Raw genomic sequence first — 461,373 nt, forward strand, 5'->3', positions numbered from 1 at the left:
CCGAGGCGCGGGATTGCATGCTGTCCGGTCGCAAAGCCGATGTGTTTTTGTTCCATGTAGAAGTCGAACGACCAGTCGCCGCCGTCGCGGCCGATGCCGCTGGCCTTGACGCCGCCGAAGGGCGTCGGGAGGTGGCGGACATTTTCCGAGTTCACCCAGATCATGCCGGCTTCCAGGGAATTGGTGAACCGCAGCGCCCGGGTGAGGTCGTTGGTCCAGACATAACCGGTGAGGCCGTAGGGAATGTCGTTGGCGATCCGCAGGGCTTCTTCCTCCGATCCAAAGCGGATGGAGGTCAGGACGGGGCCGAAGATTTCCTCCTGGGCGATGCGCATCGCATTGTTCGCGCCGGTAAAGAGCGTCGGACGCACGAAGCAGCCCTCGGTGCCGACGCGAGTGCCACCGGCGGCAATCGTCGCACCGTCTTGTCGCGCGGTGTCGAAATAGCTGGTGACCTTGTCGAAATGGGTTCTGTGGATCAGCGGGCCGATTTCGGTCTTGGGGTCGAGCGGATGGCCGACGCGGATGTTGTTGACCCGCTCGATGAGCTTCTTTTCGAATTCGTCCGCGATTGAGTCCTGAACCAGCAGGCGCGAGGACGACGTGCAGCGTTCGCCGTTCAGCGAATAGATCATGAAGATCGCCGCATCCAGTGCGCGGTCGAGATCCGCGTCGTCGAAGACGATGACCGGGTTCTTGCCGCCGAGTTCGAAATGGACCCGTTTCAGGGTGTCCGCGCCCTGTCTCATGATCATGGAGCCGGTGCGGCTTTCGCCGACAAAGGCGATGGCCTTGATGTCCGGATGCTCGGTCAGAGCCTTGCCGGCTTCCTCGCCGAAGCCGTTGACGAGGTTCCAGACGCCTTTCGGCAGGCCGGCTTCCTCGGCGATTTCCATCAGGATGCGTGCGGTCACCGGAGAGAACTCGGCAGGCTTGTGCACCACCGTGCAGCCTGCTGCGAGCGCCGGGGCGATCTTCCAGGTCGACAACATGAAGGGCGTGTTCCACGGCGTGATCACGCCCACCGGGCCGATGGGGACACGTGTTGTTATGTTCATGAGGGTCGGCGAAGGCAGAGCCTGGCCATCCCGTGCACCCGGTGCCTTGTCTGCGAAGAAGCGGAAATTCTCGGCGCCGCGCAGGGCCGCCTTGGACATGAAACGCAGTGCCTGGCCGGTATCCCAGCATTCGCAGAAGGCGATTTCCTCGGCGCGGGCGACAATGCCGTCGGCGATCTTGTGCAGGATCTTCTTGCGCTCTGTTGCCGCCATGTCGCGCCAGGCCGGAAAGGCTGCCCTGGCTGCCTTGGCGGCGGCATCGATGTCTTCTGCGCCGCCCCTTGCCACCTGGCAGATGAGGCTTTCGTCCACCGGGGAAGTGGTCTCGAAGGTTGCGCCGGAGGCAGCGGCAAGGGCTTCGCCGCCGATCTGGTTCAGAACGCCGGTTTCCCTGAACCGCGCCAGATAGGATTGAAGCTTTAAGATGTTTTCCTGAAGGTCGGACATGGTTCTAAAGAGTTCCCAAATGGTCGCGGATGGTGCCGGTTTTCGGCGAAAGGTCCGGGTCGATGTCGCGCATTTCGAGTGACAGGGCGAGGGAGGAGGTGGCGAGCACCGGTTCCAGAAAATCCCTTGCCGCGGCAAAGAGGCGCTCTGCCGCATCGCGTTTGACGTCGTCGGGCCGACCGGCGCGCAGGCGGACGGAAATGTCGAGGAAGGCATGTTTCGGATCGCCATCGGCAATCGCATAGTGTTCGCAGCGGATGGCCCGGATGCGCAGGCCCGGCATCGGCAAGGCATCAATCGTGGCGGCGGCGGCCCGCAGATGCTCGCACAGTGCGCCGATGTCGGTTCGGCTCTCCAGATTGGCGGAATATTCCAGCGAGATATGCGGCATGGGATTTCCTTAACAGCATAATATTTGCTATGTTAAATATATAAGATCGAACTTGTCAAACTTATTATGTTAAGTATCGGGCCAAACGGCCATGGAACCTGCATGAACGATATCACCGAGACCGTAGACGGCACAGCGCTGCCGCCCACCCGACGCTCCATCCCCATTGCGCTGATCCGCGCCCGGGAAAAGGTCATGGGCCCGATCCGCGACATGCTCGCCGATTGCGGCATCACCGAACAGCAATGGCGCATCCTGCGTGTTCTCGACGAGTATGGTCCCCAGGACGCCTCGACCCTGGCGGAGCGGGCGTGTCTGTTGCTGCCAAGCCAGACGCGGATCGTGCAGACACTGCTGGAAAAGGGGTTGGTGACACGGCAGGCGGATACCAGCGACCGGCGCAAGCAGACTGTCGCCATCACGGAAGCAGGCCGTGCGATCATCGCCGACAAGCTGGACGACGCCAAGGCGATCGCCGCGCGGATCGAAGAGGTTATCGGCCGGGAGAAACTGACCCAGCTTCTGGATATCCTCGAGGATTTTCAGAAACTTTAGGTAACAAAACGTGCGCGGGGCGCGTTAACGTTTCGGTTGTTGAACGCTCCGGCAAAAAATAGACTTTCTCCAGATCCTGGAGGAAGACACATGCGTTGTCTCGTCGTCGGTGGAACAGGTTTCCTGGGAGGGGCAATCGCCGACACGCTTGTGACCGGCGGCCATGAGGTGACTGTGCTGTCGCGCGGCTGGACGTCGCGGCAGGCGGGATCGCCCGTGGAGGTGATCCGCGCGGACCGGCATGGTGAGCTGGATGTCCTCGCGGGCCGGCAGTTCGATTGGGCTTTCGACAGCTGCGCCTATGCCCCCGATGCCGTGGCTGCCTTGCTCGATGCCGTCGGCGATGGCCTGCAGCGGTATGTCTTCATCTCTTCCATATCGGCGTATGGCGACTTTCTGGAGCCCGGGCTGCAGGAGACTGCAGAAGTCAGGGATGCCGCGTTTCACGATTTGGAAGTCGCCGCCAATATTCCGCCGGAAAGCCGGGCGTCCGCGTTTGCCTATGGCGCTTCTTATGGCCCACTGAAAAGGGCCTGCGAGATCAAGGCGTCACAGATGCTGGGTACGCGGGCGACATCCCTCAGGGTCGGGCTTCTGGCCGGTGCGGGCGATTATACCGACCGCTTGACCTGGTGGGTTCGAAGGCTCGACGAAGCAAACGGGCACCGTGTCAGGGTTCCGGCGCCTGCGCCAAAAGACCGTCCTGTGCAATTGATAGATGCCCGGGATGTCGCCGAATTCGCCCTGCTGGCTGCCTCGAAGGGGTATTCCGGGATCTGGAATATCACGGGAGAACCGCAGAGTTTTGCCGGAGTACTGGATGCCATACTCACCGTCAGCGGCTCGACGGCCGATCTCGTCTGGGTGGATGAAGAGGCAATACAGAAGGCGCAAGTAGCGCCCTGGACCGATCTTCCGATGATGGCGCCGCTCGACCCTGCCTTCCGGCATTTTCTCGAAGTCAGCACCGAAAAGGCCCGTTCGGCCGGCCTCAGATGCAGGCCGTTGAAAGAAACGCTGGAGCCGCTGCTGGCCTGGGACCGCAGCCGCCGGAAAATGGATCTGCGGGTCGGGCTGACCCCTGAGCAGGAAATGCGGTTGCTGGCGTGAGCTGGAAGGAGCCTGAAGGTCTTGCATGACCGTGGATTCGTCAGGGCAGCGGTGCAGGCTTACCTCTCCCCGTGGGAGAGGTCGGCGCGAAGAGCCGGGTGAGGGGGCAGGCGCTTCCAAATATCTCGGATGTTTGTCCCCTCACCCTACCCCTCTCCCAAAAGGGAGAGGGAAAATGGGCGCGCCGCGTTCCCCTATTCCTCATCCTGAGGAGGACCGCAAGGTCCGTCTCGAAGGATGGGCGGCATACTCTGGAGCGAGCGGCCCATCCTTCGAGACGCGAGCAGGCTCGTTCCTCAGGATGAGGGGGGAGGGGGGAGGGGGCAGGCGTGGCAGGCGTGACGTGGGTTTTGACTGCTCGCGCCTAGCTCGACACAGCCTTCAGTCCTGTCTCCACGGCCGAAAGGATCTTCGACACATGCTCTGCCGTCAGGATCAGCGGCGGGGAGAAGATGGCGTTGTTGCCGGAGACGCGGATCATGACGCCGTCGTCATAAGTGGCCTTTTGCAGTGCAAGCGGCAGGTCCTTGCCGACGGGTTTTTTTGTGGCGCGGTCGGAGACCAGTTCCAGAGCGCACATCAGGCCTTCGCCGCGCACGTCGCCGATGACCTCGAAGCGCTCCTGCAGGCCCTTCAGGCCGCCGAGCAGTTCCTTGCCGCGTGCGGCGGCATTCTCGTGCACCTTCAGGCGGCGGATTTCGGACAGGGCGGCGAGGGCCGCAGCGGCACCAACCGGGTGACCGGAATAGGTGTAGCCGGTGTCGATGGAGGCGATGCCGCTGGTGTCCTTTTCGAAGACCTCGGCAACATGGCCGGCGATCATCACGGCGCCGAAGGGGAAATAGCCGTTGGTGATGGCTTTCGCCGTGCACATGAAGTCCGGCTGGACGCCCCAGTGACGCGCGCCGCTTTCCGAGCCTGTGCGGCCGAAGGCGGTGATGACCTCGTCGGAGATAAGCAGGATGCCGTTTCGGCTGCAGATCTCGCGTACCATCGGCATGAAGCTCGGATGCGGCGGCATGACGCCACCAGCGCCGAGCACCGGTTCCATGATGAAGGCGGCAACGGTGCCCGCGCCCTGGAAGGCGATTTCGTCTTCAAGGGCGGCAGCGCAGAGCTGGGCAAGCTTCGCCGGATCGCTCTCGTTGAACGGGTTGCGATAGGTGTAGGGTGCCGGAATGTGGAAGCAGCCGGGCAGCAGCGGCTCGTAGGCGTTGCGGAACTTGCCGTTGCCGTTGACGCTGGCGCCGCCGAAATGGGTGCCATGATAGCCCTTCTTCAGGCTGATGAACTTGGTGCGGCCGGCCTCTCCGCGAATGCGGTGATACTGGCGCGCCAGCTTCAGCGCCACTTCGACGCTGTCCGAGCCGCCGGAGGTGAAGAAGGCGCGGGTGAGCCCGTCGGGGGCGAAGAAGTCGGCAAGTTCATAGGAAAGCTCGATGACCTTGTCGTTGGAGGTGCCGCGGAAGGTCGAGTAATAGGGCAGGGCGTTGAGCTGGTCGGCGATCGCCTGCTTCACCGGTTCGCAGGAATAGCCGAGATTGACGTTCCAGAGCCCACCGACCGCGTCGATCACCTCGTGGCCGTCGACATCGGTGATGAAGACATCGCGGCCACCGGTGACGATCGTCGGCAGGTTGGCCTGGCTGTCGGCGGGGTGGGCCATCGGATGCCAGACATGGCGGGCGTTGTTTTCCTTCAGGAAGTTGGAATCCTTCATGTCATGTCTCCAAATATTGGGGGAGGAGGCCGAGCAGGCTGAGGGCCCGGTCATAAGAGGTCCTGGGGTCGAGAACGTCGAAATGGACGGTCCTGAGACCGACGGCCTCGGCGCCGCGAATGTTGCGGAGTTGATCGTCGACAAAGACGCAGGCAGAGGCGGGCAGGCCAAGTTCTTCCAGGCACTGCTCATAGGCGCGTGGATCAGGTTTCAGTATCTTGGTGTAGGTCGCATCGACGATGACGTCGAAATCCTTGAGGAAGGCAAGCTTCTCCCGGAAATCGGCGCCGTAGAAGAGGTCCAGTTCGTTCGAAAGGACAGCGAGCCTGCAGCCGGCGTGCTTGGCGGCCGCAATGGTAGCCAGGGCTTCGGGCCGCATGACGGCATCCGGGTCGGCGCCACGCGCCGCCTTGACGAAATCGGCCATCTCGCGCCAGTCGTTGCCGGTGAGGTCTGCGACTTCTTCCGTGCGGCGGCGCCAATAGTCGCGTTCGGAAATCTCGTCCGCCTGCATCGCCTGCCACAGCGGGTCGCTGGCCGGATCGAAAGGACCGCGCCAGGTAAGCGTGCCCGGCTCAAGTCCGAGCGCGGCTTCTGTGAGGTCATGGGTCTCGAACATCGTGCGGGTGACGACCCCGCCGAAATCCAGAACGAGAGCCCGGGTCAATTCTCTTTCTTCAGGCTGCATCGCGCCAGATCCTCCTGAGATCGACGGGAACAATTCCGCCGAGCTTTTCGGTGACTTCCGCTGCCGCAAGCGGCAGCCTGGATCGGATTTTCGCTTTCAGCGCGTCGGTCATGCGCACGGTCGGCGTGGCAACGGCGATGGTGCCGGCAGCTTCCGGCATGTCGGCGAAGACCGGGGCTGCGAATGACGAGACATGTTCCTCGAAGCCCTGGTCGACAAAGGCGATGCCCTCGGTGCGGACCTGTTCAACGGTCTCGCGCAACAGGTTGGGGTCGGTGATGGTGTAGCCGGTGGACGGCTTCAGCGTCTTTTTCAGAAGCGTTTTCAGAAGCTGGTCGGGACCGAAGGCCAGCATCGCGAGGCCCGAGGCAGTGGCATGGAGCGGCAGGAGTTCGGCTTCATCGAAATAGACCCGGGTGCCGTGGATGAGGGCATCGTGATGGAAGAGCGGCGACAGGTGATCGCCTTCGCGCAAGGACACATGTACCAGCTCTCCGAGTTCGGCGGCGAGCCGTTCCACGATCGGGGCCACCAGGCGCCGGGCCGGGAACAGGCGCTCGCGCACGGCGGCAAGGCGCAGGATCGCCGGGCCGAGGCGGTAGCCCTTGGTGCCCGGGTTCTGCTCCAGGAAGCCGTTGGCGGCAAGCTCGGTCAGATGACGGTGCACCGTCGCCTTGTCCTGGCCGGACAGATTGCGGAATTCCGTCAGGCCGATTTCCGGCCGGCTGGCAGAAAAATGGTTCAACAGGTTCAGCGCCTTCGTGATCGTGCCCATGGTCTTCAGCAGTTCCTCGTCTCTCGCCTCCCAGACCGAAGCGGCGGTGGTCGGCGAGAGGATCTTGACATGTAGTTACATTTGAAACAATATATTTTTGAAACCGAGGGTTTGATATTTGAACCGATCGGGGGGGCGAAAGAAAGCGCCAACGCGCCGAATGGAGGTTGACATCTAATTATTTAAGATCACAATATTTAACAATACAAATAAAAAATGATCAAGACCGGCGCCAAGACCGGCTGTCACCCGACCAGAGAAAGGGACTGTTGAAATGAGAAAGCATGCGATCGCCTTCACGGCGGCGACCCTGATGTCCGTGACGGCCGCGCTGGCCGAATATCCCGAAAAGCCGGTCTCCTTCATCGTGCCCTGGCCTCCGGGAGATCTGGAAGACGTGCTGACGCGGCTTATCGCCGACAAGTTCCAGGAAATGTACGGCGTGCCGGCGGCTGTGGTGAACAAGCCGGGCGGCGGCGGCGGCCCGTTCCCGGGCGCGGTGGAAGTCGCGACGGCGCCTGCCGACGGCTATACGGTCGGGTCCTTCGTGACGGACGTTCCCATCGGCGGACCGCAGATCGGCATTCCGGAACTGTCGCCGAACCCATTCGAGCCGATCGGCATCTTCATGACCTATCCGTTCGTGATCGCGGCCGGCAAGGATGCGCCCTACGGGACCTGGGCGGAGCTGGCCGATCATGCCAAGGAGAATGACGTCGCCCTCGGCCATTTCGGCTCCTTCCTGCCGCCCACACAAATCACCTTCGCCGCGGCTGAAACCTCCGGTTTCGACTTTGCCAGCGAGGCGGCCTTCGATGAGTTGAACTGCAACACGCTCGCTTCCGTCGACGTCGACGTGATCAACACTACGCTGCAGCAGATCCTGCCGTGTCTTGCCGATGTGAAAATCCTTGCCAGCATCGGCAAGGAGCGCACGGCGCTGACACCGGCGGTGCCGACGGTGCAGGAGATCAATCCGGACCTGTCGGTGGCGCTCTGGAACGGGCTCTTCGTGCAAAAGGACGTGCCGGAAGACGCAAGGCTCAAGATTTCGGCCGCCGCGCAGGCAGCCCTGAAATCACCACAGGCGCTTGAATTGATCGCGCAGACCGGCGTGCTGATCTACTGGCAGGACCCGGTCCAGTCCGAGAAGCAGATCGAGGAAGACAGCGCTGCGTTGGCAAAAATCGCGGAACTGATCGAACAATAAGCGGTTCCCGCCGGCCGGGCCATGTGTCCGGCCGGTTCCTTGAAGCCTGAGGAGGGGCGTGGCGTGGCGCGCATCAAGACGCTGCAGGAACTGTTCAGGCGGTACCGCCGGCCCGGCGACATCGTCTTCGCATCCCTGTTCCTGCTGTTTTCCGTGTTTCTTCTGACGCAGATCCCGGCCGAGACGGCCTGGACCAAGCGCACGCAATGGTTCGCGCAGCCACGCCTGTGGCCGTCCATCGGTATTGGCGGCATGGTGCTGTTCTCAGCCCTTCACTTCATCGGTTCGCTCTGTTCGGAGCGTATTCCGGGCCGCTGGCGCGAGGTCGGGTTCTGGCTGAAGTCCCTGGAATATGTGGCCTATTTCCTGATCTATGTCGTGCTGGTACCACAGATCGGCTACCTGCCGGCAACGCTCGCCTTCACGATCTTCCTGACCTTCCGGGTCGGTGAGGCGACGCCCCTCAACCTGGCCGCGGCTGCCGTCTTCAGCGTCGCCGTCGTTCTGATCTTCCGGGCCTTCCTGCAGGTCAAGATTCCGGCCGGCCGCATCTACGAGGCGCTGCCGGACGGCATCCGCGCCTTTGCCCAGATCTATCTGTGAGGCGAGAATGGACCTGATCCTCTCCAGCCTGTCCATGCTTGCCCATTGGGACGTGCTTGCCGCGCTCCTGATCGGTTCCATCGGCGGTGTCATCATCGGCGCGATCCCCGGGGTCGGTGCCCCGGTTGCCATCGCGATCCTGCTGCCGGCAACCTTCGCCTTCGAGCCCATCGTCGGCCTGACCCTCTTGCTCGGTGTCTATGGCTCCTCCATGTATGGCGGCGCTATTCCTGCCGTCTTGATCAACACGCCGGGCACGGCGGTCAACGCGTTGACCACCTATGACGGTTATCCGATGACCAGGAAGGGGCAGGGCCACAGGGCGCTCTCGCTTGCCTATTCGGCGTCCTTCTTCGGCGGTCTCTTCTCGATCCTCTGCCTCATCGTCCTGTCGCCGGTGCTGGCGATGATCGCGCCGCATTTCGGCAGCCGCGAGATCTTTCTCGCCGCCCTGATGGGCATCATCCTGGTGGTCGTCGCCCACCGGGGCCAGGTTTTCGCCGCCGGCATGCTGGCCTCTTTCGGCATCTTCATCAGCACCATCGGCCTGGAGCCGGCCAAATACACCAAGCGCTTCACCTTCGATCAGAGCTGGCTGACCTCCGGCGTCGATCTGATCGTGGTGGTGCTCGGCCTTTTCGCCATATCACAGGCGCTCCTGCTGCTGGTCGACAAGGAACATCATCCCGGCTCGGCCAAGGTCGAGGGCAGCCTCTTCACGGGCCTCAGGGAAGTCTTCGGCTTCAAGCGGATCGCGACCGTCTCCTCCTCCTTCGGTGTTCTGATGGGCATGATCCCGGGCGTCGGCGAATTTACCGCCCAGTTTCTTTCCTACACCTATGCGCAGAAGACCTCGAAGACCCCGGACCTCTTCGGCAAGGGCTCTCCGGAAGGGCTGGTCGCCTCAGAAGCCGCCAACAACGCGGTGCCGGCCGCAGCAATGATCCCGCTGCTCGCCCTCGGCATTCCGGGCGAGGCCCTGACGGCGATGATGCTGTCGGTCTTCTACGTGCACAACGTCGTGCCCGGCCCGCAGCTCTTTCAGGGACAGCTTGATTTCGTGGTCGCGCTCTACCTGGCGCTGATCCTGCTCAACCTGATCGTGATGCTGTTCCTGCTGTCTTCGACGAAGATGCTCTTGAAAATCATCCAGATCCCGACGCGGTTCCTGGGCGTGACCATACTGACGTTGTCCTTCGTTGGCGTCTTCTCGCTCCGCAATTCGATCACCGACTGCGCAATCGCGGCGGGCTTCGGCATTTTCGGTCTGGTTCTGAAGCGGCTCAACCTGCCGATCGTGCCGATCATTCTCGGCATGGTGCTCGGCGGCATCATGGAGGTGAAGCTGCGCAGTGCCATGGCCCGCGTCCAGACACCGCTCGACTTCATAGACCGGCCCATCGCCGCAATCCTGTTTGCCCTGATCCTGATGATCCTCGCCCTGCATGTGCGCGCCGTCATCCGCGAGCAGAAGGCGCGCCGGCAGCGTGATCGGGAAGACACAAGATCCGATCTTTCAACCCAGCAAGGATGACAGCCAAGATGCTTGACCAGGCCGCAATCGATGCGCTGCGCGGATTGACCGTTGCCGAACAGGGCCACTTCATCGACGGCAGGTCCGTGCGCTCGCTGGACGGCTTGACGCTGGACGTGCTGTCGCCCATCGACGGCAGACCCTTTACCCGGATCGCCAGCGGCTCGGCGGCGGATGTCGGCCGCGCCGTTGCTTCGGCCCGTCAGGCTTTCGAGGACGGCCGCTGGTCGCGCGCCGCACCAAGCCACCGCAAGGCGGTGCTGCTGAAGCTGGCAGAGCTGATAGAACGCGACGCGTTGGCCCTGGCTGTTCTGGGCGTGCGCGACAACGGCACCGAGATCACCATGGCGCTGAAGGCCGAGGCGTTCTCCGCAGCCGCAACTTTCCGCTACTACGCGGAGGCCGTCGACAAGGTCTATGGCGAGATCGCACCGACAGCGGACAATGTGCTCGGGCTGATCCACCGGGCACCGGTCGGCGTTGTCGGGGCCATCGTACCCTGGAACTTTCCGCTGATGATCGGTGCCTGGAAGATCGCCCCGGCGCTGGCCATGGGCAATTCCCTCGTGTTGAAACCAGCGGAGACTGCTTCCCTCAGCCTGCTCAGGATCGCGGAACTGGCCACTGAGGCCGGCGTGCCGGACGGGGTCTTCAACGTGGTGACCGGTCCGGGAGCGGTTGCCGGCGAAGCGCTGGCGCTCTCCATGGACGTGGATATCCTCGTCTTCACCGGCTCCGGCGCGACAGGGCGGCGGCTGCTGGAATATTCCGCCCGGTCCAACCTCAAACGCTGTTATCTGGAACTGGGCGGCAAGTCGCCCAACATCGTGTTTGCCGATGCTCCGGATCTTGCCAAGGCGGCCAAGGTCTCGGCTGCGGGCATCTTCCGCAATTCCGGCCAGGTCTGTGTCGCAGGGTCGCGGCTGCTGGTGCAGGAGGATATCCATGACGACTTTGTCGCCGCGCTCTGCATGGAGGCGGAAGCGCTGAAGGTCGGCGATCCGCTCGATCTCGGCAGCCAGATCGGCGCCGTACATTCGCTGTCGCAGCTGGAAGCCGATCTGAAGTTTGTCGGCATCGCGGAAGCGGAAGGCGCCGAGCGGCGCACCGGCGGCGGCCGGATCCTGACCGAAACCGGCGGTTACTATATGGCACCGACTGTCATGACGGGCGTCAAACCCGGCGACACGATCTCCCAGAAGGAAGTCTTCGGACCTGTGCTGGCGGTGACCGCCTTCAAGGACGAGGCGGAGGCGATCCGGATCGCGAACGGAACCGAATACGGGCTTGCCGCAGGCGTCTGGACGTCCGATCTCGGCCGTGCCCACAGGATGATTGCCGGTGTGCGGTCCGGTGTCATCCACGTGAACACCTATGGCGGTTCGGACCTGACGGTGCCGCTTGGCGGCATGAAGCAGTCCGGCAACGGCCACGACAAGTCGCTGCATGCGCTCGACAAATATGTCGACCTGAAAACCGCCTGGATCCAGCTCTGAGACCTGACATGACCAAGACCATCCTCTCCATCGGCACCTACGACACCAAGAATGCGGAGCTTGAATTCATCGAGAAGACCATCCGCGACCAGGGCGGCGAGGTGCTGACGATGGATGTCAGCGTGCTCGGCGATCCGGTGAAGCCGACCGGTATCTCCAAGCATGACGTTGCCCGTGCGGGCGGCATGAGCATCGAGGAGGTGATTGCGCAGGGGGACGAGAACAAGGCCTTTCAGGTGATGGCGCGCGGGGCGGCCAGGCTGGTCGCGGAAGGCTACGCGCAGGGCCGTTTCGACGGAATGATCGCGCTTGGCGGCACCATGGGAACGGATCTGGCGCTCGACTGCGCCCAGGCGCTACCGATGGGCGTGCCGAAATTCATCGTTTCCACCGTCAGCTTCTCACCGCTGATCCCGCCGGAGCGGCTGGCGCCCGACATCCAGATGATCCTCTGGGCGGGCGGGCTCTACGGGCTCAACGAGATTTGCAAGTCGTCGCTCGCGCAAGCCGCGGGCGCAGTTCTGGGTGCGGCAAAGGCGGCGCAGATGCCGGACCGCTCGAAACCGCTGGTCGGCATGACCTCGCTCGGCTCGAGCTGCCTTTCCTACATGAAGCTTCTGAAACCAGCGCTGGAACAGCGCGGTTATGAAGTTGCCGTGTTCCATTCCACCGGCATGGGCGGCATGGCCTTCGAGAGCTTGGCACGGGAAGGGGCCTTCTGCTGCGTCATGGACTTCTGCCTGCAGGAATTCGGCAATCTGCTCGCCGGCTCCCTCGTCAGCAGCGGCCCGGACCGGCTGACGAACGCGGGCCGCAACGGTACGCCGCAGATCGTGGCGCCTGGTGCGCTGGACCTTGTTGACTTCGCCGGCTGGCAGGAGATCCCGCCGCAATATGCCGATCGGCCTTTCCATGAGCACAACCGCCTGATCAAGAGCAGCGTCTTCAATGCGGACGAGCGCCGGCAATGGGCTGGAGAACTTGTGAACCGCCTGGAAGCGGCAACGGGCCCGGCCCACTTCCTGCTGCCGCTCGGCGGGATCGAAGCCTGGGACAGGGAAGGCGAGGAAGCGCACGATCCGGAAGGTCTGGCCGCCTTCATTGACGAGATCCGCAAGGTCGCGCCCGGCCGCATCCAGATGAGCGAGATTGACGCCCATATCAACGAACAGGCGTTTGCGGATGCAGCTCTCCAGGTCTTCGACGGCTGGGTTGACGCCGGGATTGTGCCGGCGGCGTCATAAGAGACCGCAATCACTCCGGTTTGTTGACGTCGACCGCTTTCATGCCGGCATTTGCAGCAGCTTCAAGCCCTTGGGGACTGTCTTCGAACACCAGGCAGCTCTCGGGGTCAACCTCGAGGCGGTTTGCCGCTTCGAGAAACAAATCCGGTGCCGGTTTCGGACGGGCGACATCGTCGATGGTGACCACTGTGTCGAAAAGGGGCAAGAGGCTGGTCTGCTTCAGGGAAGCCAGAACCACCTCCCTGGGACCGCCCGAGGCGACCGCCATTGGCAGACGGCCCTGGAAGCGCCGGGCAATGGCGCTGATCCGTTCAATCTCGCTGACCTCATGCATGCGCTTCAGCACAGCCGAGCGCATTTCGAGGACGGCCCGTGCCCGATCCAGCGTCACGCCGTGTTCGGCCTCGTAGTCGTCCAGAAGCACGTCTTCGGACATGCCGGCACGCTCGTGATACCAGGCGGGGTCCATGCTGTGGCCGACTGCGCCGAAGGCGTCCCGCCAGGCACCGGCATAAAGGGTCGGCGTTTCGACCAGCGTGCCGTCGCAATCGAAAATCAGGGCCTTGGCCGCCGTCAGCAGAGCGTCGAGGGACTGCATGTCAGAGGCCTTCAACGAGGATTGCGCGGAAGTCGTTCACATTGGTGAGGGTCGGGCCCGGAACGACCTGGTCGTCCAGCTTTTCAAAGAAGCTGTGGCTGTCGTTGTCGGCAAGGCTTGCCGCCGGATCTATGCCCCGGGTCTTCGCCTTGGCAAGCGTGTCGGGGGCAACGAGGGCTCCGGCAACATCCGCGGCGCCGTCGACGCCGTCGGTGTCGCAGGCAACAGCGTGAATGCCGGGCTGGGCTTTCAGCGCGACGGCGAGCGACAGCGCATATTCCGCGTTCGGGCCGCCGCAGCCCTTGCCGCGCCGGGTCACGGTGCATTCACCGCCCGAAAGCAGCAGCAACGGCTTGTCGCCGGGTTTCATGGCCTTTTGGCGGGCAAGCGCCAGCGCGGCATGGTCTGCGGCGACATCGCGGGCTTCGCCCTCGATGGCATCGCCGAGGATTTCAACTTGAATGCCGTCCGCTTCGGCGAGCTTTGCCGCGGCTTCCAGCGACAACGACGGGGCGGCAACGATCATGTTTTCGACACGGGAGAGTTTTTCCGCACCCGGTGCCAGGACGCCTGTTGCCTCTTTCAGGACAGCCAGAACCGAATGCGGGACGTCCATGTTGTACTGCTCGATCACGGCAAGGGCATCGGCCGGCGTCGTCTCGTCGCCGACCGTCGGGCCGGAAGCGATGAAGGCCGGGTCGTCGCCGGCAACATCCGAGATGATGAGGGCGGTCATGCGCGCCGGATAGGCGGCGGCGGCCAGCTGGCCACCCTTCACCCGGCTGACATGCTTGCGCACGGTATTCATGTCGGTGATCGGTGCACCGGAGGAAAGCAGCGCTTCGTTGAGGGCCTGCAGATCGGTCAGCGTTATGTCACCTGCGGGAGCTTCCAGTAGCGCCGAGGCGCCGCCTGAAATCAGGGCGATGACGTGGTCGGCTTCGTTCAGCGTTTGCAGCAGGTCAAGGAGGCGGCGTGTGGCGTCGAGGCCGTTCTGGTCCGGAACCGGATGGGCGGCTTCAATGATTTCAATGCCTTCGCAGGGACGGGCATAGCCATAGCGGGTGATCACCAGGCCCTCGATCGGACCCCAGGCGCTTTCGACCGCCTCCGCCATGCGGGCGGAGGCCTTGCCGGCACCGATCACGATGGTTCGCCCAGGCGATTTTTCCGGCAGGAAGGCAGGCACGCACTTCATCGGGTCCGCCGCCGCGACGGCGGCATCGAACAGACGGCGGAGCTGTGCCTTGCGGGATGTGTTCTGCATCAATCGATCCCCAGGGTCGATTGCCGCGGAACCAGCTCGACCGGATAATGGTGTGTGTCGGGTGGACGGGTGCCGTCGACGATCCACGCCAGCATCGCCTCGGCGGCGTTGCGGCCGAAACGGGCCGTATCACAGCGAACCGAACTCAGACGAGGATAGGCGAGCGAGCATTCCTCGATATCGTCGAAACCGACAATCCTGAAGTCCCGTCCGACCTTGACCCCGAGTTCGGCAAAGCCGCTGAGCATGCCAAGGGCGACAAGATCCGAGAAGCAGATGGCCGCTTCCAGATCCTTGTGCTGCTCATGGATCTTCAGGGCGATGTCCCGGCCGAACTGGCGTGAGGGCCGGCCATGGAAAACGGTAGGTGCCAGGCCGTTCGCGGCCATCACCTTGCCGTAACCGGACATGCGTTCCAGGGTGATCGGCCGGTCGGCAAGTCCGCCGGCAAAGGCGATCCTGCGGCTGCCGGTTTCAAGCAGGTGCGCGGTCGCCGCTTCGCCGCCGAAGGCATAGTCGTGCGAGGCAAACGGAAAGAGGTCGGTGCGTTCATCGAGTTGCCGCAACACCTGCATGGTCGGGATGCCGGCCCGCTCGATGCGATCAAACGGATTGTCCGCACCGCCATAGGTGGGCGAGATGACGAAGGCGGAAACGCCGTGCTCGATCATGCTGTCGATCACCTGTGCCTGGATGTCCGGGTCTTCGTCCGTATTGGCGATCACCGTCGAATAGCCCTTGCTGGCAAAGGTCATCTGGGCACTGGCGGCAAATTCGGTGAAGAACGGGTTGCGCAGGTCGTTGATGATGAGGCCGATCAGACCGGAGGCGGCGCCGCGCAGGCCCGCCGCCGAGCGGTTATAGACATAGCCGAGGTCCTCGATGGCCTTTGCCACTTCGTCCCGGGTTGTCTGCTTGACCAACGTGGAATTCTGCAGCACCAGCGAGACGGTGGATTTCGAAACCCCCGCCTGCCTCGCGACATCCAGAATTGTCGGCCGTTTTCTCATTCCCGCCTAACCGATCCCGTGCAGCTTCAAGAGCAGCCCCATACGTTCTTCCGCCACCTCAGGCTTTGACAACAAACGGGAGCGATCCGCAAGGCGATAAACCTCGCAATAGTGAGTGATTTCACGCGAGGACTGGAAACCGCCCGGCATGATGAAGTGGCTTTGCGCGTCGTTCAGCCAGGCCAGGAAGGCGATCCCGGCCTTGTAGAAGCGGGTCGGGGCCTTGAAGATCTCGCGGCTGAGCGGCACGGTCGGCGCGAAGAGGGCATGGTATGTCTCCATGTCACCCTCCGCCAGGGCTTCCAGCGCCTGGCTTGCAACCGGGGCGATGGCAGCGAAAGCTCCAAGCAGCGCATGCGAATAATTCTTGCCGTCTCCGGCGATCAGATCCGCATAGTTGAAATCGTCGCCGGTATAGAGCCGGACCCCTTCGGGCAGGCGTGCACGGAAGGCTTCTTCATGGGCCTGGTCGAGCAGCGAGATCTTGATGCCGTCGACCTTGGCCTTGTGGCTCTCGATGATCGCGAGCACCGCGTCGGTCGCGGCTGCGACATCGGTGGAGCCCCAGTAGCCGGTCAGCTCCGGATCGAACATGTCGCCGAGCCAGTGCAGGATCACAGGTGCCTCGGCCTGCTCGATCAGCTTCGCGTAAACCTTGGCATACTCGTCCGGGCCGGCCTTGATTGCGGGAAGCGCGCGGGTCGCCATCAGGATCGCCTGGCCACCTGCCGCCTCGATGGTTTCCAACTGAACGGTGTAGGCCGCGACGATATCATCGACGGTCTTCAGGTCGGCGAGCGGCACGTGATCTGTTCCCGCACCGCAGGCGACACGCGGCTTCAAAGGATGGGCCTTCGCCTCCTTCATTGTGCGTTCGATCAGTTCCTTTGCCGTCAGCCAGTCGACGCCCATGCCGCGCTGCGCCGTGTCCATGGCTTCCGCCAGACCCAGGCCCTGGTCCCAGAGCCAGTGGCGGAACTTGAGCGTATTTTCCCAGTCGACCGCCGGCCTGCCGACCCAGGGGTCGCGCTCTCTGAGAGGGTCGGAGACGACGTGAGCGGCGGCAAAGGCGGTGCGGGTCAGGGGGACGCGCGGTGCGCGCGGAATGAGGGCTTCACCGGTGAGGCTGTAGGGTTCCAGCCGGTTGTCATAAGTGGGCAGGGTCAGCATGTCGGGCTCCAGCAAGAAGGTCCGGCGGTCACGCCGAAAAGGGGATATCCAGGACGAGGATGCCGTCGATGCCGCCTATGGCATTGGCAACCAGCTTGGCGCCGAGCGCCTTGTGGTCCGGATGGGTCTGGTAGGCTTCAAGCGCGTCCCAGTCGTCGAAGTCGACGGTGAAGCCGTGCATGTAGCCGCGTTCGATCTGCTCCGGGCTTTCGCTGCGGCCGGAGACGATCTCGCCGATTCCTGCGACCTGGTCGCGAACCGTCTTCAGCTCTGCAAAGATGCCGGCAATCAGCTCCTCGGAAGTCTCTGGCCTGAATTTGATGAGAACGATGTGGCGGATCATGAAAGAGCCCCTGGATCTTGGCGGATCATGTCGGCGGCCTTTTCGCCGATCATGATGGCTGCGGCATTGGTGTTGGAGGAAACGACCGTCGGCATGATCGAGGCATCGGCGACGCGAAGGCCTTCGATACCGTTGAACTTCAGGCGCGGATCGACGACAGCCTTGTCGTCGGCGCCCATGCGGCAGGTGCCGGCCGGGTGGTGCGAGGTCTTGGAGTGCTCGCAGATGAAGCGGAAATAATCCTCGTCCGTCTTGACGCCCGGCCCTGGCAGGCGTTCGGCCTTGATGAAAGGCTTGAGCGGGGATTGCGCCAGGATTTCCTGGGTCAGCTTCAGACCGCGGATCGACATTTCCCGGTCCCGCGGGTCCTGCAGGTAGTTCGGATCGATCAGCGGCGCGTCGGCCGGATTGGAACTCTGGAGGCGCACGCTGCCGCGAGATCGCGGGCGGAGGTAACAGGAATTCAGCGTCACGCCGCCGTCCGGCATCGCGGCGACGCCGGATTCAATGCCGGTGCCGAGGCCGAGATGGAATTGCAGGTCCGGCGAGCGGGCTTCGGGGTCCGCATACCAGAAGCCGCCCGTCTCGAAGAGGCTGGAGGAGACAGGCCCCTTTCGCGTCAGCAGGTATTGCAGCCCGGCCAGAACCGACAGATGCGGCTTGGCGAAGCGGTCGTAGGTATGGGGGCCGCTGACCTCGCAGATGCAGTAGAGATCGAGATGATCCTGCAGGTTGGCGCCGACTTGCGGCTGATCGAGGACGACGTCGATGCCGAGCCTCTTCAGGTCATCCGCCGGGCCGATGCCGGAGAGTTGCAGCAGCCGGGGCGAACCGATGGAGCCGGAGGAAAGGATGACTTCGGACCCGGCGGTCAGGCGCGTGCCGTCGATCATCTCCATGCCGGTCGCCCTGCCGTTTTCAACGAGGATCCGGCGCACCTGGGCGTTGGTTCTGACGGTAAGGTTCGGCCGGTTGCGGTTTGGGGCGAGAAAAGCCATGGCAGCCGAAGAACGGCGGGCGTTTCTCTGGGTCAGCTGGTAATAGGCGACCCCGTCCTGCTTTTCGCCGGTGATGTCCTCGTTCTTCGGAATGCCGAGGGCGCGTGCGGCTTCGAAATAGGCTTCGCAGATCGGTAGAGGGGCGCAGGGTTTGGAGACACCGAGCGGGCCGCCCTTGCCGTGATAGCGGTTGTCGTAGGTGTCGTTGTCCTCGGACTTGCGATAATAGGGCAACACGTCCTCATAACCCCAGCCTTCGCAACCCATCTGGCGCCATTCGTCATAGTCGAGGGCATTGCCGCGGGTATAGATCTGCGCATTGATGGCCGAGCCACCACCGATCACCTTGGCCTGGGTATAGCGGAAGACGCGGCCGTTCATATGCTTCTGCGGCACCGTGCTCCAGCCCCAGGAGCCGATGCCCTTGGTCATTTTCGCAAAGCCTGCGGGCAGATGATAGAACGGGTGCCAGTCGCGTCCGCCCGCCTCCAGCAGCAGCACGGAGACGTCCGGATTTTCGGTTAAACGCGCAGCAACAACCGAGCCGGCGCTGCCACCACCGATGATGATGTAGTCGTAGCCTTTATCCATTTGAATTCTCTCAGAACAATTCGTTCTAAAGCCGTGGGATTGACAGTCCGCCGTCCACCGCAATGGTCGTTCCGGTCGCAAAGGCCATCTGGCCGTCCGCGATCGGGACAATGATCGAGCCGATATCGGCTGGTTGGCCCCAGCGGGCCGCAGGTACCAGACCGCCTTCGATCCGGGCCGTGTATTTGTCCTTAACCCCGGCGGTCATGCCGGTCTCGATGATGCCGGGCCGGAGTTCGAAGACGCCGATGCCATGCGGCGCAAGACGCACGGCAAAGAGATCCGCCATCATTGCCGCGCCTGCCTTCGACAGGCAGTATTCCGCCCGCTCGATGGAGACCATTTCGGCGCTGACCGAGGTGATGAAGCTCATCGAGCGATAGACGTCCGAGTGCGTCGCCAGCATCCGCCGGGCGACTTCCTGGGCTAGGAAGAAAGCCCCGCGCAGATTGACGCCAAGGACGAAGTCGAAGTTGTCCGCCGTCAACTCCAGCATGTCGCCGCGAACTTTTGCCGGGACACCCGCGTTGGAGACGAAGGCAGTGACCGGACCGAGGTCCGCTTCGATCCGGTCGAGCAGGGCCTTGCACTCGCCGATCTCCAGGAGGTCATGCCGGAAATAGGCGGCCTTGCCGTCAAGGTCCTTCAAGGCATCGGCGACTTCCGGTGCGCTCGCGTCTTCCTGGGCGACAAGCGCAATCCGGTAGCCGGCGGCAACCAGTGCCCGCGAAATTCCCAACCCGATGCCGCGCTGGCCACCGGTGACAAGGGCAATCCTGCTCATGCGGCGAGGTCCCTCTTGATTGTGTCCGCCGTCCGCAGCGCGAGTGCCGCGACCGTCAGCGCCGGGTTGACCGCAGCTGACGTCGGCAGGGCACCGGCATCGGTGACGAAGAGGTTCGAATGATCCCAGGAGCGGCAGTCCGGGTTCACCACCGAGGTCGCCGGATCGTCGCCGAGGCGCACCGTGCCGCATTGATGGGAAGGCACGCGGCCGTCGAAGAGCCTTGAGAGCACCAGCGGGAAGCCGGCCTCGCGCAGGGTCGCCTTTGTCTTTTCGACAAGCTTTCGATGCGCGGTCATGTTGGAGCGCTGCCAGATCAACTGAATCGTACCGTCCTTCAGCACCACCCGGCTCTCGGGATCGGGCAGGTCTTCCGAAATGAGGTAGAGGTCGAGCGCGTGGCCGGAGATCCAGCGGGCCGCAAATTTCGGCAGCTGCGGCACCTGGATTTTCAGGATGTCCGGGGTGATGCGGCCGAGAAGCTGGACATTGCCGAGCGGCATGCCGTCCTCGCCGTCATCGAGGTACCAGTCGTTGAGGCCGAAGGTCTTCTGGTAGACGGAAGTGTTGCGAAAGCGCGGGTCGATGGCGATCATCGCGGTCGCATTGTGGTTCATGAAGCAGCGGCCGACATAGCCGGAGAGATTGGCAACGTCTGATTTGAGCAACAGTGCTGCCGACTGAACGGCTCCGGCACACAGCGCCACGACGCCCGGTGTCAGGCAGATCTCTTCGCCGTCCTTCCGGTAGATGACCTCGTCGATGCGGCCGGTCTTGTAGGCGGCCCGCAGCGCCGTCACTTCTGCGCCGGTGACCAGGGTCACGTTGTCATGGGCAAGGGCTGCCTTGAGCGGGCAGGTTTCCGCATCCATCTTGCCGCAGCGAAGATCCGGATAGCCATCCCAGCCGGTCTGTCCGGCATCGAGCCAGCGGTCGATATCGACGCCGAGCGGCAAGCTGAAGGGTTGGACCCCCGCATTTTCCAGCCGGTGGCGGGCAAGGCGGATTGCCTCCTCGTCCGGGATCGGCGGAAAGGGATAGGGCTGGCCATGAGGTGGCTCGGTCGGGTCGGAGGCGGCATCGCCGCGAACCTGGAACAGTTGCTCGGCGGCATCGTACCAGGGCGACAGCTCGTCATAGCCGAAAGGCCAGGCGGGCGAGACACCGTCATAATGCTGCAGCTCGCCGAAATCCTCTTCACGGTAGCGGATGAGGACGGCGCCATAGAGCTTCGAATTGCCGCCGACATTGTAGTAGTTGCCCGGCTCGAACGGCTCGCCGTCCGCATCGAGCCAGGTTTCCGGCGCGCGGAACGCGCTGTTGGTGTAGATGCGCCAGGGGTCCCGGGCGGGGGCGTCGTCCGGTATGGAGTAGCCCCGTTCCAGGATGGTGATCTTTGCTCCCGTTGGGGCAAGGCCTGCGGCAAGGGTGGCTCCACCCATGCCGCTGCCGATGATCACGATGTCCGGCGCATTGTTCATGGTTCAGGCGACCCGGTTCTCGGTCTTGGGATCGAAAGCGACCGCCTTTTCCATGTTGAACGCGAATGGGAAGACGTCGCCGGCCTTTACCGGAACATCGGCCCTGAAGCGTCCGGTAACGTCCTTGCCGCCGAGCTGGGTGACGACGAAGGTGTCGGAGCCGGCCGGTTCGGTGATTTCGACAGGCGCATCGACCAGATGGACAGCCTTGGAATTGCGGTCAGCCCCGTCGCTGTCGGTGATCGCTTCCGGACGGATGCCGAGGATGATGTCCCGGCCGATACTGGAGGCGAGCTTGTCGTTGGCGAAGGGGATTGCCGCTGTCTTGCCGTCCGCGAGCGCGACTTCGGCGGCCGGCTTGCCGTCAACGGAGGCGACCTTGGCCGGGAAGAGGTTCATGGACGGCGAGCCCATGAAGCCCGCCACGAACATGTTGGCCGGATTGTCGTAGATTTCCTTCGGCGTGCCGAGCTGCTGCACATAACCGCCGAACATCACCGCGATCCGGGTCGAGAGCGTCAGCGCCTCGATCTGGTCGTGGGTCACGTAGACGATGGTGGTGCCAAGCTTCTGGTGCAGCTTCTTGATTTCGGTCCGCATGTCGACGCGCAGCTTCGCGTCGAGGTTGGACAGCGGTTCGTCGAAGAGGAACACATCCGGCTCCCGCACCAGGGCGCGGCCCATGGCGACGCGCTGGCGCTGGCCGCCGGAAAGCTGGCCCGGCTTGCGGTCGAGCAGGTGGCTGATCTGCAGGAGATCGGACACCTGGGCGATGCGCTTCTCGCGCTCCGGCTTCGGAATGCCGTGCATTTCCATGCCGAAGGAGATGTTTCCGGCAACGGTCATGTTCGGATAGAGCGCATAGGACTGGAACACCATCGCGATGTTCCGGTCGGCCGGCTTGACGCCGATCATGCTCTTGCCCTTGATCGCGATCTCGCCGGTGGTCACTTCCTCCAGCCCGGCGATCATGTTGAGAAGGGTCGACTTGCCGCAGCCGGACGGGCCGACGAGAACCAGGAACTCGCCTTCCTCGATGGAGATGTCGGTCTCGTGAAGAACCTTCACCGCGCCGTAGGACTTGGTCGCCTGTTTGATGTCGAGAAAGCCCATTGTTCTATCCTTTGACCGAGCCTGCCATCAGACCACGCACGAAGTAGCGGCCCGCGACGATGTAGACGAGTAGGGTTGGAAGCGCGGCCATGATCGCGCCGGCGAAATGAACGTTGTATTCCTTCACCCCGGTGGAAGATTGCACGAGGTTGTTGAGGGCAACGGTCATCGGCTGGCTGTCGAAATCGGAGAAGGACGCGCCGAAGAGGAAGTCGTTCCAGATGTTGGTGAACTGCCAGATGATGCAGACCACGGCTATCGGGCCGGAGGACGGCAGCAGGATGCGCCAGAAGATCCGGAAGAAGCCGGCACCGTCGATCTGCGCCGCTCTCACGAGTTCCGTCGGGAAGGCCGCATAGTAGTTGCGGAAATAGAGCGTCGAGAATCCGATGCCGTAGACGAAGTGCACGAAGATCAGGCCCGGCACCGTGCCGGCGATCCCCATCAGGCCCAGCATCCGCGCCATCGGGATCAGCACCATCTGGAACGGGATGAAGCAGCCGAATAGCAGCAGCCCGAACAGGACCGTCGCCCCGCGGAAGGTCCATTTGGTGAGCACATAGCCATTGAGGGCGCCGACAAGGGTCGACAGGGCAACGGCGGGTACCACCATGATGATGGAGTTCAGGAAATAGGGACGCAGGCCAGTCGGCTCGACACCGATCTGGGCCGTCGACCAGGCGCTTTGCCACGGGGCCAGCGTCCAGATATCGGGCAGGGCCATCATGCCGCCTGCGGTAATTTCCGACAGCGGCTTCAGCGAGTTCACCACCATCACGTAGAGCGGCAGCAGGTAATAGACGCAGAAGAGCGCAAGCAGGAGATAGAGGATTACCCGCGCCGGGCGGAGGGAAGAGGATTTCGTCATCGCAGACATCACTTCTTCTCCCTCAGTTCCGACCAGAGATAGGGCACGATGATCGCTGCGATCGTCATCAGCATGATCACGGCCGAGGAGGCGCCGATGCCCATCTGGTTTCGGGTGAACGTATAGGAATACATGAAGGTCGCCGGGACCTCTGTCGCCGTGCCCGGTCCGCCGCCCGTCAGGGCAATCACCAGGTCGTAGGATTTGATCGCCATATGGGCGAGCACGACGAAGGCCGACATGAAGGCAGGCCGGAGCTGCGGGATCACGATGCGCCGGTAGAGGGCGAAGGTGGAAGCGCCGTCGATCTGGGCGGCCTTCATCATTTCGCTGTCGATGCCGCGCAGGCCCGCCAGGAACATGGCCATCACGAAGCCGGATGTCTGCCAGACCGCGGCGATCACGATCGTATAGATCGCCATGTCCCGGTCCTTGATCCAGTTGAAGGTGAAGGTCTCCCAGCCCCAGCCGCGCACGACGGCCTCGATGCCGATGCCGGGATCCAGGAACCATTTCCAGGCAACACCGGTCACGATGAAGCTGAGGGCCATCGGGTAGAGATAAATGGTGCGGATGAAGCCTTCGGCGCGGATCTTCTGGTCCAGAAGGATCGCCAGCAGCAGCCCCAGGATGCAGCAGATGGTGATGTAGAGAACGCCGAAAATCACCAGGTTCGAAACGGCGGTATCCCACGCGCGGATCTTGAAGAGGTTTTCATAGTTCTGCCAGCCGACCCAGCCGAAGCTGGGCAGAATGCGGCTGTCCGTGAACGACAGATAAAGCGTGAATGCGATGAAGCCGTACACGAAGACCGCCACGATGGCGACGGTCGGACTGAGTACGAGTTTGGGCAAAGCATCGCGCAGTCTGTCAACAACGGAACCGCGCGGGCTCGCCGTTTCAGAGATAGACATGTTGAGTTCCCCGACCTAGAGCGCGCTGCGTTTTCTTGTGAAACGCGCGATGGACGCTCTAACTCTATAGAATCGTTTGGCGTGTGGGAATTCTGTCGGTTGCGGTCGAATTCCCGACGATCCGGAGGAAGAGCGGCGGCGGGCCGCCGCTCTTCCGGTTGCCGTTACTTGTTGATCTGCACTGCGTTCACGAGTTCGGCGACGGCGGTTTCGCTGTCGTATTCCCCGTTGAAGTGTGCGGTGATCACGTCGTACATCGCGTTCTTCACGGCTGCCGGGTTGGCGTGGCCATGAGCCATGGAACCATAGAGGTTGCCACTTTCAGCCGCTTTCTTCAGGTCCGCCATGCCCTTCTTGCCGCAGGCGTCGAAGGCATCGTTCGGAACGTCGGTCCGGGCGGGAACGGAGCCCTTGACCACGTTGAAGGCGGACTGGAAGTTCGGCGACAGGATGGCGGTTGCGAGAGCCGCCTGTTCCTTGCCGACTTCCGTACCCTGCGCGAACATCGCGAACTGGTCGGCGTTGAAGGTCACCTGGTCCTGGGTGCCCGGGAAGCGGAAGCAGAGGAAGTCCGCATCCGGCTGCTTGCCGGCATTGAGGAATTCACCCTTGGCCCAGTCGCCCATCATCTGGAAGGCGGCGTCGCCGTTGATGACCATGGCGGTCGCCAGGTTCCAGTCGCGGCCGGAGAAGTTGTCATCCACATAGGAGCGGATCACGGTCATCCGGTCGAAGGCTTCCTTCATGGTGTCGGAGCCGAGGGTTTCCTCGTCCAGTTCGATAAAGGCCTTGTTGTAGAACTCGGGACCACCGGTCGACATCACGACGGCGTCGAAGATGGTCGCGTCCTGCCAGGCCTGACCGCCATGCGCGATCGCGGTCTTGCCGGAAGCCTTCACCTTTTCGAGGGCTGCGACGAATTCGTCCCAGTTCTGCGGCGGCTGGATGCCGAGTTCGTCAAGGACGGCCTTGTTCGCCCAGACCCAGTTGGTGGAGTGGACGTTCACGGGTGCTGCGACCCATTTGCCGTCATACTTGGAGAACTTCTGCAGGGCTTCCGGAACCACATCGTCCCAGCCTTCCATGCCGGCGAGAATGTTCAGGTCGGCGAGAGCGCCTTCCTTGGCCCAGTCGGTGATGTCGAAGCCGAGCATCTGCACGGCGGTGGGCGGGTTGCCTGAGGTGACGCGGGCGCGCAGCACGGTCATGGCCTGGGTGCCGCCGCCACCGGCAACCGGCATGTCCTGCCAGCCGATGCCCTGGCTTTCCAGGTCCTGTTTCAGAACGTTGAGGGCTGCTGCCTCACCGCCGGACGTCCACCAGTGCAGGACTTCAACGTCCGCGGCGGACGCAAGGCTCGTGCTCATTGCCAGGGCGGCAAGGCCCAGCTTCAGCGATTTCAAAGACATCGATATTCCTCCCATAAGGTGCCGATAGGCGTCTCGAGTGCCGGAGCCCGGCAGTCGAGTGTCACGCAACGCTTATTGTAACGTTGCAAACCCGAGTGGTGTCAATGATTTTCCTCGTCTCCGGAAAACGTTGAGTTTCGTTTGTTTTACATCCTATTAAACCCGGCGTTTCGGTTTTGCAGTGCAGCACATTATTCTGTTGTAACGTTTTAAATCGCCTGATTAGACTTGAGCCGGTATCTGGGCTACAACGCCTCGGCTGAAGTGGACGGGCATGACGCGAAAGATCGTTGAAAACACAGGCGAACGTACGGTCGAGAGGATGCCGCGTCCGACCCTGCGTACGGTTGCCCAGGAGGCCGGCTTCGCGGTGACGACGGTTTCGCGCGCGCTCGCCGGCGACCCGCGGATCGCCGAGGCGACCCGCAAGGCGGTCGCCGAAGTTGCCCGCCGGCTCGGTTACGTGCCCAATCGTGCCGCACAAAGACTGCGCACCGGCCGGACCAAGGTCATCAGTCTCCTGCTCAACACGCGCCACGAATTTCTGAGCTTCACGTCCGAGTTTCTCGGCGGAATGTCCGAGGGGCTCGTCGGCACCGGCTATGCCATCACGATCACCGCGGACCGGCTTGGCGAGGACAGGCTCGAAGCGATCCGCAACATCCGCCGTCACTCCCTTGCCGATGCCATCGTCTTCACCCGAACGGAGTGTTTCGATGATCGTGTCCGCTATCTGCTGGAACACGACTTTCCCTTCGCCACCCACGGACGCACGGATTTCACCACGCCGCATCCCTTCGTCGATTTCGACAACGAGGTCTTTGCGCGCAAGGCGGTCGAGCGGCTGGCGGCCAAGGGCCGGCGCCACATATGCATCGTCATGCCGAACGAGCGTTACACTTTCGGCCAGCATCTGCGCTTCGGGGCGCGGCAGGCGGCCGTGACGCACGGTGTGCAGGTGACAATCCCCGAGGGCATCGATCTCGACAGCGAGCCGGATGCCATCGCCTCGACATTGCGCGATTTCCATGCCGGCCCCAACGCTCCGGACGGATATGTCTGCGTCGGTGAGGTGATGGCCCTGGTCACGCTTGCCTGCCTCAACGACCTCGGTGTCACGCCGGGCGAGGAAGTCGATGTCGTCGCCAAGCGGGCGTCGCCGATCTCCAACCATTTCAGACCCCGGATCGAGACCATCGACGAGGACCTGCGCGCAACCGGACGGGCCATGGCACGTGTGCTGCTCTCCCGGATATCCGGTGCACCGATGGAGGACTTGCAGGTCCTCCTGAAGCCTGAAGGCGAGTTCGCGATTTCGGGCTGACTTGGTCATCACGCCACCCAGGGAGCCCGCGTTCTGCCGATGCGCATGGTCACCGTCTTGGCTTCCAGGTATTCCTCCAACCCGTATTTGCCGAGTTCCCGGCCCTGGCCGCTTTCCTTGACACCGCCGAAGGGAAGTTCGGCAAAGCCGTCCATCCAGGTATTGGTCCAGACGGTTCCGGCGCGGGCACGGCGGGCGAATTCCATGCACGTGTGGACGTTCTCGCTCCAGACACCTGCAGACAGGCCGTAATCCGCATCGTTGACGAGGGCGATCGCCTCGTCGAGCGTCCTGAAGGTCAGGACGGAAAGCACCGGCCCGAAGACTTCCTCACGGGCGATCGGCATGTCGCCGGTGACGCCTGCGACAATGGTGGGCTGATAGAACTGTCCGGTCAGGCCGGGAACCGGGAGGGAACCCCCGCCCAACCGGACAGTCGCTCCGGATGCCGCTGCTTCCTGAACATATTTGTCGATCTTGTTCTGATGTTCGGGAGTGATGATCGCGCCGACTTTGGTCGATGGGTCCAACGGATCGCCGAAGGGTACCTTGCGCGACAGCTCCACTGTCGCGTTCAGAAACTCCTCGGCGATGTCCTCGTGCACGATGATCCGGGATCCGGAATTGCAGCATTCGCCTGCGTTGAAATAGACGCCGAACACGACCGCATCGACGGCGCTTTCCATGTCCGCGTCCGGGAAGATGACCTGGGGGTTCTTGCCGCCAAGTTCCAGGGAAACTTTCTTGAGTGTCGGGGCGGCCGCCTTGACGATGGCCTTGCCGACGGCTGTCGAGCCGGTGAAGGTGACCATGTCGACACGCTTGTCCGTCGTCATGGCCGCGCCGACGGGATCGCCGTAGCCGAGCACGATGTTGACCACGCCGGCCGGAATGCCTGCCTCAAGGCAAAGCTCGCCCAAAATCACGGTGGTTGCGGGCGTCATTTCCGACGGCTTGATGACGGCGGTGCAGCCGGCCGCGAGCGCGAAGGGCAGTTTCTGCGTGACGATCAGGAACGGGAAATTCCACGGCGTGATGATCGAGACGACGCCGATCGGCTCCTTCAGGACAACGCCCAGCATGTCGGGGCCGAGGGAATTGTGGCTCTCGCCGTGCATGGTGCGCGCCAGCGAGGCGGCGAAACGCCAGATATCGGCGGCGCCTTCGATCTCGGCCAGGGCCTGGCTGATCGGTTTGCCGGATTCTAGCGTTTCCAGAAGGGCGATCCGCTCGCGTTCGCGATCGATCAGGTCGGCGACCTTCAAAAGCAGCGTTGCCCGGTCCTTGCCGCTGGTCTTCGGCCATGCGCCGGTGTCGAAAGCCTGGCGAGCGGCGGAAACCGCTGCATCCACGTCCGCAGTGCCACCCCTCGCGGCGATAGTGACGACGGAGCCATGGGAGGGCGAGACGCGCTCGAAGGTCGCCCCGTCGGCGCTCTGGCACCATGCACCACCGATCAGGTGACGGGCGTTGAAGGGCTCTGCCGGAAGCTTTGCCTTGCTGATGGAGACGACGTTTAGTTCACTCATGACTTCATTCCGGAATAATTCGGTTTGCGCTTTTCACGGAAGGCGGTGACGCCTTCGGTGCGGTCGTCCGTCGGGCTGATCATGCCGGAGCCGAGGGCCTCGATCATGGCACTGCGGTCTTCACCCACGGCCGCGTGGATCATGTATTTGGCAACTTCCGTGGCGCGCGGCGATTTGCCGGTGAGCTTTTCCGCGATCTCGAAGGCCGTCTCGACCGGGGTCTCGGAAATCTCCGCCGCGAAACCGCAGGCAAGCGCACGTTCGGCTGAGATCCTGCGGCCGAAAAGGGCCATTTCCTTCACCATCGGTTCGCCGAGAAGGCGGATCAGCCGCTGGGTGCCCGACCAGCCGGGCACGATGCCGACGGAGCTTTCGGGCAGGGCGAGGGTCGCCCGAGGTGCCATCACCCTGATGTCAGCTGTCGCCGCGAATTCCAGCCCGCCGCCAAAGGCATGTGCACCAAGAGCGGCAACGGTCGGCTTTGAAAGCCGGGCAAGCCGGTCGAACACCCGATGGCCTTCGCGGACCCAGTGGCGCGCGAAATCGAAGGGCAACAGTTCCGACCATTCCAGAATGTCGGCTCCGGCACAGAAGGCCTTGGCCTCTGCGGCCGTGATGACGACGGCACGGATATCCGAATCGCGTTCCAGTTCGTCGCAACAGGGCTCAACGGCCGTCAGCATTTCCAGCGTGAACGCGTTGAGCTTGGCCGGATTGTCCAGCTTCAGTTCGGCGACAGCGCCGTGGCGGATGAGATGGAGCGCGCTCACAGGCTCAGCTCCATCGGTCCCCTGGAAAGCAGCGCCTTCGGCATCTCGCTCAACGTGTTGGCAAGGCGGACGCGGCCCTTTGAGGCATCGACAATGTCACGCGCCGGATCGATGCCAGGCATGATCTCGGTGGCGATGAGGCCGGTCTCGGTCAGATGGATGACGCAGCGCTCGGTGATGTAAAGCACGTCCTGGCCAAGCTCGGTGGCGCGGCGTCCGGAGAAGGTAACGTGCTCGACATTGTCGACCATCTTGGTGAACTTGCCCGGCCGCTTCACCGTAAGCGCGTCTTCGGTCAGCTCAAGTTCCGCGCCGGCTTCGAAAAGACCGGAGAAGACGATCTTCCTGGCATTGGCGGTGATATCGACGAAACCGCCGCAGCCGGCCGTCAGATAAGGCTTCTTGCCGAGCTTGGAGACGTTGACGTTGCCTTCCAGATCGATCTCGAGGAAGGACAGAAACGACACGTCGAAGCCGCCGCCCTGGAAATAGGTGAATTGCTGCGGCGAGGGCATGTAGGCATCGGCGTTGGAGGCGCAACCGAAGGCAAAGCCCGTCAGCGGCATGCCGCCGGTGGCGCCCTGCTCGATCGCCCAGGTAACGGCCTGTTCCTGTCCTGCTTCCAGCAGCACGCGCGGCACCATGGCCGATATGCCGAAGCCGAGATTGGCGGTCTGTCCGGCTTTCAGTTCCATCGCGGCGCGGCGGGCGACGATCTTCTCGACGCCGTGTTCGGCCAGCGAGAAGCTGGACCAGGGTCGCATGATCTCGCCGGAGATGGCCGGGTCGTAGTTGGTTTCCGTCGTCTGGCGCTGGTCGGGGTCGACGACGATGAGGTCGACGAGGTGACCGGGTACGCGCACATCATGCGGACGGAGCGAACCGGAAGCGGTGACGCGTTTCACCTGGGCAATGACAAGGCCGCCGTGATTGCGCACGGCAATCGCCTGTTCCAACCCGCCGAGATAGGCACCTTCATGCTCATAGGTGAGGTTGCCGCGTTCATCGGCGGTGGTTGCGCGGATGATGGCGACGTCCGGGACGATATTCGGGAAATGCAGCCAGGTTTCGCCGGCAAGTTCCAGCCGCGAGACGATTGGTCTGGCAGCCGCCGCGTCGTTCATCGCGCAACCCTGGCGGATCGGATCGACGAAGGTGTCGAGGCCGACCTTGGTCATGACACCCGGCCGGCGGGCGGCGACGTCCCGGTGCATGTCGAACAGGATGCCGGAGGGCACGTTATAGGCCGCAACCCGGTTCTCAACCAACATCTGCCAGATGGCCGGCATCGGCAGATTGGAGGGGCCGGAGGGGTAGGAGCCCGCGATAATGGTCGAGAGCAGGCCATCCTTTGCGATGTGGTCGATGCCCTTGATGCCGTACATGTCGCCAGCGGCGATCGGGTGCAGCGTCGTCAGGTCTCTCGGGTGCCCATCACGATCGAACCTTGCGCCGATTGCCGCGAGGATCTTGTCCGGGCACCCGAGGCCGGAGGAAGAGGAAACGGTGACGATGGCGCCATCGGGAATGCGGGCGGCGGCATCTTCCATCGAAACGATCTTGGAGGTCATCGTTCAGAAGCCTCCATAGTTGACGGCGACGGCCTTGCCGGTCTGCGCGGCCTCGCGCACGGCAAGCGCCACGGCGAGCGACTTGATGCCGTCGACGCCGTCAGCGGAGGGGCTGCCCGTGCCTGCAACAGCCTTGTGGAAGAGGCCGAGGGAATATTCGTAGAGATTGTGGGTCTCGTAGGGCACCGTGCTTTCGCCATTCGAGGTGACGAGGCGGATCTCGCCGACCGGCTGCTGGGTCATGACGTTGCGGGCGAAGATCGAGCCTTCGGTACCGTGGAACTCGATACCGGTCCCGGCAAAGCGATGGGTGAAGCTCTCGTGGGACTGCACCATGGCACCGGACGGCATCGACCAGACGGACATCACACTGTCCTCGACGCCTTCGCCGAGGCCGGAAGTTCCTGACTTCGCGACCACCTCAAGCGGATCTTCCTGCAAGTGGAAGCGAATGGTGTCGGCATCGTGCACGGTGATGTCCGGAATGACGCCGCCGCCGGCAGAAGCATCGTTGATACGCCAGCCGCGCAGGGTATCCGGCAGATTGACGGCATGGAAGACGCGGGCGCTCAGAACCTTGCCGATGCGGCCGGAGGAAATCAGCTCGCGGATCGCCAGATGCGAGCCGGCATTGCGCAGGTGATGGTTGGTGGCAAAGACAACGTTCTTGTCCTTTGCAGCTCGAACCATCTCGCCGGCCTCGTTCAGCGACATCGCCAGCGGCTTTTCGCACAGCACATGTTTGCCGGCTGCAATGGCGGCGAGTGCCTGGGCGTGGTGCTTTTCATTGGTGGTGGAGATGTAGACTGCGTCGACGGCATCGTCCGCCAGAAGGGCGTCGAGATCGGTGAAGCTCTGCTCGATGCCGTTCTCTTTTGCGTAAGCCGCCCCACGTGCCGCATCGGAACTCAGGACGGACCGGATGCTGGCGCCGTCCTGTGCACGCATCGCATCGATCATGTAGCTCGACGCAATCCGGCTCGCACCGATCAGGGCCCAACGCATGCAATCCTCCCGAGAGATTTTCTTGAATTTTGGAACGTTCCAAAATCTTGTTTGCGACAATTACTGGAACGTTCCAAACGAGTCAAGGGAGGAATTTGTGAGAAAATGGATTTGGTGAGGTTTGGTTGTCCTCTGGCGTGCCAGCTACACCCCGGTCACCCCGGACAAGCGCAGCGCAGATCCGGGGCCCACTCTCAGAACCGCTTGTCGAATGGATCGAACAAGGTAATGCGAGGCCGCACCGGCCATTTCGCTACGACGACCGCTCTGGAAACGAGTGGCCCCCGGGTCTCCCTTCGGTCGCACGGCGTGACGCCGGAAGGAACATGCAAGACAGCCCTGGGGGGATGTGGTTGAGGAGCGCAGTCCCGTCAGAAAACCGCTTCGACCTTCGAAGCGCCTGTATCGGCCTCTTCCTCATCCCTCGGAAACCGCAGCTCGACCGTGGTGCCCGTGCCCGGTTCGGACGAGATTGTCGCCGTGCCGCCGCTTTGGCGGACGAAGCCGTAGACGACGGCGAGGCCGAGGCCGGCGCCGCCTTCGCTGGACCTGGTGGTGAAATAGGGCTCGAAGGCCTTGTCGACGTCCTCGCGGCTCATGCCGATGCCGGTGTCTTTCACCGAGACGATGATGCTGTCCTCCCGAGCGAATGCGCGGACGCGGACTTCGCCGCCGTCCGGCATGGCGGCCGCTGAGTTGAGACAGAGATTGAGCACCGATTGTTCGAAGAGTTCCGGGTCCAGAACCAACGGAGGCAGCGTGTCGTCGAGATCCAGCGTCAGGCTGCATTTGCCGCCAATCGCGATTTCCAGAATGTCGGCCATGCCGCGCAGGACTGAGGAGAGCTCGATGCGGCTGAAATTGATCGGTTGCTGGCGGCCGATGGTCAGCATGCTGCTGGCGAGCGACCGGCCCCGGTCGGCGGCCTTGCGGATGCGGGCGATGTTGCGGCTCTGCCGTTCGCTGAAACCGCCGTCCCTTTCCAGGAGACCGAGGCTGCCGGTGATGATTCCGATGGTGTTGCCGACCTCATGGCTGAGCTGGTGGGTCAGCCGCATGATGCCGTCGAGACGGAGCGCCTTGGCGGCTTCCGCTTCCTGCCGGTCGAGAAGCGTGACGTCACGGGCGAGCAACACGACGCCGTCGTCGCTTTGCCGGCTAAGTGAAACCTCCGTCACCGTGCCGTTGGCAGAGCGATGGCGGACCGAGAAGGGCTCGCTCAAGGGGCGTCCGTTGGGGCCGCCCGGAAGCATGTCGGTGCGGATCTCCGGAACTGGGGCGAGAAATTGGACCAGCGGCAGCTTGCGCGCAGCGCCCTTGTGGCCGAAGAGTTCGATCACGCGCCTGTTCATGGTCACCGGCTCGCCGTCGGCGTCGAAGATGGCGATGCCGTCGTTCATGCTGCGGAAGGTGGAGCGGATCGTTCGGGCCGCGGCTTCCGCGGTTCGCCGCAGCCGGGTGACCCGGTCGACGCTTTCCTTGAAGGCGAGGAAGGCCTGCTGCAGATCAAGCAGCTCGGTCTCGTTTCCCTGATAGACGGGAGGCCCGACATCCTTCTGGCCCTTGGCAAGAGAGTTCATGCCGCTCGACAGCGAGACGATGCCTCTGGAGACGCGGATGACCGAGCGGATCGAGACGACGGCCATGGTCAGGACCAGCAGCGAGGCCACAACGACAATGACCAGCAGCCTTTGCAGAGTTGCGGACGTGGACTGGAAGTCCTTGTTCAGCGTCTCGGTGACGATGCCTGACTGGGATTCCGTTGCCAATGACAGCTCGCGGGCTACGGTGTGCAGCCGAGCGATGGCGCTCCGGACGCCGAACATTTCCTGGAGATAGCTGGTCTGGGCGGCAAAGACGGTCTCATAGGGTTTGAGATCGTCCGCAGGCAGGAGGCCGAACGCGGTTTCGGCGACGTAGCGGCGTTTCAACTCGCCAAGCTGGAAGAGGCTGCCGGCGCTTGATACCGAATGCACGATGGCGTTGAGCCGCTGGCGCGGTTCCTTCTGGTCTGCCGTGTCGGCAACGGCGATCACGCCGAGTGCGGAGGCGACTTCTTCCTTGTAGCGCTGGGCGGTTTCGGCCCTTGCAGCAAGGGCGAGCGTCTGGGCGCGGATCTGGGCGAGGAGTTCGAAAATCTGTTCGTTCGCCGCCCTGTAGGCCTCCTTGCCGGGCGGGTAGTCGGGCAGGGTGCGCAGCAATTCGTCGACCTGGTCCACAAGCAGCCGGCTCTTACCGGAGACCGTATAGGGCGAGGTCGCGTTCATCAGGAACGGGGCGCTGGAAACGAGGTCGGAGACCTGGCGGGAGACGAGCGCGGCATCCGCGAGACTTGTAAAGGCCTGGAGCCCATAGGCGGCCGTTTCTTCCCGCGCCTTCAAGAGCCCGTAGGTTGCGATTGCCGACAAAGTGAAGGCAACGGCGCAGATGAGGGCGATGGCCGCCGGCAGCCGGAAGGCGATGGAGGAAAGGACCGGCCGGCTCAGCATCTCAGGCAAGGTCCCGGTGCAGGATGTAGCCCTTGCCGCGCCTCGTCTTGATATGCTGCGGCAGGTCCGGATTGCGCTCGATCTTGCGGCGCAGACGCAGGACAAGCACATCGACATTGCGGTCGATCAGCCGGTCGGTTTCCGCGCCGAGCTGTTCCAGGATCTTGGTGCGGCTCACCGGCTCGTTCGGGGTCGCTGCGAGGATTTCCAGAAGCGAGAACTCGGAAGAGGTCAGGGTGCGCGAGGGATGCGACTTGCAGATGGCGCGGCGGTTGACGAGATCGATGACCCAATCTCCCAGAAGCAGGTCACTGGGCTCATGCTGGACGGAGATGACATCCTTGTCGTTTCTGAGGGCGGGATGCAGCCGCCGGAGCACGGCCTTGATGCGAGCAGTCAACTCGATGGGCTCGAAGGGTTTGACCACATAGTCGTCCGCGGCGGTCTCCAACCCGAGCACACGTTCGGCGGCGCTGCCGGCGGCTGTCACCATGACGATGCCGATATCGGTCTGGGATCTCAGCTTCTGGGCAAAGACCCGGCCGGACATGCCGGGCAGATTGTGATCGACCAGCACGAGGTGAAAGGCGCGCTCGTTCAGGAGGTGGGCCGCCTCTTCCGCCGAGCGCGCGGCAAGCGGCCGCCAGCCTTCGGCCTCGATGAGATCCGAGATCAGCTCCGCCATATCCGGATCGTCCTCCACGATCAGGATATCGATGCCTTCATTCAACACTTGCCAGTCCTCCCGAAGCACATCATATGCATCGGTGATGGCAATGCAAAGTCTTGTTTTTTCAAGTATTTGTCACTTTTGTAAGTCTTGTAACATTTGTAACCCTTTTCCTTATCCGGCGAAACAACGGTAACCAAACTCCAGTTGCGTGGCCCGCTTCATCTGCCATGCTATTCCTTGTCCGGGGCATTGCTGCGGACTGGGAGGAAACATGAAGTTTGTCACGTCACTCGGAGCGGGTGCGGCCATCTGGCTGTCGCTGTCGCTCAATACGGCTTCGGCTGCGGACCTCAATGTCCTTTGCGCCGTGCAGGTCGAGTGGTGCCGGATGATGGAGACGGTTTTCGAGGAGAAGACCGGGCTTGATGTATCCATGGAACGCAGAAGCACCGGCGAGATCCTCGACCAGGTGCGGGCCGAGCGCGATGCGCCCAAGATCGATGTCTGGTGGGGCGGCACGGGCGACACCCATTTGCAGGCTGCTGGTGAAGACCTGCTGGAATCCTACCAGCCGGCCAACCTCGAGGACGCGCTTCCCTGGGCACAGAATTTTTTCCAGATATCCGGTGGTCAGGCGGCGGGCATCTACGCCGGTGCCCTCGGCTTCGGCTACAATTCCGAACTGCTGGCGAGCCGTGGCGTCGCCGCGCCGTCCTGCTGGAAAGACTTGACCGGCCCGCAATACCGCGGCCTTGTCCAGATGCCCAATCCGAATTCTTCCGGAACTGCCTACACCATGCTGGCGACGCTTGTGCAGCTCCTTGGCGAGGATGAGGCCTTCGATTATCTGGCGGCCCTTTCCGAGAACATCGACACCTATACGGTTTCGGGTGCTGCGCCTGTGCAGGCAGCCGCGCGCGGCGAGACCGGTATCGGCATATCCTTCATTCATGACGCGGTGACGCAGAAGCTTGCGGGTGCGCCGATGGTAATCGTCGCACCGTGCGAAGGCACGGGCTACGAAATCGGTGCCGTCAGCATCGTGAAGGGTGCAAGGCATCCGGAAGCCGCGCGCCTCTTCGTCGATTTTTCGCTGAGCCCGGAGGGGCAGGCGACCTGTGCCGCATCCGGCCAGAACCAGATCCCGGCGAATGCAAGGGCAGCGCTGCCACCGGCAGCGCCTGACATATCGCTGATCCGCATGGTCGACTACGACTTCGCCACCTTCGGCTCACCGGAGCAGAGGCGCCGTCTTCTCGACCGCTTCAACGAGGAGGTGCTGCAGACGCCCAGCCCTGCGGCGACCAACTAGAGGACTGACTTAACAAGGAAATCGGACAGGAAACGGAGCGCATGCGTGTCTCCGGACGGGAAAGCCATGCCCGCTGTCCGCCATCCATCCAGCCCTGAAGGGCTGAAACGGAAGCCTCGCCATCCGGCAAGGCAAAGGCTCAAAAGCCAAAGTGGAGGAAACCATGTCACTGAAACCCCTTACCCTTGCCCTGCTTGCAACGGCTGCGGTCTATACTGTCTCGCCGGCCCAGGCGGCCGGGGATCTCAACGTCATCTGTTCGGCCGATGTCGTCATCTGCGAGCAGCTTCAGGCAGATTTCGAAGCGGCCAACGATATCAAGGTCAATATGGTGCGCCTGTCCTCGGGCGAGAGCTATGCCAAGATCCGTGCAGAATCCCGCAATCCGAAGACCGATATCTGGTGGGGCGGCACCGGTGACCCGCACCTGCAAGCGGCCTCTGAAGACCTGACCGAGGAATACAAGTCCGAAAAGCTTGCCGAGCTTCATGAATGGGCTCAGAAACAGGCTGAAAGTTCCGGTTTCAAGACCGTTGGCGTTTACGCAGGCGCCCTCGGCTGGGGTTACAACACCGAGATCTTCAAGGACAAGGGCTTTGCCGAACCGGCCTGCTGGGCAGACCTCCTGAAACCCGAACTCAAGGGTGAGATCCAGGTCGCCAATCCGAATTCTTCCGGCACCGCCTATACGGCGCTTGCCTCCCTGGTGCAGATCATGGGCGAAGAAAAAGCATTCGAGTACCTGAAGGAACTCAACAGCAACGTTTCGCAATACACCAAGTCGGGGTCGGCTCCGGTGAAGGCGGCTGCCCGCGGCGAAACCGGCCTTGGCATCGTCTTCATGCACGACGCCATTTCCCAGGCTGCCTCCGGCTTCCCGGTCAAGGCTATCGCGCCTTGTGAAGGCACCGGCTACGAAATCGGCTCCATGTCCATCGTCAAGGGCGCCAAGAACATGGACAATGCCAAGGTCTGGTACGACTGGGCCCTGACGCCGGAAGTCCAGTCGCGGATGAAGGACGCCAAGTCCTTCCAGCTGCCGTCCAACAAGGCCGCCGAAGTGCCGCCGGAAGCCCCGAAATTCGAGGACATCAAGCTGATCGACTACGATTTCGCGACCTATGGCAATCCGGACACCCGTAAAGCCCTCCTGGAGCGTTGGGACCGTGAGATTGGCGCCATCGCCAACTGACCCCAACATCCCAAGAGGCCCGCGGGGGGACCTTTCCCTTCCCCCGCGGGTCTCGCCCTCTTTTCAAGATCTATAATAATGGGGTGGCCATGCAGAGTGGCAACATACGGCTGAACGCTCTTCTGGGGCTGGGCATCTTCGCCTTTCTTCTTGTGCCCTGGTACCGGGTCGAGGGTGGCTTCTATGCGTTCGAGTGGCTGTCCGGTTTTCTGTCCTCGTCCGATCTCAAACCCGGACTGCTGCAGATCCTTGCCGAAGGCCGCTTCTGGCTCGCTTTCGCGCTGTTCCTGTTCCTCGCCGGTGGCTGCGCACGCTTTCTCGGCAATGCCAATACGCGCGGCAAGCTGATGGTGGCTGCGGGTACGTTCGGCATTCTTTTCATGGGCCTCCAGGGCCTTGCCATCAGTTTCGGCGGCTGGGCCTGGACTTTTCCGGAAACAGCGTTCGGCGCGCTGCCGCTCGGCCAGCCGGCCATGGGCGCAGGGGCCATCCTGATCTCGCTGATCTTCGTTCTCTACATAGCCTTCGGTCTTGCCGAACGTGGCTTCATGAAGGGCGACGCCTTTGTCGTCGGCTCGATCTCGATCCTGATTTTCCTGGTGACGATCTTCATCTTCTACCCGATCGGCTCGATGTTCGCCGGCTCGGTGCAGGATTTCGATGGCTCGTTCAAGCCGGACGGCTTCATTCGCAACATGCAGGATCCTGCCATCTGGAGCCTCGACTGCGTCATTGGCGGCAACCGCTGCGGCGTTGCCTGGCGCACGCTGTTCCTGGCGGTGATGACGGGCCTCGGCTCGACCATCCTCGGTCTCGCCTTCGCGCTCGTCGCGACCCGCACACGCTTTCCGTTCAAGAAGGGCCTGCGGCTGCTGACGGTCCTGCCGATCATCACGCCGCCCTTCGTTGTCGGTCTTGCGCTCACCCTGCTCTTCGGCCGCTCGGGTGTCGTCACCGAAGCGCTCGACACGCTTTTCGGTATCGAGCCGAGCCGCTGGCTCTACGGTCTCACCGGCATCTGGATCGCCCAGGTGCTGTCTTTCACTCCGATCTCCTTTCTGGTGCTGATCGGTGTCGTGGAAGGTGTCAGCCCGTCCATGGAGGAGGCCTCGCAGACCCTGCGGGCGGACCGCTGGCGCACCTTCTGGCGGGTCTCCCTGCCGCTGATGAAGCCGGGTCTCGCCAATGCGTTCCTGATCGGCTTTATCGAAAGCATGGCCGATTTCGGCAACCCGCTGGTGCTTGGCGGCAGCCATGGCGTGCTGTCGACGGAAATCTTCTTTGCCGTCGTCGGGTCGCAGGTCGATCCCTCGCGTGCCGCCGTTCTCGCAATCATCCTGCTCACCTTTACGCTGACTGCCTTCCTGGCGCAGCGGCTCTGGCTCTCGGGCAAGAACTTCGCCACCGTCACCGGCAAGGGCGACAGCGGTGCCCATGCGGGCCTGCCGAAGAGCCTCACCGTCACGGTCTACGGCATCGTGCTGCCCTGGATGGGCTTCACCATGGTCGTCTACGGCATGATCCTCTTCGGCGGCTTCGTGAAGACCTGGGGTCTCGACAATTCGCTCACCTTGGAGCACTACGCACGGGCTTTTGCCGTGAGTTTCCAGGACGGCGCACTCGTGTGGACCGGCGTAGCGTGGAACTCCTTCTGGACGACGATGGAAATCGCGCTGATCTCCGCTCCGCTGACGGCAGCCGTGGGCCTTTTGACCGCCTACATCATCGTGCGGCAGAAATTCGCCGGCAAGAATGCCTTCGAGTTCGCGCTCATGATGAGTTTCGCCATTCCCGGCACGGTCATCGGCATCAGCTACATCATGGCCTTCAACCTGCCGCCGATCGAGATGACCGGCTCGGCGCTGATCCTGATCGCCTGCTTCGTCTTCCGCAACATGCCGGTCGGCGTGCGCGGCGGCGTTGCGGCGATGAGCCAGCTCGACAAGAGCCTGGACGAAGCGTCGCTGACGCTTCGGGCCAACAGCGCCCGGACCCTGCGCAAGGTGATCCTGCCGCTGCTGCGGCCGGCGATCACCGCGGCGCTGGTCTATTCCTTCGTCCGGGCGATCACCTCCATCAGCGCGGTGATCTTCCTGGTCAGCGCCGAATACAACATGGCGACATCCTACATCGTCGGCCTCGTCGAAAACGGCGAATACGGCATCGCGATTGCCTATTCCTCGATGCTGATCCTCGTGATGATCACGGTCATCGCCGGCTTCCAGCTTCTGGTCGGCGAACGGCGCCTGCGCCGGGAGAACCGCGTCTCCGGCATCGCCAAACCCAACAAGATCCGCATTGCGCAGGAGAAAACCGCATGAGCGACCTCAAACCCGGTTCCGTCGTCTTTGAAAACGTGCGCAAGGACTTCGGCTCCTTCACCGCCATCCCGGACCTGTCGATCACCATCGAGCCCGGCAATCTCGTGACCCTGCTCGGGCCCTCCGGCTGCGGCAAGACCACCACCTTGCGCATGCTGGCCGGGCTGGAACATCCGACAAGCGGGCGCATCCTGATCGGCGGGCGCGACGTCACCATGATGCCGGCCAACGAGCGGGACGTCTCCATGGTCTTCCAGTCCTATGCGCTGTTCCCGCACATGAACGCCGTCCAGAACGTCGCCTACGGACTGGAATCCTCCGGCTTCAACAAACGGGAAGCGCGGGAACGAGCGGAGGAAGGCCTGACCCAGGTCGGTCTTGCAGGCATGGGTCACCGTTTGCCGGCGGAACTCTCCGGCGGCCAGCAGCAGCGCGTTGCCGTCGCCCGGGCGCTGGTGCTGAACCCGCAGGTGCTGCTGCTGGACGAGCCTTTGTCGAACCTCGATGCACGCCTGCGCCGCAGGGTGCGCACGGAAATCCGCGAGCTGCAGCAGCGTCTCGGCTTCACCGCCGTTTATGTCACTCATGACCAGGACGAGGCGCTGGCCGTCTCCGACCGGATCGTCGTCATGAAGGACGGGCGGATCGCCCAGGAAGGTGCGCCGAGGGACCTCTACGAGGAACCGGTTTCGGAGTTCATTGCCGACTTCATGGGCGAGGCCAACGTGGTTTCCTGCGAAGTGGTCGGACGGGACGGCGACGACGCCCTGATCGATATCGGCGGGCTGCAGCACAGATTGCGGTCCAGGCAGGCGAAGACCGGCCAGGCCAAGCTTGCCGTGCGGCCGGGATCCGTAGTGCTCAACCCCCAGGAAAACGCGGGTCTTGGCGGCGAGGTCCTGACGGCGGCCTATCTCGGCGATCATGTCGAATACGAGATCGAGACGCCGGTCGGAAACTTCTTCGTCATCGACCACGCCGTCGACCGGTCTTTCGCTCCCCGCAGCGCCGTTTCCCTTGGCTTCCGCAACCGCGGTCTCGCCCTGATCGAGGCATGAGATGACAGCACAGGTAATAACCAATGCCCCGTCCCGGGCATCCCTTGACGCGCGCTTCGATCTTGCCAGGGAGATCGCCGACGAGGCGGGCGCGATGGCGCTCGACTATTTTCACCGCCGCAAGGAGCTGACCATCGAGGTCAAGGGTGGTCTCCAGGACGTCGTCTCCATTGCAGACCGCAATGTGGAAACGCTGATCCGGAAGCGGATCGAGGCCGCCTTCCCGCAGGACGGCATTCTCGGCGAGGAACACGGCTACCATCGGAGCGGTAGCGGCTACACCTGGGTTGTCGATCCGATAGATGGCACGTCCGCTTTTGTGCACGGGCTACCGACCTGGTGCGTTTCCATCGCACTGCTGTCCGGAAGCGAGCTTGTGATGGGCGTCATCCGGGTTCCCTGCGACGGTGAGACCTTTGCCGCGAAGACGGATGGTGGCGCGACGCTCAACGGCGTTCCGTTGAAGCTGGACGGAAGCCTGACGTTGGCAAGCGGCCTGACGGGAATCGGCGCCAATCATCATGTGCCGCCGGAAATGGTCGGCGCGGTGATCGCCGGACTGATGGCTACGGGCGGCAACTATATCCGCACCGGATCGGGCGCGCAGATGCTGGCTTTTGTCGCTGCCGGGCGTCTGGCCGGTTTCTACGAACCGTCGATGCATGCCTGGGATTGCCTGGCAGGTTACTGCCTCGTCGCCGAAGCGGGCGGCACCTACCGGCCTTTCCCCCTCGAAGGCGAGGCTATCCTGCAAGGCGGACCTGTGCTGGCGGCGGGGCCCGGAGCCTTTGCCGATCTGTCGGCGTTGGCTACAGGCTGCGAGGACCGATTCCTGTCTGCTTGAGGCCGCGTTGCCGGCCGGGTGAAAGATTTTTCTGAGGCAACCGCTTCGATCTGCCGTGTCAAACCGCTCAACCGGGCAGAAAGCCCGCTTTCGCACGTCTCCTTGCTGCTCATCGCTGCTTGATGCGCCATTTCAACCAAATTAACTGGTCCTGACCCCGGGCGCTCGGGCAAGGCGTGGCGGCAAGAATGAGAAAAAGCTAGTGTATCGGTCGGCGTTGTAGCGTGTAGCGGCAAACAGCATGCATGTGTGACCAAAAGAACCTGACGGAAACGGCCTGTTCCGCAAGGTTCATACACGTCTGCGTCTCTGTTTATTTGTACGTGTTCATGCTTGTCTAACTTAAACGCCTTAAACGAAGGAGACCTGACCCTGGGGAGGGGTGTCAAAACAAGAATGCGGTTCGAAGCGCTCAAAAGCAGTTTTATGGATCTCTCGGATGATCCGATCGCGGTCGGCCACCTTGCTGCCGGTTCAAAAAACGCGCGCCTGGTTTACGTGAACGCGGCATTTGCCAAGGCCTTCGGCCATCTACCCGAGGCTGTTCTCGGCGAAGCGGTGGATCGCATACATTCCCCGGAGGTCTGGGCGGCACCCGGCAAGGTGAAGGTCACTGCTGGCAAGACTCCGCGCTGGACGGTGGCAACCGGACTTGTGCGGGCCGACGGCACGAACGTGCAGGTGAACCTGTCTCTTTTTGCAGTCGCGGACGAAGAAGAAGACGGTCACTATGTTTGCGCAACCTATCGTGTGGCCTCGGGCAGAAGTGAAGCGGCGGCCGTTGCACCCGACACGCCGCGAATACCTTCAGGCACCTCCGCCGAACAGGCCTATGCGCGTCTCGCCGCGGCCTTGAATGCCTACCCGGACCCCTTTGTCATCTATGACCGCGACCTGAAACTTGTCTTCTGCAATGACGGCTATGCCGCTTCCATGACGAACAACCCGGAAGAGCTGGTTGCGGGCATGCATCTGAAGGATGTGCTTTACCTGGCTGTCCGCGACGGCCGCTATCCCGATGCCATCGGCCGGGAGGAAGCCTGGGTGAACCAGATCCTTGCGCCCTCCTTTCTGGAGAGTGCCTGGCAGGACGTCGAACTTGACGGTGATGTTCATCACCGCCTTATGCGATCCCGGTCCAGTCATGGCGACCATGTCGTCATCCGGTTGAATTCGACCGAATTCGTGCGGCAGAAACGCACCGCCGAGGCCGCGCAGGCGCGTCTGATAGCAGCTCTCAACGCCTATCCCGCCCCGTTTGTCATCTACGATTCCCAAGATTGTCTCGTTGTATGCAACGACGCCTACCGGGCTGCGATGTCGAACAACCCCACAGATCTTGAAGCCGGCATGCACCGGACGGAGGTGGCACGCATCGCCATCCGGGCGGGAAAGATCGCCAATGCGTTTGGCCGCGAAGAAGAGTGGATGTCCGACGAGCACCAGGAGGCCGAATTGGAAAAACCGGTCCAGGACCTGGAACTTGCGGGGGACGTGCACCACCGGCTGCTGCGCTCGCGCGTCGAAAATGGCGATCTCGTCATCCTGCGGATGGACATGACCGAACTCGTTCGCCAGCGCCGGGCGCTGGAGGCGACCCAGGACCGGCTGATTTCCGCAATCCGGGCATATCCCGATCCGTTTGCGATCTATGATGCGGAGTCAAAGCTCGTCATCTGGAACCCGGCCTATGCCGAAGCCATGGCAGGCGATCCGGAGGGGCTCACTGCTGGTACAAGCCAGAAGGAAATCCTCAGGACGGTGGCCTGGTCGGGCCGGATACCGGCAGCTGTCGGGCGCGAAGAGGAATGGGCTGAGGAGTATTTCTCGTCACCGGCGCTGACTTCCGCGGGTGTGGAAGATATCGAACTGGCGGGCGACCAGCATCACCGTGTTGTCCGCTCCCGCACCGAAAAGGGCGAGTTCGTCATCCTGCGGCTCAATATCACCGAAGTGGTGCGTCAGCGCCGTGTTCTGGAGCAGAATTCCCGCGAGCTGGAAACGGCGAACCAGGAAATCACCTATATGGCGCTGCACGACGACTTGACCGGTCTCGGCAACCGCCGCTTCCTGTCGCAGCAGTTCGACAGGCTGGCCAGACGCCGGCGCGTGGCCGGAGGTGAAATCGCGGCCCTGCATATCGATCTCGACCGCTTCAAGGCCATCAACGACACGATGGGCCACGCGGCCGGAGATGCGGTCCTTCTGGAAATTTCGCGGCGTATCCGCAATCATGCCGGGGCCGAGGATATTGTCGCCCGTATCGGCGGTGACGAGTTTGTCATCCTGATGCCCGTTTCCGCGGAAAGCAACCGGCCCGAACAACTTGCCAAAACCCTGCTTGCGGATCTGACCCGTCCTCTGCTGCACGACGGCAAGGAATGCCGCTTCGGTGCGTCGGTCGGCCTTGCTCGCACTCCGCTTGCCGCGATCGATCAATTGCTGACGACGTCCGATCTGGCACTCTACAAGGCAAAACGCCAGGGCCGCAGCCAATTGGGGATCTTCGACCGGTCCGACCTTGAGGAGGTTCACCGGAGCAAGGCTCTGGCCGACGACCTTCTACGCGCTGTCGAGGCGGAGGAGTTCGAACCTTTCTACCAGCCGCAAGTCGACGCGAAGACGGGACAGGTCGTCGGCATCGAGGCACTGGCACGCTGGCGTCACCCTGAAAAAGGCATCCTGCTGCCGGGAACTTTCTTGTCCGTTGCGACCGACCTGAACATTGCCGGGGACATCGACCGCTTGATCTTCGAGCGGGCAATCGGTGAGTGCCAGCAGGCTTTCGGCAAATGGTCCAGGCCACCCTCGCTGTCGTTCAATGTCAGCGAGGAGCGGATCAACCGCAACAGCATGGACGCGATCCGGCGGCAGGTTGAGGCCTATTCCGGCCAGGTGAGCTTTGAGCTCCTGGAGACGATCTTCCTTGAGGAACAGGACGACAAATTCCTGAAGCAGCTGGATCAGCTGCGGGCACTTGGCATCGGCATCGAGGTCGATGATTTCGGCAGCGGCCGGGCTTCGGTCGTCGCCCTGCAGCGGATTAATCCGGACCGATTGAAAATCGACCGGCGTCTGGCCTCGCTCGTCACCGGCGGCAGCGGCGGATTACGGCTGCTGCGTTCGATCATCGAGATCGGTCATGCACTGGAGCTCGGGGTAACCGCGGAGGGTGTCGAAACCCGCGAGCAGGCCGACATTCTCGCCAGTCTCGGCTGCGACAGGCTGCAGGGGTATTTTTTCGCCCGGCCGATGGCCTTTGAGGATCTGGTCTGGTTTTTGGGCAAGCGCGAGGGCACTGCGACGGGGTCTTAGACGTTCGATTCGGGAGGTCCTTTACCCTTGACTGTTGTCGTTAAATGGCGCCGTTAGGAATTTTGCGGAAAACAAGTTGGCTAAAAAAAGCCCTGGTGGGTGTTGTTCCGCCGGGGCTTTGACTTGTTACGACCGCGGCTTCAGGTTTTCCGGGTCATAGAGCGGCTGGTAGCCGACACCGGCAACCTCCACTGCGTAAGTCTCGGAGAAATACTCCACGTTCAGCTTGCGGCCGACCTGGCAGTAGTCTTGTGGCAGGTAGGCAAGGGCGATGTTCTTGCCGATGGTCGGGCCATAGGCGACCGAGGTCGTGTAGGAAATGCGGCCGAGGCTGTCGACCAGCGTCTTGCCGGTGTCCGGATCCATGACCGGCATCGCGCCGACCGGATAACGCTTCACGCCGTTGGCATCCGTGTTTTCCGTCATGACGAGGGTGCAGAGCATGGCCGGCTGCTTGTCGCGTTCGCGGTACTCCATGTGCTTCGCCTTGCCCCGGAAGTCGGCTTCCTTGACCTTCGGACGGGCGAGGTCGGCCTCATAGAGGTTGTACTGCGTCAGGAGATCCGCGTTCTGCAGGCGCAGCGACTTCTCCATGCGGCGGGAGTTGGCGTAGGTCTCGACACCTACGGCGATGACGCCGGTGGAGCGAAGTGCGTCCCAGACGGCAAGGCCGTCGCCGTATTTCATGTGCAGTTCCCAGCCCTGCTCGCCCACATAGGAGAGCCGCAACGCCATGACGGACTTGCCGGCGATCTCGAGCTGGCGGATGCCCGCAAACGGGAAGTTTTCCGGATCGAGAGACGCCGGATCGGAGACGACCTTCTTCAGGTTCTCTCTCGCATTCGGGCCCCAGATGCCGATGGTGATGTAGTCGGAGCTGACATCGGTGACGGTGACATCGAAGCCCTTGTCCTCGGCAACGCGCTTTACATAGTGGTAGTCGCGCGGCCCGGCATCGGCGCCGTCGACAATGCGGCAGCGGTCGGCCATGCGGAAGACGGTCAGGTCGGCGCGCACGTTGCCCTCGTCGTCGAGGAAGTGGGTGTAGATGCCCTTGCCGATATTGGCGTCGCCGCCGATCTTGGCGGCGCAGAGCCATTCCAGAAGCTCGACATGATCCGGGCCTTCAACGTCGAACATGTAGAAGTGCGACAGGTTGATGATGCCGCAATTCTCGCTGAGTTCGAGTTGCTCGGCATTTGAAACGCGCCAGAAGTGGCGGTTGTCCCACTCGTTCTCGCGCACCGGTACCCGGTCTGCGTATTTCTCAAGCAGGTGCTCGTTGGCGGCATAGCCGTGGGCACGCTCCCAGCCGCCGAGCTCCATGAAATAGCCACCGAGTTCGACTTCGCGCTCATAGAAGGGCGAGCGCTTGACACTGCGGCTCGTGAGATAGGGCTCACGGGGGTGAACGGCCGGGAAGTAGATCTTCTGGGCTGCTTCGAAGCACCGGTCCTCGATGTATTTCTCGGTCAGCTGGTGCTGGTAGAAGCGGGAATAGTCGATGGAGGCATGGTCGATTTCCGTGCGCCCGTCGGTGATCCAGTCGGCGATCAGCTTGCCGTAGCCGGGGCCGTCCTTGACCCAGATGGCAACGCAGTACCACAGGCCGCGCACCTTCTGGCTCTCGCCACAGGACGGGCCGCCGGCAGCGGAAACCTGAAGCAGGCCGTTGAAGGAATGGCCTTCGTTGTAGCCGATCTCGCCGAGGATCGGTGTCAGCTCCATGGCGCGCTCAAGCGGCTCCATGATCTGTTCCATCTCCAGGTCGCGCTGGGACGGGGAGAGGCGGGCGAATTCCTTTTCCAGGAGGTCACGCGGATGGCACATGCGCGGGTTGGTGGTCTCGTAGTAGCCCCACTCGATCTGGCCGCCTTCGGTCGATTTCGGATCGCCGGTGTCGCGCATATAGGCCGAGTTGCCCTGGTCGCGCATCAGCGGATAGCCGATTTCCTTGCCGGTGCCTTCGAATTCGTTATAGGGCCCGAAGAAGGTCAGCGGATGGTCGACCGGCATGACCGGCAGGTCCTCGCCGACCATGTCGGCGATGAGGCGGCCCCAGAGGCCGGCGCAAACGATGACATGGTCGGCCATGATCGTGCCGCGGTGGGTCTTCACGCCCTTGATGCGGCCGTCCTCGACGATCAGCGACTGGGCGGGCGTGTTGGCGAAGACCTTGAGCTTGCCGCTCTTCTCGCCGGCATCGACCAGCTTTCCGGCAACGGTCTGCGAGCGTGGAATGACGAGACCGGCGTCGGGATCGAACATGCCACCCTGGACCATGTCCTCCTCGATCAGGGGGAATTTTTCCTTGATCTCGGCCGGAGTGACGAGATGGGCGCGGGTGCCGAAGGCCTTGGCCGAGGTTACCTTGCGCTTGATTTCCTCCATCCAGGTGTCGTCGCCGGTGCGCGCGACTTCCAGACCGCCGACGCGGGCGTAGTGGCCCATCTTGTCGAAGAAATCGATGGAATATTGTGTGGTCCAGACCGACAGGTAATCGTGGCTGGTGGTGTAGCAGAAGTCCGAGGCGTGCGCCGTCGAGCCGATGTCGGTCGGAATGCCGGACTTGTCGATGCCGACAATGTCCGTCCAGCCACGTTCGATCAGGTGATGGGCGATCGACGCGCCGACAATGCCACCCAGGCCGACGATGACGATTTGCGACTTGTCAGGAAATGCTGACATCTTTCATTCCTTTTCCATCAACCGGAAGCGAGGGACAGTGTCCATACTCGCTCGCACCTGAATCTCCGCCACTTTTCTTGCGGCGTCGGGCCAGGCGCACGCGTGCCCGGACCCGGTTTCTCGCGGGCAGTATCGCGGTAGACAGAAGGACTAAATAGCGTAATTGCGTCATAAGGCATTATCGCCACGACACGGTATGGAAAAGGAGGGCTGATATCGGTCCGGACGGTTATTTCCGTTTGCTTGCCGGCCTGGATGCATCGAAGGAATTCGGTTCAGCGACCGAAAAAGGCTAGCAGGCGCGCCAAAATGCCTTTGGACGCGGCATTCCTTGCATTTGCGGGTTCTGTCCGGGGCTCGTGGGCGGCTCGCTTTTCCGCAATCTCGCTTTTGCCGGGTGTCCGGAAACGTGTTTCGGAAATGATGCCTTTGCTGACCCCCTTGGCGACTGCCTGCGCGGCGCCCGTGCTGACTGGTGATCTGGGGGACAGAATTCCCATTGATGTTCTCCCGAGTTCTTAACTTCTGGTTGAACTTAAGAGGCGCTGTCGCTCGTTTCAAGTTCCGCCCCGGCACATCCGCATGCAGTGCTTTTGCGGGGTGTCATGCGCTTGAAATAATTGAAGCTTCTATATGGGCAGAGTTCCGGGGACAGCTATGCCTGATTTATACAAGCCGTTTCGCCTCTCCTGCATCCAGAATATTCAGGCGAATGGCGGTCAGCACACCCTCTATGCGACTGTTTTTTATGGCTTCGACCTGACGGATCCGGAGGCGATCCTGAGTGAGGCCGTCTATACGGAAACCGCCACGGGTCAGTTGCCGGCTGGCAGTTTCCTCGACATGGGCTTGCCGAAGGCCGCGCCGGAAGTGCTGATTGCGGGCGAAGCTCGGGCACCGGCCGGGTCGATGGTGAAGGCGCAGGAAATCGGTGTCTCTCTTGGCCGGGTCACCAAGAGGGCGATGGTATTCGGCGACCGGCACTGGGTCATGGATGCCGGCGAGATCCGGATGTCCGACGCCGTGCCCTATGCCGCCATGCCGCTGACGCCGGACCGGGCCTTCGGCAACGAGACGCATCCGGTCAACCCGGCAGGCAGGGGCTGCGAACCGCGCTACGCGATCGACCATTTCGGCTATGCCGCCCTGCCCAATATCGAAAACGCCGATCGACTGATCAAGGCGCTGACGGACAAGCCCGAGCCGGTGCTGTTCGGCCCGCTCGGCCATGAGCACCCTTTACGCAAGTCGAAGACCGGCCTGCCGGGCTGGGACTGGATCCGCACCACCTTTCCAGAGCCGCCGCCGGGCTTCGACCGGGCCTATTACAACATGGCACCCGCGGACCAGCGCTTTGCCGAGGCGCTTCAGGGAAACGAGCCGCTGAATGTCTGGGGCATGTCGGCCGAGCACCCGGTGCTGCGTGCCCGTCTGCCCGGCCTGCGGGTGCGCCTCTTTGCCGTTCATGACAAGCAGGCAAGGCGGATGACGGAGATCAAGACGCGGATCGAAACCGTCTGGATCTTCGGGTCGTCGGAAATCGGCGGCATCTATCATCGCGGCGCGATCCGGGTCGCGGATGCAAAGGCCTCCGACATCGTGGCGCTGATCTTTGGCGCGGAGCGGCTGAGCGACGAACCGCGCCCGGCTGCCTATTATTCGGAAATCTACCGGCTGCGGACCCATCCCACCGATGGGCCGATGCACACGCTCAACGACAGCCAGCTGATGCCGGAGTTGCCCGAGGCGGAGCGGGAGGCGATCGAGGCGCGGGGCCAGGCCTATGCGGAGGAAATCGCGCAGAAGTTCGAAAAGAAGATCCGGTTCGAGCATGCGGAAATGCTGAAGGCATCGAAACTGCCGGAGATGATGCGGCCGGAAAAGATCCTGCCGCCGGTGCCGCGCCTGCCGCTGGCGGCCCCCGAAGATCTTCTTGCCGGCAATGTCGATATCGCCGGTATGCTGAAGAAGCTGGCGGCTTCCGCAAATTCCTTCGGCAACGAGACGGCTGCGGATGCCGCCGCCATGATCTCCCGGCACAAGGCCGCCGGCGTGCCCCTGCCGGAGGGTTTGCTCGATTTCGGCAAGGCGATGCAGGCAGGCCTGTCGGAGGGAAATGCAGGTGCAGCCAGGATGCTGAAGGATGTCGCCAAGGGCAAGTCGATTGCCGGCGACATTCCCAAATACGCCAAGGCCGCCGCCGACATCTCCGCCAAGGCGACGGCCGGTGAAACACCGCCTTATGAGGAAGCGATGCCGGGCGGACTGGACGAAGCGCTTGCCCGGATCGATGCGATCGTCGGCAAGTTCAGTGGTGAGGCCGGAGGAGGTGCAGGCGGCGAGGACCTGTGGCCGCTCGTGCGCGCCCGGGCACTGGCGCTGCCGGAAGCCGATCCGTTCTATGAGCTGAAGCAGACGCTGGAGGCGTTCTCCAGGGAGTTGAAGGAGGCCGGCAAGGCGCCCAAAAAGGGCGAGATGCTGACCGTCGACGACGTGCTCGCCGATCCGAAATTCAAGGTGCCGACCCCGACCGATTTCGAAAAGGTGCTCGCCGAGCTCGGCACCATGCCGGAGAAGAACAAGGCAAAGCAGGTCAAGCTTGACGCGATGCTGGCGGAAAAGCTGCCCAAGACCGCGGGGCACGACCTGCCGCCCTCGCTCGCCCTTGCCCGGGAAGTGGAAAAGATCCCGGTGCCGGAGCCGGATATCAAATCCGTCGACGACATCATCGCCAAGGCGGAGGCGGCGATTGCGCTGGAGCCGGCGAGCTTCTTCGGCGATCTGGACGAAGAGGCAAGGGAGTTCCTGCTCGACCAGGAACATCCCCGAAGTTCCATGCTGGAAGCGGTCTATCCGGTGGAGACCTATACGCCGGAGATCCGGAGACAACTCGGCGACCTGGTCGTGGAACACCTTGCCAGGGGAGAGAGCTTCGCCCGCCGGGACATCGCCGATGCGGATCTGACCGGGGCGGACCTATCCAATCTCGATCTCAACGGCGTCTTCCTGGAACAGGCGATCCTGACCGGAGCCAAGCTGCGTCATGCCAGGCTTTCCGGGGCGGCGCTCACGGGCGCCGGGCTGACGGATGCGGATGCCACCGGTGCCGATTTTACCCGTACGACGCTCTCCGGGGCCGTGGCTGAGCGGGCCACGATGGACGAGACGCAGCATCAGAACCGAACCTGGCAGAAGAGCGAATTCGTCACCTCGCGCTTCCGCAAGGCGACATTCGATCAGATGATCTTTCTGGAATGCAGTTTTGTCGGCACGGATTTCGAGGCCTCCGATTTCCTCAACTGCCTGTTCGTCAATTGCGACCTGACGGGTGCCCGGTTCCGCGGCGCGAAATTCCGCAAGACGATGATCATCGAAAGCGATCTTACCCGGTCCGACTGGTCGGGCGCCCGCTTCGACCGGCAGCTGATGACCAAGGTGAAGGCCCGTGAAAGCCGCTGGAGCGAGGCGAGTTTCAAGCGCTCGACCTTTGTCGGCGGGTCCGATCTGCGGGGCAGCTATTTCGACGGCATGCGGGGGCATTACTCCAGCTTCCTGGAAGCCGACCTGGATGAAACGTGCTTCAAACGCGCCGAAGTCCAGGACTGCCTGTTCCTTGGCTGCAAGATGAGCGGTGTCGACTTCCGCGCGGCCCGGGCCCGCAAGGCCGTCTTCAACGAATCCGTGCTCGTTCATTCCGACTTTTTCGCCGCCGACCTGATGGAGGCGCACTTAAGCCTCTGCGACGCGCGCTATGCCAGCTTCCGCAGGACCAATCTCTATTCGGCAAACCTGATGGATGCCCGGGTGCAATGCGCCGATTTCAGCCAGGCCAATCTCGGCCAGACACTTCTGGAGCTGCCGTCGTCCAATGACACTTGAGGAAATCCTTCTTGCGATTGAATACGGCCGTTCGATTTCCGAACAGGATCTGAGGCGCCGGACCTTCGAGGGCGCCGACTTCACGGAAGGTTCTTTCCTTGCCTGCAATCTCGGCGGGGCCCGCTTCATCGGCTGCCGGTTTGAAAAAAGCGCCTTCATCCGATGCGATTTCCGAGGCGCCCGCTTCGTGGACTGCAGCTTCCAGGACAGCCAGTTCATGCTGGGGCGCGGCGACAGCGCCAACTTTTCAGGCTGCGAATTCAACACCGCAGGCTTTCTGAAGGTGGCATCGCCTGGAGCGGATTTCGCCGGGACGTCGTTCTACGACAGTTCCTTCCTGTGCAGCGATCTCATCGGGGCGTCTTTCCGTGATGCAATCTTCGAAAAGGTTGGTCTTCTGGAAAACAGCCTCGAGCGGATCGACTTTGCGGGTGCTCATATCTACCGGGCGATGATCACCAAGGCAGATCTTCGCGCGGCCGAACTCGGTGGGGCCACGTTCCATCAGGTGCTGCTGTGCGACGGTAATCTGGCTCAGCGGGACCTTTCCGGGCAGACGTTCCGCGAATGCACCATGATCGATGCGGACCTGCAAAAAGCCGTCTTCCGCGGCTCGGAAATGACGCAGACCTCCTTCGTCAACTGCAATCTGCGCCGGAGCGATTTCAGCGAAGCCCATATGCCGATGGCGATGATGGCAGGCTCGAACCTTGCCGGGGCGCGGTTCGAGCGCGCCGAGCTCAGCAACAGCGTCTTTGCCAATGCGGATGTTTCCGCCGTGTCCTTTGCCGGGTCGCGGATGAAGATGGCCGTGTTCGACAACGCCAAATGCGGTGCAGCCCGCTTCGACGGCTGCGACCTGCAATATGGCGACTTCACCAATGCGGATTGCCAGGCGGCAAATTTCGCGAGTGCGAAATTCAACATCACAAAGTTCCACGGCACCAACTTGCACGGGGCACTGCTCGACGGGGCTGCCGGTTCCACGGTGCCGACCGATGAAAAACGCCTCGTTGCCCAGGCATATAACCCCAAAAACGTGATCCTCGACACAGAATTGGAGTTTGCGCCGCCAGTGGGCAAACCGGAGCGGGTTAATAGTTGATTGTGACAAGGGTGACATGCACCGTGTGCACCTGATCTGGCGAGAACGGTCGCCGAAACAAGGAAAGTGCCATGCCGACAGTGAATGCATCCGGACCGATCCCGAGCGTCGACTTTTCGCCGGTAGATCCCTTCATCATGCCGTCGGTGCCACCGGTCCCGGCCGTCATGCCTGCGGTCGGCTTCCGGGCATCCACCATCCCGACGCAGTTCACTTTCTACAGCATCGCCTTCTGGTTCCACACGATGCTGTCGATGATCCCTGCCTGTATCGCGGGTCCCGGCCCAGGCGTGATCTCCGGCCTGCCGATGAGTGCCAGCAAATCCGGCAAAGGCTCCGCAAGGCTGCTGATCCAGGGCCAGCCGGCAAGCCGCGCCCTGATGGACCCGCCGCTGGAAAACGGCCTGACGGTCAATTCCGTCGGCATCACCTCACCCGGTCAGTGCACGCTGATCAACCCGGTCGGCTAGGGAAGGCGAAAAGAGATGGTCAAGACGAAGGCTGCCGCCGACGACCGGACATCGGCCCATATCTATTTCGCCGTGCCCCTTGGCTCGAGTTCGGACGAGTTCAGCGGGCAGTATCTGCGGCTGGAAGAATATATCGGCACGGACGAGGACAGCCATCTGCCCGCGGGTGTTGCAACGTCAGGCCTGACCGGCATCACGCTGTCCGCCAATGGCGTCTATCTCGTGAACGCCGGCACCAGGTTGGTCGAGACCTTTGGCGGTTCCCTTACCGAGAAGATCATGGGCGGCGACCATTCGGTGACGGTGGTCAATGGCGACTGGACGCTGAAAGCCAAGGACGGCTCGGTGACGATCCAGGCGACGGACACCGATACCGACGCCAATATCACGCTGCAGTCCGAAGGCTCGGATCTCTATCTCCACGCCTGGTGGGGCAAATGCACCACCTCGGACAGCCGGGACATCAAGGAAAGCAGCTCGAACAAGACCACCTATGTGCAGCTCTTCGAGTACTCCTCGGTGTTCGGCCTGGCGACGACAGAGCGGACGGCCTTCTCCTTCAGTTTCAATCTGGTCGGTGATGCCTACTTCAAATTGATCGAGGTGAAGGCAACGGCAACGTCTGTGAAGCTCATCGGCGCGAAATATTCCGGCTACTACCACAGCTTCAACATCTTCCAGTTCCTGTCGTTCAAGGCGGCGATGAACTACCGGAAGACGATGATCCTCTACAACAAGATGACCGTCTTTCAGATCTACGTCGAAATGCTGGAAAAGCAGAACGCCATCGTCAAGGACAAGATCAAGGGTGGCGTGACCGAAAATTACGCCGCGGCGATGCGTAAGAAGATGGCCGGCTGCAAGGCCTTTCAGCTGATCAAGATGTAGGCGGGAGGCAGAACAATGACCAATATCTACATGGGCGTCTCGCCGGTCAGCGACGACACGCTCGGCATCGAAAACGGCGTCTACATGCGGCTCGGCTCGTATGTCGCCGATGCTTCGGTGGTCGACGAGGCCAGCCATTTCCCGTCCGTCTATACGGACGGCCTCAGCAGCAGCGAAGGCATCTTCATCACGTCCGCAGGCTCCTACGTTGTCGAAACCAGCGGCGATGCGACGATAGAGATCGGCGGCAGCCTGACGCAGAAGATCCTGAGCGGCAACAGCGACACCACCGTCGAGGCCGGCAACGTCTCGCTGACGATGGAAGACAAGGGGTTTTCGCTGACGGCGAAGGACAATTCGAAGTTCCTGGTGGAATCGAGCCATGTCGACGGCATCACCATCGAAGCGGCAAACGGCAAGGTGTCGAGCAAGGGCGACACCATCTACAACCACACTTTCGGCTCCTATCTGAAGCAGGTGATCGGCTCGACGAAGAAGATCATCAAGGAAACCAGCACCAACGTTTCCGTTGCCTGGACCTTTCCGATCTATCTCTCGGCCGCGGTCAGCGCCAAGCTCTGTTCCATGTCGATCAAGATCGCCGACGCCAGCGAAACTGACTTAAAGATCTCGTCTGGGGGTGCAAAGTTCGGGGTGGTCTATCTCAGCAACAACGTGATCACCCACGATATGGGCTATTCCGTCCTCTACTTCAAAATGCGCGGCATCCAGCTCGAATCTGCGGTCTCCAAGCGGGACCTGTTGGGCTGGAAGAACATCTTCAACGTCGCGTCGATGGATACGGCGATGTTCCTGACGGGCTGTACCAGCACCGTGGAAGCCCATATCGGCATCGAATCAAAGATGCCCGGCACGTAACGGAGGACCCCATGGCTCATATCTTCTATTGGAGTTCCGCCGGTGGCACGAACTATTTCAATGACGGCCACTATCTGCGCCTCGGCACTTATGAAAGCCAGTGGGAAAACGACTGCGCCAATATCAAGGACGGCTCGGGAAACGCGGAAGGCATCTATTTTTATACGGACGGCAAATACACCCTGAAGACCACCGGCGGCGGCAACACCTACCAGGAGATCGGGACCGGCCTGGAGCGCACCGTCAAGAACGGCAATTACAGCTACACCAACACCAGCGGCGATACGGTGATCGAGCAGAACAACGGCAAGGTGCTGATGGAGGCGTCCGGCAAGATCTACATCACCTCCGCCCGCGGCGACGCCGATTCCGAAGCGATCCTTATCAAGGCCAAGGGGCACGATCTCTATTTCCAGCAGGCCGGCTACGCCAAGTATGTCGACGTCTACAAGGAAGACACGATCACAGGGAAAACCCACAAGACCAATATCGGCATCGTCGTGAAGCTTTATGCCGGCGCCAATATCGGCACCTATTCCAATATCGGGCTGAGCTACAAATCCGCGACGGTCGGCATCAAGGAACTGTCCATCGGGGCAACGGGCGCGTCGCTGGCGATCGAGGGCGCCACCAACAAGGACGTGCTCGGCCTGAAGTTCGGCTTCACGATCTTCGCCACCCAGATCGTCTGGCTGCACGAGGAATACGAGTATTACAAGAACGAGCTCAAGGTCTATGGCCGCGAGACCAAGACGGTCAATTGCAAGTCGCAGATCGTCGATGCGGAAGGCAAGGTCCTGGGCGTTGCCAACAAACCCGCGTCGCTCGACATCGGCACGGATCTTCAGGTCTAACATCCGATGGCGACAGAAACAGATATTCCGGACACGATCATGAACAAAACACAAGAAGATGCGGCGCTCGCCGCCACCGTTGAGGCATCGTCAATCGCCATCCCGCAGCCTCAGGTCCTGACGGTCGAAGCCGTGGACGGCGCAAGCTTTCTCGTCTGCGCAGGCGAGGGGGATCGGGTTGCCGCCCGCCGTGCGGTCAGCTGCCTGGTAGCGCCCTTGCCGGGCGACAGGGTGCTGACGGCCGAAGCCGATGGAGCGACCTATGTCCTGGCCGTGCTGGAGCGGTCCGCGGAGGCGTCTCCGTTGACGATCGAGACGCCGGGAGAGCTGGTCCTTTCCGCCGCCCGAGTTTCCATCAGGACCGGGGTCTTCGATCTGGTGGCGGAAGCGGCCAATCTGGTCGGTCACGCCTTCAACAGCCTGTTCCGGACCTCCAAGCGGATTTCGGCAACGGACGAGCTGATTGCGCAATCCTCCTCCGTCAGTGCGCATCAGCGTGTCTCGGTCATCTCCGGTTCAGACGTCCACAAGGCAGGCGTCTTCAGCCAGACCATCGAGACGGCCATGGCCCAGAGCGCGCATACGGCAGTTCTCACTGCCAAGACGGATATCCGGCTGAACGCCGAGCGGATCAATGTCGGCTAGGCCTGGGGTCTGCTCCCGGCTGTCAGCACATATGAAGTGAACGGACGAAATGGCGAACATCAACGCCCTGCTGGATGCGGCGACGAAACATATCGAAAACGGAGCGGTCGAGGACGCCGAGGTGCTGTGCCGTCAGGCGCTCAGCCGGGCGCCGCGTTCGACCCGCGCCCTGAAGACCCATGGCATGTGCCAGATCGCCACCGGTGATCTTGAGGCTGCCATCCGCAGTTTCGAGTTCGTGTTGCAGATGAACCCGGACGATGCGACCGCCTGCTACAATCTGGCCCTGGCGCAGAATGCCCAGGGCAATGCGGATCTGGCGCAGCTCAACTTCGAGCGGGCCCTCAGCCTCGATCCGCAGAACCCGATCTTCCATGAGGCGATGGCGGGCGTCCACGCGCTGAAAGGCGAGATCGAGACCGCTATGCGCTATCTGCTGATGGCGCTGGAATTGCGGCCGGACGACCCGGGCATCCTTGCCAATCTCGGCACGGTGCTGGTGCAGGTCGGCGCCTATTTCGATGCCAGGACACATTTCGAAAGGGTGCTGGAGCTGCAGCCGGAAAACGGCGTGGTGGCGCTGCAGCTGTCGCAGATCCTGCACGGGCTCGGAGATCATGCCGGCGGGCTGGCGCTGTCCGAGACCCAGTATCTGAAGCGGCCCCGGGATCCGGTGTTCCTGGCAGCCTTCGCCCATTCCCTGGCATTGACCGGAGAGCTCGACCGGGCCGCCGACCTGATCGACACGGCGCTGAAGATCGCGCCGGAGGCGGCGAATGCATTGGAGGAATATGCACTGATTTCCGCCTATCGGGGCCAGCCAGACCAGGGCATCGCCCGCATCGCCGGGCTGTTGAAACAGCACCGGGACAACCCGCATCTGTGCCTGCTGATGGCAACAGCGCTTTCCAAGGCCGGCAAACATGCGGAAAGCGTGACGCTGGCGCAGCCCGCCCTGCAGGACCCGACCGCGACCGCCAATGCCCTGACGCTGATCCGGCAGGGTCTTTTCCACCAGGGCCGGTTCGAGGAAGCGCGCGCTCTGGCAGCGGATGCCACGTTCGGCGGCGCGGGCCTCAAGGCGGCGGACGCGGAAGACCCGGACAAGGTCATCATTCCGCTGGAAACGAAGCCGCTCGAAGCCATTCTCTTCGCGCGGTTCCTGGCGAGAGCGGCGGAGACCGGTGAAACGAATACAGTCGAGGCACCGGCGGACAAGACGCTCTATGCCCCCGAACCGCTGATCCCGCTGCTGCAGCGCATGCCGCTCGGCCGGCGGATCGAAACCCTCACCGGCAAGGACCTGTTCAAGGTCGCTGATGGCGATGGAGCCTGTTTCATCGCCAGCTATGCAGCAAGGCCGGAAATCACCGCGTACCGGCCGGAGGAATTCCGGCCGTATCTCGCCTCCGATCCCAGAGCCGACGATTTCTGGCGCGGGTCGCTGGCACCGTTCAAGGGACCGCGGGCTGGCATCATGTGGTCGAAATACCGGCCTGAACCGCTGCTGCAGGATGTCCGGGAAGGCTTGAAGACCTGGCCGGGCACGCTCTTGAGCCTTGTCTGGGACGACCAGCGTTCGGAGCTGGAAGGCCAGAAGGGAATCATCGATGCCGGAGCGCACCTGAAGTCGCTGGACATGCTGGTGGATCTTGTCGGCAAGCTGGACCTGGTGGTCGGGCCGGACGGGCTGGTGACCCATATTGCCGGTGCCATGGGCATTCCGGCCATCGCCCTCGTGACGCCGGAAAAGCAATGGTACTGGTATCACGAGAACGGCCGGTCGCACTGGTATCCGTCCGTCCATGTGCTGGAGCGGGCCTGGGAAGAGGCGGAGGAGGATTTCCGCCGGAGGATTGCGGAGAAGGTGGCGGAGCTGGCAGAGGCAGCCGGGCGCGAAGGCAATATTCAGTAAGGTTCTGTCCTGCGTCTTATCGGACCGTCAACGTTCCCGTGGTATCATGAGGGATGCTGCGGCCCTTTCTGCGGCGGACGTGAGTATGGTGGCCGGACACTGGCGGCCTGGAACCGGACCGGGGAGTAATGTCGAAAGTCGTTCCATATGTCATCGTGACCGGATTGTTCATCGCGGCGCTGCTCTATTTCCAGTTCCGCGACAGGACCTATCTTGAGCTGCTCGCCCAATCGGCCTATCCGCCGCCGCCGGTCTCGCGCGTCATCCTGCCGCCGTCCCAGGAACAACAGGGGCCCCTGCTTTTTGTGAGCGGCAACCGGGTCGCCTTCCGCACGGGTGCCGGGCTTAACCAGAATGTGATCGACCGCTTCGACAAGGGCCGCACGGTCCGCCAGACCGACGTCAAAGGCGAATGGGTGCATGTGCGCGATGTCGATACCGGCCGGGTCGGCTGGATCTCCAGTGAATATCTGACGACAACCAATCCTTTGCAGACGGCCTCCTCGAACTGAAGAATGACCGGCACAAATGGCTTGGGTTGCCAGGGAAGGCGTGGTTTAAGCTGACTGACATTAGACGTGTTCCGCGATGTGTGTTTTGCCGGAACGGCTTCACTTACTTGGGATTGACCGGCGGGCAATGGGCATGACCTCTTCCGACAGCATGAAATCCGCGCTTGCCAGCCTGGCGCGCACCTGCGAGGCGATTGCCAATGGCCGCTTCGACGATGTCGAGGAGCTGTTCGAGGTGATCACCGACATGGAGGTCGAGGAGGATATCCGCGCGCTTGCGGAAACCTTTTCCGGCATGCTGGTACAGGTCGAGGCGCGCGAGTTCCATTCCGGCCAGCTGATTGCGGAGCTGACGGAAACCAAGCGCCGGCTGGAAGCGGCGGAAGCGAAACTGCGCAAGGAAAACGCCGAGCTGAAGACCCGCCTGGACAAGTTCGAAGTCACTTATGACGAGGAACAGGCAAAGGCCGAGATCGAGGAAGTCAGCGACACCGACTATTTCCGCTCCCTGCAGTCCCGTGCAAAGGACCTGCGTTCAAGATATAAATCCTGAGACTTGCAAGACGATCCGGACCCTTAAGTGACCAAAATCATTTCCACCCATTCCTATCGCGGCGGCACCGGCAAATCCAACGTCACCGCCAATCTTGCCTCCGCGCTGGCAATGCGCGGCCATCGGGTCGGGATCGTCGATACGGACATCCAGTCACCTGGCATCCACACCCTTTTCAAGGTGGACCTGCACACGGTTACGCACACGCTGAACAATTTTCTCTGGGGTCATTGCGGGGTGACCGATTGCGCCCTCGATGTGACAGCAAACGTTGTCGATACGGGAGGCACATCTGTCGTCCCTGAGGGCGGCAAGGTGTTTCTGGTGCCGTCCTCCATCAAGACCGGTGAGATCGCCCGCATCCTCAAGGAAAAATACGATGTGGAGGATCTCAATCGCGGTTTTGTCGGCCTCTGCGAAGGACTGGAGCTGGATTATCTCCTGATCGACACGCATCCGGGCGTCAACGAGGAAACGCTGCTGTCGATCGCCATTTCCGACACGCTGCTGCTGATCCTCAGACCCGACATCCAGGATTATCAGGGCACCGCCGTGACCCTGGAACTCGCGCGCAAGCTGGAAGTGCCGCAGCTGTTCCTGATCGTCAACAAGGCGCTGGAAACCTTCGACTTCACCGAGCTGGCGCAGCGGATCTTCTCCAACTACCGCACGCCCGTCGCCGCCGTCCTGCCGCTGTCGACCGACCTGATCCAGATCGGCAGCACCGGGCTGATCCGCACCCTTTATCCAGACCACCAGTTCACGCGGGCCGTCGAGACCATCGTCGATTCCATCGAGTAACATGCGTCAGCCCTGTTCTTCGAAGAGACCCTTCAGGAAACTGCCGACATCGCCGAGGCGCTGGTCGCGCTCGAAGGCAAGCGCCCTGGCGATCGTTTCCCAGGCCTGCGACTCAAGTCCGTCGATGGGCTCCGGCGTCAGGCCCTCGGCTGCCACCTCGTCGATGGGGCGGGACTGGAACGGATGCCGGCCGGTCAGCACCTGGTAGGCGATGATGCCGAGCGCAAAGATGTCGTCGCGCGGATCGCGCTCCGCCCGCCGGAACTGTTCGGGGCTGGCATAGGCGGCGGTCAGGCTGTCCTGGATCGGATGGCCGGCGCTGGCGCTGGCGGCCGCAGCCAGGCCAAAATCCAGTAGCTTTATCCCACCGTCCGTCAGCAGAAAGATGTTGCCGGGCTTGAGGTCGGAATGGACCACGCCGCGGCTATGGGCGTAGGTGAGGCCCGCGCAGGTGCCTTTGAGGATACGGCCGCAGTCGCCCATCGACAGCGGTTGGCCCATCGTCATTCCCAGCCGCCGGTCCAGCCCGGTTCCCTTCAGCAATTCCATGACGATGAAGACATCCGCACGGTCGCGGTCGAAATCGTAGACCGTGGTGATGTTGGGATGGGCCAGTGCCTGCGATTTGCGCGCTTCGGCTTCCAGAAGGCGCAGGGCTTCGCTGTCGTTCTGAAAGCCTTCGTTGAGGAGCTTCACCGCCACATAGGGCTGGTCGTGGCCCGCCTCGAGCCGGCGCCGGTCGACGGCCGAATAGACATAGCCCATGCCGCCACGGCCGATTTCCGTATCGAGAATGAAGCGGTCGCGCAGGATGGACCCGACACCGGCACGCTTTGCCTGCGGTGAAGCCAGCTTGTTGAGGTCGAGACCCTCGCGTTGGCCGCCCGAGGAGACGCGTCTGGCATCGGAGCGGAAACGGGCGCTCTTGAAGTCGGTCAGGAACCTGTCCAGCTTGTTGCTGTCCGCGTCGCTCTTCGGCGGTTCGCACTCTGCGGTCCTACGGCTGCGGAAATCCGTATAGCCGGAGACGAGAGACGTCAGGATGGCGTCGTCGACCTTGCCTTGGGCCTCGTCAGCAGCTGCGGCTGTGGATGGATCCAGATAGGGCAGGGGCGGCAGCAGGCCGGTCGACGGATGCGGCGGCGTCGCGCCTTCGGCCGTTGCCCCGCCGGAGGTGCTGATCCCCTCCGGCCAGTCGGGAGCGATTGCGTGTGGAAGGGTTGGTTCGTCGAACTCGTTTTCGCCACTTTCCCCGGTGCGGGCGATCGCACCAGGTTCGGTCGGATCCGGATCGGCGCCGACGTCACGCTGCGCTGCCACCACAGCATCGCGGGCCGGCAGCTGGTTGAGCAGGATCTGGCCGAGATCGTTGGGAAGACGTCCCACTTCCACAAAGTCGCGGATGGTGCGGTGGGCATCTTCCAGGGCATCCGGCGACTGCTGCGCGGCGGCGCGCAGGTCCTTTGAAAGCCTGTCGTAGGACAGCCGGCCGGTTACGAAACCGGTTATCAGCGCCTGCGCGGCAGAGGACGTTTCAGTCGGCAAATCGGAGGAAATCCTGTCTAGGGGCGGCCGGTGACCAAGCGATCCGTCCCGGGTCAGGAGCGGTCGAAGCCATCGGGCCGCGTGATGTTGTAGCGGCTGAGCTTGTCGATAATCGTACGGCGGCTCACATTCAGTATGCGCGCTGCATTGGTTTTGTTCCAGTTCGCTTCGCGCATTTTCGCTTCAATCACCATGGCCTCATACTGGCCGACAATCGTCTTCAGGTCGCCCTCCGGGATCAGCACCGGCATGCGGTTGCCGGCGTCAATCTTGGCGCCTGCCAGTTCGGGCGGCAGATGGGCGAGTTCGATCGGATAACCGTCCTCTGCCATCAGCCGGGCCCGGTCGAGAATGTTCTTCAATTCGCGGACATTGCCGGGATAGCCCCAGCACATCAGCGCGTCGAGCGCCTCAGAGGAGAGCACGGAAACCTGGCGGCCGGATTTTTCCGCCGCAGAGCGCAGGAAATGGTCGATCAGCAGCGGTATGTCGGACGGGCGTTCGCGCAGCGGCGGCAGATTGATCGGAAAGACGTTCAGCCGGTAGAAGAGATCCTGGCGGAATTCCCCGGCCCTGATCTTTTCCTCCAGATTGATGTTGGTCGCGCCGACGATGCGCACATCCACCTTTTCGGTCTTGGTCGAGCCGACCCGGCGCACCTCGCCCTCCTGCAGAAGACGCAGCACCTTGGCTTGCAGGGCCAGCGGCATGTCTCCAATCTCGTCGAGGAACAGCGTGCCGCCATTGGCCTCGTGGGCAAGGCCCAGCTTGGTGGTGTTGGCGCCGGTGAAAGCACCCTTCACATGGCCGAACAATTCGCTTTCCAGCAGCGCTTCGGGCAGGGCGGCGCAGTTCTGCACCACGAAGGGCTTGTTGAGGCGGTCGCTCGACATGTGGATGAAGGCGGCCATCATCTCCTTGCCGGTGCCGGTTTCGCCGCGCACCAGAATGGGCACGTCGGAACAGGCGGCCTTGCCGACCAGCTTGATGGCATGGTCGATCGGCGGGCTCTCGCCGATGAGGCCCTTCGGCCGGTGGGGCACGGCGTCCTTCTTCGGCACCACCTTCTTGATCTGCTTCGGCAACTCCGCCAGGTGCCGGTCGAACTGGCGCTTCAGGCGGGTGTTGTCCTCCACGATGCGGGCATTCCACATATAGAGCGCGACGAGCCCGGCAAGGCCCTGCAGGTGCTGCAGCAGATCTTCCGGCAACGCGGTGACGGATTGCGTTGACGCGCCCGGATTGATGATCTGCAGAATGCCGATCGTCCGGTCGGCCTGGATCGTCAGCGGCAGGATGACGAGGGCGCGGGTCGTCAGTCCGCCGAATTTGTCGTCCTCGCGGATGCGGTCGAAATCGTAGCCGATGACCTTGTCGATATCGGCCAGGTTTAGCGTCGTGCCGGTGGAAACGACGAAGGTGGCCGGTTCCTTCAGGTTCGGCATCATGTCCGGCCCATAGAGGGTCACATGCCTGCCTGCCGGCATCGACTTGATGTAGCCGCGGTGTCGGGAACAGGCCCTGTGCAGGGTCTGGCCGAAGGTGTCCAGCATGAAGATGGAGGCCTCCTCGGCACCGGTCAGGTTCAAGGCGGACTCTATCGCCTTGTCCATCACCGATTCGACCTTGGCCCCCGCCGTCATGGCACCCGCCAGTTCAATCAAGTCGCCCAAAATCATCGCGTTGCATCCATCTTTCGTGGACGATCCGGCGGGCAGCAGACCCATTGCCTGCCATCCACCGCCCGTGAAGGCGCTGCCGGCGACAGCCTACGCCAGCCGCGCCCGCTCACAAACCCCTGTGCCGGTCCGTATCGTCCCGTCCGGCACATCATTTCCGCCCGCTCATGAGAGGGCGTAGCTGAAGGAGCCGTTCTCGCGAAGGCCGATCTCGACCCTTGTGAACCCGGCGTCCTTCGATCCCATACCGGTCAGGAGCTCCGTCGACAGCTCCGGCAGAACGGTCCGGTTGATGATGTGGTCAATGTTGCGGGCGCCGGTTTCCACTTCCGTGCAGCGCGCGGCGATCGAACCGACGACATCGTCCGAATAGGCAAGTTCCAGCTTCTGGTTCTCGCGCAGCCGCTTGCCGATCTTGTTCAGCTTCAGCCGGACGATCTTTTCCAGCGGCGCGCCGATCAGCGGATAGAAGGGCACGATCTGCATGCGAGCCAGCAACGCCGGCTTGAAATGCGCGCTCAAGGTCGGCCGGCAGCCGGCAATCAGTTCGTCGACGCCGGGTTTTTCGGCAAGGTTGCCCATTTCCGTCAGCACATCGGTGGCCAGATTGCTGGTGAGGATGACGATGGTGTTCTTGAAGTCGATCTGGCGGCCTTCGCCGTCGGACAGAACGCCCTTGTCGAAGACCTGGTAGAAGAGGTTCATCACCTCCAGGTCGGCCTTTTCCACCTCGTCCAGCAGCACGACCGAATAGGGGCGCTGGCGCACGGCTTCGGTCAGGACACCGCCCTCGCCATAGCCGACATAGCCCGGGGGCGAGCCGACCAGCTTGGAAACCGTGTGCTTTTCCTGGAACTCCGACATGTTGATGGAGATCAGGAAGCGTTCGCCGCCGAAAAGCTGGTTTGCGATCGCCGTCGCAAGTTCCGTCTTGCCGACGCCGGAGGGGCCGACGAAAAGAAAGACGCCCATCGGCGCGTCCGGGTTCTGCACGCCGGCCTTGGCTGTGCGCAGTGCCTGGTCGACGGCTTCGATGGCGTGGTCCTGGCCGATGAGGCGGCGTTTCAGCTTGTCGCTAAGCGACAGAATCGACTCTGCATCGTCCTGCACCATCCGGCCGAGCGGCACGCCGGTCCAGTCGGAAATGACCTGGCCGATGGCCTCTTCCGTGACCTCGAAGGAGATCAGTGGATCGCCCGCCTGGACGGTCTTCAGGTCGGCCGCGATCCTGGCATAGTCTTCCGGGTTGATTTTTGCGGCCGGAGTGTCTGCCGCCGCTTCAGCGGTCTCGCCTGTTTCCGTTGCCTCGGCATCCGCTGCCCGGTCGCCGTCCAGGCTCAAGCCGAGCTCGTGGCGGATGGTCAGCAGCTGACCGACCAGCTCTTTTTCCCGGTTCCAGCGGTTTGTCAGCTCTTGAATGGCTGCTTCCGCGTCAGCGGCCTCTGTCTCGATTTCGGAGACTTCCAGCGCCTGCGAGGAGAAGTCGGCCTTGTGATCGCGCTTCAGCGAGTCCAGTTCGCGTTGCAGCTCGCCGAGGCGCTTTTCCTTCAGTTCGATGACGAAGGGCTTGGAGGACAGCGACAGCTTCACGCGGGCGCAGGCGGTGTCGAGCACGTCGACCGCCTTGTCGGGCAGCTGACGGCCGGAAATGTAGCGCGCGCCGAGCTTGGCCGCGGCAACCACCGCGTTGTCACGGATATAGACGCCGTGGTTCTTCTCATAGGCGCCGCGCAGGCCGCGCATGATGGTGATCGCCTGGTCCGGGCTCGGTTCGTCCAGCTTGATCAGCTGGAAACGCCGTTCGAGAGCCGGGTCCTTCTCGATATATTTCTTGTACTCGCTCCATGTGGTGGCCGCGATCGTGCGCAGCTCACCACGGGCAAGGGCCGGTTTCAGAAGGTTTGCCGCATCCGCGCCGCCGGCCGAACCGCCGGCACCGATCAGCATATGGGCTTCGTCGATGAAGAGAATGATCGGCTTGGCCGATCCCTTGACCTCGTCGATGATGCCCTTGAGGCGGTTCTCGAACTCGCCCTTCACGCCGGCACCGGCCTGCAACATGCCGAGGTCGAGGCCTATCAGCTCGACATTCTTCAGCATGTCCGGAACGTCGTTCTCGGCGATCTTGCGTGCAAGACCCTCGACGACCGCGGTCTTGCCGACGCCGGGTTCGCCGACGCAGATCGGGTTGTTCTTGCGGCGGCGGCCGAGCACGTCGATCATCTGCTGGATCTCGCGGTCGCGGCAGAACACCTGGTCGATCTTTCCGTCACGGGCGAGCTGGGTGAAGTTGGTGCAGAACCTGGCAAGGGCGCTGTCAGGATCCATGCCGGGGGCAACGGAGCGGCCTTCCGCCGGAGCCTCGCCTGCGGGACGCGTGGAGAAGCCCGCGGTGGTTTCCTCCGACTGGGCGGCAATGTCACGGAAGTTCTTTTTCAGCTCCGTAAAGGACATGGCGTTCAGAACGGCCAGCCAGCGGTCGTCGCCGAACCGGTTGGGCTTGGCGAAGACTGTCGCCAGCAGGCTGCCGGAGCGGACCTGATCCAGGTCCAGCTCGACGGAACTTACCAGCCAGGCATCGGATATCCATTCGATCAGCAGAGGCGAGAAGGCCGGGCGGCCCTGATTGCCGCGCTTGAGGCTTTCCAGCACCGAATCGAGCGCCTTCTTGAGCGGGGCGGGGTCGATTTCGAATTGGCGGCAGGCGCTCTGCAGGTCGTGCTGGCTGTCTTCGGCAAAGACATGCAGCAGGTGTTCGATAGTCACTTCAAAATGGCCACGGGTGACCGCAAGACCTGCGGCAGCTTCCAGCGATCGGCGGGAATAAGTGTTCAAGCGGCCGATCAAACGCCGCAGGTCAAGATCAATCAAGTGCCACCCCTGTGCCCACAAATGCTTGGCTTCGTTGTTTGCCGATCATGGAATCTTGCCGGCAATGATTTGAAGACAAAGCCGCATATTGCCCAAAAAAACCGTTAAAAACGAAAAGAACCGCCCCGTTGGACGGGACGGTTCCCTTCAGCCGATTGGGCCGTCAGATCAGGTGACCGGCTTGCGGTAGTCGTCGGAAGCGTTGGTGCCGGCGACTTCATGGGTCCAGATGGCCTTGCGGAAGGTGAAGGACCAGCGGTCGATATCGCCGCGGGAGGCGTTGGCTTCGTCATTGACGTCCGGCAGGATCGTCTTGCCTTCGACCAGGACGGCATCTTCGAACTTGATGGTGAAGTAGTGTTCCTGGACGCCGGCGGTGGAGGTGCGCCAGAACTGGACTTCGATTTCCAGGGCTTCACCGGTTGCCAGAGCCTGCCACAGCAGCGGGGTTGCCTTGTCGACCGGCTTGACGAAAGTGGTCGGCATGTGGCGGCGGGTGGCGATGATGGAACCGGACTGCGGGTCGCGTGGGACGATGGCGTTCTGCTCGAAATGATAGATCAGCGATTCGCCTTCGTGGCCTTCCTGCCACAGGTTGCCGATGCTGTCGGCGGTTGTGGCGTCGGACGTGATCTCGCCCTGGGTGGAACCCTTGACGGTCATATATGCGATGTTCGACATAACGTGCTCCTCGTTGGCTCTTTCGTGCTGCGTTTTCTTTCCGGCGCCTCGTCGTTGAGAGCGGCGGCGCTGCCAAAGGGAATTGCAACGGCCGTGCCAATTTCCCGGTTAACCAGTCCAGGCCAGAGAAACCAAAAGGATATGCCGTCGGTTAACTTTGTGCGTTAACATGACACTGTGCAGATTTCTTCACAGTGGGCAGAAAAGCGCGCAGAAAACCCCGCTCCTGGCATGTGATGTTCGTCACAAAATTCTTGCCTTTGGCGTTTGCAGGTGCCGTTCGGACGGATAATTTGCCGTCGAATGCGCTGTCATCAGGGCGATTGTGAAGAAACCGGAGAATTGACCCGGGGACTTGCCTCGCCCAGCTTCTGAAAGACAGCAGTTTTGTGGAAGCTTCACATTCTTCCGGCAAAACAGCGAAATGCATCTTGTCTGCGCCCTTGGACGGCGGCGGACAGCCGTGCGGCCGGATGAGCCCAGGAGGAAGACCAATGAGCGCTGAAGCATCTCACGGATATATGACGATCAAGCTGCCGGGATCACCCGGCGAAGAGATCTATGTCGAGAGCCTTGCCGGCTTTGAAGCTCTGGGACAGACCTACCGCTACGAGGTTTCGATCCTGTCCAAGAAGACGATCGATATCGAAAGCCTGCTTGGAAAAAGCACCCGCCTCACGCTGGAGCGGGCGGGCGAGAGCGTCGGCTTTGCCGGTGTGATCGGTGCCGCGCGCACCGGCGACCCGACCCCCAACCGGGAATTCAGTTATACGCTCCTGATCGAGCCCGAACTGGCGATGCTGCGCCACAGTGCGCAGAACCAGGTCTACGGCACCGACAAGGACGTTACCGTCGTCGACATCATCCAGGGCGAATTGTCGGACGCAAACAAGTCGGGTTCGAACACGGCCTCCAGCCGCGTTGCCCGTCAGATCCAGTCCGACCTTCTGATTTCGGCTTCCGACTATCCAACGCTCGACTTCGTCTTCCAGTACCGGGAAAGCGATCTGAATTTCATTGCCCGCATGTGCGAGCGTTTCGGCATCTATTTCGCGTTCGACCATTCCGGCGACCGGGAGAAGGTGATCTTCGGCGACCGCAAGGAGCATTTCACCAAGCTGAGCGGCAAGAACATCACCGAGGAACTCAGCTTCCGCAGCAAGAACCAGGTGATGGGCACAGACACGTTCGGCCTCTGGTCCTTCAATGCGGCCTACGAGACCCAGAGCGGCACCGTTGCGCTGCGGGAATATAACGAAGAGACGCCGAAGGTGTCGCTCGCGGTCACGGAAGATGCTTCCTATACCGGCCAGGGCGTGACGACGTATTACGGCGAGAACTACCCGACCGTTTCCGACGGTCAGTTCATCGCCAAGCGGCGTGTCGACCAGCTCGAAGGCCAGCGGCTGCAATTCACCGGCGAGAGCAACGTGCCCAATCTCAGGCCGGGGCTCTTCTTCCGCCTGAAGGATCATCCGATCTCCGACCTGGACGGGCTCTATATCGTCGTGTCGGTGGAGCATGCCTGCACGATCTCGACGCCGATCGGTTTCAGTTCTTCCGACAAGGAACCGGCGCCCTACACCAACCGTTTCGTCTGCGTGCCCTTCGACAAGGGGTACCGGCCGCCGATGGTGACGCCGAAGCCGGTGATTGCGGGCTTTGTCATTGCCAATATCGACGGCGAATCCGATGGCAGCCGTGCCGAACTCGACGACCATGGCCGCTACAAGATCCGGATCCTGGACGAGGAAAGCGGGCTGACCGAAGGCAAGGCCAGCCATGTGGTGCGCAAGATGGAACCCTATGGCGGCGGCGACGGCTACGGGTCCCATTCCACCTTGCTCAAGGGCACGGAGGTGCTGCTCGGCTTCCGCTTCGGCGATCCTGACCGGCCGGTCATTCTGGGAGCTGTCTCCAACGGCGAACAGATGAACCCGATCACTTCGTCGAACCAGAATGTCGCCCATCGCACCAAGACGGCCTCCGGTGCCGTCTTCCAGATCAGCGACGGTTCGGTCTGACGCGCGCCATGGCGCGGGAACACGCAGGCGGGCACAGCCTTGAATTGCCCGCCCTCACGGTTAAGGTGAACGGACGGCCGGCGCCAAGCGGGCCAAGCTGAGGATTGAACTGGGATGGCATCCTGGAAACCGGCTCAACGAGAGCCTGACGCGCTGCGCAGCTGCGTCTATGATTATCTGAGGACGCGCGCGCCGCAGGTCTATTCGGACGGCAAGAATGCGCCGACCCGGCTTGGCCGCTCCCAGGAGATCATGGCCAATGGTGAGCCGCTCACCGTCGACCTGACGGTGACACCGGTCGGCCTGTCGACAATAAACCAGCGCAGCGCGCTGGTCTTCAGCGTCACCGGCCATGCGGCGGACCGGCGGCAAGGCTATGAGGTCGACGGCAGGATCGTGATCGACAGGGCAACCCTGGCGTTCCTGGCGATCGAAGCGGAGTTGACAGTCATCAACCGGGGATGAGCGACATGAGCGAGCAGGACAAACCCAAGGGTGGCATCGCCAGTTTTTCGATTGGCCTTGGCAAGGATGGCCACGGTGCGGTGCCGGTGGCCCCGCCGCCGCCCTTCCGGGTGCTGATCGCCGGCGACTTTGGCCTCGCCCCGGGCCGGCCCGCCTTCAATATCACCGGCGAGGATGTCGCCGAAATACTTGAACCGAACCGGCCGTCTTTTTCGGTTCGCGCGACAAATCTCCTGGGGTCGCATCCATCCGAGCTTGAAGAAGAGATCAGCCTTGAGAGCCTGAAGGACCTCAGGCCGGCAACGATCCGCAGCCATTTCCGCTTCGCGCAGGATCTTGCGGCCGCCGGCGGCGATGCCGCTGCCCTGCAAGCGCACGGCCAGCGGTACGACAAGGCGGTCGAGGCCCTGAATGCGGCTGGCCACGGCGCGGAGACCTCGCAGGCCATCCGCGAAATCCCGACCTATGACGACCCCAAGCCCTCCGCCGAGGACAGCGGCAACGGCGACGGCCTCGACATGCTGTTCTCGATGATCAACGCGCCGGGCGGCACCAAAAAACCGTCGGACAGCGGCAGCCTCGCAAAATCCGCCGTCGATGCCTTCATCCAGCAGACCTTGAGCGATGTCGGCTCGTCGCCGGCTCTCGCCCAACCGGCTGAAAAAGATACGCCTGCCGGTGCGCTCGGCACGGCACAGGCCCGGCTTTTCTTCGAAACCGGCAAATTGAAGACGGTGCTGGCGAACTGGCAGGGGCTGAAGCTGCTCCTCAGTGAAATCCCGTTCGATTTGCCGCTGGAACTGCATTTGCTGCAGCTGGACCATGACCTCGACGCCGGAGCCCTGGGCGAGGTGCTCGGCGGTTATGACGGCGCGCTTCAGGCCGAGCTCTATGACGTGGTTCTGTTTGCCAACCAGACAGGTATCGGCGCTGCCGGTGCGGACCGGCTGAAGGCGCTTGCACGCGACTGCGAGGAGGCCGACACGGTCGGCCTGATCGCGCTCGACCCGGAGTTTGCCGGCATTGCCGGTGAGGATCTTGCTGCGATGGATGGGGCGCACCAGCTGCTCGACAGGCCGGGGTTCGAGACCTTCCATGGCCTGCGTGAAAGCGAAGCGGCGTCCCATCTCGCCCTTTTCTGGAACGAGGCAACGCTGTCGCCTGGAGAAGACGGCCTGCCTGCGCTCTTTGCCTCCGGTGCCTGGATCGCGCTTGCGGAAATTCTGACCCAGACCGAGACGGAAACCTTCCCGCGCCTGCCGGTCGGCGTGCCGGTGGATTTCGATGCTCTGGAAGTGATGGAAACCCGGTCCACTGGCCGCGCAATCGCGACTGCCGCGCGGTTCCTGGCCGGACCCGGCACGGCGCCGTCGCTCGCCCAATGCGGCATCAACGTGCTGGAAGGCGTGCCGAACCGCACCGATCTGTTGTTCCGCCGCGGCGTCACCGCGAAACCCGGCAAGGAAGGCCGCGGCTCGCTCGACCAGGCCTTGCTTGTTTCAAGGCTCTTCTCCCTGTTCCAGGAAGCACTCGGAGGTGCGGTGACGGCGGGCCAGGATGCCGAGGAGCGGGAAGCGGCCGTGCGAGCCAATCTGGAAAGCCTGGGTGTCTCGCTTTCCGGGCAGGTTGCCTTTGACGTCAAGCGCATGAGCGCCGACGACCAGGACCTGATCGGAGTGACGGCTGTCGTCAGGGGCGGCTGGGCGAGCGGCCAGCAGCATTCCTTCTATCTGCCGGCGTCCGGAGGCTGATCGTCGGCCGCATTGAGGAAATCGTTGAGCGTGCGCCATACCAACGTCCTCAATGATCCTTGGCAGAAGCCTTCCGCAAATTGCTGGGCGCTCGCGATCCGGCTGTTGTCGTCAAGCGCAAGTCCGCCTTTGAGCGTGCGCCAGCGGATCAGAGACAGACCGTCCGGCCGGTCCGGAAAAGTGGTTTTCTCTCCGGCGTCCAGCGCCTTCTGGACCTCCAGCGCATTCTGCTTGCCATAGGGTCGTGTCCCCAAGAGCGCGAGATAGGAAATCATCGCCAGCGAGAAGACATCGTCCGCCTCGCAGGGCTCTGCGCCCTTGAGGCGCTGCGGCGAGGCGTATGCGGGGGTCACCGCACCGAAACGAGCCAGGATGACGACAGTGTCCTCTTCGCGGGTCTTGACGGGCCGGGCGATGGGATAGGCAATGTTGAAGTCGATCAGTTTCGTGGTGCCGTTGTTCTCGACAAAGACGTTGCCGGGCTTGAGGTCGGCGTGGATGATGCCGTTCCGGTGGGCGTGTGTCAGTGCCGCGGCAAGATCCGTGACGAGCCGGTAGAGCTGGGCCTGCGGCAGGCTCCGGCCTTCGGACTTGCGCAAGACTTCTGAAAGCGGTCGGCCTTCCAGAAGCTCCATCACCATGAAATGGATGTCGCCCTCCCGGTCCATGTCGTAAACGCGCACGATGTTGGGATGAACGAGATCCCTGAGGCGCCGGGCCTCACGATGCATCAGGGCGATGACATCGGGATCGGTGTCCGGTGCTGCGCGCATGATCTTGATGGCAACGTTGGGATCGGCAAGGCCGGCTCTGGCGGCGACAAGGTCACGGGCCTTGTAGACTGTCGACAGGCCACCGCGGCCAATTTCCTTGAGCAGCAGGAAACGGTCCTTCAGCACAGTTCCTGCCTCGATGGCAAGGGGAGCCGGCTTGGGAGTTTCCGCTTCCTTGGCAGTCGCCTTGACCTCTTCCGGCGCAGGAGGGATCTCAGCTGTTTCCGGGAGATCCTGTTCCGGGGTCTCCTTCGTTCCGGTCTCGGCAGCGTTTTGCGGATCGCGCTCAAGGTCGCTTTCGAGGTCGCTCTCGACGTCGCCTCCCGGGGCGGGTTTTTCAGCCGGCTCGGTCATGTGCCTCCGCCCAGACTGTGATGACCGTGATGTCGTCGGAGGAGCCGCCGGCAACGGAGCGGGCGATCAGCCTGTCGGCGAGCCCGAAGGTGCCTTCTGCCGCCATATTGGCGAGCGTGGTCTCGTCCATGCCCTTGAGGAGCCCGTCCGTGCACAGGATGAAGAGGTCGCCGGGCAGGATCTTCAGCGTCCTGCGGCCGAGCGACAGGTTTTCGCCGATGCCGACGGCGGAGGTCAGCCGGCCGATCTCGTCGGCATGATCTTCGGAAATCAGGAAAAGATGATGCTGGCGCAGAAGATAGAGCCGGGAGTCGCCCGCCCAGATGCAACTGGCATAGGATCCGTTGACGACGAGGCTCAGGCTGGTCGTACCTGAGACGTCACTGTCCGGATCGTCCAGATAGTCGTCGAAGAGGCTGCGGTTGACGTCCGTCAGCGCGGATTCCAGAGCGCCGAGCTGCGCCTCGTGCGGACCGTCCGGCATGTTGGCGAGCTGGGAAACGGCCTGAACGGTCGCCTGGCTGGCAAGGTCGCCGTCGCGGTGGCCGCCCATGCCGTCGGCAATCGTGAAAAGGCCGCTGCCGGGGGCCGCGAAATGGCTGTCCTGATTGACCGGATGCCTTGGACCCTGCCGGGTGACGGCTTCCGACCGGAGCAGGGGAACCGCTGACGAGCTCAAGGTGTCCAAGCCATTTCTCCCTGACCTCGCTCCGCTCTCTGCCGGCGGATCTTTTTCACCTTCGCCGGTGACGGGTCAAATTCCTGTTCGTTAGTGCCAGAGCCGGCGCCCCGGTTCAAGCGGCTGCCCGTTCAGGGCCGGAGCACGAGGTCCGGATCGATCTGGGCGCGCTTCCATCCGAAGCGTCTCCAGTCGCCGGAAAAGAAGCCGCCGGTTTCCCGCCCACCCGGCAGGCCTTTCCAGATGCATAGTTCCGGCGAACGGGTCGAACCGCCGTCCTGCCACCAGTAGGACAACGGCAGATCCTGAACGGCTGCCTGCGATGTGGAGCACACCAGGGCGTCACCGGCGATGATAGCTTCTCCGTCGGTCCGGGCAAAACTGATCCTGAGTGCCTTGTCCTCCTGGCCAAGGTGCATCGGCGTGCGGGGTGTCGGATGGTCAGCTATCCGCGCCAGGGTCTCGGCATGCCCTGCAATGGCGGCCTGGAATTCCTCGCGAGAGAGGTTGCCTTCGATAAAGGCCATGGTCTGGACCTCAAGCGTGTCCAGCGTGATTTCGACGGCCGCCCGGAAGACGAGCTGGTGGATGGCGCCTTCAAGCGGCATCAGCACAGCCAGCGGGAAGGACCGGCCGAACGCATCGGCGGAGGCTGAGAGCAATCCGCACCAGCCGGTCTTGCCCATGAGGCCGGGTGCAATCGCAAACCGCCAGGCCGGGGCTTCGAAATAGAGCTCAAGCCAGCTTTCGGGCAGTTCCGACTGGATGCTGACCAGCCAGTCGGACATGATGCCCGCCCAGGCTTCGCTCGCCCCGGCGGCAAGGCCGTCGAAGACGAAATCCCGCTCCATGGGCCGTTTGCCGTAGTAACCGCCGGTGTCCATCGCCAGCGCCTACAGTGCCGGCGGACAGCGGAAGGACGAATAGAGCCCCAGGTTGAACGGATTGGTGACGCTGCCGGCGTTGAGCGAGAAACTGGCTGTTTCCTTGTCCTTGGAAATGGAGAAGACGAACTGGTCGCGGCCGCGCACCGAGGACAGGCCTGAAGCGGTGAGCAGGCGGAAGATTGCCCAGGTGCCGGACTTCTTCAGTGTCTGGCTGGAGTTGTCGAGCAGCGTGATGGAAATCTCGGCGCTGCTGCCGTCCGCCTGGCTTGGCCAGGTGAAGTCCGTGCCGCGCACCGGGCCGTGCCGGTAGGTGATGGTCGTGTCGTCGATCTTCAGGGTCGATTTCAGCGCGCCGGGATCGAGCAGCGCCGGCCGGATGGTGAACTTTGCCTCCGGGCTCGGGGCGTTGTTCGGGAAGAACGCGTCGCGAATGGTCTGGGCCGTCGACAGCTGGGCCAGCGCTTCCTGCGAGAAGCCGATGGTGGAACCCTGGGTTTCGATCTCGACGAGCTGCCGGCCGCGGACATTCACGAAGGGAGAGATGTTGTCCTTGAAGAAGGCATCGACAACGCCGGCCGGTCCGAGAAGGCTGGTGAAGTCCTGCAAGGTGATGTCGTCTTCCACGTCCTGGAAGAACGGATAGCGGCCCGACATCAGGCTGGTGCAGGCCGGCACGATCTCGTTTTGCCAGGTGCTGTTGACATAGACGTAGGTCGCCTTGTTGAGGAGGCCCCGGGTCTCGTTGACGATGGAGAGAACCAGCGCGCGGATGGGCTCCGGCTTCGTGGCCGCTTCCGCGCGCAGCGCCGAGAAGCTATCCGATTGCGGGTTCTGTGCCCGGCCCTTCACATAGTCGAAGGCGGCCTTGTTGGCATTGGGGGCGGACACGATGCCGGAGATATTGCCGTAGAGATCGCCGAAGAGCTGCAACACCTTGTCGAGCGAGTTCGGGCTGTTGGGATCGACCAGATCGTTGAGCGGGCGGAAGGCGTCGGCAATCGCGGTGCCCGGCCAGGGGCTGTCGCCGAAGGCCGCTTCAATGGCCGCCTTCTGCGTTGCCTGCGAGGCCGAGGCGACGAGGTTGCTGACCGGGTTCGCTGCGCCCTGGGCACCGGCGGCACCTGCAGCACCTGCGGCTGCTCCGGCCGCGCCTGCAGCCGCGCCGGCCGCCTGGCTGGGCTGGTCGCCGGGCAGGGGCAGCTGGGTGTTCTCGCTCAGGATGTTGAGGACGTTGGTGAGCGGGGACGATGGACTGGAGAGATCCTCAAGCACGGTCTGTGCCCGGCCGAGAGAGCCGATATCCACCACGCGCACATAGGCGGTCGCCTCCTTCCAGACCTTGATGTAGTCGTCGGTGTACATCTTGACGATCTGCTGGGCGACCTGGTTGTAGGTGGTGCGGCTTCCGCCCGAACTGCCGAGCACCCAGTCGCTGCCCATAGAAGCGCGGATATATTCCGGCAGGCGTTCCAGGAAGAAATTGTAGAAGCCGTTCTTGGTGTAGAGGCCCGGCACGATCGAGCGGCCGCCGGCGGTTGCCGTATCGATATAAAGCGAGGTCGAGCCGAGGGTGCTCACCATGTTGATCGGCGGCAGCCGGTAGCGCTGCGCGGCGTCCTGGACCATCTGGTTGTAGATGTCGGAGGCCTGCGGCGCCTTCTGGATCCGGGTGCGGGCGGCATCCACGACCGAGGCGGCGGTATTGGAGATCGTGCCCTTGATCGGCAGCAGCGTCAGCAGGCTGTCCATATGCTCCTGCATGGCCTGCTGATCTTGTGGGTTGAGCACGAAGGTCGAAGCGTTCTGGTCGCGCAGCGCGTCCGCCACGCGGGAGGCGCTGTAATTCTGCCCCGTCGTCAGCATCAGGTAGGTTTCGGTGCGGCTGCGCAGCAGCGAGCTGTCGGCACCGGAGGCTGTCGACAGCAGCTGCAGCTGGGCCTCGATGCGCGAGTTGATCGACGGCAGAAGGTAGGTCTTCAGAAGGTCGTCATAGGCCTGGTTCGCCGCCGGATAGAGCACGGACTGGGCTTCGACCCCGAAAGGCACGGTCGAAGGCCAGCGGGCCTCTTTGCGGATGTTGTCGCGCATGTCCCGGGCGGCGTTGAGCGTCGGCAACAGGTTGATCAGCGACCGGTTCCTGTCGGCTTCCGACTTGGCGATGCGGACCGTGTCGGCGTCCTTGATGACGGTGCGGGCGGTCTGGACGCTTTCGCTGTAGCCGGCAAGCCAGAAGAAGACGAGGCCCGTGAGCAGGGCGATGAGCCCGACAAGGGCGCCGCCATAGAGCGCCGCCATCCGGCGTTCGAGCCGGCGGTTCTTGCCGACGAGGTTCTGCTCGGTGAAGACGATATCCGTCAGCAGCTTTTTGATGAAGTAGGCCTTGGACTGGCCGCTGAGGGCAGGCTGCTGGCTGGCGGCCAGCGAGAAGTTGCGGCCCATGGCACTCAGAAGGCGGTCGAAAGGCGTGCCTTCCTGTGTGCCGGAGGTGAAATAGACGCCGCGCAGCAGCGGCTGGGCTTCGTAGCGCGTCGGCCGGAAGACATCGGTCAGGAAGTCCCGCAGGACGGCGTTCAGGCTGCCGAATTCATGCGGGAAGCCGAAAATGCGGCAGCGGCGGCCGTTGTTGCGTTCCTCGGCGAGCTTCTCCGGCAGGTGCCGCTCCAGCCGACCGACCAGGTCGGTGAAGCCGGTCTCGAAGGTGGGGCCGACGGTGATCTGCTGTTCGTCCAGCGGGAAGGTGACACCCCAGACCTGCTGCCGGTCGGCGTCGCGGAGCGTGTCGAAATATTCGTCGAAGCCGGCGATCAGGTCGCACTTGGTGAACATCAGATAGACGGGCAGGCGCATGCCGAAGGCGCGGTGAAGTTCGCGCAGGCGCTGGCGCAGGATCTCCGCCTGCTGCTTGCGCTCGGCGCTGCCGGCAAGGGCCACGTCCTCGATGCTGACAGCCAGCAGCACACCGTTGATCGGGCGGCGCTGGCGGTGCTTCAGGAGAAGATCCAGGAAACCGCTCCAGGCGGCTGAATCGATGCCCCGGTTGACGTCCTGTGTGGTGTAGCGGCCGGCCGTGTCGATCAGCACCGCGTCGTTGGAGATCCACCAGTCGCAGTTGCGGGTGCCGCCGACGCCCTGGATCGCCTCGTGGCCACCCTGGGCCAGCGGGAAATCCAGGCCGGAATTGCGCAGGATGGTCGTCTTGCCGGTGCCCGGGGGGCCGATGATGATGTACCAGGGCAGCTCGAACAGGAAATTGCGCGACTTGGTGCCCTCGACCGGGTTGTCGCGCAGCGTCTTGAGGGCCGCCTCGAACCGCTCGCGGATCAGTTCGACCTCGTCCGCCGAGAGATCGTTGCCCATCGACACCAGTTCGTCGTTGGCGAGCATCGAGTTGATGAGCTTGGCATTCGCACGGCGCGTCAGCAGATGCCGCAGGAAGGTGATGACGAAAAAGGCGATGACCGGTATCAGCGCGACGACAATCCGGGGCAGGGTCTCTGCGAAGGGCGTGACACCGCCGATGGTCACGTTGTCCGCGAACAGGTAGATGATGACCGACAGGCCGATCAGCAGCACCAGGATGACCAGGCTGGTGAAGCGCAGCAGCGAGGCGAAATAGGTCCGGAACATCGCTACCCCTACGGCCTGCTGATGGAATAGATGGCGCCGAGCGCCGGTTCCAGTTCACCGTCGAGCACGGATGCGATGCCCATCCGGACCAGGATCACGGACAGGAAACCGATGGCCATGAGGATCCAGAAGGGTGGACGCGAGCGCAGTTTACGGCCCCGCTGAGCGCCTTTGGCATTCTTCGACAGGGGCTCGTCCGGTGCCAGGGCGCTGTTGCGGCGGATCAGCCGCGAAAGCTCGTTGCGCAGATCCTCCAGCTGGTTGCGTCCGCCTTCCAGCACCCGGTACCGGCCCTCGAAGCCAAGCATCAGGCAGGTATGCATCAGGATCAGCAGCGGCAGCCGGGCCTTGGCCTCGCCGCGGATGCGTTCCAGGATGCTGAACACCTTTTCGCCGCCCCAGGTCTCGTTATGGAACTGGTTCAGTAGGGAGTTGGAACTCCACTCGCTGCGGCTGCCCCAGGGCGTCATCAGGACGGTCTCGTCGAGGGTCGAACACAGGATGTAGCGCGCGGCGATGATGTCGCCGGCCTGCACGCCATTGCGCTGCGCGGTCTGCTCGAACCTGTCGATCTCGTCGACGACCTCCTGGCGCAGCGTGCGCACGTCCGCCTGTTCGATGGAATTGCGGAGCTGGGAGATGATCAGGAGAAGCGGTGCGGCAGCGCGCACGATGACCCGCTCGGGATCGGGCTCGAGCTGCTTGACGATGGCGGACGCGGCCTGGAGATTGCCGCCTTCGGCCTTCGGGCCAGGCGCGGCAGTGCCGGGAACGGCAGACGGCGAGACGAAGGCGACGGTCGGTTCGTCATCCTCCAGACCAGCAGCAGAATGAGCCTCGGCCATGGAAGTCCGGGCTCTCGGGCTCAGTCGTTGCGCCACGGTCGGCTGGTCAAGGTCATCGTCCGTCATGATTCGGACTATTGTCCTTTGTGTACGGCCCACAATTCAAGACCGAGCCCCGGATAATCCCCGCTTAGGTGCAGGGCGAAGGCCGCGGAACTCTGCATTTGCGGCCAGAGATCGTTGTCGATGTCGAGCGCGAAATAGACCGCGTTCTGAACGTAGGGAATTTGCCGGGGAGCCACGGAAAGCGGCGAGATGCCGACGCCCGGAAGCTGCAGGTTCACCAGCTCGCGGATCTTCTCCACGGGACCGATCTTGATCTGGATCGGCATCTGGGTGCGCAGCACTTCCAGGCTCACATTGGCATGGGCGATCAGGATGAAGGAGCGGCCCTCGGAATAGACCATCTTGTTGCTGGTCTCGCCGAGCCAGACACCATAATCCCGCTTCGACAGCGGAATGTTGACCGCGTTCTGTTCGACGACGAAGCTGAGCAGGCCTTCCAGGATGGTCACCAGCCGCTGGAACGTCAGACGCAGGTCCAGATGGTCGTAGGCGGGCAGTTCCGGCGGGCGCCGGTTGTCCGCGCCAAAGGCGGCAAAGGAGCCGATCAGGCTGATGAATTCGCGATAGACATATTCCGGCGCGTGCCGTCCGGAGGCCGCGATATGCCCGAAGAGAACTTCGAAGTTGTTGGTGATGCTGAGCGCCATCAGATCGACAATGCCGGAGCGGGTGCTTTCGCCCTGGCCGGACGTGTTGCTGGCCAGCATCTCGCCGCGTTTGCGCAACAGGCTGCGGACCTGGTCCACCTGCGAAATCAGCCGCGGGCTGGCGGCAGCCATCAACAGGGGCGGAATGAAGGTCGTGGAGAGCTTGATCTCGCCCTGGGTGGTGACACTGTCGATTTCGGCGACCGGCAGATGCACGGTCTCGTCCAGGCTCTCGCCTTCGAGCACGATGCGCGCGGTCAGCGCACCGACTGCAATCGCCGCCTGCGGCTTGTCGGGCTCGTTGATGTTGCGCACTTCGCTGGTGCGTTTGGTGTAGCGGCGCAGGTCCTGGCCGGTCTGGCTGAGTTCGGTCAGTCCGGCCGATTTCAGCGGCAGGGCCAGATAGACCTTTTTGCCCTGGTCATCGACCGTGATCTGCCGGGCGCTCGCGATCGCCCCGTTCTTGAGGGTGGAGAACACGGTGCCGTCCGGAAAGATAACTTCCGCAATGCCGATCTGGATCTGGCCGGTCTGAAGCGGATCCGGATCGATTTCCACCTGCCGCAGGCCCCAGGCATAGGGAACCAGATCCTGTGCACGCTGTTCGAGCGTGGCTTCCACCCAGCGATCATGCTGTTGCAGATGCTGCGGCCGGAGAAACATTCCCTCTAGCCAGAGTGGTTTCAGGCTTTCATTCAAGGCCAAACTCCGCTGGTTCCCATGACTGTGATTCGGCATCCATTGCGGCCGCCAACTGCCAGACAATTGGTAGCATAAAATCAGCTCTGTCAGGCTGTATCGATTACAATTGGCGTTAGAAAACCCCGAGGCGCCGGTTTCGCAGTTTCTGTATTCGCACTGCAAGACTTGTCAGATAGATGACAAACTCGTTTTTCTTTTCTTTTTGCAGCTCGATCACATCGCGCCACTGGGCTGAATCGATGTCGCGGAAACTTGCGATCACGCCGATATGGGTTGCTTCGGAGGAGATGTCCCGGTTGTAGTCTTGCGATTTCCCCGGCGCCAGCTCGTATTCCTGCACGCCGATCAGATCGCCACCGAGCACTTTCTTGTCGTTGTCGGCGAGGTCGAAATATTCGGCGTTCTGGAAAGCGGTCACTTCCTTCAACTGGTAGACGCGCACAACCACCGGTGCTGGGTCGCCGTTTTCATTCGGGTTGATGAAGGTATCGGCCTGGAGCTGAACCTTGATAGGGGTCGGTGGCGGCACGCGCGAGCAGGCCATGAGGCCCGCTGCCAGCGACATGCCGGACGTCCAGAGAAAAGTCCGCCGGGATATTTTCATTTTTTTCTTGTCTCCCAAAATGACTTGGACTGCTGGCGCGCCTGCTCCTCCTCGACCTGCACAAAGGCCTCCGCAATGGTCTGCCGCACGACGGCATCGAAATCCGCCCGCAGCCGGTCGTGCTTTTCCTTGGCCGTATCCCATTTGCCGCGCCGGGTGCCGAGGCCTTTCAAGCGCAGGCCGCCGTCATCCTCTTCGCCTGCCAGCGTTTCCGGCGACAGGCTTTCGAACAGGATCCGCATGGCGCGCTGGGTGGCGGCAACGGTGCGCATGGTGTGGCTCTGCAGATCCTTGAAGGCTTCCCGGGCCGCATCGGGCGGGGCCAGGAAACCGCCCTTGCGGGCAAACAGCATTTCGTCGATGGCCAGTTCACCGATGTCGAAATGCTTAAACGGGTTGTTCTCTTCCGGCTGGATACGGGTTTCGTACATCCGGAATTCGTTCTTGAGCGATTTGCGCGCCTTCAAAAGCGCGATCAGGCCGTTGGCCAGTTCGCGCACCATCTCTCCGGTGGCGCGGGCGACTTCGGCCTGGTTTTCCTTCGGCACGTCCGCATTGGCAAAGCCGAGGCCGGCCAAAAGCGCCTGGAAAACTTCCTGCTCGCCGGATGAAAGCGGTGCAGCGGTCGTTGCCGCCGGCGGCGTTGCAGCGGATGCGGTTGACGGACCGGGCGCGGTGATCGCGGCCGGAGTGACCACGGGCAGGGGAGAGGACGGCATCGGCTTTGCCGGGGCGGCTGGAGCCTTAGGTGCCTTTGCCGCGGAAAAGTCGCTGCGGGACTTTGCCTTCTGGGCAAGCTCGGCCTCGCGCTGCTCGCGCCGCTTCTTCAGCGCTTCGAGCGGGTTCAAAGGGGCACTGGCGGAGGTTGCCTGCGGCCTGGCCTCCGTCGGGGGCGACGTCAGGAGGGGCGACGGCATCGCGGCGGGCGACGCGGTCTGCACGGGAGGCTGAATAGGCAACTGTGCTGCCGGTTGCCCGGCGGGCTGAGCCGGCGTGGCCGGGCTCCCTGGCAGCCCGAAACCGAAATCCACTCCTTCCGGGATCGTGCCGGCGGATGCAGGGGTCGATGCCGGCGCGGCGGAAGCCTGGACCGCCGGCTGGGCCGGCCGATGAGCTGCCTGCGCCGGCAGCATCGATGTCAGGTCCGGCAGGCCCTGCGGCGAAGGTGGAATTGCCCCAAGCGCTGCCATGGGCGCTGCCAAGGGTGCCGCAACAGGGACGGGCGCTGCCGTGAAGCCGGTCAGAAAATCTTCGGGAATGATATTTGCCGCTGATGCAGCCGTGCTTCCGGCCGGCGGCGGCGTGACAAAGCCCGGCTGCAACGCGGCCGGTGCGGGCTGCAACGGCATGGCGCCATGGGGCTGTCCGGGTGCCGGGTGCTGTGTTCCGCCGGGAGGGTAGGGCAGACCCGTTGCCTGGGGCGCGCCCTGCGCGGCGGCGCCGAACGCCTGTGCGGACGCGGCGGATGCGGCGACGGCTGCAGGTTGGAACCGGGTCGTTTCGTGCGGCGAAGCGGGCATCGGCTGCGCGCTGAACGCTACCGGTTCGGGAATGAGGGACTGCGCATTCCGCGCGGACGCAACCGGCGTCAGTGTTTCCGGCTGGCCGCCGAGATGATCCAGCGGATCGAGCGACGTGGTCTTCGGCATGCTGGCGCCGAGCGTATCGATCCGCAAGGGTGTCGGGACCGAGGTCCTGCTAGACGCAGCCGGCGGATGCGCGGAAAAGACATCGGAATGCGGTGTCTGGCTGTTTTGCAGGCTTTCGACCCGCAATTCGTAGGGACCGGCACGAAGGCGCATGCCGGTGGACAGGCTGACGGCCTTGCCCCGGCCGATCGGCGCGGACTGACTTTCCAGGAAGGTGCCGTTGGTGCTCTCGTCCACCAGCACGAAGGTGTCGTTCTGGTAAAGGACACGGGCATGAACGGAGGACAGGTGCCGGTCGGGGTCTGGCAACACCCAGTCGCAGCGTCTGGAGCGTCCGAACATGCCTCCCTGCGGCCCGAACTGGTGCCGGGATCCGATCGCGTCACAAACAAGAATCAGCGAAGCAGTCATACCTGAACTATTGTCTTGCCCTAGGCTGTTGACGACTGGGAGGATTCGCCGGCCTGTTCGCTCCCTCCTGCCGACGGGAGCATTACCTGATTTGCATCTGAAACGGTACCGTGCTGCCTCGCCGGAGCCAAGTGCACGTTGTTCTCTAATAACCCGTTTTCACCATCTGATAGCCACAGATTGTTTCCAAGACGCGACAGTCCCACCTGTCCGGGCTCGATTGTTGCCGGCTCGTAGCTGAATTCCAGGTCCCAGTCGATCGGATCGCGAACGATCATGGACATGAGATCGACAAGGACGGCGTGCTTGGGTCCATGGGGAAGAAAGTCCCGCAACACCTCGAAAGGAGCCGGTCCTATCCTGAGCCGGAATTTGCCGAGGTCGTCGTCGACCTGTTCGCCGAGCACGATATCGCCGCCAAGAAGCGTGTTCTGCAGCCCCAGTTCCATGCGCGCTTCGGGCGGGATGTCCACGATGCGCGAGACGAATTCCACGACCTCGAAAGGCAGGCCGAAGAAGCTCGACAGCATGGCCGCAATGGCATCGGGCGAATTGGCATAGTGGGACATCAAGCCGACATGCGGCAGGATGGCGGTGCGGGCGACGGTACCGAGTTCGGCCCGGTCGTCGACCGGGAAACCGCACAGGGCCAGCAGGCACTGCGACGTCGGGTCGAGGCCGTGCTCCTCGAAGCGCACGAAGTGGCGCGACTTCTGCCACATGCCGTAGAGCAGGGTGATCAGGCGGTGGTTGAAGAGATCCAGGAGATCTTCAAGGGAAGACGGGGTTTCGTCCCTCTCGATGATCCGCTCGGTGATATAGGGCGGCAGCGGCGAGGCCGGGCCGTAGAGGCCGAAGAAGTTCACCCGGATGTCGTAGTGACCGGTCTGCTCGTCATATTCGATGCCGGAGACGTCGCTCGGCCCGAAGCTGAGCGAGCGCGTGCCGCGGAAGCGCAGGACTTCCTTTTCCGGGTCGTGACCGGGTCCCATCTTGCGCAGCTCCGGATGCAGCAGGCTGATGAGATAAAGCGCCTGGAAAAACTGCGTGTCTTCCAGCCTGCCAACCAGGGCGGCGTCGGGAGATGTTCGCTCCGGCTGAGAGGGCTTTGGCTCGGTCATACCAGGTGCGCGTCTCCAGAGGACGGGTTCCAGCGGTGGATGACATTGGCGTCCGTGCCGATCACCGTCAGCTGGTGCAGGCTGTTGATGCTGGCATAGGATTTGAGGAAACGGTCGAGGACTGTGCCGAAGAGATAGAGCTCGGCTTCGCCGCCGAGCGTCGTTTCCGCCAGCGACAGGGTGATCTCGTAGGCGCGGGTCGGGCGGCCCTGGCGGAAGATGTCGACAGCGCGGCGCTCGAAGGACTGGAAGTTCTGCAACAGGAGTTCGCGCTGCAGAGAGGCCTGCTTGTCGATATAGGCGCGGAAATCGTATGCGCCGACGACGGTCTTGAGGGCTTCCACGTCGATCAGCGAGGCATAGTTGCGCGACAGGTTGGCGATCAGCGTCCAGAGGACCTGGCTGTCGAGCGGCGGCGGCACTTCGGTCAGGATCGGCGTGATGTTTCTGAATTGCAGCTTTGACGGGGTCGTGGACGTCGCCTGGTTGACGGTTCCGAGGCCGAAGCGTGAGGCGTGCTCGCCGTTGGAGCACAGAAGCCGCAGCGAGACCGTCTCCGTCGGCGGCAAGCCGTTTTCGTTCAGCCGGGTGACGAAGGAAATGTAGTGGTCGACCCCGTTGCCGAGCACCGATGGGCGGATGCCGGTGCGATAGTAGAGTTTGTCCTCGTCCTGAGTGGCGCTGTCGTGGGAGAAGGATTCAAAGGCCTGGTAATTGACCCGCTTGCTGCTGCCCTGGACCCAGCCGGTGACGTCGGTGACATGATGGACGCTGAATTTCGAGCGGTCGCCGGACGCGCGCACCGGATATTCGGTACGGTCGTGGGCAACATGCAGGGCTTGCCCTTCGGTCTCGAAGAGGTTGATTGCGGGCACCGTGTTGAGCGCGATCGCGTCGGTGGTGACCCGGTCCTGGTTGGCGAAGCGCTGGCGGAAATTGAACACCAGGTCGAACGTGTCTCCGGCCCGGCCCGCAAACGCCTCGAGACCCATCAGGCGCACATACATGAACTTGTCCGGGCAGGCGAAATACTCCTGCATGATCCGGAAGCCGTCGAAGGCCCCCTCCGGATAGGGGAGGGTTGCCTCGTCGCGGGCAAAGCCGACCGGTTCGACGCGGATTTGGGTCCGTTCCGCCTGGCCTTTTGCCGAGACGAAATCCACGGAGGCAAGCCGCTGGCGAAGCTGCAGGTACAGCTGCCGCGACAGGCTGACGTCGTTGCTTGCCCCGAGGAAAAGTTGCAAAGGCGCTTCGGCAAGGACGCTGAGGTTGGTGCCGGTGCGCTTGCGGAAGCTCAAGGTCAGCTTCGAGCTGTCGCGCCGGTTGTCGAGCTCCACCCCCGTCAGGTCGATCGGCAGGACGGTAAGGTCGCAGCGCGTCTGGAAGCGGACCGCGGTCCCGTCCAGCGGCTTGGTCTGGATGAAGGTGCCGCGCGGCACCGGGATCGAGAGGTCGGAGGATTCCGCAACTGGGCTGAAGGCGATGTGGGTGACCGGGGGCACCGGGCGCAGGTAATGCGGCCAGACGAGCTTCAGGAGATTGAGCGCGACTTCCGGCATTTCCGCATCGAGCCGCTGGCGCAGCCGGCCGACCAGAAAGGCAAAGCCTTCCATCAGCCGTTCGACATCCGGGTCGATGGGGTCTTCGGCGAGAAACTTCGACAGCCGCGGATTGGCCTTGGCAAAGACCCGGCCCATTTCCTTCAGGTAGTTCAGCTCGTCGCGATAGTAGGAATTGATCGCCATGGTTCAGACCAAAGAGCCTCCAGAAACGGTCAGATGAGTCATGATCAACATTCTTCGGTATTATGCGCTCACCCGGATTTGACCGCTGTTGTCCAGAATGGAGTCAAACCGGATTCGCTTCCGGCTGCCACCCAGATCAAGCTCTGCTTCAACATTGAAGATGAAATCGAGCGGCCGTTCGGGGTCTTCGACGGCGCGCACGAGCGGATTGCGCAGCCGCGGTTCGTAGTCGCGGATCTGGCGTTCGATGTTGCGGCAGATCTCCGTCGCGGTGTCCTGATGGGAACGGGAGATCGAATTGAAATCGGTCAGCCCGTAGTCCGGGCAGGTCTCGCAGCAGCCGGCTGTGCTGTTGAGCAGGATCCTCAGATCTTCCAGGACGCTTTCAAGGACCGCGGCCTCGAATTCGTCCGCATTCCGGTAATGGGTGCCGGACATGTCGTTTTCGAGCCGTTGAAACAAACTCACAGCCATCCGGAAGGCCCCCAGCCAAGGAATAGGGATGCCGGCCTCGGGTCGAAACCCGGGCCGGCACGCATTGGTCAGTTCGAAACCGGGTATCGGGTTCGAATCAGGATTTGTCCAGCTTGCCCTTCAGGGACAGCGTGAAGTCAGCGCCCATATACTTGAAGTGCGGCTGCACCGCCATGGACACGCTGTACCAGCCGGGTTCCCCCTCGACATCCGAAACGGTGATCTCGGCCTTGCGCAGCGGGCGGCGCGAGCGGACGTCGGCCGACGGATTGTCCTGGTCGGAGACGTACTGCCGGATCCACTTGTTGAGTTCGGCCTGCAGTTCGCCACGGTCCTTCCAGCTGCCGATGTTCTCGCGCTGGAGCACCTTGATGTAATGCGCCAGGCGGTTGATGATCATCATGTAGGGCAGCTGGGTGCCGAGCTTGTAGTTGAGCTCCGCATCCTTGCCTTCCGGCGAATTGCCGAAGAATTTCGGCTTCTGCACCGAGTTGGCGGAGAAGAAGGCGGCGTTGTCGCTGCCCTTGCGCATGGTCAGGGAGATGAAGCCCTGTTCGGCAAGCTCGTATTCCTTGCGGTCCGAGACCAGAACTTCGGTCGGGATCTTGGACTGGAGCTGGCCCATGGCCTCGAAGGTGTGCACCGGCAGGTCTTCCACCGCGCCGCCGGACTGCGGACCGATGATGTTCGGGCACCAGCGGTACTTGGCGAAGCTGTCGGTCAGCTTGGTGGCCAGGGCGAAGGAAGCATTGCCCCACAGGTAGTTGTCGCTGTTCTTGCCGGATTCCTCTTCATAGTTGAACGCCTTGACCGGAGAAGTTTCCGGGCCGTAGGGGGTGCGCAGCATGAAGCGGGGCATGGCGAGGGCGAAGTAGCGGCTGTCTTCCGATTCGCGGAAGGAGTTCCACTTGGCGTATTTCGGGCCCTCGAAGATGGATTCCATGTCCTTCAGGTTCGGGATTTCCTCGAACGTGTCGACACCGAACATGGACGGCGCGGCGGCCGCGATGAACGGGGCATGGGACATGGAGCCGACGCTGGCGCAGTACTGGGCCAGTTTGATGTCCGGTGCGTTGGGGCCGAAATCGTAGTTGGTGACGATCGCACCGACAGGCTGTCCACCGAACTGGCCGTATTCGGCCGTGTAGATGTGCTTGTAGAGGCCGGACTTCACGACTTCCGGGCTGTCCTCGAAGTCTTCCAGCAGCTCATCCTTCGAGACGCTCATCATCTCGACCTTGATGTTCTGGCGGAAGTCGGTGCGGTCGATGACGAATTTCAGGCTGCGCCAGGCCGATTCAAGCTTCTTGAAGTCGTCGTGGTGCAGGATCTGGTCGACCTGCTTGGACAGTTTCTGGTCGATCTCGGCGATCATCATGTCGACCGCCGCACCATTGACCTGGCCACCCGCCTGCGGTTTCAGGAGTTCCGAAATAAACGCGGCGACACCCTTGCGCGCAACGTCATAGCCATCGTCGGCGGGGGTGAGCTTGGTCTCCTGAAGGATCTGATCCAGAAGAGACGCGTCGAGTTCCTGGGTCTGGGCCGCGGCGCCGCCTTGTTGTGCGTCAGTATCAGTCATGTCTCTGTCTCGTCAGCTAGAAATCGCAATGGTCTGGAGAAAGCTACGCTGGAAAGCGGCGCTCACTCGGAACCGCCGGTGGCGTTGGTCAGTTCGGCCAGGAGTTTTTCGCGTGCAGCATCGTCGCCCAGAACGTTCTGGATGGCCTTGCGGAAGGCCGGAACGTTGCCGAGCGGGCCTTTAAGCGCCACCAAGGCTTCGCGCAGTTCCAGCAGCTTGTTGAGTTCCGGTGTCTGGCGGACAATCGATTCGGGCGTGAAGTCGCCGAGGCTTTGGAACTTCAGCGAGACGGACATGTTCTCCGGCTCTTCGCCTTCCGGCGTGTCGATCAGCTTGTTCTCGGTCGCCAGATCCAGGGCGAGTTCATGGCTCTTCATGACCTCGTTGAAATTGTCCTTGTTGATGTTGATGAGCGTGCGGTCTTCGATCGGCGTGTCGTCCGGGCGCAGCGTGTAGTCACCGAGCATCACCATTTTCAGCGGCAGTTCGATTTCCTCTTTGGCATCGCCCGTGGCCGGCTTGTATTTGATGTTCACCCGTTCCTTGGGTGCAACCGAAGATTCTTTAGACATTACGTCCCCCGTGTTCTGGCAGCCGCGGCGAGGAAATCCGGTTCCCGCGCCCAGGGCCTTGCAATGAATTTATTCCTGCTCAGAGTCCTACTTTGAGTATGTGTCAGTTCTATTTAGTTGGCTGAGAAAATTGATCTTTCGACTTAAGGAAACGTTAAAGACTACTTTCGTCCCGTCAGCTCTGCCGCCGCGCCAACATCCAGCAGCGATAGCGTTTCCATAACGTTCGCCCTGATCTGCAGGGCTTCTGCGTCCGGCAGGAACTGCTTTACATTCTTGTGTCCGAGGCTTTGCCAGGAAAGCCGTGCGAGATCGACTGCAAGCTCCGGTTCCCAGTGTGCCAGATCACGTTCCGCAGCGATAGTCCGCAGCGAATTCAAGAGCGCATAAAGGGGATGGATAAGTTCGAAACGAAGGCAGAATTCACCGATTTTGAGCTGGGTACGGAACCAGTCCCGGCCCGCCCCGCAGGTCGCCAGGTATTTTTTCAACGCCGTGAGCCCGTCGACGGTCTTGCCGGCCAGCGCCAGTTGTGTCGCTTCGGAAAAGGCGTGGTCGAGCGCCGATCCGGCAACACCGCCTCCACCGCCGCCACCGGCCTGGACATCCTGAGCAATCCAGGCCCGCGTCTCCGGGCTCGCAAAGGCAGTGCCGTCACTGAAACTGAGGCCGGTGATGTCCGGAAAGCGCTGCAAAAAGCTGGAGAGTTCGCCGACGACCAGCCGGTGAGCGTCTGCGTAACTTGAGCCTGCAGCCTGCATGGCGCCGGCCAGGTGGAATTGTGCGTCCAGCCAGAAAGGGGAAGCGACAAAGGCGGATTCGGCGGATTTGATCAGCCCCTCGTGGTTGCCGGCACCCTTCAGGGCGGCAAGTTCGGCGATCTTGGCCTTTTGCGGTGGCGGCAGCGCCGTCTTGCCGCCGTTGGCCGGTGGCAGGGATGCGACCCTGCCCCAGAGCGCGAATCGGGCAGCGTAGTAGGACCGGTAATCGGACGGGACGTCCTGGCGGATGGCGGTTGCAGCCTTCGTGGCCGCGTTGAAGACCGCCTGCATGGCCGAGGTCGGATTGGAGGTGTCGACGGCGATCTCAGCCGCGGGTGCCGCCGGGGCTGCTGCCAGTGCAGGAGCAGGTGCAGGAGCGGGGGCAGGCGCAGGTGCGGGCGAAGGAGCCAGCGCCGCGCTCGGGGCAGCCTCCGGTGCGGGCGCGTCTGAAGGCACCGGTGCGGTCGCCTCTGGCTCTGGTGCGGGTGCCGCGGCGGCTTCAGCCGCCTTCCTTGCTTCCTCCAGCGCCGCCTTGGCGTCCTTGGCATAGGGGCGCATTGCGCGCACCAGAGGACCGAGGGCCACTTGCGTCGAGGTCATTTTCTGCTCGAGCGCGCTGTCCAGCTCCAGAAGGGCTTCCTGGGCGATATAGATTTCGGCGTTGAAATTGCCTTCCGGATTTTTCGCCTCGACCATCGGCGCCAGCTTTTCCGCCAGCCAGTCAAAGGCGCCGGCCCGGCCACGTTCGCGCCGCACCGGCGGGATCATGGTCTCCCAATGCGCCTCGGTCATGTCCTTCAGGATGACGAGACCGGTCGCAAGACCCGGATAGCCTTCTTCGACAAAAAGGCCGAAGGCAAGCCGGGTTGCCAGGACGAGATCCTTGGACGTCGACTGCAGGACCTTGACGGTCTCCGCGTTGAGATCCTTCCATTTCACGGCGTTGGGGCCGCCCAGCTCCATCTTGCGGAATTCGGCTTCCAGCTCCTCGAACTCGGGCGTGTCCCGGAATTCGGCCTGCGCATCCGGGTTTTCCAGTGCGGCCAGACCGACCCCCGCACGGGGGTCTTCAAGCGTTGCGAGGGGGGCTTCGCCAGCCATGGAAATCTCCGGATTAAGGGCTCGATCAGCCCGCTTTGCAACCGGGGGCGGCCGAATGCCGGAAAGCGGTGCTGATTCGTAATCTCGTAGCGTTTAGCCTGTGACACCTTTATAAAATGTACAAGATTCCCGTCGAAATTGCCCGGGGACAGCCCTTGCGGCAAAAGGACAAGACGCGCGCCTGCATTCACGCCAGGGTTTTCGCGCATTTGGGAAAAGACGATGACCGCAGAAGCCGAAGAAATCACCATCGAACACGAAGCCGACGGTACGCTCACCGTGGTCCGCCCCGCCGGCAAACTGGACACACTCAGTGCGAAGGCTTTCGAGACCTATCTCAAGGACCTTGTGGCCATGAAATCCGGAACGCTGCTGATCGATATGGAAAAGGTCGACTACGTGACAAGTTTCGGCCTTCGTTCGCTGCTCATCATAGCCAAGTTGCTGGCGCCGTCCGGCGACAAGCTGGTGCTCTTCCAGGTGAACCCGTCGGTTGCCGACGTTCTGCGGATTTCCGGGTTCCTGAAAATCCTGCAGGTGGCTGAAAGCCTTGAGGAGGCCAAGGCGCTGGCCGGCTGACGATGCCGCGCATCTGCGATTATCAACGACCGGCAGGACAGGGATGGCGGATCTCGAAACGGTGACAGTACGCAACGACCTTGAGGATCTGCCGCTGGTCTATGCCGCGCTGGAGCGCTTCTGCGCGAAAGCGGGTCTTGGCGAATCCGTTCGGCGCACGCTGCTTCTGATCGTCGAGGAACTCTTCTGCAACACGGTCTCTTATGGTTATCCCGACGGCGCCAGGGACAGGATCGCCGTGACCGCAACGCTGACGCCGACCCCGTCCCCGTCTCATGTCAAGCTGGTGCTCTCGGACCAGGCGAAACCCTTCGACAACAGCCTGATGCCATCCGGCCCCGGCGGTGCGGAAACCGTCGAGGACATGGGCATCGGAGGACTCGGGCTTTTTCTGGTGCATCAGCTCTCCGACGAAGTCTCGACGCGGCGGATCGGCAACGTCAACCACACCACAGTATTGGTGCCGCTGGCACAGGGCTGACCTTCCCTGATAGCTCAGGATTGGCCGTCAGAAGGTGAATTCCATCATCGAAAAGTCGTCCGGCAGCGGTGCGTTGCCGGTGAAGCCTGCCAGCCAGTCGTAGATCGCCTTGGGCAAGGCGGTGTCCGCCGTCCTGGTCTTGTCCGCCAGCTGGCGCCAGGTCAGGGTTGCACCCTTTTCGTCCTCGATCTCGTAGGTGCCGTCGCTGATCACCAGCAGCCGGTCTCCGGGCCGGATCTCGAAGGTGCCGCCGTCGAAGGTCATGTCGGGCATGGCGCCAATCACCATGCCGTCCGGCGTGCCGAGCCCTATCGCTTCCTGCCCGTCGCCGGTTCCGCGCAGCAGGATCGACGCCGGATGGCCGCCGGAGGCATAGGCAAGCAGTCCGGTTGAGCGCCGGTAGACGCCGTACCAGATGGTGAAGAACATGTTGTTCTGCCGCTCCATCGGGAAGGCGTTGTTGAGCTTGGCGAGTACGTCCGAGGGGTCGCGGAAGTTCGCACCGGCCAGCGCGTTGGCGCGCAGGACGTTGATGATGGCTACGGAAAGCAGGGCCGCGCCGACACCGTGGCCGCAGACGTCGATCAGGTAGATCGCGAAGTGATCGTCGTCGAGATCGTGATAGCCGAAGCTGTCGCCGCCGAGTTCCGTGGAAGGCACCAGCAGCCAGTCCGCGGCCGGATTTGCGGGTCTTTTCACCGGCAGGATGGAATGGACGTAGTTGCCTGCGTCGCGCAACTCGTCTTCCAGACGCTCCTGGGTCTTCGTCAGAAGGATGTTGTATTCGGCGAGCTGATCCTCGACGGCTTCGCCATGCTCGATGGTGGCCTCGTAGAGCAGCTTCAGGTCCTCGTGCTCGGCATTGAGCTCGTCCAGCTGCCGTTGCAGGCGGACAATCTCGTCCTCCAGGGTTTGGGTGTTGGAAACGGCGCCGGGCGTGCTGGTCTTCGTCATTGTCCACTCGTAAGGCCGTCATGTGGGGCAGTCCTCACACAGTGGAACTGCAACGCATTGTGGCGAAGGTCGTCATTTGCTCTCCGGATGGATCGGTTCCGGTCTGGCTACCCTACTCAGTAGTTCATGATGCGGCGGTGACACAATCCTTCTGTGGTTATAGTGCCAATCGCGGCGATGGCACATTCGCACGATCCTCGACGCACCCGTCGGGTGCGCTATCTTTCGAAAAATTGCCTGACGCCAGTGTGGGAGACTGCCATGACCGAGCCCGTGATTGCCCAGACGTCACCTTTCCCGGTGGAGGTGGAAGCCGGCAAAAGCTATTTCTGGTGCCGCTGCGGGCGCAGCGGTAACCAGCCGTTCTGTGACGGCAGCCACAAGGACACGGGCTTTTCACCGGTCAAGTACACTGCCGAAAAGGACGGCAGGGTATTCTTCTGCGGCTGCAAGCACAGCGCCAACGCCCCGCTCTGTGACGGCAGCCACAAGACCCTTTGAAGTTGTCCGGCGGTCTGTCGCTGCAGCAACAGGCTGCCTTTGGTGACCGGGGCGCCGGCGGGTGCTTTCGGGACGGAACTCTCCTGCAGGATCTTGATCAGGTGCCGCCAGGGAACAGGGCGTTTTGATTTTCCCGCAAGCTGAACTAGTGTGGGTTGAGCGCTTGTGACCTTTCAATACATGATGGAAACACCATGCTGCTGCCAGAACCGCAAAAACTGGAAACGCATCGCTACCAGCTGGTCGAGGGCGACCGGGCCGTCCGGGGGCAGTCGGTACAGGAGCGATCGCTAAGCGGCTGGATCGAGCTGAGCGAAGCTGCCGTGATCCCGCTGAGCGCGGAGCTGATGAAAGACGATGCCGAGCTTACCAGCTTTCATCGCAGCGAGGCCGAGACGCACAGTTATCACTATGTCAGTTTCAACTGCAGTTTCGGTCCGGGGGAAAAGCAGAAATTTGAAAAGGCCTGGCTTGAGGCGACGCTCGCCAGCTCGGATGGCGGTGACATTTCACCGATTGCCTGGTCAATGAACCCGAAGGACGCCTGGGACAGTGTGGAACAGAGCGCCAAGGCCAGCATCGGTGCAAAGTTCGAGCTGATTTCCTCCGGGCTGGAAGCGTCGCAAAAGGCCGACGTCAAATCCTATTTCCTGCGCGCCTATCGCGAAAAACAAAGCAATCCCTACTGGGAATTCAGATCGACCGATACGGCCGATATCGATGGAACCTATCGATTTCATATGATTACACGCAGTCAGAAAGGCGCGCGGGGCAGCGGATCTCTGAAACTGAGTGCCGTGGTTCAGAAGCGAAGGTATTTCCTTCTGACCGCGAGTGAAGCCGCCGAAGCGCCGCCGGAGATTACCTTCAAATTGAGTGGATAGGACTGCGTGCTCGGCACTCTCAAGGGAGGAGCGCATGTCACTTTTGGTTTTTTTTGAAGACTTTTGCAGGATTGACGACAAGGATCAGGCCTACGCTTTTCTGGCCTCCCACCCCATCCTGACGGATGCGGTCGCCGAACAAGAGCTTGCGGCCGCAGTCCAGGCCCTGCCGCCCCAGGCACGGCAGATAGCGGAACACAGGCTTCGTGTGGCGCAGTCCCTGGGCAGGCGCATTCTTGAGTCCCGGCAAGGTTTCCCGCTCGGAGAGGGTCCCGTCGAACGCCTTCAGTCTCGCTGGAATTCGGGTGAAATCACCGAAACGCTGGCGCTCAAGAAAGCCGCGAGTGCCGATGCCGGCAATGCTCTGGCTCCGCTCTATGTCGATACCTTGTGTGCCTATGCGGAACACGATGCCCTTGGCGGGGATTGGCGGAGCGCCGTCCAGCGTATGCGGCTTCTTCTTGCGGCTCTCGATGCCCGTACAGATGAGCTGGCCAGTTCGAAGATGCGGGATGCGGCTGTCAGCGCCTGGCTTGAAGTGGCTGCCAGAGCGACGGCGGACATACCCGACGGCCGGATCTTCTTCGACGCAAAACGCCGCGGTGAGGCAATCATCGAGGAGGCGCTGAAGTCGGACGACAGGGCACGCGCCGCAAGATTTCAACATCAGCTTGGCGTTTTGCATCTCGATCCGTATATCGGCGGGCGTTCCAGCTCTCAGTACCATATGCAGATCCAGTCCTGGTTCGGCCGGCTGGATGCGGAATACGGCGTTGAAACGGCCTCCTGGGACCCACCGGAGGAGCGAACACTGCCAGACGTTCTGGACGGGCTGGAAAGTGCGATCGGTTACTTCAAGGTCGCAGAAAAGGCGGTCACCGGAGGCCGGCAGGCCAGGACGCTGAAAGCGCTCGCGGAAGCCTTGTTGTGGCGTGAAATCGCCGGCGGTCCGAAGGCAGGAAAAGAGATTGCGGCGACGGCCCGCAAGGCATTGGACCTTGCCCCGGAAGAAGGCAGCGAAGCGCTTGTCGTGGCCCTGAAAAACATTCTCGCCTATGTCGCCGAGGACAACACGGAAGACACGGAAGATGTCTCACCGGATGTCGAGGCATTGCTGGGGCCCGATGGGATCGCGGAGGATGAAACCAAGAGGCCTGCCGGGCGCGTGGATGAACTCAGGCAGGCGGCAAATTACCTTTATGGTTGCTTGAGATATGATGATGCCCTGAAGCTGCTGGATCGGGCCGCAGGACTGGCGCGCAAACACAAACTGGAAGCGGACCGGGGGACAATCGCACTCTCGAAAGCCACCATGTTGAGCGGCGTCGTAAAGACAAATATGCCGGGAATTGCCGAGACCCTGGCACAACAGGGCGTCGAAGCCGCGATTCAGGCGATCGAAAGCCAGGCTGCGCGGGAAGACGTTTCCGCCCTGCTGATTGGCCTGGCAGCGATGACCAGCGAGTTTGACCTTGAGAAACACGGCCTCCAAATCATTCAAAAGGCCATCGAATGGGACCCGGAGCTCGATAGCCGGTCTCACGACTTCCTGCTGATTCTGGTCGGAAATCTTTCTTTCAACGAGGCGGTCAATTGCCTGAATGACGGCCGGCCGGCCGATGCCATCGTCAACTATATGCAGGCCCTCAGATATTTCCTGAGCGCGGAAGCGTCAGAGCTGGCCGTCTCCTCCTTGACACAGGCCGTGGATCTTCTCGATGCCGACAATATCGAAACCGGTATGCGGCTTGCCGTTCCTCTTGCCGAAACGGCCGTCGGACTGGAATCGATCGGCGGGGCGGGTGCAAGACAGGTCGTTGCCAGGGCCTGGGCGGAGGTAACGGGCAGCGTGTTCGGGACGGGGGAACGGCGGCTCAATGCCGAGTTGCTTGCCCTGATCCTGCAGGGCGCCAAGGGAGGCGCTTTTGCCAGCGCCTGGGAGGATTGGAAACCTCTTGTGCTCGACGCAGAGGCACGGGAGCTTTTGGGACGGATCAATCAGGCGCGGGAACAGGCGGCACCTCATGGCCTGCCGGAGGAGGACGAAGGCCTGGATGAAAACATGCTCCTGTCCTCTTTCCTGGGCGAGGGAGCGGGACGTGGCGGAAACACGCCCGAAGAGGTCCTGGAAAATCTGCAAGTGAAATTCGATGCCAGGATCGAACGCGATCTGACGCCGCAGACACGCTCTCTGGAGACCATCATGCAGTTTTCAGAACTGCAGAACAGTCTGGATGAGCGCGCGGTCCTCATTGGTCAGCTCAAGGCGAAGACCGATGGTGGCGAACATGCATTGTTCACGATCTGCCTTTCGAACGAGACCGCTTTCGCCGCGCTCGGCAAAGGCGAGTTGCCGCCCGCGGCGATTGAAGTTTCGGACGACCGATACAGCGCGAGCATGGACTGGTTCGGCTTAAGCGTGAGCGCCTGGCGTTCGGAGCTTTTGTCCGAACCGGGGCCGGCCGACCTGACGCCCGAGGCAGAAGCGGTGCTGGATATCGCCAGCAAGCAACTGCTTGGGGGAGGATTGGCGGAACACCTGGCGGCGTTGCGGGAAAAGGGCAAAGACCATATCGTCGTTGCGCCGACCGGAGCCTTTCATTTCTTTCCGTTTCATCTGCTGCAACTGAACGGCCGGCCGCTCGCGGAAGACTGGACGGTCACAGCACTCCCAAACCTGTGCATATTGCGGCGGCATCTGGGTGCGCGCGCAGCAGGCGGCAGCAAGGTGGCCGGCAGACAGCCATTTGCGGCGCTCGCAGTAGGCTTCGAGGGCGGAGAGCCGCACGGTCTTTCGCCTTTGCCGAATGCTGTAACTGAAGTCAGACAGGTTGCCGGGATTTTCGGTACGGACGCGCTCGTCGATGCGCAGGCAACCGAGACAAGTTTCCTCGGATCGCTGAAGTCGACACGCATTCTGCATCTTGCCAGCCACGGCCGGCACCGTGTCGCCGCACCGGCCTTCCAGGCAGTCTATCTCTCGCCCGATCAGGAAAATGACGGCCTGGTCGAGGCCTGGGAATTGCTGCAGCATGACCTGGAAGGGCTGGCACTTGTCGGTCTCAGCGCCTGTGAGAGCGCGCTGGGACGGGTGGACATAGGTGACAACATTCGAGGCCTGCCCGCCGCGCTGTTGCTGGCCGGTGCCGAAAGCATTGTCGGGACCTTGTGGGAAGTTGAATCGGGCGCGGCTCAGACCTTCTTCGAGGCGTTTTACCGATTGCTGGCTCAAGGCGAAGAGCGCAGGGATGCCTTCGGTTCGGCAATGCGTGAAACCCGCAGGGCCTGTCCGGCCTATCGGGACTGGGGCGCGTTCTACCTGCTCGGCGAATGGGGCAAGTGCTGACTGAGCCGGAACTATCACTGACCCGCGCGCCGGCGCGGCGGTTCGGGGAAGAAGTTCTCCCGCAGGATCTTGATCAGGCGACGGAAGGCGTTGCGGTGCCTGTTGCGTATGTTGACGCCCGCAAAAACGGTTTGCGGGATCGGCGGGGCCTCGGTGACGAACCGGCATTTGCCTTCCTGCACCAGATCGTCGGCAACCTGTTTCAGCACATAGGCGGTTCCACCCAGCGACAGCAGCATGCCGACCATGGCCGCGTTCTGCCCGATGGACAGCGGCGCTTCGGCAAGGCCCGGGTGAAGGGCGGAGTGGCTGTGGGCGAAGGCGGCGGAATAGTTCGCCAGGATGTACCGTTCGGCGATCACCTCGGCGAGGCTTTCCGTTTCCGTCGACACCATGTGATAGACAATCTCGCCGACAGCCTCGAAATGCAGGTCCGGGTGCTGGCGCGGCGAGAACAGGATTGCAAGGTCCTCGGCACCGGACACCAGATCGGTGCACATCTGGTTGGAATAATCCGCCTCGAAGAAGAAGGCCGTGTCCGGCAGGGCTGCCCGGAAGTCGCCGATGAGGCCGTTTAAACGGCGGTCGACGAGGTCGTGCTGGATGCCGATCCGCATCGAGATCACCCGCGTTCCCGCAAACCGTGTCGCATGCCGTGCCTCGGCCCAGCCATGCCTCAGCGCTCTAGCATGGGGCTCGAACCGCAGCCCTTCCGTCGTCAGGTCTGTGCCTGAGCGGGACCGGTTGAAGAGCTTTGCCTCCAGCGCCTTTTCCAGGGCGGAGATGCGGCCGGAGACCGTGGATTGCGTCAGGCCCAGCCGGTCGGCAGTGCGGTTGAAGTTCCGGGTTTCGCAAAGGTCGAGGAAAGTCTCGATGTATTCGATCAACATGGGAAGGCGGCCACGCTCGCTAATCGGAATATCCGATCAATAATGGAGCTTCCGGCAACTTGAAAACAAAAAAAGCCGGATGGACAATCTTCCCGTTCGAACGCAGGGAGGCACCGGACATGAGCAGCATGCCAACGACAGCGCGCGTGGTGATCATTGGCGGTGGCGTGGTCGGAACGTCCTCGCTCTACCATCTGGCCAAGGCAGGCTGGACCGACTGTGTGCTTCTGGAAAAGAACGAGCTGACAGCAGGGTCGACCTGGCATGCGGCCGGCAACGTGCCGACCTTTTCCACCTCCTGGTCGATCATGAACATGCAGCGCTATTCGACCGAGCTCTATTCGCGCCTCGGCGCCGAGGTCGACTATCCGATGAATTATCACGTCACCGGGTCGATCCGTCTGGCACATTCCAGGGAACGGATGCAGGAATTCCAGCGTGCCAGGGGCATGGGGCTCTATCAGGGCATGAAGCTGGAGATCCTCGGCGTCGATGAGATCAAGGACAAATACCCCTTCCTCGAAACGCACGATCTGGCCGGTGCGCTCTATGATCCGGCAGACGGCGACATCGATCCGGCGCAGGTGACGCAGGCACTGGCCAAGGGGGCCCGTGACATGGGTGCCACCATCCTGCGCTTTACCCCGGCGACGGGTGTGTCGCGGGAAAACGGCGAATGGATCGTCCACACCGAAAAGGGCGACATCCGCTGCGAGTATGTGGTCAATGCCGCCGGCTATTACGCCCAGCGGGTCGGCGAGTGGTTCAAGCCCTTCGGCGGGCGCACCGTGCCGATGGCAACGATGAGCCACCAGTATCTGCTGTTCGAGGAAGTACCGGAGGTGAAGGAATGGTCCGCGCGCGTCGGCTACAAGTTGCCGCTGCTGCGCGACGTCGACACGTCCTATTACCTGCGCCAGGAACAGAACGGCTTCAACCTCGGCCCCTATGAACGCAAATGCCGGGCGCACTGGGTGAGCCCGGAAGACCCGCTTCCCGATGATTTCAGCTTCCAGCTTTATCCGGATGATCTCGAGCGGCTTGAATTCTATATCGAGGACGCGCTCGCCCGCGTTCCGGCGTTGGGCACGACCGGCCTCAGCAAAGTCATCAACGGCCCGATCCCCTATGCGCCTGACGGCAATCCGCTGATCGGGCCGATGCCGGGTGTGCCGAACGCCTTCGAGGCCTGCGTCTTCACCTTCGGCATCGCCCAGGGCGGTGGTGCGGGCAAGGTTCTGGCGGAATGGATCACCGAAGGGGCGACGGAGTGGGACATGTGGTCCTGCGATCCGCGCCGTTACACCGACTATACGGACCACGCCTATTGCGTCGAAAAGGCCAAGGAAGTCTATGGCCACGAATATGCGATGCATTTCCCCTGGCACCGCTGGCCGGCAGCCCCCGACCGCAAGCTTTCGCCCGTCCATGACAAGGTCAAGGCACAGGGCGGCGTAATGGGCGCCTATAACGGCTGGGAACGCGCCAACTGGTTTTCCAAGCCCGGTGACGATCTTTCAGAAGAGACGACCCGCACCTGGAACCGGTCCGGTCCCTGGGAGCAGCGCATCCGCGAGGAATGCGAAGCCGTGCGCGACGGCGTCGGCGTTCTCGATCTGCCTGGATTTTCGCGCTTTCACCTGACGGGGCCTGGCGCACGCGACTGGCTTCTGGGCCAGGTTGCAGGCGGGCTGCCAAAACCCGGACGGCTGTCGCTCGCCTATTTCCCGGATCATCGCGGGCGGATACTCACCGAGATGTCGGTCGCCTGCAATGGCGACGACGACTTCACGCTGATTACGGCTGCCGTCGCGCAATGGCATGACTATGAGTGGCTGGCAAAGAACCTGCCCGAGGGATTGACGCTCAAGGACAGGACGCGCGAAATCTCGACACTGATCGTCACCGGCCCCAAATCCCGGGAGCTTTTCGCGAAGATCTCCGACGCGGATCTCAGCCTTCCCTGGCTCAGCCACGAGATGTGGACGGTCGCCGGTCAAAAGGCCGTTCTCGCCCGCGTCTCCTTTGCCGGCGAACTCGGCTGGGAAGTGCATGCGCCAGTGACAAGCATTCCGGTCATCTACGAGGCCATTCTGTCGGATGGCGCGAAGCCCTTCGGGATGTGGGCACTGAATGCGCTGCGGCTCGAAAAGGGCTACCGCACCTGGAAGGGCGACCTTTCGACCGACTACAGCCTGCTTGAGGGCGGGCTTGATCGCTTCGTCAAGTTCGACAAGAAGCAGGAGTTTCCCGGCAAAGCGGCCTTGCTGCAGGAAAAGCAGCGCGGCGTGAAGAAGCGCTTCGTGACGCTGCTGGTCGATGCGGGCGACGCGGACGCGCCCTACATGGCGACCCTCTGGCATGACGGCAAGGTCGCCGGCGAAGTGACCTCGGGCGGCTGGGGCTACCGGATCGGCAAGTCGATCGCGCTCGGCATGCTGCGCGCCGACCTGCATGAGCCCGACACCGAAATCGAGGTCGAGATCTACGGCGAGCGCCACCGGGCGGTCGTGCAGGCGGACCAGCCGCTCTGGGACCCGCAGAACGAACGCATCAGGGCGTGATGGCGATGCGTTTTTTGTCCGACCTTACCCTTCTCCGGAGCCGGCGCTGATGTCAGAACTTCCCTCAAAGGCACGCGTTGTCATTATCGGCGGTGGCGTTGTCGGCTGCTCGGTTGCCTATCACCTGACAAAGCTCGGCTGGAAAGATGTCGTACTACTGGAACGCCGTCAGCTCACCTGCGGCACCACATGGCATGCGGCCGGCCTGATCGGCCAGCTCAGGGCGAGCGCCAACATGACAAAGCTCGCCAAGTATTCCGCCGATCTTTACCGGGGGCTGGAAGCCGAAACCGGCCTTGCCACCGGCTTCCGGGAAGTCGGCTCGGTTTCCGTTGCACTCACCGAAGCGCGCAAGGAGGAACTTTTCCGCAACGCCTCCATGGCGCGCGCCTTCGGCGTGCCGGTGGAGGAATTGAGCGTTCGGGAAGTGAAGGAACGCTATCCGCATCTCAATATCGACGGGGTCAAGGCCGGGGTCTGGCTGCCGACGGACGGGCAAGGTGATCCGGCCAATATCGCCCTGGCGCTTGCCAAGGGCGCGCGTCAGCGCGGAGCCCTCGTTGTCGAGGGTGCCAAGGTCACCGGTATCCGGGTGGATGGCCGCAGGGCGCGGTCAGTTTCCTGGCAAATGGGCGTGGCGAGCGGTGTGATCGAAGCCGATCACGTGGTCAATTGCGGTGGCATGTGGGCGCGTGAAATCGGCCGGATGGCCGGGGTCAACGTGCCGCTGCATGCCTGCGAGCACTTCTACATCGTCACCGAACCGATCCCGGGCCTCACCCAGATGCCGGTTCTGCGGGTGCCGGATGAGTGCGCCTATTACAAGGAAGACGCGGGCAAATATCTGCTCGGTGCGTTCGAGCCCAATGCCAAGCCCTGGGGCATGAACGGGATCCCCGAGGATTTCTGCTTCGACCAGTTGCCCGAGGACATCGACCATTTCGAGCCGATCCTGGAGCGTGCGGTCAATCGCCTGCCGATGCTGGCCGAGGCCGGAATTCATACCTTCTTCAACGGCCCGGAAAGCTTCACGCCGGACGATGCCTACAATCTCGGTCTCTCATTGGAAGTCGACAATTACTGGGTTGCGGCCGGGTTCAACTCCATCGGCATCCAGTCTGCAGGCGGTGCCGGCATGGCCTTGGCAGCCTGGATGGACACCGGCGAAAAGCCCTTCGATCTCGGCGACGTGGATGTTGCCCGCAACCAGCCCTTCCAGGGCAACCGGCACTATCTCTTCGAACGCTCCAAGGAAACGCTCGGCCTTCTTTACGCCGACCACTATCCCTACCGCCAGAAGGCGACGGCACGGGGCGTGCGCCGCACGCCATTCCATGTCCAGCTTCAGGCACGCGGTGCCGTCTTCGGCGAAATCGGCGGCTGGGAACGGGCGAACTGGTTCGCCTTTGACGGTCAGGAGCGCGACTATCGTTACAGCTGGGGACCGCAGAACTGGTTCGGCAACCAGGCGGCGGAGCACCGGGCAGTGCGCACGAATGTCGGCATGTACGACATGTCCTCCTTCGGCAAGATCCGCGTCGAGGGCCGGGATGCGGAAGCCTATCTCAATCATATCAGCGGCGCGGACATGTCCGTTCCCGCCGGCAAGATCGTCTACACCCAGTTCCTGAATGCGCGTGGCGGCATCGAAGCCGACGTGACGGTGACGCGGCTTTCGGAAACCGCCTATCTGGTGGTGACGCCCGCCATCACCCGGCCGAAGGACCAGGCCTGGATGCGCCGCCATCTGGGCGACTTCCAGGTGGTTCTGACCGATGTCACCGCTGCGGAAGGCGTTCTGGCGGTCATGGGCCCCAATGCCCGCAAACTCTTACAGGCGGTCAGCCCGAACGACTTTTCCAACGAGGTCAATCCCTTCGGTACGGCCCAGGAGATCGAGATCGGCATGGGTCTCGCCCGCGTGCACCGGGTTTCTTTCGTCGGCGAGCTCGGCTGGGAGATCTATGTCTCGTCAGACATGGCAGCCCATGTGTTCGAAACGCTGGTGGACGCCGGATCGGACTTCGACTTGAAGCTCTGCGGCATGCACATGATGGACAGCTGCCGCATCGAGAAGGCCTACCGCCACTTCGGCCACGACATCACCTGCGAGGATCATGTCCTGGAAGCCGGCCTCGGCTTCGCGGTCAAAACGGCAAAGCCCGATTTCATCGGCCGGGACGCGGTCCTGCGCAAGAAAGACGCCGGCCTGGAGCGGCGCATGGTGCAGTTCCGGCTGCTTGAGCCGGAGGTGATGGTCTACCACAACGAGCCGATCATTCGGGACGGCAGGATCGTGAGCTATCTCAGCTCCGGTGCCTACGGTCACCATCTGGGCGGCGCGATCGGCATGGGCTACGTGCCCGCGAAGGGGGAGGACGGAGCCGCGCTTCTCACCTCGCAATACGAGATCGAGGTCGCCGGACGCCGGGTCAAGGCCGAAGCGTCGCTGACACCGATGTATGACCCGAAATCGGAGCGGGTCCGTCTTTAAAAAATTTCCTCGTTCCTTCGACGAGAGACAACAATCGAAGGCAGCTCATGGTCTTGGGAGAGACGCCATGTCGGAAGAACTGATCAATCTGGAGACACCCCGTGCCCGCCGGGCCGGTGGCCGGGAGGCCCGCCGCGCTGCTCGCGCAGCACCGCTTGCAGAGGACATCCGGCCGGTCCGCCCCGGCATGCCGGGCGGCCAGTACAGGCCGCTGACGGACGCCGGCGTCGCGCGCATCCATCAGGCGGCGCTGGAAGCACTGGAAACCATCGGCCTGTCGCAGGCGCCGCAGTCCGGTGTCGAGATCATGACCGCGGCAGGCGCGATCCAGGGTGACGACGGACGCCTGCGCTTTCCCCGGGCTCTTGTGGAAGACATGCTGGCGGTTGCCGGACGCAACATCACGCTGCATGCCCGCGACCCGAAACACGATCTGCATCTTTCCGGCTCCAACGTGCATTACGGCACGGCGGGGGCGGCGGTCCATATCGTCGATCCGGTGACGCTCAAATACCGGGATTCTACCGCCCAGGATCTCTATGACGCCGCAAGGCTCGTCGACAATCTGGACAACATCCATTTCTACCAGCGCACCATGGTCTGCCGCGATGTGCTGGACAACAGGGAGATGGATCTCAACACGCTCTATGGAAGCCTCGCCGGCACGCGCAAACATGTCGGCACCTCCTTCAGCGATCCCTCGCATGTCGCCGACTGTTTCGAGCTGATTCACATGGTCGCCGGAGGCGAGGAAAAATGGCTGGAGCGGCCCTTCGTCAGCAACTCCAACTGCTTCGTCGTGCCGCCGATGAAATTCGCGACGGAAAGCTGCATGGTGATGGAGGACTGCATCCGGCGCGGCATGCCGATGCTGCTGCTCTCCGCCGGGCAGGCGGGTGCCACCGCCCCAGCACCAATCGCACTTGCGATCACCCAGGCCGTTGCCGAGTGTCTTGCGGGCGTCGTCTATGTCAACGCGATCAAGAAGGGCGCTCCGGCCATTTTCGGCACCTGGCCCTTCGTCTCTGATCTCCGCACAGGCGCCATGTCGGGCGGGTCGGCGGAACAGGCATTGCTGACGGCAGGCTGCGCGCAGATGCACCGGTTCTATGATCTGCCGGGCGGCGCGGCTTCGGGCATCTCCGACAGCAAGCTGCCGGACATGCAGGCCGGGTGGGAGCAGGGCGTCACCAACGCACTTGCCGGTCTTGCCGGCCTCAACATGTGCTATGAGGCCGTCGGCATGCATGCGTCTCTGCTCGGATTTTGCCTGGAAAGCCTGATCCTGGGGGATGATCTGCTCGGCCAGGCCCTGCGCCTCGTCCGGGGCATCGATGTGACCGAGGACAGCACGTCGATCGAGGTCATGAAAGAGGTCTGCCTTGGCGGGCCAGGCCATTATCTCGGTGCTTCGCAGACTTTGAACCTGATGCAGACGGAATATGTCTACCCCAAGGTCGCAAACCGGATGAGCCCCAAGGAATGGGTCGAGGCCGGCAAGCCGATCCTCCTGGAAACGGCAATCGCCCGCAAGAACGAGATCCTCGCCAGCGCGGGCAACGTTGTCGATCCGGAAATCGACCGCGCTATTCGGAAGAGGTTCAATATTTTCTTCCAATGAGTAGTTGCCGCACTTCGACCCGCCTTCTCGTCGCGGGGAGGCGGGCAAGCGTCAAGCATGCCCTTAAGTTGTGTCGGGTTGCTTCCCATCATAGGCTTGTGCCGCGGCTGCGCGGAGACAGGCTTCAATGGCGTGTGGGAGGTGAAGATGGCCGATTTTCACAAGGGATTCCAGGATGTCGACGCGGCTTCGGAAAACGAGTTCCTGTTCAGGTTTCTTGATGATGCCAATGCCAATCGCTCCATCCTTCAATATCGCGTCCGGATGGCCGAGCTCTATCCACCCGGAGCGGGGATGCGCATTCTCGATATCGGCTGTGGTCTTGGTCATGAGGCGATGCGCCTTGCGGCGCAAGTCGGGCCCGCCGGCAAGGTCGTCGGCATAGATCCCTCAAATGATTTCATCCGCGAAGCGGCACGCAGGAGTGCTCCGCTCCGATTGCCGGTCTCATTTCAGACAGGCGATATTCACGCGCTTGATTTTGAAGATGCGTCCTTTGATCTGGTCCGGGCCGAGCGGGTTCTTCTTTATATCAGCGACCTCGGCCAGGCAGTGAGCGAGCTCGTCCGTGTCTTGAGGACCGGTGGGCACGTCACGGTGTTCGATTTCGACTACAACGCCTTTTTCATCGATTCCAACCACGGAACTGTTAGCCGCAGGATCGAAAATCTTTTGGCCGGGGATCCACCCAATCCCGAAATCGGCCGGCAGGTGCCGGAGCTGCTCCGCCAGGCAGGACTGACGGTTCGATGCATCGAACCTTTCACGATCACTCCGTCACCGGACATGGTCGCGCGTATCTATGCAGGTGCGATCGATCGGGGGCTTTCGAGCGGAGCGCTGACACAGGAGGAAGTCGACGATTGGTGGGCAGACCAGCAAGCTCTCGCAACTGCCGGGCAGTTCTACCACGCCAACCCGGGTGATATCGTTGTGGCAGACAAACCCTGACCAGAAAGACGATCCGATTGGGTCGTCGCCGCTCCATGGAAATCGCGGCAGGCAATCGACAAGGCCATTTTGATGGACTAGAAACGGTTTAAGGCTGAACCGATTAAATGGATTAAATTCAGGTGTTTGTCTGCATTTTGGATAGCTTCGAAGGCGAAAATGCTGTGGGCGAACGCAGAGGAATGCCGCTCTTCATATCTGTCACCTTCCGGAAACAAAATGCTACGTCCCGATATGCCGAACGATAAGTGCAACGCTCCGACCGCGGAGCAGTTCGCAAAAGCAATCCTGACCCATCTCAGGACGTCTCAGGGCAAGGATCCTGACCACGCGTCCATCTACGACTGGCGCATGGCGCTGTCGCTGGCCTTGCGGGACGAGGTCATCGAGCCCTGGTTTGCCTCCACACGGGCGACCTATGAGGCAAAGGCCAAGCGGGTCTATTACCTTTCCATGGAATTCCTGATCGGCCGGCTGATCGAGGATGTGGCGACCAACCTGCGTCTGGAAGACATCGCGGCCGCGGCCATGAAGTCGCTCGGTCTCGACTATGCCCGCATCGTCACCGACGAACCTGATGCGGCGCTTGGCAATGGCGGGCTCGGCCGTCTTGCCGCCTGTTTCATGGATTCCCTCGCGACCCTCGGCATTCCCGCCTATGGCTACGGCATCCGCTATGAGCACGGCCTGTTCGAGCAGCATTTCAAGGACGGGGTGCAGATCGAGACGGCCGAGACCTGGCTGTCGCAGCGCTATGCCTGGGAGTTCGAGCGGCCGGAAGTGCGCTATGAGATCGGCTTTGGCGGCACCGTCGAGAAAAAGGGACGCACGTCGGTCTGGAAACCGGCGGAAACCGTCATCGCGTCGGCCTATGACACGCCGGTCGTCGGCTGGAACGGAGCCTGGGCGAACACACTGCGCCTCTGGGCCGCCAAACCGGTCAAGATCTTCGATCTCGACAGCTTCAACCGCGGCGAATACCTGGCCGCCAGTGAACCCGAAGCGCTCGCCCGCACGATCTCGCGGGTTCTTTATCCGGACGACACCACCGAGGCCGGCAAGGAACTGCGGCTGAAACAGGAATATTTCTTCACCGCCGCCTCGATCCGCGACATTCTTCGCCGGCTCGACTCGGAAGGCGGGGCTGCCGGGGATCTGCCGGAGCGGGCGGCCATCCAGCTCAACGATACCCATCCGGCAATCGCCGGTCCGGAGCTGGTGCGCCTGCTTGTCGACGAGCGCGGCATGGAAATGCCCAACGCGATCTGGATCGCGCGCGCATGTCTTGGCTACACCAACCACACGCTTCTGCCCGAAGCACTGGAAAGATGGCCGGAGCCGATCTTTGCCAAGGTGCTGCCGCGGCATCTTGAGATCATCCGCGAGATCGAGACCGCCCATGTGCAGTCCAGTGGCAGCCCGGTGCGCATCCTGGAGGGCGGTGACGTCAAGATGGGTGAGCTCTCCTTCATAATGGCGCACAAGGTGAACGGGGTTTCGGCGCTGCACAGCGAGCTCGTCAAGGAAACGGTCTTCGAGGATCTCAACCAGGCCTATCCCGGCCGCATCATCAACGAGACCAACGGCATCACGCCGCGGCGCTGGCTGCACAATTGCAATCCGGGCCTCAGAAACCTCATCAGCGGGACGATCGGCAAGGAGTGGCCGGCGGATCTGGATCAGCTTGAAAAGCTGGTTCCACATGCGGACGACCAGGGTTTCCGCGATGCCTTCAGGGACGTGAAAGCCCGGAACAAGATCCGTGTCGCCAACTGGCTGAAGGCCAGCCACGATATCGCGGTCGACCCGGAAGCGATGTTCGATGTCCAGATCAAGCGCCTGCACGAGTACAAGCGCCAGTTCATGAACCTTCTGGAGACCGTGGCGCTCTGGAACGACATCCGCGACAACCCGAATGGGAACTGGGTGCCGCGGGTCAAGATCTTCGGCGGCAAGGCTGCGCCCGGCTATGTGGTTGCCAAGCAGATCATTCATCTCATCAATGACGTGGCCGCGGTGATCAATTCCGATCCGCAGGTGAAGGGTCTCCTGAAGATCGTCTATCCGGAGAACTACAACGTCTCCATGGCCGAGCTTCTGATCCCGGCGACGGAACTCTCCGAGCAGATCTCGACCGCGGGCAAGGAAGCGTCGGGCACCGGCAACATGAAGTTCGCCCTCAACGGGGCGCTCACCATCGGCACGCTGGACGGCGCCAACGTCGAAATCCGCGAGCGGGTCGGGGCGGAGAATTTCTTCCTCTTCGGGCTGACGGCAGCCGAGGTCGTTGCGCGCCGCAAGCAGGCGGGATATTCGGCCGCGGCAATTGCGGCGAGCCCGAAGCTGGCGCGCGTTCTGGAACAGATCGAGGCAGGCGTGTTCTCTTCCGGCGACCGGGACCTTTACCGCGGGCTGGTGCAGGACATGCGCCAGAAGGACTATTTCCTCGTGACCTGCGACTTCGACGATTATTTCGCCACCCAGCGCAAGGTCGACTTGGCCTATGCCGACCAGGACAACTGGACGAGAATGGCCGTGCTCAACACGGCCCGCGTCGGATGGTTTTCCTCAGACAGGACAATTGCAGACTATGCGAAGGACATCTGGAACGCGCATAGTCTGACGCGGGGATAACGAGAAGCCGAAGGAACCAGGTCCGCAATGACGATCTCCTCCGACATCGACGCACTTGCCAGGGGCACCCATCAGGACCCGTTTTCGGTCCTCGGATTGCACGAGATCGCAGGAAAGCTGGTCATTCGGGCCTTCCTGCCCAATGCGGACAAGGTCGAGGCCGTCGAGCCAGGGTCGGGAAAGAAGATCGTCGAACTCGCCTCTCTTGGTGGCGGGCTTTTCGAGGCGGCTGTTCCCCGCCGCAAGAAGCGGTTTGCCTATCACCTGCGGGTCGAACAGGACGGCAAAAGCTGGGTTTCGGACGATCCCTATCGCTTCAGTCCGGTCATGGGCGAACTGGACGAGTATCTGATCGGCGAGGGCACGCACCGGCAACTCTGGAAGGTGCTGGGAGCCCATCCCGTCATCCATGAAGGCGCCGGCGGCGTTCATTTCGCGGTCTGGGCCCCCAATGCCAGCCGGGTGTCGGTCATCGGCGATTTCAACGGCTGGGACGGCCGGCGGACGCTGATGCGCCGGCGCGGGGCAACCGGGGTCTGGGAAGTCTTCGTGCCGGGTCTTGCCGAGGGCGAGGTCTATAAATACGAGCTGCTCACCAAAGACGGCACGTTGCTGCCGCAAAAGGCCGATCCGGTCGGCTTCGGCGCCGAGCATCCGCCACGGACCGGCTCTGTCGTCCGCAACATCGACGGCCATGCCTGGTCGGACGGTGACTGGCTCGACAGGCGGGCGGACCTGCACCGGATCGACAAGCCGATCTCCATCTACGAAGTCCACCTGGGAAGCTGGCGCCGCGTGCCGGAAGACGGCAACCGGCCGCTCTCCTATCTGGAACATGCCGCCCAGCTCGTACCTTACGCGCTCGACCTCGGCTTCACCCATCTGGAACTGATGCCGGTTTCGGAGTTTCCCTTCGACGGCTCCTGGGGCTACCAGCCGGTCGGCCTTTTTGCACCGACGATCCGCTTCGGCACGCCGGCCGAATTCCGCACGCTGGTCGAGGCCTGCCACGAGGCGGGGCTCGGCCTGATCGTAGACTGGGTGCCGGGGCATTTTCCGGAAGACCCGCACGGACTCGGCAATTTCGATGGCACGGCGCTCTATGAACACGCGGACCGCCGCGAGGGATTTCATCCGGACTGGAACACGCTTGTCTACAATTACGGCCGGCGCGAGGTGCTGAACTACCTCGTCGCCAACGCGCTCTACTGGCTGCAGGAATTTCATGTCGACGGCCTGCGTGTGGATGCAGTGGCCTCGATGCTCTACCGGGACTACTCGCGCAAGGAAGGCGAGTGGGTGCCCAACGTCCATGGCGGGCGGGAAAACCTCGAAGCGATCGCCTTTCTGAAGGCCATGAATGTTGCGGTCTATGGCGAGGTGCCCGGCATCCTGACGGCAGCCGAGGAATCGACAGCCTTCCCGGGTGTCACCACGCCGGTCGATGCGGACGGTCTCGGCTTCGGCTTCAAGTGGAACATGGGCTGGATGAACGACACCCTCCATTATCTGGCAGAGGATCCGATCCACCGGAAATACCACCACTCCAAGGTCACCTTCGGCCTTCACTATGCGTTTTCGGAAAACTTCATTCTGCCGCTGAGCCATGACGAAGTGGTCCACGGCAAGGGCTCGCTGCTGGAAAAGATGCCGGGCAGCATGCCGGAGAAGTTTGCCAACTTGCGCGCCTGTTACGGCCTCATGTGGGGGCATCCGGGCAAGAAGCTGCTCTTCATGGGCGGCGAGTTCGCGCAGGACCGCGAGTGGAACCACGACAGCAGCCTCGACTGGCATCTGCTGGACCACGGTCCGCACCGGGGCGTTCAAGCGCTCATCCGCGACCTCAACCGTCTCTATCGGGAAGCGCCCGCGCTGCATGAACTCGACTGCCGGAGAGAGGGCTTCGAGTGGATCGAGGAAACAAGCGGCGACGAGAGCATCTTTGCCTGGGTGCGCCGCGGTTCAAACGGCACGCCGCCCGTGCTGGTCGTGTCGAATTTCACGCCGGTGGAGCGCAGCGCACGCCGTGTCGGCGTGCCTGAGCCCGGCTTCTGGGCCGAGCGGCTCAATACCAATGCGGATATTTACGGCGGCGACGGCCGCGGCAACTACGGCGGTGTGAACAGCGATCACGTGGCAGCTTCAGGCAGGCCGCATTCGATCGAGATCACGCTGCCGCCGCTGACGACGCTGTTTTTTGAACTCACCCAAGGCTGAGGAGGCCTCGGACGGCGAGAGAAGACGAGAAAAGGACCGGGGAGGAGTGACGACATGACCATCGAATCTCAAAGACTGGCACAGCAGACCATGGCCTTCGTGCTTGCGGGCGGACGCGGCAGCCGGCTGATGGAACTGACCGACCGGCGGGCGAAACCTGCGGTCTATTTCGGCGGCAAGACCAGGATCATCGACTTTGCCCTTTCAAACGCCGTCAATTCCGGTATCCGCCGTCTTGGCGTTGCCACGCAGTACAAGGCCCACAGCCTGATCCGCCATCTGCAGCGCGGCTGGTCGTTCTTCCGGGCCGAACGCAACGAGTCGCTCGACATCCTGCCCGCCTCCCAACGCCTGGACGAGGAAAACTGGTACAAGGGCACCGCCGATGCGGTGACGCAGAACATCGACATCATCATGAGCCTGGAGCCGAAATACATCCTGGTTCTGGCAGGCGACCACATCTACAAGCAGGATTATTCGCTGATGATCCAACAGCATGTGGAATCGGGCGCCGATGTGACCGTCGGCTGCGTCGAAGTTCCGCGTGAAGAAGCCAAGGGCTTCGGCGTCATGCATGTGGACGACAAGGACAACATCATTGCCTTTGTCGAAAAGCCGTCCGATCCGCCCGCGATGCCGGGGCACCCCGATCTCTCGCTGGCCTCCATGGGCATCTATGTCTTTGAGACTGCGTACCTGCTGGACATCCTGCGGGAAGATGCCGCCGATCCCAACTCCTCCAACGATTTCGGCAAGGACATCATTCCGAAGATCGTTAAGAGCGGCAAGGCGATGGCCCATCCCTTCTCGCGCTCCTGCGTCATGACCGGACTGGAAAAGGAGCCCTACTGGCGCGATGTCGGCACGGTCGATGCCTTCTGGCAGGCCAATATCGACCTTACGGACTTCACGCCGGAACTGGATATCTACTCCAACGACTGGCCGATCTGGACCTATTCGGAACTGACGCCGCCGGCAAAGTTCATTCACAACGAGGAGGGCCGCAGAGGCCTTGCGACCTCGTCCATGGTCTCGGGCGGCTGCATCATCTCGGGCTCGACGCTGGACCAGTGCCTGCTCTTCACCGGCGTGAAGACCCATTCCTTCGCGACGCTTGAAGGTGTGGTGGCCTTGCCCTTTGCCGAGATTGGCCGCAACGCCCGCCTCACCAACGTTGTGCTTGACCGGGGCGTTAAAATCCCGGAAGGCCTCGTGGTCGGGGAAGATCCGGACCTGGACGCAAAGCGGTTCCGGCGCAGTCCGGGCGGGATCTGCCTGATAACCAAAACCATGATTGATCAATTGGATACATAACTGATGGAAGTCCTGTTCGTCGGGTCCGAATGCGCACCTTTCGTCAAGACCGGCGGTCTTGCCGACGTGATCAGTGCCGTGCCCAAGGCGCTAGCCGGGCAGGGTGTGCGCATTCGTGTTCTCCTGCCTGCCTATCCGGCCCTGTCGGATCTGGCCGCGAAGGGCAGGGAGGTCACCCGGTACGACAGTCTGATGGGCGGGCCTGCCCGCGTGGTGGAGGTCAAGGCGGAGGGCCTTGACCTTCTGCTGCTGGAGGCAAAGCACCTCTTCGACCGGCCCGGGAACATCTATCTCGGGCCCGACGGCAAGGACTGGGGCGACAATGCCATCCGGTTCGGCGCGCTCTGCATCGCCGGTGCCGATATCGCCGAGAAGGGGGCGGGCAAGTGGACGCCGGACATCGTCCACGTCCATGACTGGCAGGCAGGTCTCATCCCGCTTTACCTGCGTCAGCGCGGCTGCAACGTTCCTTGCGTCGTTTCCATCCACAATGTCGCTTTCCAGGGCCTCTTCGATGCCGGCCTCTTGGAAAAGCTCGGTATCTCGCCGAGCTACTTCACCCCGGACGGGATCGAATATTACGGCCGCATCAGCTTTCTGAAGGCGGCACTGATTTTCAGCGAGAAAGTCTCGACGGTCAGCCCGACCTATGCCCGCGAACTGATGAGCTCCGAATTCGGCATGGGGCTGGAAGGCGTTCTCCAGGCCCGCCGGACGGATCTTTCCGGCATCCTCAACGGCATCGACCTCGAAGTCTGGAACCCGGACACCGATCCGGCACTGCCTGCAGGCTACAATGTTCGGTCGCTCAAGAAGAAGGTGCTCGCCCGCGAGGAGCTTGCCCGGCGTTTCGGTATCGACGCGCCGAAGGACGCTCCGCTCTTTTGCGTTGTCAGCCGGCTGACATCGCAAAAGGGGCTCGATTTGCTGGTTGATGTCCTGCCGGACCTGACCGGGCGCGGTGCGGCACTGGCTCTGCTGGGGGCCGGTGACAAGCAACTGGAAGACAGTTTCCTGGCGGCAACGCGCCGGTATCCCGGCCAGGTCGGTACGGTGATCGGCTATGACGAGGCGCTGTCGCACCTGATGCAGGGCGGCGCCGATGCCATCCTGATCCCCTCCCGCTTCGAGCCCTGTGGCCTGACCCAGCTCTACGGCCTGCGCTATGGCACCATTCCGGTCGTCTCGCGCACAGGCGGACTGGCCGATACGGTTATCGATGCGAACGAAGCGGCCCTTGCCGCCGACTGTGCCACCGGCCTCCAGTTCTCGCCGGTGACCGCGGAAGCGCTGGCGGATGCCATCCACCGTGCTTGCGATCTCTATTCCCAGCCGCAGGTCTGGTCGGCGATGGTCCGCCGGGCGATGAAGCATCCAGTCGGCTGGGAAAGTTCGGCAAAGTCCTACGCAGCGCTTTATGAAGAGCTCGCCGTGAAGTCCGGGAAGGCTTGACGTCATGGCAATCAGAATGCGTTCAGGCACACCGCACAAGCTTGGTGCGCAGCTCGACGGTGGCGGCGTCAATTTTGCGGTGTTTTCGGAAAACGCTTCAAGGATAGAAGTGTGCCTCTTCTCCCGCGACGATCAATCGGAGATCGCAAGGTATACGCTGCCGGAACGGACCGGTCCGATCTGGCACGGCTATCTGGCGGGTCTGCCGGCGGGCGCGCTTTACGGCTACCGTGCCCATGGCACTTATGCACCGGAAAACGGCCACAGGTTCAATCCCCACAAGCTGTTGCTCGATCCCTATGCGCGCGAGATCGAGGGCAAGTGGTCGAACGTCCACCAGGTCTATGGCTACGACCCTGTGTCAAGCGCCCAGGATCTCAGTTTCGATACCCGCGACAGCGCGCCCTTCGTGCCGAAATCCGTCGTCTCCGATCCTGCGCTCTTCACACCGCTCGGCAATCATCCCGGCCATCCGTGGGAAGAGGCCTTCATCTACGAGACCCATGTAAAGGGCATGACGATGGAGCATCCCGGGGTCGAGGCGGCCCTGCGGGGTACCTATGAAGGCCTCGCCTCCGAACCGGTTCTGGAGCATCTGCAAAAGCTCGGCGTCACGACGGTCGAAATCATGCCCATTCATGCCTTTGTCGACGACAGCTTCCTGCTCGACAAGGGGCTCAGGAACTATTGGGGCTACAACAGCGTCGGCTTCTTTGCCGCCGAGCCGCGTTATTTCGGGCCTGCCGGCATAGCCGGTTTCCGGGAGATGGTGCGCCGCTTTCATGCGGCCGGCATCGAGGTCATTCTGGACGTCGTCTACAATCACACGGCAGAGGGCGATCACCGCGGCCCGACGCTCTGTTTCCGCGGTCTCGACAATGCCTCCTATTACCGCCTGATCAACGGCCAGCCACGCTACTATGTCAACGACACCGGCTGCGGCAACACGGTGAATGTCTCCCATCCGCAGGTGCTGCGCCTTGTCATGGACAGCCTGCGCTACTGGGTCACCGTCATGGGCATCGACGGGTTCCGCTTTGATCTGGCGACGACAATGGGGCGTGAAAACCATGGCTTCGATCCGAACGGCAGCTTCTTCGATGCGCTGAGGCAGGATCCGGTGCTCGCGGGTGTCAAGCTGATCGCGGAACCCTGGGACATCGGTCCGGGCGGTTACCGGCTTGGTGAGTTCACGCCGGAATTTGCCGAATGGAACGACACGGCACGCGACACGATCCGCAAGTTCTGGCGCGGCGATGCTCATGCCGCGCAGGAACTGGGTGCGCGGCTGCTGGGGTCTGCCGAGAAATTCGACCGCAACGGCCGCCGAGCCTGGTCGTCGATCAACTTCGTTGCTTCCCACGACGGCTTCACGCTCAATGACGTTGCGTCCTACGCCAAACGCCACAACGACGCCAATCTGGAGAACAACCAGGACGGCCACGGGGCGAACTATTCCGATAATTTCGGCGTCGAGGGCAGGACGGACGATCCGGACATCCTGGCGCGACGCCAGCGGCGCAAGCGCAACATGCTGGCAACGCTGTTCCTGAGCCAGGGCACACCGATGCTGCTGGCCGGTGACGAGATCGGCAACAGCCAGCACGGCAACAACAACGCCTATTGCCAGGACAATCCGATCGGCTGGGTCAACTGGGGCGAGGCGGACGAGGACCTCCTGGCCTTCGTGCAGAAGCTGACAGCCTTCCGCGCCGCGCACAGCACCGTACGCCAACCCTATTTCCTGCATGCGGGCAGACGGCCGGCGGACGGGCTGCCGGACGTGGAATGGTGGGACCTGGAAGGCAATCCGCTGAATTGGCGCGACCCGGGCCTCTCGAGCCTCTGCCTGCTTGTGCGCTATGCGGCCGAGGCGCCGGACTTCAAGGACGAGTACGACACCGTCTTCGTGGTCTTCAACCGCGATACTCAGCGGGCGAACGTCAAGCTGCCGCCAAAGCCGGAAGGCACAGTCTGGATCCACAGCATCGACACGGCCAATCCATCCGGAGGCGAAGCCGTGCCACTGACCAACGGCCACCTTTGGGTGGAAGGCAAGAGCCTCAATGCACTTGTGCTCGGAACCTTGCAGGGGTCGATGCTGTGACCCCGGACAGTGTTCTCGACATCCTGTCGGCAAAGGCCGGGATCTTCGGCGAATTCCGGGACCTGCAGAACATCGTCCGCCCGACCGCACCCGAAACCCGTCGCGCATTGCTCGCCGCCTGCGGGCTGCCGGCGGCAACCGATGCCGAGGCGTGGGAGACGCTTGCGGCGCTGGAGGCGGAGGAAGTAACAAGGATCGTCGAGGACGAGATTGTCCTCCCAAGCGAACGGACCACAGACCTCCCGTTGCCGGAAGGCGCGGAATGGGAAATTGTCCTGGAAACGGGCGACCGGCTGACGGGGGGGCGCAGCACCGGCCATGTGAAATTTCCGCCTTTGCCGCCGGGCCTGCACGATCTGCATCTGAAACTTGGATACTCCACTCAGTCGGTTCTTCTGATCGCCGCGCCGGAGACTTTGCCGACGCTTGGCGACCGGGGCCTCGGCCGGACCTGGGGTGTTACCGGAACGATCTACGGCCTTCGCTCGAAGCGCAATTTCGGTGTTGGCGACTATGGCGATCTTGGTGACATGGGCGCGGCCCTGGCGCCTGGCGGGGCCGCATTCTACGGCATCAATCCGGTGCATGCGCTGGGCTGGAGCGAGAAGGAGATTATCAGCCCCTATTCGCCGACCCATCGCGGCTTCCTCAATCCCTGGCATATAGCGCTGGAGAAGATGAGGGAGCTCTTCCGCTTTTGCTCGTCCGTGACCGCGTTGCTCACGCAGCAGCACCCGGCTTTCGAGAGCCTGCGGAAGGGCGAGCGGGTGGACTATGCCGCTCACAGAGCGCTGCTGGCGCCGCTTCTGGAAAAAGCCTACGTGGCCTTTCTGGCGGAGGCGCCCGACTTTCTGCTTTCCGACTTCGACGGCTTCCGCCGGGAAGAAGGCGCCGCGCTTGAGGATTTCGCACTCTTCGAGAGCCTCAGCGAGCAGCACGGCTCCGATTGGCGGCAATGGCCCGCCGAGCTCCGGCAGAAGGAAGCGGTTGTCGTCACCGACGAACTGCAGGCGCGGATGGGGTTTCACATCTGGCTGCAGTGGCTTGCCGATCTTCAGCTCTATTCCGCCCAGAAGTCCGCCCTCGCCGCCGGCATGCGTGTCGGGCTTTATCTCGATCTTGCCGTCGGTTCCCGGCTTGGCGGCGCGGAAAGCTGGTGCGAGCGGGGAAGCCTTGCCGAGAACGTCTCCATCGGCGCGCCGCCGGATTATCTCAGCCCCGCGGGCCAGAACTGGAACCTAGCGGCCTATGCGCCGCGCAAGCTGGCCAGCGACCGATACGCGGCGCTGCGCGGTCTGCTGCAACGGAACATGCGCCACTGCGGCCTGTTGCGCATCGATCATGTGCTTGGGCTGAAACGCAGTTTCTGGGTGCCTTCGGATGGCAGTCCGGGGGGCTATATCAGCCAGCCCTTCCGCACGCTTGCTGCCATCGTCGCCATCGAGGCGACGCGGTCGGATACGATCGTGGTCGGCGAGGATCTTGGATTGGTGCCGGACCAGTTTCGTGACGAACTGCGCGATCTCGGCTTTTATGGGTACTCCGTACTGCAATACGAGAAGACCGACGGCGTCCTGCATGACCCGGCGAACCTGCGCAAGCGCTCGCTCGCGTGTTTTGCCACCCACGACACGCCGACACTGCGCGGCTATTTTGAAGGCGCAGACATTGACTGGTGGGAACGACTCGGCTGGATCACGCCGGAAGAAAAGCCGGCCAAGCAGCAGGAACGTCAGAGCGAGGCGGCCGGCCTCCTTGCGAATGCACCTGCGGCATACCGAAGAGCGCAGGATGGCGAAGCCTTTCGGGATGCGATGCATGCAACGCTCAGCCAGTCGCCGGCCGAACTTGTCGCCGTGCAGCTGGACGATATTCTCGGAGAGAGGGAAGCCCAGAACCTGCCGAGCACGGTCAGCGAACATCCCAACTGGGTGCGGCGCCACGGAGTTCCTGTCGAGGAGCTTCCAAACCTGCCGCAGCTTGAAGGTTTGAGCGCGATCATGCGTGAGGGGGGCCGCAGGGAGGCCAAGGCAGTCAGATAGCCGGCCCCCTGCTGATCGGCCTGGGTGTCAAAATGTTGATTGATTTGGATGTGTAAGACGATCCTGCTTGCGGTCAGCCGGCTGCAGGACGATCCAGGGAGAAATAAGATGACTGTTCGGACCATTCAGGCAGGACCCTTCGAGGGCCAGAAGCCGGGAACTTCCGGCTTGCGCAAGAAAACCCGCGTTTTCATGGAGCCGGGCTATGTCGAATGTTTCGTCCAGGCGATCTTCAACAGCATCGGCGGGGCGGAGGGCAAGACCTTCGTCGTCGGTGGCGATGGCCGCTATTTCAACCGCGAGGCCATCCAGATCATCCTGAAGATGGCGGCGGCGAACGGTGCGGCAAAGGTGATCGTCGGTCAGGACGGCCTGCTGTCGACCCCGGCCGTCTCCAACCTCATCCGCCAGCGCAAGGCGAATGGCGGCCTGGTGCTCTCGGCGAGCCACAATCCCGGCGGGATCGACGAGGATTTCGGCCTCAAATACAATGTCGCCAACGGCGGCCCGGCACCGGAAGGCATCACCGAGGAGATCTTCTCGCAGACCAGGTCCATCACCGGCTACAGGATCTTCGACGCGCCCGACCTCAACCTGACCGCACTCGGCACCTCGGATCTCGGCGGCATGACGGTCGAGATCGTCGATCCCGTCGCCGACTATGCCGCCCTGATGGGGCAGCTTTTCGACTTCGGCAAGATCCGGAAACTCTTTGCCGAGGGCTTCACCATGCGGTTCGATGCGATGCATGCCGTCACCGGGCCCTATGCCAAGGCGATCCTTGAAGGCGAGCTCGGCGCACCGGCAGGCACGGTGATGAACGCCGTTCCGTCGGTCGATTTCGGCGGCGGCCATCCGGATCCGAACCCGGTCTGGGCCAAGCCGCTCGTCGATCTGGTGATGTCCGCCGAGGCGCCCGATTTTGCGGCGGCTTCCGATGGCGATGGCGACCGCAACATGATCCTCGGCAAGGGCGTCTACGTGACCCCGTCCGACAGCCTGGCCGTTCTGGCCGCCAACGCCCATCTGGCGCCGGGCTATGCGAAAGGCCTCGCGGGTGTTGCCCGCTCCATGCCGACGAGCACCGCCGCCGACCGGGTGGCGGAAGCGCTCGGCATCGGGCACTACGAGACGCCGACCGGCTGGAAGTTCTTCGGCAATCTTCTGGATGCCGGCAAGGTGACACTCTGCGGCGAGGAAAGCGCGGGCACGGGATCCGACCACGTGCGCGAAAAGGACGGGCTCTGGGCCGTGCTTCTCTGGCTCAATATCCTGGCCGAAACCCGCCTCAGCGTGAAGGACATGATGTCGGCCCATTGGCAGCGTTTCGGCCGGAACTACTATTCCCGCCACGACTACGAGGCCGTGCCGACGGACGATGCCAATCAGCTTGTGAGCGGCCTGAGGGCCAAACTGATGGAGTTTCCCGGCAAGACCTTCTCCGGCCTCACGGTTTCTGCTTGCGATGATTTCGCCTATCTGGATCCGGTCGACGGCTCGAAGAGCCTGCAGCAGGGCATCCGCATCCTGTTTGACGGCGGTGCCCGGGCCGTCTTCCGCCTGTCGGGCACGGGGACCGTTGGCGCGACGTTGCGCATCTATCTGGAAAACCTGGAAACCGACGCGTCGAAGCTTTACCAGGACACGCAGGCAGCGCTCGCTCCGGTCATTCAGGCAGCGCGCGAGATGTCGCAGCTTGATCGCCTCGGCCGGGCCGAGCCGGACGTCATTACCTGACGCGGGCGCGACACCGGCGCAGGTCCAAATCTTCAGGTCCAGTGGGCAATTGCCTGCGGTCTCGTCATCGCCGGCACAGATTTTTTTGGAACTCTCCTTAACTCCGTTCGTTTTCCAGTCGGCCCGTCAACGACACCGTCGGTCTGACAGGAACAGGCCAATGGACCGGACTCCGGTCCGTTGGTCTGCTGACACAAAGGAGAAGAATTCGATGAAACGCTGCGCTGCACTTGCCCTGGCCCTTTCGGGTGCCACCCTGTTCGCCGCCAACGCCATGGCGGAAGACAAGGGCGCAGGCGTCAAGGTCGGCACGCTGACCTGCGCCGTCGAGGGAGAAACCAACTTTATCGTCGGATCCAACGCCACGCTCAACTGCACCTACGAACCGGTCGGTGGCGGCGAGACGGCACTTTACACCGGCACGGTGAGTGAATACGGCCTCGACATCGGCATCACCGACGAAGCGACCCTTGTCTGGGGCGTGGTCGCCCCGACTGCCGACATGGAAGCCGGCGCACTTGAAGGCACCTATGGCGGGGTCACCGCCGGCGCCAGCTTCGGTGCAGGCCTGAAGGCCAACGCGCTCATTGGCGGCTTCGACAAGTCGATTGGCCTCAATCCGGTCAGCGTCGAAGGCCAGACCGGTGTCAACATGACCCTCGGGGTCAGCAAGCTGACGCTGCAATCGATGAGTTGACATCACACACAGACTGACAAAGGGCCGGCTTCGCCGGCCCTTTTGTTTTGACTCGCAGCCACGGCGTGCCCGCTACAGCCGGGGGCACCAATGGGTGGCTTCTTACATCAAGAGGCAAACGCAAACGGCAGGACGCGTCCTTGCAAAGGAAAGCAATAAGCCGTCCGGCATAGCTGCCTCTCCAACTGCTTGCCGGAAATCCCGGACCTGCCTCGGTTCGACGGAGGAAGGCAAGACGGATGCAATTTACTGCGATTGAACATCAAAGGCCTCATATTCGGCACGCCGCGAACAGGCGCGGTTCCTCACCAATCACTCATGCATTAGCGCCTCACGTGTCATTCATTGACGCCTTCCCGGCATTGACGCTTTCCCGGGGCGGCACTTTCGTGCTGAACGCGAGGGCTCGGCCATCTGGCGGGCGATGTGATTTTGTCAATCAAGATGGGGCTTCATTCCATCGTCTGGCCTGGGATCTTCTCTCGCAGTGGTCAACTTCCCGCGAACGGAAGGGAAGGGAAGGGAAGGGAAGGGAAGGGTAGGGTGGGGCAGGGCGAGCCTTCCAGGTCTCAGGTCTCTTCCCTTGCCGGGATCAGATGTGCTCGAGTGAGCCAGCAGACGGCATTTCGTCTCTCTCGCCCAATCGGCTGCGTGAGCGCGGAGCGTTGTTCCGTAATGGCCTTGTCGGAAAGGAAGAGAGGGAGAGAGGATCGGGGCAAGGATGGTGTGTGCCAGGCATACAACGGCATGGCCAGGGCAAGTGCTGACAGATTTGAAAAGCTGACTTCACCCAAGGTTGTCGGGCAGCACTGGTCCGGGGGGTATTCAGACAAAGAAAAACGGGCCGCAAGGCGACCCGTCTTTTTAGGTTCGGATGTCCGGCGTCAGCTCTTCAGCATCGCCGCATCCGGATCGGCCTTGTAGGCTTCCGCGTTGTAGGCCTCGGCGTCTTCCAGCTGCTCCTTGGTGAAGGAAGCCGTCACCAGCAGATCGCCGTTTTCGGTTTCGAACATCTGCAGGCTTTCATAGGAAACCGCTACCGGCTTCTCGTTGAAGCCCAGAAAACCGCCAACGTCGATGATCACGGCCTTCGCCTTCCCGTCCTCGTCGAGCAGGACCTCGGAGATCTCGCCGATATCGGTGTTTTCGGCGGTGTAGATGGACGCGCCGATCAGGTCATCGGTCGAAACGGTGGCGATGTCGACCCGAACCTTTTCGCTCGTCCAGTCGTCCTCTCCGGTCATCGCTTCATCGACCGGCTGACCTGCTACCGGTGCGACGGCTTCGGTCTTCACAGCGTCGGTCTGAGCTTTTGCCGTGGTCATCGGGTCGCTGTCAGCTGCCTGGCTTTCCTGCTGGCTGATTGTGGCCGTGCTCGTCCAGTCGGGGATATAGTCCGGCCGCTCATAGGCCGTTGCGCTTTCCAGCTCCTCGCGGGAGACGTCACTGACGACGGTCAGGTTGTTTTCTTCACCCGAGACGAAGGTCAGGCGGGAAAAGTCCAGTGCGACGTTCTTTTCGCCGATGCCGAGGAAACCGCCAACACCGACAACCACGGCATGAACCTTGCCGTCGCGTCCAATGACAACGTCGTTGATGTCGCCGATTTCTTCGCCTTCAGTAGACTCGCTGGCCAGGACCGATTTGCCGATCATGTTGGTTGCCAGGATGCCGGAGATGGCGTCCGGGGAAAGGGTATGGAGCTCAAACTCGTAGACACCCTTGTTCCCGCCATCAACGCTCGTACCGGCCGGCATCTGAGTGGTGTCGCTGGCGATTGCCGCGGTGGAAACCATGGCTACAAGAGCTGTGGTGGTAAGAAGATTGCGAAGCATATCTAGTACTCCCGTCAGTTTTTCTGATGGTTTTGAGTTGCGGAAAGTAAACAGTTTCAGATTGTGTAGGTTCCAAAAATTTGACGACTTGATTTCCGCCCTATTTCTTGGATTTTAGGCGAGTCTGCTCGATCCCTTCGGTCCGGCCAGGAGCCAGACAATGAAACCAACCACCGGGAAAATAAGGATGCCGAGGGTCCAGAGCAGTTTGGCCCCGGTAGACGCTCCGCTGCCGAAAATCTTGATGATGGCATAGACGTCCAGAATGAGAATGATCAGCCCGACAATTCCGTACTCCATGATGTGTCTCCTTCGTTGACCTGAAGGAAAACGGCCATTCAAAGAGGATGGTTCCGTGCGGCCGGTACAATATTTCGAGTGGATTACATAAAATACCGAGCAGCAAAAATTGTTGGAACTCTTTTCCTGTTTCCGCGTTTCAACTCCATATCGCAAATATCGGAGGATGATATGCTTTCCTGGGCTCTTCTCTTTCTTGTGGTTGCACTGGTTGCAGCCGTTCTTGGTTTCGGCGGTATTGCCGGAACCGCCGTTTCGATCGCCAAGCTTATCTTTTTCGTGGCGATCGCCCTGTTCCTGATTTCCGCCATCGCGCACGCAATCAGGGGCCGCAGGGTCTAAAGCGTGTCGCGTTCATTTGAATTCACGCGACCCGCTTTAACTCTTTTTGGCGCACGTCTTTCTGCGAAAAACCGGAACCCACTTTTTCGCGACGTGCTCTAGGCATCTGACCTGGTCCACCTCACCAAATCAGGGCGCCGCAAGGCGCCCTTTTTGCGTCAGCTGTTCTCCAGCAGGCGCGTCCTGGCAGAGCGCACGCAGCGCGCGATCTGCTGCCGGTCGGGCCGGCTTTGCAGGGACTGCTGCGCATCCTGGGTGACCTTGAAGATCTGCTGCCGGACCAGAGGCAAGTGGGCCTTCCGGCAAACGAGCGACATCTTTTCCAACGCCTTCACCAGATGATCGAGCACCAGCACGTTCGTCCTGGCTGCCTGGCGCAGCGGACCGATGGCCGTTTCCAGAAGCTCGTGCACTTCCAATATGGTCAGCCAGACCCGCGGTGTGCCGTCGTCGTCGTCAATCAGCGACGTCGGCGCGCCCCGCTGCAGGATGCGGGCACAGGAGGCAGACAGGTGATCGATGGCGCTGATCGCCGTGTAGCTGTCGTTGACGCCGGGAGAGAGAGCGCGCAGGGCGATTTCAACCATCAGGTGGACAGAGAACTGAATATCGCCTTCCGGAGCGCGGGCCTTGCCGATCCGGAAGGTCTGCTGAACCCTGGAGAGATCCGGTTTTCCAGCTTCGGTCCCGAGCTTGGCGATCGGCATGCCTTCTATGACGAAGGTTCCCGGTGTCACGAGCACTTCAATGAAGCCGTCGCAACTGCGGGCCAAGTCGATCAGCCGGTGGCTGTCGATGAAGGTGACATAACCGCTGCGCCTGGACGGAACGGTGTGCACAGGAAGATCGGGTATGCCGTCACGATCATCTGCCTTTTCCCGGGGTTCCTTGGCAAGCAGGGCGTCGATCGAGGTGCGTAGAGAGGCCTGGATGCGGCCGATTTCGGCATCGACCCGGATCCGGCCGGCCACGTCATTCACGAAATAGACCAGCCAGAAGAAGCTGGATGCCGCCAACACAATGGACAGAATGACGGAGAAACGCAGGTCCTTGGACTCGTCGACGCCGAACAGCACAAGCAGCGAATAGAGAAAGGTCGCGCCCAGGAGGCCGATGGTGATCTGCGTGATCCGGTTGCTGGCGAAGGTTTCCAGAAGCCGGGCGGAAATGTTGCCGGCCGCAAGTGTGAAGACGATCAGCGTCAGGGAGTAGACCAGGCTGATGACCGACATCATCGCACCGGAAATCGTCGACAGAACCGAGCGGGCACCGTCGGTGGTGATCGTCTTGTAGCCGAGGGCATCGAAGAGGGGGTTCAGCCAGCCGAAATCGTCGACGAGGAGTGCAGCGAAGGAAAGGAACGCTCCTATGAGCGTGATGCAAACCGGAATGAACAGGAAGCCTTTGACAAGGCGCATGAGGGCCTGTTCGCGCGCGTCTTCCCGATAGGCAAGCTCCATGGATGGCGGCTCCGCTCAAAAGAACAAGGTTCCGGCCATGCGGGCCGGAACCTTTCCTGGATCATCCGACGCGGAGGTTGCTCCGGGTCCGGAGGGTATTTTCAGACCGACAAGGCGTTCTGGATCAGCTCGGCCGATTGCGCGGCCGCAACCTCGGAACGCTCGAAATGCTCGTTGCCGTTCATCAGGTCTTCGAGGCGCAGGCGCGCACGGGAGACGCGGCTTTTGACGGTGCCGACCTTCACGCCCAGGATGTCGGCCGCTTCCTCGTAGGAAAAGCCGCTGGCACCGATCAGGATCAGGGCTTCGCGTTGATCGTCAGGTAGCACCTGGAGTGCGCTCAGGAAGTCCTTGAGTTCGAGGTGCTCGGGCTGCTGCGGTTTGCTTTCCAGCGACGCCGCGTGTTCACCATCCGGATCGGCGACTTCCCGCTGCAGCTTGCGGCCGATGGAATAATACTGGTTGCGGAGAATGGTGATCAGCCACGCGGTGAGATTGGTGCCCTCGGTGAACTTGTCCTTGTTGGCGATCGCCTTGGCCAGGGTTTCCTGGACCAGATCGTCAGCACGGTCGCGATCACCGCTGATGGAGCGCGCAAAGGCTCGCAACCTGGGGATCGAATCGACCAGGTCCTGCTTGAACCGGGCGTTGTTCATTCAGCGGCCTCCTCGTCGGAGCTGTCCCGATCAGTGTCCTGATCCAGGGCGGACAGCAAATCCAGCATGTCGTCCGGGATGTTCTCTGAAAGAGCGTCGTCATAGACCTTCTTCAACTGGCTGCCGATCCAATCCTCCTTCGTCTTGGCTCCGGCCGAGGGCTTGATAAGACCGAAATCGGTGTCCGGCCGATCCGGGTACGCTTTGCTTGCCATGGCAACTTCCTGATTTTTTGGTATGCACAGTCTCGCGGTTGAGAGCTAAACGCAGCGGCAAAAAAAAAGTTCCGCAAGTATGGAACTTTTTTTTGCCACGCGCATTTCCAATTCACGTGAGGTCTCTTGTGGCCTCATTGTCATGCCGCCGACAAGCGGCGATAGATTGAGGAATTGTTGAATGTCCGTAAGCCTTTCCCAGGAAATCGCGCCTCTTCTTCCTTACCTGCGCCGCTATGCGCGCGCTCTCGCGGGAAGCCAGAAGAGCGGAGACGCCTATGTCCGCGCCTGTCTGCAGGCGCTGGTCGCGGACCAGACCATCATCGACACATCGGATGGTGTTAAGATCGGCCTCTATCGTCTCTTCCACGTTCTCTGGAACGCAAGCGTCGTCCCGCCGCTTGGCCAGGACGGCACGGCCTCCATCTTCGAACAGACCGCGCAGCAGCGGCTGGCGTCGATGGCACCGGAAAGCCGGCAGACCCTGCTGCTGTCGACGCTCGAAGGGTTCTCGATCGGCGATACCGCGAGGATCATCGGGCGCAGCGAGGATCTGGTCACGCAGCTTATCGAAGATGCGATTGCCGAAATCGACCGCCAGACGCGGACAAATGTCCTGATCATCGAGGACGAGCCCCTCATTTCCATGGATCTTACCCAGATTGTGGAATCTCTCGGGCATGGCGTCACCGGCGTTGCGCGTACCGCAAGCGATGCGATCGCAGCGGCCAAAGCACAGGCACCAGGCCTTGTGCTGGCCGATATCCAACTTGCGGATGGCTCTTCGGGGATCGATGCAGTCAAGGAGATCCTGGCCGAGATGAGTGTGCCGGTCATTTTCATTACGTCCTTCCCGGAGCGTCTTCTGACAGGCGAACGGCCGGAGCCGACCTTCCTGATCACCAAGCCGTTCAATCCGAACACAGTGAAAGCGGGCATCAGCCAGGCGCTGTTCTTCAAGGGCTCCGACGCAGTGGCCGCTTAGGCGGCGCTGCAGCCGGCGATGTGGGGGCGATGTTTTACAAGAACGAAGCGCGGTCCTGTTTTGGCGGGTCCGCGCGTTTATCGAGGCCTCCACTTCTTCCTTTGCCACAGCTTGATAGGCGGTTTCTGGCCAGGAAGGGGAGGCGGGACTCGCCCGCCTCGTTCCGTCAGTGTCGCGACATCCAGGTGTCGATTTCTTTCTCGGCTTCCTCACGGGTCTTGCCGTATTTCTGCTGGATCAGACCGGCGAGTTCGGTCCGGCGTCCGGCAACCTGGTCAACTTCGTCGTTGGTAAGCTTGCCCCACTGGGTCTGGGCCTTGCCCTTGAATTCCTTCCAATTGCCTTCAATCTGGTCCCAATTCATTGGTCGTACTCTCCTTGTCGTTGTGACATCAGGAAAACGAAATTGGATATCGAAGGTTCCGGGGAAAGCCGGATTTGTGTGCACTTCGAACCGGAAATGCGGCCGTTATCCGAAGGCCCTTTCTTCAAGCTGCTGCGGCATGCGGCGTCTCATAAAAACTCTTCCGACCGCGGATGACGGAGCCGGTAAAACGTGTCTGATATCCTGAGCTACCTCTTCGGGGCGGCGTCTTTCATGCCCCATGGGTATTGCCTGCTGTGGCGGCCGGATCTGGTCGCGATGCACGCCATATCCGATGGCCTGATCGCGCTGGCTTATGTCGCCATTCCCCTGATAATTCTGAATTTCCTGCGAAAGCGGCCGGACATTCAGGGCAATTCGCGCAAGATAGGCTATCTGTTCATCGCTTTTATCCTGGCTTGCGCGATCACCCATCTGACCGCGCTTTTGACCCTGTGGTGGCCGGTCTACGGTGCGCAGGGCCTGGTCAAGGCGGCAACGGCAATCATCTCGGTCGCGACCGCGCTGGTGGTCTGGAAATTACAGCCGAAAATGCTGGCGATCCCTTCGCTCAAGGATCTGGAACGGGCCAACGACTTGCTCACGGTGGAGAACATGGAGCTGAGCGATGCCGTCGGCCGAAGCCGGATCGAGATCGAGAGGATAAACGAGCGCTTCGAGACCGCATTGACCGGCTCAAATATCTCGGTGTTCACGCAGGACCGGGCGCTGCGATACACCTGGATCCACAATCCGCGTTTCGGCGTGGCCGCAGCGGACATGATTGGCCGTAGCGATATGGAATTCCTGAGCGAAGACACGGCAGAGGAATTGAATGTCGTGAAGCGTCAGGTCATTGAAACCGGCGAACCGGCTTCCACCTATTTCGCAGTCGAGACGGAGGAGACCGGCACCACGTTCCTCGATCTGATCGTCAATCCGACCAGGACACCGGATGGCAAGGTCGATGGTGTGCTGTGCACCGCGATCGACATGACCGAACAGAACCTCTACGAGATCCGGCTTGCCTCGTTGGCCGGTCAACTGGCCGAGGCGAACCGGCGCTTCGAAAAGGCGCTTGCCGGATCGCTGACCACGGTGTTCGAACAGGACCTCGGCCTGAAATATGTCGACGTGGTCAATCCGTCCCCCGGGTTCGAGCCCTCCTTCTTCATCGGCAAGAGTGATGCGGAGCTGTTTCCCGAAGAAGACCAGTTGAAAATCGTACCGGCGAAAAAGCAGGTGCTGGCAACCGGCGACAGCACAGTGATCGAATTTGACATGGAAATGGGCGGGGTTCTGCGCAGCTACAACATGCGTATGGAAGCGGCGCGCGACGACGATGGCCGGATTACCGGGCTCATCGGGATATCCATTGATCTTACCCATGAGCGGGAAAACGAGCGGCAGATGCGCCTGGTGATGCGTGAGCTGACGCACCGGTCGAAGAACCTTCTCGCCGTCATCCAGGCGATGGCGCGCCAGACCGCTGCCAGGTCGGATTCGACAGAAGAATTCGTCGACAGCTTTTCGGCAAGGTTGCAGGCCATGGCAGCCAGTCACGACCTCCTGGTGTCGCAGTCCTGGTATGGCGCGGACCTGGAGGAGCTTGTGCTGGCGCATCTGGCCCAGTCGATCGAGCCGGACAGTCCACAGATCTCAATCTCCGGTGAGCCTCACGCGGTCACCGCTGAAGCGGCGCAGAATCTCGGTTTGGCGCTGCATGAACTAACGACGAATGCCGCCAAATACGGGGCACTTTCCGTACTCGACGGCAGATTGTCGGTTTCGTGGAAAATGGTCGGTGACCGTCTGCAGTTGATCTGGCAGGAAAGCGGCGGCCCGGACGTTGCCCCGCCACAACGCAACGGATTTGGGCGAATGATGCTTGAGCGTCTGGTCGGCCCGGCACTGGGGGGCGAGGTCACAATGAACTTTGCCGCCGGGGGCGTCCGCTGCGTCATCGAATTCCCGCTTAAAGAGGTGTCCGGCTAACTTTCAGGGGCCGGGCACCACGGCAAATGAGAAACGGAATGGTCTTTCAGCGCGCGTCGTCGACGTCGTTGAGAACCCTCAAGGCTTCGTCGATCTCTTCAATCAACTCTTCCAGATCTTCACCAGCAGTGACCGGTTGCGGTACCTTGCGCAACCTTGCGCGCCAGGCCAGCAACGCGTTTTGCTTTTGCCTGCGTGACAGGGACCGATCTTCCAGCACGCTCGTGGCAGACCGGAAGCCGACAAATCGCTTCGGTATGCTGATCATGGTTTCGCACAGGTCTGTCATTGGTTCATCTTCGGAGCGGGTGGTCCGCCAAAGGGCGGACGACCCGGTTTCCTCGCCTGTTCCCAATTAGCTTGTTTTCAAGGCCCGCAGCATCCAGGCGGCCTTGTCGTGGAAGGTAATGCGCTGCGTCAGCAAGTCCTCGGTCACCGGATCGTTGTTGTCGCCGGCATAAGCTGCCATGTCGCGCATCTCTGCGGCGAGAATTTCATGGCTCTGCACGAGATCCTCGATCATGTCCTCGGCCGACGGCATACCGCCGGCGGGCAGGGCGATTGTCAGGGTCAGCTTGCCATCATCAACATTGACCGGCGCCCGGTGGCCGAGCGCGCGAATGCGTTCTGCGAGGTCGTCGGTCGCCGCGAAGAGGTTCTCGTAGTGCTCTTCGGTAAGATCGTGGATCGACTTGAAAAGCGGCCCGACCACGTTCCAGTGGTAAAGATGCGACTTGACGGTCAGCATGTATGTCTCAGCCAGAAGGACCGAGAGATGCAGCGCCAGCTGCCGGCGCACATCGTCGGCGATACCTGTCCTGATCGCGTCGACCTTCGGGGTTTCGATGTTGAGGACTGTCTGTTTCGACATTGTCTTTCCTTTCCTCTGTCGCGTGCTGTTTCCGCTCCGGTGTCCGTCGTGCAAGACAGGAGAAACACCGGACGCTTCCCCTAGAAAATTCCTCAGTCCGGCCTCGGTTCCATGATTTTGGCAAGTTTGCCGGATGTCCGCCGCGAGCTGAGATCCGTGAACAGGACTTTTCCAACCTCGCTGGAACCAATTCACAAGCGAGCCGTTTACCCGGCGAGCCGCGGGTTGCCTCACGCGGTTCAGCAAGCCTGCATGGCCAGGCTCAACCCATTCAACTGATCGCGCCCCATGGAGTGGCGCTGCCAGACACAGGAGCGAAAAATGGCAACTGCCAAGACCGCCTCGGCGACAGCCGCCCAGCCCGCCAATGACACTGTGAGCGCCCGCGATATCGAAGAGGATATCGAGCGGATCCGTGGCGACATCGCAGCGTTGGCCGGCAGCCTGAAAAAATACGGTGCCGGCAAGACGGACGAGGTGAAGGCCAAGGCAACTGCTGCAGGTCAGGACCTGACGAAGATGTCCCAGGACGCACTCAACGATCTGACGGCGGAACTTCAAACCTATGAGCGTGCACTGGTTTCCGAGATCCGCCGCCGGCCGTTGCAGTCTCTCGGCATCGCCGCCGGTATAGGTTTCCTGATTGCCGCGCTGGTGCGCCGCTGATGCTATTGCGCACCCTTCCGCTGGGCCTTGGAACTGCCGCGCGCGAAGTGCGCGGCGTTGTCCATCGTCTGCGGCGCAATGCCTTGCTGACCGCCCTTGCGGGCCTTTGTTTCGCCACCGCCTATGTCGCCGCCATCGTTGCGGTTGGGGCGGCACTCGCCCCGGTCTACGGCCCGGCGATCGCCGCCCTGATCATCGCGGGGGGCATGATCCTGGCCGGACTGCTGTTCGTTTCGGTGCTGGCCTTTCTGAAACATCGCGACAGACGGCGGCGGCTCAGGCAACAGGCGGCGCAGAGACTGACAATCGCGGCCGCCCTCTCGGTGCTGCCGCAACTCACCAAATCCAAGGGACTTCTCGTGGCTGCCGCCCTGGGCGGCCTCGCGCTTCTTGCAAGCCAGGGACTTGGAGACGAAGAGTCCGGATAAGCCATCCGGGCCTTCGTGCGCCTTTAACGCCCGGAGTTGGTCATGACAGCGCAGCCCGAAACACCCCCCGGTCCCGTGGTTCCGACCACGCTCCCTATGCCGCAGCCCCAGGCGATTACGCTCGACCCGGTGCTGCGGATGGCTGTCCTGCTGCTTTGCGCCATCGTTGTGATCGCAGCGCTCGATATCGCCCAGGTGGTCTTCGCGCCCGTCTGCCTGTCCATCGTAGTCGGTATGATCTTCGGGCCGCCATCGGAACGGCTGGGGCGGATCGGCGTACCCTCGTGGTTGTCTGCAGGGGTGATGGTACTCCTCTTCGTCGGCTTTATCCTGACGGCGGGGGCAGCATTTGTTGTGCCGCTGTCGGACTGGCTGGACCGCTTGCCGCTGATCTGGGCACGGCTGCAGGCGCAGCTCGTGAGCTGGCAGGGTTTTTTCTCATCAGTTGCCAGCCTTCAGGAAGACCTGCGCAATGCCATGGGGCAGAAGGGCACCATGCAGGTGAGCGTTGAAGACAATTCCGCCGTTGAAAGCGTGTTCTATTTCGCACCGGCCTTCATGGCCCAGGTGGTCCTGTTCCTTGCGAGCCTCTATTTCTTCCTGCTAACCCGTCCTTACTTGCGCCTTTCCGCTATGCGGCTAGCCGAGGACCGCGAGAGCCGGCGTTGCATCGCCACCGCGTTCCGGACCATCGAGGCGCGGCTGTCCACCTATCTGGTTTCGATCAGTCTGATCAATCTGGGATTGGGCGTTGCCGTGGCGCTTGCCATGTGGCTTCTGGGGGTGCCGTCGCCGTTGCTTTGGGGCATGCTTGCGGGGCTGCTCAATTATGTCGTCTATCTCGGTCCGGCGATCATGGTGCTGGTCATGACCGCCATCGGACTTGCGACCGGTTATACGGCCCTGGAGATCCTGACACCGCCGCTTGCCTATCTCGCCATCAACCTCATCGAGGCACAGTTCGTGACCCCGACCGTGCTCGGCCGGACGATGACGCTCAACCCCTTTGTCGTTTTTCTGGCAATTGCCTTCTGGATCTGGCTCTGGGGTCCCGTCGGTGGCTTCGTCGCCGTTCCGCTGCTGCTGGTCGCCTACACCATAGTCGAGATCCTGAACAAGCCGGCCGAGTGAGTAATGCACACGATGGCACGCCCAGAAATGCCGCTTGCGTGTTGTTGCCGTGGAGCGTCTCGTGCCATCATCTTCTCGTCCTGACAGCGCGGAGAATGACAAAACAAAAGCCGCCCGGGTGAGGCGGCTTTTACTGGGGAACAATCATGATTTCTCTTTTCACGGCACCTTTGAGCGTCCCTATTCGGCGCGAAGGGCAAGCATTCCAGGGGTAATCGGCCACCCCGTGCAAGTCGTGACGCCGTCGCCGGAGACGCAACGCATCGGCCGGCTATTGACGTCGGCGAGATCCACCTTCAGGTCACCCTTGGTCGACTGCTCCGGCATGTCGCTGGCCGGGGCAGCTGCGACCGGTTCCACCGGCTCGGCGTCAGCAGCATTGCCGCTCAGAAGTTCAGTGGTGGCAAGGGTCGCCGCCAGGATAACCGCGGCTGCGATAGCCGGAGTTCCGGCGGTCAGAATGCGTTTGTTTCGGCTCAGCATATCAGTACCTCCGCCAAGTAAACGCCCGGGTTAAGAAAAGGTTTCACCTCCGCCGGGACCGGATGGAAATATCTGAAGGAAAATGAAAATTCCGGCGCGCGGATAACTTATGTTAATGCGGTCCGGCGTTCTTCATGTCATGGTGCGGCAGACACCCGAATGTCGGCGAGCACCCTCATGACAACCGAAAGCACCGCTGCTGCGCCAGCTTCGCGCGGTCCCGCCCTCGTGGTCGAGGACAATCCGATCATCGCACTGGATACACAGGCGATGCTGGAGGAGCTCGGGTTCTCGCCCGTGGAAACCCTGGGCAATCTGACCGGCGGCCTTGAGACACTGGCTGCCCGGCTGTTCAGTTTCGTGATCCTGGATTTCCGTCTCGGCGACGAGACCAGCCTGGAATTCGCCCGCCAGCTTCTGGCGCGCGGGACAAATTTCGCGTTTGCCAGCGGTTACAGCGACCTTGAAACCCTGCGGGATCAGTTTCAGGGGCGGGCGGTCCTCAGCAAGCCCTACACAAAGGAGCAGATCGGTGCTCTGATTTGAGCAACCTTCTGCTCTTCACATGATCGTTGACCTTGTTCAGATCAACGGCCGCTGCTGGCTGTCGTCACGCTCATAAGACGCAATCTTGACAAGCGCATCCCTGTCCAGGATCTGGATCCTGTCCTTCGCCCATTTGATCAGCTGCCGGTCCTGAAGCTTCTTCAACGTGCGGCTGGTATGTACTGTGGTGATCCCGAGCGTATCTGAGAGGTGGTTCTGGGAAAACGGGGCGTCGAGGGTCAGGTTGCCGGCATAGCCGACTGACTCTGCCCGATCGTAGAGATGAAGCAGGAGAGCGGCCAGCCGCTCCACCGCCGTCCGTCGTCCAAGGCTGAGCAGATGTCCGTCGAGCATCTGTTCCTCGCGCGAGGCCATCCAGGTCATGGAATAGGCGAGCGACGGATACTCCTTGAAGACCGACCAGACCTTGTCCCTTTGGAAGACGCACAGCTTGGTGTCGGTCAGGGCTGTCACCGTGTGCTGCATTTCGTTGAGGATCGCAAGCTGAAGGCCGACAAGATCGCCGGGCAGGGCAAAATTCAACACCTGGCGGCGACCGTCCGGCAATGTCTTGTGCCGGAAGGCCCAGCCTTCGAGGATCGTGTAAAGGTGCGGACTCTTGTTCTGCTCCAGAACGATTGTGGCGCCTGCCTCGACCGTCAGCTCGCCGGTCTTGAAAGTCGCAACAAAATCCAGCTCCCGCTCTTCGAGGGAACGAAACACCTTTTTCTGCCGCAGAGGACAGGCGTGGCATTTGGTCTGAAAGGTCGGAGTATCCGGCATGTACAGGCCTCATCTGACGGAATATGCGCTTGCTCCCCCAGCGTCCGGGGCGGCAAGCGCAGAGCTAAACGGCCCGCAAGGCGATCGTCTCCCGCAAGTCCATCGCAAGAAACGCCCTTTGGCGCGGTGGGACCTTGCGGCGTGATCCCGCTGGGGAACGCAGCATAGCGGAATTTGTTCCGTAAAGTGCCAGCGGCGGATGGTTTCGCGCCTGCGCGACGGTGAAGCCTGTTTGACCAGAATAGGCTGGTTTCAGTAGCAACGCACCGAGAGATCTCCACTGGATGCTCACATATCTCAAAAAAATACATTTCCGGAAATTACAACTTAAGATTTGACTGGCTAAGACCTATCGCGCAGCCGTGAGACGTTTCGCGTTGAAAATGCCTGTTTGCGGATGTGCGTGTTTGGGTGCGGTTGCACTCAGGCGCGATGATCTTGTTGGAGCATTTGAGGGATTTCATGCAGCAAAGTGTTGGACTGGTCAGATTTGCGGTTGTTTTCACCGTCTCATTGTTTGCGATGGCAATCGTCACGACCCTTCTGGAGTATTTCACCGGTATCAATGTGAGCGGCACGATAAACCAGATTATTGCAGTATACGCAGCCGCAAGCGACGCCGGGCAACGGTTTTACAAGACCTATGAAATCGTTCCCGACAGTGGATTTGCCTGGAGTGCGGCATTTCAGATGACACTTGTCGAAGTTGCGATTTCCCTGGTTCTGGGAGGGTTGTTCCTATTGCTTCTCCTCTCGCAAGGCGAGCTTCCTGATCGCATTGGGTCAATGATGATCTTCATCGCGACACTTATGCTTTTCGTGTTCGCGATTTCGCTGGTCGCAAAACGTTTCGTGTTCAGGAGCAGTGCACGGCAGGCCGAGAAAGCACACCTGAAACAACAGGCAAAGAGCAGTGCCGTTTTCGAGTGAGGCTGGAGCCGAAGCAAAAGAAGGCTGAACGGTACGGCCGCCCATTGAGCAATCAGTTGGCGGTCGTGCCAATCGGCCGTCATCCGCTTTGAACTCCCAGAGGGGCAGGACTTGAGCGTTTAATGCGCCTCGGGTGGATGTTCCGATTGCGGGCCTGATGCTGCCGGCAAAGCTGCTGCACCAGGCTGATCAGATGCGTCCGGTGACTTTGTTGTTTTCGAGCTAGTGAGGGCTGCGGGCAGATTGCCGGCAGCGCTGGGTTACGACGACGCGAATTTGACCGTCACGCCGCGTTGGCGAAAATAGGCCTGCAGCAGCTTGCGGCCAGACCGGTTGTTTTGCACGAGCCTGGCCGGTTCCAGAACAACCTCTTTCAAGCCCTCACGCTTCAACGCCGCCTTGAGTGCTGCGATATGCAGGTCGATATCCGCATTGTCCGCCTGGAGAGATTCATAAACGCGGGTCGTTGCTTCTGCTACGGTCAGTTCGCTCAATGGTTCATTCCCGATAATGTTTTGCTGGCGCTTACCACATTTTCAGACCTGACACCAAAGAGAGTTGAAAAGACATGTGTCGGGAAATCGTTGAACACGTCGAAAGCGTGAAGACTGGTCCTTCAGACCCCGCGACGATCAGAATCCAGGACCTGAGGCGTCGACAGAGACGTCACACGGCAAATCCAGTCACGCGACACTGGTAGAAAAATTGCGGCAATTCCTTCACAGTCGCAGGGAAATGGGGAATTAAGATCACCTGCAAATTTTTTAGTTTGGCCCTGAGCCAGCCGGAGCATCCTGTTTGCGCGCTTTCAAATTCTTAGGCAGCACTTTCAGCAAGAGAGTTGGACTATCCACCCTGGCGAGCGGCGCCGCTTCAGTTCTTGATTTTTTGTCGTTTCTGCTTGTTGCCCGCATTTTGAACGCTGAAGAACTGGGCATTTTTCTTGTTTCACTCATGATCGGCGCGGGGCTGGTGCGGATCGGTACACTCAACCTGGCAAATGTAGCCCTGCGCGCGGCCACACGAGCGATCGAGCAGGGGAATGCCAGGGATCTGAAGTTCATCCTGGATTTCGGGGCTGCTTGCGACGGGGGGCTGCTTGTTCTCGCGCTGATAGCTGGGGCAATATCAGCCCATTTTCTCGTGTCGGGCGAGAACCTGATCCTGTTCGCTATGGTCGTTATGACCGTGCTTATAAATCCTGTGAAGCCGCAGCTTCTTTCGACCGCCGTGCCGAGGGCGTTCGGCCACCATGTGGCGCTGTACCTGCTGGTTCTTCTGGGTGCCACGCTGAAGACTGCACTGCTTTACGCTGCCTGGTCGCTCGAAGCCGGTTATTCCGGCGTTCTTTTCTCATTCTTCGTTTGGCAGATTGTCCCTGCTGCCGGAGGACTTCTGCTGACGGTCCGGGAAAGCGGCAGACGGGGTGCCCTTTCGCAAGGGCGATCGTCTTTCAAGGCATTCAAGGAAAGCCACCCGGAGTTTATCCCGCTCATGCGCTCCGGCGGCCTCACGGGTCTGCCTCAGCTGGCATTCGACTTCGCAACGCCAATTGTCGGGTTCATCGGTAGCATCGGGACCGCCGGCCTGTTCGGCCTGGCGGTCAAAATCAGTCAGGCAGTCAGGATTTATGCCGAACCCCTCACGTACACACTTTACGCCAAGCAGTGCCGTGCCGTCGAACACGGTCAACTGAGAAGCCTTGCGCGTCAGACGACGCTTTGGGCGGCAGGGCTGGCTGGAATAACGGCTTTGGTGTCCCTGACCTTCAAGATCGGCGACGTAACGTTCATCGGGCTCGCCTTCGGCACCGACTACATCGCGGCGATCCCGGCGGTTCAATGGTGCCTGATTGCCGCCATTCCGACGACGGCGGCGATGCCGCTGCAGTTCGGCCTTTTTGCCCTGGGGCGTGCCAATCGTGTGTTGCAGGCCGAGGCGATGGGGGCACTTACATTCCTGGTGTTATTGATGGCAATGGCTGGGCGGGCGGAAACGGCCGCGGTTGCCTTGGCCGCAAGCCGGCTCGTCGCCTCGATGGCGAGCTGGGCCTTCTTCCGGCACTACACCAGTTTTGCCCGGCAGGCTCCCGGCACAAGACGTGCCGATGGTCCAGCGAACACGGCTCGAAAGGGCGGGCAGGAACTTTGACCAGGTTTTGGCGATCCCAACGACAATCCGAGTTGATTGTGTTTTCCGGCCTCGGCCTGTTGCATCTGGGCTATGTCTTCTTCGTATCGGTCCCCTTGATCCATGCGGATGAAGCAGGGCACCTGCTGAAGGCCGCTGCGTTGGCTGGCTACAGCACCCATGGTCCCACCCCTTATGGGATCGGGATTCCAATTCTCAGCGCGCCGCTGTTCCTGATTTTCGACCAACCGGAAACCATTTTCCGGCTGGTACTCATCATGAATGCAGCGCTGGCAACATTGACCGCCTGGCTTGTCTATCGCTTTCTCGTCGGCTGGAGACATGAAGGCCAGCGCTGGCCGGCGGCACTGCTGGCCGCCCTCGCGGCCTCCTTCTATCCCGCAAGCTTCGCCTATACGACCTCAGCCCAGGCGGAAGTGCTCTTTGCTTCGGTCATGGCGGGCTTGATGCTGGCAAACTTTCGACTTGCGACATCGAACGGTCAGGGCTGGGGCGCGCTTCTGATTTCGGCTGCTTTGACCGGTGTGATTGCGCTCGTCCATTTGCGCGGCGCTCCAACGGCGGTACTTTCAGCCGCGTTTGCTGTGTTCATGCTTCTACGGGCAAGACGGCCGGGAGCTCTGTTCGTCTGGTTTGCCATCGCGGCCAGCATCGCAAGCGCAGGCTGGTGGCTGGCGAACGAGATCGAGGACCGTCTCACGCTTGCTTCCTTGTCGGAAACCGCAGGGTACAGCAGTGACAGCTATCATCTGTTGTCGAAGTTGCAGATGTTTTTGAGCCCGGAGGCGTTTCTGTCTGCCCTCGGCCGGTTGGTGATGTCCGGTGCGGGGCAACTGAGTTACCTGGTAGCGGCGACGCTTGGCCTGCTGGTCGTTGGCGTGTGGGCGATGGCGTCGCGTGCGCGGATTGAACCTCATGTTCCGGTGCAGGCGTTCTGCATATTCGGCCTCGTTCTGTTGGCCGCAAATCTCGGCATGTCCGCGTTCTCCCTCGCTGAGGCAACAAGGGTCGATCACGTAATCTATGGCCGCTACAATGAGGCTGTACTGCCGGTGTTTCTGGCAATCGGACTGCTGGAAATCAACTGGTCCGGCGCCCGCACCGCCCTCATTTCATTTGCTGCCTCGATGACCGTGCTGGTCTTGATACTGACCGCGATTTCCGACGGTCAGCTCACGCAAACCAACCTGCACAACATCATGAGCTTGAATTGGTCGATGGAGCCGTTCTCCGGCCTTGGTTTCGTCTTCCTGGTGAAGGCGGGATGTGCGGCCGCGATCATACTTCTTTCTGCCCGCCACACGATCGGGGGCACCGTCCTGGTTGCCGCGTTTTTCGCAATGCAGTCCTACTTCCTGGCGGTGAGTTTCCTGAACCCGTCATCCTTTGGCCGGGACTCTCAACGGCGGATCGCTGAATACATGAAGACCAACGTCGAACCCGGAACCTGCGTAACACAGCACCTGACGTCCGATATGTCGCCGTGGTCCCACTGGAACACCAAATTCTTCCTCTTCAAGTATCAGTTGATGGAGGAACGAGACATTCAGCCGGATCGCCTGTGCAGCGAGTGGGTCATCAGCGCCGATCCCGATTTCCAGGATGAGCACCCCGGCGCAGTCTTGGTTCATCGCGAACGATTGCACTCACAGCGTTTGTGGTACTTGGGCGAAAGTTCTGAAGCTCTCAATTTTCCGAACGAACTGACAGGCGGAGCCCGCATCAGTTTCGGCAATGCCCGGGGTGCCGATTTTCTCGTGTCCGGTTGGGGCGAGATCGAGCGGTGGGGTGTTTGGATGGTTGGTCCGCAGAGCCTGCTCGAATTCAGGATACCGGAAAATTCCGATGGGGAATGCAGCCTGAGGCTTCGCGGGGAGTGGTTTCTGAAAGGGCAGCGTACAGAGGGACGTGTCTCGGTCCGGTTGGGCGAAGGACCGATCCGCACGTTTGAGGGCCGTTTGCCGGACAACCTTTTCAACTGGCTGCTGGCTATCGACCCGCACGAGGTGAATGAGCGCCGCCTGGTGCTGGAAATAAATGCTGAAAACCCGCAATCCATGCAGGAACTGGGCCTTGGAGACGACACGCGCCGTCTGAGTATCGGCTTGACGGATCTCGTTTTCGAGGGCTGCAGAAATTGATTTAAAATGGCGGTCTGGGGTGCCGGCAGCGGGTAAGACTTCAAACGGAAGCGAACACGGGGGCTCAATGACCAAATTAGTGATCCAGATCCCATGTCATAACGAAGAAGAAGTTCTCAAGGCCACCTTGGACGAAATCCCCAAGACCGTCGCGGGATTTGATGACGTCGAGATTCTGGTCGTTGACGACGGGTCAACGGACGCAACGGTGGAAATTGCCCGGAACTACGGCGGCATTCATATTGTATCGCTGCCCTATCACATGGGCCTGGCCAAGGCCTTTACGGTCGGCATTGAAACCGCGCTGAGGATGGGGGCGGATGTCATCCTCAACACGGACGCAGACAATCAGTATTGCACCGGTTCCATTCCCGATCTGGTTCAGCCGATCCTCGACGGCAAGGCGCAGATGGTGATCGGGGCGCGGCCGGTCAGAACCGATAGGCACATGTCGCCCGTCAAGCGCGTGCTGCAGGTGTTCGGCAGCTGGGTGGTCCGCCAGGCAAGCGGTACGGACATTGCCGATGCGCCCAGCGGATTTCGGGCAATCCACCGGGATGCCGCCCTCCGGCTGTTCGTCTATTCGAACTACACATATACGCTCGAAACGATCATCCAGGCCGGCCGCAAGAACATTCCGGTGATCTCCGTGCCCGTCAATGTCAATCCTCCCACCCGGCCCTCCAGGTTGGTTCGCAGCAATCTCAACTATGTTTGGAGGTCGCTGACGACGATCTTGCGGATCCTGCTTTTGTACAAACCTCTCAGATCTTTCCTTGCGCTGTCAGCCCTGCTGGGTGTGACGGCCGGTCTGATCTGGCTGAGATTTATGTATTTCTACTTCAATGGTGACGGAAGCGGCCATGTGCAGTCGTTGCTGGCCGGAGTTGCTCTTGCGGTGATCGCCGCACTCTCACTGACGGTCGGCATCGTATGCGACATCATTGCCGCCAATCGCCTGCTGCTCGAGGATATTCGATACCGTCTGCTCAAACAGGAACTTGGAGATACCGGCCGCAAGGAACAATCCGGCCTCCCGGCGGGGCAGATCAGCAACAAAACCGTCTCGTGACAAGGTTATGCCACAACCGGCTCACTTGGGCATCTATCCCGCTTGCTCGGCTTCTTCGATGGTCCGGATTTCGAAGTGACGAAACCCGATTTCCCCGCCGCGGACTTCCGAGTTGGTGACCGTCAGGATCAAGGCATCTTCCAACCAATCAAGGTGGCTATGCTCTTGTTGTGTTCCTTCGATCAAGGACGGCGAGAGACCGAACGAGCCTGACGGTAGGTAGGGGAACTGAAACCTCAGTTTCGCGGTGACTTTTTCGCCCGGCCTCAGGCTGACTGGTTTCTTCCTGTATGTCTCGAAGGTGTTGTCGCCGAAAAGATTTTGCCCGCGTCCGTTTCGGAAAATGAAACCGAAGATGGGCTGCGCCACATCCCGTTCCGCCTGTGCTTCAATATGCAACGTAACACGTTGACCACCGTGCAGCTCCCGGGCAGGCAAACCCTCGTCGACTGAAAAGTAGCAATTGGTAATCACGCAGCCGCCATGACCATGGCGCAACGCATCGGGATTGAAGTCTCCGACCTGAATGTGATTTTGCGTGCCCCAATAGGGATCAATATCTGGCCCCGGAGTGGTGACCTGCGCCTCGTTCTCCCGCATCGCAGCCGGTTCCCCTTCGGCATCCGCGGCATTGGTCTGCGGGTTTTCGGCTGAGGGGCCGGTGAACAGGCTCAAGATCGTATCGACCGGGCCGTCGGCGACCTTCCGCCCCTTTTCCAGCAAGACCGCCCGGTCGCATACCGAACTCACCAGCTTGGTGTCGTGAGAGACAAAGAGAACGGTGCCCGATTTCCTGAAGTCATCGAGGAAGCGGCGGCATTTCTTCTGAAAAAGAGCGTCTCCGACGCTGAGAACCTCGTCGACCAGCATGATGTCCGCATCAACGTTGGCACAGACCGCAAAGGCCAGGCGGATGAACATCCCGCTGGAATACTCCCGGACAGGCCGGTCGAAATAGTCTCCGATGTCGGCAAAGTCCTCGATCCGGTGCATGCGGGCCTGAACCATCGAGCCTTTGAGCCCATAGGCAATTCCGCTCAGCAGCGCATTCTCCCGACCGGTAAAATCCGGATTGAAACCGGCACCAAGTTCCAGCATGGCGACGATCCGGCCATTCACTGAAACAGAACCTGCCGTCGGCCGCGTGGTGCCGCAAATCAGTTGCAAGAGAGTGGATTTTCCCGATCCGTTGAGGCCGACGATGCCGACGGATTCTCCGCGTGCTATTTCCAGATTGAAATCGCGCAGGGCCCACAGCGCGCCAACCCGCCCGTCTCGGATGACTGTGTTCCACAAGCGCTGCGCAGGTCCCGACGCGGTGTCATAGGCCTTGCCAAGCCCGGAGATCTCGATGGCTAAATTCTCAGGCATCAAGACCCGTCCGATCGGCAGATGGTCACGTCGTCCATGACGATATTGGCAAGTCCGTCTGAAATATGCCGGGACAAAATCGAAAACTCTACCGCAGCCTCGCGGTAATCGATCCAAGTGCCAGGGTCGTCTTCCCGGCCAATCGCGATGTCGAAGGCGTAGTCGCCGGACGGGAGCAAAGGCAAGGGAAAATCGAACTCGAAGCCAAAGGTGCGGCGATCCGCATCGGCGGACTGCTGCCGGACAAGATCCAGGGTATCGCGGGCACAGACGGTTTGACCGTAAGTGTCCTTGAGCAAGACGGCGACAAAGACATCGGAGAGATTGATTTCCCCGGTGTGAACCGCCAGCCGCAACCGTTCTCCACCCTCGAAAACGAGAGCCTCGGCAGCTTGCCGTGATTTCAGCTCCACGGAGGCAATCAAATTTCCCCCGACGCCATCGGCAGGCGGTGCCCGATCGTAAAAGTCGGGCTCGGACACTGCGGCAGGGTGTTCCTTGCTTTTGCGCGAGCCAGCCCGTTTGGGTTCAGTATCCAAAACGTCGCCACGGACCCTGAAGGTTTCGCCTTCGGTGCTGAGTTTCGAGATCGTTCGCTGATACGCACGGAAGACCGATTTCGTCGAACCCTCCCGCACTTTCCTGCCGTCTTCGATAAGAATGGCCCGATTGCACAGCGAGAGCACCGCCGGTTCATTGTGCGACACGAAGAAGACAATGCCGTTTCTGGAAAACTCCAGAAGACGCCGGGTCGCCCGCTGCCGGAAGCGAAAATCGCCGACGCCGAAAAGTTCGTCGACGATCACGATATCAGCGTCAACATGCAAGCACACCGAAAACGCCAGTTTGGCCAGCATGCCGCTTGAATATTCGCGGGTGGGCCGGTCCATGAACCCGTTGAGGCCTGCAAAGTCGCTGATGGCATCGATGCGCCCGGCGATCTGTCTGGCGCTCAATCCGTAAAGCGATGCGCCAAGCTCCACATTCTCCCAACCGGTGAAGTCCGGGTTGAACCCGGCCCCGAGTTCCAGAAGCGCGGTGACACGGCCATTGACCGTCAACTCACCGGAGTCCGGCGTCAAAATGCCGGCAAGGATCTGCAGCAGGGTCGATTTTCCGGCGCCGTTCCGACCGACGATCCCGATGAAGTCGCCCGCGGAGGCATCGAGATCAAAGTCTCTCAGCGCCCAGTGCTGTTTGCGCGCTTCGCGGCCGGTCACCAGTCCGCTCAGCGCGCCGATACCGGTATCAAAGAGATTGTATCGCTTCTGCAGTCCCCGTGCCTGCACCGATACTTCACAGGACATCGGCAAACCCCCGCCGCGCCTTGTCGAAGAACCAATAACCTGCAAAGAACACGATCAGCGCGGCGCACCAGTAACCCGCATAGGCCGAGAACGTCATGCCCTGTTCGAAGAACAGGATGCCGCGGGAGGATTCGATCACGAACGTCAGAGGATTGAAGCCGTAAATCCAGCGTATGCTCTGCGGAACCTGCTCCACCGAATAGAATATGGGGCTCACGAACATCAGCGCGGGCGCGAAAGCGATCAAGGCATGTCCGGCGTCCCTCACGAATGTTCCGAGGGCGGAAATGAACCAGGCCAATCCCGTTGAAAGGATGAGAAAGGGCAAAACGATGAAAGGCAGTTGCAGCGCTGCCAATGGAACCGTGCCGGTGACGAGCGTGACGAAAACCACGATCAGCGCAAAGCCGACCAGCAGTTTGGCGGCAGCCGCCCCGACCAGCACCCAGTCCAGCAACTCGATCGGAAATACGATTTTCGTGACATAGGTTTTGTTCGTCCGGATGTAATCGGGCGCACGCAGCAGAACCTCCATGAAAAAGCCGAACACGATCAACCCTGTCAGGTAGATCAGCGGTACTTCCAGAGGCTTGGGATCACCGATTTTCCAGGCCGAATCCAGAATGGTTCCAAAAACGAACGTGTAGATGGCAACCATGGCAAGCGGGCTGATGACGATCCAGGCCAGCCCCAGCATGCTGCCGCGAACGGTGGCTTGAAGATCCCGCACCAGCAGGCGGGCAAACAGATCCCAATTGGTGACTATGGTCGTTAGCGGATGGAAAATGCGTCTGATCACGAGAGAACGTCTTTGGTTCGCGGCGACATTCGAGTTTTGCACCTCTTGCACTCGTGATTTCCTGGTCCGGATGACGCACCGGCAAGAATGCCGGGACTGCGTTCCTTTCAGGCCTTCCCTGTTTTCGGTTACAGCAGCCCGAGTTCATTCAGGCGAAGGCAGTATCGCTCTCCGGCAATCCTGGCGCTATGGTGCGTCAGGATTTGCTCGCGCGCGGCGCGTCCCAGTTGCTCCACGAAATCGCGGTCCTGCGTCAATTTCTGCATGTATTCGGCTGCATGATCCACGTCCGGATCAGCCCATTGCTGACCTTCGCCGAAATGATATTCGTGCGGCAAGACGTCGATCAACTTGTAATCGACCAGACAGGAATTGTGCGGCTTGGTGAAATCGAGATTGCCGGAAAACCCGGTCACAATCGTCGGCTTGCCGAGCAGCATCGCCTCCGCAGGGCCGCGGCCGAACCCTTCGCCGCGGTGGAGCGAAACATAAGCGTCGCATTTCGAGACCAGGCCCATCAGGGTCGAGCGCGAAAGCGTTCTGGAGATGAAATGGATCCGGCTGTCGCCGCTGGTCGCCTCCATCAGCCGGTGCCAGTTGGGCACCAGCGGATCGAGGTTCATCACCTTGACGACGAGACCCACCTGTTCGTCTCCCCTGGGAAAGGCACGCTTGAATGCCTCGATGGTCGCAAAGGGGTTCTTCCGGTGCACCGAGGAGGTCACATCGAAGGAGAAAAAGAACAGGAAGGCGTCGTCCGGCAGACCGAAATCGCTGCGTTTGACGGGTGCAACGTCGTCAATCGTCACCGCGAGCGGCATGAGCCGGACGGGCTTGTCTGTATAGGGGCGCAAGGCGTTGTAAGTGAAGGTGGTGGAGACCCAGAACTCGTCGAGAAGGTCCAGGTAATTCATCCATGCCTTTGGCCATTTCGGCAATTCCCAGGGCGCATAGCCGATGTTGTAGCGCCGGTCATAGTTTGCGATCCCAATATTGAGGATCGCGCTATGCGCCTCGTTCACCGCCATCGGGAACAGGTTTGTCAGATACCTGCACTCGTTGCTGATCCACTGCTTTGCGGATTTGTCCTGCTGCCGGGTGAAGAGACCACGATCGAAATTCACCACTCCGACAGGCGCATTATGGAGCGCCAGAGCCCGCGCCGCGGTTCGTGTGTCCTCGCCGAGCCCCAGCTCACCGAAGGCATACCCGATGATGTTGACGCCTTTTTCCGGCAATCCGCTATCCATGGACCGGCACTCGGAAACTTCCAGGTCCTCGACCGCAGATAAGTTAAGCAGCGGGTGGATACGGCCCGGAGCCGCCGCAGGCGCCGGAATGAGCTCTTCGGTCCGCAACACGCGTGCAAAGTTCGGCAGGCGTTTTGCGACCGCAACCAGAAAATCGCGTGAGTGCAGCCCAATCGTCAGCCCGAGTTTTTCCGTGCGCCGGACGATCGGGCCGTTCCATCTCCAAAGTGCGCCCACCATTTTGACAAGCAGAAGCGGTTGGAAATGCACGATCAGGTTTTTGGCGAGGTCGCCGTAGTTGCGCGGATGCTCCTTTGGAGCGCCGGCGCAATCGGCCAGCCAGTGCACCAGGTCAAGCTCGATGGCGCCATGCGTTGCATACCAGGTCCGGAGCTTTTGCCGTCCCTTTTTTGTCGTGAGATCGTATCGCTTCTTGAGATCGGGCCGCTGTGTCCAGACGAGATACATCAACTGAGTGACGGGTGGCTCACCGGGTTCCAGACTGATTTTTGAATAGGGTTTGTGAAGAGAGCTTCGGTCTTTGATGACCGCGCCTTCGAGTTTTACTATTGCGTCCATTTCAGACCTGATCGCGCTTGCTGAGGTCAATGGCGCTAAAGCAGGACTGGGACAAAGGTGTCCCGGCTTCGGAGAGCCGGTCCCCTGGATCGCGCGGTTCGCGTTGACCAATTCGTCCTGAACCACATTCTTGATCCAAGTATTTCTTTTTGTGACTGGCCAGGTCCATCGCAAACCTTTGCGTAATTAATTCAGAAAAGTCTGTAAAAGCATCAGCATGCCGATCGAGACGACAAAGAGCACACACGGTTTCACATCACGTGACCCTAATATCGCATTTGGCATACAACAACACGCGAGGTTTCTTCAACTGAAATCCAAACCGTGCAGAAGCATAAGATTTTCTGCATCGATTACGCTGTATATGCCTTTCTACCAGACCTTCCAGAAGTGACGTGCCACGACATCATTGTTGTGGTTGCTGCGATTGACGCCGCTGCTCAACGTCTCGGACCGGAAGTCCGGCTTGATGAGGTTCTTGAGCCATACGGCAACAAACGCGATGACCGTCATGGCGCTTTCCAGCGTGAAAGGCCTGAAGGAACCGCATACGATCCTGGGGATGCCCCGCTCGGCGAGACGGGCGGAAATGACCATGTCATCGACGAACGCTGCTTCGTCCGGCAGATCCGAATAGGCTGCAAGCTTGGCGATATCGAAAAAGCGCGGCCGCACCCCGTATCCCTGATAGCCGGTGACCATATCCACTTTCTGAAAATCACCGACATGCCTTATCTCCTGCCGATGCTCACTCAGTACACGCAGGACGGTTTTGTGACCGGTGACGAAATTCGTCAGGGACAGCCTGACCTGAGGCGTCCCCTTGTTTTTCAGCACCATCCCGTGGCCGCAAACCGCACAATCCGGATGGGCGTCCATACTGGCGCTGGCGGCTCCGACCAGTCCTACCGGCATGATCATGTCGTCGTCGATAACCAGGACTTTCTGGTCGGCATCCTTTTCGGCATATCTCTGGAGGGTGCTCACATATTTGGTGGCGGGCCCCAGATCCTCACACCGGTGAACAGCGATCGGGCTGTCAATCAGCCATTGCGGCACCGAGTACTTTGTGCCGAGGCGTTTCATCTCGTAGGGAATATTGATTTCCACCGCCTGCGGTGCGGGATCCTGCGCCAACACCGAGGCCAGCACATTTTTGATGGTGGTGCCCTGCAGGCGGTTGGGCGTCGTTGTCAAGGACACCACCACCGGCACACGCTCCGATTTGGAATATCGGGCAAGGGCCGACTTCCAGGATGTCAATGGATTGCAACTTAGCGAATAAACCACGGAGACGAACAACACGAAGGTCAGGACAGCAACGGCAGCTGCGCTCGCGATCAAAAAAACCGCTACGGTCATGTCCTCGTTTCCTATGAATTGCCCCGCTCTAGTGGTTCGATTCTGACATTTGCATCCCCCTGCTGCTAGCGCTGGAGCAAATGTCAGAATCATAAGAACCACTAGATAAATAAATGATTCTAGTGGAGCTGTTGAATTTGACATTTGAGCATCAGCCTAGCCGCGAGCGGGACTCAAATGTCAAATTCGCTCCACTAGCGGGAAATGACAAGATTTGCAGCATCCTGACAAGACCAATCGAGGTCCCGCTCCGATGCCATCGACGGCATTGCACGACCGTAGCTCGTTTGAACACACATCAATTACTGCTATGTACACGTCGTTGAAATTCGCGCCAACCGGCGTTGCAACGGGGGTTGAAGCGTGCCGCTAGACTTCAGCTACGATCATGAACACAACGTTCATATCAAGCGAGCTCGAGAGATTAAGGCCAAATACCCGGAAGTCCGGGCGCTGATGGGCACCAATCCGGTTACGGTCGTGTGGTCCGTAGCTCTGGTTTTTCTGCAGTTGGGCGTCAGCTATGCGGTCACAAACGTGTCCTGGCTCTGGGTGTTTGTGCTCGCCTATTTGCTTGGTGCCTTTGTCAACCATGCGCTTTACGTGATCATGCATGAGTGCACCCACAACCTGGTTGTCCGAAATCCGACCTACAACAAGATCCTGGGAATATTCGGCGACTTTGCCTTGCTGGTTCCCAGCGCGATGGCATTTCGCAAGTACCACCTGATGCATCACCAGTATCTCGGCCAATATGACATGGATCCGGATGTCGTAAGCCGCGCAGAAGGCAAACTGGTAGGCAATTCGGCGATACGGAAATTCATCTGGGTGTTCCTCCTGGGCGTTTCCCAGGCGCTGAGACCGCTCAAGATCAAGAATGTGCAAATGGTCGATCGCTGGCTCGTCGCGAATATCGTCATCGTGCTGGGCGTCGACCTCCTGCTCTTTGCCTTCATGGGGCCAAAAGCGCTGGCCTATCTCGGCCTGTCGACGCTTTTCGCGCTTGGCCTTCATCCCGTCGGAGGGCGCTGGATCCAGGAGCATTATACCGACGGAGACGGGCAGGAAACGCACTCCTACTACGGGCCGCTGAACAGGCTCTGCTTCAACATGGGCTATCACAACGAGCACCACGATTTCGCGAGCATCCCCTGGAACAACCTGCCCAAGCTGAAAAGGCTTGCGCCGGACTATTATGACGGCCTGAAGTCCTACCGGTCGTGGACGGCGGTGCTGTTCCGGTTCATTTTCGACAGGTCGATGTCTACCTTCAGCCGGATCGTCCATCTGCCCCGAGACCGTCCGGCGGCCGGGCAGGGGTCTTCGCCCAACTCGAAGCAAGGGTAACACCTTGGCCGCCGATCTCTCAAAGGAGCAGTCCGGGCACTCCCGCACAGACCTGCGAAGGCTCTGGAACCGATGGGGGATGTTGCCGGGCGCATTGGTTCGGCTTGAGACACGCTTCGTCACAGCGTTGTATCTTCAGCGCGCAACCATCCTGGCTTTGGTTACGATCTCCATCGTCGTTGCCCTGGATATATCCGCAAACATCGACAACGTGATTGACGCGAAGCCGAACAGTTCGCAGTCCGGCAACTTTTTTCACCTCGTCTACTATGCGCTTCTGCGCGTGAGCTTCGTCTCGCCGTCAGTTCTGCTCTTTGCAGGCGTGTGGGGGATTGTGTGGGCAGAGTATTCTCTCGCGACCTCGCGCGAGCGCCTCATGTTGTTCAATTGCGGCAAATCCTATGTCCCCTCGCTGGTTCCGGCACTGCTGGTGGGAAGTCTGGTCGGTATCCTGCATTTCACCGTTGCCGGATTTGTGAAGCCGGCGACCATCGAACTGGAATCCGCCAGCACCCATCGGTCCTACGGACTGAAGTTCGACCGGCCTGCTCAAAGCAAGACCGAATGGATTTCAGTCGGAAATTTTATCATCAAGACACGCGTCGAAATCACGGACGATGCGCATCTGAACGAGGTGTATGTCTTTAATTTCGGGCAAAATCACAAGCTTCATCGCATCATCCGGGCGGACCAGGCGCGCGCTGGTTCGCAGCCCGATCGCTGGCTGTTTCTTGACGGTGCCGTAACCGATTTTCCGACGGTCAGAACAGAAAGTCGGCCAAGGCCCAAAATGGATGAAACCCGGTTTGAAACGCTCGAGATCGATCTGCCGCTCAGCCCGCTATGGCTGGAGAATTTCGGGGTGTTGCCGATACTTTTGCCGCAGCCGCTGCTGCATGCGCTCATCGGGCAGGGAGAGAGCGTTCCCAATCTCTACAAATACGAAATGGCCGCCTACGAGCGTTACGCAAGCATCTTGTACTGCATGGCGATGGCGCTCTTGACCGCCCATCTGGCTATGACCCGGTTCAAGTCCGACATGATGCCGTATCGGGCCCTGGCGGTGGCGGCAGTGGGGTTTGCGGCGTATTTCTTTTTCAGCATCTCGTTGATGCTTGGCCATCACGGCTACATCCCCGTCTTGATCGCAGCCTGGAGCCTTCCGTTGATTGCCGCTGTCTGCGGCATCGTCGCGGTCTATGCCTACGTGACCAAGCCTGCTCCTGCCATCGATCAGCTCAAGCTGTAATTGCGTCAGAGAGGCGGGACGGCCGGCAGAGAAGGCTTTGAGGGAAGCGCCGCCTGTTTCCGGCCTTCTGGTCAATTGTTTCGATCAAGGCTCTGCTATAAAACTCTGCCTCATAAACCCGGGGCCGGTCTTCGCGGTTGTATGAAACGCCCGATTTCTCCTGCCGTTTGGAAAACACCAGATGCTAAGTGACAAGGCCTGGTCCAAAAAATATCGCCAGCGTCAATACGGAACAATGTGGGAGCTGGTTGGGGCGATCTGCGGCCACTATGCTGTCAAGATGTATCTGGCGGTCAGTCTTGCCGGCCTGATCGTCTTTGCGGCAATGGGTGGAAACGTCATCGCGCTGCCGGTCGCCGTTCTTCTGACGGTAATTTTCTACCCGCTCGTCGAATATGTCCTGCACCGCTATGTGCTCCATTCGAACCTCTTTTACCGGAGTGCGATTACCGCCCCGGTTTGGCGCCGGCTGCATTACGATCACCACATGGACCCGAACAACCTGTCGGTCCTGTTTGCCTCTCCCCTGACCTCGGCCCCGCTTCTGGTGCTCCTGGCCGCAATACCAGCTGCAATTCTGCATCTTGAAGGTCTGTTTCCGGCAATGCTGACAACCAATTTCCTGATGTTCACCTACTATGAATTCATGCATGCCAGCGCACATCTGAAACTGGATTTCCAGAACAGCTGGATCGCCAGTCACAAACAAAGTCACCTGCGACACCATTTCATCTGCGAAACACAAAACTACGGGATTGGCACCCGTTTGATGGACAGGGTTGCGGGCACGGCCGACAAGTCGTCGCAGCACTCGACGACAGTCCGAAACCTTGGCTATGACGACGAGGTTGCCGAGGTCTATCCTTGGGTGCGTGACGGCTATGAACGCGATCACGGTTTGGCGCAGCGCAGCACCGGCAACGATCCTGCCGACCGGCAAAAGGCGCAGAGCGCCACGCCGCACCCTTAAGCCGTGCGAGGATGGCTGTGGTTGCGATTATCCGCGCATGGCGCCGTCATTGCATCTCGACAGCCGGTCTCCCTGAAGCCATCGTCGCCCAGAACCTGCGGGCAGGGTTGAAGCGCCGAACTGCGCTACCACGCTATCGGTTTCCAGGCCCGGCATTCTTCGCCACCGACTGCAGCAGCAAGTCGGACAGTCCTGTTGGCAGGATTTTCTCCAGTCCGATCAGGTATCTGAGCTGCCAGGGAAAAATGGAGTGTGCGTTCCCTTTCCCGACATCGCGCGCGATCCGCCTGGCGGCTTTCTCGGCAGGCCAGCACCATGGCCTGGCAAGATCGAGGGAGCGGCTCATCGGAGTGTCGACAAAGCCGGGCAAAACGCACGTCACGCCCACGCCATGCGGTTTGAGCAGGCGCCGGATCGCATCGGCATAAATGCTCAGCGCTGCCTTTGAAGCACAGTAGACGGGCGATTGCGGCAATCCGATTTCCGCCGATATGGAACTGACGATGACAATGTGCCCCTGCTTTCTCCGCGTCATACGGGGTATCAGCGGAATAACCGTGTTCATGGTTCCGGTCGTGTTGATCTCGACAATGCGCCGTGCCAATTCCGCGGTTTCACCATGCTCTGCCACGACAACATCAACGCCGCCGATGCCCGCATTTGCGATGAGAAGGTCGATCGGTTTTTCTGCGTCAGCCTGGGTGAGCCAGGCATCCACGGCAGGCGCGTCGGTTATATCGATCTTTCTGGCGGAGACTTCTGCCCCAAGGTCCCGGCAAACCTTGGAGATCTCCTTGAGCCGTTCGTCATCGCGGCCGGACAACAGAAGAGAGCAACCGTTTTTTGCATAGTGCCTTGCGATTTCCCAGCCCAATCCACTCGTGGCACCCGTGATTGCAACATGCATAAAACGCTCCTTGTTCTGATTTTTACGGCTGAAATCCGCTGCTGATCGAAGAAAACGCATACCGGTTTGGCCGAACCCGCTATTGGAAAGAAACAACGCCAAGGGTGGAGGGTATCGAAGACACAAGAAACGGCGGAAGAAATTACATCGAGCCCAAGCGTTTCTGAAACAGCCACTTCCGCCGATATAAGTACTTGCCTGCAAGGTAAATTCAAATACAACGAGCCTTGGTGATCGCGCCGAGATCAGCCTTGGCGTCAGAAATGTATCGTGCCGAGTTGATTTTCATTGCAAAGCATCATCGTGACGACAGCCCAGAGTTCGTCTTTTTGACTCGCAATTCCTCCGCTGAAACAGGTCGCGCAATCTGATGGTCATTGAAGTTTCAAAGGTCAGCTCAAGATCCGGGCTGCAGACATTCATGTCCGTGCCGACACAGTTGTATCGCGACTTCGACACCTATTTTCCTCCGCTTGAACTGGAGATGCGGAAAATCCTCGATCCGCGCAAGGCCCCCTTCTTCAAACATGGCGAAGCTCAGTTTTGGCTGGCGCACAAGGATGGCAAACTGGTTGGCCGGATCTCAGCACAAATCGACAGGATCCAACCGCCTTCCGCGTATGGAAATGCCGGATTGTTCGGTTGCCTCGATGTGGTAGACGACCTTGAAGTGACCCGGGCTCTCCTCCAGGCGGCCGAGGAATGGCTTCTTGCGAAGGGCGTCGAGCGCGTTGTCGGTCCGATTACCCTGAACATGAACGAAATGGCGGGGCTGCTGGTGGACGGGCATGATCTGGAACCCATGATAATGGTTCCGTGGCATCCGCCTTACATCAAGCACCATTTCGACGAGTTGCCCTACCAGCAATGCAGGGACCTACATTACTGGCGCCTGGACTGGTTGCAGGAAAAGGAAGCCGACTACGCAACGCGGCCAAGACTTCCCCGGCTGCCCCGGGACGTCCGGGTCAGGAAACTTGATTTCAAAAATTTTGCTCGAGACCTGGAAATCGTTCGCACGCTCTACAATTCAGCATGGAAGGACAACTGGGGTTTCGTTCCGCTGCAACCGGAAGACCTGGAAGGCCTCGGTACCGATCTGAAGCCGTTTCTGGAAGAAGAAATGGGGGTTATCGTCGAGAAGGCGGACATGCCCGTCGCCATGGCGGTCGTAATTCCCAACCTTGCAGAAATTACTGCCGATCTTGGGCCGAACCCGACGATAATTGGCTGGATCAAACTGGTCTATCGATCCTTCTTCCATAAATTCCGGTCGGGCAGGATCATTCTGTTCGGAATCAGTCCCGAAATTCGTCATTCCGTCGGGGGCGCGATCGTCGCCATGTCGATGGTCGAGCAAATCATCGAGCGTCTTCTGAAATTCAATCGTCAAAGCGGGGCAATCGAGGCGGGTTGGGTGCTCGATAACAACGAACCACTCCGAAACATATTGAAACAGCAGGGTTTTCAAATAGGCAGAACACTGCGATTGTACGACCGGTCTTTGACGCTTTCAAATTAGAAGTGAACCCAGGACACCCATGAATGAGTGAAGAAGCCGAACATCCGGTGACCGCGACGTGGCCGGTGTTGGAAACTCCCGATCGTCTCGAGCGTATTATTGATATTATCGCCGAGGACGGCGCCATCGATCGTGCTCTGATCACGCCGGATGCGACCCTGGAAACACTGGGTCTGGCTTCCATGGATGTGGTCATGATCCTCATGGGTGTCGAAGAAAAGCTGAACATCTACCTCCCGGTGGACAACGACCTTGCATCGGCAAGGAACATGTCGGAATTCGTTGCCGCAATCGACCGGGCGCTGGTTGCCGGAGAGCCTGCCGAATTTGACCAAAATGCGAAATAGGGTTGGCATCACCGGCATCGGTGCCGTCAGTGCTGCCGGTCTTGGAGTTGATACGCTCTGGAATACGGTGAAAGACGGTATTTCGCAGGTTGGGTCTTTGGATCTTCCGCAAGACAGTTCGGTGCGTGTCAAGATTGGTGCGACGCTCAAGGAGTTTGTGCCGGAAGACCATTTGTCGAAGGAAGAGCTCCAGCGGACAGACCGCTTCACCCATTTCGCACATGTTGCTGCCGCCGAAGCAATCCGCCAGTCCGGCATCTCGGCGGAAGTGTTGGCCGGGCCGAAATGTGCGGTGATTATCGGCACCGGTATCGGCGGCATCACGTCCACCGATGAATCCTATGTGAAATTTTTCGCCGGCGAACGGCGGCTGAATCCCTTGACGATACCGAAGGTCATGCCCAGCGCCGCTGCCTCGCATCTCAGTATCGTCAACAAGATTACCGGACCCTGTTTTGCGGTGTCGAGTGCCTGCTCCTCGGGCAGCCAGGCCATCGGAGTGGGCATGCAGATGGTCCGCCACGGGCTCGTCGACCGGGCCCTGGTCGGAGGCAGCGAAGCTCCGATCACCGAGGCTTCGATGAAGTCCTGGGAATTGATGCGGGTCCTCAGTCCGAACAAGTGCCGCCCCTTTTCGAGGGACCGGAACGGCCTTGTGCTCGGTGAGGGGGCGGGCGTCTTCCTGATCGAGTCGGAAGGTGCCTTGAAGGCCCGCGGAGCAGAGCCCCTGGCATGGCTCTCAGGGTATGGGACAAGCAGCGACGCCAGGGACATCATTCAGCCCGATGTCGATGGCGCGGCAAGCGCCATGCAATTGGCCCTGGAAGACGCTGAGATGGGACCGGGCGACATCGGATACATCAATGCGCACGGTACCGGGACAATCCTGAACGACATCAACGAAACCTCTGCGATCCGGAAAGTCTTTGGCGACCGGGCCGCGTCGATCCCCGTATCTTCGATCAAGCAGGTCATTGGCCACACACTTGGTGCCTCGGGCGCTCTCGAATTCGTTGTAACGGTGAAATCGGTCCTTGAAAAACTCTGTCCACCCCACATCAACCTGACCGAGGCCGACCCCAGATGCGATTTGTATTTGCCGGCGGAGGGTGTTGAACTGGGGTCATTGAAGGCGGCCATGTGCAACTCATTTGCGTTTGGGGGTGTCAACTCAACCCTCATTGCAACCGGCATCAAATAGTCTTTCGATGTCTCCCTCGCATGACAACCGGAAAACCGACAATGATGCGCGTCGGTTTCTCGTCACCGTCGAAAAAGACAAGCTCGAAAGCTTCAAACGCGTCGTCTCCAGAAGGTCAGACGCAGAAATGGCCTCTGCCTTGAGCGTTCCGCTGACGTTTCCCGCTGCCTGGTATGGACTGAGGGAAATGCGGGACTGGATCATGGAAGCCGCGGGCCTCGCGGACAATCCGGTACGCTCCGCGCTGCTGCATCTTGAACAGACGATAGAAATGTCAAGCACGCTCGAAGCCGGCGGGACCTACAATCTCGATGTCCGTGTGGAAAAGCTGCGCGACGGCAAGGCGTTGAAGATGTCTGCACAGGTCTCGAACATGCAGGAAGTTTCGTTGGCGGTCATGACCAGCCTGTTCGCTGTCGTGAGTTCTCGGGATCAGCAGCAATGAGCGGTCACCTCATCGAACCCGGTATGGTTCTAGGCGACGAAACAATGTCCGGTCTGTCCACCGACGAGATCGCCGAATATGCTCTCGTTTCCGGTGATGACAACCCCGTCCACACAGATCTTCAGCTTGCCAGAGATCTGGGTCTGGAAGACGTTCCCGTTCAGGGAATGTTTCTGATGGCGCTGGTGACCAGCTACGTTGAAAACTGGCCCCACTTCGGCACGATGCGCAAGCTGAGCATGCGCTTTGTCGTCCCCGCGCTCGCCAACATTAGCCTGAGGATTTCTGGAAAGATCGTGGTTGTGAACCGACCAAATCAGACGGCAATCGTCAGAATAACGCTTTATCAGGCCGGCAAGCTGGTGGCCATGGGCGATGCCGACATTGCCCTTGCCTGCGTCTGAAGTCGCTGTCTGAAGTCGCTGTCTGAGTGCGCTTGAGTTACAGGCTCGTCACACGGAAACGCCGATCGAGCGGATGAAATTGCCGTGCAGCTTCCTCACGAGGACAATCAGGATCCCCGATATTGCAAGCGCCCCGCCCAGTATGACCGCGACTGTCGCCCATATGCCGAATTGACTGATCATCCCGACGTTGTTGGAGGCAAAAAAGCTCAGAAACAATACGCCACCGGCTGCCGCGGGCAGCGAGAAAAGCAACGTCGCCTTGGTCGTCAATGCAACTGCGACCAGGGCCAGAAGGGGCGTTACCAGGCACAGTGCCGCACGCAACAGGCGTTCCCCGAAGACTTCGACATGTCTGGAATCCCATTCGGGAACAGAAAACAGTTCAAAAAAGTCTGCTTCCTTTGGATGGCGCCAATCGCGCATCAATTCTGCACTTACCTTGGGCAATTCCATGTGGAATTTTTCGACATACATGTGCTTCAGGGGCGGCAGACCGCTCCTTTGACCACACTCGGCACAGTCTGCTGAGGATTTGCTGGATTTCCTGGAGCTGTGTGGTCCTGTCTGGTCTGAAAACTCGTAAATGCTCACATTGTTCAGAAGGAGACCAAACCGGTTCTGTTCGTCGATCTGCGGACTGAACAGGCTGCTGGCGACGATGACCCTGCCAACATCTTCAGACCGTTTCTGGTGCAGAAAGACATCGCCTGCGCCTTCGTTCAAACGCCCGGAGGCTGCGTAGAACGTCGTATCGGCGACCTGGTAGAACCGTCCGGACGTCAGGTCTCCCTCGCGGATCGCCTGGTGCGCAACACCTTGCAAGGTTGTGGCCAGATGAAACCTGGCAGAAGGCTCGACGAAACCCGATAGAGCGAGTGATGTGATGGCCCCTGTCAGGCCGATGAAGACGGCGGTGATGTAAAGCGTTCGGGCGCCGTAGCCAAAGCCGGCGAATATCTTGAATTCCTGGCTCTCCCGACGCCTCAATACGACAAAATACACCCCTATGAGGAGCGCTGTAGGCAGAGCAATGAACAAGCCATTGGGAACGGAATAGAGGACGATCAAGCATATGCTGCCAATCCCCGTCCCCAGAGCAAGCAATTCCGGCAGCACACGGCTGACGATGACATCCGACAGAAACAGCGCTTCGATCGTAATCAGAACAATTGCCGTGATCTTGAGAATGTCCGCGGACAGGGTTGCAAGGTAACCTAGCGAAACGGGCCGCCGAGCACTCAAGGCCATGGCATTCAGGTCTGCTAGCCGCATTGGCCTGTCCCGCATCTGTTGGCGCCGTCTTTCACCGGCAGCCTGCCTTCACTAGCAAAACCGGACCACGCCACGCTCCGGTGCTTCTCTCCCGGCATTCTGTCATCGACTGCGGTTCAACTCGTTGGTCATGATGTCAACCGCGCTTTCGATGTCCTCGTCCGTATGACTGCAGCTGATGAAGAACCTGATCCTGGATTTCGATTTCGATACGGCTGGATAGCCGATGGGCAAGGCCAGAATGCCCTTGTCCATCAGGGTTCTGGACAAGGCGATCGTGACATCCGACTGGCCGATCAGGACCGGCAGCACCGCGGAAGCCGCATTGGAAGCGCCGATATTGATGCCTGCCGCACGCGCCAACTTGTGAAAGAGCGAAACCCGCGAGTGAAGTCGGGCAACACGGTGCGGTTCCTCCTGGATCAGGTGAAGCGCCTTCAGCGCGGCGGCTGCCATCGGTGGCGCAAGGCCCACGCTGTAAACAAATCCGGGCGCGGTATAGCGAAGATATTCAATGAGTTCCCCATTGCCGGCGATATAGCCACCGCAGCTTGCAAACGATTTGCTGAGCGTGCCCATCCAGATATCGACGTCAGCAGGGCTCACGCCAAAATGCTCGGCGAGGCCCCGGCCGGTTTTTCCCAGCACCCCGATTGAATGTGCCTCATCGACCATCAGCAATGTCTGGTATTTGCGTTTGAGTGCGATCAGTTTCGGCAGATCGGGAATATCGCCGTCCATGCTGTAAACGCCTTCGACGACGATAAGGGCGTTCTTGCCCTGCACGCGATGCGTTCGCAGAGCGGTTTCCAACGCTTCCAGATCATTGTGCGGAAAGGAAACGGTCTTCGCACCGGACATGGCTGCGCCGAGCTGGGCGCTCTTATGAATGTACTCGTCATGAAATATGACGTCGCCTTCGCCCATCAGATGGGCAATCGTGTCCTCGTTGGTGGAGAAGCCTCCAACAAAGACAATGGCGGCTTCCGTGCCGACGAAGTCGGCAATCGCTGCTTCCAGCTCAAGGTGGATCGGACGTTCACCGCTGACGATCCTCGAAGCGGAAACTGACGTTCCGTACTTTTCGATAGCAGCCTGGGCCGCATCCGCCACACGCGGATCACCACAAAGATCGAGGTAATTATAGCTGCAAAAGTTGATGTATTCCCGGCCCTTGAGCGTCGCCAGCCTGTTGTTGAGGCCTTCGAAATTCTGATAGAAAAGATCACCGGCACCCAGGGCGCCCGATCCGCCAATGTTGTGCTTCAGGATCTGATAATAACGTGGAACGCGATAACCTGTAGAAGCGGGTTTTTGGGCTTTTGGCCGCTCCTCCGAGTGGGGGGAAAGGGTAGAGTTTTCTTCGTCATAAGATGTTGTTTCCGGCGAAACCGCCGCAGGTAAATCAGACAATTTCCCAAACCCCGAGTATTTTATAATTCACTTCGGCTGATAATACTCGATTGCTTGGCCATTGCCATCGAGATCGTTATACTTCCATAGTCATCGGTCCGATCACCAATGCTCTCTGCGTGCCGAGGGAAACGACACTATATCGGCGGTTGTTTTAGTCAATGTGATCGCTGTGGCTACGGTTTTGCTGTTGTGCCTGACGTTCGGCCGGATTGATGTCATCGCACAGCGGTAAACCTGCGCCGATCCGGGAGCCGCGAGATGGGAGTGTTGATCAGTTTTCGGAACTTGACTTGCTCTGCCGGGGTGCGACATGACAATGGGCCAAATTTCGAAAGCGGATTGATTGTCTCTTTGCGAAGGCCCGGGCGGTGAGGACCTTGCGTCTAGCGATAACGCTGTAGAAGTGATTAAACCTGAACCTGCGGCGATTTCGCCCTCCATGAAGTGGCTCAACAAGTTTGCTGAATACTGTAGATCAAAAGACCAAATGCTTGACTGCAGAAAAGCTTGAAAAGTCGTATGGCGATTTCAAGATTATCGACGGTATCAGCATCAGGATCGGTCGCGGTGAGGTGATTGGTATCCTCGGCCCCAATGGAGCCGGCAAGACCACCTTGATGAGCATGATAACCGGAATCGTCCAGCCTGATGCCGGTCAGGTGGCAATAGACGGTTTCGACGTTACGCGGCTGCCCATGTTTGCGCGCGCAAAACTCGGATTGAGTTACCTGCCCCAGGAGTCCTCTGTTTTCAGAGGGCTGTCGGTTGAAAAAAACATCATGATGGGCCTGGAGAGCTGCTATCCGAACAAGGCCGCCCGGCAGGAGATCCTTCGTCTGATCCTGAACGCCTTCGGCTTGTCGGACGTGCGCGGCCGAAATGCGGCCAAACTCTCCGGTGGCATGCGACGGCGATGCGAAGTTGCCCGGGCAATTGCTTCCAATCCCAAATACCTGATGCTCGATGAGCCGTTTGCCGGTGTCGATCCGATCGCGATTTCCGACCTGCAGGTCATGATCACCCGGATCCGGGAATTCGGACTGGGCGTCCTGATCAGCGACCACAATGTGCGCGAGACGCTGTCGATAGTCGATCACGCCTACATCATTGTCGGAGGAAAGGTTCTGGCAGAGGGCAGTCCGGCAGACATCGCTTCGAACAACCTGGTGCGGCAATATTATCTGGGCGACAGTCTTGACCAGCCGGCCAGTTTTCAATCCCGGACCCGCTCCAGCGTGAACAGGCAGAAGGCCACATGATGCCAGGCCATGTCCAACTTGCGGGACCTTCTTGTTTCGCAAGGCGAGTGGATAAGAATAAAACCTTGGATGAAGTCCGGCGCCTAAACCTATCGCGGGCGAATGCGGTGACACAACCGTACACTTCGCCGAAGCTGCCGTTTGTGCCCTTCAAACCTGATTATTCTCCATAACGATCGTCCGGGCACATTCTCGTTTGGCCTTCAGCGTGCCTGGCTTACGGACACACACTTGGCAGTTTGGCAAAGATCCAACCAATGGCTTCAGAACAACGAATTGCAGTCCTGGGGCCAACTCCACCAACACGCGGCGGTATAGCCAGACATACCGCTCGGGCAGCAGCTGCCCTTGGCGAACAGGCCAGTGTGAAAGTGTGGTCCTACCAGCGGCAATATCCGGCGTTCCTGTATCCGGGAAAATCCGAGTTTGCCGAGGAGCATACGCAACCCGGCACCCTGGACGAGCGGCGGATCATCGATGGCATCAATCCGCTGACATGGTTCAAGGCCGTTCGGGAGATTGCTGCCTGGAAACCTCATTTGCTCATCTATCCGGCCTGGACATTCTTTCAGGCGCCGGCGCTGGGATGGATGGCGCGGTCACTGCGCAATCGCGGATGTGAAACCTGTGCCATCGTTCACAACGTTTTCGATCATGATCAGGCAGCCTGGAAATCGAAACTCAGTCTTTGGTGTCTTGGTCAGGCCGATCGATATGTGACCCATGGCGCTGCCTTGTCCGAGCAGGTCTTGCAGCATTTCCCCGGGGCTAAAGTCGACATATTCCCGATACCGCTATACGATGACTTTCCGCCCGCAAAGCACACCCTGGAGCGAGAATATACCCTCGAGTTGCTGTTTTATGGCTTTGTAAGACCTTATAAGGGGCTTGATGTTGCCCTGCATGCGCTTGCGCTTTCGAGGCGCAAGGACATCCGCCTCACCGTGGCGGGCGAGTTCTGGCAAGGTCTGGATGAGACAAGGGAGCTGATCGAAACGCTGGGCATTTCCGATCAGGTTCAGCTTCTCCCCGAATACATCAGCGACGCAGATACAGCGGAGCTATTCGATCGAAGTGACGCGGTGGTGTTACCCTATCGATCCGTGACGGGCTCGGGCATCGTGGCGACCGCATTCCACTATCAGAGACCTGTCATCGTAAGCGACCATCCCGCATTGAGTGAATTGGTCGAGCAATTTGAGGCTGGCTGGGTATTTCCCTCCGAACAGCCTCAGGCGCTCGCTGAAATATTCAGGTCGCTCGATCGGGAGACGGCCGAGCGTGCAGGCATCAAGGCAAAGTCCAGCGCGGAACTTCTTTCCTGGCGAAATTATGCCGCCAGGATTTCAAGACATGGATTTGGCACCAGCCCGATGCCGGGTTCAGAAACCGATGCGCCATGATTAGCAGCGGTTTGGGTGATCATGCGATCCTTGATCGGCAATCCCGGCTGCGCAAGGGGCAGAAGATCCGTGAAATACTTGCGCGGAGGCGTTCTCTCGCGAACCTGTACCTTCTGGACGTCGGCACAGGATCCGGACACATTGCCAGCGTCTTCCTGGACGAGGTGGGGCCGGTCGGGCAGGTATGTGGTGTTGACAGGTGCAATCGGCTGGCAGCGTCTGGGATCAATTTTAGGCTTGCGGAAACAACGGACATTCCATTCGAGACCGGCAGATTTGATGTCGTCATATCCAATCACGTCATCGAACATGTCGGCGGAGAAAACGAACAGCGTCATCATCTGTCGGAAATCTATCGTGTGCTCAAGCCGGACGGCCTGGTCTATCTGGCGGTCCCCAACCGTTGGGCCCTCTGGGAGCATCACTTCGATCTCCCCTTCTTGAGCTGGTTTCCGCGGCCGGTAGCCTCCTGGCTGATAAGGGTGACAGGCAAGGGTCCCCAATACGACTGCCGCCCCCTTTCAAGATCGCAATTGCAACATTTGTTCTCGGGTGCGGGTTTAAGCCTTGAAGACATCACAATCGAGGCCTTGAGATCCATGGCGGAAATTGAAATGCGCAGGCCTTTGAGAGCCGTTGTCCGCCTGTGCCCTGATTTTGTCTTGCGTCTTCTGTTGTGGGTGTCGCCAACGCTTGTTGTCCTCGGCCGGAGAGACAGCGGCGAAGCGGTTTGAAGGCGCTGCCAATAGATCACCACCGGCGGATTTCCGGGACTTAAATACGCGGATCCAGGATTGTGCGGGATAATTTGAAGAGGTCCTTCTTGCGCCGTGTGTTTGCAGGCCCAACTGGAGAACGGCTGCCTCAGGATGCGAGCACGGTATCTACTTCGAGACCGGCATGCGCGGCTTCATTTGCGATCCAGGTCAAATACTGGCCGTATGCCGAACCTGAAATTTGCGCGGCAAGTTCTTGCAGTTGCTCTCTGCTGATCCAGCCCTGGTGGAAGGCGACCTCTTCCGGGCAGGCGATCTTTAGGCGCTGGCGCGACTCGAGGGTCTGAATGAAAGACGCCGCATCCAGAAGGGATTCCGGCGTTCCGGCATCGAGCCAGCCATAGCCCCGGCCAAGTGTCTGGACGCTCAAGTCGCCCCGTGCGAGGTAGGCGTTGTTGACGTCAGTGATTTCGAGCTCGCCGCGCGCGGAAGGGTGCAAGCCTCTGGCGATGTCCACGACCGTGGCATCGTAGAAATAAAGACCGGTCACGGCCCAGTCCGAAACAGGCGAGGCGGGCTTCTCGACAATGGAGCGTGCCATGCCGTTCCGGTCGAGTTGAACGACGCCGTATCGTTCCGGGTCCTTGACCTGATAGGCGAAGATCGTCGCCCCTTTTGTCCGGCTGCGGGCCACCGTCATTTTTTCCGAAAGACCCGTGCCGTGAAAGATATTGTCGCCAAGGATGAGGGCCGATGCCTGGCCGTCAAGGAAAACCTCCGCGATCAGAAAGGCTTCTGCGATGCCGGCGGGGCGATCTTGAACGGCATATGTCAACTCGATGCCCCACCGTTTTCCGGTCCCGAGAACCCGTTGAAAGGCATCGAGGTCCCGAGGCGTACAGATCACCAGTATCTCCTTCAGGCCGGCAAGCATCAGGGTCGTCAGAGGGTAGTAGATCATCGGCTTGTCGTAGACCGGCAGCAGCTGTTTGGAACTTGCCATTGTCATCGGGTAGAGCCGGCTTCCGGCGCCGCCCGCTAGAATGATGCCTTTCATGACACGCCTTCTCTGACCTGGAGTATGGATCGAAGCACGTCACCCAAGCTTGCTTCCGGTGGTGGAAAGTCGAAACCGAACACCTCCTGAAATCTGGAGCTGTTCAAAGCGGTTCTGAGCGGCCGGGCCGCGGGTGTAGGGAACTCGCCAGTGGTTGCCGCCAGGATCGGGCAGCCCGGTCCGTGCATCCGGCTGGACAAGCTGATGACCAATCTTGCCCAGTCGAACCGGGACATCGGTTCCGGTCCGGCCAGATGGTAGACGCCAGAATGCGTGTTCCAGTCGATCGAGGCCAGGCGCCGGGCGACGCCGGTCAGGGCCTTGGCAAGGTCCTGGGCGGAGGTCGGATTGCCGATCTGGTCGGCGACAATGCTGCGTGCGTGTCCGGATGATGCGGCGGCCAGCAGTTTTGAGACGAAATTCCGGCCATAGGGAGAATAAAGCCACGCCGTGCGCACGACGAGGTGCTTCGGGTTGGACAGCCTGACCTGCTCTTCCCCTGCCAATTTGGTTATTCCATAGGTATTGACGGGATGGGTTGCGTCCGCTTCGTCATAGGCAGAGGGCTTGCTGCCGTCGAACACATAATCCGTCGAGACATGGATGACCGGCGTTTCACGCGTTGCTGCCGCCCGCGCCAGGTTGCCCGCACCGACCGTGTTAACGGTCTCGGCTTCCAGATGATGCCGTTCCGCCCCGTCTACATTTGTGTAGGCGGCGGCATTCAAAACGAGGTCAGGGCGCAGTCGGTCCATCGTCGCCTGGCACGCCCCGGCGTCCGTTATGTCCAGCTCTTCGCGGCTGAAGAAACGAAGATCAAGATCCGGGGCGGTTCCGGCAAGGCTTGCAAGTGCACGTGCGAGTTGCCCGTTATTCCCCGCCACCAGAACTCGGGTCCTCCGGGTCATATGGACGCTCGAACCGGTTCGGCGGGCCGCTGCGGGTCCCGGGTTTCACTCCCCCGGCGGTTCGCATTGTCGAGATACCAGCGAACCGTCTCGCGAATTCCGCTTTCGAAGCTGATTTCCGCCCGCCAACCCGTTTGCGTTTCGATCTTTTTCGGGTCCACAGCATAGCGCCTGTCATGGCCGGGCCGGTCGGCAACGAAGCGGATCAGGCTTTCATGGGGCGCTTTTTCAAGCCGGAAACTGTCGAGAGACCGGCAGATCAGACGGACCAGATCGAGATTGCGGCATTCGTTGCGGGCACCGATGGCATAGGTTTCTCCCGGAGTGCCCCTTTGCAGGACCGACAACAGGGCGCTTGCGTGGTCGTCGACATGTATCCAGTCGCGGATCTGACTGCCGTCGCCGTAGACCGGCAGCGCCCAGCCGTTCATGGCGTGCCTGCAAACGAGAGGGATCAGTTTTTCAGGAAATTGTTCGGGACCGTAGTTGTTCGTGCAGTTCGTGATCATCGCCGGTATCCCGTAGGTCCGGCACCAAGCACGCACCAGATGATCGGATGCGGCCTTGCTTGCGGCATAGGGCGACGAGGGGCTATAGGGCGTTTTCTCGTTGAAGACGCCGCAACTGCCGTCGTCGGCCAGGTCGCCGAAGACCTCGTCGGTCGACACATGCAGGAAACGGAAAGCCGCCGCGCTTTGCCTATCCTGCGACGCGAGATATCTGCGGACGGCCTCAAGGAGGACCATCGTTCCCGTAACATTGGTTTCGATGAAATGCGCGGCATTCCTGATCGACCGGTCGACATGGCTTTCAGCCGCCAGATGAAGGACCGCGGTCGGCCTGAAGCGACGGAGCGCCAAGTCCACTTTCCAATGATTGCAGATATCGGCCTGGACGAACGAATAGCGTTTGTCCTCCTTGAAGTCGTCGACCGCAGCCGTATTGGCGGCATAAGTGAGCTTGTCGAAAACAAGGATCTCGGCGTCGGTCTTGGCAAGAAGGTGGCGGCATAGTGCCGTGCCGATGAAACCCGCGCCTCCGGTAATCAGGAGCTTCATGGCAATACCTCTGGCGTTTCAGCGTTGGTGAAGGCCGAACGTGATGTGAATGCAGGGAGATTTCTGTCGCGTTCCGAAACGAAAGCCGGTTCGCCGCCCAGCCGCCAGTCGATTGCAAGGTCAGGATCGTCGAAACGAATTCCCTCTTCGCTATGCGGCGCATAGGCTGCATCGACCTTGTATTGAATTTCCGTTGCTGCCGTCAGCGTGCAAAACCCATGGGCAAATCCCTTGGGAATATACAGCTGATGCATGTTCTCGGCGCTCAGGACCCTTGCGACATGGAGGCCGAATGTGGGCGAGCCTCGCCGGATATCGACGGCAACATCCAGAATGGCGCCCCTTGCGCACCGGATGAGTTTGGACTGGGCATGCGGCCCTGTCTGGAAATGGAGACCGCGAATTGTGCCCTGGCGCTCCGAGAAGGACAGATTGTCCTGAATGAAGTCCGCTGAAATCCCCAAGGACCGGAAAACCGGTTTGCTGTAGGTCTCAACGAAATATCCGCGCTGATCCGAACGGCATTCGGGAACGACAAGCAGGACGTCCGGTATTTCGGTTGCTTCCAGTCTCATGCCGGTTGCCTTTCTGGCGTTGTGCCCAAAGATGCATTTCTCCGGGCAGGCGACGGATTGCCTGCAGGATGCGACAGCCTTCGAAGCAGTGCCTGTTGCCGCAGGACGCAGGCCGACAGCTCGAACCTGGAAACGGCCGTCCGACGTGCTTCCTTGCGCATGGCGAGATGACTTGCCGGGTCGCGCAGCGTGGCGCAGATCTCGTCGGCCAGGGCTTCGGTGTCCCAGAAATCGGCCAGTTTGCCATTGACGCCATGACGGATCACCTCCTTCACCGGTGCGGTGTTGGAGGCGATGATAGGGGCTTCGCAGGCCATGGCCTCCAGGAAGGACCAGGACAGCACGAAGGGATAGGTCAGGTAGACATGAGCGGCTGAGACCTGAAACAGGCGGACAAGGTCGCGGTGCGGCACCTGACCGACAAAGTGGATCCGATCGGGCGGCAGCCCGGTTTCCGCGAGGAGCCGTTGCCGCCAGCTTTGTCCCTCAGACGGCTTGTGGCCGTAACTGACGCCATCGCCACCGGCAACGACGAATTGGGCTTCTGGTATCCGGCCGGCGACCCTGGCGGCCGCCTGCATGAATTGTGGAAAGCCGCGATAGGGTTCAAGGTCCCGCGCCGCGAAAGTTATGACAGGGTCGCCGGCGGAAAGCAGCCGTCCGTCCGGCAAGCGGAAACTCGCCATGGCGTCCGGGCGGGCCCTGGTGGTGTCGATGCCCTCGTGCTGCACGATGATCCTGGACTGGAATTCTGCCGGATAACGGCTCTTCTGCCATCTGGTCGGGCTGATGCCGGCATCGAGCTGTTCCAGCGTGGCCAATTGCACGGCATTGCGGAGCCGCAAGGTCTGGCGCTGTTGCAGCGTCGGCGTTTCGGACTGCGCGAATCCGATGTCGCCGCCTTTCGGCTTGAAATAATATTCACAGAACCCCATGGCAGGCACGTCGGGCAGGGCGTCCTTGACGAACATCATGCCGCCCCAGGCGATGTGTCCCATCACGAGGTCCGGTTTGCGCCCGTGGCGGCCGAGTTTTTCGAGGATCCCGGCGACCCTGCGGCCGGCGTCCAGATAGGGAATGTCCGCGCGCCCGGGCGCTGTGCGCGGCCGCGCAGTGCTTCCTGCGTCACCGCCGTAGGGCAGCACTCGCACGCCTGGAACCGGCCTGTCGAGCGTCTCGCAGATCAGGGTCACGGCCCAGCCGTCGGCAATCAGGCGCCGGGCCAGATGAACGAATTGCCCTGGACCGTGCCGGTGTACGAACACGATATGCATGGCTGATCACCCCGATCTGAATGTCGTCTCGTTGAGGGGCTCGCCGGATCTGCATGCCGTTTGCGGGCAGACAACGAGCAAGGTGCATCTTCAGCGCGGTCTCGGGAAATGAAATTCGCTCACGAGGCTCATGAAACGACTTTCATTTCCGCGGCCCTGATGTCCGGTCACATCCGGTTCACTTCCAGTCGTGGCGAGGATTGCTGAAGATCCGTTGCCCATAGGATCTCCAGTTTGCGCAGCATCGCGAACGTGTCGCCAAGAGCCCGCAAATCGTTTTCAGATTGCACGACCTGATCCTGGTTGACTTCGTCCGCCGCCTTGATGGCATTGCACAAAAGCTTGCCTTTTTCCGTCAGCCGGATGCGGGCAGACCGTCTGTCGCGTGCCGACGCGGTGCGGTCGACATAGCCCGACTGAACGAGTTGCTTCAGGCTGTAGGAGGCATTCGAACCGAGATAGTGGCCGCGGTCCATGAGGTCGCGAACAGAAAGATCATCGTCGCCTATCGTAAAAAGCAGCATGGCATGGGCAGGCGATATGTCCTCGGCTCCGATCCGGATCAGATCAATGCGCAAACGGTCCAGATATCTGCGGTACATTCTCTCGATAACTCTTACGAGGTCGAAGTGGTTTACATGCGAAGTAGAGGGGGTGCCGGTATTCCTCTCGATTTTGTTCAAACTCGTCTCGTCTGTTTCAATCACAGGTTTTGTTTCTGCGACGCGCCCGTTCATGTCTAGTGCGGTCTCTTCGAAGATTTTGTGCATCTGCCCCAAACTCCCACCAATTTTCGAACTAAATTCGAAATAATTTCATATCCGTTTCGCTCCCTGTCTTTGCACTTTGATGCATTCATTAGTTATAATTTTATATTTCTACTCGCCGTCAATCGATTGCCACAATTAAAGGCGCTAGATGACTCAAGTTAGTCTATATGCTTTCGGCATTCCTATGGAAAAGATGTGTCGTTTTCTGGGCAATTGACTATTTTTTCGCACCTGCGAACACACCTATCGGTTGAGGCGTTGAAGGAAACTGCATGGTAGAGAACACGTCACCGGCCGCAATCGATCCATTCCGTCTTGTCCGCGAGGCCCGGATCACCTTTGCAACCGGTCTGGCGACCGCGGGCATTCTGAGCGGGTTCATCACGCTGCTGCAGATGATCGTGCCACTGTTCATGCTGCAGGTGCACGATCGGGTATTGAACAGCCAGAGCCTCGATACCCTGACAATGCTGGTGATCATTGCCGTCGGCGGCCTGACCCTGTTCGCGGTGCTGGAGTATATCCGCAGCCAGATTTTCCAGGTCATGGGCGCCGAACTCGTCAGGCGGCTCAATCTGACCGCCATTGAGGCGGGCGTGAAATCCTCCCTGGAAAAGGGAGGTACCATGGCTTCGGAGGTGCTGCGTGATCTCAACGACCTGCGCACCTTCATCACCAGCAACGCAATCAGCGCTCCGCTGGAGGCTATGTGGGTTCCGCTGTTCCTGATAGTCCTGTTTGCACTCCATCCGCTTTACGGTCTTCTTGCCGTCGTTTCGGCCGTCACACTGATCGGGCTCAATCTCCTGTCCGACATGCTGACAAGGTCTCTGCTGAAGGAAGCCAACACGGCGAACCTGCAGAATGTTGCTGCCATCGCCTCGACGCTTCGCCATGCCGAAGCGATCGAGGCGATGGGGCTGATGCCGGCGTTGTCGCGGCGCTGGCGGCAGGGGCAGCTTCACGCCACCGAGCTGATGGCCATGGGAAGCCGGCGCGGCAAGGCCATTCATGCGGTGACCCGCAGCATGCGCTTCGGCATGCAGGTCGCCGTTCTGGCGCTCGGTGCCGATCTGGTGATCAAGGGAGAGGTCACCGCCGGCAGCATGATTGCCGCCAGCATCATCACCGGGCGGCTTTTGACGCCCTTCGACAACCTGACCGAAAACTGGCGCCAGTGGGTGTTCGCACTGACCGCCTGGAACCGGGTGCGGGACGTTCTGGAAAACCACTCCTCGCTGCGTCAGACTGTGCCGACGCCGCCCAGCCAGGGGTCGCTCAAGGTGGACAAGCTTGTCTATGCGCCGCCCAATCTGCCCGTGCCGGTCATCAAGGGTATTTCCTTTTCACTGGAGCCCGGCGACGTGCTTGGCATCGTCGGACCATCGGCAGCCGGTAAGTCGACGCTGGCCCGGCTGCTGGTCGGTGTGCTCCAGCCGACGACCGGCGGTGTGTTTCTCGACGGGCACAATGTCTATCTCTGGGAGCGGGCCTCGTTCGGGGCCATGGTCGGTTATCTGCCGCAGTCGGTCTCGCTTCTGGACGGAACGGTGCGGGACAATATCTCGCGCATGTACGATGCCGAGCCGCAGATGGTGATCGACGCTGCCAGGTCCGCCGGCGTTCACGAGATGATCGGGCGCATGCCGCTCGGCTACGACACGCCGGTCGGCGACAACCGCTATACCCTGTCCGGCGGTCAAAAGCAGCGGGTCGCGCTCGCACGCGCGCTTTTCGGGCGGCCGCGCCTGCTGGTGCTGGACGAACCCAATGCCAATCTCGATACGGAAGGGGAAGTGGCGCTGCTGCGGGCGATCTCGGCCGCAAAGGCCGACGATGCGATCGTGATCGTGATCGCCCACAGGCCCGCCATCATGGAAGCCGCCGACAAGATCCTGGTCCTCGAAGACGGGCGCATCGGTCAGTTCGGAGAACGCACCGACGTCGTCAGCAGCATCACGCGGCGATTGCCGGCGCCTGCTGCGGGCCGATCCCTGCCTGCGAACGGAGAAGTGGCATGAGCGTTCCTCCGGACCAGGCCGCCGTCGCGGCCGCGAAACCCACCTCCGGCGAGGTGGGCGAGGCCTACTGGATGGCGGCCCTCAAGGACGACGACACACGTCCGCCGAGTTTGCGAAAACCCCTGCTGGCAGCCACCCTCGCGATCCTGATCGGGTTCGGCGGTTTCCTGGTCTGGGGCTTTTCCGCCGATCTCGACAGCGCGGCGGTCGCGACCGGCAAGGTGATCGTCGACAGCAAGAGCAAGACCATCAGCCACCTGGAAGGCGGGATCTTGCGCCGCCTGCTGGTGCAGGAGGGAGACTTCGTGGATTCGGGACAGCCGCTCGTGGAACTGGACGACACGCGGGCGCGCGCAGAGCTGGCGCAGCTGCGCGGCAAACGGATCAGCCTTCTGGCCATGCTGTCGCGGCTCAGGGCCGAACGGGACCGCGCCGGCGACGTCGTCTTTCCGGCAGAGCTCAAGGAGAGTGACGATCCGCTGACCGCCGAGGTGATTGCCGCGGAACAACGGTTCTTTGAAAAGCGGCAGCAGGTCTACGAAGGCAAGATTGCTTTCCAGCAGAAGGAAATCGAGCAATACGCTGCCCAGATCGAAGCCAATGAGGCCCAGATCGAGGCGACCGGCCAGCGCCGTGTCCTCCTTGAGGAGCGCGTGAACGCCCTCAGCGGCCTTGAGAAAAAGGGCTTCACCTCCAAAGCCATGCTCAGCGAAGTCCAGCTGGAGCTCAGCGAGATGATCGGCGACGGCGGCGAGCTTGCTGCGCAGAAGGCGCGTGCAGAAAAGGCCAGGCAGGGCGCGGAAGTGGCACTGTTGCAGGCCGAGCAGGAATGGCAGAGCGATATTGCCGCCAAGATCCTTGAGGGGCAGCTCGAGCTCAATCTGACGAACGAAAAGATCATCTCCGCGCAGGATGTGCTGGACCGGCTTGTGGTCCACTCGCCCCAGGCGGGCATCGTCTACAATATCGAGATGCGCACGCCCGGCGGGGTCATCGAACCGGGAAGGCCGATCATGGACATCGTGCCCCGCGACGAAAAACTGCTGGTCGAGGTGCGCATGAACCTCAACGATATCGATGCCGTCCACGTGGGATCCGAAGCGCGGATCAGGCTGACCGCCTATAACCGGCGCAGCGCCAGTCCGCTTGACGGCCAGGTGACCTATGTCGCGGCGGACCAGACGGTCGATCAGCAGACGCAGGCGGCCTTTTACGTGGTGCGTGCGGAAGTCAGTCCCGAAGCGCTTGAGGAAAATCGCAATCTTGCCCTCTATCCCGGGATGCCGGCTGAGGTGCTCATCGTCCGGCGGGCCCGCAAGGCGATGGACTATCTTCTGGAGCCGATCACCGACAGCCTCGACCGTGCCTTCCGCGAAGATTGACGCCGAAGGTCAATTTCACAGGTGTGGGGGAAAGTTGGTTGCAGGTCGTCTCGCCTGCAGCCCAGGGAGGGGTTTCGGCAGTTTCACGCAGGCTGAATTGATGCGACGCAGCAAATGGCGTGAATTTTGTCCCGGCAACGCTTGGTTTTACGGATTTCTGCCGGAAACAGGCCTGCCGCTGTCCGGAAAGCGGGACACACCCATGGCGCAAGTTCCTGTTTCATCATCAGAAGTTCGTCTCAACCCATTGGGGTGAGGCGGTTTCAATGAATATGGTTCGAATTTCGAAATAAAATACTTGTAAAAGAATTGTATTTTCAAAGTATATTAGAGTGTAAAGTAGAAATAATTTCGTAGTATCAGAATATTGCCTTATTTTTTTCACTATTCGTCCCTTTGATGGGAGTAATAAATGTGTATTCTAATTCTTGCATCGCAAAATACGGGGTTTGTGCGATGCGGTGTGCCGCGGTTCGCGGGGCGTCAATTTAGTGAGGCGAACTTCAGGAGTAGAAAATGGCCACAATTGAAGGCAGTGCTTTCCAGGATTTCCTGCAAGGCACCAATGCACAGGACTTCATTTTCGGATTGGGTGGATCGGACGTCATTCTCGGCGATGCGGGGGATGATTTCCTCTTCGGCGGGCGTGGCGGCGATCTTATCGTCGGTGGTGAAGGCAACGATCGCATTTTCGGTCAGGGTGGCGAGGACGTCATCCTGGGCGGCGAAGGCAGCGACACGATCTTTGGTGGCGCCGGGTCCGACTACATCGAAGGCGGTGATGGCGGCGACATCATTTTCGGCGGTGAAGGCACCGACATCATTGATGGCGGCGCCGGCAACGACGTGATGTTCGGTGGCGGCAACCACGATGTCTTCGTGTTCTCCGGTGGTGGCGGCAACGACATCATCATGGACTTCCAGGTGGGTGACCTCGTTCAGATCTCGTCCAACATCAACGACACCGGTGTCTCTTCCGCCGCCGATGTTGCCGCCCGGGCAACCCAGGTTGGCAACAACACGGTCATCGATCTGGGCAATGGCGACACCGTCACGCTCAACAACGTCGATGCGGACGATCTTCAGGACAATCCGGACGGCTACATCGTCGTTTCCTGATGAACCGAACCTTGAGCAGCGTGCGTTCAAGCGAACGTCCGCTGATCTGGTCCACGGACGCGCGGGTCTCCCGGGCGTCCGCGGGCGGGTCCCGGACCCAGGCCCGTCCGATTGCTGCGGGTCCAAATTATCGAAGGTCACAAATGCTCGAGACCCTGGGCAAATACGCCGAGGCCGACTTTGAGTCGCCACAGTTCTATCAGCTGACCGATGAGGTCTTCCTGCTGGTCTGGGATCCTCCGCACCAGGTCAATGCTTCTCCACGCCTGGAAGAGCGCAGCGGCGCGGCCTTCGGATCGCTGGCAAGTGTCCGGCTTGCCCGTCTCGACGGAGGGGCACGGATCGTCTGGGCTTTCTCGCTGAAGGAGAAAGCCCGACTGGATCTTCGGCTCGGCGCGGGCACGATCGGGTCCGAGGCAAGTTTGGCTGTGGATGCGACGCAGCAGAGTGCCTTCGCGGATGCGTTCGCGATCACCAGCGGTCTCAGCCAGGCCGCCTGCGCGGTCTTTGTGACGACGTTCCTGAGTGCCTGGTCCGGCATGTTCCGGCTGGGGCGTTCGAGGCGTTTCCTCGAGTTCGCCCGGGAACTTCTGCGCTCGGTCAATGATTCCCCGCCCCTTGCGGAGTGTGTCGCCAGCATCGGTCCGGTTCGGCTCGTCGAGAGCCTCCTCAATAGCGACAGCTCCGAGATCAAGACGGCGGTGCTCGTTTGCGACACCGGTCTCTATCGCCTGCACAGCAAAACCTGCAATGTCCTCCATAACGGCGGCAAGAGCAGGCTGTTTCTCGGATCGGTCGAACTGGCGAAGCCACCGGCAAGCGGCTTTCTCGTTTTGGCGGGTCCCTGGGGCTTGGCGATCCGGAAGCTCGCGCCCGAAAACGCCAAAAGATCTCTTGCCGCGTGGTGGGCGTCAAACGCCCGCAAGCTGCCCGAGGTCCGGGACTATCTCGTCTCGGAAGTCGGCCGGCAGTCCACTGAAGCACGGGCGGCTGTGCTGGATCTTCAACTGAACGAACCCTTGCCGGCCAGACGGCACGGTGCACTCGGTGAAACGGCCTCCTTCTGCGCGGTGGAAACGGCACTCGCCGGCGAGGCCGGCGTGCTTGTCGGCGGCTGGCTGCGCGATCCGGGCAAGGTCTATCGAGGGCTCCATATTCTTGCCGGCAGCGATACACCGATCGCTCTCGATTTACATACCTTCGACGGTGTCCTGCCGGAAACGCAGGGCGGTTATCCGATCAAACGGTTCGTTGCCTTTGTTCCGCTTGGCAGGAAGCTGCAGCATAACCTGCAGCCACGCTTCGAGCTGCGGCATGCTTCCGGCGAGCGGGAGCTTCTGGTGCCGCCGCCGCAGCCGGGCGACGTTGCCGACATAAGGGCGAAGGCACTGTCGGTCGTATCGCCGCGCCACGCGAGCGACGAGGTGGTGTCCGGCTGCCTGGCACCGATCCTTGCCGAACTTCAGCAGCGCTTCGTAGAGACGGTTGGCGCGCCAGGCGAAATCCGTTTCGGCAAGCCGCTCGCGGATCCGACGGTCTCCGTCGTGATCCCGCTCTACCGGGTGTTCGAGTTCATCAAGGCACAGCTCGCCGCCTTCGCCTCGGACCGCTGGCTGACTGAGCATGCCGAGGTGATCTTCGTGCTCGATTCCCCCGAGCAGGTGACCCATGTCGAGGATTTGCTGACCGGGTTCCACCTCCTTTACGGATTGCCCCTGCGCCTTGTCGTCATGGAGCGGAACGGCGGATATGCCCTTGCCTGCAACGCCGGCGCAGAGGCCGCGCGCGGCCGGTATCTGGCGATGATCAATTCCGACGTTGTTCCGGTCGAGACCGGCTGGCTGGAGCAGCTCTGCGCCAGTCTGATGATGGACGAGCAGGTCGGTGCGGTCGGCGGAAAGCTACTCTATGCGGACAATTCCATCCAGCATGCGGGCCTGAAATTCATCCAGGACGACAAGGGCCGCTGGTTCAATCACCACTATTTCAAGGGCTTTCCGCGCCGCTTCCCGGATGCCAGCACCTCCCGGGAGGTGCCAGGCGTCACCGGTGCCTGCCTGGTGCTCTCCAGGGACGATTTCGAGACGGTCGGCGGGTTTTCGACGGACTTCATCGTCGGCGACTACGAGGACAGCGATCTCTGTCTCAAGATCCGGCAGCTCAACCGCAAGATCTACTATCTCGGCGACGTCGAACTCTACCACTTCGAGCGGGTCTCCATCCGCAAGAACGAGGATTATACGCGCGGCGTTGCCTCTCAATACAACCGCTGGCTCCACCAGTCCCGATGGGAAGACGACATCGCTGCGCTCATGGCTGCCGTCGGCAAGCGCGAAGAAGGGTTTGTTGCATGAACTCCCCGGTTCTCATCAAGGAGGCGGCAAGCATCGCTCCCCTGCCTGCTGCACTGCGCGGCGAGCGGCTAGCAGACCTGCAGAGGCTCATCGGCCGCAACCGGTTTCTGCCCGTGCCGCCAAGCGAGGACAACTTCGTCGGCGATGGCGATTATCTGGCCATAGGTACGGAGTTCCTGGGCCATTTCATCGAGCTCGGCGGCCTGCAGGAACAGGACAGGGTGCTGGATATCGGTTGCGGCATCGGCCGGATGGCGGTTCCGCTGACCCAGTATCTGGACCCCAAGGCCGCGCAATATGTCGGCATCGACCCGGCCTCCGCCGGTATCCAGTGGTGCACGCGCAATGTCAGTTCGGTCTATCCGAATTTCCGTTTCATGCATCTCGACATTGCCAATGCGCTCTACAATCCGGACGGATATGTCCGCGGTACCGAGATCGCGCTGCCCTTTGCCAACGGCGCCTTCGACTTTGCGATCATGACCTCGGTCGTGACGCATCTGCCCGAGGACGAGATCGCCCCCTATTTTCGCGAGATCTCGCGTCTGCTGGAAGTCGGTGGTCGCCTGTTTCTCTCCGCCTTCATCATCGCACCGGAAAAAGGCGCGGGCCTGACACCCCGCGTCGTGTTTACCCGGGCAGGCAAGGGGGCGGCCTGGTACGGCAACCCGCGTGCGCCGCTCGCTGCCGTCGCCTTCGACGACGGCTTCCTGGACGACGCCTTGCGTGCCGCCGGTTTTGAAATCGCGTTGAAGCGGTTCGGCCACTGGCGCGGCGGAACGGGCGAGCAGAATTACCAGGACTTCTTCGTTGCCGTGAAAGCATCGCGGGGAGCGCGCTAATGCGGATCCTCGTGCTTGCCCACAATCATCCGGAGCTTCATCCCGGCGGCACGGAAACCGTTGCGCTTGACCTTGCCAAGGCCTACCGCAAGGCGGGGCACGAGGCGTTGTTCGTCGGTGCGACCAACCAGCTTCACCGCGAACCGCATCCGGGCACGAGTTTTCAGGCCATCAGCGACAGCGGCGACGAGCTCCTGATGTGGGCCGGTCATTTCGACCGCTTCAACATGAGCCAGATCGACCTGCAGGCCTTTGTGCCGGACATGCGCACGCTCCTGGAAAACTTCCGGCCGGATGTGGTTCACATCCACCATCTGCTGCTCTTCGGCGTCGAGCTTCCGGTCCTGATCCGGCGGGTGCTGCCGGACGCCCGGATCGTGATGACGCTGCACGACTATTATGCGATTTGCGCCAATGACGGCGTGCTCATGAAAAGCCCCGATGAGCCCTGCGCGGCTCTGGGATCGGGAGGGCTCTGCCGCTGCCTGCCGGAGGCGAAACCCAACGACCTGCGCCTGCGCGAGCGCTTCATCAAGACCCATCTGGATGCCGTCGACCAGTTCATCGCCCCGAGTGCATTCCTGCGCGACGTCTATGTGCGCTGGGGTCTGCCGGCAGACAAGGTAAGGATCATTCGCAATGGGCGGCCGGAGGTGACGGCAGCCGAAAGCCGGGCGGCAAGTGACGTTCCCAAGACCGTTTTCGGCTATTTCGGCAACCTGACACCCTGGAAGGGCATCGAGGTTCTTCTGCAGGCGGCGCGCCTGCTGAAGGAGAAGGAGATGGACTTCGAACTCCGCGTCCACGGCGGCGCCCCGTTTCAGGATCCGGAATTCGTCAAACGCATTGATGTCCTTTTTGAAGAGACCGCGCCGAACGTCCTGCGCCTCGGGGCCTACAGGCCTGCGGACGTTGCGGACCTGATGAAACCGGTCGACTGGGTGGTGATGCCCTCCGTGTGGTGGGAAAATGCACCACTTGTCATCGCCGAGGCGCAGCAACACGGACGGCCCGTCATTGCCAGCGGCATCGGCGGCATGGCCGAAGCCGTGCGGGACGGGACCGACGGGCTGCATGTACGCAAGAACGATCCCGTGAGCCTTGCCATCACCATGGCGAATGCGGCGGGTGACCCGGACCTTTATCGAAAGCTTGCCGCCAATATCCGCAAACCGCCGACAACCGCGGTTGTCGCCGAACAATATCTGCGTCTCTTTGCGGACCGCCAGGTCGCGCAAGAAGAACCGGCAGCCTGAGGAGGATGGACATGAGCGTAACGTCTCTCGAACAGGCCAAGACCGACACTGCAAAGGCACCTGCCGCCGGCAACGACGACACGGCAAAGACCGTCCCGGTGAAGATCGATGCGCGGCTTCAAGGGCGCGTCGATGCCTTCGAGAACGGCCGCATTCTCGGCTGGGCCTGGGATGCGTCCAGCCCCAGCGACCGCATGACGATCCATGTCTTTCACGACGGTGCCCGGGTGCTGAGCAAGGTGGCCGAGAGCCAGCGCATCGATCTGAAGCGGAACGGCATTGGCGACGGCAATTATGCCTTCGACATAGAACTGCCGCAGGCGGTCGCCGCCGCGCTTGAAGGCCTGACGGTGGTGGCGGAAACGCCAGGTGGCGGTGCTCAGCTCAAGCTGCCGCGCCCGAGCGCCGAGGAGCGGGCAGCGGAAGCAGCCGTTGCGATGCCGCTGGCGCTTGTCATGGAGCGGCTGGACAGGATGATCGTGGCGCAGCGCCAGAGCGCCATCGGACAGCGCGATGCAACGGCCGTGTTGCGCGAGACAGTGCAGCGCATCGACGCGCTGGCATCGAACGAGGGAGAACTCGGCGAAGCCATGTCGATCCTGAAGGGCGGGCAGGGCGATCTTTCGCAACGGGTGAAGGAAGTCGAAGTCTTTCTGTTGCGCTTCGACACGACCCTGAAAGGCTTCGACGACCGCCTGAAGGCGCTCGGCGACAAGAACCGAAATAATCTCAAGACCCATTTCCTGCTGCTTGCAGTCCTGCTCGGCTTTGTCGGCGGTATGCTGTTTGGAGCCGCGGGCGGCCTCTGGAGGTAAGCCCGATGGAGCCGGTCGTCACTCTGGAAGGCGTCAAGAAGCTGCCTGGTGGGCGGCAGCTTCAGGCGTCCTCGACCAAGGGGCAGGATATGGCCGGGCCGGCTGTGCCGCTTGACGGGCACTCGGTTCTTTACGTGAGCGTCGATAGGGAGACGATGCTGGTCGCCGGGATCGGCGAAGGCTTTTCAGGCAGCCTGCCGGTCGTCCTGAACGACGATCCGAAATCGACCGCTACCTGCACGGTGATCGTCCTGCCGGCTTCCGGCGGGGTTTCCGGAAAAGCTTCCGGCAAGAAACGCCCGTTCGTCGCGGTTGTCACCTTCTCCTCGGAGGCGGCTGGCAAACCGGAACGTGTCAGTATCCGCAGTCACGGCCATTCCCATCCCTTTGCCCTCAGGCATCAGGCCGGTGATCTGAAGACGTTTCTCCTGAAGGTCCGGGACCTGACACCGCATTCGGAGGGGGATGTCGTCGACGCTCTGGTTCAGGCATTGCTTGCCGGCGGGGCCAAGCCGGAGGCGCTGCAAACGGCTGTGCGGATTGTCGAGGCTGTCGCGGGCCGGGACGGCTTCATTGAGGTCCTGGGAAATTTCGATGCCGGCGACGTCTATCTTCAAGGCTGGGCCAAGGGCATGCCTGCGGGGACAAGCCGGGTCTTCGTCTTCGACGGTGCGCTCAAGGTGGGGGCCTTGAGCTGCTGCCTCTTCGAGCGCAAGGACACCGGCGGCAAGGCCTTCGGCTTTTCCGGGTTGCTGGAAGCCGGAGGCGGTGTGGAAGCCGACGCCATTCGCAAGGTCTTCTACCGGGGCCGCGGCGGCTGGAGCGCGGTTGACGTGCACGATCAAAGGTCCATGCCGCCGGCCAAGGCCCTGCCATCCCATATCCGGGCGCTCCTGCCGAAGCTCTCCCCCGCGGGCGACGGCAGGACCCGGCTGGAGCAGGCTGGCCGGCGCTTCGACGGACGGGAAACCGTCAGCGAACTCGACGTGCCGGTACGCGTCGGTATCGATTTCAGCGCCTGGATCGACGGGGCGGGCGCAATGCTGTCGGGCTGGCTGCTCAACCCTGAGGACAGGGTCGAGGCGGTCCACTTTCGCTCCGGCGGAGCAAGCTGCCGGCTGGATACCAGGTGGACCACCCAGCGCCGGCCGGATGTGACCAGCGCCTTCGAAGGCCTGTCTCCTTTCCTGACCGGACCGGACGCCATGCAACGCCACGGCTTTCTGGTCCATGTGCCGCAGACGGACCTTTCGATCGCGGGAGATCCCTATCTGGAAATCCACCTGAAGGACGGTAGACAGGCCTATGCACCGCTCTCCCTCGGGAGGGCGGCGCTGAGATCCGCGCTTCGCCGTCTGGTTTCCGGTCTCGATCCGGCAACCGCCTTCCGTGCCGATATCCTGGAACGCCATTTCCTGCCGCTGGTGCAGGCGGCAAAGGCGCCGGACCCGGTTATCGCCGATACGATTGATTTTAGCCCGATCCGGGAACAGGCCGAGCTTTCGCTCGTTTTCGCGATGGATGGTGATTTCGAGAAGTCGCGGGTGCTGCTGACGCTCTGCGCGCTTGATCCCTCGTTGCGCGGTCTTCCGATCGTTGTTGCGGCTTCAAGGGGAGGCGCGCAGGAACAGGTCGAGGACTTCAGGCGGCTTGCCGGGTTTTATGGTCTCGCCGTCCGCCTGGTGCTGGCGGACCATGTCGAGGATACACTCGATGCGCTTCAGGCGGGCGTCGAGGCCTCGCCGGCGGAAGCGGTGGTCTGCCTAACCTCATCCGTTGTGCCGCGCGGGCCCGAATGGGTGGTGCCGCTCCTGAAGGCGTTCCGGGCCAACGGCGAATCCTGTCTCGTTGCGCCAACCATGCTTTACGAGGATGACACGATCCGCTGGGGCGGGGCATGGATCGAGCCTGAAGACGGTCGTCATGTGCTGAAACAGCCCTATCTCGGTTATCCCCGGCGTACCCTTCACGGAGCGGAGAATACGGCTGTTGCGGCTGCCCCGTTCGACTGCTGCATCGTGCCGCGCACGGCGCTGGCGGAAGCCGGAGGATTTTCCAGGCAGTATCTCGGGCCGGACGAGAAGAGCCTCGACGCAGCCTTGAGACTGAAGCTCTCCGGGATCAGCGCCGTCTGGGTGCCGGAGGTGGAGATGGTTCAGGCCGAAGGCGGCGGTCCTGCGGGCAGCACCTGGAAGAAGCTTGCCGGGGATCTCGATCGCCGCCTGTTCGAGCGCAACTGGGAGAACGTCCTGCCCGATCTTGCGGAGGAGGGGCGATGAGCGATGCATCCAGCGAAGGCGTTCGGGGCACGGACGGCACTCTGCGGGTTCTCGTTGTCTCGCATGGTCATCCGACGCTGTCGCTCGGCGGTGCGGAGGTCGCCTCCTACAATCTCCACCAGGGACTGAAGGCACTCCCCGGAACGCAGTCGTTTTTCCTGGCAAGGGTCGGCGGCGACTATCCGCGGCACGGCCAGTCGGCGCTGATGGGTGTCGAGGAAGCCGACGACGAGCTGTTGTTCCACGCCGACGACTACGATCCGTTCCTGGTTTCCAACCGCAACACGGGCGATCTCTGCCGGGACCTGCGCCGCTTCGCGCAGACCTTGCGGCCGGATATCGTGCATTTTCATCATTTCATCGGCTTCGGCCTCGAGGCGCTCTATACGGTGCGCGACGCCCTGCCTGATGCGGTCATCCTGGTGACCTTCCACGAGTTCCTGTCCATCTGCCATCACCATGGCCAGATGGTGAAAACCGGTGGCAACAAGCTCTGCAAGACGGCATCGCCGATTGCCTGCCACGGCTGCTTTCCGGAGATCTCTCCGGAGACCTTCCTGCGCAGGAGGCAGTTCATCCGCTCCATGCTCGGCCTTGCGGACGGCTATATCTCTCCCAGCCGGTTCCTGGCGGACCGCTACATTTCCTGGGGGCTGCCGGACGGGAAGATGACGGTTCTGGAAAACGGTCTCAATGTGAGTGCGCCCGTCGGGCTCAGGCAGGTTTCGGCAGGCAAGACACGCCGGTCGCGTTTCGCGTTTTTCGGTCAGATGACACCCTACAAGGGCGTCGACGTATTGCTGGATGCCGTCCAGCGCATCCCCCAGAGCATCTGGGGCGACGATGCCACGCTTACGATCCATGGCGGCAACCTGGAGCGCCAGCCGCCGGAGTTTCGCTCCAAAATGGAAACCTTGCTGGAAGCGGCGGGTGACCGTGTCCGCTTCGCGGGAAGCTATCAGAACGCGGACATGCCGGCCCTGATCCGCCAGGCTGACTGGGTGATAATGCCGTCGGTCTGGTGGGAGAATTCGCCGGTGATCATCCAGGAAGCCTTTTTCCATGGCCGGCCGGTCATCTGCAGCGATATCGGCGGCATGGCCGAAAAGGTCCGCGACGGGGTGGACGGCCTGCATGCCCGGGTGTCCAGTCCGGAAGCCCTCGCGGACCGCATGATCGAAGCCCTGACGGAGCCTGGGCTGTGGCAGCGGCTTCGCACCGGTATCCGCCCTCCCAAAACCCATCTGGAAAGCGCCAGCGAGCACGTGACCCTCTATCGCCGGTATCTGGAAGGCCGCCTTGCGGCACATGCGCCCTCACAAGGTGCGCTGAAGCAGAGTGCCTGAGAAATAGAAGGAATACGGAATGTCACGCGTCCTGGTCATGATCCCGTCCGGAGAAGTCTACGATCACAACAATGTCCGCTGGTACGGTCACCGCGACATTCAGCGCAATCTCGATCACTACCACAATATCGGCGATGCCTTCGTCTTCGATTCCTCGCTGAAACTGCTGAAATTCGATCACCTGGAAACACTGACCATCCGCGAGTTCAATCCGGAGGAAATCGACCGCCTGCGGGAAGAGTTCGACTATGTGGTGCTGCGTGGATCGAACTACATTCACGACCAGATGAACTGGGAACAGGCGGAACGGGTGCTGCAGCGGCTCGGCCTGCCGGTACTGGCCTTCGGCATCGGTGCCCAGGCACCGGTGAACGGCAAATTGACCCTGTCGGAAAGCACGAAAAATGTTCTTCGGCTCATCGCGGACTCAACGGCTTCGATCGGCGTAAGGGGGGCTTACACGGCAGAAGTGCTTGCCGATCTCGGCATTACCAACACGCGGATCATCGGCTGCCCGACGGCCTTCCGCCGCAACGATCCGGCAATGCGGATCACCCTGCCGGAAATCGACAAGGTCAAGAAAGTCGGCGTCACCGTCCGGCGCGAAGTGTCGCCGGCCTATGCAAAGGACATCCGCCAGTACCTGACCTTTCACAGGGATCTCATCAAGTCGGTCGCGGCCCGCTTCGATGCCCTCCTGATCGCGCAGGGCGAGCTTGAGGAAAAGAAGCTTGTGCTCGGCACGCCGGAGCAGAAGGATCAGGCGATCTTATCCCTGCGCGAGAATGCCTGGGTCGGCGAATGGTATCTCGATCAGGAGATCGAGCGCCTTTACCGAAGCCGCCTGTTCTATTCGGACGTCGTCGCCGATTACGACGCCTGTGTCAGCGCCTGCGACCTGGTTCTCGGATATCGCCTGCACGGCAATCTGATGGCCTTGGCCAACGGCGTTCCGGCAATCTATTTCACCTATGACAGCCGCACGCGGGAATTCGCCGAGACCTTCAGGATCCCAAACTTCGACGTGTTCAGCGAGAAGGTCTTCCGTCTCAGCGACTACTGGGACCGGAGCCTGTTCGACGCCTTCAACCGCGCCTATGCCGACACCTACTATGTCATGAGCGATTTTCTGAGCGAGAACGGTGTGGGACATGTCATGCAGACGCGTGCAGTTCCGGAGAACCGCCGTAGTTCAATCTCAATCTGATCTTTAGGAAGAAATTATTTCGAAAATAGATGTAAAAAAGAAATTGTTTCTGAGAAATTCGAATCTATTTTGGGAGCTATATTAAATAAAACCAGATAAGTGCATAATAAAAATGATTTAATTCTATGCTGCGCCGCATTATCGTCACAAATAAACATGAATCATAAAGCTGTCTGTTTGGTTGGAAAGAAGCCTCGACAGAGGCGTTTCACAGTTTGATTGGGGGCTTTGCATGACAGTCGTGGCCACAAAAGACGCTTTTCCCGCTCACATCACAGCGCGCGCAATGCTGCTTCTGAAAGACCTGACGCTGATCGTTATCGGTGTCTCGCGGCAGGACATTCCCGCTCCGTTGCTGGACGCGGTGAAGACGGTCTGGTTCGAAGGTATCGAAGACGGTTATGCCTTCTTCTCCGACGAGAGCGCGGGGCGCTATCAGGTGTCGGAAGCACCGCTCCTGCCGCTGGCGGTGATCGTTGATCCGGCCGCAACGGACGCCAAGGACACGTTCCTGAAGTGGTTGCAGCAGCGTGGCATCGTTCAACTGCCCCCGGTCATCGGTTGGGGCCGGGGCGGCGAGGTCGAGGCAATCGCCTCCCTGGTCGGTCTCGTCGCCGAACATGTGAAGGCGACATCCATGCGCCTGGCCCTGTCCGGCAAGGAGCTGAAGACGCTTCGCAGTCTCAACGACGATCTTCAGAACCGCTTCGCCGCGATCGAGGCTTTCCTCAACCGGCATGGTTTGCAGCCGCTCGATCTCCTCTTCAGCAACGAGCCTGCGGAAAATCCGCTCAATCCGAATGTGCTGGCAAGTACTTCCAGGGATGGGATCAGCCAGATCCTGCCGGTGCCGAGTTCCGGCGTCTCCGGTGTCGCCATCCATATCGGCCAGGCGGTGCAGCGGCCGGATATCAAGTTGCGGGCGCAGCTCATGACACTCGAGGATCTGCGCATCGTCGACACCTGGCATCTGTCCAGCGGCGATCTTGCCACCGGCTGGAACATATTCGGCCTGTCCCGGTCGACTGCAGGACTGCGCAGGACGCTGGAATTCCGCCTGCAGGCGGAAGAGACGGAAGACGAGGTTCCTCTTCTCTCCGTCGGCGGGCTGCAACCTGTCGAGATGTTCCAGGTGCGCGATGCCGCAACCGGGCTGCCGGTGTTGAAGAACAGCCTGGCGCTCCAGGTCTGGGGCGGCATACCCGGCGTTTCGATGCCGCAGCACGCCAATTACCTCCCGGCCCAGTCTCAGCAGGTGAGCCTCGATGAAGGCTTCCGCGATATGCCGATTGCTCCGGGTATCCTGGAACATGCGAGCCTCGCCAATTCCGATGAAGTGTCCTTCGACTTTGAAGCGATCATGCCTCTGCCGACGGAGCGGGCGATCGGCTGCCATCCGCCCGCAGACGGCATGACCATCGGCCAGCTTCCCGCGGCCTGCCCGCCGCAGATCGTGCGCATGTCCGCCAAGGCCTTCATCGACAACAGCCGGGCGTCCGATATCGATTTCGCCATCGTCGTCGCCAAGGACCTTGCGTCCGCCAAGGCCCTGTTCAAGGGAGAGCGCGAGCAGGCAGTCGGCGAAGCCTTTTCCGGCTGGCAGAAGGTGACCTATGGTGAGACCGCTCATCTCAGCGCCTTTGCCGGCGAGCAGGTCGGGGTCTGGCAGAATGTCTATTTCGCCACGCGCATGAGCGAGCCGGGCGGCAATGATTTTGCCTGGGCAAAGTTCGCCAACTTCCGTGCCGTGGTCAGCGGGTAGGCCGGCATGCTCCAGCACACAGGCTCAAGACCGGGCCTGCCGAATGTGCGCTACGCACAGTTCGGCGGTTCCGGCATGCCCTCCGCCACGGTCGCCATCGTCATTCCCGTCTACAAGCATTCCGTCCTGTTGACGGAAGCGATCGATGCGGCGCTGGCACAGGAAGCGCCGTTCAATATCGCGGTCGTCATTGTCGACGACGGTTGCCCGTTTCCGGAAACCGGACAGGTCGGCCGGGCTTATGCGCTCGCCTATGACAATGTCTATTACCTCAGGAAAACCAATGGCGGGCTTTCCTCGGCGCGCAACTACGGCATCGATTTCGCGATGCGCGCCTTTGCAGATCTGGAGGCGATCTATTTCCTCGACGCCGACAACCGCATCACACTGTCTGCGATGCGGGTCCTCATGGAGTTCATGCGGACGAGTGAAGGCGTCGACTGGGTCTATCCGAATATCGACAAGTTCGGGATCGAATGGAACGGCAATTACACGGCGCAGTATTCGCGCCTGCTACATGTGACCTTCGACAATATCTGCGAGGCCGGCAGCCTGGTTTCCAGATCCCTCCTCGATGCCGGCGTGCGTTTCGATGAAAGCATGAAGTCCGGCTTCGAGGACTGGGATTTCTGGCTGCAGGCCATCTCGTACGGCTTCAAGGGGGCGAACTATCCCTTTTTCGGCTTCGAGTACCGCCAGCGCGCCGAAAGCATGCTGCGGGATTCCAACCGCACACGCGATGCCATCCTCGCCTACATCAAGGACAAGCACAAAAAGCTTTTCTCGACCGAGACACTTCTCGGCTGGGAGCATGAGGAGGCGCCGCGCTTCGTTGCCTTCGGTGCGGATACCTATCTGGTGGATCTCTTCACCGACCCGGCCGTGGCACACCAGAAGCGCAGCATCGAGGACTTCGTAAAGACCTTCTGGGCGGCGCAGGCCGAACCGGAAACGCTCGGCGTGCCGCCCTTCTGGCTGTGGATGTCGCCCGCGCACCGGGAAGCGCTCAAAAGTTGCGGCCTGCTGCACAACATCCTGTGGCTGGGCGAGCGGCTGGCTGCGTCCAATCACTTCGTCGCGCTGCGCTTTGAAAGCGACAAGGACCGGCTGGCAATTGAGGTGAACAAGCTCGGCGAAGGCACGGCACTCGCCAAGAAGCCGCTCGGCTGGATGTGTTCGCTCGCCATCATGAAGCAATGCGTCGAGGACAAGTCCGACGACTGGATCCGGACCCTGCGGGGTGCCAATCCGGCTCCGAAGATCGCCGAGGTCGTCATACGGGGCCCGTTCTCGGCCGAGGACATCCAGGGCACGGCCCTGTCCGCCACTAACAGCCTGCTGGCAACGCTGGGAGCGCTGAGGGAATCCGGCTACCGGCACGAACCCGGAAAGCGCTGGATATGGCGGTCGGCCTATTTCCCGGAACGCAGCAAGTATTTCGAACTCTTGCGCCATAGCGCCGGCGCGTCGCCGGTCATGCCGCGGCTCGCCCGGCCGGGGTCACCCCTTCGCGTGGGCTTGCTGCTTCCCATCGCCACGTTTGGCGGTGTCGAGAAGGTCGCCTATGCCACCGCGCGGGTCCTGAAGAATGCAGGCTGCGAGGTGCATCTCTATATCTTCGGCAAGCCGGTCTATAACCGCGTTGCCGACAATGACGGCATTTTCGACAGCATCAACTTCCTTGCCGACGACTATCCCTTGTGGGGCGGGCCGAACATGTTCTCCGGCCACGAGCTGCTGATGGGGCATGATGAGAATGCGCGGGCAGAGGAAGTGCTTGGCTTCCTCTCCGGGCTTGATGTGGTCGTCAACAACCAGCTCGCGCCGGCCAATGCCATCTTCGGCGAACTCCGCCGGCGTGGCGTCAAGGTCGTCAACTACGTGCATGTGCTCGACAGTTCCGAAATGGGCCGGCCCGCAGGCCATCCCTATCTGACCCTTGCCTACGAGCACATTTATGACAGCGTCCTGACCTGCTCGCGGGATATGGCCGAGTGGCTGCACGGCATGGGCGTTCCCATCGCCAAGCTGCTGCACATTCCGAACGCGGCCGGATATCCGATGCCTGCGGACGAAGTCAAACGCCTTGCCGGTGTCCGGCAACAGGAGCGCGACGGACGCCTGCGGGCAGTGTTTCTCGGCCGGCTCGACCGGCAGAAGGGCATCGAGCGGATTTATGCCGCCGCCCGCGCGCTGAAGCGGCGGGGTGTCGACATCGATTGGCGCATTGTCGGTTCCGACGTCATGGACGCCGGGGCGGGCGGATCGTGGAAGGACCGCTTCGCCGAGATCGGCATCCAGGTCGATCCGCCGATCTACGACAACCGCCGCCTCAGCCGATTGCTTGCCTGGGCGGATGCCTTCGTGCTGCCGTCCAGATGGGAAGGGGCGCCCTTGACCATCATCGAGGCACAGCGGCTCGGCTGCGTGCCGGTCGCGACCGACGTCGGCGCAGTGAACGAACTCATCGACAACCGTGTCGACGGTCTGCTCCTGCGCGCCACCGACGACGGCGTCGTCACGCATGATCTGATTGCCGCGCTGGAGGCACTGGCGACCTCCGACAAACTGCTGCGCAAACTCTCCGCGAATGCGGCGGCGCGCAGCGGCGAACGCAGCTGGGAAAAGAACCTGCAGCCCTTCCTGCGGCAATTGCACAGCTGGTTTCCCGAACGGCTGCAAACCGTCCGGCGGACCAAGTCGCCGACGCCCAAGCAGGTCTCAAGCACAAAGGACACGGCAGCACAGGGCGGCAGCCGGGAAGCCCCGCCACTCTGGCAGCCGCCGCAACGTCACACATCGGTTCGCTAATCGAAGGGCCCGAGCCCTCACTTTGAAAGGTGCAGTTCACATGAAGAAGCTCTTCGTTCTCAATGGCGGCGCCGCCGTCAAGCCGGGCAACAAGTCGGCTTTCCTGAGGATCGACGATCCCCTGTCGACTTTTGCCCGCGGCGGCATCAACACGGGCGACGTGCTGGTCTATGACGCCATGCTGAAGGCGCTCTCCTACGACCAGATCACCAACGTGCAGTTTGCTCATGCGGCGGATGAAAAGCTGTGGCCCACAGGTGACTATGACGCGACGGTGATCCGCGGCTCCAACTATCTCACCGAGACCGTCGATATCGGCAATGTCATTCCGCTTCTGAAGAAGCTGAAGGGCCCGATCGTGCCGGTGGGCGTCGGCGCGCAGGCGGGCAAATACAAGAAGCTGCAATTGCCCAAGGGCAGTGTCGAGGCGTGGAAGATCATCGCGGACAAGTGCGAGACCATCGGCGTGCGCGGTGTCTACAGCGCCGAGGTCTTCAACGACATCGGCATCAAGAACATCCGCATCATCGGCTGCCCGAGCTTCTACCGGAATCTCCGGCCGTCGATCGAGATCAAGCCGCTGGATCCGGCCAATGCCCGCGTCGGCCTGACACTCAACAAATACCTGTCCGCCGACTACGCCTCCAATGCGACCAAGACCAACCGTATGCAGCGTGCGCTCATCCAGGCCGTCGCCAAGCGGTCTGCAAACCGGCTCTATTCGCAAGGCGAGCGCGAGGAGACACTGGCGATCTTTGAAAAGGGCGAGGCCAAGCAGAAGCACATTCACTCGATCCTCAACAAGTATCATCTGGACGGCGACAAGGATGTCGAGGCTCTGATGAGCGAGCGCATGCAGGCCTTCTTCGATGTCGACGAATGGGCGGCGGATGCGAAGGAGAACGTAGACGTTCTGGTCGGCTTTCGGCTCCACGGCAACGTCATCGGCCTGCACCAGGGCATCCCGGCGGTGTTTTTCACCTACGACTCGCGCATCCGCGAACTCTCGACCCTGTTCGCGATCCCCTCGGTCGAGATCGAGGACTACATGCCGATCAATCTGGAGAAGATCTTCGAAACAGCGGATTTCTCCAAGGTGCAGCATGTCTACCGGCTAAACTATGCCGAATATCACCGCTTCCTGACGGAGAACGGCCTCAACCATGTGCTGGCAAAGCCGGTCGCCGCGCCGCCGGAGCAGCCGCTGGTCAAGCCGAACCTCGTGAAGATCGACCAATCCGTCGACGAGGTCTCCGGCTGGTTCCGCGACGAAGTCGACTTCATGACCAGCGAGATCGAGACCCTGCGCAGCCGCGCCTGGAACCTGGAGCTCAAGCTGCGCGAACAGACGGCGCCGGATGCCAAGGCAAAGCTGGCGAGCTGACGGCCGTCTGAAGATGGCAATGAAAACGGACCTGCTGAGCCGCCGGCGGTTTCTGACCGCCTCGGCGGCCGGCGCAGTCGCGGGGGCTGCGCTTCTGGCTGCCCCCCGCCGCCTGCATGCGCTTTCCTCCCTCGACCTGCCTGCGCCCTTGCAACAGACAAAGGGGGACTGGCGGTTGACCTTCCTCGACGAATTCGTCGATGCCGAGAGGTCCCGGCTGGTCTGGGAGCGGATGCGGATCGGCGGCGACGGCCATCCGACCATGCGCTATCCGAAGAATGTCGTCCTGAAGAACGGCGAACTGGACTTACGCCTCGGCCACCAGGGCGATCCGGAGCGGCCGTTTACCGGGGGCTATGTGCGGACCCGCAGCTTCCGCCAGACCTACGGCTATTTCGAATGTGAGATGCGCATCGCGCGCGAGGCCGGCGTTAACAACGCCTTCTGGATGACCTCTGACCGCAGAACCGAGGGCGACACTCATTTCGAGCTGGATGTCGCGGAAGTGAAATATCCCAACATCGTCCAGGTCTCCGCCCGGCGCTGGAGCCCCGAAAAGGACGTGCTCGCCGCGAGTTACCGCTCGCACCAGCGCCTCGACGACACCTTTCATCGCTACGCCATGCTGTGGACCGCCCGGCGCTTCCGCTTCTATGTCGACGATCTGGAAGTCTTCGATGCACCGAATGCGTTCGCCCACACACCGGCGCTTCTGCTCCTGAGCAACGCCGTTGCGCCCTTTGCGGGCAAGAACGACGGCGATGTCGCCGGCGCGGCCACCACAATCCGGTCCGTGCGGGTGTTTCAGAACGAGCTGGCGTAGGTCAACGCGTAAAGGCAGTCGGTTTTTCCGCTGACACCCTCTCCGCCGTCGCCTGGCCAAGCGCAGCGCAAGCCGGGACCTGGGGATCTATCGAAACCGATCGGCGTGGTCTGCCACGAACACCGAATTGCCTCACCCCCTGGGTAAGGTCGGTGCGGCCGCGCCGGGTGAGGGGCAGACGTGTCCGTAATCTCGAGAGGTTTGCTCCCTCTCCCAACCCTCTCCCAAGGGCAGAGGGCCTTACACCTAACCTCAGCGGACGGCCTTTCAGGCAGCGGTCTCATAGCCGCGGGGGTTCTTGCAGACCCAGTTCCAGGTGTCCCGGCACATGTCGTCGAGGCCGCGCTCGGCTTTCCAGTTCAGCAGCTTTTCGGCGAGTTGGGTATTGGCATAACACTGCGCCACGTCGCCGTCGCGGCGCGGTGCGATGGCGTAGCGGATCTGCCGGTTGGAGGCCCGCTCGAAGGCCTTGACCATCTCCAGGACGCTGTAGCCGTTGCCGGTGCCGAGATTGACTGTGAAACAGTTCGACGGTGCGGACCCGGACGTCAGAACCTCATGCGCACGCAGATGCCCCTCGACAAGGTCGATGACGTGGATGTAATCGCGGACGCCCGTGCCGTCCGGGGTGTCATAGTCATTGCCGAAGACGGAAAGCTGTTCCCGGCGGCCATCGGCGACCTGGGTGATGAAGGGCATGAGATTGTTCGGGATCCCTTGTGGATCCTCGCCGACCAGGCCGCTGACATGGGCGCCGACCGGGTTGAAATAGCGCAGGATGCCGAAACGCCAGCCGGGCTCGCTGGCGGCGACATCGCGCAGCATTTCCTCGATCATCAGCTTGGTACGGCCATAAGGGTTGACGGCTCCTGTCGGATGATCCTCGGTCAGCGGCAGGAATTTGGGGTCGCCGTAGACAGTGGCGGAGGACGAGAAAATCAGCTGCTTGACGCTGCAATTGGCCATGGCCGACAGCAGGCGGTGGGTGCCGACGACATTGTTGTCGTAATAGGCGAGGGGCAGTCTGGTCGATTCCCCGACGGCTTTCAGGCCGGCGAAATGCACGACCGCTGAGCACTTGTAGGTCCTGAAGATGTCCTCCATCCTGCTTTGGTCGCGGATATCGGCAGTCTCGAATGCGACCTTTCCGCCGGTGAGGGCCGCCACCCGCTCCAGGCTGACTTCACTGGCATTGGACAGGTTGTCGACGACGACGATGTCGTGCCCGGCTTCGCGAAACGCGACGCAACAATGCGAACCGATATACCCGGCGCCCCCCGTAATGAGTACTGTCATTGAGACCTCTTCCAGCTTTCAAAACAAATCTCTCGTATTTTAATTCGAAAGTCGAACTAAAATACTTATTCATATGATGGGTATATTTGATTTATATTGTATGTCTAAAGTGTGTCGTTGCAGATAATGAAGTTTACGTTGTTGTATTTTGTTGGTCGATCTTGCGGCACTGGAGTGGGGCGACTGGTTCAATCACGGCGACTTCTTGAACCGGCAGGAAGCATCTTTCCGGCTGAAGCGGAAGAACAATACGTTGCGACACCGGACCACCCGGCTGTGGCCGCATAACTTGAACCGAACAGTCTCCGGCAAACCCGGTTCGGTTTAGAGAACGTTTCTGACTTTACATGCGGGTCGCTGAAGCTGTGAGGAAAACGGCTGGAGCCAGGGTCAAAAAGCACAGATATCCGAGCGCATGTTCAAGGAAATGCGGGAAGATCAAGATCCTCATGTCGTCGGATTGGCCCAACTCACCGGCACCCATGAGCCAGGCACCTGCAACAACATAGAGACCGAGGGCAACAGCCAGTCCGACGAGCGCCACGCCGCCCCACACTGCCGGGCTGCGCGGTGGGTAAATTCCTTGAGGATTGGCCAGAACGGCACAGGCGAATATCCCCAGCGGAACACTTGTAAGCGCATGCGTGGCGAGCTCTCGTGCCTGATGTCCCAGGAAGACCGGATCGGTGAAAGCTGCCACGATCAGGTGCGGTTGCAAGAGCCCGAACAATATCGAGATCACTGCGTATACGGCTGTCACACCAATTATCCAGGTGCGGCCCCGCGAGCGCGCTTGTATTTCGCGGCCGGAAAACGCCAAACCCACGCCGACGACGGAAAGCAAAAGGGCTGACCGCGACAGGAAATGATAATACCAGTGTGCACCGATCACCGGCTCGGCGCCGGGTCTGGTGCCCGATTGATCGAACGCCTGCACGATGCCGTCGTTGCCTGCAGTGATCCATGTGCCCACCATGATCAAGGCACAGGTCGCAGCCGCTGCGACCCACAAGAATTGCGGTTTGGATCCGTCCCGGCAAGGAAACACAGTCGCAGCCGAAGCTCCGATGGCGATGGCAAGTATCACGTCGATCGGGAGTTCCCGCGCAGCGTGATCGAAATAGAAGAGTGTCTGGAAGAGCGTTAACTCGCCCGCTTCGTGGATCGGAACTCGAAACAGCGAGCCTCCATGCATGTCCGCGAGCACAACCAGCGAGACGAGAAAAATGACCGCTGGTATACCGATGCAGACAAGCTGCAATACTCGTAACTGAGAGAAAAACTTGCCACCCATGGTGACCTTGTGGCTCGATTGATGTTGGCGATCAACCGAATTCTAGATCAGCGGACGCACAACCGGAATCGGTTGCGCGTCCAAAGGCTGATCGACCTTAAAGTGGTAAGCATCTTATGTGCGTTCTCCCGAACGCATGATGCTCCAGACACTGGACTTGACTTGCATTCACGGGCTTAATTGCGGCGCATCTTGCTCGGAAGAACACTGGCCTGACGTGGATGGGAACCGGTGTTTTCCCATTGAGGCCAATATTCAACGTTGCTATCTTGCCTTTCAATTGCAGCAAGTGTCTTTTCGCTTGAATTGGCATCCTGTCGATCCCTCCATCGATCCCGTGCGCTTCGTTCCACCCAAAGAGTGTTTAAGTTGAAGAGTTGGTTGCTTAGAGCCCTTGGATCGGTATTGGCACTCGTCTTCTTGTTCTGGTTGCTGCCGATAGACGCTGTCTTCAAAGGGGTCGTCTCAGTCCCGCTTCTTACGTTCTGCCTGGTTGTTGTTGTTTATTCGGTCTGTCACATCGCAGCGGCTGCAAAACTCTGGTTCCTGCTTGATCGAAGCTGCAGCTACGCAATTGTCCTGAAAGCACATTGGGCCGGCCTTGCTGCAAATCTCGGTCTTCCCGGCGCTGTCGGCGGCGATGCCGTTCGGGCAGGTGTGCTGATCTCTTCTGGCGCGGATCCTGCAAAAACTGCAGGTGCCGCTCTGACAGACCGGCTGATCGATATGGTCGGTCTTGCCGTTTTGGCAACCACCGGGGCAGCCGCGATCGCTAGTCCTGGAAAATTGCAGGCACCATTGCTTCTTCTTTGTGTTTTTTCAGCACTCTTGGTCGCAAGCTTTGCCGCCTTGCCCGGGGTCTTGCGTTTCGTGACAAGGTGGGCGCCTGGCGTTGCTGCAAAGGAATTCCTGCGGCAATCAGCAACCGTGTTCGATGGTCTTCGGCGACGGCCCGCGAGGCTCGCAGGGGTTCTGGCCGTATCGATGCTGATACAGTTGACCTTCATTCTGCTCACCGTTTCATTGGCACGGGCGATCGGTGTCAATGCCGAGCTTGGCGCATGGATATTCGCCTGGCCGTTGGCCAAGGTCATCGCTGTTCTTCCGATATCGCTCGGCGGATTGGGAGTAAGAGAGGCGACATTGTCGGCCATTCTCGCGACAGTCGGTGCCGACGCAGCCGGTGTCGTCGCAGCCGGTTTGATCTGGCACCTGGTGCTGATCGCGGGCGCTCTTTTGGGTGTCGGCCTTTGGGTCGGCTCGAAGGGGGTAAGCCACCTGCGGTCGGATGCGATAAAAGGTCATTGAGATTGCAGTCAGGCGACGGAAAAGAAGAAATCGTCATTCTGGGGGCTGGGCCGGCAGGAATAGCTGCAGCCTATGCCATTGCCGCCTCCGGCAAGGCCGGCGTGCGCGTCGTTGAACGGGCCGGCCGGGTTGGCGGAAATGCCGGTTCGTTCCTCGAAGAGGGCATCTGGTGCGACTTCGGTTCCCACCGTCTGCATCCGTCGACAGAGCCGGAGATCCTGGACAAACTGAAAGACCTGCTCGGTGAGGATCTGCTTTTGCGTCCGCGCCACGGGCGCATTCAACTCGCCGGCCGCTGGGTCCATTTTCCGTTGAAGCTCGGCGATGCGTTGACGTCGCTGCCGTTGCCCTTTGCGCTGTCGCTGATAACCGACATTTTCCTGAAGCCCTTCAGGCGGTCCAGCGCATCGGCAGCGACGTTTTCAAGCACCCTGCTGAAAGGGCTGGGGCCGACGATCTGCAGGTATTTCTATTTTCCCTATGTCGAGAAGCTCTGGGGCCTGAAGCCGGAAGCGCTTGCGGTGAAACTGGCGGAGCGCCGCGTCTCGGGAAGTTCCGTGGGCAAGATCCTGACAAAGATGCTTCGCATGTTGCCCGGCCTCAGAGGGAAGACAACCGGACGCTTTTTCTATCCGCGGCAAGGCTTTGGCCAGATCTCCGAGGTGGTCGCAGAGGCCGCGCTCTCGACCGGCGCAAAGCTGTCGCTGGACACCGACATCTTGCGGATTGACCGGGTCGGTTCGGCGGTGGCTGCTGTCGTTGTGGAAAGCGGCGATGGGACGCAGCAGTCGTATGCGGCCACAAAGGTCCTGTCGTCCATTCCGGTCACGGCGCTGGTGCAGCTCATTCAGCCCGAGCCCCCGAAAGACGTTCTTGAAGCGGCCAGGGCCATTCGTTTTCGAGGCATGATCCTGGTTTATCTGTTCCTGGAGACAGACCAGTTCAGCGAATATGACGCGCACTATTTTCCCGAGCTCTCTATCCCGATTTCCCGAATGTCCGAGCCCAAGAACTACAGCGCTTCCAGCGAACCAGAGGGGCTGACGGTGCTTTGCGCGGAATTGCCGTCCGACCCCGGCGATCACTGGTGGAGCCTATCGGATCAAGCACTTGGAGAAGAACTTGCCGGTTGGCTCGCCGGTGTCGGACTGCCGGTCAAAGCCTCCGTGAGAAAAACGATCACCCGTCGCCTTCGCCACGCCTACCCCGTTTACGATCTTGGTTACGAGGAGAATTTCAAGCGCGTCGACGCATGGCTGGATACCATCGACGGGCTGGTCTGCTTCGGACGGCAGGGACTGTTTGCCCACGACAACACCCACCATGCGTTTGCGATGGCCTATGCACTGGCAGATTGCCTTGACCACCATGGCGGGTTCGATAGCGTCAAATGGAGAGAATACCGGAAGATGTTTGAGCGTCACACGGTCGAGGATTGAAGACCGGGGCAGGGTGGGCCGATCTGCTCCGGTCTCCAGGGTTTCAAATGACGCGCAGCTAAACTTGTGTTCTTCGAACGATCATGTCGGCCATCAGGGAGACCATCCCCGCATTCAGGGTGAACATGATCAATAGCACCGTCAAATCCGTGATATCTCGCAGCACCAGGATGTCATAGCCAAGACTGAACAGGGTAACTGTCGCGAAAAACAGGATTATCGGAAAAAAGGCACGGAGCGGTGCAAAGTACAATGCTGTTCTCAGTATCAGGAAAACAAAGTTCATGGTGTCCCTGATCGGTCTGATTTTCGATTTGCCGACACGTTGCTTGTAACTGACCGGCACGAACAACACGTCCCGATAGGTCGTGAGCATGGCCAGCGTAATCGTAATGGTGAAGCTGAAACCATCCGGGAGTATTCCGATATTCTTCTCGGCTATTTGCCGATTGAAAACGCGAAGGCCGGAGTTGATATCCGGAACATCGCATCGACTGAGCCATGAAATCCAGGCTCTTAAAAACAGCTTCGGCAAAGACCTTATTTTCGAATAGGTGACGTCGTCGCCGGTGCGTGCCCCCACAACCATGTCATAGTTTCGGCACTTGGCGATCAGTTCAGGCAGGCAGTGGTTTGGATAGGTGCCATCGGCGTCGGTGATCGCCACCAGTGCTCCCCGGGCATGGCGCAGTCCGGTCTTCAGAGCAGCGCCATAGCCCCGGTTCTTGGAGTGGCTGAACAGCACCAGGCCGGTTTCGTCTGACAGCCTCGCCAGAACGTCAGCAGTGCCGTCGGTGGAGCCATCATCGATAACGATTATCTCGTATTGCAGCCCATCGGCGCAAACTGCGATGATTTCTCGAACTGTTTGCTCAATTGCAGCAACTTCGTTGAAACACGGGATGATGATGCTGCATTCAATCGCCGCCGAAGTTTCTTGGGAATTCATGAAATCCTCGTGATGAGCATAGAACACTCCCTGTTTTGAGAGCGGGTGTTCTGCATCTTCTGGGCATGCCCAATTCCGCAAACAGAGTAGTTCTCATGCTCTTAAGCACAGCTGCCGAAGAATTCCAAGCTGCCGGGGCCTGCGGTGTGACCGTCGCCGATTTGCCTGACAGGGCTCCAGAAGGGACTAAACCTGTTTTTTGGTCGTGACGATCTCCAGAAGTTGTTCAGCCGTTTTCTGCCAAGTATAATTCTGGGCAAATTCCTTTCTCTTTTCAGATATGAGCATTTCCTTTTTCGAAACATGATTTTCTTCGTAAAAACACTTGGTTAGCTCCTCCTTGAGAGCAGCTTGATCGTATGGATCAAAATAGAATGCACAGTCGCGGCCAGCTTCAGGGATTGAAGACCGGTTTGATGCGAGTGTGTATTTCCCGAACGCGATCGCTTCTTCAACCGGTAGTCCCCAGCCTTCAATGTAGCTGGGAAACAGAACCACTTTTGCCTTTCGGTAGAGCAGTGCGAGGTTTTGATCACTCAGGTCGTGTAGGACCCTGATTTTCCCGTCGAGATAGTTGCATTTCAAAAGTTCGCCAAAGAACCAATCCGTTTTCCATCCACGGCGCCCGACAAATACAAGTGAAGGCGTCTTGTCCCTGTAAATCCGAAAGAGGGTTTTCCAGACATCCAGCAACAAGCCGGGATTTTTTCGAGGTTCAACAGTGCCGACGCAAAGTGCAAACTCGATGTCTGCCAAATTCAACGCCGTCAGGGCGTCAACTTCCAGGTCCGGATCGATGCTCAACACTTTGCTTACAAAACCGAATTCCAATACGTCGATCGGCGGAGTAGGGATGCCCTGCATCTTGGTATAATTTTCGATTTCGCTCTTTGTGTAATGGCTTATCGAAATAAGATTATCTACATGAGGAAGAAATAAATCGAGTTGGCTCTTGAATGAATCTGCAAGTCCATCGTCGCAGAAGTAACGGTGAGAAACAGGAATTATGTCGTAAATGAATACGTGTAGTACAATATTCTTTTCTTTCCTCAGTTTTTCGTAGACTGTTGCAGTATCACCGAGAAGCCAGAAGGCGCCCGCTATCACGCAGATTTCTCCTCCTTCGAAGTTGAAGATGCCGACAATTTGGAGTTCATCTTCTTTCTCATAAGTATCGGAAAATACAAGGTGGTAGAGGAGCGGAAACAAACTGATCATCTTGTTGAACAGCCATGGAAAAACCATCAGGGGATGGGCTTTTAGTTTTCTAAGAAATTCCGAGTTTTTTTCATCCGTGGAAGGCTCGATCAGCAAGTTTCGAATCTGGTGAATGGATTGAAGCTTGCTGTCGGGATGCGCCAGCATGAAAATTATGTTCTTGTCGATGTAGTAAAAATGTTGCCTGTCGGCGACCCTGAATACAAATTCTATGTTCTCTACATCAAAATATTCTTTCTGAGAGAAAATCTGCTCTACGACTCTTTGTATTCCGGTCACATTTACATGGTGCTTATACCAGTCGATGAGGTCGCTTATATCTATGATGATTTTCGACATTAACGATATATCCGGGTTTGCATGAGCCGTTTGTCGTCTTCGTTCAATACCAGTCAGCTGCGTTCGTAGATCAATTGACGGTCGCTGTGGATGCGAAATAGGTTATTCACTCGTATTGAGGTTCCGCGACCGATGTGTAAGCAAAAACAATCAGTTTTGGAAACCGTGCAATGAACAACCCGCGGCAGGATGCCCTCGGGCCTTTGGGCAGTCGAGAACAATTCGCTGAAGAACCTCCCGGAAAGCATGTCTGACGCTCGAACCGGATCGCAAAGACGGGGATTTTTGAAAGCCGTTCCAAAAAGAAGATGGCGCATTCGTTTGATCGCAGCGAAAACCGGACCAGAACCGTTGATGCGGCGGTTGTGCTTGAGGTGCTGCGGAGAATGATGCTCGAACGCATGCGCAAAAGCGTTGGCTCGCTGCCTCAGGGACAAACCGAGGCTATCGCTTTCGGTTGCCTGGGGCTTCTTCATCTCGGCTACATTTTTTTCGTGTCGGCACCATTGATCCAGCCGGATGAAGCCGGCCATTTGCTCAAAGCCGCCGCGTTGGCCGGCTACAGCACCCACGCTCCCAGCAAGTATGGGATAGGGTTTCCCGTTCTCATTTCACCGCTTTTCATGGTTTTCAGTGAGCCGGCAACGATTTTCCGGTTTGTGCTGGCCGTCAACGCCGCATTCGCAACATTGACGTCCTGGCTGGTCTACAGACTTTTGATCCTCTGGCAGGGGAAGGCAGGGGATTGGCGTTTGCCGCTGATGGTGGCGATCACGGCTTCCCTTTATCCCGCCAGCTTTGCCTATACGACGTCCGCGCAGGCAGAAACACTCCTTGCCACAGTCATTGCGGGCCTGATGCTGACGAACTTTCGCCTCGCGATTTCCGACGGGAAGGCCCGTTTGCCGCTCATCGTCTCCGCGATTTTGACGGGAGCGATTGCTTTCGTTCACTTGCGCGGTTTTCCAACGGCCATTCTCTCCGCGGCCTTTGTCGCGTTTTTCCTGATCCATCGCGGCCGGTTCCATGGTTTGGCAGCCTGGATTGTTATCGCGGCAAGTCTTGTGGCCTGCGGGCGATGGCTGTCCCGCACGATCCAGGAGCGCCTGACGCTGGAGAGCCTCTCGGGTATTTCCGTCTACCGGCCTGAAGACTTCGGCTACGATCAAGAAATGTCGGCCAAGTTTTTCGGTTTCTCCAGCTACGAAGGGCTTCTGGCCGATATCGGCCGGGTGTTTATCAGCGGCGCTGGGCAATTGAGTTATCTGGTCGCGGCGACCCTTGGCCTGTTTGCGATCGGGGTCTGGGCCATAACCAGGCGCGTGGCGCATGACCGCTCGGTTCCGCACCGGGCATTCGGCGTTTTCGCGTTGATTGTACTGGTCGCGAACCTGGCCATGTCCGCAGTATGGCTCTCTCAGGAAAACGGGATCGACCACGTCATCTACGGTCGCTTCAATGAAGCAGTGTTGCCGATCTTTCTGGCGATCGGCTTGCTTGAAGCCAACCGTTCGAACGTTCGGGTTGCGATCGCAGCATTCGTGACTTCGGTGATCTTCCTGGTTCTGCTCCTGACCGGACTAAACGATGCCGGGTTTCATCAGGCCAACCTGCACAACATCATGGCGCTCTACTGGCTGATGGCGCCATTCGACGGCCTCAAAAGTGCAATTCTGCTCAAGGCCTCCCTCTGCGTCGCAGCCGTTTTTCTGCTCGGCTGGCGTCGCTGGTGGGGGATCTTGCTGGTCCTGGCCTGTTTCGGAATACAGTCGCTTTCCGTCGGAACAGGTTTTTTGGAACCCTCGTCTGAGGGCCGCAGTGTCCAGAGGCGCGTTGCCGAATATATTCAGGAAAATATCAAGCCCGGAACGTGTATAACCCAGCAACTGACTTCCGATATTTTCTCAAATTCCTATGATTCTCCCTGGGCGCACTGGAATACGAGATTTTTCCTGTATGCCTATCAGTTGCGAGAAGAAGAGGATGTTCCATCCGGTCATCCCTGCGGTGAATGGGTGATCAGTGCCGTTCCTCAATTTCAAAGCCTTCATCCCGAAGCCGTATTGGTTCATCGGGAGCCGGGGCATCCGCAGCGGCTCTGGTATCTGGGGCCGGACGCCGGTTCTCTCGTTTTCCCGAATGCCTTGGCGGCTGGAGAGCATGTCGATTTTTCCAGTCAGGGAAGGGGTGTGGATCTGCTTGCCTCCGGCTGGAGCTCGGTGGAAGGCTGGGGTGTCTGGATGCTCGGGCCGCACAGCTCCTTGGAGTTCAGGGTGCCGGCTGGATCAGCGGGGCTGTGCCATTTCAAGCTTCGCGGAAAATGGTTCCTGAATGAGCGACGGACGGAAGGAAGCGTCCATCTGAGGCTGGGACAGGGGCAGGACCGAAGGTTCGACGGCGATCTTCAGAACCCGCTTTTTGAGTGGTCCCTCGATATTCCTTCTGACGAGATCGACGAAGATCGCATCACACTCGAAATTACCGCGGAAAATCCGCAATCCATGCAAGACCTCGGCCTGAGCAACGATAACCGTCCCTTGAGCATGGGATTGACCGATCTCTATTTCGAGGGCTGTGGATCCTAGTTGTTTGATCCCAGGCTTTGATGGTCGCGGAGGAGTACCTCGGCCCCCGACACGCGGATTATGAAACCACTGGCTTGCCCGGTTGAGAGGAAGGACCATGGTCCTCGGGCTGCGGTCTCTGCATCAGTCGTTCCCGGGATCGGTCATAAGCTTCCAGATGCGGTGTGCTCTTTTAACGGCGTCCTCTGCACGCCTTGGGGCGCTGTTTCTGTCAATTTGCTGAAAGTAGGCGCTTACCAGCACGTTGTCGGTCAGCTTGTAGTGAAACTTGCAGTAAGACTTTGCCTTTTCATCGCATTGCAAAGAGACCTTCTCGCGGTCTTTGATGTTGATCTGGCCAGCCAGCACATCCTGATCGGCACCCTGCCAGCCCCGGATGTTTTCTGGCCTGGTCTCCCGGTATTCGAACACCATGTGGTACTCCGGCATGATTTCGCACCAGGCCTTGGCGAAGGAGTCACTCCTGCGTTCGCACCAGAGCCGTGGATCGCTGGTTTTCAGGCAGTCGCTTTTCATTGGCTGGTTGCAGCGCAGAAAACGCGACAGCTGCCTGACTTCCAACGACAGAAGTCTTGGTGGAGCTCGATGAAGTGACGTGGACCCAAGTTCAGGCGCATCATCGGCGTTAAAGAATGTATGGCAATTTTTTTCATAGCCAACTTGCTCGTCGAAGCAGGTATGGCGGATGGAGAGTCTTGGATGGATGGGGAGCCTTATTCGCTGACTATCAAATGTTGCCTCCAGATTTTTCATCTGAAACGCCAGTAACTTCGTTTGGAGCGCTTGTTGATGCTGAAACCACGTGAGTTCCAGAAAAGCCAGCAAGGCGATGGGGGAACAGCCCGCGAGGATGACGGCAAGGGCAAACACGGCTCGAAATCGCCGCATCCACGTCAGGGCGGTTGCCAAGACCCTCCCAAGTCCGAAGGCGAAGAGAGGGGCAGCCACCATCAGGGCGATAAACAGATAGGCGGCTCCGATAAAGTTGTACGCTGCGTTTGCAATGACCGAACCCAGCAACAGAATTACTGCCGCGATCAACAGCGGCCGCAACCCTGCAATTTTTTGTCCTTCTTTCAAATGACGGCTTCGATAGAGCGTCACGGACAAGGTCAGAAGATAAATCGCAAGGATGATGTAGAGAGGGATGAGCATTTCAGTTATCGGACCAGCTGTTTGCAGGCCTAGCGTGCCCCATTCTTCACACTGTCTACTGCTCGGCAGGCTACACGCTAATTCTTCGACCAAACGCGCAGCCGCCGAGCGGCGGACCGGCCGACAATCACCGGCTTGGCTTGGCCGCTTAGTGAAACTGCCTGTTTACCCCCGGCAGCGTGTCTGATGGACTCGATGACGGAGCGATTCATGATAATCGAACGGGAAATGCGCACGAGTTCGCTATGCTCGATTTCGACCTCGAGCTGGCCTAATCGCCGGCTCACGAGTATGTCCCGGCCGCGAGCCAGATATACGCGCGTGTAGTCCCCCTCCGCTTGCAGCATTGCAATCTCATTGGGCGAAAAGAACTGCATGGCGCCGTCCACTCGAAGTGCGACCCGTCCTTCGGTGGCACCAGGGTCTACCGTACGCCGGTTCCGTTGTCGCGCCAGAAGGCGATCGATTGCCCGCTCAAGGCGTTCGGGCACCACCGGCTTCAGCAAATAGTCCACCGCACCATGGTCGAAGGCGCGCACGGCATGATTTGCATGTGCAGTAACGAAAACAATATCGCGCAAGCTCTCGTCCGCACGCAACACGGCAAAGCCATCAGGCTGACCCAGCCCCAGGTTAATGTCCAGAAAAGCCGCATCCGGAGCAAGTGTTTCCAGCATTGTTTTGGCTTCTGCCATGGAGGCGCCCGTGCCAACTACTTCGACAGCCTCGTGGGCGTTGCACATTCGGCTCAGGAGGCGCCGAGCCGGCGGCTCATCGTCAACGACAATTACGCGAAGCATGGCTCACCCCTGAGCGAAAGCTCGGCAACAACGTCGTCTCCTTCCTGGCGCAAATGAAATAGGTGACGGTTCGGGAAATGCAGATCGAGGCGGCGCTGCAAATTTGAGAGGCCGATGCCCATGTCGGCCTTACCCGGGATCAATTGACCGGCGTTTCGCACCCGAAGCAACAAGCCCTTATTGTCCCTGTCCGCCGCAACACGGAGGTTCAGGTCCGATGTGTTGCCGTGCTTGAAAGCATTCTCAACCAATAGCTGGAGGGTCCATCGGGGCAACAGGTGTTGTGCAGCAAAAGGAGAGACATCGACGCCCATCAGAAATGGCACTTCGAAGCGGCCTTCCTGGATCCTGAGATATGTGCGCAAACTGTCGATCTCTTCGGCCAGAGAACAGACGGGGCGCTGATGCTCCTCAAGATTATGGCGCAGGAAGGCAGCGGTGTTGCGGGTCATTTCCAGTGCGCCATCCGGGTTATGGTGGATCTCCGCTGCAATGGTGTTCAGTGTGTTGTAAAGAAAATGCGGGTCGAGTTGAGAACGCAGACGATGTAATTCAGCGCGTGTGGCATTGGTTTCCGCAAGGATCCGGCTGGTTTCGGCAGCGCGCGCTTTGCTCCAGGAAATCATCCAGGCATAGAGTGAAAACCAGCATACGAAGATTGCAAAATAATAAGTGGCAGGAATCGCGGCAACGCCCCCATCGCGCCAAGGCAGCGTCTTCTCGAAGGAGACGAGGATCCCTCCGCCGATCATCATCTGCACACCGGCGGCAAGGACGCAGAACATAAGGCCAAAGAGTGCGAAACGAGGGCTTATCTTGACGACCCCAATGCGGACAGCGGCCATATGGAAACCGGCTGTCATCAGGTAACCGAGCGGATCCAGCGTCAGCGTCATCTCTGCGGCGAGCAGCACGTCATTGTAGAGAACAACCCGCGCAAGGAACCCAACTGCAGCAAGGAAGATCCACGCAATCGTATGCGCTTTCAGGAGCGGTAATCCCATCTCCAGCAGCGCCGATCCAGTGTTGTCATTTACGCTTTCGTCTTCGGGCAACGGCAGGGTCAACTGGGCTTCGTCCAACAAGTTAGAACCGCGCATCAGTCGCTCCGTTTTCATGCCTGGCAGACAAAGAGGATCCGCAGTTTCACCCGCTGCGTACACGCCGGGCGAGGATGCGAGGTAATCACCCGGCAGTCAACAGAATGAGCGCTCGCCGGACGTCAAGATTGCGCTGAGAATGCTGTTTCATCGAGTGTTTTTGTCGATTCATCGATCAAAACTTGCAGTGCTTTCGAGCGAAATGAAATGGATTTCCCATTGAGGCTTCGCATGGCCGCAACAACGGCCTTTCGACTGAAGGGTGCTTTGGGAGTTCCATTGAATGATGTACCGCACGTTGACTGGTCGCCGTTTCCACACACACGACAAGCACAGCGGTGGCCTTCGCTCCCATACGGCCAAGCACGGATTTCTGGTCACAACATCTGTGCTCGCGCTTACGTATGCACTCCCTGGCCACGCAAATGATTGTACTTACCCTGTGCCCAGCTGGGGTGCGAGCTGCACCCTGGACCCAGGCACCACAAGCGGTGTCTCGATCGTCCAGTACGGCTTTCAGTCCGGCGACTCGATGACACTCGAAAACGACGCGACGCTCTCGCAAAATACTGACGCTGCCAGTTATAACCAAAACAGCAATGAGCTGTATCTCCAATTCTACGGGTTAAACGGAACTACCGACAATGGAGTAGACGGCGTTGTTGGGCCCCCGATCACGGTCATCAACAATGGTGACATCACAGCGATAGGCACCTCATCTCAGCAAAACACTGTCTCTGAAATCGCACCGATCGAGATCCACAGCATCGGCGGAAGCGGCGCGACACCGGATGATAACGCTACCGGAGGTTCGGGTGCCGACGGTGGCACCGTGACCATCACAAACAACGCCAGCATCATCATCGACCAATCCGCAACGCAGGACGTAAATGCTCAACTTCGCGGTATCCGCGCGCACAGCACCGGCGGCAATGGCGGCGACGAAAACCCAAGTCTGGTGTTCGGTGATCAGTACGGTGGTCCGGCAGGTGGCGGTAGCGCGGTCTCGGTGACGAATTCGGCTAGCGGGACCATCGCATTCGGCAGCGATGGCGCACCAGTATCTGGTGAAAACCTGGGCCGCGCTGTCGAAGCCGTGAGCGAGGGCGGTACCGGTGGCGACGACAACGGTCCAGGTGGTCAGGGCGGATCAGTCACCATAACCAACCACGGCACCGTCAATGTCTTTTACAGCGAGCGTGCAACCGGCTCCAGCGGCGTTGCAGGTCTTTATGCCCGCAGTCAGGGCGGCGACGGAACGGATTCGGAGGATGATAGCGACGATGGCGGTGCAGGAGCATCGTCCGGGTCGATCAATATCTTCAACGATGGCACAGTCCGTGTGGATACCTCGGCCTCGGCAAACCAGATCCAGGGCGAGTCGGCGGCTATCCTTGCCATATCTCTCGGGGGGGCTGGGGGAGAGTCGTCCGACAAGGCTACCGGCGGCGCCGGTGGCGCGGCCGGAACTGTCACTGCCAATCCTTCCGGCACGATCGTGACCGATGGCGACGGCGTAGCGGGGCTGATAGCACGCTCCGAGGGCGGTGCGGGTGGCAACGGCAACGGCAATTCGGATTCGACCGGTGGGCGCGGCGGTGCCGGCGGTGACATCCAGGTGAACCTTGGCGGCTCGGTCACGACTTCGGGAGACGAAGCCTATGGCGTCATGGGCCAATCCATCGGCGCGCTCGGTGGAGGCAATGCCGGAACCGGCGGTCTTGGGGGCAACGGAGGTTACCTCGGCTTTTACAGCGGTTCGGGGTCGGTGACCACGACCGGCGACTTTGCTTCCGGCATCACTCTGCACTCAGTGGGCGGCGGCGGCGGGACAGGCGATAATTTCACGGGCGTGCTGGCAGGTTCCGGCGGAAACGGAGGCAATGGCGGTGATGCCGGAAAGGTGGAAATCACATCCGGCACCGCAGTCACCACGAGCGGTGACTACGCGGCGGGCGTTATCGCACAGTCCATTGGAGGATCCGGCGGCACAGGCGGAATTGGAGCCGGACTGTTACTGGGGCTCGGCGGTGACGGCGGTGCCGGCGGTTCGGCTGGAGAGGCGATTGTAAACAACACGGGCGTTATCGTGACGCAGGGCTACGGCTCCAACGGCATCATCGTCCAGTCGTTGAGCGGTGGCGGCGGCGTGGCCGGCGTCAACGGCGGCGTATTGTCCATTGGCGGCCAGGCGGGCGCCGGCTCCAACGGCGCCCGTGCTTACGCTACCAACAATGGCAATGTAACAACCAGCGGGGATGCCTCGATAGGGATCGTTGCCCAGTCCATCGGCGGAGGCGGCGGTTCGGCGGCTGGCACCGCAGGGATTTTTGTCGTCGGCGGTTCAGGGTCCGCGGGCGGCAATGGAGGCGAAGTTGAGGTCTATCATGTCGGTGGTGCGCTAAGCACTTCTGGCGAATTTTCTCATGGCATCACCGCGCAATCCATCGGCGGGGGCGGCGGCAATGGCGGTAGCGTGTTGGACCTTTCGGTCGGTGACCTTGGCCGTGGCGGTGTCGGCGGCTCTGGCAGTGCCGGGGGCAATGGCGGGTCCGTGTGTGTCGCCAATTTCTACGACACCGAATCCGGGTGCCCGAATGCACCCAGCGATGACGGATCGAAGGCAGCGGCGAACAGCCCGGCGAGTATCCTGACGACTGGAGATTTTGCAGTGGGCGCCATGGCTCAATCTGTCGGTGGAGGCGGCGGCAACGGTGGCTCGGCAACAGGCGTGGACATCGCAACGGTCACCAATATCCAGGTGGGCGCTTCCGGGAGCGCAGGTGGCAATGGCGGCGATACCCGGCTCTCGTTCGATGCGTTTAGTGTCGAAACGCGAGGCAACAACGCCACAGGTTTGCTTAATCAGTCTATTGGTGGCGGCGGCGGCAATGGAGGCAATGCACTTGCAGTGAACGTCTTGTCACTTCTTCCAGTGCAACTCGGCGGCAACTCTGGCGTCGGTGGGTCCGGAGACAGCGCAACAACCAGACTAAATCGCACACTTGTAAAAACACTCGGAGCGAATGCGGCGGCCGTTGTCAACCAGTCGATTGGTGGCGGTGGCGGTACCGGGGGATCAGCATCGGGATATGATGGCAGCGTCGGGATCAGCATCGAGACCGCCGTTGGCGGCAGCGGTGGACCTGGTGGTAACGGTGGGACTTCCGAGATCCTGCTGGACGAGGGTACCATTATCGCGACAGGTATCTATCAAGGGTCTGATGGTACGGCCGCCAATCCGTCCGCGACAGACTCTCACGGCGTGATTGCCCAATCCATCGGCGGCGGTGGCGGTACCGGTGGCACAGCGACGGCGGATGCCTTTACCCTGGCAGCTCCGACCGGTGAAGATGTTTCCTTTGCCGTTACGATTTCCACCGCAGTAGGTGGGTCTGGTGGCGTCGGTGGCAACGGCGACAATGTCAGCGTCGGCCTCGATCAAGCCCCGGAAATTACGACAGGCGGTGACGGTGCGTTCGGTATCCTGGCACAATCCATCGGCGGCGGCGGCGGAGATGGCGGCGGCTCGTCCTCCCTCGCAGACACCATTGGCGATGCCGATACGATTTCGGTCGATGTCTCTACCAGTATCGGTGGCACCGGCGGTTCCGGCGGGAATTCCGATGTGGTTATTGTTGGCCTCGATACTGACTCCCGCGTCCAAACCTATGGAGACCACGCCAACGCAATTGTTGCGCAAACCATTAGTGGCGGCGGCGGCAATGGCGGTGTCGGCAGTTCCAGCAGCAACAAAATCGGTGGCGGCTTCAATGCCACGGTGAATATCGGTCTTGGCGGCACAGGTGGAACGTCAGGTTCCAACGATAACGCCACCGTCGATCTCGACACAGGGTCGATCGTATTAACCTACGGCGCAAACTCACATGGAGTGGTGGCGCAGGCCATCACCGGCGGTGGCGGCACCAGCCAGGGAGGGAACATCGGTCTGTCGGCCTCCGGGGAGACCGGCGGCGAAGACGACGACGAGTCGTCGGATCTTTCCGCCACAGTTTCCGTCAACGTGGGCAGCACCGGAGGCAACAGCACGACCGCAGGAACTGCTGCAGTTGCCGCCCTGGGTTGGGTTACCACAACTGGAGGAGATTCGGACGGTATCGTTATTCAATCCATCGGCGGCTCCGGTGGAATCGGTGGCTCGGCCGGTAGCGACGCCGGCGATGATGGCGACGGGGACGAGAATGAAGGCGGATTCTCCGGCGGTGACGAAGAGACAAGCTACACGCTCACGGCTTCCGTCGGCGGCACGGGCGGCACTGGCGGGAATGGCGGCGGCGCCGTCCTTACCTTCGCTGGCAGCGTAAGCACGCAGGGCGATTGGGCCGATGGCATCGTAATGCAATCTATTGGTGGCGGTGGCGGCACGGCCGGGACCGCCGTCGCTGCCGGTAGCGATGCCACCGCCTCTCTCGATCTCGCAGTGGGCGGCACAGGCGGCACGGGCGGAAACGGCGGTACGGTTGACTTAGACCTTACCGGCTCAGGTGCTTCGGTCGCAACACGGGGCTATGGCGCGCACGGCGTGCTGCTCCAGAGCATTGGCGGTGGGGGTGGCCACGGCGCGGACGGTTCCGATTCTGCCGATGCCCAGATTGCCGTCGGTGGCGGTATCGGTGGTAGCGGAGGTGCGTCCGGCAACGGCGGCGCGGTTTCCGTGAGTGGCGATTGGCTGTCGGCCAGCACGCAGGGCGATGATGCGTTTGCTCTTATCGCCCAATCCATTGGCGGTGGCGGCGGCACCGGTGGCGCCGGCAGCAGCGAAGCGTCGGACAACGACGATAGCCACAATCTGAGGCTGTCCTTGGGTGGCAACGGCGGAGACAGCGGCAATGGCGGCACGGTCACTATCGACACCGGCGTAACCATTAAAACTATTGGCGACCGCGCCTACGGCATCCTGGCTCAATCCATTGGCGGTGGTGGTGGCGTATCGGGCAGTGCTGACGGCGGCAGTATCAGTAGCCTGTCTCTCAACGGCACTGATGGCACGACAGGCAATGGCGCGGAGGTGTCGGTGACCCTGGACTCAGGATCCACAGTTACCACCACAGGACGCGGAGCGCATGCCGTCATCGCACAGTCGATTGGCGGTGGTGGCGGCTTGATGGGTGATATCAGCAGGGCGTTCAACAACGGTTCAATCGGAGTAAGAGACGGCGATGGTACCGGTGGCACTATCTATGTGGACGTCGATGCGGACATCACCACATCCGGCGATGGCGCCTTCGGAATTCTGGCGCAGTCCGTCGGCGGCGGTGGCGGTCTCGCCGGAGACAGCAACGGTGTTTTCGCTGGCAGCAGCGCGACTTCGCCTGCGGGTGGCGACGGCACCGGCAGCGGCGGAGCCGTTACAGTCGTCCAGTCCGGTACTATATCGGCGGGCGGTGAAGGCTCGATCGGCATTTACGCCCAAAGCGCAGGCTATGCGAACACGCAGGCCATCAGTGTTCAGACAAACGGAACCGTAACGGGGGGAACCGGATCGAACGGCACGGCGGTCCTCACATCGGGGGGCACGACGGACAACACGGTTGAGGTGACCGAAGGTGCGCTCGTTCTTGCGGGCAGCGGCGGCGACGCAATTCGACATGAAACGCTCGATGACGGAGGCGTCTCTGGAGAGAGTACCCTGCTGGTGGACAACAGCGGCGTCATCGATGGATCCATCAGACTACACGCGGACGACGACCCGGTTGCGGGACTGATCCAAAACAACACCGGTGGCATGCTTCGGGGCGCAACTGTCTATACCGGTTCGTTGACCAACGCCGGGACTGTGGAAATCGGCGATCGGGGCAACAATGGCACCACACGGCTCTCCGGAGATTTCACTCAGAGCGAAATCGGCACCTTGCAGGTAGGTGTCGACTTTGCCGGCGCCCGCAGCGACATATTTTCGATTGAAGGCGACGCGGCATTTTCCGGACAACTTTCGGTGGATGCCGGCACACTGGCACCTAATGTTGAGCTCGAAGTTGTGAATGTCGCCGGGACGCTCAACGGCTCGCTGGAAGCCGCAGACACCGCTGCTGTCGACTACAGTCTCCGCACCGAAGGCAGCACCGTGAAGGTATCTGTGGCAGACACCCGCTTTGAAAGAGCGTTCAGCGTATTCAGCCGAAATCAACAAAATATGGGCGCTCACCTGGATGCCATCTTCGACGCCGGGAGTGGTCCTTATGGAGGGTTGCTCGCAGATTTTGATCGCTTGGCGAAGGACGACGCCAGCGGTCAGTCTTTTGCAAATGCTCTGTCCGCTCTTGCACCTGGAGGGTCGCAGGCAGCAGCAGCTGCACAGGCTCAACTGGCCTCGGGCCGCCTCGGTAAAGTTTTGAGCTGCCCAGTGTTTGCCGGGGACACGGCGATCCTTGAGGAAGAATCCTGCTCCTGGAGCAAAGTCGGCGCTGCAACGGTCGATCAGGGCGGCAGCCCCGGCTATGATGGCAATGTCTTCGCCATCGCTGCCGGCGGTCAATACGAGGTTCGTCCCGATTGGTTCGTTGGCTTTGCTGCCGGTTACGAGAATTCCTCCTATGACGGTGATGACGGTTTGTCCAACGTCGAAGGTGACACCGGCTTCGTTGCTGCGGCATTGAAACGGCAATGGCAAGGGTGGTTGCTGTCGGGTGCGGTGTCGGGAAGCTACGGGGTCTTCGACACCAAGCGCTTGATCGATCTGCCAAGTTTCAATGGTGTCGCCCGCGGCGATATGGACGTGACGACGGTTGCCGGCCGCATCCGCGCCGCCTACACCATCGGCAACGAAACGGCCTATGTGCGTCCGTACGTCGACCTTGACGTGATCAACACCTTTGCCAGCGGCTACAACGAAAGCGGTGCGGGGATTTATAATCTGCAGGTCGCCAGCGAGAGCCAGACCACGTTCGTGGCGACTCCAGCGCTGGAACTGGGTGCACGTTTGGCCCTCCAGAATGGCTGGGTGGCCCGCAGCTTTATCCGCGGCGGCGTGAGCTTTTCCACCGAGGACAGCTGGACCACCTCGGCGGCACTCAGTGAGGCGCCCGTGGGATCGGGGACATTCGAAAGCACGCTTGCGCTTGCCGACGTGGTTGGCCGTGTGTCGACCGGTGCGCAATTCACCCATACTTCCGGTTTTGATCTTACCGCAGAGTATGAAGGCGCCATCGGAAACGACTATTCAAGCCACAGTGGTGCACTTAAGTTTTCCTTCAGGTTCTAGGGTGTTTGATCCCGGGCTTCGATGGTGCAACTTTCTCGCATGAATGGAGGGAAGCGCTATGCGCCAAGAATTGGGTTCACCGCCCTGAACCTCGGCTCACTGCGGAAGATCGACGCCCTGTTCGGCGCCTTGTTGTATCCCATGTCTCCGGTACAAACTGTTACCTATGTCTCCGGATCGGACAGGGGGAATGTTGGTAGCGGAGGAGGGACTCGAACCCCCGACACGCGGATTATGATTCCGCTGCTCTAACCGGCTGAGCTACTCCGCCATCCGTGCGGTCCGGGCCTGGGCGGCCCGCGCGACGTGGGGTGCTTATAGTGAGGCGGCGGGCGGGCGTCAAGCGTTGAATCGGCGCCCGGCCGCATTCTTTTGAAGGCAGCTTCAGGCCGCGGAAACCGGGGCTTTGCCTTGTGGAAAATCGACCGCCCAGGTGCCTGTGCGCTCGGTCTTGTGGATCCAGCCGCCGCCCAGAACCCGTGCCGTGTCGTCGTCTGAATCGAAGAAAACGCAGGCCTGACCGGGGGCAACGCCGGTCTCGCCGTTGCCGAGATCGACAAAGGCCTTGCCGTTGAGGATGCGTAGGGTGGCCGGTGCCGGCGGACGGGTGGAGCGGACCTTGGCGAAAAGCTCGATCTCGTCGCCTTCGTCCAGCGGCTGGTCGCCGATCCAGTTCATTTCCCGAAGCAGGATGGAATGGGTCGCCAGCGCTTCGCGCGGGCCGACCACCACCCGGCGCTGGTCCGGATCCAGACGGACCACGTAGAGCGGTTCGCCGGTCGCAACGCCAAGGCCACGGCGCTGGCCGATGGTGTAATGGATGATGCCGTCGTGATCGCCCAGCACCCGGCCATCCATATGGACGATCTGACCGGGCTCGGCCGCATTGGGGCGCAGCTTGCGGATGACTTCCGCATAATCGCCGTTCGGCACGAAGCAGATATCCTGGCTGTCCGGCTTGGTGGCGACCGAAAGGCCGAATTCGGCCGCAAGCTCGCGCACCTTCGCCTTCGGCATGCCGCCGAGAGGGAAGCGGATGAAGTCGAGCTGGTCCTGCGTGGTGGCAAAGAGGAAATAGCTCTGGTCGCGGTCGAGATCGGCCGGGCGGTAGAGCGCACGCTTGTTGCCCTGCTGGTGCGAGCGCACGTAATGGCCGGTTGCCAGCGCGTCGGCACCAAGGTCCCTTGCCGTCTTCAGAAGGTCGGTGAACTTGACGGTCTGGTTGCAGGACACGCAGGGGATCGGCGTCTCGCCGGCAATATAGCTGTCGGCGAAGCGGTCCATGACCTGCTCCTTGAAGCGGCTTTCGTAATCCAGGACGTAATGGGGAATGCCGATCTTTTCCGCTGCGCGGCGGGCGTCGTGAATATCGACGCCGGCGCAGCAGGACTTGGCCTTCGAGACCATGGCACCGTGATCGTAAAGCTGCAGGGTGACGCCGATCACGTCATAACCTTCCGCCTTCATCAGGGCGGCGACGACCGAGCTGTCGACACCGCCCGACATGGCGACGACGACGCGCGTGTCTTCCGGGCGGCCGGGCAGATCCAGACTGTTTCGCATCAAGAAGTCTTCCAGAAATCTTCGGCCGATCGCACGGGCATTCCGCTCTGGCCGGACGCATACCCGATACGGGGTATCATCCCTGCCGACCGCGCCCAATGACACGGCGGCGATCTGAGGCCTATTCAAAGTTGGCGGCACTATACAGATAAGGCCCGGCAAAGCCAATTGCTTCCCCCGCATGGCAGGCACGCTTTGCCCGACCGGCAAAGCTTGCCGCCTAAAATGCGGGGGTGGCAATTGGTGCATACAAAGAAACATAACGATTTCAGTAGCTTGAATAAAATCTTCTGTTTGGCCCGATGTTTGCTTTCAACTTCGGTGACGCAGTGTGCCTGTTTCAGGCGGGCAAGGAACTGGGGGCAAATGTGCTGCCAATTGGACTGACAACGGATGTATCTGCCGCGGCCCTGGCCGCAGGTGCCGGTGGTGTTTCCGCAGGCGGGCTCGGGCTGCAACCCGCTGGACCGGGAGCCGGTTCTGCGGCGGCGGGTGCAAAGGGATCCGGATTTGCGAACGAACTGAAAGCTGTCGCCGGTCCGGGTGCAGCTCAGGAAGTGTCCGGTACAGGCAAGGGCGTTCCTGCAGCCGATGTGGGCGTGGAAGCGCTGGCTGCAGCGCCGCGGCCGTCTGTTCGTCCAGCCGTCGTGGACGGCGCGGCTGAAGTCGCAGTGCCGACGCAGCCAGACGGATTTCCGGTGCCGAAGGGCGACATTGTCACTGGCTCCAAGCAGGCTCGTCCTGCGACGAACGACACTGCCGGCATCCCCGAACCCAAATCGGCTGAAGGGCAGACAGGCGTACTGGCAGATGTTCCGGCGGGCGAACTGGCAGATGTTCCGGCCGAGACGGCCTTTGCTGCTGTCGTTCTGCCGTTTGAAGTGCTGCCGGCAGTCGTCACCTCACAAAGTGGTGAAGCTGTCGCCGCGGCCCTCCCTGGAGGCGGTGCTCTGCCTTCCGGTGGTGCCGTGCCCGCAGCAGTTCCGCCTGCAGCCTCGGGAGTTCCGGTAGGTGCAGGAGTGCCAGCAGCCACGGGAGCGCCGGCGACCCTGCCTGGCACAGCCGGAGAAACGGCGCCCTTGCCGTCCGGTGCAGGCGCTGGCGGTCAGGCCGAAGCCGGTGCAGCTGCAAATGGACAGAACACGGCAGCGGGTGCCGGTGCCCAGGTGTCTGGTGTTCAGGGCGCACAGGTAACGGGCGCTCAGGTAACGGGCGCAGCCGCGCCCGCGGCCGACGGTCCCCGGACGGTGCCTGTCGCCAAGGACCGGCGCTGGCAAAACGAACTGCCGCAGGAATTGCGGGCGCAAACCTATGTTCCGGCACGCAGCGCAGCCGCGGCGCCGGTTGCCGGTCAGCCCGCAGCAACGCGGCCGGATATCGGGACAGAAGGTCTGCGGATTGCCGACAGACTTCCTGCCCCCGTCCCCGGTAACGCCGCAACCGGCCCTGCTGCTGCAAACGTCGCGGGTGTGGCTGCCGCATCCTCCGGAAATGCCGAGGCTGTGACCGCCGCAGTGGCGGCCGGGTTCAGTGCAGCGAAGCCGGCGGTCGTTGCCGATGGGGGAGCTGCTCAGAACCAGGGCCAGGCCGGTGGACAGGACACCGTTTCAGGTGCCGCCGCACAGCCGGCCGCCTCCGCTTCGGTGCCGGCGGATGCACCCGCCGGGCAACCGTTGACCATGGCCGTTGTTGGCAAATCCGCAGATGCTGCCGGGGAGGCGGCGGCTTCAGCGGGCGCGAACGGCAAGTCCGCGCCGCTGACGGCCTCCGGAGCGCCTGCCCAGACGGTCACGGCGCAAGTGCCGGCCGAAAGCACAAGTCAGCTTCAGGTCCTTGCGCCGAGGCAGGAAGGCGCCGTGCCGGTTTCCGCGCTGCCTGAGGAACAGGCGAGTGCAGATGGTGCCGATGCTGGCGCCGTCACGGTCAAGTCCGGACTTCAGGACGACACCGGCCGGGCCGGCCAGTCGGCCCTGGAAAGGATCGGACTGGATAATTCCGACGGCGGTCAGGCACCGGCCGGCCGGCCGGCCAGCCCTGCCGTCGCCGCACCAATTGCGGCCGCAACTGCTGCGGCCGATGTGGCTGACGACGATGCGGATCTTGCCGTTACCAGGCTGACGCCGGGGGGAGCCGGTGAACTCGGCGCGGCCACCGTGCGCGGCGGCGACATGAGCGGGGCGGTGCGGACCGAAAGCCTGCAGACGCCGAACCAGACCCAGTCTGCCCATGTGTCGACCCAGGTTGCCGCGGAAATCGCCCGCAATCTGAAAAACGGCCAGACCCGCTTCCAGATGCGCTTCGATCCGCCGGAACTCGGCCGTGTCGAGGTTCACATGAAGGTCAACTCCGACGGCAGCGTGCATACGCACCTGATTGTCGACCGGCCGGAAACACTGGACATGTTCCTGCGTGACCAGCGCGGGCTGGAGCGGGCTCTGGAAAATGCCGGGCTGACAGCAGATTCCGAAAACATGCAGTTTTCCCTGAAGCAGGACGGCAACCGCGACTTCGCTTCGGGTAACGACCAGTCCGGCGTTCAGGCAGCAGGACAGGGTGGCAGCGGACCCGGGGAAGCGGATGAAGCCGATCCGGTGGCGGAGGATATCGTCAGGTTGACACTTGCGCGCCAGCGCGGCGGCCTGGACATGAAAGTCTAACGGGGCGCGTTCCGCTCCAGGAGTTTTAAGATGACGACGGTTTCTTCAACGTCCGGAACATCGACACAGACAAGCAGCTCCACCGGCTCGGCAGGGCTGATCGCGGACTACAATCTGTTCCTCCGAATTCTGACGACACAGATCCAGAACCAGGATCCGCTCGATCCGCTGGATTCTGCCGAATATACCAACCAGCTGGTGCAGTATTCGAATGTCGAGCAGTCGATCAAGCAGAACCAGAACCTGGAAGCAATCATCGCGACGCTGCAAAGCAGCACCAGCATGAATTATGTCAGCTATATCGGCAACGAAGTCACGGCGGATGCATCCACCACGACGCTGTCGGGCAGCAAGGCCAGCTGGAGCTACGAAGTTGCGGAGGATGCGACAGGCACCTTCGAGATCCGCAACTCAAGCGGGGCGGTGGTCTATAGCGGCGATGTCGAGCTGGACAAGGGCGACGGGACGTTCAACTGGAACGGCCAGACGGACAGCGGCCAGCAGGCGGTCAACGGCCTCTATACGATCTCCTTCAACGTGAAGGACGCGTCCAGCCGGCCGGAAACGGTCAAGACGACTGTCTCCGGCATTGTCGACAGCGTCGACTGGTCGAGCGGCGAGGCGGTGCTGAAGGTCGGAAGCCAGGAATTCCCGGTCAGCTCCGTCGTTTCGGTTGCTCGTCCGTCCTGACGGAAGCAAACCGGCTTGGCATTTGCCGTTTAACGCCCCGGAGTGTCTCCGGGGCGTTTGTTTTGGTTGGCTAACGCTGCCAGCGATGTCACCGGGCGATAGCACGATGCCTGGCCCGGTCTGCGGCATTGCGCGAGCCCTGAGTGCTTCCAGCCGTCCTACCTGATAAAATTTCACATGTTCGTTCAGCAATCTCCCGGTTGCCACCGTGGCTTGAGAGAGCTGTTCGCCGGCTCAAAAAAATTTCCGGCCAAGCCCTCGCGGATCGGCGCAGGTTTTGCGCGCGGTCGAATTGCCTTGCAATTTGCGAGGGTTGGTCGTTTTGGTTAACAAAATGATATATAGCTATTTAGAATTGAAGTGTTTCTTTTTGTATTTTCCTAAATATCATTCACTAAATTTAGATTTTATAGTTAATAAAAATACAATTTTGCTTTAGGCGTTTGTTAAGCGTCCTCTTGTAGTCTCAAAATCAACCTTGGTCATGGTTAGTGTGAGAGTACAATGACCGAACAGATTCGTTCGCGTGTTAAATATGTCATCGGACCGGACGGGAGCCCGCTTACCATAGCGGACCTACCCCCGACCTCGACGAAACGGTGGGTCATCCGCCGCAAAGCCGAAGTGGTCGCCGCTGTTCGCGGTGGTCTCCTGTCTCTGGAAGAAGCCTGCCAGCGTTATACGCTGACGGTGGAGGAGTTCCTCTCCTGGCAGAGCTCTATCGAAAAACATGGTCTTGCAGGTTTGCGGGCGACACGGATCCAGCAGTACCGGAATTGATCCGGGCATCCGTAAAAGGCGCAAATCGGTGCGCATGGAAAGGGTCGGCTCTGCCGGCCTTTTTATTTGTCCGGAGTTTGCCGTGATTTGATTTGGGGGCATTCGGGTTCCCGCCGCGGAACTTATCCAAAAATTAATGGGGTAGGCAGTTTTTCCCCACCTCAGTTGCGAAATGCATTAACAGAAACCGCAGAAAACCGCCGACGAACTGCCCTGGTAAAGGTTTTGTTAACCACTTGTTAACCACCCGGGCGGCAAATTTTGCCCATCGAAGGTGTGGCATGCCTAGCCGACTCCAATAATAACGGCAAGGACATGTTTCCAGATGCGGGCGGGCATTCGTGAGCGGACTGACTGAATTCATAAAAACACTGGGACCGGCGCGGATCGCGGCGATGGGGGCGGTTGCCGCCATCCTGATCGGTGTCTTTGCCTTCATCATCTTCCGGGTCACGGCGCCGCAGATGACGACGCTCTACAACGAGCTGACCCTTGAGGACTCCGCTGCCATCGTCACCCAGCTGGAAAGCCAGGGTGTGCAGTTCGATCTGGCGCGGGAAGGCGCGACCATCCTGGTGCCCAAGGAGCAGGTCGCGCGGCTGCGCATGCAGCTGGCCAGCGAAGGCCTGCCGACCGGCGGCTCCATCGGCTATGAAATCTTTGACCGCAGCGACACGCTCGGCGCCACCAGCTTCGTCCAGAACATCAATCACCTGCGCGCCATGGAAGGCGAGCTGTCCCGCACGATCGGGTCCCTGGACCGTATCCGGGCCGCCCGCGTGCATCTGGTGATCCCGGAAAAGCAACTCTTCCAGAAAGACCGCCGTCCGCCGTCGGCTTCCATCGTGCTCAACGTGCGCGGTGCGCTGGGGCCCGGTGAAATCCGCGCCGTGCAGCATCTTGTGGCAACCGCCGTCGACGGACTGGATCCGGATCGCGTCTCCATCGTCGACGAAAGCGGCCGCCTGCTGGCATCGGGAGCGGGCGGGGACGAAGACGGCATTCTGTCCACGTCGCTACAGGAGCGGACCGTCGAGGTCGAAGGCCGCCTGCGCAACCAGATCGAGGAAATCCTGAATTCCGTCGTCGGTCCGGGCCGCGCCCGCGTCCGCGTCAATGCGGAAGTCGACTATAACCGCCTGACCGAAACCACCGAGACCTTCGATCCGGAGGGGCAGGTGGTCCGCTCCACACAGACCAAGGAAGAAGCTTCCTCCAATCTGTCGCGGAACGGCCAGGTGACGGTTGCCAACCAGTTGCCGAACGCGGATGCCGATCAGGGCGGTGGCGACCGCGATACCGCCACGCTGACCGAGGAGATCGTCAATTACGAGATCTCCCGCGCCACACGGACTGAAGTTGTCGAGGCAGGCCAGGTGAAACGTCTGTCGGTCGCCGTGCTTGTCGACGGCACTTATCAGCCCGACGGCAATGGCGGCAGTACCTATACGCCGCGTGCGCAGGAAACCCTCGACCGGATCGCCGTGCTGGTTCGCTCCGCCGTCGGTTTCGATGCCGAGCGTGGCGACGTCGTCGAAGTGGTCAACCTGCAGTTCGCGCTGCCGCCGCAGGATGATCTTCTTGCCGAATCCGACAATCTCTTTGACTTCACCCGGGACGACATCGTTCGCTTCTCCGAACTCGGCGTGCTGTTCGTGATTTCCGTGATGCTGCTGCTCTTCGTGGTACGGCCGCTGCTGCGCCGCATCGTGACACCGGAAGAAAAACAGCCGCAGGAACTGATGATCGGGCCGGACGGCACCCTGGTGATCGAGACCGAAGTGCCGAAGGAAGAGCCCAAGGAAGACGAGTTCGTGATCGAGTGGCTGGAACAGGCCAAACAGGAAGGCGCGATGCAGGCCAGCTCGATCACCAAGGTGGGTGACATGATCAAGGACCATCCGACCGAGGCGGTGACCATCGTCCGCGGCTGGCTGGATGAGCAGGCGGCCTGATGGTAAGCGATCAACTCCAGAAACAGCTCAAGGTCAGCGCCGAGCATGAGGACCGGGAGCTCAAGGGTGCAGAGCGGGCGGCGGTGCTGCTGCTGGCGCTCGGCGAGCAGCACGGCGCGCCGATCTGGGAAAAACTCGACGAAATCGAGGTGCGCCAGGTGTCCGCGGCGATGGCCAATCTCGGCCCCGTCACGCCGACAATGCTGGAAAATCTCTTCAAGGATTTCGTTCGCCGGGTGACGTCCAAGGGGGCGCTCACCGGCAACGTCGACGCGACCGAGCGTCTGCTCTCCAGTTTCCTGTCCGGGGACAAGGTCTCCATCATCATGGAGGAAATCCGGGGACCTGCCGGCCGCAACATGTGGGAGAAGCTTTCCAACGTCCAGGAAAACGTTCTCGCCAACTACTTGAAGAACGAATACCCGCAGACCGTTGCGGTGGTGCTGTCGAAGATCAATTCCGACCATGCCGCACGCGTCCTCGGAATCCTGCCGGAAGAGCTGGCGCTGGAAGTCGTCAGCCGCATGTTGCGCATGGACGCGGTGCAGAAGGAAGTCCTGGAAAAGGTCGAGCAGACGCTGCGCGTCGAATTCATGTCGAACCTCACCAACACCTCGCGGCGCGACAGCCACGAGATGATGGCGGAGATCTTCAACAATTTCGACCGGCAGACCGAAGCGCGTTTCCTGGCAGCGCTAGAAGAGGACAACCGCGAGGCCGCGGACAGGATCAAGACCCTGATGTTCACCTTCGACGACCTTTTGAAACTCGACGCGGCCAGTGCTCAGACACTGTTGCGCCACGTCGAAAAGGACGCTCTTGCCATTGCCCTCAAGGGCTCCACGGATTCTGCGCGCACCTTCTTCTTCGGCAACATGTCCTCGCGCGCCGCGAAGCTTCTGCAGGACGACATGGATTCGCTCGGGCCGGTGCGTCTGCGTGACGTCGACGAGGCCCAGACGGGCATGGTGAACAAGGCCAAGGACCTGGCGGCCAAGGGCGAGATCATGATCTCCAAGTCCAAGGGTGAGGATGAAATTATCTACTGATGCGGCAATCGGCAGGCACTTACAGCAGAATGGGCAGCATGACCAACCCGTCGAAATTTCTGTTCAACACCGACTTCTCCGAACCGGAGGAGCCGGAGGTGGTCGCACCGCCTGAACCGGAAATCCCGATGATGCCGGTCGCACAGCACGAAGAAATCCTGAAGAAAGCCAGGGCCCAGGCTTTCGAGGAAGGCCGGGTCAAGGCATTGCAGGACCTGCAGACCAAGCAGGAGACGCTGCTGACACAGGAAGTCGGCCGGCTGATAGGGGTCGTCGGAGATGTTCTGCAGACCCTGGACGAACAGAACGCCGTGCGCGAGAAAGATGCCATCAGCCTCGCATTTCTTGTGGCTAGACGCCTGTGCGCCCATCTGATCGCCCGCCAACCGCTGGCCGAGACGGTGGCTTTGGTGTCAGAATGCCTGGGACCGCTGCGCAAGGCGCCGCACCTGGTCATTCGCATTGCCGAAAAGGATGTCGAGGCCTTGAAGGCGCAAGTGGACCCGATCATTCACGAGAAGGGTTTCGAGGGCCGCCTCGTGATCCTGGGCGAACCCGATATCGGCCGCGGCGATTGCCATATCGAATGGGCCGATGGCGGCATCAGGCGCGACCGGAAGGCCATCGAGGCAGAAATCGACGGCAGCATCCGCGCTTACCTGCGGACGCGCAACAGCGAAAATCGCAAGATCCCGTCCGATGCGTCGGCGGAAAAGGATACTGACGTATGAGCGAGGAACAGGACCACAACATTCCGCTCGACGAGCTGGAAGCTCCGCAGCGCCATGTCGACGACAACGAGCCGCACGGTCCGCAATCGGCTGCGGACCTTGAAGCGGTCTTCGATGTCCCGGTTCGCATCTCGGCGGTACTCGGGCATTCCCGGATGCACGTGTCGGACCTTTTGAAGCTGGCCTCCGGCACGGTGCTGGAGCTCGACCGCAAGGTCGGCGAGGCCATCGATATTTACGTGAATGACCGCCTGGTTGCGCGCGGCGAAGTCGTCCTTGTGGAGGACAAGCTCGGTGTGACAATGACGGAAATCATCAAGACGGATCGATAGGAAAATAGCGGATGCGTCTGTTAATTGTCGGAACCCTTGGCGGCCAGTTGACCACGGCGTCGAAGATCGCGATGCAGGGCGGTGCCCAGGTCACCCATGCCGACGACATCGAGGGGGCGCTGAGGGTGCTCAGGTCCGGCCGCGGCGCCGATCTCCTGATGGTCGAGGTTCATCTCGACATTGCCGGCCTCATTCAAAAGCTCCAGAACGAGCGCGTTCATGTTCCCGTTGTCGCCTGCGGCGTCGAGACGGACGCCCAGGCTGCGGTCTCCGCGATCCGGGCCGGGGCAAAGGAATATATCCCGCTGCCGCCGGATCCGGAGCTGATCGCAGCGGTCCTCGCCGCAGTTGCCCAGGAACGCGGCGACCTGATCTACCGTGACGATGCGATGGCATCGGTGGTCAAGCTTGCGGAGCAGGTGGCGCCCTCCGAGGCCTCGGTCCTGATCACCGGCGAATCCGGCACGGGCAAGGAAGTCATCGCCCGCCACGTGCACAAATGCTCCAACCGGGCCTCCAGGCCGTTCATCTCCATCAATTGTGCCGCCATACCCGAGCATCTCCTGGAATCGGAACTCTTCGGCCACGAGAAGGGCGCCTTCACGGGTGCCGTCGCGCGCCGTATCGGCAAGTTCGAGGAAGCCGACGGCGGCACGCTGCTGCTCGATGAAATCTCCGAAATGGACGTGCGCCTGCAGGCGAAGCTCCTGCGCGCGATCCAGGAGCGCGTGATCGACCGTGTCGGCGGGACACGGCCGGTGCCGGTCAATATCCGGATCCTGGCAACGTCCAACCGCGATCTTGCCGAAAGCGTGCGTCAGGGCCATTTCCGCGAAGATCTGCTGTTCCGCCTCAACGTGGTGAACCTGAAGCTGCCGGCCCTGCGCGAGCGCCCGGCGGACATCATGGAACTCGCCCAGTTCTTCATCAAACACTATTCCGATGCCAATGGCGTTGCGGTCCTGCCGCTTTCCGTCGAGGCGCGCCAGGCACTGATAGCCAATCCGTGGCCGGGCAACGTGCGCGAACTGGAAAACACGATGCACCGGGCGGTGCTGCTGGCCTCCGGTGCCGAAATCGGCGTCGAGGCGATCCGCATGCCCGACGGCACACCGCTGACGGTCTCCAAGGGCGCGGCGGAACGCGCGGCCCTGACCGCCGAAGCGGTGACACGCTCCTTTGTCGGGCGGACTGTTGCCGATGTGGAGCGCGACCTCATTCTCGATACGCTGGACCATTGCCTCGGCAACCGGACCCATGCAGCGAAAATTCTGGGTATCTCAATCCGCACGCTGCGCAACAAGCTGAATCAATATACCGATGAAGGTGTAAGTGTTCCCGCGCCCGGCGAGGCGAGGGCCTGAGACCGAATTGAGTAACGTGTAGGGAGCGCGCCGCCGGGAAACCGGCCGCGGTGCCCGCAGGAAACCGGAAGCAGAATGTCGGATACGGCAGCAGGCGGAGACGGCGGGGCGAAAGGCCCCGCACCGGAACAGAGAGCAGCCGCCCCGGCAGCGGGGACTGGCGTTTCCGGCCTGCCCAGCTTCCGGGAAATCTTCGACACCCTGCGCCGTGGCGACGTCGGCCTTGCCACCGGCATCCTGGTGATCCTCACCCTTCTGATCCTGCCGATGCCGCCGGTGATGCTGGACACGTTCCTGGCGGTGTCGATCATCTTTTCCGTCATGATCCTGATGACCGGCCTCTTCATCCAGAAGCCGCTCGAGTTCTCGTCCTTCCCAACCGTTCTCCTCATCGCGACCATGCTCCGGCTCGGTCTGAACATCGCGTCGACACGGTTGATCCTGGCGAACGGCCACGAGGGAACGGCGGCGGCCGGCAACGTCATCCAGTCCTTCGGCAATCTTGTCATGGGCGGGAATTTCGTCATCGGGATCATCGTTTTCGCCATCCTGGTGATCGTGAACTTCGTCGTCATCACCAAGGGTTCCGGGCGTATTGCGGAAGTCGCGGCGCGCTTCACCCTGGACGCCATGCCGGGCAAACAGATGGCGATCGACGCGGATCTGTCCGCCGGGCTTATCGACGAGGCGGAAGCCAAGTCCCGCCGCAAGGCACTGGAAGATGAAAGCTCCTTCTTCGGTGCCATGGACGGTGCCTCGAAATTCGTGCGTGGCGACGCGATCGCCGGGCTGCTGATCACCTTCATCAACATCCTCGGCGGTATCTTCATCGGTGTCGCCCAGATGGAGCTGAGTTTCTCCGAGGCGGCCAACAACTATACGCTGCTCACCATCGGCGACGGCCTGGTTTCGCAGATCCCGGCGCTGATCGTCTCGACGGCTGCAGGTCTGCTCGTGTCCAAGGCCGGTGTGCATGGGGCGGCCGACAAGGCACTGGCGAGCCAGTTCACCGGATATCCCAAGGCCCTCGGCATGTCGGCCGCGGTGATGGTTATCCTGGCGCTCCTGCCCGGCATGCCGATGATCCCGTTCTTCGGCCTTGCCGGCCTTGCCGGCTATCTCGCCTATTCGGTCGGAGCGAAGAAGAAGAAGGAAGCGGCGAAGGCCGAGATGATCAAGGCGGTGGAAGACGCGCCGAAGCCGCCGCCCGAGCCGCCGATCACCGACGCCCTGAAGATGGACGAGCTCCGGATCGAACTCGGCTACGCGCTGCTGCCGCTGATCAACGGCAGGGCGACCGGAGAGAACGACGTCCTGACCGAGCAGATCAAGGCGCTGCGCCGTCAGATCGCGGGCGACATGGGTGTGATCATGCCGCCGGTGCGTATCCTCGACAATATCCAGCTCGGCGCCAATGACTACGTCATCAAGGTCAAGGAAGTCGAGGCCGGCCGCGGCGTGCTATATCCGAACCATTTCATGGTCATGGATCCAGCCGGCGGCCAGGTGAAGCTGCCCGGAACCCATACAACCGAACCGACCTTCGGCCTGCCGGCTACCTGGGTGGAAGCGCAATACCGCGAGGATGCGTCCCTGCGCGGCTATACGGTGGTCGATCCGGCAACGGTGCTGTCGACGCACCTGACCGAAACCATCAAGGCCAATATCAGCGAACTCCTGACCTACGGCGACGTTCAGAAACTCCTGAAGGAACTGAAGGGCGAGCAGGCCAAGCTGGTGGAGGATCTGGTGCCGTCGCAGATCACAGTTTCCGGCGTCCAGCGCGTGCTGCAGACCCTGCTCGGCGAGCGCATTTCGGTGCGCGATCTCGGCACCATCCTGGAAGGCGTGTCGGAAGCAACCGGCATGACCCGCAACACCGACCACATTGCCGAACATGTGCGCATGCGGCTCGGCCGCCAGATCTGTGCGGCGAACCTGGCGCCCGGCGGCTATCTGCCGCTGATCGCGCTGTCGCCGCAATGGGAGCAGGCGTTCCTGGAATCCATCATCGGCGAGGGCGACGACCGCCAGCTCGCCATGCAGCCCAGCAAGCTGCAGGAATTCGTCGGCAGGGTGCGCGATGCCTTCGAGCAGGCCGCCCAGCAGGGCGAGGTTCCCGTGCTTTTGACTTCGCCGCAGACACGGCCCTTCGTGCGCTCCATCGTCGAGCGCTTCCGCGCCCACACCACCATCATGAGCCAGGCGGAAGTCCATCCGCGCATCAAGCTGAAGACGATCGGCTCGATCTGAGAAGAATTTTGGTTATCTTGAGACAATCAGCCGATCAAATGCGACTGCAACTTGAACTGGTGTCCAAGCAGCCTCGGTCGATGGCTGCGAAAACGTCAATAGCCATAGTGACCTTTAAATTCCTTCAGTAAGTTTTTATAAAGTTCCGAGTACATATTTCCGCAATATTTTGTGGTTCTTTCGCCGATACTTTTGCATTTTGGATCTGCTTGATCATGTAATCCGATATAAAAATCGATCATATGAAAGAAAAGATCCTCTGTAAGTCCTCCTGCATTTTCTTCCGCGAATTCTCGGACTTCTCTATAGTATTCGTCGCAGAAATCAGGTGATCGATTTTGTCGCCAAGAGCGCGCACATATTTCGAAATTTGTGTCACCAGAGAACCGATTAGGCATGAATTTTGCCAACACCGCTAGATTTTGCTCTGGTGTTAATGGGACAACGTCTGCTTTAGAATTGGAGTTAACAACAGACAGACCAAATAGTATCGCGGTCAAGAAAAGCCTGAAACGGTGTTCTGACGAAGGGATGAAAAGCAATTTCATATCAATTTTCGATCGCTTGGCACTCTTCCTGATTAATGGTGGAATGAACCAGCGTGACGCAAGTCAGTCTAAACTTTTTTCCCCAGCGCTTACTCTCCATGCCTCAGACCACCAGATTGATCCGCGCCATGGCGGCGGTCTGGCTGGAATAGGTGCCGAGCCGGCCCTGGTTCTGCAAGACGAAGAGGGCGCTTGCCTGGGAGGCCTGGGTATTGGCGACCTGCATGGCATAAGCCATGTTGCTCAGCTGATCGAACCGCTTTTCTGCTGCCTGCCGTCGCTTGGCCCATGCCTTGTTATAGGTCGCCCAGGACGTCCTGGTGCGATTGCTGTAACGGTTCTGGGAGCCCTTCTGGGTATAGTTGCCGATAGACGACATGGGTGTGCCTTTTCCTAAGACCGAATCAGCATAGCTCCCGGATCTATGAAAAATGGCTTAACGGGATGCCTGGAGGCATGCCGTTACGTTATTTTGTGGTAACTGTCGTTGCTCTGAGGCCTTTATACAGGCCGTTATGCCGTCGGAGGACGGCTCAAACCAGGACGTTGATGCGGGACAAAGCCGCCGTCTGGTTGCCATAGTTTCCAAGGCTGCCCTGGTTTTGCATCACATAAAGCGTATTGGACTGCGAGGCCTGGATGCCGATGGTCGCGAAGGTGTTGGCGATGTTGCGCATCTGCTGCATCTTCTGCGCGGAGCCTTCACGGCGCTGGTTCCAGCCCTTGTTGTAGTCGGACCAGGTCGACTTCCGGCGCGAGCTGAAAGTCTTGTGATAATCCCTCTGGACGTAGTTTCCGACCTTTGCCATGAGCCTCTTTCCCGGATCTGGTCCGACTGTGGCATTTCGTGGTTAATGGCCCGTTAATTTTCCGCAATACGCCATTTGTCCCTTGGTTCGAAAAGAGCGGGCTGCTATCGCCCTTGGCAGGATATTTGAACTTGGGAGAACTTGGGTGACGGACGTGCTGAACCTGGACGGCTATACGGATATTCCCGGCGGCAAGGTCGCCTTCGTGGTGACCTTTCTGGAAATGCTCCAGGCCCCGGAAACACCGCTTGCGCCACCGCGCAGCGACGTCACGCTGGAACGCTGGCATAACCCGGGGATCGACGGCTACCGGAAGCTGTTCCGGGAGGTCGGGGAGGACTGGATCTGGTTCGGACGCCTGACCTATGACGACACCGCACTGGCATCCCTGCTGGCCGAGCCGGCTCGCGAAAACTTTCTTCCGGTGAAGGACGGCAAGCCGATCGGCATGCTGGAGCTGGACTATACAAACCGGCAAGAGCCGGAACTTGCCTATTTCGGTCTGACGCCGGGCGCCATCGGGGGCGGTCTCGGACGCTGGCTGATGTCTGAGGCGCTTGAGATGGTCTGGTCGCGGCCGGAGACGAAACGGTTCTGGGTGCACACCTGCACCGGCGACAGCCCGCAAGCACTGCCCTTCTATCAGGCTTGTGGCTTCAGGCCCTACAAGCGCGCAATCGAAGTGGCGGACGACCCGCGGCTGAAGGGGCTTCTGGGCCAGGAGCGGGCGCCGCATGTGCCGGTGATCGAGTAATACTGCCAGGAAGACCGTTCACGCTTGATCTGGATAAATCGGGAACTTGAAGGCATTGCCACGCTGGCGAAGCTGAGAAGGACCCTCATCCTGAGGAAGCGCGCAAGCGCTGTCTCGAAGGATGGGCCACTTGTTCCGAGTGTGCCGCCCAGCCATCGAAACGGACCTTACGGTCCTCCTCGAGATGAGCAGAAATGAGGTCAGGCGCTCAGCCTGACCCGCTCCGGGAAAGCATCCGCGATGGACTTGCGGTTGGCTTCCAGCACTCCGCGTTCGGTGATGAGGCCTGTGACGAGGCGGGCGGGGGTGACGTCGAAGGCGGGGTTTCCGACGGGAGACCCTTCGGCGACGATCTCGACGGTCTCGATGACACCTGCGGCCGTTCGGCCGGTCATATGGCTGACTTCAGTGCCGCCGCGTTCCTCTATCGGGATCTCGCGCACACCGTCCGACAGGGAGACGTCGATGGTCGGCGAGGGCAGGGCGACGTAGAAGGGCACGTCGTTGTCCTTTGCCGCCAGAGCCTTCAGGTAAGTGCCGATCTTGTTGCAGACGTCGCCGGTCGCCGTGGTGCGGTCCGTGCCGGTGATGACGATATCGACCTCGCCATGCTGCATCAGGTGCCCGCCGGCATTGTCGACGATGACCGTGTGCGGCACGCCGTGATGGCCGAGTTCCCAGGCCGTCAGGAAAGCTCCCTGGTTGCGCGGTCTTGTCTCGTCGACCCAGACATGAACCGGAATGCCGCCGTCGTGGGACATGTAGATCGGCGCCGTGGCCGTGCCCCAGTCGACGGTCGCCAGCCAGCCGGCATTGCAATGGGTCAGGATGTTGACAGGCTCGCCCGGACGCTTGGTGCGCGCCAGGGCGGCGATCAGCTCCATGCCGTGCATGCCGATGGCCATGTTGATGGCGATGTCCTCGTCGCAGATATCGTTGGCGAGGGTGAAGGCGGCTGCCTCGCGGACATCCGGCGCCACCTGGATCAGCGATTTGCGCGCCTTGTCGAGGGCCCAGTGCAGGTTGACCGCAGTCGGGCGCGTTTCGAGCAGGGCCGAGCAGGCGGCGTGCAGATTGTCGTCGGAGGGATCTGTGCGCATCGCCAGCGCGACGCCATAGGCGGCGGTTGCGCCGATCAGGGGAGCGCCGCGCACCTGCATGACGCGAATTGCGTGAGCCGCGTCCTCCATCGTATGGAGCTTGGCGATCTCGAACGTGAAGGGAAATTTCGTCTGGTCGATGATCTCGACCGAGCCGCCGTCTTCCGCCAGCCAGATCGTCCGGTACTTCTTGCCGTCAACCTTCATGACCTAACCCTCCGGAATGCATCATTTGCCTTTGCATAACCCAATATCAGGCCGGGTGGCCAGTACTGCCTTGCTGGCTTGAGGTCAAAAAATGCCTTAATCTTCGTTAACCATATCCGGATCGCCGGTGGATAGCGTGTACGGGAAAGCCGTGCGGCTGTTTCCCTCCGGCGAGAGTCAGTTAAGACTTGATTCACCAAAGGCAGTGCAACGGAGTCGTCAGTACCCCATGTCTGAGATGCAGGATAACGTCGTTCCCCATACGCGCATGCGGTCCCTGCGCGATGCGATCCGCAAGGTTCAGCTCGGTGAAGTCGAACGCTCGGACGTGGTGGTTGAACTGCAGGAGACCGAACGGGCCCGTCTCGACATGCTCGCCGACGAGCTCAAGGACGTCTTCAAGGAAATTCCGGAAGACGACGACCAGTTTTCTCTTCAGATCATTTCCGGCTCGACGCCGCGCCTTTGGATTGACGCCACCAGCCATGTGGCCGTCGGTGGTGACCGGCGCACCTACCGTTTCCTGAAGGATACGCGCCTTGGCCGCGTCGTCATCCTGGAAACCGCCAATATCGACGACATGGCCGACTGCCTGACCGAATATATCGCCGAACGCGTTCTGGAGCGGGAAAAAGCGCTGGAAGGCGACTGGCTCAACAACCGCCTGCGGCAGGTCGCGATGGACAGCAAGGTGGTCCGGGTTCGGGAAAACCGCACGCCGCTGCTGGCAGTCGCAGGCGCCTTCGGCGTCGGCCTCGCCTTCGGCGTCGTCGGCCTGATCGCCTTTGCCTGGTTCGCTAATCCGGTTTGATGTCCTGAAAAGTCAGGACCTCGGTGTCGCGCCGGACAAGCGAAGCGCAGATCCGGGGCCTGCTCGCCGTACTGCTTGCTGAAGCTACAGGTTCAGTTTCAGGCCACTTGCTCGATCCCAAGGCCCTGGAAGCGAGTGGCCCCGGTTCCCGTTTCACGCGTCCGCGGTGACACTGAGTTTCCCCTTTGAAGCCGCGAAATGAACCCGTCTGTCAGCGGAAACGGCTGAAAGACCAGATACGGTTTCATCGGCTCCCCGGTATTTCCACCTCTCGTTCCACCAGCAGCGTCACCGGTTTGTTCGGTGCGGCAAAGCCGTGTTCTTCCATGCGGCAGGTCCAGCCCGCATTGGTCTTCTCGATCCGGAACAGATTGTAGCGGGCAGCCGGCTTCTTGCCGCCGGGGGCGCTGGTGGCCGAGGGGACACCGACAACCGGGACAGGGCCGTGCGGCCCTTCGATTGCCTCGAAACTGTCGACGTGGGTGTGGCCGTGCAGGATAAGCTCCGCGCCGGCGCGCTTGACGACGGCACGCACGCGTGATGCATCCGACAAGCGCTTGTGCCAGCCGGTCGCTTTCTTGAAGGGCGGGTGATGCAGCATGACAACCCGGAACAATCCTTCCCGGCCGAGATCCTCCAGAATGCTCCTCAGGCGCTTGCTCTGCCGGCTGCCGACGTGACCCGTTGCGAACCAGGGCGCGCTGGCCCGGCCCGTGGTGACACCGACGAGGGCGACCCCGTCGCGCTTGCGCACATAGGGAAAGGTTGCTTCGGAACCGGTCTTTACGGCCGGAAGCGTGGCTGTTGCACCATCGCCGCACATATAGGGCCACCAGGCGGCACGGGCGCGGCGCACCGCACCTGGGACATAGGCATCGTGATTGCCGGGGACGACGGAAACATTCTCCGGATCGCCGATCTCTTCCAGCCACGTACGGGCGCCGGTGATTTCCAGAGGCAGGGCAATATTTACGAGATCGCCGGTGACCGCGATATGGTCCGGTGCCTGGGCCTGCATGTCCTCTACCAGCTGCTCCAGATAGCTGCCACCCATGATCTTGGAGCGGTTGCGGCGCCAGTTCAGGTAGCCGAGGATGCGCTTGGAAAAGAGCTGGAGGAGCTTGGGATCCGGCAGGGGCCCCAGATGCGGATCGGAGATATGCGCGAGTTTGAACATGGCGCGCATCTTCAAAACGAAAGGCGCCGCGTCAAGGGGAAATGACGCGGCGCCTGTTTAAACGGGCTTGGATCCTGGCCGGGTCCGGCTTCTGCGCCGGTCGCCTTTTCGCCGCATGGCAGCGCAAGCGGGCTATCGGTGGGTGTTGTCAGCGGAGCGCGTCGAAACGCACAGCATCGCGCCAGCACCTTGCGAAGCGGACCCGGATCGGAGACTGGCTTCTACCCGATCCTCTGGCCCGATCCCCTGGCCCGATCCCTTCGCCGGCCTCAGTTGGTCGGGAAGGTCGTCAGGGCTGCGACGACGCGCGGGTTGGTCAGGTCAACGGCCGGCTTCCACTGGAAGTGGCTACGGTTGCGGCGGCGTTTGCCGAAGAGAGCGTTCAACATTTTCTTTTCCTTCAGGTTCGGGCGGTCGGAAGGGCTGCCCTCGAATTCATCAAGTTGCACGATATATATGCAGTCCCGGCCTAAAGGAGGAGCGTTATTCCAAGAGGGCTGCCCTGCGCGGAATGCATGGGTTAATTAAGTTTTACTTCATGTTCGGAATGGCTACCTTTCAGGCCATGCTGAAGATTCTCGCCCTTTTGCCGAAGCCCGTGACCAAGCGCCTGATCCAGGGGATCGGCCTCGTGCGCAACCCTTTCACACTCGGCGTCAGGGTGATCGTTGAGGATGGCGACGGGCGCGTGCTGCTGGTCCGGCACAGCTATCTGCCCGGCTGGTATCTGCCGGGCGGCGGGGTCGACAAGGCCGAGACGATGGCGGAGGCTGCCTGCCGGGAAGTCCTGGAGGAAGCGGGGATCCAGCACCAGGAGCTGCCGCGGCTGCTCGGTATCTTCCTGAACGAGGAGGCGACGGGCCGCGACCATGTCGGGCTCTACCATCTGACGGCCTGGCGCGCGGGGGAAAATTACCTCGGTGCAAACGCGGAGATCGTCGAGGCGGCGTTTTTTGGCCTGGACAGCCTTCCCGATGAGCTCAGCTCTGCGACAGCGCGGCGGCTTGCGGAATTCAGGGCCGGAACCTTTGCCGGCGGCGGCAGGTGGTAAGGCTGCCGCCGCTGGCTGTCTCTGACTTTCAGCGTCTGAGTATCAGGCGGCTGCCTTGAACCGGTCGCGGTTGTGTGGCCGGGCAAAGTCCAGCGCCGGGCCGGCGGGAATGATCCGGGTCGGGTTCACGCTTTCATGCGAACCGTAATAATGCTGCTTGATGGTCGCCATATCGACGGTACCGGCGACACCCGGCACCTGATAAAGCTCCCGCAGATAGTTGGAGAGGTTCGGGTAGTCCTCGATGCGGCGGATGTTGCATTTGAAATGGCCGACATAGACTGCGTCGAAGCGCACCAGCGTGGTGAAGAGGCGCCAGTCGGCCTCGGTCAGCCGGTCTCCCGCCAGATACCGCTGGCGGCCGAGAAGTTCCTCGAGACTGTCCAGGGTTTCGAAAAGCGCGGTGACCGCTTCCTCATAGGCGTCCTGGGCGGTGGCGAAGCCGGACTTGTAAACGCCGTTGTTGACCGTGTGATAGACGCGCTCGTTGATCTCGTCGATCTGCGCATGCAAATCCTTCGGGTGGAAGTCGAGGCGTGAGCCGGTCAGGCCGTCGAAGGCGGAATTGAACATACGGATGATTTCGGAAGATTCATTGCTGACGATGGTCTGCTGCTGCTTGTCCCAGAGGATCGGCACTGTGGCGCGGCCCGTATAATGCGGGTCCGCCTTGGTATAGACATGCCAGGCGTATTTGGCGCCTGTCACCGGTTCGATCTCGGCAAATTCCCAGCCGTTTTCCAGCATCAGCGGCTGGACGGCCGAAACCGTGATGAGATCTTCCAGGCCTTTCAGCTTGCGGAAGATCAGCGTGCGATGGGCCCAGGGGCAGGCGTAGGAGACGATGAGGTGGTAACGCCCGGCCTCGGCCTTGAAGCCTGCTTCGCCGCTCGGGCCGGCTGAGCCGTCCGCGGTGATCCAGTTGCGAAAGGCTGCGTCCTTGCGCACGAACCGGCCGCCGGTGGATTTCGTGTCGTACCATTGGTCTTTCCAGACGCCGTCTACCAGCAATCCCATGATATGCTCCTGTGTTCTGTCTCTGGAAAGGTTGTGCGCGACGAAGCAAAATCAATCAATTGAATGCTCTGTTCCGCCTCGGTGAACAATGAAGGCGATTGTCCCGTTGCATTGAGGACATTGTGCAAAAAAACGCTGGACCGGACCGGGCATTGCGTGGTAACCGCTTCTCCTCTTTGATGAAATGCCGGGCTGCAGCAGCATCCGGCTTAGGGTGAACGGCAAGAATGACCGCAGGTCTGACGCTCCGACGACGAACCAGCCGACGAGAACTTTCTCGTCCGCACCGTCGCGGCTGACCTGATCCCGGATTTCCCACTTTGTCTCTTCCGGGCTTCTGGCAGGCGCGCTTTGTCACAAAGACTGCTTGCTGGAACCAGCCACATGAAACAGACCACCTGGGTCATCCGGCCCGAAGACACCACAGACAACGATGCCATCGTAGCGCTGCAGGCGGAGGCCTTCGGCCCGGGACGCTTTGCACGGACAGCTTTCCGCATCCGCGAGAATGTCGCCCACCGGCCGGACGTTTCCTTTGTCGGGCTCGCGGGCAAGGACGTTGCCGGGTCCATCCGGCTGACACCCATCACCATCGGCGGAAGGGATGCGCTTCTGCTCGGCCCGCTGACCGTGTCGCCTGATTTCAAGAACCGGGGGCTCGGCAAGGCGCTGATGCGCACGGCGATGGAGGCGGCCGCAACCGCGGGCGACAGGATCGTGCTTTTGGTGGGGGACGCGCCCTACTACAGCCCCTTCGGCTTCCAGCAGGTTCCGCTCGGGCGGATCACCCTGCCCGGACCGGTCGATCCGGCCCGGCTGCTGATCGCGCTTCTGAACGACGGCGACCTGCCGAGCGGCATGGTGCATGGCGGGGCGTCTGTCCCGGCTCACTGAGGCTGGGGGGAAGCTTTGCGGAGCAAGCGGCCTATCCTTCGAGACGCGCGCAAGCGCGCTCCTCAGGATGAGGTTGAGAGTGGCTGAAAGGGCGTCTGCAACACATTCATCCTCATCCTGAGGAGGCCGTCAGGCCGTCTCGAAGGACAGGCCGCAAACTCCCTCTTTAGCGCCGGCTTCCAGCAGGTCCCGCTGGTCGGATCACGTTGCCTAGCGGCATGGTGCACGGCGGGGCGCCGGTTTCGGTCATCTGAGGCCGGGGCAAAGCTTTTCTGAGCAATCGGCCTATCCTTCGAGACGCCTGGCTTTACCAGGCTCCTCAGGATGAGGTTGAGAGTAGCTGAAAGGGCGTCTGCAACACATTCATCCTCATCCTGAGGAGGCCGTCGGGCCGTCTCGAAGGACAGGCCGCAAACTCCCTCTTTAGCGCCGGCTTCCAACAGGTCCCGCTGGTCGGATCACGTTGCCTAGCGGCATGGTGCACGGCGGGGCGCCGGTTTCGGTCATCTGAGGCCGGGGTAAAGCTTTTCTGAGCAAGCGGCCTATCCTTCGAGACGCGCGCAAGCGCGCTCCTCAGGATGAGGTTGAGAGTAGCTGAAAGGGCGTCTGCAATACATTCATCCTCATCCTGAGGAGGCCGTCAGGCCGTCTCGAAGGATCGGCTGCAAACGTCTTGCTTACCTACCTTCGCGATACCAGGTCAGCGACAGGGCGCCCAGCAGCAGGGCGAGGCCGAGGAGGCCGATCATCAGCGGATAGCGGTCGATGCCGTTCAATACACTGGCCTCTGTCGCCTTGAGGCCGATCCAGCCGTTGCCGGCATAGCTGGCCGAGGGGCGCATGGAGACGATCCGGGGCACACTGATGTCGCCGCCGACGTCACGCAGGCGTTCGGCAGTGCCGCCGGTTGCCTCGCTGAGCGGTGTCAGCCGCTCTGGTGTCGACAGGACGTCGGTATATTCGCGCGGGTTCTGCGGGCCAACATGTATGAGTGCGCTCATGTCCCCTTCGCTGACGGAGAAGAGCCCGGTTTCGGTTGCCGGCATGTTGCCGCGCCAGAGGCCCGGCTCCTGTTCGCTCATGGTGATCTGCGACTGGTCGCCGGTCGGGGAGGTGACTGTCACCTCGCCGACGCTTTCGCCGAGGGTCTGGCGCTCGATCACCAGCTCCGGACCGCGCAGCTCGACATTCAGCGCTTCTTCTTCCAGATCCGGTTCCTGCATCAGCCAATGAGCCAGCCTGCGCAGCAGCGGCACATGCGGGCCGCCGCCTTCAAAGCCGCGCGCCCACAGCCAGACATGATCCGACAGCAGCATTGCCACGCGGCCCTCGTCCTCGCGGTTCAGCACCAGGAGCGGAGTATCGCTCGGGCCGGACATCAGCGTCTGGCCGGCATCGAGTTCGGTATCGACGGCCCGGAACCAGCGGCTCCAGGCAGGGGGCACCTGTTCGGATCCGGGCAGGCCGCGGGTGACCGGATGACGTTCGCCAAGATCGGCCAGGACCGCGTGATAGGGCTGTTCCAGCACGGTGCCGGTGGGACGTGCCGGCAGGATCGGCGCCAGCGGCGTGCGGTAGAGGCTGCCGCCCTCGGCATAGTCCGGTCCGCCGGCGATCAGGACCGCGCCGCCTTCGCGGACATAGCGCGCAATGTTGTCGAAATAGAGCATCGGCAGCACACCGCGGCGGACATATCGGTCGAAGATGATCAGGTCGAACTCGTCGATCTTTACCGAGAAGAGCTCACGGGTCGGAAAGGCGATCAGGGACAGCTGGTTGATCGGCGTGCCGTCCTGCTTTTCCGGCGGGCGCAGGATGGTGAAGTGCACGAGGTCGACGGAGGCATCGGATTTCAGAAGATTGCGCCAGGTGCGTTCGCCTGCATGGGGCGAGCCGGAGACCAGGAGCACGCGCAGGTTCTCGCGGATGCCGTCGACGGTGACGACGACACGGTTGTTGAGCAGGGTCAGCTCGTTATCGAGTGACTCGGCGTCGAACTCGAAGATGTTGTCGCCGCCATGGGCGATCTCGACCGGGATGTCGATCTTCTCGCCGGTGCGGGCGCTGCGCTCGGTGATGACGTCGCCGTCGCGCTTGATCGTCAGGCGTACGCCATCGCCCAGGCCGGTGCCCAGGCCCTGGTCGACGACGGTGAGGCTGATGGTTTGCTCCGATCCGACCAGGCCGAAACGCGGTGCCGTGTTGAGGACGATGCGGCGGTCGCGCTCATTGACCGCGCCGGTGATGAGGCCATGCACGGGGGCGTCGAAGCCGAGCGCGCCGGCACTGTCCGGAATGTCGTGGATCTGACCGTCGGTGACGATGATTGCCCCGCCGACCCGTTCCGGCGGCACGTCCGCCAGACCGTTGGCAAGCGTCTGGAAAAGTTCCGTGCCATCGCCCGAGCCGGAATTGCGGGCATCGAGCACTCGCAGGTCGAAGCCTTCAAGGGCACCAATGCGGCGCTTGATTTCTTCCGCCGTTTCCTCGGTCGTCGTCTGGCGGTCGGCAAGGCGCTGGCTCTGGCTCTTGTCGACGACCAGGGCGACGACGCTGGAAAGCGGTTCCCGGTCCTCGCGCTCGATCGCCGGGTTGGCAAGCGCCAGCAGAAGCAGAGCCATCGTCAGGGACCGCAGCACCCAGCCACGCAGGCTGAGGAAGCCGGAAAGACCGGTGAGCAGAACGGCAATGACGATGCCGGAAATGAGCGCCCACAACGGAACCAGAGGATCGAAGGCAAGTGACCAGACCATCGGGACTCCTATTGTCCGAGCCGCTCGAGGAGGGCGGGAATGTGAACCTGGTCGGCCTTGTAGTTGCCGGTCAGGCTGTACATGACGATGTTGACCCCGGAGCGGAAGGCATAGTCGCGCTGTACCGGGTTGTTGGGTACGGTCGGGTACATGAACTCGCCCGCCTCGGTGATCGCCCAGGCGGCGGCAAAGTCGTTGCCGGTGATTAGGATCGGCGAGACGCCGTCACCGGCACGCACCGGGCGGTCGCCGCGCGCGGTGACCTCCTCAAGGCTTTCAACCCAGAGCGGACTGGTGGCATAGCGGCCGGGAAAACCGTCCAGAAGATAGAAGGCCTTGGTCAGGACATGGTCCGGCGGCACCGGTTCCAGCGGCGGCACATCCAGGTCCTCCAGGATTTCGCGCAGCTTGATCGTCGCCGGTGTCGAAGCGAAACTGTTGGCCGAGGCATTGATATGGTCGCGCGTGTCGAACAGGATCGTGCCGCCGTTGCGCATGAAGGTGTCGATACGGGCGATGGTCTGGTCGGTCGGCTTGTCCATGGCCGCATCGATCGGCCAGTAGAGCAGGGAATAGAAGGCAAGTTCGTCCCGGCCGATGTCGATGGCGACAGGCGCGCCCGGCTCCAGCGCCGTGCGTTCGGCGAGGAACTGGGTCAGGCCGCTGAGGCCTGCAGCGCTGGCATCGTCGATTTCCGGATTGCCGGTCAGGACGTAGGCCAGCCGCGTGTCCAGTGTGGATTCCAGTGCCAGGAGGTCGTCCGAGGCGGACTGCGCCAGGGCGCGGTCGCTGCCGCCTGCCGCCAGCAGGCCGGAGCAGAGCGCCAGCGCCAGGGCAGCGCCGATGGCGCGGCTGCGAAGACCGATGCGGCTGAGGCCGCCCGCCAGGAGGAACACGGCGATTGCATCGACAACCATCAGCAGGAAAGCCAGCGTGAAGAACAGCGAACGCAGATCGAACGGATCGGAGGCCGGGTAGGGCGCTTCGGTTGCGGTTTCGCCGAGCGCGGAGAGGTCCAGCGGTTCCAGTACATCATCTTTCTGCATGAGGTTGAGGGCGCGGAAGCCGTCCTCGGTCCCGTAAAGCCCGGGCGGCGTCCGGCGGCTGGCGGATGCCTCGCGGAAGTCGGCGGCACTGACGGGCGTGACTTCGACCGGTGGAGGCCCGAAGCGGCCATAGCCATCCAGCAGGCGCAGCGGCGGCAACACGCTCTTGGCCGGCGTACCGTCCTCGGCGGTTTCGGAGGCCGCTGCGACATTCGACACCGCCAGGATGCGGCGCAGCATGTTCAGGAACACGCCGGAGAGCGGCAGGTTGGACCAGGCACTGTCGGCGGTGACGTGGAACAGCACCACTGTGCCTGCTCCCATTGAGCTCGCGGTCACCAGCGGCGTGCCGTCTTCCAGCATCGCCCAGGTGCGGTCGGGCAGGTCGGAGGTCGGTTCGGCCAGGACCTGCCGGGTCACAGTGACCTCTTCGGGAACCTTGAGGCCGGAGAAGGGTGAGTTTTCGGGAAACTCGGCCAGGTGCTGCGGCTGTTTCCAGCTGAGCGAGCCACCAAGCGAGCGGTCGCCGGCCCGAAGACGGACAGGGATGAGATCGTCGCTGCCGCCGGCGGTGCGCGGGCCGGCGAAACGCACCAGCATGCCGCCGTTCTGGACCCACTCGCGCAAGGTCTCGGTCGTCGTATCGGGAAGACGGCCGACATCGGCCAGAACCAGCACCGAAATGCCCTGGTCGATCAGCGACGGCACCGCCTCGGCAATGTCCGCATCGCGGGGCAGACGGATGTCGGAGAAGGGGGCCAGTGCCCGCTCCAGGTAATAGACGGGCGACAGCAGCGGCTGATCGAGATCGCCGGACTGGCCGGAGATCACACCGACCGTGCGGCGGCGCCAGCTGTCGTCGACCAGTTGCACCGCACCGGCGGCGGCTTCCCCGGTAATTTCGACCCGGGCAATGTCGTTGCGCAATTCGCTCGGCAGTTCGAACCGGGCTTCTGCCTCGGTCCCCGTCCGGTCGAAACTGGCCTGGACTTCGCCGAGAACCAGTCCCTTCAGGTCAAGGGCCTGAACGGTGGCGGCGCTGAGCTTCTGGTCCGGATGGCGGACCACCTTCAGCGACAGGGCTTCTGCGTCGTTGTTGAGATCTTTCAGTCCCATCGGGGTCTCAAGACCTGTCAGCACTGTGACGGGGACTTCGCCGACGATGCTGGCGAGATCGGTCAGGAAACTGTCGTTGGTGCGGGTGCCGTCGGAAAGCCAGATCACCGCGCTCGGCGGGTTTTTCTGCGCTGCCTTGCGCAAGCCGAGGCTGAGTTCCGCCCGTTGCGGCGGATAGGGACGCGGCTCCAGCGCGCGGAGCTTTTCGAGCGCGGTCGCGGCTGTTTCCGGCGCGAAGGCCTGTCCGGATCCTTCGGCAGTGGCGGCGAAAAGGATCGGCTGGCCATCCTGCTCGGCTGTCGTCAGGATCTGTTCGGCTGTGCGGAGCTCATCGTCCCAGCCCCTGGCCGATGTCCAGCCGTTGTCGACCAAGAGCCAAAGCACGCCCTGACCCGTTTGCAGCGGCTCGCTGGAACGCCAGATAGGACCGGCCAGCGCAAAGATGAGGATGGCTGCAAGCAGAAGACGAAGCAGGGTCAGCCACCAGGGACTGCGCTGCGGCGTTTCCTCGTGCTGGTCGATGTCGAGCAGCAGCCGGGTCGGTGGAAAGCGGATCTCGCGCGGCCGCGGCGGGGTGAGGCGCAGCAGCCACCAGATCACCGGCAACAGCGCCAGGGCGGCGAGGATCCAGGGAGCGGTGAACGTCAGGGGAAGGCCGGCGAACATCGGTCAGACGCCTCCTCTCTGCATCACGTCCAGCGCGCCGGAAAGGGCGCTGTGCAGCACCAGAAGCGGCTCCGAGGCCGGTCTGTCGGTGTGGTGAACGACATAGGTCCAGCCGGCCTTGCGAGCCAGGTCGCGGATCTCCGCCCGGTGGGCCTCGAGGCGGTTCTTGTAGTCTTCGCGCCAGTTCTCGGCCCGGCCCGCGGTCAGGCGGAAGCCGAGCTCGGGGTCGGTGAATTCCACCCGTCCGTCAAAGGGAAAGGTCTCCTCGATCGGATCGAGCACTTGCACCAGATGGCCGCGCGCACCGGTTCCGGCGACACGGGCGATCCAGGCGGCAATATCGGGGAGCGGATCGAGAAAGTCGGAGATGAGCACCACATCGGCAAAGCGCTTGACGGACATGGTGTCCGGAAAGGCGATGGGTTTCGACAGATGGGCCAGGGCATCGGCGAGCCGTTCGGCGGCACGCCGGTCGGCGAAGGGGCGTGTGAGGCCTGGCAGGCCGATGCGCTCACCCGTTTCGGCCAGCATGTCCGCCAGCGCCAGAAGCAGGATGATCGACCGGTCGCGCTTGGAAACCGGAGACAGGCGCGACTGGAACACCATGGAAGGAGACAGATCCGCCCAGAGCCACACGGTATGCGCTGCTTCCCATTCGCGCTCGCGGACATAGAGATGGTCGTCACGGGCCGAGCGGCGCCAGTCGATGCGTTTGGCGGGTTCGCCCATGTTGAAGGGACGGAACTGCCAGAAGCTTTCGCCCGGTCCGGCGCGGCGCCGTCCGTGCCAGCCGGCAATGATGGAGCTTGCGACATGGCTTGCTTCCACCAGCAGGTCTGGCAGGGCCTCGGCAACGGAACGGGCCTCGCCGATCACGTTCGGCCAGGTGTCCTGATCGATGCCTGCCTGTGTGCTGCGTGGGTCCATGCCGTCGGGCTCCCGATGTTGCTGAGATGGGTTCAGGCGATGAGCGCTTTGACCCGGCGGATGACGTCACGCACGGTATGTCCGTCTGCGCGCGCGGCGAAGGTCAGCGCCATGCGGTGCTGCAGCACCGGCTCGGCGAGGGCCAGCACGTCGTCGACCGAAGGGGCGAGACGGCCGTCAACCAGCGCGCGGGCGCGGACAGTAAGCATCAGGGCCTGGCTGGCGCGTGGTCCCGGCCCCCAGGCGATCAGCTTCGTGACATCCGAGTTGGCAGAGCCTTCGTCCGGCCGGGCGGAGCGCACCAGCTTCAGGATGGCCTCAACGACGGATTCGCCAACCGGCATCCGGCGGACCAACTGCTGGTAGGTCATCAGTTCGTCGGCTGACATGGCGACCTGGGCCTTCGCCATGTCGGCACCGGTGGTTTCCAGAAGAATGCGGCGCTCTGCCTCCAGATCCGGATAATGCACGTCGATCTGCATCAGGAAGCGGTCGAGCTGGGCTTCGGGCAGCGGATAGGTGCCTTCCTGTTCCAGCGGGTTCTGGGTGGCGAGCACGTGGAACGGACGCGGCAGGTCATGGGGGTGACCGGCGACGGTCACGTGATATTCCTGCATGGCCTGAAGCAGCGCCGACTGGGTACGCGGGCTGGCGCGGTTGATTTCGTCGGCCATCAAAAGCTGCGAGAACACCGGCCCCGGAATGAAGCGGAAGGAGCGGCCGCCATCGGCGCTCTGTTCCATGACTTCCGCTCCGAGAATGTCGGAGGGCATCAGGTCCGGCGTGAACTGGATGCGGCGGGCGTCGAGACCGAGCACGGTGCCGAGCGTTTCCACCAGTTTGGTCTTGGCAAGGCCGGGCACGCCGACCAGCAGTCCGTGACCGCCGGCAAGGATGGTGACGAGCGACTGCTCGACCACGGTCTCCTGACCGAAGATGATCCGGGCGATGTCGGCCTTTGCGTCGCTGATCCGGTTGACGGCGCGTTCCGCCTGTTCGGCAACGGCTGCGAGATCTTCTTCGCTGGGGCTCGAGGGAGAAACAACGCTCATGTATCACCTTTCCCGTGTTCTCGATTTCAGCCATCGGGCTCTCTTCGGGGCGAACTTCCCCTTTCGGTCCGGTTGCTGCGACTCAAGCAGTCTGACACCATATAAATCAGTAGATAAGGCGCAATTGTGCGCCATACAGTGGAAAGGTCCAAGATTCTTTCCATGCTCTGGGGAAAAGGTCGGGGCGCCTGTTGCAGGGGGCGCCGCGGCAGGTTTCCGGGCAAACGGGAAATAGTTAAAAATCCCGGTGCCTTGACGAGGCGACAAGGGGAAGTGTCCATGGCGGAAGGAACCGCAAAACCGGCAGATCCGATGCCGGAAGGGCTGAAGGCCCTGATGAGCCGGGCGGACGGGCGGTCCAAGTCGCCACCGCCGGTGGAGAAGTGGAACCCGCCCTTTTGCGGCGATCTGGACATCCGGATCGCCCGCGACGGAACGTGGTTCTATCTCGGTTCACCCATTGGCCGGATGCCGCTGGTCAAGCTGTTTGCCTCGGTCTTGAGAAAGGACGAAGACGGCCGGCATTACCTTGTCACCCCGGTGGAGAAGGTCGGCATCACGGTCGAGGACGCGCCTCTTCTGGCGGTCGAAATGGCCGTCGAAAGGAGGGGGGCGGACCAGGTGCTCACGATCCGTTCAAATCTCGGCGATCTGGTGACGGTTGGGCCCGATCACCCGCTGCGCTTCGAAAAAGAACCGGACACCGGCGGCCTGAAACCCTATGTTCTCGTCAGAGGCCGCATCGAGGCCCTGTTCACCCGCGCCCTCATGTATCAGCTGGCGGACCTCATGGAAGAATGCAAGGACGATCGCGCCGGAGCCACTGAAACGCTCATGGGGATCTGGAGCAGCGGCGAATTCTATGCCGTGGCCCCCGATCTCTTGAGCGCAGGACAGGACGAACCGGCGGCATGACAGCACCCCATACCGATAGCCTTGCCGCCAGCGAGGGGCGGATCAACGATCTTCTGGGCGGGGCCGGGTGGGCCCGGCGGCTGCGCACTTGCCTGGCCGAGGCGCCGGGAAGCTTTGCCGTGCGCGATACCGGAGACCATATCCTCAATCCGGATCTCGGTCCCTACGCCAAATGGAAGGGCCCGCCGAGGGACGCCGCCGTACTGATCGGCATTCTCGACCGAGGCGGTGTGCCCAATGTGGTTCTGACACAGCGTACCGGCCATCTCACGTCCCATGCGGGGCAGGTGGCCTTTCCGGGGGGCAAGATCGATCCGACGGACGCCGGGCCTGTTGCCGCGGCTCTGCGCGAGGCCGACGAGGAAATCGGCCTTGCGCCCGGCAGGGTCGAGCCGCTGGGTCATCTGGCGCCCTATCTGACAGGGTCAGGCTATCGAGTGATCCCGGTCGTCGGCGCGATCGCGAGCGGGGCGGACTTTCAGCCCAATCCGGGCGAGGTCGAAGACGTGTTCGAGGTGCCGCTTGCCTTCCTGATGGATCCGGCCAACCACCAGAAGCTCAGCCGCGAATGGCAGGGCAAGCGCCGCTATTTTTATGCCATGCCCTTCGGTGACCGCTATATCTGGGGTGTCACCGCGGGGATCATCCGCTCGTTATATGAAACGGTCTGCCGCTGATGTTTCGTGTTGTGCTCGTTCACCTGGTTTTGTTTCTGCTTCCCTTCATCGGTTATGCGGTCTGGCTGTGGCTCGCCAAGCGCAGCAACCAGCCCGACAATTGGACAGTGAAGCCCGTCGCATGGCTGACCGTTGCCGGGCTGGTGCTGGTCATCTCGGGGCTCATCGGCATGGCCTCCTTCGACCATGCCCCCGAAGGGCAAAACTGGCGGCCGTCGGAAATGCGCGACGGGGTCTTTGTTCCCGGGCGATACGAATGACACGATGAGCGAGGCTGTTCACTACATCCTTCGCCAGGCTCCGTGGTTGCAGGCCCCGGGCATCCAGGCGGTGTTCGAGGCAATCGAGCAGGACGGCGACGAGGCCCGTGTCGTCGGCGGCGCGGTGCGCAACACACTGCTCGGCCACTCGGTCCCCGATGTCGATATCGCCACCACTGCGCTGCCCGAAACGGTGATGCAGCGTGCGCTGGTTGCCGGCCTTAAGCCGGTCGGTACCGGGATAGACCACGGCACGGTGACGGTTGTCAGCGGGGGCTTTCCCTATGAAGTCACGACGCTTCGGGAAGACGTGGAGACCTTCGGGCGCCAGGCACGTGTCGTGTTTGGCCGCAACTGGACCCATGATGCCGAGCGCCGGGATTTCACCCTCAATGCGCTCTATGTCGACCGGAGCGGCCGGCTGCACGATCCCCTGGGCGGGCTTCAGGACTGTCTCGACCGCCATATCCGCTTTATCGGCGATCCGGACAAACGCATCCGCGAAGACTATCTGCGCATTCTGCGCTTTTTCCGCATCTATGCTGCCTATGGGGCCGGCGAGATGGATGCAGCCGGCCTCGGGGCGTGCCTTCGCCAGCGCGACGGATTGCGGCACCTGTCGGCGGAGCGGATCGGCCACGAGATGCGGCGCCTGCTGCGGGCACCGCTTGCGACGACTGCCCTGAAGATGATGAACGACTGCGGGCTCTGGGAAATCGCAACCGGCGGTCTCGCCCGGATCGAGGATTTCTTTGCCCTGCGCAGCCTGGCTCCGCTCGGGGAAGAGGTGAACGATCCCGAACTTGCCCTGGTCGTTCTGGCCGGTTTCGTGCGCGAGGACGTGGAGCGGGTCTGCGACCGCTTCCGCCTGTCGAATGCGGAACGCGAGCGCATGCGTACAGCCTGGGCCGCCATGCGACGCCTGCGCCAGTCTGCCGGTTTGCCCGGATCTGCCCACGCCGGATCTGCCTTTCCGGAGCCTGAGGATCTTGCCTATGAGTTTGGCCGCCAGGGCGCTGTCGATGGGCTGCTGGCGCGCTGGGCGGGGTTGCGCGCGCAGGGCAATGCACCGGAAGACGTCTTCCGCCAGTTGCTCGGCCGGCTGCGTGAGGTGGCTTTGCCCGTCTTTCCCCTGAAGGGGGCGGATCTGATCGCCCGCGGCCACGCTCCGGGCCCGGCCCTCGGCGCCAAGTTGAAACAGCTTGAAGCCGCGTGGCGGGAAAGCGGTTTTGCACTGGACCGGGACCTGCTGCTGCAACGCTTTCCGCCTGCATCTTAAGGGTTTCTTAGCTGCCGGTGCGCCTCATCGTGTGTCCTTTGCCGTTGGGTAATCTTTCCGAATTAGGATTGGTGCGAACGGACACCGGTTTTGCAATGAGGCGATGAATGGAAATTGTTCTGATCTCGGACGGACCGCTTCCACTCGACTCGCCCGTCAGAAAACTGCCTTTCTTTTTTCCTGCGCGCCTCATCGACATGGCCAAGGTCTCTCCAAGGACGGTGGGGGAAGCCCGCGTTGCGATTGTCGAGCTGCTGGAGGCGTCCGATCCGGGCCTGACGGCTCTCAAGGCATCATGGAGCAGTATCGCCGAGATCCCCGTGATCTGCCTGGCGTCGAAGAAGAACCGGCGCGAGGTCATCCAGGCTGCTGCTCTCGGCAAGACAGAGATCATGGACCGGGAGACACCCCTCGCTCTGCTGACGCGCCGGATCAAGGTTCTTCTTCCCCAGGACCCAATCGCGAACGTACCGCGCGGTGTTCCGCCCCGGACGATCGAGGCCTACCGCAAGAGCAATGCCTTTCTGGAAAGCATCGGCTTCTCGGCAACGGAAGGCTCCAACATCCAGGTCAACCTGATGAACGAGAGCGCAGGGGAAATCCTGAAGAGCCTGTCGCTTGACGGATTGGCACCCTGGATGGAGGCGGTTCAATCTCATCACAGCGGTACCTATTGCCATTCGCTGATGGTCGCGGGATTGGCAGGCATGTTTGCGGGTTTCCTCGGCTGGAGCAAGGCGGATTGTGAGGAAGTGATCGCTGGCGGTCTCCTGCACGACATCGGCAAGATGCGGATCCCGCTGACCATTCTCGACAAGGCCGACAAGCTGACCGGGGAAGAGCGCGCGATCATCGACAAACACCCGCTCTTTGGCCGCGAGATTCTGAAACCCCGGCTGGAAGTGCCGATCGACATCAAGAAGATGGCGATCCAGCACCACGAATACCTCGACGGGTCTGGTTATCCGGACGGCATCAAGGCGGACCGGATCATTCCGAAAGTCCGGTTGATGACGATCTGCGACATCTTCGCGGCGTTGACGGAAAGGCGTGCCTACAAGGAGGGTCTGCCTGTGAGGGCCGCGATTGGCATCATGCTCGACATGGGCGGCAAACTGGATCAGCCTATGCTTGCCCAGTTCGCCCGCATGGTGCTGGAGCGGGACTTCGGCGAGGTCAGTCGCGGTGGCACAGGGGCCAAGGACAAGGCCAAGGCCAAGGCCAAGGCTGCAAGCTAGCTGGGGTTGCCAGTCAGGGCCATTTCACCACGGGCGGCATGGACGACAGGATCGAGGCGACATTGCCGCCGGTCTTAAGGCCGAAGATCGTGCCGCGGTCGTAGAGCAGATTGTATTCCACATAACGGCCGCGCCGGATCAGCTGTTCCTCGCGTTCCGCTTCGCTCCAGGGCTTTTCGAAGTTGTGCCGGACGAGGTCCGGATAGATCTTCAGGAACGCGAGCCCGACATCCTTGGTGAAGGCGAAGTCGTCGTCCCAGATGCCGCTGTTGAGATAGTCGTAGAAGATGCCGCCGACGCCGCGCGGTTCGTTGCGATGCTTCAGGAAGAAATAGTCCTCACACCAGGCCTTGTAGGCGTTATAGTCGGCAACGTCGTGGGCATCGCAGGCTGCCTGCATTGCCTCGTGAAAGGCGATCGTGTCCGGATCGTCCTGCGTGCGCCTTGCGTCCAGAACCGGGGTCAGGTCAGCGCCGCCGCCGAACCACTGGCGGGTCGTCACCACCATGCGCGTGTTCATGTGTACGGCCGGCACATGCGGGTTCCGGGGGTGGGCGATCAGGCTGATGCCGGAGGCCCAGAAACGCGGGTCCTCGCTGGCGCCGGGGATCTGGGCGCGGAATTCGGGCGAGAATTCGCCATGGACGGTCGAAATATGGACGCCGACCTTTTCGAAGACGCGGCCATGCATCATCGACATGACACCACCGCCACCCTTGGCACCGGTTGAATCCGTCCGCTCCCACGGCGTACGTTCGAAGCGGCCGGCAGGCTGGTCTTTGAGCGGTCCGGCGATCGTGCCGATCTCGTCCTCCAGATCCTCGAAGGACTTGCAGATCCGGTCGCGCAGTTCCTGAAACCAGGCCGGGGCTGCCGCCTTCTTGTCCTCGATACCGTCCGGGATCGGACCGCCGCGATTTTCCGGTGAGGGTGCGTTCATAAGCTTTACCTGGATTGTTGACGGGACCGCCGGATGCGGCAAGGAACCGCTCTATCGGCTTTTAGGGAATGTGCCGGTTTGCCGCAAGGCTTCGCCGAGCACCATGCCGGTGGAAACGGCGACATTCAGCGAACGCATGCCGTCTGCCATCGGGATCGTAAGTCTGGCGTCGGCAAGGTCGTGAATGCCGGCCGGAACACCGGAGCTTTCCCGTCCCATCAGCAGAATGTCCCCGGCAAGGAAGGAAAAGCAGGCATAGTCCTTGTCGGCCTTGGTCGTCATGAGAACCAGCCGACGGTCTTCCGACCTGCGCCAGGCATCGAAGGTTTCAAAGGAAAGATGACGCACCATCGCGGCGCGTTCCAGATAATCCATTCCGGCCCGTTTGAGGGCGCTGTCGGAAATCGGGAACCCGGCCGGTTCGATCAAATGCACCGTCACCCCCATGCAGGCGGCGAGGCGCAGGATCGTGCCTGTGTTCTGCGGAATATCCGGCTGATAAAGAGCGATGTCCGGCATGGTATCCTTTGGGTTCGAGCCGCGCTCGGGGATATCAGCTGCTATGGAAAAGCGCAAAGCGGCTGCGCCCATCCAATCAGATCCGCTTATATTGAGTCCTCAGGCTGACGGCCCGCAAATGGATCCCTCACTGTTGCAGGTTCAGGTCTATGCTCGCCAAGGGTGAGGGGCGCAAGGATTGCAACGCAGTTGCGGTAGGTTCCCTGCAAAAAGCATATTACGCTGCAAGTTGCCGGAGGACTGGTCTTCGGGGCTTTGATCACGCGGGAAAGTTTCGATGCACCCGATAATGGCATCCGCACGGGGTCTTCTTTTCGCTGCCACCACGCTGGTTGTCATCGTGTCCGGTCCCGCTTTCGGCGGTTCGCCCGAAGTCGTGACCATGGTGCAGGATTCCGAGTACTCCCCCTATATGACCGCGACGGCCGATGGGGCGAGCGGGATATATGCAGAGATCCTGCGAGAAGCCGATCGCCGTCTGCCGGACTACGAAATCGAGCTGACGGCGGTGCCCTGGGAACGCGCCATGCATCTGGTGCGCAGCGGCCAGATCAATGCGCTGGTAGGAACTTATCAAAGACCTCGCGAACGGCCGTGGCTGCGGCTCTATTCGACTGCGATCATGTATGAAAGCATCTATGTCTACTGCCACAAGGGCGTTGCCAGGAGGCACTGGTCCTATCCGGAGGACTTCGCAGGCCTCGTCTTTGGCAACAACAAGGGCTTCGAGACGCCGGGTCCGGACTTCTTCGACATGGTCGAAGAAGGGCGGGTCCTGCTCAGCGAGGAGCAGACGACTGAATTGAACCTCCGGCTTATTCAATTCGGCCGGATCGATTGTTTCGTACAGGACGAGGCTGCCGTCGGCCCGCTTCTGACCGGCAAGACCTATGACAATGTCGAGCCGGTCAGGCAGCTGACCTACGAGGCGGTTTATGTCGGCTATTCGGACAAGTGGTCGTCCGAAGCAGCGGACAGGTTTACAAGGGAACTGGACCGGGTCCTTTTGGAGATGAAGCAGGACGGCACCGCCAATGAGATCATTTTCCGGAACTTCAGGAACTGAATTCTCCCACTCCGGGCTGTGCGCGACCGGCCGTTACGCTTTTTGACTGGGCCATCAGCGGGGCTGATGCGTAGGATGGGGGCAAGAATCGCTCCAGCCCCCATGGAGACGCCCCGTGTCCCCGATTTTCCGCCTTTTCGAATCCTGGATAGAACCCTTCCGGGAACCGCCCAGCAGCGATATGCCCAACCGGGGCTTCGCCTTTCTGCTCTATTTCGTCGGTCAGGTCCGCTGGCCGTTTTTTGCCATGCTCGCCGTCGGCGGCATGGCCGCTTTCGTCGAAGTGGCGATTTTCAATTTCCTCGGCCGCATTGTCGACCTTCTGGAAGCGGGGAATCGTGAAACCTTCTTCACCGACCACGGCTGGACGCTGCTGGGCATGGCTTTCGTGGTGCTGGTCGTGCGCACGATCACCAACTCCCTGATGGCGCTGCTGGAGGAGCAGACCGTGGTGCCCGGGTTTTTCAACCTGGTGCGCTGGCAATGCCATCAACGGGTGATGAAACAGAGCCTCAGCTATTTCCAGGACGATCTGGCGGGCCGGCTGTCGCAAAAGGTCATGCAGTCGGGAATGTCCGCCGGCGATTTCATGGTCAACCTCCTGGAAGTCGTCTGGTTCATCATCGTCTACGCGCTGACGACGCTTGTCCTGGTGGCCGAACTCGATCTGAAGCTCGGGGCGGTCGTGGCCCTCTGGCTGGCGTGCTTCGTGGTGACGGCGCTCTTTTACGTTCCACGCGTGCGCGTGGCGGCGAAGGACGTTGCCAATGCCTTTTCCGGCATGACCGGCCGGCTCGTCGACACCTATACCAACATTCAGTCGGTCAAGCTGTTCGGCTCGGCGGATGAGGAAAGCCGGGGTGCGCGGACTTCCTTCGAGACCATGATCGCCAAGCTGCATACCTTCACGCGGCTTTTGACATCGGTGCGCATGATCATGTCGATGATCAACGGCGTCATGATCGTCTCGATCGCGGCGCTGGCGTTGATGGGCTGGCAGGAGGGCAACATCAGCGCCGGGCATGTGGCCTTTGCCCTCAGCCTGATCCTGCGGCTGAACATTCTGCTCAATCGCCTGTTCAACCAGTTGAACGGCCTCTTCCGCAATTTCGGCTCGCTGCAGGACAGCATGGAAACCATTGTCCGGCCGGTGACGCTGACGGACCTGCCGGATGCGCAGGCGCTTGATGTCTCCAGAGGCGAGGTCCGGTTCGAGAATGTCCGCTTTCACTATGGCAAGGCGGGCGGCGTGATCGACCACCTCAATCTGGCGATCCGGCCGGGGGAGCGTGTCGGGGTTGTCGGCCCTTCGGGAGCCGGCAAGACGACGCTGGCGAGCTTGCTGTTGCGGTTCTTCGACGTGGAAGCCGGGCGGATACTCATCGATGGCCAGGATGTGCGCGACGTCAGCCAGGAGAGCTTGCGCCGTTCCATCGGCATGGTGACGCAGGATCCCTCTCTGCTGCATCGGTCGATCCGGGAGAACATCCTCTATGGCCGGACATCGGCCAGTGAAGCGGAGCTGCTCGATGCGGTGCGCAAGGCGCACGCCTCCGGCTTCATCCAGCGGCTGGAGGACAAGCGCGGCCGCAAGGGCCTCGATGCCTTTGTCGGCGAGCGCGGGGTGAAACTTTCCGGCGGTCAGCGCCAGCGCATCGCCATTGCCAGGGTGCTCCTGAAAAACGCGCCCATCCTGGTGCTGGACGAGGCGACCTCCGCGCTGGATTCGGAAGTGGAAGCGGCGATACAGGAGAACTTGCAGGGCCTGATGGCGGGCAAGACCGTGATCGCAATTGCGCACCGGCTGTCCACCATCGCGGCGATGGACAGGCTGATCGTCATGGACCGGGGCAGGATCGTGCAGGAGGGAACCCACGAGGAGCTTCTCGACGAGCCGGAAGGCCTTTATGCACAGCTCTGGCACCGCCAGTCCGGCGGGTTCTTGAAGGCAGAGGACGCTCTTGCCTGATCCATCGCCGCACCGGTGCCGTAGACACTCGGTGCTTATCGCGAGGACAGAATGCTGAAATTCGTCACGGCCTACGCCGCCACCGCCCTGGTCTTTCTCGGGCTTGACTATGTCTGGCTGTCCCGCGTGGCCTCCGGCTTCTATTTCGACCGGCTCGGCCATCTGTTGATGGAAAAGCCCAATCTGACCGCAGCCGGACTGTTCTATGCCGTCTTTGTGGTCGGGATTGTCTTCTTCGCAGTGTCGCCGGCACTGAAGGCCGAAAGCCTCGGCGCCGCGATCCTCCAGGGTGCTCTCTTCGGGTTCTTCACCTATGCCACCTATGACATGACCAACTACGCGACCTTGCGGGACTGGCCCGTCCTGGTGGTGATCGTCGATGTCGCGTGGGGGACGTTCTTGACCGGGGTTTCAGCCGCGGCAGGCTATGTGGCGGCACGAGCCGTTTCCTGACGCAGCGTTGGGATTTCGCGTCGAAGGGTGCCCGGGGTGTCTCTGTAAGAATTGACGAGATACGTAGTTCCGCATAAGGGCGCCGTTACTGAATTTTTACGTGCAGGACGGTAACAATACCCTCGATCCGTGGCCCGGCCGGTTTCTGCCGGTTGGGAGGCACGGGGCATGCTGTCGGGGAATTCACGTGACACTTTCGATCAAGGGCCGTTTCGTGGCCATGGTATTTTCGGCCGCCACCATCATGATGGCGGGTACGGCCTTCGCTTTTTATACGTTTCGCCAGGCATTCATGGACCGGATCGGAACAGCGGAAGGGGCCCAGCAATTCCTCGCAGGTGATGTCGCCGGCAAGATCGACAGCCTGATCCTGGACCAGATGGTCACGATCGCCCTGGTCGTTTCGCCGGTCGGCGTTCTGTTCCTGGCCTTTGCCGTTTTCCTGGCCATCGGCCTCGCCCGGCCGCTTGCCCGGCTGCAGGACGGACTGAACCTCCTGTCGGAAGGCAATCTGGACATCCGGATCGACGGCGCTGACCGCAGCGACGAGATCGGCGCCATCGCCCGGTCCGTGACCGATTTCCGCGCCAACCTTGCGGAACGTGCCAAGGAGCAGGCGCGCAAGGACCTTGCGCACCAGGAAGCACTGTCCGACGAGCGCAAGGCATTGATGCAGGACGTTGCCGACGATTTCGAAAAGTCCGTCATCGGCGTTGTCAGCGCCCTGTCGTCGGCGGCTAAAAGCGTCGAGGGCAACTCGGCGCAGCTCAACATGGCGGTGAGTTCCTCCTTGCAGGCCGTGCAGGAAGTGCACCGGGCGACGGCCGAGGCCAGCGGAGCGGTCGATGTCGTGACGAATTCCGCCGACCGCCTCTCCGGTTCGCTCGCCCGTGTACGTGAAGATGTGGACCAGGCAACCGATATTGCCAGTTCCGCGGTCGAGGAAGCCCGCAAGACGGACGAGATCGTCGGACGGCTTGCCGAAACCGGCCGCGCCATTGGTGAAATCGTGGAACTGATCAGCCAGATCGCCAGCCAGACGAACCTTTTGGCCTTGAACGCTACCATCGAAGCAGCCCGTGCCGGCGAGGCAGGGCGGGGCTTCGCCGTGGTTGCCAACGAGGTCAAGGCCCTCGCAGAACAGACGACACGGGCGACAGACGACATTTCTGCCCAGGTTGCGGCCGTGCAGGAAGTGGCGGAGCATTCCGAAACCGCCATCCGCTCGATCGCGGCAACGATCGGCAGGGTAAGCGAGATCTCCGGCAAGATCCGCGAAGCAGTCGAAGAGCAGACGACCGCGACGCAGGAAATCAGCAGCAACGCGGTCATGGCAAGCTCCAGCTCCGGTCAGGTTGCCAGCAACGTGGAAACGTTGAGCGATGTGATGGAAACCAGCCGGTCCGCCACGGACGAGATGACAGGTGCGGCGACGGAATTGGGGCAGCTGTCCAACAGCCTGCAAGACCAGGTACGGCAGTTCCTGCAAAGCGTCAGGGCAGCCTGACGCAGATGCTCGAGATTGGCTAAAGTATTGGTATAAATATCAATATACTGAATTTCTGTTTTCTAGTTTAGAGATTGGTTCAGGATTGTGCCTATAAAGTAGACACTGCACCGAGATCTAGGCTGAAGTTCGACTATGGCCAACTTCCTGGCTGATGTGCCAGTACCTATTCTGCTGTTCTGTCTTGCTGCCGCTGTCGCCCTTCTGGTGATCGGTTTTGTTGGCGGGCGCGCATGGTCCAGCAGGACCGGAAAGGATACCGTTTCCGGTTTTGGCAACGACACAGCCATCCTGAAGCTTGTCGTCGAACATGCCCATGAAGGCCTGGTCATGCAGGATATCTACGGGCATATCGAATGGACCAATCCTGCCTATACCCGCATCACCGGTTACACCGCCGACGAGATCAGGGGGCGGCGGCCGCAGGAATTCATCCTGACGCCGGAAAACCAGCTGCCGCCCGAGGACATTGCCAATTTCCGGTTCGACCTGACGAAGATCCCCTCCGGCACCGACGAGCTTATCCTCAACCGGCGCAAGAACGGTGAACTTTTCTGGAACCAGCTGACCTTCGCCGTCGTCGAGGGAAAGACGGAAGAGGATGCCAAGATCATCCTCATCTGCCGGGATGTGACCAGCCAGGTCGAACATGTGAAGGAGCTGGAAGAGGCACGCAACCGGCTGAAGCACCAGGCTGAGCACGATGACCTGACCGGGGTCGCCAACCGGGCGAAACTCTCGGCCTATCTGCAGGAACATCTCGCCGGGGTCCGCGAAGGGAGCGGCCGTATCGGTGTCATCCTCTTTGACCTGGACCATTTCAAGGACATCAACGACAGTTACGGACATGGCGCGGGCGACGCGGTGCTGCGGCATGCTGCTGCGGCCATGACCGCCGTCATCGGCAAGGACGGGCTGGTCGCCCGCATCGGTGGCGATGAATTCATCGCCGTGGTTGCCGACCCCACCAGTCCCGACCAGATGGAGGCGATCGGCAAACGTCTTCTGGAGGGGCTGGAAAAACCGCTGCGGATCGATCACCGCAATCTCAAGGTCGCCGGCAGCGTTGGCCTCGTGCTCGCCGACACCTCGCGGGTGAGTGCCTCGGAACTGATAAACCGGGCGGACATTGCCCTTTACACGGCCAAGCGCTCCGGGCGAAGCCAGATTTCCTGGTACACGGATGCCCTTGGCGCAGCACACAGGCACCGCCGCATGTCGCTGGCACAGCTCGACAGCGATCTGGAAAACGGCAATCTGCGCCTGCTGATGCAGCCGCATTACAGTCTCGAGCAGCGACAGATCACCGGATACGAAGTCACCGCCAGATGGTTGCATCCCTCGGAGGGGCTGGTCGATCCGGTGACGATGCTATCGGAACTGGATGACCTCAAACGCATTGCGCAGATCGAGCGTTTCGCGCTGTCGCGAGGCATGGCGGAAGTCAAACGGCTTCGGGATGCGTCGAACGCGCCGTTCTTCATGTCCGTCAACCTCACGGGTGCGAGCCTGAAGGAACCTGACTTCCTGGGCATGCTGACCCAGCTTTGCGAGGACAACCGGTTCGAACTTGAGGACATCGTCATAGAACTGGACGAGAAGATCATCCGTTTCGATGAACCGGATGGGCTTTTGGATATGGTTGAAAAACTCAGCGGCGTTGGCTGCAAGGTTGCCCTCGACAAATTCGGTAGCGGCCATGGTGGCGCCGGGCAGCTGGTCTATCTCAATGCGGACAAGCTGAAGCTGTGCCCCGATCTCGTTGCCGGCCTGGAAGACATGGAAAACAGGCGCCAGCTGGTGCGCTCCGTCATCCGGCTTGCGGGCAATCTCGGGCTGGAGACTTCGGCTGCCGGCGTCGATACGACCGCGCAGATGGACCTTTTGAAGGAATTCGGTTGCACCGGAATCCAGGGCGAGGTGATTGCCGGCCTGCTGTCGCCGCGGGAAGCGGAGATCCACATGCGCGAATTCGAGCTGATGGCGGAGTTGCCATAGGTTCCCTGCAGGCAGGACCATCGGTTGTGGCTAACGGGCAACAGTTTCTGGTTTCGTGCTGCAATATGACGCAATCGCTCTTCCCATTGCCGGCGAAAGCCTGTACCAACGCAACCAGCCAACTGCCGACGGTTGGCTTTTCTTTCCCCAGCAGCCGCCAGGCTGCGCAACCAGGAGGGCATAAATGACAGATCGTTGCATGATCACCCCATCTGCCGCCCTCATGGGTTGCCTAGGGATCACTGTCCGCTTCCGTTAGGAAGCCGCGATCCCCTTTTCCAATCCCTGACTTTGCGGTGACCGGCTCAAGCCGTTCCGTCTGGCTGCATGTCGCTCTGCGCGTGTTTGCGGTCGCCATCGACTACGATCCCGTTTCGGAGACCATCCGATGTCATTTCATTACTCGCCGGACCTGTCCGCATTGGCGGAGCGTCCGGATGTCGAGGTGTCTTTTCCCGTCGAACCCGCGCCGGGCGGTGCTGATCGCCTGCGGCGGTTCGCTCTGGCCGCCGGCCTGTTTCTGGGTGTCACCTTTGCGATTGCCGTGGTGCTGTTCATCCCGGTGGTCGTTTACAATCTGAGCAGGATTGAAGCTCTGGAGATCGCGGGCCGTCTCGTGCCTGCAGCCGTGTTCGCCGGACATTTCAGCGCGCTCTTCTGGGGCACCTTCATTCTTGCTCTTGCGTTCACCAGCTTCGTGGCCAGTCTGCTCCTGTTTGCGTCTGGCCGCGTCGTGCGCCCGCATTCCAAGCCGTCCGGCCCCGGCGATGCCATCGAGCATCTGGCCGTGCTACGGTTGAGCGGGTCGGAGAGGTAATATGTTCGACCGTTTCGAAAAACTTGTTGATCCGTTTGAAAAGACGGTGCTGGACGTTCCGCCGAAAGGCTTCTGGGCCTTTTGCTGGTACTACACCAAGCCGGTCTGGCCGATACTGCTGGCGGTCTCCGTTCTCGGCGCTCTGATCGCCATTCTGGAAGTCACGATCTTCACGTTTCTGGGCGAGCTGGTCACCTGGCTCGGTTCGGCAGACGCGGCGACCTTCTTCCAGGACAATTGGGGCCAGCTGCTCTGGATGGGGGTCGTGGTGCTCGTGCTTCTGCCGGCGTGTTCGGCGATGTGGGAAATGCTGTTCCACCAGGGACTGATGGGGACCTATCCCATGTCGGTGCGCTGGCGGGTTCACCGCTATCTCCTGCGGCAGAGCATCTCGTTCTACCAGAACGACTTTGCCGGCCGGATCGCCAACAAGCTGATGCAGACAGCGCTTGCGGTCCGGGAAGTCGTGACCCGGATCGCGGACATCCTCGTCTATGTGACGGTTTATTTCGTTGCAGCCGTGTTTGTTGTCGCGGAGGCCAGCGTCTACTTCGTCATTCCGTTTGCATTGTGGCTGGTGTGCTACTTCTTCACCATGCGCATCTTCATCCCGCGTCTCAAAAATGTCTCGAGGGATCAGGCCGATGCACGCTCTGTGATGACGGGTCACGTGGTGGATGCATACACCAACATCTCGACCGTCAAGCTGTTTTCGCATGCGGAACGGGAGGAGGAATACGGCAAGGCGTCCATGATGTCGTTCCTCAAGACCGTGTTTCACCAGATGAGACTGGTCACGGGGATGAATATCACCCTGATCATGATCAACATGCTGCTGTTGTTCTCGGTCGCCCTGCTTTCGATCGTGCTTTGGCAGGCGGGTAAGGTCCAGACCGGCGAGATTGCCGTTGCCGTGGCGCTGGTGCTGCGGTTCCAGGGGATGTCCCAGTGGATCCTCTGGGAGGTGTCCGGCCTCTTCGAGAATATCGGGACGGTGCAGGACGGCATCAACACCATCTCGCGCGAGCGGGATGTGGTCGATGTGCCCGGCGCAAAGAAGCTGAGTGTGCCGAAGGGTGACATCAGGTTCGACGGCGTCAGCTTCCATTACGGCAAGCAGGGCGGGGTCATCGAGGATCTGACCCTTACGATCCAGCCGGGCGAAAAGATCGGCCTGATCGGCCGTTCCGGAGCGGGCAAGTCCACTCTCGTCAACCTGCTGCTGCGCTTCTATGACCTGGAAAGCGGCCGGATCCAGATCGACGGCCAGGACATTGCCGGGGTTCGCCAGGACGACATCCGGGCGAATGTGGGTGTGGTGACCCAGGACACGTCGCTGCTGCATCGTTCGATCTTTGAAAACGTTGCCTATGGCAAATCGAATGTCGAGCGGAGGGACGTGGAGGCTGCGCTGAAGAAGGCCCATGCCTTTGAATTCGTCCAGGGACTGTCGGACCTGAACGGACGCAAGGGCCTGGATGCGCATGTCGGCGAGCGCGGTGTGAAGCTTTCCGGTGGCCAGCGGCAGCGGGTCGCCATCGCCCGGGTTCTGCTGAAAGATGCTCCGATCCTGGTGCTGGACGAGGCGACCTCCGCGCTTGACAGCGAGGTTGAACTCGCCATCCAGGAAAGCCTGTTCGACCTGATGCAAGGCAAGACGGTGATCGCCATCGCCCACCGGCTCTCAACCATCGCGGCCATGGACCGGCTGATCGTGATGGACAAGGGTCGAATCATCGAGGAAGGCAGCCATCAGGAGCTGCTGGAGCGGGGCGGTCTTTACGCTCAGCTCTGGCAACATCAGTCCGGGGGCTTCCTGTCCTCCGTCCAGGCGGCCTGACCCCCGGGATCCTTGGTGGCATCTATGGCAGGGCCGGAGTTCAATTGAATTCCGGCCTTGCGCTCGTTCCCAAAAAAAGGGCAGAAAAGCGGCGTGGGTGTGGATTTGCCTGCGACATATGCGTTTTGGGACGTTTGTGGAACTGGACAAGCGTTTCGAAGGGTGCAAAAAGACAAGCCGCTTGGCCGGTGCGGGAAGTCCTGCGCCTGGCCCCGATGAGCCCGACATGGTTCCGTTCCCTTCTGGGCAGAAGGGGGTCAGGACGTGATGCGGGCTTTCGGTACAGGTTGAACATTTGAGAGGACGCGACCTTGGCTCACAACACGGATCCGGAAGAACCGAACCGGCGTGACTTTCTTTACATCGCGACCGGTGCAATGGGTGTCGTCGGTGCCGGCGCGCTGGCTTGGCCGTTCATCGACCAGATGAACCCGGACGCCTCCGCATTGGCTCTGGCCTCCATCGAGGTCGATATTTCTGCCGTGGAAGAAGGGCAGTCAATTACAGTCAAATGGCGCGGCAAGCCGGTGTTCATCCGCAACCGCACCGAGACGGAAGTGGAAGAAGCCAAAGCTGTTCCGCTCGCCGATCTTCCCGACCCGCTGGCGCGTAACGCCAACCTGCCCGCCGACGCTGAAGCGACCGACACCAACCGTGGTGTTGAAGGCAACGAAAAGTGGCTCGTCCAGGTTGGCATCTGCACCCATCTCGGCTGCGTGCCGCTCGGCGATGCCGGCGATTTCGGCGGCTGGTTCTGCCCCTGCCATGGCTCCCACTACGACACCGCCGGCCGTATCCGCAAGGGCCCGGCTCCCGAGAATTTGCTGATTCCGCCGCTCGAGTTCGTCAGCGACTCGACGATCAAGATCGGCTAACGGCATAGATTTTTAGGAGACAGCCATGGCTGGACATTCGAACTATGTACCGCAGAGCGCCGCGGCAAAGTGGCTGGAGAGCCGCCTGCCGGTCATCTCGCTCGTTCGCGGTTCCTTCGTTGATTTTCCGACCCCGAAGAACCTGAACTACTGGTGGACCTTCGGCGGTATCCTGTTCTTCGTTCTGATCGCGCAGATCATCACCGGCATCGTCCTGGTGATGCACTACACGCCGAGCACGGGCGCCGCGTTCGACAGTGTCGAACACATCATGCGTGACGTGAATTTCGGCTGGATGCTTCGCTATCTGCACACCAACGGCGCGTCGATGTTCTTCATCGCCGTCTACATCCACATCTTCCGCGGTCTATACTACGGGTCCTACAAGGCTCCGCGCGAAATTTCGTGGATCCTGGGCGTGATCATCTTCCTCATCATGATGGGCACCGCCTTCATGGGCTACGTGCTGCCGTGGGGCCAGATGTCCTTCTGGGGCGCAACGGTTATCACCAACCTGTTCTCCGCCATTCCGCTGGTCGGCGATGCAATCCGCACCTGGCTGTGGGGCGGCTTCGCGGTCGACAATCCGACCCTGAACCGGTTCTTCTCGCTGCACTACCTGCTGCCGTTCATGATCTTCGGCGTTGTGCTGCTGCACGTGTGGGCTTTCCACACCACGGGCAACAACAACCCGTCCGGCGTTCAGCCCAAGACCAAGCAGGACACGGTTCCGTTCCACCCGTACTACACGATCAAGGATCTGTTCGCGATCGTCGTCTTCATGATCCTGTTCGCCTGGTTCGCCTTCTATGTGCCGAACTACATGGGCCATCCGGACAACTATATCGAAGCAAACCCGCTTGTGACCCCGGCGCACATCGTTCCCGAATGGTACTTCCTGCCGTTCTACGCGATCCTGCGTGCGGTTCCGGACAAGCTCGGCGGCGTTGTGGCCATGTTCGGTGCCATCGCGATCCTGTTCGTGCTGCCGTGGCTCGACACGTCCAAGGTTCGCTCGGGCACCTACCGTCCGCTGTTCAAGCAGTTCTTCTGGATCTTCGCCCTCGTCTGCGTTGCGCTTGGCTACCTCGGTGCCATGCCGGCGGAAGGCACCTACGTCCTGCTCGCCCGTATCTGCACCATCTACTACTTCGCCCACTTCCTGATCATCCTGCCGATGCTCGGGTTCCTGGAGAAACCCAGGCCGCTGCCGGCCTCGATTTCCGAAGCGGTGCTGAAGAGCGGTTCCGGCAAACCGGCTGGTGCGGCCGCCGCACCGGAAACGAAGTAACGCGACCCGGATCAGGAGTTAATTGAGACAATGAGCACCATGATCAAAATGGTTCGTTCCTTCGCGGCGGTGGCGGTTCTCGCCGTCGCCACCCCGGCCTTCGCAGCAGGCAACGCACCGCACATCGAACGCGAGCAGTGGTCGTTCTCGGGTCCCTTCGGGTTCTACGACCGTGGCCAGCTGCAGCGCGGCTTCAAGGTCTACCGTGAGGTCTGCGCCGCCTGTCACGGCCTGCGGCTGGTTTCCTTCCGCAACCTGGCCGAAGACGGTGGACCGAGCTTCTCTGAAGACCAGGCCAAGCAGATTGCGTCCGAGTACACCGTCATCGACGGCCCGAACGAAGATGGCGACATGTACGAGCGTCCGGGGATCCTGGCGGACAAGTTTCCGTCCCCGTTCCCGAACGAGCAGGCTGCCCGCGCCTCCAACGGCGGCGCCTACCCGCCGGACTTCTCGCTGCTGGCCAAAGCCCGTGCGGCGCATCGCGGCTTCCCGTGGTTCGTCTTCGATGCCTTCACCCAGTATCAGGAGCAGGGCCCGGACTATATCTACGCGCTTTTGACCAGCTATCCGGAAGAAGCTCCGGCGTGTCTTGGCGAAGATTTCTCCGGCAGCTTCAACCCGGCCTTCCTGGGCGGTTCGGTCACGGCTGAAGAATGCGCGCACGAGCACCTGACCGGTGGTCCGATCGGCATGGCGGCACCGCTGTCCGACGAAATCGTCGAGTACACCGACGGCTCGCCGATGACGGTCGACCAGTATGCCCGCGACGTTTCCGCCTTCATGATGTGGGCCGCCGAGCCGCATCTGGAAGAGCGCAAGAAGATCGGCTTCCGGGTCATGATCTTCCTGATCGTCTTCGCCGGCATGCTCTACTTCACCAAGAAGAAACTTTGGCGCAACGTCGAGCATTGATTGATTGCCGCCTAAGTGCATGATGAAAGCCGCCGGTTCTTCCGGCGGCTTTTTCTTTAAGAGGTGACGCGATGCGCCGCGCATTGATGGTTTTGGCAATTCTTCTGGTTCCATCCCCCGGAATTTCGCAGACAGCGGCAACGCATCCGGTCGAAGTCCTGGACCTGCAACTGGCCATGCGCGCTGCCCTTCGGGCCGTCGAGGTTTGCAATGAGGCAGGCTTCCAGGCCGGCGCGTCCGTTGTCGACCGCTTCGGTGTGGAGCAGGTCACCCTGCGCAGCAACATGGGCGGGGCGCATGTGGCGGAAGCCGCGCGGCGCAAGGCCTGGACGGCCGCTTCGTTCAACCTGCCCACCGCGGAGCTGCAGCAGCGCGCGGCATCCGGCGGCGAGGCCGGGCTCAACGCCATCCCTGGAGCCTTGGCACTTACCGGAGGGCTTCCCATCGTTTCGAAGTCGGGCACCCTTCTCGGCGGCATCGGTGTCGCCGGCGGCGGCGAGAATGAAGCCAAATGTGCCAAGGCCGGTCTTGACGCCCTTGCCGACCAGTTGAAATAACCCTCGCATATGCCCGTGCGAATTCCGGCGGGTCACCACTTTCATTGCTGTTTGGAGCGGATATGGCAGACGCAATCTTGGGCATCATCGGCGGGTCAGGTATCTATGATCTTCCGGGGCTGGAAAACTCCGAATGGATCACCGTCGACAGCCCCTGGGGCACGCCCTCCGACCAGGTGCGGATCGGCACCATCGACGGGCTCAAGATCGTGTTCCTGCCGCGCCACGGACGCGGCCACGTCTATTCGCCGACCACGATCAACTACCGCGCCAATATCGACGTGATGAAACGCTGCGGCGTTACCGATCTTCTTTCGGTCTCCGCCTGCGGCTCGCTCAAGGAAGAGCATTTTCCGGGCAAGTTCGTGCTGGTCGACCAGTTCATCGACCGGACATTCGCGCGCGAGAAGAGCTTCTTCGGCACGGGCTGCGTCGCCCATGTCTCCATGGCGACCCCGGTCAGCCCGAAACTGGTCGACGCGGTGGCGGCTGCAGCCGACGCCGAAGGCCTCGCCTACGCCAGGGGCGGAACCTATCTGGCGATGGAGGGGCCGCAGTTCTCCTCGCTCGCCGAAAGCACGCTCTACCGTTCCTGGGGCTGCGACGTCATCGGCATGACCAACATGCCGGAAGCCAAGCTCGCCCGCGAAGCTGAGATCTGCTACGCGACTGTCGCCATGGTGACCGACTATGACAGCTGGCACCCGGATCACGGTGAAGTCGATATCCAGGCGATCATCAAGGTCCTGCATGACAATGCGGAGAATGCGCAGCGGCTGGTCGCCCGCGTTGCCAGGGATCTGCCGCGCACGCACCAATCCTGCCCGGCCGGGTCAGACACCGCGCTGGAGTTCGCCATGATGACGGCTCCCGACAAGCGCGATCCCTCGCTCGTTGCCAAGCTTGATGCAGTTGCCGGACGGGTCCTGAACCGGGGCTGAGGCAAAGCCTGCCGCAAGAGGGGCGTATAACCCCTTGAGACAATCGCGAAATTGCTTCGACCGTCGTTTCAAACTTGGTATAACCACCGGCCGGGGCTGAGCCCGGAAGCTTGCTAAAAGAAAGATATCCCGATGACCGCACAGACGATCCAGGATGAACTTGTCAGTGCTATCCGCACGATCAAGGACTATCCGAAAGAGGGCATTCTGTTCCGGGATATCACGACGCTGCTTGGCGACGCGCGTGCATTCCGCCGCGCGGTCGATGCGCTGGTCCAGCCCTGGGCTGGCTCCAAAGTCGACCAGATCGCCGGTATCGAGGCGCGCGGCTTCATCCTGGGCGGTGCCGTGGCGCACCAGCTTTCCGCCGGCTTCGTGCCGATCCGCAAGAAGGGCAAGCTGCCGCACGAGACCGTGCGCATCGCCTATTCGCTGGAATACGGCCTCGACGAGATGGAAATGCACAAGGATGCCATCAAGCCGGGCGACCGGGTGATCCTGGTCGACGACCTGATCGCGACCGGCGGCACGGCGGAAGCGGCCTGCAAGCTGCTTCGCTCCATGGGGGCCAATATCGAGGCAGCCTGCTTCATCGTCGATCTGCCGGATCTCGGCGGGGCCAAGAAGCTCGAAGCCATGAAGGTGCCGGTGCGCACGCTGGTCGAGTTTCCGGGACACTAGGACCGTCATGTCGGGAGGAGCCGCGGGCGGGGTCGAAAGGCCGGAATTTTCAGCAAAGTTTCAGGAAGACTTCGAAACGCTCCTAAGGTGGCGGCGCGACGTGCGCCGCTTCAAACCGGACGCGCTGCCGGAAGGCGCACTCGACCGCCTTCTGCACCTGGCAGACCTTGCCCCATCCGTCGGCAACAGCCAGCCGTGGCGGATCGTCCTTGTCGAGAGCGCAGAGGTGCGGGCCGGCATCATCGCCAATTTCGAGGCTGAAAATGCGGAAGCCGCAAAGTCCTATCAGGACGACAAGGCGCTTTCCTACCGTCAGCTCAAGCTGGCGGGGCTGAAGGAAGCGCCGGTTCATCTGGCAGTCTTCAGCGACGACGATCCGGCTCAAGGGCATGGGCTCGGCCGGATGACCATGCCGGAGACGCTGGCCTATTCCACCGTCAGCATGATCCACACTTTCTGGCTGGCCGCGCGGGCAGAGGGGATCGGCGTCGGCTGGGTGTCGATCCTCGATCCGGAAACCGTTGCAAGGACACTGCAGGTTGACGCCGGCTGGCGGCTCGTGGCTTATCTATGCGTCGGTTATCCGGAAGAAGAACATATCGATCCGGAGCTGGAACGGGCGCGCTGGCAGGCGCGCACGCCGCTGGCTTCCCGTATCATCCATCGCTGACTTGGGGCAGGGCAGACCATGAGCGTGATCATCCGACGGATCAACGAGAGCGACAAAAACGCAGTGTTTCAGCTGCTTGCCGACAGGTGGGCCGGGCCGGAAATGCTGCTGGACGGCGAAATCATCGACGCTTCCGCGCTGCCAGGATATGTCGCTTATGACGGCAACGATCTCGTCGGTCTGGTCACGCTGATCAAGCGCGACGACGAATGGGAAATCCTGACACTCGATTCCCTCAATCGCTGGGGCGGGACCGGGACACAGTTGCTGGACGCGGTGATCGAGGAAGCAAGGGCAGCCGGCATCCACCGGCTGACGGTGCGCACCTCCAACGACAATCTCGATGCCTTCCGCTTCTACCAGCGCCGCGGCTTCCGCCTGGAGCGGATCGCGCAAGGTGTCATTGATGCGGAACGGGAGAAAAAACCGGATATCCCGCTGCGCGGCGACTACGGCATCGAAATCCGCGACGAGGTCCTGTTCGCGCGCGCGCTTTAAAGCGTGTCGCGTTCATTTGAATTCACGCGACACGCTTTATCTCCTTTTGGGCGCACGTCTTTTTGCGAAAAACCGGAACCCACTTTTTCGCGACGTGCTCTAGTCATCCTTGGGCGGTGAATTGCGGTTTCAGCCCCTTCGCCGCTCCACAAACACCGTTCCCTTGAACGAGAACACCAGCGTGCCGTCCTGATTGTAAGCCTCCATGTCGGAATGGACGAGGCCCCAGTCCGGGCGGCTGCGGCTTTCCGTCTTGCCGGTGACGACCCGGCGGTAGGCGAGGGTGTCGTCGGCATAGACAGGCCGGATCCATTTGAGATCCTGAAAGCCGGGCGAGGGGCCAATGCGGGCCGGCGTTTGCCCCTGCTCAAGGGCAGCCTGGTGGAGGGCCTGATGCGTGCGCACCCAGAGCTGCATGAAGATCGAAGCCGTATGCCAGCCGGAGGCGCAGAGCCGGCCGAAATGGGTTCCGGCAGCGCCTTCTTCGCTCAGGTGAAACGCCTGCGGGTCGTATTTTTCAGCAAAGCGGATGATGTCGTCGCGCGAAAAGGTGTGCTCACCAAGAGCCAGCGTGTCGCCGACCTCGATATCGTCGAAGAAGGCACTCATGATGTGGCCTCGCGCCGGGCAAAGAGGATCGGGTTTTCCCAGGCGATCACGTTGTCGCCCGACTGGTTGGTGGCAGTGACGCGCACATTCACGATGCCGAGATCCGGCCGGGACCTCAGCTCCCGCGTATCCAGCACCTCAGCCTTGGCAAAAAGCGTGTCGCCCGGAAAGACCGGACGCAGCCATTGCAGCTTGCCTATGCCAGGCGAACCGCGGCCGGCGGTCCGGTTGAGGAGATTGTCCACCAGCAGGCGCATGACCATCGAGCCCGTATGCCAGCCGGAGGCAGCAAGACCGCCTAGCAGAGAGGCCTTGCCAGCCTCCTCGTCGAGGTGGAAGGGCTGGGGATCGAATTCGGAGGCGAATTCCAGGATCTCTTCCCGGGAGACGGTCATGGAGCCGAGATCGTAGTCCTGGCCCGCTGCGAAATCTTCAAAATGGATCAGATCGGTCATTGATACGGCAAATGATTTTGGGAACGGAAACGCGGCGGGGCTGCGTTCCCGGAGAAAGAGGCGAGGCGCAGGATCAGTCGAAATAGATCTCGTTGTCGTCCATATAGACATTGCTGGCTTCGCAAATGTCGATGTCGATCGGATCGTCGAGCACTTCGCTGTCGTCATCGCCGAGCCAGCCGACCTGGAAGGTCTGGGCGCAGTTACCGGTGTCCGCATGGAACTGGGCGCGGGCGCTTTCGCCGGGGCCGAGCGGGCCGCCAAGCCAGTTTTCCGACCAGCCGCTGCCGTCATTGGTGTAGAACCCGACGACAACGTTGTCCTCGGTGTTATTGTAGAGCTGGAAATAGCCTTGCGAACCGGTTCCCTGCGCAAGGGCGACCGTCGTGCCTGCAAGCAAGGCAAGGCCGACTGTGGCCGACTTCAGAAGCTTCATTTTCTAATCCCCCGGGCAGCGCGCTGCCAGACAGTTATCGAGCGCTCCGAAGCTAGTCTCAGCCGCGGAGGATGTAAATTTATTTCGCGTAACCGGGCGTCCGGCCGTAAGGCCAGCCATGTCCCGCTCACGTTTCAACATATTTGCGCCAGTCGTGCTCTTCCCTGAAACCAAGAACTTCGCGGATCTTGCGGTTGGAGAAGAGGGCCTCATGCTCCCCCAGTTCGCGTGCCAGGGGCACGTTCGGGAAGAAGCGTTTCAGGATCTCGGTGTTGGGAATGTCGACGGAATTGGTGTCGTTGCCGGCGTTGAAGATCTGATATCCGAGCCCGTCCTTTTGAAGGCAGAGATCGACGATCTGACCGAGGTCGCGGGCGTCTATGTAGCAGAAGATATTGCGCCGCCGCTGTGCCGGGTCGCGGAAGAAGTCCGGGAAACGGTCATATTCGTGCGGCTCGATGACGTTGCCGATCCTGAGAGCGTAGATATCGAAACCGGAGCGGCGCTGGAAGGCACGGGCGGTCTGCTCGTTGACGACCTTGGAAAGTCCGTAGCTGTCCATCGGGTCGACGTCGTAGTCTTCTTCAACCGGCAGCACCTTTGGGTCGACGACGCCGTCGGCGAAGCAGACCCCATAGGTGGTCTCCGAGGAGGCGATGACGATCTTGCGGATCCCAAGCTTCACTGCCGCCTCGATGACATTGTAGGTGCCGACCGCATTCACCTCGAAGGTCCGGTTGTCCGGATGAATGAGAATGCGCGGCACGGCAGCAAAATGCACGACCGCGTCGAAGGCGGGTACGCCGGTGCCGGGTTCCAGCTCGTCGAAATTGGCGTAGCTGGTCATCACGTTGAACATCTCGCCGGATGAGGTGATGTCCGCGATGAGATTGTCGACGCCCGGAAGGTCGAGGGGCTTCAGGTCGACATTGACGACGCGGTGTCCTTGAGCCTGGAGATAGGGAACGACATGCCGGCCGGCCTTGCCGGAACCGCCGGTGAACAGGATTCTTTTCTGGGTTTTCATGGTCTGATTCCTGAGCTCGGTTCTTGGTCGGCGCGACAGGACTGTGCTGCCTGGGGTGTTAGCCGCTGCTTGAAAAGATCTCTTCGAAAAGCCACGCGCGGACTGCCTTGATCATTGGGTCTTCCGCTTTCCCGGGCGGGTAGACCAGATAATATCCAAGCCCTTTCAGCTCGGGACCGAAAGGGCGTGACAAAAGCCCGGCCTCAAGGGCGTCGCGCACCAGCACCGTGCTTAGGAGCGCAATGCCCTGGCCCGCAATCGCAGCCTGGATAACATGGGCATCGTCACTCAGGACAGTCCCGGCATCCGTGTCAATGGCCTTGACGCCTGCAAGGGCGCACCATTTCCGCCAGGACGGCGTATTGGCATCCTGGCGATGCCAGACGGAATGGAGCAGGGTCTGCGCCCTCAGATCGTCGGGCGTGCGGACCTTCAGGCGCGGGCTGCACACCGGGGCGAAGCGTTCTTCCATCAACGGTTCTGCGGTGAGGCCCGCGAAGGGTGCCCGGCCATAGCGGATGGCACAATCGGCATCGCCCGCCAGAAGGTCCACGACCGTCTCGCACGGGTGGATGCGCAGCGTGACATCCGGATGGGCAAGATTGAAATTCCGGATGCGCGGTACCAGCCAGCCCGCTGCGAACGCGGTCGTCGTGGTCAGCGTCACAGCCCGGCGCACAGCGGTGCGCCGCAGCTTGCCAACCGTTTCCGACATGGAGGCAAAGGCGTCCCGGCAGACCAGAAAGAGCTGGTTGCCGGCTTCTGTGAGGCGAACCTTGCGCGGGCGTCTTTCGAACAGTTTCGTGCCGACCGTCTCCTCCAGAAGCCGGATCTGGTGGCTGATGGCCGTCGGGGTCACGCCCAGTTCACCTGCGGCGCGCCGGAAACTCAGGTGGCGGGCCGCAGCCTCGAAGGCACGAAGGGAGGCGAGGGGCGGAAGTGCGGACATGGATGAATATGATTCATCTATTGGCTGAGAAATTCGATTTTGATGTGCTGAAAATTAGCAGCTATCTGAAGATCAGGCAACGGCGCTGTGTGTCCATAGATGAGTGAGAATCATTGAATTTCAACCATGTCCGTCAGGAGAAACTTGTGTCCACCTTGCTTCATATCGATTCCAGCGCCCGTTCAGGCGGGTCAGACGAACACCGTTTCGGTTCGCACAGCCGGCGCCTTACGCGCCGCTTTGCCACCGCTTGGTCCCAAAGCCGTCCGCAGGACGCGGTGATCTACCGCGATGTCGGCGTCAACAGTCCCCAGCCCGTGACGGGCAATTGGATCCACGCTGCCTTTACCAAACCCGAAGACCGGGAGCCCTGGATGGGCGACGTGCTTGCCGAAAGTGATGCGCTGATCGACGAACTTCTGGCCGCGGACATCATCGTCGCCGGTGTGCCGATGTACAACTTCGGCGTCCCCGCCCAATTCAAGGCCTATATCGACAATATCGTTCGCGTCGGCCGGACCTTCGGTTTCGACCGGAGCCGGGCAGGAGAGCCCTATTGGCCGATGATCCCGCCGGGCAAGAGCCTCGTCATTCTGTCCTCGCGAGGTGACTACGGCTATGGCCGGGGCGGCCGGCTGGAGGCGAAGAACCATGTCGAGCCGGCTGTCATGACGCCCTTTGCCTATCTCGGCATCACCGACGTTCATTCTGTCGCGATCGAGTATGACGAATTCGCCGATGCGCGTCTGGCGCAGTCGATTGCCACTGCAGAGCAAGAAGTGGACGCGCTGGTCGCCCGTTTGAGCGCGAACGCGGCCGCCGCCTGACAGACCGGTCCCGCCCTCTCCATGCCGCTTCGGCGGCATGGAGAGGGCGGGCAAGTCAGCAAGATTTATCAGATCGGGCAGTGCTAGGGTCCCTGCGATCGAAGGGGACCGAGCCACATGACACAGCACGAGAAATACGGCCTTTCGCCAAAGGACAACGGCTATATCCGCCGCTTCACCCGAGTAATCGAATATATCTATTCCCATCTGGACGAAGATCCCGATCTGACGACCCTGGCCGAGGTGGCGGCCTTGTCGCCCTGGCACTGGCACCGGGTCTGGCAGTCGGCCTACGGCGAATCCATCGTTGCCACCGTCAAGAGGTTGCGGCTGCACCGGGCTGCCGGCGATCTCGCACATTCGGATCTGCGGCTCGCCGTCGTCGCGACCCGCGCGGGCTATACCAGCCTGGAAGCGTTTTCCCGCAGTTTCAAACAGGCCCATGGCCAGACCCCGTCGGCTTACCGCAAGGCAATCGCACCCGGCCGGATCAGGCCGGTTCATGGCGGTGCTCCTTCTCCGCAATCCAAAGGACTTTTTCCCATGCATGACGTCGAGATCAGAGCCCTTCCTGCCGAAACCCTGGCCGTCCTGCGCCACAGGGGCGCCTATATGGAAATCGGTCAGGCCTTTGAAAAACTGATCGGCGTTCTGGTCGGGCGCCAGCTTATCGGCAGGGCCGGGGCCACGAAGGCGCTGTTCTACTCCGACCCGACCCATGTTGCCGAAGACGATCTGCAATCGGCTGCCGGGGTCGTGTTGTCAGGTGATTTCCCGGTAGATGCCCCGCTGGAGAAGCTGGAAACCCGTGGTGGCGATTATGCGGTGCTGCACTACAAGGGACCCTATGCGGATATGAAATGGGCCTATGAATGGCTCTACGGCGAGTGGCTGACCCAATCCGGGCGTGAACCTGCCGATGCGCCCTGCATGGAGGTCTATCTCAACAATCCGCGCGAGACGGCACCGGCCGATCTCCTCACCGACATCTGCCTGCCGCTGAAGCCGGCGGGTTGAGGGGGAGGCCGAATTGACCAGGCGCGTGCATGTTGTTCTTCCTCATCCTGAGGAAGCGCGTCAGCGCTGTCTCGATGGATGGGCCGCTTGTTCCCGAGCTTTCGGCCCATCCTTCGAGACGGGCCATTCGGCCCTCCTCAGGATGAGGTTGAATGTATGGCGCGCCTGCGATGTCAGGCTGGCCTAGTCCCCCTAAAGCGGCCAGAACACCAGGATGGCCGGAATGGCGACCACGAGCACCAGAAGCTCCAGGGGCAGGCCGATGCGCCAGTAGTCGCCGAAGCGATAGCCGCCCGGCCCCATGATGATGGTGTTGTTCTTGTGGCCGATCGGCGTCAGGAAGGCGCAGGACGAGGCAACCGCGACGGCCATCAGGAACGGGTCGGAATTCACCTGCAGGGTGTTGGCAATCTGAACCGAGATCGGCGCCGCGATCAGGCAGGTGGCAACGTTGTTCAGAAAGTCCGACAGGGTCATGGTCACCACCATCAGCACGGCCAGAGTTATCCAGGCCGGGGCGCCGGACGTGACGCTCAGGATGCCGTTGGCAATCAACTGGGCGTTGCCGGCGTCCTCGAAGGCCTGGCCGAGCGGGATCAGGGACCCCAACAGCACGATCACCTTCCATTCCACCGACTGGTAGACCTCGGAACCGTTGATGAGACCGCAGGCGACGTAAAGCACCACGCAGGCGGCCAGCGCCACCGGAAGATAGGTGAGGCCCGCGACGGCAGCCGCGATCGCCACGGCGAAACCGGCAATGGCAATCCCGGCCTTGTGCCGCTGGATCACATCCGTCTTGCGGCCTTCCAGAGGCAGCACCCCGAGCCATGTGCAGGCATTCTCCAGTCTCTCGGGCGTGCCGAGCAAAAGAAGCACGTCGCCCGGCCGGATCGGTTCGTGGCGCACACGCTTCTGGATCCGCCGGCCCTGGCGGGAAATGCCGAGAAGGGTAACGCTGTGGCCGTAGAGCAGACGCATATCGAAAGCGGTGCGGCCGACGATACGGGCATTGTCCGGCGTAATGGCCTCGGTCAGGGAGAGGGCGTCGCTGCCGATGCCACCCTTGTGCTTTTCGGAGCCCGCAAATTTCATTTTGGCGGCGCCCATGAAGGCCTCGATGGCCTTCGGATCGCCTTCGACGAAGAGATAGTCGCCGGACTTGATCGGCTCCCGGCGGGCAAAACCGCGAATGCGCCGGCCGTTGCGGACAAGGCCGATGATGGCGACGTCCTTTTCGTCGGCAACGGGATAGAGATCGCCCACCGTCAGGATCTTGTCCTCCGGGATCTCACCCACTTTCAGTTCCGCCGAATAGAGGCTTTCCGCAAGGCCTGACTGTTCCTGTTTTTCGCGGAAATGGCGTGGCAGCAGGCGCCAGCCGAACAAGGCTACGAAGGCAATGCCGCTGACGGCGACGACAAGGCCGACCGGGGCAAAATCGAACATCCTGAAGGGCGCGCCCATGGCGCTGGCGCGGTATTCGGCAATAACGATGTTGGGCGGTGTGCCGATCAACGTGATCATGCCGCCCAGGATGGTGGCAAAGGAGAGCGGCATCAGCGTCAGACCCGGTGACCGCTCCGCCTTGCGGGCCGCTTCCAGGTCGAGCGGCATCAGAAGTGCCAGGGCAGCAACGTTGTTGATGATTGCCGAAAGACCGGCTCCCACCACCGCCATGAGGCCGATATGCCGGGAGAGCCCGCGGGAGGCGGAAAGCACGACACTCGCCACCAGTTCCACAACGCCGGAATTCATCAGGCCGCGCGAGACGACCAGCACCAGGGCGATGATCATGACGGCGGAATGGCCGAAGCCGGAGAAGATTTCCTCCGATGGCACCAATCCCAGAAACGCACCAATGATAAGCGCGGCAAAGGCGACAAGATCGAAGCGGATGCGGCCCCAGACCAGCAGCGCGAAGACGGTCCCGAACAGGATGAAAAGGGCGGTCTGGTCAAATGTCACGCGCGTGGCTCCGGCAAATAATAAATCTGTACCGAGCTGAACATGACCGACCTTTAATCTCAAGGTCACGCCTCGGACATAATCGGTCCCCACCTGCCGGTCAGCAGCTCGGCGCCGCGCTGGACTGACGAGACGGAGACAGACCATGGATCATAAACACGGCAATAGCGCCAAAGGTTCCAGGAGTGCTGCCATCGCAGCCCCGGAGATACAGCCGGACACCCCGGCCGACGCGAAAAGCGGTTACGGCCGTGAAAAATGGAGCGGCCAGAAGGGGCCGAACCCGCTGCTGTTGATGGGCCTCGACAGAAGCTGACCGGGCAGCCTCAGACGACCTTCACCGTGAGGCCGGGCAGGCCGTCGATCGAGGCTTCAAGAGTGTCACCGCGCTCAACGGCACCGACGCCTGCAGGGGTGCCGGTCAGAATGACGTCGCCGGCGCCGAGCTGGAACAGCTCGGACAGCTTGGCGATGATTTCCGGCACCTTCCAGATCATCTGGTTGAGATCACCTTCCTGGCGGAGCTCGTCATTGACGGCAAGCGCGATCCGGCCCGTGCTGAGAAAACCGCAATCGGCGGCCGGCATGATCTTTCCGACCGGAGCCGAACGCTCAAAGGCCTTGCCGACTTCCCAGGGACGGCCGGCCTTCTTGGCCTCGCCCTGCAGGTCGCGGCGCGTCATGTCCAGCGCAACGGCATAGCCATAGACATGCTCCAGGGCACGGTCCGCGCCAATCCGGCTCTTGCCGGACTTCAGCATCACCGCCAGTTCCACCTCGTGATGGACGTCATTCGACAGCGGCGGATAGGGAAACTCGCCCGACGGGTCGAGATTGTCCGGGTTCTTCTGGAAGAAGAACGGGGCTTCCCGGTTGGGGTCGTGTCCCATCTCGATGGCATGGTCGGCATAATTGCGGCCGACGCAGTAGACCCGGCGGACCGGGAACCCCATCCGGCTTTCGCTGACGGGCAGGATCGTTGGGAAGGGAGCCGGAATGACGGTCGACATTCAAGGAGCTTTCGAGCGGTGGCGGTGCTTCGGCTTTTACCGGGTCTGGCCCCTACCTGTCGAGCAGGAGCTGCGACACGGGCATGTCCACCAGCGGCGGGTGAAGACCGACAATCAGATCTGCAAGCGTCCTGAGACCGGCTCCCGGATATCTTCCGGTTGGGCGACCAGGGCCGCCAAAGCCAGGCGCAAGCCTTCTGCGGCCGTGTCGGCGGACATGCTCGGCGCGCCGAGATTGGCCTCCAGCGCCGCTACTTCCGGCAGATGCGGCAGGTGGATCCAGCCGGCAGGTATTGTGCTGCCTGTGACCGCCAGGTGATGCAGGATGCCGTAGAAGAGGTGGTTGCAGCAGAAGGTTCCGGCTGCGTCCGAAATATCCGCAGGAATGCCGCCCGCCCGCATGGCGCTGACCATGGCGCGCACGGGCAGGGTGCTGTGATAGGCGAGCGGGCCGTCCGCGGCGGTCGGCTCGCCCTGCAGGGCAATGCCGGCGTTGTCTTTCAGGCCATAGCGGGTGGAATCGTTGAAATTCTGCGCCAGCCGCTCGACGGTGATTGTCGCCCGGCCGCCATATTCGCCCAGCATCACCACCGCATCGGCGTGCGTTTCGGCGAGCGCCGCCTTTACCGCGTCGATGCAGACGAAGAAGGTGTTGGGAATGATGCGGGAGACGATCCGGGCTCCTTCCATCATCTCGCCGTCGAGCTTGAGGGCGACCTGTTCGGCCGGGTTGACCGGCGTCGTGCCGAAGGCCTCGAAACCGGTCAGCAGGATCGTCTTCATGTCTTTGCGTCCACGGGTTTCAGATCCGCCCCGCTAGCCTCTCTGTCTATCGAACCGTCGTCCGGCAGGAACCAGATGACAGCAAAGGCAATGAGGCCGGCAGCAATCAGATAGAAGGCAGGCGCGAGCTGCAGGTGGGTCTTGTCGATGAGGTAGGTGGCGACCAGCGGCGCAGTGCCGCCGAAAATCGCCAGCGGAATGTTGTAGCCGATGGAGTAGCCGGTCACGCGGACGGAGACCGGGAACTGGCTGATCATGGTGGCCATGAGCGGAGCGAAGAAGCAGGCGAGAATGATCGCCATGCCAAGCTGTCCGGCAATCACCAGTACCGGATCCTGATGATGGACCAGCCAGAACATCGGCAGGCCGAAAAGCACGACACCGGCCGATCCGATGAGAAGCAGCGGCCGGCGGCCGATCCTGTCGGCCAGGTAACCGAGGAATGGCAACAGCAGCATCAGGACGACCATGACGCTGGTGTTGATCGTCAGGGCACGGCTTTCGGTGAGCTTGCTGTAATCCACCAGGTAGGAGGTGAGATAGACGAAGGTGAGATAGAAGCCGACGCCGTTGAGGATGTTGCAGGCAATCGTCCGCAGCAGCGCCGGGCGGTGATTGCGGATCACCTCGCCGACGGGCACGCTTACCGGATCGTGCGGGGAGGGCGGCAGGTCGGTTTCGCCGGCTTTGGTGCCGCTGCGGATCATGAAGCCGGTGATGCCGACCAGAAGACCGAAGGCGAAGGGCACCCGCCAGCCCCAGCTGCCGAGCTCGTCGGCGGGCAGAAGGCCGGTTGCAAGCGCGGCGACCCCGGAGCCCAGAAGAATGCCGAAGGTCGCCCCGACAAGGGCCCAGGATACGACGAAGCACCGGTGTTTGGGTGGGGCGACCTCATAGAGATAAACGGAGGAACCGGTATATTCTCCGCCGACGGAAAGGCCCTGCAGCAGCCTTAGCACCGTCAACAGCACGGGCGCGGCGACGCCGATCTGGTCATAGGTCGGCAGGAAGGCGATCAGTGTCGTCGGGACGGCCATCAGGGCGACGGAAAGCAGGAGGGCGCGGCTGCGGCCCATCTTGTCGGCGACATGGCCCAGCACCAGGCTGCCGATCGGGCGCATCAGGAACCCGGCGGCAAAGACGCCGAAGGTGCTGATGAGACTGACGGCCGGATCGTCGCTCGGAAAGAACTGATGCGCGATGATGGGGGCGAGATAGCCGTAGACGGCAAAATCATACCATTCCAGCGTATTGCCGACGGTTCCTGCGACAAGCTTGCGGATATTCGTACCGGCAAATGCCCCCATGGTGCCCTCCATTGGATGCGGGTTTCTCAAGTCCCGGGGGAGCCTAGAGGCTATCTCTTTACCTTCCGTTTCTGCCGGGCAAGGGAGGGATATCGCTGCCGGCTGCAGTAGGTTGCGATCACTCCTCTCACCACGGTGACAGGAGGCCTGTGGTTATCAGGAGGTCTTCGAAACCTTGCAGAGGACCAACCGATGAACCGAACCGCCGTCAACCCGTGGCCCTGGTCGCTGAAACTTGGCTACAACCAGGGCGAAATCATTGAAGATACCGGAAGGCAACTTGTCTGTGCCGGTCAGACCTCCGTCGATGCCAATGGGCAACCGCAGCATCCAGGCGACATGCGCAACCAGATTGCGCTTGCGCTCGACAATCTGGAAGCCGTTCTCACGGCTGCCGGCATGACCCTCGCCAATGTGATCCGGCTGGTGATCTACACTGCCGATGTCGATGAGACGCTGAAGAATTTCGATGTGCTGGGATCTCGTTTCGGACCTCTTGAGGTATCGCCGCCGATGACGCTATTGGGCATCACGCGGCTTGCGATACCGGGTCTTCTGTTCGAGATCGAGGCGACAGCGGCCGATTGAGAAAGAGGGGAACGGCATTGCCCCGGACCTGTCAGCCTCGTTCCATCGAACGGGACGGCTGGTCCGGTCCCCGGCGACTTTTCCTGCAAGACGGCAATGAAATTCGGGGTATCTGCTGTAACATTGCCAAAAGCGGGGCAAATCCGTTCTTGTCTGAAGTCCGGGAGGATTGGGAAGCCGATGCGGCGTGCTGAAAGACTGTTCAGGCTCGTCAACGAGATGCGCACGAGGGGGGTCAGCCGGGCCAGCGAGCTTGCGGAGCATTTCGAGATCAGCATCAGCACTGTCTATCGCGACATCGCTCATCTTCAGGCGTCCGGCCTGCCGATCGAGGGGGAGGCCGGGGTCGGCTATCTGCTGCGGCCCGGCTTCGACCTGCCCAACGTCACCTTCACCCACGACCAGATCGAAGCGCTCGCCGTCGGACTGTCCTTCGTGGAGCGCACGGGGGATCCGGATCTTGCGTCGGCGGCCAGGGAAGTTCGCGCCAAGATCCAGGCAGGCCTGCCGTTGCCTGAGGAAAGGAAGCTCGCTGATGCCCCCTATTTCAGTCTGCATCGCCGCAATGGGTCACCCGAGACGTCGAGAGACCATGCCGGGCTCGTGCGCGAGGCGATCCGGGAGAGGCAGGTGGTGCGGATCCTCTATCAGGACGGCGGCGGAAAACCCTCCGGCCGTGTGCGGCCGCTCGTGGTGTGGACGCTGACGGAGGGCTGGATGTTCTCCGCCTGGTGCGAACTCCGGCAGGACTTCCGCACCTTCCGCTCTGACCGCATCGCGCAGCTCGTCGTGACGGCCGACCGCTTCGAAGATGACGAAAAGACAGGACTGCGTGCGTTCCTGGCGCTGGAGCAATGTGAAGCGCCGGATTCTTGAACTGCAATTCGTCACCCCGGACGGAGCAAAGCGGAGATCCGGGGCCGGGGAGCCGGACACGTCGAATATTGTCAGGAAAGATATTAGCAGGTGCTTCCCCGGTCCTGGCTCGCGTTGCGCTTGGCCGGGATGACGTGGAGAGGGGGCGTTTGGTCTGCTGACTGCAGAAGATGCCGGGATCGCCTGCAGTCGGAAAGTCGTCAGGTGTTGAACTTGAACAGCAGGACGTCGCCGTCCTTGACGACATATTCCTTGCCTTCGTCGCGCGCCTTGCCGGCTTCCTTGGCGGCCGTTTCGCCGCCGAGGCCGACATAGTCGTCATACGCGATGGTTTGCGCACGGATGAAGCCGCGTTCGAAATCCGAATGGATCACGCCGGCCGCGCCCGGAGCCTTGGTGCCCGCGGTGATGGTCCAGGCGCGGGTTTCCTTCGGGCCGGCGGTGAAATAGGTGATGAGGCCGAGGAGGCCGTAGCCTGCACGGATCAGCCGGTCGAGGCCGGGTTCTTCCAGGCCTATGGTCTCGAGGAATTCTTCCTGCTCTTCCTTGTCGAGCTGGGAGATTTCCGCTTCGATGGCGGCCGAGATCACAACGGAGGCGGCACCTTGCGCCTTGGCCATTTCGGCGACCTTGGCCGAAAGCGCGTTGCCTTCGGCGGCGGACGCCTCGTCAACGTTGCAGACATAAAGCACGGGCTTGGCGGTCAGCAGGTTCAGGCCCTGAAGGATCCTGGCTTCGTCGGCGCTGGAGGTTTCCAGCGTGCGGGCGGGCTTGCCGTCCTGAAGCAAGGCAAGGGCAGCTTCCATCACCGGCAGCACGGCCTTGGCTTCCTTGTCGCCGCCGGTCGCCTTTTTCTTCAAGGGCGCGATGCGGCGTTCCAGGCTTTCCATGTCGGCGACCATCAATTCGGTCTCGACGGTCTCCGCATCAGCGATCGGATCGACGGTGCCTTCCACGTGGGTGATGTCATCGTCCTCGAAGCAACGCAGCACATGGGCGATGGCGTCGACTTCGCGGATGTTGGCCAGGAACTGGTTGCCGAGACCTTCGCCCTTGGATGCGCCGCGGACAAGGCCGGCAATGTCGACGAAGGTGATGCGGGTCGGGATGACTTCCTTCGAGCCGGCGACATTGCGGATCGCATAGAGCCGCGGATCCGGCACGGCGACTTCACCGGTATTCGGCTCGATTGTGCAGAACGGATAGTTGGCGGCCTGTGCCGCCGCGGTCTTGGTAAGCGCATTGAAGAGTGTGGACTTGCCGACATTCGGCAGTCCGACAATGCCGCACTGGAAACCCATGGGAGTTCGCTTTCGGTTGGTCTTGAGACTTTGCAGGGCTAAATGCCGGAAGCGGGTCTGCAGGTCAAGGCTTTGCGAAGAAGCTGCAATGCTGTGCCGTCAGCAGAGTGTCAGTACGGACACCCTTACGCTGAAATGATCTCCGGTGCTGAACAGATCCCCGCTTCCCTCGGCGCTCCGATGGGCTATAGTCGCGCAGGTGTTTTGGGCGGTGTTTCGGGCGATTGTTTGGGAATTGAAACGGGATGGTTTTCAGCCGCATGAAACCCGCAGTTCGGTACGTATTTGCCTGCTGTGCAACGGCAGCGCTGACCGCTTTAGCCGCCATCGTGCTGACTTTCCCGGGACACCCTGCCAGGGCGCAGGGCTTCGATCCAAGCTCTCTTACCGGTCTTCTGGGCGACATGCCCGTAGACCCTGTCCTGATGGACGGCGTCGGGGAGGTCGGCGTCACGCGGGCCTATATTCCGGATGCCATCGATCTTTCGCCCTTGATGCCGCCGCCGCTGCTGCAGACCTATGGCAGCTGCGTCTCCTATGCCATAGGCTATGCCTTACGTGGCTATTACGCGGCACTTGAAAACAATGTCGAGCCGGGCAACAGGAGCTTTACGCCGAGCCCTGCCTTCCTGCATTCCCAGATCCGCAACCGCAACGAAGCCTGCGAGACCGCCGGCAGCCACGCGGTGCTGGCGCTTTCCTATTTCAAGGGCAACGGCGCACCCGACCAGGATGCCATTCCGGATGCGGCCATCTGTTCGGAGCGGGTGGAATTCGCCACGACGGCGCCGGACCGGTTCCGGATCAAGGGCTTCGAATTCGTCTTCGAGAAAACCCGGCAACGCCGCGACGCCTCAAACCGGGATCTTGATGCCATCAAGCAGCTGCTGGCGGCCGGTCATCCGGTGGCCGCAGGTTTCCAGACCATGAAGGTGATCTCTTCGAAACAGACGCCGGACGGGGTCACCCTGCAATATCTGAAGGCGGGAGAAATCTACCAGGGCTCCCTTGGCCACCATGCCGGTGTTTCCGGTGGCCACCAAATGGTGATCGTCGGTTATGACGAACGCCGTCAGGCCTTGCTGGTTCAGAATTCCTGGGGTCCCTATTGGTCAGGCGACGGCTATGGCTGGATATCCTATGCGGCCGCCAAGGCGGATATGCACAATGCCTCGGTGATGCGCACGGGCATCACCCCACCGCGGCCGGTGCCTGGGCTCTCGCGCACCGACCGGAACAACGAGCTGGCGTTCAAGGGCGACAGCTGCAGCAGTCTCCATGTCGGCGAGACGGATGGTGACGGCGTGCCGCTGCTCGGCGGCTTCGTCAGTACGCAGGAGGCGCTTGCCGAATTGCGCGCCGAGTTTTCGCCGGAGCAGGTGCGCAAGGTGGATGTGCGTCCCTGGCCGGTTTGCGAAGCGTTGAAGACCCTTGCGGCACCGCTCTCCGAACCCTCACGTCCCCGCATCCGCCTTTTGGGCGGCAGCGCCGAGCTTTCCTATGGCGATACGCTTGCCTTCGAGGTGACAGCACCGGACTTTGCCTCGTTCCTTTACATCGTCTACCTGCAGGCCGACGGCACGGTGGTCAATCTGTTGCCCCGGCGCGGACCGGTGAGGGAGCAGGCGCAGTTTGGCGAGAGCTTCGTTTATGGCGACGGCCGGCAAGGGCGGCAGACCTTCAGGGTTCAGCCGCCTGCCGGCTCGGAGGCCGTCGTCGTCATCGCGGCGCACAGCCCGATCGCCCAGCTGGAAGATCTCGAAGACGCGGGCGGCGGTCAATTCAAGATGCCGGTGAGTGCCGAGGGCGGATCCGGCATGGCGGACGACCGCTTTTTTCTGACAGCGCTCAGGTCGGGCCTGGCGGACTGGCCCGACGAGGCCAGCCTGCCGCGCGAAGTATCGGCTGCCGTCCTTCATCTGACGATCCGGGGAGAGTGACATGCGAGCAATATCCGTGAACCGTCCCGCTTGGCTGACCGCCATCCTGTCCCATCATGTGGCGGCGCTTTGCCTTGCGCTCGGTTTGCTGCTGCCCGGCGCAGGTCAGGCGCAGTCTCTCGCGCCCGACGACATTGTCCGGGCCCTTCTGCCGGCAGGCGGCGCATCCCAGACACGGTCGCTGCGCAAGGCGGAGCCGCATCCCTTCCGCGGCATCAGCATCGAGGGTCAGTTGCCGCCGGAAGCGGAGCTGCCGCGCATCGACCTGACCGTCAATTTCGAGTTCGATTCCGCCTCGCTCACCAATGACGGCATTCTGACGCTGCAGGCCCTTGGGCAGGCGCTGCAGGACCCGAGGCTTAGAAACATGAGCTTCCAGATTGCCGGTCACACGGATCTGCGCGGCACGGCCGCCTATAACCTCGACCTCTCGCAGCGCCGCGCCTTCATGGTGGCCGAGTTCCTGTCGGCCTTCTACAGCATTCCGCGGGAAAGGCTGGTGCCGGTCGGGTATGGCGAGAGCCGTCCGGTCGATCCGGGCGACCTTGACAGCGGCCGCAACCGCCGGGTGGAAATCATCAACGTCCAGCCGCTGTCGTAGCAGGGGCGGGGTTACTGCAGGCCTGTCGGGTCGATGAGGCCCCGGCTGCAGCCCATGCCGGTGGTCTCGGCCGCCAGCATCAGATCACCAAGGTCGCTGTCCGGATTGATCTGACCCTTCAGGCTGATCCAGATTTCGTTGATCAGGTTGCGGCCACCGTCGCTCTGGCACTTGATCTCGACCCGTTCACCGGTGCCAACGCCAAAGGCACTGTCGAAGGCCGCGCGGATCTGCGCGCCGGTGATCTCCTGACCGACATTGTTGAAAAAGAGATCGCCGACCGCGGAGCCGTTCACCAGCCCGGTCAGGAACAACGTGTCGTCGTAATATTCGTCGGCGCCGCCCTCACCAAGGTAACAGGTACCGTGCTTGATCCATTCGTGATGGTGCAGGAAACTGGCAAAGCCGGGCATGGCGGCGCTGAGGGCGTCGGCTGTCTCCGTGTCGATTTCCGGGGCCGGCAGGCGGTCCCAGCTGTCCGGATTGTCGAGGTTCTTGATGCTGGCGGGAACGCCGCAATAGTCCTTGCCCTTCGGCTGCGGCCAAAGGCCGTGAATGGAGAGCTGGCCGGTCGTGTGTGGCAGCAGGCCGTCGTTCAGGTCCCGGCATTCCGTCTTGCCCGGCCGGATCTCGCAAAAGGCGGGTTGCCAGCTCAGCGTCAGAAGATTGTCGATGGATTCGGGCCCCTCCTGAACGATGACGTCGCCACCGCCGGTTCCGCCGCCCGTGGTGGTGCCGCCACTCGTCGCGGTGCCCGCCTCAATCACATGCACGCCGCAGGAGGTGCTGACCCAGCGGGATGTTGCGACGGGAGCGTTGTCGATCTCTACCTGGAAGAAGTCGCCGCCGGCCTTGTTGAGGCCGAGCATGCGGTACGCCATCATCGGTGTCGTCGTGATGTCGCCCGGGTTCGTCTGTTTGTTCTTGCTGTGATAGGCCTCGCAGACTTCCTGCGCGATGAAATAGCCGTCGAGTTTTTCAAATGCGGATGCGGGCAGAGCCATAAGCAGGCTAAGCGCAAAGAGAAATATTGAAAATCGCATGGGTCGTCTCCCAATCCAGTCCGGGGGAACGTTTTGCCATCGGACAGGGGTTTCGCAATTGGAGACCTTCATCATGCGGTTCTGGCGTGACCGATGCGTGACTGCAAGCCGGGTTCCGTTCAGCTGCAGATTGAAATCGAGCGGAACGTGTCTCCGGAGCTTATCCGGCCGGGCGCGATCAGTCTTTCCCGAGCAGCTTTTTCAGCATCTCGGCCATGGGGCCGGAGGTGGGCAGCTTCATCTGCTTCGGCTGCCGGGCCTGCCGGATATGGCTCTGGCCTTTCGACTTCTGCTGCGGGTTGCTGGCCTTGCCACTGGCAGCCTTGTCCTTGTCGGCCTTTTCCTGAGCCGGCTTCTCCGGCCCGGCCTTGCTCTTGCGCTGCGCCTTTTCCGGTTCCAGCGCAAGTGTCAGCTTGTTGGCGAACTGGCTGTCCTTGCCTTCGGCCAGCAGATCCGCATTGTCGGCAACTTCCATCAGCAGCGGTTCGAGCCAGTCCCGGTCTGCCTTGGCGAAATCGCCGAGCACGTAGTTGGAGACGAGCTTCTTTTCGCCCGGATGGCCGATGCCGAGGCGCAGGCGGCGGTAATTCTCGCCGATATGGGCCGTGATGGAGCGCAGGCCGTTGTGGCCGCCATGGCCGCCGCCCTTTTTCATGCGGAATTTCGCCGGCGGCAGGTCGAGCTCATCATAAAGCACGACAACGTCGTCCGGTTCGATCTTGAAGAACCGCATCGCCTCGCCGACGGCGCGGCCGGATTCGTTCATGTAGGTGCTGGGCTTCAGCAGCAGGACCTTTTCGGAGCCGAGCCGGCCTTCGGACACCTGACCCTGAAAACGCGCACGCCAGGGCTGGAAACCGGAGTGGCGGCGATGGATCTCGTCCACAGCCATGAAGCCGATGTTGTGCCGGTTGCCTTCATATTTGGCGCCCGGGTTGCCAAGGCCGACAATCAGTTTCATGGCGACTCTCTCGAAAGGCTGGTCCTGAAACGAAAAAGCAGCCGGGCCGGCTGCTCTGAAGTTGCCCCCGAGGGGCAGGAGGCGGAGACCGCCTCCCGATTGTTATCGCAAGAGCGCGGCTTATTCGCCGTCGTCTTCGCCTTCTTCGGCAGCGTCGTCGTCGTCAGCTTCCTTCATGCCGGCCGGTGCAGCGATCGTTGCGATGGTGAAGTCGCGATCGGTGATGGTCGGATGGCAGCCTTCCGGCAGCTTGACTGCAGAAATGTGCAGGCTGTCGCCCGGCTGGGCCTTGGCGAGGTCGATTTCGAGCGCTTCCGGAATGTTGTCGGCCGGAACGTTCATTTCGACGGTGTGGCGAACGATGTTCAGAACGCCACCCTTCTTGATGCCCGGGCAGATTTCTTCGTTGAGGAAGTGTACCGGAACTTCAACGGTCAGCGTGGAACCGGCTGCAACGCGCAGGAAGTCGACGTGCATGACGTCGTCGCGTACCGGGTGCAGCTGGAAGTCCTTGGCGATGACCTGGTGCTTTTCACCGTCAACGTCAATCATGCCGATGTGGGTCAGGAAGCCGCCCTTGTGCAGGGTCAGCGTGGTTTCCTTCACCGGAATGGTGATCGGCAGGGCAGGTTGTTTGTCGCCGTAGATCACGGCGGGGAGAAGGCCTTCGCGACGCAGTGCCCGTGCGGCCCCCTTGCCCACCCGGTCCCGTGCCGACGCCTTCAGCTCATAGCTGGCAGCCATGGCAAAACTCCTTCGAGTGTATGAATACGGACCGGCGAACCACCGTGCTGAAAGCCTCAAGTTGTCCGGGATCGGTCCAGAAGCGCCTCCTCCAGGGGTGCAGGCGCGAGCGGGGGTATACAGAAAGCGGCAGGAAAGCGCAAGTATGCAGTCCCGACTTTGCGGCAGAAGCCTGCGGAAATCCTTTAGCAGAGGATGCATCAGCATCCAATCGTCGATATACTGAACCTTCTGGTTGACTGATGTCCGGTTTTCGGCGCAGTCTTCCGACAGATCCTAACCATGAAGCGAACTTGGACCATGGCACTCGATGAAGATCTGAACGACCGGCTGCGCGGCCTTCTCGGCAATCGCGCAGGCGTGAGTGAAAAGAAGATGATGGGGGGAATGTGCTTCCTGCTCAACGGCAACATGATTGCCGGCGCCGACCGCACGAAGGACGGCGAGCGTCGGTTCATGTTCCGTGTCGGCAAGGAGAATCATGCCCTGGGTCTGGATCTGCCGGGTGCCGAGCCGATGGTGCAGGGAGGCAAGACCCTGAGCGGTCTGTTCTTTGTCGGCGAAGACGCCTGTTCCGACGACGAGGTGCTGCAGAGCTGGCTGGATGTGGCCATCGCCAACGCCCTGACCTTGCCGCCGAAATAGGACTGTCCCCATCCGCTAAGCCGTTCAGCCGCTCAGCCGTTCAGCCGCTTCGACGTATCTTCCTTGAAATCCGGATCAGCCTTCTTTGCAAAGGACACCCGCCAGGGTTCGGCAAGCTCCTTCAATTCAGACAGGGCTTTCGCAGTGGCAGGGCCGAGACGCGGGTTGAACCTTGCCAGGATCACCTCGCGCAGGTTCCAGTCCGGACAGGGACGCTCGACCAATTCGAGACTGTCACCGGACTGCATTGATCCTTCCTGCAGGACACGGAAGTACCAGCCGGTGCGGCCGGTTTTCTGGAAGGAGGCCGCCTGGGCCGGATTGCCGGTATGCATGTTGAGCTTCCAGCACGGCTGACGGCCCTGGGCGACCTGCAGCCGCACCGTGCCGGCAGCAAGAACGTCGCCGATGCAAAGGTCTTCTTCCGTAAAGCCTTCCGATGAAATGTTCTCGCCGAAACCGCCCGGCTGGAAGATGCCGGAAAGCTCCGGAAAGGTATCGCGCCAGTGGGCGTAGTGCTCCGACGGGTAGATGTGCAAGGCCTTCTCCGGTCCCCCGTGCACGGCGAGATCCGCCTGCCGGTCGCCGACTATGCCGGTCGGGGTCACCTGCAGCACACCGTCCATCCGGGTCTTGCGAATGGCGGAAGGTGCCTTGCCTTCCCAGCGGTCTTCCGGCTCCCCGGTGAAGAGGCCGAGGATTGTTGCGGTCGGGGTCATGCGGCGTCCTTAAGTGTTTGTGTGTTCATGGCAAATTTTTCCAGCCTCGTCCGGCGCAAGCTCTACGCCGAGCAGCCGGCAAAAGCCGCCTTCCGGTCTCGCTTCGTGATGCCGGCAGGTGTGGCAGATGCCGAAGGAGCGGCCGCCGCGCTGATGCAGCATGGTCAGGACCAGCGCCTTCAGCGATGTGGCGAGCGAGGCCGAAATTTCGGTTGGCAAGCTGGCGATGACGTCGTCGAGCGGTGAGGGGTCTTCCAGCATCGTCAAGCCTTCCGGCGTTGCGTCGTAGCGGATGCTGCGCTTGTCCGCCGCTGAGCGCGTTTCCTCGATCAGCTGCTTGCGTGCCAGTGCCTTGAGTGTCTGCGAGGCCGTGCCGCGGGTCGTTGCCAGATAGTCGGCGACATGGGACGGCGCGCGCGAAAAGCGGTTCGCCCGCGCCAGGTAGCTGAGCGCTGCAAATTGCGACGGGTTCAGCGGTCCGTTCCAGTCTTCGGCGGCGGCGAGCCGTGTCAGGCGGTCGATCAGGTCGCGGATCACCTGGGTGTCGGCGTTGGATGTCATGGGGAATATGTAGCGAGTCGAAATTAAACTTGCAATAGTTTCGACTCGCTACTAATAAGGCTGCGTCCTCAAACAGGGAGAAAGCCCATGTTGAAATTCCCACTTGGAAATCTGCTCGTTGCCGGGGTGCCGCTGCTCGCGCTGCCTGCCGCGGCTCTTGCCGACGGCACGCACGCTCTTCACCAGAAAGGCGCGATCCTGTCGGCGGAAGCTGCGGAAATCGATCCGGACTACGACATCCTGGCGGCCCATGTGCACCGCAAGGGTCGGGTTGTGACCTTCCACATGACACTGAAGGGCACGGCCGGGGCGACTGTCCCGGACGCGGCGGGAGCTCTCGCCGGGGCGCCGGTCCAGTCCTATGTCTGGCCTACCTCGCTGAAACCGGAAGCCGTCGGTTTCGAGGGCGGTGCCGGTATCCTGGCTCTGGTCGCCACCAGCCATCCGGATTTCGACGACACGCCGCTTTTCGACGAGGATGGCGACGGCGATCTTCTGAACGACGGCGCGAAGTGGCACTCGCACTGGGTGGTGCTGACGCCGAACGAGGCCTGCGGCGTGGGGGCGCTGTCGGTGCAGGACATTCCGGACGGTGCAACGCCGAAGATGCCGGCGACCTGGCCCGGGCTGCCGATCTATATCGACAGTCCGGGTTTCTCGCCGGTTCTGGAAGCTTCCGAAATCACGATCAACGTCGCCTTTGCCGATGACAGTGCGGCGGACGGCATGTCCTATGACGGCGTGACGTCAGCGCTCCGGGTCAACCAGAGCGTCCACGCACCGCTGCTTTGCGTGGTCGATGTCTTCGACGTTGCCTCGGGCGATCTCAGCCTGCCGGGGAAGCTGAGCGGGAACTGAGGGGAAAACTCTGAGCTGCTGGTAGCCATACCCCTGATGCGTCATCCCGGACGCAGCGCAGCGGAGATCCGGGACCGGGGAGCCGATGACATTGGCGTCATGATACCGTCGTCAGCGGCTCTCCGGTCCCGGCTCGCGCTATCGCTTGGCCGGGATGACGATGGATGGTTGGCAAGGGGCCATCTCACCCCTCATGCGGCGCATAGGAGGCCAGGTCGACCGTCGCCGGCCGGCCGGGCAAGTTGAGCCGGGTTTCCCGGGCAGGGGACGTGGCGATCACCTTACCGCTTTTCACCACGGCGAGGCGGAACGCCTTCAGGCGGATCGCCTCGATGGTGTCGCGGGCCTGCAGCAGCACGAAATCTGCCTTGCAGCCTTTTTCAAGGCCGTAGCCTTCCAGGTTCATTGCCCTGGCCGCATGGGTGGTGACACAGTCGTAGCAGTAGCGGATGGCGTCGCGGCTGGTCATCTGGGCAACGTGCAATCCCATGGACGCCACTTCCAGCATGTCGCCAGAGCCCATCGAGTACCAAGGGTCCATCACGCAGTCATGGCCGAAGACGACGTTGATGCCGTAGGAGCGCATTTCCGGAACGCGGGTCTGGCCGCGGCGTTTCGGATAGCTATCGTGCCGGCCCTGCAGCGTGATGTTGATCAGGGGATTGGCGATGGCATGGACTTCCGCCTCGGCAATCAGTGGCAGGAGCTTGGAAACGTAGTAATTGTCCATGGAATGCATGGAGGTCAGGTGCGACCCGGCGACCCGTCCTTGCAGCCCAAGGCGCTGCGTGTGATACGCAAGCGACTCGATATGGCGGGACATCGGATCGTCTGTCTCGTCGCAATGCATGTCGACCATCAGTCCGCGCTCGGCGGCGATTTCGCAGAGCCGCGCAACGGAACGGGCCCCGTCTTCCATGGTGCGCTCGAAATGCGGTATGCCACCGACGATGTCGACACCCATGTCGAGAGCCGTCAGCAGGTTCCTTTCCGCAGTCGGCGAGCGGAAAAGCCCGTCCTGCGGAAAGGCGACGAGTTGCAGGTCGATATAGTCCTTCACCTTCTCGCGCACTTCGAGAAGGCCTTTGACGCCGGTCAGACGGTCGTCGCAGACGTCGACATGGGAGCGAATGGCGAGCAGGCCCTGCGAGACGGCAAGATCGCAATATTTCAGAGCCCGCTCGACGACGGCCTCGACCGTCAGGATCTCTTTCAGCTCTCCCCAGAGCGCGATGCCTTCCAGCAGCGTGCCGCTGCGGTTCATGCGCGGCAGGCCGAGGGACAGCGTCGCATCCATGTGGAAATGGCTGTCGATGAAGGGAGGTGAGACCAGCTTGCCGGAGGCGTCGATGACTTCGCCTGCTTCCGCCGTGATGCCGTTCTCCACCGCTTCGATCCGGCCGTTGCGGCAGGCGATGTCGATGCCAGTGCGGCCGTCGGGCAGGTTTGCGTTCCTGACGAGAAGATCGAAGCTCATGGGTTAGTCTCAGCGTTGACCACGGAAATAGGGAACCAGCAGCGCCCTTGGATAATCCGCCTTGCGGGCAACCACAATCAGGGCTGCGATGGAAAGAAGATACGGCATCATCAGGAACACCTGCCCCGGAATGAAGCTGCCGACCTCAGTCTGCAGCCGCACCTGGAAGGCGTCGAAAGCGCCAAAGAGCAGGGCGCCGATCAGCGCCTTGCCCGGCCGCCAGGAGGCAAAGACCGTCAGTGCGATGCAGATCCAGCCGCGGCCGTTGACCATGCCGAAGAAGAAGGCGTCGAAGGCCGACATCGTCAGGAACGCACCGCCGAGCGCCATGATCGCCGACCCGGCGACAACGGTCCCGATGCGCAAGGCGTAGACGGAAAGCCCCTGGGATTCCACGGCTGCCGGATTGTCACCGACGGCCTGGATCGCAAGGCCAAGCGGCGTGCGGTAGAGCACATAGGCGGTCAGCGCCACCAGGATCAGCGCCAGGAAGGTCAGCGGCGTCTGCTGGAAGAGGGCCGGGCCGATAAAGGGCAGCTCGCTCAGGACGGGGATGTCGAGCGGCTGGAAGGCCTCGATCCGGGGCGGCGAGGAGACATCCGGCAGGGCTGTGCGATAGATGAAGTAACTGAGCGAGGTCGCAAACAGCGTCACGCCGATGCCCGAGACATGCTGGGACAAGCCGAGCGGCACGGTAAGGATCGCGTGGATCAGGCCGAAAAAGGCCCCGGCCATGGCAGCGACCAGAACGCCTCCCCAAAGGCCCGCGCCCAGCCAGACGGCCATCCAGCCCGCCATGGCGCCAGCGGTGAAAATGCCCTCGATACCGAGGTTCAGGACACCGGCGCGCTCGCATATGAGCGCTCCGATGACGCCGAAGATCAGCGGCGTCGCGATCCGAAGCGAAGCGGCCCAGAAATTCGCGGAGATGAGTATCTCGAGGATGTCGGTCATTCCGCTGCCTCCCGGGACTTCTGATCGCCGACGAACCTGATCCTGAACCTTAGAAACAGGCCGGAGACCAGGACGCAGAGCAGGGCCATGGCAACGATGAGATCGGCGAGATAGTTGGAAACACCAGTGGCACGGGACATGGAATCCGCGCCAACAAAAATGCTCGCGATGAACAGGGCGGCAAGTACGACGCCGACAGGTGATAGCCCAGCCAGCATTGCAACAACGATGCCGGAATAGCCGAAACCGGGAGACAGATCTGCGGTAAGATAGCCCTTGAGGCCCGCGACTTCGCCGACACCGGCGAGCCCTGCCAGCGCTCCGGAGAGAAGCCCGACGCGGATGAAAGTGGCCGTCACCGGAATACCGGCATGGCGGGCTGCGGATGCGTTCTCGCCAACGGCGCGGATCTCGAACCCCCAGACGGTGCGCTTCAAGAGAAAATAGACGCCGAGCGAAGCGGCAAGGGCGACGACCAGACCCCAGTGGATGCGCATCCGGTCCATCAGCTTGGGCAGGGCAGCCTCGTCCAGGATCGGTTCGGACTGGGGCCAGCCCATGCCCATCGGGTCCTTCATCGGTCCTTCCAGCATCATCTGCGCAAAAAGCAGGATGACGAAATTCAACAGCAGCGTGGTAACGACCTCGTCGACACCGAGCTTTGTCTTCAACAGCGTCGGGCCGAGCATGACGAGCCCGCCCGCAAGTGCCCCGGCAAGGATTACGGCGGGGATCAGGACAAAGGACGGGCCCGAGATAAACCCGGTGCCGACGGCAACAGCAGCAAGTGCTCCGGCATATAGCTGACCCTCGGCACCGATGTTCCAGAGCTTTGCCTTGAAGGCGACCGCGGCAGCAAGGCCGGTCAGGATCAGCGGCGTCGCCCGGGTCAGCATTTCGGTAAAGGCAAAGAGGGAGCCGAAGGCGCCCTTTACCATCAGGCCATAGGCCTCGAATACGGACAGTCCGGCAAAGGCAATCGGAATGGCGGCCAGCAAGAGCGCTGCGATCGCAGCGGCGATCGTGACCGTCAGCATGCGCTGGAGGGAGGAGGGACCACGCGGTTCGAAGCGGATCATGCGGCGTCCTCCCCGTTGTGCCCGGCCATCCGGAGACCCAACGTGCCACGGTCCAGTGTCTCGGTCGGTTCTGCGGCGGAGAGATGGCCGCGGTGGATGACGGCAATGCGGTCTGACAGGCGCATGAGTTCGTCGAGGTCCTCGGAAATCAGGATGACGCCGGCGCCGCGGTCGCGGGCGGCAATGAGGCGCCTGTGCACTTCGGAGGTGGCGCCGACATCGAGGCCGCGCGAGGGCTGTGCAGCCAGTACGACCTTTGGTTCGGTTTCCAGTGTGCGGGCAAGCACGATCTTCTGGATGTTGCCACCGGAGAGCAGCCGGGCGGGGCTGTCCGCGCTTTGGCAGCGGATGTCATAGGCCTTGATCAGATCCTTTGCCCGTTCGCGCATCGCGCCGAAACGCAAGAGACCGAAATGCTGGTTCTCCGGCTTGCGGATCGCTTCTATGGCGAGGTTTTCCGAAACGCTCATCGCGCCGACGATGCCGTCATGGTGGCGGTCCTCAGGGATGCGGGCAAGACCGCTGTCGATCATGGTGCGGGCGCTGGCGCGGGTGAGTGTTGTGTCCTCAAGAGTGATGCTGCCGGATGAGGGTGTCTCAAGTCCGGAAATGACACGGGCGAGCATGGTCTGGCCGTTGCCGGACACACCGGCAACGCCGAGAATTTCGCCGGATTTCAGATCCAGATCGACGCCATGCAACGCGTCGCGGCCATGTCCCGCTGAAACTTTCTTCAGGGCGAAGAGGGTCGTTCCAGGTGTCCCGGGCGTGCGCGTCGTCTCGGTGATCGCATGACCGACCATCAGTTCCGCGAGCTTGCGCCTGTCGCAATCGGCCGTCGGCAGGTCAGCCACCTTGCGTCCTCCGCGCAGCACCGCGACCCGGTGTGAGGAGGCAAGCACTTCGGCCAGTTTGTGTGAAATGAAGATGAGGCCAAGGCCGTCCGCCGCCAGTTTCTTCAAGATGGCGAACAGCGTGTCGGATTCCTGCGGTGTCAGCACGGCGGTCGGCTCGTCCAGGACAAGCACGCGCGCATCGCGATAAAGGGCCTTGAGGATTTCCACGCGCTGCTTCTCGCCGACGGAGAGCTGGGAGATGCGCGCGTCCAGCGAAACTGTCAGGCCGGAGCGGGCCATCAGGTCGTCAAGCTTCTTGCGGGCAGGTGCCCGGGAGGAGGAGAACGCGGCGAGCTTCTCGGTGCCGAGCAAGATGTTGTCGAGGGCGCTGAGGTTTTCCGCAAGCGTGAAATGCTGGTGCACCATGCCGATGCCGGCGGCAAGGGCAGCACTGGGCGAGCCCGGCTCCAGCTCGGTGAGACTGTCGCCCGAGGTGCCGACCAGTACCTGGCCTTCATCGGCCACGTAATGACCGAAGAGAATGTTCATCAGCGTGGTCTTGCCGGCGCCGTTCTCGCCCAGAAGGGCCAGGATCTCGCCGCGTTTCAGGTCGAGCGAGACGTCGCCATTGGCCGTCAGGGAGCCGAAGCGCTTGGTGATGCCGTCAAGACGCAGGACGATACCGGCATCCTGTGCAAGGTCCGCCATGAAGGCCTCCGGAAAGGAAATTTTGGCTGTCCGGCGATTGCCGGCGGCTGAAAAGCCGCCGGCGGCCTTGGCCGCCGGCGGGACCGCAAGTGCGGTTACATGGTGGACTTGGGTTCGCTGTCGTTGACGTTGACGCGGAAGAGACCGTCCAGGATTTCCTGTTCCTTTTCCTTCGCAGCTGCGACGGCGTCGGCCGGTGCAAGGCTCTCGTCGACGAGGAAGCTGCCACCGCCATAGGACATGAAGCTGTAGGGACCATAGTCCGCAGGCTCGAAATTATCGGCAACGACGGCCGCGACGGCCTTGTCGATGGTCGGTTCCATATGCCAGAGCGCGGAGGAGAGGATGGTGCCCGGATAATCGCCGGAGGTGTCGATGACGTTGCCGATGGCCAGGATCCCCTTTTCCTTGGCCGCGTCGGACACGCCGAAGCGCTCGGCGTAAAGGATGTCCGCGCCCTTGTCGATCATCGCAAAGGCGGATTCCTTGGCCTTGGGCGGATCGTACCAGGAGTTGATGAAGGTCACGAGGAACTTCACATCCGGGTTGACAGTGGTTGCACCTTCCATGAAGGCGTTCATCAGCCGGTTGACTTCCGGAATGGCATAACCGCCGACCATGCCGATGACATTCGACTTGGTGGTGGCGCCCGCGATCATGCCGGAGAGATAGCTCGGCTCATGGATCCAGTTGTCGAAAACGGCAAAGTTAGGCTGTGCCGGGCCGAAGGACGAGCCCATCAGGAAGGCCGTGTCCGGATATTCGGCCGCCACCTTGCGGGCGGCGCGCTCGACAGCGAAGGCCTCGCCGACGACGAGGTCCATGCCCTGTTCGGCATATTCGCGCATGACGCGCTCATAGTCGGTGTTGGCGACGTTTTCGGAGAAGGTATAGGTGATCTCGCCGCGCTCCTGCGCGGCCTTCAGTGCCTTGTCGATGCGGCTGACCCATTGCTGTTCGACGGGCACGGTATAGATCGCGGCGACCTTGATCGGTTCGGCGGCGACGGTGGAGGTATAGGACAATCCTGCGGTGACTGTGACGGCCAGCGCAGCCGACAACAAGGCCCGGCGGACCCTGGAAAACGGTCTGGAAACGAGCATCTGAAATCCCCTGGAAAGGTTTTTTGCGAGCTTAGCTGATCACAAAATGTGCGTGCCCACAAGCTATGCAGAGGGTTGAAACGTTAATTTTTTGATCAATTGGGAAAAAATGAAGGGCTGACGAATGGAGCCAGGCTTGTACGCGGCGCAATCGTTGCAAATGTGTGGGGTGACTTGCATCAGTGTCATCTCCGCGAAAGCGGAGACCCGGGAGACTTCATCGTTTACGGGATCTTCCATACGCCTCCGGGAGTCGTGGGTCTCGGCTCTACGCTTCGCTGCGGCCAAGATGACGGCCTCAGCAGTTCGAAAGCAGAGAGAGTGGTCGAGATTAAAGCAAAACGCCCGGCGTTAACCGGGCGTTTGAAGATCTCGACGTGCAGGAGGCCCTAGCTGAAGAGGCTCGAGACCGATTTTTCCAGCGCCGTGCGGTTGATCGCTTCGCCGATCAGCGGGGCGATCGAGATGGCGCGGATGTTTGCCGCGGCGGTGATGGCGGCGGTCGGCTCGATCGAGTTGGTGATGACCAGCTCTTTCAGCTTGGACGAGGTGACACGGGCGACCGCGCCGCCGGATAGAACGCCGTGGGTGATATAGGCGGTCACCGACTTGGCGCCCTTGGAGAGCAGGGCCTCCGCCGCGTTGCAGAGCGTGCCGCCACTGTCGACGATGTCGTCGACGAGGATGCAGTCATAGCCCTTCACATCGCCGATGATGTTCATGACTTCCGACTCTCCAGGCTTGTCGCGGCGCTTGTCGACGATGGAGAGCGGGGCTTCGATGCGCTTGGCCAGTGCGCGGGCGCGCACCACGCCGCCGACATCGGGCGACACGACCATGACGTTGTCCGTCGCGTACCGTTCCTTGATGTCGCGGGTCATGACCGGTGCGGCAAAGAGATTGTCCGTCGGGATATCGAAAAAACCCTGGATCTGTCCGGCGTGGAGATCCAGGGTCAAGATGCGGTCCGCACCGGCTTCGGTAATGAGGTTCGCCACCAGCTTCGCCGAGATCGGGGTTCGGCCGGAAGCGCGGCGATCCTGCCGGGCGTAGCCGAAATAGGGGATGACTGCGGTGATGCGGCGGGCGGAGGAGCGGCGCAGCGCATCGATGATGATGAGCAGCTCCATCAGGTGGTCGTTTGCCGGGTAGCTGGTCGGCTGCACGACGAAGACGTCTTCACCGCGCACGTTTTCCTGGATTTCGACGAAGATTTCCTGGTCGGCAAACCGCCGGACCTGGCATTTGGCCAGAGGAGCGTCCAGATATTTGGAGATTTCCTCAGCCAGGGCTCGGTTGGAATTGCCCGCGACGATCTTCATGAGCCGCAAGTCCTTCTGGTGCGACGGCGGGGCTGCGGGCGGATACCGCCCATGCAGACACGCGGAAAGGCCTAGGTCTTATGTCAGTGCCGGGTGCCGGAGACCCTTTGGGAGAACCCTCGGCAGGCGGCGGCGTTGTAACAACCAAGCACCCCGACGACAACAGGCGTTGACGCCCGACAGACGCTTTTTTTTATTTTTTGTGACGCGGCACGATAATTAGCTGACGAAGCTCGTCATTATCGGTTGAGCCAGGCCTTGATTTCCACCATGGAGCGATTGGCAATGCGCGACAACACGCCGGAAGAGGCCGCCTGCCATGGATCGCCCGAGGCGCCTCCGGTGTCTTCGGTGCCGGAGATTCGCTTCAGCCGTCGGCCGGAGCTGTCGACAATGTCGAAGACGTAGAAAACGGTGCCGTTGGAAGGCTGGCCGGTCGCCGACAGGAATCCGTTGACCCGGTAGGTTGCCGATGCCCCGACCCGGCGCACCAGGGTGATGCCCTGCTTGCGCGCTTCCGCGCCGATCAGCTCGGAGAGTTCGTCGGCAATGTTGCCGGGGGCGCCCGTAAAGGGCTCGAACGCGAAGGTGATGCCTTCTTCCGGATCGACCTGACTGGAAATCGACGGCGTTGGCGCTGTCGTGGCGATCGGGCTCGGCGGCTGCGGCGAAGCCTGGCAGGCTGCGAGGCCTGCCACCAGCGCAAGTCCGGCCAGGAGGCGCAGGGAAGAACGGGTTTTCGGGCTGGTTTGGTTTGGCATGCGGACGCCTGGCTCTCGGTCTCGAAATCGTCTTGAAGCAGCCACTTGGAAATGACGGGAAAATCACCGGGCCGCAAGGTGGAACTGGTTTAGCCTGACTTGACCGGCAGGTCGAGAGGCAGCGTGGAGAAGCATTCCGGCGCACCCGCCGTGGTCAGGTAGGTCTGGCCGAGTGTCATGGCGGTGCCGGAGATGGAATCCATCAGGATCATGTGCATGAAGATCACCATGTCCGGTTTGACCTCGGCCGGATTGGCCTTGTAGGCCATGGGCATGTCCATCCAGCTTGGCGTGAAGCGGGCGCCGAGCGAATAGCCGCAGGCGTTGAGACGGTGGGGCATCATGCCATGAGCGTCCATGCGCTCCGCATGGGCATCGAAGACATCGCCGAAGGTGCGGCCGGTGACAAGCTGGGTTTCGACCGCTGCCAGCGCTTCACGAGCTGCCAGGTACATTTCCTGGTGCCGGTCGGTCGGGGTGCCGACCACTACCGTGCGCATCAGCGCTGCATGGTAATGGCGATAAGCGCCAGCCCATTCCAAAGTGATCTGGTCCTGGGCGGACAGCTCCCTGCGGCCGGCCTTGTAGCGGCACAGCAGTGCGTCACGGCCGGAGCCGATGATGAATTCGTTGCCCGGATAGTCGCCGCCGCCTTCGAAGATTGCGCCCTGCATCGCCGCCAGAATACGGCCTTCGTCTGCCCCGGGACGGATCTCGTCAAGTGCGGCGTGATACGCCTTGTCGGCGAGTTCGGCCGCCTTGCGCACATAGACGATCTCTTCGGCGCTCTTCACCGAGCGGAGCTCCGGGACCAGCGGAGACGCATCGCGGATATCGGCGAAGCTGGAGAGTTCCTCGTTGATCTTGAGGGCGATCTTTCCGGTCATGCCGTGGGTGTCGTATTCGATGCCGAGACGGCTGCCGAGCAGGTCCAGGTCGAAGAGCATGTCCTTCAGCTGCCCGACCGGTGTGGCTGCGCCGCGGTCGATCCAGATGCGGATGTCCTCGATATTGGAGGTGTGCTTGGCCTGGCGTTCGTCGGCCGAACGGGTCAGGAGCACCTTGCGCCCTTCCTTCGTCACCACCAGGCACTGGAAGAAGCAGAAGCCGAACGTGTCGTAGCCGGTCAGCCAGTACATGCTTTCCTGGGCGAAGAGCAGCATGGCGTCGAGCTTTTCGGCTTCCATCGCGGCCTTCAGGCGGTCGAAGCGGCTCTCGAATTCGGCATCGGAAAAGTGAAGTGCCATGGCGGGTCCTCAAACGAGTGCGATTGCGCTGATCTGGCGGCCGTAGTCCGGCTCCTTGCGGTGCGTCGTGCGGCGGTAGGAATAGAAACGGTCCTCGTCGGCATAGGTACACAGTGCCATGTCGGTGACGAGGCGAAGGCCAAGCTGCGTGAGCTTGCCGGTGACGAAGGCCGGCAGGTCGAACATGAAGTGGTCCGGACGGGTCGAGGCAATGAAATAGCGGCCGTTTCCGGCATTTTCCGACAGGAATCGCTCGCGAAACTCAGGGCCGACTTCGTAGGCTTGCTGCGAGATCGTGGGGCCGAGCACCGCGACGATATTGCCGCGGCTGGCGCCGAGGGCCTCCATGGCCGAAACGGTGTTTTGCAGGACACCGGTTACGGCGCCTTTCCAGCCGGAATGGGCCGCACCGACGACACGGGCTTGCGGGTCGGCAAAGAGAACGGGGCCGCAATCGGCCGTCGAGATGCCGATGGCAACGCCTGGCGTTGCGGTGACCAGCGCATCGGCCTTGCGTTCGGCATCCTTTACCCAGGGGCCGGTGACGGCAATCACGTCCGGCGAATGGATCTGGTAGGGCGAAACGAGCTTTTCCGGGCCGACGTCAAAGTGAGCCGCCACCCGCTTGCGGTTTTCCTGAACCTTCTCGCGTTCATCGTCGGAGCCGAGGCCGATGTTGAGGCTGCCGTATATCCCTTCGGAGACGCCGCCCTGACGGGTGAAGAAGCCGTGCGCCAGGCCGTCAAGCTTGAGGGCATCTGCTTCGATCTTCATTCCGGTCTCCTAAAGCGGCGGGATTCGCTTGCGCGGCGTCTGATCCTTGGGGTGTTCAGGACGCGCTGTCAAACGGCGGGAAGGCAATTCCGGAACTTGTCACCGCAAGAACCTTGAAGAGATCGCCCATCTGGCCGGGAGCAGCCAGGCGTTCGACCGCGTCGCGGATGGTTTCCTGTTCCGCGAGGGATTTGCCCGCCCCAAGCGCGCCGGCCCGTTCCACAAGCCCGGACCGCAACAGGAAGTCACCCTGTGTCAGCGGCGGCAGGGCGGTTGCCCCGCCCCGGATTGCGGCCGCAGCCAGGGCCTCGAAATTGACATGGGCGGTGAGGTCGGCTTCGCCCGGATGGGCCAGGACGTCATCGTAGGTGTGTCTGTAAAGCGCCTGCAGCGTGTCGCCGGCTGCTGTCTTCAGGTAACCGTAATCGATGAAGAGAGCGGCACCGCAATATGAAGCAATCCGGCGGCCGATTTCCTCGGCAATGGCATTGGCGGCGGGCTGGGTTTCGAAAATCGAGCCTTCAGGTGCGCTGGCGAGATGGGCAGGGATCGCGTCGTCCGAAAGACGAGCCGCGCCGATGCCGAAGGTCAATTCACCGGTGCCCGCCAGGCCGACCTGGCGCTCCTGCCAGGCATTTGCCGTCCTGACGAACTGGTGGATCGGGAGGGCGTCGAAGAATTCGTTGGCAACCAGGATCAACGGGCCTTCCGGCACGTCCTGAAAGCGGTCGCGGAATGTTGGCTGGAGTGGGGCCTTTGCCAGCGTCTTCGACTGCATCTGCCGCAACCTGGGACTGGTCTCGACGAGGTTCAGATGCGCCCCCTTGATGAATGCGGGACGCAAGGCAGCAACGCGCAGAAGATCTGAAATCAGCGTGCCGCGGCCAGGCCCAAGTTCGACCAGCTGGAAATCGTCCGGGCTGCCGAGCGCCTGCCAGGCGGAGAGACAGGCGGCACCGACGAGTTCGCCGAACATCTGGCTGATTTCCGGCGCGGTGATGAAGTCGCCCTTGGCACCGAATGGCTCGCGGGTGATGTAGTACCCGGCCTCCGGGTCGCCGAGGCAGACCGACATGTATTGGGCAACGGAAAGAGGTCCGTCCGCCTCGATCCGCGCTTTCAGCTTTTCACCAAGCCTCGTCACGCCGGCTCCACTTCGGCAGGGCGCCGTGCTGCCCAGATCATTGCAGCGAGCCCGGCAAGGATCATGGGCAGGGAGAGCAGGATGCCCATCGTGAGGAAGCCGCCGAGATATCCGATATGTTCGTCGGGGACGCGATAAAGTTCCGCAATGGAGCGGGCGATGCCATAGCCGAACGCGAAGGCGCCGGCGAGAAAGCCGCGTTTCTGCAGCAGCTTGAACCTGCGGCAGAGTACGAACAGCACAAGAAAGAGCACGACGCCCTCGAGCGCTGCTTCATAAAGCTGGCTCGGATGGCGGGGCTCCGGGCCGCCGGTCGGGAACACCACGGCCCAGGGCACGTCGGCCGGTCGGCCCCAGAGTTCGGAATTGATGAAGTTGGCGATGCGGCCGAAGAAGAGGCCGATGGGGGCGGCGCAACCGGCAAGGTCAAACAGGGTCCACAGCGGCAGGCCGCGTTTCCAGGCAAACAGGATCATGGCGATCACGGTGCCGGCGAAGCCGCCATGGAACGACATCCCGCCCGTCCAGATGGCCAATGCCTCTCCCGGATGCTCAAGATAATAGCCGGGATTATAGAACAGCACATAGCCGAGCCGTCCGCCGATGATGATGCCGAGCGTGCCCCAAAGCACGAAGTCGTCCATGTCGAGCGGCGTCGGCCGGCGCAGCCCGCCCCACCAGAGGCGGTCGTTGCGCACCAGGCTGCGCATGTAGCGCCAGGCCAGCAGAATGCCGACTATATAGGCGAGCGCATACCAGCGAAGGGCGAAAGGGCCGAATTCGACGATCACCGGGTCGATGGCGGGAAACGGCAGAACCAGAAGAGGCGGCACGGTGGAACCTTATGTTTCAGTCGCAAAACGTCTTGCTCGGACAATAGGGCAAAACCCGGGCAACGCTTGGAGGATCTTGGCGGCTCCGTCAAGCGGCAGGCTGCGGACGGCCGATCAGGCCTGCGGCGGAATTGGAGCTTGAAGTTGGCCGCGATCCCCCATACCTGTCTGCTATCGAAAATATTGCGATCAAGGAGGGTCCGATGACCCAAGGGCCGAACCGGCTTCTCGATGATTTCGCCAAGCTGATGACCGATGCCGCTGGTGTTGCACAGGGCGCGCGCCGCGAGGTGGAAACCGCATTCCGGGCACAGGCGGAGCGGTTCCTGTCCGATATGGACGTCGTTTCCCGCGAGGAACACGAGGCCGTCAAGGAGATGGCGGTGCGCGCGCTCGACCGGATCGACGAACTCGAATCGCGGCTGGCTGCACTGGAAAATCCGGGAAAAGTGTCCGCAGGCGACGCTTGAGGTGGTTCGTTGACGGTGATGTGAGCAATTTCTGTTAATTGTTGATGACAGAAAGACGACACATGCACTTGGCGGAATTGCGTTGTTTTTGGGCAGTGTGATGAAAAATGCCGCTGAGTCTTCCACAAGTTTCGGCTTTTTAGGCTCAGCTGGTATGTATCCCTTAAATCATTCCTGCTCCTATACTCAAAGATAACAGGGATTCGTCGGAGCAAGACGGAACCGGTTCGCTTCGCAAGGGCCAACAAAGGACGCGTTTTGCTCCTCCGGCATGGGACTTTTCCCGGCGGCCCGCCCGGTTATCGTGATCGGGTATCCGGCCCCCGGCTCAGAAGGGGAGTAGGCATCATGAGCCTCATCGAGATCGACCTCGAGCGACCTGGCAATCCCGTTGACATGATCGAGACTGTCGCCGCCCTGAACGACTGGGCTTTTGAGCGGTCCGACGAGGATGAGATCACCATCTCCCTCGAAGGCAGCTGGTGCGACTATCATGTCTCCTTCTCCTGGATGGAAGAAGTCGAAGCGCTGCATCTTGCCTGTGCTTTCGACCTCAAGGTCACGGAACTTCGCAAGACCGAAGTGCTGCGCCTGCTCGCCCTCGTCAACGAACAGCTCTGGATGGGGCACTTCGATCTCTGGAGCAAGGAGAGCGTGGTCATGTTCCGCCAGTCCCTGCTTCTGGCCGGCGGTGCGGAAGCGTCCTCGGCCCAGGTCGAGGCAATGCTGACAAATGCTCTTGAAAACTGCGAGCGTTTCTATCAAGCCTTCCAATTCGTCGTCTGGGCCGGCCACTCGGCTGCCGAGGCGATGAGCACGGCTTTGTTCGAAACCGCAGGAGAAGCATGAGTTTTTCAAAGGAACGGCCCTTCCTTCTTGTCGGCGCAGGCAAGATGGGCGGAGCCCTTTTATCCGGCTGGATGGCGGAAGGGATCGATCCCGCCGCCATCGTGGTCAGCGATCCGCGCCTCTCCGACGAGATGGACGCGCTTCTGAAACAGCATGGCATCCGCCACGTGACGTCGGTTCCCGGCGATCTCGTCGCGGGCATGGTCATGATCGCCATCAAGCCGCAGCTGATGGACGTTGTCCTTCCCGGCCTGAAGCCCGCTGTTGCTGCCGACACGCTGGTGCTGTCGATCGCCGCAGGCACGCCCGTTTGCAAATTCGAAGCCGCGTTCGGCAAGGTTCCGGTCTGCCGCTGCATGCCGAACACGCCGGCCATGGTCAAGCGCGGTATCACGGCGGTCTATCCGACGTCCGCGGTCTCCGAAGTCCAGAAAGCGGATGTGACGAAGCTGCTTTCCGCCGTCGGCAAGGTGGTCTGGCTCGACAGCGAGGACCAGATCGATCTGGTGACGGGCGTCAGCGGGTCCGGCCCGGCCTATGTCTTTTTCCTGGCGGAAGCCTTGAGCGAGGCGGGCAGGGCGGCGGGACTGCCTGAAGAGCTTGCGCATGAGCTGGCTGTTGCGACAGTCTGCGGTGCCGGGGAGCTGATGCACCAGTCTCGGGAACATCCGTCGATCCTGCGGCAGAACGTGACCAGCCCCAACGGCACCACGGCCGCTGCGCTGGACGTGTTGATGCATGCCGAAGGCCTGCAGCCGGTGCTGACCGAGGCCGTGGCAGCGGCGGTAAAACGGGCACGCGAACTCGCCGGCTGATCCGGTGCAACAAGACCTGCGGCGGCGGGTCACTCTTTTCGCCGCCGCTCTGGTTTCCTATCTTTAGGTCATCCGTTTGTGAGGAGACCGATCCATGGCAACCGCAAAGACGAAGCAGAAGATCCTTGATACTTTTCTGGGCCTGCTCTCGGAACACCCTTTCGAGGATGTCTCTCTTCCTTTGATTGCAGCAACGGCGAAGATCAAGCTCTCCGACATGCGCGGGGCGTACAGCTCCAAGCTGAAACTGGTCGCGGCCTTTCTCGAAGAGGTCGACAGGAAAGTTCTCGACGAGCGTGACACGGACATGGACGACCAGCCGCCACGCGACCGTCTGTTCGATATCCTGATGACCCGCATCGATGCGCTGGCGGAGCACAAGGAGGCCGTCTGTGCCCTGCACAGGGCCGCTCGGAAAGATCCGGCGCTGGCTCTGGATTTCAACGCGCTCGAAGTCCGATCGCAGAAATGGATGCTGATCGCCGCCGGGATCGATGTCTCGGGCGTGAAGGCGACGGTTGTCGCTCAAGGTCTGGCGATCGCCTTTGCCCGTGTGGTCGATGTCTGGCTGGACGAGGAAGACGAAGGCATGCCGCGCACCATGGCGCGTCTCGACAAGGAACTGGACCGCGGCTCGAGCTTCATGAAGCGGCTCGGCACGCTCGACAGCTTCGCCAAGGGGGTGCAGTCCTTCTTCCGCAAGGCCGCTGAACGGCGCGACAGACGCCGATCCCCGCATGAAGCCCAGGACGGCGAGCCGGGATCTTCCGGAGAAGCGCCTGCGGGTGCCTGATTGCAACACCCGGTTGGAGTTTTGAAAGTCCTGGGGTCAGCCACCTTGCGTGCCGGCGCTCCTGTGGCCATGGTCGCTTGCGAGAACAGAGGATATGTCCGTGAGCGACCAGATCAGTTTTGACGATTTCCTGAAAGTGGATGTGCGTGTCGGCCAGGTTGTCGAGGCCGAGGCATTTCCCGAGGCGCGCAATCCGGCCTACAAGATGCGGATCGATTTCGGCCCCGAGATCGGCATCAAGAAAACCTCCGCGCAGATCACCAGGCACTACACGCCTGAAACGCTTGTCGGAAAACGGGTGATGGCGGTGGTCAACTTCCCGCCACGCCAGATCGGTCCCGTCATGTCCGAGGTGCTGACGCTTGGAGTGCCGGACGAGGATGGTGAGGTGGTGCTGCTGTCACCGGACAAGGACGTGCCCCTCGGCGGGCGCCTTTACTGAATGTGTTCCGGCGGGCGTTGTGCCCGCCGGGTCACTTTTCTCGTGTGATCAGGTTCGGATCGATCGCGCCAGACGGTTCTGGCGTTCGATGACCCTGGGCAGGTCGATCGTGATCATGTTTCCGTCGCTGACAACCTGACGGCCTTCGACGAAGAGATCCCTGACGCGGGTGGGGCCGGCCAGCAGCAGGGCCGCCGGATCCCAGCTGCCTGCGCTTTCGATGCCTGAGACATCCCAGATGGCGATATCGGCGCGCTTGCCGACGGCAATCCGGCCGCAGTCGGGACGGTTCAGCACGTCGGCGCCCCCACGGGTGGCGATTTCCAACGCCTCGCGGGCGGACATGGCATCGGCGCCGTTTGCGACCCGCTGCAACAGCAAGGACTGGCGGGCTTCCAGCACCAGATTGCCGGCATCGTTGCTGGCGGAGCCATCGACGCCGAGACCGACCTTGACGCCCGCATCGCGCATCGCCCGCACCGGTGCGATGCCGCTGCCGAGCCGGCAGTTGGAGCAGGGGCAATGGGCAACGCCCGTGCCGCTGTCGGCAAAGAGCCTGATCTCCTTGCCGTCGAGCTTGACACAGTGAGCGTGCCAGACATCGGCCCCCGTCCAGCCGAGATCCTCGGCATATTGACCCGGCCGGCAGCCGAACTTTTCCTCGGAATAGGAAATGTCCTCGTTGTTTTCGGCAAGATGGGTATGCAGCATCACCTTCTTGTCGCGGGCAAGAAGCGCTGCTTCGCGCATCAGGTCGCGGCTGACGGAAAAGGGCGAGCACGGCGCCAGCCCGACACGCACCATCGCGCCCTCGGACGGATCGTGAAAGGCGTCGACCACGCGGATCGAATCCTCAAGGATCGCGGCTTCCTTCTCGACCAGCGCGTCCGGCGGCAGGCCGCCGTCGCTCTCACCGATGCTCATTGCACCGCGCGTCGGATGAAACCGAAGGCCGATTTCATGCGCCGCGGCAATCGTGTCGTCGAGGCGGGAACCGTTCGGATAGAGATAAAGATGGTCGGAAGTCAGTGTGCAGCCCGACAGGGCCAGTTCCGCCAGGCCGGTCTGCGCGGAAACGAACATCTCCTCCGGGCCAAAGCGCGACCAGATCGGGTAAAGCGTCTGCAGCCAGCCGAAGAGCAGGGCATCCTGACCGCCCGGCACGGCGCGAGTCAGGCTCTGATAGAGATGGTGATGGGTGTTGACGAGGCCCGGCGTGACGACACAGCCACGGGCCGAATGGACCTCGCCAGTGCCGGTGAGGCCGGATCCGATTTCCGTGATGATCGCGTCGCGGACACGGATGTCGACAGCCGGGAGCTCCCTTCGGTCATCGTCCATGGTCAAGACGGTATCAGCGTTCTTGATAAGAATTTCAGACATGCGCATTCCTTGCCCCGCCTCATAGGAATGCGTTGGACCGGTGGAAAACGGGTAAGAACCGGACGGCAATTCGTAGGAAGAAACAACCGATACAGTCAACCGGAAATTGGACTGTTCTTCATAGGATCTGGATCGGCAGGTGAAAGGCTTGTTCGCCAAGCAACGTCACTGTGCCCTTCAAGCTCAGATGTGGTGCTTCCGGATGGTTCAGGCGGGTATCCGCAAGCGTGCCCGCAGGCCGCCGAGCGGGCTGTCCTCCAGGTAGAGATCGCCGCCATGACCCCTGGCGGCGTCGCGGGCAATGGCAAGGCCAAGGCCGCTGCCGGTCTCGTCCATGTTGCGGGCGAGGTCGAGGCGGTGGAAGGCCCGGAAGGCCATGGCGCGCTGGTCCTCCGGGATGCCGGGACCATCGTCGTCGACGAGGATCGTAAGCCAGCCGTCCTTGAGCGTTCCGCTGACCTCGACCCGGTTGCCGTATTTACAGCCGTTGGTGACGAGGTTCGACAGGCAGCGTTTCATGGAGAGGCGGCGAAGCTCGATCTCGGCGGGGCCTTCAAACCGCGTGGTGACGTTGTGGCCGGAAATTTCCGCCTCTTCCTCGATCTCTTCCAGGAGCAGTGACAGGTCGGTTTTCTGGATGGCTTCGTCGCCGTCGCCACTGGCAAAGGCGAGGTAGTCTTCCAGCATGTGGCTCATTTCGTCGACATCCTTGCGCATGGCGTCGCTTTCCTGGGAGTTGCCGAGAAAGGCGAGCTGCAGTCGCAGGCGGGTGAGGATGGTGCGCAGATCGTGGCTGACGCCGGCAAGCATGGTGGTGCGCTGTTCGATCTGCCGCTCGATACGCCGGCGCATGTCGATGAAGGCGAGGCTTGCCCGGCGCACTTCGCGCGCACCGCTTGCGCGGAAGTTCTCCACCGGCCGGCCGCGCCCGAAGGCTTCCGCCGCATCTGCAAGGCGCACGATCGGCCGGATCTGGTTGCGCAGGAAGAGGAGGGCGATGATCACCAGCACGAGCGAAGTAGAAAACATCCACACCAGGAAGATATGCGAGTTGGAGGCATAGGTCTGGCTGCGGCGGGTGAAGATCTTGAGAATGCTGTCATTCAGCTGGATGCGGATTTCGACGAAACGCGACCGGCCGACCGTGTCGATCCAGAACGGTTTGCCGATCCGCTGGCTGATCGCCTGGCTGAGTTCCTGGTCGATGACGTCGAAAAACGGTTTCGGGGCCGGTGCCGGGAGCGGTTCGAGCGGCACGACCGATATCGACATGCCGAGCGCCGAGGATGCCAACCCCTCAACCGTGTTGTAGTCGGGATCTTGAGGGTATTTCTCAAGCACGTAGACGATGGCGGCGATCTCGCGCACCACGGCCTCCGACATGCGCCGGGAGACGAGCTGGTAGTGCCGTTCCATAAAAACGAAGACAAGCACCGATTGCAGCACGACGACCGGTGTGACGATGATGAGGAACGTGCGGGTAAAGAGGCCCTTCGGCATGATGCGGTACATCAGCCGCGAAGCCTGGCGGTAGACCGTCAGGAGCGGTTTCAGCGGCAGTGCCAGGGGAAAGCGTTCGAAGAAGGAGACTGGATCGGCCATGGGGTCCCGGCTTAGTCGCAGGCGAGCCGGTAGCCAATGCCGCGGACGGTCTGAAGATATATCGGATTGCCGGGATCGGTTTCGATCTTGCGCCGGAGGCGGTTGATCTGGACGTCCACCGTGCGCTCGCCGAGGCCACTGTCATCGCCGACGATCTTGTGGCGGGGAACGGTCGCGCCCGGCTGCTCGGCGAAGATCGCGAGGATCTGCTTTTCCCGGTCGGTCAGCCGTACCATGGCATCGCCGTTTTTCAATTCGCCGCGCAGCGCGTTGAAGGAAAAGGGGCCGAAGCGGATTTCCTCGGTCACGACGACCGGCTGCTGGTTGCCGCGGCGCAGGATGGCCGCGATCCGCAACATCAGCTCCCGCGGTTCGAAAGGCTTGGAGAGATAATCGTCCACGCCGGCTTCCAGGCCGGCGATCCGGTCCGGTGCCTCGGAGCGGGCGGTGAGCATCAGGATGGGCACGGCCGAATCCTGGCGCAGGGAGGCGGCAAGTTCCAGGCCGGTCTCGCCCGGCATCATCACGTCGAGAATGATGAGGTCGAATTCCAGGCCGGAGAGGCAGGTGCGTGCGTCTGCCGCATTGGCGGCCGTCGTTACCCTGTAGCCGTTTTCCTTCAGGAGCCTGGAGAGCAGATCCCTGATGCGTTTGTCGTCATCGACCAGCAGAATGTGGTTGGCGTTGTCGTCGGGCACCTGAGCGTTCATGTCGGCAATACTGTCCTTCTCTGCCGCGGCAAATCAATCCTTGAGGTCGTAGGGGCTGCGGAGCAACTGCAGGATGTCCGGCCGTGCCTCTGGATCAATCATCTGCAGCAGAAACCTGCGGATAATCTCGTCGCAGCCATCTGGCAGACCAATTAGGGCACGTTCAAGGCGCTTTTGCTGCAGCTCGGTCAGGTCCACAGCCAGTGAATGGCCGCGCTCGGTGGTATAGAGCAGCCGCTGCCTTCGGTCGTGATGGCCTTCGCGCTGTTCGATCATCCCGGCATCCACCAATTGCTTCAGCACCCGGCCGAGGCTCTGCTTGGTTATGCGCAGGATTGCGAGCAGGTCGGTCACCATGATGCCCGGATTGCGTTCGACGAAATGCAGCACCCGGTGGTGGGCGCGGCCGAATTCGAACTTGGCGAGCACATCGTCCGGATCCTTGGTGAAATCGCGGTAGGCAAAAAACAACAGCTCGATCAGGTCGTAGGGCAACTCGCCCCCGCCCTCCTCATCCGGCTGCCGCGAGTGCGAAGATGCCTCGCCCCGTGGAAGGGCGGTTGGAACAGATTTGAAATTTACGTCAGTCATATTGACTTAATTCTGGTCGATTGTTACTTCTGCGCGGCCGTCGGCGAAAGGATCGGTCTTTTTGATGCATTTTTGCGCATCAGATGTTAAACGAATCCGATCACCTTCGCCGGGGCCATCAGGATACCGATTGTAGGCGTGCTGTGCAAAAAATACAGCGGTGAAAACGGCGCAAGTGTTTGGCGTCATTTGCCTCTGTTGACCTTAAATCAAGACAACGCTCAAAGAGCGAGCGGGAGACGAAAGATGGCTGCAACGCCTTTTGATCAGCTCAGCGGGGATATCTGGTACGACGGTACCTTCGTGCCCTGGGCAGACGCCAAGCTGCACGTGCTCAGCCACGGCCTCCACTATGGCAGCAGCGTGTTCGAGGGCGAGCGGGCCTATGGCGGGCGGATCTTCAAGTCCGAGGAACATACCGAGCGCCTGATCGCCTCCGGACGAATGCTGGGGTTCGAGATCCCCTGGACGGCCGAACAGATCAACGCGGCCAAGGAAGCTACCCTTGCCCGGATGAACCTTGCCGACGCGTATCTGCGCCCCGTCGCCTGGCGCGGCAGCGAGATGATGGGTATTTCGGCCCAGAAGAACACCATTCACCTGGCGATCGCCGCCTGGGAATGGCCGAGCTATTTCAAACCGGAAGAACGGCTGAAGGGCATTCGCCTCGACATGGCCGAATACCGCCGGCCGGCCCCTGCCACCGCTCCCTACAAGGCCAAGGCGGCGGGCCTCTACATGATCTGCACCATTTCCAAGCACGCGGCAGAGTCCAAGGGCTACACCGATGCCCTGATGCTGGACTGGCGCGGCCAGGTGGCGGAAGCAACCGGTGCCAACGTCTTCTTCATCAAGGACGGCAAGATCCATACGCCGACGCCGGACTGCTTCCTCAACGGTATCACCCGCCAGACCGTGATCGGTCTCGCCAGGGCGCGCGGCATCGAGGTGATCGAGCGGGCGATCCTGCCGGAAGAGCTTGCCGACTTCGAGCAGTGCTTCGTTACCGGCACCGCGGCGGAAGTGACACCGGTTTCCGAAATCGCGGGCAACAGCTATCAGGTTGGCGAGATCATCAAGACCCTGATGCAGGACTACGACGCCGCGGTTCGCTCCGAAGCTCCGGCGCTTCAGGCTGCAGCCGGCTGATCGTATCTTGGAAGACTGCAAGCAAAGGCGGGCTCTGGTCCGCCTTTTTTTGTGATCTGCGCACTGCTTACCGGACCGCTTGATCCGAAAGAGCATCCATCGTAAGGAATAGGTAGAATGATCATTCTACCTGAGGACATTGCATGGACGTTCCGGATGTGATGAAGGGCGTGGTCCTGACGGGGCACGGCGGTCTGGACAGGCTTGTCTGGCGGGAAGACCTACCGGTGCCGGTGCCGGGAGCGGGCGAGGTCCTGATCCGGGTTGGCGCAGCTTCCGTCAACAACACCGACATCAATACGCGCACGGGCTGGTACTCCAAGAGCGTGCGCGGTGATACGGCTTCGGGAGCAGGTGAAGGCTACGGGTCCGCGGCCGACGGAGACGGTGCCTGGTCGGGCAAACCCCTGTCCTTCCCGCGCATCCAGGGCGCAGATTGTTGCGGCACGATCGTCAGCACCGGCAAGGGCGTCTCTCAGAGCCGGATCGGCGAACGGGTGCTGGTGCGGGTGATGCAATCGGTCGATGGCGACGCCCCGATGCCGGAAGTCACCACATTCGGATCTGAACAGAACGGCGCGTTTGCCGAATATACCGTCGCCCGGGACAAAGACTCGCTTGATGTGCGTTCGAGCCTGTCCGACGTCGAGCTTGCCTCCTTTCCATGCGCCTTTTCCACGGCCGAGGGCATGATCCAGCGTGGCCGTATCGGCGCGGAACGGGTGCTTGTGACAGGTTCGTCCGGCGGTGTCGGGTCGGCAGCAATCCAGCTTGCCAAACGCCGCGGTGCCCATGTCACGGCCCTGACAAGCCCGGAAAAGTCAGCGGACCTGCGTGCGCTCGGCGCCGATGAAATCCTTGGCCGGGGCGATGATTTGCCGGCCGGCGCCTTCGACGCCGTGCTCGATCTGGTGGGCGGATCGCGATTTGACGATGTGATCGGCGCGCTGCGCAACGGCGGGCGCTATGTCACCTCAGGGGCGATCGCGGGACCGATCGTCGAACTGGACCTGCGCACGCTTTACCTGCGCGATCTGTCCCTGCTCGGCTCCACCTATCAGCCGGACACCGTCTTTCCGGACCTGGTGCGCTATATCGAGGCGGGCGAGATCCGGCCTGTCGTGGCCGCGATTTATCCGCTGCGAGAGTTGCGGGCGGCGCAGGAGGCCTTCCTGGCCAAGTCCTTTGTCGGCAAGATCGGCATCAAGGTCGCCGAGGGCAGCTAGGTACCACCCTCAAACGCGTTTCAGTCGCTATCGTGCAACGCATGGAACATCTGGCCGCGCTCCGCATAAAGAATGCAGGCGATGCTGCACAGGCCATAGATCGTGAAGGCAAGGCCGAGCGGCTGGGTGGAGCCGTCGAAGAGCTGGCCCATGATATAGCCGAGAATGGCACCGCCGAGCGTCGAGATCGTGCCGATGACGGAGGAGGCCGTCCCGGCAATCGCCCCGAGGGGCTCCATGGCCATCGCGTTGAAATTGGCGCCGAGGAACCCAAAACTCGTCATGATCATGGTCGCCAGTATCAGGAAAGCCCAGAAGTTTTCCAGGCCTAGGGCTGCCAGCAGCCAGATGGTGAAGCCGAGCAGGGTATAGGCCACTGCCGCACCGTGCGAGAGGCGGCGCATGCCGATGGCTTCAACCAGCTGCGCGTTGGTGAAGGACGATCCCGCCATGGTGATGGCGATCACCGCAAAGACGACCGGGAAGAGTGTCCCGAGATCGAAGACGTCGACGAAGATCTGCTGCGACATGGCCAGGAACGAAAACAGCCCGCCAAAGATAAAGGCGGTTCCGACTGTGTAGCCGAGGGTTACGCGGGTGCCGAGCGCCGTCATGTAGGCGTCCGTGATCTTGGCAAGCACCATCGGCCGGCGCTTCTCGATTGCCAGCGTCTCAGGAAGCCGCTGTGCCGACCACACCATCATGATGACGCCGGAGATCAGCAACAGGGCGAAGATCCAGTGCCAGCCGGCAATCAGCAGCACGGCCTGGCCGATGGAGGGGGCCACGACCGGCACGGCCATGAACACCATCATCACCAGCGACATGACCTTGCCCATGCGCCGGCCGGTGTAGCAGTCGCGCACGACGGAAAGTGCGGTCACCCGGGCGGCGGCGCAGCCGACGCCCTGCAGCACACGGGCGACGAGCAGCGTGTCGAGGTCCATGGCGAAGATCGCGCCAATGCTGGCAAGACTGTAGAGCGCCAGACCGCCGACGAGGATCTTGCGCCGGCCGAAGGCGTCGGTAATGGGCCCGAAGAAGAGCTGCGCGCCGCCGAACCCGATCAGGTAGGACAGCAGGACCAGCTGCCGGTTGTTCTCTTCCACGATGTTGAGCGCGTCGCCGATGGCAGGCAGCGCGGGCAGCATCACGTCGATGGCCATGGCATTGAGAGCCATGATCATGGCGATGATCGCGACGAATTCGGCAAAGGGAATGCCCGGCTCGCGAATGACTTCCGAAGAGGTGTTTCCGTGGGCTGGAGCTGCCGCCGGCGCTGGTATGTCGGAGGAGGCGCTGTCGTGTTTCACTGGGTCGGACCAATTCAAAGGGCGGGCCGGGGTCAGCCCGGTTGTAAAATAAAGGAAGAAAGCGGCATCAAGCGCCAAGGGTCGGCGCAGTCTAGGCGTTCAAGGCGGGTACGTCCAACCGGAATCGGCTGGTGCCAAAAAGGCATTCTATTTCAGGTTGTTAGCCTGTCATTTCCAACGGGCAGCGTCCTTGTCGTCACCGTCCCTGGCCTCGACCCAGGTGCCGGCGCCGCCATCAACGAGATGCTCCTTCTTCCAGAAGGGCGCGCGGGTCTTGAGATAGTCCATCAGAAAGTCGGCAGCCTCGAAAGCGGCCCTGCGATGCGAGGAGGCGGCGATGACGAGAACGATGTTTTCGCCCGGCGGGATCTTGCCGTAGCGGTGGATCACGGTCAGGCCGGTGAGCGGCCAGCGCGTTGCGGCGTCGCCTGCAATCCGCGTCAGCTCGGCCTCGGCCATGCCCGGATAATGTTCCAGTTCCAGCGCGTTCAGCGTGCCTGCTTCGTCACGGCAGAGGCCGGTGAAGGTCACCAGCGCGCCGACATCCCTGCGGCCTTCCGTCAGGCGTCGGGATTCCGCCTGTACATCGAAGTCCTCCAGCTGCACGCGCACGCGTGGAGTGACACTCATCGCTCAGCCGCCCGTCATCGGCGGGAAGAACGCGATCTCCCGCGCGCCGGCAAGGAGGGCGTCCGCTTCCACATGCATCTGGTCGAGGGCTACGCGGATCGCGTCCTCCTCCTCAAAGGCGGCGGCGTGGTTGTCGTCGAGCGTCTTCAGGTGGGCGATCAGGTCGGCCACCGTCTCGACGCCGGCCGGAACATCGAGGGTTTCCTCCTCGATGCCGACCCGTTCGCGAACCCAGGCGAAGTAGCGGATGTTCATGAGACCTCTTCGTGAAGGTGCGGCTGCCGGGTGAAACCCGGCCGGCACTCATTCGGTGATCAGATGGCCGATCCCGGCCCGGAAATAGTCATAGCCCGTATATAGGGTCAGGAGTGCTGCCAGCCAAAGCGCGATCAGACCTGTCTGTGTCGTATAGGCAAAGACCGTATCGCCGGCGGGGCCGGCCAGCAGAAAGGCGACGGCGATCAGCTGCACCGTGGTCTTCCACTTGGCGAGCTTGGTCACCGGCACACTGACCTGGAGCTCGGCCAGGAACTCGCGCAGGCCCGAGACCAGGATCTCGCGGCACAGGATGATGATCGCCGCGATCATGGTCCAGCCGTAGATGATGCCGTCGCCGGCCAGCATCAGCAGGCAGACGGAGACCAACAGCTTGTCGGCGATCGGGTCGAGCATGCGCCCCAATGCCGATTGCTGCTGCCAGGCACGGGCGAGATAACCGTCGAAGAAGTCGGTGATGGCCGCCACGACGAAGATGCCAAGCGCAATCCAGTGCGGCGTGTTGCCTTCAAAATAGAAACAGACCGCGACAGCCGGCACTGCCAGAATGCGCCCATAGGTGAGAAGATTGGGCAGGCTCAGGACAATATTGCGTTTCATGTCGGCTTTCGGAGTTCAGGCGGGAGCACGTGTCCCTGCCGGGCAGACGGTCTTCCAGCTTACCAATCGCTCCGCGCCGGTTTGGGCGTCAAGAGACGGAACAGGGCGCTGAAAACGACTCCCTCAGCTCAATCGAACAGGCTCTCGCCCATCTGGTCAATCATCATTTTGGCCTTGCGGATCATCTCGTTGGCCGCGCCGTCTTCATCCGGCAGCGTGTCGGCACGGATGAAAGTGTGCACCTTCACGGTGTCGCCGACCTGCTTCTCGATCCGTCCTGCCACCTGGTACTGGCCGTTCACCGGCATCGGCTCGGCGACGATCAGATAGCCGTCATACTCGGCCTTGACGGCTTTCGACGAATTCCTCGGTTTGCCCTCTCCGGATGACCCGAACAGGGACTTGATCATCTTGCCAAACATCTTCGGCCTCAATCCTCTGGTCTGGCTTCCTTTTAGGGGGGCAGGCGAAGGGCTTCAAGGGGGAAGGAATGCCAGGAGGCCTCCGGGACCACTCAGAAGCTCTTTGTCACCGGCTCGCCGCCTTGAAGATGCCTTGGAAGACCGTCTGCCGGATGGAAAAAGTTAACAACTCTTGATCCGTGTCCGCGATTGACACATCCTGAAAGTGGCGAAAAGACACTTTTGGAGTGTGCCGTGGCCGATGAGACGCAAACACCTGAAGCGGCGCTGCTTGAAGAAGTCCGGTTGTTGCGGGCGGACATCAACGCGCGCTCGTCAGAGCAGGATGCCCGTGGTGCTGAAAAGAACCGGTGTGAGCTGGAAAAACTCCGGGCCGAGACTGCACAGCTTAAAGCAACTCTTCCAGACGACGAAGAACAAGGTCTTCGACGCGAATTGCTGACCACTCAGGTCGCACTTGATAAGCATCGGCTCAACCCGCCGATGAACGAAAAGATCAAGGACTGGGTGAAGGTAATTGCGAGCGTGTTGCCGCTGCTAACCGTCGTGCTGGCCCTCGGAACGCTTATGTACAACATGTCCAAGGACGCCGATGCGCGGCTGAGGGACCAGCGTGCAACAATCTCGGAACTGGGTGAGGGACTGTCTCATGCCAATCCGGCGACCCGGATCGCGAAAGCCAATGCGCTCGCTCCTTTCATCAACGACACAGTGTTCCAGAACGAAGTCGCCTCGATCCTCGTTGCCGCCACTTTGGAAGAGGAGGAGCTGACAGTCCGCAGTGCGTTTGTGCAAGTGCTTTCGCTTGCACCTGCAACAGCCTTTCAGCACTGGACCGAGATCCGGCATGTCGCCTGGTCTGCTCTTGAGGCACTGGAGACGCAATCGACGAAGCTCGATCAGGCAATCGGGCGCAGCAGGATTGCTTTGTCTAACACCAGCGACCCGGTGCGAGAGCCGCAATTGAATGCCGAGCTTGATCAATTGGAAGGTCAGAAGGATCGGCTTTCGCGGCGGATCAACAACCTGCAGCACGGTGTCGTTGCGCTTGTTGTTGCGACCCGGTCGAGCATGCCGATGGACCAGTGTGGCCAATTGCCTGGATGCGATTTCTGCCGTGCCGATTTCAAGAATTTCTACCTCAAGGACTTCGATTTTTTCGCGACCGGTCTTCCCTTCTGCAATGCCGATTTTTCAGGGGCCAATCTGGAGAGCGCGAATTATTCGAGGCTCGATCTGAAGTACGTCCGATTTGTAGGAAGCAGGTTGCGGGAAGCGCACTTTCGGGGAGCGGACCTGACTGGAGCGGATTTCGAAAAGGCGGACCTTTCCTGGGAACAGGCCGGCAACGGCAGCCGTCCTCTCGTGACATTTGAAGCTGCGGACCTGAACCTGGCCAATTTCAAGGAGGCTTGTCTTTCCGGCGCGGATTTTCGCAATGCGGAAACACCGCCGACGATCAGCCAGATAAGGCCTGCCTATGCGTTGGGCGCAAGCTTCGATGAGGTGCTGAAAAAGCGGCTCGAGGCGGCAAGAGCACTTAAGAGAGGACCGAAATGCCAAACCCGGTGACGACAGGCTCAAATATCCTTCTTGCCGGCGCAGGAATAACGCGCCGGAGCGGCCTGCAAATCGGGCTGGTATGCGGTATGGCCGCCGCTTTCAGGATTGATCCCGCCCTTGGGGATGAGGAGCTGGATATCGGCCTTGTCGCTCCTTTCACCGGGCCGGATGCGAAAATCGGCAACCAGGTGCAGCAATCGTTGCAGACCCACCAGAGAGACGACAACGACCATCCGATCTATCCGGAGTTCGAGGGCAAGGATTTGAATATCCTAACCGGAGACAGCCAGTCCAAGCCTCAAGAGGCGTTGCAGAGCATCAAGCGGATGGTGGAAGACGGCCTGGTTCATCTCGTGTGCGGCGATATCCGAAGCGAGGCGATCAAGGTCAAGGAACCTTATTGCAAGGACCATCAGGTTGATCTCATTCAGGCCTGCAGCCGGCTGAAACTGAACCATTCCAATCCGCATCCCCATACATTCCAGATCCTGCCCACGTGGGACCTGCATATCACGCAATGCCTTGATTTCATGGGTAGCATTGGGGGTAATCCGTCCGTGCCGGCCCTTGCCGTAATCACTGCAGGAACGGAAGGCTTCTGGGGCAATCAGGCACCGCAACTCCTCTCGGGCGGTGGCGGATTGCAAATCGAGGTTCTTCCTGCAAACCCCTCGGAGTTCGATCAAACCATTGCGGCGCTCCAGGCGGCGATAGGTCAGGTGCCCGGCCGTCAGCTTCTGTTCTTCACATCAAACGTAGTCGAGCTGATCGGGCGTCTGGTGCAGGATCTGGCGGATACACCTGTGCTGATCGAGAGCTTCCTGGCAGATCCGGAAGACCTGCGCAACGCTCTGCCGGGGCGTTTCAACGACCAGATCTTCTTTTCCGGAATCGCCAGCCGGGCGGTCGTTGCCTCCGAACTGCAGCAGGAATTCTACCAGCGCATCAGGCAGCAGTTCGACCGTGAGCCGACACCGGTCGACACACTCGGCGGAACGGCGCTCCAGCTTACCGGCCGTTTTGCAAACGGTGCGGAGGCCAAGGACATCGACCTGGGCGAAGACGAAACGATCTTCGCATCTCCCATCCGCTTCGACGATCAGGGGGCCAATGTGGTTGGGCGGTCCCGGTTTTATCGATGGAATGACGGCCTGTCAGACGTCACGCCGTAGCGATTGACAGGGATTGCTCGGCAAAGCGGGATAGCCTGTCAAACGTCGGGCGAATGCCGTTGGCGCGAGTAGGTGCCACCGTCTGACGCTTCGAAATAATCTGACCGATAGACAAAGTTCCGCGCACTCTATATCATAAAGTCATCAGATGACTTGGTGATATGTCGATGCAGTCGCTTTCAAAGACAAGCCTGGCCGAAAGTGCGGCCGAGGCAATCCGTGGTGAAATCACCGGCAAACGCTGGCCGGTCGGCGAGAAAGTGCCGAATGAAGCGACGCTGTCGGAGCTTCTGTCGGTCAGCCGAGGCACCGTGCGCGAGGCCGTTCGGATCCTGGTGGCTGAAGGATATCTCGAGACGCGGCAGGGATCGGGCACCTATGTGATCTCGACTGCAGATGCAGCCGGTCCGCTCACCATGGCGCGGCGGGCAACCCTGCGGGACCAGTTCGAGGCGCGTCTGGCGCTGGATGCGGAGGCGGCCCGGCTGGCCGCCCTGCGGCACACCCCCGGAGTGATCGCGGAGCTGCGCCGCCTGCTTGCCGAGCGCGGCAACTTTGATGGCCGGGACAAGGCCGGCTTCATTGCGCGGGATCTTGCCTTTCACCAGGCAGTCGTCGCGGCGGCGCAGAACAGCGTGCTCGTCAACATGTATGCCTTCTTCTCGACGCTGATCACCGAGACCATCGAGGCGACGCTCGGTGAAGAAATCCGCGAGCCGGACATGGCGGCCCACGCGGCGATTGTCGACGCAATCGAGAGCGGCGATCCGGACAACGCCGAGGCGGCGGTCCGCCGTTTCATGGCGCCGGTGCTCCGCGATCTTGAGCGGCTGCTTTCCTCATGAGCCACCCTCCTAAAATCGATCCGGGAACGGTCGAACTTATCGACGCGGCCGAGGTCGGCGTCATGCCGCGCCGCGAGCTTGTTCAAAAGCCGGGCCCCGTCGCCCGGCTGTTGCTGGGCGCAAGCCTTGTGCTGATTGCCTTCAATCTCCGGCCGCTCTTTTCCAGCGCCTCGGCCCTGTTGCCCGAAATTCGGGACGCCTTCGGCCTGTCGGCAACGGCGGCCAGCCTGCTGACGACGCTTCCGGTCGTCTGCCTTGGCCTTTTTTCACCGCTTGCGCCGCAGCTTGCGCGGCGGATCGGCACCGAGCGAACCCTGCTGGCGGTCGTCTTCCTGCTGGCGCTCGGCACCGCGATGCGCGGGGTCTCCTCGGTGCCGCTGCTGTTTCTGGGAACGGCGCTGGCCGGCGCCTGCATTGCCGTCGGCAACGTGCTGCTGCCGGGGCTGGTGAAGCGTGATTTCCCCGACAAGGCGGCGCTGGTGACCGGCTGGTACACGATGGCGCTTTGTGCGGGGGCCGCTGGAGCGGCCGGTCTCACGATCCCGCTGCAGGAAGCGTTTGGCGGGTCCGTCGATGCAGCGCTCGCCGCATGGGCCGTGCCGGCGCTTGCCGTCGGTGTCCTGTGGTTTCCGCAGGTGCTGGCCACACGCAAGCGCACCAGGGGCGACAGCTATGCCGTCAGGGGCATGTGGCGAGACAGAACGGCCTGGCATGTGACGCTTTTCATGGGACTGCAGTCGGCTCTTGCATATTGTGTCTTCGGCTGGCTGGTCCCAATCCTGCGCGCCCGGGGCCTCGATGGGGTCACGGCGGGGGCCATCGTCTCCGTCTCGGTGATGATCCAGGCGGGGGCGTGCCTGATCGCGCCGCATCTGGCGGTGCGCGGCAAGGACCAGCGGCTGATCAACGTGGCCTTGTGCATCATTGCCGTCGGCGCTCTGCTCGGGCTTTTGTTCGCGCCGCTCTCGACAGTCTGGATCTGGGCGGTGCTGCAGGGGATCGGCCAGGGCGGGCTGATCGCCGTTGCGCTCACCGTGATCGTGCTGCGGACCGAGGATCCGCATGCGGCGGCGCAACTTTCCGGCATGGCCCAATGCGTCGGCTACACGCTGGCCGCAATCGGTCCGCTGATCGTCGGTCTCATCCGCGGCTGGACAGGGAGCTTTGCCTGGAGTGCGGTGCTGTTTGTTGCCCTTGGCCTTGGTGCTGCCGTCAATGGCTGGTTTGCCGGGCGGGCCGTACATGTGAAGGCCGAGACGGTGAAGGTCCCGGCCTAGCAATTCAGTTCCATCCAGTCTGACGCCGGAATACCTATTCAGCGGCGGCTTCGAGTGCTGCGAGCACCGGGGTGTCCTCTTCTGCGGTTTCCCAACCGGGGGCATCGTCGAAGCTTACCACGGGCCGCTGCTTGCGGCGGTTGATCAGCAGCCGGGTGGAATCCCGCTTGGCGTAATGGCCCGCCGGATCGGCGGCGGCCTTTGCATAGGCGATCAGCGAGAGGTCGATCTCCGCATAGACAAGGCCTTCCTGGTCGTGCGGCAGGTTCGAACCGATGTCGCGGCCGTCCGGCGCATAGATGCGGGTATAACCGCCGCCGAGCGGGCAAAGGGCTTCCCTTTCCGGATCGCCCTGGCAGATCTCGTCCTGGATATCTTTCGTCACCAGCGAGCAGGGTGCCAGCACAAAGCAGCTTCCCTCGACCGCGTAGACCAGCGAGGCTGCGTTGTTGACTTCGTGGCCGAGAGCGTAGGCGGTGTCCTTGTAGAGATGGAGATTGGGCCAGGCGGCGCAGTGGATCTGCTCGTTCTGGGCATACATGGCGTATTTGGAAAGCGGCTGCAGGTGCTCCCAGCAGGCAAGCTGGCCGATGCGGCCAAGGCTTGTGTCGACGACGGTAAGGTCCGAACCGTCACCCTCGCCATAGACCGTGCGCTCCACATGGGTGGGTTTCAGCTTGCGGCGGCGGTTGACGACCTTGCTGGTCTCGTCGAAATGCCACTGTGCGATATAGAGCGACCCGCCATCCCGTTCCGAACAGCCCATCGAAAGCTGGATCCGGTTCCTGGCACAGGCCTCCGACAGGCGCTTTTCCTGATCGGAACCCGCGACGATGGAGTTTTCGAAATAACGTCCGGCAAACTGCATCTGCCAGGCGACCGGGCCGAGCCAGATATAGTTGGGATAACCCGGCAGCCAGGTTTCGCTGAACGCGATCAGCTTCGCGCCTTCGGCGGCTGCTTCCTCAATCAGCCGGATGGCCTTGTCGATGCCTGCATCAAGATCCAGAAAACAGGGCGCGGCCTGAACGGCGGCGGCTTTGAGCGGTTGGGTCATGCTTTGTCCTCCTGAGGCCGTCATCCTGCCGCCGCAGCGCGGCGCCTGCTTTTGCGCCTGGGTCAAAAAACTTGCGTTTTCGGGCGCTCTGCGGCGAAATCAACTCTCAGCACCGGAACCCGACATGAGCCGCAACGCTTCCTACAGCACGGTGGGGATCGCCCCGAGAGACCGCTTCGCCTATTGGCGGGAAGCGGTGTGCGCGTCCTATGTCCAACTCGGCTGCGAGGCGGTGGCGAAAAGCGGCTTCAGTGGCACTTTGGAGATCGAGCGGCATGCCGGGCTTTCCATCTCCAAGGTGTCGGGGAGCGAACACAGCGTTCTGCGGCGACCGGCAGATATCCGGGCTGCCTCGGACGCGGACTTCCTGGTCAGCCTGCAGATGCGCAACAGCGCCCGCCTGACCCAGTCCGGCCGAACCTCGGTGTTGCGGGCGGGCGACATGGCGATCTATGACAGCACGCGTCCCTACGTGCTGGATCTGAGCGAAAACTTTACCCAGACCGTGCTGCAGTTTCCGCGCGAGCGGCTGCTGGCGCGACTGCCGGCGGCACAGACCATCGGCGGCACGCTGATCGGCGGTCGAAGCGGACTTTCGCGGCTGGTGCGGGACAGTGTCCTGGCCTTTTCGGGCCATCTTGTCTCGGGCCATCCGGTCTCCGGCCGGTCGCCACTTTCCGTGCAGCTTGAAGAGACGCTGATCGATCTTGTCGCGACCGGACTGGCCGCAGTCGGTGGTGCGCAGGCAGACCTGTCCTCGCCCGACCGTCAGGCGCTGCTGCGGGCACGCTCGTTCATTGCCGACCATGTCCGGGACCCGGAGTTGGACCGGAGCCGGGTAGCGGCGGCAACAGGCCTGTCGGTACGGCGGCTGAACGGCATCTTTCAAGGCGAGGGAACGTCCATCGGTGCGGAGATCCGCCGGCAACGGCTGGAGACGGTTGCCTCAGCCCTCCGCGACCCACGCTACGCGGGGCTCACAATCAGCGAAGTCGCAATCTCCTGCGGATATGCAAACCTGCAGCATTTCTCGACACAGTTCCGTGCTGCCTTCGGCAGAGCCCCTCGCGACTATCGGCGCGACCGGGCCTGAAACGGATCGTTTCCAGCGAGAGATTTCACTGTGCCGCGCGCAACCTCGAGTTCGGTCTTGCGCAGATGATCTGCCTGACCGGGCTCAGATTAAGCTAATATCCAAACCGAAATATTGACATATATTTCAGTTTTCTGGAACCGAGATAAATATCATCTTTGATTTGTGAAATATATATCAAGAAAAATCAAATATTTCTACGTAAATATTTATACTTATTATATATACATTAAGGGAATCGTCAAATTATTCTTTCAGATATTTTGGAGGAAATTTGACGTGGGTGCAGGAAACTTGCCTTTGGCCGCCGCCCGGTGGTCATCCGTTCGCCTTTCTGTTCTTATTCCGGCGCTGATGATCGTCGTGACCCTGACCGCCTGCGTGGCTGTCGGTGCTATCGGTTACCTGTCGGGCCGGCAGGAACTGAGGCAGGCCGCGGAAGCGGAACTCGGCATGGTCATTGCCGCAAGGACCGCTCTTCTGGAAGCCCGGCTGAAATCCATCGACGCGGATCTCGCCAACATGGCCTCCGGGACAACGGTCGGCAAGGCGCTGAAGGAGCTGGTCGGCGCGCTTGCTTTTCTCGACAAGGAAAAGGGTGAATTGCATGCCTTTTACAGGCAGGCCGCTTCGCCGCAGGAGCGGGCAGAGGCAAGCGAGACCAATTACAAGCTGGCCTATTCCCTGCGCCACGCAGATATTCACCCCGGCCTGCGGTCGATCTGGAAAAACGGCGGCTATGCCGACATCTACCTGATCGATCCGAAAGGCCTTGTGCTCTATTCGGTCACCAAGGGGGAGGAATTCCTCGAGCGGGTTGGCGAAGGGCCGCTTCAGGGAACCGGCCTTGAAGCTGCGTTCACTGCTGCGGCGGCGCTCAAGGAGGGGGAAATCCACGCCGGTGATTTTGAAACCTTCGAACCGGCTGCGGGCGAACCCTCGCTGTTTCTGTCGACGCCGGCCTATGTCTCCAATTTCGGCTTCTCCAGCTTCGGCGGCGTGGTTGTGGTCAGGATCAATGCGGGTTTCCTCAATGCGACACTGGCGGACAGGACGGATCTTGGTGAAACCGGTCAGGTCTTTCTGGCCGACGGCGAAGGCATGCTCCTGAGCGACCTGCCGCTTGCGGGCGCGCCGACTGCCCTTGTTGAAACCCGGATCTCCGGTCCCGTCGGTGAGGCGGCGGCCGGCACAAGATCCGCTGCCGTTGTGAGGGGACAGGACGGCATGGAACGTTTGGTGGTGGCCCGGCCGATGGCGTTCGAAGGCCGCAGCTGGGCGGTTGTGGCGGAAAAGACGCTTGATGAAACGCTCGCCGGGGTCAGCCGGATGCGAAACTCGATGGTTTTCTGGTCGTTGGCAACGCTGGCGCTGGCAACCCTCGTGGCGCTGGTGTTTTCGCGGCACGTGACGCGGCCGCTGACGCGCCTTGTCGATGCACTCAATGCGATCGCCTCCGGAGATCTCGCTGCGGAGATTGCCGCTGCCGTCCGGCGCGACGAGATCGGAGATATCGGCAGGGCGGTCTTGCGCATCCGGCGGAACACGGCCGAGGAAACCGAACGGCGGGCGGAAGAAGAAGCAAACCGGATGGCGCAGCAGGCCGACCAGCGCCGGGAGTTGCTGATGGGACTGGCCACCGAATTCGAGACGTCGGTCGGACAGGTGGTGGAGAAGGTTTCCGGCTCGGTCACGTCTCTTTGCGATGCGGCGATGGACTTGCAGCGCATGACGTCAATTTCCGGCGAAACATCCGTCTCGGCCGCGGAGATCTCGGTCGGCGCCATGGAAGAGGTGCAGTCGATCGCTTCGGCCACCGATCAGCTCTCTGGCTCCATCCAGGAGATCTCGCGGCTGATCGAACAGTCCTCCCATGTCGCGGAAACAGCTTCCCGGCGTGCAGAGGCGACGGGAGGCACCGTGCAGTCGCTCTCGGATGCAGCCAACCGGATCGGCGAGGTCGTGACCTTGATCAGCGACATCGCCGACCAGACCAATCTGCTGGCGCTCAATGCGACCATCGAGGCAGCCAGGGCCGGAGAGGCGGGACGGGGCTTTGCGGTGGTCGCCGCCGAAGTGAAGGATCTGGCCTCGCAGACCGGCAAGGCGACCGGCGAAATCCAGCAGCAGATCGATGCGATCCGCGGTGCGACGGAAGACGTGGTCGCAGCGATCGGCGATATCCGCGAAACGATCGAGGAAATTACCCGGTCGGTGAGCAATGTGACGGCCGCTGTGACCGAGCAAAGCTATGCAACGCAGAGCATCGCGGAGAACACCCAGCGCGCCGCCGGCGGCACGTCGCGTGTGACGGACGACATCCGCAATGTCTCGGAGCTGTCCGGCAGGACTTCAAAGGCAGCTCAAGGCTTTGCCGAGGAGGCCGGGATGCTTGCCGGTGAAGCGGAGCATCTCGGCGCTCAGGTGCGGCATTTCCTTGCCCAGGTGCGCTCCTCCTGAGGCAGTCGCACCGGGAGGCTGACGATCAGGCCTTGCCGCTCTTCAGGGCGTCACGGATCTCGATGAGGACATCGACTTCGGACGGACCGGTCTGCACCTCCGGTTCGACGTCGTCGGGCTTTTCGGCCAGTGACCTGATCCGGTTCACGGTCTTTACCAGCATGAAGACGACAAAGGCGATGATCAGGAAATTGATGCAGGCGGTGAAGAAGGCGCCATAGGCAAAGACGGCGGCGCCGCTTTCGCGCGCGGCGGCTAGGCCCGCACCGGCCGGAACCTCGCCGGACAGAACCACATACATGGAGGTGAAATCGATCCCGCCGAGGATCAGGCCGATCACCGGGTTGATCAGGTCATTGACGAGGCTTGTGACGATCGCGGTGAAGGCCGCGCCGATGATGATGCCGACGGCAAGGTCCATGACGTTGCCCTTGGCGATGAAATCTCGAAATTCCTTGATCATGTGCAGTCCCCATATGTCCCCAGGTCTTAACCCCAATCCCTGTGCAGGCACGGGCTCGCGGGATCACCGCGACGGAAACCTGACAGGACTGCCGATATTCCGGCTGAATTGCGACTTGTCCATCATAAAGTGAGCGATCGAAGGAAACCGGATCAGCCGAGGTTGCGATCGCTCCAGTGCCGGCGGCAGAGCGAGACGTACTTGTCGTTGCCGCCGATGACGACCTGATCGCCCTCTTCGACGATGCGGCCCTCGGCATCTAGTCGCGCGACCATGGTGGCCTTGCGGCCGCACCAGCAGATCGTCTTGATTTCCTTCAGGTTGTCCGCAAGCGCGAGCAGCGCCGCGCTGCCGGGAAAGAGCTTGCCCTGGAAATCGGTCCTGAGGCCGAAGCACATGACGGGGACGCGAAGCTCGTCTGCGACTTTCGCCAGTTGCCAGACCTGGGTCTCCGTCAAGAACTGGGCCTCGTCCACCAGCACCGCATCGACCTTCTTCTCACCGGAGGCGGACTTGATGTGTTCATAGACATTGTCGGCGGAATTGAAGACGTCTGCGTCGGCGGACAACCCGATCCGCGAGGCGATCCTGCCCTTGCCGGCGCGGTTGTCGAAGGCCGCGATCATCAGCAGCGTGTTCATGCCGCGCTCGCGGTAGTTATAGGCAGCCTGCAGCAGCACGGTCGACTTGCCGGCATTCATCGAGGAATAGTTGAAGTAGAGCTTGGCCATGCGGATCTTGCGTCAGAATCGGTCGTGAATGTTCGGGCAGTCTTTCCGAAACGGCCGGTTGCCTCAAACACTTTCCGGCTCTTTCCGGCAGAAGTTGCAGCCTGTGGATTAGTTGGCTGGCGTCGTCGTCTGGGCAAGCTCCACGATCAGCGGCAGATGGTCGGAGCCAACGTCCGGACCAAGCGAGACATTCACCACCTGCAGGTCCTTGGAGACAGCGAACTGGTCGACGGGCGCGCCCAGGATCCAGTGCAGGCGGTAGTTGAAGAAGAAGCGCGTCGTTTGCGGCCAGCCGCCGGGATAGGCGGTCTTCAGGCCATTGCGGCTGAGGGTTTCCTGGAAGCGGGCGGACCAGGGGGAACTGTTCCAGTCACCGATGGCCAGTATGTTGTCGCCGTTTTCTGCCTTCAGGCCGTCGATAACCGCGTCCACCTCGTCGAAGTACCGCTGCTTGTTCTGCCAGCGGGCTTTTGAACGCGGGCTGTCCGGATGGATGACCAGGAGGTGAAACGGCGCCGCACCGGTATCGAGGGTCAGCGACATCAGCTCCCTGTCGCCGTCGAAGTAGACATTGGTGCCGGGCGGCACGTCGCCCTTGATGATGCGGCTTTCCTCGCCGATGATCGGAAAGCGCGAATAGACGGCAAGGCCGCCGAGGTCGCCGACTTTCAGATATTGCGGAAACCCGTTTTCACCGGCACCGCCAACGGGAAGGCCAAATCTCTCCCAGCGCCGCTCCTGCAGGTACCAAAGTGTTTCCTCGATAACGACGACGTCCGGCTGTTCCTTTTCCAGGAAAGATGCCAGAACCTTGTCGCCCAGAAAGAGGTGTTCGATGTTGATCGAGATAACCTTGAGGGGCCGGTCGCCTGCCGCCACCGGCCCGAGAGGCTTCGTATTGGCAAGCGTGCGCACACCCGTGAAGCCGGCAAGCGACAGAAAGGCAAGCAACGCCAGAAACCAGACGGCGCGATAAAGAAAACCGAGACGGTGGCGGATCAACAGGCCGATCCCCCCGGCAACGCAACCCGCCAGTCCCCCGGCCAGGAACTGGCGCAGGAAGAAGCTCATATTGTCCGTGAACCAGACCTCGGGCGCGAGGAACGCCGCCAGTCCGAGGGCGCAGGATGCAATCGCACCGAGGCTGCCGCACCAGCCGATCAGCGACAGCAAGGTCCCAAAGAAGGAGCGTTGCTTGGGACGGGACTTGAAAAGCATCGGCAGAGGATTCCGGAACAGGAGCGCGTTTCCAAAGCGTGTCGCGTTCAATTGAATTCACGTGACCCGCTTCATCTCTTTTTTGAGGCCCGTCATTTTGCGAAAAACCGGAACCCACTTTTTCGCGACGTGCTCCAAGCCCGGGTGCATAGCATAGCCAGGGCGGCCTGTGTCAGCTTTCGTTGGATTTCGGATCAGCGCCGGGATGGCTCATTCATGAAAGTGGTCGTAGACGAGCTTCGCTATCGCCTCTGAAATGCCCGGCACGGCGGCGAGGTCGTCGATGCCCGCCTTGGACACGGCCTTGGCGGTGCCGAAGTGGCGCAAGAGGGCCTTCTTGCGTGTCGGGCCGACACCGGCAATTTCGTCGAGCGGGTTTTTTGTGATGTCCTTCTTGCGCCGTGCCCGGTGACTGCCGATGGCGAAGCGGTGGGCCTCATCGCGCAATCGCTGGACAAAATAGAGAACGGGATCGCGCTCCGGCAGCATGAAGGACTGCCGGCCCGTGATGAAGAACTTCTCCCGGCCCGCATCCCGGTCCGGTCCCTTGGCGATGCCGACGAGGGGCACGTCGTTGATGCCGAGGCTTTCCAGCGTCTCGCGAGCGGCGGTGAGCTGTCCCTGGCCACCGTCGATCAGCACGAGGTCCGGCCAGGCGGGCATGCCGGTGTCGGCGGGAGCCGAGAGCAGCTCGGCCTCATCATCATCCACGCTCGCTTCAGTGTCCGAAGCTGCGGGTGCTTCGGTCCTGGCATGTTCCTTCAGCAGACGCGAAAAGCGCCGGGTGAGAACCTCGCGCATCATGCCGTAGTCGTCACCGGGAACCAGGTCCTCGGACTTGATGTTGAACTTGCGGTACTGACCCTTGGCGAAGCCTTCGAGCCCCGCGACGATCATGCCGCCGACCGCGTTGGTGCCCATGATGTGGGAGTTGTCATAGACCTCGATCCGGCGCGGTACCCCCTCAAGATCGAAAGCCTCGGCGACGCCCTTCAGCAGCCTTGCCTGGCTTGAGGTCTCGGCCAGCCTCCGCCCCAGGGCTTCACGGGCATTGGTGAGCGCATGGTCGACAAGATCTTTCTTTTCGCCGCGCTTCGGCGTCGCGACCTCCACCTTGCGGCCGGTGCGCTCGGTAAGCGCTTCGGCAAGCAGATCCTGCTCGGCCAGTTCGTGCGACAGCAGAATCTGACGCGGGGCGGGCTTGTCGTCGTAGAACTGGGCCAGGAAACTTTCCAGAATATCGGCTTCCTCGAAGGACTTGTCCGCCTTCGGAAAATAGGCCCGGTTGCCCCAGTTCTGGCCGGTGCGGAAGAAGAATACCTGGACGCAGGTCTGACCGCCTTCCTGGTGGATGGCAAAGACATCGGCTTCCTCGACCGTCTGCGGATTGATGCCCTGATGTGCCTGGACGTGGGAAAGTGCCGACAGGCGATCGCGGTAGATGGCCGCGCGCTCGAATTCCAGATCCGCGGAGGCTGCTTCCATCTGCCTGGCGAGCTGGGTCTTGATCAGCTGGCTGCGGCCGGACAGGAACGCCTTGGCCTCGGAAACGAGGCCGGCATAGTCCTCCTGGCCGATTTCGCCGGTGCAGGGGCCGGCGCAGCGCTTGATCTGGTATTGCAGGCAGGGCCGCGTGCGGTTCTCGTAGAAACTGTCCGAGCAGGTGCGGATCAGGAAGGCCTTCTGCAGGGCGTTGATTGTCCGGTCGACCGCTCCGGCAGAAGCAAAGGGGCCGAAATACTCGCCCTTCCGTTTGCGCGCGCCGCGATGCTTGACGATCGCCGGCGCGTCGTGGTCGCCGGTGACCAGGATATAGGGAAAGGACTTGTCATCGCGCAGCAATACGTTGAAACGTGGCCTCAGACGCTTGATCAGGTTGGCTTCCAGCAGCAGCGCTTCGGGCTCGGTTTTGGTGACGACGAATTCCATGGCGGCTGTCGCCATGATCATGCGCACGATCCGGTTGGACTGGCCCTGCAGGCGCGTGTAGCTCGTCACCCGTTTTTTGAGACTTCTCGCCTTGCCGACATAAAGAACCTCGCCGTTCTCATCCAGCATCCGGTAGACGCCCGGCCCGTTCGGCAGGCGTTTCACCTCGTCGGCAATGACCTCGACGCCTTTACGCACGGCGCTTGCCGCCGCTTCCGAGCGGGCTTCCGTATCAGATGGAGAATCAGTCGTTTCCTGCATGACAGACATTTAAGCCCGTCGGGGCTTCAGGGAAAGGGTCGGCGAGCAGCCTGGCGGAGGCTCCTGCCGTGAATGGTCAGGAGACGTGGCCGAGCATATAGACGGTGGTGATGTAGAGCCCGTAGGCGGCGCACATGACAAAGCCGGCAATGCGGCCGAGACAGATGCGCAGCCCGGCAAGGCCTGTCAGGAGAACGGCGCAGGCCAGCATCACCCAGACGTCAAGCTTGAGGATTTCCGGCGGCACGTCGATCGGCACGATGACGGACGTGATGCCTATGATGGCCAGCAGGTTGAAGATGTTGGAACCGATGACGTTGCCGATGGCGACAGCGCCGTGCTGGCGAATGGCGGCCATGACCGTTGTGGCAAGTTCCGGCAGGGATGTGCCGAGCGCGATGACCGTCAGGCCGATGACCGCTTCGCTGACGCCCCAGTCAGTGGCGATGGAGGTGGCGCCGGAGATGGTGAAGTGGGCACCGAGCGGCAGGCCGACGAGACCGAGCGCGATATAGATCAGGGCAATCCACGGGCTGTCCGGAACATCCTCGACCTCGTCGAGGCCATCTTCGTCCTCGCCGCAAGAGATTTCGGCAACGGCTGCGCCTGCAGATGCGGCTGCAAGGGTCTTCTGCTCCTTGCGGTGTCGCCGCGCCATCATGGTCGAGGCGGCCAGGAAGACACCGAGTAGCACCAGCAGAACCACACCGGCCAGCAGCCCGATCGGGGTGAAAAAGCACAGGCCCATGAAGACCACGGTCACGGCGACCATGAAAAAGGCATTCCGGGTCGCGCCATCTTCGCCGCAGGGCGTCGCAGCGATCAGCGCGGGCATCCCGAGCACGATGAGAACATTGGCGATGTTGGATCCGACTACGTTGCCGATCGCGATGCCGCCGGCACCTTCCAGGGCCGCCTTCAGGGAAATCACCAGTTCTGGAGCGGATGTGCCGAAGGCGACAATCGTCAGACCGATGACGAGATTCGGAATACCCAGACGCTGCGCAATACCGACCGAACCCCTGACCAAGACATCGCCGGCGATAATCAGAACAACCAGGCCGCCTGCGAGGCTTATGTAGTCAAAGAGCATTTATGAGTTCCGGTTCCGGTCGATTTGGTCCCGTGGGGCGGCTTTGGGGGAGCGCCCGCGTCGGTTGGGCGCCTTATACGCAATAGATTGGTTCAGGGAAAGCCAGGGACAAGGATCTTTCTACCGCCCAGATGGCGATGCGGAATGCAAATTGCAATTGTTTTTACGGCTCTTTCATCCTGTCAGAATGTTGCCGCCATTTGTCATCAAAACTCCCAAATCCCAATCCTGATCCGCCACAAACGCTCCTCATATATCCCGATGGGGGAGAGTGAGGACGCGGCCAACCCCCCGTCCAACTCGCAAGAGGCCGGGAATTTCCGGCCGATTCAATATGAGTAAAGTGGATCTGGAGTATCTTGAGATGAAACGTCTTGCATTTGCAGGCATAGCCTTGACTGCCGCGGCGGCCGCTACCGCGCCGGCTCTGGCAGCGGATCTGCCGCAGGCCCCGGCGCCGGCTTACGACGCGGTTCCGGCTCCGCAGCAGAGCATCGACTGGACCGGCCTTTATGTCGGCGGAAATCTCGGCTGGGCCTTCGGCCAGTTCGACAACAAGGCCGGTAACACCACCGATCTCGGCATTGACACCAACGGCATTGGCGGCGGTCTTTACACCGGCTACAACTATCAGGTGACACCGAATGTGGTTGTCGGCGCCGAAGCCGATTTCAGCCTGACGGACCTGGAGAAGTCCCGCTCCAACGGGGGCGTTACGCTGACCTCCAAGTCTGACTGGAATTCCAACATCCGTGGCCGCGTCGGTTATGCCTTCGACCGTTACCTGGTCTACGGGGCCGGCGGTCTGGCGATCGCCGACCTGGAAGTTTCCGGCAACAACGACACCGATTCCAAGACCGCTCTCGGCTGGTCGCTCGGTGCCGGCGGCGAAGCTGCGATTACCAACAACGTGACCGCCCGCCTGGACTATACCTACCAGGATTTCGGCGAACAGGACTTTAACCTGAACGGCACCGGCGTGAGCTCGGATTTCAACAATTCGCAGATCCGCATGGGTCTGGGCTACAAGTTCTAAGCCTGACAGCTTTGCTAGAAATGAAAACCCGGCACCGCAAGGTGCCGGGTTTTTCGTTACAAGTGATTACAAGCTTTTCAGAATTTCGCCCAAGAACCATGTTATTCAACAGGGTCGGCCCAGGCCGGCGACGCCGGTCCGGTATTCCGGATGCGGCCCGGAATGGAGTGGCGAATGCGGTTTCTGATGCGCGGACTTCTTGGTCTGGCATTGATGGCGGCGATGATCGGTTTTGCCGGTTTCGGCGCCTACCGGCTCTATTCTGCCATGACCGCGGAAGAAACCGCGCACCAGCGACCGGCGCGCGAGCGCAGTTATTCGGTGAATGTGGCGGCGCTCCAGCCCCAGACCGTAACGCCGGTCACCACCGCCTATGGCCAGGTCGTCAGCTGGCGCACCCTGCAGCTCAGAGCCAGCTCCGAGGGCCGGCTTGTCGATGTCGCCGCCAAGTTCCGGGACGGGGCGGCGGTGGCTGAGGGAGAGCTGCTGCTCAGGATCGATCCGGCGAATGCGGAGTTCCAGGTTCTGGATGCGGAAGCCGCGCTTGCCGATGCGGTGGCACAGAAAGCGGAAGCCGAGGAGGCGATTGTCGGCGCCGAGCAGGAACTCGATGCCGCCCGGCGTCAGCTCGACCTGCGCAAACAGGCCCTGCAACGCCAGCTTCAGCTCAAGGACAAGGGCTATTCCACCGCCGTCCAGGTGGAAACAGAAGAGTTGGCCGTCGCCTCGCTGGAACAATCCCTCTCGAACCGGCTGCAATCTGTGATCACGGCGCGCAAGCGTGTCGAGCGCATGGATCTGACTGTCAAGCGGGCGCAACTTGCTCTCAAAGACGCAAGACGCATCTTGAACGAGACCACGCTGACGGCGCCCTTCGACGGCTATTTGTCGCAGGTCGATGCGACGCTCGGCCGCCGCGTCAACCCGTCCGAAACGCTGGCGCAGCTCATCGACCCGGCGGCACTTGAGGTCCGGTTCTCTCTCTCCACAAGCGAATTCTCGCGGTTGCTGGATGACAGCGGCAATCTCGTCAAGGCTCCAGTCACCGTAATGCTGCAACTCGGCGGACGGTCAGTCGAGGTGCCAGGCAATATCGACCGGGCGGCTGCCGTCGTCACTGAAGGCGAGGCGGGCCGGACGCTTTATGCAACGCTTGAGCTGGCGCCCGGCACCGTTCTGCGGCCAGGCGACTTTGTGAAAGTGGAGGTGCAGGAGCCGGAACTCCGGAACGTTGCCGTCGTTCCCGCCGCAGCCGTCACGGAGAACGGCAGGCTGCTGACGGTCGGCAAGGATGACCGTATTGCTGAAATCAGTGTGCGCATCCTGCGCCGCATGGGCAATGAGGTGGTCTTGGCCGATGTACCGTTCGGCATCGATTATGTGCGCGAGCGCCTGCCGCAGCTTGGCAGCGGCCTGAAGGTGTCGCCAAAGCGCGGTGGCACTGAGGAGGGGACGCCTGAGCAGGGAACACCTGCCGATGACCAGGCGCCGGAAGCCGGCGGCCAGCGCCCTGCCGGTGACCTGGTGGCCCTTGAACCCGAGCGGCGGGCGGCTCTGATCGAGCGGTTGAACCAGACCGACATGCCAGAAAACCGCAAGGCCCGGCTTCTGGCGCTCCTGAACCAGCCGATGGTGCCGAAAGAGCTGGTCGAACGGCTTGAACAGGGGCGCGGGCGCAATGGCTGATCAAGCCGCAGTGCTGAACCGGAGGGGCTGAGATGCGGTCGCCCGGCGGATCCCAATTCGCATCGCTGCTGGACTACATGGTCCGGCACCGGACGGCAGCGAACCTGCTGCTGGCCATGATGCTGATCGCCGGATTGGCGGCGGGTACGCAGATCCGGACGCAATTCTTCCCAGATTTTGTGCGCGAGGAAGTCGATATCACGATCAACTGGCCGGGGGCTGGGCCGGAGGATCTTGACCGCTCCGTCGTGGAAATTCTCGGGCCGCAACTTCTGGCGATCAACGGTGTCGACGAAGCAACGTCCGTGGCCCGCGAGGGCAGAGCCAGTATCGAACTTGAATTCGAGGACGGCTGGGACATGGGCCAGGCGACCGACGAGGTCAAGGCAGCCGTCGACCAGGCCCGCTCCAGCCTGCCGGAGGGTATCGACGAGCCGGTGATCTCGCGCAGCGTCTATCGCGACCGTGTCACCGATGTCGTGCTCTATGGACCCATCGATATCGACCAGCTCGCCCGCTTCGCCGAAGATTTGCAGACGGTGCTCTTCCGGCAGGGTGTCACCCAGGTGACGATCCGGGGGCTGGAAGATCCTATCATCCGGGTCAATGTCGGCGAAGCCATGCTGGTGCGACACGGGCTCACAATCTCGGAAATCGCCGATGTGGTTGCGGCGGAAATGGAGACAACGCCTGCCGGAGATGTCGGCGGCAGCGGCGCGAGGCTCAGGACCGGCCAGACAAGGCGCAGCGAACAGGATCTCGGTGAGATCGTTCTGAAAGCGCCCTCACAGGGCGAGAAGCTGCAATTGCGATCCGTCGCGGATATCGTAACCGAAGGTGTCGAAAGCGGCCGTGCCTACTATCACAAGGGCATGCCGGCTGTGGTGCTGCGGATCGACCGGGGGGCCCAGGGCGATACGATTGCGGTTCAGCGGGCGGTCGAAGAGATCACGGCCAAATTCCAGCGCACGCTTCCCGATGGTGTCGTCGTCAAGCTGACCAACACCCGCTCGCAGGCGATCATCGACCGGCTGGACATCCTGGTGGAGAACGGTCTTTTTGGTCTCGGCCTTGTGCTTCTGTTCCTGTTTCTCTTCCTCAATGCCCGCACCGCTTTCTGGGTGGCTGCGGGCATTCCTGCGGCGATGGCCGCCACCATCGCCCTCATGTATGTCTTTGGCATCACTCTCAACATGGTCTCGGTCTTTGCCCTGATCATCTGCCTCGGCATCGTCGTCGACGATGCCATCGTGGTGGGCGAGCATGCCGACTTCCTGCACCGGCGCGGTTATCCGCCTGCGGAAGCTGCGAGCCTGGCAGCGCGGCGGATGACGGCGCCGGTCTTTTCCGCGTCGGTCACGACGGTCATTGCCTTTGTCGGTCTGGTTGCCATCGGCGGCCGCTTTGGCAGCCTCGTCGCCGATATCCCCTTCACCGTTTCCGTGGTGTTGATTGCGAGCCTTGTGGAAAGCTTCCTGATCCTCCCGGCGCACATGAACCACGCACTCAAGGCAAGCCGGAAGCCGCATTGGTACGACTGGCCCAACCGGGTGTTCAACCGTGGTTTCGTTTGGTTCCGCGAGCATCTCTTCCGCAGGTTCATCGGCTGGGTCATCGCGGTGCGCTATCCGGCGATCGGCTTTGCGGTGATGATCCTGGCGATTTCCCTGTCGCTGTTTTTCGACAAGTCGGTGCGCTGGCGCTTCTTCAATGCGCCCGAACAGGCGATCGTCTCGGCCAGCATCGCCATGATGCCCGGCGCAAAGCGGGATGACACAAAGGCGATGATCGCCGAGATGGAACGGGCACTGGACGTGGTCAACCGGCGCTATGCGGACGACTACGGTGCGGAGCCGGTGCTGTTTGCGCTGGCAACGGTGGGGGCCACGGCCGGCCGCGGTCTCAGCGGAGCCGATACCAAGGACGTGGATCAGCTTGGCGGGATTTCCATCGAACTGATCGATCCGGATCTCAGACCTTATTCAGCCTTCCAGTTCATCGGCGACTGGCGCCAAGAAATCAGGAAGCCGCCGCTTCTGGAAACGCTGTCCTTGCGCGGTGAGCGCTCGGGGCCGGGGGGCGACGCCATCGACATCAAGCTCTACGGCACGTCGACGGAAAATCTGAAAGCAGCCGCGGAAAGCCTGAAACAGGCTCTGTCGCCGATGGATGGGGTCAGCGCGCTGGAAGACACCCTTGCTTACGACAAGCCGGAACTGAACCTCACCCTGACCCCGCGCGGCGAGGCACTCGGCTTCACCACGGACGACATCGCGCGCATTTTGCGCAACCGCCTGGAAGGCGTCGAAGTGGCCGAATTCCCGATCGGACGCCGGACGGCCAAGGTGAAGGTGTTGATGCCGGACGAGGAGACCGATTCCGCCTTCCTCTACACCACGCGCGTACGCACCGATGCGGGCACTTATGTTTCCTTGAGCGAGATCGTGCAGGTCGACAGTTCCTATGGCTTTGCCTCGGTGCGCCGGAGCGACGGGCTCAGAACCCTGCAGGTGATGGGAGACGTTTCGGAAGACGATCCGGAAGCTGCAGCCCGTGTGACGGAGATGCTTCAGGACGAGCTGCTGCCGCGGCTTGCCGCCGAGTTCGACGTCGAAAGCGAGATGAGCGGACTGGCGGAACAGGAACGTTCCTTCCTGTCGGACGCGCTGATCGGCTTCGGTCTCTGCCTGGCCGGCATCTATCTGGTGCTGTGCTGGATCTTTGAATCCTGGACCCGGCCGCTGATGATCATGATCATCATCCCCTTCGGCAGTGTCGGCATGATCTGGGGGCATTACCTGCACGACATTCCGCTGTCGATGTTCTCGGTGGTCGGCTTTATCGGCATGGCCGGGATCATCATCAACGACAGCATCGTGCTGGTGACCACCATTGACGAATATGCCCGCGACCACCCCTTCCACCTCGCCGTGGTCAACGGGGTCTGCGACCGGTTGCGGGCCGTGATCCTGACGACCGCAACAACCGTTTTCGGCCTGATGCCACTCTTGTTCGAGACCAGCCGGCAGGCCCAGTTCCTGCTGCCGACGGTGATCACGCTGGCTTACGGGCTTGGCTTCGGCCTCTTCCTGGTGATCCTCCTGGTGCCGGCGCTGCTGGCGGTGCAAAAGGATTTCGGTCAGGCAATCGCCAGCGGACGCCGGCTGTTGAAGGCGCGAAGCCGCAGGCCGCTCTCGGGCGGAACGCTCTGAAGCCCGAGGCCGGAAGGCAGCCGGGTGTGCCGCGATCCGGGTCCTGGTGCTTGAAGGGCTTATCTCAGCACGGCAGCAGCGTTGTCCGGAACCGGCGCCGGCGGCACCTTGGTGTCGGTGAAGGCAGGGACGGCGGCTTCGAAGGCATCCAGCCAGGCGACGAGCTTGGGATGACCGGTTCGCCATTCGCCGCCGAAGCGGATGTCGAGATAGCCGAGAGCGCAGGCAAGCGTCAGCGTGCCGGCGGTGACATCCGCGGCGGACGCAGGCGCTGCTGGCGTGTTTGCCTCGAAATGCCTGAGGCCGCGCGCCATCTTGTCGCCCTGGTAGGCATCCCAGGCCGGGTCCCGGTAGTTCGGTTCCTTGAAACGCTTCTCGTAGACCCTGAGGATCGCCGCTTCCATGATGCCGTCGGCGAGGGTCTGGTCGCGCAGGTCGGCGAAGCGGGCTTCACCTGCCGGATAGAGCTTGCCGCCGCCCGCCAGGAAATCGAGGTATTCCACGATGACGGAACTGTCGTAGAGGACGTCGCCGTTTTCCAGAATCAGGGCGGGGATCTTGCCGAGCGGGTTCTGGCTGCGCAGGCTGTCCGCCGGATCGGCCGTATTGGCCTCCTCGATCTCGATCCGGTCCTTCAGGCCGAGGATTGCCATGGCGAGTTTCACCTTGCGGCCAAAGGGCGAGGGGGGCGACGAGCGAAGTTTCATCATAATCCGATCTCCAGAAAGGATTGGCGGTTGGACCCGTCAGGCAGGCGCGTCAGCGAGCCTGAGGCGGGGGGACGGAAAGGCTGCCGGCCCTGCAGCCGGAGCGGTCGACTTCGCGGCAGGACCGGAATTCAAGATCCCGCGTCAGGCAGATGCGAACCTCTTCCAGCTCGCCGCGATCGCAGGTGACGGCAATGCCATCTTCGGCCAGGCCGGGATTGGCGAGGCGGAAAGCTTTTTCAACGGTTTCGGGCGCCGCCTTGCCGCGTTTGTTCAGCGTGCGGAAGGCACCGGGAACGGTGATCTTCTCATAGGCCTGGCGTGTCAGGTCGAAATAATCCTCCGGCGAGAGGCCCGAACAGGTGCCGTGCTTGCGCCACTCGTGAAAGACGAGACCGTGGCTCGGCATGATGTCTTCCATGGAAACCGCAACTTGCCGGTCAATGCGTTGCTGCACGCCGGGGCAGTTTTCCGGAAAGCCCCTCTCATATTGCGGCCAGAGACCGTGCACCACGAAACGGAACGGCGTTGCCACATCGCATTGGTGCGGGTTGGCATCCGCGCCCTCCTGTTTGCAGTAGGTCGGTGACCAGGACAGGGAGAGCACATAGAAATCGAAATCGCCCGCCTGGTCCGCCCGTACGGGCAGGCCCAAGGACACGGCCAAGAGGCCGGCGCAAAGTGTCAGACAGCGGCGGGCAAATGCCATCGGCAATCCTTCCGGATGGCAGGCCTCAGTGCGGACGGGTGGTGCTGCAATAAGCGCCGTAGACGCGCCACTTGTCGAGAGGCGCTAGACAGGCCTCGACATTCCAGCTGACGCCAACGAAGCCCGCATGTTCTTCCACCAGATAGTGAACGGACTGGATGGTGCCGTCGGAGAGGCTGGCTGTTCCCTTGCAATAGCGGCGGGCGACGGGGCTGACACCGTTTACCCGGTAGCTGACTTCGCTGATGCGGTCGATATTCAGGATTGTGCGGCCGCCGTAATAGTCCTTTCGGGCGCGGGCCACGGAGCCTGCAACGGCGCTTTGAACCGACGCGGCCGTGCAGTCCGGAAGCCGTTTTTCACCGGAAGAGAAGGAGAAATAGACGCGGTTGTCGTCCGCCATCGCCGGCGCGGCAACGCTTGCGCAGAGTGCGAGGGCTGAAAAGGTCAAACGGACGGATCGGGCAATGTTCACGGCAGAAACTCCGGAAAGCAAACTCTTGGGAGACGATGGGGGAGGCGGGTCGGAAGGTCAAGCTTCGATCCCGTCAAAAGTGACATGAGGGAGGCGTTATTCTCCGATCAGCTGGGTGACGTTCCAGCTCGTTCCCGGTCCTTGGTGCAGGGTATCGGCAAGCCAGGGCAGGATCAGCCGCATTTCGTCGGCCAGCGTGAACGGCGGATTGATCAGGGTCATGCCGGAGCCGAGCATCCTGGTATCCGGGCCGCTTCTGCCGACATTGAGGTCCAGGGTCAGGACATCGCGCATGCCGGCATCGGCGAAGGCATCATGCATGCGGCGGATGGCCCGCATGTCCTTCATCGGATACCAGAGCGCATAAGTTCCGCCAGGCCATCTCTTGTGCGCCTTCAGCACCGCGCCCGTCATGCGGTCGAATTCGTCGGTGACCTCGAAGGCCGGATCGATGAGCACAAGGCCGCGTTTTTCCTTCGGAGGCAGGAAACTGCCCATGGCAAGCCAGCCGTCCAGATGGATCGTCTTGACCTGGAAGTCGCCCGCATAACGGTCCGACAGGGTCTTGAAATCCGCCGGATGGAGTTCCGTCAGGGTCAACCGGTCCTGCGGACGCAGGAGATGGCGGGCAACTGCCGGCGAGCCCGGATAGAGTCTCAGCGGTCCCTCCGGATTGTAGGAGCGAACGGCGTCCAGCCACGGTGCGAGAAGGTCGGCGACGGCAGCCGGGGTCTCGGCGGCGAGCACCTTGGCAATTCCCTCGAGCCATTCGCCGGTTTTCTGGGTCTCCACCGATGTCAGGTCGTAGAGCCCGATGCCGGCATGGGTGTCGAGGATGCGGAAGGCCTTGTCCTTGCGCTGGAAATAGGCGATCAGCCGGCCAAGGACGGCGTGTTTTAGAACGTCGCCGATATTGCCCGCGTGGTAGGCATGGCGGTAATTCATACGGTCCCGTCTCCGGCTTTGTCTGCGGCAGCCGCAGGCTCCGGATCGCGTTTCAGGAAGATGACAGCCTTCTCGCCATGATCGGCCTTGCCGATCTCGGCAAAGCCGAGGCGTTCGTGAAAACGCAACGAGCCGGGATTGGGCGGACGCTCGTTCACTTCGCAGACAAAGGCCCGTCCGCTGCCGGCAAAATGCCGGAAAAGGGCTGCATAGAGCGCGTCGCCGATCTTCTGGCCGCGGAGGGTTTCGTCGACGCAGATGCGGTCGGTATAGGCGAAGTTGGACAGGCGTTCACTCAGCCAGTGGTAATTGCGGCTGTCATAACTGGTGCCATCGCCGATGCAGAGCAGGAAACCCGCGACGGCTCCCCTGGCTTCGGCGACAAGGCAGATGAGCGCGGAATTGACGAGGTCCAGAAGGTCTTCTGCCGAGAGGCCGTTCACGGCCGGGACAGCCGCGTTGTTCAGCGGCAGCAGGGCATCGAGGTCTCCCGGCAGGAAAGGGCGGATGGTCAAGGACGGCTGCGGAGCGGACGGCATGGGTTACCTGGGAAAGTTTGGAGAGGCGTTATAGGGGCAGGGATTTGATTTGAAGAGCTGCAGGCCGGGATCGGACCGGATTTGATCTGCTCTCAAACACTTTCGGCAAAACAATTTGGGCGCAGCAGAGCTGCGCCCAGAACCTTGCGCGAAACGATCATTCAGGCGGGACATCCCGCTTGAGGATCACTCCTCGTCTGGCGTCTCGACGTCGGTTTCCGGCGCGCCGTCTTCTTCCAGAACCTGGAGGTTGACAGCCTTCGGGCCCTTGCCGCGACGATCCGGCTCGGTCTCGAAGGAGATCCGCTGGCCGCTGTCGAGGGAAGTGAAACCGGAACGCTCGACGGCAGAGATGTGAACGAACACATCCGCATCGCCTGCATCCGGCGTGATGAAACCGAAGCCCTTGTCGTTCTTGAAGAACTTTACAGTGCCGGCCTGGCGCGGGCCGCGCTCGACGGGAGGCATGTCGCGCCGCGGGCGCTGCTGACGGAACCCGTCGCCTTCGCCGCCTTCGCGATTGCCGCCGTAGCCGCCACCTTCACGGCCGCCGCCATAGCCGCCGCTGCGTCCGCCGCCATAGCCGCCGCCGCCTTCGCGTCCGCCACCATAGCCGCCGCCGCCTTCACGGCCACCACCGTAACCGCCGCTGCGACCGCCGCCGTAGCCACCGCCACCGCCGCCTTCACGGTTACCGTAGCCACCGCCGCCGCCTTCGCGATTGCCGTATCCGCCGCGTCCGCCTCCGTCACGATCACCGCCGCCGCCGTATCCGCCGCCGCGATTGCCGTATCCGCCTCGGCCGCCTTCTCTGTCGTCGCGGCCGTGGCCGCCACTGAAATCATTGTCGCGTCCACCGCGGTAGCCTCCGTCACGGCCGCCGCCATAGAAGTCTCCACCGAACTCGCTTCCGCCAAAATCACTGCCGAAGTCTTGCGGACCGCCAAACTCGCGCTTGCCGCCGCGCCGACCACGCGACCGCCGGTCCGAATCACCATCGTGCATTACCGATTCACCCTAATTTCTGCGCCCTTTCGGCACATACCGACCAATCTCACCCGCCTTCACAGTCGAGTCATTTCCTTCAGGCGCACTCCGTGCGTCTGATCAACATTCTGGGATCGGGCTGAAACAAAGCTGCCGCATCCCTCTCCAGCCGCTGCGTCATCATCATAAGGGCTGGACGGGCGAAATCGCAAGAGAATCCTTAGGCGAACCGCTAATTCGAGGCGTTTTTGAGAGGCCAGGTGTTTGACCAGTTGGACAAGTCCGGAGAGGTGCCGTCGCAGCTCTTTCGAGCTGCTTCTTCCAAAAGCACCAACCCGGTGCCGTTCCACACCCAGCGGTTCCACAAGCCGCACTCGCCGACACCGGAACCCTTGAAGTAGCTCACCAGCTGTTGTTCAGCCGGTTCCCATCTGGCGTTGTAGATCAGATCCGTCGCCACTGGTCCCTTTTCGGACATGCGCGCGACCTGCACCTGCCGGGCGGCGCCGTCTTTGCCGGAGAGAACGGCGACGAAGGGGCTGTTATAGGCCGTCGGCGCACCGCAAGGCACGACATAAAGGAACGCGCCTTCGGCAAGCGGAACACGAACCGCGTTGAGGCTGGCATAGATGGCCGGATCGACTTCCGAGCACAGGCGGTTGGCGGACAGGACCGCAGCGACTTCCGGCGGCAGCTGATCGGCACTTGTCAGCGGCAGGGCGTGCGGTGCGTCTTTCGCCGGCTCCGTTCCGGGTGAAACAATGGCGCCAACGGTGCCGGTGCGGTTCTGGATATTGTCGAGCCACAGCAGGCTCGCCTTGAGACCCTGCAGCGACACGGGCACGCTGACGGGATCGCCACCATTGACGGCGGGCAGGCGGATAGTCAGTTCCTTGCCCATGCGCAGGGCTTCCAGCAGCGTAGAGGTTGCCGGGCCGGTCGGATACCAGAATCCTTCACCGCCGAGCGGACGAAAGCCGCCGGGCGTTGTCACGGCCGGCTGCATCTCGCGCAGCTGTTCGATGGGCAGAGCCTCGATTTCGGCACCGTCCACCTCGAATTGCAGCGTACCGTCCTTCGGAAGCTCGGTGTTGGTCGAAACGCGCACCAATGGCAGCGCTTCCGCCTGCCAGTCGCGGACGATGCGCACATCCACCCAGACGGACTGGCTGCGTGTAAAGGAGGACGCAAAACAGACGCCGGTGTTGCCACAATCGACCGTCCAGCTTTCGAAGCTGGGCGGCGTCCGGCCGGGCTGTGCCTGGCTATCGGACGCCGCAAACAGCGCCGCAGCGGCAAAGGTCAGCAGTGTCAACAGTCTTGGCGTCATTAGGTCCGGCTACCCGATTGTGTCTGGCGGCTTCCAACAGCCGCTTAACTCTTGTACGAAATGCACGCGGCAAGGTGAAGCCGCTAGTGAACAGAAACACGACACCGGCCTGTGTTGTCCCGTATTTGTTACAAGGGTAGCAACACTGGAGACCGGCACTGTCACGACAGGAGGCGTAAATGCCGCAAGACACTACAGATCCCGGCATGGACGAGACACCGCCGATCCAGGTGATGGTGATCGCTGTCACGCCGTTCCAGCAGAACTGCTCCCTCATCTGGGATCCGTCAAGCATGCGCGGTACCGTGATCGATCCGGGCGGCGATGTCGACAAGATCCTGGCCGCCATCGAAAAGCAGGGCGTCAAGGTCGAGAAGATCGTACTGACCCACGGCCATATCGATCATGTCGGCGGCGCGGCCGATCTGGCCGAGGCGCTGAAAGTTCCCGTGGAAGGTCCGCACGAGGCGGACCAGCCCCTTATCGACCGGGTGGCCGACCAGGCGGTGCAGTTCGGCGTCGACGGCGTCAAGCCGGTGATGCCCGACCGCTGGATGCAGGAGGGCGATCAGGTGGAAATCGCCGGGCGAATGTTCGATGTGTTCCATTGCCCGGGACATTCCCCTGGCCACCTGGTGTTCTTCGATGCCGAGCTGCGCTTTGCCATTTCCGGCGACGTGCTCTTTGCCGGTTCGATCGGGCGCACCGACCTGCCGGGCGGCGATCACGCCACGCTGATCCGTTCCATCCGGGAAAAGCTGCTGCCGCTCGGCGACGACGTCGCCTTTCTGCCGGGGCACGGCCAGGCCTCGACGATCGGGCATGAGCGCGAGACCAATCCGTTCCTGCAGTAAGCCTTCAGGAACACTCGCCTTGGCGCAGGACTTCAGAAAAGTCCGCGCAGGTCCTCGATGCGATCGTTGACCAGCCAACCGTAGTAGTTTTCCTGCGGCCAGGACTGGCCGCTGCGGCGGAACTTCGCCGCGCGGTCCCATGGGTCGCCGAGATTGTAGAGCGTTGCCGTCAGACCAGGGTTGTTGGAGATGTCGACCTTGCCGACGCTCTTGTAGGCGGCAATGGAGTCCTGGATGATCGCGGCCATGTAGTGCAGCGAGATATTCGGGTCCATGGTGGCCTTGTAGACCGCTTCGGAGTTTCCGGCATCCAGCTTGCGGAAATTGCTGGTGCGCGACACCCGGTCCGTCATTTTCAGAACCGTCAAGGGGCTCAACTGGCCGAGGCCGAAGCTCTGGCCGGCATAGAGCGGCTGGAAGAAGGCTTCGTTGAAATTCTTCTTCGGATAGCGCACGCCGTCGACGGACCGGCCACGGAAATTGCTGTTCCAGACGCCTTCGTAGCAGGACCAGCGGCGGTCGCTGCTCTTCTGGATATGATCCTTCCGGCAGCGGTCGAATTGCGGCCGCTCGACGAAAGTGTCGACATGCTCGCCGTTCAGCTCGAATTCGAAACGGATACCGGCATAGGCCAGCGCCTTGACGTAATAGGACTGGGCGCTGTCGAGCGTGTCGTAATTGTAGGTGTGTTCGCCGACGATCGCGCCGACGATGTGGATCGGGTCGATGCCGTAGCGGGAGGCGATACGCTTGATGGAACCCATCAACTGCCGGTCGCGCCTGAGGACGGCAATGACCTTGTCGAATTTCGCATCGTATGACGATTTCGAGGCCGAAGTTCTGCGGGAGGAGGAATAGGGAATGCTTGGCTGTGACCGCAGACGGTTTCCTTCCGGCACGACGCGAACCGACTGGGCCTGGACAGGAGCGGAATCCATCAGAACAAGTGTGGACGGTGCCAGCAGCATGGCCAGCAGCAGACAGGCCGTCACCCAACGGGACTTTGCCAATCGGGATGGTTTGCTCAACTGACGGGGCTTTCTGCACATATTGATCGGTCTGCGTCTGGTCTTGTTGTTGGGGTATCGCTGCTGACAATCAGCCAAACCGGCGAACCTTCGCTGTTCCATAATGGTCGCCAATGGCGACTGTAAATAACTCATCTTGTGAAAAGCCCCCAGAAAAAATCACCGCCGCTCAGAAGAAGCAACAGTATCATTTGTCTAGGTGTGGGCCATCAACAAGGAAGTGATCCCGGTCACAGACGGTCCGTTTTAGCCGTCTCCTGCACTTGAATGCTGCCCGCCGGCCCCATCCGCAGACGTACGGCCGGCAGAACGCCCATGAAATCGTAAAAGGCCTTGTGCTGCCGCAAACCGCACAATTCGCGCTGGATGGTGACGTGCCAGAGCGCTTCCCCGGCGGTCGCCAGCCGCTGCCGGCACGTCTCCTCCGAAGTTGAAGGATCGTCATGCGCTTCCGCCAGTCTTGCCAGCTCCTGTTCCAGTTTCTTGGTCAGGCGAGCCAGTGTCGAGGCCTTCTCGCTGAAAATCTCCTGCTCGAGCGCAGCCGCAAGCGGATCCTTGTCGGCGGGTCTGGTCAGTTGGGGCGGGCGCACGAACATCTTCTGGGCCTGTCTTTCAGCTGGTTGACCAAGGGTCACATGCGGGCTCTGCCTTGGGCAAGGTCTTTCTCGAAAATAATGAGACCACAAAGCGCAATGAGTTTCAAAAGACAGGGCACGCCAGCATAGGAGACACTCATGAGGAAACCGAGCTCCGGCGTCATGACCGTGCCGGGCTGATAGCCAAGCAGCCCGAGGAAGGGCAGGGCAAGGCCAGTGGCGAATGCGAGGGCGGATTTGGACAGGAAAGCCATCGCGGCAAACAGGCGGCTGGCTTCGCCCTGCCTGCCGTCGTCGGAGATATGGTCGGCCAGGATGGCGGGAGGCAAGGCAAGGTCCGCGCCCAGGGCAAGACCGGAAAGGGCGCAGACGATGCCGTAGCCAACGACCTGACCTTCCTGCAAAAGCGCTGCCCAGCAAAAGGTGAAGATCGCGGCGCCGAGCGAAAACTGCCAGGCCCGCAGTTTGCCGAATGAGCGGGCAAGCCTTGTCCAAAGCGGCATCGAAACTACGCCGGAGAGAAAATAGATCAGCAGAAAGATGCCGGTATAGGATTCCGCGCCCAGCTTGTCGCGGATGAAGAAAAGAACCAGGACCGCCGGGATCGCGCTGGCGAGGAGATTGAGAAACAGCAGCCCGAAAAACAGGACCCGCCAGCGGTTGCGCAAGAGGCTTAGCCAGCTTGCACCGGAATGCCGGTCTTGCGGTTTTGCGAGACTGGCGAAGCGCATCCACCGCAAGAGCAGCCAGCAAGCGGCCGCAAGCAACGGCAGGTAGCCGAGCGTCAGCCAGTGGAAAGCTACGCCCAGGCTGCTGCCGGCAGCGAGGACGGGAGGTACGACCGACGCGACCAGCAGCCCGGCAAGGCCGAATGCCTCGCGTGTCGCCGTGACCCTGGTCCGGTCCGCGCTCGGCACCTGCCAGAGCCCGCCGAGGGCCTGGAAATTGATCGTGACCACCGAAAAGCCGGTGGTGCAAATCAGAACAGAGATCGCGAACCAGGTCAGAGGCGCGGCCGTGAAGGGGTGAAACAGCATCCAGAAACCGAAGCCGAGCAGGACCGCGCCGAGGACCAGAACGCTGCGCCGCCGGTCGTGAAACCTGTCGCTGAGGCTGCCGATCAACGGATCCTGCAGGGCATCCACAAGCCGCAAGGACAAAAGCACGAATCCGAGCAGCGCGACCGGCTGTTGCAGCGTGACAGCATAGAAATCCGGTGCGTGCAGATAGATCGGCAGTCCGGCAAAGGCCAGTGGAAATGCCATCACGCCGTAGGCCGCAAGGCCGCTAGGCGTGACGGTTCCCGATTGACGGGAAGTGTCTGCTTCTGCCCCAGCGGTGCCGGGAGCTGTGGACGTCACGAACTGGCCCCGACCAGCTTGGCGCGCAGCTGCGGGTCGCGTGTATTGCCGCCGAGCCAGATGGCAAAGAACTTCTTCGTAAAGGCAGGGTCGGCAATCGTACCCAGCTTCCGGTCACCCAGATAAAACTCCGACCGTCCCCCGGCGGTCCTTACGCCGGTGATCGACTGGCCGGGTCTGACATCGGGAAAAAGCGCTTCCATCTGCCGCCGCCAGTTTGCAAGCTGGCTGTCGGAGACACCGCCCTGGCGCCGGATCTCCTTGACGGAGCTGTCGGCGATTTCCTGGCCCTTGAAGGAGCGCAGATAAGTGAGTCTCAAGGCAAAGGGAGCGGATGGGTTATAGGTACCGCCGGGCGCAAACAGTTCCGCATCGAAGACCTTGAAGCCGAGAAAGGTCATTCGGCCCGCGCCGACACGTTCCGCCGCGGGCAGGGCGCTGATCGTGGTGCCGGTCTCTGCGTGAACCAGACCTGTCTGGCCCAGTGCCATAAGGCCAAGAGCCAGGGCGATGACTGCCGCTCTGGCGTGCCGGTTCATGGCCGGTGGGGAAAACATCATACCGTCCTCCGAGTTTCCTTAGGGTCAGAACAGCTTACGTCCGGAACTCCTCGGCGGATCTGCCATTGCCGGTCGAGGTGACTGGCTGGTGGAGGCATGCCAAGCCGGCCAGGTCGAGACATCGATGCCTCACCCGGAAAGACTTGCAGTCACTGCACTCAGTATTGCTTGCCATTGCTTGCGCGGAAGGTTTCTTATCGAACTCTTACGTCATTTTCAAAAAGAAGAAGAAGGACTGTTTTGGATTTTATTGCAGGTGTTCAAGGTCACGTTTAAGGAAATTTTTGGACGGTCGCCCTAACCATGCGGCAAACCTTGTTGGGGGATAGCATGAAGTTCTGGCAGTCCGTTAAATTCACCACGACGGTGCCCATTGTCGCAGTCGTGGCGATCGCATTTGTGGCTTTCGCCTATGTAACGTCGACGCAACGGGTGTCGGCGGTTCAAGATGCCTTCGAACAGCAGATCAGCATGAGCGCCGACCTGACCAACCAGGCACTCGGCAACGCGATCTGGGACTTCGACAAGGATCTGGCCAACAGCCTGCTGGCCCCTCTTCTCGACAACAAGAACTTCGACTGGGCCGTGGTTCAGGAAGCCAATGGCAAGATTTTCGCCTCGCTTCTGCGGGACGAGACTGGCGAAGCCGAAACGCTTGTGGGTCTCATTCCTGAAACCATGCGCGGCGCAAATGCCAATGAGAAAACCGAGTTCTACTCGGAAGCGAATTACGAGATCGGCATCAAGCCGATCACCCGCAGCGATGGCGGCGAGGTCGAGACGCTGGGTTACATCTATGTGGCCTTCGATCTTGCCGGAATTGAAGCGGCCCGCAGCGAAGCGCTCATGACGGCGCTTGTCATCACCCTTATCGCAATTGTCGTCGTCTCCCTCGTGCTTGTCGCCCTGATCCGCCGCATCACCGGCCAGATCGGCCGTCTTTCGGATACCATGACCGTTCTTTCCGACGGCCAGTACGACATCGCCATTCCCTGTGTCGAACGGGTCGACGAAATGGGCCAGATGGCCCGCACGGTGGAAGTGTTCCGCGACAACGGGCTGCGCCAGCGCGAGCTGGAGGACGAGCAGCAGCAGAACATCGAAAACGAGCGCCGCCGGCAGGCGGGACTGGAACAGATGATTTGCAGCTTCCGCGATGATAGCCAGCGCCTTCTGCATCCCGTGACCCGGTCCACCGAAAGCATGGGAGCCATTTCCGGCGTCCTGATGGATCTGTCGCACAGCAACACCGAGCGCACCGCCTCCGTTGCCGCGGCCACGGAACAGGCCTATGCCAGTGTCCAGACCGTTGCCTCGGCCTCCGAGGAACTGTCAGCCTCCATCGCGGAAATCTCCCGTCAGATCGCCGAGACCAGCGAAGTCGTTTCCTCCGCCAATACCAAGGCAACCTCGGCCAATGCCCAGGTCGCGAGCCTTGCCGCATCCGCACAGAAGATCGGTGCGGTGCTGCAGCTGATCCAGGACATCGCCGAACAGACCAATCTCCTGGCACTGAACGCCACCATCGAGGCGGCCCGTGCGGGCGAGGCCGGCAAGGGTTTTGCGGTGGTCGCAGCCGAAGTCAAGGAACTGGCAACGCAGACCTCCAAGGCCACCGAGGAGATCTCCGCCCAGATCAACGCCATCCAGGGGGCGTCGTCGGATAGCGTTGCGGCGATCGAGGAAATTGCGAACATCATGGTCAAGGTGAACGAGTTCACCGGGTCCATCACGGCCGCGCTGGAAGAACAGGGATCGGCGACGGCGGAAATCAGCAGCTCGATCCAGGAGGTTGCCTCCGGCACCCGCGAGATCAGCGAGAACATGACCGGCGTGAAGGCGGCGGTCGACGAGACCTCGCAATCGGCGGGCGATGTATCGCGGACGTCTTCGGAAGTGGCCGAAAACACCCGCCAGCTGGCAGAACGCATCGACGGCTTCCTGCGGGATGTTGCCGCCGCCTGATCCCGATCTTGAGACCGACTGCGAAACCCCGTGTTTCAACGCGGGGTTTTCATTTGTGAGCAACCGAAATCAGATGTCATGTTTTCTTCGATTTCGCGTTGCAGTATACTGGCTGAAATCCCGGAACTGACCGAAGCCCAAGCGTCCCCTGAGGGATGGGAAGGTGTGCGGGACAGAACACCGGCACAGAAGTCCGGCACAAATTTCTGGCACTGGGGCCGGACTGAAACCGGCCGGGTTTCCGGATAACAGGTGGGTCCGCGAACGCGGACGCGAGGCGTCAGCTTGGACGATTGTCATGAGTGAGATCGATTTCAAACCGAAACTGCTGCAAAAGACCAAGGTTCAGCGCCCGCAGCTCTACAAGGTGGTGCTGCTGAACGATGACTATACGCCGCGGGAATTCGTGGTCCTGATCCTGAAGTCCGAGTTCCGGCTGGATTCTGCCCAGGCTGAAGTCGTGATGATTACAGCGCATCAGAAGGGGGCCTGTGTCGTCTCGGTCTACCCGAAGGACGTTGCCGAGACCAAGGCGACGCGCGCAATCGATGCTGCCGGCCAGCTTGGTTATCCGCTGCAATTCGCCGTCGAGCCGGAATAACCGGCCTTTCATCGCGCGCGATCCGACCCGGCCAGCAGCCGGGTTTCGTTTGTGTGAGGTTTGCCTCTGCTGGCACGAATTCTGCTGAGAATGCAATCAGATGATGCATTTATCGGGATTTGTGCCAGTATGGAACATTGCGAAACACCGGTTGGTCCAAAACAGAACATTTCCTTCCGCAAGATTGTCGTGACTGGGGGGCTGGGCTTTATCGGCGCGCGGGTTTTCAAGCGCGTGGCCCGCATGGAAAACGTCGATACGACGGTGATCCTGGACAGCGTTTCCTACGCCGCCGATTTTCGCCGGCTGGCACCTGCCGGCGAGGCTGGCGAGCTGCCAGTCCTGCGTGGCGATATCCGGTCGAAAATAGATGTCGCGGCCGCGCTGCACGAGTGCGATGCCGTCATACATCTGGCCGCCGAGACGCATGTGCCGAGGTCCTTTGCCGATCCCGAGCTCTTTTTCGACGTCAATGTCGCCGGGACCGAAACACTGCTGAAAGGCGCGATGGAGACAGGCGTCAAGCACTTCATCCATGTCAGTACCGATGAGGTTTACGGACCGGTGACGGACGATGTGCGTGAGACCGCACCGCTGCGGCCGACATCGCCTTATGCCACCTCCAAGGCCATGGCGGAGGAAGCGGTGATGCTGGCGGCCCGCAACGGATTGAAAGCGACGATACTGCGCCCAACCAATGCGATCGGCACCGGGCAGAACGCGGAAAAGCTGTTTCCGCGTTTCGTCATGCGGGCGCTCAGCGGCCAGCGCCTGACCATCGAAGGCACGGGTGCCCAGGAACGGACCTTCCTTCCCGTCGGCGATCTTGCCGAAGCGATCAAGCTCGTTCTGACCCATCAGGACGACGCGCCGCTGTCGGTCTACAATGTCTCGGGCGAGGAGGACCTCTCCGTGCTCGAGGTCGCAAGGCGGGTCTTTGAGGTTACGGGCACGAACACCGGTCTGCATTTCGTGCGCGACCGGGTGAAGAACGATGCCGCCTACCGGATCGACGACAGCGCCATCCGCGCCCTCGGTTACCGGCAGACCAGTTCCGTCGACCGGGAGCTCAACGCCATTCACAGGGAGCTCCGCGCCCGACTGAGCCGGATGCAGCCCGATCTCAGGACGGAGGGCTGAATGCGACCTGTGCCCCCGGCCGGACCCGAGGTGATGGCGGCTCCGCCGATCAGCTTTCACCGCACGCATATTCCGCCTGCGACCTATGAGGCGGTCACGGCGGCGCTGCAAAGCCGTCACCTGCGCTCAGGCGGCAGCTTTTCGAGGAAGGCGCGGGCTCTGGTCAGCGCCCATGTCGGCCACGAGCGTGTGTTTCTGACCAATTCCTGCACCTCGGCGCTCGAGATTGCCGCGCTGGCGCTGGATCTCGGGCCCGAGGACGAAGTCATCGTGCCGTCCTTCACCTTCTGCGCCACCGCGACGGCCTTCGCCCGCAAAGGTGCGCGGATTGTGCTGGCGGATGTCGATCCTGCAACGATGATGGTGACCGCCGAAACGCTGGCGGCCCGGTTCACCAGCCGGACCCGGGCCGTCGTCGTGGTGCATTATGGCGGAGCGGCCGCGCCGATGGCCGCCATCCGTACGCTTTGCGACCGGCAAGGCGTCGTCATCGTCGAGGATGCGGCCCAGGCTTTTGGTGCGAAACAGGCAGGAGAGGCGGTTGGTACAGGCGGTCTCTTTGCTGCCTATTCCTTCCACGAGACCAAGATCATCAGCAGCGGCCACGGCGGCGCGCTGGTGGTGAACAGCGATGACAGGACACTGCAGAACCGGATCGCGGAACTGCTTGCCCGGGGAACGAATTTCCCCGCCTTCGCCCGCCGGGAAGTCAGCCATTACGAATGGACGTCGGTCTCCTCGAGCTTCGAGATGCCGGATCTGAACGCGGCGCTGCTCTATGGACAGTTGCGGCACGCCAGGGAAATTCTTTTGAAGAGCCGGGCGGTCTGGGCCTTTTATGAAAGACAGCTCAAGCATCTGCCCATCGATATCCTGAGGCCGGACGGGCAGACGCAGGCAAATGGCTATTCCTTCGCCTTTCTATCCGCCGACAGGCAAGTTGCCCACCAGCTCCTGGAAGGGTCCGCCCGGCTTGGGCTCGGCATGCAGTCCCACTACAAGCCGCTGCACCTTTCGCAATTTGCCGGCCGCATCCTGGCAGGCAGCTGCCCCGGTGCGGAACAGAGTTGGGATCGCCTGGTGCGGCTGCCTGTGCATATGGAACTCAGCACCGGCGAAGCAGGGCGGATCTGCACCTTTCTGCAAGCTGAACTTGGCTGAGGTTCTGGCTATTCGCGGTCTTTCGCCGAGACCGCACGCTTCAGGATCTCTTTGGCCGTTCTCGCCAGGAGGCTGAGGTTCGAAAGGGAGGTTGCACGCTTGAAATAAGCAGTGTCGATGGCGAGCCGTTCGGTCAGGATCTGCCGCACATAGGCCTCTTGCGGGTCTTCCGCGCCGTCCATCCGGTGCAGGTTCTTCAGCGCCCAGAGTGTGCCGGGGCTGAGAAGGCCGGGCAGGATAACCAGCGACTTCCGCATCTCCTCGTCATAGCTGCGGGCGACAATGCCCGGATCTTCCGGCCGTGGGCCGAAGAACGCCATCTCGCCGCGGACGATGTTCAGGAGTTGGGGAACTTCGTCGAGCTTGGTGTTTCGGAGAAAGCGCCCGAACGGCGTCACTCTGCGGTCGTTGACCGCCGTGATTGCTCCGGCCTCATTGCTGCCCGGTCGCATGGTGCGGATCTTGACCATCTTGAAGACATTGCCGCCACGCCCGATCCGTTCGGCAAGATAAAGCGGTGGCTTGCGGTCGGCCAGCCAGACGATCAGCAGGATCGCGGCGAGTATGGGCGAGAATAGGAGCAGCAATAGGGCGGCAAAGACCTGGGGCATGAAATCGTCGGTTCGTCCGGAACGACGGCGGTCCTGATCTGTCCCGTCCGCCGCCCTTGAGGAGAGCTTCAAAAAATCGAGGCCCCGGACGGGTTGCCGGGGCCTCGCAATTCCGTGTCGCGCGCGGGGAGCCCCCGCCGCTCAAACTCAGTCGCGCAGCTTGACGACCTTGTCGTTGCCTTTGGGCGAGGTGCCTTCCGGACCATCGTCGTCCGAGCCGTCGCCGTCGATGTCCATCGGCTCGAATTCCGTCGGCAGCGGCTCGGTGATGCCGAGTTCGGCGGCCGGGTCGTAGCCTTCGGTGAGGCCGAGCTCTTCCGCCGGGCCGCGGCCTTCCATCGCCATCTGGTAATTGGCGATGACTGACTTGAGCTGGACGATCTGTTCGTTGGCAGTGTCGACCTGGATCTTGTAGCGCTGCAGACGCTTGTTCTCTTCGATCAGGTCTTCCAGGTTGTCCGCGAACTTCTGGTTCTGGTTGCGCTGGTGGTTCAGGTCCGTCAGGGCCGAGTTGTAGCGCAGGTTCAGCTCGCGCAGCTTGGCGGTGGTCGCCATCAGCTCGTTGCGGTCCTTCTCGTGGTTCTTCTGGGCGCTGTCGAGCAGGTGCTCGATTTCCTGCATGCGCTTCAGAAGGTCACGGCTGCGTTCCTTCAGCGTCGAGTTCTCGCGCGCCATTTCCTGCAGCGACTGGGCGCCGATGCGGCGCTGCGAGGAGAGGTTCTCGATTTCCGCGTTCAGCGCATAGACTTCGTTGTCGTGCTTGCGCTGTTCCTCTTCCAGGCGGCTCTTGGCGTAGACCAGTTCCTGGTTGGCAACGTCGAGATGAGACTTGAGATCGATGTTGTCGTTGCGGAACTCGTTCAGCTCGCGCTTGGCGGCTTCGAGTTCGCTGGTGACCTGGTTGTTCTTGCGGATCTCGTCTTCCAGGAGCTTGGCGCTCTCGGAGAGGTTCTGCTGCAGTTCCTTTTCCCGGTGGCGCACGGCTTCGAGATCGGAGCCGAGGCTCTCTGCCTGCTTATCGAGGGTGTCGAACTTGGCCTTCAGGTCATGCAGCTTGCCGGTCAGGTCGGAGACCTGGGAATTGGCTTCCACCAGCTTGGCGCTCTGGTGACGGTATTCCTCGTTGACCTTCTTGTTGTTGTCGCGGATGGAGACGATGTCGTTGCGGGCGGTTTCCAGGGCGGTGCGGGTTTCCGTCGCGCGCTTGCGCAGCGAATGCACCTCGGCCTGGGCATCTTCCAGCTGCGTGGTCAGCGTCTTGACCTTGTGCTCCGCGTCGAGCAGGTCGGTGGAGATCTTGGCGTTTTCGGATTTCAGCCGGACTTCCGTCTCGACCGTACTGCGGGACGACTCCAGATACTCCGTCATCATGCGGATCGAGGTCTGGCTTTCCGCCGCGAAGGCCGCCATCTGTTCGAAGGTCTGGTTGAGCCCGCCGACACGGGATTTCAGCCCGTCCAGCTGGTTCATCTTCTCCTGCATTCTCAGGGCGAAAGGCGACAGATGCTCGACGTTGTTCTTCTCAGCCGCCACGACGGCTTCCTGGATGTCGCTGCCTGCTTCCGTCCCGGTCTCGACCCGCTGCTCCTGGTCACCGCCCGGGCGCGAGGATTTCGAGAAAATGCCCATTCCTGTCTCCTGACTGTCCCGCCGGCGCCGCCCGGCGAAAGATACGCATTACTTTAACTCTTTATTAACCCATAAGCGCTGGCCGTTTCAACGACTCAGGGAATTCGGCGGGCAGAATACAATGTGATGTGTTACCTCAAAAAGACAGATATCCCCCGCATTTTAACGGATTTGAAGCTATGGTTAACATCCGGACCGGAAGCGCGATGGCCGTGCTTGTCAAAAACGTCCTTGGAACATCAGCTTAGAGGGCTGCGTTACGGTGGCCAGAGACTGGTCCTTTGCGGTTGACGCCGCCCCTCGGACCTGCGGATATGCGAGTGTGTTTTTCAACCATCCATTTCCGGAGACGTTTCATGAATTCCTGTTTGTACAAGTCCTTGATTGGCCTGGTGTTGGCTGCCGGCCTCCATTCGACGGCCTTCGCCTACCAGAAACTTCTGACCTACCGAATTGCCGGCAAGGACCTTCTCGAGGTCACGGAAAAGGCACCCGAGGTCGAAGATCCCTTCACGCTGACGCTCAAGCTCGCCACGGGAGGGGAGCCGGAGGAACTGACGATCGAGACCGACGGCGACCTCGGAGACTGCAAGGACCAGCTTGAGAGCATCATCGGTTCGGATAGCGCCTATGCCGAGATCGTCGTGGACGAAAGCGCCCAGACGATGAACGGCGTCATGATGACCCAATGCGTGGTGTTCCACGGGCTGTTCGGGAATTAGCCGGGCTTCAAGCTAATCGTGAAACGCTCTAATCCCCCATCTCGTCGATGGTCCAGCTGAGCGGCCAGCCTTCTGCGGGCCCCGTGATGCCGTCGCAGTCGGTCTTCTCCAGATATTCCATCAGCGTGTAGTTGCCGCTCTCGGCCTCCTCCTCATGACGCTCGAAGGTGCCGCAGTCGTAATTGGGTGAAAAATAGGTGGTGCCGGTGACAGCACGGGTATCCGGATCGAAGAAGAGATTGTTGACCAGCGCATGGTTCGGCTGGTTGTGTCCCGGAGGCGTTTCGAATTCCTTCCACTCGTCCAGCGAAGGGTCGAACGGGACATGGATCGCCATGTAGTAGGGCACATTGACGTCCGCCATCTGGCACGGCACCACCCAGGTCTCGACATCGCCTTCCGCATAGTACTGCGCGCCGAAGCCGGGCACCGTCTCCTCCAGCTGGCAGTCGAAGGTGCGGTAGCCCATCATCTGGATTTCGTCGGGGATCTCGCTCAGCGAATAGACCTGACCGCGTTCACCCCGGTCGAGACCGCTGTTGTTCGTCTCCTGCGACGGCATGACCGGCGGCGGCAGGTCGTTGGCGGGGGCGGAGGAAGCGGTATCGGCAGCAGGGGCAGGGGCCGGGGCAGGTGCGGGCGCATCCTTGGGAACAGACGCGGGCGCGGCGGCCGGCGCCATGGCGATGCCGCTGACCTCGTCGGACGGCAGGCCGCCCCAGGCGACAATGGCGTCCTGTCGGCCGATGCGGGCCTGGGCTTCGTCCATCTTCAACAGGGAATGCGTAAGGCCGGTGAGGGAAACCGAATAGGTCAGTGTGCCGGCGGAGCCGCCGTATTCGATCTGGATGGACGCGCTCTGGCCGAGGCGCAGGTTTTCCATCAGATCACGATCCGCCGCGCCGCCGAAGGTCATCTCGTTGCCGGTATAGATCTTCCCGGCCTTGCCGAAAAAGCCGGTATTGTCCTCTTCGCCGGAAATCTCGATGCGGGCGAGCATGCCGGTTTCGAGCGGTGTCTTCGGTCTGAGCGTGACAAAGACTTCCGAATCCGGCTTGGCACTGCGTTCCACCTTCATCCGGAAGGCTTCGCCGTTGGAAGCGCTGCCCTCCGTCTCGGCGATACAATAGTTTTTTCCGTCGCAGCGCACAGACCAGTTGCCATAGTCGGTGCGCGCCAGTTCGGCATGGGCATTGCCGTAAAAAAGACAGGATACGGAAACAAGAACGAGAAATCGAAACTGCATGTCAGCCCCCTCTGACTGTCCGGCCTGGGTGCCGGGCCGTTCCACAATGGCGGCCAAGGCTCGTAAGTCAATTGGGAGAAGGACCAAGTGCAGGGTCGATCATGATCGTGGAACGATCGGTGCTGCCGGTTGTTTTCCTTTCGGGAAGCCCGGCAGGACGCTGTGGGGCTGTCAAGCCGTGGGGGCGAGAGGAAAGAACACATGACGTCGAAACTGCTTCGAAATTCAACAGCGATGGCGCTGGTGCTGGCGATCGGCCTGCCGCTGCAGCCGGCGACCCTGCTGGCGCAGGACCAGACTGTCGATTGCGCCGCAACGCCGGAACATGAAGCGTGCCAGGGTGCTGCCGCTCCCGCAGCCGAACAGCCCGCCGCCGAACCGCCTGCGGCCGAAGCCGCGCCGGCGCCGGAAGCTGCGCCCGAGGTGGAGCCGGCACCGGCTGCAGAAGCGGCCCCCGCCGAGGCACCTGCCGCACCGGTTGAAGAAGCGGCTCCGGCCGAGGCACCTGCCGCGCCGGTTGAGGAAGCGACTCCGGCTGAGGCACCTGCCGCACCGGCTGCAGAACCGGCCCCCGCCGAGGCACCCGCCGCGCCGGTTGAGGAAGCGGCCCCCGCCGAAGCGCCTGCAGCCCCGGTTGAAGAAGCGGCCCCTGCCGAAAAGCCCGCCGCTCCGGTTGAAGAGGCGGCTCCCGCCGAGAAACCGGCAGCCCCCGTCGAGGAAGCCGCCCCGGCCGAAAAGCCGGCTGCCCCGGTTGAAGAAGCAGCCCCGGCTGCAAAGCCCGTTCCGGAACAGCCGACTGCGGAAACGCAGGCCGAGCCGGAAGCCAAGCCTGCAACGGAAGAAGCAACCACAGAGGCAACCACGGGCGAGGCAGAGCAGCCCGCGGCTGAAACCGCCGGGACGCCGGCTGAAACGCCCTCCGACCAGGCGCAGGATCAGCCTCAGCCGTCCGGCGAGCAGCCGGCGGCCGCGTCCGGCGAGCCCGTCACCGAAGAGCCGGGCGAGCCCATTCAGGCCGAAAACGCTCCGGAACCGGAGGAACCGGCCGCTGTCGTGTCCGACGACATCACCGAGGCACAGCGCGCGGAAATCAAGCAGAAGGAACAGCGCCGCCGCGATGAAGCCCGCGACCGCCGTCTGGAACTGCTCGGTGCCGCGGCCGTCGGTGTCGGCGTCGGCATGCTGATCCCGGCCCTCGGCGGCAAGGTTGTCGAGGACCAGGGCGACCGCATCATCGTGGAACGCGACGGCGAATACTTCGTGCGCAAGGACGAAAGCAGCCTGTTGCGCTATGGCGACGACGAGTTCCGCGTCGAGCGCCTGCGCGGCGGCCGCACCCGCGAAACGGTGACCCGCCGCAACGGCGACCAGATCGTCACCATCCGCGACGAGGGCGGCTATGTGCTCTACCGCTCGCGCATCCTGCCGGACGGGCGGGAATACGTGATGGTCGACAACCGCGATTATGACCGCCGCCGCCGCAATTACGACCGCGAGCTGCCGCCGCTGCGCGTCGACATTCCGCGCGACCGCTATATCGTGCCGGCCGGGCGGGCGAATTACGACCAGATCTACCAGACCTTCACCGCGCCGCCGGTGGAACCGGTGGAACAGGCCTATTCGCTGCGCGACGTGCGCGAGAACGAGCGCCTGCGCGACAAGGTGCGCCGGGTCGATCTCGACACGATCACTTTCGACACGGGCAGTGCCGTCGTGCGCCAGAGCCAGGTGCCGCTGATGGAAGACATCGCCCGCGCCTCGCAGGCCCTGATCGAGCAGGACCCGACCACGGTGCTCTTGATCGAGGGCCATACGGATGCCGTCGGCTCCAACGTCTCCAACCTGGCGCTGTCCGACCGGCGCGCGGAGACCGTCGCCCGCATCCTGGCAGAGATCTACGACGTGCCGCCGGAAAACATGGTGGTGCAGGGCTATGGCGAGGACTACCTGAAGATCGACACCCAGGGTGCCGAAGAACAGAACCGCCGCGTCACAATCCGCAACATCACGCCGCTGCTGAGTGCACAGAAGCAGTAACTGCGATGGCGTAACGACATGACCCTGGACGGGCCCGGAATTTTCCGGGCCCGTCCGTTGGTGTGCCGGTTGCGGGGAGCCTCAACAGAGTTCCGCTCCGATGCCGCTTGTTCGGCTCTCCACCCTTGCGGAGCAGGGCAATCGTGTCTGAAAAATATCCATATTTGGGGCGTTCGACAGATCACTACGGTGTCACCCCGGACAAGCGAAGCGCAGATCCGGGGCCTACTCGCAGAGCCACTTTCCGAAGCACGCAAGCTTCGGAAAGAAGTGGCCCCACTCCAGCGCTCTGGAAGCGAGTGGGCCCCGGGTCTCGCGTTGCTCGCCCGGGGTTGGCACCAGTGTTTTCTGCATGCCTATTTCAAATGCGATTGTCCTTCGCTTGAAGGGGAGAGGGGAGCGAGGTAGTCCGTTGATATGGCCAAGACTTTGTAGTTCTAGCCGTAGGTTGGAGCATCGCCGTTCGGGCAATCGTCAATCACCAGGCGCCAACTGTGGCCGATATCCCTTGATCCCGCTAGACTGGCGTCAATCGCCCGGTGCTTCTGCCCGGGTCTCAGCCTTTGCCTGACAGGAGCCCGGTGCCGATGCGATTTCTTTCTGCCGTCCTGACCTTTCTGGTCCTTGCCCTTTTGCCCGCTTCCACGCTGGCGGCAGGCAAGGTGGCGCTGGTTGTCGGCAATGCGCAGTACCGCAATGTCGCTCCGCTCGACAATCCCGGGCGCGACGCGGAGCTGGCGGCACGGACCTTCACCGCGCTCGGCTTCGAGACCACCGTCCTTTACGACGCCGACACCGATGCGCTCCGCAATGCGCTGCGGGCGTTTCAGGCCGCTTCGGCGGAGACGGAGGTCGCCGCGATCTATTTCGCCGGCCACGGGGTGCAGGCGGGCAATGTCAATTACCTGCTGGCGACCGACACCGGGGCGGAGAGCCGGGCGGTCTTTGAAAACAGCGCCGTGCGCATGGAGGAATTCCTCGCCGCCTTCGCTCCGAGCGCCAGGGTCAAGCTCTTGATCGTCGATGCCTGCCGCGACAATCCCTTCGCCGCGACCCGCTCGCTGGAAAAGCTGTTCGAACCGGACGCCAGGGGGCTCTCCCGCGTGAACCACCAGCTGCAGGACCTGGTGGTGATCTATTCCGCCCAGCCCGACCGTAAGGCCTATGACGGCGATGGCGACAACAGCCCCTTCATGGAGGCCTTCTCGGCCGTGCTGACGGCGCGCGAGCAAGTGCAGCTTTCCGAAGCGCTGATCGACATCACCAACTTCGTGCGCACCAAGACCGCCGACAAGCAACTGCCCTATACGGAGGGAACGCTCTCCGTGCACGTGCAGCTCATCCGCGAGACGCCGCTGCAAGCGGCCGCCGCACCCGAGCCCTCCGCCTGTCCGACGGGAGGCGAAGTCATCCGGCTGCAAGGGGGAGCGGAAGACTATCTGGAATATGAAAAAGGCCCTGCGAGTCTCGTCATCGACGATGCGGGCAAGCAAGTTCTCGAGGTCTGCCTCAAGGGCGATGTGCTGCTCGTCCACGGCAGCTACGACCAGACCTTCACTGCAGAAGACCTGCGCGAAAAGGAAAACGAGGGCTCGGGCTATTATTTCAAGACCGGCGACGGTCAGGACGCGCATCTGTGGTTCTATGCCGACCCGGACGACCCCAAGGCTCCGGCCCAGATCGGCGTCTATATCAACGAAGACGAAATCACCTGGATCACGACCGGCTGGGTTTTCTGAGGAAAGCGGCACACCTAGGAGCGGATTTGCAGTGCCGTCAAACCGGGTCATAGGTGTTCTTTGCGGCCGCCATGTCACCTCTCCCAGTGGGCGAGGGGGCCTGCCTCGCCGCGCGGCGCACGTGCGGTTACTGTCCCGCCGCCCCCGGCTTTCGTGGCATTTTTCCCAAATTTGCCGCTTGCTTCCCTCTCCTACCATGCGGAGCAGGGCGATCGCATTTGAAATAGTCATTCAGAAAACACTGGTGTCACCCCGGATCTGCGCTTCGCTCGTCCGGGGTGACACCGTTGTGATCTGTCAAACGCACCGAGTAAGGAAAAATTCCATATGCGATTGCCCCGCCCTTGCGGGGAGAGGGAAGCAAGCGGCAAAGACGGAACCAGACAACCGTCCTGGCCATCCCCAGATCCTGTCTCCTTCGACATTGACAATTTCCACCATGCCGGATGATGTGAGCGCACCGGAGCGGCCGGGCAGTTGGAGCACGTCGCGAAAAAGTGGGTTCCAGTTTTTCGCAAAAAGACGTGCGTCAAGAAAAACGTAAAGCGGGTCACGTGAATTCAAATGAACGCGACACGCTTTAAGGGCCGGTCCGGGGTTGGGCTTTATCGCCGGGAGCGCCACAGGTGGCCGGCCGGTCAACAGAACAATTCGAGGAGAGACCCCGTGAGACTGACCCCACCTTCCGTCATCGTTTTCCTGATATCGCTGGCACTGTTCATCCTCGCCGTGCTGCCGATCGCCGGCATCGCCGTGCCCAGCATCGGCATCTCCACCACCTATATCCTCATCGCCTCCTGGGCGGTGCTGGCAGCAGGCGTGCTGTTCAAGGGGCTCTGAGACGGCACATGCCCATGTGATTTGCGAAAGGCCATCCGGCGGGGACGCCGGGTGGCCTTTTGGTTTTGGGGCGCGAAGTTTCCCACTTGTTCAGGCCGTCATTCCGGGCAAGCGCAGCAAGGCTGCATGCAGTTCTAACCGTCGACCACCAGTGCTCGCCAATCCACGGGATGTCATCCCGGGCGGAGCGAAGCGCAGACCCGGGACCCACTCGCAGGGCAACTTGCTGAAGCCTTGCGATGTATGTGGCTGCGCGCCAGCGCGTATCCAACTCTCTGGAAACGAGTAGGCCCCGGGTCGCGCTGCGCTTGCCCGGGGTGACGCCGAGGGAGGGCAAAGTTTTCCTGCAAAACGGTAGAAGGCTGAAGGTATAGAGCTACCCGTTCAGCCAGATGACCCCGGCAACGATCATCAGGATGACAACGCCGACGGCCACCATGGTCTGCGTGTCCGGACCCGTACGGGTCCCGGGCGCGGGGCGGAAATAGACTTCGTCCGGATCGTCGGCCGGAACGGGCTCCGGTTCCGGCGGCTTCTTCGCCGGCACCAATTTCAGCACCAGCACCAGAAAGACGATCGCCGTGATGATGGCCAGTGCCGGGGCGATGGATACGCCGACCCCCATGGCAATGCCGCCATTCATGTCCCGGCCCTCGATCGCGACAAGGATCGGATAGACCACCAGAAACGCGGCAAAAAAGCCGACCACCGCGCCGACAATAGCGCCGATTATCGCCAGAAGTGCCCGCATGTCATTCCCCCCGACAGGTGTGTCGAGAAGCTTAGCCTGCGAAGGGAGGTTGGGGAAGGAGGCGGTGGGGAGGAGGGGTGAGATGTCCCTTCGGACCTTCGGAGCAAGCTGCGTTGTTGCTGAAGGACACTATGATGGAGCCAGCCTCACTGCCCCGGCCGCCCACTCTTCTTCGGCCGGCCTCTCCGCCGTTTCTCCTCCGCCGGATCCTCATAGGATCCCGTGCCGATCTTGCCTCGCACCACCGGCTTCGGATCGTCCGAGCCGAGCGGGACTTCCGTGCGGCCGACGGTCATTTCGTCGAGGGTGTTCTTTCTGACCTTGGCGCTGGGGGCGGGGAGGGCGTTTTTGTCTTTTGCGGCGCGGGCCCTGTCTCGGGCCCTGTCGCGGGCGGTCTCTTTCTTCTTGCCGCTGGCGCCTTCCTTGGTGCCGCCGGCGCCGAACTTGCGGTCGCCGCGGTAACCGCCGGTCTTGCTGTCGACGTCGGACTGGCGGGCCATGGCGTCGTCGGCGACGGCGAGTTCCGTTTCCTGCAGGCGGCGGATCTCGTCGCGCAGGTGTGCGGCGGTCTCGAAGTCGAGATCGGCGGCGGCGTCGCGCATCTGTTTTTCCAGGTCCTGGATATGGGCCGCCAGGTTGTGGCCGACCAGGCTGCCTTCCTCGGCAAAGCCGGCGTCGATGGTGACGTGGTCCTGCTCGTAGACGCTCTGCAGGATGTCGCCAATTGAGCGGCGGACGCTTTCCGGTGTGATGCCGTTCTCTTCGTTGTAGGCGAGCTGCTTTTCGCGGCGGCGGTTGGTCTCCGCGATGGCCCGCTCCATGGAGCCGGTCATGTTGTCCGCATAGAGGATCACCTTGCCGTCGACGTTACGCGCCGCGCGGCCGATGGTCTGGATCAGCGAGGTTTCCGAGCGCAGGAAGCCTTCCTTGTCGGCATCCAGGATCGCCACCAGGGCGCATTCGGGAATGTCGAGGCCCTCGCGCAGCAGGTTGATGCCGATGAGCACGTCGAAGGCACCGAGGCGCAGGTCGCGCAGGATCTCGATGCGTTCCAGCGTGTCGATGTCGGAATGCATGTAGCGCACGCGCACGCCGTTTTCGTGCAGGTATTCCGTCAGGTCCTCGGCCATGCGCTTGGTGAGGGTCGTCACCAGCGTCCGGTAGCCCTTGCGCGCGACCTCGCGCACTTCGCCCAGCAGGTCGTCGACCTGGCTGCCGGCGGGCCGGATTTCCACCGGTGGATCGATCAGGCCGGTCGGGCGGATGACCTGCTCGGCGAAGACGCCGCCGGACTGGTCCAGCTCCCACGAGCCCGGGGTGGCCGAGACCGCGATGGACTGCGGCCGCATGGCGTTCCATTCCTCGAAACGCAGCGGGCGGTTGTCCATGCAGGAGGGCAGGCGGAAGCCGTATTCGGCCAGCGTCGCCTTGCGGCGGAAGTCGCCCCGGTACATGGCGCCGATCTGCGGAATGGTGACGTGGCTTTCGTCGGCGAAGACGATGGCGTTGTCCGGCAGGTATTCGAACAGCGTGGGGGGCGGCTCGCCCGGCTTGCGGCCGGTGAGGTAGCGCGAATAGTTCTCGATGCCCTGGCAGGAGCCGGTCGCCTCCAGCATCTCCAGATCGAACATGGTGCGCTGTTCGAGGCGCTGCGCCTCCAGCAGGCGGCCATGGTTGTTCAGCTCCTCCAGCCGGTGCTTCAGCTCGTCCTTGATCGACTTGATCGCCTGGTTCAGCGTCGGCTTGGGCGTGACATAGTGCGAGTTGGCGTAGACCTTGACGCTCTTCAGCTCGCCCGACTTCTGCCCCGTCAGCGGGTCGAACTCGGTGATGCTCTCGATCTCGTCGCCGAAGAGCGAAATGCGCCAGGCCGTGTCTTCGTAGTGGGCCGGGAACAACTCGATGGTGTCGCCGCGCACCCGGAAGGTGCCGCGCTGGAAGGCGGCGTCGTTGCGCTTGTACTGCAGGGCCACGAGGTCGGCGATGAGCTGGCGCTGGTCGATGCGCTCGCCCACCTCGATGGCGAAGGTCATGGCCGTATAGGTCTCGACCGAGCCGATACCGTAGATGCAGGAGACCGAGGCGACGATGATGACGTCGTCGCGCTCCAGCAGCGAGCGGGTCGCGGAGTGGCGCATCCGGTCGATCTGCTCGTTGATCGAGCTTTCCTTCTCGATATAGGTGTCGGTGCGCGGAACGTAGGCTTCCGGCTGGTAATAGTCGTAGTAGGAGACGAAATACTCGACCGCGTTGTCCGGGAAAAACGACTTGAATTCGCCGTAGAGCTGGGCGGCCAGCGTCTTGTTGGGGGCGAGGATCAGGGCAGGGCGCTGGGTGCGGGAAATCACCTGCGCCATGGTATAGGTCTTGCCCGAGCCGGTGACGCCGAGCAGCACCTGGGTCTGCTCGCCACCTTCCATGCCCTCGACAAGGTCGGCGATCGCGGTCGGCTGGTCACCGCGCGGTTCGTAGGCCGATTTCAGCACGATGGGCACGCCGCCTTCGGACTTGGCCGGACGTTCCGGCCGGTGCGGCACCCACAGCTCGCCGTTCTTGTGCAGCGGATTGCCGCTCTCGATCAGCGCCGACAGGGCCTCGACCGTGGCGGTGGCGCCCTGGTTGCCGGTCAGCTCACCGAACTTGCTCTCGGTCTTCGCCTTCTTCCTGTTTTCCTTCTGGTGTTCCTTGAGCCGCTTCTCGAGGCTTTCCGCCTCTTCCAGCGTCATGTCGAGCCCGGCCACCGGATTGAGCCCGCCGGCCGCGCGCTCGCGCGCCGTATCCGCCCGGCCGATGGAGGTGCCACGTGCGGATTTGGTGGGCTTTTCCTTCTTCGCACTCACGGTCGTACCGGCCTTGCGGCCTGACCTCCGTGGGCGCGCGCCATCAGGCGCGGCGCCCGTTCGGGCTTGCGGGCCTTCGGTCCGATCCTCTTTTCCCTCGCCGGCACTCTGGGATAACGCCTTCTTCGGTTCCGGCTTGTCCGCCTCTTCCGAAATCTCCGCCGCCCAATCGCTGATCGACCCGGACAGTGGTGTGCCGGACAGCGCCTTCTGGGGCGCTTCGCCGAAGCCGTCGGGGGAAGTGGTGTCGTCGGGTGCGGACTCTGGGGTGGATGTGGTGGGGCGCTTGCTCATGGCCGCAATATGGTCCGGTTGCGCGCGGTAGGAAAGGGGGCGGTTGCGGCTTTGTTCCACTTTCCGCCACTTCCTGTCAGTCTCCTGACATGAGGCTGTCAGGAAGTCCTTCTAGCTCGGATCACCACGGAGCGGAGGGGACGTGCGTGGCTGAGGTGCTGGGCAAAAAAAAAGCCCGCTCAAGTCAGGCGGGAGCGGGCCGGTCACTGCATTGGCAGTGAATTTGACAGTGCGGGTACAATGCGGCTGCGCCTCCGTGTGTGGGCAGGAAGCGCGCACCGGCTGCCGGAGCCGGGCTGGAAAGTCCCTAGCTCCGGATCTTGAGGCCGGTCACCAGAAGGTCGCCGGTCTCGGTCGTCGTGTAGATGACCAGAACGCTCATCCCGATCATCAGGTCCTCGGGGCCGTCGTCGGCGGGGAGGACGAACTGCGAGCCGTCCGCAAGCGAAAACCGCCCGGTGAACGGATCGATGGACAGGATCGTGCCTGCGATTTCATCGGCATGGGCGGCAGGCGCGCTGAACGGGGGCAGTACCAGCAGCGCCGGGGCTATCGTCAATGCGATGAGCCAATAGGGCATGCGCAACACCTCGAAAACGTCAATGCGAACCGGAACCAGGTTTGGGGGAGCGGTTCCGGCACGCGGTCAACCGTGCATTCGTCTCACCGGACGGTGATCGGAATACCTCAGTTTGGCCGTGAAGCGTCCCAGATCAGCGGATGCTCAACCGGAATCGGTTGAGTGTCCAAAAGCTGATCGATCTCAAGGTGCTCTACGGTTGAACCTCGATGGACAGGATGGAGTCCACTCCGTTTTCCGAGCCGTTGTAGATGATGGTGACGGTCTTGCCGGCGGCAATGGTGTCCGGCACGGCGACCTTCTCGGAAATGGTCTGGAACTGGGTCTTGTCGGCCAGCACCAGCGTGCGGGTCGTGGGGTTCCAGGCCGCGACGGTGGAAGTCACGCTGTCGGCGGCTGCCGGCAGCAGGCCGGTGGTCATGAAGGCGGCACCAAGCAGTAAGCCACGAAGAACCATGGCAGCATCCTTTCAAGGATAGGAATGTCAGAAGGTGCAGAGGTTTCGCGGCCATGAGCTTCAGTCATGACGGCTTGGGTTCTCTACCCATCACATGCTTTCATGCCACGGTGTCGTGGGATTGAAAAACACTGCCTGGTGAGTGGCTTACGCGGGATGCGCTTAACCCTGCTGGCGCGGATTCAGCGCCCGGATTGCGGCGGAATTTTGTCTCGGAAACCTTGGCGGAAAATATATTTTCGAAGCCTTCCGATGCAGCTCCGCCAGCTGTTCCACGACCTGTTCCGCCGGTTGTTCCGCTGGTTGGCAGGCGGTGGTAGCCTGTCCGGAAATCGCAACCTGGAGCCGAGCCATGACCCTGTCCCGCAGACACCTTCTGGAACTGTCGCTTGCCGGTGCGGCGGGCCTCGCGGCGGGGGCGGGCGCCGCCCTTGCAGCCCAGCAAAGCGCGGCGCCGGTGGCCGACCGGTTGCTGCTGGACTTCGCCGATCATTTCCATGCCAGGGGATACGCGGTGATCGACGCGTTGCCGCTGATCACCGGCGACGGCTTCAACGGCGGCCTGCGCTACGACGACAGCCGGATGGAAGCGCTTGGCGGCAAGAGCGTCTTCATTCAACCGGCGGCACGGACCGCTGACATGACCCACCGCGGTGAGCCTGGCGTTCTCGCCCTCTTCACCATCTGTGGCCTGCATCATCCGGCCCCCGCAGAGCCGGGTCAGCTCTTCGGCGCGTTGCTGACCTTTCTGGTCGAGCGCGCCGGGATCGATCCGGAGAAGCTGGTCTTCGTGTCGACGGAAGTCTTCGCTCCCTATGGTGAAACTCATGATGCGGTGCGCGCCGGCAAGCTGCTGCTGCGGCCGCGCTCCGAAGCGATGGCCGACGGCGAGGGGTCCGGCTATTTCTCCCCGGCGGAGCATCCGGCTAAGCCGGCCTTCGACACGGTCAGCCTGCATTATCCGCTGACCGGCCTGACCGCTCCCGGTGTCGAAACGCCGCTGGATGGCTATGCGGAAATCGCCGAGATCGGCATCACGGCTCTGGACGGGGCTGAAACGGGACCGGAAACCGGAGGTTTCGGCCTGGAACGGCTGGTGATGGCGGGCGGCGGCCCGGTCCCTGATTTCGAGGCGAGCCGCGAGAAGCTCCTGCGGCTGATCGAGCAGGAAGCCGAGCGGGACGGCAAGGATCTGCCACCGGGCTATCATGTCTTTGCGGGGGAGTGAGTTTTCCCACACGTTCGGTTGTCAGAAATATGCACCAACGTGATGCGAAGGCGTTGACCATCGGTTCGAAAAACTGCCCGCTTGTCCCCCTCTGCCTCCCCTGCGGACAGCACAATCCCATTTGGTTTTGGCATGCGGAAAACAAGAGGTGTCACCCCGGGCGAGCACCGCAAGACCCGGGGCCCACTCGTTTCCAGAGAGCTGGCGTGGGGGCACTTCTTCATGAAACCTTGTGTGCTGCGGCAAGTGGCTCTGCGAGTAGGCTCCGGATCTGCGCTTCGCTTGTCCGGGGTGACGCCGTGGAGGTGATTTGTCAGGCGCACCGAACAAGGATGTCTGTCAAATGCGATTGCCTTGACCCTACCGGAGAGGGGTGCCTTTCGATGGTTTGCCAAACGGACTCGGCCGCTCCCAGAACATCCCCGTAAAGCTGCCGTTTCGGCGAGCAAAGCTTATGCGTGCTGCGTAGTTTGCTGAATATTTTCGGTTTCGCTTGAGTGGTATAATGCGGCTTGTCCAGACTGACCGTTCAGACATCCGGTTCAGACTGGCATTTCATCTGGTTCCACGAACAGCGGGATGCCTCCCGGTTTCCCGTGCGGAGGAGGCGAAAGATGACACTTCGGACATTCCTGAAAACCACTCTTGTAGCGGCCCTTGCCGGTCTGGCAACGCCAGCCCTGGCCGATCCGCTCAACCTTACCGACCAGCCGGACCTGACTGCTGCCCGCATGGTGCTCGCCAGCCTGGACCGGGAGCTGGTGCCGCCGGTGCTCCTGAACATGTCGCCGCGGATTTCCGGCCCGGATGTTTCGCTCGGCTCCAGGACGGACAAGGGCCCGCTGATCCAGATCGCGGGCCGCTGCGGTTCGTCGGACTATTACTGCGACAGCCCCGGCTTCACCTATTGCTGCGGCAATGCCACCGACGGCTTCTACTGCGCGGCGGATGTGAACGGTTGCTAAGGCGTGTCGCGTTCAATCGAATTCACGTGACCCGCAGTATCTCTTTGTGACGCATGTCTTGTTGCGAAAGACCGGTGCCCGCTTTTTGCAACGTGCTCCAGCCACCTATCTGCATTCGCAGACGGACATGCGTCCCTGAACGGTGGTGCGCCACTGCCCCGACCAGCTGAGGCCGTTGCCGAAGCAGAGGCCAGGGCATTTGCGCTGCGCATCGGTATTGTTCCAGATGGGGCCAGCTTCGATCGCTCTCCCCGGCGCTGCCTTCTGACAGGAACAGACGGACATCTGCCCCTGGATGGTCGTGCGCCACTGCCCGTTCCACTGTGCGCCTAACCCGCCGCAGACCTGCGGACATTTGGCCTGTGCGTCGGCGTTGTTCCAGATCGGCCCGGCCTCGACATTGTAGGCCTGGGCGAAGGCGAGGGTAGGGAGGAAAATGCAGAACACAATTGCGAAAATACGATGAAGTTTCAAATTAGCCTCCAAATTCGTTTGCGGAATACAATTTAGGCCGGTCGGCAGTTTGGATGTAAATTGATGGCATATCCACAAAGGTAGCTGGGGAAAATAGATTTTGTTCATGATTTGTTCTAATTTGCGTTAATCTCAATTTGTGTACCCTAGCGACTGTATTTTCAGGAGTTCCAAATGAAGAATCAGCTCACATCGCTTGAGCTATGCGCCGGAGGCGGTGGCCAAGCTCTTGGCTTGGAAATGGCTGGTTTCGATCATGTTGCGCTCTTTGAAAATGATCGCCACGCCTGCGAAACTCTGAGGAGAAACAGGCCTGAATGGACTGTGCACGAACACGATCTGTTCCAAGAGTTTGATTTTGAAAGATACCACGGTGTGGACCTGCTCGCAGGCGGCCTCCCATGTCCTCCGTTTTCAGTTGCAGGTAAACAGCTTGGCGAAAAGGACGAGCGAAACCTCTTTACAAGAGGCGTAGAAATTGCAGCACGGGTGAAGCCCAAAGCGATCATGTTTGAAAACGTCAGAGGTATGCTCGACCCGTCTTTTGAAAACTATCGTGACTTTATCGAAGTCAGGCTTAGGAAGCTCGGCTACAAAGTTTCGTGGAAACTGCTTCAGGCGTCGGACTTTGGAGTCCCGCAGCTGCGTCCGCGAGTGGTGATGGTTGCTCTTCAACGAAGATATGCTGACCATTTTGATTGGCCAACAAAACTGGCAGACGCGAAAACCGTCGGTGAAACGCTTGTCGATTTAATGTCGGCGAATGGGTGGCTAGGTGCTGCTGCCTGGAAAGATCAGGCAAATAAAATTGCTCCAACGATTGTTGGCGGCTCGAAGAAACACGGAGGTCCGGATCTTGGGCCAACCAGAGCACGCAAAGCATGGGCAGAAATGGGTGTCGAAGGAAGGACGATTGCCGAATTTGCACCAGATCCGGAATACGTTGGAATGCCGAGGTTGACCATTAGAATGGTAGCGCGGCTACAGGGATTTCCCGACAGTTGGAACTTTTTTGGCCGGAAGACGCATGCGTATCGCCAAGTTGGAAATGCATTTCCTCCACCCGTTGCTGCTGCAGTCGGGCATAATATCGCTATTGCAATTGGAAACGCTGAAATTCTGAATGAAGCAGCGGAATGACAAACAGAAACAATTTTGCTGATCTTAAAAAGCTGAGAGAGATAGAAGCTGAGCTTTTCCGGTTAGTTGGAGGTCAAGAAGTTTTCGTTTCAAGGTTTCCAGAATTAATTTCTGATGCCGTTGATTATGTGATTGATCCTGTCAGAACTGCTCGAACGAAAGTTTCCGAATTAGATAACGTAGAAAAGACTTTTATTGGTTTGAAAGTTGAGCACTTTTTACGTGATTTTATTGGTGTTCCGAAAGGGCTTAGAGATTTACGTCTTGCTGATGAAGATGTGGATGTTAAAAATACGGTCCGTAGAAATTGGATGATTCCACCGGAAACATTTCGAAATTCAGAACCTTGTATTTTGGTGATGGTCGCCACCGAGGAGAGAAAATGTTCTCTTGGGATTATTATTGCGCGAGAGGAGTATTTAAATAAACCAAACAGAGATGGAAAAAGAAGCATTAGCAAAACTTCATTCGTAGAGATACATTGGATCTTCAAGGACCGTTCTCTACCTGAGAGCCGATTTGAAGGGCTCGATATGCTCAGGTTTAGACAATTGCGAAATCTAAGTGGTGGCAGTCGTCGAGCCGCACAGTTTTTTAGAGAGAACCTAGGAACAATAGTACATCGTTCTGTTTTGCAGGGTCTATTGTTTGATCAAAAAGATTATATGAAGAGAGTGCGCGGGAATGGCGGTGCGAGAGATATTCTTTTTTCTGAAAAAATCGCCTTATTGTCTGGCTACTACCATTCCAGAATTATTTCAGAATTTAATCTTGGAAACTGTGGTCGTGACGAGTTCGTGTCATGGAAATGTTCTGAAGCCGAATGGAATATTGTCCTAGCAAGCGAATACAGGGTCTAATCTTTGGTTGACAAACTGTCTCCCGAGAGACGCTCAAAAAACATGGCAGCAATCCGGTCGAAGAATATGAAGCCGGAAATGGTTGTGCGTCAGCTTGTTCATTCTTTAGGCTACCGCTACCGCCTACACAAGAAGGGACTACCGGGTAAACCAGATCTCGTTTTTAGTCCCCGCAATAAAGTCATTTTCGTGCACGGATGTTTTTGGCACCAGCACGACGATCCGAACTGTTTAGACGGCCGGTTGCCAAAAACCAGACCGGAATATTGGCTACCGAAACTTGAAAAGAATATCAACCGCGACAAAACCAACTTAGAGCAACTTACTAAGCTCGGTTGGAAGTCGCTCGTGATTTGGGAGTGCGAGACAAAAGATATCTCTGCACTCCAGCAAGTCATCACTGATTTCCTAGAGAATTAGATCTCACTCCCCTCGCGGATACCGCTGGCTCTCCTCTACCACATTCAGGTCCATGTGGTTGCGCATGTAGCGTTCGGAGGCTTTTTGCAGGGGCTGGTAGTCCCAAGGGAAATAGGCGCCGTTGCGCAAGGCTTCGTAGACGATCCAGCGGCGCGCCTGGGATTGGCGCACTTCCGCGTCGAAGGCGGCCATGTCCCACTGTTTGCCGGCGATTTCGGCGTAATGCACGGCGGTGGCCGCATGGGCCGGGTCGGCGGCAAGGTTCGTCAGTTCGTGCGGGTCGTCCTTCAGGTTGAAGAGGAGCGGCGGGTCGAGTTCGCAATGGACATATTTCCAGTCGCCCTCGCGGATGCCGACCAGGGGGGCGTAGGACGCCTCGGCGGCATACTCCATCAGCACCGGCACGGTGCGGGTCTCTCCTCTGGCGAGCGGCACAAGCGATGTGCCGTCGGTCCAGGGCATGATCTCGCTCATGTCGATGCCGGCGAGGTCGCAGACGGTCGGCAGCACGTCGAGGGTCGAGACCGGGGTCGCGATGTGCTGTGCGGCAAGATCCTTGTCGGCAACCATCAGCGGCACGCGGGCCGAGCCTTCGAAGAAGTTCATCTTGAACCACAGACCACGTTCGCCAAGCATGTCGCCATGGTCGGAGACGAAGAGGATAGTGGTGTCCTCCGTCAGGTCCATGGCGTCGAGAGCGGTCAGGATCTCGCCGATCTTGTCGTCCAGGTAGGTGATGTTGGCGAAATAGGCCCGGCGCGAGCGGCGGATGTCTTCCTCGGTGATGTTGAAGTTGCGCCAGTCATTGGCGTCGAAGATGCGCTTGGCGTGCGGGTCGTGGTCGTCATAGTCCATGGCCGGAACTTCCGGCAGAAGGTGTTCGGAGTCCTCGTAGAGATCCCAGTATTTCTTGCGCGCGACATAGGGGTCGTGCGGATGGGTGAAGCTTACGGTCAGGCAGAACGGCCGGTCGTATTTGCCGCGGCCGTAGTCGTAGATCTTGCGCACGGCCTGGAAGGCGACGTCGTCGTCATATTCCATCTGGTTGGAAATCTCGGCAATGCCTGCCCCGGTGACCGAGCCCATGTTATGATACCACCAGTCGATGCGCTCACCCTGCTTGCGGTAGTCCGGTGTCCAGCCGAAATCCGCCGGATAGATGTCGGTGGTCAGACGCTCCTCAAAGCCGTGCATCTGGTCCGGACCGACAAAATGCATCTTGCCCGACAGGCATGTGGTGTAGCCGGCGCGGCGCAGGTGATGCGCATAGGTCGGGATATCCGAGGCGAACTCCGCCGCATTGTCATAGACACCCGTGCGGCGCGGCAACTGGCCGGACATGAAGCTCGCCCGGCCCGGCGCGCAGAGCGGCGAGGCCGTGTAGGTGTTCTCGAAACGAACCGAGCGCACAGCCAGCTTCCTGAGGTTCGGAGCATGCAGAAAATCAGCCGGTCCATCCGGGAACAGGGTCCCGTTCAGCTGGTCGACCATCAGGATCAGGATGTTTTTGCGCTGCGTCATGCTGCATCTCCAACTGGGAAAGGGCTACCTAGGGGAAGTGTTAGCTTTTTTTTGATTGAGCGATCAATCAAAAACGGCATAGTATCAAATCAAGACGTCGTCCCGCCGGTGAGGAAACGGTAGGAACGGGAACGTCCAGGGCAGATTTCTTCAACGCATGCAACGTCTTGCGAGTCATTTTCAAAAGATGACAGACCAAAGAGGGGATACGAAAATGGGAAATCTTGAAAAGTCGATCCTGCAGTCCGGTGTCTCCCGGCGCAGCATTCTGCAAGGCACGGCGGCCGTCGGCGCTGCTGCCTTTGCCAGCCAGTTCGGTATCCGCGCGGCTAAGGCCGAGCCGAAGAAAGGCGGCACGTTCCGTGTCGGTATCGCCGCCGGCAACACCAACGACAACTACGATCCGGGCACCTGGGACAACGTCTATGTCCAGGTCTTCGGCACGGCCCGCAACGGCTATCTGGTGGAAATCGCCGCCGACGGCTCGCTGGTCGGCGAAGTGGCGGAAAGCTGGGAGGCGTCTCCCGACGCCAAGGTGTGGACCTTCAAGATCCGCAGCGGCGTTGCCTATCACGACGGCGGCACGGTGAAGCCGGAGGACGTCGTTGCCTCGATCAACTATCACCGCGGCGAAAACAGCACGTCGGCCGCAAAGCCCTTCGTCGATCCGATCCAGGACATCACGGTCGACGGCGAGAATGTCGTCTTCACGCTGGAAGCGGGCAATGCCGACTTCCCGTTCGTGGTCAGCGATTATCACCTGCCGATCCTGCCCTCCGCGGACGGCAAGATCGACCCGACCACCGGCATCGGCTGCGGCCCTTACAAGGTCACCAACTTCAAGCCCGGTTACATTGCCGAACTCTCCCGCAACCCGGACTACTGGAAGACCGACCGCGCCCATTTCGACAACATCGTTCTGATGGCCATTGTCGACCCGGCTGCCCGCCAGGCGGCCCTGATGACCGGCAACGTCGACGTCATCGATGCGGTCGACCTGAAAACAGTGCACCTGTTCGAGCGGGCACCGAATGTCACCATCCTGTCGACCACTGGCACGCAGCACTACACCTTCGCCATGGACACCCGCGCGGCGCCCTTCAGCGACAACAACGTGCGCATGGCGCTGAAATACGCCATCGACCGCCAGGAACTCGTCGACAAGATCCTGTTCGGCTACGGCTCCGTCGGCAACGACCATCCGATCAGCCCGTCCAACCGCTTCTTTGCCAAGGATCTGGAACAGACCACCTACGATCCGGACAAGGCAAAATACTACCTGAAGCAGGCAGGCCTCGACTCGCTGCAGGTGAACCTGTCGGCGGCCGACGCGGCCTTTGGCGGCGCGGTGGATGCGGCCGTGCTCTATTCCAGTGCCGCGGACAAGTGCGGGATCGACATTCAGCCCGTGCGTGAGCCGAACGACGGCTACTGGTCGGACGTCTGGATGAAGAAGCCGTTCTGCGCCGTCTACTGGGGCGGCCGTCCGACGGAAGACTGGATGTTCACCGTCGCCTATGCGGCCGGTGCGCCGTGGAACGACACCTTCTGGGACAACGAGCGGTTCAACACCCTGCTGGTCGAGGCCCGTTCGGAACTGGACGAGGCCAAGCGTGCGGAAATGTACGCCGAAATGCAGAACCTGGTGCGTACCGACGGCGGCGTCGTCATTCCGATGTTCGCCAGCTACGTGATGGCGCTGTCCAACAATGTCCAGCATCCAGAAACGGTTGCGGCCAACTGGACCCTCGACGGCTTCCGCGCCGTCGAGCGCTGGTGGTTCGCCTAAGCCGGAGACCGGCACTCACAAGCCAATGATGGCCCGCCCTTCCGGCGGGCCGTGACAAGAATTTTCAGAGACCTTTCCTTGGCCGGCCGGTTCCCACCCGCCGGCCGCTTTTTGTCCGATCCGGAGTGCGGCCGGTTGATGCGCCGCGGCTGGTCTCCTGGGTCAAGCTTTTCAGGGTACCAGCGGAACCTCCTTGCGGTAGCTGTCGAGCGCCTGCCGCAAGCGCTCCAGCAAACCCCGGTCGGAATATGGATTGCAGGCATGGGCAAGGTCGGCTTCCTGCACGGTCAGCACGTACTTGATCTCGATGCCCTGCTGTCTGGCCACAAAAGGCGCCGATCTCGACCCGCCGGACCAAAGCTTGGCATGACCCGTCTGCAGCAGGAACACCCTTCCTTTGGTGAGATAGAAAGAACTTGCGTCGGGCAGACCAAGCACCGTTCTAGTGATCCTTCTCCGCGCGGTCGCTGTGACCGAGATCCATCTCCGGCCAAAGCAAGTCGCGCAGGCGCTGTTTCAGGATCTTGGCCTCGGGAAAGCCGCCATCGGTCTTGCGATCCCAGACTTGAGTGTCGTCGCAGGTGATGGTGAAGATGCCGCCGGTTCCCGGTATCAGCGTGACGGCGCCCGTCTCCTCCGAAAAGGTCGACAGGATTTCCTGGGCCATCCAGGCGGATCGCAGCAGCCAATTGCATTGGCGGCAATAGGTGATGATGATATGGGGCGAGGGGACGTTGCTCATGGCGTCCGGTGACCTTTTCCGATTGTTCGATCGTCCCTGCTTGTGCCACACACACCCGCCGACACGCCAGCCACTCTACCCGCCGATATCAGGCAGACCTTCCGGTTGCATCCGCAGCTTGCCGCGCTGTGCGGCCGCCCGCTCGGGGCCGTGCTCCGGTCAGGGCTGACCAACCGGGTTTACCGGTTGAATGCCGAAAAGGGGGCGTTCTTCCTGCGCCTGCCCGCCACAGGCAGCTCGCAAACGATCGACCGGCAGGCGGAAGCGCAAAACCTGGCGCAGGCGGCGGAGGCCGGACTGGCGCTGCCACCTGCCTATTGCGACCCGGCCAGTGGCATATTGGTGACAAGGTCCGTTTCGGTAAGCGAACTGCCGCCGGAAGACGGACCCGATCGGCTCGGAAACGCGCTTGGACAGTTGCATGCGTCCGGTGCGGACTTCAAAGGCGTGATTGACGCCGACGGCTTGCGGGCCCAGCAGATGAAGCGGCTTGGAGCCGATCGGCAGGCCGGACGGGAGATGGCAGGTCTTGCCACGCGTCTCGAAAGGTTCGTCCAGAACCCGATGCAGGACGCAGTCCGGCTGGTGCCGAGCCACGGGGACATGTCACCCGGCAACTGTCTCTTTACCCATGACGGGCTGTGGCTGATCGATTGGGAATATTCAGCGATGGCCGATCCTGCCTGGGATCTTGCCTATGCCATCCTGGAACACGGCTATCAGCCGCAACAGGAACGCCGGTTCCTGAATGCCTACGGCAAGGTGATGGGGACGGAAACGCCGGTACCGTCCCGTCATATCGAGATCATGAAGTCCAAATGCGACGCCGTTTCGGCGTTCTGGGCACTGGAACAGGTTGCGGCAGGCCGGGAGGAACACGTGTTTCTGCCGTTTGCGCGCGCCCGCCGGGACCGGGCGCTTCAGCGTCTGGACAGGTTACAGGGGCAGGTTATTTGACCTGAGACGCCTGCTCGGGATCGGCAAGGCATGCAGCGTAGCGTGCATCCATCTCCTGGCGCAGCGACATGTTGCCGGGATCCGCGGTGAGCGGCTCCCAGATGCCGTCTGCCTGCATGCGGGTGAGCGTGCAGCGGCAGGCCGCTTCGCAAGTTTCCGTTGATCCAAGCGACTCTTCGCAGGCGACGGCACAGTTGCGAACAAAGGCGTTGCCGGCCCGGTCCACTTCCGGGCTCAGGAGCACCAAGCCCCAGACAAGCCCGTAGAGCAGCGGCTGATGCAACAGGTAGACCGGCAGGGAATGCCGGCCAAGAAACCGGGTCAGGCGGCCGGTGTGACCGTTGAAGCGGAGGTTCGACAGTCTTTGCCAGATACCGAAGCTGCGGAAAGCCCGGGAGAGAAACAGGCCGGCGAGGGTCAGGCCGGCCCAGGGGAAAAGCGGCACATAGTCGACGCTGCCGAAGGAAGGCCTACCGAGACCGGTCCAGAACCAGAACGCACCGTCGAAGACGGAGGAAGCTGCCCAGAAGGGCACCGTCAGAAAAAGGACGGCGGCACCGGCCGAGGCGAGCAGTGGCAGGCGTGTAAAGGGCAGGGCGACCAGGCTGGAGACGGCGATGCAGTGCAGGATGCCGAAACGGACGAAACTGTCGCCGAAGACGAAGTAGGTCGCTATGGAAACCGCGGCGGCCGCGGCCGCAATGACGGCGAAGCGGCGCCAGAAGGGGCGCCAGCGGATGGCCTGGTGATGGGCAAAGTCAAGGCTGATGCCGGCCAGAAACAGAAAGCTGCCTGCGATCGAGGCGGCGAATATGCGCCAGCCGGTTCCTTGAGCGACCGGCCAGTCGACAAAACCGAACCAGGAGAGGTCCCAGGAAAAATGATAGGCAGCCATCGCAAACACAGCGAGGCCGCGGGCGAGATCAAGCACCGCCAGACGCGTTGCGGACATTCAAGAGGCTTTCGACGGAACGACAACCGGGCCCTTTTAGCAGGGCCACCTCTGAAGCGCCAATCTGAAGGTCGGAAAACTAGCTGCTAAAGGCGACGACGAGGGTCGTGATCAGGGCTGATGCGGCGATCATGGCGCCGACAAAGGGCCAGGGAGACGGACGATGGGCGGTAAAGACATCCTGATTCGCCGGTTCCTGCAGCATTGCCCAATTCTCCCGTGCCACTTCAAGTGCGGCAACAGTGCGGCAAACTCTCCGCAGCGGAAAGACGGTAAATGAAGTCCTAATCGGTTTTCCCAAGGAAAACGTCAATTTGTGGAGGAACCGGCAAATATGACCCGGCAGGGTTGACCTGACCGAAGCTGTTGGGCGTGCAGGAAAATCGGATCGTCACAGGTCCAGCGCGTCGAGGCCGGCTTCCATGTGATCGGCCAGCAGCGGCATGCCCAGCAGGTATTTGGCTGTGGAGCCGACGGCGCGTTCACGGGCTTCGTCCACGGCCTGATTGAAGTCCTCCGGATCGAAGTCGCCCCTGCCGATCCAGGTGATCGCCACCAGTTCCGCGGCTTCGTCCACGTTGAGGTCCTCGATCAGCTCCCGCAGTTCCTCGTCGGAGAGATCGTCATTTTCCTCTTCCACAAGGCCGTCGTGATTGTGGCTCTGTTCCAGCGTGTCGGCATCGAATTCCACATCGCCCTCGTGACCGTCCTCGAAGGAATCCTGAAGAGACGAGGCAACCGCGCGGGCCTTTTGCGCGAACAGGCGGATCGTGTCCGCGGATATTGTGAGGTCGATGTCCATAAATGCCTCCGACACATCCGTCTTTTCTTTATCGATCCACTTTTGGCCGTTGGCAATGGTCAACATGCGAAATCCCGTTCCTCGGCGGCACTCCTGCGCTCCGGAATCTTGCCCTGGGTTATCCCCGGTATTCAATTCTCATCAACGCAGTGCCGGTTAATTTCAGGCTTTCCTTTTCAAAAACCTTTTGCGGGTCTTGCAGGCAGAGAACCTCATTGCTTTACTTGACTGGCAAATGAGTTCTCGTCCTTGACAGGGATCAACCTCTTGCAGGACGCGGGCCGGGAAAGAGGCGCTTGCCGCCTGAAGATACCCGGCCGGACAGCGCTAGCCCAAGCGGGCGCGCAGTGAAAACAGGTACCGGGGGCGGACCGGGCACGGGGGCCCGGCGCTCATGCCGTTGGAGCATGGGGCCGGGCCTCAGCTTTGTCACGGCGCATTCAAAGCACGCCGCGAAAAAGTGGGTACCGGTTTTTCGCAAAAAGACGTGCGTCAAAAAAGAGATAAAGCGGGTCACGTGAATTCAAATGAACGCGACACGCTTTAATAAAACAGCCATCCTTCCGACAGGTTCTGCAACGCCCGTGCAACGTTCCGGACCAGCGTTTCCTTCGCTTCACCGTGATCCGGGTACCGGGTCAGGTTGTCGCCATTGTGCATGAAGACAAAGCCCCCGCGATGGCCTTTCGATGGGTACCGCCAGATCCAGTCGGCAGGTTTCGGGTCGTATTCCGGGCCGACATCCGTCACTGCGATTGCCCCTGCTGGCGGATCGCTCCAGCCACGGGCGTATTGACCGAAGATGCCCTTCCAACCGTCAAAATCAGGACCTAGGTCGCGATAGATGCCGAACCGGTCGTCGCGTACGCGCGCCTTGATGTTGGTGAAGGGGCGTGGCGGCACCGCCAGGAACGGGCTCAGAAAGGGGAGCCATGCGCGGCAAGGTTCCGCGCACAAGATCATGTTTCCTCCAGCGTCCAGAAAGGCCGTCAGATCTTCCTGGCGGCTTTCCAGGAAGATCTCGTCGTGGCTGAAGGGAAGATAGAGAATATCGGTTTCGCGCAAGAGTTCCGGGCTCAGCTCATAGAGTGGCCGGAAGCTGGTGCGGAATCCGGATGCCTGAAGGCTGCGGTCGGTCCAGTCGGGATACCATTCGCCCGGGACATGCGAACACTGCAGGTAAGTGAAACGATTGCGCGGTGTGCGCTCAATGCCAAGTTCCCGGTTGAGCCAGGGATAGAAGCGCTTGAGGAACTCGGTCGTCGCCGGCATGAAGCGTTGGCCGTTGTGGGAATGCGGGTCGAGGGTGGACAGCAGCAGGCGGCCGCCGCCCTCCAGATCGGGCATGTCGAGGAACAGGCTGCCGCTGCCATCGTCGAGGTTCAGGATCGGCCTTGCACCGGCGGGCGCCTGATAGCTGCCGCCCCAATGCCAGCTCATGGCCTTCAGCGGAATATCCCGAGTGATCGGATGCGGTGGCTCCGCCAAATGGACTTCCAGCTTTTCACCCTTGGTCCACCACAGCCAGTCCCGGCAATTGCCCGGACTCCAGGTGAGGCCCGGAATATCGAGCCAGTCCGCATGTCCCTGCAGAAAGACGATCAGGAACCCGCCCTGACGCAGATAGGCGTTGAGCTGTGCGGCATGGGCACGAGGCGCGGCCTCGTCCATGGCATCGGGCAGGATCACCGCCTTGTAAGCGTTGAGATCCACCTTGGGCAGGTCGTGGATGTAGATCAGGTCGTCGATGAAATGATTGAAATCCTGGAAACTGCGCAATTGCCAGGTGTTGCCCCAATGGACATAGGCAATGCCTTTTTTCCGGCCGGGTGCGTCAGACATGGAGTGAGCTTCCCGCGCTGCCGAACAGAGGGGCAAAAGTATGTTTGCCGTGAGCGACGAATTCGGCCCTGCCGATCGGAAGGTCGTAGAGGTCGGACAGGTTTTCCGCGGTCAGCGTCTGTTGCACCGGTCCGAAGAGATAGTCGCGGCCCGACTTCATCAACAACACGTGGCTGGCAACTTCGACAGCATGCAGGGGTGTGTGAGTGGTGAAGACAATGGTCATGCCGTGGCCGGTGCGCAACCGCGCAATCAGTTCCAGGACCTTGTCCTGGTTCTTGTAGTCGAGCGCCGAGCAAGGCTCGTCCAGGATCAGGACCGCACATTCGGAGCTGAGTGCCTGGGCGATCATCACCAGCTGCCGTTGCCCTCCGCTCAAGGCATTGAAGGGTCTTTTTTCAAGTGTCTCTATGCCGAGAAGAGCAAGGTTGTGCCGCACGATCTCGTAGTCCTGCCGGCCGGGCGTGCCGAACAGACCTAGGTGGCGGGCCCGTCCCATCAAGGCGATGTCGAGCGCCGTATAGGAGAAAGGCACTTCGAAGAGCTGCGGCACAAAGCCGGTTCTGCCGCTGATGGCGATCTTGCCTTGCGCCGGTTTCAAAAGGCCGATCAGGCTGGCGAGCAGCGTCGTCTTGCCGACACCGTTGGCGCCAAGGACCGACAGGACCGTGCCGGCGTCCAGCTGGAAAGTATAGTCGTCCAGGATGCGGGTGCCGCCGCGCTCGACGGCAAGAGCGCTAACATCAATCATTGGACCAGCCCCCCTTTGAATGAACGCGGCGCAGGATGAGTGCGAAGACGGGCACGCCGATGAGCGCGGTTATGATGCCGAGCGGAATTTCCGCGGTTGTCAGTGTCCGGGCGAGGTTGTCGACAAGAAGCAGGTAGATCGCGCCGATTATACCGGCTGCGGGCAGAAGCCTGCCATGGTCCGCTCCGGTTATCGATCGGGCGACATGCGGAATGACCAGCCCGACCCAACCGATGATGCCCGAGGTGGCAACGACGCCGGCCGAAATGAGCGCGGTGGCCATCAGGATAATCCACTGGACGAGCGCTACGGGCGTGCCGAGGGCGCGCGCCTTTTCCTCTCCCAAGGACAGGATGTTGATCTGGAAGCGGAGCAGAAAGATCGCAATCGAGGCGGGGACGACAGCGGCTGCGATCAGCAACACGTCGGTGTAGCTGCTGGAAGCGATGCTTCCCATTAGCCAGTAGGTGATCGCCGGCAGCTTCTGAAACGGGTCGGCGAGCAATTTGGCGATGGAAATGGCGGCCGAAAAGAAAGCGGATATGACGACACCAGCGAGGACGAGGGTCAGGAGGCTGGTGCGGCCACGGACGGTCGCGAGGAGCTTGACCAGAAAGATGCTTCCCATGCCGAACACGAAAGCTATGCCCAGGAGGGCGGTACCGGTTAGGCCAATCAGGATAGCAAACGTTCCGCCAAAGCCCGCGCCCGACGTGACGCCGATAATACCGGGATCGACGAGCGGATTGCGGAACAGGCCTTGCAACGCCGCCCCGGAGACCGCCAGGCCGAAACCGACCAGAACGGCAGCCAGAATGCGCGGCAGGCGGACCTGCTCGACGACAACTTCCTGCACCGGCTGCCAGGTCCTGTCCGCGACTGGAATGATATTGTCGACAAGGATCAACGCCACCTGTTGTACGGACAGGTCGTATCGGCCGAGTGTTACGGACACGAGGATCGCCAGGACCAACAGGCAGAGCAGCAGCGGCAAAAGTGGGATCGGCGCCAGCGCGGCGCCGATCTGTTTCGGAAAAACCATCAGGCGCTTCATCCGAACAGGTCTGAATAACTGTCGGATGGCGTATTGCTTTCAGTTTCCAGGATATCGTTCAGCTGGTCTTCGGACAGCTTTGCGCCATAGATAAGTTCGTAAGTGCTGCTGATTTCCTGACGGAAATCCGGTGCGTAATCGCCGCCATGGGCAAGCGCGGCCAGCCAGACCGATGTCAGGAAGATCTCCGGAGCGTCGGGCGTGCGGGCAAAGAACGGTTGTTTGTAGACGCGCTTGTTTTTGACCGCTTCGAGGCTTGCCAGGATCGGATTGTCGTAAAGATCCTGCGGGGTCAGCTCTGCAGCATAGGCGGGAATGACGATCATGGCAGGATTCCACACGAGAAGCTGTTCCAGATCGATCGTCCGCCACCATTCGCCGCTGTCGTCCGCAGCCGGATTGGTCACACCGCTCAGCGACAGGTCCTGCGACCCGTTGGCGATCACGCGGATCTGGTCGTTGATCTGGTCGATGTGAAGGACGGTAGGCCGGGCGGACTCCGGCGTCGATGCGAGCTTGTCCTTCAGCGCCGACAGCGTATCGGCTTCAAGCTTCAGGAAACTCTGGGCCCGGTCGTTGCGGCCTGTCATATACCCGCTGAGGGTCAGGTAGTCGTGACGGTCCTGCTCGGTGCAACACTGCCAGCCGACGACCGTCAGTCCGACCCGCTCCAGCGGCTCTATGATTTCCGGATCGTGGGTCCACTGGATGACGGCATCCGGCTTCTGCTCCAGAATGGCCTCGACATTGGGCACGAAGCCGTCCTGCGCCGCGCTTGCCGCAATCGAAGACATTTCCGGCAGGATGTCGGCGTAAAGACCCTTGCTGAAATAGCGCGTGAGGGAATCCTTGTTCATCCCGGCAATGGCGTCCGCCTTGCCGTCAACGGCGCGGTAGATCAGAGGCGCAGAGCGGACGATCGTGACGACGCGTTCAGGCGGGGCTTCAAAGGTGATCGTCTTGCCGCGATGATCGAGGAAGGACGTTTCCGCCCGCGCGGGAGAAGACGCTATTACGACTGAGGCACACAGCATTGCTGCTGTGCTCAATATGGCTCTTGAGGACATCAGAACCGAACTCCGGTTTGTTGCGGGAATTCGGGCCGTGGCTTGATTTCTGGCTGGGCACGAAATGTATAATTATGAGTTTTACACTCACATTAATATCGGCGTCCAGACCCGTTTTCAAACGGTCGACTGTCCAGTCGGGGGGCAACTCGGTGGGGCGGTCTGAAAATTAGACCGAAAAGGGAGGGGCAAACCCCTCCTTGGACCCCTTGCAGGATCAGAATGACGAGGCGTTGGCGGCAGGGGTCGCGGTCGCGGTCGCGCGGACAGTGTCCGTTGCGGTGGTCAACGGCAGCCGTTCGCCGTTCGCGCCTTTCGGCGTTGCCATGGCGGCAGCGGCGACAAGTGCGGCTGCCAGTAGAATGCCGAGGAAGATTGCCTGCAGCAGGGGACGTGCTTCATGCAGGTCGTTCTTGGAAGACGCCGGAGTCCGGCTGGATTGCGTATCGACACGTGCCATGATCAGAACTGTCTGTTTAATCTGTTTGTTATTTGGTCCGGGTGACCGTCAGTCCACCCGGTCCCTCGCGACGGCCAGGTCCTGATAAAGGCGGCGGCCAAGCAGGCTGGTCACCGATATCATCACCAGAAAGGCGAGCGCCGGCAGGGCCAGGGTCGGTTTCATGGCGGTCATCAGCATCAAAAGGGTCGAGGCGAGCATGAACAACAGAACCGGCGGGAAGCTTGCTTCCTGGATCTCGTTTACCGGCAGACCGGTTTTCTCGTGCACCATCGGGTCCTCCTTCCGCTTGGACGAGATCAATGTCGGGTGCAATTGCGCCGGCACGCAGACGCGAATTTGACTTGTGCCGTGTGTTTTCGTGGCGTTTTTGCGGCGAACGCACGTGGCTAGCTGTTGGCGCGGGTAAACACCACAATCTGTTGAATCGGGACGTTGTGCGGAACTGTTGTGCCGAGGCTTGAGGTTTGGGACTCAAAGTCTTGAAAAATGGCCTCAAAGGCGTCACGCACCGGCCGGTCGACGAGAAGGCCGGCCTGCCCCAGGGCTCGACCTCCTGCTATTTTCCAAAAAAGCCGCCTTGCTGCAGGCGGCGGCCGAGCACCTGGCCGCGCCACTGGAAAAGGATTGCGACGAATTGCAGGTGGGCTTTGCCGCCAGAGCGGCACGGGAAAGTCTGGATGCAGCGGTTGCCTATGCCGCCGATGAGATGGTGAGTTATCCCGGCGCTGCGCGGCATCGTTTCTGGTCCGGAGGGAACCGACGATGGCCGCAGCGTGCCGGGAGGACCTTGCCGGCGTCGGCGAACAGCTCACTGCCGCCGGCTGATCGTCGTGATCTCTCTGATATATGCCACCGGCCAGGGTCCGAAACCGACGACCGAACAGGTCGCCTCGGTCTTCCGTTCGATCCAGTGACTTGAATACGTCGCCGCAAAAGGCAGTCGTTTTGGCGCGAGAGGGCAGGCGGGCCCGGTACAAGGTTCGGAACAATGTCTGTGTGGCGAGACGGTCGTCTGAAATTAAGCTTTGGTAAAATTCACGATATAATCTTGATTAAATTATGTAATTATCTGCGTATCTTCTGTAATTTTTGAGAATGCTTGGAGTTTTTAAAGTGCGGTTTTAGTGTTTGTTTGCATTTCGGCAAGATAGTTGACGCTCGGGAGAGCTTCAAAAAAAGACCGGGCACGGAATGACAATCAACGCAGCGCAGAGCGCCATGGCTGAAAAGCCGAACGATCCTGTATCGCCACCAGAAACGTCACCTGCCAAGGCGGAGGGAATGCCGGCGTTGTCGTTGGCCGGACTGCAGTTCTTTATCGCAGACATCAGCAAGAAAACCATCCTCTGGCACGAACTCGGGTCGCAGAGCTTCAACAACGAAGTGCGCGATCTCCAGGAAGCGCCCTCCAACGAAGCCCTGCGCCATCTGTCGCCCGAAGATCGCAAGACGATCCTGCGCCTGGTGCAGGGGGCGATCCGGGAAGGCCATGCGGGTCCGTTCGATGTCGGCGGCGGGCCGGATCACCGGATCCCGGGCATTCCGATCGTCGCTTATCGCTATGAACTGCCGGACGGCAAGATCATCGCCATCTGCTTTCCGTCTATTGGAGAGAATGACGACAATCCGGGCCGTATCGTGCTGGGCCTGGCGCCGATCCTGCAGCATTTCGTTGCGTCCTCAACGCGCGTGGTGCTGCTGGTCGACAATTTCGGCTATGTGCGCTTTGCCAGCGACGGCTTTCTGAAGAGTTTCCAGATCGAAGATGCCCGGCTGATCCTCGGCCGCAACATCGCCCATATCCAGAACCGGGTCGGCCGGTCGATCGTGTCGCTGTCGATAGCCGCCCTGACGCGGCGGGCAAGCGCGACAGGTCGCGGCAAGTTCCTGCTGGCGAACAACGAAAGCCTGGAACTGAAATACGACGCCATGTATTTCCGCATCGGCGGAACGGTAGGCGGTGTCCTGTTCTCAGCCGGTCACGCAGGCGGAGACGTCGATTTCACCAAGGTCTTCGAGGTCTGCAGCGCGCCGATGCTGGTGGTCAACACCAAGTCACGCATGATCATTGCAGCCAACAAGGCGGCGATGAAGACCTATCATCTGACGTCCGACCTCATGGACAGCCGTCCAATCACCGAACTGCTGTTGCATCCGAGCAATTTCACGGCTCTGATGGGGGCGGCGAAAACGGAGTCTGATGTGCCTCTGTCGGTGCCGGTCACCGTGCTCAACGGCCAGACCAAGAAAAAGCGCTTCAAGTGTAGCCTGATCGACGAGGACAAGTCCGAGCCGAAGCTCATACTGGAGACGCGTCCGTAACTTTCCGGTTGCCCATGCCAGAGGTCAGGCGGCGGAAGAGGTTTCTTCGCCGCGATGTTCCAGCGCCCAGATGAACATCTGCCTCAGGATATCCGCCAGGCCGCGGCCCTTTGGCGTGAGGCTGTAACGGACACGGCGGCGGGCGTCGTCAAGCTCTGTCCGGCATACCAACCCGATTTCCTCCAGATGGCGCAGTTCCCCGGTCAGAACCTTGCGGCTGATCGCAGGCAGCGTGCGCTGCAATTCCAGAAAATGATGATCCTGGACGGTCAGGCAATGCAGGATGCGCGGCGTGTGCTTGCCGCCGATGCTCTTGAGCGTGTCGGCGACGGGACAGTCATCCGTACCGGCGAGGCGCCAGGGTCCCTTGAAGGTTTCGCTCATTTCCGTCTCCGCCGGTCCGCTCCAGCGGCAGCCGCCGCCCGGGTTACCTAAAGGTGCCTAATTGAACGCTCTTCCGCCGCCGCTTAGGTGAGGTCAAAGCTAACATCCTTGAACCTTTGGCGGCAAACATGAGCGACATTGAGATCAGATCCATTCCCATCCTGCCCCTCGGCATGGTCAACGCCTTTTTGCTGACGTCACCGAACGGTGCCGTACTTGTCGACACGGGATTGCCCGGCAGCGAAAGCCGGATCCGCGCAGTGCTAGACGAAGCGGGGCTGGCCTTCACGGATCTGAAGCTCATCGTCGTCACCCATGGCCATATCGATCACGCCGGCAGCGCAGCCCGTATCCGGCAGCTCTCGAGCGCACCGCTCGTATTACATGAAGCCGATCTTTCCTATTGCCGGGGCAAGGCACCGGTCCTGCGTCCTACCGGGATATTCGGGAAGCTCTTCAAGATGACCGGCGCCATAGAGAGGCCATTTGCTGCGGTCGAGCCCGACATCCTGCTGACGGGAGAAAACGTGCTTGATCTAGGCGCCTTTGGTGTTCCCGGCACAGTCGTGCCGACCCCTGGCCATACGCCGGGATCGATCTCCGTTCTGCTTGAGACTGGAGACGCGATTGCGGGTGATCTGGCGGCCTCCGGCATCCTGCTCGGCGGCCTTGCCTTCAAGGGCAGGCCCAAGCCGCCGCCCTTCGAGGAAGATCCTGTTGCCGTGGCAGCCTCGCTGCGCGAGTTGCTGCGACGGGGAGCAAAAAGGTTCTTTCTCGGGCATGGTGGTCCGCTTGACGCGGCCGTCATCGAAAGATACGCCGGCAAACTGGCCCAAACAGGCTGAAATCATCCCGTTTCGGGCCGCATTTGGTCTTGTTTTCCGCAGCGCACGGATCTACGGTCCGCGCGCTGTTATCCCCGTTTCCCCCTGGAGGACATTATGGGTTTTCTTGCTGACGCATTGGCGCGTGTGAAACCTTCTGCGACCATCGCCGTCACCAACAAGGCACGCGAGCTCAAGGCCGCAGGCCGCGACGTCATCGGCCTCGGTGCCGGTGAGCCTGACTTCGATACCCCGGACAACATCAAGGCGGCCGCGATCAAGGCCATCAACGACGGCAAGACCAAGTACACCGCCGTCGACGGTATTCCGGAACTGAAGGCGGCGATCGTCGAGAAGTTCAAGCGGGAAAACGGCCTCACCTACGACGTCAACCAGATCACCGTCGGCACCGGCGGCAAGCAGGTGCTTTATAATGCTCTGATCGCCACCATCAATCCGGGCGATGAAGTCATCGTGCCGACGCCCTATTGGGTGAGCTACCCGGACATGGTGCTGCTGGCGGGCGGTGAGCCGGTGATCGTGGAAGCGGACAAGTCCACCTTCAAGATCACGCCGGAAGCGCTTGATGCAGCGATTACCTCACGCACCAAGTGGCTGATCTTCAACTCGCCCTCCAACCCGTCCGGCGCCGCCTATACGGAAGCCGAGCTGAAGGCGCTGTGCGACGTCCTGATGAAGCATCCTCATGTCTGGGTGATGACCGACGACATGTACGAGCACCTCGTTTATGACGACTTCAAGTTCACCACCCCGGCCCAGGTGGAACCGGCGCTGCTGTCGCGCACGCTGACGGTCAATGGTGTTTCCAAGGCCTATTCGATGACCGGCTGGCGTATCGGTTATGCCGGTGGTCCGGCCGACCTCATCAAGGCCATGGCCAAGGTGCAGTCCCAGTCGACCTCCAACCCGTGCTCCGTCGCCCAGTGGGCGGCTGTCGAGGCACTCAACGGCACCCAGGACTTCATTCCGAAGAACAACGAGACCTTCAAGGGCCGCCGCGATCTGGTTGTCTCCATGCTGAACCAGGCCAAGGGCATCACTTGCCCGGTTCCGGAAGGCGCGTTCTATGTGTTCCCGTCCTGCGCCGGCACCATCGGCAAGACCGCGCCGTCCGGCAAAGTGATCGAGACCGACGAAGACTTCGTCTCAGAACTCCTGGAATCGGAAGGCGTTGCGGTCGTTCACGGCTCTGCTTTCGGCCTTGGCCCGAACTTCCGCATTTCGTATGCGACCTCAACCGAAGCCCTGGAAGAAGCCTGCACTCGCATCCAGCGCTTCTGCGGCAACCTGAAATAATCCGTTCCACTTGGCGGAATGACGAGAGGGCGGCGTGAGCCGCCCTTTCTTTTTAGAAAACAGATAATCCAACCATTGTCATCCAGGCCGAGCAAAGCGCGAGCCGGGACCGGGAAGGCACGGGTTTCTGTCTTCGCATTGCTTTGGTCATGGTCATTGGCTCCCCGGTCCCGGATCTTCGCTTCGCTGCGTCCGGGAAGACGGTCTGAGGGGGGAGGCAAAATTGGAGACCGATCAGCCTTGGCCTGCCCCGATTTTGGCATGTTCGCGCGCCATATCACGACGGAAGCCGCAACCGGTGGTACCGTGCGGTCGTCCTTGTTGGATCGGGAGTAAATCACATGCGTTTTTTGATGCCTGTTCTTGCCGCCGCATGCCTTGCCGCGCCCTTGCCCGCCCTTGCCGACGAAAACAGCCCGACAGTTGAAATCGGCAAAGTGAGCTGTCTGGTGGAAGGCGAACACAGTTTCATCGTCGGCTCCACGGCAACGCTCGGCTGCAGTTTCTCGCCGGTCGACGGCGGTGCGGTTGAAAATTACAAGGGAACCGTCAGGGATTACGGCCTCGATATCGGCAGCACCAAGCAGGCAACGCTCGTCTGGGGCGTCCTGGCTCCGTCCGCCAACCGCAAGCCCGGTCTGCTGGCCGGGACCTATGCCGGACTGACGGCAGGCGCCAGTGTCGGTGCCGGCATCAAGGCCAATGCGCTGGTCGGTGGTTTCGACCGGTCGATTGCCCTCAACCCGTTCAGCCTGGAAAGTCAGACCGGTACCAATCTCACACTCGGTGTCAGCAAGCTGACACTCGAGCTGATCAACTAGATCGATCCGCTTTTGGATGCTCAACCGGCCCCGGTTGAGCATCCGATGATCTAGTCATTGTTCCGGCAAGTCTCGTTGGCGCCCGCGCAGGGCGTCGTCGTGGTGTCGGGCCGGGTGTTGTTTCTGTTTATCTGCTCCGTCCGGTTCAGCCGGTTGGAGCTGTCGATCTGTTGCCGTGTCGAGAAACCGTTCTGCTGACGGTTCAGGTTCTGATTGAGCTGCTGCTGGGCGGATGGCAGCCGGGAAACGCCGGATTGCGGCAGGCCGCGCAACTGGTTGGTCTGTGCTAGCGACGGCCCGGTTAACAGGCCTATGAGGACTGCGGCGGCGATGAAACGGCATCGGGTCACGGTGGCTCCTGTCTTCCCCGCACGGCAGGGACTTCTCCTGTCAGATAGGAATGGTCCGGCCGAAGTCCATGGCCGCCCGGGAGGGGAGCAAGGCGAGGTGGCAGTCCGGCAGTGGTTCTAAAAGCGGCGCCAAGGCCTTGAAGTCAGGGAAGAAGCCGCTCGAAAGCAAACCGGCGCAGAAGAAAATTGCTGCGCTGCCGCGTAAGTTTCCCTTGCGTAGCCGCCTTTATCGGCGCGACGATGATTGTCCGCCCCTGGTCGAAGGACCATGCTTTTCGGGGCCTGGGTTTAAGTGCCCCAGGAATTGGCCTTCGATCCCATCCGGGCGTGACGCGGCAGGCCGCGTCCCACTACGCCGGCCGTGCCGCGTTGTTGCGGGGACATCCTCGAACAAACGGGAGGCTCAATATGGCTAACTCTTCTAACGGAAAAGGATCTGCTGCGGGCAGTGCGCCGCGCTGCATCGCCCTAGTTGGTCCGTTCGGCAGCGGCAAAACAAGCCTTTTGGAGGCGTTGCTGGCGCGAACGGACAAAGTGGCCCGTCAGGGAACCGTTGCCGACGGCAACACGGTGGGCGATGCCTCGCCGGAGGCGCGCGCACATGGCATGAGCGTGGAAGTGAACATTGCAGATGCGGAGTATCTCGGCGACCGCTTCATTTTCGTCGACTGCCCGGGATCGGTGGAATTCCTGAGTGAAATGGACGGGGCGCTGAGCGGGGCCGACCTCGCCGTTGTTGTGGCCGAGGACGATGAGCGCAAGGTTCCCGCCCTGCAGCTCATCCTGAAAGCCCTTGAAGCCCGCGACATTCCGCGGGTTTTGTTTTTGAACAAGATCGACAAGAGCACCCGCCGGGTGCGAGACGTGCTTGGCCTGCTGCAGCCGGCGTCGTCCGTGCCGCTGGTGTTGCGGCAGATCCCGATCTGGGAGGACGGCCAGGCGACGGGCTTCATCGATCTCGCCCTGGAGCGGGCGCATGTCTATCACGAGAAGGAAGAAAGCACCCAGATCGACATGTCCGATGAGGACAGGACACGCGAGCACGAAGCCCGTTTCTCGATGCTGGAACACCTGGCGGACCATGACGACGATCTGATGGAAGCCTTGCTGGAGGATATTGCTCCCGACCGGGACAAGGTGTTCGCGGATCTCGTCAACGAAATGCAGGACAGCCTCATCTGCCCGGTGTTCTTCGGCTCTGCGGAGCATGGCAACGGTGTCAGCCGGCTGCTGAAGGCGCTGCGTCACGAGGTGCCGGGCGTCGATCTGCTGGCAAAACGGGTTCTGGGCAAGACCACGCGGTCGGCGCTGCAGGTGGTAAAGACCCTGCACACCCAGCATGGGGGCAAGCTGTCGATTTCCCGCGTCCTGGACGGCATTGTCTCCGATGGCGATGCCCTGTTCCTGAACGGCGATCAGGAAATCAAGGTCTCGGGGCTTTTTTCGGTCTTCGGCCAGCAGGCGACCAAGATCGCGACGGCTTCCAAGGGAGACCTTGTCGCGCTCGGACGGCTGGACGATGTGCAGACCGGCGACCTGCTTTCCTTTGAGAACGGAAGGATCACCAGCGCGCAGCAGCCCGATAGCCGCAGTCCGGTGCTGGCAACGGCGATTGCCGCCACCCAGCGCAAGGACGAGGTGCGCCTGTCGGCGGCGCTTGCAAAACTCGTGGAAGAGGACCGCGGCCTCGTCGTCAGCCAGAACCAGACGACGGCGGAAACGCTGATGGCCGGGCAGGGCGAGATGCATCTCAGGGTCGCGCAGGAGCGGCTTGCCGGGAAATACGGTCTCGACATTGCCGCGCACACGCCGCACGTGCCTTACGCCGAAACGATCCGCGGCAGCACCAAGCTGCGCGGGCGCCACAAGAAGCAGTCCGGCGGCCATGGCCAGTTCGGCGATGTGGTCATCGAGATCAAGCCGCTCCCACGCGGGGAGGGGGTTCAGTTCTCCGACACGATCACCGGCGGTGTGGTACCGAAGCAATATATCCCGTCTGTCCGGGACGGTGTCCTCGACGCGCTCGGGCAGGGACCGCTCGGTTTCCCGGTGGTGGATGTCGCCGTCTGCCTGACGGACGGGTCCTACCACTCCGTCGACAGCTCCGACCAGGCCTTCAAGATGGCAGGTATCCTGGCGATCCGCGAGGGATTGCCGGAATGCAAGCCGGTGCTGCTGGAGCCGATCCACAAGGTGGTGATCGCCTGCCCAAGCGATGCGACGGCCAAGGTCAACGCCATCGTCTCCACAAGGCGCGGGCAGCTCCTCGGCTTCGATGCCCGGCCTGACTGGGCCGGCTGGGATGAGGTGCAGGCCTTGATGCCCGAGGCTGAAATCGGCGACCTGATCATCGAGTTGCGTTCGGCAACGGCGGGTGTTGCCAGCTATACCTCGGAGTTCGACCATATGGCCGAGCTTTCCGGCAAGGCGGCGGATCTGGCCTTGCAAAGGTCCGGCAAACAGGCGGCTTGAAGCATACCTTCAGAAATGGATATGGAGAGGGGCTTCACAGCCCCTCTTTTTTCACCGGACGTCATCCCGGGCGCAGCGCAGCGAACACCAGGGACCCGGGACACTCGGGCACAGGTTTTGTGACAGAAGATAGTATGTAGGTTCCCGGGTCTCCGCTTGCGCGGAGATCACAACCGTTTTCGTCGCGGTTCCAGTGCGACTTTACTTTCCCCGATCACCTCGCCGCCCATCCCGGTCACCAGGGCGTTATTTGCCATTGATGACCGATTCCGGTTTGCTGCGGCAAACGGGAGACTGACGATGAACATCTTGAAAAAGCGCAGCTGGGACCTGCCTGAGCGCGAGGCGACGCCCGAGTATGTGTTTTTGAACCGCCGCCAGATCCTGGCCGGCATGACCGGGGCCGGTGCGTTGCTGGGGTCCGGGATCGGCATACGGCCGGCTTTCGCCGAAGGCGATCCGAGTGCCGGGCTTTATCCGGTCAAGCGCAACGGGGCCTACACGCTCGATCGGGACCTGACCGACGAGGAATTCGCTTCCAAGTACAACAATTTCTATGAATTCGGCTCCCACAAGCAGATCTTCCCGGCCGCACAGGCGCTGGAGATCAGGCCCTGGACGGTGGTGCTGGAAGGCATGATCGACAATCCGCAGACGATCGGCATCGACGACCTGCTTGCCAGGATGCCACTGGAAGAGCGGCTCTACCGTCATCGCTGCGTCGAAGCCTGGTCGATGGCCGTGCCGTGGTCCGGTTTTGCACTGGCAGAGCTGGTGAAGCTGGCCGGACCGCAGACGGGAGCGAAATACCTGCGTTTCGAGACCTTCCTCGATCCATCCGTCGCCAGCGGCCAGAAACAGAGCTGGTATCCCTGGCCCTATGTCGAAGGACTGACCCTGGACGAGGCAACCAACGAGCTCGCCTTCATTGCCACCGGCGTCTACGGCAAGCCGCTTGCCAAGCAGTTCGGTGCGCCGATCCGTCTGGTGACCCCGTGGAAATACGGCTTCAAATGCATCAAGTCGATCGTGAAGATCTCCTTCACCGACGAGAGGCCCGTGAGTTTCTGGGAAGAGATCCAGTCGTCCGAATACGGCTTCTGGGCAAATGTGAACCCGTCGGTGCCGCATCGCCGCTGGCCGCAGTCTTCAGAGCGGCTTCTGGGGACGGACGAGCGCCGCAACACGCTGCTCTATAACGGCTACGAGGAGCAAGTGGCGCATCTCTACAAGGATATGAAGGGCGAGCTCCTGTTCATGTGAGACTCGCCTGAATCGGAAAAAATGTTGCGATGCAGCAAAGCATAGGCAAAAAAAGAGCCGGGTCTTAAAGGACCCGGCAGTTTATTTTGATTCACTGAAACCAGTGGAATCACCTTCCAGAGGGGAACAGCTGGTCTAGACATCACTGGGAGGAGGACGTGATGTCCGTGTGACCAACAGTGATGCTTATATGCAGTGCACAAGCCGCTTAAACAAGAGGCAGGGGCGCAGATCTGCTATGCATTTTACGCAGAGCTTGACCGGAAGGTCAAAATTCAACCGGAAAATGTTTTATTTACAGTGGGTTGAGTTAATTGAGGCGATCGGGGTCAGGCCGAAACTTTTTTAATTTCAGGTGAAAAAGCCCGTTTGCCCACAGCGAAAATCGCATCTGGCTGATCATTTTGCGATCTTCACCTTGCTTAAATCGCAGGCGCGGCTGGTCGGGCCAATCTCTGAACTTCCCATGGATGCCTGAAATTGCACCAGAATTCACGCTGGCCCGAGAAGCATGAACGTTTCCGATTTTGCGACGCCGTTCATGTGCCTGACTTCGGTAATGATCCGGTTCATCTCCTGCACGCCGGCAACTTCAATCTCCGCGATGAGATCCCAGACGCCATTGGTGTTGGAGACGGAGGCGATGCCCGGAATGCGCTTGATCGAAGAGACCGTGTTTCGGACATTGCCGCCGGCAAGCTCGATCAGCAGGATGGCGCGCAGCATGTTCTCGGGGAGGTCGTCGCTGAGGCGGATGGTAAAGCTCTTGATCGTGCCGCTCGCAATCAGCTTGTCGAGGCGGGCCTGAACGGTGCCGCGCGCGACCTTCAGGATCTCCGCCAGTTTGGGCAGCGAAGCGCGGCTGTTGATCCTGAGTTCGGCAATAAGCCTGCGATCCAGTTCGTCCATCATGGGCTTTCTGACGATTTCGGAGAAAGATCTGTCATAATAGTCAGGTTTCTGAAAAATTTGACAGCTTTTTGCGTTTTCATTTCAAGCGGTGCGTGGTGTCTGGGAAGCATCGCAGCAATTGCAGAGGGGGGCCGGGATGATGCATCAGGACAAAATGGACACAAGAAGCCGGGTCAATATCGAAGACTGGCAACCGGCAAGGCGGGTCGAAGAGCTTGCCTGCCGGCTTGTCGGAATTGCGAGCGAGACCGGGACGCCCGAAGAAGCCGCCTTTGCGGATAAGCTGGTCGCGATCCTGCAGGAGATCCCGTATTTTCAGGAAAATCCCTCCGATATCCGGCTGGCCGATGCATTAGGCCATTCGAAGGCCCGCAACGTCGTTGCGGTCGTTCGCGGCAAGGGGCGCAAGACGCTGGCCCTGACCGGGCACTACGACACGGTTTCGGTCACCAACTATCACGAACTGGCCGGGCTCTCGCGCGACCCTCATGCGCTCAAGGACGCGTTGATCGACGATCTTTCCGGGCGGGACCTGAACGCGCAGGAAACAAAGGCTTTGAGCGACCTGATGGCCGGGAACTTCCTTCCGGGCAGGGGCATGCTCGACATGAAGAGCGGCCTTGCCGCCGGCATCACCGTCCTGGAACGCTATGCAAGCCTGGAAGAGCGTGCGGGCAATCTCATGTTGTGTTGCAGCCCGGACGAGGAACGGGACAGCCGGGGCATGCGGGCCTTGCGTAACTGGCTGCCGGAGCTGACACGCGACATGCAGCTTGACCTTGCCGGTGCGATCAACATGGATGTTTCCTCCGACCAGGGCGACGGCAGCGAGGGGAGGGCGGTCTTTGCAGGCACGATCGGCAAACTGATGCCGTTTGCCCTCGTCGTCGGCCAGAGCTCCCATGCCAGCTATCCATACGAAGGCGTCAGCGCGCAGCTTGTCGGCGCGGAAATCCTGCGCTCCATCGAAGCCAATCCGGAGCTTTGCGATCAGGACGATGCGGCGGTCTCTCCGCCGCCGATCTGCATCGAGGCGCGAGACCTGCGGCAAGTCTATGAGGTGACCACGCCGGAGCGGACCTGGCTTGCCTTCAACTGGCTTTACCATTCCCTGACGCCGGAAGATCTGTTTGCCCGGTTCCGCGCCAGGGTTGAGGCCGCATCGCAGGCGGTCATCGAGCGGAGCGCCGCCAATGCCCGTGCCTTTGCGGAGAAATCCGGCATGCCGGCGACGCCGGACCCTGCTGCGCTGCGTGTCATCACCTATGCTGAATTAAGGGCTGTTGCCGCCGCCAGGATCGGGGACGGGTTTGGAGAGGCACTGCGGACAAAAGAGGCGGAGCTGAAGGCAGTCGACAATCCCCTGACCGTCAGCCGGGAGCTGACGGACTGGCTGGTCACCAGGGCCGGTCTTTCGGGACCGCTCGCGGTCGTCGGCTTTGCCAGTCTTCATTACCCGGCCACCCGGCTGGATCCCGGCCATCCGCACGACGCGGCGCTTCAGAGAGCCATTACCGAAACGCTGGCAAGCCGGGACGGAGATCTGTCGCGGCGCGTCAAATGGCGGCCCTATTTCGAGGGTATTTCCGACATGAGCTTTTTCGGTCAGCCCCGCTCGGAGACTGCCGGAACCGTTGCGGAAAACACGCCGGCACCCTGGCTCATCGACCAGCCGGTGGACGATGCGCTTCGCTGTCCGATGGTGAATATCGGTCCCTGGGGGCGCGAGTTCCATCAAAAGCTGGAACGCGTGCATATGCCCTATGCATTCGACGAGCTACCGAAGATCCTCGCCGGGATCTGTGACCGGATGCTGTGAAAGGTGAGTATGCCTCATTCTCGACGGTCGTGAATGGACCAAGGTGCCTTCTAACACCTGCCCGCTACATCTCCGGTTCGTCGCAGGCAATCGCATTTGGAAAAGAAATGCGGAAACCGCAGATGTCACCCCGGGCGACCAAAAGGAGACCCGGGGCCTACTCGTTTCCAGAGAGCTGGAACCTGTTGTACGTCAACCAAAACAGTTTCCCGGTTTGATAAGTGGCCATGCGTGTGGACCCCGGTTCTGCGCTGCGCTTGCCCGGGGTGACACCGAGAAGGCAATCTTGCAAACCCGTTTGGTGAGAAGTCACTCACATGGGCTTGCCCGTAACGGGCTAGAAACCGGCAACGACCCAACAGACCTTAAAAGGCCCAGTTTTCCGCGTAGGTCAGCAGAAACTCGCGGAAGGCGGTGACGCGGGCGGTGTTTTTTAGCTCCGATGGATAGACGAAATAGGTATCGAAGGACGGCACCTTGTCTTCCAGATCGGCCATGAGCGGTACCACGTTCGACGACTTGTCGATGATGTAGTCCGGCAACATGGCGATGCCGACGCCGTTCTGAACCGCCCGCTTGATGGCGACAAGGTTGTTGGCCTTCAGCACCGAGCGCCGCGGGCTGGTCGGGAGGCGTCCTGCCGTTTCGAGCCAGTTCATGGAGCGCAGATAAGCGGGCGCCTGTTCGCCGAAGGTGATCAGGCGGTGCGTATCGAGATCTTCGATCGAGACAGGCGTGCCGAAGCGCTGCAGATATTCCGGCGACGCGTAGAGGTGGAAATGCACCGTGAAGAGCTTGCGCTGGATAAGGTCGGGCTGGGTCGGCTGACGCAAGCGGATGGCCACGTCCGCCTCGCGCATGCCGAGGTCGAGCTCGTCGTCGTCGAAGATCAGGTGCAGGTCGACGTCCGGATAAAGATCGATGAAGTTCTTGATCCGGGCTGTGAGCCAGGTGGAGCCGAGACCGACGGTCGTCGTCACGCGCAGGATGCCGGAGGGCTTGTCCTTGCTGTCCGAAAGGCTCGACTGCACCGCCTCGAGTTTCATCAGGACATCGTTGGCGGTGCGGTAGAGCAGTTCGCCCTGTTCGGTCAGGAGCAGGCCGCGGGCATGCCGGTGGAACAGCGGCACACCGAGATCATGCTCCAGTGCGCTGACCTGTCGGCTGACCGCTGACTGGCTCATATGCAGCGTGTCGCCCGCATGCGTGAAGCTGCCCGCCTGCGCGGCCGCATGAAAGATGCGCAATTTGTCCCAATCCATGCGTGCCCCTCCGCAGGACCCGTCAGGCCGTCTTACTCGGCGGCCTGCCTTGTTGCTGCTGATTCATGTTCGGCCAGAAACTTCTCGGCTTCAAGCGCGGCCATGCAGCCCATGCCGGCAGCGGTGACCGCCTGGCGGTAAATGTCGTCGGTGACGTCGCCGGCCGCGAAGACGCCCGGGATGGAGGTCCTGGTCGAATCCGGAGCTGTTTCGAGGTAGCCGTTCGGCTTCAGCGTCAGCTGGTCCTTGAAGAGTTCCACCGACGGCGCGTGGCCGATGGCGATGAAGACGCCGTCCGTTGAGATTTCCTGCAGAGCACCGGTCTGGGTGTTCTTCAGGCGCACGCCGGTCACGGCCTTCGGCGTGCCGCCGCCGAGGATCTCGTCGACCTGGCTGTCCCAGATCACGTCGATCTTGGGATGCTGGAAGAGGCGGTCCTGCAGGATCTTTTCCGCGCGCAGGCTGTCACGGCGGTGCACCAGCGTCACCTTGGACGCAAGGTTTGCCAGATAAAGTGCTTCTTCCACGGCGGTGTTGCCGCCGCCGATCACGACCACTTCCTTGTTTCGGTAGAAGAAGCCGTCGCAGGTCGCGCAGGCCGAAACGCCGGCGCCCATGAAATCCTGCTCCGACGGCAGACCGAGCCAGCGGGCCTGGGCACCGGTCGCGATCACCAGTGTGTCGGCGGTGAAGATTGTGCCGCTGTCGGCTTCCAGGCGGAACGGGCGGACTGAAAGGTCGGCCTTGACGATGGTGTCATAGAGGACCTTCGTGCCGACATTTTCTGCCTGCTTCTGCATCTGCTCCATCAGCCAGGGGCCCATGATGGGATCGGCGAAGCCCGGATAGTTCTCCACATCCGTGGTGATGGTCAGCTGACCGCCCGGCTGGATTCCGGCCACCAGCGTCGGTTCGATCATGGCGCGCGCGGCGTAGATCGCCGCCGTGTAACCGGCCGGGCCGGAACCGATGATCAGAAGTTTGCTGTGTTCCGTATTCTTGTCCGTGCTCATGGGCGCACCTTGTCCTGTTTTCTGTCCCGGCCTCGACCGGAGGTCTGACCCTAAGGGGCGTTTGTTTCTTGCTGCCGCATGGCCGCGTAGTCGCTCAAGATGCGGCTGGCGATCGCGGGCGTGGCATCCATCGGCTCGTAGGTAGTGGTTTTCAACGGGCCTGGGAAGGGGTGAATGACACCTAGGCGCTGCAGGGTCCCCAGAAACCGGGTAATTTTGCCGTGTCCGCCGCCCGGATGGAAGACATGGATGGGTTTTCCGGTCGCAGTCGCCTCGCCGATCATGTTGGTGGAATCGGCCGTGGCGATGATGGCGTCGGCCTTGGCAAGAAAATGGCCGTAGGGATTGGGCTCGCCGCCGGTCCAGTAGAGGTGCCCGCCTGCCTTGGCAAGACTGGCGAGGCCATCGGCGAGGGGCGCAGGGGTTCGCCTAGACGCGGTGATCATGAATTTGGCTTTGGCCGTCTCGGCAGTTTCGCTGAGACCGGTCAAAAGCCGGGTCTGGTCGTCCTCGGAAAATGTGTGGTGACGGCTGTCGCCGCCGATGAGGACGGCGACCCGGGGGGCACCGAGCCTGTCGATCTCGGGGTTGGACTCCGACCGCAGCCTTTCCAGGACCGATGCCGAGAACTTGTGCGGCGAGGTTGGCGTTACCAGAACGTTCGGACCTCGCAGGCGGTCATGTTCGGGCACCCAGATGAGGTCCGCCGTCTTCGGTCCGGTGCGCGGGTCCTTCAGGAAAACGGTAAAGGTTTGCCCACCGGAGAGTTGCTTGACCCGGCGCAGATAGGCGGCAGCGCGGCGGCCGGAGGCAATCGCGATATCCGGATAAGGCGGGGCGATGGGGCTGCCGGGCCGGTCTTCCCGCTCGCGCGGATCGGTCGGGCCATAGGGCAGCCACCAGGAATAAGGCGCGCGAGGTGCGACCTTGCGCGTCTCGTAAGGCAGACCGATCGCCTCGGCGACGCCGGCGCACTGGGCCAGGTCGCCCGCCTTGCCGTCGGTCAGAATCCAGAGGGAGGAGGGGGAAATCTCCGGTTGTCTCTGCATCGTCTGGAGAGGTTCCCCTATCGTAATCTTTCGAAATCGTGCGCAATTTTGTTATAGTCTTGCACAAACGCGCAAAAAATCATAATTCGGCACCGGAAACGCACGTTATCGCGGGATGCCCGAATCCCGCAAGACGAAGGGCCGGATCTGGGACATCTTCCCACAACCGGTTCCCGTGTGAAGCTCGAAGGAGACAGGTGTGAAAGCGCGGCTCGATGCCATTGACTGGCAGATCCTGAAAGAACTGCAAGACGACGGCCGGATGACCAATGTCGAGCTGGCCCGCCGGGTCGGCATTTCCGCACCGCCCTGCCTGCGCCGTGTCCGCGCGCTGGAAGAGGCGGGCCTTATCCTCGGCTACCGTACTCTGCTCGACGAGAAGCAGCTCGGCTACGATGTCACGGCCTTTGCCATGGTCGGGCTGCACAGCCAGACCGAGGCGGATCTGATTGCCTTCGAACAGACGGTGCAAAGCTGGCCGCTGGTGCGCGAAAGCTACATGCTGTCGGGCGAAGTCGACTTTCTGCTGATGTGCGTCTCGCCGGATCTGCAGACTTTTCAGAATTTCATCATCCGCGACCTGACCGCGGCGGCCAATGTCGATAGCGTGCGCACTGCACTGACGATCCGCCGCACCAAGGACGAACCGGTCGTCCCGATCAGCTGAATTCGGAAGGTTCAGCTGCCTTGGCTGTCAAACGGATCGTTTCGAACATAGCTTCCGGGGAGCCCCGCCTGGCAGAGACGTTCTATTGCGACGTCCTGGGTATGAACCTGGCGATGGACCATGGCTGGATCGTGACCTATGCCGGTGACGGACACGCCCTGGCCCAGATCAGCATTGCCAGCGAAGGCGGCTCGGGAACGCCCGTCCCGGATCTTTCCGTCGAAGTGGATAATCTCGAGGAAGTGCTCGAGAAGGCGAAGGCGCTCGGTTTTCCGGTCGAATACGGCCCGGCAATCGAACCCTGGGGTGTGCGGCGATTCTACGTCCGCGATCCATTCGGACGCCTCGTCAATGTGCTGCAACACCTCTGAGCACACAGGGCGTTGCCGTGGCAACGCCGGTATTCAAGTGTTCTGCCCCTCGATCCTTCTCCGCAGCCTCCGCATCAGCACGATATCCCTGATGGCACTGGTGACAAGCGTGAAACCGACGCTGAGCGCCAGGCAGGTCGTCAGAACGGCGATCGGCAATGGCTGATGGTAGTGAAATTCGTTCAGTAGCCGGTCGAAAGGATCAAGGCCCGAATAGAGGCGGCTGTGGACTATGTCGCTGAAGGGGCCAAATTCCAGCGAGCCGTATTTCAGGTAACGCAGACCGAAGACGACCACAAAGACGGCAACCGCCAACGCGACCAGAAAACCGAAAATCCGTAGGGCGAAAAACACGGCTTTTTCATGCCGGTGTTTCAGGAGCCGCCGGAACACAAGCCGTTCCCGAACGTCGAGCCTGCCATAGGCATACCAGCGGTAGATCCACAGCGGAACGGCTGCGAGCAGAAGCCAGGTGGCGATAGCATGAAAGACCATGGGAATTCCCATCAAACGCTGCTCAGGCGGTTCGTGCAAACAGTAAACCGCGCAAGCCGATCATCGCTGCTACTTTAGCGATTGACCGGCCAGCGTCAAAGGGAATGGTCCAGATAGTCGAAGGATCAGACGAAGCGGACGTCGACGATCTCGTAGGAACGGGCACCGCCCGGCGCGGAGACCTCGACGCTGTCGCCGGTGGTCTTGCCGATCAGGGCGCGGGCAATCGGAGAAGAAATGGAGACCTTGTTCTGCTTCACGTCGGATTCGACGTCACCGACGATCGTGTATTTCTTCTCTTCTTCTGTGTCCTCGTCGATCAGCGTTACGGTCGCGCCGAATTTGATGATGTCGCCGGACAGTTTGGTCACGTCGATCACTTCCGCACGCGACAGCTTGTCTTCGAGTTCCGCAATGCGGCCTTCGTTCAGGCTCTGTGCTTCCTTGGCCGCGTGGTATTCGGCATTTTCCGACAGGTCGCCATGCGCACGGGCTTCTGAAATTGCTTCAACGATGCGCGGACGCTCAACGGCGGTACGTTCCTTCAGCTCATCCTGAAGCATTTTGTATCCGGCGGAGGTCATCGGAACTTTTTCCATGGGTCTCAGACCTTCAGATTATTGGGTCCACCTTAATCACGGACCGCGCTTTGACAAAAACAAACCAAGCCGGGAAAGGCGCGCTTTCCCGGCCGGTCAACGTGTATATTAGCCTTAGCCGAAGTAGGATTGTAAAGGTCTTACTTCAAGGCTCCCCGCCTTGTGGGCGGCAATGCCTTTTGCCGCGGCCACGGAACCTGCAAGGGTCGTATAATACGGAACCTTGTTGAGGAGGGCCGCCCGGCGCATCGACCGGCTGTCGGAGATGGCTTGCGCGCCTTCGGTCGTGTTAAAGACGAGCTGGACCTCACCGTTCTTGATAGCATCGACGATATGCGGCCGGCCTTCAAGCACCTTGTTGATCTTCTTCACCGCGATACCCTGGTCCGCAAGGAACTTCTGGGTGCCGCCGGTGGCGATGATGGTGAAGCCGGCAGCTTCCAGATTGCGCACCGCGTCGACGACGCCGGCCTTGTCTTCATCCCGCATGGAGACGAAGACGGTCCCCTGGTTCGGAACGCCCGTGCCGGAGCCGATCTGCGACTTGGCAAAGGCCTTGCCGAAGGCGGTGTCGAGGCCCATGACCTCGCCGGTGGAGCGCATTTCCGGGCCGAGGATCGTGTCGACGCCCGGGAAACGGGCGAACGGGAAGACGGCTTCCTTGACCGCGATATGGTCGAATTTCTTCTCTGAAAGGCCGAAGGACGCAAGGCTCTCGCCTGCCATCACGCGGCTTGCGATCTTCGCCACCGGCACGCCGATGGTTTTGGCGACGAAGGGCACGGTGCGCGAGGCGCGCGGGTTGACTTCCAGAACGTAGATCTCGCCGCCCTTGATGGCGTATTGCACGTTCATCAGACCGCCGACTTCCAGTCCCTTCGCAAGCAACGTCGTCTGGCGCTTCAGCTCGTCGATCAGCTCCGGGCTGAGCGAGAAGGGCGGCAGGGAGCAGGCGCTGTCGCCGGAATGGATGCCGGCTTCCTCGATATGCTCCATGATGCCGCAGACGAAGACGTCCTTGCCGTCGCAGAGAGCGTCGACATCGACCTCGATCGCGCCGTCAAGATACCGGTCGAAGAGCAGCGGGTTGGTGCCGAGAACCGTGTTGATCTGGCCGGTCTTGTCGTTTGGGTATTTCGCCCGCACTTCCGCCGGGACCAGTTCCGGCAGGGTGCCGAGCAGGTAGGAGTTGAGCGCTTCCTCGTCGCGGATGATCTGCATGGCGCGGCCACCCAGGACGTAGGACGGGCGCACCACCAGCGGCAGGCCGAGCTGGCCGGCGATCAGGCGGCCCTGTTCGACCGAATAGGCAATGCCGTTTTCCGGCTGCTTCAGGTCGAGCTTGATCAGGAGCTTGTGGAACCGGTCGCGGTCCTCGGCAAGATCGATCATGTCCGGCGACGTGCCGAGGATCGGCACGTCGGCCTTCACCAGCGCCTGGGCCAGCTTCAGCGGGGTCTGGCCGCCGAACTGGACGATGACGCCGTGCAGGGTGCCGTTTTCCTGTTCCTTGCGGATGATCTCAAGCACGTCTTCGGGCGTCAGCGGCTCGAAGTACAGGCGATCCGAGGTGTCGTAGTCGGTGGAGACGGTTTCCGGGTTGCAGTTGACCATGATGGTCTCGTAACCCGCATCTTCCAGCGCGAACGCCGCGTGGCAGCAGCAATAGTCGAACTCGATGCCCTGTCCGATCCGGTTCGGACCGCCGCCGAGAATGACCACCTTCTTGCGGTCGGACGGATCGGCCTCGCAGGCCGGTTTGCCCATGAAGGGGGCTTCATAGGTGGAGTACATATAGGCGGTCGGCGAGGCGAATTCCGCGGCGCAGGTGTCGATGCGCTTGAAGACCGGATGCACGTCCAGCTTCTTGCGCAGCTTGACGACGTCGTTTGCTTCCAGGCCTGCAAGGCTGGCAAGCCGGGCGTCGGAGAAACCCATGGACTTCAGTTTGCGCAGGTTTGCAGCGTCCTGCGGCAGGCCGAGCTTGCGCACCTTGGCCTCCATTTCCAGGATGCCGGCCATCTGCTCGAGGAACCAGGGATTGATGCCGCTGGCCTCATAGATCTCGTCGATGCTCATGCCGAGGCGCATGGCCTGGGCGACGTTCAGAAGGCGCATCGGGGTCGGCGTTGCGACCGAAGCGCGCAAGGCATTCCTGTCGTCACCCTGGTCGAAGCCCGGAATGTCGGTCTCATCGAGGCCGTTGAGGCCGGTTTCTAGGCCGCGCAGGGCCTTCTGCAGGCTTTCCTGGAAGGTCCGGCCAATGGCCATGACTTCGCCGACGGACTTCATGGCCGTCGTCAGTGTCGGCTCGGAGCCCGGGAACTTCTCGAAGGCAAAGCGCGGGATCTTGGTGACGACATAGTCGATGGTCGGCTCGAAGGACGCCGGAGTGGCGCCGCCCGTGATGTCGTTCTCCAGCTCGTCGAGCGTATAGCCGACGGCGAGCTTGGCGGCGATCTTGGCGATCGGGAAGCCGGTTGCCTTTGAGGCGAGGGCGGAAGAGCGCGAGACGCGCGGGTTCATCTCGATCACGACCAGGCGGCCGGTGTCCGGATTGACGGCGAACTGGACGTTGGAGCCGCCGGTCTCGACGCCGATCTCGCGCAGCACCGCGATCGAGGCGTCCCGCATGATCTGGTATTCCTTGTCCGTCAACGTCAGGGCCGGTGCAACCGTGATGCTGTCGCCGGTGTGGACACCCATCGGATCGACGTTTTCGATGGAACAGATGATGATGCAGTTGTCCGCCTTGTCGCGGACAACTTCCATTTCATATTCCTTCCAGCCGAGCAGGCTCTCGTCGATCAGGACCTGGCCGACCGGCGAAGCGTCGATGCCGGAGCGCACGATCGTCTCGAACTCTTCCCGGTTATAGGCAACGCCGCCGCCGGTGCCGCCGAGCGTGAAGGCCGGGCGGATAATGGCCGGCAGGCCGATCTCGTCGATGGCGCGCATGGCTTCCAGGTAGCCGGCATTGCGGTCGTAGCCGATGATGCGGCCGTTGTCGTCGTGGATCGCCGGTGAGGAAGCGATGGCGGCGCGCGGGTTCTCCAGGCCGATGACATCCATAGCCGCCCGGAACTTTTCGCGGTCTTCCGCCTTCTCGATCACGTCCGCCCGGGCACCGATCATCTCGACGCCGAACTTTTCCAGGACGCCCATCTGTTCCAGGTCGAGCGCACAGTTCAGCGCGGTCTGGCCGCCCATGGTCGGCAGGAGTGCATCCGGCCGTTCCTTCTCGATGATCTTGGCCACCAGTTCCGGCGTGATCGGCTCGATGTAGGTCGCGTCGGCCAGATCCGGATCCGTCATGATCGTCGCCGGGTTCGAATTGACCAGGATGATGCGATACCCTTCCTCGCGCAGAGCCTTGCAGGCCTGGGTGCCCGAATAGTCGAATTCACAGGCCTGACCGATAACAATCGGGCCGGCACCAATGATCAGGATGGAGGAGATATCTGTGCGTTTTGGCATCTGGGCTCGCAGCTCGCAGCGGCCGTTCCGGATAGCGGGCCCGCTATTCGGTCTGGCTCGGACTTGAGGGTATGACAATGTTGGCTGAGCGCGTCTTATAGGGAAAAGCTGCGCAGGTGAAAACCCCGCCAAGCCGTGAAAGACGACCTTTTCCGTGCCAAAGGCACGACTTTATTCAGCTTCCGTGATTTCCGGCGGCAAAGGTATGGCACTCTGGCCGTCAAAGTCGCCGATTCCGTTGGAAAGCGCATAGCACGCAAGGCGGATGGATTTCGGTATATCGACCGGGCGGCCGTCACGGTTGCCCTTCTCGTAATACTGAATCATGCGCTTCTTCAGGCCGAGACGGTCTGCAGCGTCCTTCTGCTTCAGACCCAACGCCCGCCGCCAGTGTCGGAATTGTTGCGGGGTCATGCCGGCTGCGGCGTTTCTTGCTTTCGAATCGGCCATTTTGTCTTATTCCGGAACGGCTTGGTTTCCTGCGCCAGGCAGTGCGGCGCATGTCCAATGACCTCTGACACAAATAGCCTTGCTGCATTTTTGTCAATCGGGAAGTGCACAATGTGCTCTTTTTTGTCGCCCCCGCCGGATGAAGCCGGACTAAAAAATTGACCCGTTGGTCGAAAAATTGTTATCCTATTGCAATATTGCACTGCGAAGAGAAGTGCGATCGATTTGCCGCAGAAACGCAGGGAAAATTGGAAAGAGAACGGCGGTGGGCATTTCTCCTATAAATTGAATTGCTACTCAAGGCGGTAAAAAACACGTCTGAAACCGCGAAAAATGAGGTAATTTTCCCTATGTCCTACCTAGGGTATTTTGACAGATTGTAATAAACATCAGGGTTAAGACAAAAGTGTTTAAGTATTTTTTCCATTGCGGCTGCCGTGAGGTAAAGAAAATTTATTGTGGATATCCCAATTCAAGAAAAGTCTATTTATTAGATGCAGATTATCGATAATCAATATTTATATGCGTTTTGCCAAACTCAATTGCAAATAAACATTCATAGTTGTGGTTCCTTTCGAATTTGTTCTGGTTTTTGAATTTAGCAACACTGAAACTTCTGCGGAAAAGGAATAATAAATCCATTTTTTGCGTAGATTTTAACTGTCAATCCGGTGTAATACACGGATGCTTAGTCTCCTATGAGTTTGGCGTTGGGAGTTTCTGAAGCAGCAAGCCATGCGGTTTGTGCTGCGGGGGCTGTCATTGCAGTGCTAGTGGGACCTGACGACCCGGAGGTGGGACCGGGAAATCGGGAGTGCCGCAATACCCAGCCAGACTTGGAACAATAAAGACAAGATCGGGCTTATAAGTATGAACAATGTAGCTACTAAGATGGTCGTGGTTCCGGACATTGCCGGACCGGGGCAGGAAGTTGTCATGGAAGATCGCGCGCTTGCGATCTCCGAAATGTCCGAGCGGTTCGACGTGACCCTCCGGACCCTGCGCTTTTACGAGGAAAAAGGTCTCCTGAACCCGGTGCGCAAGGGCGCGCGCCGCTTCTACGGTGCACGGGACGTGTCGCGGATGCGTGTCATCCTGCAGGCCAAGAAGATCGGCCTGACCCTCGCCGAGATCCGCCGGGTGATCAAGCTGGTGGAAGGCACTTCCAAGCGCGAAGACCAGTACAAGGAACTGCAGGAAATCTGTAAGGCACAGCAGGACATCCTGGTTGAACAGAAGCAGATCCTCGACGAGCAGATTGCCGAAGTCGATCAGATCCTGGTCGCTTTCGACAGCCTCGTCCGCTAGAGCAAATCGCGTTTTGTCGGAATTGCTTTTCGCTGTCTGAAATCAGAGATTTCAACGCAAAAAGCAATGCAAGTTGTTTCCAGTTAAACGCGACACGCTCTAAGTAGCCCAGCCGGCACATTTAAAAACCCCGGCGTGCGCAGGCACGCCGGGGTTTTTGTGTCTTTGGATTTATTGAGCGCTTCAAAGGCTGACAGATCGACCGGCCTCAGGCTCAAGCCGGCTGTTTCGCGCTTTCCATCAGGTCGGTGAAGCGCTTGAAGAGATAATGGCTGTCGCGCGGGCCGGGGGATGCTTCCGGGTGATACTGCACGGAAAAGACCGGCTTGTCCTTCATGGCAAGACCGCAGTTCGACCCGTCGAACAGGGAGACGTGGGTCTGCTGCACGTTTTCCGGCAGGCTCTCCGCATCAACCGCAAAACCGTGGTTCATCGAGGTGATCTCGACCTTGCCGGTGGTGTGGTCGAAGACCGGATGATTGGCGCCATGGTGGCCCTGGTGCATTTTCATGGTCTTGCCGCCGAGCGCAAGTGCCAGCATCTGGTGTCCGAGGCAGATGCCGAAGGTCGGCACGCCCTTGTCGACGATGGTGCGGATGGTCTCGACGGAATATTCACCGGTCGCCGCCGGGTCGCCGGGGCCGTTGGAGAGGAACACGCCGTCCGGCGCATGGCCAAGCACGTCGTCGGCCGTGGCGGTTGCCGGCAGCACGGTTACATCGCAGCCGGCGTCGGCCAGCAGTCGCAGGATGTTGCGCTTGATGCCGTAGTCGATGGCAACGACCTTGAACTTGTGGTCTGCAGCTTCCCCATAGCCCTCGTCCCATTTCCAGGTGGTCTGGCTCCAGGGATGGGACTGGGTGGTGGAAGCGTCCTTGGCAAGGTCCATGCCGACGAGGCCGGGCCAGTTGGCGGCGGCGGCCTTCAGCGCCTCGATGTCGAAATTGCCGTCCGGGGCGTGGGCGATGACGCCGTTGGGCACGCCCTTTTCGCGGATGAGGGCCGTCAGGGCGCGTGTGTCGATGCCGCTGATGCCGATCAGGTTGCGGCTCTTCAGCCAGGCGTCGAGGTGTTTGGCCGCGCGGTAGTTGGCCGGGTCGGTGATGCCGGCTGCCAACACAACGCCACGGATGCCGCTGTCGGCAGCCATGTTGACGGTCTCGATATCCTCGTCATTCGTGCCGACATTGCCGATATGGGGAAAGGTGAAGGTGATGATCTGGCCGGAATAGGACGGATCGGTCAGGATTTCCTGGTACCCGGTCATGGCCGTGTTGAAGCATATTTCACCAACGGCCTGACCTGTGGCGCCCAGGCCCTGTCCTTCGATAATGCTGCCGTCGGAGAGCACAAGGAGGGCGGTCGCCGGGGTCTCGGACCATGCGTCTGCAGTCGTCATGTCTTGTTTCCAGATCTTGTTGGTGACATCATGCGCTGCAGGAAGGGCGACTGGGGCGGGCTGAAAAGCCTGCAAAAGGCCGTCTGCATTAAGCGCGGGACTCTATGGGAAGCGGCTTGGATCGTCAATATTGATCCTCTGAAAAAAGTTCTTTAAAATTCAATGGCTTGGCTGAGAAAATGCAAAGGGCGCCGAAACGCGCCTTGCCTCAGCGCGGCAGGGGTAGGGTGAACCATGCGCGAAATAATGCGCGACAGAATCAGCGCTGCCTTGAAGGCGGCGCAGGACGAGGGCGACAAGCGCCGCTGTGCGACGCTGCGCCTTGTCCAGACCGCGGTCAAGGACCGCGAGGCCTCTGCGCGCGAGAACGGCAAGGACGGCGTCAACGAGAATGAAGTGATTGAAATCCTTCAAAAGATGATCCGCCAGCGCGAGACTTCCGCCGTCGAATTTGAAAGCAGCGGCCAGCTGGATCTGGCCGAGCAGGAACGGGTCGAACAGGAGATCATCCGCGAGTTCCTGCCTGTGCAGCTGAACGACGAGGAAATGCGCACCATCTGCGAAGAGACCGTGAAGGAAATCGACGCTCACGGCCTGCGCGACATCGGCCGTTGCATGAGCGAACTGAAATCCCGTTATCCGGGACAGATGGATTTCGTCCAGGCCTCCTGCCTGGTGAAGGACATGCTGCGGGCGGATGCGGGCGGCCAGAACGGGAGCGGAACCAAGGAAAACGGTGGCGCTTGAGCCGGACGGCTCCCCCGACACGCCTTGCCGTTATTAACAGGCCATCCAGAGGCTGCCGGCAAAGGCCTGCGGCACTGGCATCCCTGTCGAAGACATTCTATTTTGGCGGATCGTCCGGCGGCAGCTTGCCTGTGTCCGGCCGCCTTTGCCATTTCCGTTAGACCTGGACCGACCTGAAGATCCATGCGTTTCGAACCGCGCCTTCTCGATGAAATCCGCGCCCGGCTGACCCTGTCGGACATCGTCGGACGGCGGGTGTCATGGGACCGGCGCAAGACACAGCCGGGGCGGGGCGATTTCTGGGCCTGCTGTCCGTTCCACCAGGAAAAGAGCCCGAGCTTCCACGTCGACGACCGGCGCAACCGCTACAAGTGTTTCGGCTGCGGGGCGTCGGGCGATCATTTCACGTTTCTGTGCGAGACCGAGGGACTGAGTTTTCCCGAAGCGGTCGAGCGCCTTGCCGGTCAGGCGGGCGTCGCGCTACCCGCGCCCGATCCGCAGGCAGCAAAGCGGGAGCAGAAGCGTGCGGGGCTTGCCGATATCTGCGAGATGGCGGCGCAGTTCTTTCAAGGCGAATACGCGGGTCCACGCGGCGAGGCGGCGCGCGCCTATACGGCGAAGCGCGGGCTGAAACCGGAAACCTTGCGCGAATTCCGTTTCGGTTTTGCGCCGGACAGCCGGGATGCCTTGAAGTCTTTCCTCAGTGCCCGCGACATTCCGGAAGCCGCGATGATCGAGGCGGGGCTTCTCATCAAGCCCGAGGACGGACGGCCCGCCTATGACCGCTTCCGCGGCCGGCTGATGATCCCGATCCAGGACGAACGTGGCCGGGTGGTGGCTTTCGGCGGGCGTACGCTGTCGCCGGAGGGGCAGCCGAAATACCTGAACTCGCCCGAAACGCCGCTCTTTCACAAGGGCATCATGCTCTTCAACGCTCACCGGGCGCGCGAACCAGCCTTCAAGGCCGGCGAGGCGGTCGTCGTGGAGGGCTATCTCGATGCGATCGCACTCTGGCAGGCGGGCATCCACCATGTCGTCGCCTCGCTCGGCACCGCCTTCACCGAGGACCAGATCGTGCGGCTGTGGAAGTTCGCACCCGAGCCAGTGATCTGCTTCGACGGCGATGCGGCCGGCGTTTCCGCTGCCCATCGGGCCATCGACCGGATCTTTCCGGTCCTCAAGAGCGGCTATTCCTTCCAGTTCTGCTTCCTGCCGGATGGCATGGACCCCGACGATCTCGTCAAGCAACGGGGTCTGGAAGGCTTTCACGGCGAGGTTGCCCGCGCGCAATCGCTGTTCGATGTCGTCTGGGACCGGGAAATCTCGGTGTCGCGGCTGGACACGCCCGAGCGCAAGGCCGCGCTGGAAAAACGCTTCGACGACCTGATCGGCACGATCCGCGACGAGCGGGTGCGGCGGCGCTACCAGCTGGATCTGAAGTTCAAGCTGTCGAACCTCTTCTTCGAACAGGCGCGCCAGCTTCGGCGCGGCGGCAAGAAGCAGGCAGAGGACCTTGGCCCCTTCGTCAAGGCGAAGGAAGGCGTGTCGGAGACCGACGACTTCGGTAACGAACGCCTGGTTCTGGGTCTTTGCATGCGGTTCCCGCATCTCCTCGACCGCTACTACGAGCGGCTGTCACGCCTGCCGCTGGAAAACGACCTCCACCGCAGGTTCCGGGATGTGCTGTGCCGGATCGTCGATGAGATCGAGGGAGCGCCCATCTCCGAACTGACGCGGGAATATGACGGGCCGTTGCGGGACCTGATGTACGAGATGATGCTGGAGACGATCGGCCTGCAGCAGCAGAAGGGGGCGGTGTTTTCCGTGCTGAATCACCGCTTTCCGGTGCTCAGGGCCAATCCTCCGGAAGATTTCATCGAGGCTGCCTACCTGCATTTCCTGGATGTGCTGGAACTCAATGCGCTCGAGGACGAATTGAGCTCGGAGCTTGGCGTTTCCGACGAGCAACTGGACGAGACCGCCTGGATGCGCATTCAGGCCCTGACGCAGGATCTCAGCCGGCGGCGCGAGGAATGTGCGCGGGACGAGCAGGAACTGGCGGAACGGGCCAAGAAGATCCGCCTGGCACCTCCGGTCGCTGTGGCCGCGCATTAGGCGGCTTCGCAACTGGGCGGTAAATCAGGCGTCTGTCCGGCAACAGTCGCTCAAACGCCTTCACGGCAGGCTTTCGGGCACTTCCTGAGCTGAAAAATCGCATTTTTTCAATTGACCTGTGACGAATCACACTTGCGAATCGTGTGAGCCGAGCTAAATAGAACCTTTGCAGCCCTCAAGCGCCGCAGCCTCAAGCCTGCTCGCGGCAATAGTCTTACAAATGCTGCAACCCGTATGAACACCTCTTCTCGCATCCGTATCCCGGATGCGGACTTTAAAGGCCGTGCGCTGCGTTGATGATCAAATCTGTCAATGTCGAAAAATGTACGGTTAATTGGGACTTAAGGGACACGGCTTACAAACCTGAGAGCACTGATTCTTTCAGACGCCGCCGCATCATCTGCTGGCGCGCTGGAAGTGAATTGGTCTGAAGCCGAACTAGGGCGCGGCGTGGCCGAAAAGGCCACGAACTGGAGCACGATATGGTAGCCAAAGCGACACAAGCAGACGACACGCAGGAGCAGAGCGCGGACGGTCCGGACGGTCCGCTGCTGGACCTGTCGGATGCCGCTGTCAAAAAGATGATCAAAGCCGCCAAGAAGCGCGGCTATGTCACCTATGACGAGCTGAACGAAGTTCTGCCTTCAGAGCAGGTGTCTTCGGAGAAGATCGAAGACACCATGTCCATGCTGTCAGACATGGGCATCAATGTGATCGATTCCGACGAGGCCGAGGAAGGTCCGGAGGAAGTTGACGGCGGCGAACTGGTCACCGCCACCACGACCGCGCTTGCCAAGGCCGGCAGCAAGGAACCGGCCGACCGCACCGACGACCCGGTGCGCATGTATCTGCGTGAGATGGGCTCCGTCGAACTTCTTTCGCGCGAAGGCGAAATCGCCATTGCCAAGCGCATCGAGGCCGGCCGCGAAGCCATGATTGCGGGCCTGTGCGAAAGCCCGCTGACCTTCCAGGCCATCATCATCTGGCGCGACGAGCTGAACGAAGCCCAGGTTCTCCTGCGCGACATCATCGACCTCGAAGCCACCTATGCCGGCCCGGATGCCAAGGCGGGCCCGGCCGTTGCCAATGACGACGTTGCCCCGGGTGAAGGCGGATCGTCCGAAAATTCGGGTGGTGCCTCCGAAGACACCGAGAGCGAAGACGGCGAAGGCGAGGGCGAGGATGACGACGACGAGTTTGAATCCAACGTCTCCCTGTCGGCCATGGAAGCCGAGCTGAAGCCGGGTGTCCTGGAAACCTTCGACAACATCGCCGACAACTACAAGAAGCTGCGCCGGCTGCAGGACCAACTGGTCGAGAACAAGCTGGCCAACAAGACCCTGTCTCCGAGCCAGGAGCGCCGCTACAAGAAACTGAAAGAAGACATCATTGTCGATGTGAAGAGCCTGTCGCTCAACCAGAACCGTATCGACGCCCTGGTTGCCCAGCTCTACGACATCAACAAGCGCCTGATGGGCTATGAAGGCCGTCTCCTGCGCCTGGCCGACAGCTACAATGTCGACCGCACCGACTTCCTGAAGCAGTACCAGGGCGCCGAGCTCGACCCGAACTGGCTGCGCAAGGTGGCGAACCTTTCCACCCGCGGGTGGAAGAACTTCATCGCCAAGGAAAAGGAAAACGTCCGCGAGTTGCGTCAGGAAATCCAGACGCTGGCAACCGAGACCGGCCTTGAAATCACCGAGTTCCGCCGCATCGTCGCGATGGTGCAGAAGGGCGAGCGCGAAGCGCGTATCGCCAAGAAGGAAATGGTGGAGGCGAACCTGCGTCTCGTGATTTCCATCGCCAAGAAATACACCAACCGCGGCCTGCAGTTCCTGGACCTCATCCAGGAAGGCAACATCGGCCTGATGAAGGCGGTGGACAAGTTCGAATACCGGCGCGGCTACAAGTTCTCCACCTATGCGACATGGTGGATCCGGCAGGCGATCACCCGTTCGATCGCCGACCAGGCCCGTACCATCCGTATTCCGGTGCACATGATCGAGACGATCAACAAGATCGTCCGCACTTCGCGCCAGATGCTGCACGAGATCGGCCGCGAGCCGACCCCGGAAGAGCTGGCCGAAAAGCTGCAGATGCCGCTTGAAAAGGTCCGCAAGGTGCTGAAGATCGCCAAGGAGCCGATCTCTCTCGAAACGCCGATCGGCGACGAGGAAGATTCGCATCTCGGCGATTTCATCGAGGACAAGAACGCCGTCCTGCCGATCGATGCGGCCATCCAGTCGAACCTGCGCGAAACCACGACCCGCGTGCTGGCCTCGCTGACGCCGCGCGAGGAACGCGTGCTGCGCATGCGCTTCGGCATCGGCATGAACACAGACCACACGCTGGAAGAAGTCGGACAGCAGTTCTCGGTGACCCGCGAACGCATCCGTCAGATCGAGGCCAAGGCGCTGCGCAAGCTCAAGCACCCGAGCCGTTCGCGCAAGCTGCGTTCGTTCCTCGACAGCTGATCTGCTTTCGGTCAATCTGATAAGATCAAAACCCGGCGGAAACGCCGGGTTTTTTTGAAGGCGGAGCTGGATCGACCGCCGATTTTGCTCAAAGGGCATTGTTTTGGCCATAATCGCCGATATGGACCGGCCGATGGAAGAGGAACCGACCGACGACCGGCGGCGCTTCGGCTGGGGCCTTGGTGCTTCACTTCTGCTGCATGGGCTGGCCGCGCTGATGCTGATCGGCGGGGTGAGCGGCCATGTCACGCAACCATTGACGGATACGGTCGAAGTGGAACTGGTGCCGCCGCCCCAGGCAGAGACCCAGCCCGAGCAGCCACAGCCCGAGCAACCGGAAACGCAGGAAGCCGAGACGCCCCCGCCGCCGGAACAGACCGAGCAGCCGCAGGAAGAAGAGGCCGCACCTCCGCCGCCTCCACCGCCACCCGCAGCAGAGGCCGAGACCCAGAAGCCGCCGGCAGAGGCGCTGGTGCAGGAAGAAGTGACGGAGTTCGGCGAAGAGGACACCGGGCAGCAGGGCGAGGACGATGTTCCGCCTGCCGCCTCGGCCGGAGCCGAGGGGACTGCGGAGCAACCCGGAGAGACCGAGGGTGGGCCGGAGGGGCCCGGAAGCGGCCCTGAGACTGTCGAGACCGCCGAGCAGGATGTGCCGGAAGACACATCGCATGAGACGGCCGAAGAAGAAGCACAGCCTGAAGAAACGCCGGAAGACGCGCCTGCCGAGGTCGCGAACCTGGAAGCGGATGCCGAAACGGAGCCGGAGGAGGCCTCCGGAACAGAGGCCGAGACGGATACAGGTCTTGGCGCGGAGATCCCGGCCGAAGATTTCGGTGTTGTCGGGCCGATCGCGACAGACAAGACGCCGTCGCCGAAACCTGCCCGCCGGACCGCATCCGCCGAGCGTCAGGAGCCGTCCCGCCAGCCCGGTGGCGGTGGTGGCGAGACCGGCGGGCCGCCGGCCGGCATGCTGGCGGCGCGTGAACTCTTCACCCGGGAAATCCTGGACGATCCGCAGGCGCGCACCGCCATGGGCGAGATGTCGCCCGGCCAGCGGCTGAATTTCCTCTGCATGACGGAGCTCCGAGCCCAGATTTCCTCGGTCAGCGCCCTGCCGCCCGAACTGCTGCCGTCCTTCCGGCCGCGGGGTGGTACCGTGCTGCAGCCGCAAAACGCCGCCTTCCGCAGTCTTGGCCGCTGGTTCGATGTCAACTTCCGCTGCGAGACGGACGAGGAGGTCAAGCGGGTGGAGAAGTTCTCCTTCAAGATCGGCAAGGAAATTCCGCCGAGCCAGTGGGGACAGCGGGGCCTGAGCGGATTCTAGGGTTTGTGGGGATTCACAAATCAGTATGAATGTGATTCACACTTTGGATGGATCGTTTTGTACTGACAGACGCCCAATGGGCGAAGATAGAGCCGCACTGCCTTGGCAAACCGACGGACCCTGGTCGGAGCGGCAGGAACAACCGCTTGTTTATCGAAGCCGTGCTTTGGATTGTGCGCACCGGCAGCCCCTGGCGTGATCTTCCTGTCATGTTCGGTAATTGGAGCACCGCCTTCCGGCGGTTCCGGGATTGGCGCGAGGCCGATATTTTCAAACGCATCTTCGATGCTCTGTCGGACGAACCGGACATGGAATACGCCATGGTGGATGCCACCATCGTCAAGGTTCACCGCCATGGTCAGGGCGCAAAAGGGGGACTCAGAGCCAGGCCATTGGCCGATCCAAAGGCGGTATGACCACCAAGATACTGGCCCTGACCGATGCCTTGGGTAATCTCGTTCGATTCCGCCTACTGCCTGGGCACCGTTTTGACAGCGTCGGCGTCGCACCGCTGATTGACGGTGTCGAGTTTGGGGCTTTGCTCGCCGACAAGGCCTTCGACAGCAATGCCATTATCGCTGAACTCGATGAACGCGGCGCCAAGGTCGTGATCTCTCAGCATTCCAGCAGAGCCATGCCACGAAAGATCGATGCAGAGATTTACAAATGGCGACACCTTATCGAGAACTTCTTCTGCAAACTCAAAGAGTTCAAACGCATTGCCATGCGCGCCTGCAAAACCGACCGCAGCTTCGAGGCATTTATTTATCTCGCTGCTGCCGTTATAAATTCGAGATGAATCCCCACAAGCCTTAGAGCAGGTCGCGAAAAAGTGGGTTCCGGCTTTTCGCAAAAAGACGTGCGTCAAAAAGAGATAATGCGGGTCACGTGCATTCAAATGAACGCGACACGCTGAAGACAAAGCTCTCGTCGAGGCGCACCAATTGTTGCCCGTTGCTTTTTTCCACTCCTGCTCAAACTTCTGAATAACCCTGTCGGGTGGAAGAGAGGTGAAAACGGGCACAAGTTCACTGTTGTGCATAACCACAACGGGTCCGGCACCTGGGACGGCCACGCCGGACGCCGGTGCTACTTGACCCCCAGAACCGGGAAAAAGGCGGCGCCCTGCGGGGCCGGCTGGATGGTGCCCTGCATCAGCACCTGATACCCGAGGGCCATGCCATAGTCGGGCGTGAAAAGGTCCGGACCGGCATGCGGCGCCGGTGTCAGCGTGGCCTCGCCCGGCTTGAGGTCGCTTCCGCGGATATAGCCGACCTGCACAACGAAACGGGTCACCGCGACAGGTGTCTCTCCAAGCTTGAAACTCTGGTAGGCGTGATAAGGAGAGGCAGGATTGGAAATGACGATTTCACCGGAAACCGTTTCTCCGGGGGCGAGCCGCCTGAAATAGGGCAGGTCGGGCGATTCCACCTTCATGCCGTTCGGAATTGCCATCAGGAATTTGCCGAGATAGAGCGTTCCATCGTCCTGGGGCATGACATAGGCAAGCTGAGGATCCACCGAAAGGCTTCCGCCCGCCGCTGACCGGTAGAGCAGATCGGCGACGTAAATGTCGGCCGGTTCCGTGTTGGTCACCTGGTAGGACATTGCAATATAGGCGGCTGTTATCGTCTTGATGGTAACGGTCAGCATGCACACGCTCCCGGTGGATAAAAATGCAATGGCCGCTCAACGAAGCAGCCCAATCGTTAGGCGAACCTGACCCTAGTAGTGCGGTCTCTGGTGTTCGTGGTCGTTCTTGCCGATGTTGTTGTCCTCAAAGTCCTGGCGGATCTTGTTTTCGGTAATTTCGTTGTCCTTGTATTCGCCGAGACCGACCGTCTGAATTTCGTAACCGGGTGCCTTGCGCTTGTTGCCGTCGGCGTCAGTGTATTCCACCTCGTTGCGCCCGTCCGTCGTTCCGTTGACATCGTGATAGGAGTGGATCAGTTCGTGGCCGAGGCCGATGGCCGGATCCCGGGTCTTCCAGTCGGCGGCGTTGAGCTTGTCCCTGTCCGGATCGAAATCGACAGTCGTGTTCGATCCGGGACCGGCCTTGTTGTTGGCCCTGTCATAAAGCCCGTCATTCCAGTTCTCGGCGTTTTCCGAGTTACCCTTGCCGGGTTCGGTCATCTTGATCGTGGTTGTCTTGTCGCTGGAATCGAGGGCCTGAAGCAGTTTCATGCCGGTTTCCGACTGGGCGAGCCGGTCGAGCGCTTCCATGGTTTTCTTCTTGTATTCGTCGGTTCCCTCGACCTTGATCGAGGACTGGCCGTTCTTGATCTTGTCCATGAGCGCCTGGCGCTTCAGGTCGGCGATCTGTTTCGGTGACATGCCGGCTGCACCACCTGCACCACCCCCTGCACCTCCGGCCCCGGCGCCATCCATGCCGATCAGAACGGTGAAACAGCCCGAGACGATCGCGCCGCCTTTAAGGGTCAGGTCCGTCATGCGGGCCGCCGGCATTTTTTCCACCAGTACGTTCCATGCCCCGGTGACGATTGGATCGCCGCCGGCAGGCGGCGGCGGGCCGACGCACACGCACATGTCTGTCACCCGCGCCTGCGGCAGCTTTCCGGTCAGGACCGTATAGGCACACTTGAATACAATTGGCGCAGGTACGCCCATGCACATGGGGCAGGTATGCAGGTCTGTAAGCCGGGCGGCGGGAAATCCAACCATTTCGCTACCAGTCTTCATTTAACACTGAGGAAATTTTCAGTCCGGCGGTCATTTTAGTCAATGACGGTGCGTCACACTTTTGCGCTTCCCGTGACGACGCATCAGTCTCGACCTGCGTCTTCTCTGATCAGCCGCCGGCGCAGCACGAGCATGCCGAGTGCCGGGGACAGCATCAGTACGGCGCTGACGAAAAAGACCGATGCGCCCGAGCGTGCAACGGCTTCCCGCGTCAAGAGTTCCACTGCGCCCGGCTCGACCAGCCCGGTGAAAACCGCCATCAGGCCGGTGAGCCCACCGCCGATGGCGATGCCGGCGGAGGAAATGGTCGGCAGGATGGAAGAGACGAGGTTCTGGTCCTCGCCCGAAGCCGTATACATCAGCGACCGCATCAGGATCTGGTTGCAAAGCCCATGCCCGGCCCCGGCAACAATGGCGGCCAGCGCATAGAGCGGCAGGGATCCGGCCGAAAGGGCGAAGGCGGTGAGGACCATGCCTCCGGCAATCAGGAAAGGACCGGTGGCCAGATAGGTAAGTTCCCATTGGCGCGAAGGAGCGCGCGAGGAGACCCAGGCAAACACCGTCCAGGAAAAGGCGAGACCGGCGGCAACGTAACTTGCCTCGGTGACACTGAGGCCCCAATAGACCTGACCGAAAGTGGTTACAAAGACCGCCCGGACGGCGGCAGCGGCGGAGATCAGAAAGACGATCCAGGTGCCGAGGCCAATGAGCGTGCCAAGCCGGAAGGCCTCCAGCGGGAAGAGGCGGCGGGCGCTGGCCGCGTCGAGCCTCAAGAGCAGCCCGGCCGCGACCAGCCCGGCGAGGATCGTGAGGGTGAGCGGCAGCGGCTGATGGATTTCACCGATCACCGTCAACAGGAAGATGCTGAGGCCAAGCAGCAGAAGGCGGAGCAGCAGGCGGGCGGTCTGCCGCGCGGGCCGATCTTGTCCGGCTGCGACAGGCCGGGCAGCTCCTGCGGGCAGGGCGGTGTTCATCAGAGCGAAAAGCAGCAGCACAAGCGGAATGTTGACAAGAAAGGCCGCGCGCCAGGACCAGAGTTCCGACAGAAGACCTGCGGAGACCGGCCCGATGCCGGCGGCAACCGCCCAGACACCAGCCAGCAGGGCAAAGATGCGCGGGGCGAGGGCGCTCGGGAAGAGGTCCGGGATCAGCGAATAGCAGAGCGCGATGATCATGCCCTCGCCGAAACCCTGCAGCGCCCGCCCGGCGATCAGTCCTTCCAGCGAGGTCGACAACCCGGCCAGAACCGAACCGCCCGCGAGTAGTAACGAGGCGAGCAGAAAGGGCAGGCGCGCACCGAAGCGCACCTTGGCGGCCCCGGTCAGGCACCCGGCGAGGATCGCCATCATCTCGAAGGAGGAAAACACCCAGTAAGCCCGGTCCTGGCCGCCGAGATCGCGAATGATATCGGGCAACACGGCGGTGGTAACGAAGCCGTTGATGGCATGGGAACCAACTCCGAGCATCAGCGCCAGCGTGCCGGCGGCCCGCTCGGGCGCAAAAAGGGAGGGGCTGGCGGGCACTTGCGCTGGCGAGCTGATCGACATGGGAACCTCAATAAAGAAAGGATTTTCTTTATATATGCGAGCGTAGAAAATAAAGAAAGTTTTTTATTATTTTATTTGGGTGGCGGGTCGTGTGCACGGGCACCTGCGGGGAAAGAGCGGATCTGTACCGAATGGAGGTGTCGTCTCCCGCACCGTCACCCCGGACAAGCGAAGCGCAGATCCGGGGCCTACTCGCAGCGCTACTTGTTGAAGCGCCGATTGTCTCCGGCGCCAGGTCGCAGCCGCTGGCACTCTGGCAATGAGTGGGCCCCGGCTCTCCCTCCGGTCGGCCGGGGTGACGCAGAAGGTGTCGGCAAATTTCCCCGAGTGAAATGGATTGAGAGGGGCGTGGAAGGAAGGTGCCGGGGAATATCGGGAAGTCCTGCCAGGAGGTACTAGGCGATCACAAATTACGAGGTTTCCTGGGTCACCGCTGGAGTTTGTGCCCGCGAAAGCGGGTTCGGAGTTGACAAGATTGCGAGAGGCGGCAGCGTGCTGCCATGGCCCGCACGAAATTGCGGGCAGGCCGTTTAGCTGTGCTGTCGCCTTCCTCTGTGTCACCCAGGACAAGCGAAGCGCAGATCCGGGGCCTACTCGCAGTGCGACTTGCTGAAGCGCCGATTGTTTCCGGCGCCAGGTCGCAGCCGCTGGCACTCTGGAAATGAGTGGGCCCCGGCTCTCCCTCCGGTCGGCCGGGGTGACGCAGAAGGTGTCGGCGAGCTTCCCTGAATGAGGTGAATCAAGGGGCTGTGTGCGGGCGGTTAGGAGAAAGTGCCCGAATTTCAGAGAGTTTTGAAGCAGGTGGTTGTATGCGGGTTGCGCCAATTCCCGGTTGCCGAGGGCCGTTAGGCTTGCAAAGGTATTTTCCTGACGCATCGGGGGCGCGGCATGGACTACCTGATCTTCGAGAAACCGGACGATGTCGGCAAATGGCTGATGGAGCGGCCGCCGGACTGGGCACAGGTGATTGCGGTTCGCGTGGCGCTGCGGGTTTTTCCGCTGGTGTTGAACGGAGTTTCAACGCCGGGAGACGAAATTGAACCGGAGCTGGTTCGAAACCTTGAACTTCAATCGTTCCGAGCCGTCTTCGTCTCCTGGGTTTCCTGCCTGAGCCGGAAGTCGGAACTGAGTTCTTTCACTGCTTATGAAGCGGCATCCAATGCAATAAATGCGATCAGTCGTACCGTTTCGGGGCAGGCGACGGTCGAATTGGCGGCCGCTGTTTCCGCCGCGAAGGCAGCCGCTTATTCAACGCATTTCGACATCGCCTCGGTGTCGGCTTCCGACATCGCGGAGGCGGCGAGCCTGGCCGCCGATGCGGCCGCTTCTTCCGTAGACCAGCCCGGTGCCGGTGAATTGGTCTTGAGGTCCGTTTCCGCAGATTGTCAGCGGCTTGCCGGTCAAATGAAGCCGGATGAGTTGATCCACCAGCCGATCTGGCCTGAAGAATTGCGCGAGAGCGCGCCGTTTCAAAACAACTTGCCGGAATGGTCCTTTCGCGCCTTTGCGGCCTTCCTCGGTAGCGATTGGGGCTCTACCGACGCCGGTGAACTGATTGGTGACTGGTACCAGTCTTTGGTGCCGTTGGAAGGCAGCGATGTTGTCAGTTCTTTCGGCTCGGAGGCAGACCTTGCAGTTGCTGTCCAGCCGCCCGAATTCTGGACGCCAAGCGAGGAGAGGGATGTCGAGCAGATCTGGAACGATATCGTTGTCCTGCGACAGGGTGGCACTCTGGAGCCGTTGCCGAAGCGCGAGAAGCAAGAAGTAACGTCGGAGAGCGAGGAAACCTCCTCAGCCCCCCCTATCCCGAGCCCCGAAAACATCCGCGTTGCCGTCCAGTTCGACCAATATGCCCGCACCGACGAACTCGGCCGCAAGCGCTTTGCCGAAATTCTGGCGACGCGGATCAGCGAGATACATGAGGGCGGAGGTCCCGACGGGCTGGCGGTGAACCTGCATGCGCCCTGGGGAGCGGGCAAGACGACCGTGCTGCACTTCATGAAGGGCTTTCTGGAAGATCCCGGCCTGCCGCCGGAAAAGCGTTGGGTGGTGGTGGAGTTCAATGCCTGGCAGCACGAGCATCGGCGGCCGCCCTGGTGGCCGTTTCTGCAAATAGTGAAGAGCCAGCTCTCGGATGGTTTGACCGGGCAGCAACGGCGCACGCGCGCTGGAGAGGTGCGGCACGCGTGGAATTTGTGGCGTTTCCAGGCGGACGCTCCGCCCTATGTTGCGCTTGGGCTGATCGGTGTGCTGCTCATGATGCTCTTTTGGGCCGGCAGCAGCGATGTCGCAAAGAACCTCGTCGGCACGGTGGGGACGGTCATAACCATATTCGGAGCGATTGCCGTTTTCTCCAGAAAGGCCTTCTTCGGCTCGGAGAAAAGCGCCAATCTCTTCCACGACTATGCCAGCGACCCGCTGGAAAAACTCTCTATCCTCTTCAAGGACATGATCGAGGCTGCGGATGCGCCGGTCTGCATTTTCGTCGACGATCTCGACCGCTGCAGCAACGACTTCGTGGTCGAGTTCCTGGAAGGCCTGCAGACCTCGTTCCGGCACCGCAAGGTCGCTTATGTGGTGGCGGCGGACAAGTTCTGGATCAAGACCAGCTTCGAGGACCGCTATCCGAGCTTCTGCGAGAAGACCGCCGACAAGACCCAGCCGCTCGGCTACCAGTTCCTGGAAAAGATCTTCCAGTTCAACGTGCCGCTGCCGGGTATGGCGGCCTGGAAGAAACGCTACCTGGAAGCACGCCTGGGGTTGGCAGGAACCGGGGACGGCGCCACCGGCTCTGGTGGATCTGGCGGTTCGGGGGCAGGCGGTACTGGAAACGGAACGGGCAACGGGACGACGGGCAACGGAACGACGGGCACGGGACCCGGCGAGCCGGGAACGGATACGCAGGAGAGTATGGACGACAAGGAAGTCGAGCGCCTGCGCGGTGAAATCCGCTCGACCCAACCCGGCGGTCTCACCCATGAAACGGTCCGCACGCTTTCGACTGGCGACGGCAGCGACAACCCGGCTTTTCAGGCAGCGCTGGCGCTGGAATACACCACCTCCAGGACCGCGCAGCGGGAGGCGGAGCACTTCCTGTTCCAGTATCTGGCGCTGCTGCCGGACAATCCGCGGGTGATCAAGCGCATCATCAACGCCTTCGGCCTGACGGTCGCATCCGCCATTCTGGAGCGGCAGTCGCTCGACTATGACGTTCTGACCCGCTGGACGATCCTGGAACAGTGCTATCCGGCGGTTGCCGATGAACTTATTCGCGATCCCGAGCTTGCCGATACGCTGCTGGCCGTCGAGGCGGACAAGCCACCTGCAAGCCTGCCGGCACCGCTCATTGCCTTCTGCGAGAAGAAGAATACCGTCAACCTGCTGAAAAGCGGTGAGAACCCCGTCCTTACCCAGGCCGTCGTCAAGCGATTGACCCGTGGGCTGGATGTTCCAGCACCTGTAATCTCCTGACCCCAAAGGAGGCTACTTTTCGTTTCGCGATCGCATCAGCCCTTCTTGTTGCCGGATTGGACGCTCGGAAGTTTTGCTCGTTTTGAAACGGTTTCGGTGAAGAACCGTAAACCGCAATCCCTGCTGCCTCTTGCGTGCCGGGAACGGGAGGGGCAAACTCGCGGCCAGATTGAAATGCCGCCCAAGCGAGGTCCCATGGCCAACAAACAGTCCAGGTTTCTGATCGATACCTATTTTGCGGCGTTCAATGCCGGCGATACCAAGAAGATGGAAAGCCTGGTTACCGAAGACCTGATCCACGACGTCAATCAGGGCGAACGCCGGGTCGGTAAGGACAAGTTCTGGTCCTTCAACGTTCACATGACGCGCTGCTACAAGGAACGGCTCTCCGACATCGTGCTGTTCGTCAATGAGGAAGGCACGCGGGCCGCGGCCGAATTCATCGTCCACGGCACCTATATCGATACGGACACCGGTCTGCCGCCGGCGAAGGGACAGACCTACAAACTGCCGGCAGGCAGCTTCTTCGAGATCCGCGACGGCCACATCGCCCGCATCACCACCTATTACAACCTTCAGGACTGGATCGACCAGGTGAAGGAAGGGGCGGGCGAAAAGGTGCCGGAAGAGGCTTGAGGCCTCGAAACCGCAGCCAGGAGATATGATAATTCCGGGAAAGGTCTGAGATAGGGCCGGTCCACGCCCTACATGTGGTTTGCAAGACAGACCTCATGGAGCAATCGGATGACCAGAAACGCACTTATCGTTGGAGCAGGGCCGGGTCTTAGCGCTGCACTGGCGAGAACATTTTCAGGCAAGGGCTACAGGGTTTCACTTGCTGCCCGCACTCCGCAAAAGCTTGAAGCGTTGTGCGCCGAAACGGGCGCGATTGCTTATGGCTGCGATGCGTCGGATGCGGGAAGCGTGTCGGCCTTGTTCCAGGCGCTGGATGAAGCCGGATCGGCGCCGGATCTCGTTGTCTACAATCCGAGCGGGCGTGTGCGCGGGCCGATAACGGATCTCGATCCGGATGCCGTGCGGGCAGCGCTCGATGTGACGGCTTTCGGGGCTTTCCTCATCGCGCAGCAAGCAGCCAGGCGCATGCTGGCGAAGGGCGAGGGCACCATGCTCTTCACCGGCGCTTCGGCGGGGATCAAGGGCTTTGCCCAGTCGGCATCCTTCGCCATGGGCAAGTTTGCGCTTCGGGGCCTGTGCCAGTCGCTATCCCGGGAACTGCATCCCCAGAACATTCATGTGGTGCATTTCGTCATCGACGGCGCGATCTACAATCCGGACCGGGATCCGCCCCTCAACGATCCGGACAAGACCCTGCATCCGGATGCCATCGCCCGGACCTATCTGGCCATGGCTCAACAGCACAGAAGTGCCTGGACAAACGAGATCGAGCTCAGGCCGCACGTGGAGCGGTTCTGACGAGCGTCGGCTTTCTTGTCATCTGAACACCGGCGCGGTGGGGGAAGCGCGCCGGTGCCATGCAACGGATTATTCCGCTGCGTCCGCCCGGGCTCCGAAGTGCCGGGCGAGGTCGTCGGCAAGATCCGTCTTCTCCCAGCCAAAGCCGCCGTCTTTCTCCGGTGCACGGCCGAAATGGCCGTAGGCGGCGGTGCGGGCATAGATCGGTTTTGACAGGCCAAGTTGTTCGCGGATGCCGCGCGGCGTCAGGCGCACCATCTCCCGAAGTGTGCTGCCAAGCGCGACTTCGTCGACCTTGCCGGTCCCTTGCGTGTCCACATAAACGGCAACCGGCTCCGGCACGCCAATGGCGTAGGCCAGCTGGATCAGGCACTTGTCGGCAAGGCCGGCCGCGACGACGTTCTTGGCGAGATAGCGCGAGGCATAGGCGGCAGAGCGGTCGACCTTGGTCGGGTCCTTGCCGGAGAAGGCGCCTCCACCATGGGGTGCAGCACCGCCATAGGTATCGACGATGATCTTGCGGCCCGTGAGGCCGGCATCGCCGTCCGGTCCGCCGATGACGAAGCGGCCGGTCGGGTTGATGTAAATGCGGTTTTCCGGAACGGACCAGCCTACAGGCAGCGCATGCAGGATGAAGGGGAGCACGGCTTCGTGCACCTCGTCCTGGCTGACGGTCTCTCCGTGCTGGGTGGAAACGACAACGGCGTCGATCCCGGCCGGGCGGCCGTTCGCGTAGCGCAGCGTCACCTGGCTCTTGGAATCCGGGCCGAGTCTCGGCTCGCGTCCCGACTTGCGTGCTTCTGCCATCGAACGCAGGATCTTGTGCGACAACAGGATCGGCGCCGGCATCAGCTCCTCGGTCTCGTTGCAGGCATAGCCGAACATGATTCCCTGGTCGCCGGCCCCTTCCTCTCCCTTGTCGCCCTCGTCGACGCCAAGGGCGATGTCAGCCGATTGCTGGTGCAGGCGGTTGATCACCTCCATCGTCTGCCAGTGAAAGCCGTCCTGCTCGTATCCGATGTCCCGAACGGCTTCCCGCACCAGATCCTCGACGCCTTTGAGCACCTTCTCCGGTCCCCGGACCTCGCCGGCAATCGTGACGTGGTTTGTCGTTGTCAGGGTCTCGCAGGCGACACGGGCCTGCGGGTCCTCAGTGAGAAAAGCGTCCAGTACCGTGTCCGATATCCGGTCGCAGACCTTGTCGGGATGGCCCTCGGAAACGGATTCACTCGTGAACAGCCAGGATTTCTGCGTCATTGCGCACTCCTTGATTTGGAAAAGGACTGAGGTTGGAACGAGGCGGTCAAGTCCCGGCCGGAGGCGGTCCGGCCGGGCAAAGGGAAGGGATCAGGCAGGCTTGCGGAAAAGCTGGATGCCCCAGGCGAGCTGGCCGGCATCGGCGGCCTTGACCCAGTTCATGAGGCCCTCGGCCATCTTGTCGAGATAGTCCGCCGAAGCACCTTCCTGGCGCAGCTTGTCGTAGTTGGCGAGCAGCTCTTCCCGAACGCGGAAATAGTGGTTGCGCAGCTGGCGGGCCAAGTCGCGCTGTTCGACCGTTTCAAAGCCGAGGGCTTCCGCGGCTTCGCGATAGAAGCGCATCGAGCCGAGGCTGTTGAGCTGGAGGCGGTCGTAGACCGGCTGCAGGGCAGCGGGGTCGGCATTGTCCGCCTGCATCGGGTCGGTGAAGATGAACATGCCGCCCGGTTTCAGGACCCGGTAGACCTCCTCGAGCACCTTCTGGCGCTGGTCGGAATGCAGGATGGCGTCCTGGCTCCAGACGATGTCGAAGCTTTCCGCCTGTTCGGGAATATCCTCGAAAACGCCATGGACGACTCGGATCTTGTCCTTGAACCCCTGTTGCACATTGCGATGCCGGTTGGTGTCGTTCTGGACGTCTGAGATGTTGAGGCAAACGGCGTCGCAGCCGGTCTCCCGGACGACCTTGCGCATGGCGCCGCCATACCCCGAGCCGATGTCCAGGACCTTGGCTTCGGCGTTCAGGTTGGGCAGCATCTTGACCATCTCGTCGATGGTCAGGTCCGAAGCTTCGCGGATGTTGCGGGTGGTGTCGTAGAGGCCGATGTGAAGATCCTGGCCACCCCAGACGATGCTGTAGAAGGTGTCGGCGTCGTCGCTGTCGTAATAGGTCTCTGCGACTTCCCGGATATCCTGCTTGCCGTCTTCGGACTGAACCCCGCCCCAGCGCACCAGATGCAGACTGGATTTTTCCGCGATGTGGATGAAGAAGTCCGGATCGCTCTCGGCAAAGGTTTCCTGAAAATCGCCATAGGTGCGCACGCGCTCGAAACCGGCTTCGGAGAGAAGGCGGCGCATGTAGTTCTTGCGGATCGGGCTCATGTTGAGCGTGAATTCCGCGCCGTCCGGAAAGGTGTATTTGAAGCGGGCAAGGCCTTCGTCGAGATAGTCCGGTTCGGCCTTCACCTTCTTGCCGGCATAATAGTATTTGTGCTTGCTGGAATAATCCTTGTCGTCGAGCATGGCGTCGTAATTGCGCTGGTCGATGATGAGGATGCCGTCATGCTTGAGCGCGGCATAAAATTCGGCGAGCGCACGGCGGCGGTCCTTCTCGTCATGCAGGTGCGTGAAGGAGTTGCCGAGGCAGATGATGGCGTCGTATTTGCCCTGGATGTCCCGGTTGAGCCAGCGCCAGTCGGCTTGCACGGACTTCAGGATCATTCCCCGTTTCTGGCCGTTCTGGAACGCCTTTGCGAGCATGGCCGCGGACCCGTCCGCCGAGGTGACGTTGAAGCCGGCGCGGGTGAGGCGGACGGAATGGAAGCCGGTGCCGGTGGCAACGTCCAGGACCGTTTCCTTGCCCCGGGCGCGCAGCACGTCCATGAAAAACTGGCCTTCGCTGTCGGCCCTTGCCTCCCAGTCGATCAGCTCGTCCCATTTTTCGACGAAGGCCATGATGTATTCACCGCGATAGAGGTCGGTTTCCCTATCCGCAATCGGATCCTGGCCATAAGCCTGTTCGTCCAGTTGCAATTCGGCGTTGGCGGCCAGCTGTTCTGCCTGCATGGGAATAGGTCTCCTTGTGTGATGTCGCGCGGCACGGGAAAGACATCAACGAGGACGCCGGCGCGCACGCGCTCATGCGCCGCCCGGAACAGGGCAGCGGAAATCGGAACTGTTCAGCTTCAAGTCCGGCAAAACGTGCAGCGGTGCACAGGACGGTATTCTGACGGTCCCTTGCGCGGGGGACCTTGTGCCGGACCATTTGGTGGCAGGCGCGCAGCAGCACATGGAGGCTGCAAAGAGCATCGGACCGGTTGAATGGAAACCTCAATCCGCTGCCGACTGACGAGCGCGCGCCCTTCAGCCAATCGGTGGCCGGACCTTAACAAACGCTCAGGTCATTACAACAGCTGGTGGCGGAATTTCCCGCTGCAGTGCGGAAAGTTGTGCGTAAGGCTCTGGGATTGAAAAGAGAATTTTTTTACAAAACTTTTCTGACAGGCGCTTTCCGGTTGCGTTGCGGCCTGGACACTCCGGGCCACAACTTGAACAGGTCGAAGCGTGTGGCCCGTTTGCAGGCAGTCCGGAACTGTGGCGCGCAGGCTTCAGAAATAGTCCGGATTGCGGGCAACGATCTGGTCGACCTGCTGCAATGTGCCGGAGAGGTGTTCACGCACCGCAGTCTCGGTCGCGGCAATGTCGCCCTTCGCGATCCCGTCGAGTATCAGCCCGTGATAGTGCAGGATGTTTGCCGGTTTGCCGGGATCGGGCAGGTTGAGATTGCGCAGGCGGTCGATATGGCCGGAACGCGACGAGACGAGCTGCCACAGGCTGGCATTGCCGACGGCCTTGAACAGGGACAGGTGAAAACGCCTGTCCAGCGCCGAGAACAGCTTGAGATCGCCATCCTCCAAAGCCGTTTGCTGCAGTCGCAGGATCTGCCGGGCCGGAGCGAGGGGTGTCTTGTCCTCTTTCAGGGTCAGCATGCGCGTCACTTCAAGTTCAAGGGACAACCGCAGAAACTGGGTCTCGCGCGCATGGTCGACGTTGATCCTGGAAACCTCCGTCTTGGATTGCGGATAAATCGTCAGAAGGCCTTCTTCCTCGAGCTTCATCATGGCGTCGCGCACGGGCGTCTGGCTGACGCCGTAATGCGTGGCGATATCGGCGCGCGAAAGGCTGAGGCGTGGCGCCAGTTCCAGGGAGACGATGCGGGCCCGCAAGGAATCCTGGATCTGCTGGCTGACGGAAATGCGCTTGAGCCGCTCGCCGTTGCCGCCGTCGACGCCAATTCCCGGGTCGTCCATCAGGTGAGCCAGCTCGACACTCATCTTGGTTCCTCTCGCTTGCGACACGATTCCTTTCGCCGGAACATATATCAGGCTTGCATCAAATGCACTAATATATTAATGCATCAGTAGTCGGGGGGAGGAGCCGCCCGCGCATTCGAGTGGAGGACACCATGAAATTTGCCACCGCTGCCCTCGCAGCTTCCGTCTCCGTCGTCGCAACGATGGCGCACGCGGAGACCTTCAACATCCAGACGTCGTTCAACGCCGGCGACTTTTCCACCCAGTATCTGACCGAAACCTGGTTGCCGAAGATCAAGGAGATGACGGATGGCCGCATCGAGATTGTCCTGACGCCGAACGGGTCTGTCGTGCCGGCCAGGGAAACGCCGGATGCGGTCGCTGCCGGTGTGCTGGATGGCGACTTTACCTCGGTGAACTACTTCGCCGGCCGGGAGCCCGCCTACGCAATCATGGGCGACCTGATCTCCGGCTATGACACGCCGCAGCAGATGCTCGGCTTCTGTAAGGATGGCGGCGGCGAGGCCGTGATGCAGAAGGCTGCCGACGCCGTCACCGGCGGCGAAGTGCATGTGGTCGCCTGCGGCCCCTATTCCCGCGAAGCCCTGCCGGCCCGCGTGCCGATCCGCACATTTGAAGACCTGGCCGGCAAGAAGATCCGCTCACCGGAAGGTCTGGCCGCGGCCGTCTTTCAGGCAGCGGGTGCATCACCCGTCTCCATTCCGTTCTCGGAAGTCTATGGAGCGCTGGAGAAGGGCATCGTCGATGCCGCGGATGCGTCCGCCTATGTGAACAACGATGCGACCGGCCTGCACGATGTCGCCTCCTATCCGCTCTATCCTGGCATTCATTCGATGCCCTCGATGCAGTTCACCATCAACAAGGCCAAGTGGGACGAGCTCAGCCCGGAAGACCAGACGGCCCTGCGCGACTGGTGGTACGAGGCCATGTTCGCCATGGTTGCCGAAGTCGACAAGAAGGACCAGGAACTCGCATCTCGCGATGCTGCCGGCGAGAAGATCGAGGTGATCAACTGGGCGCAGGAGGATCGAGATCAGTTGCGCGAGGTCGCCCGCAAGCAGTGGGAGGACTATGCCCAGAAGTCCGACCTCGCCAGGGAAGCGCTCGAGGCCAACATTTCCTACATGACCGAGATCGGTCTCTTCAAACAATAAGCGTTTGACGGACCGGCGCGCGCCCTTTCCGCACCGTGGAGGGAAAGGGCGCGCTGCCCGTCTGCCAGATCGACGGGGAGACATGATGAAACGCCTTCTGGCGAGCTACGCCGAGCTCATGGACCGTGTCAGCGTGTTCATAGGCCACGGTTGCTCCGTACTGTTTTTTGCCTGTATCGCGGTTTCCGCCCTGGAGGTGGTGATGCGCTACGGCTTCGACCGGCCGACCGTCTGGTCGACCGAACTTGCCATGACCCTGTGTGCGTCCGCCTGGGTGCTTGCTGTCGGTTATGTCACCGAACGCCACCGGCATATTTCCATCACCATGATCGAAACCCTGGTCAGCGCGCGCATCTGGAGGGTGATGCGGCTGATCCAGATGCTGATCGCTTCGGGCGCAGTGCTGGTTTTGACGATGGCTCTCTGGGACCCGATGCTGAAGGTCCTGAAACGCACCGAGCATTCCGGCACCGCGCTCAATTCACTGCAGCCGACCTACCTGAAGATCCTGCTTGTCGTCGGCTGCATGATCTACCTTCTGCAGCTTGCCGCCAACATCATTCGCTGGTTCCAGCACACCGAGGGGGAGATCACAGGTGGGCATTGAGATCATTACGCTTCTGATCGTCATTGCCCTTCTGGCATTGATGGCGCTCGGTGTGCCGCTTGGAATCACGACGCTGACTGTGTCGCTGGCGACCGCGATCCTCTATTTCGGCGAACGCGCCGGTTTCTTCATTGTCGCTGCCAATGTCGGCGAAGTCCTGCACAAATACGAGCTGATTGCCGTTCCCTTCTTCGTCTTCATGGCCAATGTCCTCGAACGATCAGGCATAGCGCAGTCGCTGTTCGACTCCATGGCGATCCTTGGCGGGCGGTTCCGCGGCTCGGTCGCCGTCCAGACCTGCGTTGTCGCGGTGGTTCTTGCCGCCATGTCCGGCATCATGGGCGGCGAGATCGTCATGCTGGGGCTGATCGCACTGCCGCAGATGCTGCGGCTCGGCTACGATCGCAAGCTCTCCATCGGCATCATCTGTGCGGCCGGGGCTCTGGCGACGCTTATCCCGCCGTCGGTCGTGCTGATCGTCTACGGTCTTGCGGCGCAGGTGTCGATCACCAAGCTCTTTGCCGCTTCGGCCGTTCCCGGCCTGCTGCTGGCGAGCCTGTTCATCATCTACATCCTCATTCGCGTACGCTTCAATCCGGCCCTGGCACCGATCTACGACATCCCGGAGACAGGCCTGCCGCTGTTCCAGCGCGTGAAGTTTCTCAAGGGTGTGGTGTTGCCCGGTCTCCTGATCGGCGCCGTGCTCGGAGTGATCTATTCCGGCATTGCCACCGTTACGGAGGCAGCGGCCGTCGGTGCCGTCGGCGCGCTGGTCGTGGCGGCAATCCGCAGCGAGCTGACCTGGAAGATGGCCCGCGACGCGATGCGCCAGACGGTGCTGACCGTCGGCTCGATCATCTGGCTGGTGCTGGGAGCCGTCTCGCTGATCGGTATCTACAACCGCATCGGCGGCGGCGAATTCCTGCGCGGGCTGCTGACCTCGCTGGATATTGCGCCGATCATGGTCATCGTCGTCATGATGCTGATCGTCATGGTGCTCGGCACCTTCCTGGAGTGGATCGCGATCATCTTCATTACGGTGCCGATCTTTGCGCCGGTCGTGGTCGATCTCGGTTTCGACCCGGTCTGGTTCGGCGTGCTCTTTGCCATGAACATCCAGATCTACTACCTGTCGCCGCCTTTCGGTCCGGCCTGCTTCTTCCTGAAGTCCGTCGCTCCAAAGGACATCCAGCTGCAGGAGATCTTCGCCGCGGTGCTGCCGTTCATCGCATTGCAGGCGGTGGGGCTGTTCCTAGTGCTGTTCTTCCCGGACCTGGCCCTTTGGCTGCCGAACCTGCTGGATTGAGGAGGGTGAGATGAAACCCAGTGATCAGGATCTGACCCGCCAGGACGAGGACATCGCCCGCGGAGACTTCGACGCGGAAGAACGCCGCGACGACCGGTTCGGCAACTGGCCGGAAGTTGCCGGCCTCGTCTTCACCCTCTTCGTCGTTTGGCTGACTTTCGCCTTCACCGGATAACAAACATGACGCACAAAGCCCCAAAAGATCTCCGGTCCGCCCGCTGGTTTGCTCCTGACGACCTCAGGAGCTTCGGCCATCGCTCGCGCATGATGCAGCTCGGCTACTCGGAGGAGGACTTCCGCGACAAGCCTGTCATCGGCGTGCTCAACACCTGGTCGGAGCTCAACACCTGCCATGCCCACTTCAAGGAGCGGGTGCAGGATGTGAAGCGCGGTGTGTTGCAGGGTGGCGGGTTCCCGGTCGAGATGCCGTCGCTGTCGGTCGACGAGAGCTTCACCAAGCCGACGTCGATGCTCTACCGCAACATGCTGGCAATGGAGACGGAGGAAATGATCCGCTCGCATCCGCTCGACGGCGTTGTGCTGATGGGCGGCTGCGACAAGACCACGCCGGGTCTTATTCTGGGTGCGCTCTCGGCCGGGGTGCCGATGATCTACCTGCCCGCAGGACCAATGTTGCGCGGCAACTATGCCGGCAAGATCCTGGGCTCCGGCTCGGATGCCTGGAAATACTGGGACGAGCGGCGCGCCGGCAACATCACCGACGAGGAATGGCTCGGTATCCAGGGCGGCATTGCCCGCTCCGCCGGTACCTGCATGACCATGGGAACGGCGTCCACCATGACGGCAATCGCCGACGCCATGGGGCTGACGCTCCCCGGCGCCTCATCGATCCCGGCCGTCGACAGCGGCCATCAGCGCATGGGGGCCGATTGCGGCCGGCGGATCGTCGAGATGGTCTGGGAAGACCTGACGCCGGACCGGATCGTCACGGATGCGGCCTGCCGCAACGCCGCCGTCGTCGCCATGGCAACGGGATGTTCCACCAATGCCGTCGTGCATTTGATCGCCATGGCCCGCCGGGCCGGGGTGGACATGACGCTGGACGATCTCGATGCTCTTGGCCGGATCACGCCACTGATCGCCAATGTCAGGCCGTCCGGCAAGGACTACCTGATGGAGGATTTTTTCTATGCCGGTGGCTTGCGGGCGCTGATGAAGCAGATTGAGGACCGGCTGGAGCTGGGGGCGTTGACGGTCACCGGCAAGACCCTGGGCGAGAACCTGGAAGGCGCCGCGGTCTATAACGACGACGTCATCCGTCCGCTTTCCAATCCGGTCTACGAGGAAGGTTCGCTGGCGGTGCTGAAAGGAAATCTCTGCCCGGACGGAGCCGTGATCAAACCGGCGGCCTGCGATCCGAAGTTCCATTTTCACGAAGGTCCGGCGCTGGTCTTCGACAGCTATCCGGAGATGAAGGCCGCGATCGACGACGAGGATCTCGACGTCACACCCGATCACGTGCTGGTGCTGCGCAATGCCGGTCCCCAGGGCGGCCCCGGGTTTCCCGAATGGGGCATGCTGCCGCTCCCGAAGGCGCTGATCAAGAAGGGTCATCGCGACATGCTGCGGATTTCAGACGCCCGCATGTCCGGAACGTCCTACGGTGCCTGCGTGCTTCACGTTGCGCCGGAAAGCTATATCGGCGGGCCGCTGGCGCTGCTGAAGACCGGCGACACCGTGCGGCTGGATCTCGCGAACCGGCGTCTCGACATGCTGGTCGATGATGCGGAACTCGCGTCGCGCAAGGCCGCCTGGCAGGCGCCCGAGCCCCGCTATGAGCGCGGATACGGCTATCTCTTCCAGCGCCATGTCACCCAGGCCGACAAGGGCTGCGATTTCGACTTCCTGCAAACCGATTTTGGCCGGACTGCCGGCGAACCCGACATCTTCTGAGGATCAAATGAGCGACTACATTCTTACCGAAGACACCCGCGCGAAGCTGAAGAAGGTTTCGACGGCTTCCATCGCGACGGCACTCTACAAGCGCGGTCTACGCAACCAGTTCATCCAGGGTGTGGTACCGGTCGCACCGAAGTCCGAGAACATGGTCGGCCAGGCCTTCACGCTGCGATACATTCCGGCGCGCGAGGACCGCAACCCGATCACGGTGTTCCGCAATCCCGACCACCCCCAGCGCGTTGCCGTCGAAACCTGCCCGCCGGGGCATGTGCTGGTGATGGACGCGCGCAAGGACGCGCGGGCGGCGACCGCCGGGTCGATCCTGATCACCCGGCTGGCGCTGCGCGGTGCTGCCGGCGTCGTCTCCGACGGCGGTTTCCGGGACGCGGAAGGCATCGGCGCGCTGGACATGCCCGCCTATTACGCCAAGCCGTCGGCACCGACGAACCTGACCCTGCACGAGGCGCTCGACATCAACGTGCCGATCTCCTGCGGCGACGCGCCGGTCTTTCCGGGTGACGTGCTGGTTGGCGACAAGGACGGTGTCATGGTGATCCCCGCCCATCTCGCCGACGAACTGGCCGACGAGTGCAGCGGCATGGAAAGCTTCGAGGACTTCGTGCTCGAAGAGGTGAAGGCCGGTACCCCGATCATCGGCCTCTATCCGCCGACGAAGGATGAGAATCTGAAGAAATACGAAGCCTGGCGGCAGAAAACCGGGCGCTGACCCAGCATTGAATCAGGCAGGATCGGCATAGGACGAACTCACTTTTCTGGTGAGTTCGTTTACCGGATGAGCTTGTCCACGAGATCGATGACCTGATCAACCGCATCATCGACGACGGGGCGCCCGTCACTGTATTCGTATTGGGCGCTCAGAAATTTTTCAGGGGTCGAATAGACATATTTCCGACCCTGCTTCTTCTTTTCGATCAGACCCATGCTGACCAGTTTGGACAGTTTCCGGGTGGCGGATGTCATTGATATTCCGACTTTTCCGGCTACGTGGTCCAAGTCGCACTCTTCCGATCTGAACTCCGCGACATAGACGGCTTCGCGCACCAACATCTCGTCGATCGTCAGGCCGGGCGAAATGTCCATCAGAATTTTCGTGATTGATGCATGGAGCTGGACAAGCAGTCTTGCCCGCAAGAGCCTGCGTTCATCGTTCCCTTGAGGCAGATTCAGTTTTACGGGCGTCCGCATCAATTCCTCCTCGAATTCGTCAATTCGGCGAGTTCAAATCGTACCGTCATTTTTCAAGCTTGCGATTCCGCCGGGAGAATATATCTCGCAGAAAACAATAAGGAAGACTTGGTAATCAACGCGGGTGGGGCCCTGTTCCAGGTCTTTCAGATCAGCCGAGGATGGGCATTCAATCCCGCTGATCCAATTTCCGGCGCTTGCTTGAGCCGTCTGCTCCCACTGCAGGCTGGTGAGAGCACCGGAACTGCGCCCGGCAGAATCGCTGACGACGTTGCGGGAACCGTAAGTCCAGCGGTTTCTGCCGGGCTGCACATTTTCTCACGAGCAAACGGGCGAAGGTTTCGAGGACTGCCTCAGCGTGCCGGCATGCCTTTCGCCCGGAAATGCCGCTTCTGGGCCGCAATGCGGAACTGGGCGTTGGCGGCGCCATAGCCCCTGTAACCGCCGCGCCGTTCGACGATCTCGAAGAAGAAGCCTTCGCCGTAGGTCGGGCTGTAGATCTGGAAATATTCTCCGGTCTCGTCCCGGTCATAAAGAATGCCGGAGCTTTTCAGGTCTTCCAGAAAGTCCTCGTCGAGACCGAAGCGGGCATCGAGGTCGTCATAGTAGTTCGGCGAGATCGCCAGCGGCGTGAAGCCGTTCGCCTTCAGGGCCTTGACCGTCCGGAAGATATCGCCCGTCTCGAAGGCGATGTGCTGGACGCCGGAGCCGAAGCCTTCCGCAATGAAGTGACCGGCAAGGGTCTTGCGGTTTTCCGCGCCGTTCAATGTGATGCGCAGCGAGCCGTCGTTGTTCTCGATCGCCTGGCTGCGCACAAGACCGGCCGGGTCGATGACATCGACCATGGCGGTCTTCTCCGTGTCGAAGATCGACCGGTAGAAGAGCAGCCAGGTCAGCATCTCGTCGTAGTTCATTGTCTCGGCGAGATGGTCGATGCGGGTGAGGCCCGCATCGCGCGACCCTGATGTCTGCTCGACCGGTGCGAATTCGATCTCCCAGACCCGCGAGAGATCCTTGCTGCCGTCGATGAAGTGGAGAACGCTGCCGCCGAGGGCGCGGATGGCCGGGATCTTCAGTTCGCCCGGTCCGACCGGCTGTTCGAACGTCTTGGCACCGAGGGCCTCCGCCCGGGTAACGGTCGCAGCGGCGTCGGCAACCTTCAGACCGATGTCACAGACATTGGTGCCGTGGGTGATGTAGGACGCGTGGGCGAAGCCGCGCGGGTCGGTGTTGATGACGATATTGATGCCGCCCTGGCGCCAGAGCTCGACCTCCTTGGAGACATGCTTGCCGGCTTTATGGAAACCGAGCGTCGTCAGCATGGCCGCGAGATCACTCGCTTCCTTGCGGTCGGCAGCGAATTCGACAAACTCGATCCCGGCGACCGGCACCCGGTCTGGCATGTCGGGCACGGAGATCTTTATCCCTGGTTCGGTTCGTTTCACCTGGTCCATCAGGTAGAGCAGTGAGCGGTAGCCGTCGACGGCGATGGATTTCGGCGAACCGCCCCGGAACTGATCGTTGAAGATCTCAAGGGACAACACACCGTTATAGCCGGTCGCTGCGACGGCGCGCATGAAGCCGGTGACATCCAGATCGCCTTCGCCGGGCATGTTGCGGAAATGGCGGCTCCAATAAAGGAGATCCATGTTGAAGCCCGGCGCATCGGCGAGTTGGACAAAGAAGATCTTGTCGCCGGGAATGGCTCGGATCGTGTCCGGGTCGGTCTTGCGCGACAGCGTATGGAAGGTGTCGAGGATCAGTCCGACGTTGGCATGGTCTGCCCGCCGGACGATTTCCCAGGCATCGCGGTGGTCGTTGACGAAACGGCCCCAGGCCAGCGCTTCATAGCCGATGCGGATGCCGTACTGCGCGGCAAGGTCTCCGAGCTGGTTGAGGTCGTTCGCGGCACGGTCGATGCCGCCAAGAGCGATAGGCGAGACATTGGAGCAGATCAGCACCAGATCGGCGCCCATTTCCTGCATCAGCGCAAACTTGCGTTTTGCCCGCTCGAAGGCGCGGCTGCGCTGCGGCTCCGGCATGCCTTCAAAGTCGCGAAAGGGCTGGAACAGGCTGATTTCAAGGCCGTGGTCGCGCACCATCTGCCCGACATCCTGCGGGCTGCGGTCGAAGGCGAGGAAATCGTTCTCGAAGATCTCCACGCCGTCGAACCCGGCGGCGGCAATGGCACTGAGCTTTTCGGCAAGGTCGCCGGCGATGGAAACGGTGGCGATGGCGGTTTTCATGGTCGCGCTCCGAAAGTCAGTAGCCCATCACGCGGGGCAGCCAGATGACTGTTTCCGGCACGAAGGTGAGAATGATGAGCACCAGCACCTCAACCGCGAAGAAGGGCAGGATTGCCCAGGTCAGCCTGGCCATGCCCACCTGGGCGATGCCCTCGGCCACGAAGAGACAGAGGCCCAAAGGCGGCGTGATCAGACCGATCATCAGGTTGAAGATGACGAGGATGCCGAAATGGACCGGGTCGACGCCGAGGCTGACGGCGATCGGGTGCAGGATCGGCACCAGCACCAGCATGGCGGCGATGCCTTCCAGGAACAGACCGACGAAGAGGAACAGCAGGATCGTGGCGATCAGGAAGGCGGTCTTGCTGTCGACATTGGTGAGCACCCAGTCGGTCAGCATGTTGGGGACCCGGTTATAGGTCAGCAGCCAGTTTGCGGCGGAAACCGCGGCGATGATGATCAGAATGACCGAGCTGTCGCGCATGGCTTCCGCAAAAAGCCGGGGCAGGGCGGCAAACCGGATGTTGCGGTAGACGAAAATGCCGAGGAACAGCGCATAGGCGACCGCGAAGCTGGCGGCTTCCGTCGGCGTGACGATGCCGAGCAGGATGGAGCCGACGACAAAGACCGGCATCATCAGCGGCAACAGGCCGCCGACGAGGGCCTTGCCGGCAGGTTCCGCCGTCAGGCTGCCTGCCTCGTGGCCATGGTCGACTTTCACCGTCAGCATGACGAAGACCGAGAGGAAGATTGCCAGCAGGATGCCGGGGACGATGCCGGCCAGGAAAAGGGCCGGTACCGAAACGCCGGAGACGATCAGGGCGTAGATGATCACCGGGATCGACGGCGGTATGATCGGTCCGATGACAGAGGAAGCCGCCGTCAGTGCCGCCGCGAAGGGACGGGAATAGCCGTGCTTTTCCATTTCCGGAATGAAGACGCGGCCGAGCGCGGAGGTGTCGGCGACCGCCGAGCCGGAAAGCCCTGCGAAGATCACCGAGGCCCAGATGTTGACGAGCGCCAGCCCGGCACGCATGCGACCTACGAGGACATTGGCAAAGGCGATGATGCGGCTGGTGATGCCGCTCTCGTTCATGACCTCGCCGGCAAGCACGAAGAGTGGGATGGCAAGTAGCGGGAAGGAGTTCATGCCCTTGAACATTTCCGTTGCCACGACGCGCAGGGAATAAGGGGGTTCACCCATTCCCATGAAGACGAGCAGGGCGGCGATGATGGCAAGCGCGATCGGAACGCCGACGGCTAGGCCGATGAGAAGGACCGCGTAGATCATGCTGCTGCCGCCTTGAAAGAGGAGATCCGTTCGATGAACTTGAGGAGCGCTGCGACGGCCAGCATGGCCCCGCCGATGGCAATGGCGTATTGCCAGGTTCCGACCTTCGCGACCCAGACAAGAGCGTCGATGCCCGTCACATCGGCGAGCCAGGTGCCGGCGGATTTCAGTCCGGATGCATCGATATTGCCGCGCCGGCTGGCGAAGGCGTGGCCGGAAATGGCAAGGGCGATGCCGGAAACGCAGCTGACGATGTCGACGGCCGCAAACAGCCTTTCGCGAAAACCTCCGGGCAGGAAATCGATCAGGACGGTGAAGCGGATGTGCCTGTCCTGGAGATAGGCCAGTGCCAGGCCGAACATGACGCCGTAGATGGTCAGGTAGATCGGCAGTTCCTCGCCCCAGGAAACCGACTGGCCGACCGTGTAACGGCGGAGCGAGTTGACGAAGATGATGGCGAAGACGAGGGCCATCGACAGGCCGCATCCGAACGCAAAAAAGCGCCGGGCAAGATCATTGACCGTTTTCATGTTCCAAAGTCCCGGTAGGCCCCGGGCGAATGCCGCCCGGGGTCTTTTCGTGGATTAGTTGCTTGCGGAAGCGACGGCTTCCTGTAGGCGGTCGATCCAGACTGCGTCTTCGCCCAGTTCGCCGCGCAGATATTCAACCACAGCAGGCTGCGCCTTTTCAGCAAAGGCCGCAATTTCTTCCGAAGTCGGAGAATAGACCTGCATGCCTTCGGCCTGAACCTTGTTGACGCCGTCAGCGGTGCTCCACTGCTGGATTGCGCGGCCCATGGTGCCGGCAACGCGGGCCGCACGGGCAACGACGGCCTGCTCGGCCGGGCTCAGCGAATTGTAGAATTCATCCGAAATCACGATGAAATCGGCGGCGTACACATGGCCGTCAAGGGTCATGTATTTCTGCAGCTTGTGGAGACCGTTGTTGTAGATCACGCCGACCGGGTTTTCCTGGCCGTCGACAACACCGGTCGACAGCGCGTTCGGCAGTTCGGTCCAGGCGATCGGGGTCGGCTCGCCGCCAAGGCCCTTCACCATTTCCACATAGAGCGGGATCGGCTGCACGCGGAACTTCAAGCCTTCCATGTCGGCGGGTGACTTGATCTCGCGGGTGCCGTTGGTGAAGTTGCGGAAGCCTGTTTCGCCGTAGGCAAGCGTTCTGAGGCCGGTCTGGGCAAGGCAATGCTCGGCCAGTGCGTCACCGAATTCTCCGTCCAGAACGTCCCAGGCAATGGTGGCCGAGGAGAAGGTGTAGGGAATGTCGAGTACGGACGCCGCCGGGCAGGCCTTGGACATGGCGCCGGAAACCAGCACCACCTGGGTCAGGTTGTCCTGGGCCTGTGCGACCAGTTCGTCCTCGTTGCCGAGCGCTCCGGCCGGAAACAGTTCCACCGTCAGATCGGTTTCGCCTTCGACGATGTTCTTGAAGATATGGGCGGCGGCGCCCTTCTTGGAACCGGTCCAGTCGTCCGGGTCGACATGAGCGACGCGGATAGTCTGGGCCTGAGCGGTGGCGGCAAGGCCAACGGTCAGGATGGCAGTTGCTGCCAGGCTGGATAGTTTGAAACGCATGACTTCCTCCCGTTTGCGTAACACTTTCAAATCGATCAGTTTTTCCGCTTCCGAACAGCCGGAAGCAGGCCGACCTAGGCGTCCGCGGTCTCCCGCGGAATTTCATCGAAGGCGTCGAATGCCGCCCTCATTCTTTGAGGGTCGGCGTGCCGGCCCGTGAAAAGTTCAAATGCGCGAACCGCTTGATACACCGCCATGCCCGAGCCTGGCAGGACGCGGCATCCAAGCTTTCGCGCCCCCGCCAGGAGTTCGGTTTCCAGCGGGAAATAGACAATGTCGGCGACCCACATGTCGGGCCTCAGGAGAGCAAGCGGGAACGGTGTTCCCGGCGTCTTGGCCATTCCGACGGGGCTTGCGTTGACAATGCCTGAGAGATCGGCGCAGGCGGCGTTGTCGATGACGGTAACAGGCGTCACCGTTATGCCGGGACGGTTGGCCTCGACCTGGCCGGCAAGCTTTTTTGCGCGTGAAGTGTCCAGATCGAACAGCTTGAGGTGCCGGACACCACAATCCGCCAGCGCGTGCGCGACGGCGACACCGGCGCCGCCCGCGCCGATCAGCAACACCGTCTCCACGGAGGCTCCCGTCATGTTCTGGCGAAAGCTTTCCGCAAACCCCCAGAGATCGGTGTTGTGGCCGATGCGTTTGCCGTTCCGGAACACGATGGTGTTGACCGAGCCGACGGCTGCCGCGTTGGGCGACAGCTCGTCGAGCAGCGGGATGACGTCCATCTTGAACGGAAAGGTAACGTTGAGACCGTTGAAGCCGGTCATCTCGGCCGCGTGCACAATAACTTCAAGGTTCTGTTTGTCCACGGGAAGCGTGTCGACATCGATGATGCGATAGACGCCACGAAGGCTCTGGGACGCCGCTTCCGCCATGTGCATTTCGGGCGTTCTGGAACGTGCGATGCCACGTCCGATCAGCCCGGCCAGCACGATGTTGCTTGCAGCTTTCACCCAGGTTCCTCCCGAGAAACCTTGTTGTTCGAGTTCCCTTGCCGGGACTTTTCCTGACGGAGATCGTGTCTCCTTGACGCTAAATTGTACTAACTAGTTAATTCAGTCAAGTGAAATGTACCAGTCGGTTAATTTACGCTGGCGCGAGACGCCCAGCTGGGCTAGAAAAAGGCATGTCGATCAATGAGAAAGAGCAGCCGGAAAAAAATTCGGCCCGGGCCCGCTGGAAGCAGGATCCGGAGGGGGTCAAGGCCAACATTCTGGCGGTGGCGCTGGAGGAGTTTTCCACCAACGGCCTGTCGGGCGCCCGCATGGACGAGATCGCGGCCAAGACAAAATCGTCAAAGCGGATGATGTATTACTACTTCGGCGACAAGGAGAGCCTTTACCTGAAGGCGCTGGAGGCTGCCTACAAGAAGGTTCGCCGCGGCGAGGAGCAACTGGAACTCGACCACCTGCCACCCAGGGAAGCGCTCGAAAGGCTTGTGGAATTCACCTTTGAGCATCACCGCAACAACCCGGCCTTCATCCGCCTCGTCATGATCGAGAACATCCATCACGGCCGCTATCTGGAGCAATCGGACGAGATCAAGAGCCTCAACGAGGCGGCGATTTCGCAAATTGCCGGTATCTATTCCAAAGGTGTTGCCGAGGGTATTTTCCGCGACGGGCTGACGCCGTTGCGCATCCACTGGCTGATCTCGGCGATGAGCTTTTTCAACGTCTCCAACGCCACCACCTTCTCCATGCTCTTCGGTCCTGAGCTTCAGTCGGAAGCCGGGCAGGGGGAGTTGAAGGGGGATGCTCGCGAGGCGGTGCTGCGGTTCGTCGCGGTGTAGACGGTTTCAGCAGCCTTTGCCGGGCAAGCAGCAGGCGCGGACCGTTTCGTTGTTGTTGCAGCAATCCTGCAGGAGATAGCGGACAAGGGCGCCGATGGCCGTGAAATCGACACAGTAGAGGATCTGCCGGGACTGTCTTGTCGAGGTGATCAGGCCCGCCTCGGCGAGGTTGGACAGGTGAAACGACGTTCGGGAGGGCGTTGCGCCCACAACTTCGGCAATCTCGCCGGCAGGCAAGCCGGCCGGTCCCGCTTCCACCAGGCATTTGACCATCCGCAGCCGCGTTGCGCTGGAGATGGAAGCAAAGGCGGCGAGGGCGTCGGCTTCGTTCATATTTCAAACTTTCTTGAAATGATGATTGAGGTATGGCATTTCTTATATTTCAACATTTGTTGAAATGAAAGGATGAGTCATGACATTGAACGACCTTCTCGAAACCCTCGACGCGCTTCCGCCGGAAGCGCCACTCGTCTTCAGGACCGACGCAGGTCCGATCGGGGACGGCTATCACGTGACGGAACTGAAGCTGTTGCGGGTCGACAGCATCGATTGCGGCGCGCGCCGTAGCAACTGGATTGAAAGTGTCCTGCAATTGCTCGACGGCAAAGGCGGCGGACATATGTCCGTCGGCAAGTTTTCAGCGATCGCCCGGCAGAGCGCCCGGCAGCTCAAGGATCTAGCAGACCACGAACTGCAGGTCGAATTCGCCCCCTTGAACAAGGGACTGCGCATCTTTCAGCCGATGCTTCCCGAACTTGATGGCGGAACTGTCTCGCTGTCCCTGAAGGAGGGGAGGGCGCATTGCAAACCGGCCCTGGAGCGGGTTTCGATCCCGGGAAAGACCGGCTGCTGCGGAGGTGCGACAGAAGGGGCCTGCTGCTCTGCGGCATAGTTGCGGCATACTGAGGGCTGATCACCTCCCTTAGGGTCCGGAACGTGGGCTGACTGTCCGTCCCGGGCGCTCTTTCAAAACTACGACATGTCGACGGCCTGTCCGCGTTGCCCAGCGGTTCGGCGTTGACATGTCGAAAAACAACTATATAACTAGAAATATAGTTTTATTGAATGAGGTCCCCATGGATGTGGAAATTGCGGCGCAAGGGTTCGCCGCCCTCGGCTCGGAAGCGCGGCTGCAGGTGGTGCTGACCCTGGTGAAGGCCGGGCAGGGCGGATTGACCGTGGGAGATATCCAGTCCCGCACCGGCATGGCGGCCTCGACCCTGGCGCATCACCTCAAGTTTCTCTCTTCCGCGGGACTGGTCATCCAGGAAAAGGACGGCCGTTCGGTGATCAACCGGGCAGCCTACGATCATCTGGAGAACCTTGCCGGATACATCCTGAAGGAATGCTGCGTGGACGAAAACGGCTGCCGCGGGCTGCTGCCGGAAAAGGAACCGACCGATGACTGATACTGTGAGCGATCTGGAAACCCCAACCGGCGGTGCAGGCTGCTGCGCTCCCAAAACCTCCTGCTGTTCCGCGTCCGAACCGAAATGGTCCTGGAAGAAATTTCCCGGCCGGGACATCCTGTTCTCGACCTGGACCGTCGTTTTCTGCGGTCCCTTGCTGGTCCTGCTCTTCGACCAGACCCAGTTCCTTCCCTTCGTGACCTTCGCGATCAAGGCCTTTGGCGGCACGCTTCCCTACATCGCCTTTGCCGTCGCCTTGATCGCTTGGCTGAAGGCCGCGGGAGCCGAGGCCTATGTGGGCAGGGCCTTCGAAGGTCGTGAAACACAGGCGATCATGCTTGCCGCCCTTTTTGGCGGGCTGGCGCCGTTCTGTTCCTGCGAGGTCATTCCGTTCATCGCCGGTTTGCTGGCCGTCGGTGCTCCGCTCTCCGCCATCATGGCCTTCTGGCTGTCCTCGCCGTTGATCGACCCGCCGACGCTGCTGATCACCGCAGGGGCGCTGGGCTGGACCTTTGCCGTCGGCAAGGCGGTCTTTGCCGTCGCGCTCGGTCTATTCGGCGGCTTCGCGGTTGCCTTCGCGATGCGGGCCGGCTTTCTCGGCAATCCCGCCCGATCCGGTCCGGTTGCAAGCGGCTGCGGCTGCGGCGCATCGCCCAAGACCGGACGCCCGGTGTGGTGGTTCTGGCAGGAAGAGGAGCGGTCGGTGAAATTCGTTTCCGAACTCAGGGCCAACGCGGTTTTCCTCATCAAATGGCTGGCGCTTGCCTATGTGCTGGAGGCGGCTCTGGTGACCTATGTGCCGGCAGACCTTATCGCCCGTGTTGTCGGCGGCGAAGGTCTCGGCGCGATTGTCATCTCGGCGCTTGTCGGCATGCCGGCCTACCTCAACAGTTATGTCGCACCGCCCCTGCTGGCGGGGCTCATGGACCAGGGCATGGGTTCAGGCGCGGCCATGGCGTTCATGATAGCCGGTGCCGTCAGCTCGATCCCGGCCATGGCGGCCGTCTGGTCGCTGGTCAAGCCGCAGATCTTTGCTACCTATCTGGGTCTCGGCTTTGCCGGAGCGGTCCTCTCCGGCATCCTTTTTCAGCTTATTGTCTGACGGAGTGAGCATGTACACAGAAGCGACCGTTACCGTCGCGCCGCATCCGGATGCGAACCGGCAACTGCTGGTGCCGGTCGGGCTGCCGACGCCGCATCAGATGCCTGTCGGGTTTGCTGTCGAGGGTGGCTATTTCACGCTTGCCGGAGAAACGACGACCGGTCAGATGGCGGCGCTGGTGACACCCGAGCCGGGCAAGGAGCTGATCTTCACCTACCGCTACCGGCACGAGGGACCAGGCTATCCGGAGGCTGTCTTTACGCCGCAGCGGAACCGCTTCACCCGGGCAGCGCAGGACCTGGTCTTCGATGCGATCAACATCGCCGACAGCCAGCCGGACGGTCCTGCAGCCATCCAGGCGCTCGTCAATGCGGCAGCGGAAAAATTCCGCTACGCCCACCCGGAAAGGCGTTTTAACGAGGGCTGTGACGAGGTTCCCTATCTCTCCTGCGGCCTGACGGAAGGCTCCTGCGTCGACATCAACACCTATCTGATCGCAAGCCTTCGGGCCGCAGGCTTCGAGGCCGGTTACATCACCGGCTATTTCTTCCCTCAGGAGAAGAACGGCTGCTGCGACGACATGCATTGCTGGGTGGTGACCCGCCATGAAGGCGCGGTATTGGAATGGGACATCGCCCACCACTTGAAGATGGGTACGCGCGACATCGGCTGCGGCCTCAATCCGAAACCCGGCGATCGTGTTGCCGTTGCCCATTCCATGGGGCTCACGTTTCCGGAGCTCGGGATCTTCTGCGAGAAGCTGATCGCTGAACCGAAGTGGATTTCTGGCGACGGGCTTGAGAAAGCGGAGATCACGATCCGAAGGGAGATTGCAGGGTAGGGGTTCTCCCGGGTTGTCATCCCGGCGGCAGCGAAGAGCCGGGATCCGGGAACCTTCATAAGCAGTTGATTGTCATAAGCTATGGAGGTTCCTGGGTCTCCGCTTTCGCGGAGATGCCAGTTTGTGGTGGTGTCTGGCTCCCTGGAAAATCGGTGCGCCCAATTGCGTCGCATCCAATTGAAGCTTGCTGAGCGGCAGCTCACCCCTTCGTCCGGCTGAAGACCATCGTCTGGTTGGCGAGGCGGTCTTTGGGGCCGATCCAGGCGTATCCAAGTAGTGCCGGTTCCAGCTTGGAAACGGTGATCCGGTGCGTGTGTTCCGGCGGATTGAAGATCATCGATCCCGGCGCATAGACCCCTTGGTGGTTTTCGGAGACCGACCCGGAGAGGCAGATGTAACTCTCCCAGATACCGCTGTGGGCATGGGCCGGATAGGTGCAGCCGGGGGCAAAGAGAACCAGCCCCAGGATCACTTCCGTCGTCAGGATCGGCCCGTTGGGGCCGCAGATCTCCGCATAGGCATAGGTCTTGTCGAGACCGCGGGGAACCTTTTCATAGCCGTATTGCCAGACCAGGTGCTCGCGGACACTGTCGATCGAGCGGATCAGCGGTGCCGTGCGTTCCTGCTTGCCTTCGTCGAGCGCGCGTCTGAGATGTGCGGTGACGGGCTTTTGCGCGGGCGAGTCGAAGCGGATTTCCGCGTCGGATTTCTGCACCCTTGCGAATGCCTCGCGAACGGCGCGCTGATGGGCGCGGATCTTGTCGCTGCCGCCAGAGGAAAGGAAACGGTAGGCCTCGTAAAATTCCTGCAGCAGATAGCCCCAGTCGGGATAATCCGCGAGCCGCTTCTGCGCCAGGATGTCAGGATCGGGCCGTTCCGCCTTCAGCATGCCGTTTTGCCTTCCAGGTTGCACCAGAGACTGCTTCAGCCAGCCTAGTGGAGCGAATTTGACATTTGAGTCCCGCTCGCGGCTAGGCTGATGCTCAAATGTCAAATTCAAAAGCTCCACTAGAATCATATATTTATCTAGTGGTTCTTATGATTCTGACATTTGCTCCAGCGCTAGCAGCAGGGGGATGCAAATGTCAGAATCGAACCACTAGCCGCTTCCCGCAAGCCGGCAATCCCAAATCCGGTATCGTCCCGTACCGCTTGCGGCAGATGGTCTCTTGCGCGGCCAAAACGGCCCGCTAATCTGGCCGGACATTTCGCAGGACATTTCTCATGACAGTACTGATCGTAGGGGCCGGTATCTCCGGCCTTTCCACCGCCTGGGCTTTGACCAAGAAGGGTGTTCCGGTAACGCTCCTGGAACAGGGGCCCATCCCCAATCCGCTGTCCGCCTCCGGCGACCAGCACCGCATCATCCGCCGGGCCTATGGCGGCCAGGGCGGTTATCAGCGCCGCATCGGCGAAGCCTACCATGCCTGGGACGAGATGTGGGTCGACCTCGGCGAGAAGCATCTGGCCGAGACCGGCTTCATGCTGATGTCGCAGCAGGAAGGCGATGGCGGCGATGTCTATCGCAACGGGCTGATCGAGGGCGGTTATCCCTTCGAGGAGCTGACGCCGGAAGAAACGGCGGCCCGCTTTCCCTTCGTTGATCCGGCGACCATCCGCTACGGTGCCGTCAGCGACGAGGGCGGGGTGCTGCTCTGCCAGAAGATCGCATCCGGCCTGAAGGACTGGCTGATCACGAAGGGGGCGGATGTCCGCGAAAATGCGGCCGTTGCTGCCGTCGATACCGCTTCCGGGGCAGTGACGCTGGCCGACGGCACGCGGCTGACCGGCGATCATGTCATCGTAACGGCGGGAGCCTGGACGCTCGGTCTCTTTCCGAAGCTCGACATCAGCCTGACCACCTACCGCACGGCGGTCGTCTATCTGACGCCGCCGGAAGATCTGCTTGAGGCCTGGGAGCGGGCGCCGGCCATTCTCGACCCGGGTGGACCGGTCGATGGGTATATCCTTCCCCCCGTTGCCGGAACGGGCCTGAAATTCGGTGCCGGGATACACAAATACAAGGCGACCCCCGATACGGACAGGACGGCCAAGGCGGGCGAGGGCGAGACCTTGCGGGATTATTTCTCGCCGCCCTTCTGCCGGATCAAGGAATACCGCGTCGATGACGTGGTCACCTGCGCCTACACCTTTACCTCGGACGAGCACTTCTTTGCCAAGACCGAAGACAGGGCGACGATCGTCTCGGCGTGTTCGGGGCATGGCTACAAGTTTGGCGCTGTTGTGGGATGCAAGCTCGCGGAAGGCATCGTTGCCGGCGAGATGGATACCGCACGGATCTGGCTGGAAGCACGGGACTGATCCCGGTGGACAGGTGAATGCACGGCAGTTGAAGAGCCGCCGTGCCCACCGGCGGTTCCACTTGCAGTGACTGGTATCGTTTCCGGCGTCGCATGCATTTGCCGGATGCGCCCCTGATCGTCGGCCCGACAGGTTTTGCGTCGCTTGCAAATCAGCTATGCCTGCATGGGGAGCCAGACCTTTTCGGCAAGTCGAAGCGCAGCAAGAACGAGGAAGCCATGTCAATCGAGATCAGACGCCTGACCGGTGACACTCTGAAAAAGGCACTCGGTGATCTGGCCTCCTTGCGCATCTCCGTCTTCCGGGCCTGGCCTTATCTCTATGACGGCACCGCGGAGTATGAAGCCCGCTACCTGCAGCGCTATGCGGACACGGACGGTGCCGTGATCGTCGGGGCTTACGACGGCGGCAAGCTGGTGGGCGCGTCGACCGGAGAGCCGCTCGGCCACGAGCTGGAGGCCTTTCAGGCGCCGCTCAGGGCACATGGTTTCGATCCGGAAAAGATTTTTTATCTGGCCGAATCCGTTCTCGATCCAGCCTATCGCGGCCGCGGCATCGGTCACAGGTTTTTCGACGAACGCGAGGCCCATGCGCGGGAGATGGGCTATGATGAAGCGATCTTCTGCGCCGTGATCCGGCCGGGCGACCATCCGTTGAAGCCAGCGGATTACGCGCCGCTCGATCCCTTCTGGAAAAAGCGCGGCTACGAAAAGCTTCCGGATGTCATCGTCACCTTTCCCTGGCGGGATCTCGGCGAGGGCCGTGAGAGCGAAAAGCCGATGCAGGTATGGTACCGAAAGCTGTGAGACACACGACGGCGCTGTTTGGAATGAGCGCCCGCAATTGAGATCAGACCAGCGATCCGGAGGCTGAGCGCACATTGCGCGTGGCGGCATCGATCTGGGTCGTCGCGGCAGAAATCGCCTTCATGTTGTTGGTGATCAGCTCGACGCCCTGCGCCGCCGACTGCATGTTGGCGGAAATGTCGTTCGTGACGGCCGTCTGCTGATCGACGGCACTGGCGATGCTCGCCGCGATCTCGCCGATGTTGCGGATCACGGTAACGATGGTCTCGATCGACGAGACGGCGTTGCCGGTCGTCTCCTGGACCGAGTTGACCTGTGTTGAAATTTCTTCCGTCGCCCGGCTCGTCTGGGCGGCGAGGCTCTTGACCTCGGCCGCGACGACTGCAAAACCCTTGCCGGCTTCCCCGGCCCGAGCCGCCTCGATCGTGGCGTTGAGCGCCAGGAGATTGGTCTGATCGGCGATGCCGTTGATGAGCTCGACAACGGAGCCGATTGTCCGGGCGTCTTCCGAGAGACCTGACATGATCGAGCTGGAGCGCTCCGCCTCGCCGACCGCATCCTGCGACACCTCAAGGGCGGTCTGGACCTGTCGGCTGATTTCCTGAATGGAGGCGACCAGTTCCTCGGCAGCAGCTGCCACGGTTTGCACGCTGGAGGAGGTCTGTTCCGATGCAGTGGTGGATTGCTGCGCCTGGTCGGAGGCTGCAGAGATCGACTGGGCGATCTCTGCCAGATCCGTGTTGATTTGCTGCTGGGTCCGCGTGCGGTGCTGGCGCTCCTCCACCTGCCGGGTGATGTCGGTTGCGAATTTCACCACCTTGAAGGGACGGCCTGCCGCGTCCAGGATCGGATTATAGGTCGCCTGAATCCAGATCTCGCGCCCGTCGCTGCCGATCCGCTTGAATTCACCGGCCTTGTAATCTCCTGCCGCCAGATCGTCCCAGAATTGCCGGTAGCCGGCGCCGGACCTTGTCTGCTGGTCGACAAACAGGCTGTGGTGCTGGCCGCGGATCTCGTCCAGCGCATAGCCCATGGCCTTCAGGAAATTGTCGTTGGCGTCCAGGATCGTGCCGTCGAGATCAAAATGGATCACCGCCTGGGAGCGGTTGATGGCGGCAACCTGTCCCTCGTTTTCCGCCTCGCGCTTCTTTGCGCCCGTGATGTCGGCGGCGAATTTGACGACCTTCACCACCTTGCCGGCGGAATTCACGACTGGATTGTAGGATGCCTGGATCCAGACTTCCCGGCCGCCCTTGCCGAAGCGCAGAAATTCCGCCGCCTTGAACTCACCCGCGGCAAGGTCATGCCAAAAGGTGCGGTACTCGCTGCCGATGGCGTAGGCCGGATCGACGAACATTCTGTGGTGCTGCCCCTTGATCTCCTCAAGGGCATAACCCATGGCGTCCAGGAAGTTCCGGTTGGCGGTCAGGATCCGGCCATCCGGTTCGAATTCGATCATTGCCTGTGACCGGCCAAGTGCCTGAACAACAGCATCTGCCGAATTTGAACGAAGGAACGCCAAGATGATCTCCCAAGTGAACGCTTAAATTAACGCTGCAGTTTTTACCGAAAAAAGTTAATACGATTCAAAGCGCTAACGGCGACACACCAGATTTCTACCAAGGGGAGAGAACACCCCTGCAGGCAGGGCGCGAATAACAGGATGAATTTTCGCCTTTATAAATTCAGGCGTGTAGGTACATTTACGGATATTTCTGGTTAGATTAGATAAATCAATAGCTTAACTATTTTTTCCAAAGCGTCATAAATAGAGTGTGAGTTTTTCCGATTTCATGGTGGCCCTTTAGCGTGTGAGCGCATCTGGAGGCAGGTTTAACCTGCCTCCAGGGAGAAGGGGCGAGGAAACCGGCGTTATTTCAGCGACCAGCGGATCGTGACGTTGGCACTGATCTGCTCTTCGCCGGCCTCGATCGGCACATCGCTGGCCTTGGCCATCATCATGCCTTCGGCGCGCATCATGTAGGGCCGGGGCATTTCCGTGCCGGTCTCGGTGATGGAAACGATCGTCCCAAGGTCGGCACCGGCGGCGGCGGCAAAGACACCGGCCTTGTGGCGCGCGTCCTCAACGGCTTTCTTGCGCGCCTCGTCGAGCTTGACTTCCGGATTGCTGACCTCGAAGCGGATGGAATCCACCGCATTGGCACCGTTCTCGACAACGAGACCGAGAAGCGTGCCAAGCTTGGCAAGGTCGCGGACCTTTACCGAGACGCCGTTGCGGATTTCGTAGCCGACGATATCCGGCTGGCTGGAAGAACTCTTCGAGTGATCGTAACGCGGGTAGATGCCGAAGCCGCTGGTCTGGATGTCGCGGGCTTCAACGCCGCTGCCCTTGATCGCTTCGATGACGCCGGCAATGGCGGCGCTGTTTTCGCTCAGCGCCGCATCGGTGGTCTTGGCGGACGTAACGACGCTTGCGGTGATCACGGCCATATCCGGCGAGACGGAAATCGAACCGCGGCCTTCCATCGTGATGCTGCCGGTGGGCACAGTTTCCTGCGCGAATGCCGGAGCGGCGCTCACGAGAGCCGCGCCGAGACCGGCTGCGAGAACCGCTTTGCGCAGGACGGGAAGGGGCAGAAGGAAAGGCGATGTCATGTGATTTATCCTTGAGAACAAACACCAATTCGATGTGGGCGACACTCGCCCCCGATTGCGGCGCGGTGATGACAGGTCCGTTCATCTGCGGTTCACCGGCGGGAGCCTGGCCGCTCAGATGAAATCTCCGCGACTTCAGATACTTGGCTTATCTTCGCTCACGCCACCGCCAAGTGGCTGAAAGCCGAGTTCGCCGGTTTGCGACAAAAGAACGGCAATTGAGCGCGAACTTTCGAAACGGGCGCAGACAATGACGATGATCACCGTCAGCGGCACGCACAGGACCATGCCGACAATGCCCCAGATCGCGCCCCAGAACGCGAGCGAGAGCATGATCACCAGGCCGGAGAGATTGAGATTTGAGCCCATCAGACGCGGCTCGATCAGATTGCCGATGGTGAACTGGATCAGGCCGAGGCCGGTCGCGATCGCAATAAAGGGCCCGAGCGTGTCGTAGTAGACGGCCGCCAGCAGGCTCGGGAAGATCACGCTGATGAGCGAACCGATGGTGGGAATGTAATTGAGCAGAAAGGCAATGAAGCCGAAGAGGGCCGCGTAGGGCAGGCCGATCGCGATCAGTACCAGGCTGGTAAGGATACCGGTTGCGATGGAGACCGCCGTCTTGATCGAGAAATAATGCATGATCGAGCGGTTGATCTCCGCCCTTATGGCAAAGGCCGCTTCGGCCCGTTCCGGCGTCGTGAAGAGGCGCTGCAGCTTGCGGTCGAATGTGGACTGCTCCAGTACCAGGAACAGAACATAGATGAAGACCAGGCTGGCGGAGCCGGCGATCGTCGTCACCAGGCTGGCTCCCGCCGTGACCATGCGCGGCACGACCGAGTCGGGCAGAAAATCCTTCATCTCGATCGGATCATTGAGATGCAAATGCGAAGAGGCCTGGTTGAAGAGTTCCTCCAGCCGTCTCTGGTAGGTGGGCGCGTCCTGGGCGAGCTGGGTCAGGTTGACGGTGACGATGTCGAGCACCATGGTGCCGGCAAGGAAGATGGTCAGCAGCGCCATTGAAAAGGTGACGGCGCCTGGCAGGTACCTGCCGGCCAGCGGGATCTTCGTAAAGAGATGGGCCAGCGCGTTGATCATGTACCAGACGATCAGCGCGATGACGAAGGGCAGGATCAGCGACCGGCCGACCACCAGCAGCCAGCCGATCAGGGCGACAAGCAGAACACTCAACGTGACGGTGGCAAGCGGGGAACGCATGGAAACTCCGGCGGGCGGCCCCAAGTCCTGCTTTCCCGGGCAGGATTGCAGGCAGGGGGATCAGGCTGGTTCTTCGGTCGGTATTGCTTTCCCCATTTAGAGCGCATGGGGCCCGCGAACGGAACCGCTTTTTCATGATCCGCCCTTGGTGATCGCTCAAGACGCGTCAAGCCGTCCTTTCCAGAGCTTTTTCAGCCAGCCGTTGCAAACCTCTTGCTCCGAAATTTGACCATGGTATAGGGAACTCAAGGCTGCTGCCCTGTCGGGCAGTCACGCCGTGGGCCTGTAGCTCAACTGGTTAGAGCCGTCCGCTCATAACGGATTGGTTGGGGGTTCGAGTCCCTCCGGGCCCACCACTTCCTTTTCGGGGTGTTGGTTTTCCTGCATTTTTTCCTCTTTTTGTCCCACTGGATTTGACGGTGGAAGAAAGTGGGACATTTATTGGTTCCGATGTGTTTTCGAGATGTGCAAACGCCGACCTAGCGAGACGTTGCTGCTCGGCCTTCTTGGTGTAGATACGGGCGGTTTTAGAGTCGCTCCAGCCGAACACAGCCATGAGCTGGTATTCTGTGGCACCAGCTTCCGCGAGCACGGTTGCTGCGGACTTTCTGAGGCCATGGGATGAGCACTGTTTCAATCCAGCGGTATCGCACCAGTCACGCATCTTGTTGCCAAAACCGTTCGAGCTGAATGGCTTGCCATACTCTGTCATCAGGAACGTTTCCTGATCCTGAGGATCGTGTCTGAGTGCTTCTGCTAGCGCTTTTGCGATCGGCAGAACGAGCAATTCGTTCTTGCTTCCTTTCTGCGGAACCAGCTTGATGGTGTCACCATCGAGGTTGCCGGGACCAAGCTGAACCAAATCCGATCTGCGAATGCCTAGGTTATACAGCAATTCGAACGCCAAGCGGGCAGTGGTGCCGAGAGGATAGTGTTCCCGGAACGTGGCGATTTCGCTCGCGGACCAAGTATGAAATCCGTCTGAGCGGCTGATCTTTGAGACCCCTTCGGCTGGATTTCGCGGCAACGGAAAACGGGCCATAAGATCAAGATCATTCAGCGCCCAATTGAAGAGGGCTTTCAGATATTTCACCAGCTTGTCCGCCGCCGCCGGTGTTTCGCGTCGCTTCATTTGGCTGGCTTCTACATCGGACTTTCGTAGCTTTTGGAATGGATGATGGCCGACAGCCGCGCAATAGCGCCCCAAGACGCTGTGTTTATCCCGTTGGGTTGCCTGATCTTGCTGTTGAAAGGTCTTGGATCGCTGATACTGATCAAAAAGCCAGCCAATTGATCCGGGCTTCCAAGCCCGATGTTCCGCATACGTAGACTGTTTGGCGTTTCCAGCCATGACGCGATGATATTCTGCGGCAAATGCTTCGGTGATATTGCCATTCTCGTCCAGATAGGAGGCCTGCATCCGGTATTTGGGCAGGCCTGGTCGACGCAGATAGATCCGGACGTTGCCGTGCCGATCCGCATCTGCCGAACAATATTTGAACGGGATCTTCTTCCGGCTAGCCGACGGCATAGTCGAACGGGTTTTCGGTGTCTTCATCTTCAACGATTGAGCTTGTCTCGGTCAGATCGTGGAGACTAGATCGGAGGTCATCTACAAACCACCGTCGCAGTCCGCCAATCTTATACCCTCTGGGCATCCAGCCGCGACCGACCCACGTGTCGAAGGTAGTCGGTGAAATGTCGAGCATGTCGGCGGCAGTAGATCGGCTGACAGCCAATTTTGCCGACCGGGAGTGTTTCTGCGAATGGGGCATTACAGTCATGGGTAGCGCTTTAGGGGCGTGCAGGAGATAGAGAGGTCGTTTCGACAATCGGCGCAATTGTGTTGTTCTTGATGAGTTCCTCTATCGCGCCATTTGGAATGAAAATTCCGCCACCAATTCTGACGTGCCGTAGTTCGCGATTTTCGATGAGCTTGCGAATGCGGCTTATCGGCCAACCGGTCCGGTCAGCCAGTTCTTTAATCGATTCCAGTCCCAGAGCCATTGTATCGATTTTTCTCCACTGGTATGAAAAACTTAGCTTTTGCATAGTAGGAAGCTAATTTCTCCTACTTAGTACAAAATTATGTACCGAGGTCAACCCAGAAGTGTCTGAAATTGGCAAACGATTAGCGGTTGTTCGTGAAACTGCCGGATATTCGCAGATCCCGTTTGCGGAAAAACTCGGTGTTTCCCAAAGCTCTTACAAGAACTACGAGCGTGGGGCTTCACCAGTCCCGGTCAGTTTGGTCTCCAGGATTTGCGAGGAATATGATGTGTCGCCGGCGTGGCTCCTGCTGGGCGAAGGACAGATTAAAAGTGACATGAACGGGGAACTGGTCGAAGCGGCCGTTCTTGCTGTGGAAAAATTTGCAAGGATGAATGATTTAGATCCGCCACTTGAGACAAAGGCCAAATTAATTCGATTTGTATATGAAGAGGTAATTTCAGGAAGAGATTTCGGCGATAAAGAACTCAAACGAATATTTAATACGGTCTTGTGAGATCTAAATGAAAAACGAAAAAGCAGAAGTGATCTCTGAAGCGCTTCTAACAAAACTGAACCAGAAGTTCTCTGAAATCTCCGAAAACAATAACAACGAAGGTTTGTTTGGTGGGCTCACTTTCTACCGGAAAAAGCGAAGGATACTGAGCGAAGAGGAGATTCTTCAATTCTGGAAAAGGAATGTTGTCAGAAGCAAAGCCATATCTCTCTGTGTTCTTGTCCTGCCACTTTTCGCAGCATTTCTTTTGTTTCAGGGGGTTATAGCGCCGACATTGGTTTGTTGGATCGGTCTTGGTGTCATGTCGATTTATGCATTTTGCCAGTTGGTGCTGATTGATGGTCTCGAAAGGCTACTCGGAACTTGGAGAGCTGTTTCCTTCAGGAAATCGAGAAAATCCGGAGAGAGAGCCTGGAAGTTTGTCGACCCCTCAGACCTAAACTTTCGAGCCAATTCTCCCTTGGATGCTGCAGATGGTTCGGCGAACTAACGTTGCAACGTGTTGAGCCCGCGCCTAGATATGTCTATATTGCGAACTTGACTTGTGCGTCTATTCGACGTACAAACTTGCGCAATTCCTAATTTAATGCATGCAAAGGAGGCGACAATGTTGGGAGCAACCGATCTCGCATCTTCTCTACCGGAGAAGAGCGATGCTAGGCTGAATATCCGCACGAAAGCCTCGATAAAGGCAGCCATTGAAAAGGCAGCCGAGCTTTCCGGTATGGATCTCAGCACCTTCACGACCAACGCGGCATTTCTGCGCGCGCAGGATGTTATTGCCGCACATGAAAGGACGTTGCTTGCGCCCGTCGATCATGTGGCTTTCTTTGACGCGCTAGAGCGCCCGGCTGCGCCGGCGGACAGACTGTTGGCGGCCGCAAAACTCCACAAGGAGATGGTTATCGACAGTGACTGACATATTGCGGCCTCTCAAATTCGAGCCGTTCGATCCGGATAGTCACGATCGAACGGCTTTTTCATGCGGTGTCGACCAGGTCGATAACTACTTCAAGAAGACCGCGAACAAGCTTCAAAACGCAGGTAACGTCCGCGTGTCCGTTCTACTTGCTGCAGATGGGGAGTTGCTGGGCTTCTATGCGGTAAATGCCCACTCGGTTGCTTATGACAACCTGCCTAAAAAGTACGCTCGAACGCGGCCGAGCCACGGTTCAATCCCAGCCGCCTATATCTCCATGATCGGAGTAGATCAGAGGTTCCAGGGGCAGGGACTTGGCGGCATTTTGCTCGTTGAGGCCTTGAAAAAACTAGCGCGTGCTTCCGAGGCACTTGGCATTGCTGTCGTGCTGATGGATGTTCTGGATTGTGGAGACGAGGGAAAAACCAATCGGCGTCTTGCGTTATATTCCGGATACGGCTTCACGCCTTTAAAGGACGCTCCACTTCGATTGTTCCTGCCAATCCAGGATGTGAGAGCATTATCGAACTATTAGAAATTTCACCTTGAGGCATTCGTTATCTTTCGATGCATCGCAGTATTTTTTAGAAGATTTTAAATTGAATTTAGCTCGTATAAGCTGTGAGAGGAGAAACTGGAACTTTTAGTTATTTATGTTTTACGCCCATTCAGGTTTCGCAGAAGATCGAAGCGATTGGCAGACCTTGCAGGATCACCTCCGGGCGACCGCGGCGTTAGCCAGTGAATTCGGAAAGCCGCTTGGGTTGGAGCGGATTGCCTATTTGGCTGGCCTCTATCACGACCTTGGCAAGTATTCGATTCGCTTCCAGCGCCGTTTGGCCGGATCCGACATTCGGGTGGATCACTCGACCGCGGGGGCGGTGGAGGTGATGGCCGGCGAGGCCGGGACGTCTCCCGTCGCAATGATGCTGCTGGAGCTGATAGCTTATTGCATTGCGGGGCACCATGCCGGCCTGCCGGACCGCAAGAACGAGACGGCGGCTTGTCTCGACCGGCGGCTTGAACTGGATCTGCCCGTTCTTGATCCGGTCTGGAGGGAGGAACTGGGCGAGCTGTCTCAGGCGGTTATGGCTGATTTGGCGCCGGAGCTCCTGAAGACCTTCCCCAAAGGGGAGGCGGACTTTTCCCTTTCGGTCCTGACGCGCATGGTCTTTTCCTGTCTCGTGGATGCCGATTTCAAAGATACGGAAGCATACTATGACAAACTGGAATGCCGGGAGCGGGACCGGGCCTGGCCCAAGCTGCAGGATCTGCTGCCGGGGCTGCTCGCACGATACGACGCCTTTATGGCGGATAAGCGGGACCTGACAAAGCCCATCAACCGGCTGCGGACCGACATTCTCGACCATGTCCGGGAGAAGGCCTTGCAGGTGCCGGGCCTGTTCACGTTGACTGTGCCCACCGGCGGCGGCAAGACGCTTGCTTCCCTCGGTTTCGCTCTGGACCATGCCCGGCTTCACGGCCACCGACGGATCATATACGCGATCCCCTTCACCTCCATCATCGACCAGACAGCGGCGATCTTCCGCAATGTTCTCGGGGAGCCCCATGTGATGGAGCATCATTCGGCCATCGACGAGGAAAAATGGCAGGCGGGGCAGGGGCAGGACCGGCAGCAGGCCGAAAAGCTGAAGCTGGCGATGGAGGACTGGGCTGCTCCGGTGGTCGTGACCACCAATGTTCAGTTCTTCGAAAGCCTGTTTGCCGCCAAAACGTCCAGAGCCCGAAAGCTGCACAACATCGCTGGAAGCGTCATTATCCTGGATGAAGCGCAGACGATTCCCCGGTCGCTGCTCAGGCCGGCCATGCGCATGCTGGACGAACTGGCGAGGGCCTATGGCTGCACAATCGTGCTATGCACGGCAACCCAGCCGGCACTTGGCAAGGAGCGGCTGGCGGGCGGTTTGCCGTTGGAAGGACGCGAACTGGCGCCCGACCCTCATCAACTGGCACAAGAACTGCGCCGCACCACGATCTGCATGGCCGGGGACAGGACCAACGTGGATCTCATCGAAGCGCTGGCTGGAGAGGACAAGACGCTCGTCATCGTCAACAGCCGCAAGCACGCGCTGGATCTCTTTCAGGAAGCGGGGCAGGCTGGGCTTGACGGTTTGATCCATCTGACCACCCGGCAATGCGCGGCGCATCGGCGGGAGATCCTTGACGACGTGCGGGAGAGGCTGAAGGGCGAGGAGCCGTGCCGGGTGATTGCGACCAGCCTGATCGAGGCCGGAGTGGATGTCGATTTTCCGAAGGTCTGGCGGGCGGAGGCCGGGCTGGACCAGATCGTCCAGGCGGCCGGGCGCTGTAACCGCGAGGGCGTGCGGTCCTCAGCGGAGAGCATCGTGACGGTGTTCTCGGCTCCGGACTATCCGGCCCCGCTGGAAATCAGGAGCCTGACAGGCGACATGGGCCGGATTTTCAAGGACCATGCGGAGGACCTTCAGTCGCCTGCCGCCATCGAAGCCTATTTCGCCGAGGTCTACTGGCGCTTGGGGGACAAGGGGCTGGATCTCAAGGAAATCCTGAAGGACTTCTCCGTCAGCCGCAAGGGAACGGATTTTGCCTTCCGGGCGGCGGCCGAGAAATTCCGCATGATCGAAAGCGGCATGGTGCCGGTGATCGTGGGGCTGGACGAAAAGGCGGGGGAGGTGATCCGGCAGCTCGGTGTCGCAAAGTTGTCATCCGGTGCGATCGCGCGGGCCTTGCAGCCCTATGTGGTGCAGGTGCCGCCCAGGGCGCGGGCGCTTCTGGTGGAAAACGGCAAGGCGGAGTTCAAGGCACCGGACCTGCGCGGGGATCAGTTCTGCGTGCTGAAAGACAAAAGCCTTTATCACGAGGAGGTCGGGCTGATGTGGGAAGATGCGGACTATCTGTCGATAGAGGAAATGATGATCTGAGAAAAAGGCGGTGAGCTTGGTTGAGCAAATTCACCGCCTTTGCGGAACATACAATTCCGCGTCACTGACAAAGTTTCAATCCACACCTCCAGGTGAGGCGACAGGTGAGCAACTATATAGGTTCAAGGTCCAATTCAACCTCAATCCTTGAAGGGCCAATTCGAACTCGAAGTGAATATTGTCGTCTTTTCATTGAGCCGACTCCTTGGTGGACAAATCGGAGGATAAGAGGCAAACTAGTATGTGTCAGCATGGAACAAAAAATACGCTTCGCTAACAAAGAAGTAGAGTTTGAGGAAAGCGACCATGTCATACGGAATTCGCCTGAAGGTCTGGGGTGACCACGGCTGTTTCACCCGGCCGGAAATGAAGGTGGAGCGGGTCTCCTACGATGTCATGACGCCTTCAGCGGCACGCGGCATTCTGGAGGCGATCCATTGGAAGCCTGCAATCCGCTGGGTGATAGATGCCATCCATGTGCTGAAGCCGATCAAGTTTCAGTCCATCCGTCGCAACGAGGTCGGTCACAAGGCGCCGGCGGGCAAGGTTAAGAGCGCCATGAAGCGCGGCGATCTGGCCGGGCTGCAGGTGCTGGTGGACGAAGACCGGCAACAGCGGGCCTCCACGGTTCTGGTCAAGCCGGTTTATGTGATCGAGGCCCATTTCGAATTGACGGACAAGGCAGGCCCCGACGACAACGAGGGCAAGCATCTCGACATCTTCAACCGCCGGGCAGAACAGGGACAGTGCTTTCACCAGCCCTGCCTGGGTACGCGGGAGTTCGTGGCGCATTTCGAGCTGATCCCGCCTGGTGCGCTTTTGCCGGAGCACGAGGAAGATCATAAGACGCCGGATCTCGGCTTCGGATCGCCCCGCGATCTGGGATTCATGCTCTGGGATATCGACCACCAAGCGCCGGGGCGTCCGGCCATGTTCTTCAGAGCGCGGCTTGAGGACGGTGCAGTCCGGGTGCCGTCTCCTGGTTCCCCACAGGTGCTGCGATGAGCGTTCTGTCGTCCCTTGCCAGGGCGTACGACCGGCTGTCCGACGCCCCGCCCTTCGGGTATTCCTCCGAGAAGATCGGCTTTTGCATCTCCCTGAATGAAGAAGGCTCGGTGGTTCATGTGACCGACCTGCGCGAAACTACGGCGAAGAGGCCTCAGCAGAGGCCGATGCAAGTGCCGCAGCCGGTCAAGCGCACAGCCGGTATCGCGCCCAATACCTTTTGGGACAAGACTTCCTATGTTCTCGGCGTGACGGCGGGAGAGGGGAAGCGCACGGCGGCGGAGCACGCGGCTTTCGTCGAGCATCATCAGACGCTGTTGACGGGGACAGAAGACCCCGGCCTAAAGGCATTGCTCCGGTTCCTGACGGACTGGACACCGGACCGATTTGCCGAGCTCCGGTGGCCGGAGGACATGAAGGATCAGAACGTGATCTTCGCCCTTGAAAGCGAGCGGCTGAGGAACGTTTATCTGCACGACCGGCCTGCGGCCAAGTCTCTCTGGAGCGCAGCAGGTGCAGGGGAACAAGAGGCGGGGCAGGTCTGCCTCGTTTTGGGAACGCCCGGTCCAGTGGCACGCCTGCATCCGTCGATCAAGGGCGTTTGGGGCGCCCAGTCGTCGGGGGCGGCCCTCGTTTCCTTCAACCTCGAAGCCTTCACCTCCTATGGCCACGAGCAGGGCGACAATGCCCCGGTCTCGGAGGACGCGGCTTTCAAATACACAACGTCGCTCAACCGCTTTTTGGAAAAAGACAGTGGCCACCGTCTTCAGATCGGCGATGCTTCCACCGTCTTCTGGGCGGATGCCTCGAACCTGGACGGGGCAGGGCAAAAGGCAGAGAGTTGGGCCGAGCAGGTGTTCGCCGGATATTTCGACATCGATCCGGCAGCGGAAGAGGCGGACTCCGTCAAAGAAATTGGCATTTTGCTGAAGCGGATTCGCGAGGGCGAACACTTGCGCGATCTGGGAGCCGGACTGGATGAGGAGATCCGGTTCTTCGTCCTTGGCCTTGCGCCCAATGCGGCCCGGTTGTCGGTGCGGTTTTATTTCGAGGACAGTTTCGGCGAACTGACCCGCCACTATCAGCAATTCATCTCCGACATGTGCATCGATCCACCGCCGCGTGGCGGCTACCCGCCGCTTTGGCGCTATCTGCGCGAGACCGCCGTTCTGGGGAAGACCGAGAACGTTCCACCCAACCTGGCCGGCGAATGGATGCGCTCGATCCTCTCCGGAACACGCTACCCAATGTCGCTGATGTCCGCCGTGCTGACGCGTATCCGCGCCGACGGCGAGATCAATGCGCTACGCGCCGGCATCCTCAAAGCAATCCTTGTCCGAAATTTCAATTGGGAGGCTCCCGTGGCACTGGACCCGGACTTTGACAATAGAGGCTATCTCCTGGGCCGTCTGTTCGCTGTATATGAAAACGCGCAGATAGCAGCCTTGGGGACCAAGGTGAATGCGACCATCAAGGACAAGTTCTACGGAGCTGCCTCCGCTCAGCCTCGCAAGGTGTTCTCTTTGCTGCAAAGTGGATCGGTGAACCATCTGTCCAAAGTCGGCAAGCAGTCTGCGGGTCGCCGAGTGAATCTGGAAAAGCTAATTGCCTCCATTCTGGACAAGATGCGACCGGACAGCGATCCGTTTCCAGCTTCACTTTCTGCTGAGGAACAGGCCCTTTTTGGGCTTGGCTACTTTCATCAACGCAGCGAATTCTTCAAGAAATCCAATGACAGGACGGATACCGGGGAGGCCAGCCAATGACCGCAATTTCCAACCGTTATGATTTTGCCCTTATCTTCGAGGTGACCAACGGAAACCCCAACGGGGACCCGGACGCGGGAAATCTGCCGCGTCTCGATCCGGAAACCAACAAGGGGCTGGTCACCGATGTGAGCCTGAAACGCAAGATCCGCAACTTCGTAGAACTCGCCAATGAAGGTAAGGACGGCTTTCACATCTATGTGGAGGAAGGTGCGATCCTAAATGAAAAGCATCGCCTGGCCTACAAGGCGCTGCACCCGGAGGACAGCAAGCTGGACAAGGCGGCCAAGCTGAACCCGAAGGACGACGAGGAAGCCGTTAAGCTGCGCGACTTCATGTGCATGAATTTTTTCGACGTGCGCACTTTCGGTGCCGTTATGTCGACCGGCATTAATTGCGGTCAGGTCAAAGGGCCGGTGCAGATGACCTTTGCCAGCTCCGTCGAACCGATCCTGCCGCTGGAAATCTCCATTACCCGTATGGCCGCGACAAACGAAGCGGAAAAGAAGCAAAAGGCGGAAGGCGACGACAGCAACGAGCGAACGGACAACCGGACCATGGGACGCAAGCATATCGTTCCCTATGGTCTCTACGTCGCTCATGGTTTCATCTCTGCCAAATTTGCCGAGCGCACAGGATTCTCCGAAGCGGATCTGGAGCTTTTCTGGCAGGCGCTTGTAAATATGTTCGAGCACGACCGGGCAGCGGCACGCGGGGAAATGGCCACCAGAAAGCTTGTCGTCTTCAAGCACACCAATGCCCTGGGCAACGCGCCTGCTCACAAGCTGTTCGACCTGGTGCGGATCGGGCGCAATATTGAGGGGGAATTCCGTTCCATTGACGACAAGCGGATCGGCAACGAGCCGCCGGCGCGCAAGTTCTCCGACTATATCGTTGAAATCGACCGGGCCAACTGTCCCGAAGGGGTCGAGATCATCGAGAAACTCTGAGCCGTGGCCCCCGGTAGCCAGGAGGTGAGCGATCTGCAGGAGGAAAGAGGGGAGCCCATTCCCCTCTCCGCGCTTCAGCATGCCGTCTACTGCCTGCGCCAAGCGGCGCTGATCCACCTGGAACGACTTTGGGCGGACAACCGTTTCACCGCCGAGGGCGATGTGCTCCATGCCGTGGCCGACAAGGGAGGCGGCCGAAAGGCACGGTGTGTGCGCCGGGTCATGGCCCTGCCGCTCGCCTCGAAACGGCTCAACCTTGCAGGGGTCGCGGACATGGTCGAGTTTCCGGGCGAGCCGGATGACAAAACGCCCTACCCGGTAGAATACAAGCGCGGCAAGCCGAAGCTGCACCGGGCGGACGAGGTGCAGCTTTGCGCACAAGGCCTGTGTCTCGAGGAAATGACCGGTACGCAAGTGCCCGAAGGTGCTCTGTTTTATGCTGAAACCCGTCGTCGGATGAGGGTGCCCTTCGACGCCGATCTCAGGAGACTGACAGAGGAAACGGCGGCGGCGCTCGCCGTTGTCTTCCGGTCCCGTCAGACGCCAGGGCCGACGTTGCACACCTCCCGTTGCCGTGCCTGTTCGCTCAAGGAGCTCTGTCGGCCGGAAACGGTTGCCCGGCCCGTGAGAGCCTGGCGACGACGCGTGCTGAATGGCCTCCTGAAGGAGGATGCGACATGAAGAAGCTGCTAAACACCGTCTACATAACGACGGAGGGTGCGGCCCTGCGCAAGGACGGCGAAAACCTGGTTGCGGAAGTGGACGGGGCGGAGCGGGCACGGGTGCCCTTTCACATGCTGGCCTCCGTTGTCGTTTTTGGAGCTGTTTATGTCTCGCCAGCCTTAATTGGAGCCTGTGCCGGTGGCGGAATCACGCTTGTCTTACTGGAACGCAACGGCCGGTTTCTTGCCAGGGTAGAAGGGCCGGTATCCGGGAATGTGCTTTTGCGTCGGGCACAATACAAGGCATCGGACCGGCCGGAGGAAATTGTCCGTTCGATCGTCACCGGCAAGATCGCCAACCAGAGATCCGTTCTAATGCGTGCGATCCGCGACTACAGGGCGGAATTCGCTGACCCGGTTTTGGCAGATGTGGAGCATGCGGCGAAGCGCATGGCCGTCATTGTCCAGCGAGTTGAAGCCCGGGATGAAACACTCGACCAGATGAGAGGGGCGGAAGGTGAGGCGGCCAATCTCTATTTCTCCGTTTTCGATCATCTGATCCGTTCGCCGGATGTGGAGATTTGCTGGCGGGGGCGCAGCCGCCGACCGCCGCTGGACCCGATGAATGCGTTACTGTCCTTTCTTTATACTTTGTTGACTCACGATTGCCGCTCCGCCTGTGAGGGCGTGGGGCTTGATCCCGCGGTCGGCTTTTTGCACCGGGACCGGCCGGGACGCCCCAGCCTCGCTCTTGATCTGATGGAGGAACTCAGGCCTGTGCTGGCAGATCGGTTGGCTCTGGCCCTGGTGAACAGGCGTCAAATCAGGGCGTCAGACTTCGAGACGCGGGATGGAGGGGCGGTGTTCCTGTCGGACGCGGCGCGCCAGACGGTTCTGACAGCTTGGCAGGAGCGAAAAAGGGAAGAAAGACAACACGCGTTTTTGGGCGAAAAGGCACCGCTTGGGCTCGTACCCTTCCTGCAGGCGCAGATGCTGGCCGGGTATCTGCGCGGTGACATGGACGCTTATCCGCCCTGGTTCTGGAAATAGGAGTAGAGGCATGTTGGTGCTCGTGACGTACGATGTATGCACCTCCGAGGGTGACGGAGCACGACGTTTGCGAGCAGTTGCCAAGGCTTGCCGCGACTATGGACAGCGCGTGCAATATTCCGTCTTCGAGATTGAGGTAGAGCCGGCACAATGGGTGAAACTGAAGGCGCGGCTGGAGCGCGTGATTGATCCGGATCACGATAGTCTACGCTATTATCATCTCGGCTCGAACTGGGCGCGCAAGGTGGAGCATGTGGGGGCCAAGCCCGCGACGGACCTTGGCGGTACCTTGATTATCTGAGCTGCCGCGATTCCAGCGCGAACGCCAATCGTGCCGGAAAACCCAGGCATGTTCGCGCTACGGCATGATCATTGAAATTTAACATCTCTTTCTCGACTTTGACTCGGTGAGGTCAGGAACGCGATATCCTTGCATCAGGTTCGCGCTGCCGCCGGTCTTTTCTCAACTCCTGCAACTGGATAGTGTCTACCCTGTCGCCCCCTCGCGGGGGCGTGGATTGAAACCCCGAACATGACACGTTGAGCCCATACCCGGCGGTCGCCCCCTCGCGGGGGCGTGGATTGAAACCGATTTGCAGCGCTACGGAGCTGCTGACGCCGAGTCGCCCCCTCGCGGGGGCGTGGATTGAAACGGTGTGGTTTCACCGGACGCACGTTTGCAGCGCGTCGCCCCCTCGCGGGGGCGTGGATTGAAACATGAACGACGTCGTCGGTCTCGCCTATAACGCTGGTCGCCCCCTCGCGGGGGCGTGGATTGAAACATGATCTAGAAGCCGCAATGCTCGACGCCGACGCGTCGCCCCCTCGCGGGGGCGTGGATTGAAACCATTGTGCGGCTGCCAGCCTGCCGGCGGGAGCTGGTCGCCCCCTCGCGGGGGCGTGGATTGAAACCATTGTGCGGCTGCCAGCCTGCCGGCGGGAGCTGGTCGCCCCCTCGCGGGGGCGTGGATTGAAACCATTGTGCGGCTGCCAGCCTGCCGGCGGGAGCTGGTCGCCCCCTCGCGGGGGCGTGGATTGAAACATTTCCACCGCCGGTACCTCCCCTGCTTGGGGAAGGTCGCCCCCTCGCGGGGGCGTGGATTGAAACGAACTGGCGCAGGCAGAGGCCGACGCCGCGCAACGTCGCCCCCTCGCGGGGGCGTGGATTGAAACCGTGACCGATTGGAGCACTGAAGAAACGGGCAGGTCGCCCCCTCGCGGGGGCGTGGATTGAAACAATCCACTCACCCTCTTGAGGGGAGGCGGGTCGGCGTCGCCCCCTCGCGGGGGCGTGGATTGAAACCTGGGCCTGCATACGCCAGTCGGCGCGCCGTACAAGTCGCCCCCTCGCGGGGGCGTGGATTGAAACGGTAAGTGTCGGGTTCTGGGTCTCGACCGCCCAGGTCGCCCCCTCGCGGGGGCGTGGATTGAAACAAGAGAACAAGTCTCAGCAACAATCCGCCCCGCTCGTCGCCCCCTCGCGGGGGCGTGGATTGAAACTTGACATCAGGGATATCGGCTCTGGACACTCCGGTCGCCCCCTCGCGAGGGCGTGGATTGAAACACCAAGCAGGAACTGGCGGTCGTCTCAACCACCGATGGTCGCCCCCTCGCGGGGGCGTGGATTGAAACGGGCCGAACCGGGTTGGCGGCGGCATCACCTTCGGGTCGCCCCCTCGCGGGGGCGTGGATTGAAACAAGGACGCAGGATTGCCCCCCCAAGGCGGCGCAGGGTCGCCCCCCGCGGGGGCGTGGATTGAAACGACTGGATGCACGTCCAGGCCGCTCGCCTCTAAAGGTCGCCCCCTCGCGGGGGCGTGGAATGAAACCATTGTGCCGCTGCCAGCCTGCCGGCCGGTGCGGGTCACCCCCTCGCGGGGCGTGGATTGAAACAGCATGTCGAGGAAAAGGGGTGCTGACCAGCGCTTGTCGCTCCCTCTCAGGGGCGCGGATTGAAACTCTTGGTGGTGTCGTGGATAACCTAGTAAGGAGATAGTCGCCCCTCCCGGAGGCGTGGATTGAAACAGTGGTCTATGGCCGCGTGTCGCGGTCGGCGGTGGTCGCCCCCTCGCGGGGACGTGTATTGAAACGACTTCAACACCGGCCGCATCCATGATGCCACCTGTCATCCTCTCGCAGGGGCGTGGATTGAAACGTGACGTAGACCATGAACTTCAGATTGTAGGCGGCGTCGCCCCCTCGCGAGGGCGTGGATTGAAACCTCGGCACGATCCTCTCCACCTGGGCGGCCGTCGGTCGCCCCCTCGCGGGGGCGTGGATTGAAACCGGCGTCCCGGCACAGCGGAACAGGCGGCGCAAAGGTCGCCCCTTCGCGGGGGCGTGGATTGAAACTTGCAGGACTGCGTGGCCCTGGCCAAGCAACTGGGTCGCCCCCTCGCGAGGCGTGGATTGAAACATCGACATGGTACCGATAGCCGCCAGATTCCCTTGTCGCCGCCTCGCGGGGGTGTGGATTGAAACATTGTCAATTGCTGCACGCCTATCAAGATAGACAGCGTCGCCCCCTCGCGAGGACGTGGATCGAAACTTTCAGGCGGGGGGACTGGGATACGGCGGTGCACGGTGGCCCCCTCGGGAGGGCGCGGATTGAAACATCATTAGAGGTAGGCCGTTGACGACGATATCTCGTCGCCCCTTCGCAGGGGTGTCGATTGAAACCGACTATTGCCACACGGGCGCCGAACAGCTCGCGGGTCGCTTCTTCGCGGGGGCGTGGATTGAAACCAGTTTGTTGGGATAACTCTTGGGTGCGCCGATGGTCGCGCGCCCTCGTAGAGGCGTGGATTGAAACACGGACACCGTCGGTGTCATCGCCAACCAGATGACGTCGCCCCCTCGCGGGGACGTGGATTGAAACGACTTCAACACCGGCCGCATCCATGATGCCACCTGTCACCCTCTCGCAGGGGAGTGGATTGAAACACGCATTGCGCGCTTACCTCGAATTCCGCGCCGGGTCCAGGGTACTGAAATCTCCCGGCGGTCCAAGGTATTCAACCATACGGTGGGCAACGATACTGGGTGTTACATGGCACTCGCTTGCTTTGTCGTTGACAAGGGGTTCCCTGATATCCAGAGCCTTGGGAATATCGCGGCTAGGCCGGCGCTGTACGGAGGTTAGGAAGGGTTTGTTCGGACGCGAATAGACGGATCTTTTCATTGCAATCCTGTTGGAATACCTGAGTTTGGTCAAAGCCGAGGGGGAAGGCCTCCTCGGCAATCTTTATGTCAAACGCTATCGGACAGTTACTTGAAGCCATCCGGTGCCGGATGTTCTTTTGAGTCTTTAAGGAACACTGCCACCCATGGGCGCATGTAATAGGCTTCTGTGCTGGTCGGATCCTTACAGATTTTGAACCGGAACAAACCGCACGCGCTGGTACGGGTGCCTCGCAGGTCCTGCCAGACCTTGGAATATTGGTCTTTGGTGAGTTCGATCTGGCGGAAGGCGTCCTTCCGGCCGTAGATATTCCCCGACGTTGCGATGATTTCCCGGTCCCCGGCCTTGAAATTCAGGATAGGCGGAAGTGCCGGTTTCTTGTTCGGAACGAAATAACCGACTGCTTGCATCAGGTTGCGCCAATCGTCCGCGTTAAGGTCGAGCGATTCCGCATTGGCAATATGCAGCGGCAAGGGTGCCGAGCTCGTTAGCCTGAAGCCGGTTTCACTGACCTCGGCATTCGGTTTGTGCGCGCCGTGCTCGCGGGCAAAACCCTGCAGAATGACGAGCGTTATTTCTCCTTCGTATCGCTCAACCGGTCCCAGCAAATCACGTTCGTATGCCAGCCGGTTCAAAATATGATCTATCCAGCGGCGACGAGTCTCGCTGTCCAGAATCTTTTGAGCATTGCGCAACGAGGTTTCCCGCAGTTCCTGAGCAGTTATGGAGCCATCACGGAAGGCGCGTTGATGGTCCCAATAACAGAGGTCACCAGTTTTGAGACGCATGCCGGAGAGCTTGGCGATTGTTTCGTCGCTTGTGGCTTTCTCCCAAACCTTCACGCAAAGGGCGGCGTGATTAAGCGCGCGCTGGTGGTCGCGCAATTCGGCCAGAAGGGTTTAGATGCGGTTGGCACGGACACGAGGATTGTTTTTCATGTTGGCGAAACGTTCAACGCCCGCAGCCTTCCATTGCCAGTACTGAACCGATTTTGCAGCCTTGACCGACTTGTCCATGGCATTGTGCATGCGTTCCTGGGTTTTCCGTGCCTTGCGTTCGGAGTGATGCCCGACAAGAATTGGTTGCCCCATGTAGAATGCCTGGGAAAGATCGTCGGCGGCCCGCATGAAGGCGTTTGATTCACGGTCACGTTTGTCAGCAAGGGCATCGAGGCGTTCGGCCTTTGCCTCGGCCCGCTCCGCAAGCGTGGTCATCTCCGGTTCGATGTCACCAGCCAGTTCTATAAGGAAGTCTTCGCGTGCCGGGGTCCATTTGGGAGCAACAAACAATTCCTGTTTCGGTGCCCACTTGAAGCCCATCTCTTTGACGTGTGCGTATGTCTCGGCATCCAATCTGCGATCTGCGTAAAGACGCAGCTTGTTGTCTTCCGGGCTATAGGTTGCGGTGTAGTTGTCTTGGCTCATGAGGTTGCTCCGTTTCCTTGAACTTGGCCGTTTGGCTCGTTTCATTTTCCGCGTCGCCGGAAACGGGGGCGGAAGGTCAAGCACCGGAAGCGAGGAGGGGCATCACCCGCGCGCACAAGGCGAAGCCGCGGAGCGTGGGGAAACCCAGCGATAGGCCGCGCAGCGGTTCATCCTTGATCTGCCGGGGGCGGAGCCCCTTTTCCAAAGGGTGTGACCGGCGGATCGCCGGACATTATTCGTCAGCGGAGCGGGTCAGGTCCGGGAAAGGAACGCGATTGGGACGGTTTACCGGCTCGATCCTGTTTTTTGGAGGAACTGGACCGCTCTGCGCCGGGGCAACGCCCCTGCATCGAAAGTCAGCCCGACCGTCAGGTCCGGTCTATTCTCCAAAAAAACTACGAACAAAATTCACGGGACTAATTCTTGATAGAAACGACCAGCCCTGTGAGCACAATCAAAGGGCTGGACGCATTGGACAGCGTTACGCCGCCTCGTCGATGACTTCCTCTGACACAGGAGCGCCGTCAGAGAATGTCATCAGGCTCGGCACCCAGCCCGTCCCCGCCACCTTGTCGGAGGCGTAGGCCGCCGCTTCCTTCTTCTTCATCTTGCGAACGGGGGCCGCGGCTTCTTCTCCGCAAGCCTCAGCAAGGCTCTCGTGAATTAGGTCGAGCTTCACGCGGGAGAAGTAGTTTTTGGCCGTCGGTTGAAAATGCTCGGCAATATCCGTGCCAAGGGCCAATCCGATCCGGTCACCGTGGTCAACCCCGGTTTTGTTGTAGCCCTCGCCATATTTGATGGCATTGATCGTCTGTGCGACACAGAAGGCCTGCAACTCCAACAGGGTCTTTTGCGACACTTCCAAGCACCAGTTCCAGAGCTCGGCCGGATCAAGCGGCAGCACAGATTTCCAGCTTTCACGCTGGCGCTCAATCGCGTTCAGGACATCGCACTGTCCGGCGTCCTTGATCTGGCTTTCCAGGCACGCGCTGTCGAGGCTGATTTCAACCGCACCGTTGTCACGCGCCGCGCTGTGGTTATAGAGCATCTTGATCGCCATGGAATGAACTGCAACGGCGAGTGCAACATCAGGGTTCTTTGCCAGATCCATGCGCAGCACGGCGGTCTTGCGGGCAGTCAACTCGGCAATCAATGCCTTGGAATGGGACGCGGCTTCCGAGGCTTTCTCTTCATCGGTGTTACCAGCCGCGTCATCGACCTTTGCATCTGCCGGGTCGATAAGTCCGCGCTCGATGCGCAGGTCACCGTGATAACCAATTGAAATGATGGTGCCGCAAGTCGCTTTCTGGTCACCGGAAAACTCAGCCACGTATTTTGCCTGCAGGTTCTCAATCGCCTCGTCAGCAGCCTCGAAGGCCACCCGGTCTTCCTCGTTGCCTGTTTCGTTGTAGCAAGCGGCCGCATCGTCGCTTTCTGGCTGCAGTCGCTCAAGCTCTGTCTGATCTTCAGCGGAAAACTGCGGCTGTTTCGGATACTCCCGGCCAAATGCCTGTATAGCCGTGTAATCAAGTTCAGCCTGATACCTGACCCATTTCCAGCCCTCTGCGGCGATTTCCTGAATTGCCGTTTCGATTTTTTCAGATACCAGCTTTTCGACCAGGGCAACGTCTTCGACATAGCCGCCGTCACGATCCGAAAAGAGATCGCAGATTACGGTGCCGCCTGCGTTGCGGACGGTGTCCAGACCACCGATGAATTGGATCCTCTTGTCTGATGCCGGGATCTTGCCATCGGTCAAGGCCCGGCGAATGTCATAACCGTTGCGGTAATGCCGCGGCAGGGAGTTCCAGACCCGTTCCTGTGCCTCGTGATCGTCGCTGACGGTGAACGCCTGAAGCTGGGACAGCTCCATTTCACCTTTTTCGAAGAGCTCAAAGAGGACTGGAGAGACACGGGCGAGTTTCAGGCGCTTGGTGACAATCAGTTCGGTGGTACCAAAGCGTTTTGCGATGTCTTCTACCGTCGTGTCCTCATCGGCAAGAGCCTTGAAGGCCCGGAATTGGTCTGCCGGGTCCATGGCTTCGCGCATGACATTCTCTGCAAGGCTAAGTTCGGTTGCCTCTTCCTCGGTTCTGACCTGACAGGAAAGTTCATAGTCAGTCGTCAACAGGCCTTCCTTGATCAGGTGTTCGACGGCGCGGTACCGACGGCCTCCACTGGTCACCAGATAGTGGCCCCGTTTCACATCCGGGCGGACAATCAGGTTCTGCAACACGCCATTGACCGCGATGCTGGCGGCCAGGGATTGGATGCCGTTCTGATCGGTTTTCTTGCGCACGTTCTTTGGGTCGAGCGACAGCTTTTTGAAAGCGACTTTGATTTCGTTGGTGGTGGCTTTGGTCTTGGTCATTGGGTGTGCTCCTGTTTCCCGAAACTTCACCGATGTGGCTCGTTTCATTTTCCGCGTCGCCGGAAACGGGGGAGGACGGTCAGGGACCGGAATAGGGGAGGGGTATCCCCGTGCGCACAAGGCGACGCCGCGGAGCATGGGGAAGCCGCTTTTCCGGCCGCGCAGCGGTTCATCCTTGACCGGACGGGGGCGGAGCCCCGCAAAACAAAATTACAGGACCTCTTGGTCGCTGCTACGAGAAAATTTCGCCCGAGCAAAAGTCATCGAAGGTCGTGTCTGACAGGTGTAACTCAGTTCGCCAGAAGAATCAGTGTAAAATATCTGTAAATATAAAAACAATACATGATTGTCTGAATTTTAAGCCAATTTAATCACAAAAAAATAAACTTTGAAAATCTACAGAATTGGAAACGTGAAACGAAGAAGATGTTTAAATCTCTACGTTGTTTTTCTTTCCACCTCACGGCGAGAACTAATTGGTAGGAACCGCCGAGCGTTTTCAGCTCTAAATTGTTTAATTGGCGTTTGCAAATCGCGTCTATTTGATATCAAGAGTTGCACTAAACAAAAAAATAGCGTCATCTTGCCGCTGATCAGTTGTGATGCAACGCAGTTGCGAATTAACGAAAAAAGCTGCGATTGTTTTTTGGGGGGCAAATGAGAAGTAAACAGTCTGATAATTTTAAAATCTAAACGCTATCGAGCGCTCTACGAAAAGGGAAATACTTGGTGGATAGTGTGTCTATCATGAACCTGTTAAAAAGAATCAGAAATTACCGCATAACTCTCACAGCTACATTTCTTTTATCGTTTGCAGGCGGTGCACTCTCTCAAGAAGACACAAAAAATCATATACGAATAGATAGCTCAATTATCTCGAGAATTTTAAGTAATCCCCAACATCTCAGTGAGGTAATATTCGATGAATATAATAAGAACAAAGCACAATTCTTAAGTTACAAAATAAATAACAGTTTTCTAAATCTGACGAGAGTTTCGTACGATCTCGAGAAAAAATATCCGGGTTTCTGCGGATTCATGGACGGCAATAAGCGCCAAAAATTTCTAGAAGGTCCAAACTATATTCACTTCAGGAGAGGTGGTTTTTTAGACTACGTAGAACGAAATTGTAATGCGCGAATTTTTTACAATTTAAATATCAACAAATTGATTATATTAATAAAATTTCACAACGACACAAGTAATTCCCGCGCCTATCGCAAAGATGAGTTGGTCTTGATAACCGTGAACTCTTTTTCGGACATATACCTTCATCTCGAGAAGCTCATGAATGACACATCAAAATAACACAGGCTAACAAAGTGAACAGAGCTAACTTATAAACGCGGACAATCGGGGGAGCAGGTCAACCGGAACATCTGTTGCCCAAGCTGCCAAAAACCTTAGAATCGGTAGATCAACAGCGTTCTGAATTTTTCGGATGACTTACCTAGATTGATATCTAAGATCTATAATCAAGGTTGTGGGCATACCAATATGCTCTTGTAAAAATTCGTTAGACATGTAATTTGAGGCACTTACAACTCAGTAGCGGCAAGTGCGAATTTCTCGTTGCGTATGGGCTCCATCAGATGCATGCAAAGAATGTGTTCAAGAAGCTGATTTCAAATACTTTTATGCTCTTAGTACTATTTGCTTTTTGCCCAGTGATCTCATAAACCCTTCGAACTCGACTGTACTCTCGCTAACAAACAACCGCTCCAAAAATGTTGCAACCAGGCTCGCTTACCCAGTTCGTTTGGCTTGCTAACCACGTGAGCTAGTAGTGAAAAAATATGGCGAGAAAACTCTCCCGATTACTCCTTGGAGATGTCAGAGGAATCGTCCGGTGAAAATCCCTGTAAAATTTTCTATAACCCTTGTTGTTAGCTTCATTGGGTTATTTGTGGCTTGGAAGCACTATTTCCCACATTCCGTTATTCACTATCGACTAGATGTCACATTCGAAGTTGACGGTGTTCCAATAACTGGTGGCGCCGTACAAAAACTGGTCGTGGAACGCGTTTACGGTTTAGGTCAAGTAAGGGCTGAATGGTGGACGTTCGGTGAGGCCGTCCGGGTAAATCTGCCAGGCTATGGGGCGGTGTATGTCTTGATGACAAGTCCGACTCCAGACGGCACGTATACCTTTGCTACTAAGGGTAGATTCGACTTTCTCGTTTCGTCTGCATGTAAACTGAAAGAACAGCGGGGCGATAGGAACTGGAATGAATATGTTCGAATGATTGGGCAAGTTTCAGGGCAATGTGATGTACCCGAACATTCTTTACCACTAATGGTCCGTTTCAGAGATGAGAATGATCCAACTTCTGTAGAAAGAATCTTCCCAAACCAATTACCGACGCATTACAAGGAACACGTTCGATTTGTTGATGCAAAGATCAATATTACGTCTGAACCAGTAACTTATAATA

The 461,373-nt window shown here is 61.0% G+C and carries 397 protein-coding genes, 2 tRNA genes, 1 pseudogene and 1 CRISPR repeat array (2 of these 401 only partly in view); of the genes and pseudogenes, 203 read left to right on the forward strand and 197 right to left on the reverse strand.

The genetic code is table 11. The features are described from left to right. Both hpaE and ACX3M4_RS24445 read right to left on the reverse strand, forming a co-directional pair. A protein-coding gene (hpaE, locus tag ACX3M4_RS24440; protein WP_459355575.1) for a 5-carboxymethyl-2-hydroxymuconate semialdehyde dehydrogenase crosses the window boundary here: on the reverse strand, positions 1-1,505 show its 5' portion. It extends 7 nt beyond the left edge of the window; the window shows 1,505 of its 1,512 coding nt (coding positions 1-1,505); the start codon lies at positions 1,503-1,505; the stop codon falls past the left edge of the window. Positions 1,506-1,509: 4 nt separating this feature from the next. After that, on the reverse strand, positions 1,510-1,896 hold the full coding sequence (locus ACX3M4_RS24445; RefSeq protein WP_459355576.1) for a 5-carboxymethyl-2-hydroxymuconate Delta-isomerase: 387 nt from the start codon (positions 1,894-1,896) through the stop codon (positions 1,510-1,512). Positions 1,897-1,998: 102 nt separating this feature from the next. Here ACX3M4_RS24445 and hpaR point away from each other — a divergent pair, with 102 nt between their 5' ends. Further along, complete coding sequence (gene hpaR / locus ACX3M4_RS24450; RefSeq protein WP_459355577.1) at positions 1,999-2,451, forward strand: homoprotocatechuate degradation operon regulator HpaR; 453 nt, start codon at positions 1,999-2,001, stop codon at positions 2,449-2,451. Between the two features lie 90 nt (positions 2,452-2,541). Next, positions 2,542-3,561, forward strand: coding sequence for an NAD-dependent epimerase/dehydratase family protein (locus tag ACX3M4_RS24455; RefSeq protein ID WP_459355578.1), 1,020 nt, complete (start codon positions 2,542-2,544; stop codon positions 3,559-3,561). 364 nt (positions 3,562-3,925) lie between these two features. Here ACX3M4_RS24455 and ACX3M4_RS24460 read toward each other — a convergent pair whose 3' ends face one another. From ACX3M4_RS24460 to ACX3M4_RS24470, 3 genes are read right to left on the reverse strand one after another with little or no spacing between them, the layout of a single operon-like run. Further along, positions 3,926-5,281 (reverse strand): aminotransferase class III-fold pyridoxal phosphate-dependent enzyme, encoded by a 1,356-nt coding sequence (locus tag ACX3M4_RS24460; RefSeq protein WP_459355579.1) that lies wholly within the window; start codon positions 5,279-5,281, stop codon positions 3,926-3,928. Between the two features lies 1 nt (position 5,282). Next, on the reverse strand, positions 5,283-5,948 hold the full coding sequence (locus tag ACX3M4_RS24465; protein ID WP_459359498.1) for an HAD-IA family hydrolase: 666 nt from the start codon (positions 5,946-5,948) through the stop codon (positions 5,283-5,285). Between the two features lie 10 nt (positions 5,949-5,958). After that, a complete protein-coding gene (locus ACX3M4_RS24470) occupies positions 5,959-6,744 on the reverse strand; it encodes an IclR family transcriptional regulator (protein ID WP_459355580.1) in 786 nt (261 codons plus the stop codon). A 274-nt stretch (positions 6,745-7,018) separates the two neighbouring features. Between ACX3M4_RS24470 and ACX3M4_RS24475 the strand changes: the two genes are divergently transcribed. The 5 genes from ACX3M4_RS24475 to ACX3M4_RS24495 all read left to right on the forward strand — a co-directional run bounded on the left by ACX3M4_RS24475 (position 7,019) and on the right by ACX3M4_RS24495 (position 12,831). Beyond that, positions 7,019-7,954: a tripartite tricarboxylate transporter substrate-binding protein gene (locus tag ACX3M4_RS24475; protein ID WP_459355581.1), complete on the forward strand. Its 936-nt coding sequence runs from the start codon at positions 7,019-7,021 to the stop codon at positions 7,952-7,954. A gap of 63 nt (positions 7,955-8,017) precedes the next feature. Beyond that, on the forward strand, positions 8,018-8,557 hold the full coding sequence (locus ACX3M4_RS24480; RefSeq protein WP_459355582.1) for a tripartite tricarboxylate transporter TctB family protein: 540 nt from the start codon (positions 8,018-8,020) through the stop codon (positions 8,555-8,557). Positions 8,558-8,564: 7 nt separating this feature from the next. Further along, positions 8,565-10,091, forward strand: coding sequence for a tripartite tricarboxylate transporter permease (locus ACX3M4_RS24485; RefSeq protein WP_459355583.1), 1,527 nt, complete (start codon positions 8,565-8,567; stop codon positions 10,089-10,091). 8 nt (positions 10,092-10,099) lie between these two features. Further along, positions 10,100-11,587: an aldehyde dehydrogenase gene (locus ACX3M4_RS24490; protein WP_459355584.1), complete on the forward strand. Its 1,488-nt coding sequence runs from the start codon at positions 10,100-10,102 to the stop codon at positions 11,585-11,587. Between the two features lie 8 nt (positions 11,588-11,595). Further along, positions 11,596-12,831 carry a Tm-1-like ATP-binding domain-containing protein gene (locus tag ACX3M4_RS24495; protein ID WP_459355585.1) on the forward strand — a complete coding sequence of 412 codons (1,236 nt, stop codon included), beginning with the start codon at positions 11,596-11,598 and terminating at the stop codon, positions 12,829-12,831. 10 nt (positions 12,832-12,841) lie between these two features. Here ACX3M4_RS24495 and ACX3M4_RS24500 read toward each other — a convergent pair whose 3' ends face one another. The 12 genes from ACX3M4_RS24500 to ACX3M4_RS24555 all read right to left on the reverse strand — a co-directional run bounded on the left by ACX3M4_RS24500 (position 12,842) and on the right by ACX3M4_RS24555 (position 25,383). Further along, the gene (locus tag ACX3M4_RS24500; protein WP_459355586.1) at positions 12,842-13,429 is read right to left on the reverse strand and encodes an HAD family hydrolase; all 588 of its coding nucleotides are present in this window, start codon (positions 13,427-13,429) and stop codon (positions 12,842-12,844) included. A 1-nt stretch (position 13,430) separates the two neighbouring features. Beyond that, positions 13,431-14,696, reverse strand: a complete 1,266-nt coding sequence (locus tag ACX3M4_RS24505; protein WP_459355587.1) for a glycerate kinase type-2 family protein — start codon at positions 14,694-14,696, stop codon at positions 13,431-13,433. Beyond that, positions 14,696-15,706 (reverse strand): LacI family DNA-binding transcriptional regulator, encoded by a 1,011-nt coding sequence (locus ACX3M4_RS24510; RefSeq protein ID WP_459355588.1) that lies wholly within the window; start codon positions 15,704-15,706, stop codon positions 14,696-14,698. The genes ACX3M4_RS24505 and ACX3M4_RS24510 overlap by 1 nt, the downstream gene beginning before the upstream one ends. Before the next feature lie 6 nt (positions 15,707-15,712). Then, positions 15,713-16,876: a dihydrodipicolinate synthase family protein gene (locus ACX3M4_RS24515; RefSeq protein WP_459355589.1), complete on the reverse strand. Its 1,164-nt coding sequence runs from the start codon at positions 16,874-16,876 to the stop codon at positions 15,713-15,715. Between the two features lie 28 nt (positions 16,877-16,904). Then, a complete protein-coding gene (locus ACX3M4_RS24520) occupies positions 16,905-17,219 on the reverse strand; it encodes a Dabb family protein (RefSeq protein WP_459355590.1) in 315 nt (104 codons plus the stop codon). Continuing rightward, the gene (locus ACX3M4_RS24525; RefSeq protein WP_459355591.1) at positions 17,216-18,808 is read right to left on the reverse strand and encodes a GMC family oxidoreductase; all 1,593 of its coding nucleotides are present in this window, start codon (positions 18,806-18,808) and stop codon (positions 17,216-17,218) included. The genes ACX3M4_RS24520 and ACX3M4_RS24525 overlap by 4 nt, the downstream gene beginning before the upstream one ends. Positions 18,809-18,833: 25 nt before the next feature. After that, positions 18,834-19,592: a 3-ketoacyl-ACP reductase gene (locus ACX3M4_RS24530; protein WP_459355592.1), complete on the reverse strand. Its 759-nt coding sequence runs from the start codon at positions 19,590-19,592 to the stop codon at positions 18,834-18,836. After that, a complete protein-coding gene (locus tag ACX3M4_RS24535) occupies positions 19,589-21,073 on the reverse strand; it encodes a GMC oxidoreductase (RefSeq protein WP_459355593.1) in 1,485 nt (494 codons plus the stop codon). Before ACX3M4_RS24535 ends, ACX3M4_RS24530 begins: the two co-directional genes overlap by 4 nt. 3 nt (positions 21,074-21,076) lie before the next feature. Then, complete coding sequence (locus ACX3M4_RS24540; RefSeq protein WP_459355594.1) at positions 21,077-22,186, reverse strand: ABC transporter ATP-binding protein; 1,110 nt, start codon at positions 22,184-22,186, stop codon at positions 21,077-21,079. Between the two features lie 4 nt (positions 22,187-22,190). Beyond that, positions 22,191-23,054 (reverse strand): carbohydrate ABC transporter permease, encoded by an 864-nt coding sequence (locus ACX3M4_RS24545; RefSeq protein WP_459359499.1) that lies wholly within the window; start codon positions 23,052-23,054, stop codon positions 22,191-22,193. An 8-nt stretch (positions 23,055-23,062) separates the two neighbouring features. Then, positions 23,063-23,968, reverse strand: coding sequence for a carbohydrate ABC transporter permease (locus ACX3M4_RS24550; protein ID WP_459355595.1), 906 nt, complete (start codon positions 23,966-23,968; stop codon positions 23,063-23,065). 164 nt (positions 23,969-24,132) lie between these two features. Next, positions 24,133-25,383 (reverse strand): ABC transporter substrate-binding protein, encoded by a 1,251-nt coding sequence (locus ACX3M4_RS24555; RefSeq protein ID WP_459359500.1) that lies wholly within the window; start codon positions 25,381-25,383, stop codon positions 24,133-24,135. 268 nt (positions 25,384-25,651) lie between these two features. On the opposite strand from ACX3M4_RS24555, the gene ACX3M4_RS24560 reads away from it, so the two are divergent. Then, positions 25,652-26,701: a substrate-binding domain-containing protein gene (locus ACX3M4_RS24560; RefSeq protein ID WP_459355596.1), complete on the forward strand. Its 1,050-nt coding sequence runs from the start codon at positions 25,652-25,654 to the stop codon at positions 26,699-26,701. Between the two features lie 8 nt (positions 26,702-26,709). Here the strand turns inward: ACX3M4_RS24560 and ACX3M4_RS24565 are convergent, their stop codons facing one another. The 6 genes from ACX3M4_RS24565 to ACX3M4_RS24590 all read right to left on the reverse strand — a co-directional run bounded on the left by ACX3M4_RS24565 (position 26,710) and on the right by ACX3M4_RS24590 (position 34,798). After that, positions 26,710-28,230, reverse strand: coding sequence for an aldehyde dehydrogenase family protein (locus ACX3M4_RS24565; RefSeq protein ID WP_459355597.1), 1,521 nt, complete (start codon positions 28,228-28,230; stop codon positions 26,710-26,712). After that, entirely contained in the window at positions 28,227-29,000 is a 774-nt protein-coding gene (locus ACX3M4_RS24570; protein WP_459355598.1) for an enoyl-CoA hydratase/isomerase family protein, read from the reverse strand. The genes ACX3M4_RS24565 and ACX3M4_RS24570 overlap by 4 nt, the downstream gene beginning before the upstream one ends. Then, the gene (locus ACX3M4_RS24575) at positions 28,997-30,571 is read right to left on the reverse strand and encodes an acyl CoA:acetate/3-ketoacid CoA transferase (RefSeq protein WP_459355599.1); all 1,575 of its coding nucleotides are present in this window, start codon (positions 30,569-30,571) and stop codon (positions 28,997-28,999) included. Before ACX3M4_RS24575 ends, ACX3M4_RS24570 begins: the two co-directional genes overlap by 4 nt. Before the next feature lie 3 nt (positions 30,572-30,574). Next, the gene (locus ACX3M4_RS24580) at positions 30,575-31,576 is read right to left on the reverse strand and encodes a Gfo/Idh/MocA family protein (protein ID WP_459355600.1); all 1,002 of its coding nucleotides are present in this window, start codon (positions 31,574-31,576) and stop codon (positions 30,575-30,577) included. Positions 31,577-31,947: 371 nt separating this feature from the next. Then, positions 31,948-34,065 (reverse strand): ATP-binding protein, encoded by a 2,118-nt coding sequence (locus ACX3M4_RS24585; RefSeq protein WP_459355601.1) that lies wholly within the window; start codon positions 34,063-34,065, stop codon positions 31,948-31,950. 1 nt (position 34,066) lies between these two features. Further along, on the reverse strand, positions 34,067-34,798 hold the full coding sequence (locus tag ACX3M4_RS24590) for a response regulator transcription factor (protein WP_459355602.1): 732 nt from the start codon (positions 34,796-34,798) through the stop codon (positions 34,067-34,069). Positions 34,799-35,009: 211 nt separating this feature from the next. On the opposite strand from ACX3M4_RS24590, the gene ACX3M4_RS24595 reads away from it, so the two are divergent. From ACX3M4_RS24595 to ACX3M4_RS24620, 6 genes are all read left to right on the forward strand, one after another. Continuing rightward, the gene (locus tag ACX3M4_RS24595) at positions 35,010-36,050 is read left to right on the forward strand and encodes an ABC transporter substrate-binding protein (protein WP_459355603.1); all 1,041 of its coding nucleotides are present in this window, start codon (positions 35,010-35,012) and stop codon (positions 36,048-36,050) included. Between the two features lie 163 nt (positions 36,051-36,213). Then, a complete protein-coding gene (locus ACX3M4_RS24600) occupies positions 36,214-37,242 on the forward strand; it encodes an ABC transporter substrate-binding protein (protein ID WP_459355604.1) in 1,029 nt (342 codons plus the stop codon). 89 nt (positions 37,243-37,331) lie between these two features. Beyond that, positions 37,332-39,563, forward strand: coding sequence for an ABC transporter permease (locus tag ACX3M4_RS24605; protein WP_459355605.1), 2,232 nt, complete (start codon positions 37,332-37,334; stop codon positions 39,561-39,563). After that, the gene (locus ACX3M4_RS24610; protein WP_459355606.1) at positions 39,560-40,621 is read left to right on the forward strand and encodes an ABC transporter ATP-binding protein; all 1,062 of its coding nucleotides are present in this window, start codon (positions 39,560-39,562) and stop codon (positions 40,619-40,621) included. The genes ACX3M4_RS24605 and ACX3M4_RS24610 overlap by 4 nt, the downstream gene beginning before the upstream one ends. A gap of 1 nt (position 40,622) precedes the next feature. Next, complete coding sequence (locus tag ACX3M4_RS24615; RefSeq protein ID WP_459355607.1) at positions 40,623-41,465, forward strand: inositol monophosphatase family protein; 843 nt, start codon at positions 40,623-40,625, stop codon at positions 41,463-41,465. Positions 41,466-41,891: 426 nt separating this feature from the next. Further along, positions 41,892-44,780 carry a sensor domain-containing protein gene (locus ACX3M4_RS24620; RefSeq protein WP_459355608.1) on the forward strand — a complete coding sequence of 963 codons (2,889 nt, stop codon included), beginning with the start codon at positions 41,892-41,894 and terminating at the stop codon, positions 44,778-44,780. A gap of 126 nt (positions 44,781-44,906) precedes the next feature. Here the strand turns inward: ACX3M4_RS24620 and ACX3M4_RS24625 are convergent, their stop codons facing one another. Further along, positions 44,907-47,468, reverse strand: coding sequence for a GcvT family protein (locus ACX3M4_RS24625; RefSeq protein ID WP_459355609.1), 2,562 nt, complete (start codon positions 47,466-47,468; stop codon positions 44,907-44,909). A 657-nt stretch (positions 47,469-48,125) separates the two neighbouring features. Here ACX3M4_RS24625 and ACX3M4_RS24630 point away from each other — a divergent pair. From ACX3M4_RS24630 to ACX3M4_RS24680, 11 genes are all read left to right on the forward strand, one after another. Continuing rightward, positions 48,126-51,347 (forward strand): DUF2169 family type VI secretion system accessory protein, encoded by a 3,222-nt coding sequence (locus ACX3M4_RS24630; protein ID WP_459355610.1) that lies wholly within the window; start codon positions 48,126-48,128, stop codon positions 51,345-51,347. Continuing rightward, the gene (locus tag ACX3M4_RS24635) at positions 51,337-52,452 is read left to right on the forward strand and encodes a pentapeptide repeat-containing protein (protein ID WP_459355611.1); all 1,116 of its coding nucleotides are present in this window, start codon (positions 51,337-51,339) and stop codon (positions 52,450-52,452) included. Before ACX3M4_RS24630 ends, ACX3M4_RS24635 begins: the two co-directional genes overlap by 11 nt. A gap of 71 nt (positions 52,453-52,523) precedes the next feature. Further along, positions 52,524-52,922 (forward strand): hypothetical protein, encoded by a 399-nt coding sequence (locus ACX3M4_RS24640; RefSeq protein ID WP_459355612.1) that lies wholly within the window; start codon positions 52,524-52,526, stop codon positions 52,920-52,922. 15 nt (positions 52,923-52,937) lie between these two features. Beyond that, on the forward strand, positions 52,938-53,810 hold the full coding sequence (locus tag ACX3M4_RS24645; protein ID WP_459355613.1) for a hypothetical protein: 873 nt from the start codon (positions 52,938-52,940) through the stop codon (positions 53,808-53,810). 15 nt (positions 53,811-53,825) lie between these two features. Then, the gene (locus tag ACX3M4_RS24650) at positions 53,826-54,689 is read left to right on the forward strand and encodes a hypothetical protein (protein ID WP_459355614.1); all 864 of its coding nucleotides are present in this window, start codon (positions 53,826-53,828) and stop codon (positions 54,687-54,689) included. Between the two features lie 11 nt (positions 54,690-54,700). Next, positions 54,701-55,543 (forward strand): hypothetical protein, encoded by an 843-nt coding sequence (locus ACX3M4_RS24655; RefSeq protein ID WP_459355615.1) that lies wholly within the window; start codon positions 54,701-54,703, stop codon positions 55,541-55,543. Between the two features lie 39 nt (positions 55,544-55,582). After that, positions 55,583-56,188, forward strand: coding sequence for a DUF3540 domain-containing protein (locus ACX3M4_RS24660; protein ID WP_459355616.1), 606 nt, complete (start codon positions 55,583-55,585; stop codon positions 56,186-56,188). Between the two features lie 49 nt (positions 56,189-56,237). Further along, positions 56,238-58,103, forward strand: a complete 1,866-nt coding sequence (locus ACX3M4_RS24665) for a tetratricopeptide repeat protein (RefSeq protein ID WP_459355617.1) — start codon at positions 56,238-56,240, stop codon at positions 58,101-58,103. Between the two features lie 128 nt (positions 58,104-58,231). Beyond that, entirely contained in the window at positions 58,232-58,615 is a 384-nt protein-coding gene (locus ACX3M4_RS24670) for an SH3 domain-containing protein (RefSeq protein ID WP_459355618.1), read from the forward strand. Positions 58,616-58,748: 133 nt separating this feature from the next. Beyond that, positions 58,749-59,168 (forward strand): hypothetical protein, encoded by a 420-nt coding sequence (locus tag ACX3M4_RS24675; protein WP_459355619.1) that lies wholly within the window; start codon positions 58,749-58,751, stop codon positions 59,166-59,168. A gap of 27 nt (positions 59,169-59,195) precedes the next feature. Further along, a complete protein-coding gene (locus ACX3M4_RS24680) occupies positions 59,196-59,969 on the forward strand; it encodes a MinD/ParA family ATP-binding protein (RefSeq protein WP_459355620.1) in 774 nt (257 codons plus the stop codon). Between the two features lie 6 nt (positions 59,970-59,975). Here the strand turns inward: ACX3M4_RS24680 and ACX3M4_RS24685 are convergent, their stop codons facing one another. From ACX3M4_RS24685 to ACX3M4_RS24700, 4 genes are all read right to left on the reverse strand, one after another. Next, positions 59,976-61,514: a serine/threonine-protein kinase gene (locus ACX3M4_RS24685; RefSeq protein ID WP_459355621.1), complete on the reverse strand. Its 1,539-nt coding sequence runs from the start codon at positions 61,512-61,514 to the stop codon at positions 59,976-59,978. 53 nt (positions 61,515-61,567) lie between these two features. Further along, positions 61,568-63,193: a sigma-54-dependent Fis family transcriptional regulator gene (locus tag ACX3M4_RS24690; protein WP_459355622.1), complete on the reverse strand. Its 1,626-nt coding sequence runs from the start codon at positions 63,191-63,193 to the stop codon at positions 61,568-61,570. A 165-nt stretch (positions 63,194-63,358) separates the two neighbouring features. Then, positions 63,359-66,064, reverse strand: coding sequence for a type VI secretion system ATPase TssH (gene tssH, locus ACX3M4_RS24695; RefSeq protein WP_459355623.1), 2,706 nt, complete (start codon positions 66,062-66,064; stop codon positions 63,359-63,361). Positions 66,065-66,232: 168 nt separating this feature from the next. Further along, on the reverse strand, positions 66,233-66,745 hold the full coding sequence (locus ACX3M4_RS24700) for an Hcp family type VI secretion system effector (protein WP_459355624.1): 513 nt from the start codon (positions 66,743-66,745) through the stop codon (positions 66,233-66,235). 494 nt (positions 66,746-67,239) lie between these two features. On the opposite strand from ACX3M4_RS24700, the gene ACX3M4_RS24705 reads away from it, so the two are divergent. The 3 genes from ACX3M4_RS24705 to ACX3M4_RS24715 all read left to right on the forward strand — a co-directional run bounded on the left by ACX3M4_RS24705 (position 67,240) and on the right by ACX3M4_RS24715 (position 70,985). After that, complete coding sequence (locus tag ACX3M4_RS24705) at positions 67,240-68,769, forward strand: type VI secretion system Vgr family protein (RefSeq protein ID WP_459355625.1); 1,530 nt, start codon at positions 67,240-67,242, stop codon at positions 68,767-68,769. Between the two features lie 114 nt (positions 68,770-68,883). Next, positions 68,884-69,234: a hypothetical protein gene (locus ACX3M4_RS24710; protein WP_459355626.1), complete on the forward strand. Its 351-nt coding sequence runs from the start codon at positions 68,884-68,886 to the stop codon at positions 69,232-69,234. Between the two features lie 5 nt (positions 69,235-69,239). After that, complete coding sequence (locus ACX3M4_RS24715) at positions 69,240-70,985, forward strand: hypothetical protein (protein ID WP_459355627.1); 1,746 nt, start codon at positions 69,240-69,242, stop codon at positions 70,983-70,985. Here ACX3M4_RS24715 and ACX3M4_RS24720 read toward each other — a convergent pair. The 14 genes from ACX3M4_RS24720 to tssA all read right to left on the reverse strand — a co-directional run bounded on the left by ACX3M4_RS24720 (position 70,961) and on the right by tssA (position 89,585). Then, positions 70,961-72,112, reverse strand: coding sequence for a serine/threonine-protein kinase (locus ACX3M4_RS24720; protein ID WP_459355628.1), 1,152 nt, complete (start codon positions 72,110-72,112; stop codon positions 70,961-70,963). The two genes, ACX3M4_RS24715 and ACX3M4_RS24720, sit on opposite strands and share 25 nt — an antisense overlap. Beyond that, complete coding sequence (locus ACX3M4_RS24725) at positions 72,096-72,800, reverse strand: PP2C family protein-serine/threonine phosphatase (protein WP_459355629.1); 705 nt, start codon at positions 72,798-72,800, stop codon at positions 72,096-72,098. Before ACX3M4_RS24725 ends, ACX3M4_RS24720 begins: the two co-directional genes overlap by 17 nt. A 122-nt stretch (positions 72,801-72,922) precedes the next feature. Beyond that, the gene (gene tagF / locus ACX3M4_RS24730; protein ID WP_459355630.1) at positions 72,923-73,675 is read right to left on the reverse strand and encodes a type VI secretion system-associated protein TagF; all 753 of its coding nucleotides are present in this window, start codon (positions 73,673-73,675) and stop codon (positions 72,923-72,925) included. A 9-nt stretch (positions 73,676-73,684) separates the two neighbouring features. Beyond that, positions 73,685-77,305 (reverse strand): type VI secretion system membrane subunit TssM, encoded by a 3,621-nt coding sequence (gene tssM, locus ACX3M4_RS24735; RefSeq protein ID WP_459355631.1) that lies wholly within the window; start codon positions 77,303-77,305, stop codon positions 73,685-73,687. An 8-nt stretch (positions 77,306-77,313) separates the two neighbouring features. Further along, the gene (icmH, locus tag ACX3M4_RS24740) at positions 77,314-78,216 is read right to left on the reverse strand and encodes a type IVB secretion system protein IcmH/DotU (RefSeq protein ID WP_459355632.1); all 903 of its coding nucleotides are present in this window, start codon (positions 78,214-78,216) and stop codon (positions 77,314-77,316) included. Between the two features lie 8 nt (positions 78,217-78,224). Further along, positions 78,225-79,601 (reverse strand): type VI secretion system baseplate subunit TssK, encoded by a 1,377-nt coding sequence (tssK, locus tag ACX3M4_RS24745; RefSeq protein ID WP_459355633.1) that lies wholly within the window; start codon positions 79,599-79,601, stop codon positions 78,225-78,227. 76 nt (positions 79,602-79,677) lie between these two features. After that, positions 79,678-80,169 (reverse strand): type VI secretion system lipoprotein TssJ, encoded by a 492-nt coding sequence (gene tssJ / locus ACX3M4_RS24750; RefSeq protein ID WP_459355634.1) that lies wholly within the window; start codon positions 80,167-80,169, stop codon positions 79,678-79,680. Continuing rightward, positions 80,166-82,160 (reverse strand): type VI secretion system-associated FHA domain protein TagH, encoded by a 1,995-nt coding sequence (gene tagH, locus ACX3M4_RS24755; protein ID WP_459355635.1) that lies wholly within the window; start codon positions 82,158-82,160, stop codon positions 80,166-80,168. Before tagH ends, tssJ begins: the two co-directional genes overlap by 4 nt. Positions 82,161-82,249: 89 nt before the next feature. Beyond that, on the reverse strand, positions 82,250-83,350 hold the full coding sequence (gene tssG, locus ACX3M4_RS24760) for a type VI secretion system baseplate subunit TssG (protein ID WP_459355636.1): 1,101 nt from the start codon (positions 83,348-83,350) through the stop codon (positions 82,250-82,252). Beyond that, a complete protein-coding gene (gene tssF / locus ACX3M4_RS24765; protein WP_459355637.1) occupies positions 83,347-85,095 on the reverse strand; it encodes a type VI secretion system baseplate subunit TssF in 1,749 nt (582 codons plus the stop codon). Before tssF ends, tssG begins: the two co-directional genes overlap by 4 nt. 60 nt (positions 85,096-85,155) lie before the next feature. Beyond that, positions 85,156-85,569 carry a type VI secretion system baseplate subunit TssE gene (gene tssE, locus ACX3M4_RS24770; protein ID WP_459355638.1) on the reverse strand — a complete coding sequence of 138 codons (414 nt, stop codon included), beginning with the start codon at positions 85,567-85,569 and terminating at the stop codon, positions 85,156-85,158. Between the two features lie 97 nt (positions 85,570-85,666). Continuing rightward, the gene (gene tssC, locus ACX3M4_RS24775; RefSeq protein ID WP_459355639.1) at positions 85,667-87,151 is read right to left on the reverse strand and encodes a type VI secretion system contractile sheath large subunit; all 1,485 of its coding nucleotides are present in this window, start codon (positions 87,149-87,151) and stop codon (positions 85,667-85,669) included. 62 nt (positions 87,152-87,213) lie between these two features. After that, complete coding sequence (tssB, locus tag ACX3M4_RS24780; protein ID WP_459355640.1) at positions 87,214-87,723, reverse strand: type VI secretion system contractile sheath small subunit; 510 nt, start codon at positions 87,721-87,723, stop codon at positions 87,214-87,216. Positions 87,724-87,884: 161 nt separating this feature from the next. After that, on the reverse strand, positions 87,885-89,585 hold the full coding sequence (gene tssA, locus ACX3M4_RS24785) for a type VI secretion system protein TssA (protein ID WP_459355641.1): 1,701 nt from the start codon (positions 89,583-89,585) through the stop codon (positions 87,885-87,887). A 222-nt stretch (positions 89,586-89,807) separates the two neighbouring features. Here tssA and ACX3M4_RS24790 point away from each other — a divergent pair, with 222 nt between their 5' ends. Together ACX3M4_RS24790 and ACX3M4_RS24795 are read left to right on the forward strand one after the other, a co-directional pair. Beyond that, a complete protein-coding gene (locus ACX3M4_RS24790; protein ID WP_459355642.1) occupies positions 89,808-90,164 on the forward strand; it encodes an STAS domain-containing protein in 357 nt (118 codons plus the stop codon). Between the two features lie 43 nt (positions 90,165-90,207). Next, positions 90,208-90,645 carry an ATP-binding protein gene (locus ACX3M4_RS24795; protein ID WP_459355643.1) on the forward strand — a complete coding sequence of 146 codons (438 nt, stop codon included), beginning with the start codon at positions 90,208-90,210 and terminating at the stop codon, positions 90,643-90,645. A 27-nt stretch (positions 90,646-90,672) separates the two neighbouring features. Here the strand turns inward: ACX3M4_RS24795 and ACX3M4_RS24800 are convergent, their stop codons facing one another. Beyond that, positions 90,673-91,599 (reverse strand): PP2C family protein-serine/threonine phosphatase, encoded by a 927-nt coding sequence (locus ACX3M4_RS24800; RefSeq protein ID WP_459355644.1) that lies wholly within the window; start codon positions 91,597-91,599, stop codon positions 90,673-90,675. 261 nt (positions 91,600-91,860) lie between these two features. Here ACX3M4_RS24800 and ACX3M4_RS24805 point away from each other — a divergent pair, with 261 nt between their 5' ends. From ACX3M4_RS24805 to ACX3M4_RS24815, 3 genes are all read left to right on the forward strand, one after another. Next, on the forward strand, positions 91,861-92,100 hold the full coding sequence (locus ACX3M4_RS24805; protein WP_459355645.1) for a CDGSH iron-sulfur domain-containing protein: 240 nt from the start codon (positions 91,861-91,863) through the stop codon (positions 92,098-92,100). 194 nt (positions 92,101-92,294) lie between these two features. Beyond that, the gene (locus ACX3M4_RS24810) at positions 92,295-92,984 is read left to right on the forward strand and encodes a hypothetical protein (protein WP_459355646.1); all 690 of its coding nucleotides are present in this window, start codon (positions 92,295-92,297) and stop codon (positions 92,982-92,984) included. A gap of 34 nt (positions 92,985-93,018) precedes the next feature. After that, on the forward strand, positions 93,019-96,330 hold the full coding sequence (locus ACX3M4_RS24815; RefSeq protein ID WP_459355647.1) for a CHAT domain-containing protein: 3,312 nt from the start codon (positions 93,019-93,021) through the stop codon (positions 96,328-96,330). A 14-nt stretch (positions 96,331-96,344) separates the two neighbouring features. Here ACX3M4_RS24815 and ACX3M4_RS24820 read toward each other — a convergent pair whose 3' ends face one another. After that, positions 96,345-97,220 carry a LysR family transcriptional regulator gene (locus ACX3M4_RS24820; RefSeq protein WP_459355648.1) on the reverse strand — a complete coding sequence of 292 codons (876 nt, stop codon included), beginning with the start codon at positions 97,218-97,220 and terminating at the stop codon, positions 96,345-96,347. A 119-nt stretch (positions 97,221-97,339) separates the two neighbouring features. Between ACX3M4_RS24820 and ACX3M4_RS24825 the strand changes: the two genes are divergently transcribed. The 12 genes from ACX3M4_RS24825 to ACX3M4_RS24880 all read left to right on the forward strand — a co-directional run bounded on the left by ACX3M4_RS24825 (position 97,340) and on the right by ACX3M4_RS24880 (position 119,050). Further along, complete coding sequence (locus ACX3M4_RS24825) at positions 97,340-99,784, forward strand: GcvT family protein (protein ID WP_459355649.1); 2,445 nt, start codon at positions 97,340-97,342, stop codon at positions 99,782-99,784. Then, positions 99,675-102,278: a GcvT family protein gene (locus tag ACX3M4_RS24830; protein WP_459355650.1), complete on the forward strand. Its 2,604-nt coding sequence runs from the start codon at positions 99,675-99,677 to the stop codon at positions 102,276-102,278. The genes ACX3M4_RS24825 and ACX3M4_RS24830 overlap by 110 nt, the downstream gene beginning before the upstream one ends. A 67-nt stretch (positions 102,279-102,345) precedes the next feature. Beyond that, the gene (locus tag ACX3M4_RS24835; RefSeq protein WP_459355651.1) at positions 102,346-103,899 is read left to right on the forward strand and encodes a trimethylamine methyltransferase family protein; all 1,554 of its coding nucleotides are present in this window, start codon (positions 102,346-102,348) and stop codon (positions 103,897-103,899) included. A gap of 147 nt (positions 103,900-104,046) precedes the next feature. After that, the gene (locus ACX3M4_RS24840; RefSeq protein WP_459355652.1) at positions 104,047-104,850 is read left to right on the forward strand and encodes a methyltransferase domain-containing protein; all 804 of its coding nucleotides are present in this window, start codon (positions 104,047-104,049) and stop codon (positions 104,848-104,850) included. 219 nt (positions 104,851-105,069) lie between these two features. After that, complete coding sequence (locus tag ACX3M4_RS24845) at positions 105,070-107,484, forward strand: glycogen/starch/alpha-glucan phosphorylase (RefSeq protein WP_459355653.1); 2,415 nt, start codon at positions 105,070-105,072, stop codon at positions 107,482-107,484. Between the two features lie 27 nt (positions 107,485-107,511). Next, positions 107,512-109,701, forward strand: coding sequence for a 1,4-alpha-glucan branching protein GlgB (gene glgB, locus ACX3M4_RS24850; protein WP_459355654.1), 2,190 nt, complete (start codon positions 107,512-107,514; stop codon positions 109,699-109,701). Positions 109,702-109,755: 54 nt separating this feature from the next. Continuing rightward, positions 109,756-111,015: a glucose-1-phosphate adenylyltransferase gene (gene glgC / locus ACX3M4_RS24855; protein WP_459355655.1), complete on the forward strand. Its 1,260-nt coding sequence runs from the start codon at positions 109,756-109,758 to the stop codon at positions 111,013-111,015. A gap of 3 nt (positions 111,016-111,018) precedes the next feature. Then, a complete protein-coding gene (glgA, locus tag ACX3M4_RS24860; RefSeq protein WP_459355656.1) occupies positions 111,019-112,467 on the forward strand; it encodes a glycogen synthase GlgA in 1,449 nt (482 codons plus the stop codon). A 4-nt stretch (positions 112,468-112,471) separates the two neighbouring features. Next, positions 112,472-114,574: a glycogen debranching protein GlgX gene (gene glgX / locus ACX3M4_RS24865; protein WP_459355657.1), complete on the forward strand. Its 2,103-nt coding sequence runs from the start codon at positions 112,472-112,474 to the stop codon at positions 114,572-114,574. Next, entirely contained in the window at positions 114,571-116,616 is a 2,046-nt protein-coding gene (malQ, locus tag ACX3M4_RS24870; RefSeq protein WP_459355658.1) for a 4-alpha-glucanotransferase, read from the forward strand. The genes glgX and malQ overlap by 4 nt, the downstream gene beginning before the upstream one ends. Before the next feature lie 108 nt (positions 116,617-116,724). Beyond that, positions 116,725-118,353, forward strand: a complete 1,629-nt coding sequence (locus ACX3M4_RS24875) for an alpha-D-glucose phosphate-specific phosphoglucomutase (protein ID WP_459355659.1) — start codon at positions 116,725-116,727, stop codon at positions 118,351-118,353. 211 nt (positions 118,354-118,564) lie between these two features. Then, positions 118,565-119,050, forward strand: a complete 486-nt coding sequence (locus tag ACX3M4_RS24880) for a DUF992 domain-containing protein (protein WP_459355660.1) — start codon at positions 118,565-118,567, stop codon at positions 119,048-119,050. An 884-nt stretch (positions 119,051-119,934) separates the two neighbouring features. On the opposite strand, the gene ACX3M4_RS24885 is transcribed toward ACX3M4_RS24880, so the two are convergent. Next, positions 119,935-120,885, reverse strand: coding sequence for a PRC-barrel domain-containing protein (locus tag ACX3M4_RS24885; RefSeq protein ID WP_459355661.1), 951 nt, complete (start codon positions 120,883-120,885; stop codon positions 119,935-119,937). A gap of 114 nt (positions 120,886-120,999) precedes the next feature. Further along, on the reverse strand, positions 121,000-121,185 hold the full coding sequence (locus ACX3M4_RS24890; RefSeq protein ID WP_459355662.1) for a PLD nuclease N-terminal domain-containing protein: 186 nt from the start codon (positions 121,183-121,185) through the stop codon (positions 121,000-121,002). A 171-nt stretch (positions 121,186-121,356) separates the two neighbouring features. Between ACX3M4_RS24890 and ACX3M4_RS24895 the strand changes: the two genes are divergently transcribed. Continuing rightward, positions 121,357-121,527: a DUF1328 domain-containing protein gene (locus ACX3M4_RS24895; RefSeq protein WP_459355663.1), complete on the forward strand. Its 171-nt coding sequence runs from the start codon at positions 121,357-121,359 to the stop codon at positions 121,525-121,527. A gap of 158 nt (positions 121,528-121,685) precedes the next feature. Here ACX3M4_RS24895 and ACX3M4_RS24900 read toward each other — a convergent pair whose 3' ends face one another. The 3 genes from ACX3M4_RS24900 to ACX3M4_RS24910 form a co-directional block, all read right to left on the reverse strand. Continuing rightward, positions 121,686-122,987 carry a DUF2254 domain-containing protein gene (locus ACX3M4_RS24900; RefSeq protein WP_459355664.1) on the reverse strand — a complete coding sequence of 434 codons (1,302 nt, stop codon included), beginning with the start codon at positions 122,985-122,987 and terminating at the stop codon, positions 121,686-121,688. 101 nt (positions 122,988-123,088) lie between these two features. Beyond that, complete coding sequence (locus ACX3M4_RS24905) at positions 123,089-123,643, reverse strand: sigma-70 family RNA polymerase sigma factor (RefSeq protein WP_459355665.1); 555 nt, start codon at positions 123,641-123,643, stop codon at positions 123,089-123,091. Next, entirely contained in the window at positions 123,640-123,858 is a 219-nt protein-coding gene (locus ACX3M4_RS24910) for a NepR family anti-sigma factor (protein ID WP_459355666.1), read from the reverse strand. Before ACX3M4_RS24910 ends, ACX3M4_RS24905 begins: the two co-directional genes overlap by 4 nt. A gap of 181 nt (positions 123,859-124,039) precedes the next feature. Between ACX3M4_RS24910 and ACX3M4_RS24915 the strand changes: the two genes are divergently transcribed. Further along, a complete protein-coding gene (locus tag ACX3M4_RS24915; RefSeq protein ID WP_459355667.1) occupies positions 124,040-124,843 on the forward strand; it encodes a response regulator in 804 nt (267 codons plus the stop codon). A gap of 166 nt (positions 124,844-125,009) precedes the next feature. Here ACX3M4_RS24915 and ACX3M4_RS24920 read toward each other — a convergent pair whose 3' ends face one another. After that, positions 125,010-125,207 carry a CsbD family protein gene (locus ACX3M4_RS24920; protein ID WP_459355668.1) on the reverse strand — a complete coding sequence of 66 codons (198 nt, stop codon included), beginning with the start codon at positions 125,205-125,207 and terminating at the stop codon, positions 125,010-125,012. Between the two features lie 192 nt (positions 125,208-125,399). On the opposite strand from ACX3M4_RS24920, the gene ACX3M4_RS24925 reads away from it, so the two are divergent. Next, on the forward strand, positions 125,400-127,202 hold the full coding sequence (locus ACX3M4_RS24925; protein ID WP_459355669.1) for a sensor histidine kinase: 1,803 nt from the start codon (positions 125,400-125,402) through the stop codon (positions 127,200-127,202). A 46-nt stretch (positions 127,203-127,248) separates the two neighbouring features. Here the strand turns inward: ACX3M4_RS24925 and ACX3M4_RS24930 are convergent, their stop codons facing one another. Both ACX3M4_RS24930 and ACX3M4_RS24935 read right to left on the reverse strand, forming a co-directional pair. Continuing rightward, positions 127,249-127,491, reverse strand: a complete 243-nt coding sequence (locus tag ACX3M4_RS24930; RefSeq protein ID WP_459355670.1) for a hypothetical protein — start codon at positions 127,489-127,491, stop codon at positions 127,249-127,251. Positions 127,492-127,557: 66 nt separating this feature from the next. Further along, positions 127,558-128,073, reverse strand: coding sequence for a Dps family protein (locus ACX3M4_RS24935; protein ID WP_459355671.1), 516 nt, complete (start codon positions 128,071-128,073; stop codon positions 127,558-127,560). 321 nt (positions 128,074-128,394) lie between these two features. Between ACX3M4_RS24935 and ACX3M4_RS24940 the strand changes: the two genes are divergently transcribed. From ACX3M4_RS24940 to ACX3M4_RS24950, 3 genes are read left to right on the forward strand one after another with little or no spacing between them, the layout of a single operon-like run. Beyond that, positions 128,395-128,739, forward strand: coding sequence for a DUF883 family protein (locus tag ACX3M4_RS24940; RefSeq protein WP_459355672.1), 345 nt, complete (start codon positions 128,395-128,397; stop codon positions 128,737-128,739). Next, entirely contained in the window at positions 128,739-129,167 is a 429-nt protein-coding gene (locus ACX3M4_RS24945; protein ID WP_459355673.1) for a hypothetical protein, read from the forward strand. Before ACX3M4_RS24940 ends, ACX3M4_RS24945 begins: the two co-directional genes overlap by 1 nt. Before the next feature lie 42 nt (positions 129,168-129,209). After that, entirely contained in the window at positions 129,210-130,298 is a 1,089-nt protein-coding gene (locus ACX3M4_RS24950; RefSeq protein ID WP_459355674.1) for an AI-2E family transporter, read from the forward strand. A gap of 180 nt (positions 130,299-130,478) precedes the next feature. On the opposite strand, the gene ACX3M4_RS24955 is transcribed toward ACX3M4_RS24950, so the two are convergent. After that, positions 130,479-130,781, reverse strand: a complete 303-nt coding sequence (locus ACX3M4_RS24955) for a hypothetical protein (protein ID WP_459355675.1) — start codon at positions 130,779-130,781, stop codon at positions 130,479-130,481. Positions 130,782-130,958: 177 nt separating this feature from the next. Between ACX3M4_RS24955 and ACX3M4_RS24960 the strand changes: the two genes are divergently transcribed. Continuing rightward, positions 130,959-131,327, forward strand: coding sequence for a response regulator (locus tag ACX3M4_RS24960; protein ID WP_459355676.1), 369 nt, complete (start codon positions 130,959-130,961; stop codon positions 131,325-131,327). A gap of 36 nt (positions 131,328-131,363) precedes the next feature. On the opposite strand, the gene ACX3M4_RS24965 is transcribed toward ACX3M4_RS24960, so the two are convergent. Continuing rightward, the gene (locus ACX3M4_RS24965) at positions 131,364-132,110 is read right to left on the reverse strand and encodes a Crp/Fnr family transcriptional regulator (protein WP_459355677.1); all 747 of its coding nucleotides are present in this window, start codon (positions 132,108-132,110) and stop codon (positions 131,364-131,366) included. A gap of 462 nt (positions 132,111-132,572) precedes the next feature. Between ACX3M4_RS24965 and ACX3M4_RS24970 the strand changes: the two genes are divergently transcribed. Further along, complete coding sequence (locus ACX3M4_RS24970) at positions 132,573-133,040, forward strand: ABZJ_00895 family protein (protein ID WP_459355678.1); 468 nt, start codon at positions 132,573-132,575, stop codon at positions 133,038-133,040. 260 nt (positions 133,041-133,300) lie between these two features. Here ACX3M4_RS24970 and ACX3M4_RS24975 read toward each other — a convergent pair whose 3' ends face one another. After that, positions 133,301-133,534 (reverse strand): hypothetical protein, encoded by a 234-nt coding sequence (locus ACX3M4_RS24975; protein ID WP_459355679.1) that lies wholly within the window; start codon positions 133,532-133,534, stop codon positions 133,301-133,303. Positions 133,535-133,838: 304 nt separating this feature from the next. Between ACX3M4_RS24975 and ACX3M4_RS24980 the strand changes: the two genes are divergently transcribed. The 3 genes from ACX3M4_RS24980 to ACX3M4_RS24990 all read left to right on the forward strand — a co-directional run bounded on the left by ACX3M4_RS24980 (position 133,839) and on the right by ACX3M4_RS24990 (position 138,404). Beyond that, the gene (locus ACX3M4_RS24980) at positions 133,839-135,191 is read left to right on the forward strand and encodes a lipopolysaccharide biosynthesis protein (RefSeq protein WP_459355680.1); all 1,353 of its coding nucleotides are present in this window, start codon (positions 133,839-133,841) and stop codon (positions 135,189-135,191) included. A gap of 32 nt (positions 135,192-135,223) precedes the next feature. After that, complete coding sequence (locus tag ACX3M4_RS24985; RefSeq protein ID WP_459355681.1) at positions 135,224-137,332, forward strand: hypothetical protein; 2,109 nt, start codon at positions 135,224-135,226, stop codon at positions 137,330-137,332. Positions 137,333-137,399: 67 nt separating this feature from the next. Next, a complete protein-coding gene (locus ACX3M4_RS24990; RefSeq protein ID WP_459355682.1) occupies positions 137,400-138,404 on the forward strand; it encodes a glycosyltransferase family 2 protein in 1,005 nt (334 codons plus the stop codon). Positions 138,405-138,437: 33 nt separating this feature from the next. Here ACX3M4_RS24990 and ACX3M4_RS24995 read toward each other — a convergent pair whose 3' ends face one another. The 5 genes from ACX3M4_RS24995 to ACX3M4_RS25015 form a co-directional block, all read right to left on the reverse strand. Continuing rightward, positions 138,438-139,775: an ABC transporter ATP-binding protein gene (locus ACX3M4_RS24995; protein WP_459355683.1), complete on the reverse strand. Its 1,338-nt coding sequence runs from the start codon at positions 139,773-139,775 to the stop codon at positions 138,438-138,440. Continuing rightward, positions 139,775-141,082 carry an ABC transporter ATP-binding protein gene (locus tag ACX3M4_RS25000; RefSeq protein ID WP_459355684.1) on the reverse strand — a complete coding sequence of 436 codons (1,308 nt, stop codon included), beginning with the start codon at positions 141,080-141,082 and terminating at the stop codon, positions 139,775-139,777. The genes ACX3M4_RS24995 and ACX3M4_RS25000 overlap by 1 nt, the downstream gene beginning before the upstream one ends. Further along, a complete protein-coding gene (locus ACX3M4_RS25005) occupies positions 141,072-141,881 on the reverse strand; it encodes an ABC transporter permease (RefSeq protein ID WP_459355685.1) in 810 nt (269 codons plus the stop codon). Before ACX3M4_RS25005 ends, ACX3M4_RS25000 begins: the two co-directional genes overlap by 11 nt. A gap of 128 nt (positions 141,882-142,009) precedes the next feature. After that, the gene (locus tag ACX3M4_RS25010; RefSeq protein WP_459355686.1) at positions 142,010-143,710 is read right to left on the reverse strand and encodes a glycosyltransferase; all 1,701 of its coding nucleotides are present in this window, start codon (positions 143,708-143,710) and stop codon (positions 142,010-142,012) included. 372 nt (positions 143,711-144,082) lie between these two features. Continuing rightward, entirely contained in the window at positions 144,083-145,165 is a 1,083-nt protein-coding gene (locus tag ACX3M4_RS25015; RefSeq protein WP_459355687.1) for a hypothetical protein, read from the reverse strand. A gap of 270 nt (positions 145,166-145,435) precedes the next feature. On the opposite strand from ACX3M4_RS25015, the gene ACX3M4_RS25020 reads away from it, so the two are divergent. From ACX3M4_RS25020 to ACX3M4_RS25030, 3 genes are all read left to right on the forward strand, one after another. After that, positions 145,436-146,422, forward strand: a complete 987-nt coding sequence (locus ACX3M4_RS25020; protein ID WP_459355688.1) for a fatty acid desaturase — start codon at positions 145,436-145,438, stop codon at positions 146,420-146,422. A gap of 4 nt (positions 146,423-146,426) precedes the next feature. After that, positions 146,427-147,671, forward strand: coding sequence for an LptF/LptG family permease (locus ACX3M4_RS25025; RefSeq protein ID WP_459355689.1), 1,245 nt, complete (start codon positions 146,427-146,429; stop codon positions 147,669-147,671). Between the two features lie 181 nt (positions 147,672-147,852). Continuing rightward, the gene (locus tag ACX3M4_RS25030) at positions 147,853-148,641 is read left to right on the forward strand and encodes a sterol desaturase family protein (RefSeq protein ID WP_459355690.1); all 789 of its coding nucleotides are present in this window, start codon (positions 147,853-147,855) and stop codon (positions 148,639-148,641) included. Between the two features lie 133 nt (positions 148,642-148,774). On the opposite strand, the gene ACX3M4_RS25035 is transcribed toward ACX3M4_RS25030, so the two are convergent. Beyond that, positions 148,775-149,650, reverse strand: a complete 876-nt coding sequence (locus tag ACX3M4_RS25035) for an SDR family NAD(P)-dependent oxidoreductase (RefSeq protein WP_459355691.1) — start codon at positions 149,648-149,650, stop codon at positions 148,775-148,777. Between the two features lie 268 nt (positions 149,651-149,918). Between ACX3M4_RS25035 and ACX3M4_RS25040 the strand changes: the two genes are divergently transcribed. From ACX3M4_RS25040 to ACX3M4_RS25060, 5 genes are read left to right on the forward strand one after another with little or no spacing between them, the layout of a single operon-like run. After that, positions 149,919-151,070 (forward strand): hypothetical protein, encoded by a 1,152-nt coding sequence (locus tag ACX3M4_RS25040; protein WP_459355692.1) that lies wholly within the window; start codon positions 149,919-149,921, stop codon positions 151,068-151,070. 23 nt (positions 151,071-151,093) lie between these two features. After that, positions 151,094-151,417, forward strand: coding sequence for an acyl carrier protein (locus tag ACX3M4_RS25045; protein ID WP_459355693.1), 324 nt, complete (start codon positions 151,094-151,096; stop codon positions 151,415-151,417). Next, positions 151,407-152,618 (forward strand): beta-ketoacyl-[acyl-carrier-protein] synthase family protein, encoded by a 1,212-nt coding sequence (locus tag ACX3M4_RS25050; RefSeq protein WP_459355694.1) that lies wholly within the window; start codon positions 151,407-151,409, stop codon positions 152,616-152,618. Before ACX3M4_RS25045 ends, ACX3M4_RS25050 begins: the two co-directional genes overlap by 11 nt. A gap of 7 nt (positions 152,619-152,625) precedes the next feature. Beyond that, positions 152,626-153,063, forward strand: coding sequence for a hypothetical protein (locus ACX3M4_RS25055; RefSeq protein WP_459355695.1), 438 nt, complete (start codon positions 152,626-152,628; stop codon positions 153,061-153,063). Next, positions 153,060-153,467, forward strand: a complete 408-nt coding sequence (locus tag ACX3M4_RS25060; RefSeq protein WP_459355696.1) for a MaoC family dehydratase — start codon at positions 153,060-153,062, stop codon at positions 153,465-153,467. Before ACX3M4_RS25055 ends, ACX3M4_RS25060 begins: the two co-directional genes overlap by 4 nt. 48 nt (positions 153,468-153,515) lie before the next feature. Here the strand turns inward: ACX3M4_RS25060 and ACX3M4_RS25065 are convergent, their stop codons facing one another. Together ACX3M4_RS25065 and ACX3M4_RS25070 are read right to left on the reverse strand one after the other, a co-directional pair. After that, positions 153,516-154,742, reverse strand: a complete 1,227-nt coding sequence (locus ACX3M4_RS25065) for an LptF/LptG family permease (protein ID WP_459355697.1) — start codon at positions 154,740-154,742, stop codon at positions 153,516-153,518. A gap of 102 nt (positions 154,743-154,844) precedes the next feature. Then, positions 154,845-156,155, reverse strand: a complete 1,311-nt coding sequence (locus tag ACX3M4_RS25070) for an aminotransferase class I/II-fold pyridoxal phosphate-dependent enzyme (RefSeq protein ID WP_459355698.1) — start codon at positions 156,153-156,155, stop codon at positions 154,845-154,847. A 494-nt stretch (positions 156,156-156,649) separates the two neighbouring features. Here ACX3M4_RS25070 and lptB point away from each other — a divergent pair, with 494 nt between their 5' ends. From lptB to ACX3M4_RS25085, 3 genes are all read left to right on the forward strand, one after another. Continuing rightward, positions 156,650-157,417, forward strand: coding sequence for an LPS export ABC transporter ATP-binding protein (gene lptB, locus ACX3M4_RS25075; RefSeq protein WP_459355699.1), 768 nt, complete (start codon positions 156,650-156,652; stop codon positions 157,415-157,417). A gap of 257 nt (positions 157,418-157,674) precedes the next feature. Further along, positions 157,675-158,820 carry a glycosyltransferase gene (locus ACX3M4_RS25080; protein WP_459355700.1) on the forward strand — a complete coding sequence of 382 codons (1,146 nt, stop codon included), beginning with the start codon at positions 157,675-157,677 and terminating at the stop codon, positions 158,818-158,820. Continuing rightward, on the forward strand, positions 158,817-159,554 hold the full coding sequence (locus ACX3M4_RS25085; RefSeq protein ID WP_459355701.1) for a class I SAM-dependent methyltransferase: 738 nt from the start codon (positions 158,817-158,819) through the stop codon (positions 159,552-159,554). Before ACX3M4_RS25080 ends, ACX3M4_RS25085 begins: the two co-directional genes overlap by 4 nt. A gap of 130 nt (positions 159,555-159,684) precedes the next feature. Here ACX3M4_RS25085 and rfbA read toward each other — a convergent pair whose 3' ends face one another. From rfbA to ACX3M4_RS25115, 6 genes are all read right to left on the reverse strand, one after another. Then, the gene (rfbA, locus tag ACX3M4_RS25090) at positions 159,685-160,593 is read right to left on the reverse strand and encodes a glucose-1-phosphate thymidylyltransferase RfbA (RefSeq protein ID WP_459355702.1); all 909 of its coding nucleotides are present in this window, start codon (positions 160,591-160,593) and stop codon (positions 159,685-159,687) included. Beyond that, positions 160,590-161,501, reverse strand: coding sequence for a dTDP-4-dehydrorhamnose reductase (rfbD, locus tag ACX3M4_RS25095; protein WP_459355703.1), 912 nt, complete (start codon positions 161,499-161,501; stop codon positions 160,590-160,592). The genes rfbA and rfbD overlap by 4 nt, the downstream gene beginning before the upstream one ends. Further along, on the reverse strand, positions 161,498-162,559 hold the full coding sequence (rfbB, locus tag ACX3M4_RS25100) for a dTDP-glucose 4,6-dehydratase (RefSeq protein ID WP_459355704.1): 1,062 nt from the start codon (positions 162,557-162,559) through the stop codon (positions 161,498-161,500). Before rfbB ends, rfbD begins: the two co-directional genes overlap by 4 nt. Beyond that, complete coding sequence (rfbC, locus tag ACX3M4_RS25105) at positions 162,556-163,134, reverse strand: dTDP-4-dehydrorhamnose 3,5-epimerase (protein ID WP_459355705.1); 579 nt, start codon at positions 163,132-163,134, stop codon at positions 162,556-162,558. Before rfbC ends, rfbB begins: the two co-directional genes overlap by 4 nt. After that, complete coding sequence (locus ACX3M4_RS25110) at positions 163,131-164,408, reverse strand: glycosyltransferase (protein WP_459355706.1); 1,278 nt, start codon at positions 164,406-164,408, stop codon at positions 163,131-163,133. Before ACX3M4_RS25110 ends, rfbC begins: the two co-directional genes overlap by 4 nt. A 167-nt stretch (positions 164,409-164,575) precedes the next feature. Continuing rightward, a complete protein-coding gene (locus ACX3M4_RS25115; protein WP_459355707.1) occupies positions 164,576-165,010 on the reverse strand; it encodes a MarR family transcriptional regulator in 435 nt (144 codons plus the stop codon). A 440-nt stretch (positions 165,011-165,450) separates the two neighbouring features. On the opposite strand from ACX3M4_RS25115, the gene ACX3M4_RS25120 reads away from it, so the two are divergent. The 14 genes from ACX3M4_RS25120 to ACX3M4_RS25185 all read left to right on the forward strand — a co-directional run bounded on the left by ACX3M4_RS25120 (position 165,451) and on the right by ACX3M4_RS25185 (position 186,579). After that, the gene (locus ACX3M4_RS25120) at positions 165,451-167,199 is read left to right on the forward strand and encodes a type I secretion system permease/ATPase (protein ID WP_459355708.1); all 1,749 of its coding nucleotides are present in this window, start codon (positions 165,451-165,453) and stop codon (positions 167,197-167,199) included. Beyond that, complete coding sequence (locus tag ACX3M4_RS25125) at positions 167,196-168,581, forward strand: HlyD family type I secretion periplasmic adaptor subunit (RefSeq protein WP_459355709.1); 1,386 nt, start codon at positions 167,196-167,198, stop codon at positions 168,579-168,581. The genes ACX3M4_RS25120 and ACX3M4_RS25125 overlap by 4 nt, the downstream gene beginning before the upstream one ends. Positions 168,582-169,097: 516 nt before the next feature. After that, positions 169,098-169,700, forward strand: a complete 603-nt coding sequence (locus ACX3M4_RS25130) for a calcium-binding protein (protein ID WP_459355710.1) — start codon at positions 169,098-169,100, stop codon at positions 169,698-169,700. 143 nt (positions 169,701-169,843) lie between these two features. After that, positions 169,844-172,054, forward strand: coding sequence for a glycosyltransferase family 2 protein (locus tag ACX3M4_RS25135; protein WP_459355711.1), 2,211 nt, complete (start codon positions 169,844-169,846; stop codon positions 172,052-172,054). Further along, entirely contained in the window at positions 172,051-172,896 is an 846-nt protein-coding gene (locus ACX3M4_RS25140; RefSeq protein ID WP_459355712.1) for a class I SAM-dependent methyltransferase, read from the forward strand. Before ACX3M4_RS25135 ends, ACX3M4_RS25140 begins: the two co-directional genes overlap by 4 nt. Then, a complete protein-coding gene (locus ACX3M4_RS25145) occupies positions 172,896-174,152 on the forward strand; it encodes a glycosyltransferase family 4 protein (protein WP_459355713.1) in 1,257 nt (418 codons plus the stop codon). The genes ACX3M4_RS25140 and ACX3M4_RS25145 overlap by 1 nt, the downstream gene beginning before the upstream one ends. An 11-nt stretch (positions 174,153-174,163) precedes the next feature. Then, complete coding sequence (locus tag ACX3M4_RS25150) at positions 174,164-174,967, forward strand: hypothetical protein (protein WP_459355714.1); 804 nt, start codon at positions 174,164-174,166, stop codon at positions 174,965-174,967. A 5-nt stretch (positions 174,968-174,972) separates the two neighbouring features. After that, positions 174,973-177,246, forward strand: coding sequence for a hypothetical protein (locus ACX3M4_RS25155; RefSeq protein WP_459355715.1), 2,274 nt, complete (start codon positions 174,973-174,975; stop codon positions 177,244-177,246). Then, positions 177,243-178,592, forward strand: a complete 1,350-nt coding sequence (locus tag ACX3M4_RS25160) for a glycosyltransferase family 4 protein (protein WP_459355716.1) — start codon at positions 177,243-177,245, stop codon at positions 178,590-178,592. The genes ACX3M4_RS25155 and ACX3M4_RS25160 overlap by 4 nt, the downstream gene beginning before the upstream one ends. Before the next feature lie 19 nt (positions 178,593-178,611). Further along, positions 178,612-179,799: a polysaccharide pyruvyl transferase family protein gene (locus ACX3M4_RS25165; RefSeq protein WP_459355717.1), complete on the forward strand. Its 1,188-nt coding sequence runs from the start codon at positions 178,612-178,614 to the stop codon at positions 179,797-179,799. Positions 179,800-180,031: 232 nt separating this feature from the next. Then, complete coding sequence (locus ACX3M4_RS25170; RefSeq protein ID WP_459355718.1) at positions 180,032-181,561, forward strand: DUF6212 domain-containing protein; 1,530 nt, start codon at positions 180,032-180,034, stop codon at positions 181,559-181,561. A gap of 6 nt (positions 181,562-181,567) precedes the next feature. Further along, positions 181,568-184,372, forward strand: coding sequence for a glycosyltransferase (locus ACX3M4_RS25175; protein ID WP_459355719.1), 2,805 nt, complete (start codon positions 181,568-181,570; stop codon positions 184,370-184,372). A 40-nt stretch (positions 184,373-184,412) separates the two neighbouring features. Beyond that, positions 184,413-185,756 (forward strand): polysaccharide pyruvyl transferase family protein, encoded by a 1,344-nt coding sequence (locus ACX3M4_RS25180; protein WP_459355720.1) that lies wholly within the window; start codon positions 184,413-184,415, stop codon positions 185,754-185,756. Positions 185,757-185,775: 19 nt separating this feature from the next. After that, positions 185,776-186,579, forward strand: coding sequence for a glycoside hydrolase family 16 protein (locus ACX3M4_RS25185; RefSeq protein ID WP_459355721.1), 804 nt, complete (start codon positions 185,776-185,778; stop codon positions 186,577-186,579). Positions 186,580-186,846: 267 nt separating this feature from the next. On the opposite strand, the gene galE is transcribed toward ACX3M4_RS25185, so the two are convergent. After that, positions 186,847-187,875, reverse strand: a complete 1,029-nt coding sequence (gene galE, locus ACX3M4_RS25190) for a UDP-glucose 4-epimerase GalE (RefSeq protein ID WP_459355722.1) — start codon at positions 187,873-187,875, stop codon at positions 186,847-186,849. 343 nt (positions 187,876-188,218) lie between these two features. Further along, positions 188,219-189,169, reverse strand: a complete 951-nt coding sequence (locus tag ACX3M4_RS25195; RefSeq protein ID WP_459355723.1) for a hypothetical protein — start codon at positions 189,167-189,169, stop codon at positions 188,219-188,221. 405 nt (positions 189,170-189,574) lie between these two features. Between ACX3M4_RS25195 and ACX3M4_RS25200 the strand changes: the two genes are divergently transcribed. Then, positions 189,575-190,477: a lysylphosphatidylglycerol synthase transmembrane domain-containing protein gene (locus ACX3M4_RS25200; protein ID WP_459355724.1), complete on the forward strand. Its 903-nt coding sequence runs from the start codon at positions 189,575-189,577 to the stop codon at positions 190,475-190,477. Continuing rightward, positions 190,474-191,916: a protoporphyrinogen/coproporphyrinogen oxidase gene (locus ACX3M4_RS25205; protein ID WP_459355725.1), complete on the forward strand. Its 1,443-nt coding sequence runs from the start codon at positions 190,474-190,476 to the stop codon at positions 191,914-191,916. Before ACX3M4_RS25200 ends, ACX3M4_RS25205 begins: the two co-directional genes overlap by 4 nt. A 58-nt stretch (positions 191,917-191,974) precedes the next feature. On the opposite strand, the gene ACX3M4_RS25210 is transcribed toward ACX3M4_RS25205, so the two are convergent. Continuing rightward, the gene (locus ACX3M4_RS25210) at positions 191,975-192,865 is read right to left on the reverse strand and encodes a glycosyltransferase family 2 protein (protein ID WP_459355726.1); all 891 of its coding nucleotides are present in this window, start codon (positions 192,863-192,865) and stop codon (positions 191,975-191,977) included. A 186-nt stretch (positions 192,866-193,051) separates the two neighbouring features. Continuing rightward, positions 193,052-194,422, reverse strand: a complete 1,371-nt coding sequence (locus ACX3M4_RS25215) for a glycosyltransferase family 4 protein (RefSeq protein ID WP_459355727.1) — start codon at positions 194,420-194,422, stop codon at positions 193,052-193,054. Positions 194,423-194,730: 308 nt separating this feature from the next. Between ACX3M4_RS25215 and ACX3M4_RS25220 the strand changes: the two genes are divergently transcribed. Continuing rightward, positions 194,731-197,007, forward strand: a complete 2,277-nt coding sequence (locus tag ACX3M4_RS25220) for a hypothetical protein (protein ID WP_459355728.1) — start codon at positions 194,731-194,733, stop codon at positions 197,005-197,007. Between the two features lie 123 nt (positions 197,008-197,130). Here ACX3M4_RS25220 and ACX3M4_RS25225 read toward each other — a convergent pair whose 3' ends face one another. The 3 genes from ACX3M4_RS25225 to ACX3M4_RS25235 form a co-directional block, all read right to left on the reverse strand. Further along, on the reverse strand, positions 197,131-198,162 hold the full coding sequence (locus ACX3M4_RS25225) for a hypothetical protein (protein ID WP_459355729.1): 1,032 nt from the start codon (positions 198,160-198,162) through the stop codon (positions 197,131-197,133). Between the two features lie 77 nt (positions 198,163-198,239). After that, positions 198,240-198,962, reverse strand: coding sequence for a LytR/AlgR family response regulator transcription factor (locus ACX3M4_RS25230; protein WP_459355730.1), 723 nt, complete (start codon positions 198,960-198,962; stop codon positions 198,240-198,242). After that, on the reverse strand, positions 198,950-200,062 hold the full coding sequence (locus ACX3M4_RS25235) for a sensor histidine kinase (protein ID WP_459355731.1): 1,113 nt from the start codon (positions 200,060-200,062) through the stop codon (positions 198,950-198,952). Before ACX3M4_RS25235 ends, ACX3M4_RS25230 begins: the two co-directional genes overlap by 13 nt. A gap of 532 nt (positions 200,063-200,594) precedes the next feature. On the opposite strand from ACX3M4_RS25235, the gene ACX3M4_RS25240 reads away from it, so the two are divergent. Next, a complete protein-coding gene (locus ACX3M4_RS25240; RefSeq protein WP_459355732.1) occupies positions 200,595-207,284 on the forward strand; it encodes an autotransporter outer membrane beta-barrel domain-containing protein in 6,690 nt (2,229 codons plus the stop codon). A gap of 194 nt (positions 207,285-207,478) precedes the next feature. Here the strand turns inward: ACX3M4_RS25240 and ACX3M4_RS25245 are convergent. Next, a tRNA-Met gene (locus ACX3M4_RS25245) sits at positions 207,479-207,555 on the reverse strand. A 113-nt stretch (positions 207,556-207,668) separates the two neighbouring features. Continuing rightward, positions 207,669-208,850, reverse strand: coding sequence for a tRNA 2-thiouridine(34) synthase MnmA (gene mnmA / locus ACX3M4_RS25250; RefSeq protein ID WP_459355733.1), 1,182 nt, complete (start codon positions 208,848-208,850; stop codon positions 207,669-207,671). A gap of 299 nt (positions 208,851-209,149) precedes the next feature. On the opposite strand from mnmA, the gene ACX3M4_RS25255 reads away from it, so the two are divergent. The 9 genes from ACX3M4_RS25255 (at position 209,150) to flhA (ending at position 220,658) form a co-directional block, all read left to right on the forward strand. Beyond that, entirely contained in the window at positions 209,150-211,504 is a 2,355-nt protein-coding gene (locus ACX3M4_RS25255; protein ID WP_459355734.1) for a flagellar hook-length control protein FliK, read from the forward strand. A gap of 30 nt (positions 211,505-211,534) precedes the next feature. Further along, a complete protein-coding gene (locus tag ACX3M4_RS25260) occupies positions 211,535-212,194 on the forward strand; it encodes a flagellar hook assembly protein FlgD (protein WP_459355735.1) in 660 nt (219 codons plus the stop codon). Positions 212,195-212,698: 504 nt separating this feature from the next. Continuing rightward, positions 212,699-212,974 (forward strand): CtrA inhibitor SciP, encoded by a 276-nt coding sequence (sciP, locus tag ACX3M4_RS25265; protein ID WP_008194991.1) that lies wholly within the window; start codon positions 212,699-212,701, stop codon positions 212,972-212,974. Between the two features lie 341 nt (positions 212,975-213,315). Beyond that, the gene (fliF, locus tag ACX3M4_RS25270) at positions 213,316-214,929 is read left to right on the forward strand and encodes a flagellar basal-body MS-ring/collar protein FliF (protein ID WP_459355736.1); all 1,614 of its coding nucleotides are present in this window, start codon (positions 213,316-213,318) and stop codon (positions 214,927-214,929) included. Next, entirely contained in the window at positions 214,929-215,978 is a 1,050-nt protein-coding gene (gene fliG, locus ACX3M4_RS25275) for a flagellar motor switch protein FliG (RefSeq protein ID WP_459355737.1), read from the forward strand. The genes fliF and fliG overlap by 1 nt, the downstream gene beginning before the upstream one ends. Before the next feature lie 38 nt (positions 215,979-216,016). Beyond that, positions 216,017-216,709 carry a FliH/SctL family protein gene (locus tag ACX3M4_RS25280; protein WP_459355738.1) on the forward strand — a complete coding sequence of 231 codons (693 nt, stop codon included), beginning with the start codon at positions 216,017-216,019 and terminating at the stop codon, positions 216,707-216,709. After that, entirely contained in the window at positions 216,706-217,041 is a 336-nt protein-coding gene (gene fliN, locus ACX3M4_RS25285) for a flagellar motor switch protein FliN (protein WP_459355739.1), read from the forward strand. Before ACX3M4_RS25280 ends, fliN begins: the two co-directional genes overlap by 4 nt. An 11-nt stretch (positions 217,042-217,052) precedes the next feature. Continuing rightward, complete coding sequence (gene flbD / locus ACX3M4_RS25290; RefSeq protein WP_459355740.1) at positions 217,053-218,405, forward strand: sigma-54-dependent transcriptional regulator FlbD; 1,353 nt, start codon at positions 217,053-217,055, stop codon at positions 218,403-218,405. A 75-nt stretch (positions 218,406-218,480) separates the two neighbouring features. After that, complete coding sequence (gene flhA / locus ACX3M4_RS25295) at positions 218,481-220,658, forward strand: flagellar biosynthesis protein FlhA (protein WP_459355741.1); 2,178 nt, start codon at positions 218,481-218,483, stop codon at positions 220,656-220,658. A gap of 95 nt (positions 220,659-220,753) precedes the next feature. On the opposite strand, the gene ACX3M4_RS25300 is transcribed toward flhA, so the two are convergent. The 3 genes from ACX3M4_RS25300 to ACX3M4_RS25310 all read right to left on the reverse strand — a co-directional run bounded on the left by ACX3M4_RS25300 (position 220,754) and on the right by ACX3M4_RS25310 (position 222,015). Next, positions 220,754-221,206 carry a hypothetical protein gene (locus tag ACX3M4_RS25300; protein WP_459355742.1) on the reverse strand — a complete coding sequence of 151 codons (453 nt, stop codon included), beginning with the start codon at positions 221,204-221,206 and terminating at the stop codon, positions 220,754-220,756. Positions 221,207-221,309: 103 nt separating this feature from the next. After that, positions 221,310-221,585 carry a flagellar biosynthesis protein gene (locus ACX3M4_RS25305; protein ID WP_459355743.1) on the reverse strand — a complete coding sequence of 92 codons (276 nt, stop codon included), beginning with the start codon at positions 221,583-221,585 and terminating at the stop codon, positions 221,310-221,312. A gap of 154 nt (positions 221,586-221,739) precedes the next feature. After that, entirely contained in the window at positions 221,740-222,015 is a 276-nt protein-coding gene (locus ACX3M4_RS25310; RefSeq protein WP_459355744.1) for a flagellar biosynthesis protein, read from the reverse strand. A gap of 145 nt (positions 222,016-222,160) precedes the next feature. Between ACX3M4_RS25310 and ACX3M4_RS25315 the strand changes: the two genes are divergently transcribed. Next, positions 222,161-222,769, forward strand: coding sequence for a GNAT family N-acetyltransferase (locus ACX3M4_RS25315; protein ID WP_459355745.1), 609 nt, complete (start codon positions 222,161-222,163; stop codon positions 222,767-222,769). Between the two features lie 200 nt (positions 222,770-222,969). Here ACX3M4_RS25315 and mtnA read toward each other — a convergent pair whose 3' ends face one another. Continuing rightward, positions 222,970-224,076, reverse strand: coding sequence for an S-methyl-5-thioribose-1-phosphate isomerase (mtnA, locus tag ACX3M4_RS25320; RefSeq protein WP_459355746.1), 1,107 nt, complete (start codon positions 224,074-224,076; stop codon positions 222,970-222,972). Positions 224,077-224,305: 229 nt separating this feature from the next. Between mtnA and ACX3M4_RS25325 the strand changes: the two genes are divergently transcribed. Continuing rightward, on the forward strand, positions 224,306-224,887 hold the full coding sequence (locus tag ACX3M4_RS25325) for a hypothetical protein (protein WP_459355747.1): 582 nt from the start codon (positions 224,306-224,308) through the stop codon (positions 224,885-224,887). Positions 224,888-225,131: 244 nt separating this feature from the next. Here the strand turns inward: ACX3M4_RS25325 and ACX3M4_RS25330 are convergent, their stop codons facing one another. Next, the gene (locus ACX3M4_RS25330; protein WP_459355748.1) at positions 225,132-226,064 is read right to left on the reverse strand and encodes a metallophosphoesterase family protein; all 933 of its coding nucleotides are present in this window, start codon (positions 226,062-226,064) and stop codon (positions 225,132-225,134) included. Positions 226,065-226,629: 565 nt separating this feature from the next. On the opposite strand from ACX3M4_RS25330, the gene ACX3M4_RS25335 reads away from it, so the two are divergent. Then, the gene (locus ACX3M4_RS25335; protein WP_459355749.1) at positions 226,630-227,115 is read left to right on the forward strand and encodes an NUDIX domain-containing protein; all 486 of its coding nucleotides are present in this window, start codon (positions 226,630-226,632) and stop codon (positions 227,113-227,115) included. Positions 227,116-227,157: 42 nt separating this feature from the next. Here the strand turns inward: ACX3M4_RS25335 and ACX3M4_RS25340 are convergent, their stop codons facing one another. Continuing rightward, positions 227,158-228,132 (reverse strand): glutathione S-transferase family protein, encoded by a 975-nt coding sequence (locus ACX3M4_RS25340; RefSeq protein ID WP_459355750.1) that lies wholly within the window; start codon positions 228,130-228,132, stop codon positions 227,158-227,160. A 384-nt stretch (positions 228,133-228,516) separates the two neighbouring features. Between ACX3M4_RS25340 and ACX3M4_RS25345 the strand changes: the two genes are divergently transcribed. Further along, positions 228,517-229,026: a GNAT family N-acetyltransferase gene (locus tag ACX3M4_RS25345; RefSeq protein WP_459355751.1), complete on the forward strand. Its 510-nt coding sequence runs from the start codon at positions 228,517-228,519 to the stop codon at positions 229,024-229,026. A gap of 677 nt (positions 229,027-229,703) precedes the next feature. On the opposite strand, the gene ACX3M4_RS25350 is transcribed toward ACX3M4_RS25345, so the two are convergent. From ACX3M4_RS25350 to ACX3M4_RS25365, 4 genes are read right to left on the reverse strand one after another with little or no spacing between them, the layout of a single operon-like run. Beyond that, entirely contained in the window at positions 229,704-231,779 is a 2,076-nt protein-coding gene (locus ACX3M4_RS25350; protein WP_459355752.1) for a hypothetical protein, read from the reverse strand. A gap of 8 nt (positions 231,780-231,787) precedes the next feature. Beyond that, positions 231,788-234,607 (reverse strand): DUF4159 domain-containing protein, encoded by a 2,820-nt coding sequence (locus ACX3M4_RS25355; protein WP_459355753.1) that lies wholly within the window; start codon positions 234,605-234,607, stop codon positions 231,788-231,790. Between the two features lie 3 nt (positions 234,608-234,610). Next, complete coding sequence (locus ACX3M4_RS25360) at positions 234,611-235,534, reverse strand: DUF58 domain-containing protein (RefSeq protein ID WP_459355754.1); 924 nt, start codon at positions 235,532-235,534, stop codon at positions 234,611-234,613. A 32-nt stretch (positions 235,535-235,566) separates the two neighbouring features. Then, positions 235,567-236,586, reverse strand: a complete 1,020-nt coding sequence (locus ACX3M4_RS25365) for an AAA family ATPase (RefSeq protein ID WP_459355755.1) — start codon at positions 236,584-236,586, stop codon at positions 235,567-235,569. A 279-nt stretch (positions 236,587-236,865) separates the two neighbouring features. On the opposite strand from ACX3M4_RS25365, the gene ACX3M4_RS25370 reads away from it, so the two are divergent. The 5 genes from ACX3M4_RS25370 to ACX3M4_RS25390 all read left to right on the forward strand — a co-directional run bounded on the left by ACX3M4_RS25370 (position 236,866) and on the right by ACX3M4_RS25390 (position 240,955). Beyond that, positions 236,866-237,501: a DUF1285 domain-containing protein gene (locus ACX3M4_RS25370; RefSeq protein WP_459355756.1), complete on the forward strand. Its 636-nt coding sequence runs from the start codon at positions 236,866-236,868 to the stop codon at positions 237,499-237,501. Then, positions 237,498-238,178, forward strand: coding sequence for a CoA pyrophosphatase (locus tag ACX3M4_RS25375; protein WP_459355757.1), 681 nt, complete (start codon positions 237,498-237,500; stop codon positions 238,176-238,178). Before ACX3M4_RS25370 ends, ACX3M4_RS25375 begins: the two co-directional genes overlap by 4 nt. Then, positions 238,178-238,438, forward strand: a complete 261-nt coding sequence (locus tag ACX3M4_RS25380; protein ID WP_459355758.1) for a DUF6111 family protein — start codon at positions 238,178-238,180, stop codon at positions 238,436-238,438. Before ACX3M4_RS25375 ends, ACX3M4_RS25380 begins: the two co-directional genes overlap by 1 nt. A gap of 4 nt (positions 238,439-238,442) precedes the next feature. Beyond that, positions 238,443-239,717 carry a CCA tRNA nucleotidyltransferase gene (locus tag ACX3M4_RS25385; protein WP_459355759.1) on the forward strand — a complete coding sequence of 425 codons (1,275 nt, stop codon included), beginning with the start codon at positions 238,443-238,445 and terminating at the stop codon, positions 239,715-239,717. 107 nt (positions 239,718-239,824) lie between these two features. Further along, on the forward strand, positions 239,825-240,955 hold the full coding sequence (locus ACX3M4_RS25390) for an HD-GYP domain-containing protein (RefSeq protein WP_459355760.1): 1,131 nt from the start codon (positions 239,825-239,827) through the stop codon (positions 240,953-240,955). Between the two features lie 13 nt (positions 240,956-240,968). Here ACX3M4_RS25390 and hemF read toward each other — a convergent pair whose 3' ends face one another. Continuing rightward, entirely contained in the window at positions 240,969-241,895 is a 927-nt protein-coding gene (gene hemF, locus ACX3M4_RS25395) for an oxygen-dependent coproporphyrinogen oxidase (protein ID WP_459355761.1), read from the reverse strand. Positions 241,896-241,946: 51 nt separating this feature from the next. Further along, positions 241,947-242,414 (reverse strand): tRNA (cytidine(34)-2'-O)-methyltransferase, encoded by a 468-nt coding sequence (locus ACX3M4_RS25400; protein WP_459355762.1) that lies wholly within the window; start codon positions 242,412-242,414, stop codon positions 241,947-241,949. A 277-nt stretch (positions 242,415-242,691) separates the two neighbouring features. Here ACX3M4_RS25400 and ACX3M4_RS25405 point away from each other — a divergent pair, with 277 nt between their 5' ends. The 15 genes from ACX3M4_RS25405 (at position 242,692) to ACX3M4_RS25475 (ending at position 258,492) form a co-directional block, all read left to right on the forward strand. Then, positions 242,692-243,480 (forward strand): substrate-binding periplasmic protein, encoded by a 789-nt coding sequence (locus ACX3M4_RS25405; RefSeq protein WP_459355763.1) that lies wholly within the window; start codon positions 242,692-242,694, stop codon positions 243,478-243,480. Between the two features lie 115 nt (positions 243,481-243,595). After that, positions 243,596-245,449, forward strand: coding sequence for an ABC transporter ATP-binding protein (locus tag ACX3M4_RS25410; protein ID WP_459355764.1), 1,854 nt, complete (start codon positions 243,596-243,598; stop codon positions 245,447-245,449). A gap of 51 nt (positions 245,450-245,500) precedes the next feature. Then, a complete protein-coding gene (locus ACX3M4_RS25415; protein ID WP_459355765.1) occupies positions 245,501-245,902 on the forward strand; it encodes a DUF2177 family protein in 402 nt (133 codons plus the stop codon). A 187-nt stretch (positions 245,903-246,089) separates the two neighbouring features. After that, positions 246,090-247,409 carry a methyl-accepting chemotaxis protein gene (locus tag ACX3M4_RS25420; protein ID WP_459355766.1) on the forward strand — a complete coding sequence of 440 codons (1,320 nt, stop codon included), beginning with the start codon at positions 246,090-246,092 and terminating at the stop codon, positions 247,407-247,409. Positions 247,410-247,544: 135 nt separating this feature from the next. Next, positions 247,545-249,407 carry a putative bifunctional diguanylate cyclase/phosphodiesterase gene (locus tag ACX3M4_RS25425; protein WP_459355767.1) on the forward strand — a complete coding sequence of 621 codons (1,863 nt, stop codon included), beginning with the start codon at positions 247,545-247,547 and terminating at the stop codon, positions 249,405-249,407. Positions 249,408-249,795: 388 nt separating this feature from the next. Further along, the gene (locus ACX3M4_RS25430; RefSeq protein ID WP_459355768.1) at positions 249,796-250,224 is read left to right on the forward strand and encodes a hypothetical protein; all 429 of its coding nucleotides are present in this window, start codon (positions 249,796-249,798) and stop codon (positions 250,222-250,224) included. Position 250,225: 1 nt separating this feature from the next. Next, positions 250,226-252,064: an ABC transporter ATP-binding protein gene (locus ACX3M4_RS25435; protein ID WP_459355769.1), complete on the forward strand. Its 1,839-nt coding sequence runs from the start codon at positions 250,226-250,228 to the stop codon at positions 252,062-252,064. A 311-nt stretch (positions 252,065-252,375) separates the two neighbouring features. After that, positions 252,376-252,939 carry a ubiquinol-cytochrome c reductase iron-sulfur subunit gene (petA, locus tag ACX3M4_RS25440; protein WP_459355770.1) on the forward strand — a complete coding sequence of 188 codons (564 nt, stop codon included), beginning with the start codon at positions 252,376-252,378 and terminating at the stop codon, positions 252,937-252,939. A gap of 25 nt (positions 252,940-252,964) precedes the next feature. Beyond that, positions 252,965-254,230: a cytochrome b gene (locus tag ACX3M4_RS25445; RefSeq protein WP_459355771.1), complete on the forward strand. Its 1,266-nt coding sequence runs from the start codon at positions 252,965-252,967 to the stop codon at positions 254,228-254,230. A gap of 30 nt (positions 254,231-254,260) precedes the next feature. After that, complete coding sequence (locus tag ACX3M4_RS25450; protein WP_459355772.1) at positions 254,261-255,145, forward strand: cytochrome c1; 885 nt, start codon at positions 254,261-254,263, stop codon at positions 255,143-255,145. 71 nt (positions 255,146-255,216) lie between these two features. After that, positions 255,217-255,702 carry a GlcG/HbpS family heme-binding protein gene (locus ACX3M4_RS25455; RefSeq protein WP_459355773.1) on the forward strand — a complete coding sequence of 162 codons (486 nt, stop codon included), beginning with the start codon at positions 255,217-255,219 and terminating at the stop codon, positions 255,700-255,702. 62 nt (positions 255,703-255,764) lie between these two features. Beyond that, positions 255,765-256,643, forward strand: coding sequence for an S-methyl-5'-thioadenosine phosphorylase (locus ACX3M4_RS25460; RefSeq protein WP_459355774.1), 879 nt, complete (start codon positions 255,765-255,767; stop codon positions 256,641-256,643). Positions 256,644-256,775: 132 nt separating this feature from the next. Continuing rightward, on the forward strand, positions 256,776-257,324 hold the full coding sequence (locus ACX3M4_RS25465; protein ID WP_459355775.1) for an adenine phosphoribosyltransferase: 549 nt from the start codon (positions 256,776-256,778) through the stop codon (positions 257,322-257,324). Positions 257,325-257,331: 7 nt separating this feature from the next. Next, positions 257,332-257,994, forward strand: coding sequence for a 5,6-dimethylbenzimidazole synthase (bluB, locus tag ACX3M4_RS25470; RefSeq protein ID WP_459355776.1), 663 nt, complete (start codon positions 257,332-257,334; stop codon positions 257,992-257,994). Between the two features lie 18 nt (positions 257,995-258,012). Beyond that, positions 258,013-258,492: a GNAT family N-acetyltransferase gene (locus ACX3M4_RS25475; protein ID WP_459355777.1), complete on the forward strand. Its 480-nt coding sequence runs from the start codon at positions 258,013-258,015 to the stop codon at positions 258,490-258,492. 129 nt (positions 258,493-258,621) lie between these two features. Here the strand turns inward: ACX3M4_RS25475 and ACX3M4_RS25480 are convergent, their stop codons facing one another. The 5 genes from ACX3M4_RS25480 to gcvA all read right to left on the reverse strand — a co-directional run bounded on the left by ACX3M4_RS25480 (position 258,622) and on the right by gcvA (position 261,968). Further along, a complete protein-coding gene (locus ACX3M4_RS25480) occupies positions 258,622-259,101 on the reverse strand; it encodes a MaoC family dehydratase (protein ID WP_459355778.1) in 480 nt (159 codons plus the stop codon). Beyond that, positions 259,098-259,556 carry a MaoC family dehydratase gene (locus tag ACX3M4_RS25485; protein WP_459355779.1) on the reverse strand — a complete coding sequence of 153 codons (459 nt, stop codon included), beginning with the start codon at positions 259,554-259,556 and terminating at the stop codon, positions 259,098-259,100. The genes ACX3M4_RS25480 and ACX3M4_RS25485 overlap by 4 nt, the downstream gene beginning before the upstream one ends. Positions 259,557-259,629: 73 nt before the next feature. After that, a complete protein-coding gene (locus ACX3M4_RS25490; protein WP_459355780.1) occupies positions 259,630-259,992 on the reverse strand; it encodes a hypothetical protein in 363 nt (120 codons plus the stop codon). Between the two features lie 127 nt (positions 259,993-260,119). Next, a complete protein-coding gene (locus ACX3M4_RS25495) occupies positions 260,120-261,019 on the reverse strand; it encodes an NAD-dependent epimerase/dehydratase family protein (protein WP_459355781.1) in 900 nt (299 codons plus the stop codon). Positions 261,020-261,077: 58 nt separating this feature from the next. After that, on the reverse strand, positions 261,078-261,968 hold the full coding sequence (gcvA, locus tag ACX3M4_RS25500) for a transcriptional regulator GcvA (protein ID WP_459355782.1): 891 nt from the start codon (positions 261,966-261,968) through the stop codon (positions 261,078-261,080). Between the two features lie 146 nt (positions 261,969-262,114). Here gcvA and ACX3M4_RS25505 point away from each other — a divergent pair, with 146 nt between their 5' ends. Together ACX3M4_RS25505 and ACX3M4_RS25510 are read left to right on the forward strand one after the other, a co-directional pair. Next, positions 262,115-262,795 carry an FMN-dependent NADH-azoreductase gene (locus ACX3M4_RS25505; RefSeq protein ID WP_459355783.1) on the forward strand — a complete coding sequence of 227 codons (681 nt, stop codon included), beginning with the start codon at positions 262,115-262,117 and terminating at the stop codon, positions 262,793-262,795. Positions 262,796-262,912: 117 nt separating this feature from the next. Beyond that, the gene (locus ACX3M4_RS25510) at positions 262,913-263,812 is read left to right on the forward strand and encodes an AraC family transcriptional regulator (RefSeq protein ID WP_459355784.1); all 900 of its coding nucleotides are present in this window, start codon (positions 262,913-262,915) and stop codon (positions 263,810-263,812) included. A gap of 192 nt (positions 263,813-264,004) precedes the next feature. Here the strand turns inward: ACX3M4_RS25510 and ACX3M4_RS25515 are convergent, their stop codons facing one another. Then, complete coding sequence (locus ACX3M4_RS25515) at positions 264,005-265,780, reverse strand: SLC13 family permease (RefSeq protein WP_459355785.1); 1,776 nt, start codon at positions 265,778-265,780, stop codon at positions 264,005-264,007. A 145-nt stretch (positions 265,781-265,925) separates the two neighbouring features. On the opposite strand from ACX3M4_RS25515, the gene ACX3M4_RS25520 reads away from it, so the two are divergent. Then, a complete protein-coding gene (locus tag ACX3M4_RS25520; protein ID WP_459355786.1) occupies positions 265,926-266,096 on the forward strand; it encodes a hypothetical protein in 171 nt (56 codons plus the stop codon). Between the two features lie 10 nt (positions 266,097-266,106). On the opposite strand, the gene ACX3M4_RS25525 is transcribed toward ACX3M4_RS25520, so the two are convergent. The 3 genes from ACX3M4_RS25525 to ACX3M4_RS25535 all read right to left on the reverse strand — a co-directional run bounded on the left by ACX3M4_RS25525 (position 266,107) and on the right by ACX3M4_RS25535 (position 268,880). Continuing rightward, complete coding sequence (locus tag ACX3M4_RS25525; RefSeq protein ID WP_459355787.1) at positions 266,107-266,790, reverse strand: fumarylacetoacetate hydrolase family protein; 684 nt, start codon at positions 266,788-266,790, stop codon at positions 266,107-266,109. 114 nt (positions 266,791-266,904) lie between these two features. Beyond that, positions 266,905-267,573, reverse strand: a complete 669-nt coding sequence (gene pcp, locus ACX3M4_RS25530) for a pyroglutamyl-peptidase I (protein WP_459355788.1) — start codon at positions 267,571-267,573, stop codon at positions 266,905-266,907. Then, the gene (locus tag ACX3M4_RS25535) at positions 267,570-268,880 is read right to left on the reverse strand and encodes an MFS transporter (protein ID WP_459355789.1); all 1,311 of its coding nucleotides are present in this window, start codon (positions 268,878-268,880) and stop codon (positions 267,570-267,572) included. Before ACX3M4_RS25535 ends, pcp begins: the two co-directional genes overlap by 4 nt. Positions 268,881-269,072: 192 nt before the next feature. Between ACX3M4_RS25535 and ACX3M4_RS25540 the strand changes: the two genes are divergently transcribed. Both ACX3M4_RS25540 and ACX3M4_RS25545 read left to right on the forward strand, forming a co-directional pair. Continuing rightward, positions 269,073-269,468, forward strand: a complete 396-nt coding sequence (locus ACX3M4_RS25540; RefSeq protein WP_459355790.1) for a RidA family protein — start codon at positions 269,073-269,075, stop codon at positions 269,466-269,468. A gap of 180 nt (positions 269,469-269,648) precedes the next feature. Further along, positions 269,649-270,344, forward strand: a complete 696-nt coding sequence (locus ACX3M4_RS25545) for a helix-turn-helix transcriptional regulator (RefSeq protein WP_459355791.1) — start codon at positions 269,649-269,651, stop codon at positions 270,342-270,344. A gap of 200 nt (positions 270,345-270,544) precedes the next feature. Here the strand turns inward: ACX3M4_RS25545 and ychF are convergent, their stop codons facing one another. After that, entirely contained in the window at positions 270,545-271,645 is a 1,101-nt protein-coding gene (gene ychF, locus ACX3M4_RS25550) for a redox-regulated ATPase YchF (protein WP_459355792.1), read from the reverse strand. Positions 271,646-271,905: 260 nt separating this feature from the next. Here ychF and ACX3M4_RS25555 point away from each other — a divergent pair, with 260 nt between their 5' ends. Both ACX3M4_RS25555 and ACX3M4_RS25560 read left to right on the forward strand, forming a co-directional pair. Next, entirely contained in the window at positions 271,906-273,585 is a 1,680-nt protein-coding gene (locus tag ACX3M4_RS25555; RefSeq protein ID WP_459355793.1) for a DUF4384 domain-containing protein, read from the forward strand. 1 nt (position 273,586) lies between these two features. Continuing rightward, positions 273,587-274,186 carry an OmpA family protein gene (locus ACX3M4_RS25560; protein WP_459355794.1) on the forward strand — a complete coding sequence of 200 codons (600 nt, stop codon included), beginning with the start codon at positions 273,587-273,589 and terminating at the stop codon, positions 274,184-274,186. A gap of 11 nt (positions 274,187-274,197) precedes the next feature. Here ACX3M4_RS25560 and ACX3M4_RS25565 read toward each other — a convergent pair whose 3' ends face one another. The 3 genes from ACX3M4_RS25565 to ACX3M4_RS25575 form a co-directional block, all read right to left on the reverse strand. Next, positions 274,198-275,229 (reverse strand): ribonuclease T2 family protein, encoded by a 1,032-nt coding sequence (locus tag ACX3M4_RS25565; RefSeq protein WP_459355795.1) that lies wholly within the window; start codon positions 275,227-275,229, stop codon positions 274,198-274,200. Between the two features lie 178 nt (positions 275,230-275,407). Then, the gene (gene pth / locus ACX3M4_RS25570; RefSeq protein WP_459355796.1) at positions 275,408-276,190 is read right to left on the reverse strand and encodes an aminoacyl-tRNA hydrolase; all 783 of its coding nucleotides are present in this window, start codon (positions 276,188-276,190) and stop codon (positions 275,408-275,410) included. Between the two features lie 120 nt (positions 276,191-276,310). Continuing rightward, positions 276,311-276,934 (reverse strand): 50S ribosomal protein L25/general stress protein Ctc, encoded by a 624-nt coding sequence (locus ACX3M4_RS25575; protein WP_459355797.1) that lies wholly within the window; start codon positions 276,932-276,934, stop codon positions 276,311-276,313. Positions 276,935-277,234: 300 nt separating this feature from the next. On the opposite strand from ACX3M4_RS25575, the gene ACX3M4_RS25580 reads away from it, so the two are divergent. Continuing rightward, the gene (locus ACX3M4_RS25580; protein ID WP_459355798.1) at positions 277,235-277,579 is read left to right on the forward strand and encodes a TfoX/Sxy family protein; all 345 of its coding nucleotides are present in this window, start codon (positions 277,235-277,237) and stop codon (positions 277,577-277,579) included. A 32-nt stretch (positions 277,580-277,611) separates the two neighbouring features. On the opposite strand, the gene ACX3M4_RS25585 is transcribed toward ACX3M4_RS25580, so the two are convergent. Then, complete coding sequence (locus tag ACX3M4_RS25585) at positions 277,612-278,298, reverse strand: MOSC domain-containing protein (RefSeq protein WP_459355799.1); 687 nt, start codon at positions 278,296-278,298, stop codon at positions 277,612-277,614. A gap of 9 nt (positions 278,299-278,307) precedes the next feature. Continuing rightward, positions 278,308-278,859, reverse strand: a complete 552-nt coding sequence (locus ACX3M4_RS25590) for a MarR family winged helix-turn-helix transcriptional regulator (RefSeq protein WP_459355800.1) — start codon at positions 278,857-278,859, stop codon at positions 278,308-278,310. An 87-nt stretch (positions 278,860-278,946) separates the two neighbouring features. Here ACX3M4_RS25590 and ACX3M4_RS25595 point away from each other — a divergent pair, with 87 nt between their 5' ends. After that, entirely contained in the window at positions 278,947-279,717 is a 771-nt protein-coding gene (locus tag ACX3M4_RS25595; protein WP_459355801.1) for a hypothetical protein, read from the forward strand. Between the two features lie 184 nt (positions 279,718-279,901). Here the strand turns inward: ACX3M4_RS25595 and ACX3M4_RS25600 are convergent, their stop codons facing one another. The 11 genes from ACX3M4_RS25600 to lgt all read right to left on the reverse strand — a co-directional run bounded on the left by ACX3M4_RS25600 (position 279,902) and on the right by lgt (position 291,955). Further along, a complete protein-coding gene (locus ACX3M4_RS25600; RefSeq protein WP_459355802.1) occupies positions 279,902-281,194 on the reverse strand; it encodes an amidohydrolase family protein in 1,293 nt (430 codons plus the stop codon). Positions 281,195-281,203: 9 nt separating this feature from the next. After that, on the reverse strand, positions 281,204-282,148 hold the full coding sequence (locus tag ACX3M4_RS25605; protein ID WP_459355803.1) for an ABC transporter permease: 945 nt from the start codon (positions 282,146-282,148) through the stop codon (positions 281,204-281,206). Further along, positions 282,145-283,227, reverse strand: a complete 1,083-nt coding sequence (locus ACX3M4_RS25610; RefSeq protein ID WP_459355804.1) for an ABC transporter permease — start codon at positions 283,225-283,227, stop codon at positions 282,145-282,147. The genes ACX3M4_RS25605 and ACX3M4_RS25610 overlap by 4 nt, the downstream gene beginning before the upstream one ends. Further along, positions 283,224-284,771 (reverse strand): ABC transporter ATP-binding protein, encoded by a 1,548-nt coding sequence (locus ACX3M4_RS25615; RefSeq protein ID WP_459355805.1) that lies wholly within the window; start codon positions 284,769-284,771, stop codon positions 283,224-283,226. Before ACX3M4_RS25615 ends, ACX3M4_RS25610 begins: the two co-directional genes overlap by 4 nt. A 95-nt stretch (positions 284,772-284,866) precedes the next feature. Beyond that, a complete protein-coding gene (locus ACX3M4_RS25620; protein ID WP_459355806.1) occupies positions 284,867-285,874 on the reverse strand; it encodes a BMP family protein in 1,008 nt (335 codons plus the stop codon). 389 nt (positions 285,875-286,263) lie between these two features. Next, a complete protein-coding gene (locus ACX3M4_RS25625) occupies positions 286,264-287,196 on the reverse strand; it encodes a ribose-phosphate pyrophosphokinase (RefSeq protein ID WP_459355807.1) in 933 nt (310 codons plus the stop codon). A 239-nt stretch (positions 287,197-287,435) separates the two neighbouring features. Next, complete coding sequence (locus ACX3M4_RS25630) at positions 287,436-287,957, reverse strand: hypothetical protein (RefSeq protein ID WP_459355808.1); 522 nt, start codon at positions 287,955-287,957, stop codon at positions 287,436-287,438. A gap of 89 nt (positions 287,958-288,046) precedes the next feature. Beyond that, on the reverse strand, positions 288,047-289,204 hold the full coding sequence (locus ACX3M4_RS25635) for a M24 family metallopeptidase (RefSeq protein ID WP_459355809.1): 1,158 nt from the start codon (positions 289,202-289,204) through the stop codon (positions 288,047-288,049). A 9-nt stretch (positions 289,205-289,213) separates the two neighbouring features. Then, the gene (gene pgeF, locus ACX3M4_RS25640) at positions 289,214-289,978 is read right to left on the reverse strand and encodes a peptidoglycan editing factor PgeF (RefSeq protein WP_459355810.1); all 765 of its coding nucleotides are present in this window, start codon (positions 289,976-289,978) and stop codon (positions 289,214-289,216) included. A gap of 55 nt (positions 289,979-290,033) precedes the next feature. Continuing rightward, positions 290,034-291,122, reverse strand: coding sequence for a class I SAM-dependent methyltransferase (locus ACX3M4_RS25645; RefSeq protein WP_459355811.1), 1,089 nt, complete (start codon positions 291,120-291,122; stop codon positions 290,034-290,036). Beyond that, complete coding sequence (gene lgt / locus ACX3M4_RS25650) at positions 291,119-291,955, reverse strand: prolipoprotein diacylglyceryl transferase (protein WP_459355812.1); 837 nt, start codon at positions 291,953-291,955, stop codon at positions 291,119-291,121. The genes ACX3M4_RS25645 and lgt overlap by 4 nt, the downstream gene beginning before the upstream one ends. A 203-nt stretch (positions 291,956-292,158) precedes the next feature. Between lgt and ACX3M4_RS25655 the strand changes: the two genes are divergently transcribed. The 5 genes from ACX3M4_RS25655 (at position 292,159) to ACX3M4_RS25675 (ending at position 295,324) form a co-directional block, all read left to right on the forward strand. Next, positions 292,159-292,425, forward strand: coding sequence for an accessory factor UbiK family protein (locus ACX3M4_RS25655; RefSeq protein WP_459355813.1), 267 nt, complete (start codon positions 292,159-292,161; stop codon positions 292,423-292,425). 348 nt (positions 292,426-292,773) lie between these two features. Next, on the forward strand, positions 292,774-293,274 hold the full coding sequence (locus ACX3M4_RS25660) for a type III secretion system chaperone family protein (protein ID WP_459355814.1): 501 nt from the start codon (positions 292,774-292,776) through the stop codon (positions 293,272-293,274). Continuing rightward, the gene (proC, locus tag ACX3M4_RS25665) at positions 293,271-294,089 is read left to right on the forward strand and encodes a pyrroline-5-carboxylate reductase (RefSeq protein WP_459355815.1); all 819 of its coding nucleotides are present in this window, start codon (positions 293,271-293,273) and stop codon (positions 294,087-294,089) included. The genes ACX3M4_RS25660 and proC overlap by 4 nt, the downstream gene beginning before the upstream one ends. Before the next feature lie 94 nt (positions 294,090-294,183). After that, entirely contained in the window at positions 294,184-294,882 is a 699-nt protein-coding gene (locus ACX3M4_RS25670) for a TetR/AcrR family transcriptional regulator (RefSeq protein WP_459355816.1), read from the forward strand. 94 nt (positions 294,883-294,976) lie between these two features. Then, complete coding sequence (locus ACX3M4_RS25675; RefSeq protein WP_459355817.1) at positions 294,977-295,324, forward strand: tRNA-binding protein; 348 nt, start codon at positions 294,977-294,979, stop codon at positions 295,322-295,324. Between the two features lie 48 nt (positions 295,325-295,372). On the opposite strand, the gene ACX3M4_RS25680 is transcribed toward ACX3M4_RS25675, so the two are convergent. The 4 genes from ACX3M4_RS25680 to ACX3M4_RS25695 form a co-directional block, all read right to left on the reverse strand. After that, a complete protein-coding gene (locus ACX3M4_RS25680; protein ID WP_459355818.1) occupies positions 295,373-296,707 on the reverse strand; it encodes an 8-oxoguanine deaminase in 1,335 nt (444 codons plus the stop codon). Between the two features lie 207 nt (positions 296,708-296,914). After that, positions 296,915-298,309: an ATP-binding protein gene (locus ACX3M4_RS25685; protein WP_459355819.1), complete on the reverse strand. Its 1,395-nt coding sequence runs from the start codon at positions 298,307-298,309 to the stop codon at positions 296,915-296,917. Between the two features lie 11 nt (positions 298,310-298,320). Next, on the reverse strand, positions 298,321-299,019 hold the full coding sequence (locus ACX3M4_RS25690) for a response regulator (protein WP_459355820.1): 699 nt from the start codon (positions 299,017-299,019) through the stop codon (positions 298,321-298,323). A gap of 33 nt (positions 299,020-299,052) precedes the next feature. Further along, positions 299,053-299,610: a MarR family winged helix-turn-helix transcriptional regulator gene (locus tag ACX3M4_RS25695; protein ID WP_459355821.1), complete on the reverse strand. Its 558-nt coding sequence runs from the start codon at positions 299,608-299,610 to the stop codon at positions 299,053-299,055. Positions 299,611-299,856: 246 nt separating this feature from the next. Here ACX3M4_RS25695 and ACX3M4_RS25700 point away from each other — a divergent pair, with 246 nt between their 5' ends. Further along, complete coding sequence (locus tag ACX3M4_RS25700) at positions 299,857-300,759, forward strand: branched-chain amino acid aminotransferase (RefSeq protein WP_459355822.1); 903 nt, start codon at positions 299,857-299,859, stop codon at positions 300,757-300,759. A 143-nt stretch (positions 300,760-300,902) separates the two neighbouring features. After that, positions 300,903-301,985, forward strand: coding sequence for an alcohol dehydrogenase family protein (locus ACX3M4_RS25705; RefSeq protein WP_459355823.1), 1,083 nt, complete (start codon positions 300,903-300,905; stop codon positions 301,983-301,985). 20 nt (positions 301,986-302,005) lie between these two features. Here the strand turns inward: ACX3M4_RS25705 and ACX3M4_RS25710 are convergent, their stop codons facing one another. From ACX3M4_RS25710 to ACX3M4_RS25730, 5 genes are all read right to left on the reverse strand, one after another. After that, positions 302,006-303,298 carry a multidrug effflux MFS transporter gene (locus ACX3M4_RS25710; RefSeq protein ID WP_459355824.1) on the reverse strand — a complete coding sequence of 431 codons (1,293 nt, stop codon included), beginning with the start codon at positions 303,296-303,298 and terminating at the stop codon, positions 302,006-302,008. Positions 303,299-303,466: 168 nt separating this feature from the next. Further along, positions 303,467-303,928, reverse strand: coding sequence for a molybdenum cofactor biosynthesis protein MoaE (locus tag ACX3M4_RS25715; protein ID WP_459355825.1), 462 nt, complete (start codon positions 303,926-303,928; stop codon positions 303,467-303,469). 3 nt (positions 303,929-303,931) lie between these two features. Continuing rightward, positions 303,932-304,183: a molybdopterin converting factor subunit 1 gene (gene moaD / locus ACX3M4_RS25720; protein WP_459355826.1), complete on the reverse strand. Its 252-nt coding sequence runs from the start codon at positions 304,181-304,183 to the stop codon at positions 303,932-303,934. Between the two features lie 48 nt (positions 304,184-304,231). Beyond that, positions 304,232-304,804, reverse strand: a complete 573-nt coding sequence (pgsA, locus tag ACX3M4_RS25725) for a CDP-diacylglycerol--glycerol-3-phosphate 3-phosphatidyltransferase (RefSeq protein WP_459355827.1) — start codon at positions 304,802-304,804, stop codon at positions 304,232-304,234. A 128-nt stretch (positions 304,805-304,932) separates the two neighbouring features. Further along, the gene (locus ACX3M4_RS25730) at positions 304,933-305,226 is read right to left on the reverse strand and encodes an HlyU family transcriptional regulator (protein ID WP_459355828.1); all 294 of its coding nucleotides are present in this window, start codon (positions 305,224-305,226) and stop codon (positions 304,933-304,935) included. A gap of 234 nt (positions 305,227-305,460) precedes the next feature. On the opposite strand from ACX3M4_RS25730, the gene ACX3M4_RS25735 reads away from it, so the two are divergent. Beyond that, the gene (locus ACX3M4_RS25735; RefSeq protein ID WP_459355829.1) at positions 305,461-306,798 is read left to right on the forward strand and encodes a pentapeptide repeat-containing protein; all 1,338 of its coding nucleotides are present in this window, start codon (positions 305,461-305,463) and stop codon (positions 306,796-306,798) included. 8 nt (positions 306,799-306,806) lie between these two features. On the opposite strand, the gene ACX3M4_RS25740 is transcribed toward ACX3M4_RS25735, so the two are convergent. After that, a complete protein-coding gene (locus ACX3M4_RS25740; protein ID WP_459359526.1) occupies positions 306,807-307,022 on the reverse strand; it encodes a hypothetical protein in 216 nt (71 codons plus the stop codon). On the opposite strand from ACX3M4_RS25740, the gene ACX3M4_RS25745 reads away from it, so the two are divergent. The 3 genes from ACX3M4_RS25745 (at position 306,978) to ACX3M4_RS25755 (ending at position 310,083) form a co-directional block, all read left to right on the forward strand. Next, complete coding sequence (locus ACX3M4_RS25745; RefSeq protein WP_459359501.1) at positions 306,978-307,961, forward strand: ABC transporter substrate-binding protein; 984 nt, start codon at positions 306,978-306,980, stop codon at positions 307,959-307,961. The genes ACX3M4_RS25740 and ACX3M4_RS25745 overlap by 45 nt on opposite strands. Before the next feature lie 167 nt (positions 307,962-308,128). Continuing rightward, positions 308,129-308,806, forward strand: a complete 678-nt coding sequence (locus ACX3M4_RS25750) for a FadR/GntR family transcriptional regulator (RefSeq protein WP_459355830.1) — start codon at positions 308,129-308,131, stop codon at positions 308,804-308,806. Then, on the forward strand, positions 308,803-310,083 hold the full coding sequence (locus tag ACX3M4_RS25755; protein WP_459355831.1) for a CynX/NimT family MFS transporter: 1,281 nt from the start codon (positions 308,803-308,805) through the stop codon (positions 310,081-310,083). Before ACX3M4_RS25750 ends, ACX3M4_RS25755 begins: the two co-directional genes overlap by 4 nt. Positions 310,084-310,117: 34 nt before the next feature. Here the strand turns inward: ACX3M4_RS25755 and ACX3M4_RS25760 are convergent, their stop codons facing one another. Continuing rightward, complete coding sequence (locus ACX3M4_RS25760; protein ID WP_459355832.1) at positions 310,118-311,140, reverse strand: carbon-nitrogen hydrolase family protein; 1,023 nt, start codon at positions 311,138-311,140, stop codon at positions 310,118-310,120. 124 nt (positions 311,141-311,264) lie between these two features. On the opposite strand from ACX3M4_RS25760, the gene ACX3M4_RS25765 reads away from it, so the two are divergent. Both ACX3M4_RS25765 and ACX3M4_RS25770 read left to right on the forward strand, forming a co-directional pair. Beyond that, positions 311,265-312,233, forward strand: a complete 969-nt coding sequence (locus tag ACX3M4_RS25765; RefSeq protein ID WP_459355833.1) for an AraC-like ligand-binding domain-containing protein — start codon at positions 311,265-311,267, stop codon at positions 312,231-312,233. A gap of 279 nt (positions 312,234-312,512) precedes the next feature. Beyond that, complete coding sequence (locus tag ACX3M4_RS25770) at positions 312,513-314,693, forward strand: methyl-accepting chemotaxis protein (RefSeq protein WP_459355834.1); 2,181 nt, start codon at positions 312,513-312,515, stop codon at positions 314,691-314,693. A gap of 25 nt (positions 314,694-314,718) precedes the next feature. On the opposite strand, the gene mscL is transcribed toward ACX3M4_RS25770, so the two are convergent. The 5 genes from mscL to ACX3M4_RS25795 all read right to left on the reverse strand — a co-directional run bounded on the left by mscL (position 314,719) and on the right by ACX3M4_RS25795 (position 320,388). Then, on the reverse strand, positions 314,719-315,156 hold the full coding sequence (gene mscL, locus ACX3M4_RS25775) for a large conductance mechanosensitive channel protein MscL (protein WP_459355835.1): 438 nt from the start codon (positions 315,154-315,156) through the stop codon (positions 314,719-314,721). 152 nt (positions 315,157-315,308) lie between these two features. Further along, entirely contained in the window at positions 315,309-315,887 is a 579-nt protein-coding gene (locus ACX3M4_RS25780) for a thymidine kinase (protein ID WP_459355836.1), read from the reverse strand. A gap of 108 nt (positions 315,888-315,995) precedes the next feature. After that, entirely contained in the window at positions 315,996-317,105 is a 1,110-nt protein-coding gene (locus tag ACX3M4_RS25785) for an endonuclease/exonuclease/phosphatase family protein (protein WP_459355837.1), read from the reverse strand. Positions 317,106-317,315: 210 nt separating this feature from the next. Continuing rightward, positions 317,316-319,295, reverse strand: a complete 1,980-nt coding sequence (gene uvrC / locus ACX3M4_RS25790) for an excinuclease ABC subunit UvrC (RefSeq protein ID WP_459359502.1) — start codon at positions 319,293-319,295, stop codon at positions 317,316-317,318. A gap of 76 nt (positions 319,296-319,371) precedes the next feature. Beyond that, positions 319,372-320,388: a calcium/sodium antiporter gene (locus ACX3M4_RS25795; protein ID WP_459355838.1), complete on the reverse strand. Its 1,017-nt coding sequence runs from the start codon at positions 320,386-320,388 to the stop codon at positions 319,372-319,374. Positions 320,389-320,752: 364 nt separating this feature from the next. On the opposite strand from ACX3M4_RS25795, the gene ACX3M4_RS25800 reads away from it, so the two are divergent. The 3 genes from ACX3M4_RS25800 to ACX3M4_RS25810 all read left to right on the forward strand — a co-directional run bounded on the left by ACX3M4_RS25800 (position 320,753) and on the right by ACX3M4_RS25810 (position 326,322). Further along, positions 320,753-321,424 (forward strand): outer membrane protein, encoded by a 672-nt coding sequence (locus ACX3M4_RS25800; protein WP_459355839.1) that lies wholly within the window; start codon positions 320,753-320,755, stop codon positions 321,422-321,424. A 174-nt stretch (positions 321,425-321,598) separates the two neighbouring features. Then, entirely contained in the window at positions 321,599-323,110 is a 1,512-nt protein-coding gene (locus ACX3M4_RS25805) for an efflux RND transporter periplasmic adaptor subunit (RefSeq protein WP_459355840.1), read from the forward strand. Positions 323,111-323,142: 32 nt separating this feature from the next. Continuing rightward, on the forward strand, positions 323,143-326,322 hold the full coding sequence (locus ACX3M4_RS25810) for an efflux RND transporter permease subunit (protein ID WP_459355841.1): 3,180 nt from the start codon (positions 323,143-323,145) through the stop codon (positions 326,320-326,322). Between the two features lie 59 nt (positions 326,323-326,381). Here the strand turns inward: ACX3M4_RS25810 and ACX3M4_RS25815 are convergent, their stop codons facing one another. The 7 genes from ACX3M4_RS25815 to ACX3M4_RS25845 all read right to left on the reverse strand — a co-directional run bounded on the left by ACX3M4_RS25815 (position 326,382) and on the right by ACX3M4_RS25845 (position 332,014). Then, complete coding sequence (locus tag ACX3M4_RS25815) at positions 326,382-327,032, reverse strand: glutathione S-transferase family protein (protein ID WP_459355842.1); 651 nt, start codon at positions 327,030-327,032, stop codon at positions 326,382-326,384. A 49-nt stretch (positions 327,033-327,081) separates the two neighbouring features. After that, positions 327,082-327,738: a ribonuclease T2 family protein gene (locus ACX3M4_RS25820; protein WP_459355843.1), complete on the reverse strand. Its 657-nt coding sequence runs from the start codon at positions 327,736-327,738 to the stop codon at positions 327,082-327,084. Positions 327,739-327,763: 25 nt separating this feature from the next. Then, complete coding sequence (locus tag ACX3M4_RS25825; RefSeq protein ID WP_459355844.1) at positions 327,764-328,213, reverse strand: cytoplasmic protein; 450 nt, start codon at positions 328,211-328,213, stop codon at positions 327,764-327,766. 96 nt (positions 328,214-328,309) lie between these two features. Continuing rightward, positions 328,310-329,158: a 23S rRNA (adenine(2030)-N(6))-methyltransferase RlmJ gene (locus tag ACX3M4_RS25830; RefSeq protein ID WP_459355845.1), complete on the reverse strand. Its 849-nt coding sequence runs from the start codon at positions 329,156-329,158 to the stop codon at positions 328,310-328,312. After that, positions 329,155-329,673: a GNAT family N-acetyltransferase gene (locus ACX3M4_RS25835; protein ID WP_459355846.1), complete on the reverse strand. Its 519-nt coding sequence runs from the start codon at positions 329,671-329,673 to the stop codon at positions 329,155-329,157. Before ACX3M4_RS25835 ends, ACX3M4_RS25830 begins: the two co-directional genes overlap by 4 nt. A gap of 210 nt (positions 329,674-329,883) precedes the next feature. After that, positions 329,884-330,702: a cold-shock protein gene (locus ACX3M4_RS25840; protein WP_459355847.1), complete on the reverse strand. Its 819-nt coding sequence runs from the start codon at positions 330,700-330,702 to the stop codon at positions 329,884-329,886. 214 nt (positions 330,703-330,916) lie between these two features. Then, a complete protein-coding gene (locus tag ACX3M4_RS25845) occupies positions 330,917-332,014 on the reverse strand; it encodes a DUF1176 domain-containing protein (RefSeq protein WP_459355848.1) in 1,098 nt (365 codons plus the stop codon). 206 nt (positions 332,015-332,220) lie between these two features. On the opposite strand from ACX3M4_RS25845, the gene ACX3M4_RS25850 reads away from it, so the two are divergent. Next, the gene (locus tag ACX3M4_RS25850) at positions 332,221-332,868 is read left to right on the forward strand and encodes an MBL fold metallo-hydrolase (RefSeq protein ID WP_459359503.1); all 648 of its coding nucleotides are present in this window, start codon (positions 332,221-332,223) and stop codon (positions 332,866-332,868) included. Positions 332,869-332,900: 32 nt separating this feature from the next. Here the strand turns inward: ACX3M4_RS25850 and ACX3M4_RS25855 are convergent, their stop codons facing one another. The 4 genes from ACX3M4_RS25855 to ACX3M4_RS25870 form a co-directional block, all read right to left on the reverse strand. Continuing rightward, positions 332,901-333,836 (reverse strand): DUF1402 family protein, encoded by a 936-nt coding sequence (locus tag ACX3M4_RS25855; protein WP_459359504.1) that lies wholly within the window; start codon positions 333,834-333,836, stop codon positions 332,901-332,903. 290 nt (positions 333,837-334,126) lie between these two features. Continuing rightward, entirely contained in the window at positions 334,127-334,492 is a 366-nt protein-coding gene (locus ACX3M4_RS25860) for a DUF6665 family protein (protein ID WP_459359505.1), read from the reverse strand. A gap of 35 nt (positions 334,493-334,527) precedes the next feature. Continuing rightward, the gene (locus ACX3M4_RS25865) at positions 334,528-335,853 is read right to left on the reverse strand and encodes an MFS transporter (protein WP_459355849.1); all 1,326 of its coding nucleotides are present in this window, start codon (positions 335,851-335,853) and stop codon (positions 334,528-334,530) included. Next, a complete protein-coding gene (locus ACX3M4_RS25870; protein ID WP_459355850.1) occupies positions 335,850-336,413 on the reverse strand; it encodes a chalcone isomerase family protein in 564 nt (187 codons plus the stop codon). Before ACX3M4_RS25870 ends, ACX3M4_RS25865 begins: the two co-directional genes overlap by 4 nt. A gap of 330 nt (positions 336,414-336,743) precedes the next feature. Here ACX3M4_RS25870 and ACX3M4_RS25875 point away from each other — a divergent pair, with 330 nt between their 5' ends. The 4 genes from ACX3M4_RS25875 (at position 336,744) to ACX3M4_RS25890 (ending at position 341,280) form a co-directional block, all read left to right on the forward strand. Beyond that, on the forward strand, positions 336,744-338,378 hold the full coding sequence (locus ACX3M4_RS25875; protein ID WP_459355851.1) for a methyl-accepting chemotaxis protein: 1,635 nt from the start codon (positions 336,744-336,746) through the stop codon (positions 338,376-338,378). 298 nt (positions 338,379-338,676) lie between these two features. Further along, on the forward strand, positions 338,677-338,979 hold the full coding sequence (clpS, locus tag ACX3M4_RS25880; protein WP_459355852.1) for an ATP-dependent Clp protease adapter ClpS: 303 nt from the start codon (positions 338,677-338,679) through the stop codon (positions 338,977-338,979). A 129-nt stretch (positions 338,980-339,108) separates the two neighbouring features. Further along, positions 339,109-340,119 (forward strand): NAD-dependent epimerase/dehydratase family protein, encoded by a 1,011-nt coding sequence (locus ACX3M4_RS25885; protein WP_459355853.1) that lies wholly within the window; start codon positions 339,109-339,111, stop codon positions 340,117-340,119. Continuing rightward, positions 340,120-341,280 carry an aminotransferase class V-fold PLP-dependent enzyme gene (locus tag ACX3M4_RS25890; RefSeq protein ID WP_459355854.1) on the forward strand — a complete coding sequence of 387 codons (1,161 nt, stop codon included), beginning with the start codon at positions 340,120-340,122 and terminating at the stop codon, positions 341,278-341,280. It begins immediately after the preceding gene. Between the two features lie 8 nt (positions 341,281-341,288). Here the strand turns inward: ACX3M4_RS25890 and ACX3M4_RS25895 are convergent, their stop codons facing one another. Together ACX3M4_RS25895 and ACX3M4_RS25900 are read right to left on the reverse strand one after the other, a co-directional pair. Beyond that, the gene (locus tag ACX3M4_RS25895) at positions 341,289-341,891 is read right to left on the reverse strand and encodes a sugar transferase (RefSeq protein ID WP_459355855.1); all 603 of its coding nucleotides are present in this window, start codon (positions 341,889-341,891) and stop codon (positions 341,289-341,291) included. Positions 341,892-342,038: 147 nt separating this feature from the next. Then, complete coding sequence (locus ACX3M4_RS25900) at positions 342,039-343,520, reverse strand: hypothetical protein (protein WP_459355856.1); 1,482 nt, start codon at positions 343,518-343,520, stop codon at positions 342,039-342,041. Positions 343,521-343,876: 356 nt separating this feature from the next. Here ACX3M4_RS25900 and ACX3M4_RS25905 point away from each other — a divergent pair, with 356 nt between their 5' ends. After that, positions 343,877-344,242 (forward strand): hypothetical protein, encoded by a 366-nt coding sequence (locus ACX3M4_RS25905; RefSeq protein ID WP_459355857.1) that lies wholly within the window; start codon positions 343,877-343,879, stop codon positions 344,240-344,242. Positions 344,243-344,270: 28 nt separating this feature from the next. Here ACX3M4_RS25905 and ACX3M4_RS25910 read toward each other — a convergent pair whose 3' ends face one another. After that, on the reverse strand, positions 344,271-345,488 hold the full coding sequence (locus ACX3M4_RS25910) for a DUF1176 domain-containing protein (protein WP_459355858.1): 1,218 nt from the start codon (positions 345,486-345,488) through the stop codon (positions 344,271-344,273). A 201-nt stretch (positions 345,489-345,689) separates the two neighbouring features. Here ACX3M4_RS25910 and ACX3M4_RS25915 point away from each other — a divergent pair, with 201 nt between their 5' ends. From ACX3M4_RS25915 to ACX3M4_RS25925, 3 genes are all read left to right on the forward strand, one after another. After that, positions 345,690-347,525: an OmpA family protein gene (locus ACX3M4_RS25915; protein WP_459355859.1), complete on the forward strand. Its 1,836-nt coding sequence runs from the start codon at positions 345,690-345,692 to the stop codon at positions 347,523-347,525. A gap of 587 nt (positions 347,526-348,112) precedes the next feature. Then, the gene (locus ACX3M4_RS25920) at positions 348,113-349,264 is read left to right on the forward strand and encodes a caspase family protein (protein ID WP_459355860.1); all 1,152 of its coding nucleotides are present in this window, start codon (positions 348,113-348,115) and stop codon (positions 349,262-349,264) included. Positions 349,265-349,930: 666 nt separating this feature from the next. Next, positions 349,931-350,104 (forward strand): hypothetical protein, encoded by a 174-nt coding sequence (locus ACX3M4_RS25925; RefSeq protein WP_459355861.1) that lies wholly within the window; start codon positions 349,931-349,933, stop codon positions 350,102-350,104. Between the two features lie 376 nt (positions 350,105-350,480). On the opposite strand, the gene ACX3M4_RS25930 is transcribed toward ACX3M4_RS25925, so the two are convergent. The 4 genes from ACX3M4_RS25930 to ACX3M4_RS25945 all read right to left on the reverse strand — a co-directional run bounded on the left by ACX3M4_RS25930 (position 350,481) and on the right by ACX3M4_RS25945 (position 355,026). Next, entirely contained in the window at positions 350,481-350,855 is a 375-nt protein-coding gene (locus ACX3M4_RS25930) for a hypothetical protein (protein WP_459355862.1), read from the reverse strand. Between the two features lie 146 nt (positions 350,856-351,001). Beyond that, positions 351,002-353,989 (reverse strand): excinuclease ABC subunit UvrB, encoded by a 2,988-nt coding sequence (gene uvrB / locus ACX3M4_RS25935; RefSeq protein WP_459355863.1) that lies wholly within the window; start codon positions 353,987-353,989, stop codon positions 351,002-351,004. 307 nt (positions 353,990-354,296) lie between these two features. Continuing rightward, positions 354,297-354,569, reverse strand: a complete 273-nt coding sequence (locus tag ACX3M4_RS25940) for a DUF1344 domain-containing protein (RefSeq protein WP_459355864.1) — start codon at positions 354,567-354,569, stop codon at positions 354,297-354,299. 193 nt (positions 354,570-354,762) lie between these two features. Then, the gene (locus tag ACX3M4_RS25945; RefSeq protein ID WP_459355865.1) at positions 354,763-355,026 is read right to left on the reverse strand and encodes a hypothetical protein; all 264 of its coding nucleotides are present in this window, start codon (positions 355,024-355,026) and stop codon (positions 354,763-354,765) included. A 352-nt stretch (positions 355,027-355,378) separates the two neighbouring features. On the opposite strand from ACX3M4_RS25945, the gene ACX3M4_RS25950 reads away from it, so the two are divergent. Together ACX3M4_RS25950 and ACX3M4_RS25955 are read left to right on the forward strand one after the other, a co-directional pair. After that, positions 355,379-356,254 carry a hypothetical protein gene (locus ACX3M4_RS25950; RefSeq protein WP_459355866.1) on the forward strand — a complete coding sequence of 292 codons (876 nt, stop codon included), beginning with the start codon at positions 355,379-355,381 and terminating at the stop codon, positions 356,252-356,254. A gap of 614 nt (positions 356,255-356,868) precedes the next feature. Beyond that, positions 356,869-357,219, forward strand: coding sequence for a hypothetical protein (locus tag ACX3M4_RS25955; protein ID WP_459355867.1), 351 nt, complete (start codon positions 356,869-356,871; stop codon positions 357,217-357,219). A 105-nt stretch (positions 357,220-357,324) separates the two neighbouring features. Here ACX3M4_RS25955 and ACX3M4_RS25960 read toward each other — a convergent pair whose 3' ends face one another. Next, positions 357,325-357,801 (reverse strand): mannan-binding lectin, encoded by a 477-nt coding sequence (locus ACX3M4_RS25960; RefSeq protein WP_459355868.1) that lies wholly within the window; start codon positions 357,799-357,801, stop codon positions 357,325-357,327. A gap of 66 nt (positions 357,802-357,867) precedes the next feature. Here ACX3M4_RS25960 and ACX3M4_RS25965 point away from each other — a divergent pair, with 66 nt between their 5' ends. Genes ACX3M4_RS25965 through ACX3M4_RS25975 form a run of 3 tightly spaced genes read left to right on the forward strand, consistent with a single transcriptional unit; the run spans position 357,868 to position 360,113 of the window. After that, on the forward strand, positions 357,868-358,833 hold the full coding sequence (locus ACX3M4_RS25965; protein WP_459355869.1) for a DNA cytosine methyltransferase: 966 nt from the start codon (positions 357,868-357,870) through the stop codon (positions 358,831-358,833). Next, complete coding sequence (locus ACX3M4_RS25970) at positions 358,830-359,693, forward strand: NaeI family type II restriction endonuclease (RefSeq protein ID WP_459355870.1); 864 nt, start codon at positions 358,830-358,832, stop codon at positions 359,691-359,693. Before ACX3M4_RS25965 ends, ACX3M4_RS25970 begins: the two co-directional genes overlap by 4 nt. 3 nt (positions 359,694-359,696) lie before the next feature. Continuing rightward, positions 359,697-360,113: a very short patch repair endonuclease gene (locus ACX3M4_RS25975; RefSeq protein WP_459355871.1), complete on the forward strand. Its 417-nt coding sequence runs from the start codon at positions 359,697-359,699 to the stop codon at positions 360,111-360,113. 3 nt (positions 360,114-360,116) lie between these two features. Here ACX3M4_RS25975 and betC read toward each other — a convergent pair whose 3' ends face one another. After that, on the reverse strand, positions 360,117-361,634 hold the full coding sequence (betC, locus tag ACX3M4_RS25980; protein ID WP_459355872.1) for a choline-sulfatase: 1,518 nt from the start codon (positions 361,632-361,634) through the stop codon (positions 360,117-360,119). 214 nt (positions 361,635-361,848) lie between these two features. Here betC and ACX3M4_RS25985 point away from each other — a divergent pair, with 214 nt between their 5' ends. Then, positions 361,849-363,423: an ABC transporter substrate-binding protein gene (locus ACX3M4_RS25985; protein ID WP_459355873.1), complete on the forward strand. Its 1,575-nt coding sequence runs from the start codon at positions 361,849-361,851 to the stop codon at positions 363,421-363,423. A 171-nt stretch (positions 363,424-363,594) separates the two neighbouring features. Here the strand turns inward: ACX3M4_RS25985 and ACX3M4_RS25990 are convergent, their stop codons facing one another. After that, positions 363,595-363,750 (reverse strand): hypothetical protein, encoded by a 156-nt coding sequence (locus ACX3M4_RS25990; protein WP_459355874.1) that lies wholly within the window; start codon positions 363,748-363,750, stop codon positions 363,595-363,597. A gap of 115 nt (positions 363,751-363,865) precedes the next feature. After that, positions 363,866-364,165 (reverse strand): Rdx family protein, encoded by a 300-nt coding sequence (locus tag ACX3M4_RS25995; RefSeq protein ID WP_459355875.1) that lies wholly within the window; start codon positions 364,163-364,165, stop codon positions 363,866-363,868. A 42-nt stretch (positions 364,166-364,207) separates the two neighbouring features. On the opposite strand from ACX3M4_RS25995, the gene ACX3M4_RS26000 reads away from it, so the two are divergent. Continuing rightward, the gene (locus ACX3M4_RS26000) at positions 364,208-365,122 is read left to right on the forward strand and encodes a phosphotransferase (RefSeq protein WP_459355876.1); all 915 of its coding nucleotides are present in this window, start codon (positions 364,208-364,210) and stop codon (positions 365,120-365,122) included. Here the strand turns inward: ACX3M4_RS26000 and ACX3M4_RS26005 are convergent. From ACX3M4_RS26005 to ACX3M4_RS26050, 10 genes are all read right to left on the reverse strand, one after another. Beyond that, complete coding sequence (locus ACX3M4_RS26005; protein WP_459355877.1) at positions 365,115-366,074, reverse strand: heparan-alpha-glucosaminide N-acetyltransferase; 960 nt, start codon at positions 366,072-366,074, stop codon at positions 365,115-365,117. The genes ACX3M4_RS26000 and ACX3M4_RS26005 overlap by 8 nt on opposite strands. 79 nt (positions 366,075-366,153) lie before the next feature. Next, a complete protein-coding gene (locus tag ACX3M4_RS26010) occupies positions 366,154-366,279 on the reverse strand; it encodes a hypothetical protein (protein WP_459355878.1) in 126 nt (41 codons plus the stop codon). Positions 366,280-366,465: 186 nt separating this feature from the next. Then, positions 366,466-366,876, reverse strand: a complete 411-nt coding sequence (locus ACX3M4_RS26015; protein ID WP_459355879.1) for a DUF3775 domain-containing protein — start codon at positions 366,874-366,876, stop codon at positions 366,466-366,468. A 543-nt stretch (positions 366,877-367,419) separates the two neighbouring features. After that, positions 367,420-368,718: a hypothetical protein gene (locus ACX3M4_RS26020; RefSeq protein WP_459355880.1), complete on the reverse strand. Its 1,299-nt coding sequence runs from the start codon at positions 368,716-368,718 to the stop codon at positions 367,420-367,422. Beyond that, positions 368,711-369,469, reverse strand: coding sequence for an ABC transporter ATP-binding protein (locus ACX3M4_RS26025; RefSeq protein ID WP_459355881.1), 759 nt, complete (start codon positions 369,467-369,469; stop codon positions 368,711-368,713). Before ACX3M4_RS26025 ends, ACX3M4_RS26020 begins: the two co-directional genes overlap by 8 nt. Next, positions 369,462-370,511, reverse strand: coding sequence for a FecCD family ABC transporter permease (locus ACX3M4_RS26030; RefSeq protein WP_459355882.1), 1,050 nt, complete (start codon positions 370,509-370,511; stop codon positions 369,462-369,464). Before ACX3M4_RS26030 ends, ACX3M4_RS26025 begins: the two co-directional genes overlap by 8 nt. Before the next feature lie 8 nt (positions 370,512-370,519). Beyond that, a complete protein-coding gene (locus ACX3M4_RS26035; RefSeq protein ID WP_459355883.1) occupies positions 370,520-371,572 on the reverse strand; it encodes an ABC transporter substrate-binding protein in 1,053 nt (350 codons plus the stop codon). Between the two features lie 235 nt (positions 371,573-371,807). Beyond that, complete coding sequence (locus ACX3M4_RS26040) at positions 371,808-372,050, reverse strand: hypothetical protein (RefSeq protein ID WP_459355884.1); 243 nt, start codon at positions 372,048-372,050, stop codon at positions 371,808-371,810. Positions 372,051-372,098: 48 nt separating this feature from the next. Next, the gene (locus ACX3M4_RS26045) at positions 372,099-372,323 is read right to left on the reverse strand and encodes a hypothetical protein (protein ID WP_459355885.1); all 225 of its coding nucleotides are present in this window, start codon (positions 372,321-372,323) and stop codon (positions 372,099-372,101) included. Between the two features lie 286 nt (positions 372,324-372,609). Next, a complete protein-coding gene (locus ACX3M4_RS26050) occupies positions 372,610-372,789 on the reverse strand; it encodes a hypothetical protein (protein WP_459355886.1) in 180 nt (59 codons plus the stop codon). A gap of 455 nt (positions 372,790-373,244) precedes the next feature. Here ACX3M4_RS26050 and ACX3M4_RS26055 point away from each other — a divergent pair, with 455 nt between their 5' ends. Next, positions 373,245-374,375, forward strand: coding sequence for a hypothetical protein (locus ACX3M4_RS26055; RefSeq protein ID WP_459355887.1), 1,131 nt, complete (start codon positions 373,245-373,247; stop codon positions 374,373-374,375). A 24-nt stretch (positions 374,376-374,399) separates the two neighbouring features. Here the strand turns inward: ACX3M4_RS26055 and ACX3M4_RS26060 are convergent, their stop codons facing one another. Beyond that, positions 374,400-374,759 carry a winged helix-turn-helix transcriptional regulator gene (locus tag ACX3M4_RS26060; RefSeq protein ID WP_459355888.1) on the reverse strand — a complete coding sequence of 120 codons (360 nt, stop codon included), beginning with the start codon at positions 374,757-374,759 and terminating at the stop codon, positions 374,400-374,402. Between the two features lie 128 nt (positions 374,760-374,887). Here ACX3M4_RS26060 and ACX3M4_RS26065 point away from each other — a divergent pair, with 128 nt between their 5' ends. The 3 genes from ACX3M4_RS26065 (at position 374,888) to ACX3M4_RS26075 (ending at position 377,721) form a co-directional block, all read left to right on the forward strand. After that, positions 374,888-375,604, forward strand: a complete 717-nt coding sequence (locus ACX3M4_RS26065; protein ID WP_459355889.1) for an MBL fold metallo-hydrolase — start codon at positions 374,888-374,890, stop codon at positions 375,602-375,604. A gap of 96 nt (positions 375,605-375,700) precedes the next feature. Continuing rightward, the gene (locus tag ACX3M4_RS26070; RefSeq protein ID WP_459355890.1) at positions 375,701-376,900 is read left to right on the forward strand and encodes a pyridoxal phosphate-dependent aminotransferase; all 1,200 of its coding nucleotides are present in this window, start codon (positions 375,701-375,703) and stop codon (positions 376,898-376,900) included. Positions 376,901-377,241: 341 nt separating this feature from the next. Beyond that, positions 377,242-377,721: a DUF992 domain-containing protein gene (locus tag ACX3M4_RS26075; protein WP_459355891.1), complete on the forward strand. Its 480-nt coding sequence runs from the start codon at positions 377,242-377,244 to the stop codon at positions 377,719-377,721. 50 nt (positions 377,722-377,771) lie between these two features. Here ACX3M4_RS26075 and ACX3M4_RS26080 read toward each other — a convergent pair whose 3' ends face one another. Then, complete coding sequence (locus tag ACX3M4_RS26080) at positions 377,772-378,071, reverse strand: hypothetical protein (protein WP_459355892.1); 300 nt, start codon at positions 378,069-378,071, stop codon at positions 377,772-377,774. Positions 378,072-378,479: 408 nt separating this feature from the next. Here ACX3M4_RS26080 and ACX3M4_RS26085 point away from each other — a divergent pair, with 408 nt between their 5' ends. Both ACX3M4_RS26085 and msrP read left to right on the forward strand, forming a co-directional pair. After that, complete coding sequence (locus tag ACX3M4_RS26085; protein ID WP_459355893.1) at positions 378,480-380,543, forward strand: elongation factor G; 2,064 nt, start codon at positions 378,480-378,482, stop codon at positions 380,541-380,543. Between the two features lie 300 nt (positions 380,544-380,843). After that, entirely contained in the window at positions 380,844-381,806 is a 963-nt protein-coding gene (msrP, locus tag ACX3M4_RS26090) for a protein-methionine-sulfoxide reductase catalytic subunit MsrP (protein ID WP_459355894.1), read from the forward strand. Positions 381,807-382,298: 492 nt separating this feature from the next. Here msrP and ACX3M4_RS26095 read toward each other — a convergent pair whose 3' ends face one another. Next, complete coding sequence (locus ACX3M4_RS26095; RefSeq protein ID WP_459355895.1) at positions 382,299-382,718, reverse strand: Lrp/AsnC family transcriptional regulator; 420 nt, start codon at positions 382,716-382,718, stop codon at positions 382,299-382,301. Positions 382,719-382,857: 139 nt separating this feature from the next. On the opposite strand from ACX3M4_RS26095, the gene ACX3M4_RS26100 reads away from it, so the two are divergent. After that, positions 382,858-384,537, forward strand: a complete 1,680-nt coding sequence (locus ACX3M4_RS26100; protein WP_459355896.1) for a M20/M25/M40 family metallo-hydrolase — start codon at positions 382,858-382,860, stop codon at positions 384,535-384,537. A 365-nt stretch (positions 384,538-384,902) separates the two neighbouring features. Here ACX3M4_RS26100 and ACX3M4_RS26105 read toward each other — a convergent pair whose 3' ends face one another. From ACX3M4_RS26105 to ACX3M4_RS26115, 3 genes are read right to left on the reverse strand one after another with little or no spacing between them, the layout of a single operon-like run. Further along, entirely contained in the window at positions 384,903-385,799 is an 897-nt protein-coding gene (locus ACX3M4_RS26105; protein ID WP_459355897.1) for a LysR family transcriptional regulator, read from the reverse strand. 32 nt (positions 385,800-385,831) lie between these two features. Further along, positions 385,832-386,812, reverse strand: coding sequence for a thioredoxin-disulfide reductase (gene trxB / locus ACX3M4_RS26110; protein ID WP_459355898.1), 981 nt, complete (start codon positions 386,810-386,812; stop codon positions 385,832-385,834). 50 nt (positions 386,813-386,862) lie between these two features. After that, the gene (locus ACX3M4_RS26115) at positions 386,863-387,861 is read right to left on the reverse strand and encodes a mitochondrial fission ELM1 family protein (protein ID WP_459355899.1); all 999 of its coding nucleotides are present in this window, start codon (positions 387,859-387,861) and stop codon (positions 386,863-386,865) included. Positions 387,862-388,060: 199 nt separating this feature from the next. Between ACX3M4_RS26115 and ACX3M4_RS26120 the strand changes: the two genes are divergently transcribed. Continuing rightward, entirely contained in the window at positions 388,061-388,528 is a 468-nt protein-coding gene (locus ACX3M4_RS26120; protein ID WP_459355900.1) for an Lrp/AsnC family transcriptional regulator, read from the forward strand. Between the two features lie 20 nt (positions 388,529-388,548). Further along, positions 388,549-388,899 (forward strand): VOC family protein, encoded by a 351-nt coding sequence (locus ACX3M4_RS26125; RefSeq protein ID WP_459355901.1) that lies wholly within the window; start codon positions 388,549-388,551, stop codon positions 388,897-388,899. 33 nt (positions 388,900-388,932) lie between these two features. On the opposite strand, the gene ACX3M4_RS26130 is transcribed toward ACX3M4_RS26125, so the two are convergent. From ACX3M4_RS26130 to ACX3M4_RS26145, 4 genes are all read right to left on the reverse strand, one after another. Beyond that, the gene (locus ACX3M4_RS26130) at positions 388,933-389,394 is read right to left on the reverse strand and encodes a hypothetical protein (RefSeq protein ID WP_459355902.1); all 462 of its coding nucleotides are present in this window, start codon (positions 389,392-389,394) and stop codon (positions 388,933-388,935) included. 125 nt (positions 389,395-389,519) lie between these two features. Continuing rightward, positions 389,520-389,993 carry a transcription elongation factor GreA gene (gene greA, locus ACX3M4_RS26135; protein ID WP_459355903.1) on the reverse strand — a complete coding sequence of 158 codons (474 nt, stop codon included), beginning with the start codon at positions 389,991-389,993 and terminating at the stop codon, positions 389,520-389,522. A gap of 114 nt (positions 389,994-390,107) precedes the next feature. After that, positions 390,108-393,470, reverse strand: coding sequence for a carbamoyl-phosphate synthase large subunit (carB, locus tag ACX3M4_RS26140; protein ID WP_459355904.1), 3,363 nt, complete (start codon positions 393,468-393,470; stop codon positions 390,108-390,110). Between the two features lie 171 nt (positions 393,471-393,641). Beyond that, entirely contained in the window at positions 393,642-393,920 is a 279-nt protein-coding gene (locus tag ACX3M4_RS26145) for a helix-turn-helix domain-containing protein (RefSeq protein WP_459355905.1), read from the reverse strand. An 870-nt stretch (positions 393,921-394,790) separates the two neighbouring features. On the opposite strand from ACX3M4_RS26145, the gene ACX3M4_RS26150 reads away from it, so the two are divergent. Continuing rightward, entirely contained in the window at positions 394,791-395,228 is a 438-nt protein-coding gene (locus ACX3M4_RS26150; protein WP_459355906.1) for a MerR family transcriptional regulator, read from the forward strand. A 214-nt stretch (positions 395,229-395,442) separates the two neighbouring features. On the opposite strand, the gene carA is transcribed toward ACX3M4_RS26150, so the two are convergent. Continuing rightward, on the reverse strand, positions 395,443-396,627 hold the full coding sequence (carA, locus tag ACX3M4_RS26155; RefSeq protein WP_459355907.1) for a glutamine-hydrolyzing carbamoyl-phosphate synthase small subunit: 1,185 nt from the start codon (positions 396,625-396,627) through the stop codon (positions 395,443-395,445). A 246-nt stretch (positions 396,628-396,873) separates the two neighbouring features. Here carA and ACX3M4_RS26160 point away from each other — a divergent pair, with 246 nt between their 5' ends. From ACX3M4_RS26160 to ACX3M4_RS26180, 5 genes are all read left to right on the forward strand, one after another. Then, the gene (locus ACX3M4_RS26160; RefSeq protein ID WP_459355908.1) at positions 396,874-397,374 is read left to right on the forward strand and encodes a GatB/YqeY domain-containing protein; all 501 of its coding nucleotides are present in this window, start codon (positions 396,874-396,876) and stop codon (positions 397,372-397,374) included. A gap of 183 nt (positions 397,375-397,557) precedes the next feature. Further along, complete coding sequence (gene dnaG / locus ACX3M4_RS26165; protein ID WP_459355909.1) at positions 397,558-399,489, forward strand: DNA primase; 1,932 nt, start codon at positions 397,558-397,560, stop codon at positions 399,487-399,489. A gap of 482 nt (positions 399,490-399,971) precedes the next feature. Then, the gene (gene rpoD, locus ACX3M4_RS26170) at positions 399,972-401,963 is read left to right on the forward strand and encodes an RNA polymerase sigma factor RpoD (protein ID WP_459355910.1); all 1,992 of its coding nucleotides are present in this window, start codon (positions 399,972-399,974) and stop codon (positions 401,961-401,963) included. A 133-nt stretch (positions 401,964-402,096) separates the two neighbouring features. Beyond that, complete coding sequence (locus ACX3M4_RS26175) at positions 402,097-403,287, forward strand: DUF930 domain-containing protein (RefSeq protein ID WP_459355911.1); 1,191 nt, start codon at positions 402,097-402,099, stop codon at positions 403,285-403,287. A 47-nt stretch (positions 403,288-403,334) separates the two neighbouring features. After that, positions 403,335-404,086, forward strand: a protein-coding gene (locus ACX3M4_RS26180) for an IS5 family transposase (protein WP_459355912.1) whose coding sequence is annotated in 2 segments (ribosomal slippage) — positions 403,335-403,665 and positions 403,665-404,086 — 753 coding nt in all. Because the reading frame shifts where the segments join, the coding sequence is not laid out codon by codon here. Between the two features lie 290 nt (positions 404,087-404,376). Here the strand turns inward: ACX3M4_RS26180 and ACX3M4_RS26185 are convergent. The 3 genes from ACX3M4_RS26185 to ACX3M4_RS26195 form a co-directional block, all read right to left on the reverse strand. Next, positions 404,377-404,940: a hypothetical protein gene (locus ACX3M4_RS26185; RefSeq protein WP_459355913.1), complete on the reverse strand. Its 564-nt coding sequence runs from the start codon at positions 404,938-404,940 to the stop codon at positions 404,377-404,379. 72 nt (positions 404,941-405,012) lie between these two features. Beyond that, entirely contained in the window at positions 405,013-405,969 is a 957-nt protein-coding gene (locus tag ACX3M4_RS26190) for a M91 family zinc metallopeptidase (RefSeq protein WP_459355914.1), read from the reverse strand. Positions 405,970-406,070: 101 nt separating this feature from the next. Then, positions 406,071-407,534: an MFS transporter gene (locus tag ACX3M4_RS26195; RefSeq protein ID WP_459355915.1), complete on the reverse strand. Its 1,464-nt coding sequence runs from the start codon at positions 407,532-407,534 to the stop codon at positions 406,071-406,073. An 888-nt stretch (positions 407,535-408,422) separates the two neighbouring features. On the opposite strand from ACX3M4_RS26195, the gene ACX3M4_RS26200 reads away from it, so the two are divergent. From ACX3M4_RS26200 to ACX3M4_RS26210, 3 genes are all read left to right on the forward strand, one after another. Beyond that, entirely contained in the window at positions 408,423-411,005 is a 2,583-nt protein-coding gene (locus ACX3M4_RS26200) for a KAP family P-loop NTPase fold protein (RefSeq protein WP_459355916.1), read from the forward strand. Positions 411,006-411,200: 195 nt separating this feature from the next. Further along, positions 411,201-411,641: a ketosteroid isomerase-related protein gene (locus ACX3M4_RS26205; protein WP_459355917.1), complete on the forward strand. Its 441-nt coding sequence runs from the start codon at positions 411,201-411,203 to the stop codon at positions 411,639-411,641. 108 nt (positions 411,642-411,749) lie between these two features. Next, positions 411,750-412,439, forward strand: a complete 690-nt coding sequence (locus ACX3M4_RS26210) for an SDR family NAD(P)-dependent oxidoreductase (RefSeq protein WP_459355918.1) — start codon at positions 411,750-411,752, stop codon at positions 412,437-412,439. 69 nt (positions 412,440-412,508) lie between these two features. Here the strand turns inward: ACX3M4_RS26210 and metK are convergent, their stop codons facing one another. The 3 genes from metK to ACX3M4_RS26225 form a co-directional block, all read right to left on the reverse strand. Then, on the reverse strand, positions 412,509-413,696 hold the full coding sequence (metK, locus tag ACX3M4_RS26215) for a methionine adenosyltransferase (RefSeq protein WP_459355919.1): 1,188 nt from the start codon (positions 413,694-413,696) through the stop codon (positions 412,509-412,511). Between the two features lie 90 nt (positions 413,697-413,786). Further along, the gene (locus ACX3M4_RS26220) at positions 413,787-415,481 is read right to left on the reverse strand and encodes a glycine/sarcosine N-methyltransferase (protein ID WP_459355920.1); all 1,695 of its coding nucleotides are present in this window, start codon (positions 415,479-415,481) and stop codon (positions 413,787-413,789) included. Between the two features lie 542 nt (positions 415,482-416,023). After that, on the reverse strand, positions 416,024-416,749 hold the full coding sequence (locus ACX3M4_RS26225) for a GntR family transcriptional regulator (RefSeq protein ID WP_459355921.1): 726 nt from the start codon (positions 416,747-416,749) through the stop codon (positions 416,024-416,026). Between the two features lie 131 nt (positions 416,750-416,880). Between ACX3M4_RS26225 and dctP (ACX3M4_RS26230) the strand changes: the two genes are divergently transcribed. From dctP (ACX3M4_RS26230) to ACX3M4_RS26255, 6 genes are all read left to right on the forward strand, one after another. Next, positions 416,881-417,903: a TRAP transporter substrate-binding protein DctP gene (dctP, locus tag ACX3M4_RS26230; RefSeq protein WP_459355922.1), complete on the forward strand. Its 1,023-nt coding sequence runs from the start codon at positions 416,881-416,883 to the stop codon at positions 417,901-417,903. Between the two features lie 85 nt (positions 417,904-417,988). After that, entirely contained in the window at positions 417,989-418,510 is a 522-nt protein-coding gene (locus tag ACX3M4_RS26235) for a TRAP transporter small permease subunit (RefSeq protein WP_459355923.1), read from the forward strand. Beyond that, entirely contained in the window at positions 418,500-419,816 is a 1,317-nt protein-coding gene (locus ACX3M4_RS26240; protein ID WP_459355924.1) for a TRAP transporter large permease, read from the forward strand. The genes ACX3M4_RS26235 and ACX3M4_RS26240 overlap by 11 nt, the downstream gene beginning before the upstream one ends. Before the next feature lie 10 nt (positions 419,817-419,826). Beyond that, positions 419,827-419,991 (forward strand): hypothetical protein, encoded by a 165-nt coding sequence (locus ACX3M4_RS26245; protein ID WP_459355925.1) that lies wholly within the window; start codon positions 419,827-419,829, stop codon positions 419,989-419,991. Positions 419,992-419,996: 5 nt separating this feature from the next. Continuing rightward, positions 419,997-421,730 (forward strand): L-arabinonate dehydratase, encoded by a 1,734-nt coding sequence (gene araD / locus ACX3M4_RS26250; protein ID WP_459355926.1) that lies wholly within the window; start codon positions 419,997-419,999, stop codon positions 421,728-421,730. A 7-nt stretch (positions 421,731-421,737) separates the two neighbouring features. Beyond that, complete coding sequence (locus ACX3M4_RS26255) at positions 421,738-422,463, forward strand: ribonuclease activity regulator RraA (protein WP_459355927.1); 726 nt, start codon at positions 421,738-421,740, stop codon at positions 422,461-422,463. A 59-nt stretch (positions 422,464-422,522) separates the two neighbouring features. Here ACX3M4_RS26255 and ACX3M4_RS26260 read toward each other — a convergent pair whose 3' ends face one another. From ACX3M4_RS26260 to ACX3M4_RS26285, 6 genes are all read right to left on the reverse strand, one after another. Further along, on the reverse strand, positions 422,523-422,837 hold the full coding sequence (locus ACX3M4_RS26260; protein WP_459355928.1) for a hypothetical protein: 315 nt from the start codon (positions 422,835-422,837) through the stop codon (positions 422,523-422,525). A gap of 458 nt (positions 422,838-423,295) precedes the next feature. Continuing rightward, positions 423,296-425,188, reverse strand: a complete 1,893-nt coding sequence (locus ACX3M4_RS26265; protein ID WP_459355929.1) for a bifunctional sugar phosphate isomerase/epimerase/4-hydroxyphenylpyruvate dioxygenase family protein — start codon at positions 425,186-425,188, stop codon at positions 423,296-423,298. Between the two features lie 16 nt (positions 425,189-425,204). Beyond that, positions 425,205-426,479, reverse strand: coding sequence for a TRAP transporter large permease (locus ACX3M4_RS26270; RefSeq protein WP_459355930.1), 1,275 nt, complete (start codon positions 426,477-426,479; stop codon positions 425,205-425,207). Continuing rightward, complete coding sequence (locus ACX3M4_RS26275) at positions 426,476-427,009, reverse strand: TRAP transporter small permease (protein WP_459355931.1); 534 nt, start codon at positions 427,007-427,009, stop codon at positions 426,476-426,478. The genes ACX3M4_RS26270 and ACX3M4_RS26275 overlap by 4 nt, the downstream gene beginning before the upstream one ends. Before the next feature lie 54 nt (positions 427,010-427,063). Beyond that, the gene (gene dctP, locus ACX3M4_RS26280; protein ID WP_459355932.1) at positions 427,064-428,071 is read right to left on the reverse strand and encodes a TRAP transporter substrate-binding protein DctP; all 1,008 of its coding nucleotides are present in this window, start codon (positions 428,069-428,071) and stop codon (positions 427,064-427,066) included. Between the two features lie 74 nt (positions 428,072-428,145). Continuing rightward, positions 428,146-429,030, reverse strand: a complete 885-nt coding sequence (locus ACX3M4_RS26285) for a shikimate dehydrogenase (protein ID WP_459355933.1) — start codon at positions 429,028-429,030, stop codon at positions 428,146-428,148. A 173-nt stretch (positions 429,031-429,203) separates the two neighbouring features. On the opposite strand from ACX3M4_RS26285, the gene ACX3M4_RS26290 reads away from it, so the two are divergent. Beyond that, positions 429,204-429,869, forward strand: coding sequence for a TetR/AcrR family transcriptional regulator (locus ACX3M4_RS26290; protein ID WP_459355934.1), 666 nt, complete (start codon positions 429,204-429,206; stop codon positions 429,867-429,869). 6 nt (positions 429,870-429,875) lie between these two features. Here ACX3M4_RS26290 and ACX3M4_RS26295 read toward each other — a convergent pair whose 3' ends face one another. Continuing rightward, positions 429,876-430,202, reverse strand: coding sequence for an ArsR/SmtB family transcription factor (locus tag ACX3M4_RS26295; protein WP_459355935.1), 327 nt, complete (start codon positions 430,200-430,202; stop codon positions 429,876-429,878). A gap of 79 nt (positions 430,203-430,281) precedes the next feature. Between ACX3M4_RS26295 and ACX3M4_RS26300 the strand changes: the two genes are divergently transcribed. The 4 genes from ACX3M4_RS26300 (at position 430,282) to ACX3M4_RS26315 (ending at position 433,221) form a co-directional block, all read left to right on the forward strand. Continuing rightward, positions 430,282-430,761: a DUF6428 family protein gene (locus ACX3M4_RS26300; protein ID WP_459355936.1), complete on the forward strand. Its 480-nt coding sequence runs from the start codon at positions 430,282-430,284 to the stop codon at positions 430,759-430,761. 184 nt (positions 430,762-430,945) lie between these two features. After that, positions 430,946-431,278 (forward strand): ArsR/SmtB family transcription factor, encoded by a 333-nt coding sequence (locus ACX3M4_RS26305; RefSeq protein WP_459355937.1) that lies wholly within the window; start codon positions 430,946-430,948, stop codon positions 431,276-431,278. Beyond that, the gene (locus ACX3M4_RS26310) at positions 431,271-432,380 is read left to right on the forward strand and encodes a permease (RefSeq protein WP_459355938.1); all 1,110 of its coding nucleotides are present in this window, start codon (positions 431,271-431,273) and stop codon (positions 432,378-432,380) included. Before ACX3M4_RS26305 ends, ACX3M4_RS26310 begins: the two co-directional genes overlap by 8 nt. A 10-nt stretch (positions 432,381-432,390) precedes the next feature. Next, a complete protein-coding gene (locus ACX3M4_RS26315) occupies positions 432,391-433,221 on the forward strand; it encodes a transglutaminase-like domain-containing protein (protein WP_459355939.1) in 831 nt (276 codons plus the stop codon). 199 nt (positions 433,222-433,420) lie between these two features. Here ACX3M4_RS26315 and ACX3M4_RS26320 read toward each other — a convergent pair whose 3' ends face one another. Then, the gene (locus tag ACX3M4_RS26320) at positions 433,421-434,110 is read right to left on the reverse strand and encodes a dimethylsulfonioproprionate lyase family protein (RefSeq protein WP_459355940.1); all 690 of its coding nucleotides are present in this window, start codon (positions 434,108-434,110) and stop codon (positions 433,421-433,423) included. A 335-nt stretch (positions 434,111-434,445) separates the two neighbouring features. Here ACX3M4_RS26320 and ACX3M4_RS26325 point away from each other — a divergent pair, with 335 nt between their 5' ends. Next, complete coding sequence (locus ACX3M4_RS26325) at positions 434,446-435,543, forward strand: NAD(P)/FAD-dependent oxidoreductase (RefSeq protein ID WP_459355941.1); 1,098 nt, start codon at positions 434,446-434,448, stop codon at positions 435,541-435,543. A gap of 218 nt (positions 435,544-435,761) precedes the next feature. Continuing rightward, entirely contained in the window at positions 435,762-436,349 is a 588-nt protein-coding gene (locus ACX3M4_RS26330; RefSeq protein WP_459355942.1) for a GNAT family N-acetyltransferase, read from the forward strand. Positions 436,350-436,392: 43 nt separating this feature from the next. On the opposite strand, the gene ACX3M4_RS26335 is transcribed toward ACX3M4_RS26330, so the two are convergent. The 3 genes from ACX3M4_RS26335 to ACX3M4_RS26345 form a co-directional block, all read right to left on the reverse strand. Then, positions 436,393-437,871 (reverse strand): methyl-accepting chemotaxis protein, encoded by a 1,479-nt coding sequence (locus ACX3M4_RS26335; protein WP_459355943.1) that lies wholly within the window; start codon positions 437,869-437,871, stop codon positions 436,393-436,395. 350 nt (positions 437,872-438,221) lie between these two features. After that, positions 438,222-438,965: an SIMPL domain-containing protein gene (locus ACX3M4_RS26340; protein ID WP_459355944.1), complete on the reverse strand. Its 744-nt coding sequence runs from the start codon at positions 438,963-438,965 to the stop codon at positions 438,222-438,224. Positions 438,966-439,100: 135 nt separating this feature from the next. After that, complete coding sequence (locus ACX3M4_RS26345) at positions 439,101-440,183, reverse strand: AI-2E family transporter (protein ID WP_459355945.1); 1,083 nt, start codon at positions 440,181-440,183, stop codon at positions 439,101-439,103. A 279-nt stretch (positions 440,184-440,462) separates the two neighbouring features. On the opposite strand from ACX3M4_RS26345, the gene ACX3M4_RS26350 reads away from it, so the two are divergent. Further along, positions 440,463-440,539, forward strand: a tRNA-Ile gene (locus tag ACX3M4_RS26350). Positions 440,540-440,736: 197 nt separating this feature from the next. Here the strand turns inward: ACX3M4_RS26350 and ACX3M4_RS26355 are convergent. Together ACX3M4_RS26355 and ACX3M4_RS26360 are read right to left on the reverse strand one after the other, a co-directional pair. Next, positions 440,737-441,741: pseudogene (locus ACX3M4_RS26355) on the reverse strand (tyrosine-type recombinase/integrase); the annotation flags it as partial. 236 nt (positions 441,742-441,977) lie between these two features. Then, a complete protein-coding gene (locus tag ACX3M4_RS26360; RefSeq protein WP_459355946.1) occupies positions 441,978-442,190 on the reverse strand; it encodes a MerR family transcriptional regulator in 213 nt (70 codons plus the stop codon). 103 nt (positions 442,191-442,293) lie between these two features. On the opposite strand from ACX3M4_RS26360, the gene ACX3M4_RS26365 reads away from it, so the two are divergent. From ACX3M4_RS26365 to cas2, 11 genes are all read left to right on the forward strand, one after another. After that, positions 442,294-442,689 (forward strand): helix-turn-helix domain-containing protein, encoded by a 396-nt coding sequence (locus ACX3M4_RS26365; protein WP_459355947.1) that lies wholly within the window; start codon positions 442,294-442,296, stop codon positions 442,687-442,689. Positions 442,690-442,696: 7 nt separating this feature from the next. Continuing rightward, positions 442,697-443,179: a hypothetical protein gene (locus ACX3M4_RS26370; protein WP_459355948.1), complete on the forward strand. Its 483-nt coding sequence runs from the start codon at positions 442,697-442,699 to the stop codon at positions 443,177-443,179. Between the two features lie 117 nt (positions 443,180-443,296). Next, the gene (locus ACX3M4_RS26375; RefSeq protein WP_459355949.1) at positions 443,297-443,608 is read left to right on the forward strand and encodes a type II toxin-antitoxin system TacA family antitoxin; all 312 of its coding nucleotides are present in this window, start codon (positions 443,297-443,299) and stop codon (positions 443,606-443,608) included. Continuing rightward, positions 443,601-444,143 carry a GNAT family N-acetyltransferase gene (locus ACX3M4_RS26380; protein WP_459355950.1) on the forward strand — a complete coding sequence of 181 codons (543 nt, stop codon included), beginning with the start codon at positions 443,601-443,603 and terminating at the stop codon, positions 444,141-444,143. The genes ACX3M4_RS26375 and ACX3M4_RS26380 overlap by 8 nt, the downstream gene beginning before the upstream one ends. 118 nt (positions 444,144-444,261) lie before the next feature. Then, the gene (gene cas3 / locus ACX3M4_RS26385) at positions 444,262-446,529 is read left to right on the forward strand and encodes a CRISPR-associated helicase Cas3' (protein ID WP_459355951.1); all 2,268 of its coding nucleotides are present in this window, start codon (positions 444,262-444,264) and stop codon (positions 446,527-446,529) included. 306 nt (positions 446,530-446,835) lie between these two features. After that, positions 446,836-447,534: a type I-C CRISPR-associated protein Cas5c gene (cas5c, locus tag ACX3M4_RS26390; RefSeq protein ID WP_459355952.1), complete on the forward strand. Its 699-nt coding sequence runs from the start codon at positions 446,836-446,838 to the stop codon at positions 447,532-447,534. Beyond that, positions 447,531-449,300 (forward strand): type I-C CRISPR-associated protein Cas8c/Csd1, encoded by a 1,770-nt coding sequence (gene cas8c / locus ACX3M4_RS26395; protein ID WP_459355953.1) that lies wholly within the window; start codon positions 447,531-447,533, stop codon positions 449,298-449,300. Before cas5c ends, cas8c begins: the two co-directional genes overlap by 4 nt. Next, entirely contained in the window at positions 449,297-450,250 is a 954-nt protein-coding gene (gene cas7c, locus ACX3M4_RS26400) for a type I-C CRISPR-associated protein Cas7/Csd2 (protein WP_459355954.1), read from the forward strand. Before cas8c ends, cas7c begins: the two co-directional genes overlap by 4 nt. A 24-nt stretch (positions 450,251-450,274) precedes the next feature. Further along, a complete protein-coding gene (gene cas4, locus ACX3M4_RS26405) occupies positions 450,275-450,931 on the forward strand; it encodes a CRISPR-associated protein Cas4 (RefSeq protein ID WP_459355955.1) in 657 nt (218 codons plus the stop codon). After that, positions 450,928-451,962 (forward strand): type I-C CRISPR-associated endonuclease Cas1c, encoded by a 1,035-nt coding sequence (cas1c, locus tag ACX3M4_RS26410; RefSeq protein WP_459355956.1) that lies wholly within the window; start codon positions 450,928-450,930, stop codon positions 451,960-451,962. The genes cas4 and cas1c overlap by 4 nt, the downstream gene beginning before the upstream one ends. A 10-nt stretch (positions 451,963-451,972) precedes the next feature. Then, positions 451,973-452,263: a CRISPR-associated endonuclease Cas2 gene (gene cas2 / locus ACX3M4_RS26415; protein WP_459355957.1), complete on the forward strand. Its 291-nt coding sequence runs from the start codon at positions 451,973-451,975 to the stop codon at positions 452,261-452,263. A gap of 193 nt (positions 452,264-452,456) precedes the next feature. Beyond that, a CRISPR array of direct repeats spans positions 452,457-453,791; the repeat unit is 31 nt; unit sequence GTCGCCCCCTCGCGGGGGCGTGGATTGAAAC. A gap of 1,438 nt (positions 453,792-455,229) precedes the next feature. Here cas2 and ACX3M4_RS26420 read toward each other — a convergent pair. From ACX3M4_RS26420 to ACX3M4_RS26430, 3 genes are all read right to left on the reverse strand, one after another. Further along, positions 455,230-456,027, reverse strand: a complete 798-nt coding sequence (locus tag ACX3M4_RS26420; RefSeq protein ID WP_459355958.1) for a hypothetical protein — start codon at positions 456,025-456,027, stop codon at positions 455,230-455,232. Between the two features lie 15 nt (positions 456,028-456,042). After that, positions 456,043-456,567 (reverse strand): DUF3560 domain-containing protein, encoded by a 525-nt coding sequence (locus ACX3M4_RS26425; protein ID WP_459355959.1) that lies wholly within the window; start codon positions 456,565-456,567, stop codon positions 456,043-456,045. A gap of 481 nt (positions 456,568-457,048) precedes the next feature. After that, positions 457,049-458,938, reverse strand: a complete 1,890-nt coding sequence (locus ACX3M4_RS26430) for a ParB/RepB/Spo0J family partition protein (RefSeq protein WP_459355960.1) — start codon at positions 458,936-458,938, stop codon at positions 457,049-457,051. Between the two features lie 1,849 nt (positions 458,939-460,787). Between ACX3M4_RS26430 and ACX3M4_RS26435 the strand changes: the two genes are divergently transcribed. Beyond that, positions 460,788-461,373, forward strand: the 5' portion of a protein-coding gene (locus tag ACX3M4_RS26435; protein ID WP_459355961.1) for a hypothetical protein. It continues 125 nt past the right edge of the window; only the first 586 of its 711 coding nucleotides appear in the window; it begins with the start codon at positions 460,788-460,790; the stop codon falls past the right edge of the window.

It is taken from the genome of Roseibium sp. M-1 (assembly GCF_054515675.1).

Bases quoted from the DNA above. Each gene is read 5' to 3' on its own strand.
- ACX3M4_RS24825 (WP_459355649.1), top strand. From the start codon at position 97,340: ATGAGCAGCATGCCAACGACAGCGCGCGTGGTGATCATTGGCGGTGGC.
- ACX3M4_RS24565 (WP_459355597.1), bottom strand. From the start codon at position 28,230: ATGAGTGAACTAAACGTCGTCTCCATCAGCAAGGCAAAGCTTCCGGCA.
- ACX3M4_RS25940 (WP_459355864.1), bottom strand. From the start codon at position 354,569: ATGCCCTATTGGCTCATCGCATTGACGATAGCCCCGGCGCTGCTGGTA.
- ACX3M4_RS25985 (WP_459355873.1), top strand. From the start codon at position 361,849: ATGGGAAATCTTGAAAAGTCGATCCTGCAGTCCGGTGTCTCCCGGCGC.
- ACX3M4_RS25195 (WP_459355723.1), bottom strand. From the start codon at position 189,169: ATGGGTGGCAAGTTTTTCTCTCAGTTACGAGTATTGCAGCTTGTCTGC.
- ACX3M4_RS26275 (WP_459355931.1), bottom strand. From the start codon at position 427,009: ATGAAAACGGTCAATGATCTTGCCCGGCGCTTTTTTGCGTTCGGATGC.
- mscL (WP_459355835.1), bottom strand. From the start codon at position 315,156: ATGATCAAGGAATTTCGAGATTTCATCGCCAAGGGCAACGTCATGGAC.
- ACX3M4_RS25210 (WP_459355726.1), bottom strand. From the start codon at position 192,865: ATGAATTCCCAAGAAACTTCGGCGGCGATTGAATGCAGCATCATCATC.
- ACX3M4_RS26055 (WP_459355887.1), top strand. From the start codon at position 373,245: ATGACAATCAACGCAGCGCAGAGCGCCATGGCTGAAAAGCCGAACGAT.
- ACX3M4_RS25325 (WP_459355747.1), top strand. From the start codon at position 224,306: ATGTCTGAGATGCAGGATAACGTCGTTCCCCATACGCGCATGCGGTCC.
- ACX3M4_RS25860 (WP_459359505.1), bottom strand. From the start codon at position 334,492: ATGTTCGTGCGCCCGCCCCAACTGACCAGACCCGCCGACAAGGATCCG.
- ACX3M4_RS25560 (WP_459355794.1), top strand. From the start codon at position 273,587: ATGCGAGCAATATCCGTGAACCGTCCCGCTTGGCTGACCGCCATCCTG.
- ACX3M4_RS24455 (WP_459355578.1), top strand. From the start codon at position 2,542: ATGCGTTGTCTCGTCGTCGGTGGAACAGGTTTCCTGGGAGGGGCAATC.
- ACX3M4_RS24710 (WP_459355626.1), top strand. From the start codon at position 68,884: ATGGCATCCTGGAAACCGGCTCAACGAGAGCCTGACGCGCTGCGCAGC.
- ACX3M4_RS24835 (WP_459355651.1), top strand. From the start codon at position 102,346: ATGTCGGAAGAACTGATCAATCTGGAGACACCCCGTGCCCGCCGGGCC.
- ACX3M4_RS26150 (WP_459355906.1), top strand. From the start codon at position 394,791: ATGAACAATGTAGCTACTAAGATGGTCGTGGTTCCGGACATTGCCGGA.
- ACX3M4_RS26045 (WP_459355885.1), bottom strand. From the start codon at position 372,323: ATGGTGCACGAGAAAACCGGTCTGCCGGTAAACGAGATCCAGGAAGCA.
- ACX3M4_RS25495 (WP_459355781.1), bottom strand. From the start codon at position 261,019: ATGAAAACCCAGAAAAGAATCCTGTTCACCGGCGGTTCCGGCAAGGCC.
- ACX3M4_RS24805 (WP_459355645.1), top strand. From the start codon at position 91,861: ATGACCGAGCCCGTGATTGCCCAGACGTCACCTTTCCCGGTGGAGGTG.
- ACX3M4_RS25575 (WP_459355797.1), bottom strand. From the start codon at position 276,934: ATGGCTGCCAGCTATGAGCTGAAGGCGTCGGCACGGGACCGGGTGGGC.
- ACX3M4_RS25705 (WP_459355823.1), top strand. From the start codon at position 300,903: ATGGACGTTCCGGATGTGATGAAGGGCGTGGTCCTGACGGGGCACGGC.
- ACX3M4_RS26050 (WP_459355886.1), bottom strand. From the start codon at position 372,789: ATGCCGCGCAGCGCCGGGATAACTCACCATCTCATCGGCGGCATAGGC.
- ACX3M4_RS25030 (WP_459355690.1), top strand. From the start codon at position 147,853: ATGCTAAGTGACAAGGCCTGGTCCAAAAAATATCGCCAGCGTCAATAC.
- ACX3M4_RS24665 (WP_459355617.1), top strand. From the start codon at position 56,238: ATGGCGAACATCAACGCCCTGCTGGATGCGGCGACGAAACATATCGAA.
- ACX3M4_RS24905 (WP_459355665.1), bottom strand. From the start codon at position 123,643: ATGAACAACGCCCGGTTCAAGCAGGACCTGGTCGATTCGATCCCCAGG.
- ACX3M4_RS26060 (WP_459355888.1), bottom strand. From the start codon at position 374,759: ATGAGCGAAACCTTCAAGGGACCCTGGCGCCTCGCCGGTACGGATGAC.
- ACX3M4_RS24845 (WP_459355653.1), top strand. From the start codon at position 105,070: ATGCTACGTCCCGATATGCCGAACGATAAGTGCAACGCTCCGACCGCG.
- ACX3M4_RS25380 (WP_459355758.1), top strand. From the start codon at position 238,178: ATGTTTCGTGTTGTGCTCGTTCACCTGGTTTTGTTTCTGCTTCCCTTC.
- ACX3M4_RS25160 (WP_459355716.1), top strand. From the start codon at position 177,243: ATGAGCGATGCATCCAGCGAAGGCGTTCGGGGCACGGACGGCACTCTG.
- ACX3M4_RS25680 (WP_459355818.1), bottom strand. From the start codon at position 296,707: ATGTCTGAAATTCTTATCAAGAACGCTGATACCGTCTTGACCATGGAC.
- ACX3M4_RS24810 (WP_459355646.1), top strand. From the start codon at position 92,295: ATGCTGCTGCCAGAACCGCAAAAACTGGAAACGCATCGCTACCAGCTG.
- ACX3M4_RS25360 (WP_459355754.1), bottom strand. From the start codon at position 235,534: ATGGACCCACGCAGCACACAGGCAGGCATCGATCAGGACACCTGGCCG.
- ACX3M4_RS24620 (WP_459355608.1), top strand. From the start codon at position 41,892: ATGGATCTCTCGGATGATCCGATCGCGGTCGGCCACCTTGCTGCCGGT.
- ACX3M4_RS25180 (WP_459355720.1), top strand. From the start codon at position 184,413: ATGAAGAAGCTCTTCGTTCTCAATGGCGGCGCCGCCGTCAAGCCGGGC.
- dnaG (WP_459355909.1), top strand. From the start codon at position 397,558: ATGCGTTTCGAACCGCGCCTTCTCGATGAAATCCGCGCCCGGCTGACC.
- ACX3M4_RS24470 (WP_459355580.1), bottom strand. From the start codon at position 6,744: ATGGGCACGATCACGAAGGCGCTGAACCTGTTGAACCATTTTTCTGCC.
- ACX3M4_RS25060 (WP_459355696.1), top strand. From the start codon at position 153,060: ATGAGCGGTCACCTCATCGAACCCGGTATGGTTCTAGGCGACGAAACA.
- ACX3M4_RS24460 (WP_459355579.1), bottom strand. From the start codon at position 5,281: ATGAAGGATTCCAACTTCCTGAAGGAAAACAACGCCCGCCATGTCTGG.
- ACX3M4_RS26220 (WP_459355920.1), bottom strand. From the start codon at position 415,481: ATGCAGGCAGAACAGCTGGCCGCCAACGCCGAATTGCAACTGGACGAA.
- ACX3M4_RS25600 (WP_459355802.1), bottom strand. From the start codon at position 281,194: ATGAGCTTCGATCTTCTCGTCAGGAACGCAAACCTGCCCGACGGCCGC.
- ACX3M4_RS25080 (WP_459355700.1), top strand. From the start codon at position 157,675: ATGGCTTCAGAACAACGAATTGCAGTCCTGGGGCCAACTCCACCAACA.
- ACX3M4_RS25555 (WP_459355793.1), top strand. From the start codon at position 271,906: ATGAAACCCGCAGTTCGGTACGTATTTGCCTGCTGTGCAACGGCAGCG.
- ACX3M4_RS26160 (WP_459355908.1), top strand. From the start codon at position 396,874: ATGCGCGACAGAATCAGCGCTGCCTTGAAGGCGGCGCAGGACGAGGGC.
- tssJ (WP_459355634.1), bottom strand. From the start codon at position 80,169: ATGAAAATATCCCGGCGGACTTTTCTCTGGACGTCCGGCATGTCGCTG.
- ACX3M4_RS25125 (WP_459355709.1), top strand. From the start codon at position 167,196: ATGAGCGTTCCTCCGGACCAGGCCGCCGTCGCGGCCGCGAAACCCACC.
- ACX3M4_RS24910 (WP_459355666.1), bottom strand. From the start codon at position 123,858: ATGGCAAGCAAAGCGTACCCGGATCGGCCGGACACCGATTTCGGTCTT.
- ACX3M4_RS26265 (WP_459355929.1), bottom strand. From the start codon at position 425,188: ATGAAAACCGCCATCGCCACCGTTTCCATCGCCGGCGACCTTGCCGAA.
- ACX3M4_RS25695 (WP_459355821.1), bottom strand. From the start codon at position 299,610: ATGACTGACGTAAATTTCAAATCTGTTCCAACCGCCCTTCCACGGGGC.
- ACX3M4_RS25130 (WP_459355710.1), top strand. From the start codon at position 169,098: ATGGCCACAATTGAAGGCAGTGCTTTCCAGGATTTCCTGCAAGGCACC.
- ACX3M4_RS26040 (WP_459355884.1), bottom strand. From the start codon at position 372,050: ATGGCACGTGTCGATACGCAATCCAGCCGGACTCCGGCGTCTTCCAAG.
- ACX3M4_RS25620 (WP_459355806.1), bottom strand. From the start codon at position 285,874: ATGCTCGTTTCCAGACCGTTTTCCAGGGTCCGCCGGGCCTTGTTGTCG.
- ACX3M4_RS25230 (WP_459355730.1), bottom strand. From the start codon at position 198,962: ATGCTTCGCGTAATTGTCGTTGACGATGAGCCGCCGGCTCGGCGCCTC.
- ACX3M4_RS25930 (WP_459355862.1), bottom strand. From the start codon at position 350,855: ATGCGGGCACTTCTGGCGATAATCGGCGCTATTGTCGGCGCGGTGGTC.
- ACX3M4_RS26070 (WP_459355890.1), top strand. From the start codon at position 375,701: ATGGGTTTTCTTGCTGACGCATTGGCGCGTGTGAAACCTTCTGCGACC.
- ACX3M4_RS24990 (WP_459355682.1), top strand. From the start codon at position 137,400: ATGACCAAATTAGTGATCCAGATCCCATGTCATAACGAAGAAGAAGTT.
- ACX3M4_RS26005 (WP_459355877.1), bottom strand. From the start codon at position 366,074: ATGTCCGCAACGCGTCTGGCGGTGCTTGATCTCGCCCGCGGCCTCGCT.
- ACX3M4_RS24795 (WP_459355643.1), top strand. From the start codon at position 90,208: ATGGCGGATCTCGAAACGGTGACAGTACGCAACGACCTTGAGGATCTG.
- tssE (WP_459355638.1), bottom strand. From the start codon at position 85,569: ATGGCTGTGAGTTTGTTTCAACGGCTCGAAAACGACATGTCCGGCACC.
- ACX3M4_RS26325 (WP_459355941.1), top strand. From the start codon at position 434,446: ATGACAGTACTGATCGTAGGGGCCGGTATCTCCGGCCTTTCCACCGCC.
- ACX3M4_RS25565 (WP_459355795.1), bottom strand. From the start codon at position 275,229: ATGCGATTTTCAATATTTCTCTTTGCGCTTAGCCTGCTTATGGCTCTG.
- ACX3M4_RS25135 (WP_459355711.1), top strand. From the start codon at position 169,844: ATGCTCGAGACCCTGGGCAAATACGCCGAGGCCGACTTTGAGTCGCCA.
- ACX3M4_RS24645 (WP_459355613.1), top strand. From the start codon at position 52,938: ATGGTCAAGACGAAGGCTGCCGCCGACGACCGGACATCGGCCCATATC.
- ACX3M4_RS25690 (WP_459355820.1), bottom strand. From the start codon at position 299,019: ATGAACGCTCAGGTGCCCGACGACAACGCCAACCACATTCTGCTGGTC.
- ACX3M4_RS24575 (WP_459355599.1), bottom strand. From the start codon at position 30,571: ATGACCTCCAAGATCGTTTCGATGGAAGATGCCGCCGCCCGCATTCCC.
- ACX3M4_RS24630 (WP_459355610.1), top strand. From the start codon at position 48,126: ATGCCTGATTTATACAAGCCGTTTCGCCTCTCCTGCATCCAGAATATT.
- icmH (WP_459355632.1), bottom strand. From the start codon at position 78,216: ATGACGGACGATGACCTTGACCAGCCGACCGTGGCGCAACGACTGAGC.
- ACX3M4_RS26320 (WP_459355940.1), bottom strand. From the start codon at position 434,110: ATGCTGAAGGCGGAACGGCCCGATCCTGACATCCTGGCGCAGAAGCGG.
- ACX3M4_RS26195 (WP_459355915.1), bottom strand. From the start codon at position 407,534: ATGTCGATCAGCTCGCCAGCGCAAGTGCCCGCCAGCCCCTCCCTTTTT.
- ACX3M4_RS26315 (WP_459355939.1), top strand. From the start codon at position 432,391: ATGTACACAGAAGCGACCGTTACCGTCGCGCCGCATCCGGATGCGAAC.
- ACX3M4_RS25185 (WP_459355721.1), top strand. From the start codon at position 185,776: ATGAAAACGGACCTGCTGAGCCGCCGGCGGTTTCTGACCGCCTCGGCG.
- ACX3M4_RS25155 (WP_459355715.1), top strand. From the start codon at position 174,973: ATGGAGCCGGTCGTCACTCTGGAAGGCGTCAAGAAGCTGCCTGGTGGG.
- ACX3M4_RS25510 (WP_459355784.1), top strand. From the start codon at position 262,913: ATGACACAGCACGAGAAATACGGCCTTTCGCCAAAGGACAACGGCTAT.
- ACX3M4_RS25950 (WP_459355866.1), top strand. From the start codon at position 355,379: ATGACCCTGTCCCGCAGACACCTTCTGGAACTGTCGCTTGCCGGTGCG.
- ACX3M4_RS25350 (WP_459355752.1), bottom strand. From the start codon at position 231,779: ATGGTCTGGTCACTTGCCTTCGATCCTCTGGTTCCGTTGTGGGCGCTC.
- trxB (WP_459355898.1), bottom strand. From the start codon at position 386,812: ATGAGCACGGACAAGAATACGGAACACAGCAAACTTCTGATCATCGGT.
- ACX3M4_RS26020 (WP_459355880.1), bottom strand. From the start codon at position 368,718: ATGTCTGACGCACCCGGCCGGAAAAAAGGCATTGCCTATGTCCATTGG.
- ACX3M4_RS26075 (WP_459355891.1), top strand. From the start codon at position 377,242: ATGCGTTTTTTGATGCCTGTTCTTGCCGCCGCATGCCTTGCCGCGCCC.
- ACX3M4_RS25485 (WP_459355779.1), bottom strand. From the start codon at position 259,556: ATGACCGATCTGATCCATTTTGAAGATTTCGCAGCGGGCCAGGACTAC.
- ACX3M4_RS26295 (WP_459355935.1), bottom strand. From the start codon at position 430,202: ATGAACGAAGCCGACGCCCTCGCCGCCTTTGCTTCCATCTCCAGCGCA.
- ACX3M4_RS26065 (WP_459355889.1), top strand. From the start codon at position 374,888: ATGAGCGACATTGAGATCAGATCCATTCCCATCCTGCCCCTCGGCATG.
- uvrC (WP_459359502.1), bottom strand. From the start codon at position 319,295: ATGCAGGAAACGACTGATTCTCCATCTGATACGGAAGCCCGCTCGGAA.
- ACX3M4_RS25820 (WP_459355843.1), bottom strand. From the start codon at position 327,738: ATGGCATTTGCCCGCCGCTGTCTGACACTTTGCGCCGGCCTCTTGGCC.
- ACX3M4_RS25700 (WP_459355822.1), top strand. From the start codon at position 299,857: ATGGCTGCAACGCCTTTTGATCAGCTCAGCGGGGATATCTGGTACGAC.
- ACX3M4_RS26100 (WP_459355896.1), top strand. From the start codon at position 382,858: ATGCATCAGGACAAAATGGACACAAGAAGCCGGGTCAATATCGAAGAC.
- ACX3M4_RS24900 (WP_459355664.1), bottom strand. From the start codon at position 122,987: ATGGAGCTTGCCTATCGGGAAGACGCGCGCGAACAGGCCCTCATGCGC.
- ACX3M4_RS26205 (WP_459355917.1), top strand. From the start codon at position 411,201: ATGGCCAACAAACAGTCCAGGTTTCTGATCGATACCTATTTTGCGGCG.
- ACX3M4_RS24550 (WP_459355595.1), bottom strand. From the start codon at position 23,968: ATGTCTATCTCTGAAACGGCGAGCCCGCGCGGTTCCGTTGTTGACAGA.
- ACX3M4_RS25945 (WP_459355865.1), bottom strand. From the start codon at position 355,026: ATGGTTCTTCGTGGCTTACTGCTTGGTGCCGCCTTCATGACCACCGGC.
- ACX3M4_RS25755 (WP_459355831.1), top strand. From the start codon at position 308,803: ATGAGCCACCCTCCTAAAATCGATCCGGGAACGGTCGAACTTATCGAC.
- ACX3M4_RS25085 (WP_459355701.1), top strand. From the start codon at position 158,817: ATGATTAGCAGCGGTTTGGGTGATCATGCGATCCTTGATCGGCAATCC.
- rpoD (WP_459355910.1), top strand. From the start codon at position 399,972: ATGGTAGCCAAAGCGACACAAGCAGACGACACGCAGGAGCAGAGCGCG.
- ACX3M4_RS25050 (WP_459355694.1), top strand. From the start codon at position 151,407: ATGCGAAATAGGGTTGGCATCACCGGCATCGGTGCCGTCAGTGCTGCC.
- ACX3M4_RS26010 (WP_459355878.1), bottom strand. From the start codon at position 366,279: ATGCTGCAGGAACCGGCGAATCAGGATGTCTTTACCGCCCATCGTCCG.
- ACX3M4_RS25370 (WP_459355756.1), top strand. From the start codon at position 236,866: ATGGCGGAAGGAACCGCAAAACCGGCAGATCCGATGCCGGAAGGGCTG.
- ACX3M4_RS26430 (WP_459355960.1), bottom strand. From the start codon at position 458,938: ATGACCAAGACCAAAGCCACCACCAACGAAATCAAAGTCGCTTTCAAA.
- rfbB (WP_459355704.1), bottom strand. From the start codon at position 162,559: ATGAAGCTCCTGATTACCGGAGGCGCGGGTTTCATCGGCACGGCACTA.
- msrP (WP_459355894.1), top strand. From the start codon at position 380,844: ATGAACATCTTGAAAAAGCGCAGCTGGGACCTGCCTGAGCGCGAGGCG.
- ACX3M4_RS25400 (WP_459355762.1), bottom strand. From the start codon at position 242,414: ATGCCGGACATCGCTCTTTATCAGCCGGATATTCCGCAGAACACAGGC.
- ACX3M4_RS26345 (WP_459355945.1), bottom strand. From the start codon at position 440,183: ATGCGTTCCCCGCTTGCCACCGTCACGTTGAGTGTTCTGCTTGTCGCC.
- ACX3M4_RS25670 (WP_459355816.1), top strand. From the start codon at position 294,184: ATGGCAACCGCAAAGACGAAGCAGAAGATCCTTGATACTTTTCTGGGC.
- ACX3M4_RS25475 (WP_459355777.1), top strand. From the start codon at position 258,013: ATGAGCGTGATCATCCGACGGATCAACGAGAGCGACAAAAACGCAGTG.
- ACX3M4_RS25215 (WP_459355727.1), bottom strand. From the start codon at position 194,422: ATGTCGAAAATCATCATAGATATAAGCGACCTCATCGACTGGTATAAG.
- ACX3M4_RS25165 (WP_459355717.1), top strand. From the start codon at position 178,612: ATGTCACGCGTCCTGGTCATGATCCCGTCCGGAGAAGTCTACGATCAC.
- ACX3M4_RS24790 (WP_459355642.1), top strand. From the start codon at position 89,808: ATGACCGCAGAAGCCGAAGAAATCACCATCGAACACGAAGCCGACGGT.
- ACX3M4_RS25730 (WP_459355828.1), bottom strand. From the start codon at position 305,226: ATGTTTGGCAAGATGATCAAGTCCCTGTTCGGGTCATCCGGAGAGGGC.
- tssB (WP_459355640.1), bottom strand. From the start codon at position 87,723: ATGTCTAAAGAATCTTCGGTTGCACCCAAGGAACGGGTGAACATCAAA.
- ACX3M4_RS24995 (WP_459355683.1), bottom strand. From the start codon at position 139,775: ATGCCTGAGAATTTAGCCATCGAGATCTCCGGGCTTGGCAAGGCCTAT.
- ACX3M4_RS25415 (WP_459355765.1), top strand. From the start codon at position 245,501: ATGCTGAAATTCGTCACGGCCTACGCCGCCACCGCCCTGGTCTTTCTC.
- ACX3M4_RS25580 (WP_459355798.1), top strand. From the start codon at position 277,235: ATGGCACTCGATGAAGATCTGAACGACCGGCTGCGCGGCCTTCTCGGC.
- glgX (WP_459355657.1), top strand. From the start codon at position 112,472: ATGGCAATCAGAATGCGTTCAGGCACACCGCACAAGCTTGGTGCGCAG.
- ACX3M4_RS25805 (WP_459355840.1), top strand. From the start codon at position 321,599: ATGCGGTTTCTGATGCGCGGACTTCTTGGTCTGGCATTGATGGCGGCG.
- ACX3M4_RS25890 (WP_459355854.1), top strand. From the start codon at position 340,120: ATGCGACCTGTGCCCCCGGCCGGACCCGAGGTGATGGCGGCTCCGCCG.
- ACX3M4_RS24510 (WP_459355588.1), bottom strand. From the start codon at position 15,706: ATGAGAAAACGGCCGACAATTCTGGATGTCGCGAGGCAGGCGGGGGTT.
- ACX3M4_RS25445 (WP_459355771.1), top strand. From the start codon at position 252,965: ATGGCTGGACATTCGAACTATGTACCGCAGAGCGCCGCGGCAAAGTGG.
- ACX3M4_RS24950 (WP_459355674.1), top strand. From the start codon at position 129,210: ATGACAGCGCAGCCCGAAACACCCCCCGGTCCCGTGGTTCCGACCACG.
- ACX3M4_RS25220 (WP_459355728.1), top strand. From the start codon at position 194,731: ATGGCGCATTCGTTTGATCGCAGCGAAAACCGGACCAGAACCGTTGAT.
- ACX3M4_RS24485 (WP_459355583.1), top strand. From the start codon at position 8,565: ATGGACCTGATCCTCTCCAGCCTGTCCATGCTTGCCCATTGGGACGTG.
- rfbC (WP_459355705.1), bottom strand. From the start codon at position 163,134: ATGAGACTGGAAGCAACCGAAATACCGGACGTCCTGCTTGTCGTTCCC.
- ACX3M4_RS25630 (WP_459355808.1), bottom strand. From the start codon at position 287,957: ATGCCAAACCAAACCAGCCCGAAAACCCGTTCTTCCCTGCGCCTCCTG.
- ACX3M4_RS24930 (WP_459355670.1), bottom strand. From the start codon at position 127,491: ATGACAGACCTGTGCGAAACCATGATCAGCATACCGAAGCGATTTGTC.
- moaD (WP_459355826.1), bottom strand. From the start codon at position 304,183: ATGAACATCCGCTACTTCGCCTGGGTTCGCGAACGGGTCGGCATCGAG.
- ACX3M4_RS24840 (WP_459355652.1), top strand. From the start codon at position 104,047: ATGGCCGATTTTCACAAGGGATTCCAGGATGTCGACGCGGCTTCGGAA.
- ACX3M4_RS26185 (WP_459355913.1), bottom strand. From the start codon at position 404,940: ATGCTGACCGTTACCATCAAGACGATAACAGCCGCCTATATTGCAATG.
- flhA (WP_459355741.1), top strand. From the start codon at position 218,481: ATGTCGGATACGGCAGCAGGCGGAGACGGCGGGGCGAAAGGCCCCGCA.
- ACX3M4_RS25970 (WP_459355870.1), top strand. From the start codon at position 358,830: ATGACAAACAGAAACAATTTTGCTGATCTTAAAAAGCTGAGAGAGATA.
- ACX3M4_RS24500 (WP_459355586.1), bottom strand. From the start codon at position 13,429: ATGCAGTCCCTCGACGCTCTGCTGACGGCGGCCAAGGCCCTGATTTTC.
- ACX3M4_RS24915 (WP_459355667.1), top strand. From the start codon at position 124,040: ATGTCCGTAAGCCTTTCCCAGGAAATCGCGCCTCTTCTTCCTTACCTG.
- cas7c (WP_459355954.1), top strand. From the start codon at position 449,297: ATGACCGCAATTTCCAACCGTTATGATTTTGCCCTTATCTTCGAGGTG.
- ACX3M4_RS25015 (WP_459355687.1), bottom strand. From the start codon at position 145,165: ATGATTCTGACATTTGCTCCAGCGCTAGCAGCAGGGGGATGCAAATGT.
- rfbA (WP_459355702.1), bottom strand. From the start codon at position 160,593: ATGAAAGGCATCATTCTAGCGGGCGGCGCCGGAAGCCGGCTCTACCCG.
- ACX3M4_RS24940 (WP_459355672.1), top strand. From the start codon at position 128,395: ATGGCAACTGCCAAGACCGCCTCGGCGACAGCCGCCCAGCCCGCCAAT.
- ACX3M4_RS25340 (WP_459355750.1), bottom strand. From the start codon at position 228,132: ATGGGATTGCTGGTAGACGGCGTCTGGAAAGACCAATGGTACGACACG.
- ACX3M4_RS25150 (WP_459355714.1), top strand. From the start codon at position 174,164: ATGAGCGTAACGTCTCTCGAACAGGCCAAGACCGACACTGCAAAGGCA.
- tssC (WP_459355639.1), bottom strand. From the start codon at position 87,151: ATGACTGATACTGACGCACAACAAGGCGGCGCCGCGGCCCAGACCCAG.
- ACX3M4_RS25240 (WP_459355732.1), top strand. From the start codon at position 200,595: ATGACACTCGAAAACGACGCGACGCTCTCGCAAAATACTGACGCTGCC.
- bluB (WP_459355776.1), top strand. From the start codon at position 257,332: ATGTCGGGAGGAGCCGCGGGCGGGGTCGAAAGGCCGGAATTTTCAGCA.
- uvrB (WP_459355863.1), bottom strand. From the start codon at position 353,989: ATGAGCAAGCGCCCCACCACATCCACCCCAGAGTCCGCACCCGACGAC.
- ACX3M4_RS24520 (WP_459355590.1), bottom strand. From the start codon at position 17,219: ATGATCCGCCACATCGTTCTCATCAAATTCAGGCCAGAGACTTCCGAG.
- ACX3M4_RS25305 (WP_459355743.1), bottom strand. From the start codon at position 221,585: ATGTCGTCTATCGGCAACTATACCCAGAAGGGCTCCCAGAACCGTTAC.
- ACX3M4_RS24505 (WP_459355587.1), bottom strand. From the start codon at position 14,696: ATGCAGAACACATCCCGCAAGGCACAGCTCCGCCGTCTGTTCGATGCC.
- ACX3M4_RS25430 (WP_459355768.1), top strand. From the start codon at position 249,796: ATGTCATTTCATTACTCGCCGGACCTGTCCGCATTGGCGGAGCGTCCG.
- tssK (WP_459355633.1), bottom strand. From the start codon at position 79,601: ATGCCGAATCACAGTCATGGGAACCAGCGGAGTTTGGCCTTGAATGAA.
- ACX3M4_RS25405 (WP_459355763.1), top strand. From the start codon at position 242,692: ATGCACCCGATAATGGCATCCGCACGGGGTCTTCTTTTCGCTGCCACC.
- ACX3M4_RS25610 (WP_459355804.1), bottom strand. From the start codon at position 283,227: ATGATCCGCTTCGAACCGCGTGGTCCCTCCTCCCTCCAGCGCATGCTG.
- ACX3M4_RS25545 (WP_459355791.1), top strand. From the start codon at position 269,649: ATGCGGCGTGCTGAAAGACTGTTCAGGCTCGTCAACGAGATGCGCACG.
- ACX3M4_RS26225 (WP_459355921.1), bottom strand. From the start codon at position 416,749: ATGAGTGTCGAGCTGGCTCACCTGATGGACGACCCGGGAATTGGCGTC.
- galE (WP_459355722.1), bottom strand. From the start codon at position 187,875: ATGACAGTACTCATTACGGGGGGCGCCGGGTATATCGGTTCGCATTGT.
- ACX3M4_RS26025 (WP_459355881.1), bottom strand. From the start codon at position 369,469: ATGATTGATGTTAGCGCTCTTGCCGTCGAGCGCGGCGGCACCCGCATC.
- ACX3M4_RS25915 (WP_459355859.1), top strand. From the start codon at position 345,690: ATGACGTCGAAACTGCTTCGAAATTCAACAGCGATGGCGCTGGTGCTG.
- ACX3M4_RS26085 (WP_459355893.1), top strand. From the start codon at position 378,480: ATGGCTAACTCTTCTAACGGAAAAGGATCTGCTGCGGGCAGTGCGCCG.
- ACX3M4_RS24885 (WP_459355661.1), bottom strand. From the start codon at position 120,885: ATGCTTCGCAATCTTCTTACCACCACAGCTCTTGTAGCCATGGTTTCC.
- ACX3M4_RS25390 (WP_459355760.1), top strand. From the start codon at position 239,825: ATGGAAATTGTTCTGATCTCGGACGGACCGCTTCCACTCGACTCGCCC.
- ACX3M4_RS25300 (WP_459355742.1), bottom strand. From the start codon at position 221,206: ATGAAATTGCTTTTCATCCCTTCGTCAGAACACCGTTTCAGGCTTTTC.
- ACX3M4_RS25450 (WP_459355772.1), top strand. From the start codon at position 254,261: ATGAGCACCATGATCAAAATGGTTCGTTCCTTCGCGGCGGTGGCGGTT.
- ACX3M4_RS26115 (WP_459355899.1), bottom strand. From the start codon at position 387,861: ATGCAGAGACAACCGGAGATTTCCCCCTCCTCCCTCTGGATTCTGACC.
- ACX3M4_RS25625 (WP_459355807.1), bottom strand. From the start codon at position 287,196: ATGAAGATCGTCGCGGGCAATTCCAACCGAGCCCTGGCTGAGGAAATC.
- ACX3M4_RS26210 (WP_459355918.1), top strand. From the start codon at position 411,750: ATGACCAGAAACGCACTTATCGTTGGAGCAGGGCCGGGTCTTAGCGCT.
- ACX3M4_RS24655 (WP_459355615.1), top strand. From the start codon at position 54,701: ATGGCTCATATCTTCTATTGGAGTTCCGCCGGTGGCACGAACTATTTC.
- ACX3M4_RS24700 (WP_459355624.1), bottom strand. From the start codon at position 66,745: ATGTCGAACATCGCATATATGACCGTCAAGGGTTCCACCCAGGGCGAG.
- ACX3M4_RS25780 (WP_459355836.1), bottom strand. From the start codon at position 315,887: ATGGCCAAGCTCTACTTCAACTATTCCTCGATGAATGCCGGCAAGTCG.
- tssM (WP_459355631.1), bottom strand. From the start codon at position 77,305: ATGTTCCGGACCTATTTCGCCTCGCTGCTGCGCTTCACCAGCCTGGTC.
- ACX3M4_RS24720 (WP_459355628.1), bottom strand. From the start codon at position 72,112: ATGACCGAGCCGGCTGAAAAACCCGCCCCGGGAGGCGACGTCGAGAGC.
- greA (WP_459355903.1), bottom strand. From the start codon at position 389,993: ATGGAAAAAGTTCCGATGACCTCCGCCGGATACAAAATGCTTCAGGAT.
- cas5c (WP_459355952.1), top strand. From the start codon at position 446,836: ATGTCATACGGAATTCGCCTGAAGGTCTGGGGTGACCACGGCTGTTTC.
- ACX3M4_RS24670 (WP_459355618.1), top strand. From the start codon at position 58,232: ATGTCGAAAGTCGTTCCATATGTCATCGTGACCGGATTGTTCATCGCG.
- tagH (WP_459355635.1), bottom strand. From the start codon at position 82,160: ATGTTCGGACGCTCCAGACGCTGCGACTGGGTGTTGCCAGACCCCGAC.
- ACX3M4_RS24895 (WP_459355663.1), top strand. From the start codon at position 121,357: ATGCTTTCCTGGGCTCTTCTCTTTCTTGTGGTTGCACTGGTTGCAGCC.
- ACX3M4_RS25750 (WP_459355830.1), top strand. From the start codon at position 308,129: ATGCAGTCGCTTTCAAAGACAAGCCTGGCCGAAAGTGCGGCCGAGGCA.
- ACX3M4_RS24970 (WP_459355678.1), top strand. From the start codon at position 132,573: ATGCAGCAAAGTGTTGGACTGGTCAGATTTGCGGTTGTTTTCACCGTC.
- pcp (WP_459355788.1), bottom strand. From the start codon at position 267,573: ATGAAGACGATCCTGCTGACCGGTTTCGAGGCCTTCGGCACGACGCCG.
- araD (WP_459355926.1), top strand. From the start codon at position 419,997: ATGACGCACAAAGCCCCAAAAGATCTCCGGTCCGCCCGCTGGTTTGCT.
- ACX3M4_RS24545 (WP_459359499.1), bottom strand. From the start codon at position 23,054: ATGACGAAATCCTCTTCCCTCCGCCCGGCGCGGGTAATCCTCTATCTC.
- ACX3M4_RS25595 (WP_459355801.1), top strand. From the start codon at position 278,947: ATGTTGAAATTCCCACTTGGAAATCTGCTCGTTGCCGGGGTGCCGCTG.
- sciP (WP_008194991.1), top strand. From the start codon at position 212,699: ATGACCGAACAGATTCGTTCGCGTGTTAAATATGTCATCGGACCGGAC.
- tssF (WP_459355637.1), bottom strand. From the start codon at position 85,095: ATGGCGATCAATTCCTACTATCGCGACGAGCTGAACTACCTGAAGGAA.
- cas1c (WP_459355956.1), top strand. From the start codon at position 450,928: ATGAAGAAGCTGCTAAACACCGTCTACATAACGACGGAGGGTGCGGCC.
- ACX3M4_RS25675 (WP_459355817.1), top strand. From the start codon at position 294,977: ATGTCCGTGAGCGACCAGATCAGTTTTGACGATTTCCTGAAAGTGGAT.
- ACX3M4_RS25455 (WP_459355773.1), top strand. From the start codon at position 255,217: ATGCGCCGCGCATTGATGGTTTTGGCAATTCTTCTGGTTCCATCCCCC.
- ACX3M4_RS24705 (WP_459355625.1), top strand. From the start codon at position 67,240: ATGAGCGCTGAAGCATCTCACGGATATATGACGATCAAGCTGCCGGGA.
- ACX3M4_RS25260 (WP_459355735.1), top strand. From the start codon at position 211,535: ATGACGACGGTTTCTTCAACGTCCGGAACATCGACACAGACAAGCAGC.
- ACX3M4_RS25140 (WP_459355712.1), top strand. From the start codon at position 172,051: ATGAACTCCCCGGTTCTCATCAAGGAGGCGGCAAGCATCGCTCCCCTG.
- glgA (WP_459355656.1), top strand. From the start codon at position 111,019: ATGGAAGTCCTGTTCGTCGGGTCCGAATGCGCACCTTTCGTCAAGACC.
- ACX3M4_RS25460 (WP_459355774.1), top strand. From the start codon at position 255,765: ATGGCAGACGCAATCTTGGGCATCATCGGCGGGTCAGGTATCTATGAT.
- tssG (WP_459355636.1), bottom strand. From the start codon at position 83,350: ATGACCGAGCCAAAGCCCTCTCAGCCGGAGCGAACATCTCCCGACGCC.
- ACX3M4_RS25110 (WP_459355706.1), bottom strand. From the start codon at position 164,408: ATGCATATCGTGTTCGTACACCGGCACGGTCCAGGGCAATTCGTTCAT.
- ACX3M4_RS25810 (WP_459355841.1), top strand. From the start codon at position 323,143: ATGCGGTCGCCCGGCGGATCCCAATTCGCATCGCTGCTGGACTACATG.
- ACX3M4_RS25385 (WP_459355759.1), top strand. From the start codon at position 238,443: ATGAGCGAGGCTGTTCACTACATCCTTCGCCAGGCTCCGTGGTTGCAG.
- ACX3M4_RS25760 (WP_459355832.1), bottom strand. From the start codon at position 311,140: ATGACCCAACCGCTCAAAGCCGCCGCCGTTCAGGCCGCGCCCTGTTTT.
- ACX3M4_RS25335 (WP_459355749.1), top strand. From the start codon at position 226,630: ATGCTGAAGATTCTCGCCCTTTTGCCGAAGCCCGTGACCAAGCGCCTG.
- ACX3M4_RS24660 (WP_459355616.1), top strand. From the start codon at position 55,583: ATGAACAAAACACAAGAAGATGCGGCGCTCGCCGCCACCGTTGAGGCA.
- ACX3M4_RS25310 (WP_459355744.1), bottom strand. From the start codon at position 222,015: ATGGCAAAGGTCGGAAACTACGTCCAGAGGGATTATCACAAGACTTTC.
- ACX3M4_RS24525 (WP_459355591.1), bottom strand. From the start codon at position 18,808: ATGGATAAAGGCTACGACTACATCATCATCGGTGGTGGCAGCGCCGGC.
- ACX3M4_RS25740 (WP_459359526.1), bottom strand. From the start codon at position 307,022: ATGGTCGTTGTCGTCTCTCTGGTGGGTCTGCAACGATTGCTGCACCTG.
- ACX3M4_RS25375 (WP_459355757.1), top strand. From the start codon at position 237,498: ATGACAGCACCCCATACCGATAGCCTTGCCGCCAGCGAGGGGCGGATC.
- cas3 (WP_459355951.1), top strand. From the start codon at position 444,262: ATGTTTTACGCCCATTCAGGTTTCGCAGAAGATCGAAGCGATTGGCAG.
- ACX3M4_RS24515 (WP_459355589.1), bottom strand. From the start codon at position 16,876: ATGCTGACCCTGCCCACTTATGACAACCGGCTGGAACCCTACAGCCTC.
- mtnA (WP_459355746.1), bottom strand. From the start codon at position 224,076: ATGAAGGTTGACGGCAAGAAGTACCGGACGATCTGGCTGGCGGAAGAC.
- ACX3M4_RS25480 (WP_459355778.1), bottom strand. From the start codon at position 259,101: ATGAGTGCCTTCTTCGACGATATCGAGGTCGGCGACACGCTGGCTCTT.
- ACX3M4_RS25910 (WP_459355858.1), bottom strand. From the start codon at position 345,488: ATGCAGTTTCGATTTCTCGTTCTTGTTTCCGTATCCTGTCTTTTTTAC.
- ACX3M4_RS24830 (WP_459355650.1), top strand. From the start codon at position 99,675: ATGAGCCCGACACCGAAATCGAGGTCGAGATCTACGGCGAGCGCCACC.
- ACX3M4_RS24890 (WP_459355662.1), bottom strand. From the start codon at position 121,185: ATGGAGTACGGAATTGTCGGGCTGATCATTCTCATTCTGGACGTCTAT.
- ACX3M4_RS25435 (WP_459355769.1), top strand. From the start codon at position 250,226: ATGTTCGACCGTTTCGAAAAACTTGTTGATCCGTTTGAAAAGACGGTG.
- ACX3M4_RS25715 (WP_459355825.1), bottom strand. From the start codon at position 303,928: ATGAGTGTCACTCCACGCGTGCGCGTGCAGCTGGAGGACTTCGATGTA.
- ACX3M4_RS25855 (WP_459359504.1), bottom strand. From the start codon at position 333,836: ATGCTGCTGGCACCGTCCACACTTGTTCTGATGGATTCCGCTCCTGTC.
- pgsA (WP_459355827.1), bottom strand. From the start codon at position 304,804: ATGAAACGCAATATTGTCCTGAGCCTGCCCAATCTTCTCACCTATGGG.
- ACX3M4_RS26145 (WP_459355905.1), bottom strand. From the start codon at position 393,920: ATGGCCGATTCGAAAGCAAGAAACGCCGCAGCCGGCATGACCCCGCAA.
- ACX3M4_RS25815 (WP_459355842.1), bottom strand. From the start codon at position 327,032: ATGATGAAACTTCGCTCGTCGCCCCCCTCGCCCTTTGGCCGCAAGGTG.
- ACX3M4_RS25585 (WP_459355799.1), bottom strand. From the start codon at position 278,298: ATGACCCCGACCGCAACAATCCTCGGCCTCTTCACCGGGGAGCCGGAA.
- ACX3M4_RS25040 (WP_459355692.1), top strand. From the start codon at position 149,919: ATGGTCATTGAAGTTTCAAAGGTCAGCTCAAGATCCGGGCTGCAGACA.
- ACX3M4_RS24935 (WP_459355671.1), bottom strand. From the start codon at position 128,073: ATGTCGAAACAGACAGTCCTCAACATCGAAACCCCGAAGGTCGACGCG.
- ACX3M4_RS24560 (WP_459355596.1), top strand. From the start codon at position 25,652: ATGACGCGAAAGATCGTTGAAAACACAGGCGAACGTACGGTCGAGAGG.
- ACX3M4_RS25000 (WP_459355684.1), bottom strand. From the start codon at position 141,082: ATGTCCTGTGAAGTATCGGTGCAGGCACGGGGACTGCAGAAGCGATAC.
- ACX3M4_RS25615 (WP_459355805.1), bottom strand. From the start codon at position 284,771: ATGGCGGACCTTGCACAGGATGCCGGTATCGTCCTGCGTCTTGACGGC.
- pth (WP_459355796.1), bottom strand. From the start codon at position 276,190: ATGAAACTGATTGTCGGCCTTGGCAACCCGGGCGCCAAATATGAAGGC.
- ACX3M4_RS24540 (WP_459355594.1), bottom strand. From the start codon at position 22,186: ATGGGCTTTCTCGACATCAAACAGGCGACCAAGTCCTACGGCGCGGTG.
- ACX3M4_RS25795 (WP_459355838.1), bottom strand. From the start codon at position 320,388: ATGCTCTTTGACTACATAAGCCTCGCAGGCGGCCTGGTTGTTCTGATT.
- ACX3M4_RS26340 (WP_459355944.1), bottom strand. From the start codon at position 438,965: ATGACATCGCCTTTCCTTCTGCCCCTTCCCGTCCTGCGCAAAGCGGTT.
- cas2 (WP_459355957.1), top strand. From the start codon at position 451,973: ATGTTGGTGCTCGTGACGTACGATGTATGCACCTCCGAGGGTGACGGA.
- clpS (WP_459355852.1), top strand. From the start codon at position 338,677: ATGAGTGAGATCGATTTCAAACCGAAACTGCTGCAAAAGACCAAGGTT.
- glgB (WP_459355654.1), top strand. From the start codon at position 107,512: ATGACGATCTCCTCCGACATCGACGCACTTGCCAGGGGCACCCATCAG.
- ACX3M4_RS24495 (WP_459355585.1), top strand. From the start codon at position 11,596: ATGACCAAGACCATCCTCTCCATCGGCACCTACGACACCAAGAATGCG.
- ACX3M4_RS25635 (WP_459355809.1), bottom strand. From the start codon at position 289,204: ATGGCACTTCACTTTTCCGATGCCGAATTCGAGAGCCGCTTCGACCGC.
- ACX3M4_RS25065 (WP_459355697.1), bottom strand. From the start codon at position 154,742: ATGCGGCTAGCAGACCTGAATGCCATGGCCTTGAGTGCTCGGCGGCCC.
- ACX3M4_RS25995 (WP_459355875.1), bottom strand. From the start codon at position 364,165: ATGAGCAACGTCCCCTCGCCCCATATCATCATCACCTATTGCCGCCAA.
- ACX3M4_RS26305 (WP_459355937.1), top strand. From the start codon at position 430,946: ATGGATGTGGAAATTGCGGCGCAAGGGTTCGCCGCCCTCGGCTCGGAA.
- ACX3M4_RS26095 (WP_459355895.1), bottom strand. From the start codon at position 382,718: ATGATGGACGAACTGGATCGCAGGCTTATTGCCGAACTCAGGATCAAC.
- ACX3M4_RS25660 (WP_459355814.1), top strand. From the start codon at position 292,774: ATGAGCCTCATCGAGATCGACCTCGAGCGACCTGGCAATCCCGTTGAC.
- ACX3M4_RS25960 (WP_459355868.1), bottom strand. From the start codon at position 357,801: ATGAACAAAATCTATTTTCCCCAGCTACCTTTGTGGATATGCCATCAA.
- ACX3M4_RS24605 (WP_459355605.1), top strand. From the start codon at position 37,332: ATGCAGAGTGGCAACATACGGCTGAACGCTCTTCTGGGGCTGGGCATC.
- ACX3M4_RS24610 (WP_459355606.1), top strand. From the start codon at position 39,560: ATGAGCGACCTCAAACCCGGTTCCGTCGTCTTTGAAAACGTGCGCAAG.
- ACX3M4_RS25845 (WP_459355848.1), bottom strand. From the start codon at position 332,014: ATGACGCCAAGACTGTTGACACTGCTGACCTTTGCCGCTGCGGCGCTG.
- ACX3M4_RS25365 (WP_459355755.1), bottom strand. From the start codon at position 236,586: ATGAGCGTTGTTTCTCCCTCGAGCCCCAGCGAAGAAGATCTCGCAGCC.
- hemF (WP_459355761.1), bottom strand. From the start codon at position 241,895: ATGAACGCACCCTCACCGGAAAATCGCGGCGGTCCGATCCCGGACGGT.
- ACX3M4_RS26300 (WP_459355936.1), top strand. From the start codon at position 430,282: ATGACATTGAACGACCTTCTCGAAACCCTCGACGCGCTTCCGCCGGAA.
- ACX3M4_RS25425 (WP_459355767.1), top strand. From the start codon at position 247,545: ATGGCCAACTTCCTGGCTGATGTGCCAGTACCTATTCTGCTGTTCTGT.
- ACX3M4_RS24965 (WP_459355677.1), bottom strand. From the start codon at position 132,110: ATGCCGGATACTCCGACCTTTCAGACCAAATGCCACGCCTGTCCTCTG.
- tagF (WP_459355630.1), bottom strand. From the start codon at position 73,675: ATGGACACCGGCGGTTACTACGGCAAACGGCCCATGGAGCGGGATTTC.
- ACX3M4_RS24445 (WP_459355576.1), bottom strand. From the start codon at position 1,896: ATGCCGCATATCTCGCTGGAATATTCCGCCAATCTGGAGAGCCGAACC.
- carB (WP_459355904.1), bottom strand. From the start codon at position 393,470: ATGCCAAAACGCACAGATATCTCCTCCATCCTGATCATTGGTGCCGGC.
- ACX3M4_RS25850 (WP_459359503.1), top strand. From the start codon at position 332,221: ATGGACGAGACACCGCCGATCCAGGTGATGGTGATCGCTGTCACGCCG.
- ACX3M4_RS26200 (WP_459355916.1), top strand. From the start codon at position 408,423: ATGGACTACCTGATCTTCGAGAAACCGGACGATGTCGGCAAATGGCTG.
- ACX3M4_RS25895 (WP_459355855.1), bottom strand. From the start codon at position 341,891: ATGCCCCAGGTCTTTGCCGCCCTATTGCTGCTCCTATTCTCGCCCATA.
- ACX3M4_RS25885 (WP_459355853.1), top strand. From the start codon at position 339,109: ATGGAACATTGCGAAACACCGGTTGGTCCAAAACAGAACATTTCCTTC.
- ACX3M4_RS26330 (WP_459355942.1), top strand. From the start codon at position 435,762: ATGTCAATCGAGATCAGACGCCTGACCGGTGACACTCTGAAAAAGGCA.
- ACX3M4_RS26290 (WP_459355934.1), top strand. From the start codon at position 429,204: ATGTCGATCAATGAGAAAGAGCAGCCGGAAAAAAATTCGGCCCGGGCC.
- ACX3M4_RS24820 (WP_459355648.1), bottom strand. From the start codon at position 97,220: ATGTTGATCGAATACATCGAGACTTTCCTCGACCTTTGCGAAACCCGG.
- ACX3M4_RS24635 (WP_459355611.1), top strand. From the start codon at position 51,337: ATGACACTTGAGGAAATCCTTCTTGCGATTGAATACGGCCGTTCGATT.
- ACX3M4_RS25170 (WP_459355718.1), top strand. From the start codon at position 180,032: ATGACAGTCGTGGCCACAAAAGACGCTTTTCCCGCTCACATCACAGCG.
- ACX3M4_RS24880 (WP_459355660.1), top strand. From the start codon at position 118,565: ATGAAACGCTGCGCTGCACTTGCCCTGGCCCTTTCGGGTGCCACCCTG.
- gcvA (WP_459355782.1), bottom strand. From the start codon at position 261,968: ATGTCCGCACTTCCGCCCCTCGCCTCCCTTCGTGCCTTCGAGGCTGCG.
- ACX3M4_RS25280 (WP_459355738.1), top strand. From the start codon at position 216,017: ATGACCAACCCGTCGAAATTTCTGTTCAACACCGACTTCTCCGAACCG.
- ACX3M4_RS24800 (WP_459355644.1), bottom strand. From the start codon at position 91,599: ATGACGAAGACCAGCACGCCCGGCGCCGTTTCCAACACCCAAACCCTG.
- ACX3M4_RS25800 (WP_459355839.1), top strand. From the start codon at position 320,753: ATGAAACGTCTTGCATTTGCAGGCATAGCCTTGACTGCCGCGGCGGCC.
- ACX3M4_RS24535 (WP_459355593.1), bottom strand. From the start codon at position 21,073: ATGAACAATGCGCCGGACATCGTGATCATCGGCAGCGGCATGGGTGGA.
- ACX3M4_RS25055 (WP_459355695.1), top strand. From the start codon at position 152,626: ATGTCTCCCTCGCATGACAACCGGAAAACCGACAATGATGCGCGTCGG.
- ACX3M4_RS25345 (WP_459355751.1), top strand. From the start codon at position 228,517: ATGAAACAGACCACCTGGGTCATCCGGCCCGAAGACACCACAGACAAC.
- dctP (WP_459355922.1), top strand. From the start codon at position 416,881: ATGAAATTTGCCACCGCTGCCCTCGCAGCTTCCGTCTCCGTCGTCGCA.
- ACX3M4_RS25685 (WP_459355819.1), bottom strand. From the start codon at position 298,309: ATGGCCGATCCAGTCTCCTTCTTCGAACGCTTTCCCCTGGCACTGCCG.
- ACX3M4_RS25590 (WP_459355800.1), bottom strand. From the start codon at position 278,859: ATGACATCCAACGCCGACACCCAGGTGATCCGCGACCTGATCGACCGC.
- ACX3M4_RS26190 (WP_459355914.1), bottom strand. From the start codon at position 405,969: ATGGTTGGATTTCCCGCCGCCCGGCTTACAGACCTGCATACCTGCCCC.
- ACX3M4_RS25840 (WP_459355847.1), bottom strand. From the start codon at position 330,702: ATGCACGATGGTGATTCGGACCGGCGGTCGCGTGGTCGGCGCGGCGGC.
- ACX3M4_RS25225 (WP_459355729.1), bottom strand. From the start codon at position 198,162: ATGCTCATCCCTCTCTACATCATCCTTGCGATTTATCTTCTGACCTTG.
- ACX3M4_RS26255 (WP_459355927.1), top strand. From the start codon at position 421,738: ATGAGCGACTACATTCTTACCGAAGACACCCGCGCGAAGCTGAAGAAG.
- ACX3M4_RS25965 (WP_459355869.1), top strand. From the start codon at position 357,868: ATGAAGAATCAGCTCACATCGCTTGAGCTATGCGCCGGAGGCGGTGGC.
- metK (WP_459355919.1), bottom strand. From the start codon at position 413,696: ATGACGCAGAAATCCTGGCTGTTCACGAGTGAATCCGTTTCCGAGGGC.
- ACX3M4_RS26175 (WP_459355911.1), top strand. From the start codon at position 402,097: ATGGAAGAGGAACCGACCGACGACCGGCGGCGCTTCGGCTGGGGCCTT.
- ACX3M4_RS24530 (WP_459355592.1), bottom strand. From the start codon at position 19,592: ATGAGCAGGATTGCCCTTGTCACCGGTGGCCAGCGCGGCATCGGGTTG.
- ACX3M4_RS25870 (WP_459355850.1), bottom strand. From the start codon at position 336,413: ATGATGTTTTCCCCACCGGCCATGAACCGGCACGCCAGAGCGGCAGTC.
- ACX3M4_RS25765 (WP_459355833.1), top strand. From the start codon at position 311,265: ATGAGCCGCAACGCTTCCTACAGCACGGTGGGGATCGCCCCGAGAGAC.
- ACX3M4_RS25785 (WP_459355837.1), bottom strand. From the start codon at position 317,105: ATGCTTTTCAAGTCCCGTCCCAAGCAACGCTCCTTCTTTGGGACCTTG.
- flbD (WP_459355740.1), top strand. From the start codon at position 217,053: ATGCGTCTGTTAATTGTCGGAACCCTTGGCGGCCAGTTGACCACGGCG.
- ACX3M4_RS25490 (WP_459355780.1), bottom strand. From the start codon at position 259,992: ATGAAGCTTCTGAAGTCGGCCACAGTCGGCCTTGCCTTGCTTGCAGGC.
- ACX3M4_RS24815 (WP_459355647.1), top strand. From the start codon at position 93,019: ATGTCACTTTTGGTTTTTTTTGAAGACTTTTGCAGGATTGACGACAAG.
- cas8c (WP_459355953.1), top strand. From the start codon at position 447,531: ATGAGCGTTCTGTCGTCCCTTGCCAGGGCGTACGACCGGCTGTCCGAC.
- ACX3M4_RS25875 (WP_459355851.1), top strand. From the start codon at position 336,744: ATGAAGTTCTGGCAGTCCGTTAAATTCACCACGACGGTGCCCATTGTC.
- fliG (WP_459355737.1), top strand. From the start codon at position 214,929: ATGGTAAGCGATCAACTCCAGAAACAGCTCAAGGTCAGCGCCGAGCAT.
- ACX3M4_RS24615 (WP_459355607.1), top strand. From the start codon at position 40,623: ATGACAGCACAGGTAATAACCAATGCCCCGTCCCGGGCATCCCTTGAC.
- ACX3M4_RS24960 (WP_459355676.1), top strand. From the start codon at position 130,959: ATGACAACCGAAAGCACCGCTGCTGCGCCAGCTTCGCGCGGTCCCGCC.
- ACX3M4_RS26270 (WP_459355930.1), bottom strand. From the start codon at position 426,479: ATGATCTACGCGGTCCTTCTCATCGGCCTAGCCGTCGGCGTTCCGATC.
- ACX3M4_RS25145 (WP_459355713.1), top strand. From the start codon at position 172,896: ATGCGGATCCTCGTGCTTGCCCACAATCATCCGGAGCTTCATCCCGGC.
- proC (WP_459355815.1), top strand. From the start codon at position 293,271: ATGAGTTTTTCAAAGGAACGGCCCTTCCTTCTTGTCGGCGCAGGCAAG.
- glgC (WP_459355655.1), top strand. From the start codon at position 109,756: ATGACCATCGAATCTCAAAGACTGGCACAGCAGACCATGGCCTTCGTG.
- fliN (WP_459355739.1), top strand. From the start codon at position 216,706: ATGAGCGAGGAACAGGACCACAACATTCCGCTCGACGAGCTGGAAGCT.
- ACX3M4_RS25920 (WP_459355860.1), top strand. From the start codon at position 348,113: ATGCGATTTCTTTCTGCCGTCCTGACCTTTCTGGTCCTTGCCCTTTTG.
- ACX3M4_RS24595 (WP_459355603.1), top strand. From the start codon at position 35,010: ATGAAGTTTGTCACGTCACTCGGAGCGGGTGCGGCCATCTGGCTGTCG.
- ACX3M4_RS24875 (WP_459355659.1), top strand. From the start codon at position 116,725: ATGACTGTTCGGACCATTCAGGCAGGACCCTTCGAGGGCCAGAAGCCG.
- ACX3M4_RS25045 (WP_459355693.1), top strand. From the start codon at position 151,094: ATGAGTGAAGAAGCCGAACATCCGGTGACCGCGACGTGGCCGGTGTTG.
- dctP (WP_459355932.1), bottom strand. From the start codon at position 428,071: ATGCGTTTCAAACTATCCAGCCTGGCAGCAACTGCCATCCTGACCGTT.
- ACX3M4_RS24600 (WP_459355604.1), top strand. From the start codon at position 36,214: ATGTCACTGAAACCCCTTACCCTTGCCCTGCTTGCAACGGCTGCGGTC.
- ACX3M4_RS25535 (WP_459355789.1), bottom strand. From the start codon at position 268,880: ATGGGGGCATTTGCCGGTACGAATATCCGCAAGCTTGTCGCAGGAACC.
- ACX3M4_RS25655 (WP_459355813.1), top strand. From the start codon at position 292,159: ATGACCCAAGGGCCGAACCGGCTTCTCGATGATTTCGCCAAGCTGATG.
- ACX3M4_RS26245 (WP_459355925.1), top strand. From the start codon at position 419,827: ATGAAACCCAGTGATCAGGATCTGACCCGCCAGGACGAGGACATCGCC.
- ACX3M4_RS25330 (WP_459355748.1), bottom strand. From the start codon at position 226,064: ATGTTCAAACTCGCGCATATCTCCGATCCGCATCTGGGGCCCCTGCCG.
- ACX3M4_RS25175 (WP_459355719.1), top strand. From the start codon at position 181,568: ATGCTCCAGCACACAGGCTCAAGACCGGGCCTGCCGAATGTGCGCTAC.
- hpaR (WP_459355577.1), top strand. From the start codon at position 1,999: ATGAACGATATCACCGAGACCGTAGACGGCACAGCGCTGCCGCCCACC.
- ACX3M4_RS26360 (WP_459355946.1), bottom strand. From the start codon at position 442,190: ATGGCTCTGGGACTGGAATCGATTAAAGAACTGGCTGACCGGACCGGT.
- ACX3M4_RS26425 (WP_459355959.1), bottom strand. From the start codon at position 456,567: ATGAGCCAAGACAACTACACCGCAACCTATAGCCCGGAAGACAACAAG.
- ACX3M4_RS24650 (WP_459355614.1), top strand. From the start codon at position 53,826: ATGACCAATATCTACATGGGCGTCTCGCCGGTCAGCGACGACACGCTC.
- ACX3M4_RS25120 (WP_459355708.1), top strand. From the start codon at position 165,451: ATGGTAGAGAACACGTCACCGGCCGCAATCGATCCATTCCGTCTTGTC.
- ACX3M4_RS26235 (WP_459355923.1), top strand. From the start codon at position 417,989: ATGAAACGCCTTCTGGCGAGCTACGCCGAGCTCATGGACCGTGTCAGC.
- ACX3M4_RS26130 (WP_459355902.1), bottom strand. From the start codon at position 389,394: ATGGTCTTTCATGCTATCGCCACCTGGCTTCTGCTCGCAGCCGTTCCG.
- ACX3M4_RS24945 (WP_459355673.1), top strand. From the start codon at position 128,739: ATGCTATTGCGCACCCTTCCGCTGGGCCTTGGAACTGCCGCGCGCGAA.
- ACX3M4_RS26030 (WP_459355882.1), bottom strand. From the start codon at position 370,511: ATGGTTTTTCCGAAACAGATCGGCGCCGCGCTGGCGCCGATCCCACTT.
- ACX3M4_RS24675 (WP_459355619.1), top strand. From the start codon at position 58,749: ATGACCTCTTCCGACAGCATGAAATCCGCGCTTGCCAGCCTGGCGCGC.
- ACX3M4_RS24955 (WP_459355675.1), bottom strand. From the start codon at position 130,781: ATGCTGAGCCGAAACAAACGCATTCTGACCGCCGGAACTCCGGCTATC.
- ACX3M4_RS25830 (WP_459355845.1), bottom strand. From the start codon at position 329,158: ATGAATTACCGCCATGCCTACCACGCGGGCAATATCGGCGACGTTCTA.
- ACX3M4_RS25905 (WP_459355857.1), top strand. From the start codon at position 343,877: ATGAATTCCTGTTTGTACAAGTCCTTGATTGGCCTGGTGTTGGCTGCC.
- betC (WP_459355872.1), bottom strand. From the start codon at position 361,634: ATGACGCAGCGCAAAAACATCCTGATCCTGATGGTCGACCAGCTGAAC.
- ACX3M4_RS25255 (WP_459355734.1), top strand. From the start codon at position 209,150: ATGTTTGCTTTCAACTTCGGTGACGCAGTGTGCCTGTTTCAGGCGGGC.
- carA (WP_459355907.1), bottom strand. From the start codon at position 396,627: ATGACGACTGCAGACGCATGGTCCGAGACCCCGGCGACCGCCCTCCTT.
- ACX3M4_RS24475 (WP_459355581.1), top strand. From the start codon at position 7,019: ATGAGAAAGCATGCGATCGCCTTCACGGCGGCGACCCTGATGTCCGTG.
- ACX3M4_RS26015 (WP_459355879.1), bottom strand. From the start codon at position 366,876: ATGGACATCGACCTCACAATATCCGCGGACACGATCCGCCTGTTCGCG.
- ACX3M4_RS24690 (WP_459355622.1), bottom strand. From the start codon at position 63,193: ATGATTTTGGGCGACTTGATTGAACTGGCGGGTGCCATGACGGCGGGG.
- ACX3M4_RS26375 (WP_459355949.1), top strand. From the start codon at position 443,297: ATGTTGGGAGCAACCGATCTCGCATCTTCTCTACCGGAGAAGAGCGAT.
- ACX3M4_RS24920 (WP_459355668.1), bottom strand. From the start codon at position 125,207: ATGAATTGGGACCAGATTGAAGGCAATTGGAAGGAATTCAAGGGCAAG.
- ACX3M4_RS24715 (WP_459355627.1), top strand. From the start codon at position 69,240: ATGAGCGAGCAGGACAAACCCAAGGGTGGCATCGCCAGTTTTTCGATT.
- ACX3M4_RS25955 (WP_459355867.1), top strand. From the start codon at position 356,869: ATGACACTTCGGACATTCCTGAAAACCACTCTTGTAGCGGCCCTTGCC.
- ACX3M4_RS25605 (WP_459355803.1), bottom strand. From the start codon at position 282,148: ATGACCGACATCCTCGAGATACTCATCTCCGCGAATTTCTGGGCCGCT.
- pgeF (WP_459355810.1), bottom strand. From the start codon at position 289,978: ATGAAGATCGAAGCAGATGCCCTCAAGCTTGACGGCCTGGCGCACGGC.
- ACX3M4_RS26105 (WP_459355897.1), bottom strand. From the start codon at position 385,799: ATGGATTGGGACAAATTGCGCATCTTTCATGCGGCCGCGCAGGCGGGC.
- ACX3M4_RS25235 (WP_459355731.1), bottom strand. From the start codon at position 200,062: ATGCGCGGTTCTAACTTGTTGGACGAAGCCCAGTTGACCCTGCCGTTG.
- ACX3M4_RS25525 (WP_459355787.1), bottom strand. From the start codon at position 266,790: ATGTCGACCGTCATTCCGGCTCCCTTCCCAACGATCCTGCCCGTCAGC.
- ACX3M4_RS26370 (WP_459355948.1), top strand. From the start codon at position 442,697: ATGAAAAACGAAAAAGCAGAAGTGATCTCTGAAGCGCTTCTAACAAAA.
- ychF (WP_459355792.1), bottom strand. From the start codon at position 271,645: ATGGGTTTCCAGTGCGGCATTGTCGGACTGCCGAATGTCGGCAAGTCC.
- tssA (WP_459355641.1), bottom strand. From the start codon at position 89,585: ATGGCTGGCGAAGCCCCCCTCGCAACGCTTGAAGACCCCCGTGCGGGG.
- ACX3M4_RS25115 (WP_459355707.1), bottom strand. From the start codon at position 165,010: ATGTACCGCAGATATCTGGACCGTTTGCGCATTGATCTGATCCGGATC.
- ACX3M4_RS25010 (WP_459355686.1), bottom strand. From the start codon at position 143,710: ATGGACGCAATAGTAAAACTCGAAGGCGCGGTCATCAAAGACCGAAGC.
- ACX3M4_RS25465 (WP_459355775.1), top strand. From the start codon at position 256,776: ATGACCGCACAGACGATCCAGGATGAACTTGTCAGTGCTATCCGCACG.
- ACX3M4_RS26260 (WP_459355928.1), bottom strand. From the start codon at position 422,837: ATGGACATTTCGCCCGGCCTGACGATCGACGAGATGTTGGTGCGCGAA.
- rfbD (WP_459355703.1), bottom strand. From the start codon at position 161,501: ATGACCCGGAGGACCCGAGTTCTGGTGGCGGGGAATAACGGGCAACTC.
- ACX3M4_RS25355 (WP_459355753.1), bottom strand. From the start codon at position 234,607: ATGTTCGCCGGCCTTCCCCTGACGTTCACCGCTCCCTGGATCCTCGCC.
- ACX3M4_RS24625 (WP_459355609.1), bottom strand. From the start codon at position 47,468: ATGTCAGCATTTCCTGACAAGTCGCAAATCGTCATCGTCGGCCTGGGT.
- ACX3M4_RS25540 (WP_459355790.1), top strand. From the start codon at position 269,073: ATGAACCGAACCGCCGTCAACCCGTGGCCCTGGTCGCTGAAACTTGGC.
- ACX3M4_RS25900 (WP_459355856.1), bottom strand. From the start codon at position 343,520: ATGGGCATTTTCTCGAAATCCTCGCGCCCGGGCGGTGACCAGGAGCAG.
- ACX3M4_RS24490 (WP_459355584.1), top strand. From the start codon at position 10,100: ATGCTTGACCAGGCCGCAATCGATGCGCTGCGCGGATTGACCGTTGCC.
- ACX3M4_RS24580 (WP_459355600.1), bottom strand. From the start codon at position 31,576: ATGCGTTGGGCCCTGATCGGTGCGAGCCGGATTGCGTCGAGCTACATG.
- ACX3M4_RS26310 (WP_459355938.1), top strand. From the start codon at position 431,271: ATGACTGATACTGTGAGCGATCTGGAAACCCCAACCGGCGGTGCAGGC.
- ACX3M4_RS25520 (WP_459355786.1), top strand. From the start codon at position 265,926: ATGGATCATAAACACGGCAATAGCGCCAAAGGTTCCAGGAGTGCTGCC.
- ACX3M4_RS24585 (WP_459355601.1), bottom strand. From the start codon at position 34,065: ATGCTGAGCCGGCCGGTCCTTTCCTCCATCGCCTTCCGGCTGCCGGCG.
- ACX3M4_RS24640 (WP_459355612.1), top strand. From the start codon at position 52,524: ATGCCGACAGTGAATGCATCCGGACCGATCCCGAGCGTCGACTTTTCG.